Origin of the sequence: Opitutus sp., assembly GCA_024998815.1 — a bacterium.
Classification (GTDB): Bacteria; Verrucomicrobiota; Verrucomicrobiia; order Opitutales; family Opitutaceae; genus Rariglobus.
This window is the reverse complement of the sequence record JACEUQ010000003.1, coordinates 461371-792120: the sequence shown is the minus strand read 5'-3', so window position 1 is coordinate 792120 and position 330750 is coordinate 461371. Positions and strand designations below refer to the sequence as shown.

The following is a 330750-nucleotide window of genomic DNA, read 5'->3' as shown; positions in this document are numbered from 1 at the left end:
CTACGAACGCGGCTCGCTGATCGTCACCACCAACAAGGCCTACAAACACTGGGCAGGGATCTTTAACAACGACGCTGGCATCACCGCGGCGATCCTGGACCGCCTACTGCACCGGGCCCAGACCGTCGTCATCGAGGGCAAATCCTACCGCATGAAAGACCGCCTAGCCGACGAACCTGCAAGCTGACCGGGCCTGATGATCGGCCCCTGGCGGGGCCGGTCATCGGCTTTTACGACAGGTGATTTTGTAACCGCCAGAAATAGACGGTGTTCGCGCCGCCGCTCACAGTTTAAAGGCGTGGTCGAGGGGATCGACTCGTTCTCGTTCCTCTTAATCTTTCTCTTTCGTCAGGGTCTTGCGCTAATCGTTGTTAACGACATAAACATATAGTCTATATGTTTTTATGAAATTTATTTGTCGGCCTAATACGGATTCAGAGGGAGAAAGATTAAGATAAAGAGGAAAGAGAAAGACACGGAGTCCCTACTGGATTCGTCGGGGATGGTCTCACCTACGTTCCGCATCCAGTCTCTCGCCTCGTAGGGGCGTCAGGATGTCTGAGACTGGAAGTCTGCGCTACTTTTCCCGAGCCCACGATTCCGGCCACGCCGCGAATTCCTCATCCGGATCGCATTTATCCGCGAACCGCAGGCCCACGGCACGGTCTCTCCGGTGTTAGGATTTTGTCGTCGCATGCCCCGCCAAAATCCCGCGCCGCTCCATCCCTTTTTAGACCCGCTCCGTTACCCCGCCCCTCGTCTCGAAGCCCCATGAAAACATCCCACGCCCGCCGTCACCTCCCGCCCTCCGACTCCGTGAAGGTGCCCAACCCGCCCCACTCCCGGCTCAAGCCGTCCGAGCGTCCCCAATCCAACGGCCACGGGAAATCGGCCGCGGCCAACAACCCTCCGCCCAAAGGCATCCTGAAGTGCCCCACCGGCATACGCGGGCTCGATGAGCTCACTTTCGGCGGCCTGCCCCGGGGCCGCTCGACCTTGGTCTGTGGGGGTGCCGGCAGCGGCAAGACCATCCTCGCTGTCGAATTCATCGTGCACGGGGCCCACGACTTTAAGGAACCGGGCGTCTATTTGTCCTTTGATGAAACCGCCAAGGAGTTGGCCGAAAACATCGCCTCAATCGGCATTGATCTGGCCGACCTCATCCAGCGTAAACAGGTCATCGTCGATCACGTGGTTATAGATCGCAGTGAGCTCACGGCGACGGGCGACTACAACCTGGACGGCCTTTTTGTCCGCCTCGGACAGGCGATTAAGGCCATCGGGGCCAAACGGGTCGTGCTCGATAGTGTGGAGTCCATTTTCGCCGCCCTGCCCAACGAAGTACGCGTGCGCGCCGAATTGTGTCGGCTCTTCGCTTGGCTCAATGAAGCCGGCGTCACCAGCATCATCACCGGAGAGCAGGGTGACAACCAGCTCACGCGTCACGGGCTGGAGGAATACATCAGCGACTGCGTCGTGTTTCTCGATCACCGCGCCAGTAATCAGGTGTCCACCCGCCGCCTGCGCATCATCAAGTATCGCGGATCCCACCACGGGACCAGTGAGTACCCCGCCTTGATTGATAGCAAGGGACTCAGTGTGCTGGCGATCAGTTCACTCAGCCTTAACTACGCGGCCTCCAACAAGCGAGTGCTCACGGGGATCGAGCGGCTGGATACGATGCTCGGAGGCAAGGGGTTCTATCGGGGCAGCGGCATCTTGGTGTCGGGCACGTCGGGGACCGGGAAAACCAGTCTCGCCGCCAGCTTTGCCGCCCAAATCTGTAAGCTGGGCGAGCGTTGTCTGTTTTTACCCATGGAGGAGTCGCCTGATCAGCTCATCCGCAACATGAGCTCGATCGGGATCGATCTGGCGACCCCGCTCAAGTCGGGACTGCTGCATTTACACTCGATTCAACCGGCGATTTTCGGCCTGGAAGGGCACCTCCTACATCTGCACAATTTAATCACGCAACTGCGCCCCTCGGTGGTGATCATGGACCCGATCACCAATCTCACCTCCCTAGGTGATCGATTGCAGATCAAGGCGATGTTCACGCGGTTGATTGATTTCTTAAAAAGCCAGGGAATCACCACGCTATTCACCAGCCTGACTGGGAGCGAGGTCCCGCTGGAGAACTCAGTGGTGGGCATCAGCTCGATGATCGATACGTGGATCATGCTGAGGATGATCGAAACACCCACCGAGCGAAACCGGCTGATCTATGTGTTAAAGAGCCGAGGCATGGCGCACAGCAACCAGATGCGTGAGTTTAACCTGACCGAAACGGGCATCGAGGTGCTGGATGTGTACACCGGCAGCGGCGAAGACTACACCGGTGCAGGGCGGCTCACCCGCCAGGCGCTGGATCGGGCCTCCGCGTTGTCCGCACGGCAGGCCGCTGAACAACGTGAGCGCGAGCTGGACCTGGAGCACCGTAGCCTAAAGGCACAAATCTCCATGCTGCAGGCCCGCACTGCCGGCATTGAGAGCGAGAAGGCCCATGCGCGTGAACAGGTGCGCCTGCTAGCGGAAACCCAGCATGCCGACAAAGGGCGCATGTCCATCGCCCGCCAAGCCGACTGAATCGCAGGGATAAAACCGTTCATTTTAACGCAAAGCCGCAAAGAACGCGCCCAAGGACGCAAAGTCATGCCGAGGTTTTCTTAGCGATCTTTGCGTCACCCTTAGCGCCTTTGCGTTAAATCCCCCCACCACTTCCCAAACCGATCAGCGTTATGTCCACCAAGCCCCATCCCGCCGCCCCCGAAAGCTGGGTTTTACGGCTTTACATTGCCGGGCACACGCAGAAATCCAGCCTGGCCTTGGCCAACCTCAAACGCATCTGCCAAGAGCATCTGGCGGGGCGTTACGAAATCGAGGTGATTGACCTGCATATTCACCCGAACTTGGCGGTCGGCCACCAGATCATAGCGATTCCGACCCTGGTTCGCATGCTCCCGCACCCGCTCAAAAAAATCATCGGTGATCTCACGAGCGAACTCCGGGTGCTGGTCGGCCTAGATCTGAGTCCCCGCGCAGAGTCCCCCTCCACATCCCCCTTAACGATGAAACCCAATCCCGACCAAGCCCCGCCTACCGAGCCGGAGATCGAAACCGAGACGGAAACGGATGAAACGCCCTACGTCCTACGACTGTATATCGCCGGCATGACGGCACGCTCCACCTTGGCCGTTCAAAACCTGCGCAAGATCTGCGAAGAACACCTGCCTGGACGCTACACGCTCGAAGTAGTCGACATCTACCAACAGCCCCTGCTGGCCGAAGGCGATCAGATCATGGCCGTGCCCACCTTGATCCGTAAGTTACCGGAACCGATACGCCGCTTCGTCGGCGACATGAGCGACATCCAAAGCCTGCTTGTTGGACTCGATTTGCGTGCCGCCCCTCCACCCCCCGCTTCAGCCCACAAGCACTGAAAAGTGCCGAAGGAAAAATCATGAGCCATTCCCAAAGTCACGAGAGAGGCACCCGTGCCCAACTCAGCGTGGCATGGGCTTCCCGCACCTGGTCCCACCTTATAACAATTCTTTTTTAAGGTGAGCTGAATTGGCCGGGACGGCCAACCCTACATTTCGATCCGCGTGTAGCGTTGGCCGTCCCTGGCCAATTTGATCGTGAATCAGTTTAAGTCCGCCCCCCCCTTTTTTTTCACCCATGAACGAGCCTGCTCATGCCTCAGCGACACCGCCTGCGGACTACGCTGAACTGCTCCAGCGGCTGATCGAGGCCGAGGACACGTTATACGCGATCCGCACGGGCGATGTGGATGCGCTGATGATGGGTGGACAGGTCTACAGCCTGGAGGGGGCCGAGACGCCCTACCGTTTACTCATTGAGGCCATGGGCGAAGGGGCCGGCACCCTCACCCTCGACGGCACGCTGCTCTACGCCAACCGCCGCCTCGGCGAACTTCTGGCAGCCCCCCTGCCGGAGCTCATCGGCAACCCGTTGCTCCCCTTGATAACAGAAACCGAGCGGCCGGTTTTCCAGACTTGGTTAAACGAAGGGCAACACCGGTTGATCACGGGCAGACTCAATCTGTTGAACCGAGATGGCAAAACTGTGCCCGTGCAAGTTTCGGTTAACCGATTAGTTACTCTAGGGGATTTCAGACTGGGAATCGTGGTGGTGGACCTCACCGCAATCAAACAGGCGGAGGAATCACTACGCCGCAGCAATCGAGCGCTAAGGATGGTCAGCGCCTGCGATCACGTCCTGGTTCACGCGACTACGGAGACGGATTTATTAGCCGAAATCTGTCAGGCGATTGCCGGTGAAGGAGGCTACCCGCTCGCGTGGGTCGGCGCAGCGGAACACGATGAGGCCAAAACGATTAAACCGATAATCGGAGCGGGGACAGGGAGCGCTTACCTCCAAAACCTTCGATTGTCATGGGCGGACGATTCCCCGGTGCAAGGGCCAGCCAGTAAGGCAATCCAAAGCGGCCAATCTGTAGTGGTAAATGAACTGCAGACCGATGCCCACTACGATCCTTGGCGCAAAAGGGCGCTGACCGCGGGATTCGCGGCAAGCATCGGGCTCCCCCTACTGACTGAGGCGGGCACCTGGGGTGTTTTGTGCATTTATTCGCAAAACAGTGGAGCGTTTAACGCCGAGGAAATCCAGTTACTCGAAGGGCTGGCCAACGATCTCGCCTATGGCATCACGGCCCTTCGCACCCGCGCGGAGCATGAAAAGGCGGAGGCACAGATCCGTAAACTCAACGAGGAGTTGGAGCAGCGGGTGCGCGAGCGCACCACCGAGCTCGAAGCCGCCAACACGGAACTGGAGGCGTTTGTTTACACGGTGGCGCATGACCTGCGCGCCCCCCTGCGTTCAATCGACGGATTTAGCCGGATTTTGATGGAAGACTGCGGGGAACGACTGAATCCGGAAGAAAAAGGCCACCTTGAGCGCGTGCGTACGGCCACCCAACACATGGGTCTTTTGATCGAAAGCATGTTGCAGCTATCGCGGCTGAATCGCAGTGAGTTACGGCGCGCAAACGTGGATGTCAGCGCTCTGGCCCTAGGTGTGCTCGCCGACTTGCAGCGCCAGGATCCGGAGCGACGCGTGACTGCCGTGGTGGCACCGGGTTTGGTGGCGCAAGCCGACCCCGCCTTGCTCCATTCGGTACTGGAAAACCTGCTAGGCAACGCGTGGAAATTCACCTCCAAAACCACCGAGGCGCGGCTCGAATTGGGCTGCACGGAGCAGGACGGAGTACCGACGTTTTTTGTGCACGATAACGGGGCGGGCTTCAATATGGCCTACAAGGGCAAGTTGTTCGGTGTTTTCCAACGCCTGCACCGCAACGACGAATTCCCTGGCACCGGTGTAGGGCTAGCCAGCGTCCAGCGCATCATCCACCGGCACCATGGACGCGTATGGGCCGAAAGCGAACCCGGCAAAGGAACCCGCTTTTTTTTCACCCTCGAACCTACTATTCCGTAACAGCTAAGGTTTCGGATCTAACGGCCCTGTAAAACCAACGGAATACTTCGATCCTTTTAGCCGCGAAAGATCGCAGAGAACGCATATAAATACAGGGTTTGTTCTTTGCGCTCCTTGCGTTCTTTCGCGGCTAAACTGCCTTGGTTTTATCCGGCACTTTAAATGTTACTCACTACTGCTTGAAAACATCATGAATGAGCCCGTTGAAATTTTACTCGTGGAGGACAACCCCAACGATGTGGAGCTGACGCTACGTGCCTTCACCCGCCAGAAACTCGCTACCCAAATCCAGGTGGCCAGGGATGGGCAGGAGGCCTTGGACTATATTTTCGGCCGCGGGGCGCACCTCGGCCGTAACCTGCACCAGCAGCCCAAGCTGATTCTGCTCGACCTCAAACTGCCAAAAGTCGACGGGCTGGACGTGCTCCGAGAGATTAAAAGTGACTCGCGCACCCAGATGATCCCCGTGGTGATCCTCACCTCCTCGAGTGTGGAGCACGACATCGCTGAAGGTTATGGCCGCGGGGCAAACAGTTACGTCATTAAACCGGTGAATTACGACCAGTTTATGGTGATGGTGAATGCGCTAGGTGCTTACTGGCTAAAATTTAACCAAAACAGAATCGCCGTACCGGTGGAGGAACTGCATCTGGCCAAGTGAAGGGAAACGCGGGGCGTGGAAAACAAGGAGACTGCAACCGGAATGGTATCACAGAGACGATCCTGAGCTATGAAACAGAGGATCACAGAGCCTAACACCGGCAGCTGAATAGGGTTCTTTTACCGTTCCAGCGGCTAGGCAAAACGAAACCAAGACGCCGGATTTTCAACCGCGAAGACGATCCAAAGGAACGCAAAGTGAATGAATTCAATTGATTGCGTTAGTCTTCGCGCAACTTCGCGAGCCTTCGCGGTTAAATTGATCGGGGCCCGCATTTTTGTGTCATTTGGTGTTTTTTGTGGCCAATGGATTGGGGTGCCCACCGAAATCATCGAGGAACCAAATAAAGTTATAGAGGCATGTGGACGATGTGGAGTACCCGGAGTTTGCACCGGCGTTCATCCGCTTTGACCTCGGCGGAAAAAACGCCACACCTGCGGACTTGAAAACGCCCTCCGCCGCATGAATTGGGAACAACTCGACTGGCCCGCCCTAGATCGCCTCCGCGCCGGGTTTCTCAGTGGCAGTGCCGCCGCCGGCCCCTATTGGACCGCCCTCTCCGATCTGGCCAGCTACGACCTGACCTACGCCGAGCGCATCGGCTGGAAATGGGACGCACTGCTGCGCGAACTCACCCTGCGCCAGTGGCGCCCGCCGACCGGCACCACCCTCATCGACTGGGGCTGCGGCAGCGGAATCGCGGGAAGGCGGGTCGCCGCCGCCTTGGGCACCGATCATTTTACCGCGCTTCAGGTGTGGGATCATTCGCCCCTCGCGCGCACCTTCGCCGCCAACCAAGCCCGCGCGCGCTTCCCCGCCCTCGCCGTAACGGAAATCGCCAGCGAACCGACCCCCGCCAGCCTTCCGGCGTCCTACACGCTGGTACTCAGCCATGTTTTTAACGAACTGAGCGCCGAGCAACGCACCGCGCTGCTCGCCCTCGTGGCGGGTGCTGCCGCCGTGTTATGGATCGAGCCGGGCACGCACGCCGACAGCCGCACCCTGGCCACCGTGCGCGACCAAGTGCGCACGACCCACCAGATCGTCGCTCCCTGCACGCACCGGGAAAACTGCCCGCTTTTTCTAGCCGCCAACGAGCGCGACTGGTGCCACTTCTTCGCCTCGGCGCCTGCCGGCATTCAAAACGACTCGAACTGGGTGCGTTTTTCCCACCGCGCCGGTCTCGACCTGCGCAGCCAAGCCTACAGTTACCTCGTGCTCGCGGCCGCGCCCAGCTCGCAGGGCTCCAACCAGAGTCCACTGATCAGAGATCAGAGTTCAGCACGCAGAGATCAGGTTTCAGATTCCCCAGCTCCTAGCTCCCAGCTCCCAGCTCCTAGCTCTGAGCTCATAGCTCCTAGCTCCCAGCTCCCAGCTGGTTCTAGCGCCGCTCGCGTCTTGGGGCGGGTTGAGATTTTCAAGCCCTACGCCCGCTTTCTTGCCTGCGAAGCCACCGGCCTGCACTGGCTGGAACTGACCAAACGCACCGATCCGGCGTTGATCAAACGCCTAGATAAATCCCCTCCAGTACCGCTCTACGCACTCACCCACGACGGAAACCGCGTCAGTTCAATGACTCCGCTGGTGGAAGAAGCAGCGGGGTCACCCGCCGTTGAGGATTAAGGTCCGCGCCACAGTTGCCCTCCCCTGCGATGCTTGCCAATCCTGCCGCCGATGATTGGCGTGAGCGGCATGTCGCTCTTTAGCACCCGTCGCTCACTTAAACCCGCCGCAATGGATACAGCCCGCGCGGTTTCCCGGGAACTACTCCTAGAAATCCTCGCGGACGCCCACCGCGCGCCCACCCATGGGCTGACCCAGCCCTGGCGCTTTCAGGTCTTTATCGGCCCGAGCCGCGACCGCCTCGCCGAGGCCCTACCCGCCCTCTACGACCAAATCACCCCTGAATCCGCCCGTCAGACCGACAAACGCGCCAAACTGGGCACCACCCCACGACTCGCGCCCGTGGTCATAGCCGTGCTCGTCCGCACCGAGCCGCAGGGGAAAATCCCCGAGATCGAGGAAATCGCCGCCACCGCCTGCGCCGTGCAAAACCTCATGCTCTCGGCCCACGCGCACGGAATCGGTTCGTTCTGGAGCACCCCGCCGGTGGTCATGAGCGTGGAATTTGCCAGCTGGCTAGGCCTCGACGCCACCCACCGTGCCCTCGGACTGGTTTACCTCGGCTATGCCCAGGCAGGCATGGCACCGGCCGAAACACCCCGCCACCCCCTGGAAAACCACGTGGCGTTCCACGAAGCATGAGACAGTAGGTAAAACCCTACTTTAATAGAAATCACTAACTAATAACAGTCATACTCTTATGAGATTAATTAAGTAGGATTACATGGAAAATCCCAAAAAATTGCAAAACGAGTATTGACGAAGACCAACCGCTTTGGCTTGGTGGCGTTGTTCCCGCTTAGCGGGGACATTTTGGGGTAACCTAGAAAGCAAATGGCCGGTCGCTTAGGGGTAGGCGACCGGCCAACTATTTTTATAGCTGGCGAACGTCCCGCAGCATTCAGAGCGCCCCGATTCACCTCACCAACAAGCGCGTCATCAATGCGTTAATCCACCGAGCCTCGACGCGGCCATCTCAGATCAATCCCTTGGAAGCCAATTGCAGACAGGAAGTCTGCGCTACTTTTCCCGCCCCAGCCCCGGGAGGGACGACCTCCGTGTCGTCCCGCGCTCGCTGGATGCAGTCACGCTCCGCTCAGAGGCTCACTGCGGGCGCCATGGTTCCATCAGCCTCCACACCAGACCGGTTCGAAGGTTTTCCGCCATCAGCAGCGTGATTCCTTGATCGATCCCGATCACGTCGGTGCCGATCCAGCCGGTCTGCGGATTAAACGCGTCGGCAAAACCGTAGGGGCCGTAGATTTTGTCGCCCCAGCGGGTGTGCAGCTCGCGCAGGACCGCCAAACAATCACTAGGCACAAAGGGCAAAGAACCTGCCGCCGCGCAGGGCACCACGGTGCCGTCGATTCGCGTATCCACCTCTCCGGCACGCACCGCCGGCCCACCCCAATCGATGTAACCAGCCGCGCCGTCCGAGGATGTGAGCCCCCAGACATTTTCCTCGTAGCCGGGAAACCGCGCGCGGAGATCGAGGCAAAACTGCTTTTGCGCCCGCGTGGCCGCACAGGCGTTGGCAAAAAAGTTAAGCCCGCTGACCGGGTCGGTGTAGCTGCGCCAATCCATCCACGCCTGGGGGAACTGGTGCACGAAGAGCGGCGGGTGTTGCAGGAAGCGCTCGCCGGCGTAGTCCACCCAGGGCGTGCGCCGCCAAGCGGTCCAAGTCGAGACGGGCGCACGGCGGGTCGCACCATGCACGGCAAACCAAGTCATCCCGTAATGCTCCGAATACTGATCCCAGCTGTAGGGCATGAGTCCGTGCTCAGGCGTCCAACCATGGCGGATACGTCCAGCCTCATCGACCAGCCAGGGCCAATCAACGCGGGCCTCGATCGCTTGAGCCAGGTCGGCCACCGCGCCGCCGAAGTACCGCCCGGCCGACAGGGCGCCGAATACCGCAAGTGCCGTATCAATACTAGAAGCCTCGCAATTCCATGCCCTTGCACAGGTCCGCATATCGACAAAATGAAAAAAGAAGCCCCGCTCGTGGGGCACGTCGCGCCACAGGGTGCGCAGCACGCGTTCGGCACAGGCGCGGCACTCGGCGTGCGACTCCCAGCCGCGTTCCGCGCCGATCACCAGCGCGGTGAGGCCGAAGCCGACGGCGGCAATGCTGGCCATTTCCCCCGGTTTGGAGCCGTCGGCCCGGGCCCGGTCGGGAATCAAGCCGGTGTGCGGATGCGCCGTATCGAAAAAGTACCGAAAAGCCCGCCGTTCCACATCCTCTAGGAAAAGGTCATCGGTCATGAGCGGAGTAAGCCCCTTGAAGCCCCCTCAGGCAAGCCCGCGCCCGAGCGTTATCGTTGCTCACCCGAGGCGTCACCGTGTGGGGTAAAACCCTACCACCTTGGCAACCCCAAAAAGTGAAAAACTTATCCGCATTCCCATTGTGAATAACTTGGTAGAAACTTGAGCTTGAATCCACCCGACCCTTACCCGTTATTCGCGCCCCACTAATTCATCCGGATCGCTCCGGTGGCTCTTTGATACGTCTTCGTCCGATCCGCTTGCCGCACCGCTCCCATAAAAGCACCCATCACACTAGCTAACAGGCACTTAATTTAAACCTGCCGCTTAACCCACATTAACGATGGCGCGCCCCCCTTTTGCTCCCCAACCTTGCGACCAGTTTTGATCCCGACGACGTGCCCTCCAGCCACCACTCGGCGCTTCGTGTGAATAATTCATAGTTCAGTCCATTTCCGTCCTCCTTTTCATGCCTCCCGTAACCACCTCCACGTCCCTTTGGGAAATCGTCAAAAGCGATTTCAAAGGACTCTTTCCGGAGGATGTTTACCAACTCTGGTTCGAGCCGATTATCTGCCTCGAAGCTACGGAGGACGCGCTGACCCTCGGGGTGCCCAATGATTTCGCCGCGATCTGGATCAACGACAACTACCTCGACCTGATCGTCCAGCGCCTGCGCTTGGCAGCCGGCCGGGCGGTTACCGTCAAACTTAAGAAATCCACGGCTGCCACCGATTCCTCCAGCGCCGCCAGCGAAACCGCCCCTTCGCCCCGCACCAAGCCCGCCGCCGCCAAACGCACCGCCCGTTACGACGAACGCGGCAGCGGCGCCTACATCGGCTCGCTCAACCCGCGCAACACCTTCGAGACCTTTGTGGTCGGCTCCAATTGCCAAATGGCCCACGCCGCCGCCATGGCCGTAGCCCAGTCCCCCGCGCAGGCCTACAACCCGCTTTTCCTCTACGGCGACACCGGCCTGGGTAAAACCCACCTGATGCACGCCATCGGCCACGCGATTTTGCGCGCCAAGCCCGATGCCAAGGTCGCCTACCTGTCCACCGAAAAGTTCACCAACGACTTCATTCAGGCGTTGCAGGAGAACTCGTTAACCAAGTTCCGCCAGCGCTACCGCAGCGTCGATGTGTTGCTCATCGACGACGTCCAGTTCCTCGCCGGCAAGGAGCGTATCCAGGAGGAGTTTTTCCACACGTTTAACGACCTCTTTGAGTCGGGAAAACAGATCATCTTGTCCAGCGACCGCCGCGCCGCCGACATCCAGAAACTCGAGGCCCGCTTGGTTTCGCGCTTCGAGTGGGGACTTCCCGCCGACATCCAGGCGCCTGACTTCGAGACCCGCCTGGCGATCCTGCGCACCAAGGCGGCGACCCTCAAATTCGACATCCCGGCCAACGTCGCCAACTTCGTTGCCCTCCACATCTCCAAAAACATCCGCCGCCTCGAAGGCGCGCTGATCAAGGTCGCCAGCTACGCCAGTCTCACGGGCAAGGTCATCGACCTGCCGGCCACCGAGATGCTGCTGCAGGATGTGCTCATGGAGCAGGCCCAGAACCAGCTGACCATCGAGATCATCCAGAAACGCGTGGCCGATCACTACCAGATCCGCCACAGCGACATGACCAGCAAGCGCCGCCCCAACAACATCGCCATCCCCCGCCAGATCGCGATGTACCTGAGCCGCACCCTGACCAAACACTCGCTGCAGGAAATCGGCGACGCCTTCGGTGGCCGCGACCACGGAACCGTCATCCACGCCTGCAAATCCGTGGACAACATGATGGAGCAGGACTCCACCGCGCGCGGCGCCATCGAGTTCCTGCGCAACCAGCTCAGCCGCTGAGTGCCGGCCCCCCCCAGCCGGGGGCGGCGCCGGACCTGTTGCGGCGGGAACGCTGAGCTCCAGCTCGGCCTTTGCGGGTTTAGCGCTCGATCTTTCCGAGCCGAGCTGGAGCTCAGCGCTCCGCACGGGGGCGCCAAAAACTCAGATGCGCGGCTCCCCACGCGAAAGATTAGAACACGGATTGAAAAATCCGTGGTCATTCATCTAATCCGCGTTTAAATCGTTAAACGACATGAGCCTCACCCCCGAACAAACCGCCACCGTTGCCAGCTGGGTCACCGCCGGAGACAACCTCTCCGAGATCCAAAAAAAGCTCCGTGAGCACTTCAGTATCGCACTCACCTACATGGACGTGCGCTTTTTGGTGGACGACCTCGACCTCCACCTCAAAGACGCGCCGCAAAAGGCCGACGCCAACGACGTGAGCAAGGCGCAGCCCGCCGCCGCGCCCAAGCCGAGCCCCGAAGCCGGCCTGCCCGCCGAGGACGACCTGGCCGAGGGCGCCGTGCCCCCGCACGGTGGCGGCGTGACGGTGGATGTGGACAAGATCACCCTGCTGCCCAATGCGCTGGCCAGTGGCAAAGTCACCTTCAGCGACGGCGTAACGGGTAAGTGGCTCATCGACCACCAAGGTCGCCCCGGTTTCACCGAGATCAGCCAACCCGGCTACCGCCCCACCCCGGCCGACGCGCAGGATTTCATGCGCCAATTGGAAGCCGAACTCCAGCGCCGCGGGCTCTGAGCAAGAGTAGCGCAAACTTCCAGTCTGCTTCTCCGAGCAAACCGAGCAGACTGGAAGTCTGCGCTACTTTTCCCGAGGGGCGCTCTTAGGCGACGAGCCCCGTGCCTTCGTCGAGGCCGAGGTGCAAGTTCATGCACTGGATAGCAGCGCCCGAGGCGCCTTTGCCTAGGTTGTCCAGGCGCGCCATGACCACCGCTTGGTCGGCGTGGCCAAACACCGCCAAGTCGCAGCGGTTGGTGCCGTTGTTGGCCTGCACGTCAAAAAAGCCGCTATCGAGCACGCCTTCGTCACCAAACGGCAGCACGCGGATAAAGCGCTCGCCGGCATAGCTTTCAACAAGTGCGTGGTGCAGCGCCTGCGGGCTCGGGGAGACCGGCAACTGGCGCAGCGGCAACGGCACGGTGATCGTCAGGCCTTGATAAAAGCTGCTCACGATGGGCGTGAAAATCGGCGCGTTGGCCAGGCCGGCATGCACCTTCATCTCGGGCAAGTGCTTGTGCATCAGGCCGAGCGCGTAGGGGCGCGGACTCTTGAGCGCCTGCGGCAGGGGCGTCGCCTCGTAGTCGGCGATCATCTTTTTGCCGCCGCCGCTGTAGCCGGTGATGGAAAAACAGGAGAGCGGGAAATCCGCCGGGATGAGCCCGCGTTGCACGAGCGGGCGGATCGCCAGGGCGAAGGCGGTGGCGTGGCAGCCGGGATTGGCGATGCGCTTGCTGGTGCGAATCGCCTCGCGGTATTCGGCACCCAGCTCGGGAACGCCGTATACCCAAGACGGATCAACGCGGTGCGCGGTCGAGGCGTCGATGATGCAGGTGCGAGGGTTAACCACCAGCGAGGCCGATTCCTTGGACGCGGAATCAGGCAGGCAAAGGAAGGCGACGTCGGCGGCATTCAGGCAGGCGGCGCGGGCGGTGGGATCCTTGCGGTACGCCGGATCGATCTCGATCATCTCCAGCTCGGGACGCAGCGCGAGGCGCTCGTGGATTTGCAGGCCGGTGGTGCCCTCTTGGCCGTCGACAAAGATTTTGGTTTTCATGGGGGACATTAAACTCGGATTGAGAATGGCAGGGGGAATTAAAAGCTAGCACCGGACATGGGCGGGACGCCCATGCCACGCTAAGTATCAGAATAGGGGCGAGACGCCCAAAGCACTAAAGTTTATCCGGAAGTGGCATGGGCGTCCCGCCCATGAGGTCGTTGAATAACACATTATACCGCGCCCGCTCCATCTGGTTTCACGGTGCTCAGGCGGGCAATGACCGCTGGTAGCAGCGCGTGTTCGGCGGCGTGGATTTTTTGCGCGAAACTCTCCGCTGTATCGGCGGCTTCGATGCGCACGACCGCCTGGTCGATGATCGGGCCGCCATCGATCTCGGCGGTGACATAATGCACGGTGCAGCCGGCGACTTTGACGCCGCGCCGCCAGGCTTGGCCGATGCCGTCGAGACCGGGGAAACTGGGCAGCAGGCTCGGGTGCAGGTTGATGATTTTACCGGCAAAGGCGGCGAGGAAGGCCGGTTTGATCACGCGCATAAAGCCGGCCAGCACGACCAAGTCGGGCTGGCAGGCCTGGATCGCGGCGATGTAGCGCTGCTCGCCCTCGCCATCGAGTTTGGTTTTGAACGGCGCCGGATCGAGAAACGCGGCCGGCACGCCAAAGCGCTCCCCGAGGCCGAGGATGCCCGCGGCGGGCTGGTCGGAGAAGATCTGCACGACCCCGGCCCGGCCGAGCCGACCCTCGCGTTGGGCAACAAGGATGGCTTCGGCGTTGGAGCCGCGACCGGAACCGAGGATAACAAGACGCATGGGGCGGCTCAGAAGAACTTTTTCGCTTTTTCGAAGAAGGACTTCGAGGTGGGCTCTTCGGCATCGCCGCTGACGCGGGCGAAGTCCTCGAGGAGCTTGCGCTGCTCGGGCGAGAGCGACTGCGGCACCTCGACCTGGACGCGCAGGAGCTGGTCGCCAGCGGAGCCACCGCGCAAATTGGGCATGCCCTTGCCCTTGAGGCGGAAGGTGGTGCCGCTTTGCGTGCCGGCCGGGATCTTGAGCGAGGCTTTGCCGAAGAGCGTGGGCACCTCGATGCTGCCACCGAGGGCGGCGAGGGTGAACTTGATCGGAATCTCACAGAACAGGTCGTTGCCGTGGCGCTCGAACAGTTCGTGGTCGCGCACGTTGATCACGATGTAAAGGTCGCCCGCCTGGCCGCCGGCCAGGCCCGCCTCGCCGTTGCCGCTGGAACGCAGGCGCGAGCCGGTTTCGACGCCGGCCGGCACACGAACGGTGAGCTTGGTGGTCTTGGCGGTGCGTCCCTCGCCCCGGCAAGCCGAGCAGGGTTTCTCGACGCGTTGACCGCTGCCGCCGCAGGTCGGGCAGGTCTGCGTGAAGGTGATAATACCGCCGCTGCGACGCACCTGGCCGTGGCCTTTGCACGTCGGGCACAGCACCTTTTTGGAACCGGGCTCGGCGCCATTGCCGCTGCACCGTTCGCAGGTGACGGCCTTGCGGAAAGAGATTTCTTTTTCGAGCCCCTTGGCTGCCTCTTCGAGCGTGATTTCGAGGTCGTAGCGCAGGTCGGAGCCGTCGCGGTCGCCACCGCGTCCACCGCCGCCGCCAAACATCTCGTCGAATACCCCGCCACCACCGCCGCCTCCTCCGCCGCCGCCAAAGACGTCGCGGAAGATATCAAACGGGTCATGGAAGCCACCACCGCCGCCGGGGCCGCGCGGGCCGGCGCCGCCACCCTGCTGGAAGGCGGCGTGGCCGTAGCGATCATAGGCCGCGCGTTTCTGCGGGTCCTTGAGCACCTCGTAGGCCTCGGAGACCTTTTTGAACATCTCCTCGGCCTCTTTGTTGCCGGGATTTTTGTCCGGGTGAAACTGCACCGCCTTTTTGCGGTAGGCCTTCTTCAGTTCTTCGTCATTGGCGCCTTTTTCGACGCTGAGCAGTTCGTAGTAATCTTGTTGGGCCATGGGAATAATCAGGCGGTGGTCGCTTCGATCACGGCGGGGCCGGTGGAGACGATGACGGAGGCAGGACGCAGGAGGCGGCCGTTGAGGGTGAAGCCCACGCGCACCACGGTGATGACGGAACCCTCGGCAACCTCGGCGCTGGGCTGCTGCGAAATGGCCTCGTGGAGGTTCGGGTCAAAGGACAGGCCAAGTGGGTTAACTTCCTTCAGACCGTGGTTGGCGAGGGAGCTTTTCAACTGTTCGGCGACCATGCTAATGCCGCCAACGAGCGTTTTGAGGTCGGCGTTGGGAGCTTTGGCTGCGGCCAAGCCGAGGCCGAGGTTGTCGATGACGGGCAGCAAGTCTTCGAGGACGCGGGAGGCGGCGAACTGGCGCAGCTCTTCCTTTTCGCGAACGGTGCGGCGGCGGTGGTTTTCGAGGTCGGCCACCGAGCGCACGTAGCGGTCATAGTTGTCGGCCGCCTCTTTTTTGGCGGTGGCGAGCAGTTCGGCTGAGTCGGGGGCGGCGGGTGCCGGGGCGGCCTCGGGAGCGGGGCTGGCCGGAGCCGGTGAGGGAGCGGAATTCACGGCAGGTTGAGTGGCAGTCGGGGAGTTGGCTTCGGAGTCGGTCGCGTTCATAAAACGCACACCTAATCAAGCGTTCGGCCGTTCTTCAAGTTTCCTAGCGAGCCGGGAGGCATTTTCCCTGCGCTTAGAAGCGAGGAAGATCCTAGCGCGCCGATTCGGGCGCGGCTTGAACCGGAATTCAGCACGGACGGCACGGAGGTCGTCCCTCCGCAATCATTCTCTTACTCCTACTCGTTCTCGCGTCCGCAGCCTTTCGCATCGGCGTCGCCCAAAGTCACAGCCCACCTCCGTGCGGGCTGGTTCTGAAAAGTAGCGCAGACTTCCAGTCTGCTTCAGCGACTTTCCGGAGCTCAAGCAGAGCAGACTGGAAGTCTGCGCTCTGGAGTTTGGCCCCTGACTAGTCGAACGCAGATCAGCCGAATCCTTGAGCTCACGCTCAAGGCCACACGCTTCGCGAACACACCCCTTGTGCCCTTGAGCGTGAGCTCAAGGTCTGGAGTTTGGCCGTTTAGTAGAGTAGAGAGAGCCGCGCGTCGGTAACCCGTCAGCGCGACCCTCCCCCTCGTCAAACCGTGCAAGCGGTTTTCCCGCACACGGCTTACCGAGTCCCCATTCTTTCGGTTTGGTTTCAGCGGAGTTCATTGCTTCCAAGCCGCCGTAAGCGGCCAGTGCCATAGTTTGTATTGACCATGCAAACGGTCGTCGGTGAAGAACTCGAAGAGTCCGTGGGTGCGGCTATACTTTCGCCACAGCCACCGGCGTAGCCGGTTACGAACAAAGACCTGCTGTTTACTAAACACGTGCGTGCTGTTGCCGTAATGAAACGCCGTCGCCCAACCGCGAGTGATTTGGTTGACCTTGCGGACCACCGCCACCGCCGGTTGGTTGCGCGTTCGCACATCTAGCTCCATCCGCACTTTGTCGCGTAACTTGGCCTGACTTTTCGCACTGGGTTCCACGTGCGGATATCTTCGTTTGCTCTTCATGCCTTGCCGCCATGCGACGGAAAAACCGAGGAACTCAAAGCCTTCCTTTCGTGTATCCACCAGTCGGGTTTTCTCTTCGTTGAGCTTTAACTTACGTGCCTCCAGCCACCGTTTCAGTCGCGTTTGCAGCCCCGCCCCTTGACCCGGTTTGCACAGGATCAGGAGGTCGTCGGCGTAACGCACCATCGTCGGCTTTTGTTCGCACTTCTCATTCACCGCATGATCGAGGTCGTTGAGGTAGAGGTTCGCCAGCAGAGGCGATATAACTCCGCCTTGTGGCGTGCCACACCGGTTCGCGCTCACCTTGCGGCACCCCGTGTCCCGGTCCTCTTCCACGATGGGTGCGCGCAGCCACGTTTTTATTAAACGCAACACGCTCCCATCGCTCACCCGTTTGGCCACCAATTGCAGGAGTTCGCGGTGCGGGATCATATCGAAGTAGCTCGATAAATCCGCGTCCACCACCTCCACCTTTCCGCTCAGCAGGGCCTCTTTAACTTTGTCCATCGCCTGATGGGTCCGACGTTTCGGCCGGTAGGCGTAGGAATGGTCATGGAAGTCCGCCTCTAGGATTGGCTGCAACACGATCACCGCCGCGCTTTGCACCACCCGGTCTTTCACCGTAGGGATGCCCAGCGCACGACGTTTGGTCCTGGCCTGATCCTTCCATATATAGACGCGCAGGACCGGACCACCGCCGATTCATTGAACAGCTAAACACCTGAATACTAACAAAGGAGCGGAATAAGCGGGACAAGCCCCAGGAAATCATTTTGGCTGGGTGAATGATGCCGGCCGAAACGAACCCGTCGAACCCCCAAGGGGAGGTGATTTCGCTGCGCCACTTGCAGGTGCAGGTGCTAGACAGCCCCGAGTTAAACGCCCGAGCGCAGGGGCTGCTTGAGGAGCATCACTATCTGGGCGCGGTGAAACCGGTGGGCGAGCGGCTGCTGTACGCGGTGAGCGATGCGCAGGGCACCTGGGTGGCGGTGCTGGTGTTTGCGGCGGCGGCGCTGCACCTGCGCGGCCGGGAGGCGTGGATTGGCTGGAGTGGAGAACAGCGCCGACGCCGATTGGCGCTGGTGGTCAACAACGTGCGGTTCCTGCTGCTGCCCAAGCCGGCGGTGCCCAACTTGGGCTCGGCGGTTTTGAGCCGGGTGCTCGGCCGGCTCAGTGCCGACTGGCAGTCGCGTTACGAGCACCCCGTGCTCGTCGTGGAAACCTTCGTCGACCCCGAGCGTTTTACGGGAAGTGTATACAAGGCATCCGGGTGGACCGAGTTGGGCCTGACCAAGGGCAACACGCGTAAGTCGCGCGATTACTACGAGCACCACGCCAAGCCCAAGCGCTTGTTTGTGCGCGAGCTGGAGCCCCGGGCCCGGAGAGCTCTTCAGGCAGGGCAGATCAAACCCTCGCTGGCTGCGGTGGAGGCGAAAGTTCCGGTGCGAAGTACCCTGAAGGCCCCCGATTTAATCAGCCTGGCGGAGGCCTTCCGGCAAGTGCCTGAATACCGCGCCTACATCGGGGCCTATCCCTTGCACGCGCTGCTGGCGATCACGGCGGCGGCCTATCTGGCCGGAGCACCCCGCGGCCAACGTGACCTGGCCGCTTTCGCCCGCCGGCTCTCCCCGGTCCAACGCCAAGCCCTCGGGGTGATCCGCCGCCGCGGCAAATACGGCGCTCCCAGCCAGCCCACCTTCAGCCGTCTGTTCGCCCGTGTGCAGGCCGCGCGCATCGAGGAGGTTTTACTCGCCCACCAACGCCAGGTGCGAGGCGAGCCTCCCGCCACCGAGATCGTGGTCATCGACGGCAAAGTCCCCAAGCACAGCGGCGGACAAAACGTCGTGACCGCGGTTACCTCGCCGAGCTTGTTTTATCTCGGCAGCGAGGTCGTCGCCGAAAAAAGTAACGAGATTCCCGCCGCCCGCGCCCTGTGTGAGAGACTCGATTTGGTCGATAAACTCGTGAGCCTTGATGCCCTGCATACCCAGGCGGACACCGCGCGGGCGATCGTACTGGAGCATGGCGGCGACTACCTGTTCACCGTCAAAGGCAATCAGCCCGGCTTGCAGAAAATCGTAGCAGCGCAAGTGCCCGATCCGGGCGCCCCTTTTTTGACCCGTTAAAAGATCCCGCTGCCGAGCAACGTACCACCCAGGAAAAGAAGCACCCCGTGACGCGCACCCTGGTGGCGCGCGAGTTGAGCGCGGAAAGCGCCTGCTTCCCCCTGGTGGCGCAAGCCGCGAGAATCTGCCGAAAACGCCACGGCAAGCCCACCGAGACCGTGGCGCTGATCACCAGTCGCCCCGCCGCCGAGTTGACTCCCGCCCAATGGCTGGAGGTCAACATTGCGCACTGGGGAATCGAGACCGGTTTGCATGCCCGCCTCGACGCCTCGCGCCAGGATGATCGCTGCCGATTACGCCGCCCGAACGCGGTGCGCATCCACGGCATGTTCAACCGCTGGGCCAACAGCCTGTTCATGCACTGGCGCGGTCAACGAACTAAAAAACGCCACCTTTATACCTCCGACTTTATCGCCCACATGTCCGAAAATCATGACCGTCGCGCGCTCCGCGCACTTACCTCGGTAAACTTCCCGCTATGAATCGGCGCTGCGCCACGCGGGTGCGCCCTGGATTTTGGCTCGACATTCCTAGGGAGTTTGTTCTGGGTTTAAAATTTACGTCCAGCTGACAACCCTATTTTCTAAATCACACTCCTACATGACCAAACGCACGATCCCTTCACGCCGATTCATCAAGCCGTCGTTTAACTCTCTCATTGAAAAGAAACGCGACGGTCAGGAATTCACCCAAGAGGAAATTCGCTACATCATTGATTCCACGCTGGATGAGGACATTCCCAAGCACCAGCTGGCGGCGCTTTTGGTGACCATTTTCTTCCAGCAGATGTCCGCGCAGGAAACCGCAATCCTGACCGAAGAGCTGATGCTCTCCGGCGAAGTCATCGACCTGTCTCACATCGCCAAGCCCAAGATCGACAAATACTCAACCGGTGGCGTGGGTGATAAAACCTCTCTCGTGCTGGTTCCCTTGGCTATGGCGAGCGGTGTCGTGGTGCCGATGATGAGCGGCGTAGAACACGACTACATCATCAGCCCGCTGCAAAAGCTGTGCTCCATCCCCGGTTTCAAGAGCCACTTATCGATCGATGCGTTCACCAACCAGCTCGCCAAAATCGGCGGTGCCATCGTCGAGCAGGACCCGAAACTCGCCCCGGCCGACGCCAAGTTCTATGAACTGCGCAAGGAAACCGGCACCATCCCCAGCCTGCCGCTGATCACCGGCTCCGTGCTTTCGCGCAAACTCGCCGAAGGCTCCGAGGGTCTCGTGATCGACGTAAAGTGGGGCAACGGCTCGTTCATCAAGGACCTCGAGCAAGCCAAGCAACTCGCCCGCTCGATGACACGCGTCGGCCGCTCGCTCAAGCGCCGCTGCGTCGCGCTGGTCACCGACATGAACCAACCGCTCGGCGACACGGTCGGCACCGCCCTCGAGGTCAAAGAAGCCATCCAGTTGCTCAAGGGCGAAGGTCCGGAGGACATGAAGGAGCTCGTCCTCAAGCTCGGCATGGAGATTGTGCGTCTGGCTGGCGTCGCCGGCTCGACTCTCTCGGCCAAACAAACCGTGCTGCGCCACCTCAGCGACGGCTCGGCCCTTGAGAAATTCAAGGAGCTGGTCAAAGCCCAGGGCGGTGACACCGCTTTCATCGACCACCCGGAGAAATTCCCGGCGGCCAAACACATTCGCAAGCTCCCGGCCCCGAAGCGCGGCTATGTTCACACCATCAATGCGGCGATGATCGCCCGTGGCGTTCACCTCCTCGGCGCTGGCGTCGAGAAGGCCGGCGACAAGGTGGATTACTCGGTGGGTGTTTCCGAAATCAAGAAGGTCGGCACCCAGGTCAAGCAGGGCGAGCCGCTGATGATGATCCACTACAACGACGAATCGAAGCTCGAGACCGCGCTCAACTACTTCAAGGAGGCCTATCGCCTCGCGCCCAAGCGCCCCACCCCGCCCCCGTTGGTGGTCGAGCGCGTCGCTTAAGCGCAAACGATCAGCACGCAACGCGAGTCGACGTTGCTAACCAAGGCCGTCCAGGGAAACCCGGACGGCCTTTTTGCGTGTATCGATGAAGACAGGACGTATGGCAGACGAGGAAACCCGCGCACCAGGCGCTGCGGCCAATGTGCGGACGGGCTCAGCTCACCAGCTTCACCAACGCCGAAAAATCCTCGTCAGCCCAGCCCGCCTGCTCGGCGAGTGCCAGTTGTTCGTGCACCGTGGCGAGCAAGGGCAGCGCCTCGCAACCGCTCATGCCCGATGCCAGGCGCATGTCCTTGAGCATGTGTTTAACCGAAAACTGCGGCGCAAAATCGCCCGTACGCAGCTTTGGCTCCTTTAATTTAACCAGCCCCGAGTAGCTGACGTTTTTGCCCAATGCCGCGAAAAACATCTCGTCGCCAATTCCAGCCCGGCGGGCCAGCGCGAGGGCTTCGGATAGCGCCTGCATCTGCGCGGCAATGTTGAGGTTCATGGCCAGCTTCAGAGTGGCCGCCTGCCGATGGTCGCCAATGTGGAAACGCGCCTGCGAAACCAGCGCCAGCAGGGGTTCAACCTCCGCGATAAGCGCCGCGTCGCCGCCCAGGTAAAACACGCTCTGGCGCTGCTCGGCGGCCGGTTTGCTACCCGTGAAAGGCGCTTCCAGGTAACCAGCTCCGGTCGCCATCACAAGGCGGCGAAACTCGTCGCTGCTGTGCGGATCAATGGTGCTCGATTGCACGACCACCTTGCCGGGCCCGAGCGCGGGCAGGATGCGTTCGATGACCCCGCGCACGGCGGGCGGGTCGGCGACTACAATGTGAACGACATCGACGGCCGCAGCCACGGCCTCAGCCGAACTTAGCCAGCGCGGGAAATCCGGCTGCGGTGTGCGGTTCCACGCTCCGCCAAGCAGACCCGCCGACTCGTAATGTCGTGCCCAAACCCCGCCGATGATGCCCAAGCCGATGATGCCGATTTTCATAGGAGCTCAGTTTTAATGGAGGCCCGTCGCGTTGGCGCAACCCAAGCGTTACCAACCCAGCCCAATCAGCATCGTTTCATGATAGCACTTGACGAATTAAAGCGCGGGCCTCTACGTTCCACCTTTACCACTCATAACAGACCTCGTCACACGACCGTCACTCACCCTTTAATCCACACCGACCATGGCAAATCCGAAACGCAAGCAATCCAAACGCCGCAGCGCTAACCGCCGCGCAGCCAACGCCTTCAAAGCTCCTGAAATCGCCCGCGATCCTACCGATGGCACCGCTTTCCGCCCCCACCACGTGAATCCCGTCAACGGGACCTACCGCGGCCGCCAAGTCGTCAACGTCGAGGTCTAATCCTCACGTTCACCCCGCTGTAACGCCTTTACCATCCCTCGCGATGGCCTCTTCTACCGGCCAAACTGCACGCATCGCGGTCGACGCAATGGGTGCCGATTTGGGCCCAGCCGAAGTGGTGGCGGCGGTCCAGCTGGCACTGTCCGAGTTTTCTGATCTGAGCCCCATCACCCTTGTCGGTGATGAGGCAGTGCTCAAACCACTGATCACCAGCCAAGGCCTCAACGGGCACCCCTCGTTGAGGCTTTTTCATGCCTCCGAGGTGATCACGATGGACGACAAGCCCATTCCTGCGCTCAAGCGCAAGAAGGACGCCTCAATGTTCAGGGCCATCGAGCTGGTAAAGTCCGGCGAGGCCGCAGCCGTGGTCAGTTGCGGTAACACCGGTGCGCTCATGGCCGGCGGCACCATTAAGCTGCGCACGCTCGACGGCATCGAACGCCCTGCCCTGGCGGCGATTATCCCGCGTAAAAACGGCTACTTTATCCTCATCGACGCCGGCGCCAACCCCGAGGCCGAGCCCGAGCACCTCGTTCACAACGCCCTGCTCGGCACCCACTACGCGCGCATCGTCCTCGGCGTGGCCAAACCGCGCGTCGGCTTGCTCACCATCGGCACCGAGGAAGGCAAGGGCAACGCCCTCATCAGCGCCACCCACGATCACCTCAAAAAGCTGGGCGACCTCATCAACTACGTCGGCCCCACCGAGGGGTTTCAGGTTTTCACCGACCATTGCGACGTCGCCGTGTGCGACGGCTTTGTCGGCAACCTGCTGCTCAAGAGCTGGGAATCGCTGGCTCACTTTTTCTCCGCCACGCTCAAAACCGAGCTCAAGGCGAACCCGCTGCGCATGGGCGGGGCGATCCTCTCGCAGGGCGCATTCAAGGCGCTCAAGGCACGCATGAACCCGGAAGTTTACGGCGGCGCCCCGTTGCTGGGTCTGCGCGGCAACGTGCTCAAGGCGCATGGCTCCAGTAGCCGCATCGCGATCAAAAACGCGATCCGTGCGGCCAACCAAATTATCAAAGCCGACATGCTGCACCTCATTACCGCCGACGCCGCTCGCGCCAACGCGCTGATCAGCCCGCCCCTAGCGCCAGCAGACGCGGCTCAAGCAGCCCCGAGCGCTTAACGCGCTGGAGACCGGCCGAATTTCCGTGCTTTTGAGCTGATTTATCATGGGTTCCCCTGCCATCGCTATCCTCGGCACCGGCTCGTACGCCCCGCCCCGGATTCTTACCAACGAAGAGCTATCCCAAAGCGTTGATACGTCCGATGAGTGGATTTTCAGTCGCACCGGAATCCGCGAGCGCCACATCGCCGCCAAGGACGAAACCACCTCCCACATGGCGTCGGAGGCGGCACGAATCGCGATTGCCGACGCCGGTTTAACCGCCGCCGATATCGACCTGATCATCGTGGCCACGGTGACGCCCGACATGCCCATGCCGTCAACGGCATGCTTCGTCCAGCACCACCTCGGGGTGTTGAGCCACGCCGCCTGCTTTGACCTGAATGCAGCCTGCTCAGGCTTTATCTATGCGCTGGACACCGCGTGGGCGATGCTCGGCTCGGGCCGCTACCGCCACGCCCTGGTCATTGGGGCAGAGCGTATGTCCACGGTGGTCGACTGGAAGGATCGCACCACGTGTGTACTTTTTGGCGACGGCGCCGGTGCGGTCGTGCTGGGGCCTGCACGAGGCACCGCGCAGATCATCGGCACCAAACTTTATGCCGAAGGCGCCCACGCGCATCTGCTGTGTATCCCCGAGAAGGAGTGCGCCCCCGGCGAGACCGCCGCCGATGCCCCTCGGCCGCCGAGCACCATTACCATGAAGGGTCGCGAGATCTTCAAAAATGCCGTGCGCGAAATGGAGCAGGCGGCCCGCGAAATCCTCGCCCACCATCACATCGAAGCCTCGGCGATCGATTGCGTGATCCCCCACCAGGCCAATCTGCGCATCATCGCGGCGATCGGCCAGCACCTCAAACTTCCGCCCGAGCGCTTCTTCGTTAATCTCGAGCGCTACGGCAACACCTCGGCCGCCTCCATCCCCCTGGCCCTTGACGAGGCGCGCAGCACCGGGCGCATCAAACCGGGTGACACCACCCTGCTGGTCGCCTTTGGGGCAGGCTTGACCTATGGTTCCGCACTGGTTCGCTGGTAATTCTTTACGACATGTTCACCTCATTCGCTCGCGCCCTTTCCTCACTCGCCGTTTTAGGCCTAGCGTTGGCGCTGATTCCGCTTGCGGACCTGCGGGCCGACTTGGTCTGGACGCCCCAAACCGGTTGGAAAGCCGAGGGCGGTGTGCTCGCCGGCGCACTCCCCGAGCCGGATCGCAACGCTCTGGATGCCATGAACAAGGCTCGCGCCGACGAGGAGCACGGACGCCGTTCCGCAGCGATGAAACGCTATGAAAGCGTCGCCAAGAAGTACCCCAACTCGGTGTATGCGGCTGAAGCCTTGTTTCGCTCAGCGCACATCCGCTACGTTCGCCGCCAGTACGTCAAAGCCTTCGACTCCTTCCAGGACGTCGTCTCCAAGTACCCCAACTCCCCTCGCTTCAACTCGATCATCGGCGAGCAATACCTCATCGCCAACGACCTTTTAGAGGGCAAACGCCCGCGTTATTTCGGCTGGATCCCCGGCTTTAAGAACCGCTCCAAGGGCATCGAGTTCTTCGAGAAAATCGTCGAGACCGCGCCCCACAGTGAATACGCCCCGTTGTCCCTGATGAACGTGGCTCGCGGCCACCAGAAACTAGGCGAGCCCGACGAGGCCATTGATGCGCTCGATCGCATGATCAACGACTACCAACAGAGCCTGCTCGCCCCCGACGCTTACCTGAAACTCGCGCAAACCCACGCCTCCCTAGTGCAGGGCCCGGCTTACGATCAGGCCTCCACCCAGCAGGCGATCACCTATTACCAAGACTTCCTGATCCTGTTCCCCGCCGACACCAATGTCCCCGCCGTGGACAAGGGCTTGACCGAGGTGCGCAAGACGTTCTCCGAAAGCAAAATCGTGATCGGCGATTTCTATTTCTACAAACGCGACAACTTCAAGGCCGCACGCGTGCTCTACAACGAGGCGATCACCGCCTACCCGGATTCCTCCGTCGCCGAAGTGGCTCGCCAGCGCCTCGCCGCAGTCGAGAAAAAGGAAATCAAAGCCAAAGCCGCAGCCCTCCCGCCTGCCCCCGCGATTCCCCGCCCCAAGCCCAAACGTAGCTTCTGGCTGTTCTAATTCCCACCTGGGTTGCTGTTGCGACCCCCTCCTTCTCTATGCGCGCATCCCTGTTCTTCGGTTTTATCGGCCTGCTCTTCTTCACCGGCTGCGCCAACTATCAACTCGGCACCGGCGGCAAGTTAACCTTCCGCACGCTCTACGTCGCCCCCGTGGTCAACGAGAGCAACTTGCCCCAAGCCGTTGCCATCATCAGCACCCAATTGCGCGAGTCCTTCCTGCAGGACCCCCGCATCATCCTCGTCAACACCCCCGAGGAGGCCGAAGCCACCCTCACGGTGCGCCTGCTCAAATACGGCCGCACGGGTAAAACCGGACGCCGTGACGACACCGGTTTAGCGCGCAATTTTGATGTCACCGTCGAGGCGGAGGCCTCCTTGCGCGACAACCGCGACAACCACTTCATTTTCGAAAACCGCAAGGCCTCGGCTTCGCGTGAAGTTTTTGGCGATAGCGGCCAGCTTCAGGCCGAGTACAACAACGTGCCGTTGCTCGCCGAAATCCTGGCGAAAAACATCCGCAGCGCCACGCTCGACACCTGGTAAAAGTCGGCCGCCGGGCCTGCGTTTACCAATTCGTTTTCAAGGTGGGTTGAATTGGCCGGGAAGGCCAACCCTACAGTTTCGGAATCCGTCTAGCGTTGGCCGTCCTTGGCCAATTCGCCTCATCTTGATTGGGAATTAATATTCCCGCGCCGAGCAGGTTACGGCGAACACCGGTGAGTGACAGGCCCGATTGGCGAGTTTCGGCTTTCCATTGCCCACACTCGGCCCTGATTGTTGGGTTCAATGCACGCCTCGATTCTCGCCCCGTCTATTCTAGCTGGTGACCACGCGAACCTCGCGGCCAGCGCCCAGATCGTGGAATCCCTCGGTGTTTCATGGATCCACCTCGACATCATGGACGGCCACTTTGTGCCTAACCTGACTTTCGGTCCGCAAACGGTCGCCGCGCTGCGCAAAGGCTCCAAGCTGTTCTTCGACACCCACCTGATGCTGGCCGAGCCACAGCGTTACATCGAAGCGTTCGCCAAGGCCGGGGCCAACCTCATCAGCATCCATATCGAGCCCACCTACGATCACGCCGCCACCCTCAAGCGGATCCGCGAACTGGGTTGCCAAAACGGTATCGTGCTCAATCCCGCGACCCCCGCCGAGGCCATAGAACCCTTGCTCGACCAAGTCGATTTGGTGCTGGTGATGACCGTGCAACCCGGCTTTGGCGGCCAGCCGTTCCGCCGCGACATGTTGCCCAAGATCGCCCAAATCGACACTTGGCGCCGCGAACGCGGGCTTAACTTCCGCCTTGAGGTGGACGGAGGCATCGACCTGAAAAACGGCCCGGAATGCCGCGCGGTGGGCGTGGACACCTTTGTTGCCGGCTCCTCGTTCTTTGGGGCAACAGATAAAGCCGCCTTCGCCCAAACCGCCGCAGCCTGGTAATTAATGCTAAGGATCTCGTTAAAAACACTTTCCACTTAATAAATCGAGTACGATTGCCTCAGGGCAAAACACCTGCAACTTCACCGCCATTCATGAAAGAACCGTCCACCCATCCACGTCTCAGCCCACTGGCCGCCCTCATTTTCAGCTCTCGCTGGCTGCAACTTCCGCTTTACCTTGGCTTGATCGTCGCGCAGGGCGTTTACGTTGTACTTTTTATAAAAGAGCTGTGGCACCTGATCTCGGAAGCCACCCGTCTCACCGAGCAACAGATGATGTTGATCGTGCTCGGCCTGATCGACGTCGTCATGATCTCCAACCTCTTGATGATGGTGATCGTCGGTGGCTATGAGACCTTTGTGTCCCGCTTGCGCCTGCACAATCACCCCGACCAGCCCGAGTGGCTTAGCCATGTGAATGCCTCCGTTTTGAAGGTTAAACTGGCCATGGCCATCATCGGCATCAGTTCGGTGCATTTGCTAAAAACCTTCATCGCCGCCGGCAGCCTGGGCCTGCCGCCGTCACTTCAGCAAATTCCGGCTACCGGCACGCCGATCACCTCCGAAGGCGTGATGTGGCAGACGATCATCCACGGTGTTTTCATTCTGTCCGCACTCGGCATCGCGTACACCGACCGGGTCATGCTCGGGTCGCCTGCGCCGAAAGCCGACAAACATTAAGCCCGAACGCCGAAGTTTTAACCACGGAATTCACAGATGAGCACAGATAACAGAGTGTTACTGAATTTGAAGACAGGATGAAAAAAGGGGATCAAGCTGAGTCCGTTTACCTCCTAAGGGATTGTATCTGTGTAATCTGTGTAATCTGTGGTTGGTTTGAACTTCGGAATTCAGGTTAAGTCGCCCCGAAGAGACGACCTCGGTGTCGTCCGTGCCGAATCACCGTTCAAGACCTGCGCCTGATTGGTGTTTTATACCAACGACAGAATTATTTTAGACTTTTCCCCGACATGGGCGAGACGCCCAAGCCACGCTCGGAACTGCTCGACGTGGCACGGGCGTCTCGCCCGTGGGATTTGAGTCTAAAAGCATTCAGCTGCTGGCATTAGCTTCTTCCTGATCCCTAAGCGCGAAAAAGCCCCGGAGTGAGTTCACTCCGGGGCTTTTTGGTAGCCGTTGATTCGGGCCCATCAGCGCAACCGCCAGCCCATACTGCCCGCGTCGGCGGGGTTTACGCCACAGGCGTCGGGATCACGGTCTGAATGTGCAACTCTTTGAGCTGCTTAGCCGTCACCGGAGTCGGGCTTTGCGCCATCAGGTCCTGGCCCTTTTGGGTTTTGGGGAAGGCGATGACGTCACGGATGCTGGTCGTGCCGCAGAGCAGCGCCACCATGCGGTCCAAACCAAAGGCAATGCCGCCATGCGGAGGCGCGCCGAAGGTGAAGGCTTTGAGCATGTAACCGAAGCGGCTTTCCACCACGTCGGCGGGAATCTTGAGCACGTCTTCAAACACCTTCTTTTGCAGCGCGGGTTGGTGAATGCGGATCGAACCACCGCCCAGCTCCATGCCGTTCAAGACCAAGTCGTAATGCTGACCGCGCACCCGCTTCGGGTCCGTGTCGAGATACGCCGCATCCTCGGGCACCGGCGCGGTGAAGGGATGGTGCGTCGCCGCATAACCGCCGCGCTCTTCGTCGTAGGACATCAACGGGAAGTCGATTACCCACAGGAACTTCCAATCGTCGGCGCGAATGGTGAGTTTACCGCGTTTGACCAGCAGTTGCGCGGCTTCGAGGCGGATGCGACCGAGGATGGCGCAGGCCTTTTCCCAAGGCGCAGCGGCGAAGAACACCATGTCGCCTTCCTCAATACCGAGTTGCGCGGTGAGCGCGGCTTTTTCGGCGTCGGAGAAGAACTTGACGATGGGCGATTTCCATTCGCCCTTTTCCGCCTTGATGAAGGCAAGGCCCTTGGCACCGAGTGACTTGGCAACATCCTCGAGCGCCTTGAGTTCGCCCTGGGTGAGATCGGCCAGCCCCTTGGCGGTAAACGCCTTGATGACGCCGCCGCCGGCCACCGTGGCTTGGAACACCTTGAAGGCCGAATCCTTGAAAATCGGCGACAGATCGCTCAGTTCCATGGCGAAACGCAGATCGGGCTTGTCCACGCCAAAGCGGTTCATCGCATCGACATAGGGCATGCGCAGGAACGGCGCGGGGATGGTCACGTCGAGGACGTCCTTCCACACCTTGGTGATCATGCCTTCGAACAGACGGTAAACGTCTTCGCGCGTGATGAACGAGGCTTCGACGTCCACCTGGGTGAACTCCATCTGACGGTCGGAGCGCAGGTCTTCGTCGCGGAAACAGCGGGCGATCTGGAAGTAACGCTCCACGCCGGCGACCATGAGGATCTGCTTAAACTGCTGGGGCGACTGGGATAACGCGTAAAACTCGCCGGGATGGATGCGCGAAGGCACCAGGTATTCGCGGGCACCCTCGGGCGTGGATTTGAAGAGCGCGGGGGTTTCCACCTCGATGAACTCCTGGGAGTCGAAGTAATCGCGGATCGACTTGGCGGCGCGGTGGCGCACCTGCAGGTTTTTGCGCATCTTGGGACGGCGCAAGTCGAGGTAACGGTAGGTGAGACGCAGGTCCTCGTTGACCTTGTCGCCGCCAACATCGTCGAGAGGGAACGGCGGGGTGTCGGAGATGTTGTGAATCGTCAACGTGGAGGCATCCACCTCGATGCCGCCGGTGGGAAGGGTTTTGTTAACCGTTCCCTCGGGGCGGGCGACGACCGTGCCGTCCACGCCGATGACGGATTCGGGCTTGAGGTGGGAGGCCTCGGCGGCGAGCGCGGGGTTCACCTGCGGATCGAACTTCACCTGGGTGATGCCTTTACGATCGCGCAAGTCGATGAACAGGATGCCGCCGTGGTCGCGGATGGAATCCACCCAACCTAGGAGCGAAACGTTCGCGTTAAGATCGGACGGGGTGAGCTGGCCGCAATGATGGGTGCGCTTCATGGTAATTAAAAGTCGTTCACCAAGCGCAGGTCAGCCTCGGACCGCAAATCTAAAGTCCGCTTAAAAGCGCCAAATCCCCTAGTCGACTAGGGGTGTTTACCTGCCCCGAAAGGGAGGGAACGCCCGATTGGTGGCACCTTCGATTTCGACTAAGCTGAGGCCAGATTAAACCACCTCAACCCATGCTCTCCAATACTCCTATTTCCTCCAGCCCCTTTATCCTCTCCATCGATGTTCAACCCGCGCCCGGACAGGCCGTGTTGGTCATCACGCGGAGCCCCCTGATGGCACGGGCGGTGAGTGATTTTCTCCGGCAACTTGGCGGCGACCTCAAGCCGGTCTGGTTGACCTCGGTCGACAAGGCCTGCCAACGCCTGGAATGGGACCACCCCAAAATGGTCATCCTGGATACCGCCGATACCAGCGACACGAACGAGGCGGCCGACGCCCTCCACCATGTTTCGCCCAAAATGGAATTACTTTTCCTCGGCGGCAGCCCGGCTAGCCCGTAATACGAATTAGCGTTGAAGTTGTGGTTTACGGCCACCTTGAGCTCACGCTCAAGGCCACACGCTTCGCGAAATCCCGCCTCACGAACTCACTCTTCGCGCACTCGCTCCCCGTGGCCTTGAGCGTGAGCTCAAGGTGTACCCGCATGCACTCGCTCCCCCACGAACCCGTTTTTTAAGCTCATCTTGGATGCGAATGGATGAAAAACGTGTGCCGAAGGATACCGGCACAGCCCGCATCACTCGCGCCAGGTGAACGCGTGGCATAAAGCCACGCCCGCCGCGTCGGCCTCGTCGGCGGCCAACACCGCGCCATGACCGAGCATCGCCATGACCGTGCGCGCCAACTGCTCCTTGCTCGCCCGGCCCGCGCCCGTCACCGCCTGCTTCACCCGTAACGGGGCGTATTCAAACACATCCATGCCGCCCAGTGCCGCCGCCGAAATCGCCGCGCCTCGCGCCGCTCCCAAAATCTGCGCCGTCTGAAAATTTTGCACGTAAATGGTCTGCTCCAGCGCCACGTGCCGCACCTTGAAATCCACCAAAAACGCCGCCACCGCCTTGTGGATTTCGCCCAGCGCATAAGACATCGGCCGGCTGGACGGGATTTTGAGCGTGCGACAGCGCAGCAATACCGGCTGCCGCGAAGGAGCGAACTCGATCAGCGCCAACCCGGTGCCGCGCAACGACGGGTCAATGCCCAGAACCACGCCCACAAACGGCGCGCGTTGCAGCGAGAACGTCGCGGCCACCCCGGCGCCTGTGCCCAAACCGGCGATACGCGTCGGCGCGGCCTTGGCCGCAGGCATGGGCCCGCCCGCCAGTTTTGCCGCCCACATGTCCCTTACATTCAATCGCGCCATGGCTTTTGGAAAAAGAATTAAAACAACAACCGTAGTCCCGCCACCGCACTCAGGCCAAGCGCGAGGTTTTCAAACACACGCTGATTGATCTTGGGCAACAGCAGCCGCCCGAGCCACGCGCCCAGCAACACGGCCGGCGCCAGCAGCAAATTGAAGCTGAAACTGTCCAGCGTGATGAGCCCCAGATTCACCATGAACGGGACTTTAAAGAGATTTAGCAGAAGAAAAAACACCGCGCTAGTGCCCACGAATTCCAGTTTCGGCAGGCGCATCGCCAGCAGGTAAATCGCCATGAGCGGTCCGGCGGCGTTGGCCACCAGCGTGGTGAACCCCGCCAGCACTCCCAGACTCGGCGCGAACCACGCGCCCAACTCGGGCAATTCACCCGGCTTGGCCCGCGCACGCCGCCAAAGTTGCAACGTCACCATCCCCACGATGATCACGCCGATCGACACCCGCGCCTCGCGGTCGCCCATGCGCCCCAGCGCAAAATACCCCGCCACCACGCCTGCCACCGTCCAGGGTAACAGCCGCCAAATATGCGCCCACTGCGCGTGCGCCCGGTAAGCCAGCACGGCGATCAGGTCGCCGCAGATGAGCAAGGGTAGGACCACGCCGCTGGCCTGCTTAGCGGGGATAAAGCTGGTGAAAATCACCGCCACCACCATGCCCAGCCCGCCGATCCCGGTTTTTGAAAGCCCGACGAGGAGCGCACCGGCCAACGCCAGCGCCCATTGCCACGGATCGAGGTTCACGCGCCCTCCTTGGTAAACACGCCGCCGGCCACCCGAAACACTTCCCATTCGCCCAACTCCGCGTCGGGCAAACTCGTGCCGGTGGCGAGCACCTGCCGCGACTCGCCCAAGGTCGCCCAAAACCGCCGCCGCCGCGCCGGGTCCAGTTCGCCAAGCACATCGTCGGCCAGCAGCAACGGCTCCACCCCGGCGCGCACGCGGAAATAACTCACCTGCGCCAACCGCAGCGCCAGCACCAGGCTGCGCTGCTGCCCCTCCGAGCCGAAGTCGCGCGCAAGCCGGTCATCCAACAAAAAGTGAAAATCATCGCGGTGCGGCCCGGCCACGGTGGTGCGGAACTGCAGGTCGCGTCCCCTGCCCCGCTCAAAAACCCCCAGCCATGCGGTTGCGTTTTCGGCGGTGATATCGGGGGCATGGCGCAACCCAGCGCGTTCGGCGCCGTCGGCGATTTGCGCATAGGCGGTGGTCACATGCCCGGCCAATTCGGCGATGCCAGCGGTGCGCTTGGCCTGAACCTCGGCGGCGGCCAACGCCAACGGCTTTTCAAAGGCGCTCAGTTCGCCCCCGCCCGCACCGCGTTTGAGCAACGCATTCCGTTCGGCCAGCGCCTTGTGGTAGGCCTGCAAGGCGCGCAGGTAGGCCGGATCCATGGCCGCCAGCGTAAAATCGAGCCACCGCCGCCGCAGCCCCGGCGCGCCACGCACCCACTGCTGATCTTGCGACGAAAACACCACGGTGGGAAACCGCCCCAGGTAGTCGCCCAGGCGCGTCACCTTTTCGCCGTCGCACCAGACCTCTTTGCCGCCGGCACGCAGTTTGATGACCAGTTTCGAAACGCCGAAACGCTCATGTTCAAACTCGCAAGCCAGCGCCGCCTCCGGCTGGCCGTGGGCGATGAGCAGGCGCGTGTCGGTGGTGCGAAACGAGCGCAACGCACTCACAAATCCGGCCGCCTCCAGCAGGTTGGTTTTGCCCTGGCCGTTGGTGCCCACGAAAAACTGCTGCCGCCCGGCAAACGTGAGTTCGGCGAAAGGGACATTGCGGAAGTGCTGCAGGGTAATCCGGCGAAGGCGCATGAAAACCGCATTAGGCCGGCAAGTCGCCGCCACCGGAATCAAATTCCACGCAAAAGCGGCTGCGCGGGGCGGAAGTAGTGCGGTGCTTCAGCCCGCATGACCGAGCCTCCAAACCATTGGCCACAAAAAACACCAAATGACATAAAAACCGCCCCACTCGCGTGAGTTAAAAAACGGGAGATTGAGCCGCAAAAATGCGCAGGAGTCGCAAAAAGAGGATTACGCAATCGATCGCGATCTCTGCGGGTTGTTCAGTGTCCATGAGTGCCCATCAGTGGTTAACGGTTTGAGGCGCTTGCCCCAAAAACGGAGATGAGCACCCTGCCTGCGTTCAGGTGCACCGCAAGCAGCACTTCATGCAGAAGCGCCAAAACTTTTCCCCATCCGCATCCGTTTAAATTTTAACACGTTAGGACTCGACTGGGGTGTTTCCCGTTGAGGCATCGGGAAACACCCTCATGTCCTTAATCGAGAAATGCGCTAAAGTGACCGAGTCGCATGGACTGCACTCTGCATAAGAGGAGGCTCCCTGAGGTAAAAAACCAAAGCCACGATTTAGTAAAAACTCCTACAGACACCTCTTCACCATGAATTTAGGAGCCAACCCAAACCTGCCATGCGGAGCAAAACGACTGGCGAACGACGCGGTTTGTGTCTTGGCCATAACCGAGACATTGAATGGATCCGGCGAGACCCTCGGAATGCTTCAACACGCCATTCGTAATCCGCGCACCACGATTCCTGAGGTCGCTCACATTATGAGTAGTCACCGGGAGCTCTCGACGCAGATTGTTACGTTCGCCAACACGGTTTTCCCCATCAGGACCAGCAACATCTGCAAAACCATTGAGGAGGCCTTACGGTTGGTGGGACTGCGGGAAATCACCCGACTTATCGCCGCAGCCACTACGGAGGACGTGATCGAGTCTAATCTTGGCGCCTAACTGCCGCATTCCCAACTCCATGAAGGTCGACCTCAATTGCCTTAAAGCGGCCTCCGCAAGACTGCCTTCATCCGCCAAACTTATCGACGCGCTTTACCGGGCTATAAATAAACCCGATGTAGATATGGAGTTGGTCGTGCGCTTGGCCTCAATGGATGTCGCTATAACGAGTCGCCTCTTACGCATGGCCAACAGCGCCTGCTACTCGCGAAACGAGGCGGTCACCAGCCTCGACCAGGCGCTCGCTTGGCTGGGCGCGTTTCAGGCCTATCGGGTCGCCTGCATCACCGTATCCGCTCAACTCTGCGAGCAAAGTCTCCCCATTTACCGAATCTCCGCGGATCGCCTCCAGGCCAACACCATTGCGATGGCGGTTGGCATGGAGATCATCACCTCCGCCGCTGGACTGGATCACAAGGCGGGCTACACCATCGGCTTATTACACAATTTAGGACGTATTGTGATCCAGCGTGTTGCACTGCAAATGGAGATTCCGGCCGGTGCCGCCGATTTGCCGGATATCCAGGCGGTCGTTAACTGGGAGCGGCAAACCTTTGGACTCAGCCACACCGAAATCGGCGGCTCCGTGCTCGCCCTGTGGGGGATGAATCCATTGCTGGTGGAGGTAATAAACCATCAACACGATCTAGCACCATTAGCTGACCCTGCGATTAATCGGTGGTGCGCTCTTTTGCGCATCACAGGGACCTTGGTGGCCAGCACTGAATTTGGGCTTGGCGTTACCAGTGACGCATGGCCCACCTCCGAAGCGGATTTCACGCAGGCCGGTATTTCTAAAGTAGATATACTTCAATTGAGCGAGGATATCACTGAGGCAACCAAGAGTATCTGCGAGCAAAGCGGTGTGGTTATAGCTACCGAAGGATCGAAATCACTTTAGCGCGCTTTAACTCAGTTCGCCGATAGTTTCGGTGGGTAAACAAGCTCACGCTCAAGGCCACACGCTTCGCGAGTAAACTCCACGTGGCCTTGAGCGTGAGCTCAGGGTGTTTATCTCAAGGTAGTCGCGCCCCGAGGAATCGCTCTCGTTAAGCTCATCTCGAACACGAATTGGTTTGGCCGGGGCAACCCCACCGTCGCCCGCCTACGCCGCACCCGTTTCACCCCAACACTCCAAGGGTGTAAGTTGAGCAACGCCCCGACTGTTGTGCTACGCGGTTTCCACGGTTGACCGCCCTGTTCGCCCACCTAGGTTAACTCCAGTATTCCCTCCGTGTTTGCCCAATCCGCCCATTCCATGATGATCCGCCGGCTCTGTACGCTCGCCACCCTTGCCGCCCTCACCCCGCTTGCCGTATTGGCACAACCACTTGCACCGCAAATGGCTCCAGTACACACCGACAACCTCTCCCAACGCTTCGCCAACGGCGTTGTCGCGGTCGCCGAGGACAAGGTGATCACCGTCGACGACCTGCGCCGCGAAATCGGCCCGCGCGTGCCCGCCCTGCAGCGCTCCGCTCGCAACGAGAAGGAGTTCAACGAAAAGCTCGAATCCCTTCAGGACGAAATCATCCAGGAGATGATCGACCGCATCCTCATCGTGAAGGACTTCAAGAAGGACGATAAGCGCAAGGTCCCGGCCAGTTACATTAACAACGCCATCGCCGAGGAGCAGATCCGCCGTTTCGAGAGCGACCGGACCAAGTTCCTCGCCTACCTGCGCAACACCGGCATGACCTACCGCGACTACCGCAGGAAGGTCGAAGACGACATGATCTACGACTACATGCGCAGCCAGCAGCGCAAGAGCAGCAACATTGTCAGCCCCGCCCGCGTCGAGTCCTTCTACAACGAAAACAAGGACCGCTTTCAGCAAGAGGACCAGGTTCACATGCGCCTGCTCTCACTGACCCGCCAGACGGGCGAAACCGACGAAACCCTGCTCGCCCGCGCGCAAAAAATCGTCGACCGCTTCAAGGCCGGCGAGAAGTTCGAGGACCTGGCCCGCGAGCTCAGCCAAGACGCCAAACGCACCAAGGGCGGCGACTGGGGTTGGCAGCCCCGCGCCGACCTCAAGGCCGAGTTCAGCAAGCCCCTCTTTGAGTTAACCAAAGGGCAGGCCACCGACCCGATTCTCGCCCCCGAGGCCGTTTACCTGCTGTACGTGGAAGACCGCAAATTTGCCGGCTTGCAGCCCCTGGCTGAAGTGCGCGAGCAGATCGAGCGCATCCTTGGTAATCAAATTGCGCGTGAATCCGAAGCCCGCTGGCTGGAGCGCCTGCGCCGCAACGCGTACGTTAAAATCTACTGAGCGGGAGACCGCCAAAAAAGCGCCGGCACGCCGAACACCTCGGCGTGCCGGCGCTTTTTTTGCGGTTGCGACAGACTTGTGCCGGAGCGGGCGGGCAGCAGGCGAACCGGTGTTCGCCTTAATAGCCGGCGTGCAAGCGCGAGAACAGGGGGCGGGCGCTCGCTTCGGCAGGGTGTGGACTACCCCGCCAGATCGGCGAGCAGCGACTCAACCACCGCTTCCTCGTGCACCGAGTTGCCGTTTTGCTTCATCACCTCGGCCAACTCCGGACACCACGGGCTGGTTAACCCTTCGCGCGTCGCCAGCTTTTTCCCCTTGGGCGCGGACAGGTAATCCGCCGGGCTCATCCGCCAGGGCAGCGCACCGGGCTCGGCCAGCACGCGGCGGGCAATCGTCAGCCCGCCCAAATCGAAATCGCCATGGTAACGTAGCCGGGCACCGGCGGCGGCGAGTTGGCGCAGCAGGACCTTTGCCGGGGTGGCAAACTGCCCGTTCACGCACACCAACGGCGCACACCGCACTCCCAGCCGGCGCACCGCCAGCGCCACGATGGTCGGGTTTTCGCACACAAAAACCGTCCGCCCTGCCAACCCCGGATCACCCGCCAGCGGCCAGACTAGGAGGTGACGCAACGAGAGGTGGAGCGGTTCGCCATCCCGACGCGCCGTCGCCAGCAGGCGGGTCAAGGGGGTGTCGGCTTGCGCGGGCAAATTAAACACCAACACCGGCGTGCTGAGCTCGTCACAAAGCACGCCCACCGAGGCCCAGGCGGTGCGGCGACCTTCGGCATCGTCGTCCAACTCCACGCCTCCCAGACGAGCGGCGAGGCGCAGGGCCAGCGTGGCGCGGGGCGTGCCGGGATCGAGGGCGTGCGCATCACCAAAAAGTCGCGCAGCCAGTGTCGCCAGCGGCTCGGCGTGCACGGGCAGCGCGGTGGCGAGGCGGGCAAGCTCGTCAACTAACGAGGCGGCACACGCTGGTTGATCGTCGCAGAGGCGTTTGAGCAGTCCGCTGGCGGCGAGTTCACCCAGCCAGTTTTGCAAGGGCGGCCAGGCGGCGAAACGAGCGGTGGCGGTGCCCAACACCGCGGTCCACACCGCTTGGTGGCGCTCGGCCAGGGCGCGGCGATCGTCCACCGGGCCGCGCAGGGCGTGCACCGCCGTGGTAAGATCGGCGCAAATGCCAGCGTCGTGGAGCACCTCGACGAGTTCGCCGAGGTCGATCCCGAGCGAAGCGCCCGGGCGGCTCACGCGGCCGAGCAGGGCGTCGAAGGCGGTGCGTTCGCTCGCCGTGGCATCAACGAGGGTGAGGCGGCCCTCCAGCGGACGGCCCAATTCGAGCCGGCGCTGGAGCGCATCCACCAACCGACCCAACTCGGGTTGGCCGAGGGTGCTGCGCAACCGGGGTAGATCAACCGGCGTAGGCGCGGGCTTGGGCAAATTCGTGGGCGCGGGCTTGGGCGAATTCGTAGGCGTGGGCGACGGGGCAGACATGACGGTTAACCGAGAGGAAGTTCCGGCGGAGCTTCCTCGTTGTCGGCGGGCGCGCCGGTTGGCCCGTGGGCGGTGCCGTCGTCGTCAGCGTTGGAGGTGGCCGCCGCCACCTGCGCGCCGTCACTCGATGCAAGACTGATTGGTGGCGCGGCGGGCGAAAGCGGAAGGTCGCGTTGTTTCTTTTCGCGTCCGTTCCACAGCCAGCGGGTGGCGGCAACCGCGTCGAGGCCGGGCAGCGTGGTGAGGTGGTAAATGGCCAGCGCGGGCACGGTGGCATAGCAGCCCCACTCGAGTTCGCTGGTCATGACGATATCGAGGTCGAATTGGGTGAGTACGCCGAGGCACTGGGCGCGCATCGTCGGGTCGATGCCGGCGAAGGCCTCGTCGAGCATGACCAGGCGGGGCGCGGTGGGCGCGGCTCCACGGTAATGCGCGGCAGCGGCGGCAAAGCGCGGCAGGGTGAGCGCGAGGGCCTTTTCGCCGCCGGAGCCCGTGCCATAGGTGGTTTTATCGAGGCGGCGCCAGTGGCCTTCTTGCTGGCGCTCGATCACGAAGCGGTGCCAGCGTCGGTAATCGAGGGCGCGGGCCAGATGGTCGCGCCAGGAGCCGGATTCATCGGCCGTCTGCTCGGCGGCGATTCGCCCTTGCAGGAAGCCGGCCAGCGCAGTGCGTTCGGACGGCGTCCACAGTTCGCCTTTACGTAGGAGAATCGGCCGGACTTCGTGGAAACGGCTCTCGGTGTCGGATTCCCATTGAAAGCGAAAACGCACGCCGGTGCTGGTGGGTCGGGAGGCGAGTTCGGCATTGGCGTCGGTGCGCCAGGCGTCGGCCGCGCGGATGAGTTTTTGCAACTCCACGGCTGCCTCCGCCAACAGGTGGTTTTCAATGATCTCCCGCTCGCGGGCTTGGAGGAGGCGATCGCGCTCGGCCAGCTCGGCGGAGAAGGCGGCGTGCAGCTCGGTCATGGTGTGGGGTTTTCCCTGAAACAAACAGCGCACCAGAATAATGTCTTCGACTTGGTGGGTTTCGGGCTGGTGGCCGTGCGTGACGAGCTGGTCGCGCAGTTCTTGGATATGGCTGTGGATGCGGTCTTGCCGCTGTTGCCAAGCGGTGTCGTCGGCGGGCGTGTCGGCGAGGCGGGTTTCGATCTGGCGGGCAATGTCGACCGCCTCGGCCACACTCCACTCGCCTGCTTCAATGGCGCGGAAAGCGGGGTCGGCCTCGGCGAACAGACGCTGAGCGGCGAGTCCTTGGAGGTGGGCGATGGCGGTGCGGCGAAAGACCTCTTGGTCGGCGCGTTTTTGCTCGGCGGTGGACTTGTTTTCCTCGGCCCGAGACTGCTCGGCGGTCTGGGTGCGCTGCTGGCTTTCGTTGGCGTGGATCTCGTTCTTGAGGCGCACCACTTCGGCGCGGGCAGCGCGGTGCTTTTCCAAAATCTCGGCGACGCTGGCACCATGGGTCTCCTGCAAGGTAAGGAAGCGCTGGCGGGCGGCTTCGGCGAGGGCGGCGGTCTGCTCGCGGCGGGAGCGGCGGGTGTGGGCCTCGGCTCCGGCGGTGGCGGTCTGTTCACGCAACGCGGCCAGCTGTGCTTCAAGGGTCGCGGCGTGGCGCAGCGTGGGCCAGAGGCCGGCGAGGGCTTTGTCGTAGGCCTGGGTCAAGCCGACGAGCTCGTCGAGGCGGCCAAGCCAGGCGGCGAGATGCAGGTCGGCCGCATCGCGGTGGAGGGCCGCTTGGGTATTTTCCCACTCGATGCGCCGGGCGGAGGCGAGCTGGGCGGCGCGCTCAGCAGCATAAAGTGAATTTGCCACGGACTGAGCGGCGGTTTCCAGTTCGTAGCCGGCCCGCAGCAGCGGTTCCTCGGAGGGCGCGGCGGTAAACTCGGCGGCGGCCGCTGCCTGGTCGGCGACCAGTGCTTCGATGGCCTCGCGGGCTTGGTCCAGGTGGGCAGTTAACTCAAGCTGACGGCCGCGCAGCGTATCTATTTGACGGCGACGCGCGGCGGCACGGGTGCTCGCGCCCAGGTAATCGGCCTCGGGCTTGGTCCAGCGTCCGGAGAGCGGGCCGAGTTGCCAACGGCCATCGGGGGCGACCCAGTGCGGACCTTGGCCGGGGGCACCGCCGAGGTTGGCAAGCAAACCGGCCAGAGTCGCCGGGGTGAGCTGACCGGCGGCGGCGTCCTCGGTGTCGATGGCGGGCACGAGCAGTTGCCCGAGGTGGCGGGCCGGGCCGGTGGCGTCGCTGGCGGCATGGACGAGGTAGGTGTCTTCGTCGGCGGCGAGCAGGCGGCCGTCGGGCAGCACCCAGGCATCGAGCAGCCCGGAGGCTTGGAGCGCGGCTTCAAGCCCGGCGCGCTCGGTGAGCGGCAAAGCGGGATGGAAATCGCAAACCCGCCAGAGCGGTGCGCCGGGACGTCCGGTGCGTTCGGCGCGGCGCGTGGACGGCGGCGGGGGCGGCGGAGTGTCGCCGTTTTCTAGGCGGTCGATTTCAGCGGCGATCTGGGCAAGCTCGGCGGTGAGTTCGGCGGCGGTACGGGCAACGGTGACCTGACGGGCGGCGAGGAGCGCGGTGGTCGCGGTGCTGGCGGCATCCGCCGCACGCAGGAGCGGGCCGGGCCCCTCGCGGGTTTCAACCCAGTCAGCAAAGGTGTCGGCCAGGGTCTCGCCGTGCGGGGGTTGGAGGTGGCGAAGTGCGGCGCGCCAGCTGGAGTAGGACGCGAATAGGGCGGCGGCACGGGCATCAAGGGTTTCGCGGGCGGAGTGCTCGGCCTCGCGGGCGGCAGTGGCGTGTTCCTGGGCGCGGCGCAGCTCGGCGTCGGCGAGGTGGAGCTGGGCCAGCGACTGAGCGGCGGATTTTTCCTGGACGCGAAGAATACCGAGGGCGCGTTCGCGTTGGGCGAGGACGCGGTGGAGTTGCTTCTCGGCGGTGGCGGCGGTGGAAGGCAGGGATGCGGCATCGGTCTCGGCGGCGCGGCCGAGGTGGAGGCGGTTGGGCTCGGCGAGGTCGGCGGCAGCAGCGGCGCTGGCGGTGGCGTGCAGGCTGGCGGCAAGGTTTTCGTTAAAACCGGCGGCGGCTTCCTCGGCCTGGAGTTGACGCGAGCGGGCTAGTTGCTCGGCGCTGGCGGCACGAACTTCGTCGCCACTGGCAACCCCGAGCGCGTCGGCCTCCTTAGCGGCGGCTTCGCTGGCCAGGCGAATTTCGTCGGCGGTGCGCATCTCGGGGCTTTCGGCTAAGGTGCGCTCGGCGGTCTCGGCGCCGGCCTGTTGGGTGTCGAGTTCGGCACGCAGACGGCTGAGGCTGGCGAGCTCGGCACTGGCGGCTTCGAGCCGAGCGGCGGCGTCCTTGGCGGCGCGTTGGGCGCTTTCGTAGCCAGACTGAGTGGTCCGCACCTGGGCGGCCCGGCGGCGCACCGCAATGCGGACGTAGGTGGCGTAGTCCTGAAGGAAAACGCCGACGGCGGCGCGGGCCTCGGTGAAGGCGCGCAGGGTGTCCTTGTCGGCCTGGAGGCTGCGGAAGGATTCGGCGACCTCCTCGATGATGGTGCCGGAAAGTGTGGGCAGGGCGTCGCTGAGGGCGTTGGGCAGCTCGTTTTCGTCGAGTTTGCGCGTGAGCTGGGGGCGGCGCAGGCGCAGCAGCAGTTCGATGAGCGCGCCATAGCGGGGGCCGAGGCCGAAGAGGGTGTCGTTGACGGCCGCGCGGTAGTCCTTGGCTTCTTTGAAAACGCGGCCGTGGTCGCCGATTGCCTCGGTGAGGCGGTCGCGGCCGAGCGGGGTGCGTTGCGCCGTCTGCAAAAACAGGTCGCGACCGATGCGCTGGGTGGTGATGAAAAACCAGCGGCTGTGCAGGCCGGTGTGGCCGGCGACGGCGCGCAGGCCGCAGCCCAGGGTCAGGGTGTGTGCGGTGCCGTCGGCGTCGCGGCGGCCGAACTCGATCCAGGTGTAGCCGGTGCGCTCGGGGTATTTGCCCATGAGCAGGTTCCACTCGATGCGTTTGGCGGCGTCGCCGTCGGGCTCGACGCGGGCGGGCGAGACCTCGCCGTCGAGTAGGAAGGGGAGCTGCAGGGCGAGGATGCGGGACTTGCCACTGCCGTTGTTGCCACGCAACAGCAGGCGGCCCTCCGCGTAATGAAACTCCTCGTAGTCGTAGCGGTAGAGGTTGAGCACGCCGCTGCGCAGCGGTTGCCAACGATCGGTTCGCGCCGGTGCGGGCAGCGGGGAGGAGTCAGCGATGGCGGGGACGGCGGAAGGGGCGGCGGCGGGCATGGTTAAAAGTTAAGTTCGGCGGTGTCGTCGGTTGCCGGGGCGTTTTCGGCGGAGGCGCGCAGGGCGAAACGGCCCAGCGCGGGCAGCGGGCGCAGGCTGTCCCCTACCCGTTCGATCAGGGCGAGGCCGGCGAGGCGATTGAGTACGAGCTCGCACAGAGGGCCCTCGGCCCCGCGTTGGGCGACCTCTTTGCGCCAGTGGTGCCGGTGCTGGCGGATGAGGCGGGCGGTTTTCTGGCGAAGCGTTTCGGTGGTGAGCGCAGTGGTATCCCCGGCGCGGAGACGATCGGCGAGCCAAGTGGCCAAGAGCAACGTGAGGTGGCCCTCGGTGCCTTCCTCGGGAAGGCCGGCATCGGAGCAATCGCCATCGAGATCGACCAGGGCCAGGCCCTCGGCGCGAACCTCGGCGTGCAGGCCGGTGGCCTCGGTGAGCGGACCGAGCAAAAAGGGGCGCTGGCGGTCGAGGTAGGCGCGGGCCTCTTCGTCGAGGCCCGCGTAATACAGCACCGGATCGTCGAGCAGCCGGGCGGCGAGGCCGGTGCGCAGGGCGCGGTTGCGCGCGTCGGGGGTGTCGGGGCGGGGCTGGTCGAGAAGGGCGACAAGACGTTCGTCGAAGCCTTCGTCGGCGACCAACGAGGGACTGCGGCGGACGGCCAGCAGGAGCGCGAGGACGGGACGGTTGATGTTGTAGAGGGCGTCGGAACTGCGGTCGCGCAGCAGTTGTTCCTCGTCACCCTGGATACGGCGCAGAACCCCGAGCGCGACCAGCAGCCGCAGAGTGTGCACGAAATCGCGGCGGCCGGCGGGCTCGTCGAGCGACCAGAGCACGCCGTGAGCGGCGAAGGCCGGGTCGGCGGCGAGCGCGAGGGCGATGTTTTCGGCGAGTCGGCCGAGGGTGGTCTGGCGGTCGCCGCGTTCGAGCACGGACACGGCCAGGCAGAAGAGGAGGTAACGAATGCGGTTAAACGGCTCCTCGCTGCGCGGGTCGAGAGCCGGGCGGGTGGCGTCGGTGGTGGTGGCTGGCAACTTACGCAACCGGGCGGCTTCGGCGGTGACGACCAGCGACCAATCGACGTGGTGGGCAAACCAATCGGCGAGCCATTTGCGATGGCGGCGCACCAAGGTGAACGCCTCGGCGGTGGGGCCGTCGGGGATGAGCAACGGGCGTTGCAACAGGGCGCGCAGTGCGGTGCGGCGCTCCTCAGCTTCGAGCGGTTCGGACTCCTCTCGCAACCGAGCCAGCCGGGCACGGCGGGCGGTGCGTCGCGAGGGGCCTGGCAACGCCGCTGGAGCCGTGGCCGGGACAGCGGACGGTGGGCTAAACCCAGCCGGTGGCGCGGGCGGCGGGACGGCGGAAGAAGGAGGCGGGGTCACGTGGGCAAGGCGAAGGTTCGGCGATCGAAGTGCGGCAGGGCGGAGGCTGTAGACAGAGCGAGGATACAGGGCGGCAGTTAATGAACCGGCTCGATAGTGATCCAGTGATCGGTGCCGGTGAACTCACCGTCGGCAGTGGCGAGGGTAGCAGTCTCGCCAGCAGGCACTGGCTCGAGACGAATGCGCAGGGTGCCGTCGGCGGACTCGATATCGATCGGGCCGGTGCGATCTGGGCGTTGGCTGAGGGCGTGGCCAAGCAGGTCGAGAAACAGGCGAAAAGAGGCGTCGCCGAACGGGCCGAGGTCGGCGAGACGACGGCGGCCGGCGGCGGTGAGCACGCGGCGGGCGCGCTCGATTTGCTCGGCTTGCTCGCGGGCGAGGGCGAGCAGGTGGGCTTTTTCAGCGGTGCGATCGATGGTAATGGAGGCGACGCCGCGCGGGGCGTTGCGACCACTCTGGCGCAGCCGGGGCGACAACCAGACGGGCGCGCCTTGCAGCCAGCTGGTACGCGGGGTTTCTGCGCGGGCGGAGCGTTCGGCTAGGGTTTCGGAGTTGATCCTCAGGTGGCGGGCCGGAGTGAGGGCGAAGGCGGTGCGCCAGAGCCGGTGGCAGGCGCCGTCGTCGGGGGCCTCGGCGAACCAGCGGGCGAGGGAAAGGAAATCGGCCGCGCGGTCGGCGCGGGAGGCGCGGCGGTCGTTGATCTGGGAGACGGCGGTGAGCAGGGCGGGGATGGCGGAGCGGGCGCGGGCGCGCAGCAGCTCGGCCTGGGAGGGTGTTTCGCCAGCGATGAACCAGCGCCGCAGTCCGGCCCAGCGGTCGCGCCAACGCGTCTCGGCCTCGGCAAAGGCCTCGGGCGCTGGGGCAAGGGCGTCGGCCAGTTCGCGGCGCGCGCAGGCGACGAAGGCGAGGTCGAGCCCGCAGCCTTCCAAGCGCAGGATGGCCTCGGCGATGCGGCTGGTGGCGACGACCAGTTCGCCGATGAATTTTTCAAGGTAGTCGATCAGCCGCTCCTTGTAGGCGAGGAAGGCCTCGACGGAGATGCCGTGAAGTTCAACCGTGCTCTGCAGTCCGCGCATAAAGGTTTGGGCGCGGGAGGTGAGCTGCTCAAAACGAGCGACGAGACTGGAGAGCAGTTGAAGGAGCTTGGCGTCGTCGGGCGGGCTATCGGCGAGGCGCGGCAGAAGCGCGTCGAGCAACTCGGCAATGTCGTGCAGGGCGGTGGTCTGGAGTTCGCCGGGGCGGAGCAGGTAGTCGCCGAAGACCGTCAGGGCTTGCTCGGCGGCCTCGCCGGCGGCGCTCAGTTGGTAGAGCCGACGGCGCTGGTAAAACTCCTCGATGGTGGCGGCCTCGGCACTATCCGGTGAGTCGTCGAGATTGCCCCAAGCGCGCAGTTGCGGGAGGACCTGGTCGATCTCGGTCGGGGTGGCAGAGGGAAGGAGAGCGTAAATCTCGGAGGGGCGCAGTGAGATAACGAAACGGGCGCGTTCGGCGACGAAGACGCCCAGGACCGCGCGGTAGAGGCCGGTTTTCTCGACGTTGAGGTGCGCGAAAACCGAATACGTTAAGGGGGGCGAATCGGGCGCGGACATCGACAGGAATCGCAGGCTAGGCGTGCGGCGAGATGCCGCAGCAGGTAAAGGGGTTAAGGCAGCAAAAAGAGGTCACGCGGCCCGCAGCCAAACCGGAGTCCGACTGGGCGGCCACCGTAAAATGACGGCGAAGGGAAGTGCGAACGTTGCGGCGTCGAATTATGCCCCCCGCCGCAAAAGACATCAAACGTTAGCTTGAGGCTAACTTTGAGTGCCCAAGGACAAAAAACGGCTCTCCGGAGGAGAAAAGTGGTGGAGGTGCCGGATTTGAACCGACACGGGCCACTTTGGCCAAGTCGCCGTAAAACGTGCACATAATTAATGGTTAACGGGCTAGGTTGTTCCAGTAAGTGCAGTCACCGGCTTACAAAAGAGACTGAACCCAACGGTTTTAGCAACCTTGTGGAAACCTAATCGGCGTTTTCAGTCTTTGGCAGTGAGCTCTTACTTCGGCGATTGCTTGAGCGCTTTGCGGTGCCGGGTCTCCAGCTTCTTGATGCTTTCGGCCGGGGGTAACGCCTCCGGCATCGTGCCACCCAGTTCTTTGATCGTCTGGCGAACCTTTGCTCCCACTTCGCGGTGGGCTTGGTTGGCTTTGTCTTTCCCGGTGATCTTTTCCCGGCGGAGTTTCTCCTCGGCTTGGGTGGCTCGGAAGAGGTTGGCCGCCAGCTCGGTGCTGCCCATGTGGTCGAGGATTTGCTCGCCCTTTTTTAGCCCTTTCCGGCGGTGGGTGTCTTGCGCGTCGAGTCCACCATAGAGACCCATGTAACCATGGTTTTGGAAGATGGCATAGTCCAGGGGTGCGATTACGCCGGCATCTTTGGCGGCGTCGGCAAGCTGGCCGTTGTGGGTGCGTAGCTCGGCACGGATGGCGAGGCGGCGCTGCGTTTCCACTTGCTCGTCGGAAAGCTCCTGCCGCCGGGTCTGGATGGCGAAGTAGGTTTGGCCTTGGGCAACTATTTCCTTGGACGGGTCGGCGTTCTGGATGGCGAGGTAACACGCATACCGCGACATCATCACGGTTTTCAGGCGGCGTTGAGCACCACTGCCAATCTCGACCATTTCGGTGACCTCAACGAAATGGTCATCCACCCGCTGGCCGCTGTTGAAGCAGGCGGTGCGGGCAGCCTCTATGACGGACAGGAAATTACGATAGTCGGCATAGCCGAGAACTTTGGCGAAGTCGCGGCTCGACCAGAATTCGTTGCCCGCCGGGTTGGTCCGGCGAATGGATTCAAACGGGGTGATTTCGTGGCTCATGGTGCATTTCCTCCTGAAAGGGATATGGCGTGGTTAGTGGCAGTAAAACGACTCCTGGTTTGACAGGCGGCCGGGGTGGCGGCTCGTTGGCCTACGCAGATAAGCGCAGGACTTGTAGAGGTCGCCGGCAACGGTGGCAGCCCGCACGGGTGGCATCTCGAACCTGGGATCTGCATCATTTTCCAATCCAGTCCGAAAGGCCCGCCAAGTGCGGGCTTTTGGTTTTCACGACTGCGAGGTCGTCGGGCCAGAATTTGAGGCCGAAACCGAGCACCGCCCCTTTGTGTCGGCGGAAGGTGGGGTGAAGCAGGCGGGCATAGCGGTCTTCCACGTCGCCGAAGCGGTTGGGAGTCACCGCAGCGTAGAGTCCGGAGGCGACCGCGTCGGCGAGTTGTAATCCGGCAAGTTGGAAGCATTAAACTGACCTTAGTTTTCGGAAACAAGTCGCCGACTCTTGGTCGGAAAATTGCGCAAAACGACAGACATGTCGTTGGGATTGTAAAACGAGCGCTTCGGGCAGCCGAATTGAGCGTTAAGAGCCGTTTTTCGGCCCATAATCGAGGTGGATTTCCCGGTTCGGGCCGAGATTTTGAGCGCCAGCAAGAAAACCACCCTCCGTGGTGAGCTTCAGCAAGACGCCGCGAGCGAGAGTGGTGCATTCGGGCACTGATTCCGAGCGGTAGCAATTGGGCCATCGGTGTGGTTAGGACGAATCAAGGCCTTTATTGGCACTCTACCCGCCCCTTTTTCGACAGTCCGGTCCGGCATCACTGTGTGATCTCCAGCAAGGCGCGAGAGGGTTGCGTCCTGAAGGCCTATCCAACTCCTCTTTCGCATGTTTGGCCAGACTGAGTACTCATTCGTGACGTATTCAACGAACGGCCCCATAACCGGGTTTCAGGTACCTGAGTTGGACCAGACTCGCCGGCCCCTTCTCCGACACGCCCGTTGGCCTCACGGTCTTCGCCGTCTCGACCATGCGCTAAGGCTTACAACCCGCCGGCCCCAGCCGAAGACAGAGCGCTACCGCCGACAGCCTGCGCAAACTTACGCCAAGCCCGCGGAGACTGCCCTGTCCGCTGGCGAAACAGCACACTGAACCGTTGCGAATTCGGGAAACCGCACCGCTCGGCAATCTCGGTTAACCGAGTGTCACTGTCGCGCAAAAGGCGCTTGGCCAGCTCGATCCGCGCTAACTGAATTTCCGTGAGTAAAGTCCGGCCTAGACTTTGTTGGAAACGAGCGCCGAGGGAGGTGCGCGACAATCCGACTGCCCGCGCCACGTCTTTAACGTAAGGGTTTTCGTGAGCATGGGCACGAATGTAGTCCACCGCACGCGCCACCGCAGCGTCCTCCACAAAACGCACCGCCGTGGATTGTCGCGCCGCCACGTCTACAACGGGCAAACGCACCCCAGCGTGGCTTGTTTTCTTTGCAGCGATCAAATCAGCCAACAAGCGCGCCGCCTCGTAACCGATATTCCAAGCCGGCAACCGAACGCTCGAAAGGGGAATACTCTCAAAATCCACCCAGAAGTGGTCGTTACCGGCACCCAAAACAGCGACGTCATCAGGCACTCGTCGCCCCAGTGAACGCGCAGCCCGCATCAACGAAAGCGCATAGCTATCCAGCACCGTAAACACCCCGGCCGGTTGTGGTAACGCCCGTAACCAATCCGGCATGCCTCGCTCCCCGCCGCCGCCGATGCTCAGCGAAGCGCCCGGAGCAGCACGCTTCAATGTGTCGCGAAACCCCTTCAAGCGTGCGGCCGAATACGGTTTGCCTGGATGCCCCCAGAATCCGAACGCTCGGCAACCGCATTCGATCAAATGCAGGGCGGCGATACGCCCCGCGCCTTCGTCATCCTGCGTTACCACCGGGATTTGCGGGTGAATCACGGCGTTGGAGATGTTAACCACCGGCAGGCCCAGCCGTGCAAATCGTGCGGCTTCCGACGGCGTGTGCAGGGGGGCCACCACGCCACAGATTCCATCCCGCCTAGCGAGCGCGCGCAGATCACCCCGCAATTCATGGGGTAACCAGGCGTCAACAAAACTCAGGCGACCGGTCTCGAATCCGTAGTGCCGTGCCCCCAGGGCCGCCTCACGGAAATATTGCAGCGCCGGATCAACAAGCACTTGCACCGGATAAGGAGCGACCAATTGGGGCATGGCTGAAATGACAAAAAAAATGTCGTTTCAGGCAACGATAAATCTTCGCCGATACGTTACGCTGATGGAGTCAAAACCCACACCTCAATGAACCACCTCTACACCCTCCAGCAACTCGTCGACCGCCACCACAACCACCTATCGCGCGTTAATCCGCCCGACCTCGAAACCGACAACGGCGTGCTCCAGCGCCGCCAACACCCGGTCATCACCCGCGAACACATTCCGCTGTCGTGGCGCTACGATTTGAACGAAAGCACCAACCCGCTGCTGGTCGAACAACTCGGGGTTAACGCCACCTTTAACGCCGGTGCGATCGAGTACGAGGGAAAGATCGTCCTCGTCGTGCGCATCGAAGGCGCTGATCGCAAAAGTTTCTTCGCCTTGGCTGAAAGCGACACCGGTATTGACGGCTTCCGCTTCCGCGCCCGTCCGCTGCAGATCCCGGACGGCGATCCCGCCGAAACCAATCTCTACGACATGCGCCTGACCCGCCACGCGGATGGGTGGATCTACGGCCTTTTTTGCACCGAACGCCAGGACCCGGATACCAAGAGCGACAGTATCTCCGCAGCCACCGCCAACTGTGGTATTGTGCGCACCCGTGACCTCGAGACCTGGGAACGCCTGCCAGACCTGAAAAGCCCCTCCAAACAGCAGCGCAATGTTGTCCTGCACCCCGAGTTCGTAAACGGGAAATACTTCCTCTACACCCGCCCGATGGAGTTTTTCATGCACGCCGGCGCGGAAGGGCGTCTTTGCTGGGCGCTGGCCGACTCGATGTCGCCCTGCGTGATCGGCGAGCAGCCGACTCTCGATAAACAAACCTACCACACCATCAAAGAGGGGAAAGTCGGTGCTGGCGCAGCCCCGATCAAAACCAGCGAAGGCTGGTTGCACATCGCCCACGCGGTGCGCGGTTGTGCAGCGGGCATGCGTTATGTGCTCTACGCCTTCCTCACCGATCTTGAGGACCCCACCCGTATCATCGCGGCTCCGGGCGGGTATTTTCTCGCACCGTTTGGAGCTGAGCGCGTAGGCGACGTCTCAAATGTCCTGTTCTCCAACGGCCTGATCGCCCGCAACGACGGCTCGGTCCTGCTCTACTATGCTTCGAGCGACACCCGCCTGCACGTCGGCACGACCTCGATCAAGCAGCTCCTCGCCTACGTGCACGGCACGCCTGCGGACGGCCTGCGGACCCACGAAAGCGTTCGCCAACGCCTCGAATTGATCGACCGCAACCAAACCCTGCGCGGACTCAACCCGGTCCTCGACGCCGCCCTGGGCGCCTAAAAACGATACCCCAAGTGATCCCGTTGCCTAATCGCCAACGGGAGCACTCTTCGGCTTAGAACAGGAGCGGTTTGAGCATTGCTGAATCCAAAGTAGCGCGGTGCTTCAGCCCGCATCGGCGATACAGCGAAGAATGCGATTCCATCCTGCGGGCTAAAGCACCGCGCTACCTTGGAGATCGTTGGCAGCGGCCGATTGAAAACCTTCAACCCGAGCGTCGGCTAAAAAGGATGAACTGGGTTAAATCCACCCCTTCAAAAGCTCCAACGTTGGCTAGTAGGTAGTAACATTCAAAGTGTCGCATCTGCCGGTACTGCAAAATCAACGAACTACTTCGATCCTTTTGCCGCAAAAGAACGCAGGGAATGCATAAAAATACATGGCTTGTTCTTTGCGCTCCTTGCGTACTCTCGCGGCCAAACTGCCCTGGGTGTGGCATTTCCGGTTGTAGTGTTGGCCGTCCCCGGCCAATTCCGCCGTCTCAAACCTTGGCCGAGACGGCCAACGCTACACGGCAAAACTGCCATGCTGCATCCGACAACTCGAAGGTTACTGCCTACTAATAGGTGGTAACATTTAAAGTGTCGCATCCAGATACCCCTTAAAATCAACGCCAAACATCGATCTTTAAGCCGCGAAAGAACGCATAAAAACACAGGTCTTGTTCTTTGCGCTCCTTGCGTACTCTCGCGGCCAAACTGCCCTGGGTGTGGCATTTCCGGTTGTAGTGTTGGCCGTCCCCGGCCAAGTCCGCCGTCTCAAACCTTGGCCGAGACGGCCAACGCTACATGGCAAAACTGCCATGCTGCATCCGACAACTCGAAGGTTACTGCCTACTAGGATGAGTCTTGGCGTTAACTTTGCGTCGTCAGATTCCCCGTGTCGTCTCCCCGTCTACCCACATGCCCTCGACTAGCACGATATGCGGTCGAGGGGCCATTCCGCGCTCACCGCTTAACAACAAGCTGCGCAGCATATCGACCGCTACCGCTCCAATTTCCGGCGCGAACTGATTGATACCTGAATATTTCGAGCCTACGACAACGTTCAGATTCGCATAACCGACCGCCTCGCCTGTTGCCGTTCGCAACTGGGGCACGAGCTCACCCGGTTGAACCGGCAGCGACACGACTGCGTCCAGCCCACGATCCGAGACCCACTGGCTAAACGCCCCTTCGTCATAGTCCTGATAAAGCCAGGTTTCGACCTGCACCTCGTTCGGTGCGCTCAGCCGGAACTGCTCCAGCCCGAGCAAGTAGCCGTAACCGTGATTCACCTCATCCTCCTTCACCAAGGCGAGGCCGATCCGGCGGTAGCCGCGCGCCACGAGTGCAGTGAGCAACGTGGTGCAGCTATGCATTTGATGATTACACACCCGATGGAGATTCGGCCCGTATTTGGACTCGCCGACCAGCATAACGCTAAAATCTTTCCACGGGAAATCGATGTCCGGCTCCGTGCGCCAGCGCGGCCCCACCAACAAACCGCGCACGCCGCGCGCCTTTAAAATTTCCGCCAGCCGACGGCCGCTCAGCCCGCGCTGCCCAGCATCGAACTGCTCCACGTGGTAGCCGTAATCGACCGCGCGCGCCTGTGCCCCGTGCAAGAAGTCGATCAAACCCGGGATCCGTGCAAACAACGCCGGCTCGGCGAACGTGTTGATGAACGCGATTGTCTCCACGCCCTTCGCCCGCTGCTGGGCCCGCACCATCGACATTAACTCGGAGGCCACCGGATCGGGTCGATACCCCAGCTCCTCCGCCCGGGCGAGTATCCGTGCGCGCAATTTTTCCGACACGCCCGGCTTACCCCGCAACGCCACGGACACCGACATCGCGGAAACACCGAGATCGGAAGCAATTTGGGTAATACTGACGCGTTGCACGCCGACACGCTGCACAGCCCGTGTAGGGACGACAAGCGCACAAAATCCTTAACATAAAGTTCCCGCCGCGTTTGTGCGCCGAAGCCGGGATCGGCTTTTTGCTGATCACGGTCAGCACCGCTCTAAAATCACTCCGCACGCCCCTCGTACTTATTTTTCCTATGAAAAACTACATGCCACATCTCACCACCGCCGGCCTCGCCCTCATGCTCGGCCTCGCTTCCGCCTCGGCCCAGTCCATCAGCATCACCAACCCGAGCTTCGAGGCCAACAGCGGTTACTCCGGAGGCACCACCAGTAGCGTCATAGGATGGCAGGCCAATTCCTTTCCCATCGGTTTGGGAACCTACGGTTCGGTGGACGACGTTTCCGCAGCGTTTACCTCGGGCTTGTCGGGCACCAATGCTTTCTACATAGGTGGAAACATCGCTCAGCTCACAGCGGCGACCTTTGAAACCGGGCGCACCTACACCCTCTCTTTCGATATCGGTAAACCGACGGGAGCCGGCCCCACCACAGACGGCTTTCAGTTCGGGTTTATCAATAATGCTAACACCGCCTTTATCGCCGGAGGGGAAAGTTTCGTGGCTGTCAATGACCTGACTGCGGGTGCGTTCCAGACCTACAGCGTGGCCTACACCGCTGTGTCCGGCGACAATGGTAATACCATCCGCATCGGTGCCACGGACTTTTTTGCGTCATCGGCTACCTACCGCATCGACAACGTGCAGCTCTCCGCATCCGCCATCCCTGAGCCCTCCACCTTCGCCGCCTTCGTCGGCATTGCGGCCATCGGCCTCGCCACCCTGCGCCGCCGCCGCGCCTAAACCACGGGCCTTCGGCCCGCCTCCCTACCCCCGCCCGCCTTCCACCCCCGCCCTTGTCGCCACCGCCCCGGTGCGCTGCTAATTTCCCCCTATACTCCACGTTTCCTTAACTCCACAAAATGAATACCTCCCTCCTCCGTATCTGCGTATTGATCCCGGCGCTTTCGCCCCTCGTCTCGTTTGCCGCCACTCCCCTAGTTAGTGAAACCTTCGAGGAGCCCAACGGGAGAACCTACACCTTCCCGCCCAAAGACGATTGGAGGGATCACCTCCGCGGCCGTCTCTCCGGCTGGTCCGGCGACGGAGCCGTGGCCATTACCTACGGGGAAGCGTTGGGCAAGGACGGCACCGGCGGCATCATGGTCGCGGTGGCCCGCGCCGGCACCAATTTTGCTTTCGCCAAACTCCAGCACGCCGTCCCCGGTTTAATCAAGGGCAGCGTGACTGCCGAGCAGGTGAAGGATCTCGTCCTCGTCTTCGACATCCGCGGCGATCAGCCGCTCAAAATTCTCACCACCTTGCAAACCACGCATAAGGATGCCTGGCCGTCCCGCATTGATCTGAGCACCATCACACTCACGCCTAAGTGGACCACCGTGCGTCTCCCGCTGTCCAAAGCCAAGCCCGAGGAAATCACCCGCTTCGTCGAGAACATCAACCAATCGGAGACAGCCGATATAGATATCGCATTCTACCTCGCCGAATTCTCCGCCTGGCAGGAAACGGACGCCTTCCAACTCGACAACGTCGGCTTTGAAAACGCCTCGAACTAAGCCTCGCTTCAACGAGTTACCCCGTTCGCCGCTTTCCCCATGTCCAGTTTCTTCGCCGTCGCCTTTCGGGTGACGCCTTGGCTCGGCCTTGCTCTAGCGCTGTCAGTAACTGCATCAGCTGAAACCACCCGGCTCTATGCAGAGAATTTTGATGCGGTGCCGGCGCAGGAGGCGCTCTACCCGCCGCCAACGGGCACCACATTTACCTCTCTGCTTGATGGACGTTTCAACGCCTGGTCCAAGGGCGGTGTGATTCAAATCGCCGTGCGCCCGGGTGCCGGCGAGAAGGGTGGCGTAGCCTTGCTGATTACGCCGGTCGAGGGTTCCGACCAAGTCGAATTCTACAGCGTCACCGCCGGGCCGATCGTGTTCCTCGAACACACGGGGGCATCCCTCCGCGCAGGCGATCTCTGGGCGTTGCGCCTCGCGTTCGCGATTCGCGTCCCCACCGGTCAATCCGTGCAATGCCTGCTGGGCTGGGCCATGCCCTCCGGTTTCGAGGAGCTCGAAGCCCGCGCCTATTTGGAGCTGCCTGAGACCACCGGCTCCGGCCGCTTCGAAAAATACGCCGTCCGGGGCGACCAGCTTCCGGCGAAAGCGATCGATGAGTTCATCGCGGTCGCCCGCACGCTCCAAGGCCGTCGTCTGCGCCTCAAGATCGAGTGGCGCATCGCCGCACCCTCCGCCTGGACTCCCGGCGATAGCATCTCCCTCGACGATCTCACCCTCGGCGCGGAGCGTTGAGTCACCGTTTTTCCCTGGCCCGACCGACCTCCCCAACGCATGTCCACCCGCCCCATCATCCCCGAGCACGAGCGCATCCCGCTGCTGCAAAAACTCACGTTCTCCCTTGGCGTGAACGCCGAGTATGTGGCCGTTCAACTCATGACCAGCGTGCTCTGGATGCCGTTCTTCAATATCGGCCTGGGCATGGAGCCGCTCGCGCTCGGCGCGGTGCTCATGATCCTGCGCCTGTGGGAGGCGTTTATCGATCCCGTCATTGGCAATTTCTCCGACAACGCCCGCACCCGCTGGGGCCGGCGTCGTCCCTTCATCGTGGTCGGCGCGCTGCTCACCGCCGCCTTGTTCCCGCTTTTCTGGTTCATGCCCGCCGGGCTCGGCGACACGGGCAAACTCGTTTACCTCACGGGCGTCGGGCTCGTGTTCTTCACCTGCTTCGCCACCTGGGCCATGCCCTACTACGGCTTCCAGATGGAGCTCACGCCAAACTACGATGAGCGCACCAGCCTCAGCGCGTGGTCGGCCGTCGTGAGCAAACTCTCCTACCTCGGCGGCAGTTGGGTGCTCGCCCTCGTCACCGGCCCGCTCTTCGCCGATCCCGCCACCGGCAAGGGCGACATCGTCCACGGCATGCGCACGCTCTGCTGGTTCATCGCCGGCCTCATCGTCGTCTTCGGCATCCTGCCCGTCGCCTTCACCAAAGAGCGCACCTACGCCGCCACCGCCGCCCGCCAGCCGCGTGAGCCGTTCTGGCAAAGCGTGAAAGACTCCGCCGCCTGCCGTCCGCTCTGGGTGCTCATCGGCGTCTCGTTTTTCCTCGTGCTCGGCTACAGCTCGGTCGCCTCGCTCGCGAACTACATCTACATTTACTACATCTTCGACGGCGACATCAACGCGGGCTCCGTCCTCCTCGGCTGGAAGGCCACCGTCAACGTCGCCACCGGCCTCGCCTCCATCCCGCTGCTCACCTGGCTGGCCGGTCGCTACGACAAACGCACTATGGTCATGGCCATGCTCATCCTCTGCGTGTCCAGCTACGCGCTCAACTTCGTGTGCCTGCGGCCCGACATGCCTTACCTCATGCTCGTGCCCGCCGTCTTCGAGTCCTGCGGCATCTCCGCCGTGTGGCTCTTCCTTCCGTCCATGAAGGCCGATGTCGGCGACTACGACGCGCTCACCACCGGTCGCCGCCGCGAGGGCGCGATCAACTCGTTCTACTCGTGGTTCATCAAAGCCTCGCTCACCGCCTCCGTCGGCATCGGCGGGGCGGTGCTCTCGTTCTCCGGCTTCTCCGCCAAGATCACCCACCAGGCCCCCGAGGTGCTTCACCGCATGCTGATCCTCTTCATTTCCCTGCCCATCGCCTTTTGGGCCATCGCTTTCGTTATCTGCCTTTTCTACCCCCTCACCCGCGCCCGCATGGCCGCCATCCGCGCCGAACTCGAAGCCCGGAAACTCTCCACATGAACCCCCGCCGCGCCGCCTCCTTCCTTGCCTCGCTCGCCCTCGTCACCGCCGCCCCGGCGCAGACGCTCTTCTCCACCCGCTTCGACGCGCTGGCCGCAAAACCCTTCGCCACCGCCGCCGCCTCGCCTGGCGCAAGCGCCCGCGCCTCGCTGGAACCGCTCGGCACCATCGATACCTATCGAGGACCGCGTACCGGTGCGCTTGTCCTCCGCGCCAAGCTACAAACTGACGCCGCTCCCGGCGCTCGCGTCCGCGTCACCATTCCGGCGTTCCCTGTGACCACCACCCAGACATCCCTCGCGAATCTGTCGCTCGGCTTCGACCTACGCGTTTCCGTCCTCCGCCCCGTACGCGTCTTCATCGAAAGCGTGCAAGCCAACGGTGTCTCCACCGGTACGCTCACCACCGTGGTGGTGCCACCTGTCATCGAAAGCTTCTATCGTTTCACCCCTGATCTGGCCGACTTCAAAGCCATCGCCGGTACCTTCGATCCACGTGCCCCCGCCATTCGTGTGAGCTTCGAGATGGCCGACGACGCCTGCCCATTCCCGCTCCCGCGCGGCGAATTCAGCCTCGTCGTGGATAATCTCTCCTACGCCGCGCCCGCCCTCTACGTTTCACCCCAAGGCGACAACACCCGCGACGGCCGCACTCCCGCCACCGCGCTCGCCACGATCCAGCGTGCCGTGGGTCTTGCCCTACCCGGAGACAGCATCCTCCTGCTCGGCGGCACCTACGTCTCCGCCGACGCCGAACCGCTCGTGAGAATCGCCAAGGCCGGCGAGCCCGACCGTTGGATCACCCTGCGCGCCGCCCCCGGCCAGCACCCGATCCTGCGCGGCAACGGCTGGGACATCGTGAGTCTCAACCACAACGCCGCCTACATCGAGCTGCGCGGCCTCGATGTCCACGGCTACTCGGCCGACATCCCGCGCGCCGCCGCCATGGCCGACGGCCTCCTCCGCAAAAAAGACGGCCAGACCTACAGCGGCGATCCCCGAATGAACACCAACGGCCTCGCCCTCGATTCGCGCAAGGGCACCGAGGAAGGCGGCAAGGCCCACCATGTCCGTTTCATCAACAATATCGTCCGCGAGGTTCCTGGCGGCGGCATCTCCGCCATTGCCGGCGACCACATCACCGTCGAGGGCAACACCACTCGCGACAACTGCCACGGCATGCGCTACGCCGGCAGCGGCATCAGTCTCTTCCGCGCCTGGGATTTCGACACCGACACCCACTACAAGATGTTTGTCATCGGCAACCGCTCCTCCGGTAACCGCTGCTACATCCCCTGGTCCGAACTCAGCCGCATCTCCGACGGGAACGGCATCATCATCGACGACTTCATCAACTACCAGGACGGTGCCAGCGACATCCCTTACGAGGGTCGCACCCTCGTCCAAAACAATCTCGTCTTCAACAACGGCGGCTCCGGCATCCATACCTACGCCGCCAACCACGTGGACATCGTCCACAACACCGCCTACCACAACGCCCAGTCGCCCGAGCTCGTCTGGCGCCAGATCTGGGCCGGCAGCAGATGCAAGGACGTGCGCCTGGCCAACAACATTCACTGGGCGCAAAAAGGCCGCCCGCTCCACACCGGCATGGGCCGGTCAAAAGCCGTGAGTTACACTCGCAACCTCATGTTCGGCGACGGCGACAACGGCCTCGCCGACGGCGGCGGCCTCGGCACCTCTCCAGACAACGACGGCCAAGCTGTCGTCACCGGCCACCTCTCCGGTGACCCGCTGCTCGTCGCCCCGTCGGTCGATGCCACCGCCGCAGATTTCCACCTCCTCCCCGGCAGCCCCGCCATCGACGTCGCCGCGCCCGACCATCCCGGCGTCCCACTCACCGATCTCGACGGCCGCTGGCGCGACGCCGCGCCCGACCTCGGCGCTTACGAGTTCACCAAATAAAGCACGCCGAGCCCATGTCCACGCCCGCCCGTTTCCTCGGCATTGATGTCGGCACCGGCAGCGCCCGCGCCGGTGTTTTCACCGCCGACGGCCGCCTGCTCGCCAGCGCATCGCGTCCTATCCAAATGTGGAAACCCGCGCCCGATTTCGTCGAACAATCCTCCGACGACATCTGGGCCGCCTGCGGCGAGGCCGCCCGCCAGGCCGTCGCCGATTCCGGCGTGCCGCCCGCCGCGATCCTCGGCGTCGGTTTTGACGCGACGTGTTCCCTCGTATTGCTCGACGCCCAGGATCGCCCCGTCTCCTTCAGCCCGACCGGCCGCACCGAGCAAAACGTCATCGTCTGGATGGACCACCGCGCCATCCCCCAGTCCGCCCGCATCAACGCCACCAAGCACCCGGTGCTCCGTCACGTCGGAGGTGTGATCTCCCCCGAGATGCAGACGCCCAAGCTGCTCTGGTTGAAAGAAAATCTCCCCGCCGCCTGGAAAAAAACCGCCCGCTTCCTCGACCTGCCCGACTACCTCACCTATCGCGCCACCGGTGACGACACCCGCTCGCTCTGCACCACCGTGTGCAAGTGGACCTACCTCGGCCACCGCGGCCCCGACGGCGCAGGTTGGGACACCACTTACTTCAAAAAAATCGGCCTCGGCGACCTCGCCACCGAAGGCTTCCGCCGCATCGGCACCCGCGTACGCCCCATGGGCGAGCCCCTCGGTCGCGGCCTCACCGCTACAGCCGCGCAGCACCTGGGCCTGGTCGCCGGCACCGCCGTGGGCGTTGCCATCATCGACGCCCACGCCGGCGGCCTCGGCCTGCTCGGCGCTTCATTCGGCTCGCGCCGACCCACTCCTGCCGCGCTCGAACACCGCCTCGCGCTCATCGGCGGCACGTCGTCGTGTCACATGGCTGTATCCGCCCGTCCCCGATTCATCGGCGGCATTTGGGGTCCCTATCACTCCGCGATGATCCCCGGCCTCTGGCTCACCGAGGGCGGCCAGACCGCCACCGGCGCGCTTATTGACCACGTCATCCAGACTCACGCCGCCTACGCCGAACTCCAGGCCGAGGCCGCGCGCGCCCAGACCACCGTTTACGCCGCTCTCAACACCCGGCTCGAAGCGCTCGCCGCCGCCGAACGCGTTTCCCATCCGGCCGCGCTCACCGCCGATCTCCACGTGTACCCGAATTTTCATGGCAACCGATCGCCGCTGGCCGACCCGACCCTGCGCGGCGCCATCGTCGGCCTGCCGCTTTCCGCCACGCTCGACGATCTCGCCCGGCTCTACCTCGCGACCATCCAAGCCGTGGCCCACGGCACGCGGGAGATCATCGCCGCAATGAACCGCCGGGGCTACGCCATCGACACGATCTTCGCCTGCGGCGGCGGCACCAAGAACCCCGTCTTTCTGCGTGAACACGCCGACATCACCGGCTGCAAGCTCGTGCTCGCCCGCGAGCCCGAGGCCGTGCTACTCGGCTCCGCCGTGCTCGGCGCGGTCGCCGCCGGTGCGCAGCCCGACGTGTTCGCCGCCATGCGCGTCATGAACCACGTCGAGCGCGTGATCACGCCGGGCCCGGCCCGAGTGCGCCGCTACCACGACGCCAAGCACCGCGTCTTCCTTCGCCTGCACCGCGATTTCATGGCCTACCGCAGCCTCATGGCCGGTTAATCTTTATGCCAGCCAGTCGCTTCCCTCAACGCCACATCCACCTGGATTACCACACCTCCCCGCTCATCACCGACGCCGGAGCGGAGTTTGATGCGGGCGAGTTCGTGCGCACTCTTCAGGACGCCCATGTCGACAGCGTGAACGTCTTCGCAAAATGCCACCACGGCATGAGCTATTATCCGACCAAGGTCGGGGTGATGCACCCGGCGCTCAAAGGTCGCGATCTTCTGGGTGAGCAGATCGAAGCCCTGCACCGCGCCGGTATCCGTGCGCCGATCTACACCACCGTGGCTTGGGAGGAGGATGTCGCGCAAAAGCACCTCGACTGGCGCCAGCTCCGCCGCGACGGCCGTGCCGCCCGCGTCGGCTTTCCCGAACCCAGCGCGCCCCCCGGCCAAGCGCCGTGGCACTTCAACAACTGGCTTCACCCCGATTATCAGGATTACATCGAGACGCATCTCCGCGAGCTCTTCGCCGCTTACGATGTGGACGGCCTCTGGATCGACATCGTTTTTTTCGCCCCCCAATCCTGCTGGAGTGAAGCCAGCATCCGCTTCCGCGAGAAACACGGGCTCCTCGCCGACGACCAGGCCACCCAGGCCCGCTTCGAATCGCTCGCCCAGGCTTCGTTTGCCCGGCGCTTCAGCCGCCTGGTGCGCGGCCTGAAAAAAGACGCCACCATTTTCTATAATTCCTCCAATCCCATCTACGCCGACCACCGTTGCGGCGTGCGCACCCGCCACGACCAGCAGACCCACTGGGAACTTGAATCGCTACCCTCGGGTTTCTGGGGTTACCAACACTTCCCGCGGCTCGCCCGCGCCTTCGGCCACTGGGGAAAACCCTGGCTGGGCATGACCGGCCGCTTCCAGAAAATGTGGGGCGACTTCGGCGGACTCAAGCCACCCGCCGCCCTCGAATTCGAATGCTTCCGCTCCCAGGCGCTCGGCGGAGCCAACTCCATCGGCGATCAACTCCCCCCGCGCGGCCGCCTCGATGCCGGGGCCTACGATCTCATCGGCGGAGTCTATGCCCAGTGCAAAGCCGCCGAACCCTTTTACGCCGATTCGCGGGCGCTCGCTCAGGTCGGAATTGTCGCGCCGGGTCGCCCGGATCTCGACCCCGCCCACACCGACATCGTGCTCGAAGGTGCGGTGCAAATGTGCGAGGAGAGCCACTACGAGACCGTCGTCCTCGACGACGCCTCCTCCTTTGCCGGCCTCGATCTGGTGATGCTGCCCGACACCGTGAGCATCACGCCCGCTCTCGCCCGCAAGCTAGCCGCCCACCGCGCCCGCGGCGGTAAAATCCTCTTCTCGCACCGCAGCGCCTTCGCGGCCAACGGCGTATGCGAGCTCCCCGGCGTCGAGCTGCTCAACACCGGCCCGGTCGCCGACGCACCGACCTACTGGCGAGCCCGCGCCGACTTTTCCCCGCTGCTCGCCCGCAGCGACCGCGTCCACTACCTGCCCGGCGACAACGTGAGCCCGGTTACTCCGGCCGCCCGACGCCGCATCAAGGTGCTTGTCGAGCGCGTCCCGCCCTATTTTCACCGCAGCGAACTCGCGTTTTCCTCTCATTTTCAAGTGCCACCGCAGGCACGACCCGCCGACCATGCCGCCGTTCTGGCGGGCGACGACTGGGTGTATTTCGCCGATCCGATCTTCCGCGATTACCGCCAGTCGGGCAACACCGCCGCGCGCGATGGCTGGCGCGCCGCCATGCAACGCCTGATCGGTCCCGCGCCGTTTGGCGACGGCTTGCCCACCACCGTGCTCTGCGTGCCGCGCCGCCGCGGCCGCGATCTGCTTCTCACGCTCTTGCACTACATACCCACCCGCAAGGCCATCGAGATTGATATGATCGAGGAGCGCACCGGCTTTGGCGGTCTGCGGCTGCGCCTGCCGGTCAAAACAAAACGCCTGCGTGTTTTTGGCGACGACGAAGACCTCCTGTCAGACAAGCCGGGCACCTTCATTCTGCCCAACGCCGAAGGCCGGCTACTCCTCGAATCTCCCGGTTATTTCGCCTGAATTTCCCCGCTCCCTCAGTCACTCCCACGATCCCACATTCCCTTATTGTAATTTATGATTTCACCCGCACTCACTCTTTCCGCCAGCCAGCCCCGCGTCGCCTACGCCTGCGGCGATTTCGACGCCATCTACGTGCTCGACCCGGTCACACACGCGGTGGGCCTGCGGCTCATGCCGCATTCCCATCTCGCGAACGAGGCTACTCCGCGTGCGCATCACTCCGGCCCCGAAACCGTGCACACGCCCCTCGCCTGGCAGCCTCAACCGGCCTCCCGCGGAGAACACTCGCTGGTGCAGCTCAAGCTCGCGGAGGATCCTCAGGGCAACGCCTTCACCGGCGGTCGCAGCATGCGCCAAAATCCCACCGTGGACGGCCTGCGCCTGACCAGCCAAACCGCGCAACACGCACCCGACGGCAGCTTGCGGGTCCGCACCGAACTCAGCGGCGCGCGAAACTTCTCTTGCATCCACCACCTCCTGCACCAGCCGGGCGACGAATCGGTTACGGTGTGGACCGAGTTTTCAAACCAAGGCGACAACGCCCTCACGCTCGAAATGCTTTCGAGTTTTTGTCTCGGCCATCTGACCCCGTTCCACGTCGCCGATGCTTCCGAACGCCTCTGGGTGCATCGCTTCCGCTCCTGCTGGGCCGACGAGGGCCGTCATGAGCGCGTCCGCATCGAAGACCTCCATCTCGAACGGTCCTGGGGCGGTTTCGGCGTCACCAGCGAGCGTTACGGCCAGGTCGGCTCCCTGCCCGTGCGCGGCTGGTTTCCCTTCGTGGCCGTGGAAGACGCCGGGGCCGGGGTCTTCTGGGCCGCCCAGCTTCACGCCCCGGGCTCATGGCAGATGGAGATCTTTCGTCGCGGCGACGATCGTCTCTCCATCTCGGGCGGACTGGCGGACCGAGAATTCGGCCATTGGAAGAAAACCATCCAGCCGGGGGAAACCTTCACCACTCTTCCGGCCTGGTTGACCGTATCGACCGCCGATTTCGACACCTGCTGCCAGCGCCTCACTTCCATGCAGGCCAAGCCGCTGAAATCGGTTCCCGTCATCGAGCGCGATCTCCCCGTGATCTTCAACGAGTGGTGCTCATCGTGGGGTAAACCCACCCCAGAGTTCATCTTGCGCACCGCCAACGTGCTGCGCGAACTGCCGGTGGATATATTCGTCATCGACGACGGTTGGGCGGAAAAACCTCCGGGAGGATTCCAGATCAACGGCGATTGGAACATTGCCATGGATCGCTTTCCCCAAGGACTGGCCCCCGTCGTCCGATCGTTGAAAAAGCTCGGGCTGCGACCGGGCATCTGGTTTGAGTTCGAGGTATGCACCGAGGGCAGCGCCGCCTGGCTGCTCACCGATCACCAGCTTCGACGCGACGGCCGCGTGCTCCAGGTCGGCCCACGCCGCTTCTGGGATTTCACCGACCCGTGGACCCACGACTACCTGGCTGAAAAAGTCATCGCCCGCCTGCGCGAAGACGGCTTCGAGTATCTAAAAGTCGATTACAACGACACCATCGGTATAGGGTGCGATCACCCCGACGGCCTCGGCGAGGGGCTCCGCGCGCATCTCGACGGCGTGCAGCGCTTTTTTAGCCGCCTGCGTTCCGAGTTGCCCGATCTCGTGATCGAGATCTGCGCCTCCGGCGGCCACCGTCTGGAGCCCTCGTTCCTCGCGCTCGGCGCCATGGCGTCCTTCAGCGACGCCCACGAGCCGGTGGATCTGCCGATCATCTCCGCCGACCTCCATCGCCTCATCCTGCCTAGGCAAAACCAGACTTGGGCCGTCCTTCATCCCTCGGATTCCATGCGCCGGCTGCATTACAAGCTCGCGGCGTGTTTCCTGGGCCGCGCCTGCCTCTCCGGCGAGGTGGCCGACTTAAACGAAGAACAAATCCGCCACGTGCGCAGCGTGCTCGAACTCTACAAACGCATATCCCCCATCATTCGTGACGGCCGGTCGCGGCTCCTTCGCGAGATTGGCCCTAGCCGCCGCCACCCGCGAGGCTGGCAGGCCGTGGTGCGCACGGCGGGCGACGAAGCCCTCGTGGTGTTTCACGCCTTCGAAGCCAGCGCCGGCACCACCGCGCAACTCCCTTGGCCCGAGGGCTCCGGCTGGAGCATTGCTGCAAGCTCCGGCGTCGATGTATCCGCCGAACCGACACCCGCAGGCCTCTCGCTCACCGTGTCCGCCGACTTCTCCGCGCTGATTCTGCATCTCAAACGCGGCTAATATGCTCCGCCCATGCCTGAACCCCGTCTTCCCCTTTTCTTCAACGCCCACCACTCACCTCACCCTCAGCACCGCTGCAGCATGTCGTCACCCACTCCTTACCGTATTGACTCGAATGGATTTTTCACACGCGAAGGCACCCGGATCTTTCCGGTCGGTGTGAACTAATGGCCCGCGTCGTCAGGCCTGCGGATGTGGGAGCGCTGGGATGCAGACGAAGTGGCGCGCGATCTCGATACCCTCGCCTCGCTGGGGTTGAACGCGATCCGCTTTTTCCTGCGCTGGCAGGACTTCGAGCCGGAGTCGGGCCGCTACGACGAGGTCCAGTTCGATCGCCTCGATTGGTTGCTTGCGCAGTGTGCAAAACGTCGTCTGCACGTGAATCCGTCGCTGTTTGTGGGGTGGATGAGCGGAGGCATTTTCTGGCCCCGTTGGAAAGGCGAGCGCAACCTCTTTAGCGATCCGGAGATGATCGAGCGCTCGGAGGCTTTCGCGCGCAAGGCGGCGAAGGTGTTCGCGCGTTATCGCGACTGTATCTTCACGGTGGACCTGGGCAACGAGTTGAATTGCCTGCCCGAGTCCAATGCCGCCGGTCGTGGCGCCGTCGGAGCCTGGTGCGACCGCATCTGCGCGGCGGTGCGCGCGGAAATGACTGGAGTGCTCATGGTGAGCGGATGCGAACTCAACCAAGTGGTGAGCGACACGCCGTGGTCGTTCGACAATCAGCCAGGCACTGATCTTTTTAGCATTCACAATTATCCGGTATCAAACTGGTCGTGCCTGCCGATCGGCGGTATGGCGGACCCATTGTCTCGCCGGATGTCGCCGTTTTTCTGTGCCTACGCCCGCGCGCACGGGCCGGTGTTCTTTCAGGAGTTCGGCAGCTTTCTCACGCTCGCGGTCGAGGAGCAGCGCGCCTACTTGGCGGAGGTGTTGCCCGCAGTGGCCGCGACCGGTGTCAACGGCATGCTCTGGTGGTGCCTGAACGACATCGATTCTCAGGAGCACCCCTACGAGTTGTGTGAGCAGGAGCGCAGTCTGGGGCTCGTGGATCGCGAGGGCCGACTCAAGGCTGGTCTTGAGCACGCGTTGCGCCTGATGACCGGCTGGGCGGCCGACCCGGCGTCCCTGCCAGTGCCGGCCAAGGCGGGAATCGCGCTCTACATCCCCGATGACACGGCACCGCACGCACCCGAGCACCTGCGGCACGCCAACGCACCGAGCCTCTTGGGTCGTCGCATGGGAATGGCGTGGCATCTCTCGTTGGAGGCGGGTTTGGCGCCTTGCATCGTCAAACGCGCGGATATGCCGGCACCGGGAGAAATGCCGGTCTTATTCGTGGGCGACTCGTTAAGGACTGCCGAACTGGCGTCGATCATGGCCTGGGTGGCCGAGGGGGGCCAATTCATCTGGCATGGGGTGCTGGCCCTCAGCTGGGGCCATGATTTTGCCCGCATCGTCGGGGCCCGTATCGCGGATTACGCGCTGAACACCCGTGTCTCGGTGAAGTGGGCTGACGAAAGCTGGATCATGCCCCCGTCGCCTCGCCAAGCACGCTATGTGGTGAAGCCGATGACGGCCGAGGTGTTGGCACGCGATTCCGACGGTCACGCAGTCGTCCTCCGTCAGTCGCACGGCGAAGGCACCTTCGCCTACTGCCTGCACTCAGTGGAAGACGCTGCGGCCGAGGCGCGCGGTGTTTCCCTCGCCTCAGGCGACCGCTGGGCGGCGTGGTTCAAGGCCTGGGTGACGCAGCCGTCCACCGCATCCTCTACGTGAACCGCTGGAATCAAATCTCCTCATCGATCACTACCCCATTCATGGCCGCCTTAAATTCTATTTCCACCAAGACTTCAGCACTCCCGGACGGCACTCCGCAAGAGGATCGCGTGCCCATGAAGGCGAAGCTCGCCTACGGTGCGGCCGGCGCGGTGGATAACTGGTCGTCGCAATTGCCCAGCCAGCTGGCCACGCCGATTTTTGTCACGGGCATGGGGCTTTCGCCCGCGATGGTGAGCCTGGCGATGTTCATCTTTAGGCTCTACGACGCGATCATCGATCCGATCATGGGCTGGGTGTCGGACAACACGCGTTCGCGTTTCGGCCGGCGCAAGCCCTTCATCGTGGTAGGCGCGATTTTGACCGGGCTTACCTTCCCGCTGTTGTGGCACGCCGGCCGCGATTGGAGCCACCCCGCATTGCTCGCGTGGCTGCTCGGGACCGGGCTCTTGTTCTACACCTGCTTCACGGTCTGGGCGATGCCCTACCAGAGCATGCTGCTGGAGATCACGCCGGATCAGAATGAACGCACCAACGTAAGCGGGTATCGGACCTTTTTCCAAACCTGCGCGGGCCTGACCATCGGCTGGGCGTGGTATCTGGCTCAGCTGCCGTTTTTCGCACCCGTGGTGTCGGGCGTGCCCGATGCCGTGGGCGGTGTTCGCTCGTTATCCATCGTGGTGGGCGTGCTGATTATCGTCGTGGGGCTGCTTCCGGCGATTTATGTAAAGGAGCGATTCTACAAGGCGGCGTCGAAGCAGGGCCGCGTGTCGCTGAAGGACAACTTCAAGTGGACGTTCACCAACCGCCCCTTCGTGTTGATCGGTGTTTTTACGCTCCTTTTTTGTGTCGGCAGCATGTTGTCCAGTGGCTTGGGGTTTTACCTGAAGCTCTATTACGTGGCCGAGGGCAACCAGGCGCTGGCCGCGAAGCTGCAAGGGGTGGAATCGACGCTTTCGACGATCCTCGGGCTGCTGTCTATACCGGTCTTTAATTACCTCTGCCGCCGTTATGGAAAAAAGAATACATTGATCGGCGCCATGGCGCTCGTGACTTTTGGCATGGCGACGAAGTGGTGGATGTTTACGCCCGATTACCCTTGGCTTTCTATTGTCAACGGCGTGCTGGCCTCGCCTGCATTCACGGGTATCTGGATGATCATCCCGTCGATCAATGGCGACGTGGTTGATTTCGACGAGACGCGCACGGGCGAACGCCGCGAAGGGGCGTTCGCCTCGATATTCTCTTGGATCGTAAAGGCCAGCTTCTCGGCGGGCATCGGGCTCGCCGGCCCGTTGGTGGTGTGGTGTGGCTTCGAGGTTGCCCAGGCGGCGGCGCAGACGGCCGAGGCCTTTACGCAGATGCGCCTCGTCTATGCCTTGCTTCCTCCCGGGCTGTTTGTGGCGGGCCTGATCGTCCTCGGGCGTTATCCGCTTACACCCCTGCGCATGACGCAGATCCGCGCCGAGTTGGAGGAGCGCCGCGGCCGGCTCTGACCCACTTGGGCCGCGCTCTCCTCAACGTTTTTTACCACCGTGATGTCCACTTCCACGCAATCCTCGGGTGTTTTCTTCAACGCCCACCACGCTCCCGTTGGCGCCTTCGCCACCTTCACGCTCGGTGAGCGCGGGCCGCGCGGCGGTCTCGGGCTTGAGCTGGGCGGGCCCGCCAACGAAAGCCTTTTCATCGGTGCCGAATCGGCCGATGGCTCCGGCTACGAGGCCCTGCCTTTCTTCGCCAACAGCGCCGACGCCGCCCTCCGCTACGATGTCTCCGCCGGCACCCAGGCCGCGCCGGGCCTCGTGCGCCCTTTCGCCGACACCGCCCTCGCGCGCGACTTCGCCCTCGCCACCGACACGTGGCGCGCAGGCGATTTGACGTTCACCGTTTATTCCGCGCCGAAACCCGTGCCCGATCCCGCGCGTGCCTCCGCCGCTGCGCTCAAGACCGCACTGGTGCCCGCCGTCTTCGCCGAGCTCACGCTCGACAACCGCCACGGCACCGGCGCCCGCACCGTTTTCTTCGGCTACGAAGGCTCCAATCCCTTCGCCTCGATGCGCCGGCTCGATGCCGATGCACGCGGAAAATTCACCGGCATCGGCCAGGGCGTGAACACCGCCATTGTGAGCGACTCGCCCGGCGTGCGCTCCGGCCAAGGGTTCACGCTCGACCAGATCCTGCGCCCCGACCGCGAGGAGAATCTCACCTTTGGCCTCGGCGGCACCGCCGCACTCCTCGCCACCGTGCCCGCCGGCAAACGCCGCACCTTCCGCTTCGCGATCTGTTTTCACCGCGAGGGCATCGTCACCTCCGGGGTGCCCGCGCGTTATTACTACACGCGGTTTTTCCCTTCGCTCGAAAGCGTCGCGACCTACGCGCTCGCCTCCTTCGACACGCAACGCGCTCTCGCGCTTGCGGCCGACCGCCGCCTCTCCGCTGCCAAGCTGAGCGACGACCAGCGCTTCCAACTCGCCCATGCCGTGCGCAGCTATTTCGGCTCGACCGAGTTTCTGCTCACCGCCGCCGACGAACCGCTCTGGGCCGTCAACGAGGGCGAGTATCGCATGTTGAATACCTTCGATCTCACGGTGGACCACCTCTTCTACGAGCTGCGTCAAAACCCGTGGGTCGTGCGCAACCAGCTCGATTGGTTCTCCCGCCGCTACGCCTACACCGACACCGTGCGCCTCCCCGGCGACACCCGCGACTATCCCGGCGGCCTCAGCTTCACCCACGACATGGGCGTGGCCAACTGCTTCTCCCGACCCCGCCACTCATCCTACGAAAAGTTCGGCCTCCACGGCTGCTTTTCCCACATGACCCACGAGCAACTCGTCAACTGGGTCTGCTGCGCCGTCAGCTACACGCGCCACACGAGCGACCGCGCCTGGCTAAAGAAAAACCTGCCGACCTTCCGCGCCTGTCTGCGCAGTCTCGTCAACCGCGACCACCCCGATCCGCGCCAGCGCGACGGCGTCATGAGCGCCGACTCCTCCCGCTGCCTCGGCGGCGCCGAGATCACCACTTACGATTCGCTCGACACCTCCCTCGGCCAGGCGCGCAACAACCTCTACCTCGCGGTCAAAACCTGGGCCGCTTACCTCGGCCTGCGCGAGGTCTTCGCCTCCACCAAGCTCGCCGCACCCGCCGCGCTCGCGACGCGCCAGGCCGGGCTCGCCGCTGCGACCATCGCCCGCCACCTCAACGCCGAGGGCTACATCCCCGCGATCCTCGGCGAGGGCAACACCTCGCGCATCATCCCCGCCATCGAGGGTCTCGTTTTCCCGCAGCAATGGGGCCTGGACGACGCGCTCGCGCCGGACGGCCCGTATGCGGGTCTTCTCGCTGCCCTCCGCACCCACCTCGACACCGTGTTTGTCCCCGGCGTGTGTCTCTTTGCCGACGGCGGCTGGAAACTCAGCTCGACCAACGACAACTCCTGGCTGAGCAAAATCTACCTCTGCCAATTCGTCGCCCCCGCCGTCTTTGCCCGCCCCGCCGATCCGCGCGCCGACGCCGCGCACCGCGCCTGGCTGCTCGATCCGCGCAACACGTATTTCGCCTGGAGCGACCAGATGGTTTCAGGCGAGGCCAAGGGCTCCAAATACTACCCCCGCGGCGTCACCGCCTGGCTGTGGCTGGATTCTGTATTTGATTAAGCGTTACCCCATAAACCTCCGCTCGCATTACCCCATGCCCCTCCAACTCCCTGTTCTGAGTTTTATCCTGATGTTATTCGGTGTGGTGGGTCTGCACGCTGCGACCTACTACGTCGCGCCTGGGCTTAATAAGGACAACGACACGAACAACATCAACACCGGCACCATCAATGCACCGTTCGCGTTGCCGCAGACCGCGCTCAACAAGGCTGTCCCTGGCGACACCGTGCTCCTACGCGGCGGCAACTACATTTACTCGGATGGCTCTGTGCCGATGGTGTTTTCCACCGTCCATCGCGGCTCCGATACAGCTTGGTTGACGGTCAAAAATTATCCCGGTGAAACGCCGGTGATCCAGGTTACCAAGGCCGGCGCGGTCTGGAATGCGATCGAGCTCCACAACGCCGCCTATGTGGAGATTTCCGGTCTCACCCTCCTCGGCTGGAACGACGACCCCACGATGCTCCTCGCCGACGCCGCCACCAACGGCGAATCGACTAACTCCCCGGTTCCGACCTACAACGGCAACGGCATCAGCTGCGATGGCCGTGATCAAACCGACAGTAACGGCATCATCGTCCTCACGCGCACCAGCGCCAATCGCCCGCACCATATCCGCATCATCGGCAACACCGTGAGCAAATTCCCCGGCGGCGGCATCAGTTTCATCCAGAGCGACTACATCCAGATCGAAAACAACACCGTCGAGGACAACTCCTGGTACACCCGCTTCGCGACCAGCGGTATCAGCATCTGGCAGGCTTGGAATTATCCCGATGCGGCAACCGCCGACACGACCAACTACCGCATTAATGTCATCGGAAACCGCTGCTTCGGCAACAAGACCCTGGTGGATTGGACCGCTTACGGCCGTCCCTCGGACGGCAACGGCATCATCATCGACGACAGTCAAAACACCCAGAACGGCTCCACCCGTGGCGTCTACAACGGCCGCATCCTCGTCGCCAGCAATCTCGTCGTGAACAACGGCGGCTCCGGCATCCACAGCTACCGTGGCGACAACGTCGATATCGTCCACAACACCGCCTACTACAACGGCCAAGTGATGCTCGATTACGGCGAGATCTTCGCCAGCGAGAGCGTCAACGTCAGAATCTATAACAACATCTGCTACGCCCGTCCCGATCGGCCGATCAACAATCAGAGCAACTCCAACACCAATGTGGATTACCGCTCCAATATCTACTTCGGCGGCTACGCGAACGCCGCTTTTTACACGGCCAACAACACCACCGCCGATCCGCTTTTCCTTAACGCTGATATCGACTTATCCACGGCGGATTTTGGCGTCAGCTCGACCAGTCCGGCCATCGACGTCGCTCTGACGAATTACAACGGCCCCCTCACGTGGGTCGCCACGCTAAACAGCGACATCACCGGCGGCCCCCGCACGCGCAACTTTGTTCCCGACATCGGCGCCTACGAACGCAGCGGCCGACCCATACCGGCCACCGGACTTGTCGTGACCGGCCTGTCGGAAGCGATCCTCGCCGGCGACACCACCGCCGCCGCTGTGAACGACACCTCCTTCCCCTCTACCGAGGTAAACCTCCCCACCGGCAACGCCCCGGTCCACACGTTCACCCTCCTCAATCGCGACAGCTCCAGCATCACCCTTTCCTCACTCAGCCTCGCTGGTTCATCAGCCTTCACCTTGGTCAACGCACCCGTGCTCCCGCTCGTCCTCGCGCCTTCGGCCAGCGTCACGTTGAAAGTCCGGTTCTTGCCCACCGCCGCCGGCATCCAGTCCGGCACGATCTCGCTGGTTCACTCCAGTCCAAACACCACCAGCCCCTTCACCTTTGCCCTCTCCGGCACCGCCACCCAGATACCGGCCGCCGGTTTTTCCGCGTCCAGCCTTTCCGCCACCTTGCCCGTCACCACCTCGTCCACCCACAACGGCTTCATTCTCACCAACCGCGGCAGCGCCTCGCTCACTTGGAACGCCGCTCTCCCGAAAGTTTATACCGTCGCCGACTCCCTTTCCCCCACCGGGCCCTCTTATGCCTGGGTGGACATTTCTTCCACGGGCCAAGCGATCAACTTTGGCACAAATATCTTCGATAACGCCTTTTCCTCGGCGCTCTCACTCGGCTTTGCCTTTCCCTATTTCGGCACCGGCTACACCCAGCTCTGCATAGACATCAACGGCCACGTCTCCTTCGACCTCAGCAAGGCCGGCAACACCAATCGCCGTTATCGGGTTCCCTCCACCCTGGCCAGCATGCTGGCGACCAACAACGGTCTAATCCCCAAATCCATCGCCGTCTTCTTTGACGATCTACTGCTCATCTCCGGGACCAGCTCGGTGCGTTACCAGCAGACCGACAGCAACACCTTTGTCGTCTCGTGGATCAATGTCACCTTCAATGCCGACTCCGGCAAGGCCGCCAATCTCCAGCGTAAGCTTAATTTCCAAGTCATCCTGAAACGCGACGGCACCATCACCGCCCAATACCAGGGCGTCACCAATACCGACGGCAACTACCTCATCGGCATCGTCAACAGCCTCCCCACGACCGGGGTCAACGACTCCAAGCAATACGTCCAATACGCCTACACCGCCAACGCCGTAAACTCCGGCCTTGCCGTGCGCTTCACCCCACCCCCCCGTGCTTTCGACGGCACCACTAACTTCGCCCCCGGTGGCTCGACCAATTCTTGGGCCAATTTCACCGGCTCCACCTCCGGCACCCTCGCCCCCGGCGCGAGCCAGACCATTCCACTGGCATTCAACTCCACCGGCCTCGTCAGCGGCCTAAACTACGCGACCAGCCTGACCCTGACCACCAACGACACGGCCAACAGCACCCTTTACATCCCCGTCTCTCTCTCCGTCGGCGGCACCTCCAATCTCAGTCCGAGCGTCAGCCTCACCCAACCTTCCCGCAACCTCACTGTCCAAGGCGCCGGTTCGCACATCACGCTCACCGCCTCCGCCTCCGACCCCGACGGCTCCATCACCCAGGTTGAGTTCTACTCCGGCACAACCCTGCTCGCCACCGACACCACCTCGCCCTACACTTACACGTGGAATTCATCCACCGCCGGCACCCACACGATCACCGCCAAAATCACCGACAACCGCAGCGTCACGGTCACGTCCCAAGGCTACATCGTCACCGTGGTCAACCTCCCGCCCGTCATCAGCATCGCCGCACCTGCGGCCGACGCCGTGCTTCCCTCCGGCGTGCCCCTCACCGTCACCGCCGCTGCGGCCGATGGCGACGCCGGCACCCTCACCAAGGTCGAGTTCTACCTGAACGACGTGCTCACCGGCACCGACTTTACCGCGCCGTTTACCTTGCCATGGACTCCCTCCACTTACGGCCCCGTCACGATTAAAGCCAAGGCCTTCGACAACAGCGGCGCGAGCACCACCAGCGCGACCGTCAACGTTACCGTCGTGTCGCCCGAAAACCCTTCGGTCGGCCTGATTGCCTACTGGCGCCTCGACGAAACCACCGGCCTCAACGCCCCCGACCAATCCGGCAACGCCCGCCCGCTCACCCTTGCCAACTCGACCAACCTCACCTGGTCGTCGTCCGGCCGTTTCCGCAACGCGCTCGCCGTCGATGGCAACACGGCGGCAAAAGCCTCCTTCGATCACCCGATATTCAACGCCTTCAGCATCAGCGCCTGGGTCTTGGGCGATGTCAGTTCCATTGCCTCGCCGCGCATCATCGCCCTACCCGGCAACAACGGGACCGGCAGCAATGGCTACGAGGTGTTTTTCCGACGCAACACCACCAATAGCGTAGTCGACGCCCAGTTCACCGGAGGCCTCGGTTTCTCCGACGGCACCGGCCGCTTTTGGTGGACCATCGGACTGCAGACCGGCGTCTGGTATCACATAGTCGTCACCTTCGACGGCTCGTCCACCTCCGCACCGGTGTATTACATCAACAACACCCTCTACACGACCTTCGGCACCGGCACCGCCATCGGCGTTCCGGGTGTCATCGCCAGCACCTCGACCATCAAGGGCCTCATCGGCAACCGCGTCGATACTACCCGCCCCTACGCCGGCCGCATCGACCAGGTGCGCCTCTACAACCGCGTGCTCACCGCCAGTGAAGTAAACACCCTCTACCTCGACGACGGCGGCCCGGGCGCACCCGCCAACCTCTCCGCCGCGCCCGCCACCGCCGGCCTCCTGATCACCTGGAACCCCGTCACTTCCACCAACGGCATCGTCACGTATCAACTCGCCCGCAGTCTCTCCGCCAGCGGCCCCTTCGCCAGCGGCCCCTTCGCCACCCTCGCCACCAACCTCGGCGCCACCAGCTTCACCGACACGACGACCGCCCCCGGCACGACGTATTTTTACACGCTCACCGCGACCGCCTCCGGCGACACCGGCCCCGTTTCCACGACCACCTCGGCGACCACCTGGACTGCGCTCCAAGCCTGGCGCAACGCCAACTTGGGCTCCGCCACCGCCACCGGCAACGCCGCCGACCTCGCCGACCCCGACGGCGACGGCATCCCCAACCTGCTCGAATACGCCCTCGGACTCTCGCCCTCCACGACCAACCCCACCGGCCTGCCCACCTCGACCCTCGACCCCACCGGCAAGCTCACGCTCACCTTCCTGCGCGCCCGCAGCGACGTGACCTACACCGTTCAAGGCTCCTCCGACCTCGCCACCTGGACCGACCTCGCCACCAACCCTGGCACCGTCAGCCAGACCGTTGCCGTGGCCGTCACCGACAAACCGCCCGTCGGGGCCACCAAGCGTTTCCTGCGCCTGCGCGTCACATCCCCATGAAAACACCCTGTTCAATCGTCTCCCTCAAGGCCTTCGCCTCCCTGCTCTCCGCCTGTCTCTTCTCGCTCATGAGCGCGTCAGCGTCCGAGGCCCGCAGCGCCAAAGACATTTCCTACCTTTCGCCTAAAGAAGCCAAAGACCCTGACCGGCAGGAACGCTGCGTGCTCGACATTCACGTTCCCGCAGGTGCCGCGCAAAACCTCCCCGTCGTGGTCTGGTTCCACGGCGGCAGTTTAACTGAAGGCAACAAGACCTGGATACCGGGCGAACTGTTGCAACAGGGCCTGCTCGTGGTGTCGGCCAACTACCGCCTCCTCCCTCGCGCCACTCCAGCAAACACAATCAAAGACGCTGCCGCTGCGGTGGCGTGGGTGTTCGCTCACATCCAAGAATATGGCGGCGACCCGCAGCGTATCTTCCTCTCCGGCCACTCCGCCGGCGGCTACCTCTCGACCCTCATCACGCTGGATCGCTCCTGGCTCGCCGCCCACCGGATCGACGCCAATCGCATCGCCGGCCTCATCCCCTTCAGCGCTCAAATGGGGCCTCACTCCTCCATCCGCTCCACCCCGGGTATAGCCGACCTTGAATCGTTCGCCCCGCGCGCCCACGCCCGCGCTGACGCACCACCCCTCCTTCTGCTCACGGGCGACCGCGACAAAGATCTTGCCGGTCGATATTCAGAAAACGCTGACATGCTCGCCCGACTGCAAGCCGACGGCCACAAGAGCTGCCGGTTAGTGGAGTTACCGGGCACCGACCACAGCACCATGCAGTCCGCCGGCATCCCGCTGCTCGTCGCCGAGATCACCCGCCTTTCCGCCGCCCGCCCGCCTCGGCCCTGACTGCACCCGCCGGTGCCCAAACCATCCGCCCCGGCTTTCACCCAACCTCTCTCTGCCGCCTCGGCGAGGTGACCTTCACCGACACAGTCCCGGTTTCGCCCCGGCGTTTCCTGCGCCTGCGCGTCACCTCGCCATGAGTGAGGCCAAACAGGAAATGCCCGTCGGGCACGGCCAGCGCGCCTGTTAACTTTAACATAGTCGGCCCTGAAAAAGGCACCTTACGGCATCACCGCCAAAAACTGATCCCGGGATGCCGGGACGAACAAGGAACCTAGGAGGTGGAGTAAACGGCACAAAAAGAAGCCGAGGAGCTTCTGGAAGTTCATGGCGGCGGCACTGAGCAGGGCATTGATGGCATTGCCCTGCGTGCCTTTGAGGCGATTGCGCTCCAATCTGTGTTCGGCCTTGAGGTGTCCAATGGTTGGTTCGATGGCGGCGCGGCGTTTCATCCATTTCCAAACTCGTTTGGGGATCGTTCCCCGGCGGCGTTTATCGACGATGATCGTCTCGGGGCCCTGATGATTATTGCCCCGGTAGCCCATGTCCACATGGCCTTCTTTTACTGCATGCGTGGTGACCAAACGGCGCACTTGAGCCAGTTGCGCATCAAGGGTGTGTCCGTCATAGGGATTGCCCAATAAACTCAACGCTCCGAGTAACCACCCGCCCTTGCTGGTTGCGGCCAGGCTGACCTTGTTGCCGAACTCGTACTTTTTACCGGCCTTACCTTTGGCGATGCACGCCACCTCAGGCTCATGCACACTGTACACTTTTTGCCCATCGCCGCGCTCTTGTGCATGGATGCGTTTGGCTGTCTCCAGTAACTTGCCGAGCAGACCTTGTGGCTGTGATTGTTGGCGTTCGATCTCACGGATCACTCGGCCCAAATTGGTCCGGAGTTTGCGGGTGCACGCCTGCGCCCGTTTCATCTGGCGGGCATGGGCGTAGCGGCTTTGTGCCATGAGTAAACGCCGACCTACCCGCTCGTAACTTTGTTTGATACTGAGCCCCTGCTTGCGGGCCGTTTTCACCAAGCGCTCTCGCGCCCTGTCGTAGAGGCGGGAGTCCGTCGGAAACCGCACCGCTTTTGTCTGTACCGTGGTGTCCACATTCACCCGCTCAATCTGCGCGGGCGTTATCACCTTCATCTTTAGTCCCGTGTCGATCGTTGCCATGAGCATCGCCTCCGCCCCGGCTTCCCCGAGCCGCTTGCGCCACCGTGACATGCTCGAGGGGTGGATCGGCATCTCATGCTCAAAAAACTGCATCCCGCTAAAATGCTGCCAGTAGGGATTCTCCACCCACTGGGCCAGCACGACATCGTCACTCAGATCATACCGGTACTTCAAATAGTGCAGCGCCACCATCAGCCTCGTGCTCACCCCGGGCGCCCCGGTGCTCGGGTCGTACGTCTGCCCCAATTGCTCGTCGAACACGGCCCAGTTCATCTGCCGTCCCATCTTCACTAGCGCATGGCCCGCATCCACCAAACCCTCCAACTCGGTTCGGAACAGTTCCCGCTGCGCTTGGTGGACGGTGGCTTTTGGCTTCATCGATTTTCCCAGTTTTTGTTGGTGTGGTTAAACTTAACCAAGAAAATAGGGAGTCAGTAAAAACGTCAAGTGGTTATTGGTTAGTATTTTATGAATTATTCAGGGCCGACTAACATAAGGTCTTTGGCTGTTTCGCCCGGGCACTCCTGTGCCCGCAACTTAGCGTCACCACCCCTGCGCCCCCCTCCCTCCTGTGAGGTAAAAAGCCCCTGCAAACCCGTCCCGACGCGATCCCTCCCGATGAAAACCCGCCAGCTCCTCGCCTCCTTCGCCCTGCTTCTCGCGCTCGGCGGCACCTCCGCGTTTGCCCAGTCCATCAGCATCACCAACCCCAGCTTCGAGACCCCTATCGCCGGCGGCGGCTATATCGGCGGCAACCTACTCAGCACAACGAACCCAGGCACCAGCCGCATCCCGGGCTGGACGAACCAAACCGCCGCTTATGGTTCTGTCGATAATGTCACAAGTTCGTTTACGAGCGGACTCACGGGAACCAACGCGATTTGGGTGAACGGAGCCATCTCCCAGCGCACCGGTGCCACTTTCACCACTGGCGTGACTTATACCCTCAGCATCGACGTAGGTAATCCTTCGACTGTGGCTAATATGGCCACTAACAAAAACCTTAAGTTCGGTTTTCGGAATGCGGCTAACACCGAGTTTATTACCGCCGGCCAGCGGTCGATCAACGGTGCTGAAATCAATTCGGTTGCCGACGGAACCTTCCGCTCTTTCTCGATAGCCTACACGGCCGTTGCTGCGGACGCCGGCGCTACCATCCGTATCGGTCTGGATGATTTCAACGCTGAATCTACCAGCTACCGCATCGACAACGTGCGGCTCACGACCAACGAAATCCCCGCCGCCCCCTCCGCCCCGACCGGCCTCACCGCCACCGCCGGCAACGCCCATGCCGTCCTCACCTGGAACACCCTCGCCACCGCCACCAGTTACTCCGTTCTCCGCTCTACCACCAGCGGCTCCGGCTACGTCAGTGTCGCCACCGGACTCACCTCCCCGTCCTACACCGACACCGGCCTGACCAACAGCACCACCTACTTCTACGTCGTCACCGCCACCAACCTCACCGGCACCAGCGCCAACTCTGCCGAGATGAGCTGCTTACCGAGTTCCAGCGAAACTTTGCCCGCAGTCTATAACCCGACTGACGGGGTCTATGAGCTCAAACTCGACCCCACTAGTAACACCGGCCGGCTGCTCAGTCTAAAGATCCCGGATGGTGTGAATGAGGTGCGGGGTATTTTGATCTATGGTAACGGGGCCGGTGGGGATGATACGTATATGGCTAGGCATCCCGAGTTGGTCGCATTTGCGCAGAGCATGGGATTCGTGGTGCTCGCGACTGGGAAGTGGGGGAATTTCTCAATTACAACACCAGCAACTAACTCGTCGAGTGAGCTCAGCCTCTTCGAGGCGTCGCTCAGGCAATACGCCGCTGTTACTAGACGTCCAGAGATTGTGCGCGCGCCGTGGATGCCGATGGGGTTCTCCAATGGCGGCCAGATGGCATACGGATTGAACGCGCTGCGACCGTCCAAGGTTATCGGCTTCATCGCCAACAAAGGCGGCAACTACAATAATTCTCGGCCCAGTGCTGAAGCGCTACGAACGCCAGGTCTCCTTATTGCCGGGGCAATCGATAGCGATTCGCGCCGAGCGAATATCAAAGGCCTGTTTACCGGCAACCGGAGCATTGATCGTGACACCCGGAACATTGACTGCGGTGCCCTTTGGGCATGGGTCGAGGAAGAATATACAGGGCATGTCGAAGGCAATAGCCGGCAAATTATCCTCCCGTTTCTGGCCGAATGCTACCGCCTGCGTTACCCTCGCGACCAATCTCCGGTGAATGGCCCGGTCACATTGAAAGCCCTCAACGAGTGGGAGGGGTGGCTGGTCGATCAAACGACCTGGGCGACAGAATTCCCCGCTATTTATCGCTATGACCTTGCGCCTGCCAATCCGCGAACCTTGGGGTGGGTCCCAAGCCAAAGGATAGCGTTCCTCTATCGCGCCTTCGCCGCCTACAATCGGCTTTCCTACGCGCTCGACGCGACCGGAGGAAGCTCGACCGCAGAATGGACCGATGTTCCCACAGCAACTGCCACCTCACCGGCGACTTTGACCCACAGCGTCACGCTCCCGGCCGGAACCTGGAATCGCGTGGAGTTTTATGAGGGGGACAAAAAGATTGGGGAGGCATTTCCGGCGGGTGGAAACTCTCCTCAGATCAGCATGGCGACCTCGTTCGGTGGCATGCGTGCGTTTCACACGGTGGTTACCCGCACCAGCGGCACCGCCGTGGCGACGCCGATTCGTCGGGTGTTCGTGAAGGGTCCAGCGGCACCATCCGCCTATGATACGTGGTCCCAAGCTTCGCTTCCAGCCGGGCGCCAGGGGCGCAATCAAGCGGGCTTTGATGATGGCGTGCCGAATTTGGTGCGTTTTGCGTTCGGGTTGGGTTCGAGTCAACGGGGCACGCAGGTGGTTCAGAGCGGCGGTGCGACGGAGCAAATCGCAGGCGTCACTTACACTAAGTTTTCCTACACGATCAGTAATGAGGCCCGCGATGCTCAGATCCAAGTTACTCCCTTAATTTCCGATGATCTGACCACCTTCAAAACCGTCGGGGAGACTCAGGGGGCGATCCTGCGCCGTTCGGGTAACCTTATCGAGATTCTGACACCGAGCACGCGGCCAAAAACGTTCGTGCGACTTGGTGTGGAGGACCCTCTCCCTTGAATCAGCGCAGGCCGACGCCAGAATCTCGGGTGTGAGTAGTAGGCAGTAACATTTAAAGCGTCGGATTAAACCGAGGCAGTTTTGCCGCGAAAGATCGCAAGGATCGCAAAGATCCATCCCTGTATTTCTATGCGTTCTCTGAGTTCTTTCGCAGCTAAAAGGCTCGATGGATGGCTTTGATTTTAATGGGGCTCAGCACTCAATCCGGCAAAATCCAGTTTCATGTCAATCGCCGCCCCAAAATCGGGTTTTGGCCGTGCCCGAAAAAAACAGGTTGACGCCGATGCCGACTGTTTTTCAGGATCGGTTCAGTCACGCCAAGCACGGTCGTGGTGCCTCGGTAACTTGCAGTCAAAAAAACAAGTATGATGCGGGTAATCGTGATCGGCTCCGGCATCGCAGGACTTTCGCTCGCCCTTGCCCTGCGACGCGTCGGGATCGAAGCGACGATCTACGAGCGAGCGCCCCAACTAACCGAAATTGGCGCAGGCATCAGCCTCTGGGCCAATGCCTTTCGCGCACTGGATTGCCTTGGGGTTGGCGCCGCCGTCCGGGCCGCATGCCTGCCAGTCAACTTATCCGAGTTCCGCACCCGTAACGGGCACAAGATCGCGGGTTCATTCCAAACCGCATCGTTCGAGCGGCAGCTCGCAACAACTCCGTTTCTTGCGATGATCCACCGCGCCGACTTGGTGGCCTTGTTATCTAAATACTTACCCGCAGACACGGCCCACTATGGGTTCGAGTGCGTCGGCGCCGAAACGCAGGGATCGCGGGCCGTGGTCCGCTTCAAGAACGGACACTGCGACGAAGCGGATCTCGTCATCGGTGCCGACGGGATTCGGTCGGCGATCCGCACCACGCTGTTCGGGGCTACCCAGCCTCGCTACGCCGGCTACACCTGTTGGCGAGGCGTGTGCGACCGCCCTTCCACAGTGGGTCCAGGATATTTGGCCGAGTGGTGGGGCCGTGGGAGGAGGTTCGGCATCACGACCCTGCCAGGGGATCAGGTTTATTGGTGGGCGACGAAGAATGAGCCAGCGTTCGAACGCGGCGCCAACGAGCGAGCCGCCGTAACCACGGCGTTTCAGGGTTGGGCGGGCCCGGTCACCGAGATTATTGCTGCCACGCCTGCGGCGGCCGTCCTCCGCAACGACATCCTCGACCGCCCGCCGACGCGCTTTTGGTCCAAAGATCGCATAGGACTCATTGGGGATGCGGCCCACCCCACGACCCCTAATTTGGGACAGGGCGGGTGCCTGGCCATCGAGGACGCCGTAGCACTTGCGAGGCACCTGAGCAACGGGGCGGACCCGGAAGCGGGTTTAACATCATTCGCCGCCGAGCGGTTTCCACGGACGACCGCAGTCACCAAAGAATCCTTGCGCTTCGGTTCCATCGGCCAGTGGGAGGGTCGATTTGCAACGTGGGGACGCGATAAAGCGTTTGAGCTGCTCCTACCGCTCATTGGCCCAAAGAGTATGTCGAAGTACGCCCAGTTCGACGTGGGTCACCACCCGCTCGTGCCCTAAAATTTTCGGCAGCAAAAACCAGAGCCCTAGCGAGCCCAAGTCGATTTACCGGCATTTCCCTCGTCAGGCCGAATCATTCCCCACACGCAGCCGTCCACCGTTAACCTTCCTCCTGTTTGACGCGGCCAGGCCGCTGACTCTAAACCAACAAAACACGGTAAAAAAATCGTCCGATCTCACACCAGGGAATGACGTTACAATCACCCCCATTCCCACCAATCTTAACGTTATGACAAAAGACTTGCTGCCTACCGGCCGCTGGCGTTTCATGCCGCCTGAGGGTAACCGCGTCTTTGCCCTAAAATCATCCCCCTGCACGCCATGAATATCGTCCGTCGTCTTGTCGTTCTCACGCTCGGTTACTAACCCACCCTCCGCCGCCTCTCACCTTATGCATCCCGCCGAATCACGCCGTCTTGATTTCCCCAAAAACTTTGTCTGGGGCGTGGCCACCGCCGCCCCGCAAATTGAAGGCGCCGCCTTCGCCGACGGCAAAGGGGAATCCGTCTGGGACCACTTTTCCCGCCAGCCAGGCCGGGTGCACAAGGGCGACACCCTCGACATAGCCTGCGACCATTACCATCGCTTCGACGACGACTTTGCCCTCATGGCGAAACTCGGGGTAAAGCACTACCGGCTTTCAATCGCGTGGCCTCGCATCATCCCGGATGGCGAAGGTGCGGTGAACCAAGCCGGTATCGATTTTTACCACCGCCTGTTCGATTCCCTCGAAAAACACGGGATCACGCCCTGGGTGACGATGTTTCACTGGGACACGCCCCAAGCCCTCGAAGTCCACGGCGGCTGGCGCAATCGCCGCACCCCGGAAGCCTTCGGGCGGTATGCCGACACCATCGTAAAAGCCTTTGGTAAACGGGTGAAAAACTGGATAACGATTAACGAAATCCGCTGCTTCACGCATTTATCCTACGCGGGGAATCTCAACAAGGCGCCCGGCCTGCGGGAATCGCCCCAGGTGGTCAATCAGACCGTTCACCACGCCCTGCTCGCGCACGGCCATGGCGTGCGCGCCGTCCGCGAATTCGGCGGCCGGGGCGCTCGTGTCGGCATCACCGACAACCTCGAAGTGTTTATACCGGTCGAAGAGACGGAGCCCCACCTCGCCGCCACCCGAGCCGCCTTCACTTATGAAAATGACCGTATCCTCGGCGCTATTTATCACGGCCGCTACACCCCCGCTTTTTTGCGTGCCTGCGGCAAAGATCGCCCCGAGGTCAAACGCGGCGACTTCGATCTGATCGGCCAGCCCACCGACTTCCTTGGCCTCAATATCTATACCGGCACCTTTGTTCGCGCCACCAAAGGCAAGGGCTTCGAGCGCCTGGCCTTTCCGCCCGGTTATCCCCAGACCACGCTTGCCGGCTGGCTTAAGACGGTCCCCCAGTCGATTTATTGGGGCACCAAAATGGCTGCGGACGTCTACGGTGCCAAAAACATCTACATCACCGAAAACGGCTACGGCACCATTGAGGAGCCCAACTCCTCCGGAGAGATCCACGACCTGCATCGCCGGGACTATCTGCGCCAATACTTGGTCGAACTGCGTCGTGCCATCACCGATCGCGTTCCGGTGAAGGGCTATTTCTGCTGGTCGTTCATGGACAATTATGAATGGGAAGACGGTTACAGCATCCGCTTCGGACTGGTCCACACCGACTATCAAACCCAAAAACGCACCCCCAAGCTGAGCGCCCACTGGTATTCCACCGTGATGCGTGAAAACCGCATCGTCTAATACCGATCGCTACATAGTTTTGGACTGATAAAGGTAGGCGCCCATTTATGGGCGAAAAGCGGATCTATGATCGCGCATAAAACATCCCCGATCCTTGGCTCGGCCAAGGTGAAAGATTTTTGAGACCTATATCAAACGACTCCTACACTCGAAATCGTCTCATAGCATCTATCCTTTTTGTTCTAAAAAGAGTATTACTTGCCAGGGTTCGCGCCTTTGAACTGGGTGCGCACACTATACAGGCCCGTGCTGGCGGTGATGAAGAGAGTCTGCCGGTCGGCCCCGCCGAAGCAGATGTTGGCCGTCCAGTTCTCCGGCACCTCAATCTGCGAGATGCGAACACCGGACTTGTCGAAAACGGTTACGCCCTTACCGGTGAGGTAAATATTACCCTGGGTGTCGAGCGTCATACCATCGGAACCCATTTCGCAAAAAAGCTTCTTGTTCGTTAGCGTGCCATCGGCTTGTACCTCATAAACCCAAGTCCGCTTGGCACCTATGTCGGCCACGAAGAGCCGTTTCCCGTCCGGCGTGCCGACGATGCCGTTGGGCTGCTTCAAGTCGTCGGTGAGCTTCACCAGATGCTGGCGGTCTGCCGAGAGGCGATACACCTGCTGCGAGGGCTGCGGCATGATTTTGTGCCCCCACCAAGGACGCGGGTAATAGGGGTCGGTAAAATAGAGCGCGCCGGAAGGATGCGCATAAACGTCGTTGGGGCCGTTGAGCCGTTTGTCGCCAAACGTCTGGGCCAGTACGCTGGCCTTGCCATCGGCGGTGACCGCCCAAAGCTCGTTCTTTTCGTCGGCGCAGACGAACAGCATTCCCTTGCTGTCGAAGCACATGCCGTTCGCGCGGCCTGCGGGGTCCATGAAAGTGGAAAGCTTGCCGTCGGTGCTCCACCGGTGGATGCGGTTGTTGGGCTGGTCGACAAAAAAGACATTTCCCTGCGGATCGCAGGTGGCACCTTCGGTGAACTTGAAGCCACCAGCCAGTTTCTCGAGTTGCGCGCCGGGAGCGAGAACGGGGTGTTCTTCGGCACCGAAGCAACACGCAGCAATGAAAACCCATAGAGTCACGAGGGATGAGAGTAGTTTTATCATGCGGTGAAGTTTTACGACCGACAGGGAAATAGGTGGCGCGTCAAAAGCGTGACAAGCAAAAGCTCAGAACACGCATTGCCAACACGTTCCAAGGGCTAGGTAGCGGCTGAGGTGGTGGTCATTTTTTCACGACTGGAGCAGGCCTCTCGGCGAAATATACCTCGGCCAAAAACCGAGTTGCTACTCAAAGCTACATCCCACTTATTTTCTTAACGATATGAAAAAGAGCGCAACCTCGGTAGAAAAAATTTCTCCAGCCAAATCCGGCAGAGTCCGGATGTCTGATGTGGCCAAGTTGGCTGGTGTATCCGTCATGACGGTAAGCGGTGTTTTTCGTGACCCCGGTGACACGTATCCGGTGGCACCGGAAACGCGCGCACGCGTCCTCGAAGCCGCACAGCGTCTTGGCTATCGGCCCAATGGCATGGCGCGCGCCATGCGAAGCCAGCGCATGGGGAATATCGGCTACGTCATGGTGAAGGAAACCCGTTACCTGATCGTGATCCCCGAAATGCTCGCCGGCGTGTTCAACGGTCTCAACAACCACGACCAACACTTCACCTTTATTGGCGTCCCACCGGATCAGGGTAACCAAGCACCCACACTCCCGCGTGCCGTACGCGAACACTCCGTCGACGCCCTCATCGTGGACGCAACCGTAGGCGTGGGCCCCGCAGTCCGGAAGCGCCTGGAAGAATCCCGCGTCCCGATCGCCAACCTTAACGATAAACAAGTCTCAAATAGCGTCTGGGTGGACGATGCCGCCGCTGCGCGTATCGGCACGCAATATATCCTGAGCAAAGGCTACCGCCGCGTGGCCTTCCTGTCTTTTTCTCTCGGGCTGCACAACGGGCACTACAGCTACGAAGTCCGGCGCGGCGCCTATTTTGCGGTGATGAGCGAGGCGGGCCTTCCCGCTAGAGAGGTCATCATCGCGGATCGCCCGATCGGCTACCAGCAACTGGAGGCGGTACTTCTCTCGAAAGACCGGCCCGAGGCCTTTGTCTGTTATAGTGACCACGACGCCATGCTTGCCCAGCGCGTGACCACCCGACTCGGCTTAAAAGTTCCCGGCGATCTCGCGCTTCTCGGCTTTAACGGTCGCCTCGGCAACTCGGAGTTATCCCCTGTCGCACTCACCACACTTGCCATCCCGTGGTATGAGATGGGCCTCGCCGCTGCCGAGATGGCCTTCAAACTCGGTCAAACCGGGCCCATGGCCACCTTAGAATCGCAACGCTTTGAGGCCACCTTAGTGTTGGGCGCTAGCGTTTAAGCACACTTCGCGTCGGCAGGCGACCAGCTCCGCTCAAATCCACCAGCGGACTTTCGCCTTTTTTTTCTTGCCACAACCCTTAACGTTAAGACATGAATCTTGCCTCGTCCAAATACCCTCTATGACCCCCCTTCTTTTACGCTTTCTGACTCTCCTTTTGTTAACGTTTTCCATGCCACTGCGGGCGTTTGAGCCCGTTGCTTTGGGCGGTGAATCCATGCTCGCAGCGGATTGGGCGGGCACCGCCGTAGTGCGCGATTCAGGTCCCCGCGACTGGGGCCAGGCGGCATTCAGTATAGAATCGGTGAAAGACGCCCAAACGGAGCGATTCTCCCAGGTTGTCCGCGCCACCACATCGAAGCGCTATCCCGACTACTGGCTTGCCGAAATTGCCCTTCCTACGGAGCGCGCCATCGCCAAAGGCGATACACTTTGGATGCGCCTCTGGTTCCGCACCATCTCGGCCGAAAACGAGCAGCGCGAAGCCGAACTCTGCGTCTATTTTCAGCAGAAGGACTCTCCCTGGGGCAAGTCGGTCGTCCACCGCGTCTCCGTGGGCCCAGAATGGACCCAGCTCGAACTGCCCTTCACGACCCAGCACAACCAGCCTGCGGGCGAGGCGACGCTCAATCTCGGCCTCGGTTTTCGGCCCCAAGTCATCGAAATCGCCGGTGTCGAATTGTGGCGTTTCCCCAAAACCGTGCCCCTAGCGCAGCTGCCGCGCACGCGTTACACGTATGAGGGCAGAGCCGCCGATGCCGCTTGGAGAGCGCAAGCGATCGAGCGCATTAAGAAAATACGCACAACGCCACTCGTCGTCGAGGTCCGCGGAGCTGATGGAAAACCGGTTCCCAACGCTACGGTTGTCGTAAACCAGACTCGCAACGCTTTCCAGTTCGGCACCTCCGTCGATTCGGCGATGATCATGAACAAGACGCCCGACGCGCAGCGTTACCGGCGAGCGCTGTTGGAGAATTTTAACACCGCCGTGATCGAAAACGGCTTCAAATGGCAGCGCTGGGCCCCCAATCAGCCGAAAGGCCGTTGGCCGCGCGCCGAAACGATCGCCGCCTTCGACTGGCTTTCGGCCCAGAATTTACGCCTTCGTGGGCACACCTTGGTGTGGCCCGGCTGGAAATACACCCCCGAGGAATTCCGTCCGCCCGCGCTCACCGATGCCGCCACCCTCAGCAAAGCAATCGATCAGCACATCGTCGATCTGATGAACGTCACCAAGGGCAAATTGGACTCCTGGGATGTGGTGAATGAGCCGCTGCACGAGCGCGACTACTTCACCCTGCTCCCCGAGACCGAGGCCATGGCCGGTTGGTATAAATTGGCGAAAAAAACCGACCCGAAGCCCCGGCTGTTTCTCAATGATTACGATATGCTCACCGGCGGCACCAGCCGGGAAACCGTGCAAAGTATCCTGGAAAAAGTTGCCGCCCTGCGCGCCGCCGGTGCGCCTGTCGAAGGCTTAGGGGTTCAAGGGCACTTCGGTCAGGCGATTCTGGGGCCAGAACGCATCTTGGCCGACCTTGATTTGCTGGCCAGCGCCGGCCTGCCGGTCCTGATCACCGAGTTCGACATCAACACGCCCGATGAAGAGGTGCTTGGTGATTTCACCCGCGACTTTCTTCTGGCCTGCTACAGTCATCCCGCCGTCGCCGGCGTCATCACCTGGGGCTTTTGGGAAAAGAACCATTGGCTCCCACAAGCAGCCATGTTCCGGCCGGATTGGAGCGAACGCCCCAACGCCGCCGCTTGGCGCTCGCTCGTAAATGAGGCCTGGAACAGCCGTTCCACCGGCAAAACCGACGCCAGCGGCTCGTTCACTTCAACCGTCCACCACGGCGATTATGAAGTGTCCGTGCGGGCCGATAAGCGTGCAACGACCACCCCGAGCAAGGTAACCGTGTCCGCCTCAGCCGCAAAGGTGATCATTACCCTCCCATGAGTTTCGCCCACCCAGCACGCTTGACGACACCGAGGACCGACTGCGGCCTTTCGCTAGGCGAGTTACTCACCGTCACCACCCCCAACGGCATCCGTGCCGCTGGGGTCGACGGTGGGGCCCGCGCCTTCAAAGCCGGCAGCCTGACCTCGGGCAACAGCACTTCCTAACGCTGACATTAGGTCCCCATTTTTTTCGCCACGAAATCTTAACGTTACAATTTCCCTGCTATGAAAAACAAAAACTACACTAAAAATCCGGTGCGTACGGGGCTTCTGGCCTTACTCGCGCTGTTTGCCTCCGCTCCGCTAGCCTCCGCTCAGACCGTGATCTACCGCGAGACCTTCCAGAACACTAGCGGCAGCAACGCGAACCTAAACACGACGGGTTGGTTTCTCTATCAGACGAACTCGACGACGCCTGCCACGACTCAGCAATACACCGGCAACATGCTAATCAGTCCCAATGCGGGGGCGGGAAATTTCAGCGCCCTCCCCAACATCAACAACATCTCCAACAACACCCCCAGCACCAGCAGCCAACAGACCACGCAGACTGCCGATACCTCAAACAACGGGTTCCTATTCTCCAACCCAACCCAAAACGTGGGAAATGTCGGCACTATCTTCGCCACCAACGAGTATTTTAGCACCGGCAACAACCCCACTACTGGAGCTGGCATCGCTAGCGGTGTTCTGACAACCGACAACATCTCGAAAATATCGGCTGTGTTTGCGTTTGGTCGGACAGCCGTCGTCGTGCCGACGCTCCGCATCGGGACTACGTGGTTTGCCTACACCGTGGGCACTACCCCAGCAGTCGATGGCAGCTTTACGGCACTCGCAACAAACAGCCCCACGGTCTGGGACCGCAGCGTTTTTACCAGCGCAGATTGGGCTCCACTGTCCGGCATGTCCGCCTTCATCGAGGGTAGCACCACTTCGACGATATCGGTCGGTGCCTCCGCTGTGCTTCCGGCGTCGAGTGCGATCAACGCCATCGGCTTTTACACGACCTACACAAGCGCCAGCACCGGTGGCCTCCGTTTGGACAACGTAACCGTTGAGACAACGGCCATCTCCGCCATCCCCGAGCCCTCGACCTACGCCGCTCTCGCCGGCCTTGGTGTGCTCATTCTCGCTGTTCTTCGCCGCCGTCCCGCCGCCTAAGCCTACGCTTAGCTAGCCTGGACTCTTTGACCGACGACCACCCAGGTCGTCGGTCGCTTAACCCCGAGACCGCTCTCAGGCGGTTTCGGGCTCAATTTATCCTCAACCCTCGCCATGCCCCTCGCCACCCCAACTCATTCTGCCGTGCTCGCCTTCATTCGTGACGGCTGGGCGGACACCGTTCGCACCATCACTGCCGACGACAGCCGGCGCATCGGGCTGCCCTATCCCTACACGGTGCCCTGCAAGTCGGGCATGTTTCAGACCCTCTTTTACTGGGATACGTTTTATACCAACACCGGCCTGATCGCGACGGGCGAAATCGTCCTCGCCCGCCAAAACACCGAAAACATCCTCTCGCTGATCGAGCGCTTCGGTTTTTATCCCAATGGTAACCAAGTCTGGTTCCTGGGCCGCTCGCAACCCCCTCACGCAGCACTGATGGTGCGCGACGTCTACAAAGCCACCGGCGACCAAGCCTGGTTGCGCGCCCAACTCCCCACGCTTGAGCGCGAACACGACTTTTGGATGACCGGTCGCCTCGCCCCCAACGGGCTCAATTACTACGGCACACACGACGACCCCGCCCGCTCCATCGACGAATTTCGCAACCAAACCGATCGCTTGGGACGACCCGTGCCTGCGAACGATGAGGCGTTGCTCGAACTCATCCGTCACGACCAGGCCGAGTGCGAGTCCGGCTGGGACTACTGTGCGCGCTTTGACCGCCGCTGCGCCGATTTCTGCCCGGTTGATCTCAACGCGCTGCTCTTCGCCCACGAAAGTTTCCTGTCCTCCTCCTACGAGGAACTCGGCGACAGCCTCACCGCCGCTCGCTGGAAAAGCGCCGCCGAAAAACGCGCCGCACTCATGCGCCGCCACCTGTGGTCCCCCGAACTCGGTGCCTTTACCGACGTGAATTTTAAGACCGGTGAACTGTCGCCCATCTTATCGGCGGCGGTGTTTTATCCACTCTGGCTCGGGGTGGCCAACTCAGAGGAAGCGGCGGCCACGGTGGCGTTGCTACCCCGCCTGGAAACGCCCCACGGCTTGCTGTGCGCCGAACCCGGCCCGCGTACGTTCGCCTATCAATGGGACGCCCCCAACGGTTGGCCGCCCCTGCACTACGCGGCCGTCCACGCCCTTTTGCAGACCGGCTACATCGACGACGCCCGCCGCCTCGCCGGCAAATACCTCGTCACGCTCGCCGAAAACTTCGAGCGCACCGGTGAACTCTGGGAGAAATACAACGTTGCCGACGGCACCACCGAGGCGCTTAACGAATACGAGATGCCCGCCATGCTAGGCTGGACTGCGGGCGTGTTCGCCGCCTTCTCCGCCGAGCCCGCGCTCCAGTCAGACAGTTAACCCCTCTGCTCGCGCAGAACCCCAAAAAACCACCCCATGTCCGTCACCCCTACCCCCGCCGCCGAGGCCCGCCCGCTCATCGCGGGCGAAGCCCCCAGAGCCGCCGCCAGCACCACAACCCGCCCCGAAGACCGAGTCCCGCTCAAGGCCAAAATCGCCAGCGGGGCAGCCGGCGCGGTGGATGTCTGGGCCAACAACATCCCCAACCAACTGGCCACGCCCATCTTCGTGACCACGCTCGGCCTCTCCCCGGCGATCGCCAGCCTGGCGATGGTCATCTTCCGCCTCTACGACGCGATGATTGACACGCTCATGGGCTGGATCTCCGACAACACCCGCAGCCGCTGGGGCCGGCGCAAGCCCTACATCTTTGTCGGAGCGATCCTCACCGGCCTGGCCTTTCCGGTGATGTGGCAAGTCGGGCGTGATTGGAGCGAAACCGCTCTCATCTACTGGCTCATCGGCACCGGCCTGCTCTTCTACACCTGCTTTGCCGTCTGGGCCATGCCCTACCAGAGCATGATGTTGGAGCTCACCCCCGACTACAACGAGCGCACCAGCGTCAGCTCCTACCGCACTTTTTTCCAAAAAATCGCCGGGCTGCTCGTCGGCTGGGCCTGGTGGCTGGCGCAGCAACCCCTCATCGCCCGTGCTGCCGACGGCGGCCCCGACACGATCCTCGGCGCGCAACGCGTCACCCTCATCGCCGGCGCGCTGGTCATCGTACTCGGTATGTTGCCGGTCTTCACGACCACGGAACGGTCCTACAAGAGTGCCGTGAATCAACCCAAGGTATCGCTAAAGGACAACTTCCGATGGACGTTCGCCAACCGGCCCTTCCTGATCACGGCGCTGTTCACCCTGTTCTTCGTCTGCGCCAGTTCGTTGAGCAACGCCTTCGGTTTCTACCTGCGCCTCTACTACGTCTCCGCTGGCAACATGGAGCTCGCCTCCAAGCTCCAAGGCGTGGAGTCGACCATCATCGTCGTGCTAGGCATACTTGCGATCCCGGCCTTCAACTGGCTCTCGCAACGCATCGGCAAGACCTGGACCCTCATGACCTGTATGGGCCTCATGCTCGTCGGCCTGGTGCTGCGCTGGTGGCTCTTTAACCCGGCCTATCCGTGGCTCTCTGTCGTCTGCGGCGTGCTGCTCGCGCCGGCCTTCACCGGCATCTGGCAGCTCATCCCATCGATCAACGGCGACGTGGTGGACTACGATGAACTGCGCACCGGTGAACGCCGCGAAGGTGCGTTCGCCTCCATCTTCTCCTGGATCGTCAAAGCCAGCTTCTCCATCGGCATGGGCTTTGGTGGCCCGCTGGTGGTGTGGAGCGGCTTCGTCGTCTCACACGGCTCGACCCAGATCGACGGCATCTTCACCCACATGCGTCTGCTCGATGCGTTCCTGCCCGCCACGCTGGTGACCCTGGCGATGGCCGTGCTTTTACGCTACCCGCTCTCGCCGGGCCGTATGCAGGAAGTCCGCGCCGAACTCGAAGCGCGCCGAGGCTGCCTCTGATCGGGTTCTGGCCGCGCCAGCCCTGCCGCAATTACACAATTTCGACTTACCCGGAACGGGAGCTGATGTGGTCGTGAAGCTACGTACAGCGTACCCGCTACAGCAACCCGCTCCCGTTCCGGAAAATTTCTCACCCAAATCTGGATGCCCGCTGACCACACCAACAGACACCACCACGGACGCCACGGGCTGAATCTACATCGTTAAATATACCCCTATGTCTAACCCGACCGTCCCTCCACAACTCGGCGCCAGAGGCCCTCGCTGGTTCGCGCCCGATAGCTTTTGGAATCAGCCTTTGGCGGACACCGCCACATCAGACCCGCAATCGCCGCGCTGGATTGAGCTCCTCACCGCTGCCCACACCGCAGACCCGACGCGCGGAGAAGCCGGCCTGCATCTCAACCTGAACGCGTGGACGTTGCCCATTTACTATGCCGACGCCAGCACTCCGCGTCGCACGTTGCGCCCGAAGCTCCCCGAGTGTCGCTACTCGCAGGGTCACCTGTTGGTCTCGCGCCCCTACCTGCACGATGCCCACCCGCTCGGGCTGCACGCCTCGGTTGCCGACGGCGTGCCAATACCAGCGGCCGCTTGCACCGATGCCGAAGCCGACGCCCATCTCGTCATCGTGGCACCGCAAGAGAACCGCATCTACGACCTCTGGCAGTGCCGCCCCGAAGCAGACGGCTCTTGGTCAACCAACGCCGCCATCAGCTACCCGCTGGACGGACCGGGCGTTTTCACCGCCGAAACCATCGCGGGAATTCACAACGACGAAAGTGTTCACTTCTACGGCCCCTGCCGCGCCCCCGGAGTGCCCGCCTGCGCCGGCCTCATCCGCCGCGACGAACTGCTCGCTGGCGAGATCGCCCACAAACTCGCCTTTGCCTGCGAAGTAGCCGCTTTGCAGGAATTTATTGCGCCCGCCATTTGGACCGACGGCTGGCTGCCGGGTGGCCTGCCCGAAGGCTGCATTCTCCAGCTCGATCCCGCGCTAAACCTAGATCAATTTAATCTGACTCCCGCCGCTCGCACCATTGCACGCGCACTCCAGCGTTACGGCGCTGTCCTGGTGGACAACGCCGGCGGGGTGACGCTCTACGGTGAATGGCTCGGGCCCGCCGAGACGAGTGGCTGGAACGGCCTGCTCGGCGAAAACGACCTTTTTCCGATTCCATTCCAGCACTACCGCATCCTCCTGACCGGACCCGTCACCCACGCCGGTTCTCATCCGGTTTACCACCACGAGATGTCAGCCAAATATTACGCACACCTACGCCGGCACGGAATCGCGAATAGCCGAGCTTAACATAAGGACCGCGCCGCAGTGGCGAGAACCACCTCGCACCAGCAAGATTAACACTAGCCCGCCGCCCGCTCTCCCTATCCGGAAGCCGCAGGTAATATTTTTTTTACACCATGCTTTATCCTGTAATCAACGCCCACCGCAGTTTCATCGATCTGGCCGGGGTGTGGGACTTCAAAGTCGATACCGCTTCCACCGGCGAAGCCTCCGGCTGGTTTCGCGCTCCTTTGGCTCACGCCATTCCGATGCCGGTGCCCGCAAGTTACAACGACATCGGCCAAGATGCCTCGTTGCGCGACCACGTCGGCGACGTCTGGTATCAACGCAGCCTCTGCGTCCCTACACACACCTCGGCCGGGCGCTTGGAGCTGCGCTTCGACGCCGTCGCGCACCATGCCGTGGTCTGGCTGGATGATCACAAACTCGGCGAACATCAGGGCGGTTTTCTACCGTTCGTCTTTGACGTGACCGCCCTGATTCGTCCCGGCCACCTGCACCGCCTCACCGTGAAGGTGGGGAACGTCCTGAGCTGGCAAACCTTCCCGCCCGGCGAGATCCGCACCCCGCGCGATATTGAGAACTACCCGCCCGATTACCGCTGCCAGGAGACCCATTTCGATTTCTTCAACTACGCCGGTATCTTCCGTCCCGTGCGACTGGTGATGACCCCGGCAAGTCGCATTGAAAAGATCCGCGTCAACACGGGCTTCGATCCAAATTCCGGTTGGTTGGACTACTCCACTGTCACCAAAGGGAACGCCAAGATTCTTGTCACCCTCCGCGACACCGAGGGCAACTCGGTAGCTAGCCAAACCACCCCCACCGGCCGCTTAACCGTGCCATCCCCGCGTCTTTGGTCGCCGACCGATCCTTACCTCTACCACCTCGAATGCCGCCTCGTTGACGACCAAAATAAGACGATCGACACCTACACCGAGCGAGTGGGCATCCGCACCGTAGCTGTAGCTGGGAAAAAACTCCTGCTTAACGGCACGCCGATTTACCTAAAAGGCTTCGGCCGCCACGAGGATGCTGACGTGCGCGGACGCGGTCTGGACATGGCGTTGCTCGTTAAAGACCACAACCTCATGGAGTGGATCGGGGCGAATTCTTATCGCACCAGTCATTACCCTTACAGCGAGGAAGCCATGCGTATGGCCGACGAACGCGGCATCCTGATCATCGACGAAGTTCCGGCGGTGGGCTTCAACACCTGGCGGCATGACCCCGTGGTTTACCTCCCGGAACGTGCCAACGACGCTACCCTCGCCGCACACTTGGACACCCTCACGGATCTAATCGAACGCGATCATAACCACCCCAGTGTCATTATTTGGTCTGTGGCCAACGAAGCCGCCACCTGGGAACCCGGCGCGGTGCCCTACTACGAGAAAGTCTGTGGTCATGTGCGCCAGCTGGACCCCTCCCGCCCGGTCATGATCGTCGAGGCCGGCCGCGCCATCACCGAACCCGACCGCATGCCCGCTTCCCGCGTTGCCCACCTCGTCGATATCGTGGGCATCAATCGCTACTATGGTTGGTACAACGATGCCGGCCGCCTCGATCTCGTACGCCACCAACTGGAGCGCGAACTGAAGCTCTGGTGGAGTGAGCACGGCAAACCCATTCTGCTGGCCGAATACGGTGCCGACACCATCGAGGGCTTCCACTCGGACCCGCCGCAGATGTTCACCGAGGAATATCAGGCCGAGTCGCTGGCACGTTTTCACAAAGCGATGGACTCCGTCGACTTCGTCATCGGCGAACACGTGTGGAACTTTGCGGACTTCGCGACCAAGCAGGCGGCAGGCCGGGCTTTTGGTAACCGCAAAGGCGTGTTCTCTCGCAGTCGGCAGCCCAAGCAGGCCGCCCGCCTGCTGCGCGATCGATGGCGCGTTTAATGCCGCCTCAGACAGCCCCGCTTTCTTTACCCCCCGATACCCCCCCCTCCGCTTATGTCACTGCGACCACGCTTCGTGTCATGGAATGCCGCTGTGCGCCTCGGCCTTTGCCTGTTTTCGCTCATCCCTGCAGCTCACGCCGCCGTTTATTACGTCTCCGGCACGGGCATGGACACGAACGCCGGCACCGGTACCGACAACAATAGCGCCTTCCTCACCTTGGCCAAAGGCGCCTCCGTCCTCGCCCCCGGCGACACGCTCTACGTGATGAACGGCACCTACACCAACGCGCCCGGCAACGGATTGATGAGGGTGACAGTGCGCGGCAGCGACGCGGCGTGGACCACCATCACCGCCTACCCCGGCCATCGTCCGCTGCTCAAATCCACCGATTGGTCGGCCATCGATCTCAACCGCGCCGCCTACGTTATCATCGACGGGCTCACCCTGGAAGGCACCGTTTATGACACCGGCATGACGGTCGAAGCCGCCACTACGGCCGCCGAGTCAGCACCCATCCCCCAGTTCAACGGCAACGGCATCGTGGCCGACGGCCGCGACGCGGCAACCTTCGCATCCACCGTCGACGTCACGCTGATGCCGCGAAACTTAATCATTCGTAACAACACCGTGCGCGGGTTCGCCGGGGGAGGCATATCCTGCATCCAGGCCGACTACGTCACGATTGAAAACAACATCGTGCAGGACTGCGCCTGGTATTCGGTTTTTGCCAATAGCGGCATCTCGATCTGGCAGGCGCGCAACGCCGACACCAGCACCGCCGATTATAGGATCAAGATCCTCGGCAACCGGGTCTTTGGAAACAAGAGCCAGATGATCTGGTCCGCGACGCAAAGCGTCTCCGACGGCAACGGCATCATCATCGACGACGGCCGCAACACCCAGAACGACTCGACCCTCGGTGCCTACACCGGAAAAACTCTGGTGGCCAACAACCTCGTCGTAAACAACGGCGGCTCCGGCATTCACACCTATCGTTCCGACAACGTCGATATCGTCCACAATACCGCCTACTTCAACGGCCAGGTGCTCGACTGGGGCGAGATATTCGCCTCCGAAAGCGGCACTATCAGAATCTATAACAACATCTGCTACGCCCGTCCCGACCGGGTGATCAACAAACTCAGCCAATCCAGCACCAATTTAGACTACCGCTCCAATATCTACTTCGGCGGCTACGCCAACGCGGCTTATTACACGGCCAACAACACCACTGCGGATCCGCTTTTCCTCAACGCAGCCCTTGACCTCGCCACGGCGGATTTCGGCGTCAGCTCGACCAGTCCAGCCCTCGACGTGGCCCTGACGACCTACAACAGCGTCACCCTCTCGTGGGTCGCCACCCTCACCAACGATATCACCGGCGGCATTCGCACGCGCAACAGTGTTACCGACATCGGCGCCTACGAACGCATCGGCCGGGCCATCCCGACCACCGGGCTTGTCGTGACCGGCCTGGGGGAAGCCATCCTCGCCGGCGACCCCACCGCCGCCGCCGTGAACGACACCTCCTTCCCAGCAACCGAGATCAACCAGCCCGCGGCCAACGTCCCCCTTCATACCTTCACCCTCCTCAACCGCGACAACTCCAGCATCACCCTTTCCTCACTCAGCCTCGGTGGTTCCTCGGCCTTCACCTTGGTCAACGCACCCGTGCTCCCGCTCGTTCTCGCACCTTCGGCCAGCGTCACGTTCCAAGTGCGGTTTTTGCCCACCGCCGCCGGCACCCAGTCCGGCACGGTCTCGCTGGTTCACTCCAGTCCCGGCACCACCAGCCCCTTCACCTTTGCCCTCTCCGGCACCGCCACCCAGATACCGACCGTCGGTCTTTCCGCGACCAGCCTTTCCGCCACCTTGCCCGTGACCACCTCGGCCACCCACAACGGCTTCGTTCTTACCAACCGCGGTAGCGCCTCGCTCACCTGGAACGCCGCTCTCCCGAAACTTTATACCTTCGCCGACTCCCTTTCCCCCACCGGCCCCGCCTACAGCTGGGTGGATATTTCCGCCACCGGCAACGCGGTCTCTTTTGGCACTAATATTTTCGATAACGCCTTTTCCTCGGCGCTCTCACTCGGCTTTACCTTTCCCTATTTCGGCACCGGCTACACCCAGCTCTGCATCGACATCAACGGCCACGTCTCCTTCGACCTCAGCAAGGCAGGCAACACCAATTCCCGTTATCGGGTTCCCTCCACCCTGGCCAGCATGCTGGCGACAAACAACGGTCTTATCCCCAAATCCATCGCCGTCTTCTTTGACGATCTACTGCTCATCTCCGGGACCAGCTCGGTGCGTTACCAGCAGACCGACGCCAACACCTTTGTCGTCTCGTGGATTAATGTCACCTTCAAGGCCGACTCCGGCAAGGCCGCCAATCTCCAGCGTAAGCTTAATTTCCAAGTCATCCTGAAACGCGACGGCACCATCACCACCCAATACCAGGGCGTCACCAATACCGACGGCAACTACCTCATCGGCATCGTCAACAACCTCCCCACGACCGGTGTCAACGACTCCAAGCAATACGTCCAATACGCCTACACCGCCAATGCCGTAAACTCCGGCCTCGCCGTGCGCTTCACCCCGCCCCCCCGCGCTTTCGACGGCACCACCAATTTTGCTCCCGGTGGCTCGACCTATTCCTGGGCCAATTTCACCGGTTCCACCTCGGGCACCCTCGCTCCCGGCAGCAGCCAGACGATCCCCTTGGCCTTCAACTCCACCGGCCTCGTCAGCGGCCTGAGCTACGCGACCAACCTGACTCTTACGACCAACGACACGGCCAACAGCACCCTTTACATCCCTGTCTCCCTCACCGTCGGCGGCACCGCCAACCTCAGCCCCTCCGTCTCCCTAACCCAGCCCTACCGCAACCTCACCGTCCAAGGTGCCGGATCGCCCATCACGCTCGCCGCCTCCGCAACCGACCCCGAAGGCTCCATCACCCAGGTCGAGTTCTACGACGGTGCCACCCTGCTCGCAACCGACACCTCATCGCCTTACACTTACACTTGGACTTCATCCATCGTCGGCACCCACACGATCACCGCTAAAATCACCGACAACCGCGGCGTCACAGTGACGTCCCAAGGCTACGTCATCACCGTCGTCAACCTCCCGCCCGTCGTCGCGGTGACCACGCCGACCGCGACTTCAACCGCCACCTTAGGAGTCCCGTTCACGCTCACCGCTAACGCCGCCGATGCCGACGCGGGCTCAATCACCAAGGTCGAGTTCTACGTCAACAGTATCCTCGCTGGCACCGCCACCACAGCGCCCTACACCGCAGCTTGGACGCCGCAGATCATCAGCCCCGCCACCGTTTACGCCAAGGCCTACGACAACAACGGCGCGTCCACGATCAGTTCATCCGTCACTTTCTCCGTGGTCCGTCCCGACCTGCCGAACTCCGGCCTGCTCGCCTACTGGCGCTTCAACGAAAGCACCGGCCTCACCACCGCCGCCGATCTATCCGGCAACTCGCGCAGCGCTACTCTTGCCGATGCGAACACCACCTTTACGGCCTCCGGCAAGTTCGCCAATGCGCTCGCCTTTAATGGCGCTAATAACGCCAAAGCCTCCTTCGGACACGGTGCCATCACGACCGCATTTTCCCTCAGTGCGTGGGTAAAGGCAGACGCGACCCCGACCGGCACCCTATACCCTCGCATCATAAGCCTCCAAGGCGGCCCATCCCTCTTCCTTGTGCGCAACTTTAGCACGGATGCAAATTTCACCGGTGGTCTCGGCTTCAACGACGGCACCGGCGGCGACTGGCGCTCCTCCGGTTCAGTAATCGCCGGCGCTTGGCAGCATGTCGTCATCACCTTCGACCTCTCGCGCAACGACACTGCACCCGTGTTCTATCTCAACGGCTCGCTTACTGGCACCTACCCCGTTTCGAATATGAGCCGGACCGGCACGCTTCCCGTCGTCAACGCGACCACCACGACCGCCCTCTCCCTGCTCGGCAATCGCCTCGATCTGCAGCGTCCACTTACCGGAGTGCTGGATCAAGTGCGCCTCTACGACCGCGTGCTTACCCCCGCCGAGGTGACCGCTCTTTACCTCGACGACGGCGGCCCGCTCGCCCCGGCCAGCCTCACCGCTACGCCGTCCGCCAGCGGCGTCGCCCTAGCCTGGGCTACCATCACCTCGACCAATGCCACTGTCACTTACCAGGTCGCCCGCAGTCTCTTCTCCAACGGCCCGTTCACCCCGCTCGCCTCGAGCCTCACCGCCACTTTTTTTAACGATACGACCACTATCCCCGGCACTACGTATTACTACACCGTGAGCGCCACCGCCGCCGGCGATAACGGACCAACCGTCACCTCAGCCACCGTCACCACGTGGACCGCACTGCAATCCTGGCGCAACGCCACCTTTGGCACCATCGCCGCCACCGGCAACGCCGCCGACCTCGCCGACCCGGATGGTGACGGCATCTCCAACCTCCTCGAATATGCCCTCGGGCTTTCACCCACTACGGCCACGCCCTCCGGCCTGCCCACCTCGACCGTCGACTCCAACGGCAAGCTCACCCTCACCTTCCTACGTGCCTGCAGCGAAGTGACCTACACCGTGCAAGGCTCCTCCGACCTCGCCACCTGGAGCGACATAGCAATCAACCCTGGCACCGTCAGCACGAGCGTCACGGTCACCGACAAACCGCCCATCGGTGCAACCAAGCGTTTCCTCCGCCTGAAAGTCACCGCACCCTGAGCCCACTCGGTTTCACACCTTCCGCCAACTTTCCGAATAACCCCAATCACAACCCAACTTCAAATCCACGCCGTCATGAATGGAGTCTGCCTTGGCGCTAGGCATTTCCGGTTGTAGTGTTGGCCGTCCCCGGCCAATTCCGCCGTTTCAAACCTTGGCCGAGACGGCCAACGCTACACGGCTAACGCACCTTCACCATTCAAGCCTCGTCGGATCTCACCACCTGGACTGACGTTGAAACGAATCCTAACGCATCAGGTCTTAACGTTACGATTAAAGACTTGAACCCGTCGAGCTCTCGCCGTTTCATGCGCCTGAAGGTAACTACTTCTTCGCCCTAAAATCATCCCCTGCACGCCATGACTAACATCCGTCGTCTTCAATTACTCACGCTCGGTTACTCCCTCGGTCTGCTCGCTCTTCCGGCCCAGACTTTACTCCGGGAGGACTTCAACCGTCCAAGCGGGAAAACCTACACCTATCCCGGTCCGCCTAACTCGGGTTATCGCGCCCTCGCCAATGGCAAGCTCGACGCATGGTCGAGCGGTGGGGAGTTAACATTAGCTGAATTGGAAGGCGTGGGTGCCGCTAGCAGCAGCGGCATCCGCGTTACGGTGACGCAGCCCACCGATGAGTTTCACGTGGTCACGTTAAACGACATTTCCCTCGGCGTGACAGGTGTCGCAATCAAAGCGGAAGACATCCGCTCCTTACTCCTCAAATTCTCCGCGCGTTTCCCAAAGGTCAAATCGCTGGCTGTGGCGCTTCTTCCTGAAGGCAATTTCCCCGATTCCGCCAAGTGGGATAATCGGTTGATCCTGCCGCTTGCTTTCGGTGGCGGCGACGTCTTCAAGACCTTCACCTTCAAAGGAACCGAGTTCGATAACGACAGCGTAAATAAATTCATCGAGCTCGTGCGCTCCCGCGAAGAAAAGGTGGTTAAAGTGAAACTCCAATGGGTTTTGAACAACGCCTCGATTTGGCAAATCGGGGATGGTTTCGCACTGGATGAAATAGAAATCCGCCGAGCGCCCTGAGCCCTTTTTATTCCGGGTATTTAGACGATCAGATCTATTCTGCCACCGTGACCACCGCCGCCGCCCGCACAGCGCCCCAGGTGGTCAACGGCCATGCATCTTAGCCGGTAGCCGAGTCAGCACCGGCGACTGCGGCCAAACCGGCACCTTCACCGACACCGCCTCGGTTTCGCCACGGAGTTTCCTGCGCCTACGCCTCACATCCCCATGAAAAACCCCACTTCAATGCTCTCTCTCAAGGCCTTCGCCGCCCTGTTCTCCGCCTGTCTCTTCGTGGGCATCAGCGCCTCAGCGTCAGAAGCCCGTAGCGCCAAAGACATTTCTTATCTTTCGCCTGAAGAAGCCAAAGACCCATACCGCCAGGAACGCTGCGTGCTCGACATTCACGTTCCCGCTGGTGCCGCGCAAAACCTCCCTGTCGTGGTCTGGTTCCACGGCGGCGGATTAACCGAAGGCAACAAGACCTGGTTCCCCGGCGAACTCTTGCAACAGGGCCTGCTCGTGGTGACGCCCAACTACCGGCTCATCCCCCGCGGCACGCCAGTAAACGCCCTTGAAGACGCTGCCGCCGCCGTGGCCTGGGTCTTCGCGCACATCCAGGAGTATGGCGGCGACCCGAGCCGCATTTTTCTGTCCGGCCACTCCGCCGGCGGCTACCTCTCAACCCTCCTCACCCTAGATCGCTCTTGGCTCGCCGCCCACCAGATCGACGCCAATCGCATCGTCGGCCTCGTGCCCTTCAGCGCACAAATGGTGACGCACTCCTCTTTCCGCTCCGCCTCCGGCAGCGCCGAACTCGAATCCTTCGCCCCGCTCGCCCACGCCCGCGCCGACGCACCACCCCTCCTTCTACTCATGGGCGACCGCGACAAAGATCTTCCCGGTCGGTATTCACAAAACACCGAGATGCTCACCCGACTGAAAGCCGCCGGCCACAAGGACTGCCAGTTTGTTGAGTTCCGCGGAACCGACCATGTCACCATGCAGCCCACCGGAATCCCGCTGCTCGTCACCGAGATCGCCCGCCTCTCCGCGGCCCGCCCGCCCGCGACAAAACCATGAGCCTGAGCCGTGATGACTTCGCCCCGGCTTTTACTGAGCCTGCGCGTCACACCACCAGGAGTGCTGCCATACAAGAAACGCCATCGGTACGGCCAGCATGCCCCACAACTTTAACATAAGGTCTTTGGCTGTGTCGTCCGGGCACTCCCCGTGGTTCTAGTTTCTCGTCACCCCAACCCCCCGCCGCTTCCTCCGCCTCCAAGTCACCGCACCGTAAACCCAGTCGGTAGATTTAAACAAAATCAATCCGAACGGCTAAAGCTTCACTGAAACGTGCCGAATAACAACTTATGGAATCGTTAGAATTAGCCGCAAGCCCGCATAACCCGCGGGCCCCTAAAAGAGCCGGCTTTGCCCTACTCATAACGATCGTACTGATGTCGATGCTCGTGTTGATCATGGTCAGCATGGCCGCGCTCACGCGGGTCGAAACCCAGATCGCGGCCAATTACCAAAAAGCCGATCAAGCCCGTTCAAATGCGCTCTTGGCCCTCAATATCGCCCTAGGCAAACTCCAGGCCTCGGCCGGCCCCGATCAGCGGGTCACCGCAAACGCCGACATCCTCGCGACCACCCACGCCACCAAGAAATACTGGACTGGAGTTTGGAATCCCTCCAGCGCCACCCCCACCTGGCTGCTCTCCGGTTCGGCCCCGAATGCCGCCGCTGCCGATCTTCCCACTTGGGCGTCCACCAAAAACTACGACGACACCACCAACTACGTGCGCCTGGTCGGAGCGGCCAGCACCGATACCTCCGTAACCGGCAACGGTATCATCGTCCCCCTGCAAACCATCACCGCCCCGGTGGCCGGTCTCTCCGGCACCCCCACGGTCGCCCGCTACGGCTGGTGGGTCGGCGACGAGGGCGTCAAAGCCCGCATCGACCTGACCGACCCCAATGCCCAGCGCATAGCCACCACCACCGGCTCGCCCAGCCTCAGCTCCGTCAGCCCCACCTCCACACAACAACGCCAAAGCATCATGGTTCCCGGCCGCACCGGCGGCGAACTCCTCGCCACCGATGCCTCCCTGTCCAATACCACCACGATGCCCGCCTCGGCCACTTGGCCGTGGTCGGTTCGGAGCGGCGTCTACGCGACGCCCTACTACCTCGGCGACGCCACTGGGGCCTATGAGGCGACCAACACGGCCAATGACACCTCGGTAAACTTCAATCCAGCGAGCAAATGGCGTTCTTGGGTTCAGCCTTCACAAGCGGTAGTTTCCGCAAGGCCCGTTTTCACGATATTACCGTGAGCAGCCGTGGCGTGCTCGCCGACGTCTCCGCTGGCGGCCTGAAAAAGGATCTCACCGCCGGCCTGCTCGGCAGCACGCCCCCAACGAGCATAATCAATTCGACTCCCCTTTTCGCTATCCCAGCCAGCGGAGCACCGACGACGACTCCGGCGGCCTTGCCCTCCTGGGGTGCCTTACGTTCTTACGTCCAACTCCAGAACTCGCTCTCAGGCGCCACACCCTCCATCGCGCCTCGCGCGACCACCGATACGCAAATGGGTATTTATCCCGTGCTTGCGCGCACGCAGCTCTGGATCCATGCGACTGCCGAAGCCGATGCTAGCAAAAGCCTCCGCCTGCTCTATTTCCCGGCCGTCGTACTTTGGAATCCCTACGACGTCACCCTCCAAGCGACCACATACACCGGCCAGTTCTATAACTCCTCCTCCTTCTATGCCAAAATATTGGCTGAAATGGGACCCGCCGCCGGCGCGGCAACGAGCTATAAATGGGGCACGGATCGACTTCGCAGTAGCTTTTTGACCAAAGGATTTATCATTAATTGCCCGCCGATCGCACCCGGAGAGGCGATTGTTTTCACCCCAGGGTCGAATGTGGATTATGCCGCCGCCACCACCTCAGCCCAGCTCACCCTCTCGCCTGGCTGGCGCACCAATTTCTGGTGGGAAACCGTCAGCACCACACCCACCGGCACGGGAGTCATGCCCTCGGCCTTTACCTCAACCCCGGCCCCCGCAGCCAGCGACGTCATTAAACGCTTGGTGCTCACGGTGGCTAATATGGGCGAAACCGGCTTCTTTCTCTACAACAGCGGCGCGGTCTCCACGGGCTATACCGTAGCCGGTAGCCTCCTGCAAAAAGTCGATGGCATGAACTGGTGGAGCGACTACATCGGCAAGGTCAGCGACGCTTCTTCTCCCACACCCACGGGCTCTCTGGCGTGGAAAACGCTGGGGGCCACCGAACCTGTTTTCCTAAAAAACAACGGAGACCCCTTAAAAGAAATCACCACACTTGCGCCCATGCCCTCCGGGGTATTCGTCCCCACCAGTACGGCCCCGGCGGTCGGTTGGTTCAACACCCTCAAGATGAGCTTCCAGCCCAGTGTCACGGCACTCGGCGTCAGTTTCACCATAAACGATAGTCTTTCGATGCTCCCTTGGCTGGCCCACTACAACCCAGCCGCCCCTGCCTTGACGCGCACGGCTTTGGATAAAGTAAATGCAGGCTCAGCCGGCTACAACAACACCCCCAACTACAATAAAGCCGTGATTAGCGGCTCCGGCACCACCTTCGCCAACTTCCAAAGCAGCGGTAACAACGCCTACATCGGCTACTCGTTGGACAATCCCGGTCCGACCAAAGCCGTCCTATTCAACCTGCCGCGCCTAGAAACCGGCGTCCTCTCACTCGGAGCACTCCAACACGCCAACGTCCATCCCAGTAGTGGCATTCTCAACAATACGGCCTCACCCACCGGCTACGCCGCCAGCGCGATGCCGGCCTACGCCATCGGCAACTCCTATGTCGATCCACGCGTGCTCAGCTCCGACCTCGACGGCTTTCCCGACTGGGGTGATTCAAGCTTCGGCGGCGTCTACAACAACACCTTTCAACGATTCCACTTCGATCTCAGCTTCGTGCTGAACACGGCCCTGTGGGATAAATACTACTTCTCTTCCGTGCCCACCAGCGGCCCCCCGAGTTTCCCCTTAGCCAATCCCCGCCACTCGCTCTACGATCCGAAAAACCTCGCGGCTTCAGGCTTGGCCAGCTCCCTGCAAAACTTCGATTCGGCCGCCAACAACCTGCTCGTCGAAGGGGCCTTTAATATCAACTCGACCTCGCGCGAAGCCTGGCGAGCCGTGCTCGCCTCCACCCGCAAAGCCCCGGTCGTCAAGCAAGGCGGCTCAACGGCCACCGTGGCCAACAGCCAACACACGCCGTTTGCCCGCGCCGTCTATCCGGTCGAAGACCACGTAGATTCCGCCACTGCCGCCAGCATCGCCGAATCGAGTTCCAAGGTCTACGCCGGCTTCCGCAGTCTCACTGATGCGCAGCTCGACGATCTCGCCATCGCCATCGTCGCACAAATCAAGGCCCGTGCCGCCGACAGCAGCTTCGGCCCCTTCCGTGGCTTGGCCGACTTCGTCAACCGCCGCCCTTCATCCAGCACCCAAGCCCACCAATTCACGGGCCCGCTCCAAGCCGCCATAGACGCCACCCCCTCCATTAATGGCGGTACCACAACGACCACCGGTCTCAACACGCCGAGCACCATCACCAGTGTAAGCCTAAGGCCATCGGTCACCACGCAAGTCCCCGGTTTCGACAGCGCCCGATTCATATCGCAAGGCGCCATCTCTCGCTCGGCCGCCACGCCCGGGTTCCTCACCCAAGCCGATCTCCTGCAAGTGCTCGGTCCCGTGCTTTCCGCCCGCTCTGATACCTTCCGCATCCGCACCTACGGCGAGGTCGTAGATCCGCTCAACACCTCAACGACCACCGTGCTCAGCCGCGCATGGTGCGAGGCCATCGTTCAACGTGTTCCCGACTATGTGGACACCACCAACACGCCCGAAACGCCCCCCGCCTCCGCCACGCTCACCAACCAAAACTTCGGCCGCCGCTTCAAAATCGTCAGCTTCCGCTGGCTCAGTCCCTCCGACCTATGATCTTCTCACGTTCTTTCCTCGTCGTTTTCATCGCCTCCTGGCTCGGTGCCGCCAACTTGCTCTCTGGGCAAACCACGGCGCCAGGAGCCAAAGACAAACAGGCCCAGGTCATCACGTTTTGCATGATCGGCGGCAAAGAAGTCGGCAGCTCAGGCGACCAGGCCGACAAGGGCACCAGCTTCAAATTTCGCGCCGACCAAGTGACGAAAGACCTCACCCTTACCCCCGGGCAGACCAGGGGCCCCTTCACGCGAAAAGCTGAAGGTCGTATTTTGATTTATCGCGAACGGCGCTCCCCGGATCCGACCCAACCACCGCAGATTATCCCCGTAGCTGAAACCACGGTCGATCCCTCCTGGCGCAATATCATAGTCCTCGTCGCACTCAATGAGTCCAGTGGCGAAGTGTCCCTCAAAGCCATTAACCAAAGCCTCGACTCGATTCCGGTAGGATCGATTAGTTTTATCAATCTTATGCCCTGTGAATTGGCCGTTAAACTCGGGAGTTCCAGCGGTACGATACCCCTGAAAGGCCGCCTGACACTGCCTACTGGGTTGACCGGTGATGCTGCGGCCATGGTTGAGCTGTTGGTCGCCGCCGAAATCGAAAACGAAGGCCGCGTGATCAACTCCACCTCACAAGGCCTCTCGCCCAAAGATAGGCGGGTTGCCCTGCTTTACCCCGGCTTCCTACGCCCCGTGCAAGTCATGCTGCTAGACCCCGCCCCACCCGACCCGGTTGACTAGGACCCAGCCCAAGTTTTAAAACGTTTAATACTAACCAGCTGGTACTTATGTTTTCGTAGTCATTCCGCTATTACCTGATTACGACCAAGATTATTTCTGTATGATTAACCCTGTCCCAAATGGATATCGCAGCTTCACGGATCTTTCCGGCGTCTGGGATTTCCAACGCGATACCGATTTCACCGTTGAAAGCCTGGGCTGGTTTCGCGAGCCGCTTTTATCACCCATACGAATGCCGGTGACGGCTAATTTTAATGATATAGGGCGTGACGTAGCGCTTCGCTATCCTGTCGGCGACGTATGCTAAGGCCGTCCGAAAGAGTGTTCACCCATGAACACTCCCACTTTATAAAAGCAAAGTCCGGTTTATTGGGTTGATACAATTGTTTTTAATTCGGCCTGACGACTGGGCTGCACCTCTCACCATGCAAAAACGCGACCAGACTGCCACGCCGCTCCAGCGCCTGTGGACGCTAATTCGTTTTGATGACGGCCTACTCCGCGCCGCCGTCGTTTTCCAGATCCTGCAATCGCTCAGCTACCTGCCGTTCTATGCGGGCGTGGGCATCTTGGTGGACCATATTTTACAGAACACAGCGTTGACCTTGGAGGAACGCATCAGATGGATCGGGATCTACGCATTAGCCAACCTCGCGCTTTGGCCGTTGCACGCATGGTTTACCGTGAAGGCGTTCGCTTTCAGCCAACGCTTGGTGCGAGCCTCCACCGCTCGCCTGCGTCGCTTGCTGGTCGATCAGCTACAACGCATGTCGCTCGGATTTTTCACCCGAAGGGGAGCCGGTGCGCTGGCCAATCAAGTCACCGTAGATTTGGGCCGAGTAGAGGCGTTTTTGGTTAACTTGTCCGGGTACTTGATTGTTTCCATCACCCTGGGACTCGGCGCGCTAGTCTATCTGGCTTGGCTGAGTCCGCTGCTGGCTGCGATCACGCTGTTGGCCGTGCCAGCACAGGTACTCGTAATGCGTAGCGTGCGTCTGCGACTGGAGCGACTTAACCAGAGAGTACAGCAGACCGGCGAGGATTTCTCCGCCCGCGTAGTCGAGTTCATCGGCGGCATGAGGGTGACCAAGAGCTTGGGCAACGAGGAGATCGCCGCAGCCGAGCTAGCCGAGGTGATCGAGCGCGTGCGCGGCAGCGGCATCGAGGCAAGCGTTACCATGCGCTGGGTGATGATGGGGATGCAAATGATCGGTGAATACCTAGGCGTGGTCGTGTGGTGCGTCGGCGGCCTGCTTTATTTAAACAACTCGCTTCCGCTGGGCTCGCTGGTCGCCTTCGCTGGCATGTTGGGTTTTGTACGCGGAGGGTTTCAGTCATTCTTCGGTGCCTACGACGCGTGGCTGCAGGCCAAGCCCGGGCTAGAGGCGATGTTGGCCATCCTTGATTCGCATGAATTGGAAGGCTACCGACCCGACGGCCGGAGCGCGCAACCACCCGCCCTGCGCGGTGAGCTGACCCTGCGTAACGTCTCGTTCCGCTACCCCGGCGCTGACATAGGTACACCCACGATGGTCGACATCAACCTCCACATTCCCGCCGGCCAGCGGATCGGCTTGGTTGGAGAGACCGGCGCGGGCAAGAGCACGCTGCTCGATTTATTGATGGGCTTTTATCAGCCCGATAAAGGCGACATCCGTTACGACGACCAGCCGATCGCCGACATCGGCCTGCGTACGCTGCGCCGCTCGGTCGCGATTATGGGCCAGGATGCGTTTATATGGAACACCAGCGTTCGCGAAAACATCCGCTTTGGCCGACCGACCGCCACCGATGCCGAGATCGAAACGGCCGCCACGAAGGCGCAAGCCGACGACTTTATCCGTAAACTGGAGCGCGGCTACGACACACTTTGTGGCGAACGCGGTGGCCGGTTGTCAGGTGGTCAACGCCAGCGCATCGCCTTGGCCCGGGTATTTCTGCGCGATCCGCGTATTGTCATTCTCGACGAGCCGACCAGCGCCCTCGACCTGGAGACCGAAGCGCGCCTCCAGGACGACCTCGACGTACTGTGCCAAGGCCGCACTACTTTCATCGTCGCCCACCGACTCTCAACACTGCGCGGGGTGGACCGCGTCTTGGTGTTCCAACGCGGCAAAATTATCGAAGATGGTTCAGTGTCGGCCTTGCTAGCTAGACCCAATGGCCATTTCGCGCGTCTGATGGAATTGCAAACCCGCGGTTTGCCAAAGCTCTCGTAAGCACCAGCAAACCCAACTTTCCGCAATCCGCCAAAACTCCGGAGATGAACGGCATTACTTGTCTGCCCCGAAGACTTGGTGATCTCCAGCAAGTTGCTGAGGGATGGATGCCCGCTAATCGCCCTTCTTTACTGTGAAGTAGCCAGGGGCGTTGGTGCTTTTAGTGGCCCGCTTGATTGAGATGGCGGAGTGCGACCAGTCGCAAATTGGCCGCAGGACCGGGAGCCGACACCGGGTTGAAGCGCCTGGCTTCACCTTTAGCGTGTTTGGTGGGAGTGCGTAGCAGGCGGCCATAATATCAATTAAGTCATTATAAATGAACAAAATGAGGCTAATAAAACCTATTAAAATAATTTTATTCCTGGAGAAATGAATGCTGGAATACTGTATTAATGCAGTTATTTTTGCCAACAAATGGGGGAGACAAAACAAAAATCTAATTCCGCGAGTTCCGACTGGGTGGACGTTCCGTTTCCCTTTCAGCATCATGGTATTAGCGGCTACGCCGGTCTGCTAAAAACCTACCGCGAGCAGTTTCAAATCTCTCAAGCGCAGCTGGTTCGACTGACAGGTTTTTCGCCGCGCTCGGTTGCCAAGTGGGCTGCTGGAGAAACGCCCTCGGCAAAACAGGAAAGGGCCTTGGTGGAGCTGGATCGCCTGCTGGTTGGTCTGGCCCGAGTGATGGAACCAGCTCAAGTCGCTCGTTGGCTTGTGCGGCCTAATCCAGCCTTCGATGGTTCGACGCCCATGCACGTCATGGAGCGCGGCGAGCAGGATCTCCTCTGGCGCATGCTCTACGACATCGAGTCTGGTCAGCCGGGTTAAATGAGCCTCCGAATCCAAAACCTCGAATTTATCCGCGAGGCACTAAAAACGCCGCACCCACGGTGTAAATTTCTGCTTAATGAGGAGGGCGTGGTGTTTTTCCCTGAATCCCAGCAGCACCGGTCGATCAAGGTGCCTGGTCTGAGCTACGAGGATGATTACCGCGGTAACGCCGTCGCTGGACTCCTTATCGGGGACCAGGTAGAAATTCGTTTTCACTCCGCATTTTCCGACCAGCGCATCAGCCTGCTGTGGGCCCAAGTAGCGGCGACGGTGACTGCTGCAGGAATCAATCTCGGTCCACCGTCATTGAAATACCAAGGTCGCCAATTACAGTAAATTGTCCCTCTTTCAGGGGATTTTTTTCCAAATCCATACAACTCGGCCGAGCGACTGATCCTGCCTAATTTCAAAAGAACTATCTTTATTGGCTAAATAGTTTGCGACTAGTCTGGACCCTGTATTGGCGGCATTAACAAACAGATTGCCGTTAGTTGTTCTTATAAAATAGGTTCCACTGCTAATTTTATTTTTTAGGGTATCAATCAAGACGATGTCGCCGGTCGAAAGCAAAGGCGACATGCTCTCATCAGCGATGACCTCAACATTGTAGTAGGTCGGATCCAGTCTCTCATAGATCTTGCCCCAAAGTTTGATAACGTCCGAGTCTGAAGCGTGAGCAGGTCCGTTGGGGTAATTGCTGCTCCGAGTTCCGCCCGTGAATGGGACGGATCTCATTTTATCAGCCTCGGCCATGTTGGCCTTAAGCATATTAAGTAAATACGCACGGTGTTTAGGCAGCGTCTGCCATTCACCGTCTCCCGCGATCAACCAATCTAGTGATAAGACTCGGTGATTAATTAGGGTTTTAAACTCGTCAATACTTGGGACTGCGCCTGCACAAATTTCATCTAATCGCTTTGGATCGAATCGTGACTTCTCGAGAAATAACTCCCGCCCACCTTGATCCGCGATAGTTGAATTAAACCGTTGAGTGAATTCTACGGGGGCAAGTTTACCCGAGTTAACACTACGCCTATTGCCCGAGGACGCTGCTTTAGTGAGAATGGCCACAGCGCTTTCCAGTCCACCTAATTGATGAACAAGATCATGCACGGTTTTAATGACTGAAGAACCAGCTGAATGTTCAGTATCACCTTGCTCTGGACTACCGATCCCCAAGGCGAGCCAAGACTCCGAAACCCCAGCTGCGTGGGCGATACGGGAAAGAACATTCCGCCTCGGGTTGTTTTTGCCTGATAAGTACTTACTTACGGCAGGCTTAGAAACGCCAATTGCACGAGCTAATTTAGCCGCGTTACCCAGAATTTTTGCACAGTAAGTGATTCTTTCAGCAAGACTTGTACCTACAAGGGGTTGTGTCATTTGAAAGTTAACCTAAGTTAACAAATCCCCGAGCGCAAGTAATTTTCCGCTTGCTAAGGTTTCCCAACTCAACCTTAACCGATTTAGGTTACCAATTTAACCCTTAATTAAATATCAGTTACCTAATTCAACGAAACTACTTAATTAGCCTTAGCTCAACATTCAAAAATTATAGATGAAAAACTCATTCAGCGCCGATCGCTACTTAACAAGACTTGCCGCCTTAGCGGTGATCGTAAAACCCGAAATCCTGGAACTCATTCGGAATCTATCCACCCAGCACCATCCGGCTTTTTCCCCAAGCTCCAGCAGCATGCCCCGCACCTATCAAAGCCCAAAAATGGGCGAGCTTCGCTTCTGCTCGGGGTCTTTATTGGAACGGGGCGTTGCACATCAACTCGATGCAGATAGTGCCGTTGCGGGATTCTTCACTCAGGTACCACTTCAAGATCCCTTAAAAGGCTCTAGCAAAGTACACGTCGTCGATTTTGTCGTATTGCTATCCATTCCCGAAAAACCGCCCGCCAACTGGTGCCCTCTTAAATTCATCGATGTAAAAAATGCGACTTGGCTACGGCGCCACGCAGGAAATCCGGGTTGCGACTACATTACGAAATCTGAAACCACTGGGTGGGGGTTTCCTCCCGGCGAAACCGCCGCCCTCAATGCCTACGGGGCACCTTACCAAGTAATAACCGAGCAGGACATTTCGGCCGCATTGGCCAACAATAGCTCATTCCTAGCTGATTACTACCGGTCCGACTGCCAACCGGCACCACTCGCGCTCACCGCTAAGGCACGCGAATATGTCACATTAAATCCAGGCTGTACGATTGAAACTCTACTCAAAGAGATTTCGGGGCTATCGATTGATCACTGCTACCGAATGGTCGCATCAAGCGACCTATGGGTCGATTTAAGCCGCTACGAAGTTATGTCGCACAATACGTGCAGGATCTTTGCTAGTGCCGCTGTCGCTAAGGCATTCGACATCGTAGAACGCACCCGGATGGACCAAGATCGCTCGATTCGCCGCGCTAAATTCCAAAAAGGCGAATTGATCGTCCTTTCCGGACGCGACCACGAAGTTTCATATGTGGATGGGGATACCGTAATGCTCATAGACGGGCACGGTAATGTTTTGCCGATGGACCTTCCTGCACTCAAGCGACTCGAAATCGACGGCAAGCTAAGGTCGTACGGAGTACCCAAAGAAGGGGCTGCCGAAATAGAGACGAAGCTGCGGACCGCAAATCCGTCCAAGTGGGCGAAAGCGGTTGCTGATTATTCCCGGATCGAACAATACGTAACACAGGGCTTGCGCCGCGCCCCAAAGGGTGTCGCTAAACTCAACTCTACAGAAAGAGCGATGTTAAGGCGCGTTCGCCTCAGCATCAGCAAATATGGCCGCCGAGGTGCACTTATCGGCTGCTTGCGGGCATCCACGCCCAAAGCACAACATCGATCACGACTGCCCCAGTCCACACTAGATGCCATGAATGAAGGCATTCAGATTCATTACCTTAAGCCAGGGGAGACCTGCGTTGCTCACGCATATTCGCGATATGTGGGTGACTGCAAGAGCGCTAATATAAAAACGGTCACCTTGCGAACCTTCGGACGTGCAATAAAAAGACTGTCCGTCAGCCTAGTGGAGAAAGCGAAGCGGGGTAATTACTCAGCTGCAAAGCATAATGCCCCCGTTTCGACTTCATATGACTTCGGATCAGCAGAGCATTATATGCAACGTGCGCACATCGATTTCTCGGTGGCCGACCTTAGCCTCCTGTGTAAAGAGCAGGGCGTGAATTTGGGAACTGCATGGGTTATAGTCATGCTCGACGCGTACTCGAGAACCGTGCTTGCAACGTACATTAGTTACGAGCCCCCCAGTGCAGCCTCAACATTGTGCCTCTTCCGTGAATGCGTCAGGCGTCATGGTCGCTTGCCGTCACAAATTCTGTCGGACAACGGTTCCGAATTTGTGAACCTATCCGTTGAATTCTTCCTCTCATTTTACCAAATAGAGTTCATTCGACGTCCAGTCGGACGCCCTCGCTGGGGCGCAGAAATGGAACGCTTTTTTGGTTCAATGAACAAGCGGGTAACCGACACGCTGCCAGGCGCCACCGCAGCGATGCGCACTCAACTGCGCATCAGTCCCTCGCATAGCCCAGATCGCTTAGCAGCCTACACTATCAATGAATTACAGGGGGAGATCGAAAAATATTGTTTTAAAGTTTACGATGAGCTCCCCCACGCCGGCCTCAATGGTATGAGCCCCAAACAGGTTCGCGAAGAAAGCCTCAGTAGGCATGGCACTCGCAATCACATCCAAATCGATCAAGACCGAACTTTTCGCATGATCACACTGCCACTTGTTTCTGGCGACGGAACCGCCAAGATACAGGCACACAACGGCGTTCAGGTCAGCACCGTGTTATATTGGAACAATATATTCGATTCAGCGGACCTCAACGGGACACGAGTACCGGTGCGATGGGATCCGTTAGATATCACAAGGGTATATGCTTTTGCCCGTGGCGAATGGCATGAGTGCCTTGCACCAAAACTCAAGCGACTCCGCGCAAAACCGCCGGAGCAACTAGCGGTCGCAAGTCTCGAGTTGCGCCGCGCTCGCCTGAGCTACGGCCGCAATTAGGTTCTTCCCGTTTTGTTGTGGGTTCGGGCATAAAAGCAGCTAAAAAGTAAAGATGAGCATAAGCGCACATGAACATTACCGGCGGTTGCTGTTGCTGCCGGAACCGTGGGAAGTAACCAAAGTGGAGGAAGACATTCTCGGACTAAACGTGACGGTCTGGTTACGATGGCCAGACGGGGCCAAGGTGCCGTGCCCAGTGTGCGGTCAGTTGATGCCTATTTACGACCGAATGAAGGAGCGGAGTTGGCGTCACCGTGATGTGATGCAATATCGACTCGAACTGCGGTGCGCGGTGCCCCGCTGCGATTGCGAGGAGCATGGTGTTAAAACGATGCACGTGCCGTGGGCCGAACCAGGCTCGCGGTTCACCTCGCTTTTTGAAAGCTTTGCCGTGGCCGTGATCGCCTCTAGCCGATCGCTAAGCCAAGCCGCCGAGTTGCTGGGACTTCATTGGGATAGTGTACAACGTATAATCGATCAGGCTGTTGAGCGAGGCTTGGCGCGGCGAAACCTCGACGGCATCACCCGAGTTGGCTTAGACGAAAAGAGTTTTTTGCGCGGTCAAAGCTACGTTTCATTGATGACCGATCTCACCGGTCGGCGGGTACTGGACGTGGTTCCAGGCCGGGATACAGGGAGTGGGTTAAAGCTTTGGGCATCATTATCAAAGGAGCAAATTGACGGGATTGAAGCCGTCGCGATGGACATGGGTGCATCCTTCATCGCCGCCACCCACCAGGCCGCGCCCAACGCTGACATCGTTCACGACCGCTTTCATGTTTCAAAGCCTATGAACGAGGCGGTCGATCATACCCGCCGGGATGAGGCCGCTGAACTCGCTGCCAAAGGCGATGACATCTTAAAACGCACTCGCTTTCTTTGGCTGCATGGCATCGTTCCTGATGACCGCAAAGAGCACTTCGAGGCGCTGCTGGAGTCCAATCTTCGTACGGCCAAGGCATGGGCTTATAAAGAGCAGCTGGTCGAGTTTTGGGGACAACCCAACGCCGATGCGGGTAATACTTTCTTCCAGCTGTGGTATCGCTCGGTTATGAGTAGCCGCCTGCCCAGAGTCAAAAAAGTAGCAAAGTCACTAAAAGCCCATCTGGCCGGATTACTGACTTACTTTAAGCACCGTATTTCGAATGCACTCACCGAGGGTTTTAATTCAAAAATCCAAGCAATTAAAGCCGATGCTCGTGGCTTCCGTAAGTTCGAAAACTATCGCACCCGTATTCTTTTCTTTTGTGGTAAACTCGACCTCGAGCCTAATTTCCCCCCAGCCCTAACCCACAGTATTCCGTGAAGAACCCGCAATTACAGCAAGATCCTTGAGCAGCTAAATGCAGGGCTGTTCGCCAACCGGAAAACCCCTGACGAAATCGCTGCAATACAGAGGCTTAAAGCCTCAGCTAAACAGATGAAAAATAACCGAGGTGAGTGTTTTGATGAGACAGCTAACTTGATTAATACGGAAACTGAAATGAACCCATCGCCGATGTCTCCCAGTGCCTGTGCAACGAAGGGTGAGTTCTTTGCTTCTGAGCAAATCTAGAATTAGCCAATATGCAAACGACCACACAGCTTGCAGACGTTCAGCCATTGCACCGATGGGTGATACAGCACTCCCATCTGACGGCGGTGTGCGATTGGTTAATTGATCGCATTACGGGTTTTAACGAGCCCGTAATTTTGCTCGTGGTAGGGGCCACCGGTACCGGAAAAAGCACCCTACTCAAAATCCTAAGAAAGCGGCTGGCGGAAATGTTTTCCGAGGCAATGCGTAGTGATGCCAGTCGACTCGCGTCATTAGCTGCGGAAATGGTTTTCGTGCCGGGTCGAGGCCCTGAATGGAAGGCCCTATTTGAAGACCTCCTCACAGACGCAAACGACATATTAATTAATCGGAAAATTATGGAAGGAAATCAGAGGGCTGGTGGCACGTTACCCGCACTGCATAATGCATGTATTAAAATGCTTAAGTATCGCCGCCCGGCTGCAATATTGCTAGATGAAGGCGGTGCATTGGTCGAGGCAGGCACGAGGGGCGCACTTGCCAAGAACCTGAGTTTCCTTAAGTCGATTTCAAACCGAAGCTCTTGCCATCTAGTGGTTTTAGGCGATTACTCATTGGTTAAACTAGGCGCAATGAATGGACAGCTCAATCGGCGGTGTATTACGGTCCATTTGGCTCCTTACGCCGAAAACGAAGCTGAGGATTTCGGGAAAATCATATCTGGATTTCAACACAGATTAAATGGAACGGGGTTTGAGTGTGACCTTAGTGGCAGCCGAGACCTGCTCCTGGAGCGGTCGTGTGGTTGCGTCGGCTTGCTTGCTCGGTGGTTATCCGAGGCGCTCATTCATTCCCGACGAACCAAATCCCCGCTAAACGCGGCCGCACTCCAAAAGACGCTAGCACCGGATGAAGCGGTCAAGATCTGGCAAGCCGAGATTAACCGGGGGTTGAGCGCCCTAAGAGAATTTGAGGGGCCAAGAGCTTAACCATATGAGCAGTGACGTTAATATAAACTCCGATACTATGCAGCTTCTTGCGCTACAAGATATCGAATCGGCTATCCCTGATATTGCACCACGCAGTCGACTCGTGAGCTTGCAGCCCCATGGACACGGAACCAGTGAGGTTGAGTCTCTTTTCTCCTACCTCCTTCGGCTCGCGGAAGCGCATTCTGTGCGCCAGGTGGACCTGCTTCAGTTCGTAATTGCGCCCTTACTTTGGTCTGATGGTCGAAAGACCCCCGCAAGTGAAATTATGGGCGCTATTCAGTCGGGTCTTTCAGCGCAATGCATCAAGATTTTAGAACAACTAACAGGCATTCATTGCCTTGCTGAAATAACGCTAATGCCCCTGATTGAAAAGAGGTGTGTACGTGCTGATCGCAAGCAATCCCGCGAATGGTGCCCCCTATGCCTTTCCGAAGATAAGGATCCGTATGAAAGACTGCTGTGGCAACTTCACGGCGTTACTCATTGCGCACGGCATAAATGCGAACTTTTAAGTGCATGCCCACAATGTCGACTCAAGCAGAGGGAAGATCGACTCGGCTCAAATATAATTTCTTGCCATTATTGCCATGCAACGTTGTCGCCAAATGTAACGAGCTTTCCGCTGGATGAAAAGCATCCAGCAATTTGGCGAACTTCCCAAATCGGCCTTTTTCTGGAGTGGTCAAACAAGCAGTATTTAAAGATGAACGATTGCGCAGGGCAATTTCGTTCAAACTTGCTCACAATTTCCACTCGTTATGGCGGCCTTAAACCGATGGGTGATGAACTTGGCCTTTCTAACAATACGGTTTTTGGCTGGAAGTCAGGGAAGCGCATGGCCGACCTCCAAGCGCTGGCCGTGTTGGCATGGGGAAACGGTGTGGGAATTTCAGATTTATTTGCTCGCCGGCTAGATGCGTCCGAAATCAATCCACAGAAGGTCAATTCAAGCGTTCGACCTCGAAAGTACAAACACGTACCCCCTAACCCCAAAAAGTTAAATCTAACTGGGCATGACCTAGTGATCGACTTGCGCCGAGAAATATCACGCAATCCGTACGGCAAAATTCTACTGATAGATTGCTCAAAACGATTCGGCATCGACAAGAAGCATATTGCTTTTCGTGACGCAGATTTCGTGAAGCTGCTTTCAGCGCATAACCTAAAGATCAGTCGTTTAAAAAGGAGGGCTATGACATGGGAAGCGGCCATTGAGATGCGCCGTGCTATTTTGAAGACCTTAACGGCCGGGCAAACTTTAACCCGCCGCAATATTTCAGGGCATTTCAAAAACGTAAATTGGTTACTATGGCCAATTGCACGACAGGTTTCCAAGCGCATCATCGCCTTAGTTAAAAGCGGGAAAAACGTAGTGGATCCGGCGACACGAATACCGAAAGACGTGAAAGCGTTTTGGTCATGGCGTGACCATTGACCAGCAACTGATCTCAACTGTTAGATCCCAAAATAGGGGGCCTTGCTCAAGGCCCCCTATTTTTTTTTAGAAGTGTCACGCTGGTCTAAAAACTGGCGAAAAGCTAAGACTTAGGCCTGAGCTTCAGCAAGGTTCCCCTCTGAGCGAGAACGTTCGGGCGTTGAATTATGGCCCCAGCAAAAGGCATTAAAATGTTAGCTTGAGGCTAGTTTTGAGTGACCAAGGACAAGGTTTTTGCTCTCCGGAGGAGAAAAGTGGTGGAGGTGCCGGGATTTGAACCCGGGTCTCCTTGATCTTTGCACGCCGCGTCTACCCTTATGTGCTGGTATTTGTCTCGCCGACGTTACGCGACCAACCGCGCTTAGACGTCAACCAACCCCCGGGTAGAAGTACGACGCACTGCCCGCGGATGGCTCGGTGCGTTATGTCTGCTGATGTCGTCCACGTTAGCTAGCAGATGTCACTAGGCGGACGTCACTGCACTTAGGCAGCGAGGGGCATTTCTTCAGTGTTGCCGTTTGTTTGTTTTGAACGGGATTTAGGAGGGTCGTTCATCCTCCAAGGGCAGCGGCGCACGCGAACCAAGGATCGAATCCGTAACACCCCCAAAGTGTGTGTATCGACCTCCGCCCGTTGCGGGGCGGCGGCTGGATTAGATCGGCGTGAGGCCAATCAAAGAACAATCCCACCATTCGCCCATTCGCCCCGATTGCAAGTGGCGACTTCAGCCTCCGCTCGCCCGCTTCCGCGCGACCAGCCCTCAGCACACCACAGGCAACCCGCAATTCATTACAACAGCCCCGCCAGCGCCCGGTCCTTGGTCAGAGCGAAGGCCTTGCGCACCGCAGCGAACGCTTCCACCAGCTCCCGGGGCGAACCGGCTTTGTCGAAGCGCATCTCCAGCGTGGCGCCGTCACACACCACCGCCGCGCCCACTCCAGCAACCGTGAGCGTGCACTGGCTACAATCCGAGGGATAATCCACCCGCAATCGTCCCGCCTCTTCAGCATCGTCACCGCCGACGGTGTTACCCGCCTCGTCTTCCGCAGCGGCCAGCGCTTCCACGGCGTCGATCACCGCCTCGACACGCACACCTTTTTTTAACGCAAAGGCGATCGCGGTAAACTGTCCGGCGAACAACGCGTCGAACTCCGCCACCCGCAGCAGGTCGCCGTTTTTTATCGAGTGCAGCGTGCGCGTGATCGTGATGCTGGCCGGGTCAACGGGGTCCAACGCGTAGGCGATTTCCAGGGTGAAATCCTTGGCGCTGAGTACCGCCAGCGGGCTGGTCACATCGAGCGCGATGTCCTTGCGCTTGTAGGCCAGGGCCGAGCGGGCGCTTTGAAAAAACGCCTCCGCAACCTCGGCCAGCTCGGGCGCGCACAGCTTGGCCAAAAACGAAGCAGTCGCCTGGTTAACCGCATCGGGTTCCGTGTGGCGCTTGCGATCAAACCCGCGCAGCGCCTTAAACGCGCCGTCGCTGCGCCCCACCAGACTCACCTGGGAGATAAACGTGCGTGGGTCTTCCGCCGATTTGGCCATAGGCGGTGAACTGAGCGCAGAAGCACGCCGACCGGAAGTCTAAACGGAATCGACGCGATCCCCCCAGTGGTGCAACGTCGCGCCCATGTCCTCATCGCCCGCCACTCCACTTGCCGTTGTCTGCGCCCTAATCGAGCGCGACGGCCATGTGCTCATGGCTCAGCGTCCTGCTCATAAACACCTGGGCGGAAAGTGGGAATTTCCCGGTGGCAAGATCGAGCCGGGTGAATCCCCCGAGGCCGCCCTGCACCGCGAACTGGACGAGGAACTGGGCTGCAGCGTGGAAATCATTTGCCCGCTCCTGCCGCACACCCATGCCTACGCTTCCGTCACGGTGCACCTCATGCCCTTCGTGACACGACTCCTGCCCACCAGTGGCGAAATCCGCGCCCGTGAACACGCCGCACTACGCTGGGTCCCCGCCTGCGAGCTCGCGGGCCTCGATCTGCCGGAGGCCGACCGACCGATCATTGCCGAGTACCTGTCGCGTAGTTGATTTAGCCCGACGCCCTTTTTAAAGGCTAACGAGGGTCCACTGAAGTTGCCCCGCGTCCACCGTCAGCCACGCGAAACTGCAACCCTGGCCTCGGGGCAAGGAGATGCACCCGGGACTGAGCCAACGCACCCCGCGCCGATCGACCTCGTCGCGCGGCACGTGCAGGTGGCCGTGTAACACCACGTGTGCTCCAGCCGGAGCACTCCGCGGGGGGATATGCACGAGGTGGTGGCTCACCCCCGCACAATCCCGGTTAAGAAAGAGCGGCCACGCGGGCCAATCATCACAATTACCCCGCACCACCCGCACCGGCACACCGAGTTGTTCAAACTCCACGAGCGTCTCCGGTCCGCCTACGTCGCCGAGGTGCCAGATCTCGTCGGCACCGCGCAGCCGCTCCGGCAAGCCAGGCGGATAAGCCCCGTGGGTGTCGGAGATGATCGCGATACGCATGGCCGCCACGTTGCGAGGTGGCGTTGCCCCTGTCAGCCCAGTTTTCGGGAGATTTAACGCGGGGGAGCCCAGCGAATTGGGCGCGGCGTGAATTTCTCCTGAAACAGTGCCTTGACAAGGCCAGCGGGATTCCCCACTTCAGTCCCCTCTTAACACTCTAATCGTATGCAACCCACCTTTCGCCCGCACCGCCTCAAACGCGCCCGCAAAATCGGCTTCCGCGCCCGTAAAGCCACTGTTGGTGGCCGCAAGGTCCTAGCCGCTCGTCGCGCCAAAGGCCGCAAGCGCTTGACCGTCGTCTAAGCCGCCAGCGGTCGCGTTGCGCCGCTGTATTTTTTAAGCCGACATGCGTTTCCGCGCCGAACAACACCTTCGGCGCCAGTTGGATTTCCAGCATGTCCGCACCCACGGGCGCCGCTCTGATTGCGGCGCCTTTATGCTGTGGTACTCACGACAGTCGGCCCTAGCCCAACTCTCGCCTGTGCCACCAAAGAGTGGCGAATCCAGCGAACACGTCGTAGCTGAAACGGCAGCGCCGCCTGCACCGGTTAAAGCGCCTGCCTCGGTCACCTGCAAACCCACGCCCGCGCGTCTTGGAGTCGTCGCCTCGCGTTCTGCGGTGGGCAACTCGCCGCAACGGGCCCGCGCCAAACGCCGCCTGCGCGAAGTGTTTCGCGCCCACCAAGAACTCGTGCCCCCAGGTTACGATTTACTGCTGGTCGCCCGCAGCTCGCTCAATCGGCTTGAGTATTGCGAGGTGGAACGGAGATTCGTCGAAGCCTGTCGCAAAATTTTCCCGTCCGCCTCCGCCTGATGCCCGCACACCTGCCCAAAACCCTCGCCTTTCTTCTGCGCCTGCCGGCTCAGGGTCTGCTCGGGCTCGTGTGGACCTATCAGCACACGCTTTCGCCGGTGATTCCTGCTGTGCTGGGACCGGCCTGCGGCTGCCGGTTTTATCCGACCTGCTCTCACTACGCGGCCGAGGCGGTTCGCACCCACGGTGCAGTGCGCGGAGTCTGGTTGTCGGCCCGCCGCCTACTGCGCTGCACCCCGTTACACCCTGGCGGCATCGACTTCGTACCGGCTCCGCGCCGCGCAACACGGCCGACCTGCGCCCGCGGCTAATTTCCATTTTCATCAATAAAACACCTTTTCAATTCCATGGATAAAAAGAACACGACCATCGGCGTCCTCTTGCTCCTCGTAGCCTTTGGCAGCCTCTTCCTCACCAGCCAGCAGCCGCCCCAGCCGGGCGCGGCCCCCGCAGGCGCAGTCCAAAATGGGACCGCTACATCACCCGCCCCCGCGGGTCAGCCGAGCGTCACCACCACCGACGCCACGCTCAACGCCCCGGCGATTCCCGCCATCGCCAACGCCCAGTTCGCCGCGCTGGTTGATACCAACGCCGCCGCGACCATCACCACGCTGTCCAACGACGTGGTCGAGCTGCGCCTGACCGACTTCGGCGGCGCGATCAGCAACGTCGCCTTCAAAAAATACGGCGCCCACCTTAACCAAACCGAGCCGTTTGTGTTCAACGCCGTTCACGCCGCGCCGATCCTCGCCTTCCAATATCCCGGCCTCGACCAAAACACCCGCTTCACCCTGGTCAGCGCATCCGCGAACGAAGTGGTTTACAGCGCACTGTTCGAGAAGCGCATCGAGGTTACCCGCCGATACATCTTGCGCGCCGCCGGCGACAAGAGCGGCGACCCCTACCGTATCCGCCACGAGACCACCTTCCGCAATCTCACCGACCAGAGCGCCCCGCTGCCCAACCAGCTCAACCTTGGCACCGCCGCGCTGATCAACTCGAGCGACACCGGCATGTTCCTCAACGTCGCAGCCTACGACGGCGACCAAGCCAACGTGACAGAACGCTCGGCCCTCGAAGGCGGCGGTTTCTCCAGCTGGGTTGGTCTCGGTGACGGCGCCGCCAAGGCCAGTCTCGAGCGCACCGAAGTGGTCCAGTGGGCCTCGGTTAAAAACCAGTTTTTCGCCAGCTTGTTCACCCCTGACAAGCCCGGCACGGGAGTGGTGGTTCGCCGCGTCGAACTCCCCCCCATGCCCGGTTCGACGCACACCAACATCGGCTTGACCGGCGACATCCGCCTGGACCTGCCCGTGCTGCCGGCCAACGGCATCGAGAAGATCGGCGGCGAACTCTACGTTGGCCCCAAGGAGTACATCCGCTTGGCGTCGTTCTCGAAAAACGAGGACAAGATCATGCAGTACGACTACTACTTCTTTAACCGCATGTTCCTATCCGGCTACATCGCACCCGCGATGAACAAGCTGCTCAACTGGATGCATTCGTTTGTGGGCAACTGGGGCGTGGCCGTGGTCCTGATGACCCTGCTACTCAAAACCATCTCGCTGCCCTTCACCCTGGCCGCATCGAAGTCGGCCAAGAAGATGCAGAAGCTCCAACCGCTCATGCAGGCGGTGCGAGAGAAGTACAAGGACCAGCCCCAGAAGCTCAACCAGGCCACCATGGAGCTCTTCAAGGAGCACAAGGTTAACCCGATGGGCGGCTGTATCCCAGTTTTGATTACCATCCCGCTGTTCGTCGCGTTTTTCGCCATGTTGCAGGGCACCGCCGAGTTGCGCTTCCAGCCCTTCCTCTGGGCGCAAGATTTGTCCGCCCCCGACACGATCACGCATATCTTCGGCTTCCCGGTGAACATCATGCCGCTGCTCATGGGCGTGACCATGTTCTATCAGATGAAGCTCACGCCATCGCCCTCGATGGACAACATGCAGGCCAAGATCCTCAAGTTCATGCCGTTTTTCTTCACGGCAATCTGCTACAACTTCTCCTGCGCCTTGGCGCTTTATTCGACGATCAACGGCCTGTTCACCATCGTGCAGCAGTTGGTGGTCAACAAATACACGGCCGAAGCCCCCACGCCTACCCCGCTTGGCGTCCCCAGCGGCACCGGCAAGGGCGGCAAGCGCATCAAAAACGTCACCCCGAAAAAGTAATCCTGCCGAGCCAGGAATCGATCGGCTGAAGCGCTGCTCGATTAAAAGGCTGAAGGGTTGAACGGCTGAGTCCCGCGGAGGGATTCAGCTTCAACCCTTCAGCCTTTTTTGCGCGCGGTTTATGCACTTAAATAGGTGCATCCCCCACTAGGTGTTACCTAAAGCAGACCGGGCCATACTGCGGCCCTAATCCGCCCCCCTATAGGCATTCCAGCGGACGGTCAGAATATTTTAATCCGGCCGTGGTATACGCCGCACTTTGGCGGCGCCCGCCGTCAACCACCGCTACGCATCCTCGATATATACGCACTGGAGTCCGCCTCGTAACGCTCAAGCGATTTAATGAGTTCCTTCCGAAACTCGATTTGAGCCGGAATACTCGTGTCCCAATAAAGACTGGTGCGGTAATAATCGTAGTAATCCCCGCTTTCGAGGTCCTTAAGGCCCTGCGCCGAGATCGACTGCACAACGCGGAAAAAATCTTTAACTATACCAGTCGCGACAATCTTGTTGGTCGCCGCAGCCTGGTAATTGGATTCCAGCTTATCGATTAACTGACCAAATGGAGGCGTCAGGCGCGCGGTTTTGAAGTCAAACTTGACTATGGCCAGTAGGGCTTTCGAAGCCTCGCGAAACTTGGCGATGCGCTCACCTTGTGCATTCCATTTTCCGAGATCTATCGCCTCCCACTTGGCCACGCTATCGATACGGTAGCCGAACCAACGCTTTTCCGGTACGGCAACGCTGCCTCTGCCGCCACCTCCTGCATCCACTGGACGAATCTCGGCATACGTAGCAACGCCGACCACCTCGTTGGTGCGCAGGTTGAAGATGGGGCTACCGCTATTGCCGGGCTCAAAGTTGGCATTCACTTCCACCCGCGTCGGGCCAATTCCCATGATACTGCCGACCGTCTGCGTGGCCACCCCACCGCCAAGCCGATTACCCACAACCACAACCCGATCGCCGATTTGGCTGCTCGCAAACACGTCCTGGGCCAGCACCATTTCGCCTTGGGTACCGCTCGCGGTGCGGATGATCGCGATGTCACTGCCAACTGCACCAAAAATGCCTGCCGTGGCCTGCTCCTGACCGTTTAGGTTCTTAATGGTGATTTTTTTGCTCCCAGACAGCACATGTAGATTCGTAACAATGAAATCGACGCCGCGAATTTTTGTCATGAACCCCGTCGCCGCCCCTCCCTCCCCCTCGACCAGCACGATGCTCGACATCTGTTGATACGACAAACTTTGGCCCGTACCTGCGGGCGTCGGCGAAGCTACGGCTGCAACCCCCGGAGATGCCGGTGTCGGCGGAACGGAGTTTGCTGACTCCCCTGAATGGGTTCCATCAGCGGGGGGAGTGAGCTCAGCCAACTTGATCAACGCTGGAATCGAGATGAACCCCATCTGCTCCGCACTCAACGGTTCAGGCGGTGGCGATTTTTCCACGGTGAAATCGGACGCGGTAAAAGAGGGGTTCAACTGCTGCCGGTTGTAAAAATTCTCCTCAACGATCACCTGGCGATTCGACATACTCGGACTGGCGTACTGCATGATCGAGCGCACGATCAAAAATGACGACTGCTCCACCCAAAGCAGGATTGGACTACCGGCAGCCGTTTTAGCGAAAATCCGATAAACCGAGCGACCGTTCAACAATTCGCTCCCTATAAGCTCAGGTTCGATCAGCCCGAGCGGTTTCAGTCCGCCTGCACCTGCAGGACGCACCTGGAAATGCCGCAGCACCAAATCCATATCGACGCGGCCGCCCATTCGCGTCGAAACCATAAGCATAAAAGGTTCATTTCCAAGGGGCTGAGTAGCAAATCGCGGCCCCTCATAATAACCACGACTCGCCGTACCGTTATCTTGGCGAGCATACACGGACCAACCCTGAGATTGGCCAAGAGTACTCGCAGACGATTCGGACATTGCAGAACCGCCCTCAAAGGCTGACTGGATGGACAACCAATAAGCATTCGGGCGACGCACTTTGATCTGCATGCGCCTAAATTGCGTGCTCACCGCTTTATAGCTCGGTGTCCCAGCCGGCTGCCCCGAAACAGCCTCAAATCGTACCGTCCGACCATCCACCTGTGCAGAAAACGTTGGTGCGTCGGCATATATCCGCTCGGCCGCTTCGAGCACCTCCTTAACGGATTGTCCATAAAGTGCTCCGGCAGCTAGGATCGGCACGCACAGCCAGATTACACACCGCCACCCACCAACGACAACACGGAGTAGAGTACCCATAAAATAGTTACCTGCGAACCCATGTTTTGATCGGGTATACTACAACACAAATTTTGCTGAAACCCGTTATCCTCGGCCACCCCAACCAGCCTGCAGCGCGTTTGCTTTGCCTTTGCGCGACGGCGGGCTTGGCTGGCCGGCCATGTTGACCAAGGCCCAGCTCTCCCGCCTGCGCGCGTTGCGCGACAAAAAAAACCGCGAAGCCGAGGGCCGCTACGTGGTCGAGAACCCCAAGGTCGTCGCCGAACTGCTCGCCGCCGGCGTCATTTTTAGCGAACTCTACGCCACCCCCGCCTGGACCGGTCCGCTCGCCTCCGGGGCCAGCGCCATGACGCGCACCCTCGTGACCACCGACGAAATGGCGCGCATCAGCCATTTCCCCACCCCCTCGCAGGTGTTTGCGGTGGGCCCGATCGTGCGCCCCGTTTTACCCGCCAACGGCCTGGCACGCGGCCTGACTCTCGCGCTCGATTGCATCCAGGACCCGGGCAACGTCGGCACGTTGTTACGGATCGCCGACTGGTTCGCTTTTGACCGCGTCGTGCTTTCGCCGGACTGCGCCGATCTTTTTTCGCAAAAAGTGATCAACGCCAGCATGGGCTCCTTCGCACGGGTTAAAACCTTCACCGCTGAACTGCCTGCGGTGCTCGCCCAAGCCGGTGCGCCCGTGTTGGGCTGCGATCTGGGCGGGGACGACGTCCACGGTCTGCCCGGCTTGCGCGATGCGGTGGTGGTGATTGGCAGCGAAGGCCGCGGGCTTTCGCCAGCGGTCCGGTTATGTGTCACCCAATTGGTGACGATCCCGCGTTTCGGCGGGGCGGAATCGCTCAACGCCGGCGTAGCGGCGGCGATTGTATGTGATAATCTGCGACGCGCCAACGGTCGCTAAGCCCCGGGTTGTGGAGCAACCTGCAGGGCATCCCATCGTTTGCCACACCACCCAATCCGCTAATTGGGTGCACCTCGTTGAGGTACTCCCGTTAAGCGCATCACGCATCTTGCCCTATATCACCTATACCCGCTTCGGAATTTTGGTTAAACAGCTGTTGTGGGTGAACCCGCTGCCGAGCGTGCGGCCGCACGCTCGGCGATACGGCGTTCGGCCTCGAGAATGATCGCGACGCAACCGAGGAATTTGTGGTCATCCAGACAGAGGCGGCGGTTGCGGCCATCTACTTGATAGATGGCGTAGGCGATGCCTTTGGACTCCCACTTGTGGCGATCCATTTCGATGATGCTATCAAGGTGGACCTGCTCGCCGCTGGGTCCGGTGATCATGTCGCCATCGGCGCGTACACTGCGACGGTGCTGAAGGATCACCCAGCCGACAAAAACGAGCCCGATTGCCCCCATCACTGCACCGATGTAGCGCTGACCTGCGATGTCACCGGGCGTGCGTTTTTTGGGCACCAGGGGCTTGAGGTCCTTGGTGGCCGCATAGGCCTCCCAGGCGCGTATCACCGCAGGGTCTTTTCGATCTATTTCCTTATCGGCGGCCACGATTTCGCTGGTGATGACCTGGAGCTGCTCAAACCGGGATGCCTCGGCGGGCCAGGCAACAAAGCCGTCGTAGCAGAACCAGAGCGCGGAGCCATTGAGCATCATGGCCATAAAAATCATACGCTGGCGCCATTCCTTGGAGATTCGTGCATGGATGTTCATGGCAGCTGTATAATGCGGCCTCCTCGGCAAAAGCAATTAGCGCCTGTCGGGTTGCTTAAAATGTAACACCCCCCGCACTCACGCACATGGAAATGCGGAGCGCGGCCCTAAGTTTCGCGCTGAGCGTGAGCCTGCGCGTAGCCCTGAGCGTGAGCCTGCGCGTAGCCCTGAGCGTGAGCTCAGGGAAATGCCGTCAGCTTCAACTTGAACGCACTCGCCCTCTCTCACGCACTCGCCCTCGCCTTCGCCCGCGCCGAGAGCGTCAACGGCAGCAAAATCAGCAGCCCCACCAGGAAAAACCCGGCGTTCACCCCGATGGCAGCGCGATAACCAAACCCCGTTACCAGCCAGCCAAACACCAACGGCCCGATCACCCCCGCCAGTTTACCAAAAAAGCCCCAGTAACCAAAAAATTCCCCGCTGCGCCCCTCCGGAGTCAACGTCGCCACCACCGCACGCGCCGACGACTGCAATGCCCCCATGCCCACCCCCGCCAGCGCGCTGATTACATAAAACTCCGCCTTCGTATGACTCAAGGCGGCCCCCACGCACACCCCGATCCAGAGCAGAAGGGACAACACCAGTGGCAACTTCGCACCGCTGCGGTCCTGCATAAAACCAAAGCCAAACGCCCCCGCCACCCCCGCCAGTTGCAAGACCACAAACAGGCCGATCACCTCCGCTTCGCCCATGCCGATCACCTCGGTCGCGTAAAGCGCGGCAAAGGCCACCACCGCGAGCAGTCCCGACAAAAACAGCGTCAGCGCGACGAAAAACACCGCCAAGGTGCGGTGCTGTGGCAATTCCCGCTTGAGCTGCACCAGCTGCCGCCAACCCAGGCTCAGCGCATTTTCACCCGGCAACAGCACCCGTGGCTGGGCGCGCTCTCGCAGCAGCAGCAGCGTAGGCAAACTGGCCAAAAAGAAAAACGCCCCCGTCATCACAAAGGTCCACGGCACCCTCCCCTCCCCGCTGCGGATGATCAGCAGCGCCAGCACCAAGCTCAACAACCCGCCAAGGTAGCCAAAACTCCAGCCATAGCCGGATATGCGACCCACGTTGGCCGGAGTGCTGATCTCGGGCAGGAACGCCGCGCACAGGTTTTCGCTCAACGAAAAGGCAAGGTTGGCCAGCCCCACCAGAAGCAGCGCCAACACCACCTCGCCCGGCCCCACAAAATACAAGGCCGCCGTGGCCAGCGCACACAGCACCGCCGTGGCGATGAGGAAGGTTTTTTTGCGCGCCGTGACATCGGCGTACGCCCCCACAAACGGCGCCAGCACGAGAACCACAAGTTGCGAGGCGGCCAGCGCCGTGCCCCACCAACCGGCGGCGCGCGGGTCGTTTGCGGCGACCACTTTTTGAAAATAAACCGCGTAAACCACCGTGATGATCAGGGTGGTGAAAGCCGAGTTAGCGAAATCGAAGCAACACCAGCCCAGGATCTCACGTCGCTTAACCGGATACTGCGTGACGGGTTGACTCATGTGCACGGCAGTGAACCCGGCCGCATGCCGCCGCGCAAGAAGCGACAAGCCGACGAAACCCCATCCCGTATTGTAACCTGGTTTCAACAAACCCGACTTGCACCATGGGGCCTTCAGCCCTTCATTAGCCGCCCTTAATAGCCTTTCCTGTGAACTCCTCCGAATCCTCACCTCCCTCGTTTTTTCGCCGCATGGCCACCGCCGTGACCCAGTGGATTGACTCTGATTACTGCCCCGGTGGCGCCGAAAAGATGCGCAATGAGCCCGACCGCGTCGATTGGGTCCGGGTCATGCCCTTCGCAGTCCTCCACTTGGGCTGCTTCGGCGTGCTGTGGACCGGCGTGAGTGCCTTTGCCGCTTGGGCAGCGGTATTCCTGTATTTTGTGCGCATGTTCGCCGTCACCGGCATCCACCACCGCTATTTTTCCCACAAAACCTACAGCACCAGCCGCTTCGGCCAGTTCTTCCTCGCGCTCTGGGCCGGTACCACGGTGCAACGCGGTTCGCTGTGGTGGGCCTACCATCATCGCCATCACCACCTGCACTCCGATGATCCGGAGGACGCACACTCCCCTCACGTACACGGTTTCCTCTGGTCGCACATCGGCTGGATCACCTCGCGCCGCAACTTCCCCACCGACTACTCTAAGATCAAGGACCTAGCCAAGTTTCCCGAGCTCGTCTGGCTAAACCGCTTCGATCTGGTCGTGCCGATCCTTTACGCCTTATCCATGTTCGGCCTCGGTGCGCTGCTGGAGCGCTTCGCCCCCGGCCTTGGCACCAACGGCTGGCAGATGGTGGTTTGGGGCTTCTTCGTAAGCACGACCGCACTTTTTCACGGCACCGCGTGCATCAACTCCATGGCCCACCTCATGGGCAATCGCCGCTACAAGACCGACGACGACTCGCGTAACAGCTTCATCCTGGCGATCATCTGTTTGGGCGAAGGCTGGCACAACAACCACCACCGCTACCAAAGTTCCACCCGCAATGGGTTCTACTGGTGGGAAATCGACCCGACTTACTACGGCCTCAAGATGCTCTCTTGGACGGGCCTGATCTGGGGCCTGAAGGACGTCCCCAAGTCGGTGCTTGAGGAAGGCATGCGCGCCGAGCACGAGCGCTCGGTGGCCGCCGCGCAAGCCAGCACGCTGGCCCGCCCCGAGCACGCCTCGTCGCTGCGACACGTGTTGCCCGCCGCCGCCGCCATTGCGGTGGCCACGGTCAATGCCGCCAACACCGGCCTGCCCGCCAAACCGGAAAGCGCCGCCCACCACAAGGACGTCTCCGAACTGGCCCACGAGCTCAACCGCACCGCCCAGGCCGCCACCCCGCCCGAAGCCGGCAAGTAAGAGCAGCCAAAACCACTCCGGCGCGCCCAAACAATCGTTCTCGTTCTCTTAATCCTACTCGTTCTCCCTGCCGAACTCCGGAGGACCGAACAACGTCCAACATTCAACGCTCAACGCCGCTCCGCCCGTTGAACGTTGGATGTTCAATGTTGGATGTTGAACGTTCTCCGCGCCCCCCCCGTCCAACCGGGTGTGAGACCTTAACGGGTTGCGCACCCGGTTTCTTTTTTGTCTGCTCGCGCCTTTCTCTATGTCACGCCTCGCCATCATCGGAACCGGCATCGCCGGCATGGGTTCCGCCCACTTCCTGCACCGCCACCACGACCTCACTCTTTTTGAGGCCAACGACTACGTCGGCGGGCACACCAACACCGTCGATGCGACCGAGCCCGGGACCGCGCGCCCCGTTCCCATCGACACCGGTTTCATGGTGTACAACGAGGTCACCTACCCTCTGCTCACACGCCTGTTTAACCAGCTCAACGTCCCGGTAAAAAAGACCACCATGTCGTTCGCGGTGCGCGACGACCTCACCGGGATCGAATGGTGCGGATCCTCCCTCAACCACCTGTTCGCCCAGCGCAAGAACCTGCTCAACCTGCGGTTTTTGAAAATGCTAATGGCGGTCAACCGCTTCAACAAAGAGGCCATCGCCGCTCTCGACGAGCCCGAAACCGCCACCATCACGCTGGGCGAATACGTGCGGCGGCGCGGCTACGGCCAGGATTTTTTCGACCTCTACCTCGTGCCGATGAGTGGCGCAGTCTGGAGCACACCGCCCGAGCTCATGTTGTCGTTTCCCGCCGCCAGCCTGCTGCGGTTTTTCCACAACCACGGCTTTTTGGGCCTCAACACCCAGCACCAATGGATGACCGTGGCCGGCGGCTCCCGCGAATACCGCGACCGCCTGATTGCGCCCTTCCTCGGCTCGATCCAGCTCGGCCGCCCCGTGGTGCGCATCATCCGCAACGGCCAAAACCGGCCCATCACCGTGATGACCCAAGACGGCGCCACCCAGAGTTTTGACCAGGTGATCGTCGCCACCCACGCCGACCACGCGCTGCGCATGTTGGTCAACCCCACCCCCGACGAGGTGCGCCTTCTCAGCGAGTTCAAATACCAGGACAACGTCGCCACCCTCCACACCGACTCCTCGGTTATGCCGCGCACCCCGCTGGCCCGCGCCGCCTGGAACTACCAGCTCGCCCGCGACTCCGCTGGCCGCCTCAGCCCGGCGACCCACTACTGGATGAACGCGCTGCAGGGTGTCTCCGAGCGCGAAAACTATTTCGTGAGCATCAACCGCCCCGACTCAATCGATCCGGCCAAGGTGATCAAACGCATGGATTACGCCCATCCGCTGTTCAGCTTGGAAGCGCTGCAGGCGCAAGCCGAGCTGCCCGCCCTCAACGCGGCGGCGACGGGCCGCACCGAGACGTATTTCGCCGGCAGCTACTTCGGCTATGGCTTTCATGAGGACGCCTTCCGCAGCGCCGTGCAGTTGAGCCAACACCTGCTCGGCCGCGACCCCTGGGCGGGCGAAGCGCCTAGTTCGGCAGCGCCGACAGCTTAATGCTGCTGGTGATCGCGTCGGGCGCGCGGTTTTTGTTATTCCGCTCGGTGTAAATGATCCCGTAAATGCGCGCGATGTAGTTCTGCGTGGTCACGATTTCGTCGTCCATGCGGCCGTTGTGGTCGCCCTTGGTCCAGAAGCCGTTGCTGCGCCGCTCCAAGATGCGGTGCACGATATGGTCGCCGGTTCGCGAGTGCCTAAACACCACGATATCACCGACTTCGAGTTCGCCAAAGGGGGCCGGCTCGGTGAGCAGCAGGCAATTGCCATCAAAGAGCGGGCGCATGCTCCCGGTGGGTTTTACCGAATAAACCAACGTGCCGGGCACGGCCCGCTTGAGCTGAGCGGCGGCTAAAGCGGCCTGCCGCGATGAAATGGTCGAACCGGGCGAAACGCGTGAGGTGACACGGGACTCCTTGACGCTGGGGGCGCTGGCCACCGTCTGCGCGCGCCCGGTCAGGGCGAGGCAGGCGCAGACGCAAAAAATGAGATGCCGGAGACGCACAGGGGGTATATCGACACACTACGAGGATTTTTAAGCCCCACCCCAGACAAAAACCCTAGGGTTCATCCCAGGTCGCGCCACAGGGGGAATCCCCTAGTCGCTTTACCGAGCCCGCAGAATGCATGCCCCGGCAGCGAGGCTGCTGACTCGACGGCTTGTAGGGGTCGCGCTGGTGCTTCACGCGGCACTTAACTTCGCGCCCCGTGCAGCTGGGCAAAGTTTGAGTTTGCCAGTGTCGCCCGCCGCCCGACACGCTGCCCGTTCACGTTCGCTCCTCCCTCTTTTTTTAACCCAACAACCATACGCCATGTCTGAAGAACTTGTAGGTAATGTCCTCGTCGGCCAGTCCGGCGGCCCCACCGCCGTCATCAACGCCAGCTTGGCCGGCGTCATCGCTGAGGCCCTCAACCACGCCGAAATCGAGGAGATTTACGGCACCCTCAACGGCGTTCTCGGCATCCTCCAAGAGGACTTCATCGACCTCGCCGCCGAGTCCCAGCAGACCATCCGCGGCCTCAAGTTCACCCCCGGCGCCGCCCTCGGCACCTGCCGTTACAAGCTCAAGAAGCAGGCCGATTACGAGCGCGTGCTCGAGGTCTTCAAAGCCCACAACATCCGCTTCTTCTTCTACGCCGGCGGCAACGACTCCCAGGACACCGCCGACAAGATCTCCAAGCTCGCCCAGGAACAGGGCTACAACCTGCGCGTTATCGGTATCCCTAAGACCATCGACAACGACCTGCCCACGATCGACCACTGCCCCGGCTACGGCTCGGTCATCAAGTACATCGCCACCACCGTGCGCGAGATCGCTTGCGACAACGAGGCCATGGGCCAGCACGACCTCGTGCAAATCGTCGAAGTCATGGGCCGCAACGCCGGCTGGATCGCCGCCGGTGCCGCCCTCGCCAAGCGCAAGGACTGCCCGCACGACGCCCCCCACATTATCCTCCTCCCCGAAGTCGCCTTCGCCGCCGAGAAATTCATCGCCGACGTCCAGCGCGTGCTCAAGCGCGAGAAGTCCTGCTTGGTCGTCGTCGGCGAAGGCCTGATCGACGCTGACGGCAACTACGTGTCCGCCGCCGAGGCTACCGATTCCTTCGGCCACGCCCAATTGGGTGGTGCCGCCGACTACCTGCAAGGCCTCGTCGAGCAGAACCTGCCCGGCATCAAAGCCCGCACCGTCAAGCTCGGCATGGCCCAGCGCGCCGCCGTGCACGCCGCCTCCAAGACCGATACCGACGAGGCTTACCTCGCCGGCCAAGCCGCCGTCAAAGCCGCCATCGCCGGCGAGACCGACGTCATGATCACCCTGCTGCGCGGCGACCACGACCATTACACCGTTGAGACCGGCCTGGCCCCCCTCTCCGACATCGCAAACGGCGTGAAGAAACTCCCCCGCGAATGGATCAGCGAAGACGGCATCAGCATGAACCAACAGTTCCTGCGTTACGCCTTGCCGCTGATTCAAGGCGAGACCGTCGTCCCCTACGACAACGGCCTGCCCGCCTTCGTCAAACTCGACAAAAACCGCATCGAAAAACGCCTCGGCGGCTACGCGCTCTAAGCTAACAAGCCGAAAAATGGGTAAACGGGTAAACTCGGAAACACCCTAGCAAACGCCGGTTCTCTCACGGGAACCGGCGTTTTGCTGACCACCCGTCCTCGCTCCGCTTTCTCGTCTTTGGCTCTCAACTAGTAAGCTGTAACATTTGAAGTATCGGATTCAGAACCGGAATTTTAACGCTAAGTTCGCCAAGACCGCAAAGGACCGATCCTAGGCCCGACTCCTTAGCGTTCTTTGCGATCTTAGCGTTAAAACTCCGCATCAGTCAGACACCCGTCCACGTTCAGCTACTCCCAATCCCCATGCGTTGGCTCATCCTCACGTCCTCAACCGGCACCGGCCACAACATGCGCGCGGACTCCCTGCGCCAATGGGCCACCCAGGTGTACGGCGACAAGGTCGAGGTGCGCATCCACCCGGTGCTGGAAACCACCCACGGGCTGTACCGTTTCGGCGTCGAGCTTTACAACGTGATCCAGCGCCACGCCCCGCGCCTGCACCACCTGTATTTCAACTACCTGGAGATCGCCGGCATGCACCGCCGCGGCACAAAAATCCTGGGCCGCGACACCTTTAGCCAACTCATCCGCGACTGGCGCCCCGACCGCATCATCAGCGTCCACGCCCACACCAACCACGGTTTTTTCGACCTCGCCCGCCTCGCCCTGCCAGAAGCCCCGCCACGCTGCCTGACCTATTGCGGCGAACTGTTCGGCGGCTACGGCTTCAGCCGCCACTGGGCCAACCCCCGTGCCGACGGTTTCATTGGCGCCACACCCGAGGTTTGCGCCGCCTCCCGCGCCGTCGGCACGCCCGAACACCGCGTCCTGTTCGGCGGCTTCCTTCTGCGCTCGCCCTTCTACGCGACCGAGGCCGAACTCGAAGCCGCCGCCAACGCCAAGGCCGCCAAGTTAGGCCTCGATCGCGGTGTCTTCACGGTGGTCCTGAGCAGCGGGCTGGCTGGCGCTAACAACCACCTTCCCATACTGCGCGCCCTCGCGGCCAGCGGGCAAAAACTCCAGGTCGTCGCCCTGTGTTCGCGCAACCAAACGATACGCCGCGAAATCGAGTCGTTTGCCGCCGCCAACCCGGCACTCACTGTCCGTGCGCTCGACCACACCGAGAAAATCCCCGCGCTCCTGCGCCTCGCCTCGGTGCTTGTGGCGCGCCCCGGCACCGGCGCGACCAGCGAAGCGATTCTGCTCGGCACGCCGCTCATCCATAACGGTATCGGCGGAGTCATGCCGCAGGAGTTAATCACGGTGCAATACTGCCGCGAACACGGCTGCGCCCGCTTCGGCGGCAGCCCCCGCGCGATCGCCCGAGAAATTCTCGATCTGCACGCCCACCCCGAAACCCTCGCGCAACTCCGCGCCCGGCTTCGCGCCGCCCGCCCCCCCGGCCACCCCGAGCAGATCGTGCGCTGGATCCACGACCGCAAGCCCGAGATCTAATTTATTGACGAATCTTCGAGCCACTTTTTTCTGGCGCTAATGTTTAGCGCAAAAATACTTTCCTTCATTAGCGTTTCTTTCCTTGTTGCTCCTTTAAGCGCTGTTGCCGGGGGCGTCTTTTCAAGCCTCGAGCAGTATAACTACCAAGTCGAAGACTCAACGCTCGTCGTGCGCAGCTTTGATGCATTTGACGAACTCGACGACCTGCCGGACGTCACCAGCCTCACCGTTGCCGTCAATGGAGACCCAGCCGAGCCCATCTCGAAAAACCCCGAATACGACAACATCTTCAAACGTCGCCAAAGCTGGACCACACTTGCCGAGATGCTTGTCGAACGGCCGATCGGCGCGACCTATACGCACACCCTTGGAGGCACTCCCTCCGGTGTTGTCACCATCACCGCGCCCAACACTCCCTACGAACAAGCCGCCCCAATCAACCCCCTGTTCACCATTACCGGCGCGACTGGCTCTTGGTCGCTTAACGAAATCGGCCAAGGCGTGTTCTCCTTTGACCCGTCCAGCGTAAATGAATCCTTCACTGTGACGATGAACAGCTACGGACTTCGCGCCGAAGGCGTTCAAGGCGGCCACTTCGCCTACGGTCTTTTTGTCGCCCATCTCAACAACGGCTTCAACCCCATCGACGAACTCCATTCGGGCCTGCGTGCATCAGGCGATCCCATCACCGAGTTCAGTCTCACCTTCTACAAGAACCGTGGACTTGAGGGCGACGACGGCGACGCGTCCACCTACGGATTTAGCACCGGCACCTCCTTCGAACTCGAAGGGGAATTCGTCAACATCTTCGGCTTAGACAATGCCGGCACCGGAGCGTTGGAGGCGCACGACAAAGCCTTTATTTATCAAACAGTGACATCGCTGGTCTTGACCGCCCAACCTGTCCCCGAACCCGCCGCCGCCGCGCAAATCTTCGGTGCACTGGGTCTGGGCTTCGCCCTTATGCGCCGCCCCTCCCGTCCGAAACATCCTTTCGGGCGCTCCTGAAAAAGGTGGCGCCGCCGCCTGCGGTCTGTCTTTTCACCGCATGGCCTCCGGGCGCATGCCCCCTTCACCGCTCCTCCTCGCAACCCTTCATCTTCACGCCGCCCTCCCTGCTCTGGGAATGCTCGCGGCGCACGATGAAACGTTGCGTCATGCCGCCGGTGGCTCGCGTGAATTTGCAGTCACCCTTTCCGTGCGCGGCATTCCGGAGTCCCTGCGTATCGTTTTCCTGGCCAACGGCACCATAACTACCTCGACGGAAGCGGCTCGACCAGGCGACCTCCGCCTCTGGTTTCCGTCGGCCGGACAATTCCTCCGCACCGTCGCTCACCGCCCCGCGCTCACCTTGCCCCTCGCCGGATGGAGCCAACTCCCGCAAGTCCGCCGTTTCTCCGCTGCCGGCGCACGACTCGAAGCACTCCTCACCACTTGCACCGAAACTCACCTTGCCCTCCACGCCTGGGGCAGCCTTCTCGTCGGTATCCGCGCCTCTATTACCTGGCTCCGGCTCCACCCTGCCGACCACGCCCACCTTTCCTGCGGCACGGTCATCTTCACCTGTCCCGCCTTGCCCGCCACGCTCTGGATCGACCTCGCCACGCTCACCGTCGGCACCGGTGAACCCGCCACGCCCGTCACCGCCCGTATCACCTTCGCCAACATCGCCACCGTCCTCGCCGAATTGGACCACCGCCTCGACGCCCCCGCCGCGCTCGGCCTCGGCACCCTCCGCATCGAAGGACATCTCCCTCTAGCCGAAAACCTAGGAATCCTCATGCTCAAAGTCGGCAAGCTGCTCAAAAAACAGTAGCGGGTAGCGAGTAGTGAGTAGATCCGAACCATTAGCGCCTATTAGCGCCTATTAGCGGTTAAAAAACTCCGAGTCCCCCATCCGTTTTTCGTGTTTTTTAGTGTGTTTCGTGTGCAACCAATCCGTAGTCAGTAGCTCCCAGCGTCCTTTGAACTTCACCCAATCCCACGCCCTTTTCCGCCGCGCCGCCGCCGTGATTCCCGGCGGTATTTACGGCCACACTACACCGGCAGCCACGGTGCCGGGTGCGGTGCCGTATTTTGCCGCCGAGGGCTTTGGCTGCCGCTACCGCGATGTCGACGGCAACACGTTTATCGACTTCATGGGCGGCTACGGCCCGATCGTGCTCGGCTACCACCACCCCGAAGTTGAGGCCGCAGCCGATGCCGCCCGCCGACTTGGCGCCGCCTTTAACCACCCGACTTCACTGCTCGTCGAGTTGGCCGAAGCCCTGACCGCCCGCATCGATTTCGCAGACTGGGCCGTGTTTGGAAAAAACGGCGCCGACCTCACCACCTGGTCGATCATGGTCGCACGCGAAGTCACCGGCCGCCCCAAAATCCTCAAAATTGCCGGCGCCTACCACGGCACCCAAGCCTGGTGCACCCCCGGCCACGGCGGCCTCCTTCCCGAGGACCGCACGCACATCCACGAATTTGCCTTCAACGACGTCGCCGCGCTCGAAGCACTCTTCGCCCGCCACCGAGGCGCAGTCGCCGGCCTGATGCTCACGCCCTTCCACCACCCGGCCTACGCGGACTCCCAGTTGCCCACGCCGGAATTCGTGGCCGCCGCCAACCGCCTCTGCCGCGAGAACGGTGCGCTGCTCATCTTGGACGACGTGCGCTGCGGCTTCCGCCTGTCCAGCGACGGCTCGCATACGGTTTACGGCTACACGCCCGACCTGGCCGTTTACTGCAAAGCCCTCGCCAACGGCCACCCGCTTTCGGCCTGCGTCGGGCGTGCAGTTCACCAAGCCGCCGCCAGCCGCGTGTTTTTAACCGGCAGCTACTGGAACGACCCCGCGCCCATGGCGGCGGCGTTGTCCACTCTGGCGATCATCGAGCGCGACAAAATCCCCGAAAAACTCGCCGCCACCGGTCGACGTTTTGTGGACGGCTTTTTGGCGCTTGGGGCCAAACACGGAATCCCGCTGGCGGCGAGCGGTCCGCCGGCGATGCCCTACGTGCGGGTGGCCGACGACCCGTCGTTTCTGCGCACGCAAAACCTGTGTGCAGCGGCGGTGGCGGAAGGGGTGTTTATTCACCCGCACCACAACTGGTTTATCAGTGCAGCGATGACCGATGCCGACATCGACGATGCCCTGCAACGCCTTGACCGCGCCCTCGCCACGCTCGCCGCCGGCCTTAATTCCCGCGCCTGACCTCGTTTGATGCCCTCACCCGAACCCAGTCGATCGACAGCGGAGATTGAGAGCGCGTCGGCTCACGATTCGGCCGCGAACGATCCCAGCGGAACGACGCGGCAAGTGCCGCCCGCCGCGCCCCGCGCCCGTTCCTGGCTCTGGCCCATCCTCGGCCTCGGCTTGCTCACTCGCCTCATTGCCTTCGCCTGGAACGACCGGCTTTTTGGCGATGTTAACCTGTACGCCCTAGTCGCCCGCCAGTGGAGCGAAACCGGCCGCCTCGATTACCCCGGCAAGTTCGATTTTTTCGATCCTACGCCGTACCTCACGTTAAGTTCCCCCGTCAGCCAGCACCCGCCCGCGTGGTCATGGCTGGCCGGCCTGCTCGCCTCGCTACCGGTCGGGCTCGATGAATTTACCGCCCTCAAAATCCTCGGGCTTCTGTGCGGTTTGGCGGTCATCGCGCTCGGCATGGCGCTGGCCCGTTCGCTCCTCCAAAACCCACAGGCACCCGTCATCGGCACCGCGTCGGCCCAGCCCCAGGCCTCCTCCGTCAACGCGCGCATCACCGTGGTCGGTCTGGTGCTCGCGTTACACCCGATGCTGGTGGATTTTTCCGCCAACGGCAGCCCCTACATTGCAGTCGCAGCCGGGGCCCTCGCCGTGGCGCTGGCGATCCTCGCCAACGACCGCCCCGATTGGCAGCGCGCCCTGCTCGCCGGCTTCGGCGCAACGCTCGCCTGGCAAGTCCACGGCGCCGGCATGTTGTTGGTGCCCGCCGGCCTCTTTGGCCTCGCCCTCAACCCCCACCCCGGCACGCGCTCTCGCCTGCGCCTGCTCACCGGTTACCTCGTAACAACAGCCCTGCTCCTTGCGCCCCTCTTGGCCTGGAACTACACCCACTTCGGAACCCTGCTCCATTCCACTTCGACCTTTTATCTGCCCGGTAAACTCGGTCTCGTGACGATCCAGGACGATCCGTCCGGCATCCATTACGCCGTGGGCGCACTCGGCTGGCAGCACGTGGGCCCCTACCTGAGCCTCGCCCTCGCCAGCAGCGGACACTTTCTGCTGCATCTTGGACTGGAAACAGGCGTCTTCGGCCTCGGCCTGGCCGCCTTTTTTGGCTTCACCCTGTGGCGTACACCGGCCGCACAACGCCGCTCGCTCCTGAGTCTGCTCGCCGTGGTTTTGGCCATCGCCGCGCCCTGCCTGGGCTGGCCCGAGTTCAAGTACCGCTTCCTTGTTCTCATCCTGCCCTTTGTGCTGATTCTCGCCACCCTCGGCGGCGCGCAACTCCTCACTCGTCTCCGCCACCGGACCGCCACCCGAACCCTGTTGGCCGTTACCGCACTCGCCTGCCTCGCCTTCTGGGCCGTGCAAATCGCACTGACCGGCTCCCCTGCCAAATACTACGCCTACGACCGCGAACACCTGCGCGACTACCAGCAGATGCGCGCCGCCGCCGCCTACCTCAAAACCCAACCGCCCGGCGTGCTGATCGCCTTCAGTGACCCGCTCGACGGCGGCACCGAAGCGACGTGGTGGCACCATCACCCCACGGTCAGCGTACGCGGGGTTGCCCCTGATTCCCTGCACCGGCTCATCCGCGATTTTAAGCCGTCCTACCTGTTACTCTCCCCCAGTCGGCGCGGTGACGTCCCGCCGTCGGCCCAGTTGCGCTACGAGAACGCGGGCTTCCTCGTTTACACGCTGCCCTCGGAAATGGGCAAATAAATCGCCTGTCCCTTTCAAAATTAGCCGCACGGAACCGGTTTGAGTGGGTAACTGCATGGCCGTGATCGAGGGAGGGCCCACCTCCGTGTGGGCTGGCTCGAACACCCCTAAAAGTAGCGCAGACTTCCAGTCTGCTTTGAGCCCTTGCCCCGGGCTGACGCGGAGCAGACTGGAAGTCTGCGCTACTTCCCGATCACGGACGACACGGAGGTCGTCCCTCAGGGGGCATGGCCTGCACCCAGGCATCCCTCCGCAGTAATTTAGCCACCTTGATTCAATAGAGTAAAACGCGCCCGTTCGCCCTTCGCGCTCCGCTCAAGACTGGGGGCGCTCGATCGCGGAGACTTTTCCCTCAGTGAACGTCACCCGCAGGACTGCTTGGGATCGATCGGTGTAAACCGGCCGATAAACCGGCTCCATATAGGTGGTGGTCGCGCCGGTGGTCGGGTCGCGGCGCACTCGGGGCTGAAACCCGCCGGCGGTTTCCCCCCGGTACTCCTGCCAATAGCGGTTATAAACCCACGTGGTGGTTTCGCCGCTGGCCGTGGTGGTCAGCTTTTTTTCGTCGGGTTTTCCGCGTGCCAGGTAAACCAGGTCCTCGCTGTCGCCGAGGCGGATCTCGCCCGCCTTTAACCGCGCTTGCGTGGCGCCATCGAGCGTGGCGACCAAGGCGGCTTTTTGCTTCACGCGGTACTCAAAGTTCTGGCACCCAGTTGCAGCCAGCAGGCCCGCGCAAAGCAGCAAGATGACAATAGGGGTTTTCATAAAAAGGATGGACCCATGAACAACGCGGAGAGTTTCCCAAATCGAGACGGGGTTATCGTCTTTAGTGCGGTGAGGCGCAGCGCTTTGATGATTTCTGCTGGGGCCGTGTTGCCTCAAGCCGGAAACACCCCCGGCCTGAGCGCCAAGAGGAATTCGTCGATCGGCATACAGAGCACCCCTTCACGCTGAATGCGTTCGCGCCCGCGATAGAGCAGATACCGACTCGCCTCCGGGTAATCTTCACCAAAGGCCCGCAGTCCGCGGAGATCCTCAGGGCGGACTTTGAACTTGCCGGATAAAACCAAGGCAGTTTAGCCGCAAAAGAACGCAGAGAACGCAAAGAACAAACCCTGTATGTCTATGCGCTCTTTGCGTTCTTTCGCGGCTAAAACGATGGAGTTCCTTTGATATTGCAGTATAGGCAGATGCGAATCGAAGTGCGCTACCTACTAGGATGAAAAGGTGTCGGCCGGCTTCTTGAAAAAACGAGGGATTGGGTCCATTTCGAGTCTCAAAATGGAGGCAGCGCCTCCGTTATGGTAATGCTTTTGGGGTGATTTCGAGCCGTGCAGTCTGCGTATGTCGGCATGGCGCGGTGATTTTAGCCCGATCCGAGAACAAGTCCTTGAACCAGAGATTTGGTTCCTCGACGTTTCGGGTGGATCGTCTGAGTCGGACAAGGCAACGAACCGGCTAACCACTGATGGACACTGATCGCCACTGATAAAACGCAAACCGCTCCAATCGAAAATCAGGTGCCGGTCTTTGCCCCACGGTGGTTAACCTGCTTCATCGGTTAAATAGCGTTACGAATTCGATACGCGTAATCGAAGGCCGTAACTGTGACACTTGAGCAATCTTCAACGGGGTGGATTTATCAGTGCACATCAGTGCTCATCAGTGGTTAACGGTTTGAGTCCGAGATCGATCGGGCCTCCGCGGGCGACCTTGGTGGTGCTCGCTACCCACCGAAATCATTAACGGCCCCGACTTTTACCCTAAGCGACTTTAAGTCAATTAAATGGGTTATCCAGTGATGGCTGGTTCAGCCCTGCCGCCGCCCTGCTGCCGGCCAATCGTCCTTTTTCTCCCTCAAGTTTCCGCTCGCCCGTGACGATACCCCTGAGTGGCACGTAATATCCACTATCCGTTCAGCTTGGCCATGTTGCTTGGTTTTTTAACCGCGCACGCTCAGACACCTCCCGACGCCGGCACCTTGCGCCAGCAAATCGAGCAGCAGTTGCCCACGCCTCTGCCGGTCGAAAAGAAGCCGCTCTCCACCGTCCCTCAGGACTACAAAGCCGCCCCCGGCTTTAGCGTGAACGTCACCCAATTTCGGTTTGCCGGAAACACCCTGCTATCGCCCGCGCAACTCGACGCGGCTGTCGCCTCCTTCCTGCAGCGCCCGCTCGACTTCGCCGGCTTGCAGCAGGCCACCACTGCGGTCAGCGAAGCCTACCGCGCCGCAGGCTGGCTGGTGCGCGTCTATCTGCCCCGGCAGGAAATCACCGACGGGATCGTCACTTTGCAAATTGTCGAGGGCCGCTTCGGCCAGCTGCGCATCGAAGGCAACCCGCCTCGGCGCCTGACCCCCGCTCGCGCCGAAGCTACCCTCTTGGCCGCCCAGCCGGCCGGACAGCCGATCAACGCCGCCGCGCTCGATCGCGCCTTGCTGGTGCTCGACGACCTGCCGGGCATCGCTGCCTCCGGCAACCTCACCCCGGGTAGTGGCCAGGCCGAAACGGACCTGCTGCTGAAAATGGCCGACGAGCCTCTGCTCACCGGCGAAGTGGGTGTGGACAATACCGGCGCTCGCGCAACCGGCAGCGAACGCGTTACCGCCACCGTTTTCCTCAACAGCCCCCTGCAACTCGGTGACCAGCTCGGCGCCAATCTCATGCATAGCGAGGGCAGCGATTACGCTCGTTTGGCCTATTCCGCCCCCGTCGGTTACGACGGCCTGCGACTTGGCATCAACGCCTCGCGTCTGGAGTACGACGTGGTCACCGCCGAATTCGCCGCCGCTAAGATCAACGGCAATTCCACCAGTGCCGGCCTCGATGCGCAGTATCCGCTGCTGCGCAGTCGCGCCCAAAACCTGTATCTGTCCGCTGCCTACGACGACAAGACCTTCGACAACGAGGCCAACGCGGCCACCACCACTGCGTACGGGGTGCGCAACTTGAGTGCCGGCCTGATGGGCAACCGGTTCGACAAATGGGGCGGCGGCGGCGCCAACCAGGCCAGCCTGACCCTCACCGCGGGTAATGCCGACCTGGACGGCTCGCCGAACCAAGCCGCCGATGCGGCGACCACGCAGACCCACGGCCGCTATAGCAAGCTGCGCTACTCCCTGTCGCGCCAGCAGGCACTGACCACTAATTTCTCACTTTACGTCCTGCTCACCGGGCAGTTTGCCAGCAAGAACCTCGATTCCTCCGAAAAGTTCTTCCTTGGCGGGGCCAACGGCGTGCGGGCCTACCCGTCCAACGAAGGTGGCGGCAGTGAGGGCACGATGCTCAACGTCGAATTGCGCTGGCGCGCCAGGGCCAACCTCGTGGTGACCGGCTTTTACGACTGGGGCAGCGCCACCCTCAACACCGACAACCGCTTTGCCGGCGCCCCCGCGCTCAACCGCTACGAACTCGACGGCCTGGGCGTCTCGCTCGCCTGGATCGGTCCGGCCGGCCTCACCCTGAAGGGCACCTACGCCCACCGCTTGGGCGAAAACCCCAACCGCGACACCACCACCGGCAAGGACCAGGACGGCTCACTGGAAAAAGGCCGCTTCTGGCTCACCGCCACCCTGCCGTTCTGATTCCGCGCCCACGCCTCCTGATGACTTCTTTCTACCGGTTCTTCCTCTTCTGTAACGAACTCACCACCACCTGGGTGGCACTCGCCTGCTTCGCCTTCATCGGCGCCGTCCTGCCTGCGCCCACGTGGGCACAGGTGGCGGCCAATCAGTTGCCCACCGGCGGCAGTGTCGTGGCCGGCTCGGCATCCCTGACACAAGACGCCGCCGTGCTGAATATCAACCAGTCCACCGCCCGCGCCGCCATCGACTGGGCCACCTTCAACGTCGGCAGTGCCGCCCAAGTTAACTTCAACCAGCCGTCCAGCAGCAGCGTTACCCTCAACCGCGTACTCGACAGCAACCCCAGCCAGATTTTTGGCCGCATCACCGCACCGGGGCAGGTTTTTCTCACCAATCCCAATGGCGTGGTCTTTGCCCCCGGCGCGAGTGTCGATGTGGGCGGACTCGTCGCCACCACCCACCGCATCGGCGTCGATGACTTCATGGCCGGGGGTACCACCTTTGAGCGCAACGGAGCGACGGGCAGCGTGAGCAACGCTGGCGAACTGAGGGCTGCGCTGGGCGGCTACATCGCGCTGCTGGCGCCGGACGTGCGCAACGACGGTGTTATCATTGCCCAGTCCGGTACCGTGGCGCTGGCTTCGGGTGAAGCCATTAGCCTTAACTTCGCCGGAAACGGGACGCTGGCCGGCCTGACCGCCACCCCGAGCCAGATCGCCGCGCTGGTGGAAAACAACAACGCCGTGCTCGCCCCCGGTGGCCTGATCATCCTCTCGGCGCAGGCTGTCAGCAGCCTGCAGGGTGGCGTCATCCGCCACAGCGGCACCCTCTCGGCCAGCAGCCTCACTGAAAAGGGCGGGCGCATCTGGCTCGAAGGCGATGACATCAGCCTGACCAGCAGCAGCCAGATCACGGCGACGGGAGCCACCGGCGGTGGCGAGGTCTTGGTGGGCGGCGACTGGATGGGCGGTGGCACGCTCAAACACGCCAAAGTCGTCACCATGGAGGCCGGTGCCAGCATTGATGCCAGCGCGATTACCAACGGCGATGGCGGCAAGGTGGTGTTGTGGTCCGATGACTATACCGGCTTCCACGGCACCATCGCGGCAACGAGTGGCATAAGCAGCGGCGACGGCGGCCAGGTCGAAACCTCCAGCTACAATATCCTGCAAGCCTTTGGCACTGTGGACACCTCGGCCAGCGCCGGGCAGGCAGGCAACTGGTTGCTCGACCCGCGCAACGTCACCATCGCTGCCAGTGGAGCGAGTGGCACCGCGTATTCCAGTACTTTCACCCCGACCGCCACCTCGACGATTCTGGCCAGCAGCATCGTCACCAGCCTCAACGCCGGCACCAGCGTCACCATCACCACCGGCAGCACGGGGACCGATGCCGGCGATATCACCGTTGCCAGCGCCATTGCCACCGGCACCGCCGCCGGTACGCGCACCCTCACTCTCACCGCCGCTGGGGCCATCGCCGTCAATGCCAACATCTCGAACTCCACCGGTACGCTCAATCTTGTGCTCAACGCCGGCGGCACCATCGACGGTACCGGAGCGATCAGCGGCACCGGCACCACCACCTTTAACCCGGGCACCAGCGGCGGCGAGTACAGCGGCAACATCAGCAAGACCAACGTCATCAAGGAGGGTAGCGGCAGGCTGATGTTAAGCGGTAACAACACCTATACCGGCACGACGACGATCAACGACGGCAGAATACGCCTGGGGAGTACCACCGCGCTGGGGACCACCGCGAGCGGAACAACGATCGCAACGGGCGCGGCGCTCGACCTCAACGGCGTTACCTTGAGTACCGCTGAGGCTTTGACCCTCAATGGCAACTGGCTGGACAATGGTACTGAGGTCGGTGCACTGCACAATGATTCGTCAACCACCGCCACCTACAGCGGTCCAATTACGTTAGGTAGTGACTCCAGTATCGCCAGTTTGACTGGAAACATCACGCTTTCCGGTACCATCGCTACCGCTGGTTTCGACCTTTCGGTACGGGGTAGTGAAAATGGCACCGTATCCGGCATCATCAGTGGCAGCGGTTCGCTAATAAAACTTGGCGCAGGCACCTGGACTTTGGGCGCAGCAAACACGTATACCGGCGCCACCACGATCAGTAACGGTACGCTGGCACTGAACAGTACCGGCACGATTGAAAGCAGTTCGGGTGTCGACGTCGGAAGCGGTGACACTTTTAGTATCGCCGGCAACAAGACCATCGACTCGCTCACCGGCAGCGGCACCACCGATCTGGGCAGCAACACCCTGACGATCGGTGATGCCTCCAATAGATCTGCCACCTACAGCGGCATCATCAGTGGCACGGGGGGCGATATCACCAAGGCCGGTACGGGCACGCTGACGCTCTCTGGGGCCAACACCTTCACCGGCGGCACGGCCCTCAATGCCGGCACGCTGAACCTCGGCTCCTCGGGTGCGATCGGCAGCAGTGGCACGATCAGTTTTGGCGGTGGCATCTTGCAGTACAGCAGTGCAAACACCACCGACTACTCCAGCCGTTTCAGCACGGCCTCCAGCCAGCTCTACAACGTGGATACCAACGGTCAGAGCGTCACCTGGGCCAGCGCACTCACGAGCAGCGGCGGCACACTCACCAAGGCGGGCACGGGCACCCTGACACTGGGTGGTGTGAACACCTATACCGGTGCCACCACGATCAGCGCGGGAACGCTGGCGCTGAACAGCACGGGTACGATTGCGAGCAGTTCAGGGATTACCAACAACAGTGCCTTCAGTATCGGCGGTAACAAAACCATCGATTCGATGACTGGTAGCGGCACCACCGCGCTCGGCAGCAACACCCTGACCATCGGTGATGCCACCAATACCTCAGCCACCTACAGCGGCATCATCAGTGGCACGGGCGGACTGACCAAGGCTGGTACAGGCACGCTGACACTGTCGGGGGTCAATACCTTTACCGGCCTGACCACCATCAGTGAAGGCATACTGGCCGCGACTCATAGCAGTGCGCTCGGCACCAGTGCCGGCGGCGTCACCATTGCCGCCGGCGCAGCCCTCCAACTCTCCGGCGGCATCACCCTGGCGGACGCCATCTCCATCGTCGGCGGCACCAGTATTCGCAACTTGTCGGGCAACAATACCCTCACCGGTCTCATCACCCTGACGAATGACACAATAATCCAGAGCGACGCTGGTATGCTGACCCTCAACCCGACCTCGGGTAGCGCCATCACAGGAGTCGTCTTCTTGCGCTTCAACGGGGCCGGCGATATCACCGTCAGTGACCCGCTTACCATCGGCAAACTCTTCATGCTCGGTACGGGCACCCTGACCCTATCTGGGGCCAACACCTACACCGGCGGGACGGAGCTCAGTGCCGGCACGCTCAACCTCGGCTCCTCGGGCGCGCTCGGCAGCAGTGGCACGATCACTTTTGGCGGTGGCACATTGCAGTACAGCAGTGCAAACATCACCGACTATTCCAGCCGTTTCAGCACTGACGCCAGCCAGCAATACAAAGTGGACACCAACGGTCAGAGCGTCACCTGGGCCAGCGCACTCACGAGCAGCGGCGGCACTCTCACCAAGGCGGGCACGGGCACCCTGACACTGGGTGGTGTGAACACCTATACCGGTGCCACCACGATCAGCGCAGGAACGCTGGGCCTGAACAGCACGGGCACGATTGCGAGCAGCTCCGGCGTCGCCAACAGCGGCAACTTCACCATCGCCGGCAACAAGATCATCGATTCGATGACCGGTAGCGGCACCACCGAGCTCGGCAGCAACACCCTGACGATCGGTGATGCCACCAATACCTCAGCCACCTATAGCGGCATCATCAGCGGCACGGGCGGCCTCACCAAGGCAGGTACAGGCACGCTGACACTGTCGGGGGGCAATACCTTTACCGGAGCCACCACCATCAGCGCGGGCACGCTGGCCCTGAACAGCACGGGCACGATTGCCACCAGCTCTGGCGTCGCTAACAGCGGCAACTTCACCATCGCCGGCAACAAGATCATCGACTCGATGACCGGCAGCGGCACCACCGCGCTCAGCAGCTTCACTCTCACCATCGGTGATGCCGACAATCGGGACGCCACCTACAGCGGCATCATCAGCGGCGGGGGCGGGTTGACCAAGGCCGGTACAGGCACGCTGACACTGTCGGGAGCGAACACCTTTACCGGCGCGACCACCATCAGTACGGGCACGCTCAAACTAGGTAGTACAGCAGCGCTAGGAACCATCGACGGTAGCACCACGGTCGCCTCCGGCGCGGCGCTCGACCTGAATGGCTTTACCTTGAGCACGGCAGAGGCCTTGACCCTCAATGGCACCGGAGTTTCCAGTGGCGGTGCCCTGACCAACAGCTCGGCCACCGCCGCCACCTATAGCGGCCTCATCACCCTGGGCAGCACCAGCAGTATCGTGGCCAGCAGCGGAAACATCGTGCTGTCCAATACCGGCACGATCACCGGTTCGGGTTTCGGGCTCACGCTGGACGGCACCGCGACAGGCAGTAGTTTGGCGAGCATTATTGGTACCGGCGCCGGCACCTTGACCAAAGCGGGTTCGGGCACCTGGACGCTCTCGGGGGCCAACACCTTTACCGGCCTAACCACTATCAGCGTGGGCACGCTCAAACTGGGCAGTACCGCCGCGCTGGGGACAACCGCGGGCGGAACCTCCGTTACCTCGGGTGCGGCGCTCGACCTGAATGGCTTTACCTTGAGCACGGCTGAGGCCTTGACCCTCAATGGCACCGGAGTTTCCAGTGGCGGCGCGCTGACCAACAGCTCGGCCACCTCCGCCACCTACAGCGGCCTCATCACGCTCGGCAGCACCAGCAGTATCGTGGCCAGCAGCGGAAATATCGTCTTATCCAACACCGGCACGATCACCGGGTCGGGTTTCGGGCTCACGCTGGACGGCACCGCGACAGGCAGTAGTTTGGCGAGCATCATTGGTACCGGCGCCGGCACCTTGACCAAAGCGGGTTCGGGCACCTGGACGCTCTCGGGTATCAACACCTTTACCGGCGCCACCACCATCAGCGTGGGAACGCTGGCCCTGAACAGCACCGGCACGATTGCCACGAGTTCCGGCGTGGCCAATAGCGGCAACTTCACCATCGCCGGCAGCAAGACCATCGATTCGATGACCGGCAGCGGCACCACCGATCTGGGGGCCAGCAACACACTGACCATTGGGGATGCCAGTAATACCTCTGCGACCTACAGCGGCATCATCAGCGGCACGGGCGGCCTCACCAAAGCAGGCACGGGCACGCTGACCTTGGGCGGCGTCAATACCTTTACCGGCTCAACCACCATCAGTGCGGGAACGCTGGCCCTGGACAGCACCGGCACGATTGCTGACAGTTCTGGCGTTACCAACAACGGTTCATTCACAATCGGTGCAAACAAGGTTATCCAAGTTCTGAACGGCAGCGGCAGCATCAACCTGAATTCGCACACCTTGACCCTTGGGTCTAGCGGCACTAATTCAATCTTCAGCGGTGTTATAAGTGGTACAGGCGGAATAGCTAAGGTCGGCTTTACCGGTCTGACCCTAAGTGGTGCGAACACCTATAGCGGTGCCACCACCATCAGCCAAGGTGATTTGTATTTGAACACTAACAACAGCCTGAGCGATTCCACAGCTGTATCGGTAAGTAGTGGCTCCTTCTTTGTACTTTTAAATAACTTCAGCGATACGGTAGGCAGCATTGAAGGTGCAGGCACTATTAACCTAGGGACGGGCACGCTGACGGTGGGCAGCAACAACACCAGCACGACATTTAGCGGAATAATCCAAGAAACGGGCAGTCTTGTAAAAAGCGGCACGGGCACCCTGACACTGGGCGGGGTTAACCTCTTTACCGGCGCCACCACCATCAGCGCGGGCACGCTGGCCTTGGACAGCACCGGCACGATTGCCACCAGTTCCGGCGTGGCCAATAGCGGCAACTTCAGCATCGCCGGCAACAAGACCATCGACTCGATGACCGGCAGCGGCACCACCGCACTGGGGAGCAACACGCTGACCATCGGTGATAGCAGCAATACGACGGCCACTTACAACGGCATCATCAGCGGCACCGGCGGCATCACGAAAGTAGGCGCGGGTAGCTTGATCCTGACTGGCAATAACACCTTCAGCGGCACGACGACCATCACTGCCGGTTCGTTATCGGTGGGAAATGCTGGTACTTCGGGAACGCTGGGGAGTGGTCTGGTAACCAATAACGCCAGTCTGATCTACTCTCGTTCGGATAGTGTCAGCTTAAGTGCCCTGAGCGGGAATGTGTCGGGCACGGGTAACCTGACGGCAACCATTCAAGGTGCTTTGCTTGTGGATCGCACGATCACTCTATCCGGTGCCAGCAGCTCCATCTTGCTGACTGCGGGATACAACACAGCAGCCGGAACAGCTACCGGTGGGGATGTGACGATCACCAGTCCTGTCACGACCACCAGCGGCGGGAAAATCACGGTATTTTCCGGCAATGCCGACACCGCGAACTTGAGCGCCCAGATGAGTGGCGCGACCGGCGCTACGAAATTTAAAACCTATAACGCCAGCAATGCGTCCCTGTCAGGGGCGGTTGCCGGCACGCGAAATTTTTATTACCGCGTAAATCCTAGCTTAAGTATCAGCGGCTTAACCGCTAGCAAAACCTATGATGGGACGACCAGCGCGACCAGCTCGCTGTCGGGTGGTACGCTCAGCGGCGCTCTAGATGGAGACAGTTATACGTTGGCGGATTTGTCCCTCAGTTCCGCCACCTACAGCACTAAAGATGTCGGCAGCCGAACGCTCGATGCCGCTTACTCGTTCACGGCGGGAACCAATGGCGGCTTTTTTGTCAGTGGCTATGGCGTGAATGCCTTTTCGGGCGCGGGGGCCGGAACCATAGCGGCCAAAGCGCTTAGCCTCACCGCCAGCAACGCGACCAAGACTTATGGCGACACACAAAGCTTTGCAGGCACCGAATTCACCTCCAGCGGCTTAGTCACGGGTGAGACCATCGGCAGCGTCACACTGACCAACAGCGGAGGGGGTGCGACGGCCAACGTTAATAGCTACGCCATCACCCCGAGCGCAGCCACCGGCGGCACGTTCACGGATAGCAACTACGCCATTTCGTACGTCAACGGCAGCCAGACGGTTAACCCCCGTGTGATCAACCTCACGGGAAGCCGCCAGTACGACGGCACCACCACGCTCGCCAACGGCATCTTTACTCTGGGCAACCTCGCCAACAGCGAAACTCTGGCCCTGACCGGCAGCGGCAGCATGGCCGACAAGCATATTGGCACCGGCAAGACCGTGACCCTGGGCACTCTGGCGCTGGGCAATGGCACCGGCGCGGCCAGCAACTACACCTTCACGGGCGGCACGCATGTCACGGACATCACCGTTGCGCCGATCACGCTGACCACCAGCGCCGTCACCAAGACCTACGATGGCACCACCAGCGCGGTCGGAGCGCTTGCGGTGAGCAGCGGCACGCTGTTTGGCAGTGATGCGATTTCTGGTGGCAGCTTTGCCTTTAACACGGCCACTGCAGGCGTTGGCAACAAGACCGTTACCGTCAGCGGCGCCACCCTCAACGACAACAATGGCGGGAGTAACTATACGATTAGCTACGCCGCCAACACCACCAGCACGATTAACAAGGCGACGCTGACCGCCCGTGCGGATAACGATGCGCGGTTCTTTAGCCAGACGGACACCGCCGGCTACAAAGACGTGAGCTATGCTGGCTTTGTGGCCGGCGAAGGGTCCGGCGTACTCGGCGGCACGCTGGCCATTGCGCGCAGCGGCCTGACCGGCGATGGCAGCGCCGACGCGGCGGGCAGTTATGCGCTGACACCCTCGGGCCTGACCTCTGCCAACTATGACATCAGCTTCCAGACCGGCACCTACACCATCGTCCCAGCCGTGTCAGTTGTTGGTGACGGTCGGCGACGTTGCGATGACCTACGGAGCCGCCAATCCGAGCTATAGCATTACCAGCGCGGCCTATATGGCCGGTGGCAACGCCATCACCACTTTGACGCCGACAGGCAGTGGCGACACGTTTGTCGCCGACGGGGTCACCTTCACGATTTCGCCCAATGGCGCGACGACCAGTGGCGCGGGCAAGACGGTTGCGGGCAGCTATCAACTCGGCGGCAGTGTCACGGCGGGCAGCACCGGCAATTTCAGCAACACCCTGGTGGTCACGGGTGCACTTAACATCGACAAAAAGGCACTGACCGCCTCCGCCACCGGCGTCACCAAGACCTACGATGGCACCACCTCCATGGCAGGGGTTTCCATCGGTCTGACGGGCAATGAAACGGGCGACGCCGTCACCATCAGCGGCGCGGGCAGCTTCAGTCAGGCCAACGCCGGCAGCAGCCTCGGCTATACGCTGAGCAACCTGGCTTTGGCCGGTGCGGATGTAGGCAACTACCTGCTTACGGGCGGCAGCAGCTTCAGCGGCAGCGATGGCGTGATCAACAAGGCCAGCGCCACGGTCACCGCCAACAGCAGCACGGTCACCTACAACGCGCAGGCGCAGAGTGTCACCGGCTTTAGCGTCAGCGGACTGGTCAACAGTGAAACCCTTTCCGTGCTGAGCGGGGTCAGCACCAGCGGCGGCAGCGGCACCAACGCCGCCACCTATGCTCACACCGCCAGCGGTACGGATACAAACTACAACCTGAGCTTCACTGCCGGCAGCTTGGTGATCAATCGCGCCGCCCTTACGCTGACCACCAGCAACGTCACCAAGACCTACGACGGCAGCACCAGTGCGGCGGGCACGGCAACGGTGAGCAGCGGCACGCTGTTTGGCACGGATGCGATTTCGGGCGGCAGCTTTGCCTTCACCACGGCCAACGCAGGCGCTGGCAACAAGACCGTCACCGTGAGCGGTGTTACCCTGAGCGACGGCAACAGTGGCAACAACTACACGGTTACCCACGCCGCCAACACCACCAGTACGATCAACCAGGCGGCCCTCAGCGTCACCGCCAGCAACGCCACCAAGACCTATGGCGATACGCAAAATTTTGCCGGCACGGAATTCACCTCCAGCGGCCTGGTGAATAGCGAAACCATCGGCAGCGTTACCTTGAGCAGTAGCGGCGCAGCGGCTACGGCCAACGTCGCCAGCTATGCGATTGCCGCGAGTGCGGCCACCGGCGGCACCTTCACGAACAGTAATTACGCTATCACCTATAATAATGGCAGTCTGACGGTTGACCCCCGTGTGATCAGCCTCACGGGCAGCCGCCAGTACGAGGGCACGACAGCACTTGCCAGCACCGTCTTTACGCTGGGCAACCTCGCCAACAGCGAGACCCTGAGCCTGAGTGGCAGCGGCAGCATGGCCAACAAGCATGTCGGCACCGGCAAAGCGGTCACCCTGGGCACGCTCGCGCTCTTGGACGGCACCGGAGGTAGCGCGGGGCTCGCCAGCAACTACACCTTCACCGGCGGCACGCACACGGTCGACATCAGCGCCGCCCCCATCACGTTGACCACCAGCGCGGTCACCAAGACCTACGACGGCGCCACCAGTGCGGCCGGTAGCGCGACGGTGGGCAGCGGTACGCTGTTCAGCGGGGATACGATTTCGGGCGGCAGTTTTGCCTTCGCCGATGCCAACGCGGGCACGGGCAACAAGACGGTGAGCGTGAGCGGCATCAGCCTCGACGACGGCAACAGTGGCAACAACTACACGATTACCCAAGCCGCCAACACCACCAGCACCATCAGCAGGCGTGCGATCGATCTGACCGGGACTCGCCAGTACGACGGCACCACCAGTCTGGCCAACGGCGTTTTTAGCCTAGGCAACCTCGTGGGGACGGAAACCTTGGTTCTGAGCGGCACCGGCAGTGTGGCCAACAAACATGTCGGCACGGGCAAGGCGGTGAGCGTGGGGAGTCTTGCGCTGGGCAATGGGGCGAATGGCGGGCTGGCCAACAACTACACGTTTACCGGTGGCACGCTCACCAGCGACATCACGGCTGCGCCGATCACGCTGACCACCAGCAACGTCACCAAGACCTACGACGGCACCACCACGGCGTTTGGCACGGCGACGGTGAGCAGCGGCACGCTGTTCACCGGGGACACGCTCTCGGGAGGCAGCTTTGCCTTTAACACGGCCACTGCGGGCGCTGGCAACAAGACCGTGACCGTGAGCGGCGTTACCCTCAGCGACGGCAACAGTGGCGGCAATTACACGGTGAGTTTCGCCGCCAACACCACCAGCACGATCAACCAGGCGGCGCTCTCCATCACCGCCAACAAGGACGCCAAATTCGTCACCCAGGCTGATGGAGCCACCTATAAGGGCGTCAGCTACAACGGCTTTGTCAGTGGCGAAGATAGCTCAGCCCTTGGCGGCACGCTGGCGATTAGCCGCAGCAACAGTGGCGTAAACACCGCCGGCACCTACAGCGGCGTCCTCGTCGCCTCCGGTTTCAGCTCTAGCAACTACAGCCTCAGCTACACCGCCGGCGACTACACGATCGTTGCGGCCGACCAACTGCTGGTCACCGTCGGCAATGTCAGCAACACCTACGGCACCGCTACCACTTATGGCGTCACCAGTGCCCAATACCTTGCCAGTGACAATACGACCATCGTCGACCTCACCAGCAACCTCAGCGCGATCGGTAACGCCATCACGCTCACCGACGGCAGCGGAGGCACGGCAACCTTTACGCTGGCACCCCAAGGTGCAGCCACCTCGGGTGCTGGGTTTGTCAAAGTAGGCAGCTATCAATTGGCAACCAGCGGCACGGTGACCGAAAACAGTGGCAACTTTAGCAACGCCATCACGGTGGTCGGTGCACATCAGGTGAGTGCAAAAGACCTCACCGCCTCCGCTAGCGGTGTCACCAAAACCTACGATGGCACGAACTCAATGACGGGGCTAACCATCGGCCTGACTGGCAAGGAAACCAACGACGTTGTCACTGTCAGTGGTTCTGGCAGCTTCAGCCAGGCCAATGCGGCCAGTGGTCTAGGCTACACCCTGAGCAATTTGACTTTGGCGGGTGCGGATGCAGGCAACTACCTGCTCACGAGCGGCAGCAGCTTCAGCGGCAGCGATGGCGTTATCAACAAGGCCAACGCCACGGTGTCGGCCAACAGCGATACCCAGACCTACAACGGTCTGGCGCAGAGCGTTACGGGCTTTACCGCCAGCGGCCTGGTCAATGGTGAGACGATTGCGGTGCTCAGCGGGGTCAGCACCACGGGTGGCAGCGGCACCAACGCCGGCAGCTACACCCACACCGCCAGCGGCACGGATGCGAACTACAACCTGAGCTTCAATGCCGGCAGCTTGGTGATCAACAAGGCCAACGCCACGGTGTCGGCCAACAGCGATACCAAGGCTTTTAATGGTCTGGTGCAAAGCGTCACGGGGTTCACCGCCAGTGGACTGGTCAACGGTGAGACGCTTGCGGTGCTCAGCGGTGTCAGCACCACGGGTGGCAGCGGAATCAACTCCGGCAGCTACACCCACACCGCCAGCGGTACGGATGCGAACTACAACCTGAGCTTCAATGCCGGCAGCCTGACGATTGATCCAGCGCCACCGGTCGTGGTTCCTCCGGTCGTTGCATCACCGCTGGCTCCGGGTGGGACCAACCCGCCAGCCCCGTCGGTGAGCGGGAGCAGTGGAACGCAAACCGGTGGCTTCAGCGGTCCCATCCAGAATACCAGTCCGGAGACGGTTATCACCCTGAGTAGTGGCGGTGCCGGCGAAGTCAGTGAGGTTACCGGTCCCGGCCAGGTTGGCGCGGGAGGCATCTCGATTTCGCTCAATACGGATTCGCAGGGCAACGCGGGTGGCGGCGTGCAGGGCGATATCGTGACGGTGTCGGTGCCAAAGGCGATGGCGACGGCTGGGAGCGGCTTCAGTTTCGCGTTACCGGCCCAGGTCCGTGAAGCCTTGGGGACGGGTGCGATTACGGTATCGCTGGCGGACGGAAGTCCGGTGCCGGACTGGATGCAATTCAACCCGGAAACCCGTCGCTTCGAGGCGGGCGCGGTGCCGGATGGGGGACTGCCCCTGCAGGTGCTGATCCGTTCGGGCAATCGGCAGTTGCTGATCGTGATTTCCGAGCGGGCGGAATAAGCGCAAGGGGCCGCCTGGAGAACGGATGCAGCCAAGGCCGTTTAGCCTCAATGCCGGCAAGGCGTGCTTTAACTCGGCCAATCGGCATCGGACCGAGAACGAGTAAGATTAAGAGAACGAGAACGATACGAAATTCAGAGGTGCCACTAGCATGCTGATTGGTGGAAGGGGATTGGATCGTTCTCGTTCTCTTACTCGTTCTCGTTCGTCAGGGGATCGGGTGATGGCCGGACCGACGCACTCTTCCCTGCCAACCGCAACCCCGCTTCAGCAGGCAAGTTACTTATCATGAGCACCACCCGAGCCATGCCTTACCGGCATTGAGGTTAACCCCAATGCCTGTAAGGCATTCATAAAAGTACCATAACCGACACAGCAGCAATCCCAAGGGCGAGACGCCCATGCCACGTCAATCCCATGGGCGGGACGCCCATGCTACGTCCGGACGGGGCCGAGTGCCTTGGGCGTCCCGCCCTTTCATCGGCTCGTAACGTGGCATGGGCGTCTCGCCCATGGTCTTGATTTAGAGGCGATTAAATCTATCTTGGCCATTCCTTACTGGCATTGAGGTTAACCCTTATAGTCCGGCCGCAGCGCCGCGAGATCGGGGTCGGTGGCCGCCTCGGACTTCCAGGCGGGTTCGCGGGCGAACACCAATTTGAGTCGGCGCATGGCTTCGGGCAGGTCGCCCAGCAGACAATAGTAGCAGGCCAAGTTGTAACCGACCAACGGGCTGGGCTGCGCGATGGCACGCTCGCCGCGCAGGAGCACATCGCGGGCGGCGCTGATGTGCTGTTGCTCGCGCAAGGCATAGGCCCAGGCGATCCACGGGCGCTCCTGCTTGGGGTCGAGCTCCGTGGCTTGGTGGGCGAGCAGAGGCACTTCGTCCCAGTACTCCTCGAGCATGGCGATTTCGAGGCGGGCGGGCAGGCTGTCGGCGTGTTGCAACTCGGCCGGGCTGAGAAAGGCCAACTCCTCGCGGGCCGCCGTGCCCAGCCCCAGGGCGATAAAGCCGAGAGCGTAGTCGATGTGTTTGCGGGCGGAAATCACGCGGCCGCCAGCAAAACCCCGCTGCCAGCCGGCCGCCACCTCAAAAAGCAGCCCTCAGCCGCCACGCTGCACTATTCGTTTAACCGATCCCAACGTTGCCGCTCCGGCCGCTGGAGCGCTCCGTCCGCCCGTTCAGCTTAATGTCCTAGGAGTACGTCAAGCTCCTGGTCATCAAGCGCCTCACGCACCACCAGAAGCGCCAGCGTTTTGGCCACATACACCCGGGTTTCGAGCGGGAGCGATTCGGCGATTTCGCCATAAGTTTGGGCGTCGGCCGCCTTGAGGCTGCGGCGCACGTAGCCCTCACCGGCGTTGTAAGCGGCCAAGGCGAGCGACCAAGAATCGAATTTGCCGTAAAGGTGGCGCAAATGAACCGCCGCAGCGCGGGCGTTTTTGCGGGGATCATCGCGTTCGTCCTGGGGCTGCAACCGAAGCCCGAGCTCCCGTGCGGTGTAGGGCATGAGTTGAAACAGCCCCCGCGCACCGCTCGCGTTCAAAGCCCGCGGATCAAAGTTCGATTCGGCCTCGGCCAGCCAAACGAGTTCCTCGGGCAATCCCTCTGCGGCGAAGATTTTCTTGAGATCACTCAAATAAGTTTGGGCGCGGCGCGGCCGCGGACTGTCGATCAACAGCGCCACCCACGCCTTATAAAGCGGAATATCGACATCGGAGGGCCGAATGCCCGGGTCGGGGGCGCGCGGAGGCGGTGGTCGGGTAAACACGATCTCAACCATGCGCGCGGAGTGCGGAGGCGCCGTTTCGGCGGCCGGACCAACGGCAAAATCAACCCGCGCATCCCCATCATAAACAGATTTTTCCGGCATTAAACGCACGCGGTGGGGCGCCGCCCGGAAAGAGGGAAATATCAACGGCCCGACGCCCCGTTCGCCACCCGCGTCGGAGCCCGCTTCCAGCAGGGTCGGGCTGAGCTCAAAAACACCGCCCTCGCGCCCCGAAGCCGCGCCCAACCGCGCCCCTCCCAAGGGCGTTGGCGTAAAGGTGGATGCAAGCGCACAGGCGGCCGCTAGGCCAAGCAGGGGCAAGAGGTATACCCGAGAGCGCATCCTTTCGTAGACCGCTAAATCGGCCGGTGGTAACGGCACCGGGATTCCACCGCCGATTCATTGAACAGCTAAACACCTGAATACTAACAAAGGAGCGGAATAAGCGGGACAAGCCCTAGGAAATCATTTTGGCTGGGTGAATGATGCCGGCCGAAACGAACCCGTCGAACCCCCAAGGGGAGGTGATTTCGCTGCGCCACTTGCAGGTGCAGGTGCTAGACAGCCCCGAGTTAAACGCCCGAGCGCAGGGGCTGCTTGAGGAGCATCACTATCTGGGCGCGGTGAAACCGGTGGGCGAGCGGCTGCTGTACGCGGTGAGCGATGCGCAGGGCACCTGGGTGGCGGTGCTGGTGTTTGCGGCGGCGGCGCTGCACCTGCGCGGCCGGGAGGCGTGGATTGGCTGGAGTGGCGAACAGCGCCGACGCCGATTGGCGCTGGTGGTCAACAACGTGCGGTTCCTGCTGCTGCCCAAGCCGGCGGTGCCCAACTTGGGCTCGGCGGTTTTGAGCCGGGTGCTCGGCCGGCTCAGTGCCGACTGGCAGTCGCGTTACGAGCACCCCGTGCTCGTCGTGGAAACCTTCGTCGACCCCGAGCGTTTTACGGGAAGTGTATACAAGGCATCCGGGTGGACCGAGTTGGGCCTGACCAAGGGCAACACGCGTAAGTCGCGCGATTACTACGAGCACCACGCCAAGCCCAAGCGCTTGTTTGTGCGCGAGCTGGAGCCCCGGGCCCGGAGAGCTCTTCAGGCAGGGCAGATCAAACCCTCGCTGGCTGCGGTGGAGGCGAAAGTTCCGGTGCGAAGTACCCTGAAGGCCCCCGATTTAATCAGCCTGGCGGAGGCCTTCCGGCAAGTGCCTGAATACCGCGCCTACATCGGGGCCTATCCCTTGCACGCGCTGCTGGCGATCACGGCGGCGGCCTATCTGGCCGGAGCACCCCGCGGCCAACGTGACCTGGCCGCTTTCGCCCGCCGGCTCTCCCCGGTCCAACGCCAAGCCCTCGGGGTGATCCGCCGCCGCGGCAAATACGGCGCTCCCAGCCAGCCCACCTTTAGTCGGCTGTTCGCCCGCGTTCAGGCCTCGCGCATCGAGGAGGTTTTACTCGCCCACCAACGTCAGGTGCGAGGCGAGCCCCCCGACAGCGAGATCGTGGTCATCGACGGCAAAGTCCCCAAGCACAGCGGCGGACAAAACGTCGTGACCGCGGTTACCTCGCCGAGCTTGTTTTATCTCGGCAGCGAGGTCGTCGCCGAAAAAAGTAACGAGATTCCCGCCGCCCGCGCCCTGTGTGAGAGACTCGATTTGGTCGATAAACTCGTGAGCCTTGATGCCCTGCATACCCAGGCGGACACCGCGCGGGCGATCGTACTGGAGCATGGCGGCGACTACCTGTTCACCGTCAAAGGCAATCAGCCCGGCTTGCAGAAAATCGTAGCAGCGCAAGTGCCCGATCCGGGCGCCCCTTTTTTGACCCGTTAAAAGATCCCGCTGCCGAGCAACGTACCACCCAGGAAAAGAAGCACCCCGTGACGCGCACCCTGGTGGCGCGCGAGTTGAGCGCGGAAAGCGCCTGCTTCCCCCTGGTGGCGCAAGCCGCGAGAATCTGCCGAAAACGCCACGGCAAGCCCACCGAGACCGTGGCGCTGATCACCAGTCGCCCCGCCGCCGAGTTGACTCCCGCCCAATGGCTGGAGGTCAACATTGCGCACTGGGGAATCAAGACCGGTTTGCATGCCCGCCTCGACGCCTCGCGCCAGGATGATCGCTGCCGATTACGCCGCCCGAACGCGGTGCGCATCCACGGCATGTTCAACCGCTGGGCCAACAGCCTGTTCATGCACTGGCGCGGTCAACGAACTAAAAAACGCCACCTTTATACCTCCGACTTTATCGCCCACATGTCCGAAAATCATGACCGTCGCGCGCTCCGCGCACTTACCTCGGTAAACTTCCCGCTATGAATCGGCGCTGCCGGGATTCCCTCGGGGCGCTTTACCGTTTGACCCTCCAAGCGGGGCGCTTAATCCCAAACCTTCTGCACGATGAATCGGGTCCATATTAAAACCTACGGCTGTCAAATGAACGAGCGCGACAGCGAGGCCGTCGCCGCGATGCTGCGCTCCCGGGGCTACCGCATCGTCACCTCGGAAGACGACTGCGACATCCTCCTTCTGAACACCTGCTCGGTGCGCGACGCCGCCGAACAAAAGGCCATCGGCAAGGCCGGTTTCGTCGCCCACCGGAAGAAAAAAGACCCCGATTTCGTACTCGGGATCCTCGGCTGCATGGCGCAGAACCGCGGGGCATCCCTGCTCGACCAGTTGCCCGACGTGGACCTGATCGTCGGCACCCAAAAATTCCATCAAGTCCCCGACTACCTCGATAACTTGCGTGCCGCCCGCGACGCCGGCGTGCCCATTGGTGAAACCATCGTCGACATCGCCGAGGAAGCCGGCTCGCAGAACACCATTAAAGACCACCTTGCGCCCGAGGCAGGCGCACTCGGCGCAGACGGCGAACAGCTTGCCCCCCAGGTCAACGCCTTCGTTTCGATCCAGCAGGGCTGCAACATGGATTGCGCCTTCTGCATCGTCCCCAAAACCCGCGGCGACGAGCGCTCGCGCCCCATGGACGACATCGTGGCCGAGTGCCGCAGCCTCGCCGCACGCGGGGTCAAGGAAGTGACCCTGCTCGGCCAAATCGTCACCAGCTACGGGCGCCGCGACTACACCCACACCGACGGCATTTCGCCGTTCGTGCAGTTGTTGGAACGCGTCAACGCGATCGACGGCATCGAGCGCATCCGCTTCACCTCGCCGCACCCGCGCGGCTTCAAGGACGACCTCGTCCAGGCCTACGGCCGCCTTTCCAAACTGTGCGAATACGTGCACCTGCCGATGCAAAGCGGCAGCGACCGCATCCTGAAGGCGATGAACCGCCCGTATTCGCGCGAACGTTACCGCGAGATCGTCGAGTCGTTGCGGGCGGTGCGCCCCGACATGTATTTCTCCACCGACATCATCGTGGGTTTCCCCGGTGAGACCGACGAGGAATTCGAGCAAACCCGCGAGCTCTTCGAGGCATGCAACTACGACATGGCTTACATTTTCAAGTATTCCATCCGTAGCGGCACGCCGGCGGCCGACATGGGCGACCAAATCCCCGACTCGGTTAAGGAGCATCGCAACGCCGTGCTATTGGACATCCTCAAAAAGAACTCCGAGCGCCGCAACGCCGCGCTGTTGGGCACGATCGAGGAAGTGCTGGTCGAAGGCCCGGACAAGACCGGCCAGCGTTTCACCGGCCGCACGCGCGGCAACCGCGTGTGCATTTTTGACGCCCACGCGCGCCTGATCGGCCAACGGGTGCCACTCAAAATCGAACGCTCCAGCGTGAGCACGCTGTACGGCGAACTGCAACTGGCCGGGGTTTGATACCGCCTCCGTCTAATCGTCCTCTTTCCTCTTTATCTTAATCTTTATCGGCCCCCTTTATCTCAATCTTTCTCAACGCCTTCTGGTTCCACACCCAAACCCTGACGAAAGAGAACGATTAAGAGAACGAGAATGAATAAATCCCCCAGCCCGTCCCCCAAATCTTTCTCTTTCCTCTTTATCTTAATCTTTCTCGTTCCTCTTTCGCTTCCCCCGTTATCCTAATCGTTCTCCCTCATGGCTGCCTTATTTGATCACGAAAAACTCAAGGCCTATCAAATGGCACTTAGGTTTGTCGCATGGGCATCCCCGTTGATCGAAAACTTGCCGTCCAAATTGTCGGCGCGTGACCAGTTGGATCGCGCCTCGACCAGCATTGCTCTGAACTTAGCCGAAGGTAACGGAAAGCGGTCCTATCCAGATCGCTGTCGTTATTTTGATATAGCCCGGGGCTCCACGGTTGAATGCGCCGCATGCTTGGATGTCTTGGTGGCCAAGGAAAAACTGAGCATCGGGGAGGCGGAAACCGGCAAAGCTATCTTGCTGGAGGTTGTCGCTATGACGGCGGGATTAATTGCCCGATTCTCCACCGCGCCACGGCCCAATCACGTTGAGGAAGAACAGACGCGCTACGGCGGGGAGTACCTGATTGATTCGGAAGACAACGAGTAAGATTAAGAGAACGAGAACGATTTAAAACCACAACCCATGTCCCTCACCCTTTCCACCCTTCTTGTCGGCCTGATATTGCTCGGGCTCGGGTTCCTGTTGCTCGTGAGCAACTCCGCCATCACGGCGATGTTCAAAGCCCTGCCGCGCTCGCAGGCCGCCGCCATCGTCTTCTTTGGCGCGGGCGCGGCGTGGTTCACCTACAACGTGGCCGGCATGTCCGCAGCCGATGTGATCGGCTTCTCCTCCTCTACCCCGTTCGTGTTCCTGTTCGCCGCGCTCGCCGTGCTCTCGTTTATCTACCTGCCGGAATTCCTCGCCGTGCGCGGCCTGAGCGTCGTCATCTTGGTCGGCTCGTGGCCACTGCTGATGTCCGCCTACGGCCGCTACGAGCTGCCGCAGCGCCTCTGCATGGTTTCGGCGCTCTACGTCGCCATCAGCGCGGCCATCTACCTGGGCGCCTCGCCGTTTCGCCTGCGGGATTTTTTCGAGTGGCTGTTCCGCACCCCGGCGCGGGCGCGCGCACTCGGGGCCGCACTTTCGGCCTACGGACTTCTCCTGGCTGGCATCGCGTTCACCTACTAATCGGCAGCGGTTAACCCCTTAACGTTTCCCACCATGACGCCTGTTCTCCTCGTTCTCGCCGGTCCGGCCGGCTCTGGCAAAACCACCTTGTGCGAACGCATGGTCGCCGAGGTCCCGGGGTTTGAGCGTATTGTCACCACCACCACGCGCGCCCCGCGTCCCGGCGAGGTTAACGGCGTGCATTACCACTTTTTCACCCCGGAAGAATTCGACGCCAAGGTCGCTGCAGGCGAGTTTCTGGAATGGGCCTGGGTGCACAAGACCGGCAACCGCTACGGCACCTTGGCCTCCGCTGTGCTCGATCCCCTTCAGGCCGGGCGCAGCCTGATCATCAACGTCGACGTGCAGGGCGTGGAGAGCTTCTGCAAGGCGGCCCAAGCCTCCCCCTTGCTCGCGAAACGCATGGGCACGGTTTTCATCAATGTCCCCATTCCCGAGCTGCGCGTGCGCCTGACCGGACGCGGCGAAAGCGAGGCGGAGATCGCCCATCGCATGGAAACGGCCGCGAACGAACTGAAGGAAATCGGTAAATTTGATTTCGTGGTCGAGAGCCGCAACCGGGAAGACGATTTTGCGGCACTGCTGGCGATTTGGCGCCAAGTGCAGACACGGGCCGAAGATGCCGTCTAAGCGACCGCCGAAATCGTTCTCGTTCTCTTACTCCTACGCGTTCTTGGCCTGAAATTACCGCCGTACTCCCGCGAGTAGGAGCAGGAGTACGATTAGCCAATCCTCTCCACGCTCCCGCAGCCGCGTCCGCTTACGGCTGATGCAGCGAGTGCAGTTGGCTGCTGTTGATTTTGTTACCTGGGCCGAGCAGGACCACGCGCGGCTGGTGGCCGGCGATTTGATCCTCGGGCAGCCGGCAGTAGGCGATGATGATCGCCAGATCGCCCGGCGCCACCAAGCGCGCGGCGGCTCCGTTGACCTGAATTTCACCGGCCGCGCCGTAAATCACGTAGGTGGTGAAACGCGCGCCATTGTTAATATCGAGCACGTCAACCTGCTCGTATTCGAGGAGACCGGCGGCGCGGCAAAGTTCGCGGTCAATCGTCACCGAGCCCTCGTAATCGGGATCGGCGGCGGTAATGGTTGCGCGGTGAAGCTTGGTCTTGAGAAAGGTGCGATACACGGGCGAAAAAGAAAACGTGTAGGGGGAAAACCGCCCGGGGCAAGATCAGGTTCGCGGCACGGAATCGGGTAGCCTCAGTCGGATCCACGCAGGCGAAGCTTTAGAATGAATCCACCCCGCGTGTGGCCTTGAGCGTGAGCCAAAGGGGCTCCCGCCCCCAACAGTTAACCCGCTGGATTCTAGCGCCTCGCTGCGCAGCGCCTAAAAACGGGCTACGCCCAGCGGCCAAGGCGGCCCGAATTTTGCTCTCGTCGGAGCCAAGCGGATGACTTACGCATATCCGCTTCATTTTTCCATGAAGCACTTCCTCAAAGAGACGGACTTCAAGCCCCACGAGGTGGCTGAAGTTTTTGCGTTGGCCCGAGAGCTCAAAGCCAAACGTGGCCGGCACACCCCGCCGGTGCTCGAGCACCAGACCTGGGCTCTGATTTTCTCCAAGTCCTCCACACGCACCCGCGTCTCCTTCGAGGTCGGCGTGCACGAGCTCGGCGGCAATCCGCTCTTCCTTAACAAAAACGACATCCAGCTTGGGCGCGGTGAGTCGGTTGAGGACACCGCCAAGGTGCTGTCGCGCTTCGTCCACGGGCTGATCGTGCGCACCTACGAGCACAGCGAGGTCGAGCGCCTGGCCGCCAGCGGCACGATTCCGGTGATCAACGCGCTCACCGATTTCCTGCACCCCTGCCAGATTTACACCGACGCATTCACCATGGCCGAGCGCTGGGCACCCAAGGGCGGCGATCTGCTCGCCTCGCTCAAGGGCCGCAAGATTGCGTTTTTGGGCGACACGGCCTGCAACATGGCTAACTCGTGGATCCTTGGCGCGGCGCTTTTCGGCATGAAGATCTCGCTCGCCGGCCCCAAGGGCTTCGAGCCCGGCCCGGAAATCAACGCGCTGCTCAAGCAGGAGGGCTTTGCCCAGAACTACCAGTTCACCACCGACCCGTTTGAAGCGGTGAAGGATGCCGACGTGGTTTACACGGACGTTTGGGTGAGCATGGGCAAAGAGGAGGAAAGCAAACAGCGCATCGCCCTGATGTCACCCTACGCGGTCACCGGCGCGCTGTTCGCTGCCGCAAAGCCCGACGCCTACTTCATGCACTGCCTACCGGCGCACTCCGGTGAAGAGGTATTCCAAGAGGTTTTGGATAACCCGCGCTCGATCATTTTCGACCAGGCCGAAAACCGCCTGCACACCCAGAAGGCCATCATGGCCGTGCTCGCCCAACAACCGCGCGCCTGAGCCGTTTTGTAACCGCGAATGGACGCTAATGGCCGCGAATAATCTGATCCAGGCGGATGAGGTTTATCGCATTATCGGTGCCGCATTCTCGGTTTTAAAGGAGCTCGGGCATGGGCTGCATGAAAAGCCTTATGAAAATGCGCTGGTGGTGGAGTTCGGACTCTGCGGTATCTCCTACGACCAGCAAAAGCGCTTTTCGGTCCTCTATAAAAACGTGCAAGTCGCCGAATTTATCCCCGATTTGATCGCATTCGAGTCGGTGATCGTGGACGCCAAGGCGATTGATGGCATCACCGATCACGAACGGGGGCAAATGATCAGCTATCTACGAATCACCAAGCTGAAGGTCGGGCTTATTATTAATTTCAAGCGTGCCAAGCTTGAGTGGGAACGCATCGTCCTGTCCGATCATTCGCGTTAATTCGTGTCCATTCGCGGTTAAAAACTCTTTCACTCAACTCTCTCTTTTTTACCTATGAAAATCGTTCTCGCCTACTCCGGAGGTCTCGACACCTCCGTCATCGTCAAGTGGCTCAAGGAAACCTACGACGCGGAGATCATCACCTTCGCCGCTGACGTCGGCCAAGAGGAAGAGCTCAAGGGCCTCGACAAGAAGGCCAAGGCCACCGGCGCCTCCAAGCACTACACCCTCGATCTGGTCGAGGAATTCGCCAAAAACTACATCTACCCGATGATCCGCGCCAACGCGGTTTACGAGGGCCAGTATTACCTGGGCACCTCCATCGCCCGCCCCTTGATCGCCAAGGCCCAGGTGGACATCGCCCGCAAGGAAAAGGCCGACACCGTCGCCCACGGCGCCACCGGCAAGGGCAACGACCAGTGCCGCTTCGAGCTCACCTACATGGCGCTCGCCCCCGATCTCGATATCATCGCCCCGTGGAAAATGGAGAGCTACCGCGCTGAATTCCCCGGCCGCGCCGAGATGATCGCCTACTGCGCCAAGCACAAGATCCCCGTCGAGGCCTCGCTCAAGAAGCCCTATTCGATGGACCGTAACCTCCTCCACATTTCCTACGAGGCCGGCATCCTGGAAGATCCCTGGTTCGACCCGACCACGAAGGAGAACAAGGAGATGTTCAAACTCTCCGTTTCCCCTGAAGACGCGCCCGACAAGGCCGAGTACGTCGAGATCGAGTTCGAGAAGGGCGACGCGGTCGCCGTCAACGGCAAGAAACTCACCCCCGGCAAGGTCCTCAAGACCCTCAACAAGCTCGGCGGTAAACACGGCATCGGTCGCGTTGACCTCGTGGAAAACCGCTTCGTTGGCATGAAGAGCCGCGGCGTCTATGAGACCCCGGGTGGCACCATCCTCATGCAGGCCCACAAGCAGATCGAGAGCTTGACCCTCGACCGCGAGGTCGAGCATCTGCGCGACAGCCTCATCCCGAAGTACGCCGAGCTCGTTTATAACGGCTTCTGGTTCGCCCCCGAGCGCGAGGCCCTGCAGGCCCTCGTCGACGAGAGCCAGAAGTTCGTTTCCGGCACCGTGCGGTTGAAGCTCTACAAGGGCAACATCATCACCACGGGCCGCAAGTCGAAGTATTCGCTCTACGACGACAAGATCGCGTCGATGGAAGGCGTGAAGAGCTGGTACAACCAGAGCGACGCGACCGGTTTCATCCGCCTCAACGGCCTGCGTCTGCGCGCCCGCAGCCTCGCCCAAGGCGGCCCGAAGGTCTGAGCGGTCGGGCCAGATTAGTTTTATCCGCTACAAGGCGCGCCCATTCAGGGCGCGCCTTTTTTGTGCGGGCAGGCCGGCACCTGCGAGAAGTATTGGGCCGGATTATGGCAATTCGGTTACGGCGTTACCTTATTATTACAATAGGTTTATGGCGCTAAATTTGAGCGCTGGTAACGGTTGGGTTCTTTCGCATGAAAATCCAACTCAACTCCCTCCTCGAGGGCGCTTCGTGCGCACTACTGCCTGTCTCGGCTTTCGCTGATATCTCTTTTCTCTCGGGCGTGGCCCTGCCCAACGGCGGTGAAATCATCTCTTTTGCCGGGGACTCGTTGCTCTCCACCAACTCAATCGCGTTCAAGGCAGCTACGACGAACCCTGTTGCAGCGGAAGTCCCGGCCAACCACTCCATTCAGGCCTATACGCTGGGTTCGAATGCCGTTTTGTCGGCCACCAGCACGATCGACCTCAATACTGTTTACGGCACCGCTGGCGCTACGCTTTCCATTTCCAGCGTGCTCAACGACGCCCGCGGCTTCGGTGTTGCCACGGTGATCCCCACTGCGACGGGATCAACCAACTTCGGCCGCATCGCGATCTTCGACAAGACCAGCGGCAGCATCCTCAAGACGCTTGATGTCGGCTACCATCCCGACTCCGTGACCATCACGCCCGATGGCAGCAAGCTGCTGATCGCCAACGAAGGTGAATTCGTCAGCACCACCGCCGATGGCACCTTCGCCCGTCCAGGCTCGGTGAGTGTCGTCAACCTCTCCGGGGTGAACTCGTCCAACTACGCCAGCACACTGGGAGCGCTCACCAACGCCGCGGTCAGCACCCACGACTTCAGTGCCGGTAACCTGGGCGCGGGCGTCACCCTGGACGGCCTGCGCAACAACCGCCTCGACACGCTCACCGTGAAGACGGCCAACGCGGCCGACGTGGAGCCCGAATACATCACCGCCAGCAACACCACGGCCTACGTGACCCTGCAAGAGGCCAACGCCATCGCCACCCTCGACTTGGCCACCGGCAAATACACCAAGATCAGTCTGCTCGGCACCATCACCCAGACCATCGATGCCTCGGACCGCGACGGCGCCGGCTCGGGATCAACTCAGGGCAAAGCCATTGCCATCAACGACACGGTCGCCGGCATGCCGATGCCCGACACCATCACCAAGTTCGAGCGCAATGGCACCACCTACCTGGTGACCGCCAACGAAGGTGACGCTCGCGGCGACGACGGCGATATCACCCGTGGCGCGACGCTTCTCACTAACACGACTGCGACGCCCGAGGTCGTAGCGCTTGCCAACAACACCGGCATTGGCCGCCTCAACTTGCTCAAGGATCAGGGCGACACCAATGCCGACGGTATCATCGACACGCCCACCATGCTGGGTACACGCAGCTTTTCCATCTGGAATGCCGAGACCGGCGCGCTCGCCTTCGATTCCGCCTCCATGATCGAGCAGTATGTCGCCGCTAACAACCCGGACTCGTTCAATATGAGCAAAGGTGATCCGGGGCTTTTCGACACTCGTTCCGATGACAAAGGGCCCGAGCCCGAGGCCCTCGCCTTCGGTAGCTTCGATGGCAAGGACTTTGTATTCGTGGGTAACGAGCGTGAAAACGGCATTTTTCAATTCGACATCACCGATATCAGCGACCCTAGCAAGGTCACCATTGTAGGCTATTTTAACCCGATCACGGGCTTAACCGATGGGGCCAGTGGTGGCGTCTATATCTCTCCTGAATCGATGCTTTTCCTAGCTGCTGGAGCGGCGGGGAATACGACAGGAAAAAACCTGCTGATCGTCGGGTTTGAAGGCCACGGTGATCCTGGTTCGGCGGGCTCGATCGGTGTCTTTGAAGTGACTTCGACCTCCGCCATCCCCGAGCCGTCCACTTATGCGGCCTTTGCCGGCTTGGGCGTGTTGGGGCTGGCCCTTTCCCGCCGCCGCCGCGCCGGTCACTAATTCCACAGCGCGGTCAAGTTGAGGCAACTTGGCCGCAATCAGTCGCTTAGATCATTTAGTTTAATCGGTATCCGTTTAAAGTAGCGCAGACTTCCGGTCTGATCCGAACGAGGATGCAGACTGGAAGTCTGCGCTACGTCGGGCCACTTGTGGCGATGGTTGCACTAACGTCCTTCCGTCCGGTTTGGCCGTCCAGGCCGTGAATCACGGTGTCTGGGCGGCAAGCAGCGCATGCTGGCCGTCCACCGGCAGTAGGCGGCGGCCGCCGGTGGCGATACGCATTTTTTCCAGCCATGCCTCGAACTCGGGCGCGGGGCGCAGGCCTAGCACTTGGCGCAAGTAGTGGCTGTCGTGGAAGCTGGTGCTTTGGTAACCGAGCATGATGTCGTCGGCCCCGGGCACGCCCATGATGAAGTTGCACCCCGCCACACCCAGCAGCGTGAGCAGCGTGTCCATGTCGTCCTGGTCGGCTTCGGCATGGTTGGTGTAACACACGTCGACGCCCATCGGCAGGCCGAGGAGTTTGCCGCAGCAATGGTCTTCCAGGCCGGCGCGGATGATCTGCTTACCGTCGTAGAGGTACTCCGGGCCGATGAAGCCCACCACCGTGTTCACCAGCAGCGGCTTGAAGGCGCGGGCCACGGCGTAGGCGCGGGTTTCGCAGGTCTGCTGGTCGAGGCCGTGGTGCGCGTTGGCGGACAGGCAGGAGCCTTGGCCGGTCTCAAAATACATGCAGTTGTCGCCCACCGTGCCGCGCTGGAGCGAGAGCGCGGCGGCCCGGGCCTCGGCCAAAAGCCCGAGGTGGAAGCCGAAGCTTTTGTTGCCCGCCTCGGTGCCGGTGATGGATTGGAAAACCAGGTCCACGGGAGCGCCGCGGCTCATCGCCTGAAGTGCGGTCGTCACGTGGGCGAGGATACAGGACTGCGTCGGGATTTCGTAGCGGTGCACGAGTTCGTCAATCAGCCGCAGGAGCGTTTCCATCGCCGCCACGCTGTCGGTTGCGGGGTTGATCCCGATAACGGCGTCGCCGCAGCCGTAGAGCAGCCCGTCCAAAATTGAGGCGGCGATCCCCTTCGGGTCGTCGGTGGGGTGGTTGGGTTGGAGTCGCACCGCGAGGCGTCCGGGCAGGCCGATGGTGCTGCGGAAGGCGGTGACGACGCGGCATTTTTTGGCAACGAGGACGAGGTCCTGGTTGCCCATGAGCTTGGCCACGGCGGCGACCATCTCGGGTGTGAGTCCGGGGGCGAGTGCCGAGAGTGCGGGCGCATCAGTCTCGTAACGAAGGAGCCAGTCGCGGAACTGGCCCACTGTGAGCCCGGCGACCGGGGCGAAGGCGGCTCGGTCATGGGTGTCGATGATGAGGCGGGTCACCTCGTCGGTTTCGTAGGGGATGAGCAGGTCTTCGAGGAACCGGGCAAGCGGAACGTCGGCGCGACAAAGCTGGGCGGCGATGCGCTCCTCGGCGGAGGCGGCGGCCACCCCGGCGAGCACGTCGCCCGAGCGCAGCGGCGTGGCTTTGGCCATAAGTACCCCGAGTGAGGAAAACGTATGCCGCGTACGGCCGATTGTGGTGGCGAAACTCATGGAAAAAACCTTTCGATCCGGTTGCCCACGAAACACACGAAAACACCCGAAACCGGGAAGGATGGGTTTATGTTTCGCGTCATTTCGTGGGCTAAAAACTCCGTGGCGGTTTAGTAATGGTAGCGGGCTTGGGCGAAGAGGATGCGGTCTTCGCGGACCATATAGACGAGGCGATGCTCTTGGGTGATGCGGCGGGACCACACGCCCGAACCGAGGTGGCGGAGGGGTTCGGGTTTGCCAATGCCGCTGTGCGGATCGCGGCGAATGGCTTCGATGAGTTCGAGAATTCTTAAGGCGGTTTTTCGGTCGGTTTGAACCCACCAGGTAAGATCGGCGAGGAAGTCGCGGTCGAAAACAAGGCTGCGCGTCGGCTCGGTCATGCTTTTACGCGGGCGGCAAGTTGAGCGGGTGTGAGGGTGATGCCTTGGCCTTTTTCGAGGCGCTTGAGCGCGGAGAGAAGGCGACGGGCATTGGCGGGTGAACGAAGAAGATGCGCGGTTTCGACGACCCCTTGCCACTCGTCGAGCGGCACGAGGACGACGGACTCGTGTCCGCGGCGCTCAAGCACCACGGGCTCGCGGGTGGAGACGGTTTCGTCCCAAACGCTGGCCAGTTTGTCGCGGGCTTCGGTGTAAGAAAGTGTTGTCATGGAGACAGGCTAATACGAACAGGTTTCCTGTCCAGAAATGGTTTTCGGCTGGTGCAGGATTTCGCCAATCCAGTTAACCACGAAACACTCGAAAGCTGGAGAGATCGGCCCCATTCGTGCAGTTCGTGGTTCATCGCTCAGTCGAATTTGTTGAGGTAGGCTTCGGCCAGCTCGCAGGTGTCGTCGGTGAATTGCGGGCCCATCGCCTGGGCCTGGGCGGTGTCGGCGTGCGAGCCGATCCAGGCAACGAGCAACAGGCGGCGCAGCATGATGAAGGTGGGAATCGCGGCGAGTTCGCGGGCGGACAGGCGCCGGTGCTGGGTGTAACCGGTGAGCCAAGCGTCGATATAGTCGGGCGGGGTGCACTCGCGCCCGGCGGCGGAGGTGTTTGTCCCGATCGTGCGCGCGGTCGTTAAATCGCTGGATGCTGACTGAGCGTGGCGGGCACCTGCGTGTCCTTGAGCGCGACGCCGCTCAGTCCGAGCCGGGCGGATTCGATGAGCAGGTGGGCGATTTTGCGCGCGGCTTCGGCAGGCGGCAGGCCTTCGGGGCGGATGTTGGAAACGCAGTTGCGGTCCGCGTCGGTGCAGGCGGCGCACGGCCGGTGCGTAAGGTAAGCGCCCAAACTATCGGGCATGCCCAGTCCGGGACGCTCGCCCAGCAAGATCAGCGAATGCCGTGCGCCCAGCAGTTCGCCGATCTCGTCCTGGAGTTTCACGCGGCCGAACGGCGCGAGCAGGATCGGGTAAAGCGTCCAGCCAGCCGCCGTCAGCAACCCGGCGAGAAGAGTAACCGTTTCGACGGCGTGGCGTTCAGCTGCCTGTGCGGCCAGCCCGTCTGAAATGACGATCACCAGGTCGCGTGGCCCCCAGTCGGAGGCGAGGGACGTGAGCTGCGCGCGCGCCGTAACATCCAGACGACGGCCCAGATCGGGACGCACGAGATAAGTTTTTTTATCCCCAACGCCGGTGGCGATGCGCTGGGCGGCGAAACCGGCGTCCGCCAGCCGTGCGCAAACCCCGTCGATATCAAAGGGCGCCATCACCGCGTCACGTGCCCGGGCGTGCGAAAGGCGAAAGCCCAGAACTGTGGTCATGCGCTGGCTTCCGCCCGTGCGCCCGAGCGCAATGCGCGCCGGGGTGAAGCGTCGCAGCCCGACCCACGGCTCGCGTCCGGCATCCAAAACGGGGACGGCTACGGCCTCGGCGGTGGTTTCCATGGTCAGTTTAGAGGCAGGAATCGTGCCCGCTGCGTTCAGGTGCCCCTAATCGATGGTGAAACTAAAGGGGCCGTAAGCGCGACTGCGCTCAGCCCTTCCACGCACGCAGGCGGCTGGCTTGGATCAGGCACACGCAATTACTGCCGTCGGCGGTGTGCATCCAATAAAGGTCCAGCTCGGGGAACTCGCGGTCCATCGCGTCCTGCAGGCCGCCGACCTCAATGAGCACCACACCATGGGGTTGCAGGCGGTCGCGGGACTGGCGCAGGAGCTTGCGAATGATGTCCAAGCCGTCGCGGCCGCCATCGAGCGCCATGCGCGGTTCGTGGTGAAACTCCTCCGGCAACCCGTCGCAATGGGCGGTGGGTTCATACGGCGGGTTGCTCAAAATCACGTCGTATTTCACCTTCGGCACGGCGTCAAAAACGTCGCTTTGATGAAGCGTCACCCGCTTGACCAGCTCGTGGGTTTTTACGTTTACCTTGGCGACTTCAAGCGCGCCGGGCGACAGGTCGACGGCATCGACTTTGGCCTTGGGGAAGTGATGGGCCAGCAGGATGGCCAGGCAGCTGGAGCCGGTGCACACATCGACTACGCGCTGCACCTTGTCGGGCGCGGGAAGCCAGGCATCGAGTTGCTGCGGAATGATTTCCAGGAAATAGCTGCGCGGGATCAGCACGCGCTCATCGACGTAAAACCGATACTCGCCCAAAAACGCTTCACGGGTGATGTAGGCTGCGGGAACACGTTGGTCCAGGCGGCGTTCAAGCATGGCCTCGACGGCGCCGACCTCGGCCGGGGTGAGCTTGTGTTTGAGCACGGCGGGCTTGCTGTCCAGGGGCATACCGAGGGTGCGCAACAACAGGTAGAGCGCCTCGTCATGCGCGTTGGTGGCGACCTGGCCGAGGGTGGCACCGGTTTCCTTGTAGCGTGCGATGGCGTGTTTGAGCCAATCACTCAGGGTGACCGGAGTAGGCGCTTTTTTACCGGCCTTGGGAGCGGCGGCGCGTTTTATCGAAGGAATTTTGGTGGTGGCGACAGGCACGATGGGTGTGGTCCTTGAGATAATTTACCGGCACGCAATCAGCCGGCGCATAGGTTGAACAGCAAAACGAACGGCACCGCCACAATCGCCCGCAGAATGCCGAAAAACGACTGCACGGCCGGCACCTGGAAGGCGATCAGGAGGATCAATCCGCCCCACCGACCCATGGCGAGGTAGGTGTGTTCCGACATAATCGAAATTAACTCCGGGTTTGTTGGTCAACCGTGGCATATATTACTTAAGTCAATGCCCGGTAAAGCAAAGCGAATGGAATATACGCCAGGCCATAAATCTGGCCTATAACCATACGGCTTGGAGAGAGATTAATCGCTAGCAGCAGTATGAGTGTTCCCCATGAGGCAAAGCGCATGTAAGTTTCCTCTTTCATTCCAAACCAATACATCAAAAATTTCGACCCATCCAGCGGTGGAATGGGGAGAAGGTTAAAAACCAGTAGGCCAATGTTCACTGAAACCACTATGGCCAAAAGAGGCTGAAATGCGGGGGCGAAACGGTGGCTCAACGCAGCCATGAATGTTGCCACCAGCGCGATTGCTAAATTCATGCCTGGTCCCGCAAGAGTAACCAAAGCGCTATCGTAAGTTCGCCTCTTAAAGTAAGAAGGGTTTATACAAACCGGCTTAGCCCAACCGATCACGCCAAAGCCACCAAAAAAACCGATCGCCCCCAGAAACGGGATGATAATTGTCCCTAAAAGATCAATGTGCGGCACTGGGTTAAGCGTCACGCGTCCCTGTGAACGCGGCGTTGGATCACCCAAACGGTCTGCCATAAAGGCGTGGCCCCATTCATGTAGCGCAAGACTTGAAACGATGATGATGAGATGGATGAGCGCCTCGCGCACCTCCGGAAAGCCGATACTGGTGTCCATTGCGCTCACTTTGCCGAGTTCACGGGGAGCTGCGCAACCAGCTTTTGCTTCTGCGCCTGCAGAACGGGCTCCTTGACCGTTTCGAGCACGGCGAGCACCTCGGCGAATTTTTGCTGGTTGAGCAGCACGTTGGCCTGGTGCAGGCGGATGGTTTCCTTTTCTACGGGGTTGGCGACTTTCGACTCCAGCGCCCGCCAAAATACCAGCGCCGCCGACCACTCGGAGCGCTCCAAATCGTAGAACGACTCCCCGTAGCGGTAGGCGTAGGCGACGTTGCCCGGGGCGAGCGCGGTGGCCTGCTCAAAGGCGTCCTGCATGCCCTGGTCGAGGGTCGCGCGCGTCCACGCCCCGCTTTTCAAAAATTCCTCGCGACCCTCGGTCAGCAGCACGCCGATCTGGTAGTGGTAGAGCGGCTCATTCGGCGCCAGCTGGACTGCGGCGAGGTAGTAGTTGAGCGCATCAAGCGGCCGGCCATCCTCGGCCAAGTAGTTACCCAGCTGGTTTTTAACCAGAGGAAGGTTGGGATCGATGGCGTTGGCCTTGAGCAGCATCGCCGCCGCCAGCTTGCGCTGATCAACCACCGGCTGACTGAGGAGCATCGCGTAACTCACGTAGCCGGCGGCCACCCCGGGGTATTTTTTAAGGTAGTCATCGTAGTTGAACATGAGCTCCTGAAACTGAGCGCGCAGGTCCTCGACCTCGGCGTGGGTGGTTTTTTTTGCCACCTCGGCGAGCAGGTCGCGCTGACGCTCGACGAGGGATTTGAGCGCTGCCGTAGCCGCCGCCGGCACGGGCGACTCCTCGCTGTGAGGCTCCACGGGCGTCGACGGTGCCGCCACCGCAGGCGCGCCCACTGCGGCCATCGAAGCCAACCAGGCGGAGGAAACGCTCAACACGACGAGGGCAAAAAGGCGCAGTGACTTCATAGGGACGAAAGTGGGCAAGTTGAGCATGCGGTGCCGCCGCGTAAATACCCAACCTGCGCAGAAGGAGGGCTGGGAGGTGGGGCGAGTGTGGCCTTGAGCGTGAGCGCAAGGATTCTGCGGGAGGCCGGAAACACCTTGAGCGCACGCTCAAGGCCACGGGGCTCAAGATAAGGCAATAACCCTCCGCGCGGATCTGGGTCCGGTTCGTGGCCTTGAGCGTGAGCGCAAGGATTCTGCGGGAGGCCGGAAACACCTTGAGCGCACGCTCAAGGCCACGGGGCTCAAGATAGGGCAATAGCCCACCTCGCGGATCTGGGTCCGGTTCGTGGCCTTGAGCGTGAGCGCAAGGATTCTGCGGGAGGCCGGAAACACCTTGAGCGCACGCTCAAGGCCACGGGGTTCAAGATAAGGCAATAACCCTCCTCGCGGATCTGGGTCCGGTTCGTGGCCTTGAGCGTGAGCGCAAGGATTCTGCGGGAGGCCGGAAACACCTTGAGCGCACGCTCAAGGCCACGGGGCTCAAGATAGGGCAATAGCCCTCCTCGCGGATCTGGGTCCGGTTCGTGACCTTGAGCGTGAGCGCAAGGACGCCCCCAAGAACACGCCCCCATACGGTGCCCGCCCCCCCCCCCCCCCTGCGTCGCCGCTCTTGCGGCCCCCGCCCTCCCCTCGCACCTTGGACGCACAAACCCCATCCACCCGCCATGCCTACCCATGCTCCCGTGATCGCCTTCGACGCCGACGACACCCTTTGGCACAACGAAACCATTTTCGAGGACGTGCACGCGCGCTACCGCCACATGCTCGCCCAATACCACGACGCCGCCACGGTGGAGCGCACGCTCTTCGCCACCGAGATGCGCAACCTCGATCTCTACGGCTACGGCGTGAAGGGCTTTACCCTATCGGCGCTCGAAACCGCCATCGAGCTCAGCGACGGCAACATCTCCACCAACGAAATCAGCCAGCTCATCGCCCTGGGCCGCGACATGCTCGCCCACCCCGTGGTGCTGCTGCCCGGCGTGGCCGACACCCTCGCCGCGCTCGCCTCCACCCACCGCCTGCTGGTCATCACCAAGGGCGACCTACGCGATCAGGAGCGTAAAATCGCCAAATCCGGCCTCGCCGAGTTTTTTGGCCACACCGAAATTGTGTCCGACAAAAACGCGGACGCCTACGCCTCGATCCTGCGCCGCCACGCGATCTCGGCGTCCGGCTTTGTGATGGTGGGCAACTCGCTCAAGTCCGACATCCTGCCCGTGCTCTCCCTTGGCGGCACCGGCGTGCACATCCCTTATCACCTGACCTGGGAGCATGAACGCGCCGAACCGCCGCCGGTTAACGACGGGCGTTTTTTCACGGTAAAAACCATTCGCGAGCTGCCCTCCCTGCTGGCCCAGTTGGGCATGGGCGGCTAAGCGCCCTTTCGCCTGCACCGACCAATCCTTGGCCGGGACGGCCAACCCTACATTTCCGATCCCGTGTAGCATTGGCCGTCCCTGGCCAATTTCCCTCATCTGGTTCGCCACCGCTGCCCCCCCCCTGCCTATGTGCGGCCGCTACGTCCTCACCCAAGCCCACGCCAAATCCCTGCTCGCCCAGCTCGGCGTGCGCCTGGAGGCACACACCGGCCGCGTGCCGCCGCCCTCGCGCTACAACATCCCCCCCGGCGGCCCCGTCCTCGCCGTGCGCGCCCGCACGGAAAAGTCTAACCCATTGGGTTATACTTTGGCCCGGCCCGCACCCGAACCCGCCCCTGAACCGGCCCGCGAAATCGCCTGGCTTCACTGGGGGCTCTTGCCGGCCTGGGCGGGCGCCGACACCCGCCCCGTCACCAACGCCCGCGCCGAATCCCTCGCGGAAAAACCCTCCTTCCGGCGCGCCTTCCAGTCGCGCCGCTGCATTATCCCCGCCAGCGGATTCTACGAGTGGCAGTCAACCGGCCGCACGCGCCGCCCGTGGCTGTTTCGACTGCACAACGACCAATCGTTCGCTTTCGCCGGTCTGTGGGAAACTTACCGCGCTCCCGACGGTCAACTCGTTGAGTCCTGCGCCCTCATCACCACCGCCGCCAACACCCTCATGCAACCCATCCACCACCGCATGCCCGCGATGCTCGTCGATGCGGCGGCGTGGTCGGCCTGGCTCGATCCACAGATCACCTCGGCCGACATCCTTGCCCCGCTTCTGCGCCCGCTCCCACCCGATGCGCTGAGCGCCACCGCCGTGAGCGCACGCGTTAACCAAACCCGCAACGACGACCCGGCCTGCCTCGATCCCGCGCCCGCCACCGCCACGGACGGCGACAGCGACGGCGCCTTTAACGGCAGCGCAAGGGCCTCCGGCACGACCAACACCCCCGCCCCCACCGACGCCGGCGGTGATTTGCAACTCACGCTCGGCCTCTGAGCGGCCTAGCGCGCGTCACCCCGCCATGCCCGCGCCCTTCCCGCTTTCCGACCACTGCGACGGGCAGCAGTTTTTTAACCCCAGCGGCCACGACAATCGCAGCTGGCACGATATCCTCAGCTGGAAACTCAGCGGGTTGCCCAAACGCTGGCCGGCCGTTGCCGCCCACCCGCCGCGCCCCACCGCCCCCTTGATCGGCCAACGCCTCGCGGCCACCTGGATCGGCCACTCGACCTTCCTGCTGCAAACCAGCGCCGGCAACCTCTTGACCGACCCCGTTTACAGCCAGCGCGTGGGCCCGGGCGGTCTGGTCGGCCCGCGGCGCGTGCAAGCCCCCGGCGTCGACTTCACCGACCTGCCCGCCATCGACGTGGTGTTGCTCAGCCACGACCACTACGACCACTGCGACCGCGCCACCTTGCGTCGACTCTGGCAAACCTACGCCCCGCTTGCCGTCACCCCGCTGGGCAACGCGCCGCTGTTGCGCGAAGCCGGCTTTTTGCCCGAACGCATCGTCGAGCTCGATTGGTGGCAGTCGCACGCCGCCCTGCCCGGCCTCGAACTCACGCTCACCCCGGCGCGCCACTGGAGCAACCGGGTGCGCGGACGGCGCAACGCCCGGCTCTGGGGCGGTTTTCACCTCAAAACCGCGGAGGCGACCGCGTTTTTCGCCGGCGACACGGCCTACGACGATCTGTTTTTTAGCGCGATTCGCAGCCGCCTCGGCCCGCCCGACCTGGCGTTGCTTCCCATCGGTGCCTACGCGCCCCGCTGGTTTATGTCGGCGCAGCACTGCGACCCGACCGAGGCGGTTAAAATCCACTGCGAGCTCGGCTCCCGGCTGAGCCTGGGCATGCACTGGGGCACCTTTCAGCTCACCGACGAAAGCGTCGACGAACCACCGCGCGAACTCGCCCGGGCGCTCGACGCCGCCGAGTTGCCCGCCGCCGCCTTTCGCGTCTGCGCGCCCGGACAATGCGTGGGCATCACGTGAACGTTTTCACATTTGGCCGCGTGGCTATATTCACCGTAAACCGGCGGAGCGATTAACACCGTCCTGCGGATACAAAATAGCGTTCATGTTCACCCTTACAGCAGCCTTGAACTCACGTTCAGGGCCTGGAGTTTGGCCCCTGACTAGTCGAACGCAGATCAGCCGAATCCTTGAGCTCACGCTCCAGGCCACATGATTCGCGAACACACTCCTTGTGGCCTTGAGCGTGAGCTCAAGGTCTGGAGTTTGGCCGTTTAGTAGAGTAGAGAGAGCCGCGCGTCGGTAACCCGTCAGCGCGACCCTCCCCCTCGTCAAACCGTGCAAGCGGTTTTCCCGCACACGGCTTACCGAGTCCCCATTCTTTCGGTTTGGTTTCAGCGGAGTTCATTGCTTCCAAGCCGCCGTAAGCGGCCAGTGCCATAGTTTGTATTGACCATGCAAACGGTCGTCGGTGAAGAACTCGAAGAGTCCGTGGGTGCGGCTATACTTTCGCCACAGCCACCGCCGCAACCGGTTGCGCACAAAAGCCTGCTGGTTACTAAACACGTGCGTGCTGTTGCCGTAATGAAACGCCGTCGCCCAACCGCGAGTGATTTGGTTGACCTTGCGGACCACCGCCACCGCCGGTTGGTTGCGCGTTCGCACATCTAGCTCCATCCGCACTTTGTCGCGTAACTTGGCCAGACTTTTCGCACTGGGTTCCACGTGCGGATATCTTCGTTTGCTCTTCATGCCTTGCCGCCATGCGACGGAAAAACCGAGGAACTCAAAGCCTTCCTTTCGTGTATCCACCAGTCGGGTTTTCTCTTCGTTGAGCTTTAACTTACGTGCCTCCAGCCACCGTTTCAGTCGCGTTTGCAGCCCCGCCCCTTGACCCGGTTTGCACAGGATCAGGAGGTCGTCGGCGTAACGCACCATCGTCGGCTTTTGTTCGCACTTCTCATTCACCGCATGATCGAGGTCGTTGAGGTAGAGGTTCGCCAGTAGTGGCGAGATGACTCCGCCTTGCGGCGTGCCACACCGGTTCGGGAGCACCTTGCGGCACCCCGTATCCCGGTCCTCTTCCACGATGGGTGCGCGCAGCCACGTTTTTATTAAACGCAACACGCTCCCATCGCTCACCCGTTTGGCCACCAATTGCAGGAGTTCGCGGTGCGGGATCATATCGAAGTAGCTCGATAAATCCGCGTCCACCACCTCCACCTTTCCGCTCAGCATGGCTTCCTTGACCTTATCCATCGCCTGATGGGTCCGACGTTTCGGCCGGTAGGCGTAGGAATGGTCATGGAAGTCCGCCTCTAGGATTGGCTGCAACACGATCACCGCCGCGCTTTGCACCACCCGGTCTTTCACCGTAGGGATGCCCAGCGCACGACGTTTGGTCCTGGCCTGATCCTTCCATATATAGACGCGCAGGACCGGACTGGGTCGGTAGGTTTTCGTTCGCATTTCCTCCGCCAGCGCAAGCAGCCATGCCGCCCGATAGGCTTCGTTCTTTGCGAGCGTTTCCACCTCGAACCCGTCCACTCCCGGCACGCCGTCATTGGCGATCACCTGATCGAGCGCATCCGACAGAATGTCCTGCCGATACAGCTCTCCATACAAACTATAGAACCGCCAATGCGGCTCCGCTTTTGCTTTCCGATATAGCACACGTTGCAGCTTCCGAACCTTCGGTGACGTTTTTATCCAGAGTTCATCACCCCAGCCATCGTCGGGTCCTTTGCCGCTCTGTGATGCGTGGGAACAAGTGCCCTCCCTTCGCTCCCCGGCGGTTTTAATGTCCGCTAGATCATCACTACTATGGAGGTCTCCGACTCCTGCCACGGCCCGTCCGGCCTTACGAGGTTTTGCCGCGCTTGTGCCGGTGGTTGAGGCATCGCAAGACGCCCCACCGCCGCAGGTCTCACCACTTAACCTAACGACCTTTCCCACCCCGCCGCCCCCGCTGACTCCGCCGACGTGTTGATCGGAAATCAACGATTTAGGTCCTACGTCTTTGCGAGACTGCCTTTTCCGATCCTTGCAGTCTTCACCGTTCAGGTAGCGGCTGGACTCGTCGGTTGTTTCGGTAACGGAGCTCATTGGATGGGGTTCACCTTCGTTGCGGCTGACTGGTTCGGGCACACGGTCGTGCTTTCCGGCGAGGCCTCGCGGCCTGCATCCGTGACCGGGCCCTTCGACCGCGAATCGTTAAATTCGGTCGAACAGACTTTCACTGTTATGGTTGTTAGTTTCATGGTCGCACACCCGAACTCCGAAGTTCAAACCAACCACAGATTACACAGATTACACAGATACAATCCCTTAGGAAGTAAACGGACTCAGCTTGATCCCCTTTTTTTCATCCTGTCTTCAAATTCAGTAACACTCTGTTATCTGTGCTCATCTGTGAATTCCGTGGTTAAAACTTCGGCGTTCGGGTTTAACTCGTGCCAAGAACCATACAGGTGCTGCGCATCATGTATGGCGATCTGAGCTGATCACTCCGGAGAGTTTCGCAGACTTCGCAACAGCCACCCTCACGTCAACGAACTCATCGAAACCCATGCCGTTGCTACCTGCGGTACGCTTCTACCTTAGCTGGGGGGGGCGGATCTCAACTCGTTTTGGGGCCAAACTCCAGATGCAGGCTAGAAGCCTGCGCCTGGAGTTTGGCCCCAAAAGCAGGTGGATGCGAAGCGGCCGGAGGCCCGGTTACGCAGCGCGGAAGAGTGCTTCAGCCAAGAAGGGTGGCGCTTTTGATGAGTTCGTGGAGGGAGGGTCGGTCGACGTGAAGTCGGAGAAACTCTCTGGGGCGATCTGGTCGGCCCAGCATTCGCTGCGCAGGGTGCGCAAGAGGTCCCCCGTGGAACTGGTCGCAGGCGAGGCGCCCGAAGAGTGCGTGCGCCATTTGGGCGGGCGAAGATGCGGCGGCGGATCAGGGGTTTGCCCCGCAGGATCGCCGAAGAGCAGGGCGGCGATTAACAACAGCGCATAGGCGGCGACGGTGGCGGCGGGTTGGTTGCGGTTGGAGGCGGCGGTGCGCAGTTGTGCCTGGCCGGTGCCGATCAGGGTTTTCTCATCCCGGAAGTTTCCCTCGATGACCCAACGCCAGAGGTAATACTGGAGTTGGTCACCCACGGGCATATCCGGGTCGGTGCAAACCAAGAAGGCAGGCTGGCGATAGAGCAGCTTCGAGCCTGCGCGCAATCGGTAGCCCACCGGGGCGATCACCATGACTTGCAACGGGAGCGTCGCCCCGGCTTTACGCCACAGCACCGGCCCGAGGGTCTTGATTTTAAAGGTGTGCTTTTTTCCGGCCGCATAAGCCTCGACGCTTTGCCAGGCCACGGTGTCGTCGGTGCGCAGCTCTTCCGGGGTCTGGACCGGCGCGCCATAGACCGGCGGGCGACCGGTGGCCGCGGGTGGTCCAGGCAGGGCGTTGAGCACGGCGTCCCGGCGGATCCGGCCGATATAAACGGTCTTGGCGGGCAGGCCCTTGAGTACGACCGCATTGGTGTAACTGCCATCGCCGGCGACCACCAGTTTGCGCGTGTCTGGCAGCGCCTGGCGAAGCTGCTGGATGCGGGCGAGCGCGACGACATTAAGCCGCTGCTGTTTTTTCTTCTCCGTGTACTGCTGAACCTCGTCGGTAGTGGCTTTTTTACCCGGCTTTGGCGGCGTCGGCGCGTGGGTGAAATCCACCGGAATCATCCGGGCGTGTCCGTCGGAACCAGGCCAGGCCGCAGAGAGTTGCACATAGCGCTGGCCGCGCACCAGGTTGGTTTGGAACGCGGGGCCGAGCGGATCGCGTTTCCAGCCGACGCCGTCGATCTTGACCCCGGTTTTGCGTACCAGGGTGTCATCGATGGCGGCCACCAACGGGGTAAGCGCCGGCAGGTTTACCTCAAGCTCATGGAGGACCGTGCGGAAAAGCCCCGCCGGCTTCACCCGGTCACGCGAATACAACCGGTAGTCGGCCGTCCAGTCCTGCTGGGCACGCCCGCACAGACAAATCAGGTTGGTAAGAGTCCCCCGGCACGGTGAAACCAGTGCCGCCATGAGATGCCCCTGCAGTCTCCGGGCGCACTCGGGGGCGGCGCAAGCCGCAGCACAAGCCCGTTTCATAAGTCGTCCCAGCCGATCGGATAAACCCAACTGGACTTTTTTTTAACGCCTACGTCCACCAGCTCGGGCGTGACCGGCATAACGGGCGCGACCAGACTGCGTGAGAGGACCAAATGATGCGCGTCGGTGACGGTCCACTCGACGGCCTCCGACTTGGCGAACCCCATCGTCTGGGCGATGGAAGCGGGTAATGTCACATACCACTGCTCACTGTTTTTGCGGATGATGCGCTGAACTTTGGTGGTGGTGCTCATGGTCCGACACCATCGTTCATGGCCACGCTTTTTCCCATGGGCCCGACGCCCCATTTATCTCTACGGCCTTCTCCGGGCCAACTAGTCAGAGGCCAAACTCCAGATGCAGGCTAGAAGCCTGCGCTACATCGAGCCGATTTCGGCTATAACATTAATTGAAATGCTTTAGCGCTTTTTGCTGCCGCCCTCGCTGCGGCTCCCGCTGGGTTTGCCCGTTCCGCCATTGAGCAAGGTGCCGCCAATGACGCCGACCGCGAACATCGCGAAATAAACGATGGCCGCCGATGAACGCACCGGCTTGGGGAACGCTAGCGAGAAGTGGAAATCGACGGAGTGGGTGTTTTCGATGCTCACGAAAACCACTAGAAACAGAATGATCAAAAAACCGATGGTGCGAAGGATAGTTTGGAAACTCATAGGAAAGGGCGACGCGACGGAAAATCGTCTCAGTCGGCTTCCTGAATCGCAGCCTGATGCAGCCGGAGCAAAACCAAAACGTCTGCGGTTAACATCTCCACGATTTCCCCCTTTCGCCGGAGAGACGACCTCAGTTTTTTCCGCATTCGACCGCCCACGTAACGCAGACTTCCCTGCCCGCTCCGCTTCAGCTCAGCAAAACCCAGAGCAGACTGGAAGTCTGCGCTACTTTTTCCGGACCAGCCCACACGGAGGTGGGCCCTTCCTCGATCGTGTGCCTGCCCCCACCCCGGAGGTACGACCTCCGCGGCGTCCGTGTCCGGAAAACCGCCGAGCAGCAGCCTGCACGGCTGCTGCTTACGCCCCCGCAGACAACGATGCCCGCGCCGCGTCGATTGGCACCGTATGGCGCTTGCGATCAAGGAAATAGCTAACCTCGTTATAGCCCGCAGCCGTCAATAAATCCAACGCCGCCACGTAACCGTCGGCCACGCGGGTCGGGATGTGCGCGTCGGCCCCGAGCACCACCGGAATGCCGCGCTCGCACATCAGGGCGAGTTGCGGAGGGGAGGGGTTCATTTCGGGCAGCGTTTTGAGCACGCCGCTGGTGTTGAGCTCCATCGCCACGCCCGTGGCGGCAATGCGGTCGAGGGCCCGCTCCAGGTGCGGCCGCACTTTTGCGAAATCCCAGAGCGACGGGGCCTCGTTTTTGATCAAATCGGGGTGCGCCAGGGTGTCGAACAACCCGCTCTCGGCCGACAAGGCCAGGTGCTCGAAATAAAGCTCCTGATAGGCCGCCAGGTCGCCGCGATAATACCGGGCGCGGTAATCGCGCATCTGGTAATGCACCGAGCCGAGCACGTGGTGCAACGGGACGCGCGCGTGAAGTTTTTCCAGCCAGGCCTCGCCGCCCGGGAAAAAATCGCTCTCCAGGCCCAATCGCACGTCCACGCGCCCGGCGAACGCCTCGCGCGCTCGCGCCACCAGGTCGACATAGGCGTAGAATTGCTCAGGCGCCATGCGCACATCGGCGCCGAAATTGTCCGGCAGCGGGCAATGGCAGGTGAAAATGATGCCCTTGAGGCCCCGAAGGAGGGCCATCGCCGCGTACTCCTCGGGCTCGCCAAACGCGTGTTTGCACAGGGGCGTGTGGCAATGGGATTCATAGAGGAGCGGTTCCGTCATGGCGTCAGACTTGAACAGGGAGGCCGACCCGCACAGCAAAAAGTAACGGGCACGCGGAATGGGGCCGTCCGCATTATTTGGGCTAAAAACGCTGCGCTCACGCACAAGGCCCCACAGAGCGCCACGGCCGTTTCCTCCGGCCCCGTCCGCGGTTCTTTCGTGTTTTTGATGCTACTCGTTGTTATCCACAGCCGCTGCATTTAGACTCAGGAGTTAAAAAAAATTAAAGCTAAGCCCCTTTGGTGCCGTTATTCTATAAACAGCTGCCCGTTCGCCACCTTCACCTCATGATTCCCCCCGATCCAGCAGATTCCCCGCCCGCCGAAAACCCTGGCTCTCCGACCACCGCGACCACCGAAGCCACCAAGACCGGCGAGGTACACCCGCCTCTTTTTGCCACGGTCAACGATCACGGGAAGCTGCGCGTGCTGCGCGTGCCGATTTCCCACGCCAATGAGCGCTTCTTTGTTTTGGCCGCGCCCTACCCGCTTCCCAACGGCACCAACAAACGCATCATCAGCCGCACCGACCCCATCATCCCGAACAGCCCGCTCAACGCCGTGCGCTATTACCTGGCGTTTTTGCTCAGCCAAAAGGCCGACAACGAGCTGATGGTCCAGCTCTGGAGCACCCGTATTGCCGCCGCCGAAAAATTGCTGGCCGAAGTCGAAGCCGGGCACGACGTCTTAATCGAAAAAGCACAACCTTAATCAGCACAACCCTATGACCCAAAACCCTTTCGACCAGCAGCTGCTGATGCTCACCCTGCTCAACCATGTGGAGGACGCCATTTATTTTAAAGACCGCGAAAGCCGCTTCCGCTTGGTCAATGATGCGCTGGTGCGGGCGGTGGGAGGCAAGTCGATTGCCGAGGTGCTCGGCCGCACGGATGCCGACTTTTTCGGGCAAGCCCACGCCAAGGCCGCGTTGACTACGGAAGAAAAAATCATGCACACCGGTCAGCCCGAGCTCAACATTGAGGAAAAAGAAGACTTCCCCGATGGGCGCGTCACGTGGCACTCCACCAGCAAATACCCGTTGCTCAACGAGGAGGGGCAGGTGATCGGCACCTACGGCATTTCGCGCGACATCACGGAGCGTAAAAAAGCCGAGGCAAAAATGGCCCAGCTCAACACCGAGTTGCTCAACACCGAACGGCGTTTGGCGGTAATCGATTTCGCCGAACTCATCTTGTTTCACACCAACCACATGGCCGATGTCTCCGGCCAGGCTATCGACCGCGTGTCGGCCGTGATGGAAAACGGGCATTTTAGCCAAATCAAACAGCAGGCCGAGCGGCTCATCAGTCTGCTGCCGCCGGATTCCCCCGCGATGGACCCCTGCATCTCTCTATTGGGCGAAGTGGAACTGGAGGCGGAGCAACAGGAAAAAACGCGCAAAGACCTGCTGGCGCTAAAAAAGCAGCTCCACGGCATCATCGAGTTGGTCAAAGCCCGCAAACACGTGCCCACGCCGGCGTATTGAGGCGCCGAGCGACCGGTTTGGCTGCGGACGGGCCAGTCCAAACACCCCAAACGGACGGCGCGCCAAAGGCCGGTTCAGGCCGGTGTGTCGGCAGTGCGGGTGCCCTTGGCCAGCAGTTCACCCTCGCAGGCCGGCGAACCCCGAGCCAAATCGCGGCACACCTGCGGGCGCAGGGCGTAAATCGTGCAAAAAAATTCCCGCTGGCCCGTTTCGCTGGCGCGGATGTCCAGCGCGGCACACCGCCCCGCGTGCATGCGCATGTAGGCGCGATTTCCGATGAAGTGGGCGAGGCGCTCCGCCTCGGGCCCAAGCCGCGACCAATCCGCCCCGTCGATGCGCACGTAGGTCTCCAAGTGAGAGTGACAGCACACCCCGCACAACAAACAGTCGGTAATGAGTGGGTTTTGCACAGCGCGCCCACGCAGGTGCCACTGGCGCCCGTGAGCCCAGCGACATTGCCCCGGCCTCGCCCCGAAGCCAGCCGGAAACCCCGCCCTACCATGCGTGCCGGACTTCGGGCGGTAACACCCATTCACGCTCAAGATGAGCTTAACAAAATCGGTTCTTGGGGGGGGGCGAGCGAATGCCTTTGGGCAAACACCTTGAGCTCACGCTCAAGGCCACGGGAAGCGTGTACCCGCGGGAGGCTCAAGAAGGAGTGTGTTGTGGCACAATTTTGCGCGCCATTGGTCAAGAGATGCGCAGCGCCGGCCGCCACTACCCCCTAGAATATCGCCTTATGAACAATCCGCTGGATACGTTCCACACGTGGCTTGAAGACGCCAAACGTCACGGCGTTCACGAGCCCAATGCCATGGCGCTGGGGACCGTGGACACCGAGGGGCGTCCCTCGGTGCGTATGGTTTTGCTCAAGCACGCCGACGAAAAGGGCTTTGTTTTCTACACCAATATCGAGAGCCCGAAAGCGGCCGACCTGCGTCACCTGCCCTACGCCTCGCTGTGCTTTTATTGGAACCCGCCCGGCCGCCAGGTGCGCGTGAACGGACGGGTGGAACCGGTAACCGACGTGGAGGCCGATGCGTATTTCAACTCACGTCCGTACTTGAGCCGGATCGGTGCGTGGGCCTCGAAACAATCGCAGCCGCTCGACGGCTATGCTGAATTGGAACGCGCAGTGGCGACCACCATGGTTAAACACCCCCGAGGCCGCATGCCGCGCCCGCCACACTGGCACGGCTACCGGGTTGTGCCCGACAGCATTGAACTGTGGCAGGAACGCCCCTTCCGCCTCCACGAGCGCATGGAGTACACGCTCTCCGACAAGGGTTGGAAGGAACAAGCCCTGTACCCGTAAAGCGCCGGATTAGGCCCATCGGGGCCCAAGGACAGGAATCCTGCCCGCAACCGGGCGCGGGCAGGCGCGCCAATTGCGACGGTCTTCGTGCTGGATTGTAGGCCGGAGGAGGGCTAGACCCATTGTCAGCCCCGCTCCTTATGTCTTCGCCCGAAACGCCTCAACCGCCCGCTCCTGGCTCGAATTTTTTGCATGATTTTTCGGGTCCCGCTTGGGCAAGTCGCGGCCCCGAGGCGATCAAACAGCTGCAGCTGTTTTTCGACCATGCGCCCATCGGCCTGAGCTGGCGCGAACTCGATGAACACGGCCTGCTCGGCCGCAACGTGGTCAATCGCCGCTTTTGCGAACTCGTCGGGCTCTCCCCGCAAGAGGCCAGCAGCATCGATAACATCCGCCAGATCACCCACCCCGACGACTGGGTCCGTCAGCAGGAGTTGACCGCCGAGATCCACGCGGGGCGGCGCAACGGCTTTGTTTTGGAAAAGCGTTATCTGCGCCGGGACGGCACGGAGGTGCGCTGCGAACTCACGGTGATGGTCGTGCGCGATGCCGAGGGGCGCGTCACCCACCACTTTGGCATGATCGAGGATGTGTCGGCGCGTTACATCGCCGAGCAGGAGGTCCGTCGTAGTGAGGCGCGCTGGCGCACCTACCTCAAAATCGCCAGTGAGATCCTCTACGCCATTACCCCCGAGGGCGTGTATAAATTTGTATCCGACGCTTGGACGCCAAAATTGGGCCATGAAATCGACGACATCCTCGGCCGTCCCTACACGCAGTTCGTGCATCCGGAGGACGTAGCGGTGCTACGCGAATTTATCAGCGAAACCCTGGAGCTGGGGGTCAACCCCCGTGGCATCGAATACCGGGTGTTACACAAGGACGGCAGCTGGGTGTGGCACGCCACCACCGGCTCCGCCTACACCGACCGCGATGGGCGCCGGGCGTTTTTTGGCGTCGGCCGCGACATCACCATACGCCGCCAAGCGCAGGATGAACTCAAACTCGCCCTGGCCCGCCGCGAGGAGCTCGAGCAGATCGTCAACCGCTCGCCGTCGATCGTGGTGCTCTGGCTGGCCGAGGAAAACTGGCCGGTTGCCTACGTGTCCCAGAGCATCCGCCAGTTCGGTTATTCGCCCGAGGATTTCACCGGACGCAGGCTGAGTTTCCGCGGCATCACGCACCCCGACGACCGCGAGCGGGTCGGGGCCGAGGTGGAGGCGCACGCCAACGCCGGCCACCACGAGTACAGCCAGGAATACCGCATCGTGTGCGACGACGGCTCAGTGCGCTGGGTGGACGACCACACGGTGGTGCGTTTCGATCCGGCCGGTAACGTGACCCACCACGAGGGGCTGATCACCGACATCACGTTGCGCAAAGACGCCGAGGACCGGGAGCGCGCCTTGCGCGAACGCGATCTGCGCCTGGCCGGCGAAGTGCAGCACCAGTTGCGCCCGCACGTGTTCCCCGACATCGGCGAGGTCGAAATCGAGGCGCTTTCGCAAGCTTCCCTGCACATCGGCGGCGACTATTACGACGTGCTGCCGGTGGATGGGCGGCGCTGGGGTTTTGTGATCGCGGACGTGGCGGGCAAAGGCCCGGCTGCCGCGCTCATGATGGCCTCCTGCCGTGCCACGCTGCGCCTGTGCGCGGCAGGGGAACGCAGCGCCGCAACGGTGGTTAAACGGGTCAACCGTGCCGTGCATAACGACATGCCGCGCGGCATGTTCATCTCGCTGTTTTACGGCATCCTCGACCTCGACACCAACCGCCTCACCTACGTGCGCGCCGGACACGAGCCGGCCCTGCTCATCCGCGCGGGATCAACGGCGCCCGAACTGCTGGCAGCCGGCGGCCTGGCGCTCGGTTTTGATGAAGGCCCGGTGTTTGATTCCATGCTGGAGGAAACCGAGATCGACCTATTGCCCGGCGACCTGCTCTCGCTCTACACCGACGGCATCACCGAGGCGGCCAACGCATCGGGCGAAGAGTTTGGCCGCGACCGGCTGGTATCCGCTTTGAGCGGACAAGATCAAACCCCGCTGCCTCGGGTGGTGGAGAAGCTCAACCGGTACCTGCGCCAGTTCTCGGCCTTGGCCTCCCGCCACGACGATCGCACCCTGCTGCTGGTACGCGCCCGATAAAGTAGCGCAGACTTCCAGTCTGCCTTCCCGCTCGGAGCAGACTGGAAGTCTGCGCTACTTTTCGGCAGCCCCCCCCCCCGCCCAGGCGTTACCTAAGCCAAAGATTGCGCAGTGGCGCGGCCGACTTTCTGCTACGGTTCACCTACGTTATGGCAGAACCACGGATTATTTCAGAAGCCGAGCAGCGGCAAATCACGCACTTGAGCGCGCAGGCCTGCATCATGCTGCTGCAACATGGCGCGGAGAGCACCCTGGCCGAATCGGTGTGCCGCCGCCTCGGTCTGGCACTGGGCATAGCCGAGGTGGAGGTGGCGATGATGGCCAACGCCATCACGATCACGACGATTTACCAGGGGCGCGATTGCACCACGGTGCGGCGGAATACCGATCGTGGACTAAACATGCATGTGGTGACGGAAGTCCACCGCGCGGTGCTGTTGGTCGAGGAGGCGAAACTCGATTTGGCCGGTGCAACCGCTCGGCTGGCCGAAATCCAGCCGCAGCGCTACAACCGCTGGCTGGTTTCACTGATGGTGGGTCTGTCCTGCGCGGCCTTCGCACGGCTCGGGCAGTTGGCGCATGGCGACCCGTTGGACCTGGGCACGCTTTGGCTCACGTTTGTGGCGAGCGGCGTGGCGATGCAGGTGCGGCAAATGCTAGCGCACCTGCATGTTAACCCCTTTGTTAACTTTGCTGCGGCGGCCTTTGTGGCCACCTCCATCACGGCGCAAGGCGTGCTCCACGGGTGGGTCGGAAACCCCAAGCTGGCGATGGCGGCGTGCGTCCTGCTCTTCGTGCCCGGCTACCCGTTGATCAACGCCGTCTCCGACATGGTGAAAGGCTACATCAACACGGGAATCTCGCGGGCCACCTTTGCGCTGCTGCTGCTGCTGGCGAGTTGCGGCGGCATCGTGCTGGCAATGACCGTTTGGAACACCTGGACCTGGCTATGAATCCTTCAGCTCAAGACATGCTTCAAGCGGTGGCCGACGCAGCAGGATTACTCCTGCAAGATGCGGTGCTGGCGGCGATCCCCGCTGTGGGCTTCGCGATGATTTTCAACGTGCCAAAGGGGGCGCTTAAATACTGCGCCCTGGCCGGCGCGCTTGGCCATGCATTGCGGCTTGGGCTTCACAAGTTCGGCGGCGTGCCGCTGGAGTGGGCCACGTTGCTGGCGGCCTGCGTGGTGAGCATGGTGGGCATCCACTGGGCTCAGACCTGGCGCGCCCACCCCAAGGTGTTTACGGTTGCCGCAGTCATTCCAATGATCCCCGGAATCTATGCCTTCACGGCGTTGCTGGCGATCATCGAGATCGACCGCACCGGCTACACTCCGGCGCTCTTGGCCACCGTGCTGCAAAACGGCCTGCGCGCGTTTTTCATCGTCTCGGCGCTGGCCGTGGGCCTGGCCCTGCCCGGACTCCTGATTTACCGTCGCCGCCCCGTGGTGTGAGCCGGGGCGGCTTCAATCTAAGTCCCGCCCGCCCGCCACACCCGACACCGCGCACTTGAATTACAACTTTAAGGTCGCGTACAACGAGGTGCGCAGCGAGTCGGTAAACAGTTCGTCGGCGTAGTACTGACCAAAGCGCCAGCCGAGGGTCAGGTTTTTATGAATCGGCAAAGCCGCCCACTCCAAGGCTGCATCGAGCTCGGAACCGTAATGGGCGCTGGTGCTGTCGGCATAATAATCATAGGCGATGGCCGTGTAGTTGAGGCCTTTCACTCCGTGTGAGCGGCGAGCGGGAAAGCGTCTATTTCTGGCGGTTAGGAATGCACTTCTTCTTCGGTGGATCTTCTTCCCCTTAAAAAGAGTAATACTCTTCTTCCGTGGGTGGGTTTTCTTCCCTGTCCGGCTGGGGATATGAGGGGTGCGAATGGGTGGAGATTGAACCGGCGGGACGCTTGGCGGATGCACAGCGATGCATCCAACCGGTTCACGCAAGTGTTTGCACTGTGTCGATTTCTTTCTGCCCGACGCGCATAACCGCGAGCGTCAGCGCTACTGCGGGAAGCCGGGATGCCGACGGGCGAGCCGGGCGGCCAGTCAGGCCAAATGGTTGGCGAAGCCGGAGAACCTCGACCACTGGAAAGGCCCAGAAAATGTCCAACGGGTGCAGGAGTGGCGGAAGGCCAATCCGGGGTACTCAAGGCGGAGGGGGCCGCGACGGCGGGTGGCGTTACAAGACATCCCAACTACGCAATCCGTTGTGCACCAGCCTAAAGCCGAGCCGGTCGCCGAGGTGGCGTTACCGAATCCCTGCGTGCCGTTACAAGACAGATGGGAGTCGCAAAACCCTGTGCTCGTGGGGCTTATCGCGCAGTTCGCCGGAGTGACGTTACAAGAGGACCTCGAACCCATGCTGCGACACCTGCAATCCCGGGGGCGGGTGATCCTGGGCATCGACGTCCAGCCGCCCGATTATGCAAAAACAACCGATCGATCGCGAACAACTCCGGCGCACGCCGGCCCAGTTTAGCTGGCTGGACCACCGGCTGGTGCGGGGCAATTACCTGGGGCGGGCCAGTGCCCCCGCCTGGGGCCTCTATCTGGTCCTGGTCACCGTGGGCGACGCCGACGGGCTGAGTTACTACGCCACGCGCACCCTGGCCCGGCTGCTCACGCTCAGCGAGGACGGCCTGGTCGAGGCGCGCCGGCAGTTAATCGAGGCCGGGGTGATCGCCTACGCCGCGCCACTTTACCAGGTGCTCTCCTTGGACCGGGGCAGGCCAACGCACACGCTGGCGGCAACGCCGCCGCCGAGCCGGGAGGTGGGCGCGTGATCGATTACGAACTGTATTGCCGGATAAAACAGGCGGAGGCGGCCGGTCACAGTGCGCCGCAAATCGCCCGCTCGCTCCAGTTGCACGTGCAGACGGTGAGGCGCTGGCAGGCGCAGGAAAAGTACGTGCGCAGCCAGGCCGCGCAGGTGCCTAGGCCAAGCAAGCTCGACGTGCACAAGCCGGCGATCGCGCGCTGGCTGGAGGCCCATCCGTTCACCGCCATGCAGCTCTGGCAAAAGGTGCGCGAGCGGGGGTACACGGGCGGGTATTCAATTTTGAAAGACTACGTGCGGCGGGTGCGGCCGAGGAACCTGGAGGCGTTTCTTACCCTCAAGTTTGCCCCCGGCCAGACCGCGCAGGTGGACTGGGGCAGTTTTGGCGCGGTGGAGGTGGACGGCACCCGGCGGGCTTTAAGTTTTTTCGTCATGGTTTTGGGGTACAGCCGGTTCCTGCATGTGGAATTTACCCTCGGGCAGGGCCAGGAGTGGTGGCTGGGCTGTCACCGGCGCGCCTTTGAAAAACTCGGCGGGGTGCCGCGCGAGGTGATGGTGGACAACTGCAAGACGGCCGTCCTCTCGCATGTGCCCGGGACCGACCCGGTGTACAACGCCCAGTACCTGGACTTTGCCCGGCACTACGGGTTTACGATAAAAGCGTGCGGGCCGGGGCATCCGCAGTCCAAGGGCATGGTGGAAAACGCGGTGGGTTACGTGAAAAAAAGCTTCCTTGGCGGGCGGCAGATGAACGGGTTTACCGAGCTGGGGCCGGCCGCCAGCTTGTGGCTGGAAACGGTGGCCAACGTGCGCGTTCACGCTGAAACCCAGGGCCGGCCGGTGGACCGGCTGCCCGAGGAGCGCGCTGCGCTCCTGCCGCTTAACCCGGTGGCCAGTCCGGCGGTGCGCACCTTAAGCGTGCGGGCGTCGCGGCGGTGCCGGGTGAGTATCGAAACGAACCGCTACTCGGTGCCCACGAAGTTTGCCGGGGCGCTACTCACCGCGCAGATCGAGGGGGCGCAGGTGAGGTTTTATGCGGACCGCACCCTGGTGGCCGAGCATGCCCGCAGTTTTGCCCGCCGCGCCGATGTGGAAAACCCCGAGCATGTGCGCGAACTCGAGGAGCGCAAACGGCAGGGGGCGCGGCAGCGCCTGCGGCTACGGTTTTTGGAACTGAGCCCGGCGGCACCCGCCTACCAACGGGGGCTGGAGGAGCGCCGGCTCAACGCGGGACACCACCTGGCGACTATCGTGGGTTTGGTGGCCCTGTATGGAACGGAGGCAGTCGGCCGGGCGATCGAAAGCGCCCATGAACTCGGCGCCTACTCCAGCGATTACATCCTCAACTTGCTCGAACAACGCGCGCGGGCCTTGCCGCAAGCCGGGCCGATCCACCTCACCCGCGCCGACGCGTTGGCCGCACTGGAACTCGAACTGCGTCCCCCGGATTTAAGCCCCTATACCCAATGAAAACAGAACCCGAAAAAACCGATTTATTAAAAGATCAACTCAAGTACCTGAAACTCGGTTACCTGCTGCGCCACCACGGCGAACTCACGGCCGAGGCGGCCAAGGCGCGCTGTTCGCACGCCGAATTTTTACGCCGACTGGTGCAGGCCGAGACCCAGGACCGCCAGATCCGGGCGCTGGAGCGGCGCATCCAGGCAGCGCGCTTCCCGGTCAAGAAAACCGTCGACCAGTTCCAGTGGGACTGGCCCAAGGAGTTGAACGAAGCGCAGGTGCGGCACCTCTTCGAACTGGGCTTTGTCAAGGAGCGCACCAACGCGGTGTTTTGCGGTGGTGTGGGGCTTGGGAAGACACATCTCGCGAGCGCGTTGGGCTACGCGGCGTGCCAGGCGGGCTACACGGTGCTGTTTACGACGGCGGTGGACGCGATCAACGCCCTGGTCACCGCCCAGTCCCTGCACCGGTTGCAAGCCGAGTTGAAGCGTTACATGACCCCTGCGGTGCTCGTGCTCGATGAGGTCGGCTACCTGCCGCTCGACAAGTCGGGGGCCGACCTGCTCTTCCAGATCGTCAGCCAACGCTACGAACGCGGCTCGCTGATCGTCACCACCAACAAGGCCTACAAACACTGGGCAGGGATCTTTAACAACGACGCTGGCATCACCGCGGCGATCCTGGACCGCCTACTGCACCGGGCCCAGACCGTCGTCATCGAGGGCAAATCCTACCGCATGAAAGACCGCCTGGCCGACGAACCTGCAAGCTGACCGGGCCTGATGATCGGCCCCTGGCGGGGCCGGTCATCGGCTTTTACGACAGGTGATTTTGTAACCGCCAGAAATAGACGGTGTTCGCGCCGCCGCTCACACACTCCGGGAACCGGCCCGGTAAAAGTCAGGTAACGCGCGTCCAAGCCGGAGCCGGGGGTGGCGGCGAATTTCTCGGTCCAGCCGTTGAAAGGATGGGCCAGCGGCGTGCGGAAGGTGTTGCCCGACCCGCCCTCGAGCACCGTCCAGCCGAAGTACGCTTTGTGCGCCTTGTAGCCGACGCCCAGCTCCACGCACCAGTAGTCGAGGGCGACGTTCGCCGGATTGTCGGCGTAGTCGGTTTGATGGGCGTAGTCGGCGGTGTAAACGACGCTCCAGGTATCATCGAACTTGTAAGGGCCGGTCAGGCGCAGGCCGGTGGTGGCCGTGTCGTTGGCGGCCTGACCGGCGTTGTCGTCGTAGTCGAGCAGCACGGCGTAGGCTGACGCGTTAAACACGCCCATTTTGGCGTAATCGAAGCTGCCGACATGGGAATTCATGCCGAGATCGCCATCGGTGGCGTCCGCGCCGACGACGCGGTGAACCTTGTTGAGGTAGGCGTAATTGGCGGTGTAGCCGTCGCCAAATTTAACCGAGGTGCGTGCCAGGTCGATCGACTGGTTGTTCTGCCGCCAAGGCGAGTAACTGACGAAACGCCCGTTGTTGAGGAAAAAGGACTCGCGCCCCGCGAGCAGCATGACGCCGGTGTCGGGAAGCTGCCACTTCAGGAAGGCCTGATTTAATTCGGTGCCGAGCGGATCGTTAATAACGGCGCGGGGCTGGTCGCTTTGTCCGGGCACGGTGGTCATGCGGTAGTGCTCGTCCTCGCCGACCGCGTAAACGCCCTCGCCCTCGACGAACGCCGTCAGGCCGTGGCAGGGCAAGGTCTCGTAGCCGAGGGTCAAGCGCAGGGTCGAGGCCACGGCGTTGCCGTCGATGCGGCCGGCGGCAGCGGTGGTCGCGCCAGGAACGGAATCCTGCGCATAGTTTTCGTAGCGGTAGCGAGCGGCACCCGAGAGTTTACCCTGAGTTAAATAATCAAACGCCCCCTGGGGCGCGGGCGCGGCGGCAGGGATCTTGGGCACCTCAGCGGCGGGCCCCACACCGTAGCCCGATTGCGCCAAAGCGAGGGGGAGCGCCGCGGTTAATGCCAATCCCGCGCAGGCAAGGGATCGCGCGGCACCGCGAATTGAAAAATCGAAACGGCAAAGCGTCGGGGGAAGGGTAGGCATGAGTGGCGTTATAAATGCAACCACACGAAGTTCCAGCCCGATGCACGCCCAAGCGCAAACTAGCGCCCCACCTTAATACTGGAATTAAATTTCTTCATATCCGGTTCAGCGTCCTCTGTGCTCTTTTTTGGGCGATTGGGCGGCGCACGGATTTCCCGCCGACGGTTAACCTGAGGCTAATAGTCAGCCTCCGCACCTGCGCCCTGCCCACGCAAAAACCAAGCAGCGAAAAGCCCCCCTTTCAGCTAATCATCAGTTGGTTAACAGATATCCAGCTCCGCCCCAGAACCCGTCCGGCCCCGGCCCGCCACTTTCTTTGATTTTATTTTGAGCGTTTAAGCCTGCGCTGCGTCTATGTTTTTGTAGCCAGTTTTGTGGTTTTAGTTTTCAGGTCACAACAGCCGTCTCCCCCGAGGCGGCTTTTGTATATCCAGAGGCCAACCCCCGCCACGCCAAGCAAGGCCACCAAGGGAAGGCGACTGGCTTTTTTGTCGCCTGTGAGTGCGCGAGCGTTTGTGGTGAGGACATGATTTCCTTGCATGAGGGCCGTGGCTCGCGGACCAAAAAACCACCGGCACAGGCGCTGGTTCTCGGCCTGACGGTGGCCGGCTGCACACCGCGAATCTGGCGCCGCTTGGTGGTGCGTGAAGCCATGTGGCTGGCGCGCCTGCACGACTCGATCCAGGTGGCCTTTGATTGGTTCGATTACCAGACCCACACATTCACCCTGGGCGATGTGCGCCTGGGCAACCCGGCCAAGGCCGTCGGCATCAGCATCGAGGACGATCGCGATATCACGCTGCTCGACGCGGAGTTGGCCAAACGAGGAGGGATGAGCTACGAGTACCATTTTGGCGAAGGATGGCGGGTGGACATCCGCGTGGAAGCGGTCCTGCCCCTGGTAAAAGGTGAAGTTTACCCCCGCTGCCTGGCGGGCGAACGGGCGGGCCCGCCCGAGGACTGCGGGGGCTTGGAGGCGTATCAAGATATGCTCGCCTGCATTCAAGAACCCACCACCGAGTTGGGCCGTGAATGGCTGGAGTGGCTAGGCCCGCTGCATGATGTAGAGCGCTGCGACTTGGCCCTAATCAACAAGGGCCTGAAGAAGTTCAGTAAGTAAGCCAGTAAACCAAGAATTGACACTCAGCCCGGCACTTGCTGGGTTGGTGGCCGTTCTTTTTAAATGTGCGTGGTCAGTCGGGAGGAATCGACGGTTAGCGTTCGGTGCCTCCATCTGACCATGAATACGATCAAAGATAAGTTCTCGCTCAACGTCATCGGCGGGTTTGCGCCTTCTGGATTCTTCAAAAAGTCCAAAGTGAATGCCAACCAGCCAGCCACGATTGCTGTGCGGAAACAATATGAAGCCGCAACGTCGGCCCAGGCCGCACGCCTTAACGGGTTGCTCAGCCGCGGGACGACTTCGCCCCTGTAATTCTAACGGGATTGCAGTTAAAACCAGTAACTACGCCGCCCGGGAGCTCACGCTTCCGGGCGGTTTTTCTTTTTGCACTGACCGACTGCGCTTAGGCGTCCAAAACCACATCGCCCTTGGGCGCGGCGACGCAGGCCAAGCAGGAACCGGGCTCGGGCTTGCTGCCGGGCTCCTGAGCATAAGTCACATCGCCACTACGAATCGCCGTCACACAGGTGCCGCACTGGCCGGCGCAACAGCCCGAGGCGATCGCAACTCCTTGCGATTCGGCAAACGCCAGCAGATTACCCGCTTCCGGATTCCACGCGACGCTTTTGCTAGACTTGGCAAAGGTCACCATCACCGGTTTGGCGCCGGCATCGGCCGCCACTGCCGCCACAGGAGCCGCTTTCTTGACGCTGGCCGGGCCGAAGGCCTCATAGTGAACCTTGTCGTCGGGCACGCCCCACTCGGCCAGACCCTTGACCACCGACTCCATCATCGGGCCAGGCCCGCACATGTAGTAATCGAAATTATTCGATGGCAGGACCTTTTTAAACAGATCCACGCCGACGCGGCCGTGATGCTGGTAATCCGCACCCAGTTTGTCGTCCTCGGTGGGATTGGAATAACAGACGTGGAGGCTGATATTACTGTACTTGGCCGCCATGGCCGCCACGTGCTCCTTCATGATGTGCTCTCCACCATGGCGCACCCCGTAAAACCACCAGATTTCACGCCGCGAGCCGTTTTGGATAATCTCGTTCATCATGCTCAAGCACGGCGTGATGCCGACGCCGCCGGAGATTAAAACCACCGGGGACTGCTTGTTGGTATCGAGGAAGAAATGGCCGCCGGGTGCCTTCACATCAAGAATCGCCCCTTCATGAATCGAATCATGGAAGAAGTTGGACGCCAGACCGGCTGCATGCTCGGGCTTGGAGGGCGGGCAGCGCTTGATAGTCACCCGATAATAATCAGGCAGAATCGCATCGCTTAAACTATAGCAGCGAATGGTTTTCTTTTTCTGATTCGGGATATCGAGTTCAAAGGTCAGGTACTGACCGGGCTTAAAGGGCGGCAGCGGTTTTTTGTCGTGCGGAGCCAAATAAAACGAGGTGGCGTCACTGGTCTCCGGCACTTTTTTGATCACACTGAACTTGCGAACGCCGCTCCAAACACTGCCGCCGGTTTCGGCCTTTTTGAGAGCCTTTTGCGCAATGAGCAGTTCCGTGGAGAGCTTCTGCAAGGAAATCGCCTGCGCCTGTTTTTGAGCGCTGAGCGCCCGCAACTGGGCCACCAGCAGGGATCCCAATGTGGCCACGACCAGCGCGACCAGAATGAGCCCGAGTGAAAGGATGATATATTGGGACATGGTTAACAAATACGACTCAGACGACGGTTAGATTAAAACTTGCGGCGCACCTCGAAGCGGACGCCGGTGACGTCGGGATTATTGTCCCGAAACACGTTGATCAGATCGGTGCGAAAGATCCACGCGTTGCTCAGGTTACGCTGGTAGCGGGCGCCGAGGCCGTATTCAGGGGCTTTGTCGGCCGCGGTACCCGGCTGATCAAACGCATCGAGGGCGGCAAATTCAAACACCACTTGCTGCGTGAGATCGAAGAGATACTCGATACCCAGGGCGCCGCCGTAAGTGTTATGGCCGGTATCATCCATCGTTGGAAAACCGGTGATACCGTCGGTTTCGAAGTTAATACCCGTGTTTAACAATACGCCGCCAGCTCCGGCCGCGCGGGCCAGCGACTGCGGGCGATCAAAACCAGCCCAAGCATTAAAGTAGGGCACCAGCGTCAGGGGCTTGGACGAGATCAAGCTGTTCTCAATGAGGAACAAATAACCGTCCGCCGTCTGCGTTTGCCCGGCGCCAGGCTCCTGGCCGAAATTGGCGATCACCCGCACGCTGTTGGAAATGCGGTCCCAGTACCGGCGCGTGAAGGCAGCCGAGGCGTTATGATAACTGAGGTCGTCCTTGCTGTCGTGACCGTCGACATAGCCATAGCCCACCTCCCAGTAACCCGACATGGCCTCGATGAAGGTGTTGAAACCAAAAACACCCGAGTTGTCATTATTAGCCATCGCCGCGGTAGTGACCCGGTCAAAACCGGCGAAAAAGGTCACGTCCATATTACTAATCTGCAGCGCGGGGCTGTTGCGCGCCGGAATAGTAAAGGCAAAGCCGGTGATCGCGTCCTGCATCCAGACGCCGTTCTGAAACAACAGCGGAATGAGGCCGGCGGTGAAGGGAATGTCGTAGCCGTTGTCTTTATTGGTGGCGCCGGAGATAATACGGGCCATGTCGCCCTCGATAAACAGCGCATCGGGCTCAAGGTCGAAAATCGCCTTGTTGTCACTTTGCCCGTCCACTTGGGACACGCGCGTCACGTCGCCGCGATGATCCAGCGGGGTGAAGGTCGCATGGATGCGCTCGGTCGCCGTGATCTTCAAATCGAGGTCCAGCGTCAGTTTGCTGGCCACGATTTCCTTATCCTTGCCGCCGGTGTTGTTATAGCCGACCACCGTACGCAAATCGCCGTAGAGCAGCAGTTGCGGGAAAACCAGGTTCTTTTCGCCAAACAGGTTTATGCCCGGCTCAAATTGACCAGGACCATACATCTCACGGCCCAATTCCAACAACGGGCGGGCCGTCGGGTTGGCGTGTTTGGCGCCATAGATGTCGAGCTGTCGCTGGAAATCGTAGGGCAGGTTGTAGACCGGGTCGGGCCCGAATTTGTAAGCGGCAGCGTCGTAAGGAACGGGTTGCGCACGTGCATCCATGGCAACGTGGCCGTCGCTGGCCCCTGCGGAACCGAGCGAAGCCAAAACCAACCCAGCACCCAGGGCATGTTTAAGGATCATTTGAGAAGAGGTCATGGGATCAACGAGCGGGATTTACCGTGAATTCAGCGGCCGAGGGGTGAAGGTCGATCATCCACTCGTTCATCGATTGATTCATCTCAGGGGTCGCCTCGATGAAGTTCATGAAGTATATCGGTTCGGCGCGACTGCGCATACGAATGGCGATCCGGTAACGCCCGGGCGTTTTTATGGCCGATGCCGGAATCGTGTAACTGGCGGTGCGCTTAGACAACGGCGGCAGGCTGCGGCTCTCCATGCGCACAAAGGGCGGATGGTTCAAGACGCTCGTCGGCACGCCGGCAGGACGGATAAAGGGAAGTTGGTCGATATCCATGTTGATCGGCAGGTACATCTCCCGATCCGTGCCCTTGATGTTCGTGGTCAGGAACTTGGTCTGCAGGTTAAAGAGCTGGCTATCAACCGGCAAACGGCCCGCACGGACATCAGGGGAATGCAGGTCGGCCATGTCACCTTGGCTGTCGACATAACCGGACTCCCAAACGCGGGCACCTTTTTCGTCAAACAGGGCGACGTTAAGCCAGAGCTCAGGCTGAGCGCCGAGGGAGCCTGAGGGCAAGTTGTGACCCGAGTTGGTGTTATGGAGAACGTAGTTCACTTTCAGCGCTTTTCCGGCAACCGGATCGGACTGGAAGAACGGGCCATCGAGCTTGGCGCCGTTGTTCATGACCTGTTCGCGCAACTTCTTTTTCTGCTCCAGCATCACCAGGTTTTCATCGACGATGAGACGGGCGTCCGAGCGGTCTTCGACCGAGGCCCACTCTTCAGGGAAGGTGAAATCGGCGGGCTTTTTGGCCACTTTTTTCTCGAATTCCGGGGTGCCCCAGCCGGCGCGGTAATCAAATTTCAGCCAGCTCTGCAGGGCGAAACGCTTGGCCTCCGGATGGTGAGGGAAGATACCGGGGTGAACGATCGGATAACCCGGGCCGAAAAAGGCGTGGTTGGAGTGCTTACGACCGGGGTTGATCGCTTTGCCGTTAACGATGGCTGCTGGGCCAGTCTCGAAGCCCTCGGCTTTGCCGGGCACCTTGCCCATGTGACACTCTTGGCAGCTGATTCCTTGGGCTGCGGCGGGTGAGGCGCGGTATTGATCCCAGACGACTTCCAGTTTGATGCCGGGGTGCACGGCCACCTGATGGCACGAAATACAGAATTCGGATTTGCTCAGGGCATCAAATTTCACGGCGGAGTTATGAATCACCTGCCCGGGACCCGGATCTTGGGGTGAGAGCTTAACATGGTGTTTATCCTTGTTCAAAATGATCTCCGTCAAACCGGAAGCATTCGAATTGCCGTAAACGGGCTTGGTGATGTCGCCCATTTCGATCCGGCGCTCACCGTTTACACGGGAGTACTCTTCCTTAACGCGATGGCAGGTGACGCAAGTGATGCCCTCGCGGGACACCTCGGAACGCTCCCACAGGGGCTGTTCGCGCGTTTCGCCCATCGTGGTCCCGACCGCAACGTGGCAGCGCATGCAGAACATGCCGATGGTGCCCTGCGCCAAGTCGTTGATCTTCTGCTCAAACTTGTGGAAGACGGGCGAAATCGACGCGTAGGCGTGGTTGGACGAACGCCATTCGTCGTAGATTTGCTTGTGGCAGGGCGCGCATTCGGAAGCGCTCGGGAAATTATTCTTGGCGTAGATCGCCAGATGCGGGTCAACCGGATCCTTCGCTTTGGGTTTGGCCGGCGCCAAGGGTGCAGAAGCCGCCTTCGCCTTGACCACGGGAACATCATCGCCCCCCAGTAAATCGTCATCCGCGGCAGCCGCTACTTTGGCGGCTGGCTTAGCTACGATGAGAGAAATCAATTCGTCGTCGGCCGACTGCACTTTGGCGACAACGGGTTGGGCGGAGGGTTCGGCGTGTAACAGAACGCCCGCCGCAAGCAGGGCGAAGCATCCAGATGTCAGGTTTTTGTAGGCAAATGGGAAACGCATAGAAATAGGATTAAGCGGTGTTGCTTATACTCGCCCATGCCGACCATCACTGCGCAAGCCGATAATCAGCCCTGCGACCAACTTTACATCCTTGGTTATGCCAAGGTTCGGTTTGGGTTAGCGCCGTGAATAAAACTGGGGTAACTGGCTCGCCGAGAACTTATGCAGGGCGGTGTTCGGGTTTTGCGCGGGAAACTTTTATCGGAGATATTCATACGATTGACACGAAGCCATTCTGCTTTTCCACATCTCTCGACTAATTCATCGGGTTAACACCCCTACTTAAGCCATTCTTCGCAAAAAACCATGACCGCCCTGAAAACCAAAAAAAACCTAGTGGTCGCCTGTCTGGCCGCCCTATTTGTTGCGCCCAGCCTAAGCTTCGCCGCCCTAGATAGTTCCAAGCTGGTGGGGCCCGGTAAGTGCACGGATTGCCACAAGAGCGAGGCCAGCGCCTGGCAGGAGATGAAGCACTATAAAACCTTCGACGATCTGCACCGTCGCCCCGCCGCCAAGGAAATCGCCGCCAAGCTGGAGATTGTTAACATCAAAACGGAGAGCACGTGCATGCAGTGCCACTATACGGTGAACGACACCGGGCGCGCGGTTGCTGGCGTTTCCTGCGAATCGTGCCACGGTGCAGCAGCGGATTGGATCACCCTCCACAATGAAAAGGGCCGCCGCGCCGACGCAGTCGCCCAAGGCTTTATCTCCCCCAGCAACATTTACCAACTGGCGGTCAATTGCTACTCGTGCCACACCGTTCCCAATGAAAAACTGGTGAACGTGGGCGGCCACCAGGCCGGCAGCGCGATTGAGCTGGTCTCATGGGTGCAAGGCGAAGTCCGCCACCACTTTAAGGCCGGAACCACCAATGCCGATGCGACCCCCGAGCGGAAGCGCATGCTTTACTTGGTCGGCCGCGTGGTTGACCTCGAGTACAGCCTGCGTGGTGTCGCCAATGCCACCGAGAAGGCCACTTATGCCGTGACCATGGCCCGTCGCGCCAAGGCCGCCCGTGCGGAAATCCAGAAAATCATCGATGTGCTCCCCCGGGATGAAATCAAGGCCGTTGCCGCCGCCGTCGATGGCGTTGGCCTGAAGCTTAACAACAAAGAACCCATCATGGCTGCCGTTCAAACCATCAGCGATCTGGGCCGCAAAATCAGCGACACCTACAAGGGCGAGGAACTGGCCGCGCTCGACGCCCTGATCCCCACCGTTGTACAGGGAACACCCTACGGTGCAGCACAATAAACGGCTGCGAGCGCTAATCAAAGGCTGTTAACCACTGGAACTATGTCTGAAGCCCCCGCCACCATTTCCCGCCCTCAACGCTGGGACGTTCCCTTCGAAAGTGCCATGGGCGCGGTGGCGGTGGCGCGGATTTTATCCATTCCGCCGTTTAGCCAAATCGACGCCAGCCGGTTTCCCGCCAGCACCTCACTGCCCGACATTCTTTTAAACGACACCGGTCTGCGTTCGTTTAAAAAAAATCAGGTCATCGTCCGTGAAGGTGACTACGGCAATTCAGCCTTTTTCATTATAACGGGCAGCGTACGGGTCGCCTTGGGCAAGGATGCCATTCCTGCGGAGGTACTTGGCCGCCGGCAACCCGAGAAGAAGGACTTTCTCTCTACCCTGCGCCAGTTGTGGGGCAATGCGCGTTATCCCGAAGTGCGTAGCCTGCGTCGCTATAAAGAAGCCAAAGCGGGTGCCGAGCATGAAAAGGGGGATGATACCACGGCCATTTTTCTGCACGACATCCCCAGTGTCCTCAAAGGCGGAACCGCTGTATTAACCGCAGGAATGTTCTTCGGCGAAATTGCCGCTTTGAGCCGAACCCCGCGTACTGCTACCATTTTTGCCGAGGAAGATTGCGAACTGCTCGAAATCCGCTGGCAAGGCCTGCGTGAACTGCGTTTACGCGCCCCGGAGATCAAACAGTTCATTGACACAAACTATCGCAAGTATTCACTGGAGAACCACCTCCGCGAAACCAAGTATTTCAAAGACCTCAGCCCTGCGGAGCTTAAAGAGGTCGCCAATCAAACCCGTTTCGAGACCTACGGCAGCTTTGACTGGCATTCGAATTACAAAAAAAATCGGGACGTCGCGCCCGAGGAGCGCATTAAAGAGGAGCCGCTGATCGCCGAGGAAGGTCAATACGCCAACGGCCTAGTTCTTATTCGCGCCGGGTTTGCGCGCATGAGCCAAAAGTATAATCAGGGCGAACGCACCGCGAGTTACCTCTCCCGCGGCCAAATGTTCGGCTTCGACGAGATCGCGCACAACTGGAACACCAAGGATTCGGCGCCGCTTCAATATACACTGCGCGCGCTCGGCTACGTCGACGTGCTGGTTGTTCCGACTTCGGTGGTCGAACAATATATTCTGCCGAAAATCCCCCAAGCGTCATTCCCCCCGCCGATTGTTGCCCAAAACAAACAAATCAACGACCGCCGCGACGGCGAGTTGTCGACGGACGTCGTGGAGTTCTTGGTGGACAATCGCTTCATCAACGGACGCGCCACCATGGTGATGGATTTGGACCGCTGCACGCGCTGCGACGACTGCATCCGCGCCTGTGCATCGGCGCACGATAACAACCCGCGATTTGTCCGGCACGGACACCAGATCGGGCGCTATATGATAGCCAATGCCTGCATGCACTGCCTCGATCCGGTGTGCATGATCGGCTGCCCAACCGGCGCGATTCATCGTAACGCGCTCGGCGGCCAGGTGGTCATCAACGATACCACGTGTATCGGTTGCTCCACCTGCGCCAACAGCTGCCCCTATAATAACATCCAAATGGTCGAGATTCGCAATGAACTCGGCGAACACATTCTCGATCAGGAAAATCGACCGGTCACCAAAGCCGCCAAGTGCGATCTGTGCGTCGAACAAATGACGGGCCCCGCGTGCGTCAACGCCTGCCCGCATGACGCCCTGACCCGTGTTGATATGCAGGACACTCAAACCTTTGCCAAATGGCTTCAACGCTAACGTTTTTCTCCCAGCGGCGCCTCATCAACCTTGGCCTGCTCCTTTCGGCGGTTGCCGCCTTTTGGGCGCTGCAGGAAAGTTATGCCAACGGCATTCGCTCCACGGGATTATTATCGGGGACGGCGCTGTTCGGCACCTGCCTGGTGCTGGCGCTGTTTAACGCGCGAAAAAAGCTCCCCTTCATTCCGCTGCTGAAGGCATCGACGTGGACGCAGTTCCATATCTACGCCGGCTGGTTTGCCGTCGTGGTGTTCTTTTTTCATACCGGTCTGCGCATGCCGAACGGCTTGTTTGAGATCGCCCTCTATAGTGTTTTTTTGGCGGTCGCTTTGAGCGGTGTGCTGGGCCTGATCCTTTCGCGCATCTATCCCTCGCGCCTGCGTTTATATGGGGAAAACCTGATGTACGAACGCATCCCCAGCTTGCGCCAGCAACTGCAAGCCGATGTGGAGAAAATCATCTGGAAAAGCGTAAATGAAACCAAGTCGTTTACCTTGGCACGCATGTATGAATCCAAGTTAAAGGCCTATTTCTCTGCTAAAAAGAATACTTTTCATCACTTGATCGGTTCTGAGAAGCCGGTGAACGACCTCACCGAAGAACTCAATCAACTCCAGCGCTACATGGTGGCCGCGGAACGCGTTTTTCTGGCCGAAGTCATCGAGTGCGTGAAAGCCAAGGACAATCTGGACATGCAAGCGACCTGCCAAGGCGTGCTCAAGTACTGGTTGTTTATACACATTCCGCTCACCTTTAGTCTATTGCTCATGGGGCTGCTGCATGGGCTTATGGCTTTGGCGTTTAATTGATACTCCTGCTCAAACCGACATGAAACGCCTTCAGCGATTCGATTTTAAGTTCAGCCGCTACCAGCGCCCCAACCAGGATTGGGAGTGCGGCAGTGCAGATGCCTGTGCCGCGTGCCCGTTGGGACCCGACAGCAAGGGTCAGTGCCGCGCCACGACCGAATGCAAACCCCGCAAAGAAGGCGACCGGTGGAATTGCACCCGCTCCGATTCACGCGGTGGTAAATGCGCCGACGGCCCGCTACCCGATGGAACGTGCTGCAAAGCCATTCCTCCGTGCACCCCGCGCCGCAGTGTCCGCTCCCAGCGTAAACTCGCTGTTGTGCTGGTTGTTGCGCTTACTCTGGGCACGATTTTAATCGCCCTGGGCTTACCCAGCCGGAATCAAACCTTCAATCCGGGCCCGGTGATCGCGCAGCACGCCGCCGACGGCATTTCCTGCGATCGGTGCCACTCGACCGCCCAACTCACGTCAAGTGCGTGGCTGGCCTCCGCTTTTACTTCTTCCAGTTCTCACGCCAACAGCGAGCGCTGCATGGCCTGCCATAATCTGGGCGCCCAACCCATGCAACCGCATGGACTTAAGGCGGAAGAACTCGCACTGATTACGCAAAAAATCACCGGCGCCGGCTCAGTCAACACGGCCGTCGGGGCGATTGCGGATCATCAAGGCAATGTTTCCTGCGCGACCTGCCATCGGGAGCACCACGGGCGCGATTTTGACCTAAAAAAGGTCTCCGATTCGTCCTGCCAAGTTTGCCATAGCGTTCAGTTTGAAGGCTTCCCCAACGGACACCCCGACTTCAAAAGTTATCCCTACGATCGCCGTACGCGGATCATGTTCGATCACAACGCGCATATATCAAACTACTTCCCGGCAGCCAAAGACCAGAAAACGGTCCCGCAAGGCTGTAACAGTTGCCACGTCACCGACAGTGCCAATCGCTTGATGCTGGCGCGTAATTTTGAGCAGTCCTGCGCACAATGTCATAGCGACACGATTGTTCGGCCAGGTGCTGCGGGTATCGCTGTATTAAGTGTCCCCGGCCTGGATCCGGCCTTCCTTAAAGCCCGCGCAGCGACCCTCGGCCAATGGCCCGCCGATGCGGACGGCCCTCTGACGCCCTTCATGCGTTATTTGTTGATGTCCGACGCCAAAGCGCAGGGCGCCCTGGCGACATTAAAAGACGTCGACTTGATGTCGCTCCCGCGCTCACGTCCCGAGCTGGACGCTGCCGCCGAAACCCTCGCCTGGGCCACCAAGGAGCTCATTGCCGACCTGGTTATTTCCGGCCATGACGCCATCAAAAAACGGCTCGGGGTGAGCGCAGCCGGACTGGCGGGTTCAATTTCGCCCGAAATCCTCCAAGCCTTCACGCGGGCTGAGTGGATTCCTGATTTATTAATCGAAGTTGCCGCTCACCGTGCAGGGCAGGCACTGCCCGCCAAGGCCGCCCCCAAGCCGGTTGCCGTGGTGGTGGTGGCTGCGCCCGCCCCTGTAAAGCCGGTCCCCAAAGCCACCGATGATATTCTTGGAGGTGATGATATATTGGCCGCCGCACCCGCCGTTGCAGCCAAACCAGCCGTAAAGCCAGCAGCCAAGGCTGCGGCTCTGGATGACGACATCATTGATGACGCGCCCAGCGCACCGGTTGTAATTAAACCCGTGGCGCCGGTGGCCCCTAAACCGATCGCGGGTGAAAAGTGGACTTCAGGCGGAGGCTGGTATGCCTCCAATTCCGACTATTCTGTTCGGTATCGTATTACCGGCCATGCAGATCCTTTCGTGAAAGCCTGGCTGGAATATGCCGCCGCCCAAGCAACCACCCCGGACGCGCGACTTCAGTTTAAAACGTTGGCCGAGACCAATAGTTGCACGAAGTGCCATAGTATTGATCAGAAACCGGGCGCCGGCCTGGTGGTCAATTGGCACAGTGCGACCACCAATCCCCAAACGCATAAGTTCACCAAGTTCGATCATGGAACCCACTTCAGTCTTTTGAGCGAAAAAGGCTGCCAGTCCTGCCACCAGATCGAGCCTGCAGCTCAATATAAAGCGGCCTTTAAGGATAATTTAAATCCCGCTGTATTCACGAGTAACTTCCAAAAAGTGAACCTGATGAATTGCGCGAGTTGCCATAACCCGCAAGGTGCGGGCAATAGTTGTACACTCTGCCACAATTATCACATCGGAACGTTCACGCCGACGGTTAAGTCCGCCTTCAACAATGATAAATCGGTGAGCGGTTCAGCGCCGAAGCCGTAGTCACCGATAGACAGTAACGAACGTGCCGGATTAAACCCATGCAGTTTAGCCGCGAAAGAACGCAAGGAGCGCAAAGAACAAGCTCTGCATTTCCATGTGTTCTCTGCTTTCTTTCGCGGCTAAAAGGCTCGAAGCATTCTGGTAAATTTTAAGGGCGATCAGATGAGCCGACTTAAATATTGCTGCCTGCTAGGTAGGCTTACGGCCGCAACACTCCAAACCCCTCATTTATGAACTTCCATTTGCGCGCTCGTTCTTTTCTCGGCGGATTTCTCGTCCTCGCCCCGCTTTTGACCAGTTGCACCAGTCCCGCAGGTAAATCGACCACCAACCCCGCCCACCCGGGGCCCGCAGTTGGACAAGCGGCTGGAAATGTAGTCGGCGTTGTTGGCGGCAATGTCGTCGGTGCGGCTGTCGGGGCTGTTGAAGGAACGGTGAGCGGGGCGCAAAAACCCTTCACCAACGAACCACGCACCATTCGTACCTGGCGCACGGAAACCACCAGCGATGGGCGCACCATTCAAGTCCCCCACGACACGTCGGTCGACGCGTACGGCCGTCCCATTACCATCAACAAGTAAACCCTAGGTTTACCCGTTCGGGTACCGCCCTTTTCAAGGCATTGAATCGGGTGTTTACCCGCAAAAAAAGCGCCGTCTTAACCCGAGTTCCGCAGTTCGAAAGATGGTTTTGTTGTATTTGAGGCACTTGCGTAATTTAAGGGGCGATTTTCGGCACTACATTGCTGATTTCGCGGGTGCCTTTGGGCAGACGCAGGCCGAGGTGGGTGAGAAGCTGGGCGGTGGCCGGTTCTGGCTTGGTGACTACACGCAAGCGTAGTTCGGTCGTGATTTCGGCCCGGCGCACGGGCACGACAACATCGACGCTTTTGATTCCGCCCATTTCCTTGACCAATTGCCGTGCACAGGTGCCCAGCCCCTTCGAGTGCATCCACTGCTCAAGCGTGCGCCACAGCGCCAACGCTAGGAAGCAAACCAGGATATGCGCCTGGACGCGGTCCTCTTTATGGTGAAACACCGGTCGCAGTCCCAGGTCGCTTTTGGCTGTGCGGAACGCCGCCTCGGCCTGCGTGAGCTGGATATACCACTTCCACAACAAGACCGGATCGGTCTCCTCGCAGTTGGTGCGCAACAGATACGCGCCTTTTTGGCGGTGCGCCTTTTGTCCGGCGTCGAGCCGGCTGCTGATGCACAGGGCGCCGGCACGGCCTTCCCCATCGCGTAATACCTCCGCCATTACAATCGCGGCGGCGGCGGGATATTTACCCAGGTGCCGGCCGATCCGCCGGCCCACGGCTTCCTGATCGGCCTGCGGCGTGCGGCTGAGCCAGGCGTCGATCTTGATCAACTCTGCCGTCAGTCGCTCGCTCTGACGTTGGAGCATCGCGCGCTCCTTCTCGGCCCGCGCGCCGCTGCGACATAACACGTAACGCTCGCCCGGCTCGCCGTCGGGCTGTTCGACCAGGCGCACCTCCAGCCCGTCTTGCACGGTTTTCCAGTCGGATTGTTCGAGCAAAGTCTGCTCGTGGGCGCGCAGCCAGCTTTTCGGCGTGCCGACCAGGTAGCGCGCCTTGCGTTCGCGCAGGAAAGTAATGTTCGCCTCGGAGACCATGCCCCGGTCCATCACCCAGATCCGTTCGGCCTGGCCGTATTTGGTTTCCATTGCACGCACGATGTCCTCGACCGTGCTCACATCGGCGCGGTTGCCCGCAAACACCTCGAAGCTCAGCGGCAGGCCCTCGGGGGTGCAGACCAGGCCGATGCAAACCTGTTTATTGCCGCTGCGTTGATCTCGCGAGTAACCGCGTTGGGCCTGCGGATTGCGCTCCGCCTCGCCCTCGAAGTAGGTGCTCGTCACATCGTAGAGCAAAAACTCGAAGCGCACGCCAAACCACTCCCGGTAACGCGTCATCAGGTGGGCGCACAGAGCGTCCTTGTGCTCGCCGAGCTGATCGAGCGCGCGGTAGAGCCGGTCATCGTTGACCAGCCGGTTGTCCACACCGAGCAGATCATCGAGCGCGGTGGTGTCATACCAGTGCTCGGCCACTCCGAGTTCAGAGCGTTGCGCGCAAAACCGCGCGACGGTAAGCAGAGCGGCGGTATGCGCCCAGCCCACCGACTCGCGGCCCTCGGGCAAAAGCTCGCCGAGCAGCTCATTGAGCTTGAGACGGTGCCAAAGCGAGAGGGCGAGGTAACACTCGCCGAAGTCGCGGCTGCGTTCTACTCTCAGAGCGCGCAGATCAGCCGGCTCCCAACGCGGTGCGGTGTCACCTTCGGTCTGGCCCGGCAAACCGAGCCCGGGCAGAGGTGCGGTGTCCGGCTTGGGGATCGGAGTTTCCCCGCGCAACAATGCGGGTAAATCATCCCAGCCCCCGCGCAAGCCCGCCAGTTGCGCGTCGTCGAGTTTGCCCAGCGAGGCGACGACCTGCTGACGCGGCCCACGCGCGGTGCGCACCGTCCGGCACAAGTGCCAATAACTGTAACCGACCCCGCGCGCCGACTTGGTCTTACGTCGTAGGAACATGCCCGGCAGTATCGCAGAAATCCGAGCGCTCCTCAACGGGGTGTTCGGCACTACATGCCTCCAAAACCTCGTCTTCCCTCGTAGGCGCCCGCCGCCAAAAATCTGCTCTCCTCTGAAACTTTTTTTGCCGACTACGCCAACTGCGGAACTCGGGTTAAAGGACGGCGCTTTTTCGTGTCTAATAATTCTCTCGTAAAGCTTAACGCTTGCGGTGCTTGAGTTCGAGCTGGATGCCGGCGAAGCGAACCAGTTCGTGCAGGATTTCTTGCTCAGAGGGATCCAGGTGCGCGGAGGCCGTGAGCGCGTTTTGGGCCCGTTTCAGCGCTTCCTCGACCGCCTTCTCATCGATCTTTTCTTCGGTGATCGCGTGCTCGGCCAAAATCGAGACCTTGTCAGACTCGATCTGGGCAAAACCTTTGCCCACCGCCAGCACCTGCTCCTTGCCGTCCTTCATCAGACGCAACTCGCCGCCAACCACTTGGGTCAACAACGGGATGTGCCCGGGCAAGATACCGATTTCACCGGTCAGGGTCGGGACAACCACCGTGTCGACGGTGTCGCTATAAACCCGGGCTTCCGGGGTGACGATTTCGAGTGTAAGTGCCATTTTTTGAACCACTAATGAACACTAATGGACACTAATCCAACTTCGGTACAGTGACCGAGATTGGAGTGTCTGCATTAGTGATAATTAGTGAAGATTAGTGGTTAACGATTGGATCCGCCTTACTTCTTGGACGCGGCGAGCACCTCGTCGATGCCACCCTTCATGTAGAAATCGCCCTCAGGAATGTGGTCGAGTTCGCCGCTGAGGATCATCTTGAAGCCGCGAACGGTCTCCTTGACGGGAACGTACTTACCCGGCGCACCGGTGAACACCTCGGCCACCGCGAACGGTTGCGAGAGGAAGCGCTGAATCTTACGGGCGCGGTAAACGGTCTGCTTGTCCTCAGGCGAGAGCTCGTCGAGACCGAGAATCGCGATGATGTCTTGCAAGTCCTTGTAGCGCTGAAGGACGCGCTGGAGTTCGCGGGTGATCTTATAGTGCTCTTCACCAACGATCGAGGGCTCGAGGGCCTTCGATACGGAAGCGAGGGGATCGACCGCGGGGTAAATGCCGAGCTCGGCGATGGAGCGCTCCAACACGATGGTGGAGTCCAAGTGGGCGAAGGTGTTCGCCGGGGCCGGGTCGGTCAAGTCGTCGGCGGGCACGTAAACGGCCTGCACGGAGGTGATGGAACCCTTCTTCGTCGAGGTGATGCGCTCCTGGAGGAGGCCCATTTCGGAGGCCAGCGTCGGCTGGTAACCCACCGCGGAAGGCGAGCGACCGAGCAGCGCGGACACTTCGGAACCGGCTTGGGAGAAACGGAAGATGTTGTCGATGAAGAGCAACACGTCCTGGTTTTTCTCGTCACGGAAATACTCGGTCATGGCGAGGGCCGAGAGGGCCACGCGCATACGGGCACCGGGCGGCTCATTCATCTGGCCGTACACTAGGGCGACCTTCGACTCGGACAGGTTGTCCTGCTTGATGACGCCTGCCTCGGACATTTCGTGGTAAAGGTCGTTACCTTCACGTGAACGCTCGCCGACGCCGGCGAACACCGAGTAACCGCCGTGGGCCTTGGCGATGTTGTTGATGAGCTCAAGGATAACCACCGTCTTGCCGACGCCTGCACCACCGAACGCACCGGCTTTACCGCCCTTGATGAACGGGCAGATCAGGTCGATGACCTTGATGCCGGTTTCGAGGATCTCAGCCTTGGTGTCCTGATCGGCCAGCAAGGGAGCGGCGCGGTGAATGGGGTAACGCTTGGTGTGAACCACTGGGCCTTTGCCATCAACGGGGTCGCCGGTGACGTTGAAAATGCGGCCGAGAATGCCGTCGCCAACGGGAACGGTGATGGGCGCGCCGGTATCAACCACGGCCATGCCGCGGACCAAGCCCTCGGAGGAGGACATGGCGATGGTGCGGGCGACGCCGTCACCCATGTGCTGCTGGATTTCGAGAGTCAGTTTCTCCTGTTTGCCGGAGACGGTGAAGTCGACGGTCAGGGCCTGATAGATCGGGGGGATCGCGTTTTCCGCGAACTGGACGTCAACGACGGGGCCGATGACTTGGACGATTTTGCCGGTGTTGCTCATGAACGGAGTGGTTAGTTAAATTTTTAAAAGAAAAGAGGGAATTAAGCGGCGAACTGGGCGGCGGCGATTTCCAGGATTTCCTGGGTGATCGCTGCCTGACGGGCCTTGTTGTACTCGAGGCTGAGTTCGCCCACGAGTTTGTTGGCGTTATCCTTGGCGGTCTTCATCGCCACCATACGGGCCGAGTGCTCGGAGGCGCGGGCCGAGAGCACCAGCTGGTAAATGTGCTTGTTGATGTAGAAGGGGATCAGCGCTTCCATGACTTCCGTGGCGCTAGGCTCGAAGATCATGTCGCGGGTGTCGCGCTGAACCTCGATACCGGCTTCGGACTGGGCCTGGGAAATGAAGGTCGACAAGCTGGTCAACGGTAGCACCGGACGCAGCGTGGCTTCCTGCACCAAGGTGTTGCGGAAACGCGGGTAGATGACCTCGACGGTGTCGATTTCACCGGCCAGGTATTTCTGCACCATCATCTCGACGGCCACCTTCACCTCGGAAAACGGGGTGCGGTCTTGGACGACGAAATCAGCAACGAGCTCGCGGTGGGTGCGGGCAAGGAACTGGGAGCCCTTGCGACCAATGGAGAAAAACTTCACCGGGGTTTTGATCTCGGTGACGAGCTTGAACAGGTTGGCGTTGAGCGGACCGCACAGGCCCTTGTCACTGGTAACCAAAAGGATGCCACGGGTTTTAACCTCGCGTTCGTCGAGGAACGGATGCTTGAGCTCGGTGACACGGGAGGAAAGCGCGGCCAGCATCTCGGACATCACCTGGATGTAGGGGCGGCCGGCCAGAGCGGCCTGCTGCGCCTTCTTCATCTTGGACGCAGCGACGAGCTCCATCGCCTTGGTGATCTGGCGGGTGTTTTTGACGGATTTGATCCGTCGGCGAATATCGCGTGTAGAAGCCATGTTGGAGGAGGGAGGTCAGCGATCAGAAGTCAGAAGTCAGAAGTCGGATGTCGGAGGGCAGAGATCGGAGCTCCGGATGATTCCGGAGCTGACCTGACTTCTGTCATCTGACCTCTGACGTCTTTCTGTTGATCGGCAGGTTTGATCAGGCGCTGTAGGTGGACTTCCACTCTTCGAGAGCGGTGACGATCTTGGCTTCGAGGTCCTTGTCCAAGGCGGCCTTGGTGCGGATCTCGGTGAGCAGCGCGTCCTTGCGGTTCTTGAAGAACTCGCGGATGGAAACCGAGGCGGCGTTCACCTTTTTGATGTCCAAAGCGTCATAGAACCCGCGCTGAAGCGCGAAGATCGTGATCGCTTGGAGTTCGATGGAAACCGGGCTCAGGGCGGGCTGCTTGAACAATTCCACGATGCGGCCACCGCGGTCCAGCTGGGCCTTGGTCTTGGCGTCGAGGTCAGAACCGAACTGGGCGAAGGCGGCCAATTCGCGGAACTGGGCGAGCTCACCCTTGAGCTTACCACCGACCTGCTTGGTGACCTTGATCTGCGCGGCAGAACCGACGCGCGACACGGACAGACCGACCGACACGGCGGGACGGATACCTTGGTTGAACAAGTCGGTCTCAAGGAACACCTGGCCATCCGTGATCGAGATCACGTTGGTCGGGATGTAGGCGGACACGTCGCCGGCCTGGGTCTCGATGATGGGCAACGCGGTGAGCGAGCCCTTGCCGTCGAGGCGAGCCGAACGCTCGAGCAGGCGGGAGTGCAAATAGAACACATCGCCCGGATACGCCTCACGACCGGAGGGGCGCTTCAGGATGAGCGAGATCTGGCGGTAAGCGACGGCGTGCTTGGACAAGTCATCATAAACGATGAGGGCATCCATGCCGTTTTCCATGAACCATTCGCCTATGGCGGCACCAGAGAAGGGCGCAAGGTATTGGTTGGCGGCGTTGTCGGCGGCGGGAGCGGCGACGATCGCGGTGAACTCCAGGGCACCAGCGGCCTCGAGGGCAGAGATGGTGCGAACGATGTTGGAGTTCTTCTGGCCGATCGCGACGTAAACGGAATAAACGGGGCGGAACTTGGGGTCGCCGGAAGCAAGGCCGACCTTGTTGATGTTCGCCTGATTGATGATCGTGTCGATCGCGATGGTGGTCTTGCCGGTGCCACGGTCGCCGATGATCAGCTCGCGCTGACCGCGGCCGATCGGGATCATGGAATCGATGGCTTGGATACCGGTGAAGAGCGGTTGGGAAACCGACTTACGGGACATAACGCCGGGGGCGATCTTTTCCACGGGATAGGTCTCGGTGGTGCCGAGCGGGCCCTTGCCGTCCACGGGGTTGCCGAGGGCGTCAACGCAACGACCGAGCAGGCCTTTGCCGACGGGAACGGAGAGGAGTTTTCCGGTGGTGGACACTTCGTCGCCCTCCTTGAGCTGGGAAACGTCGCCGAGAACGACGGCGCCGACCTCGTCGGTGCCCAGGTTCAGGGCGATGCCGATGACCCCGTTGGGGAACTGGATCATCTCGTTGTAGGCGACGTCCGAGAGGCCGTCGATTTTGGCGACGCCATCGGCGACGGTACGGATGATACCGGTGTTCTTGCGGACGGCTTTGTTGGAAAGCTTCGCGATCTGCTGTTCGATTTGTTCGATGACCGTGGACATGCGGGCGGGTGGATTAGGTTTTAAAAAGGGAGCGGGTGGAAATCAGGCGCTGGCAGAAAGAGCAGCGAGTTGGCCGGCGACCGAGGACTCGAAAAGGTCGTCGCCGATGCGAACGCGGATACCGGCGAACAGGCCCGGATTGGCCTTGGTTTGGGTGGTAACCGGGCGCTGGTAACGGGCGGAAAGCGAGGTGGCGATCGAAGCGAGTGCGGCCGCGCTGACGGGGCCGGAATGCTCGACGACGGCGATGCCCTTGGCGACTTCGGTGGCGATCACGCGCTGGTAGGCGGTGAGAATCGTCACCGCGTTAACCGGGTGGTGCTTCTCCACGTAACCGAGGATGCCAGCGACTTGCTCGCTGGAGATACGCCCGTCGACGAGGCTCAGCTTAAAAAGCTGGCGAACGAGCTGCTGGATCTGGGCTTTGCCGGTGACCATGACGGGGGCTTAGACGGAGGTGAGCTCGCGAGCGGCAGCCTCGTTGTAGGCGGCGCGGTCAGCTTCGGTGAGTTTCTTGGCGAGGACCTGCTCAGTGGTGGCGACCACGAGGCGGGCGATCTCGGTGCGGGCGTCGGCGAGCATCTTCTTGTGCTCGAGGTCGATGGCCTGCAAAGCCTTGGCCAGCTGGGAGGCGGTGCGCTCGGTGGAGGCGGCGGCTTCGCGCTCGGACAGCTCTTTGGCGGTCTTGCGGGCCTCATCGATGACCTTGTTGGCGTTGAGCTGGGCCGCCTTGAGCTGGGCGGCGATTTCGGCCTGGGCCTCGACGAGGCGGGCGGCGGTGGCCTGGGCGTTGGCCAGACCGGCTTCGATCTTGGCGTTGCGCTGGTCCATGGTGGCCAGAACCGGCTTGATCGCGAACTTGTAGAGAACGAAGGCGAGGATGCTGAAGCTGAACAGCTGCATGCCGACGTTCTTGGCGTCGATACCGAATTTGGTGACGAGGTCGTGGACAAGACCGCCACCTTCGGCGCCAGCCTGGTGGGCAGCGGCGGTCGCGTGTTCAACGGCGGGCGTGATTACAGCCAGGAGAGAAGAGAACATGGTAGGAGGCGGGAACTTGAAAAAAGGGAGGGTGGCTCCGGGGCCGAAAAGGCCGCCGGAGCCGGGAACACTCAACGGACTTACTTGGCGAGGAACAGCGCGAGGAGACCGAGACCTTCAGCCAGCGCCATACCGAGGATGGACTGAACGAGGATCTTGCCCGAAGCGCCGGGGTTGCGACCGACGGCCTCAGCGGCCTTGGTGCCGATGGCGCCTACGGCGATAGCAGCGGCGATGAGGCCGCCCGTGGATGCGATGTTGCCAGTGATTTCAGCGATGAACATGTGTGGATTACTTAGTTGGTTTGGGTTGCGTCCGGTCGTGTACGTTTGGTGTGGCGCGTAGGCCCGTAATCACTCCCGAACAAAGTCGGGAAAATTAGTGGGCGGCCTCTTTGGCGTCGCCGTGGTCGTCACCGTGATCGTCGGCATGGTCATCACCGTGGTTGCAGATCAGGCCGATGTAGACGGCGGTCAACAGGGTGAAAACCAGACCTTGAACGAAGCCGACGAGGAGCTCCAGGAAATAGAAAGGCGGCAGGAAGTGCATGGCGTGAAGGAGGTTTTCACCACCGAACACGTTGCCGAACAAACGCATCGAGAGCGTCACGGGGCGGATGAAGATCGAGACGACCTCGATCACGCCGACCACGATGAACACCAACGACAGGCCCCAGTACATGGCGGGCGCGAGTTCCTTTTTGTCGGCCTTGTTGCCGAACAGGTCTTTGATGAGCAGGCCGGGACCGGCGTAGCGCATCACAATCACAAACCAAGCACCGAAGGAAACCAGCGCGAGGGCGATGGTGCCGTTCAGTTCCGAGGTGTGCGGGCGGATCAGCGCGGTTTCGACGTGGAAACTGCCGTCAACCACGTGGCCCCAGCCCACCGTACCAACGAAGGGCAGGAGGCCCGACCAGTTGTGCAAAACGATGAAAATGAACAAGGTTACCAGTACGGGGAAGGCCATCGGCATGGCTTTTTTACCCACGATCGGCTCGTACAGGCCGCGCAACCCATTGAGGGCCTCCTCCAAGATGGCCTGACCGCGCGACGGCACCAACTTGGGCGTTCCCACCATCCAGCGAATCGCAAAAATGATGACCAGGGTGATCACCCAGCTGGTGAGAATGCTATTGGTCACGGGCACGCCGATGAAGTCCTTGAGGGACGAGGCGGCTTCATGTCCGCCAGCGGCGAACGCGGTCGCGCCGCTTGCGATGAGCAGCGTCGAGAGGGCGAGGGATTTGACAGCGGACATGGGTGCGAGAATGGGCGGTCGTTGAGGGAAAAGTCCAAACCAAGGAGACCCGCTATGCGTGCGTCAATCCCTGAAGATTACTTCTTCTTATCAGAAGGAATGTAATTAGTTCTACGCAGGCCATACGCTGCGCAGCTAATCACCCGTCTGATTCGCCCTGTCTGGGACACCCCGCCTGAGTTTCATCCCTAATTCGGGATCAACTGGGCTCAGAACGGATTGAGCACCCAGGACGGAAAGAGGCCCAGGGCAACGATTAAGCCCGCCGCCACCAGCAACGTGAGTGCGGTGACCACAGGCACACGAACGGGCGTGGCCGGGACGTTCTCGCTCGGCGCCACGACCAGGGCCTGCTTGAGAACTGCGAGGTAATAATAGAGCGCAACCGCACTCAGGGCGATGGCCAGCAGGGTCAGGGCGCCCAACGGGCTGGCCAAACCGCCTGCCTGCAACGCCGCGACGAAGACCGAGAATTTACCAAAGAAACCGGCCAGCGGCGGAATGCCCGCCAGCGAGAGCACAAACACCGTCAAACACCCGGCCAACAGCGGTGAGCGGCGGTAAAGTCCGGCCAGGTCGGTGATTTTTTGGCAACCACCTTGACGCTCCAACACCGCGATCACACCGAACGCGCCCGCCGTCGCCACACCGTAAGTGAGCAAATAGTAGTAAAGTCCGCCAAAACCGACCACGTCGGCCACCACCACCCCGAGCAGCATCACACCGGTGTGGGCGATCGCGGAGTAGGCCAGGAGACGGCGCAGATTGGTTTGAGCGAGCGCCGCCAGATTACCCAGCAGCAGCGAGGCGCCCGATAACAGCGCGACAATCGTTATCCAGCCGCCCGCCTGGCCGAAGCCGTGCGCCGGATCGCCCGCCAGCCCGCCGAGCCCGGGCCAGAGCAGGCGCAGGAACAGGGTAAAACCGGCCAGCTTCGAGGCCGAAGCGATCAGCGCAGCCGAGGGCGTGGGGGCGCCTTCGTAGGCGTCGGGCGCCCACAGGTGGAACGGCGCGGCGGCGGCTTTGAAGCCAAACGCCACCAGCACCATGACCAACGCGACCATTAACAAGGGCGACAGCTCGGTGTGGGCCAGCGCTGCGGCGATGCGCGACAACTCCAGTTCACCCGTCACCCCAAAGATCAGGCTGAAGCCGAACAAAAGGAACGCCGTGGCCATGCCGCCAAACAGGAAATACTTGAGTGCGGCCTCGGCGGAATCGCGCCGGTCTTTGTCAAAACCTACCAGTATGTAGAGCGAGAGGCTGGCGAGTTCCAACCCGGCGAACGCGACCAGCAGGTGATTGGCCGCCGCCATCAGTGTGAACCCGGTGGTGGCGAACAGGATAATCGCCACGTATTCGGCCGGGTGGCGGGGCGGCTTGGCTCCCGCCGCGATCCCGAGGGTGAGCAGCGCCAGCACGAGCACGCCGCAGCGCGCCCCCACGGCGAGATCATCCAACACAAACTGGTTTCCATAAACCCCGCCGACCGCTCCGACTGCGACCGATGCTAGCAGTGCGCCGATCAGGGTGAGCGCGCCGAGTACCAACGACGCCGTGAGGCGCGCTCCGGGCGCGCGGCGGCGGCCGAAGATCAGATCGTAGGCGAGCACCAGCACGGCGCCGTCGGCCAAAATGATCTCGGGTTGAAACGCGTGGGCGAGCTCGGCGTAACTGGGGTTAATCATTGGGCACCTCCGGTCCAAATCGCGCGCATCGCCTGCGATTGCAGGCTGGGCACGATCCAGTTGAGCAACAGATCAGGTTTCAGGCCGATCAACACGATGGCAGCCAACAGCAGCAGCGCGCCGGTTTTTTCAGGCCAGGTGATCGGCGCATAGGCGTGAGCGGCGTCGGCAGGTCCCCCGTGTTCGGCGTGCGCGCCACCGTTAGCCGTGGCGACGGAGGCCGAGGCTTGCCCAAAAAACGCGACTTGGATCGCGCGCAGCGTGAAGGCGGCGGCGATCAGCACTCCAAAAGCGGCGCACACCGCCCAGACCGTGGAAAACTGAGAGGTGCCGATCAGCAGCGTGAGTTCGGCGGGAAAACCGCTAAAACCCGGCATGCCCATCGAGGCCAGTCCGGCGATAACAAACACCACCGCCGAGAACGGCATCAGCCGGTGCAGGGGGAGTTTTTGCAACTCGGCGAGCTGCCGCGTGTGGGTGCGCTCGTAGACCATCCGGCCGACCACCGCGAACAGCAGCCCGGCGATCGCCCCGTGGGAAAACATCTGCAACACCGCTCCCGACACCGCCACCGGGTTGGCGGCGGCCAAACCCAGGATCACAAAACCCATGTGGCTGACGCTGGAGTAACCGATCACGAATTTGAAATCGTCCTGCACCAAGGCGACCAGCCCCGCGTAGATAATTCCAATGACGGCGAGAGCGGCGATGGCCGGTTGCCAAAAGGCGAGGCCGGCGGGTATCAGCGGCATGGCGACGCGCAGGCAGCCATAGGCACCGAGTTTCATCACCACTCCAGCGAGTAGCATCGAGGCACCGGTGGGCGCGGCGACGTGGCCGGTCGGCGCCCAGGTGTGGAAGGGAAACATGCCGGCCAGCACGGCGAAGCCAGTGAAGATCAGCGCAAACACGGTGAGCTGGTCGGCCCGCGCCAGAGTGGGGGCGGCACGCGTCAGTTCACTCAGCCCGAAACCGGTGGCGTGGCCCGTGGCATAAACCCAGAGCAACCCGGCCAGCACCAGCGCGCTGCCGGCAAAGGAATAGAGCGCCAGTTTCATCGCGCCATACTGGCGGTTGGTGGAACCCCAGTTCGCGATGAGGAAGTACTTGGGCACGATCGCGATTTCGTAGAAAACGAAAAACACGAACGCGTCAGCGCTCAGGAACACACCGTACACCCCGCCGATCAGGGCGAGGTAGAAGGCGAAAAACTCCCCTACCCGCTCCTCGATGTTCCAGGAGAACAGCACGCCGGCGGTGGCGGCCAAACCGGTGAGCACCACCAGCGTCAGGCTGATGCCATCGGCGGCGAGGTGGTAATTAACACCGAGCTGGGGAATCCACGGCACGTTGACCAGGGTCACCAACTCGGGCGTGGGCTTGAAACCGAAGGCGGCGACCAGCGCAACGCCCCACGCTGCGAGCGCGGTGAGCAACGCCACCACGCGGGCGGCGGCGGCGGAGCGTTGACCGACAGCCAGGGCGAGCAGCGCGCCGGCAAACGACAGGTAAATGGAGTAAGGCAGCAGGTTCATGGCAGGCGGGCGGCCCACGAAGTGACCAGCGGGTTAAAAATGCTGACGAGGAATTGCGGCCAGACGCCGAGAACGAGCATCAGCACGACGGTCGGTGTGAGCGTGATGATTTCCAGAGCGCTGAGATCACGGAAGGTGGCGACGCCGGGGCCTTCCGGGCCGTGGAAGACGCGTTGCCAGAAGGTCAGCAGGAAATAGGCGGTGGCGAACAGGCCGAGGCAGCCTATCACTGCCGCCCATGGGGCGAGTCCGAACACACCGCGGAACACCAGAAACTCGCCGACGAAACCGTTGAGTCCGGGAAGCCCCAGCGAGGAGAACAGCGCTACCCCGCAGAGGCCGGCGAAGATCGGCGCCGATGAGCGCACGCCGCCGAAGTCGTGAATCCCGCGCCGGCCGCCAGAGCGGTTTTCCAAAATCCCCACGCAGAAGAACAGCGCCGAGGCGGACAGGCCGTGGTTAACCATCTGCAACAGCGCGCCGCTGAGCGCGGCCTGAGCCGCCTCGGTGTGCGGGGTGTAGAGGCCGGCACCGGCGACGGCGAAGAGCGCCAGCAGGCAGTAACTCACGTGGTTAATCGACGAGTAGGCGACCATGCGTTTGAGGTCGGTCTGCGCCATTGCGGCAAAGGCTCCCAGCACCACACCGGCCAGCGCGAGGGCGGTGAGCACGGGCGCGGCGGCCTGCAACTGCTCGGGGAAGATCGGCCAGAGGATGCGCAAGAAACCGTAAACGCCCATCTTCGACATGATGCCGGTGAGGAACATCGAGGCGCCGGTCGGGGCCTCGGAGTAGGCCGAGGGCAGCCAGGTGTGGAAGGGGAACAGCGGTACTTTGACGGCGAGCCCGAGCAGCACGCCGACGAAAATCGCAATGCTCACCGGCTGCCCGAGCTGGGCGGTGAGCACGCCGCTTTTGGCGAGGGCCGCCAGCGCGACGAAGTCAAAGGAGCCGGTTTTCGCAAACAGCGCGGCAAACCCCAGCAGCATGAACGCGCTGCCGCTGATCGTATAGACCACGAATTGGTAAGCCGCCCGCGAGGCACCCGGGCCGCCCCAGAGTTTTATCAAAAAGAACGCCGGGACCAGGCTCAGTTCCCAGAAGAGGAACCACGGGAAGAAATCGAGGGCTAGAAACACGCCGAGGGCCGCGCCTTGGAGGAGCAGGAACAACCGGCCGAACAGGCGCGGGTCGCGGTCGATTTTCCACGAGGCCAGCAGCGCGGTCGGGGCAATCACCCCGGTGAGAGCCACCAATGAAAGGCTCATGCCGTCGAGCCCGAGGTGGTAGCTGACGTTGAGCCAGGCGATCCACGCGTGTTGCTCGACCAGCTGGTAGCCGGAAGCGGACGGTTGAAAGACGGCCCACGCCACTGCGGCGAGCCCGAGCGTCGTAAGGCTGAACCCGAGCGCGAGCAGGCGGGTAAAACGGGGACTGAGCCGTGGGTTGCACGCCAGCAGGAGCGCGCCGAACCACGGCGTGAAAATGATCGTCGTGAGCAGGCAGTTCATCGGGCACCTCCTAGCGATAGTGACAACACGAGGACCAGAACGATGAACGCCACCGCGATGACACGCAGGTAGCCGTGGGCCTCGCCGGTTTGCGCTTTTGCGTAAACCCGCCCCGTGCCGCGGATGCCGTCGCTCGCGGCGTCGAAGCCGCCGTTGAGGTTGTCCTCGTCAAACTGGCGGTTAACCGAACCCGAAAACAGCCCGAGCTGAGCGACGAAGTTAACCAGTCCGCCGATCACGTAGCGGTCGAGTTTTTGGGCAAAGGCGGCGAGCAGGTCGTTGAGGCGGCCGACCGTGGCGGCGTAGAGTTCGTCGAAGCCGAGGCGGTTGGCCAGGGCAGCCATGACCGACGGGGCGGCGGTGCTGAGCGGGTCGTGGGCTTCGGCGGTTTGGCGCAGTTTGGTGCCGTAGAGCCACCAGCCAAGACCAAGGCCGGAGCCGACTAGACCGATGGAGAGGGCCATCAAGCCGCCGCCTTCGAGCAGGTGGCCGAAGTCGGCGTGCACCGCTTCGCCGGCGAGGGTGGCTTGCAGCCAGGGATACGCGGGCGTGCCGAGGAAACCCAGCAGCACCGCGCACACCGCGAGTAGGATGAGTGGCACGGTCATGACCGCGGAGTTTTCGTGGGCGTGGTCGGCGGCGTGCGACCGGGGTTTGCCAAAGAACGTTTCGGCGACGAGGCGGGTCATGTAGAACGCGGTCAGCACCACGGCGGCGAGCGCGGCGTAGAGCGGCATGTGGGAAACGTGCCAGCCGTGGGCGGCGTGGAGGATGCCTTCCTTGCTCCAGAAACCGGAGAACAGGAACGGCACGCCCGAGAGCGCCATCATGCCGACGGCGAAGGTGGCGAAGGTGATTTTCAGCCGCGTCCGCAGTCCGCCCAGTTGGCGAATATCCTGTTCGTGGTGGGCGGCGTGAATGACCGAGCCGGCCCCGAGGAACAGCAGCGCCTTAAAAAAGGCGTGGGTGAGCAGGTGGAAAATCGCCGCCGTCCACGAGCCAACGCCCAGCGCCAGCATCATGTAACCGAGCTGGGAAACGGTGGAGAAAGCGAGGACGCGCTTGATGTCGTTTTGGGCGCAGGCGATCAGCGCACCCATCAGCGCGGTGATCGCGCCGATAAAGGCGACGACGGTGAGCGCGTGCACCGGCACGGCGGCAAGCACGGCGTCGGCGGACATCAGCGGATAAACCCGGGCGACCAGAAACACGCCGGCGGCCACCATCGTGGCGGCGTGGATAAGGGAGGAAACGGGCGTCGGGCCTTCCATCGCGTCGGGCAGCCAGACGTGGAGGGGAAACTGGCCGGACTTGCCGATCGCACCACAGAAGATGAGCAACCCAATGGCCGTCGACAGGGCGAGACCGCAGCAGGCGAGGGTTTTACCGGAGAGCGCGGCGAGGGTGGCGGTTTCCAGCGCGCCGTGGCCGTTATCGAAAAATAGGAGCGAGCCGCCGGCTTCCGAGAGCCAGAGCAGGCCGAGCAGCAGGCCGAGATCGCCGATGCGGGTGGTGAGGAAGGCTTTTTTGGCAGCTGCGGCGGCGGAGGGTTTGTGAAACCAGAATCCGATCAGCAAATACGAGGCGAGGCCGACCAACTCCCAGCAGATGAACAGCAGCAGCAGGCTATTGGCGATCAGCAGCCCGAGCATCGCAGCCGCGAAAAAGCTCAGGAAACAGAAGAAACGGGAGAAGTTTTTATCCTCCTTCATGTAGCCGAGGCTGAAGGTGAAAATCAGCGTGCCGACGAAGGTAACCATCACGCACATGAGAGCGGTGAGCGGATCCAGCAGGAAACCGAGGCGGAGCGTGCTGGCGCCGAGGTCGAACCAGGCGAAGTTAAACACCGCGTGGGTGGCGGGGTTTTGCAAAGCGCCGGCGAGCGCCAGGCACGACAGCACGCAGGAGCCTGCCATGGCGAAGATCGCGGCGAGCGCGATGCCCCGGTGACGGGAAAACGCGCCGATGGCGGCGACGAAAAGCGGCAAGGCGGGGATCAGCCAGAGGTGTTGGGCGGTAAGGGTCATGGCTCAGCCTTTCAGGCAGGTGGCGTCTTGGAGGCGGACGGACTTCTGGTGGCGATACACCGCGATGATCAGAGCGAGCCCCACGGCCGCCTCAGCTGCGGCGACGGCGATGGAAAACAGCACGAAGATCACCCCGCTGGCCGGCGCGGGCGACGGGCCAAAGCGCCAGAAGGCGATGAAGTTGATGTTGGCCGCGTTGAGCATCAGCTCGATGCCGAGCAGCACGAGGATGGTGTTGCTACGGGCGAGCGCGCCGGTGAGGCCGATGCAAAACAAGGCGCTCGAAATGAGCAGGCAAAGGTGAAGTGAGCTCATGCGGCGTCCTCGGTTTTTGAGGGTTTATCGGTGGCGGCGAGCACCGTGGCCCCGAGCAGCGCGACGGTCAGGATCAGCCCGACGATGAGCAGCGCGGCCCCATGATGGTTCATCAGCTCCAAGCCGGTGTCTTTAACCGAAAGCGTGGGCGCGGCGGGTGTGGCGGCGGGGAGCTTGGTCGACAGAATCGCCGAACCGAGCACAGCGGCGAGGCAGGCCCCCACCGTGATGGCCGAAAACGCCCGCCACCGGGAGTCCGCCTCGACCGGCCGGGAAATCTCCGCGCCCTGGCGGGTGAGCAGCACCGCAAACAGCACCACCATCGAGATGGCGCCGACGTAGACGAGGATTTGGGCAAAGGCCACAAACTCGGCGCCGGCCCAGAGGTAAAAGGCGGCGACGCCGGCCCAACTGGCGACGAGCAGCAGGGCGCTGTGGATCAAGTTGCGCAGCAGCAGGGCGACGGCGGCGGAACCGAGCATCAGCCCGGCGATGAGGAAAAGGGCGACGGTCATGACGCGTAACGGTAGGTGCGCGGCGCGTAGCCGGCGGAAAGTGTGCGGCCAAGGAGCAGAAAGGGGGTCACCAGGAGGGCGAGGGAGATTGCCCAACGGACCAAGTTAAGCGGCCCAGACCAATGCGCGGTGAGCGACCAGAACGCGGCGTTGCCGACGTTGAGCAGGGCGAGCGGCACCAGAAATTGCCACGACAGGCGGGTGAGCTGGTCGATGCGCAACCGGAGCAGCGTGCCGCGAATCCAGATGAAAAACACCAGCATGCCGACGAGTTTCCCGATGAACCAAAGGTACGACGGGATGAACTCCAGGAACGGAGCCGGGGCCTGCCAGCCGCCGAGAAAGAGGGTCACGCCCAGCCCGCTCAGGGCGGTCAGGCTGAAATACTCGGCCATGAAGAACAGCGCGTATTTGAAACCCGAATATTCGGTGAGGTGGCCGGCGACCAGTTCGCTCTCGGCCTCAGGCAAGTCGAAGGGCGAGCGGTTGGTTTCCGCCAGGGTCGAGATGAGAAAAATGATAAAACCGGCAAAACCCCACGGGGTGAAAACAAACCAGTGCGGCAACAAACCGAAGGACCACACGCCCTGGCTTTGCACGATGGCCACGGTGGAGAGCGTACCGGTGACCAGCACGATAGGCACCACCGAGAGAATCAGCGGCAACTCGTAGCTGATCAGCTGGGCGAGGGCGCGCATCGCGGCGAGCAGGGAGTACTTGTTGCGGCTCGACCAGCCGGCCATGAACAGCGCGAGTTCAGAGGCGCAACCGGCGGCAAAGAAATACAGTAACGCCGCATCGAGTTCGACGGGGATCAGGTGGCGGCCAACGGGCAGCACCGCGAAGGTCATCAGCGAAAATGCCACCACCACCACAGGGGCGAGGAAGTGAAGGAGTTTATCGGCGGCGGCCGGCACGATGTCCTCCTTGGTGAGCGCCTTGATCGCGTCGGCAAACGGCTGGCTCAGGCCGAAGAGTTTGTGGCGCAGGTGAAAAGGCAGGATGGAAAACTTGGGCACGCCGGCGCGGTTGGGCCCGAGACGGTTTTGCAGGCGGCCGAGCAGCTTGCGTTCGGCGACAGTGGTGAAGGCAAAAAACAGGCTAAACCCCAAAACCACGGCGAGGATCGTGATCAGGTGGTGCCCAAGCCATTGCGCCGGGGCGGGCAGCAGTTGAACGATGGCATCGCGGAGCTCGATGGGGGCGCGTTCCAGAAACGGTTCGGAGGCGAGGACGGCGCTCATGGGGTGGCGGGAGGAGGAGTTTGCGGCGCCGGAACTGCGGGAGCTGCCGGGGCTGCGGGTTTAGCCGCGGCGGCAGCGGCTTTGGCGGCGGCCGCAGCTTTGGCTTTTTCCTCGGCGGCGAGTCGTTCGGCGGCCAGGCGGGCATCGACTTCGGCGGCCTCCACCGGATGGATCTTGTGATAGTAGGCGTTGGACTTGGCCAACTGCTCGCGGGTCAGCAGCAGCTCGGTGAACCGGTTGGTCGCGGTGATCTCAAACACCTTGTCCATTTTGATCGAGTCGAACGGGCAGACCTCCACGCAGATCTGGCAGCCCATGCACACCGAGGTATCGATGTTAAAGGTGGTCGGGTAGAACTGGGCCTTGCCGGTGGCATCGGGCTTCTTGTCCTTGCTGCGCACGATCACGATGCACTGGGGCGGGCATTCCTTTTCGCAGGTCAGGCAAGACACGCAGCGCAACGTCCCCATGGGATCGTCGGCGCTTTCGCTCACGAGGAAGGGGAAATTCCGATACGCCTCGCGCACGGGAATGTGCTGCTCGGGGTATTCGACGGTGACGAGGCGCGCGGGATCGTGAAAACTCCCGAGGAAGTTTTTGGCGGTGACCGCGAGGCCGTTGAGGATGCCGGTGCCGAGCATGGTGATGGGGCAGATACTAGAGATCAGCGGTCAGGTGACAGATGTCAGATGGCAGGATTCAGAACGCAGAGGGCGGGATTCCATGGCTCGGGGGCCCTTAGGCGAAGGGTGTTTGGGCTGATGCCAGACCGCTGATCGCTGATTTCTTTTAGAGTTCGTCTTCATACTAGCGGTCCACTTCGCCAAGGACGATGTCGATGCTGCCGAGGATCACCACGGAGTCGGCGAGGGTGTGCCCGAGGCACATGTCTTCGAGCAGCGTGAGGTTGATAAGGGAGGGCGGGCGCACGCGGTAACGGTAGGGATTGGGGCTGCCGTCGCTGATCAGGTGGAAGCCGATCTCTCCCTTGGGCCCCTCGATGCGGCCGTAGGCTTCGCCGGCTTTGGGGCGGTGTCCGCGCTGCTTGGCCTTGGAATCCATGATCGGGCCGGCGGGCAAATCGCGGAAGGCCTGGGCGAGGATTTTGACCGACTCACGCATTTCCAAAATGCGGATCATGTAGCGGTCGTAAGTGTCGCCGTGGTCACCGAGCGGCACGCGGAAATCGAAGCGTGAATAGAAACCGTAGGCGTCGACCTTGCGGATGTCGTAATCGACGCCGCAGGCGCGTAGGACGGGGCCGGTGATACCGGCGTTGATCGCCTGCGCGGGGGTGACGCGGCCGATGCCCTGGGTGCGGGCGAGCATGATCTCGTTACCGGTGAGCATGCGCTCGTACTCGTCGAGGAAGCGCGGGAAGTTCTCCACCAGTTTGCGGGCGGCTTCGAGCCACTCCGGCGTCGGATCCACACGGCAACCGCCGAAGCGCTGGTAGTTGCACATCATGCGCGAGCCGGTGAGCGACTCGAACAGGTCGATGATCTTTTCGCGCTCGCGGAAGGCGTAGAGCAACGGGGTGAACGAGGTACCGAGGTCGTTAAAAAGAAAGCCGACCAAACACGCGTGGTTCACCAGGCGGGTCATCTCGGCCAGGATGATGCGCAGGTACTGGGCGCGGTCGGGCACGGGCTGGCCGAGGAGTTTCTCGGCCGCGAAGGCGTAGGCCCAGTTGGTCGAGAGCGAGCACAGGTAGTCGAGCCGGTCGGTGTAGGGCATCGACGCCAGATAACTGGTGTTCTCGGCGATTTTCTCGTGGTTGCGGTGCAGGTATCCAAACACCGGTTTCAGCTTAACGATCAACTCACCGTCGAGGGTGGCTACCATGCGGAAAACGCCGTGGGTGGACGGGTGCTGCGGCCCCATCGAGACCTCCAACAAATCGCCGTGAAACGGGTCGTTTACCGATCGTATGATCGGGCCGGCGACAGGGGCGAAGGGCGAGGCGGCGGGGATGGAGCCGCAGGAATTGCCGGAAGGGTTCATGAGGCGGAAGGCGTGGGGTTGACCACGGGCATGGCGGCGGAGGGCGCGGCGGCGGCCGCAGCGGCGACGGCGGCTTGGTGGGCCTGAGCGCGGGCGAGCACGTCGCCGTGCGCGGTGGGCTCCCACTCGTAGTCGTCGGGTTCGACGTAGTCTTTGCGCATCGGGTGGTCGACAAACTCGTCCCAAAGCAGCAAGCGGCGCAGGTCGGGGTGTCCGGTAAAAACGATGCCAAAAAGATCGAAAATCTCCCGCTCCTGGAAGTCGCACGAGCGCCACACCGGCGTGAGCGACGGCAGGGTGACCGCGTCGGTGCGGTTTGCCGTGCGCAGGCGCACGATGACCGGGCCGTGTTTTTTGGCCATCGAGTAGAGGAAATACACCGCCTCGAAGTAACCCGGCTCAACGCGCACGGTTTTGGTTTCCACCACCTTGGCAGGGCCGCCGGCGGGATCGGCCACGGTGGTCTTGACGGTGTCGGTGATCTCTTTTTCCGGCCAGTCAATGCCGGTGACGTTGGAGCAATAATCCAGCCGCAACACCGGGTCGTCGCGCAGGAATTCGGCGATCTCGCGTGCGTGGGTGGCGTCGAGCAACAGCGCGTGTTCGGCGGCGGCGCCCGGGTTGGTGACGACGGCGACCGCGGCCGCTGGGAAACGGGCGAGAAGGCGGTCGCGGATCTGTTCGACGGTTTCCATATCAGGCGGTCGGCGGGGCGGGAGGCGACCAGAGGGCGGTGTTCTTGGAGGGGACGAGGTCGTGCGCGCCGTATTCAGGAATCGGGTGCTCGTTGTTAACGTCGGCGCGGACGTGGCGGGCGGCGTTGGGGCCGGTGAGCTTCTCGCCCTTGATCTTCTCCTGGAGCTTGATCAGGCCGTTGAGCAACGCTTCGGGGCGCGGCGGGCAGCCGGGGATGTAGATGTCCACCGGTAGAAAACGGTCGATGCCCTTGAGCACGCTGTAACCCTGCTTGAACGGGCCGCCGGAAATGGCGCAGGCACCCATGGCGATGCAGTATTTCGGCTCGGGCATTTGGTTCCAGAGGCGCACGACCAGCGGGGCCATCTTTTTGGTGACGGTGCCGGAGACGATCATCAGGTCGGCCTGGCGCGGCGAGGGGCGGAAAATCTCGGCGCCGAAGCGTGCAATGTCGAAGCGGGCGGTGGCGGCGGCGATCATCTCGATGGCGCAACAAGCCAGCCCGAACTGGATAGGCCAGATGGAATTGCTGCGGCCCCAGTTGTAGAGCTCCTCGAGGCTAGTTAACAAAATGCCGTGACGGCGAAGCTCCTCGCGCTCGGCATCGGTCATGGTGCCAGCGGCGGGGAAAGGCGTGTGCTTGATGTCGGAGGCGTTCATTTCCATTCGAGGTGACCGCGGTGCCAGAACCAGACGAGGCCCTCGGCGAGGAGAAGAATAAAGACCAGCATGGCCACCAACGCTCCGGTGGACAGGCCGGTGAACGCCACCGCGCAGGGCAACAGGAACAGGACTTCGACGTCGAAAACCAGAAACAGAATGGCGTAGAGGTAGTAGTGGGCCTTGAACTGGATCCACGTCTCGCCGCTAGCGGCCAGGCCGCACTCGTAGGTGGAGTTTTTCAGCGGGCCGGGCTTGGCCGGCTGGAAGAAGCGCACCCAGAGCCACGCCACGCCGAGCAACACGAGAGGGAAGGCAATCGCGACCCCCAGAAACAGGGCGAGGAAGGCGTAAGGGTGGGCGTTCATTTTAGGCGCTGGCTTCGGTCACTAAGCTACTCCCCAAGGCCCGACTCACAACGGGCAAGGCGTTGTGTTTCTTGGCGGAAGCCGTGCACTAATTGCCGCAACAGGCGAACCCGCACGCTTGTTAACCTGCTTATTTCCGGCACATTATGGCAGATTTAGCACCCTACCAGAAGCCACCATCCCGGCTGCCTATTACACCAATACGCTTTCAAGGTGATCGGAATTGGCCGGGACGACCAACCCTACATTTCCGAGCTCTGTACCAGGGTTGGCCGTCCCTGGCCAATTTGCCTCATCTTGAACGCGAATTAGTATTATACCCTACACGTTTCGATTTTGGGCTTTAACGCAAAGGCGCAAGGACGCGAAGAAGTGCAAGGGAGTCATTTATTTGTAGTACTTTGCGAACTTTCCGCCTCTGCGGCTTTGCGTTAAAAATAGCCCCGTTCGTTTAAGCTATTGGTATAGTCACCGCTTCAAGCGGGCCTTCACCGGTCCGCTTTTGTTGCGCCCCCCAACCCGCGAAAACACGGTAAACGGCGGAAGGGCTTGTGAGCGCACCCGTTCATGAAAAGAGTAACCCCACTCTCATGGCCTATAAAAAATCGATTCTCGCGTCCGCCTCGGAAGACCGCCTGGAAAAGCTGATCGCCGAACGCATCAAGCCCGACTCGGATAAAAAACACATTGATGCGCGGATCTGGGATCTTTTTGGCGAGGAGTGGTGCGTCATGTTTACCGACTTGTCCGGGTTTTCGCGTAACGTCGCCCAATTCGGGGTGATCCACTTCCTGCAAACGATTGCCGAATCCCACCGCCTGCTGATTCCGATTATCGAGGACCACGACGGTATTCTGCTCAAAACCGAGGGCGACAGCTTTCTGGTGATTTTCCGCAACCCGCCTAAAGCACTCACGGCCTCCATTCAGATGAATAAAGCGCTGGCCACTTATAACCAAAACCGCACGCCCGAGGAGCACGTTTTACTGGGTGTGGGCCTGGGCTTCGGCCGGGTTTTGCGCATCGGCGACAGCGATGTCTTTGGGGCCGAAGTAAACGCCGCCTCCAAACTCGGCGAAGACACGGCCAAAGCCTATGAAATCCTGGTCACCGAGGCGGCCTACCAAGCGCTGTCGACCAACGCCAACCTCGGGGTGAGCTTTGAGTTGTTGGCTGAAGCTCCGACTGGTTTCGGCAAAGCCTACAAGGTGCAGTTTAGCCGGACATAAACCCAGGGAGCCCTAATGCGCACGGGGGTACTCCGCCCGAATCAGCTCGGTGGCAAAGATCCCATGCTGAAATACCGCCTTGGCGTATAAACTAACAAAACACGGCCAGTCACCTCCGTGAATCCCGCCGAGCCACAAAGTCCGCAAAGCATTACCAAGAAATGATTTCCTTGCGATTCTTTGGATCCCTACGCCTTTGCGTTAAAGCCAATGCCTGTAAGGCATTCCTAAAAGTACCATAACCGACACAGCAGCAATCCCATGGGCGAGACGCCCATGCCACGTCAATCCCATGGGCGGGACGCCCATGCTACGTCCGGACGGGGCCGAGTGCCTTGGGCGTCCCGCCCTTTCATCGGCTCGTAACGTGGCATGGGCGTCTCGCCCATGGTCTTGATTTAGAGGTGATTAAATCTATCTTGGCCATGCCTTACAGGCATTGGCGTTAAAGCCTAAAATCGGAACGTGTAGCGGATATCCGTACCGATGGCCGTTACGGCCGATTAGAAGGCGGCGCGCACCCCGAAGGTCACCGCCCGGCCGGGGAGCGGGGCGATGTCTTTGATGTTGGCAAAGCTCGTCGCGTTACGCGCCGACTCGTCGGTCAGGTTGCTGCCTCGAATAAAGAAATCGTAGGTCGCGAAGCGGGTTTCCAGGCGGTAGCCGAGCGACACGCCGAGCAGCGCATAACCGTCGGTCGGGGTCTCGCCGGGGGCGCGTTGGCTTTGGCTGGCGGCCAGTTGCAGGTCGGTGCCGGCGCTCCACGGGCCACGCGTCCAGTCGAGGGCGATCAGGCCTTTAACCGGGGCAATCCGCGGCAGGTCGGGGCCGTCGGTTTCCTGGGCGCGGGTGTGATCGGCGTTGAGGCGCAGGTCGAGGGTGTGGCGGGTTTCGGCGATCAGGTGAAACGCGGTCTCCAGCTCCACGCCGTAGAAGCGGGCGTCGCGTTGGATGAAGCGGAATTCCGACAGGTCGTCGGTGGTGTCGCCGGGGGTGTTGAGATAATCGACCGTGGTGCCGGTATCGTTTTGGTAGATGTAGTTGTTAAACTGGGTAACGAAGCCGGTGAGCGCGCCGGTCATAAAGCCCTTGGTTTTGCGCAGGCTGAGTTCGGCCCCGAGCGCGCGTTCGTCCGCAAGGCTGGCGTCGCCGACTTCGTAGGCGTCGGTGGCGAGGTGGGGGCCGTCGGCGTAGAGCTCCTGGGCGTTGGGTGCGCGGGTGGTGTGAGTGAGGTTAAATGCGAGGGCGTAGGCCGGGGTGAGCGTGCGAATCACCCCGCCGGAAAGGCAAAGGGTGTCGCGGTCGTCGGTGCGGGCCGCGTAGGTGCGGGTCGGATGCCCCCCGGTATTGTTAAGAAAAAGGGCGCTATCAAATTGCTCAGCCTCAATCGCACGCGTCTCGTAGCGGGCGCCGGTCTGCCAGGTGAAGGCGCCGGTCTTGGCTTCCTCGAAGATGAAGAGGGCGTAGTTCTGGGTCTGGTTGGTCGGCATGTAGGCTTCATCGCCGACGGCGCTGAAGTCGCTGGCGCCCACCTCGGTGCCGAAGGCGCCGGTAAAGCCGGCCAGCGGGGCGTGGAGCAGTTCGACGCGGCCGTTGTAGCCGGTGTTGGTAAACGTGGTGCCGGGAGTGCCGCCGTCCATTTCGACGTGCTGGTAGTCGGCGGTGCCCAACTTGGTGCGCGCGCCGGTAAAGATGCCAAATTCACGTTTAAGGTCGGCGGCGAAGTCCCAGCGGCGCTGGGTGAGCTCGACGGACACGGTGCGTTCGTTGGGCACGCCATAGGTGGTGTCGAAGCCGTTGTAGTTGAGCCCGGCGTTGAAGTCAGGGCTCACGTAGGAGAGGCCGCCGGAGCCGCCCTGGCTTTGCAGCGAGGTATTGGGGATGTGGTTCTCGGTGGTGGCGTCGCCGGGCGCGGCGCGGCCGGGTACGCGTACATCGTCGGCCTCGCGGCGGAAGCCGTCGAGGTGCAGGACGAAGCCGGATTTGTTAACCCGGTCGGGGGCGAGGGCGATGTCAACGGTGCCGCCGTTGGCAATGCCGGAGGCGTTGGTGTCGTAGCGGCTTTCCAAGGTGCCGGTGACTGGGTTGGCAGGCAGCTCGGTTTCCATGCGGTGGTCGATCACGTTGACCACGCCACCGACGGCGGCCGACCCGTAGAGCAGGGCGGCGGGCCCGCGCACCACTTCGATGCGTTTGACGAGGAAGGGCTCAACGCTCACGGCGTGGTCGGGGCTGGTGGAGGAGGCGTCGAGGGTATCGAGGCCGTTTTGGAGGATGCGCACGCGGTTCGAGTCGAGGCCGCGGATGACCGGGCGGCTGGCGCCGGGGCCGAAGTAACTGGCGCTGATGCCGGGCAGGCCGGCGAGGGTTTCGCCGAGGGTGGGCTGTTGGCGCAGGGCGAGCGCCTGGCCGTCGAGCACGGTGGTGGCGGAGGTGAGCTCGGCCTGGCTGCGGGCGTAGGGCGAGGCGGTGGTGACGAAGGGCGCGAGGGTGACCGGTTCCGCTTCGGACGTGGCGAGCTGAGCTGCGGTCGGGGCCGCGCTGGGTGTTGCGGGAAGCGGGGCCGGGGGCGGCGTTTGGGCGTAGGCCAGCACAGGGCCGGCGGCAGCGAGAAGGAGGCAAAGGCGGACAGTTAAAGTCATGGTGTTATCAGGTGTGTTCGATGAACAAGGGCGTTGGCACGCACGCCGCAGCTTGCGCGCAAACGGGCGCGGCAAGGATAGGGTGCGATGGAACGCGGTGCAGGCAGGGCGATAAACAGGGGGCTTCGCACAGGAAGCCGCCCGAAGGACGAGGCAGGGGATTTAACCGAGGCCGGGCGGACCCCGAGCCGGCTGCAGTCGGTGCGGAGCGGGCGGAGGCAACTGCCGATCACTCGGCTGAGACTGGCTGACGCTCCACACCCGTTGCGGGCAGGTGAGGCGCGGCAGCGGCAGCGGCGCAGTCACACCGTGTTGAAAAAGGGATACGGCGCAGTCGGAGTCGTCGTGGGCCCCAGCGTGGGACGCGGCGTGTGACGCGCCATGGGGTTGATCGCCGCAGTGGCCGTCGGCGGCAGGAGCGTCAAAGGCGGCGTGAAGCCGCGCGTGGGTCTCCGGCGAGGCCGCGAGCAGCCCAAGCGTTAAAACCAGCCCGGCCAGCAGCCACGCAATCGCGCCTTGGACGCGGGTGACGGGGGCGGTTTTTGCGGGAGCGGAAGGCACGGCAGTTCGTAGTTATAACAGAGTCGTCAAGGGGGCACGTCCAGCACGAGCTGAGCCCCGTACATTTTGGCTGACGCCCCCGAAAAGCCTCGTTTTCCCGCGCTTATCAAAGCCGACGAGGGCGGCAGATGCGCCAACTCGGACGTTACTGCCGACTATCCCGCTCGGCGGCGGGCGATGAAGGACTGGTGGCCGTTCTCGGCGCGGTCTTGAAACACCGAAGCCAGCTCGAAGGGCCAAACCTCCTCGGCCACCTGCCAGTCGGCGTGAGCCACCGCAATTTTCTGCGCGTAGTCGAAATACTCCACATGGTCCGTGCGGAAACAGAAGCGGGCACCCTCCCCTGCCCGACTCGCCAACAAGGTTAAAAACTCGGTCTGCAACACCCGGTTTTTACAGTGCCGGCGCTTGGGCCAGGGATCGGAAAACAGCAGGAAAATCTCCGCGAGGCGGGTGTCGGCGGGCAGCGCCTCTAGGAAAAGCGTCACCTCGGCGTGGACCCAGGCGATATTGGTGAGGGCGGCGCGGGTGGATTTACGCGCGGAGCGCTCGAGGCGGTCGCCGATGATGTCGATGCCGATGCAGAACTTTTGCGGGTGGGCCTCGGCGTAGGCGGTCAAGTAGTGGCCGTGGCCGCTGCCGATTTCCAGGGTGAGCGGCAGTTGGGTCTGCAAGAGCGGAGCGAGGAGGGCGCGCAACTCGGTGAGACGGGAGGCGGTGATGGCTTGGGCGATTTCCAGCGGCATGAAGTGCTGAGGTGTTACGCAGGGCGGCGGCGGTGCTCAATCCCGAAGATGGGGAACCGACCGGAGCGGCCAGGCCGAATCCAGCCCAAGGTTGGCCGACAGTGGTAAAATCCGGGTACTCTGGTGTTGGAGAGGCGCGCCGCGTGCCTCTAGGGGTCCTTGAACTTTTCGAACACTCAAAAACAACAAAACCACGGCCAGCCCCCCCCCCGCCCCCCTTTCTCACCCGCCGATCCAGTCTCCAGGGCCAACCCTTTAGTGTCACCTAATAGGTGACACCTGGAGTTTGGCCTCTGACTAGTGCTTAATTGCGTAGATTAATGATAGTATTTCTGAGTTGGCTTCCCTTGACCTCGCGCTTGCGCCACTTGAACGGCTTGGCATTGGGCAGGTAGGCGGCGACGAAAGCGTCAATGGCCTGACTAAGTTCGGCGACGCTTCTGAAGTTCGCGCCCCGTAGCGCCTTCCTTGTTAGTATGCCGAACCAGATTTCAACTTGATTGAGCCAACTCGCCGAGGTTGGGGTAAAGTGGAAGTGGACATTGGGGTGCCGAGCGAGCCAAGCGTCGCACTTTTTGTGGGTGCAATAATTATCCAAAATCACGTGGAGTTCTCTCTCGGGCGGGTGATCCGCCACCACTTGGTCCATGAACAGCAGGAACTCCTCCCGGCGCTTAAGGGTGGTTTTCTGCGTCTTGATCAAGCCCGTGGCCACATCAAGGGCAGCGAACAAGTTGAGTGTACCGTGGCGCTTGTAGGTGCTTTTGAGTCCCTGGACGATTTTACCATTGTCGGTCTCCACGTAACCGGTGGCGCGCTCTAGGGCTTGGATGCCAGGCTTTTCATCCACACTTATCACCAATGCCTTTTCCGGTGGGCTCAGGTAGAGCCCGACGATATCGGCTGCCTTGGCTGCGAACTGCTTGTCAGTGCTCACGCACCACGAGCGCTGGCGCTGCAGGCAAATGCCCTCCTTGCGCAGCACTCGCCAGACCGCGTGCACCGAGCCGCCGAGCACACGGGCCACCGCTGGACCATCCCAGCGCGCCTGCCCCGGAGGGGGTGGCCCTTCCAATAAAGCCAGCACCCGATCTCGAAAGTCCTCACCGTAGGTGCGCTTCGCGCCCGGCCGTGCCGCATCATCCAGCCCCTTCATGCCAAGCAGCACAAAGCGATCCCTCCACTTTATTACGGTGTTCGGCCTGGTGTTGCAGCGGCGCGCCACCTCTTGCACCTGCTCGCCACTCACGCACCCAAGGATCATCCGGGCGCGCTCAACTCGCTGCCTCGACTCAATCCGGCTGGTTGCCCGTTTTTCTAGGGATTGCTGATCCCCCTCGCTACAAGTGATTCGCACGGCTTTTCGTCCCATCTACAAAGCGGATACAATATCACTTATTATTGCAAGTAAGCACTAGTTGGCCCGGAGAAGGCCGTAGAGATAAATGGGGCGTCGGGCCCATGGGAAAAAGCGTGGCCATGAACGATGGTGTCGGACCATGAGCACCACCACCAAAGTTCAGCGCATCATCCGCAAAAACAGTGAGCAGTGGTATGTGACATTACCCGCTTCCATCGCCCAGACGATGGGGTTCGCCAAGTCGGAGGCCGTCGAGTGGACCGTCACCGACGCGCATCATTTGGTCCTCTCACGCAGTCTGGTCGCGCCCGTTATGCCGGTCACGCCCGAGCTGGTGGACGTAGGCGTTAAAAAAAAGTCCAGTTGGGTTTATCCGATCGGCTGGGACGACTTATGAAACGGGCTTGTGCTGCGGCTTGCGCCGCCCCCGAGTGCGCCCGGAGACTGCAGGGGCATCTCATGGCGGCACTGGTTTCACCGTGCCGGGGGACTCTTACCAACCTGATTTGTCTGTGCGGGCGTGCCCAGCAGGACTGGACGGCCGACTACCGGTTGTATTCGCGTGACCGGGTGAAGCCGGCGGGGCTTTTCCGCACGGTCCTCCATGAGCTTGAGGTAAACCTGCCGGCGCTTACCCCGTTGGTGGCCGCCATCGATGACACCCTGGTACGCAAAACCGGGGTCAAGATCGACGGCGTCGGCTGGAAACGCGATCCGCTCGGCCCCGCGTTCCAAACCAACCTGGTGCGCGGCCAGCGCTATGTGCAACTCTCTGCGGCCTGGCCTGGTTCCGACGGACACGCCCGGATGATTCCGGTGGATTTCACCCACGCGCCGACGCCGCCAAAGCCGGGTAAAAAAGCCACTACCGACGAGGTTCAGCAGTACACGGAGAAGAAAAAACAGCAGCGGCTTAATGTCGTCGCGCTCGCCCGCATCCAGCAGCTTCGCCAGGCGCTGCCAGACACGCGCAAACTGGTGGTCGCCGGCGATGGCAGTTACACCAATGCGGTCGTACTCAAGGGCCTGCCCGCCAAGACCGTTTATATCGGCCGGATCCGCCGGGACGCCGTGCTCAACGCCCTGCCTGGACCACCCGCGGCCACCGGTCGCCCGCCGGTCTATGGCGCGCCGGTCCAGACCCCGGAAGAGCTGCGCACCGACGACACCGTGGCCTGGCAAAGCGTCGAGGCTTATGCGGCCGGAAAAAAGCACACCTTTAAAATCAAGACCCTCGGGCCGGTGCTGTGGCGTAAAGCCGGGGCGACGCTCCCGTTGCAAGTCATGGTGATCGCCCCGGTGGGCTACCGATTGCGCGCAGGCTCGAAGCTGCTCTATCGCCAGCCTGCCTTCTTGGTTTGCACCGACCCGGATATGCCCGTGGGTGACCAACTCCAGTATTACCTCTGGCGTTGGGTCATCGAGGGAAACTTCCGGGATGAGAAAACCCTGATCGGCACCGGCCAGGCACAACTGCGCACCGCCGCCTCCAACCGCAACCAACCCGCCGCCACCGTCGCCGCCTATGCGCTGTTGTTAATCGCCGCCCTGCTCTTCGGCGATCCTGCGGGGCAAACCCCTGATCCGCCGCCGCATCTTCGCCCGCCCAAATGGCGCACGCACTCTTCGGGCGCCTCGCCTGCGACCAGTTCCACGGGGGACCTCTTGCGCACCCTGCGCAGCGAATGCTGGGCCGACCAGATCGCCCCAGAGAGTTTCTCCGACTTCACGTCGACCGACCCTCCCTCCACGAACTCATCAAAAGCGCCACCCTTCTTGGCTGAAGCACTCTTCCGCGCTGCGTAACCGGGCCTCCGGCCGCTTCGCATCCACCTGCTTTTGGGGCCAAACTCCAGGTGTCACCTAATAGGTGACACTAAAGGATTGGCAAAGGATTGGCGGGCTGAGGCGGTTACCGTGGCGGTTGTGCGGGACCGCACCTGAAAGGGCAGGGGTCAAACGGGGACTGGCTGGAATGGCACTTAGTTAAGGGGTGTTATCGTCCGTCCTGGTTAGATCGCCCCTTCAGGGCTTGTGCACTTTACCTCATGATTCCTAGGGCGTTGCCCTAGGCTGTGGTAGTGAGCCCCGTTGGGGTGGTCGGGCCTAACTAATTGCCATTCACGTCTGACCCGAATGGTACTTAGTTAGGCCTGAATGGCACTTAGTTGGGGCCCGACCGCCCCAAAGGGGCACTCGATCCAAGCCTAGGGCAACGCCCTAGGAATCATGGATTAAGGTACACCTGCCCTGAAGGGGCGCCTTAACCGAAAACGACGATGGCCCCGCCTAACTCAGTGCCATTCACGTCCGCCCCAAGCCCCCGATGCAGACTGGAAGTCTGCGCTACTTCCCACCTCAGCTTTTGCGCTACTTGCCACCCGACCTCAGCGGCACGCAGACAAAAAACGTCGTGCCCTGCCCGAGCTGGCTCTCCACCCACACCCGGCCGCCGTGCAGTTGCACAATGTGCTTCACGATCGACAGCCCCAAACCCGTCCCGCCCGTCTCCCTCGAACGCCCCTTGTCCACCCGGTAAAACCGCTCGAATAGGTGCGGCAAATATTCCGCCGGAATGCCCGGCCCGTTGTCGCGCAGGCTCACCACCACTTCGTCCGCCGTGTGTAGGCGGGTCGCCAGCTGGATGCGCGACCCCTTCGGCGTGTACTTGAGCGCGTTGTCCACGAGGTTTTCCACCACTTGCGTGAACTTCAGCGGATCAAGGCCGAACGGCACAAGCCCCGGGTCATTGACCCACTCCAGCGTGTGGCCGGCGGCGGCAGGACGGCCTCGGTAGTCGTCGATGATCGCGGTGAGCAACGCCGGCAGGTCGGTGATCTCACGCTTAAGCCCCGGGTTGATCGACTCCAAGCGCGACAACACCAGCAGATCCTCCAGCAGTGAGTTGAGCCGCTCGGTGTGCCGCTGGATCGTTTTCAAAAAACGCTCACGGTCGTCGGCCGGGATATCGGCGTGGCCATCGACGAGGGTTTCCACGTAGCCCTTGATCACACACAGCGGGGTGCGCAACTCGTGCGACACGTTGGCGACGAAATCTTTGCGAACGACCTCCAGCTGCTTCTGCTTGGTGATGTCGTGTAGCACAAAAATCGTCCACAGCCCGCGCTCCCCATTTTGGCTGGGGATGGTGGTGCCGGTGACCTCCAACCACGTTGTGCGCCCTGCCTCGACAAATTCGACCTCCTGCTGGGGCCGCGACCTGCCCCGGCGAATGGCCTCGACGTGGGTCAAAAACGCCGCGCTGTGGAGAACCAGTTCGAGGCGGTGGCCGATGATTTGGTGGGCCGGACGCGGCGATATGGCCTGGATGGCCTTGTTGGCGAGCAGCACGTAGTTGTTGGCATCCACGATGAGCACGCCCTCCTGCAAGCTACCCAAGGTGGCCTCAAGCTGGGCGAGCTGCCCGGTGCGCTGCTGCTGCAACTGAGCGCACTCGGCGATGAGCTCGTTGCCCGCCACGCGCAGCCGCTCCCACGCCGAACCGGCCGCCCCGGGAAGGTCTTCGCTCAACAGCGGCTGCTTGCGAAAAATCGCCTGCTCCAAGGCCCGCACCGCCTGCCGATGCGACCAGATTTTCAGCCAGGCGAAAATCAATGCGGAGGCCAGAACAAGGATGATGAAGAAGGACATGGGAGAAGAAAACTCAGGGCAGACAGGCGTGCCGGGCTCACTACGGCAAGGCTAAGGACTGGAAGGCGGAGGATGGCCCTAAAAACAATACCTGTAAGGCATGCTTTACCTCGAGCAATCGGCATCGGAACGAGAACGAGTAGGATTAAGAGAACGAGAACGATACGGAGCTCGGAGGTGCCGCTGGCATGCCGATCGGTGGGTCGGTGATTGCTACCCTTTCTCATTCACACGCATAAAAACCTGGCTGCAGTTCACGATCACCGTACCAGCAACCAAACATCAAACCCCGGATTTTTAACCGCTAATGAACGCTAAGATACGCTAATGCAGAAGCCCTATATCCCAGGTTTTTATTAGCGGCCATTAGCGTTCATTAGCGGTAAACCGGTTCGTTTGTATTTCTTTGAGTGCGAAAGTGTCACCTCCCGACCTGCGCCAGCGCCGCGTACAGCGCCTGCAGGCGCGGCGCCGGCAGGCCCTTCGCCTGGGCGCGGCGCAGCGGCTCGCCCCAAATCGGCTCCAGCTCCAGCGGCTTGCCTGCCAAAAAGTCGAGCAGCGTGGACGGCTTGTAATCACCCATAGGCCGAGTGCGCTCGACTTGATCTTTCAAAAACGCGTCGGTTATCACCACCCCGTGCGCCGCCGCGATCGCCTGCACCTCGCGCATCAGCGCCCACACCTCCGCCGTGAGCTCGGCGGAAGCCAGAATATCCGCCGTGCTGATACCGCCGCGAGCCACCGCCAGGCCGTTGAACGGCACGTTCCACACCAGCTTGTGCCAGCGCGCGCCGGCTAGGCACTCGTTCACGCTCAGCTTCACCCCGGCCCGCCCAAACAAGTCGGCCAACGCTCGGGTGCGCTCCTGCGATGCTCCGGTGAACTCCCCCGCCACAATCTGGCCGGGCAACTTGCACTCAACGACGCCGGGTTCGACGCGGTTAACCCCCACAAAACACAACCCACCCACCGTGCGCTCCGGCCCCACTACGGCGGCCGCGGCCTCGTCAACGCCGAGGCCGTTTTGCAGATTCAAGACCACCGTGCCGGCGTGCAGTAGCGGCGGCAGCAACCGCGTTAACTGGTCGTTGGCCGTCGCTTTGAGCGTGATCACCACCAGATCGACCGGGCCGATCTCCTCCGGCGTCGCCGCCACCGACACGTCGGGCAAGGTAAAGTGCCCGTCCGGGGCGCGCACCACGATGCCGCGCGCGCGCAGCACCGCCAGGTCGCTGCGCGCCAGAAAACGCACCGCATTGCCCGCCCGCGCCAGCCGCCCGCCGTAGTACAACCCGAGCGCTCCCGAGCCGACCACCGCGATCGTTTTAAACAACGTAGACATGCCCCCGATTACGCGCCACGCAGCGCCCCGGCGGAAGCCTATTTTGGCGCCTTCGCAGGCGCAGGCGTTGGGGGCGGGCGAGCGCAGTCGCCGGCGCGGATTAGCAGGCCGTAACATTCAAAGTGTCGGATCAAACCACAGCAGTTTAGCCGCAAAAGAACGCAAGGAACGCAAAGAACAAACACTGTATTTCTATGCGTTCTCTGCGTTCTTTTGCGGCTAAAAGGATCGAAGTGTTTTCTGTTTTTTCAGGGCCGGCAGAGCCGACTCTTTAAATGTTACTGCCTACTTGGGGGACTTCTCAGTCGCATCGGGCTTCGCCGGCGCCTTGGGCACCGCGACCTCAAAGCCCTGATCATCGCGCGCGCCGGCGACCAGCGCGTTCGTCACGCCCTTGAGCTGCTGACGTTGCACCACCCCCAGAACCTGCAGGCGACGCAGCTCGGGCAACGGCTCGGGAAACCCGTTTATCAGCCGGCTCGTCGCAATGAGTTCCTCCAAATAAATCACCACAATCGGCCCGAACGCCGCGCCGCCCGGGCGCAAAAACACCAGCTCACCGGGGTTGAGTTTTAAGCGGTCCAACGGCGCCGGCGTAACACCCGTTGCAGCCGTCGCCCCGCTCCCCTCGCCCACCCCAGTCGCCTTGGCGTTCGCCGGCTCCGGAGCGGCGGGTTCGCCGATTGCCAACAGCTCGGCAGGGCCGTCCAGGCAGGCGATTTTCAACCCCTCGTTGTCCACCGCCTGCAACAACCACAGGCCCGCCGCAAGGCGCGCCGAGCCCCGCGCCGCGTCGATGCGCCAGCTCGCGCCCTTGGGCACCCGCACCAGCGCCGTGCCCGCCGTCAAACCCCCGCCCCCGCCCGCCAGCGGTGCCACCACCGCCCGCCGCCCCACCCGCCACCAACCCGCCTCGCCCACGCGCAGTTCAAACAACGACTGGTCGCCCGTGATCAACACCTCGCCCGCCGCCAGCTGCCGCCCCGTTTTGGGAAACTCCAGCCGTGCCCCGCCTTTTGCGTTCAAAGTCCGCAACATGACCCGCCCAGCCACGTGGCCCAGCGTGGGCGCCTGTTCCGCTGCCGCTTGCGCGCCCGCCGACACAGCCGCGTTCGCGTTCACCGCCCCAGAGGCTTGCACTTTCACCTCCGTAGCCACGGCTGCTGCAGCAGCCTCCTGCGCCTGCGCGCCCCCGTGCGACGCGCACGACCCAGCCAGCAGGCAGCCGAAAACCCAGCGTAACGTCGCGCTCATTTGGTGGTCATTCGGTAAACCCCGTCCCAATCCGCGCCGGGCGGGTGCTCCGCCATTTTCACGCACCGCGCCGCCATGATCAGCGAGGGGTTCGATTCCACGCCCATGTCGCGGCCCGGCTTCAGCGGCTCGTTCGCCGTCGCCGCATCAAAGCACCGCTTTGCCTCGGCCCACTCCTGCTTCAGGTACAGCGCCCGCCCCTTGGCAAACAACTCCAGGCACGTGAACGCCTCCTCCGACAAATAAACCGGAGACAGCGCGACGATTTCAAAAATCACCACCGGCTCGGTGCGGCCTTTCACCACGATGCGGTCCAGTTCGCGGAACACACACTCGCAGCCCGCCGCGCGCGCGCCTTCGACAGTCGCGCCTGTGGCCACCGTGTAGGCGCCAAACGTTTTGGCTCCGCTTTCGCAGCGTGCGGCCAAGTTAACCGTGTCACCCATCATCGTAAAATTAAACCGGTGACGTGATCCCATGTTGCCCACCACCACCTGGCCCGAGTTGAGACCGATGCGGGTGCGCATCGAATGCACCAGCGCGGGCCAGCGGTCGCCCTGCGCCGTCCACTCCTTGCGCAGTTCGCCCTGCCTCATCTGCATCTTGATGGCCGATTCACACGCCAGCCGCGCGTGCGTGGCGACCGGCACCAGCCCGCCGAACATGGCCACAATCGCGTCGCCGATGTACTTATCGAGCGCACCGCCACTGTCCTGCAAAATGTCGGTCATCGCCCCGAGGTACTCGTTGAGCAAATCGACCAAATCCACCGGCGAGAGCACCTCGGAGAACGCCGAAAAGCCCTGAATATCGCTGAAAAACGCGGTGATTTCGTCCTGGTGACCGCCGAGCTTGGGCTCGACGCGCGTCTCGACCATGCGGCGCACGAGTTCGGGCGAGACGTAGGAGCCGAACATCTTGCGGATGCGGTCGCGCTGGGCCTGTTCGTCGCGGATTTTTAAAAACGTGACGATCGACTGCTGCACGAGGAACGCGATGAGCGGAGCGGCCACCGGAATCATGAGGTTGCCCGCCGCCAGCATGCCCCAGGAGACCAAACCCAAGGCCAGCACGAGCCCGCCCACGGTGAAAAAGTACACCGTACGGAAATGGTCCAGCAGCCACGCCGCCAGCAGGCCAATGAGTAATATCCCCGCCAATACCGGCCAAAGCGCGGTGCGGATGAGATAATCGCCGCGCAGGATGTTCTCCATGGCGTTGATGTGCACGAGCACCTTGGCGCTGTTGGACTTAAGCGGGCTTGTTCCGATATCGGTCAAGCCGTTGGCGGTCTGCCCCACCACGAGGATCTTGCCTGCCACTGGCAGTGATTTCTCCGACTTCCCGAGCGTCATCCAATCCACCAACGCCTCAAAGGCGTATTGATACGAAACCCCTTTAATTCCGCCGGTTTTCAGTACCGGATCAGCAACCTCATAGCGGTAGTTAAGATGGTAGTACCCCTCCCGATCAATCGGTATGACATGATCACCGTTCGGGGCATGCAGCACGATGGACTCGCCCGGTTTCACGGTTATCGCCGTGGGTTCCACCTTCCAATACGACATCAGCGTGCCGAGCACGAAACTCGGAAAAACCCGAGTTCCAATCCGCGTAACAAAAGGAATTTTACGAATGATGCTGTCGTCCTCAGGATCGGCATCGAGCAGCGCAAAGCGGCTAACGCTCAGCAGTGGATTGATAGGAATGAGCAACCCTTTCATATCTGGCAAGGCGTTGACCACCTCAGGGGGAAGCCCAAGCGGCTCGGTCAGCCCGAGCCGCTTGGCCGGCTTGCCCTGGGCCAAAATCCCCTTGGCGGCTTGGGTCGCGTTTGCACCCATCGTAATGGGATAACCCGCACCGACCAAGGACGCCGCAAACGCTTGGTCAACGAGCGGATCTCTATCTTCATCCAAAAACACAAAATCCCAGCTCATGGTCGCGGGGCGCACTTCGGGGAATTTCCCCAGCCATTCCATAACCTGGCCATGAATCTGGCGATCAAACGGCCATTTACCCTGAATATCCAACGACTGCTGGTCGATTTCCAACAGCACGACCTGGCCGGTGGGTTCCACGAAGCTGTACTTTGCCCGCAACTGCAACCGGGAGTCCTCCGTCAGCCACTCCAGTCGGCGCAGCGGGAGCACGCCGGTGCACAACATCACGGCCGTGCCGATCAGCAGGCTCGCCCCGATTCGCAGGCGCCAAACCGGTGGAATTCTGAGCAAGAAGGCAGGGGTAAGCGTAGAAATTTTCACCTGAGGTAAAATTCCTTGTATCAACCGAGGCACTAGACGAAACAATAGTGTAAGTTTTATGCGACTTTCTACCCCGTTTGTTGTCTTAGGCCTCGTTTTTTGCCTAGTTGTCGATCTCGCCGCGCAAAGCGTGCGTGTGGTCTTTGTAAGCGGCCAGGCTTCGGTCCAGCGCCCTGAGGAACCCGCCCTGCGTCCCGCCGTCAAGGGCGAGACGGTCATCATCGGCACGCGCATCGTCACCGGTGCCGACGGCCGCTTGGTCCTCACGCCGATGCCCGGCATCAAGTCCATCGTCACCCCCAACACCACGCTGCTGCTCGAAAGCGCGACCGAGAACCGCACCTCCGACACCAACGTCACCCAAAAAGTGGTGCTCGACCTCAAAGAGGGCTCGGTCGTTTCCGACCTGCAAAAGCCCGAAGGCGTCACCTACGATTACAGCATCCGCACGGCGCGCGGCTTGGCCGGTGCGCGCGGCACCACCTATACCGTCGGCATCAACTCGGCCGGCATCCAGACCATCGTCGTCGCCCACGGCGCCATTTCGATTAACTTCAGCGACGGCAGCAAGATGACCCTCGCGCCCGGCCAACTCTCCGTGACCAAGGCCAACGGTCAGAGCCAGAAGGTGGAGAACATCAGCCAACTTTCCCCCGAAGACCAAAAGGTCGCGCAAAAGGGTGCTGAAACCACGATTGCGGCCATCGCCACCGCGATTGACGCCGGCATCAGCGTAGCCCCCGAAGCGCTCAACAACGCGCTCGCCGCCGCCAAGGATTTGGGCGTCACGATTTCGCCCGAGACGCAGAAGTCGGTCGACGGTGCCCGCGACACCAGCGACGCGCCCCCGCCTGAACCCGCCCCCGGCGACGCCCCGCCTCCTGGAGACGCCCCTCCGCCCCTGCTCCCGCCCCCGGGCTCGACCCTTCCTCCGCCCCCCCCCCCTAACATCAAGGAAGTCACCGCCAAAACCGCCCTCGACCTTTTCCTCGAGCGCCTGCCTGACTCCCTGCGGCCCGCCTTCCGTGCCCTGCACCCTGAAATCCAAAACCTGTTGGTCGCCCTCAACGAGGTCGACATTGCAGTGTTCGTCCTCCGCCCCGATCCCCAAACCGGCGTGGCGTTCACCTTCGCCGACCTGCGCACCCACCTGGCGGCCTTTAACGACCTCAAAAAGTCCAACCCCGGCGCCTTCCTCATGGTCAAGGAAATGGCGGGCCCGGGACTGGTGAACATGTCCAGCAGCCCCGATCCGCTGCAGTGGAGCCCCGGCGCCTTCGCCCGCACCCTCGCCAGCTGGAACGCCCTGACCGCCACCGAGCGCGCCTTCATCATCGATCTGGGCGCCGGCGACGCCATCATGGACACCAGCACCGGCTACATTCAGGCCCTGCTGGCGCGGTTCTCACCCTCGGAAATCGCCCTGATTAGCGCAACCGGAGCGGGCCGCCATCTTGCCGATCTGGCCAGTGGTCTCTCCGCACAGACGTTCCTGAGCAACATCGCTGGACTGTCGGCAACCCAGCATGCCGTCATGAAGGACTTCGATGCATCGCCACAAAACTTCGGGAGCCTTCAACTGCTCGCCGTTCAAGCCCTCGACCAAGCCTCCGAAGCCGACCGCCTGCTTATGAAACAACTCGGCGTTGGCCAACGCATGGTCAACGAATTCGGCAGCCCGCCCCGCAGCAATTCAGCCCTCATCACTGGCGCAGTTGCTTTCTACAACTCACTCAATCCGGCCGAACAAGCCGCCGCCCGCGCCCTCAGGCTTGGCCATATTTTCTACGAACACCTCGCCGGTGAAACGTATGCCGACACCAGCTTGACCGCCCTTCAGCGCGTCCAGCAGTTGACCGGATTTTACCTGTCCAACCCGACTCTCCGGCAATCGCTGGAGGACAGCCGCATCCTTTCCTTCGAGTCGCTCCCGGAGAACTTCCTCGTCGCTGAAACCGGCTCCACTCCTCACGGTTCGCTCGTCGCCACCCTCGCCGACTACGACGGCCTGCCCGCCCCCACCCGCGCCTATTTGGACATCACGCACGACAGCAAAATTAATTTCTATGAACTGGCCAACCCCCTGATCAGCGGAGGCTCCTCCTCGCTCCGTCCGCTAGCAGATATTAATATGCTGCTAAACGGACTCACTGACGCCCAGTTTTCCATCCTAATCGAATTGGATTTAAGCGCTGCAATCCTCGGTGGCTATGACCCCAACGGCCCGGGCAACGGCCCCAACCCCTTCTTCGAGCTGCTCAACACCACTGACCGCGTCGCCGACCTTAAGGCCAATATTGACGCTTTTTCTGTCCTTCCTGCATTCCACAAACAGGTGCTACGCGAGCTGGGCATCATCGGCACCGGCGGGGTCTCCATCATCGGGGCTGACACCGTCGGTCTCGACCGCCTACTCACCGCTTATGGGGCCCTGCCCGCTGCCCTGCGCGCCACCACCGAGCGCATCGATGAAACTCGCCTCCCGGGAGCGGGCGCCTCCTTTAATTACAACGTAACCCCAGGCGTCCCGAACAGTTTCTTTTTCACCAATGGTAATATCGCTGCCGTCGAGATGTTTAACGTCCTCTTCTCCTCGGGGGGAGATCTCCACGTTGGCGCCACCCGTTTTCTCAAAATCAACAACTCGGGCCTTAGCGCCAACGCCGCCTTCACGGTGGGCACCAACCACGACCTCTACCTGCGCGCCGCCGACCTGATAGACCTCACCGGCAACAGCTCCACCGGTATGATGTTCTCCAACAACATCCGCAGCATCACCATGGCGGCGGCGACCATCAACCTGACCAATGTTTCCTTCCCTATCGGCTCGGTCGCATCACTCAATTCGCGCGACACCGGCGGGGTTAACTTCGGCTCAAGCATTCCCGGTCGCGTTAATTTCGTGAGCAACGTGACCTACGGCACCCAAACCCTCACCTCGACGGCAGATCTGTTCGGCGCCACCAGCCAGAACAAAGCCAACGGCAACATCGCCATCGGCACCCTAACCGCGCCGGCCGTACTGCCCACCCACGTCGCACAAGGAACAACGCGAACAGCCCCCTGAGTCCCTAACGCATCATTCCGGCCCTTCCGCCCGCTCCTAGCCCTTCTCACGCTGCCACCTTCGCCTCCTTGTAATGAAATACCCGCTCCTGCTCGCGCTGCTCGCCTCTCCCGCCGCCCTCTTCGCGGCCGACACCAGCCAAACCATCATCGACCGCGCCCAGCAGGCCACTCCTCCCTCGGCCACCCCTCCCGTTGCCCCCGGGGTCGCCGTCAGCCCCGGTGACGCCGACGCCGGCAACCAGCGCATCGCCGAAAAACGCACCAGCCCGGTCAAAGTCGCCGTCGCCTACGACGGCCAGTTTTATTACACCGACAACGTCACGCTCGTCTCGCCCGGCTCAGTTAAAGAAAACGCCGTCATCCTCGCCCAAACCCTGTCGGTGCGCGGCGAATTCAAGTCCGTGGCCCTCGGCGAAGGCATGCTCACGCCCTCGGTCGGCCTCGTTTACCAACGGTTTTACCACGGCATCGGCGAAGGCATGGACTCCAGCAACCTCGACTTCGACTCCTTCTCCCTGCCCTTCGGCCTGCGCTACCGCTTCGGCGCCAACTGGGAGGCCAACCTGGGCGTCACCACCAATGCCGTTTACGGCAACGATCCGGCCACCAACTACCACCAAATCCTGCGCTCCCACACCCCCGCTCTCGGCCTGCGCAAAATGATCGGCATCTCCGACACCCAAATTCTCAGCTTGGGCACGAGCGTGAGTTACGCCGTCACCACCGCGGATGACGCCGACGGGCTTTTCCGCGACGACCGCAACGACAAAACCGACTACGCCGCCGACGCCGCTTATTATCTCTTGCTGGGCAAATGGACGGTCGGCCCGACCGTGCGCGTCAGTTACACCGATTACCTCCACTACCAGGAAGCGATCTTTTCCGACGCCAACCGCCGCGACATCACTGCGTCCCTCGGCCTGAGCCTGAGTTACACGCTCCGCCCCTGGGCCTCGGCCCGCCTGTATTCCAGCTACGACCTCCGCAAGCCCCAGGGCACGGATGATGGCGGCTACGCCTACACCAGCAAAACCCTCGGCCTCGGCCTAAGCCTGAGCGCCGAGTTCTGAGTTTAGTTAAGGTTCGAGTGGGTCTTACCGCATCCTTGAGCTCACGCTCAAGGCCACACCCCGCTTGGACACACTCCCCGTGGCCTTGAGCGTGAGCTCAAGGTTTTTGCCCAAAGGGATCCAGGGCCCACGAACCGACGAGTAGGCAGTAACATTTAAAGTGCCGGATCCAACCAAGGCAGTTTAGCCGCAAAAGAACGCAAAGGGCGCAAAGAACAAACCCTGTATTTCTATGCGTTCTTTCGTGGCTAAAAAGATCGATGTTTGGCGTTAATTTTAAAGTATCGGATCTAGGATCAGCCCTAACCCCAAAGCCGAAATTTTTCAGCCCGAGGTCGATCCGTTTGTCACGCGAAGGGGTTTAAGTCGGAAGAAGTATCAAGCAAAGGCGGCATCGGACCAGTCCTTCGCCCCCTTTTAATCCTTCGCGAGACAACCTGTTTTCATCCGACAACTCCAGTATGACTACCGACTAGTAGGCAGTAACATGCAAAGTGTCGGATCAAACCAAGGCAGTTTGGCCGCGAAAGAACGCAAGGAGCGCAAAGAACAAACCCTGTATTTCTATGCGTTCTCTGCGTTCTTTCGCGGCTAAATGAATCGAAGTTTTTTTGGTTTTTCAGGGTCGGTAGAATGCGACAACTCGAAGGTTACTGCCTACTAGTTAGGCTTTATCCGCGGTCGCCCGGACGAGGTACGCGCGCCAGCCGCCCAAAACGGTGATATCAACAGCGTTTATCAGTGCGCAGGGTTCGCAGAGAAAGCCTTTCACCCAAGTACCGTCGCCCAGTTGCACCGTGCCGGTGACCATGGGTGCGGGCACGGCGGCCACGAAGCGGCCGAACGCCTCCGGCGAAAGCGCGTAGGTTTCCACCTCGATGGGCGCCCCGATTTCGCCACCGCCCAGGCGCATCAGCCCCGGTTTCGCCGGCGTGGTGTTGGCGAGCGCGAACAACCGATATTGCGCCGAAGTGGTGGTGGCCGCGAGAAACTGCGCCCCGAGTGCGGTGAGTTGCCCGTGCAACGCCTGCCCCTTCAAATGCGCCCCGCACACCGCCAAGGTAACCGTCTCAACCGCCGCCGATCCTTTAGTGTCACCTATTAGGTGACACTCCGCTGGCGCCGCTTCGCCGAGAAAGCGCGCCCCGAGGGCGAGCAGGCGGGCGTCGTGCCAGGCCGGCGCGATGAAGGTGATGCCAAAGCCCGGCCCGAACGAGTAACGCGCGGCGGGCACCGTCAGCCCGCACAAGTCGAGCAGGTTCATGAAGTTGTTATATCGCCCAAGATTCGAGTTGAGTCGCACCGGGTCGGCCAACACTTCGGCCACGGTGTAAATCGTGCCGGCGGTGGGAGCGACGAGGACGTCCACGCTGGCGAGGATGACATCGGCGGCGCGGCGAAGTTCGGCGAGGCGATAGGAGGCGCGAAAGGCGTCGGCGGCCGAGGCAGTTTTTCCGCTCTGGATGATGGAGGTGACCGTCGGGTCGAGCCCGGCAGGAGTGGCCGAGTCCGCGCGGAGCGGCGCACCGTTGGCGGGCAGGTGGTTTTCAATAAACGCGCCGACAGCCGCGAAGCGCTCCGCCGTCCACGGCCCCTCGTAGAGCAGGCGCGCGGCATCGAGGAACGGGGCGAAGTCCACCTCCACAATCTCGATCCCGAGCCCGCGCAGACGGTCGAGCGCAGCGGCAAACAGCCCCGGCGACTCGACGTTGCCAAACCACTCCAACTGGTCGGCCCTCGGCACCCCCAGCCGACGCACGGCCGCCAAAGTGTCACCTAATGGGTGACACTTTTCGGGTTGGCGGGAGAAGGGGTCTGCGGGGTCAAAGCCTTCGGCGGCGGTGAGTACGCGGGCGGCGGTGGCGAGGTCGCGGGTGAAAATGGAGACGCAGTCGAGCGAGCGGCAGGCGGGGACCACGCCGCGCGGCGAGAGGCGGCCGCGCGTGGGTTTTAGCCCGATGATGCCGTTAAAGGCCGCCGGCACCCTGCCCGATCCCGCCGTGTCGGTGCCGATCGCGAAATCCACCAGCCCCGCCGCCACCGCCACCGCCGAACCGCTCGACGAGCCACCCGAAATGTAATCGGGGTTAAACACGTTGCGCGGCGCTCCGTAGGGCGATCGCACGCCGACCAGCCCCGTGGCGAATTGATCAAGGTTGGTCTTGCCCACCGGCACCGCGCCGGCGGCCAGCAGTTTTTCCACCACGCCGGCCGACTTGGCAGGCGTGTAGGCAAATCCTGGACACGCTGCGGTCGTGGGCACGCCGGCCAGGTCAATGTTGTCCTTGATCGCAAATGTCAGCCCGGCGAGCGCACCTTTGGGGTTGGCCGCCTCGGCTTGGACGCGCAGCTCGGCGAGTGACAGGCGGGAAATCCACACGGCGGGATCACGCTCAGCGTAATCATTGAGGCGGGTCGTGATCGATTCAGCCGAGAGGGAAGATGAGCTTACGGACATGACTGGTTTTTAAAGGGTCAACGGGGTCGAAATTCAACGGATTACGGCGGCCTTGGTCGCACCGTCCACCGGGGGCATTTTATCCTGCCAGCGGTAGAGGCTGGCCCGGTTGACCCCGAGGAGGCGCGCCGCTTGCGAGAGGTTTCCGCCTGAAACGGCGAGGGCGCGGGCCACCAGAATCGCCTCGGCCTCAGCGAGGTTGAACGGGAGATCCGACAAAAATTTGCTGTGCGCTCCGCTGTCGGTCTGGGGCGCATCGGCGGGCGCGGTTCCGGCGTGGGGCGCGAAGGCGATGTGCTCAACGCCAAGCTCGTCGCCGCCCGCATAAATGATGGAGCGCTCCAGCGTGTTTTTGAGTTCGCGGATGTTGCCGGGGTAGTTGTGCGCCAGCAGGCGCTGCAGGGCGTCGGGGCGCAACCGGGGCGCGGGGCGATTGAGTTCGGCCGAGAGCGTGCGCACGAAGTGCTGGGCAAGCAGGGGCACGTCTTCGAGGCGGTTGCGCAGCGCGGGCACGGCGATGTGATAATGCAGGAGCCGATAATACAGGTCTTGGCGGAAGCTGCCGCTGGCGATTTTGGCCGGTAAGTCGGCGTGGGTGGCGGCAATGACTCGAGCGCTCATCGTGCGCGATTTTTCGGAGCCGACCCGCCGATAGGCGCCGTCCTCCATGACGCGCAGCAACCGCGCCTGAAGCCGGGGCGCGAGGTCACCAATCTCGTCGAAAAAAAGCGTGCCGCCCTCGGCGAGTTCGCAGTAACCGCGGTGCTCAGGAATGCCCGGCGCGCGTTCCTGGCCAAAGAGCAGCACTTCGGCCTTTTCATCGAGCAGGGTGGCGCATTCAACCCGCACAAACGGCGCGGTCGCCCGGGCGCTGCCGTAATGAATGGCGCGGGCGAGCAGCTCTTTGCCGGTGCCGCTTTCGCCGGTGAGCAGCACGGTGGTCCGAGCGACGGCTTGCACCGCCCGCACCTCGCGCAGCATGCGGCCAAAACACTCGCTGCGCCCCACCAGGCCGGCCAGCCCCCACTGGCGCGACTCGGCTTCCGAGAGGTGGGAAAGCTGCGCGTCGGCCCGCGCCAGGGCGAGTTCGGCGGCTTCACGCCGTGCGGCTTCCTCGCGCAATTCTCGGTTGGCGGTCTCGAGGTCGGCGGTGCGGGCCGCGACGCGCTGTTCAAGGATTGCGTTGGTGCGCTGTAAGTCGGCGGCCGCGCGGGCCAGCCAGGCCGGATCGTTGGCACAAAAGCGGGGGCCGGGCTCGAAAACAAAACGCCAAACCCGGCCGGCAATGGGCATGTCTTGCACCTGCCGCCAGGCGGGGGCTTCGACCGCGTCGCCGGCGGTAAACGGCGGTATCGACTCATCGGCTACGTCGCTAATTTCCAGGTGAATGCCGCGCGCGAGCAAGGGGGCGAAAATCCGCTCCACCAGCCCTTGCACGCGAAAGGCCGCCGAGACCCAGCCCGCGGTCGCCGTTTCCTCGTTGCCCACACTCATCACCACGAGAAACCCAAGGCGGCGCTGGCCGAGTTGCGCGAGCCGGAGCGGCGATGTGGCTACGGGCAGACCGGTGAGCGCGGCATGTTCAAGCGCACTGCGGCGACACGGATTAGCGCGCAAATCGAGGCCGAGCACCTGACCGTTGGCCTGCATGGGCTCGACGTAGGTGATCGGCCAATATTCGGAGCGCTCTTCGCTGCTGCGCAGTCGCCCGGAGGGATCGATTTCACGCAGCGCAAAGTCCGCCACGCCCTCCTCGCGTGCGGTCTGTTCCAACAGGGCGCGCTGGGTGCCGACCACGCGCGGCACCCACGCCAGCGCGAGCAGTTCGGGCAGCCGCTCCAACGCATCGCGCACAAAACTCCCGAATTCGGCGCGGGTGAGCGTGGGTTTTAAGGCAAACAACGCCCGCACCGCGTGCAAAATCTCCAGCGCACGCAGCATCGATGCGCGCAACTCGTCCATGTGCTCAATCGCTTCGTAACGTGCTCCCGTCTCGGCTTCGCAAGCAAAGGCCTCCCTACCCTGGGCCGTCGGAGTTGGCCGGGTTCGCGGGTTCGTGGAAAGTGATGTCGAGGTCTTGGGCACGTGGCGGAATGGACATTGGCCAGCAGAAAGGCTGCCAAACCAGTCGCCGGGGCGAAACGAGGCGGGGAATACCCATTCGTTTTTGAAGTGAGGCTTTCGGCATCCTTGAGCTCACGCTCAAGGCCACACTCCTCGCGAACACACTCCCCGTGGCCTTGAGCGTGAGCTCAAGGTCTGGAGTTTGGCCCCAAAACGAGTTGAGATCCGTCCCCCCAGCTAAGGTAGAAGCGTACCGCAGGTAGCAACGGCATGGGTTTCGATGCGTTCGTTGACGTGCGGGTGGCTGTTGCGAAGTCTGCGAAACTCTCCGGAGTGATCAGCTCAGATCGCCATACATGATGCGCAGCACCTGTATGGTTCTTGGCACGAGTTAAGTAGAGTAGAGAGAGCCGCGCGTCGGTAACCCGTCAGCGCGACCCTCCCCCTCGTCAAACCGTGCAAGCGGTTTTCCCGCACACGGCTTACCGAGTCCCCATTCTTTCGGTTTGGTTTCAGCGGAGTTCATTGCTTCCAAGCCGCCGCAAGCGGCCAGTGCCATAGTTTGTATTGACCATGCAAACGGTCGTCGGTGAAGAACTCGAAGAGTCCGTGGGTGCGGCTATACTTTCGCCACAGCCACCGCCGCAACCGGTTGCGCACAAAAGCCTGCTGGTTACTAAACACGTGCGTGCTGTTGCCGTAATGAAACGCCGTCGCCCAACCGCGAGTGATTTGGTTGACCTTGCGGACCACCGCCACCGCCGGTTGGTTGCGCGTTCGCACATCTAGCTCCATCCGCACTTTGTCGCGTAACTTGGCCAGACTTTTCGCACTGGGTTCCACGTGCGGATACCTTCGTTTGCTCTTCATGCCTTGCCGCCATGCGACGGAAAAACCGAGGAACTCAAAGCCTTCCTTTCGTGTATCCACCAGTCGGGTTTTCTCTTCGTTGAGCTTTAACTTACGTGCCTCCAGCCACCGTTTCAGTCGCGTTTGCAGCCCCGCCCCTTGACCCGGTTTGCACAGGATCAGGAGGTCGTCGGCGTAACGCACCATCGTCGGCTTTTGTTCGCACTTCTCATTCACCGCATGATCGAGGTCGTTGAGGTAGAGGTTCGCCAGCAGAGGCGATATAACTCCGCCTTGTGGCGTGCCACACCGGTTCGCGCTCACCTTGCGGCACCCCGTGTCCCGGTCCTCTTCCACGATGGGTGCGCGCAGCCACGTTTTTATTAAACGCAACACGCTCCCATCGCTCACCCGTTTGGCCACCAATTGCAGGAGTTCGCGGTGCGGGATCATATCGAAGTAGCTCGATAAATCCGCGTCCACCACCTCCACCTTTCCGCTCAGCAGGGCCTCTTTAACTTTGTCCATCGCCTGATGGGTCCGGCGTTTCGGCCGGTAGGCGTAGGAGTGGTCATGGAAGTCCGCCTCCCAGATGGGTTGCAACACGATCGCCGCCGCACTTTGCACCACACGGTCTTTTACCGTGGGGATGCCCAGCGCACGACGTTTGGTCCTGGCCTGATCCTTCCATATATAGACGCGCAGGACCGGACTGGGTCGGTAGGTTTTCGTTCGCATTTCCTCCGCCAGCGCAAGCAGCCATGCCGCCCGATAGGCTTCGTTCTTTACGAGCGTTTCCACCTCGAACCCGTCCACTCCCGGCACGCCGTCATTGGCGATCACCTGATCGAGCGCATCCGACAGAATGTCCTGCCGATACAGCTCTCCATACAAACTATAGAACCGCCAATGCGGCTCCGCTTTTGCTTTCCGATATAGCACACGTTGCAGCTTCCGAACCTTCGGTGACGTTTTTATCCAGAGTTCATCACCCCAGCCATCGTCGGGTCCTTTGCCGCTCTGTGATGCGTGGGAACAAGTGCCCTCCCTTCGCTCCCCGGCGGTTTTAATGTCCGCTAGATCATCACTACTATGGAGGTCTCCGACTCCTGCCACGGCCCGTCCGGCCTTACGAGGTTTTGCCGCGCTTGTGCCGGTGGTTGAGGCATCGCAAGACGCCCCACCGCCGCAGGTCTCACCACTTAACCTAACGACCTTTCCCACCCCGCCGCCCCCGCTGACTCCGCCGACGTGTTGATCGGAAATCAACGATTTAGGTCCTACGTCTTTGCGAGACTGCCTTTTCCGATCCTTGCAGGCTTCACCGTTCAGGTAGCGGCTGGACTCGTCGGTTGTTTCGGTAACGGAGCTCATTGGATGGGGTTCACCTTCGTTGCGGCTGACTGGTTCGGGCACACGGTCGTGCTTTCCGGCGAGGCCTCGCGGCCTGCATCCGTGACCGGGCCCTTCGACCGCGAATCGTTAAATTCGGTCGAACAGACTTTCACTGTTATGGTTGTTAGTTTCATGGTCGCACACCCGAACGCCGAAGTTTTAACCACGGAATTCACAGATGAGCACAGATAACAGAGTGTTACTGAATTTGAAGACAGGATGAAAAAAAGGGGATCAAGCTGAGTCCGTTTACCTCCCAAGGGGATTGTATCTGTGCAATCTGTGTAATCTGTGGTTGGTTTGAACTTCGGAATTCAGGTTAAACGGCCAAACTCCAGACCTTGAGCTCACGCTCAAGGGCACAAGGAGTGTGTTCGCGAATCATGTGGCCTGGAGCGTGAGCTCAAGGATTCGGCTGATCTGCGTTCGACTAGTCAGGGGCCAAACTCCAGGGAGCAGACTGGAAGTCTGCGCTACTTCCGCCACGGCGGGCGCACCGATTACAAAAATCGGCATATCCGACTTTAGCCAATAGCAACTAGCGGGTTCCGATATTACACGGGGTAATTGAACTGTAAGCGTACGGTAAAATGGCCGCCGGGGGGTTGCACTTGGGGTCCAGTCTGTCAGTTTCCTTATCAACCCTATAAACCCCATGAATTCCACCTCGCGCTTAGCGTGCTGGCTGGTGATGGAGGCTCTCATACTCGCCAATGCAATGGGCGAGACCACCCCAACCGCAAAAAACACCCCCGCGGGCAACGACCTCGCCCCGCTCCCTGGTATCTTCGATAGCGAACTTCCGCGCATGACGCTGCCCGCCGACCTGCGCGTTACCCTCCGCCCCCGTTTTGGCGACCTCAAGTCCCGCGACCACCTGCGCCTAGTCTGGGGCCTTCGTTACGGCCTCTCGACTCAATGGGAGCTGTCCTCCGACATCGACTCCTACATCGCCCACGGCCTCAAAGACCGCTCGGTCCTGAGCACCAACGGCATCTCCCAAGTCAGCTTCGGCGCCAAATACCGGTTCAACGATTTTCTTGAACCGTTCTGGGACACCGCCGCCGGCATCAAATACAGTGTGCCCATCGGCCACGCCCCCGAGGAGCTCACCGACGGGCTTCGCCACATCACGCCCTTCATGACGATGGAGCACGTGTTTAAGCGCCATCCCTCGGTCACCGGCTTCGTCAGCTTTGGCTTGGACCTCAACTCCCGCGCCCTGCCCCGCACCAACACCGACCAGCACTACGGGGCCGACACGTGGTTCGTCACCCCCGGCCTCACCTGGAAACGCGGGCCCGTCAAATACACCCTAGAGGCCACCTTCCGCAGTTCCGCCGGCCTGGATTCAAGTGACACCTATAACTTCAGCATACGCCCCGGCATGGCATGGACGCTGCCGCCGAATCTGACCTTCCATAGCCGTAACCGCTGGGTTCTCGGCCTAGGTTTGAGCGCCAGCCTGAGCGACCACGGCAGCAGTTTCGGGGTAAATACCCGCATCCAGACCGACTTCGACTTCCGCCGCATTTTCTACACCCCCAAGTCCATCACCGCCCGGCGTTGATGTTACACGCCCAAGCCCCCCTTGGCGCCTTATACTAACTAGCGTTTTAGTTGGGTCACGGCATCCTTGAGCTCACGCTCAAGGCCACCCGCTTCGCAACCACACTCCTGTGGCCTTGAGCGTGAGCTCAAGGTGTTTACCCAAAGGTATCCGCACCCCCAAGCCCATCACCGCCCGGCGTTGATGTTACACGCCCAAGCCCCCCCCCTTGGCGCCCTATACTAATTAGCGTTTTAGTTGGGTCACGGCATCCTTGACTCACGCTCAAGGCCACCCGCTTCGCAAACCCACTCCTGTGGCCTTGAGCGTGAGCTCAAGGTGCTTTGCCCAAAGGTTTCCGCCCCCCCCCGCAGGAACCAGTTGCGACAGGCTCAGCTTGAACGCGAATGGGATAATGCCGCGTCTTTCTTCGCGATCTCTGCGGCACTTTGCGACCTTGCGTTAAAATCCGTCCGCCCCCTCCCCGCCCACGCCACGGCGGCTTAGGCCGACTTGGCTAGCACCGTAATCTCGCCGATCCGGTCGATGACCCGCGACAGTTCGTCGAGCTGGTCTCGGGTTGCGGCCATCTTGGTACGAAACTCGGCAAACATGCTCACTAGCGCCGAGCTTTTGGGAATACGCGCGGTTTCGGTGTTACCCAACACCTGGGTCATCTCGATGATGAGTGCGGTCCGCGTGATCGACTCCCGGTCTTCGCATAAATGCGGCATCATGCCGCGCAGCGACTCCATCGCCCGGAGCGCGCCCTCGCTGCTGGCGGCAAAACACTCCTCCAGCACTTGTATCTCCGCTGGGTCGCCCGAGCCTGGTTTAGCCGCCTGCTCGGCCTGACAGAAAAGGATCATCTCCATTTGCAGATGCGCTACGGAAATCTGGGCGTTCACCACCTCGGTCAAGCGCACGACCTCATCGATGTGCCGGTGAAGTGCGTCAGTGCCCTTGGCCATCTGGCCGGAGCAGTCGCCGAGGAAACCGGCCACGATCCCCAAGCCTTTGCCCATTTCGCCAAAGTGGTCGGCGGTGATGTTGACGTTGACCGAGTGCAGCCGGAAACCCTCGGCGATGGAAAGAACGGTGGCCGCCTTTTGTTGCAGCCCTTGATTAAGCTCAACGAAGCCCTGCAGGTGCCGAAACAGAGCGGCGATGCGGTTAAACGCCGGCACCCCGGTGGAGGCAAAGGGCTTGCGAGCGCTCATCTCCTGACTCAACGCCAGCTGGGAAAAGGAATCGTAGTCGTTGAAACCAAGCCCCGCGAGGGCGCCGAGGGCCACTTTGAGGCTGGCGGCCACGGCCTCTTTTTCGGTTCCGCCGGCGGCCAGGGTTTCCTTCTCGCAAGCCAGCATGGCCTTATAAAGCCCCTCAACCTGGCCGAGCAGGGCCGTGGTGGGCTTGAAGCGGACCGACAGGTAGCGGTGATGACTTGCGGCGACGGCGACGACGAACACCCAGTAAAACCGGCCGTCTTTGGCCATGTTTTTAACGTAGCCCGCGAACGGGCGCCCCTGATGAAGATTGGCCCAAAGCAGGGCAAACGCGGCCCGCGGCATGTCGGGGTGCCGAATGATGTTGTGCGGCTGGCCGTAGAGCTCCGCCTTGCTGAAGCCGCTCACCCGCGCAAAAACATCGTTACCGCAAAGGATGACGCCCTTCGCGTCGGTGGTGGAGAAGAAGATTTCGTTGGCGTTAAACTCTCTGGCCTCAGAGAGGGGCGGGATGGGGCGGACATTCATGGGGTGCGGGGAAAGGGACGACGCCCGCCGGCAAACCCGATGGCCGGCGAGGAGCTCGTCCGCAGCAAATCGGCACAGTTGGGGGTTTCCTGAAGCCCCTCCTGCAGATTACCGCCCGTTAAAGCTAAACCGCCAAGCTGGCACGGCCTATGAGGGGTCGAAAGTAGCGCAGACTTCCAGTCTGCCCGCATCGAAAGTACGGTGCTTTAGGCCGCAGGTTAGTGATTGGCGCGAGGGTCGTGCACCCCGTTTTTGTCGAGCCTCGGACGCGGGCTGAAGCACCGCGCTACATCGGGCACGCGCCGGGTTCCCCCCCCCCCGCGTCACGGCTTGCTCGGCTCACCAGACTTGTGCCCATCCGCAGCGGGCAGCGTGGAATGCACCACGATCTTGCGCAGCTTTTCCATCTCGCCCTGCGTCTCATGGACAATCTCCTCGACGCGCTCGGGATCCAGGCCGACGACTTTGAGCAATTGGGGAGTGATGATCCAGCGGCCGCGTTCGACTTCGAGTCCGAGGCCCAGGCGGTCGCCGATCGCGTTGGCGATGGCCAAGAGGGCCGTCGTCGGGTCGGTGTAAGGGCGTTTGCCCAGGCGGCGCAGAGCGGCGACCGCGGGCGGGGCGAAATTCCATAACTTCAAAACGCGCAGTGCGGCCTCCGCTGCGCTCAGGCCAAAAACCTGGCGCTCCCATTTGGCGACGCTTGCCGGATCATCGAGGACTTGGTCGGGAATCGGCAGCGCGTTCTTCTCCGCGAAGCGCTCCAGCACCAGCCAGCCGATGCCGCGCAACAGGGCGATGGTGTAGCATTCGCCCTCCGGTAATCCCACGCGTGCGGCGAGCAGGCGTGCCGCCACCGCCGAGCTCACGCAGCAGTTTCAAAGCGCGTCGGAGTCGATTTTGTAGTGCGGCAAGCCCGGGGCGCAAAGCTGGCTGGCCACCATCACGCCGACGATTTGCGAGGTCTCTTGGGTGCCGATGTAGGCGATGGCTTCGGTGATCGCCACCACCGGTTCGTCGCGCTGGTATAGCGGCGAGTTGGCCACCCGCACGATGCGCGCCGTCAGGATCGGATCGAGCTGCACGGTGTCGACGACGTCCTCGAGGGTGGTGCTGGGCTTGGTCAGCAGGGTGCTTAACCTTGAAAATATCGCCGGGGCCATCGGTAGCTCCGAGGCGACTGAGAGCCATTCGTCAGCGGGGTGGCTGGATAAGAACACGGGTTAAAAAAGGGTGGAGGGTGGGCGTGGACTGAAGCGCGGTGAGCGCACGGGCCGGAGGTGTTGGCGCAGATTGGGGTGTAGAGCCTGCTTATGGTCAAGGCCTTGCCTTTTGGCCTGGCGCGGCGGGTGGATTTTTTTAACGGCTCAGCCGGTTCGGGTTGGGCCTTCGGTGTGGCGAAATAAAGAATTTATAAACCGGTGTAACCCGGCCTGAATGCCGGCGTCTAGTGGACTGTTACCCATTAACAACCAATCCCAACCCACATGAAAAACCCCAGTAAGATCCTTCTCGTTGTTTGCCTTCTCGCCTTTGGTTCAACCGCCCCGGTGCTTCGCGCTGAGGACAATGCCGCGTCCGAGGGCAAAAAGGAGCGTCCCAAGGGTAATCCTGGCGAGAAGATGAAGAAGGAGCTCGGGCTCACCGACGCCCAGGCTGAGCAGATGAAGGCGATTCACGAAGAGGCGCGCGAACAGCTGAAGGCGATCAAGGAAAATGAATCCCTGTCCATGGAGGAAAAAAAGGCGGCTGCTAAGAAGATTTTTGAGGCCAACAAGGCCAAGGCGGACGCGCTCCTCAGCCCTGAGCAGAAGGCCAAATTTGAAAAAATGCGCGAACACATGAAAGAGCGGCGCGGCGACAAGGACGGCCCCGGCGGCCCTGAGGGTCCCGGCGGAAAAGGTGGAAAAGGCGAAAAGGGCGAAAAGCACGGCAATCGGGGTGTGCAATAAACCGCCGCTCGCTCGCACCGGTTTAGGCCGGCCTCACAGCGGTTCCCCTAAGCCGACGCCCGCACCACTGGAAAACCGCCGGAGCCTTTGTGGCCCCGGCGGTTTTTTCGTTTTCGACAACCGCCACCGCGCGCCCACGCTGCGCCGTATGGCTTTGACTTCTACTCGGGTGATCGTGATCGGCGGCGGTGCCGCGGGCTTTTTCGCGGCGATTGCCTGCGCTGAGGCCAACCCGGCCGTGCGCGTCGTGCTTTACGAGGCAACCGCCCACCCGCTGGCCAAGGTGCGCATCTCCGGCGGCGGTCGCTGCAACGTCACCCACGCCTGCCCCGAACCGCGGGACCTAGTGAAACGTTACCCGCGCGGCGGCCGCGAGCTGCTCGGGCCGTTCAACCGCTTCGGCCCGCGCGAAACCATCGCTTGGTTCTCCAAGCGCGGCGTCGAACTCAAAACCGAATCCGACGGGCGCATGTTTCCCGTGACCGACGACTCCGGCACCATTGTGGACTGCTTGCGCCGCACCGCCGATCAGGCCGGCGTGAAGGTTTTTACCACCATGGGCGTGCGCCGCATCGAGCGCGTCGAACCGGCCGAGGGCGAGGCTTCGGGTGCTCCCTTGGGCAAGGTTTTCCGCGTTGAGTTTACCGACAACTCAGTGGGCGAGTTCGACCGCGTGCTCATCGCCACCGGCGGCACCAAGGGCTCCGCCGGCCAGCTCATCGCCGCCGAGCTCGGCCACACCATCGAAACACCGGTGCCGTCCCTCTTCACCTTCCATATCGACGATGCGCGTATCCGTGGTTTGGAGGGGCTGAGCGTTCCCGCCGCGGCCACGTCCGTGCAGGGAACGCAGCTCAAGGATTCCGGCGGGCTGCTCATCACGCACTGGGGCATGAGCGGGCCGGCCATCCTCAAGCTCTCGGCGTGGGGTGCGCGGCAACTCGCCGAGCGCGGCTATCAATTTACCCTGGTGGTTTCCTGGGCCGAGGGGCGCACGGTCGCGCAGACCATGGAGACGCTGGTGGCCGCCCGTTTGGCCAACCTTAAAAAACAAATCGCCACTTGGAACCCGTTCGCGCTGCCCGCGCGCCTGTGGGAGCGCTTGATCATCGCCGCCGGCCTCAAGCCCGAGACGGTCTGGACCTCGGTGTCGAACGCCTCGCTGCTGACCCTCGCCGGCCAGGTGGCGGCGGCCGCCTTCACCGTCGAAGGCAAGAGCCTCAACAAGGATGAGTTCGTGACGTGCGGCGGCGTGCAGTTGCGCGAAGTGGATTTCAAGACGATGGAGAGCCGCGTGTGCCCAGGCCTGCATTTCGCTGGCGAGGTGCTCAACATCGACGGCATCACGGGCGGGTTTAACTTCCAGGCGGCGTGGACAACCGGCTGGCTGGCGGGGCAGGCGATGGCGGCAGACGCGTAAAAAAACCGGAAGGCTCCGCTCATGCTGCCCACGTATTGGCAATTGTTGCTGCTGGTTCTGCCCGTTTTCATCCTGATCGCGCTCGGGGCGGTCATGCGCCGCCTGCGTTGGCTCTCGCCCGAGGCCGACGCCAGCCTGCTCAAGCTGGTCATGGGGTTTCTCTACCCGTGCCTGATTTTTGAGAACGTGTTGAGCAACGCCGCGCTGCGCCAGCCGGGCAACCTGTTGTTCGCGCCGCTGATGGGTTTTGTCACCATCGCGATGGGTATTTACATTGGTTATTACGTGGGCCGCCTGCTTGGGCTCACCGTCGGCGAAGGCCTGCGCACCTTCGCGTTTTCCACCGGCATCTACAACTTCGGCTACGTGGCGATTCCGCTCATGGTGGCGCTGTTTAAGGAGAGCAGCCTAGGCGTGTTGCTGGTGCACAACGTCGGCTGCGAGGCCGCCATTTGGTCGGTGGGCATTCTCATGCTCGCGGGGCTTTCGCTGCGCGAGGGTTGGCGCAAGCTCATCAACGCTCCGGTGCTCGCGCTTCTCGCTGCGGTGCTGGGCAACCTGCTCGACCTCGGCCGGTTCATGCCCGCCGTCGCCACCAATGTCATACACGTGAGCGCGGCGTGCGCGGTGCCCATTGGCCTGCTGCTGATCGGGGCCACCCTGATGGAATACCTGGGGCGCCCGCGTGAACTGTTCGACCTGCGTGTTACCCTGGGTTCGAGTGTGCTGCGGCTCGGAGTTTTGCCTTTGCTGTTTCTGGTCATGGCGAAGTTCCTGCCGCTGCCCGATGATTTGAAGCGCGTGATGATCGTGCAGGCGGCGATGCCGGCCGGGGTCATGCCGCTGGTGATTGCGCAGCATTACGGCGGCCGACCGCTCACCGCCGTGCAGATCGTGATCGGCACGACTGCGCTGGGGATTTTCCTCATTCCGCTCTGGCTGCGCCTCGGGCTGATGTGGATCGGGGTGTAGTGGGGCCCACGGCGGGCGAACAACCGGCATTTATACTCATTAGCGTTTTACGGAATCCTTGAGCTCACGCTCAAGGCCACACGCTTCGCGAAGACACTCCTTGTGGCCTTGAGCGTGAGCTCAGGGTGTTACTTGCCGAAATTAGCCGCCAGGGAATTTGGGGTGACTCGCCGCCTTGACGCCCCTGCGTCGCGACGACTTGCTCGGCCGCTCTATGGAATGGCTACTTGATCCGCAAATCTGGGTTTCCCTGCTCACGCTCACCGCGCTCGAAATCGTGCTGGGCATCGACAACATCATCTTCATTTCAATCCTGGCCGGAAAATTGCCGCCCGAGCAGCAGGCCAAGGCCCGTCAGTGGGGCCTGTCGCTGGCACTCATCACCCGTATTCTGCTCCTGTGCAGCATCACGTGGCTGATGAAGCTCACGGCCGATTTGTTCACTCTGCCGATTTTGAACGAGGGCATTTCGGGCAAAGACCTCATCCTGCTCGTCGGTGGTTTGTTCCTGATCGGCAAGAGCGTGGTCGAGGTTCACGAGAAGCTTGAGGGCGCCGATGGCCACGCCAACCCTGTTGGGCGCGGAGCCCAGTTTTCCCGCGTGATCGTGCAAATCCTACTGCTCGACATCGTATTCTCGCTCGACTCGGTGATCACCGCGGTAGGCATGGCGGATAATCTCGGGGTCATGATCACCGCCGTGGTTATTGCCCTAGGCGTGATGCTGGCCTTCGCCGGGGCGATCAGCGATTTCGTCAATCGCCACCCGACGCTCAAGATGCTGGCGCTGTCGTTCTTGATTTTGATCGGTGTGACCCTGGTGGGCGAAGCACTCGGTCAGCACATTCCCAAGGGCTACATTTACTTCTCCATGGCCTTCGCCTTCGGTGTTGAAATGCTCAACCTGCGCCTGCGCACCAAGAGCGAGCCGGTCCAGTTGCACTCACCGCTGAAGTGATCTGGGACGAGGCAACTCCTCGAAAAACAAAAAAGCCCAAGGCCGTTCGCCTTGGGCTTTTTCGTGGAGGATTCCGTCTCGGGCTACTTCACGTTCAAGTTGAGATTTGCGGAATCCTTGAGCTCACGCTCAAGGCCACACCCGTCCTGGACACACTCCCCGTGGTCCTGAGCGTGAGCTCAGGGGGTTTGCCACACGCTTCCTGAACACGCTCCTCGTGGCCTTGAGCGTGAGCTCAAGGATTTTCAAAACACCCTGCGCTCACGCGCAAGGCCACAAGGAAACGGGTCCGGACGTGGCCTTGAGCGTGAGCTCAAGGATTTTCAAAACACCCTGCGCTCACGCGCAAGGCCACAAGGAAACGAGTCCGGACGTGGCCTTGAGCGTGAGCTCAAGGTGTTTGCCTAAAGGGTTCGGCTCTCCACGACCCTATTTGTTAAGCTCATCTTGAGCGGAGGCTTCGCCTCAAACCAGCTTTTCGCCGGTGCGCTGCTCGGCGGCCCAGCGGTAGATTTCGACGTAGCGACCGGCGTTGGTTTTCCAGCTGAAGTCTTGCGCCATGCCGTTGCGGCGCAGCTGGGCGAACTCCTGGGGCTTGTCGTAATAGGTCGCGCAGGCCCAGCCCACGGTGTTGTAGAGCGCGGGGGCGGTGGCGTCGCTAAAGAGGAAGCCGGTGCCCTTGTTCGTGCCTTCGACGTACTGCTCGACGGTGTCGATCAAGCCGCCCGTGGCGCGGGCCAGCGGTACGGTGCCATAGCGCATCGCATACATCTGGGTTAAGCCGCAGGGTTCGGCGCGGCTGGGCATGACGAAGCAGTCGGCGCCCGCTTGAATCAGGTGCGAGAGCTCGTTGTCGTAGCCGATGTAAACGCCCACTTTTCCCGGATACTGCTTGGCGGCCCAGCGGAAGGTGTGTTCCAGCCCGGGATCACCGGCGCCGAGGATGGCAAATTGCACGTGCATGCGGTCGGCGATGTGCGGCAGCGCCTCGGCCAGCAGGTCCAGGCCCTTTTGGTTGGCGAAGCGCGCGACCACGCCGAACACCGCGATGTGCGGGTCGATCGCCAGCCCGAGCTTGGCCTGCAACGCGGCTTTGCACGCCGCTTTGCCCGCGAGGTTTTCGGCGCTGTAGTGCGCGGGGATGAACTTGTCGGTCGCCGGGTTCCAGGCGCCCGTGTCGATGCCGTTGAGGATGCCGACCAGGTCGCCAGCACGGTAACGCAACACGGCATCCAGGCCCCAGCCGCCGGCGGGCGTCTTGATCTCTTCGGCGTAGGTCGGGCTCACCGTGGTGAGTTTGGTCGAGTGGTACAGGCCGGCCTTTAACATGTTAACCGCTCCGGTGGACTCGACGCTGTCGGCGCGGAACTCGGAGGCGGGCAGGCGGGCGAAGTCGAGCACTCGGCGGTCGGCGTAGCCCTGGTGTTCCAAATTGTGGATGGTGAAAACCGAGGCCACGCGTCCCAGCGGCGTATCCTTGAGCGTGGTGTTGAGGTAGACGGGCAACAGGCCGGTGGTCCAATCGTGGCCGTGGACCACGTCGGGGATCCAGTCGAGTTGTTGGCACAGCGCGAGTGCGCCGCGACACAGGAAGGCGTAGCGCAGGTCGTTGTCGGCATGCGAACCCCACGGGCCGGAATAGACCTCGTGGCGGGCAAAAAAGCCGTCGTGCTCGAGCAGGTAGACCGGGACCTTGCCGCCGGGCAGGGTCGTTTCCCAGGTGCGCGCCCAATGCGCCTCGGTGCCCACATCCACCCCGAGCGGATCGGGACGCGCGGTGCGTGGGCCGTGGATCTTTACCGAGCCGTAGGCCGGGCAGACGATGCGCACATCGTGGCCCAGCGCGGCGAGCTCCTTGGGTAAGGCGCCGGTCATGTCGGCGAGACCGCCGACTTTGACGAACGGTTCAACTTCGGGTGTGACAAATAGGATTCGAAGGGGGCGCACGACGGAAAAACAAAAGGATCAAAAGGGAGCCTGCCGAGTGAATTATGCAGGGGAAACCCTCCGGACATAAAAAAACCCGGCCTGCAAACGGCCGGGTTTTTTAACACGAAGTAGGTGTTCACCCCATTGGGGGAAACTGGCGGTGTGTTAGACCGCCTTGGGCAGGGCGCCGCCCAGTTCGATGGAGTGGGGGTGATGGCGCTTTTCCTTGAGCTCGCTGTGGCGCTTGCGCAGCAGGCCATCGAGTTTGTCGATGAGCAGATCGACCGACTTGTAGGCGTCGTCGGAGTCGACCGAAGCGTTCATGTCCGGGCCGCTGATCTCGATGTGGCCCTTGGCCACGAAGTGGGCTTTGGAGCCCTTGGTTTTGTCGAGGTCGACATCGATGCGCACGCGGTCGATGCGGGGTTCATGACGCAGCAGCCGACCCACTTTTTCGTGGATGATCGAGCGCATGGCGTCGGTAAGATTAAGGTGAATTCCGCGAAGGATGAGTTTCGCGCCAATAACTTCAGGGGTGATATGTGGCATAACGGGGTTAAGTTAACAAAACCACGGATTCTTGTGGTCTATAAAAACATCGGCCGTTTCCGCCTCGGGTTAAGTTAAATCTTTGCCCGCCCATGAAAAAAATGAGTGGTCGCCGAGGGGCTCGACGACTAGGGGCACCCTGAGCTCACGCTCAGGGCCACGTTCCGGAGCTGCCTGCGCGTGGCCTTGCGCGTGAGCGCAGGGGTTGGGGCGGACCCTGAGCTCACGCTCAGGGCCACGATCCGGAGTCGCCTGCGCGTGTGGCCCTGCGCGTGAGCGCAGGGTTTTCCCCAAAAACCTTACGCCCCGGCCAGCGCGTTGGCGTTGTTGAGGTGCTCGACCCCGGTGTATTTCTTCGACTGCTCGTCGGCGTGGTAGCTGGAACGCACCATCGGGCCGCTCTCCACTACGCCGATGCCGATCGAAAGGCCGAATTCCTTCCAGCGCAAAAACTCGTCGGGGTGGACCCAGCGGGCGATTTTCCAGTGCTGCGGGGTCGGCTGGAGGTACTGGCCGATGGTGAGGATGTCGGTTTTGTCGGCCGCGATGTCGCGCAGGGTTTGTTCGATCTCCTCCTCGCGCTCGCCGAGGCCGAGCATGATGCCGGTTTTGGTGGTGAAGCCACGGGCTTTGGCGTGCTGGAGCACCGAGCGGGAGCGATCGTAGCGGGCCTGCACGCGCACCGGCTTTTGCAGGCGCTCGACCGTTTCCAAGTTGTGATTAAAAATGTCCGGCTTGGCGTCGAGCACGGTGTCGAGGTGCTCCATCTGGCCCTTCCAGTCGGGGGTGAGCACCTCAATGGCGGTGTTCGGGTTAAGGTGTTTGATCGCGCGGATGGTCGCGGCCCAGACAGCGGCGCCGCCGTCTTTTAACTCATCGCGGGCCACCGAAGTGATGACGCAGTGGCGCAGGTTCATCTTGGCGACGGCCTCGGCCACGCGGGCGGGCTCGCCGAGGTCGAGCTCGGTGGGGCGGCCGGTCTGGATGGCGCAGAAGTTACACGAGCGCGTGCAGATGTTACCCAGGATCATCACCGTGGCGGTGCCGCGCGACCAGCATTCGCCGAGATTGGGGCACTGCGCGCTCTGGCAAACGGTGTGCAGGGAGGTGTCCTCAACGAGCTTGCGCACGGCGGCGTAGCCGGGACCGGTCGGGAGTTTGGCACGAAGCCAAGAGGGTTTGCGCGAGGTGTCTTCCATCGGATGAAAGGCGGCACTCAAAACAGTTTTAACCGCCAATGCACGCTTATGGTCGCGAATTTTTCCAGCCGGGGCTGCGGTAAACACCCTGAGCTCACGCTCAAGGCCACGAAGAGTGTGTTCGCGAAGAGTGTGTTCGCGAGGCGTGAGGCTGTGAGGAGTGTGGCCTTGAGCGTGAGCTCAAGGATGCCGTAAACCTCACTTGAACGCTATTAACTATCAGCGGTTTGGGGCAGGCGGGCTGAACCCGGGCCAGAGCGCCGCAAACTCCTTCGCCAGCCGCGCTTTGACTTCTGCCATGTCGACTTCGCGGCCAAGTTCGGCGTGCAGCGAGGTGACGGTGCCCTCGGTCGCGCTGATACCGCACGGGACGATCCCCTGAAAGTGCGCGAGGTTGGGTTGCACGTTGAGTGCGAACCCGTGGTAGGCGACCCAGCGGCGCACCGCCACGCCGATGGCGGCGATTTTGCGCGTGCCCACCCAGATGCCGGTTTTACCCTCGCGGCGCGTGGCCACCAAGCCGAGTCCGCCCACGGTGTTAATCATCACCTGTTCGAGTAGCCGCAGGTACTCGTGGAGATCCTTGCGTGCCGACAAATCGACAATCGGGTAACCCACCAGCTGGCCGGGCCCGTGGTAGGTGATGTCGCCGCCACGGTTGGTTTTGACCACCTCAATGCCCTCGCGGGCAAGGTGTTCGGCGGCCCACACCAGATGGTCAGCCGCACCACTGCGCAGGCCCACGGTGTAAACGGGCTCGTGTTCGGTAAAAACCAAGGTGTCGCCGATCTCGCCGGCGATGCGGCGGGCCACCAGTTCGTCCTGGGCGCGCCAGGCCGCCTCGTAGCGGGTGCGGCCCCAGTCGAGCACCACCGGCGAGCTGGCGGTGGCAGGCGCAGAGGCGGCGGCGGCCAGGGGCGCGGCGGCGGACGAAGGGGTTGCGAGCGTGGGGCCGGTCATGCCGCCGAACGTTGGACGGGGGGCGGGGGATTGGAAAACATTTAAAACCACCGGAGGGTGGGTACCGCAAGGAACCCCGAGCTCCAAAGCGTCGCGAGCTCCTCTAGTGAAGCACTTTGGTGCTTAAAACTGAGATGCACCACCGGCGTTCGTACCACCCGAACCCCGTTGACTGGAGACGCTAATGCGTCCCTATTTAGTCCCAATGACGACCCTGACTGTTACCCAAGCACGTAAAAACCTGTCGGGCTGGCTGCGCCGCGCCCGGGCGGGCGAAGAAATCGGCATCATTGACGGCAATCAAATCATCGCCCTTCGCCCCGTCACGGTTACCGCCATCGACTTCGAGGAAATTCCGGTGAATGGCACCACCCAAAAGAAGATGGATGCGATCGCCACAGCCTGGAAACAGGCGAAGAAATAATGCCCATCGTCGTCTCCCATCGGATCCGCCAAAAAGAGTTTGGCGCTAAAATCCCCCGGGCGGACACGAATGCCCTGCTACGAACCGCCCGCGTTGCCTTGGCAACACCCATCGCTGCGAAGGGACTGCCTGCGAAAACCCGACTGCTGAAAGGATATGCCACCACCCCGAATGGACCGCGCCGGGTGGTGTACCTGTTGGGCGTGGAGGACGGGACCCTGTTCCTGTTATTCTACCGCGATAAAAACGACCCCGTCGGCCAAAACATCAGCCCCCAAAATCCGGCGTTCAGCAAGCAACTCGAAAAGCACCTGGCGTTTCTGCTCTCTGATCTTACCACGAACGAATTTGATGTGATCGAATGAGCTTCGGTTTAACGCAAAAAATAATCTGTAAGATTCTAAGCCTAGGATCGAAATCAGTTTAGCCGCGAAAGAACGCAGAGAACGCAAAGAATAAACCCTGTATTTCTATGCGTTCTATGCGTTCTTTCGCGGCAAAACCGTCTTGGTGTAATCCGATGCTTTAAAGGTTACTGCCTGCGGGAGCGGTTGCTGACGCCGCGCGGACCACCCCGAAGTTTCCATTTGCTCAGCGCTAGGGCGCGGCCCACGGTTTCCCTTTTTTCCATGAGCGAGACTTCCCTGACCGATATTTCCAACGACCAGCACGCGGTTCGCCGCCAAAAACTGGCCGAGATGCGCGCCACTGGCTTCGACCCGTTTCGCGCCAACGTCGCCCCCACCCACTTTTCCGAGGAGGCCAAAGCGCTCTACGTCGAGGAACAGGATAACACCGTCACCGTAACCGTCGCCGGTCGCCTCATTACCTTCCGCGTTCAAGGTGGCAGCTCGTTCGTCAAAATCCAGGACCAGCAGGGCCCCATTCAGCTCTACTTCCGCCGCGACGTGCTCGGCGAAGAGCGCTACGGGGTGTTCAAAAAGTCCCTCGATCTGGGCGACATCATCGGGGTTACCGGCACGCTTTTTAAAACCAAGACCGGCGAGATCACCGTGCGCGTGGACTCGTTCACCCTCGTTTCCAAGGCCCTGCGCCCGCTGCCCGAAAAGTGGAGCGGCCTCACCGATTCCGAGCAGATTTACCGCCAGCGTTACCTCGACCTGATCGTTAACACCGAGTCGCGCCACCGCCTGATCACGCGCTCGAAAATCGTTTCGCACATCCGCCGCTTCCTCGAAGACCGCCAGTTCCTGGAGGTGGAAACTCCCGTGCTGCAGGCTGTTGCCGGTGGTGCCGCCGCCCGCCCGTTCCAGACCCACCACAACGCCCTCGGCGCCGACTTCGTGTTGCGCATCTCGCTCGAACTTTATCTCAAGCGCATGCTCGTCGGCGGTTACGACCGCGTGTTTGAGATCGGCCGCAACTTCCGCAACGAGGGCGTCTCGCGCCGCCACAACCCCGAGTTCACCATGCTCGAGGTTTACCAGGCTTATAGCGATTACCGGGGCATGATGACCCTGGTGCAGGACCTGTTGCGCTCGCTCTGCCAAAACGTTCTCGGCGTCTCCCAGATCAAACACGCCGCCAGCGGCGAGCTAATCGACTTCGGCGGCACCTGGCGCGAGGTGAAGTACAAGGACCTCATCGTCGAAAAAACCGGCGACGCCGACTGGTTCTCCCGCAGCAAAGAAGAAAAAATCGCCGGCGTGCAAAAGCTCGGCCTCTACGCCGACCCCAAGTGGCTCGACTACGAGTTGACCAACGAGATTTTCGGCAAACTCATCGAGCCGACGCTGATCCAGCCCACCTTCGTTACCCACTTGCCCAAGGAGCTGTGCCCGCTGGCCAAGATCACCCTCGACGACCCGACCACGATCGACGTGTTCGAACTGATCATCGGCGGCATGGAAGTCGCCCCCGCCTACTCGGAGCAGAACGACCCCGACGTGCAGCGCGCCATGTTCCAGGCGCAGGCCGGCGAAGAGCAGCAGAAGATCGACCACGATTTCCTGCTCGCCCTCGAACACGGCATGCCCCCCGCCGGCGGCATGGGAATCGGCATCGACCGGTTGTGCATCCTGCTCACCGGCGCCGAGAGCATCCGCGACGTGATCCTCTTCCCGCAACTGCGCCCGGGAAGCTGAGCAGCCGAGCAGTTACACAGAGGGCACACGAGGATACACAGAGGCCACGGAGACCTGAACAACGTTCAACACTCAACATTGAACATCCAACATTCAACAGCCCGCCCCAACCCCTCCGCCCTCCGAGTTGAACGTTGGATGTTCAATGTTGGATGTTGAACGTTCTCCGCCTCCCCCTCTCGTGCCCTCTGTGTAACTTTCCGCCCTCCGCCCTCCGACCTCTGAACTCTGACCGCTGATCTCTGCCGTCCGCCCCCCGATGCCCTGGTACCTCTATCTCGCCCTCAAGCAGCTCTTCCCAAGCGGTAAGCGGCTGTCGTTTTTCACGGCGATTTCGATTCTCGGCGTGGCCCTGGGCGTAGCCACCCTCGTCGTGACCAACAGCGTCATGGGCGGTTTCGGCTACGAAATCCGCCGCATGATCATCGACACCCAGGGCGATGTGCAGATTCGCGCCCGCGCCCTGATCGAGCAGCCCGAGTCGCTCATCAAAACCGTCGCCAAGGTCCCCGGCGTGCTCGGCGTCACCCCGTTTGCCGAGGGCGTGGGCATGCTCGAATACGGGCGCAAACCCGCCTTTCCGGTTCTCCAGGGCATCGACGTCAATCGGGTCAACACCGTCATCCCGCTCAACCGCTTTATCCGCGTCGGCTCGCTCGACGAACTCGACGACGACACCGTCATCCTCAGCTCCCAGCTCGCCTATTCCCTGGGCGTGCAGATCGGAAGCAAAGTCACGATCTCCTCCCCGCTGCTCATCGAGCGGCTCAAAAACGACGAGGTGTTCCTCCCCCGCGAACTCGTCGTGGTGGGCGTTTTCGAGATCGGCCACCAGCAGCTCGATAGCAACACCGTGCTGGTCACGCTGCGCCGCATGCAGGACCTCTACGGCCTCGGCGGCTCGGCCCACGGCCTCAACGTCAGAATCGCCCAAAACCTCGACGCCGACGTCATGGCCAAGCGCATCAACGCCGTGCTGCCCCAGCAGCCCGAGACCATTGCCCGCTCCTGGATCGAGGCCAACAGCGAGTTCCTCTTCGTCCTGCAGATGGAGAAAAACTTAGTCTCGATCCTCCTGCTGTTCATCATCCTGGTCGCCTCGTTCTCGATCATGAGCTCGCTGTTAACCACCGTGGTGCGCAAGACCCGTGAGATCGGCCTGCTCGGCGCGCTAGGCGGCCGCCCCCGCGAAATCGCCGCCTGCTTCTGCGTGCAGGGATTTCTCATCGGCCTGATCGGCACCGCCGGCGGCTTGGCGCTCGGTTTTGGGTTTCTGCAAGTGCGCAACGAACTCCTGCTGCTCTTCACCAAACTCACCGGCAGCCAGGAGACGCTGGAGCGGTTTTACCAATTCAGCAAAGTCCCCGCCCACATGGAATCCTCCGACCTCGTCGTGATCATCGTCGGCACGATCGTGATTTCGACCATCGCGGGCATTTTCCCCGCCTGGCGCGCCTCGCGCCTCAAACCCGTGGAGGCCCTGCGCAATGAATGATTCAAGCAGCGCAGACTACCGGATCGGAATTTTAACGCAAAGTTCGCTAAGGCCGCAAAGGGCCGAACCTAGGCCCGACTCCTTAGCGTCCTTTGCGATCTTAGCGTTAAAACTCCGCATGGAGCTACAGGGTTTGTTCTTTGCGCTCCTTGCGTTCTTTTGCGGCCAAAGTGCCTTGGTTTCATGCGGCAAGTTTCATGTTACTGCCTACTAGCTCATGAGTAACCCCCTCCTCGAAGCCTCCGGCCTCACCAAAACCTACCTCAGCGGCGAGCGTCGCCTCGACGTCCTGCGCGGCGTGAGCCTGTCCGTCTGCGACGGCGAGAGCGTGTCCATCCGCGGTGAATCCGGCTCGGGCAAGTCCACCCTGCTCCACCTGCTCGCCGGTCTCGACGCGCCCGACACCGGCGCCGTGACCTGGGCCGGCTCGACCGACACCGGCGCGGTCCGCCGGGCGCGGTTTTTGGGCATGGTGTTTCAGTCGTTTTACCTGATCCCCGAGCTCGATGCGCTGGGGAACGTCCTCATGGCAGCCCGTGTCGCCGGCAAAGTCGGAGCCGCCGAAAAAGCCCACGCCCGCGAGTTGTTGGCCCGCGTCGGCCTGGCCGAACGCGCCCACCACCTGCCCTCGCAACTCTCTGGAGGTGAACGTCAACGCGTGGCCGTGGCCCGCGCCTTGATGAACGCCCCGCGCCTGATTCTGGCCGACGAACCGACCGGCAACCTCGACGAAAAAACCGGCGACGCGATCATCGACCTACTCCTCGGCCTGTGCGCCGAACGGCGAATCGCGCTCGTTTTGGTCACCCACAACGCCGCCCACGCCGCCCGCACCGCGCGGGCCCTGTTCATGCACGAAGGGGCGCTGCGATGAACGGACCGAATCGAGTTTTTAACCAACGAAAGCCATCAAACCTTTTAGCCGCGAAAGAACGCAGAGAACGCATAGACATACAGGGCTTGTTCTTTGCGCTCCTTGCGTTCTTTTGCGGCCAAACTGCCTTGGTTTTATCCGCTACGGTTTTATCAGTGCCCATCAGTGATCATCAGTGGTTAACGGCTTGAATCCGAAATCAACGAAACGCATCCAACCTTTTAGCAGCGAAAGACTGCGGAGAGCTTATAGAAATACAGGGATTGTTCTTTGCGATCTTTGCGATCTTTCGCGGCTAAACTGCCTTGGTCTTATCTTAAAAAATCGATTTCACTGACTCCCCTTTCTCCCTAATCCCATGAGCTTTTTCTCCTCCTCCAAACCCAAGGTTAAGTGCGGCGTCATCGGCGTCGGCTCGCTCGGCCAGCACCACGCGCGCATCTACTCCACGCTCCCCAACGTCGAGTTCATGGGCATCTACGAGTCCAGCGACGAACGCGCCAAGGAGATCTGCGCCAAGTACAACTGTCACCGCTTCGCCTCCATCGCCGAACTCGGTGCCGCCTGTGACGCCGTCTCCGTGGTCGTTCCCACCGACAAACACGCCGAGGTCGCCATCCCCCTGCTGGAGCAAAAGTGCCACCTACTCATCGAAAAACCCATCACCGCCACCCTGGAAGAGGCCGAGCGCGTGCTCGCCGCCGCCAAGGCCAACGACTGCATCGTTCAAGTCGGCCACATCGAACACTTTAACCCGGTCATGAGTTTCATGGAGAAACACATCGACCGCCCCGGTTACATCACCGCCGAGCGCCTCGCCCCCTATACCCCGCGCGGCACCGAGGTCGGCGTGGTCCTTGATTTGATGATCCACGACATCGGCATCGTGCTCGCCCTGGCCAAATCCCCCATCCGCAAAATCGACAGCGTGGGCATCAGCGTTTTGTCGAAGACCGAGGATATTGCCAACGCCCGCATCGAGTTCGAGAGCGGCTGTGTGGCCAACCTGAGCGCCAGCCGCATGAGCCTGAAGAAGAACCGCGAAATCCGCATTTTCCAGGACAACGCCTACCTCTCGCTCGATTTCATGAACCAGAAGGGCCACCTGGTGAAAAAGAACGACCTGATCGCCTACGGGGTGAAGCTCAAGGTGGGTCTGGCCAAAGCCGGCGACGCCAGCTCGATCCCGGTGCAGGACATCCCGATCGAAAAGGACGAGCCGCTGAAGCTGGAGCTGCTGCATTTCACCGAAAGCGTGGCGGCGAGCACCCAGCCCAAGGTCGGCGCGGCCCTGGCCAAGACCGCCCTCGAAGTGGCGCTCCAAATCACCGCGCAAATCAAAGCCGCGCAGAAATGAGCTAGGAGCTAGGAGCTGGGAGCTGGGAGCTATGAGCTAGGAGCTTAGAGCGGAGCTACGCTAACCTCGGCTTCCGCTGCATTCGCTCCAAGCTCTTAGCTCTTAGCTCCAAGCTCTTAGCTCCCAGCTCACCTCCGCTTCAGCTCGCGCAAATGCTCCGCGATCGCCACCTGTATTCCGATCCGCTCGGGCAGTAACAGGTACCGGTCCGATCCCAGCCCTCGGCTCAACTCCTCCAATAATTCCTTCGGTGGGTTCCGCATCGTCAGCAGCCGCTCGATCAACGCCGGCGCATCCTGCAACTCTTCATCCTTTAATGAGCTGCGTAACAAGGCGACCAGCGCCGGTTGATTGAGCGGATCAACCGCCACCGCCTGCCGCAGAATCCGCCGCGCCTCACGCCCGTGGCCGACGCGCTCCACCTGCAAAGCCAACGCCGCCAGCACTTGCGCCGGCAAAACGCGGGTTTCCCACAACCGCCGCACCAACGGCTCGGCCTCCGCCTCCTGGTTCTGCCCATACAACGCCACCGCCCGCAGCCCGCCGAGCACCAACCGCTGTCGCTCCGGCCATTTCAACACCGCCGCCCCCAGATCGATGCACTGCTCGATCACCGCCTGATACGCGCGCGTCTCGAGCTGCGCCCGCAGCACCAGCAACACCGCGTCGACTTCGTCGCGCTTCAATTCCCGGCACCGCTCCGCTACCCGCTGGGTGATGTCGAGCCGACCCTTTTGCGCCGCCGCCTCCGCGAGCATGAGCAGCGCCTGGGTGTTGTCCTTAAACCGCTCATAAAACGCCGCCTCCGCCTCCAATCGCCGCGCCGTGTCGCCTTCCTCGCCGCAGGCTTTGATAAAGTCCACATACGCCGCCGGTTGGTCGGGCAACGCGAGCTGCCGCAACCAGCTTGCCCGCCGCACCTCGCCCCAGCGTTTTTCCTCGCCCAGATAATAAACGAACGTGCGGTAGATCTCGGAATCCGTCGGCACCTGAATCGTCAGTTCGCGCAACTGCGCCAACGCCTCCGCACGTTGACCCTTTTCCCAAGCAATCCGCGCCGTCACAAAGCGACCTTCGGGCGTGCCCAGCAGGCGTGACTTGGCCAACACCGCAGCGGCCTCGGCGTAGTGCCCCCGGTTAAAGTAAGCGTAGGCGAGCGCTGTGGAACCCATAAGCCAGGCAGGCAGTTGCGGATCGAGGCGCTTCTGCAGTTCCTGGGTTACGGTGATGACCGTCGAATCGGCCTGCAGTCCAAAAAAGTAGCCGAGCACTTCGCGCAGATAATCGACCTGGTCGCCATGAATCGGCAGTCCGTCGAGCAGCGTGGTGCGGGTAATATCCGGGCGGCCGGCCATCAGATAAATCCGCGCCACCATCAACCGTGCCTGCAGGTGGTTGGGCACGGCCAACAGACCGGGCCGCAACAAATCAAAGGCGGCTCGCCACTCCTGGCTTTCCGCCTGAGCCAGCCCCTGTTTGATCAAAAACTCACCCTTGGCGTGCCGGTAAGCGTCCAATTTCCACGGCAAAAGGATGATATGGGAATATTGAACCTCCGAAAACCCGCGCCGGTATTTGATAAAAACAAACAAGCCGGAGGCCACGGTGGTCCAGGCGACGCAGAAGAGAAGCACCAGCCAAAGCGTAAGCCGCCCCCAAAACAGGCGGATGGCGGTGGCGTACTGGGTTTTCTCCAGTTGATACGGAGCGAATCGGCCGAGGTTAAAGGGCGTGACGATTTCGCAAGCATCCGGCGAAACCTTGGACGTATTGGGGCCGATGGGGAGCGGGGGTGTTTCCATGAGGCGGCGGCGTTAACAAAAAAGCCCGCCCAGAACGGGCGGGCCATCTAAATCAGGTGATGGAGGGTCGGATCAGGCAACCGTCCGGCGCCGGCGGTAAACCGCAAGCCCGAGCACACTAAGGCCAAAAAAGGCCGTATAGGTGGCCGGCTCGGGGACGGCGGAGACGGTGCCATTAAACGTCGATGCCGATGACAAAGTGGTGAAAAAACCAGTAGCAGGAATGCTTACAAAGTTCTTCGTCGAGCCATCAGCGGGGACCACCCAACTAGAATCGGTCCATATCTTATATGTATCTCCGCCAATAGCAGAGATGGTTGATGAGGCAAAAACGATAACACCAAATTTCCAACGGTGTCCAAGTTTTGAAGTATTTTCTGTGCAGGGGGGCGTCACACAGCGCTCGGAAGCGCCCCTTTGGGGCCGTCGCGAACCAGCACGGACTGGGGGTCGAGCCATGCCAATTACGTGTGTTGCGGCGGGTGTTAATTGGCCTTAAAATACTTCAATATAAGGCTTTACGAGGCACATGTAAAAATTTTTTTGGGCCTCATGGCTACACTTCATCCCCTCGCTTTAAACGAAGTATTTTTCGGGCCGCTTACCGGACTCGCGTCCGCTTCTAGGTACGCGCGTCAATGCCCGGAATTGACTGACGATGCATTCCTTCGGCTTGGTATTACCAGAGCTCTATCGGATCCTCGAAGCGGTCGCGGTTTTCTTCAACAAGTCGGTTCCTTGTTCGAGTCTTGTCCCGCTACGGGGCACTTCTTTGAAGTACTGAAAAGCGAACGCAGGTTGGCTTTATTAATGGATGTTTCGGTGCAGGCCACCGCCCTGCTCGAAAACTTTACCGAACTGCCCGCTGCCGTTGATAATTATGCCCTCTATGCCGGCGACGGTCATTGGCATGGGGCGGCTTCGCACGATCAGAAAATTGATGAACGCCGTTGGCCGGTAGGACATTTATATGCCCTTAATATTCGAACTCATGCCATGCAACATCTTGCACTCACTGAGGGCAAAAAAGAACACGATATGAGCGTGATCAAGCGACTCGGCTCTAATGCTTTGCGTATGGGGGAGCCGACCGGCAAGAAAGTTCTTTGGATCTGGGATCGCGCAGGCCTTGATTTTCCTCTCTGGCATAACTGGAAGCAAACTGCCGGCGTCTATTTTCTTTCACGCACCAAAGAAAATCTCCTGTTTGAGCCCTTCGCTTCGAAGTTGTTTGATCGTGCTGATCCCATTAATCATGGCGTCATAGCGGATGAAATAGTCATCGCCGCCCATCAGGTGCGTGTGCGCTTAATACGATACCGCGATCCAGTCAGTGGTGAGGTGTATGAGTTCATCACCAGCGTTTTTGACTTACCGCCAGGGCTTCTCGCCTGGCTTTATAAAAAACGCTGGGAGATTGAAAAGGTTTTCGATCAATTTAAAAACAAGCTGGAGGAATCCAAGGCGTGGGCGTCGAGCTCAACCGCCAAGCAAATACAGGCCCATTTTCTTTGCCTAACCCATAACCTACTGGTCCTGTTTGAGCAAAAATTAGAACGAGATTATCAAATCAAAAATGAGGCGGGCCTCCGTCGGCAACAAAAACGATTAGACGACCAAATCGCGACCGCCAAAAAAAATGACCGGCTTCTTTGCTCCTTACTCACAACCGTATTGCGACCGCTTCAGCGCAGTGTGAAACTTCTCCGCTGGTTGCGCTCACATTGGTTCTCTTCTTGCCCTATTTCAGCTCTGCTGCCGCAACTTAAACTGCTCTATGCCAACCCATAGATCTAAAACTTGGACACCGTTGCAAATTTCGAACCAGCATTCACTTCGATTGGTAGGCTGTAATCAGAAAGAGGAAGCGAAAGACTCGTATTGCCGAGTGCAGTAATAACAGTATTCGAGGTTAGTGCGCTGAACCCGCCGTAAGTGGCCGATGAGTTCAGTGAACTGCCGGACTGGATCGATATACTTGAGAACCCGGAGTTATTATTGTCGACCAGCAATACGCCGACCTCGCCAGCAGCGAGTCCCGTCGCGTTAAATAATGTAATCCCAGTGAATGTGACATTGGCGCATGCAAATGTTGCAGAAAGCAACGAGGTGACTGCGATAAGGACGCAATTGCGGTAATTCATATATAGTAGTGGGTTTAAAGGTTGTATGGCAAACTAGGCTTCCATTCGTTTGATGCGCTGGCACCGCCAGCTTTTCGTATGGTGAAAGCTGCTCCGGGTTGAAGCTGAACTGAGTCTGCCGAGGCAAAAGTCCCATTGTTGTTATACCAACCGGCGGGCCCCTGTGATCCATCATGATAGAAGTATATTGATGCCGCAGATGAATTATATCCTGTGCTTGAGCTTGAGTATACTAGGACTAGATCTTTCGGGCTAAATACATTGGATGATGCACGAACAGCCTGGCTTGAGATTAGGTTGGAATTCGATAGCGTTATTGCGCAGGGGTATGGATTGTATATCACATTATCCTGTGCCCCAGCGGAACGGGCAATGACCGTGTTAGATACGCAAACAGATGGAACATCGCCGACGATTGAAGCCGAAATCGGCTGGCTTATCATATTCCGAATAGTAACAGGGCATTCGTGGGGGATCACTACGTTATCGGCATTGGCAAACGTGCCGTTGTTATTATACCATCCGGCAGGGCCTTGGGTGCCGTCATGATAAAAATAAACAGCTGAAGCAGATGGGTTTATGCCGGTTGACTGGGGGTCATTGAGAAACACAAGGCCCTTAGGGTTAAAAACATCAGAGGATAGGGGAATGCCGCCGCCTCCCGGAAACAAACTCGAAAGCGTCCAAAAGGGACGAACTTCAAACTTATCCCCAGCGAGAACGCCAAAAGACTGAAGGTTTTCTGCGACTGAAATCGAATTTCCTGTGTAGCTTACAACTTGGAACCACTCTCCTTGCGCAGTTCCTGAAGTGAACCGTATAAAATTTTGCGAAGATCCAAGTGATGGGATCGGACTGGACGTCGATATTGATGTCGTCGGCGAGTTATTCACAATGCCGGCGCAAAGAACTGGACGAAGCTGAGTTATGCCGAATCGTTGATCCGATTTTGCATTAACACTAACGGTGATCGCCCCGACCGGCACGGTCGTGACGGTGGTGGTTTGAGCGGAGGCGAGGGAGGCAAAACCGAGGGTGGCGCAGAGGGCGGTTACTCGAGCGTAGCTGAACTTAGGGGCAGAGTTCATACAGGATAAAATTTGCAACTGTTGTTAGGGCCGTGAAGGGAAGTCTTCGTCAATCCCAATGATTTCGAGGGCTAGCGCAAACTGAAACGGTTTTTTGAAATTGCAGGGTAAAAGCGGTCGAAGAGGGTAATACCGGACCATGAGAACTAATCGGGATTTCTCCGGCGTCCAGTCGAGAAGGGTAAAATCTGGGTAAAACTCCTCAGTCTCCTTCTGGGGGGAATCCTTCCTGTTGATCGCCGATAACCGCAAAAAGCGCGAAATCACGCAAAAATCGAGCCGCCTGACCTCCGACATCATCAATTTCGCGATTTTTTGCGTATTTTGTGGTTAAAAATGCTGATTCCGGTGTTCCCGTTAAAAACGACGAGTGATGCGTGTGGGCTGAAGCTCCGAAACACGTGTGTTGAGCTTCGCCACAGGTGCGTTGGCCATCGCGACACGTGTGTTGGCCGTTGCAACGGGTGTGTTGGCGTTCTGCACAGGTGTGTTGGGCTTCGGCGTAGGTGTGTTGGGCTTTGGCGCACGTGTGATGAGCTTTGCAACACGTCGGCTGGCGTTCGCGACTCATGTGTTGGGCTTCGCAGCAGGTGTGTTGAGCTTCGTCACAGGTGGGTTCCAAAAAGCTTTAATACACCAAGCCGGTTAACCGCAAAAAGCGCGAAATCACGCAAAAAACGAGCCGGCCTAATCGATGCCCAGTTTATCGGCTAAACTGCCTTGGCGTCTCAGGGTAGTTACACCGAGGGTTTGACCGGAGAGGAGGCAGCACTGGCACTTCCGTAGATGATGCTCATGGCTCGATTTACGCCTGCCTCGCGCTGCTCGCGGGTATGCGTGTTGCACGCAGTCCTTGCGGAAGCGGCCACGACGGTTCCCTTACTCGGCGCAACTGCTGGGGTCCGTTTAGTGGGCTTGGTGCTCATTGCTAGTGCTTACTTGCAATAATAAGTGATATTGTATCCGCTTTGTAGATGGGACGAAAAGCCGTGCGAATCACTTGTAGCGAGGGGGATCAGCAATCCCTAGAAAAACGGGCAACCAGCCGGATTGAGTCGAGGCAGCGAGTTGAGCGCGCCCGGATGATCCTTGGGTGCGTGAGTGGCGAGCAGGTGCAAGAGGTGGCGCGCCGCTGCAACACCAGGCCGAACACCGTAATAAAGTGGAGGGATCGCTTTGTGCTGCTTGGCATGAAGGGGCTGGATGATGCGGCACGGCCGGGCGCGAAGCGCACCTACGGTGAGGACTTTCGAGATCGGGTGCTGGCTTTATTGGAAGGGCCACCCCCTCCGGGGCAGGCGCGCTGGGATGGTCCAGCGGTGGCCCGTGTGCTCGGCGGCTCGGTGCACGCGGTCTGGCGAGTGCTGCGCAAGGAGGGCATTTGCCTGCAGCGCCAGCGCTCGTGGTGCGTGAGCACTGACAAGCAGTTCGCAGCCAAGGCAGCCGATATCGTCGGGCTCTACCTGAGCCCACCGGAAAAGGCATTGGTGATAAGTGTGGATGAAAAGCCTGGCATCCAAGCCCTAGAGCGCGCCACCGGTTACGTGGAGACCGACAATGGTAAAATCGTCCAGGGACTCAAAAGCACCTACAAGCGCCACGGTACACTCAACTTGTTCGCTGCCCTTGATGTGGCCACGGGCTTGATCAAGACGCAGAAAACCACCCTTAAGCGCCGGGAGGAGTTCCTGCTGTTCATGGACCAAGTGGTGGCGGATCACCCGCCCGAGAGAGAACTCCACGTGATTTTGGATAATTATTGCACCCACAAAAAGTGCGACGCTTGGCTCGCTCGGCACCCCAATGTCCACTTCCACTTTACCCCAACCTCGGCGAGTTGGCTCAATCAAGTTGAAATCTGGTTCGGCATACTAACAAGGAAGGCGCTACGGGGCGCGAACTTCAGAAGCGTCGCCGAACTTAGTCAGGCCATTGACGCTTTCGTCGCCGCCTACCTGCCCAATGCCAAGCCGTTCAAGTGGCGCAAGCGCGAGGTCAAGGGAAGCCAACTCAGAAATACTATCATTAATCTACGCAATTAAGCACTAGGGGCGTCTGGGAGTTTTGCCACAATCGAATGAAGGTCAAGGAGGGGCAGTTCTTTGCGCTCCTTGCGATCTTTCGCGGCCAAACTGCCTTGGTTTGAGGTGTTTCCGGCTGTAGTTTTGGCCGTCCTCGGCCAGGGAGAGAGGATGGGAGGCAACTTGGCCGGGGACGGCCAACGCTACAGGGATCGGAGGTGGCCGAATCCCCCCTCACTTACATGGCAAATAGGATCGAAACAGGGTTGCCCTGGTGGGGACAAGTCACTGTGTTTGCCGCGTTATTTTGAAGGCGACCACCTCGGGTTCGTCCTTCGTAGCACAACCCGCCAAACACCTCCTTCATGTCCTCTTCTGAAAACACCTTTGAGACGCTCGATCAGCGCGTCAGCTACGGCATCGCCCTCAACGTGGGCAGCAACATCGCCCGTCAGGGTGGAGTCGAAATCGACTTATCCGCGTTCATCATCGGCCTCCAAGACGGCCTCAATGGCGCCCAACCGCGCGTGTCCGAGGACGACCTGCGCGCCGCCTTTTCCGAGGTGCAGACCAAGATCGAGGCCGAGGCCGCTGCCGGTGCCGCCGAGGGCGCGCAGATCGGCAAAATGTTCCTCAACGAAAACCGCGCCCGCGCCGGTGTCGTCGTGACCGAGTCCGGCCTGCAATACGAGGTGCTGAAGGCCGGCACCGGTGCCAAACCCACGGCCGACCAGACCGTCGAGGTGCATTACCACGGCACGTTGGTGGACGGCACCGTGTTCGATAGCTCGGTGACGCGCGGCGAGACGATTTCGTTTCCCGTGGGTGGCGTCATCCCCGGTTGGGTTGAGGCGCTGCAGTTGATGGCGGTCGGCTCCAAGTGGAAACTGGTTATCCCGGCCGAGCTCGGCTACGGCAACCGCACGCAGGGGCCGATTCCCGCAGGTTCGGTGCTGATTTTCGAAGTCGAGTTGATCTCGATCAAGTAAGCAAATTGGCCGTCCCGGCCAATTGAGCTCTGAGGTAGCGCTTTAGCCCGCAGGTTTGGAACGGATTCCCACCTACAATCGCCGAGGCGGGCTGAAGCACCGTATAGCACTACCAAAGAGGTGTCCACACCTCTAGGCAGTGGGGCACACCCAGTCAGCAAGGACCGGCTTTCCCCATTGCCAGCGCGGGGCGGCAGCGTTGGAATCTGCGCGTGGAAAACGCACCCCTCAGCCTCGGCTCCCGCGAAGCAGTGCTGGCGTTGCTCGACGACCCCTGCCCCGCCGTCCGCAAAGCCCTGCTCGCCCATTTCACTGCCCAAGGAGAACCCGCGCGCGTCTTCCTCGAAGGCCTCGCCAACGGCGGCAGCCGCCTGCTCGCCGGCCACGCCCGCAGCTACCTCGACGAACTCAAATTCACCGACCCAGTCAGCGAATTTCGCGACTTCATTCGCTCGCTCAACTACGAGCTGGAAACCGGCTCGCTGCTGCTGGCGCGCACCGTGATGCCCGACCTCGACGTGGGCCTGAGTTGCCAGCGTCTCGACGACCTCGCCGCCCGCTGCCGCGAGCTCATCGCCGAGCCGATTTCGGTGCGCGAGAAATGCCGCATTCTCAACCGCGTGCTGTTTCACGAAAACGGGTTTCGCGGCAACGTGGAGCACTACACCGACCCACTCAACAGCTTCCTGCCCCTGGTGCTTGAGCGCCACAAGGGCATCCCGATTTCCTTGTGCTTGGTCTACCTGCTCGTCGCCCAACGCCTCGGCCTCGACCTAGAACCGGTCGGCCTCCCCGGCCACTTTTTGGTCGGCTGCTACCACGAGGATGCACCGCTGTTTATCGATCCCTTCGAGCAGGGCGCCTTTCGCTCCACGGCGGATGTCTTTGCGCTGATCAAAACCGGTGCGGGCGCGCCCAAAATGTCCGATCTCGCACCCACCCCGGTGCGCGAGGTGCTCTGCCGGTGTTGCCGCAATCTGGTTAACCACTACACCGCTGCCGGCGACTCCGAGCGGGCCCTGCTCTTCGCCGGTTTCGTGGAAGAATTTGAGGCGGCCTACGAGCGCAACTCCCAGCCGTGAGAATCTTTCTCTTTCCTCTTTCTCTTTCCGCTTTCTCCCTGAAAGGCTGCGGGGAATAACGATAACGATTAAGATAAAGAGGAAAGAATGTCCGACCCAATCTACACGCTCGCCGACCTCGATTCCTGGCGCCCGACCGGCACCACGCTCGCCGTGCTCGGCCATCCCATCAAGCACTCGCTGAGCCCGCAGATGCACAACGCCGCGCTCGCGAGCATGGCCCAAAGCGACCCGCGCTTTGCCTCGTGGCGTTATGTACGCTTCGACATCGCGCCCGACGACCTGCCCCTCGCCCTGGAAAAACTCCACGCCTGCGGGTTTCTCGGCCTGAACCTCACCCTCCCGCACAAGATCCTGGCGTTCGACCGCATCGCCTCACTCGACCCGGCGGTTCGCCCCATCGGCGCGGTTAACACCCTGCGCCGCACCGCCCAAGGCTGGCACGGTTACAACACCGACGGCTACGGGCTGGCCTCCGCCATCCGTGAAAACCTGGGCGTCGAGCTGGCCGGCACACCCGTCATCCTGCTCGGTGCGGGCGGCGCGGCACGCGGGGCGGCCGTCGAATGCCTCCAGCGTGGCTGCGCCGGCCTGTGGATTGCCAACCGCACCCACGCCACCCTCGACGCGCTCCTCGCCCAACTGGCCCCGCTGGCCAACGGCATCCCGCTCCACGGCTTCGACCCGGCCGCGCCGGGTGCGCTCGGCAGCGCGACTGGCACAGGTAGTCTCGTCACCGCGCCCCAGCCCCCCGTCGGCGCGCTCGTCATCAACGCCACCAGCGCCGGGCTCAAGCCGAGCGACCCGTTGCCCATTGACCTCGCCGCCTTGGTCGCCCGCGCACGTCCGGCTGGCGTTTACGACATGATCTACAATCCGTCCGAAACCGCGCTGCTCGCCCAGGCCCGCGCCCTCGGCCTGCCCGCCGCCAACGGCCTTTCCATGCTGGTTCACCAAGGCGCACGCGCCCTGCAAATCTGGAGCGAGGCCGCCGCACCCGTACCCGCCATGCACGCGGCCGTCACTGCGGCCCTCGCCGCCCGCTGAGCCCTGGGCTCACGCCTAACCCCCATTCGCGTTCAAGATGAGTTTAATTAATCTGGTTTTTGGGGAGCGGATACCTGTGGGGAAACACCCTGAGCTCACGCTCAAGGCCACAAGGAGTGTCTTCGCGAAGCATGTGCTTACGATGAGTGCCTTCGCGAAGCGTGTGCTTACGATGAGTGTGCTCGCGAAGCGTGTGGCCTTGAGCGTGAGCTCAAGGATTCCGTAAAACCTCAACTTGAACGCTAATGAGTATAAGCAACGACGCGCTCAATCCACCGCGCCCCCCCGCCACCACCGCTTTTTCGCCTCTCCCGCTTTTTTAGCACCTGTTTTTTCGATCCCGATCCCACCTTCCGTATGACCTTCGATTACGCCGCATTTGCTGACGCATTCCCCCTATTTTTCCCGATCGCCGCGGGTGTGTTTGGCGCGATTGTCGGCAGCTTTCTCAACGTCGTGATTTACCGGGTTCCCTTGGATAAATCCATCGTCACGCCCGGTTCGCACTGCGCCTGCGGCACGCCCATTCAGTGGCGCGATAACATTCCGGTGGCCAGCTGGTTTCTGCTGCGAGGCAAAGCACGCTGCTGCGGCCGCGCATATTCGTTTCGTTACGCCTTTGTCGAGCTGCTCACCGCCGCGCTTTTTGCCACCAGCTGGCTGATGTTTCCGCCGGCCAAGGCGCTGTGCGGCATGCTCTTTGTTGCCTGCCTGATCTGCGCGCTGTTCATCGACCTCGATCACATGATCATCCCCGACACCTTCACGATCGGACTCGGTGTAGTCGGCGTGGTGCTGTCGGTATTCGTGCCCGCGCTACATGGGCAAAACGACGGCATTTTTGTCGTTAACGCGCTGCACTCCGGCCTGATCTCGCTTCAAGGCCTGCTCATCGGCTCCGGGCTGGTACTCTGGATCGCACTGGTCGCGGAGGCATTGCTACGCAAGGAGGCGATGGGCTTCGGCGACGTGAAATTCGTGGGAGCGATCGGTGCGTTCACCGGCTGGCAAGGTGCCGTGTTCGCAATTTTTGGTGGCGCGGTGATCGGCACGATCTGGATCGGCCTGGCGATGCTCTGGAAGAAATGTTTCGGCGACAAAGTGACGGTCGCCCCACGCGCCGAGACTGCGGAAGGCGAGGCCGCCGAGCTCGGCATGGGCGTGCAAATTCCCTTCGGCCCTATGCTGGCCATCGCCGGACTGCTCCACTTCTTCTACTTCACGACCTGGATGAACGAGTACTTTGCCGAACTCGCCGCGATCGTGCAGTGAGTGGGTTGAGCTTGGAGCTTGGAGCTTGGAGCTTGGAGCTTGGAGCTTGGAGCTCACAGCTAACAGCTCACAGCTCATAGCTCCAAGCTCACAGCTCCTAGCTCCAAGCTCACAGCTCCAAGCTCACAGCTCCTAGCTCCAAGCTCACAGCTCCAAGCTCACAGCTCCTAGCTCCAAGCTCACAGCTCCTAGCTCACAGCTCCTAGCTCCAAGCTCACAGCTCCTAGCTCACAGCTCCTAGCTCATCCCCGGCGACCGGCGCAATTTTTGGTAATTTTTACGCAGGCGGCTGTTTTTCGTCGTCCCCCGCCCCAGGCCTATGGCTAATTGTCGCCATGGCTACGCCCGCGTTTACTTACCAAGATCCGTTCCCGCTCGGCCCCGACGACACCGAATATCGCCTCCTCTCCAAAGAAGGCGTCTCGACCACGACCTTCGAGGGTCGCGAGATCCTCAAGATCGAACCCGAGGTGTTGGCGTACGTCGCCCAACAGGCCATGCGCGACACCTCGTTTTTACTCCGGCCCAAGCACCTCGCCCAGGTCGCCGCCATTTTGGACGACCCCGAGGCCTCGGCCAACGACCGCTACGTCGCCACCACGTTGCTCAAAAACGCCGAGATCGCCGCCGAGGGCATTTTGCCGTTCTGCCAAGACACCGGCACCGCCACCGTCGTCGCCAAAAAAGGCCAGCAGGTCTGGACTGGCGCCAACGACGCCGAGTTCATCTCCAAGGGCATCTACGAGTGCTACACCCAGGAAAACCTGCGCTATTCGCAAACCGCGCCGCTCGACATGTTCACCGAGGTTAACACCGGCACCAACCTGCCGGCGCAGATCGACCTCTACGCCACCGAAGGCGCCGACTACAAATTCCTCTTTGTCGCCAAGGGCGGCGGCTCGGCCAACAAGACCTTCCTGTTCCAGGAAACCAAGGCGCTGCTCAACCCCAAGGGCCTCGAAAAGTTCGTCACCGACAAACTCTCCTACCTCGGCACGTCGGCCTGCCCGCCCTACCACCTTGCGCTTGTCATCGGCGGCACCAGCGCCGAGGCCTGCCTCAAAACCGTAAAACTCGCCTCGGCCAAATACCTCGACCACCTGCCCACCTCGGGCAACACCGAGGGCCGCGCGTTCCGCTGCCTTGAGACCGAAAAACTCGTCCTCAAAATCGCCCAGCAAAGTGGCATCGGCGCGCAGTTCGGCGGCAAGTATTTCGCCCTCGACGTGCGCGTGATCCGCCTGCCCCGCCACGGTGCGAGTTGCCCGGTGGGCTTGGGCGTTTCCTGCTCAGCCGACCGCAACATCAAGGCCAAGATCAACAAGGACGGCATCTGGCTGGAAAAGATGGAAACCAACCCCGGCCGCTTCATCCCCGCGGCCCAGCGCACCCTCAAGGACGACAAGGTGGTGCGCATCGACCTGAACCAGCCGATGTCCGCCATCCTCGCCGAATTGGGCAAACACCCGGTGACGACGCGCGTGTTGCTCACCGGCCCGCTGGTGGTGGCGCGCGACATCGCCCACGCCAAGCTCAAGGAGCGCGTCGACGCCGGCCAGGGGCTGCCCGATTATTTCAAAAACCACCCGGTTTATTACGCCGGTCCGGCCAAAACGCCGAAAGGTTACGCCAGCGGCAGTTTCGGCCCGACCACGGCCGGCCGGATGGACAGCTATGTTGACCTATTCCAGTCGCTCGGTGGCTCGATGGTGATGCTGGCCAAAGGCAACCGCAGCCCGGCGGTGACCGCTGCCTGCAAAGCGCACGGCGGATTCTATCTCGGCAGCATCGGCGGCCCGGCGGCGATCTTGGCCAAGGAGAACATCAAAAAAGTCGAGGTGTTGGAGTACCCCGAGCTAGGCATGGAAGCGGTGTGGAAGATCGAAGTGGTGGATTTCCCGGCGTTCATTTTGGTGGACGCCAAGGGCAACGACTTCTTCGCCAGTGGCTGCGGCGCGTGCCTACCGGGCGGCGTCACCGCAGCGGCCGATAAAGCCAAAGCGTAATGTCAACGAAGTGAGGCGGGGGCGAACCTCTGGGACGGCAACGCGTAGCCTCTGGGCCCCCCGCCTCCCGTGGCCTTGAGCGTGAGCTCAAGGATACTCGCGTCGCGGCGTGCGCCCAGCCACCACCCACCCCCGCCCCACCGACTCGCACCTCAACCGTCGCCCGGTCGCAGCATATGCGCCGGATCCAGCGCGGCATCGAGCGATGGCGCCGACATCAATCCTTTCGCCAGCACCACCTCACGCAACGTCTTGCCGGTGACCAGCGCCTCCTTAGCCACCGACGCCGCCGCATCGTAACCGATGTACGGGTTGAGCGCGGTCACGAGCATCAGCGAACGCGCCACCAACTCCCGGCAGCGCGCCTCGTCCACTTCGAGTCCCGCCACACACGCTCCGGCAAACTGGCGGGCCGCCGACGACAGCACCTGAATCGCCTCGTGCAAGGCATAGGCGACGAGGGGAATCGTGGCGTTGAGTTCGAGTTGCCCATCGCGTCCGCAGACCACCACCATCTGACACAGTCCCTGCGTATAGATGCAGCTCTGCACCAACATCTCGCACATCACCGGATTTACCTTACCCGGCATGATCGAGGAGCCCGGCTGCGTGGCCGGCAGGCGCAGTTCCCCCAATCCGCTACGCGGCCCCGACCCGAGCAGTCGGATGTCGTTGGCAATCTTGGTCAGGCTGCCGGCGATCGTCGCTAGGTGTCCGGCGACCTCCACGGCGTCGTCGCGTGCCGACTGCGCCTCGAAGTGATCGCGCGCCTCAACGAAAGCGATTCCGGTCTCCTCCTTCAAGATGCGCACCACCTTGCCGGCAAACTCAGGGTGCCCGTTGATACCCGTGCCCACGGCCGTGCCCCCCACAGCCAACTCGCGCAACGCGGCGATCGCTTTGTCGGTGCGCTCGACCGATTTTTCGATTTGCCGGACATAACCCGAAAACTCCTGGCCGAGCCTGACCGGAGTGGCGTCCATGAGGTGCGTACGCCCGATCTTGATAACCGAGGCGAAGGCCCCCGCCCGGTTCGCCAGCGATGCATGCAGGTGCAGCAACGCCGGCCTCAACGCCTGCGCCAACCCCAGCGCCACGCTTAAGTGCAGGGCGGTAGGAATGATGTCGTTGGACGACTGGCCGAGGTTGACGTCGTCGTTGGGGTGGACGGGTTTTCGCGACCCAACGGGCATCCCGGCGAGCTGGCTCACCCGGTTGGCGATCACCTCGTTGACGTTCATGTTCGTCGAGGTCCCCGAACCGGTCTGGAAAACGTCGACGGGGAAGTGGGCGTTAAGTTTGCCATCGGCCACCTCACGCGCGGCTTGCTGGATCATCCCGCTCTTGGCGGCGGAAAGGCGCCCGAGCTCCTCGTTGGCGCGCGCGCAGGCGCTCTTCACCCGACCCAGTCCACAGATAAACCCAGCGGGCATGGGGCGGCCGCTGATCGGAAAATTGAGCACCGCGCGCTGCGTTGAGGCACCATAAAGGGCATCCTCGGGTAGGCTCATCGCCCCCATCGAATCGGTTTCAGTTCTCATCGGAGAAGATAACCTGAACCGACCCTTAACGCAAAAGCCGCCCGCACTTCTAGAGCAAAGAAACAACGGCGCCGGCGGGAGCCGGAGAACGTTCAACACTCAACATTGAACATTCAACCGCCCACACCACCCCCCTCTGCACTCCGAGTTGAACGTTGGATGTTCAATGTTGGATGTTGAACGTTCTCCGCCCTCCTCCCTCCGCAATCATTCTCGTTCTCCGACTCCTACTCATTCTCGATTCCGAAAACACCCTGAGCTCACGCTCAGGGCCACGCACCGTGCGGCTTAAAACTTGAGCGTAAGCCGGTCACCACCCATGCCGATGCGGCTCAGGCCATCGTAAGCCGGTTCATCGCCCAACGGCCTCGCCAGAACCTCGCGGGCATAACCTGAATTTAACCGGTGCGCTTCGGTGGAATTATCCGCCAGCACCAGACTCGCGAGAATACGCCCCCGGCGCACCTCGCGTGGCGAGGTCGGTGTCGCGCGGCTCGCGCCCACCTCAGCCCTTATCTGCGCAAACTTAGCGGAGAGTCCCTCGTTTTCGAAACCGGTGTCGAAGCCCTGCCCGGACTCCGCCGTGGCGGCGACCTCAAACGCGACAGGCGACAACTCGACTCCACTCACAGGCGAAGCGGTTAACTCGCGCACCACGCCCGGCGCCGCCGCCAAGGTTAAGCCAACTTCGGCAGCGGGGTCAGCCGGTGCAACTGTGGCGACCACCGCTACCGCCGACACCGCTGCCGACTCCTGCGTAAGCGCAACCTCGGATTTAGGAGAAACCCCAGAGGCAAGGCCGGCCCCAACGTCAGCCAGCGGTTCAGACACAGGCGCCGCGACCGACTGCTGAGCCACCACAGCCGGCACCTCGGGTGCGCGTTGCGGCAGCAAGATGGTGGCGGTTGCAACCCTGACCTCGGCCCGTGCCGCCGGCGCGACGACGGCGGCGTGCGGATGGTCTTCGCGCACCACGACAAAACTTAGCACCAGCACAGCGGCGGCCCCCAGTGGCAGTTGCACCGTCCACCGCGACAGTGCGCGCGTGGCCAGCGGAAGACGAAGCGCCACCCACCACGGGCGTTTTTCTACGATCGCCGCTAATTGTTTAGCGCGCAGATCCTGCTCGAAGCGGGCCCAGAACTCGGGCTCGGGCCTTTCGGCGCGTTTGAGCCGCAACAATTCCCCGAGGCTTACTTTGCCGGATTCGCTGGGTTCAGGTGTAGTCATATTTATTGGACGTAGGCGTGGAGCTCCGCCTGTAAAAACTGTTTCGCGTAATGCAGCCGCGACCGCACGGTTCCCACCGAGCAGTGCATGATGGCGCCGATTTCCTCATGACTGAGGCCGTCGATTTCGAATAAAGTGACCACGGTTCTGTGGGGGATAGACAATTTCATCATCGCTTCGTTCAATTTCTCCTGAAGCTCGCCCACAAACACCTCACGCGGCACATCCTTTTTATCAGTCAACTGGCTGAGCACCTCTGCCACGGCCGGGTCCTCTTGGATTTTGTCGAAGCTGAAAAACGAGCGGAGTTTATTGCGCCGGATGTGGCTGAGCGCCCCGTTCAAGGCGATGCGATACAGCCAGGTGTAGAAGGCCGACTGCCCCTGAAAGCGGTGGATGGACTGAAACGCCTTGATGAAGGCATCCTGGGCGAGATCGGCTGCATCCTCGCGGTTGGAGGTCATGTGATAAACCATCGCATACACGCGTTCGCGGTATTTGAGGATGAGTTGATCAAAGGCCGCCACATCGCCGGCCTGCACCTGCTGCACCACCGTCCAATCCCACGCAGCCTCGATCTGCCGCTCCGGCGACGCCACCAGCGTCTTGGTGAGCAGTTTGGCGGCGGGATTCATAGGCGAATGGCGGCTAACTTAACGCGAAGTTAACCCCTAGATTTTGGCCGGCACCTGCAAACTTAGCACTTGGGAACGCAGCGTGTCGCAGAGTTGCAACAACAAGGGCACCGGGGCCAACGCGGCATGCGGGGCGAGCGCCGCCTCCGCCTTGGCCAACTCCGCCTCAACCTCGGCGGCAACCGCGGCAAACACGCCCAGTTCACCCATTTGGCGGAGGCGCGCCGGCAGGTCGGCCTCACGCCGGCGCAAAATTTCGTCGACCAAGACGGCGCGCTCATCGGCCGCCAAGCGGTCCAACAACACGAGCAGCGGCAGGGTGACTTTTCCGCTCTGCAAATCGGTGCCGAGGGTTTTGCCGATGCTCTTTTCCTGACCAAAGAAATCCGCCAGGTCGTCGTAAATTTGGTAAGCGCTACCGAGGTGACGGCCGAAATGGCTGGCCGCCTCGACAAAAGGCGTAGGAAAACCACCCAACTTGCCACCGAGAAAGCACGAAATGCGGAACAGCTCGGCGGTCTTCAAATCGATCACCCTGAAGTAATCCTCCCGCGTGATGTTGGTGGTGCCACGCCGCAGGGTTTGCACGATCTCGCCAGCGCAGACTTTGCGCGTCGAGTCCGACACCGCGTGGCACACCTCGGTGGTGGGAAACTGCGAGGCCAGATGCAATGCATGGGCAAAAAGCGCATCGCCCAACAACACCGCCGCCTCCGGTCCGTATTGGCGCGCGGCAGTCCGCCGACTGCGGCGCATATCGGCTCCATCCATGATGTCGTCGTGGACCAGCGTGGCCAAATGCACGAGCTCAACCACCGCGGCAACCCGCACCAGCTCGGGCGACGGCTGATCGGAGCCGTTCCAGCCGCTCAAAAACACCAAGGCAGGGCGGATCCGCTTGCCCGAGGTATCGATGCAGTAATCGGCCATCTCGCGGATCTCCGGCTCAAACGCCGCGACCTCGCCGCGCAAATAAACATCCAAGGTGCGCATCTGCGGCTTGAGGCGGGCAAAGACCGTGGCGAAATCCTGCGTGGTGGATTGGGCGGGAGAATTAAGATTCGAGGCGGACATTTTCACCGCCCACGCTACGACTCGACGCCCGCTTGGCTAATCAATAACTCATTCGATTCAATGAACGACGACCCCATCCTGCTTGCCCTGCTGATCGCCGCCGGCGGTTATACCCTGAATCTGTGGCGACAGGATTACCGTGCGCAGCAAGCCGGCCAACCCAACCCGCGCCCCCTACCTGGGGCCACCGCGGCGCCTTTACGGGCGAACATCATCGCCGCCGCCGGCGCGCTTTTGATCCTCGCTGCCGAAACTTGGGGCGAGATCCACCTCGGCCTGAGTGAACAGCAGTCCAAGATCACTGTGTTATTCGGAGCCTACACGCTGATCGCCGCCTTTTTGGAGGAGCTAATGTTTCGCGGCTTTTTAGTGATCGAGGGAAAAGGCCACGTCCGCCTATGGGCGGGAATCGGGGGGGCGTCGGTGGTCTTTGCAGGGATACACCCGTTTTTATGGAGCTGGGAAGCCGACACCTTCGCATGGACCTTTACGGCAAAAGGGTGGTTCAGCACCGCCGTGGTTTTTATCAGCTCGCTCTGGTTTTATAGTGTGCGCTTCGCCGGCTTTAATCCGCAGCGCTCGCTGATCCCGTGTATCGTAGCCCACGCGACCAAGAATATCGGCGTTATTATAATCAAAGCCGCCGGCGGCTTCGTTGTTGGCTGGTGGTAAAAAAAAGGGCCCTCCTGCGAAGGAGGGCCCAAAAACAGAATAGATTATAACAAATGGCTACTTGGCCTTGGGTTTCTTAGTTTGCTCCTTAAGCGCGCCCTGAATTTCAGCGTCTTGCCTAGCCTTGCGCATGGCATCAGCCTCGGCGTACAACCGCTTTTCCTCATCACTGGCCTGATAGCGAACACCCTGAATATCCCGATCCGTTATATTAAGTTCGTTGAGCTGAGTCTTGGTTGCAATACTAGTATAGGTGGTCTTGCTAGGCTCCAGAATGGTGGCGGTAATAAATATTATAAGATTCGTATCAATCTTCCGAGCGGCCGTAGATTTAAATAACCACCCCAACACCGGAATATCACCCAAGAAGGGCACCTTGCTCGCTGCGTTATTATCATTCGAATCCATCAAACCGCCAATGGCTGCCGTCTGCCCATCCCGCAAAATCATATTCAACGACCCCTTCCGCGTATCCACATCGAAAAACTTCTGACCGCCAAAATCGCCTGCGACGGCATTGGCCTTGCTTTTTTCGGTCTCCAACTTAAGTGAAACCAATTTACTACTAGTGATTTGCGGCGTCACATCCAACTTCACACCTTCAAAAATCTTCTCACCTGCCGCAAAAGTTACCGTGGGTGTGCCACCGCCGGTAGGAGCCGTTTGCGTTGCAGTTACAGTCTGACGGTTCGTACCGACCGTAATCTCGGACTTGCTCCCATTTATCGCAACAATGGTGGGACTTGAAATTAGCCGAGCCCCCGTGAGTGTATCCACAGCTGATAAAAAAGCGGTATAATCAGACCCACTCAAAACCGCATTAAACGTTCCTGTCCCGACTGCTGAGGTGCTAATTCCCCCGATCCCCTGACCAAGAGTATTCAACCCGCCATCAGCCTTAGAAGAACCTTGCCCAATGTTTTTCTTTCCGGCCAATTTCACTCCGAGGTCCTTACTCTGGTCTTTTTGTAGCTCAATAAACTTGGTCTCAATGACCACTTGGCGCGGCTCCGAATCCAAGCGCTTTACGGTATCAATGATGCGCTTAACCACCGCCGATTTATCCGTAATAATCAACTCGTTAGCTAATGAGTTCAAGACAATGGTCCCACCGGCAACCCCAGGAGCCGTAGCCGTGGCTGCTTGGGCGGGCGACAGATTGGATTTAACCAAGGGCTCAATGCTGCCCGCGGCTACATTATCCAAAATCACACTTTGGGTAACAAACGGCTCCTGCGCCAGCATGTCCAAGCTGACAATTTTAATGATATTACCATCCTCCGCAAAACTATAGCCAACGGGAGATAGTACGACTTGGAAAATCTGGCGCCAAGTAACCTCATGCAACTTCAGCGAGGTGCGACCCTGCAGCGTGTCGGGCACCACCAGGTTCAACTCGTAGAGATCCGCAATGTTGCGCAGGATAACACGGATTTCCTCGTCGGGAAAATCTACGTCCGACGTATCCTTACTTCGCGTGGCCGTCACCGGTGCGACAACGGCGGCTGGTACAGCAGCGACTGCTGGTGCGACGGCAGCGGCCAGTACAACAACGGGGGCTGTTGCGGTAACGACGACTGGCACCGCATCAGGGACTGGCACCGCAACGATTGCTGGTGCAGCAACAGGGGCAGCCGCATCAACGGCGGCTGGCACTGCCTCTTGGGCCACGACCGGAATGATAACCGACAAGGTAGCCAATAATGTTAAATGTGTTCTCATGGCTTTTTGACTGGGGATTTAATTGGCCGGGTTATTTCTTCGTTCTTAAGGCGGAGCGTAAAACTAGTGCGGTCGATGCCACTGACTTCCAACTCATAAGCGTTCCCGTCGGAATTGACCGCTAAACGATCACCGACCTTGAGCCTTTTTTTACCGACCAGCAAAAATGTCCGGTCGCCTAATTGCATCATGCCGGAGGCCACCACCCCTTCGGCCATCCGCTTAAGCAATTCACGATCACTCACTAACACCGGTGCCACAGACTGAGATGAAGCCTTCTCCGGCTCAGCGTTGGGCGCTGAAGGCTGAATCGGGTCAAACGGATTCATCGCAGCAAGCGTCTCTTCTGAGGCGTCAAAGGCTTTGCTAGTGAGTAAATCACGGGCGAGTATCAAGGACTCGGTACGTTTTTGCGGCGGCAAGAGGTCTGAGACCGGATCGGCCAATAGTCCAATCGGCACCAAAATCACCATAAAGAGGATTGCAGGCGGCTTCATTGGATTCCGAGCAAATCTAAATCAAGATTGAGTGTAACGCTTGAGCCCGAACTAAGAACCGAAGCGGAATTGATCCGACAAAAATAGGCACCTTGCTCCAAACAACGCAGATACGTGATGATTTGATGAAAACTACCCTGCACGCTGACACTATAACTCAGCGGAATATAGGAACCACCAGCCCCTTGTTTAGCAGCTGCTGCAGCAGCAGGCCGACCGGTCGGGTTAAGATTGAGGTATTTAATCCCAACATCGGACTCCAGTTTATAAAAATACTGCAAGTTAAGCGGCAGGCTTTCCGCGCGAAATGCGCGTTTAGCAATCGCTACCTTAGCTTGGGCAAGAAAATTAACCTGCTGCTGCAACTGACTGGAGTTGGCTATATTCGCCCTGTATAGGCTGCTTTCAGTCTGAAACCTCTCCAATTCAGCCTGCTGTTCAATGAGCGCATCCGCTCGATAGAAGCATATCGCTGTCAAAGGAATGCAAATGAGCACCGCAGTGGAAAGGACGGGGTATCGCCTTAAAGCACCCAACACAACTTGTGTATCAAATTTCATTTGCCGCCCCCTCCCTTTTTAGCGGTGCCGCCTTTAAACTTAAGACCGAATTCGAACTTCATCCGCCCTGCCCCGGCATCTCGGGCAACACTTGTCAGGGTAATCACATCAAATAATCCAGACATAACCTTATCCTTCCGAAGAACATCAAGGTAAGTATAAACGAGGCCACTGGCCTCTTCGGCAGCCCCAGTTATATCCCCGCGGAGCACCACACCCGTCGACTTATAATCAATAGAGTTAAGCCGAATATTGGGGGGGATAATTGCCCCGAGGTGCAAAACAAAATCCGAAACCACCAGTTTCCCGGAGTCCACAAATTGCTGTAAGCCTGTAATAGCCTTTTCATGCTCCTTGAATTTCCCAAATAGCTCAACGGCTTGACGACTGGCAACCTTGGTGTTCGCTACTTCGGTTTCAGCCGCAGCGGTCTCCGCGAGTAGCGAGCGCAGGGCAACCTCCCGGTAGCCCACATATACAGCCAAGCTAAGCGCCATCAAAACGGCGGCGCCGTTTATGAAAAAGATGGTGCGGACCGGCTTAATGTCAGGCAGACGTTCCGCGACCCTAAAGTCCGGATGCCAGGAAGGTGTAGCCGCCTCCGATGATTTGTTACTTGGTTTTTTCAGAAGCTGAAGAATGACCGGCGTTATTACGAACCATCAAACCCAAAAGCCCCATACGGCGAATATCTTGTGACGCTGGAACCAAGTGATCTGCCAGCGTAATGGACCGTGCGGTCAACCACGCCGGAATATCTGGCTTAAAAACGGTAACACCTAGATCCGCTGCTATTGCAACTTCCAGCCACGCCAATTTAGGCGGCAGCACCGTGCACGCCACCTGACTGATCGATTGGCCCGTCTGCACCTCGTAAAATCCTATTGAGGACTGCAATTCCTTGATCACCTTTTTGATCAAAACAGAACCCATCCCCGTAAAATCAAATGCATTCGACAGGAAGAGCTTACGTGCGGCAGCCTCATCCTTCAGCCCGAGTTCCTTTTGAACTAAGGGTATCATCGAATCCAGCCCTTGGGCGATGGGCCGTGCAGCCTCCAGTCCACCAGCGGAAACAATGTAGGAGTTCGTCGACTGAGATTCCACCTCTAGCATCAGGACCGGGGTTTTAATACCGGCAAAATTCAAGTAATCAATCATGGCCCCCACGCTGGCCACGCTGCCTAATTCCATCGCCTCTGGGTATACTCCTGCTTCGATAAGACCATCCTGCAAAACCCCACGCTCTGAGTTGGGTAAACCGCAGATGACCATGTCTTTCTCCACCGACTTAACCATGTCGTAATCCGTGCCGCGTGAGGGGCTCAAGGCGGCAAGTGCGTACTGTTCCGGCTCAATTCGTAATTGCTGAACCGTGAGCTCGTTTAAGTAGGTTGGCTCCTTGAGTCGCTTTGGCTCTACGGTAACCCGCCGCACCACCCTACGTGGCGTTGTAATACCGCAGACGGCATGCATATAGCCACTGGGTGCCTTGGCCGGATTTATCGTGCTAATCGCCTCGGCGAGTGCCACAGGATCGCCTGCGGTACATTCGATCAGGTCCTCAACCAAAAACGGGGAAACTGAACTGGAAGTGCGAGCCAAGAGGACCGAGTTCACCCCCGAGTCGACAAAGAAGCCTTTAGATTTCGCTGAGAAAAACATGCGATCAGGGGTGGAGCGCGAAAGGGTGAGTCTGAAAAGGTAAAATGCAGGCGGGCAAAATTGATTAACTCAAACACCGAAGCGCTAGGTTAATCTTTGGGGACGCGGACTCTCGGAGTCCGACTCATTGAGTTCAAGGCTTTTTATCGGCCGTCCAAATCCACCCAGTGAACCCGCGCAGAGCATCACCGGCATAAGCTCCACCAAGAAAAAACCCGCTGCCGGGTTACGGAGCGGGTTAATGACGGGATCAAAAAGCAGCAGAAGCTTACTTCTGCCAAGTGCGCTTCTTGTGGCGATTGGACTTCAAGCGCTTTTTGCGCTTGTGCTTGTTCATCTGCAGACGGCGTTTCTTTTTGAGGTTACCCATGTGGTGTCAGGTTTGGATTGAAAGTAAGGTGTAGAAACCGATCGAGAAACAGCCTGCGCCGCCGCATGTAAAGCTCAATCTGCCCCCATCGCTTTTACCGGCACCACCAACCGCAGCGCGGTGAGCACCAATGCGCAGCGTATCTGCCCCACCCCCAGCCCGGTTAAACGCGCCACCGCCTGCCGGTAAATCTCCAACTGGCCCGCATAGCGCCCCACCGTTTTCTCAACTCCTCCCGCATCCAGCCGGTCGGTCTTAAAATCGTAAATCGTCGCCTCAACCGCCCGCCCCGCCGAATCACGTTTGACCACCACACGGTCGAAAATCCCCGTGATCCACGCTCCGTCGAGTACCACTTCAAACGCGCGCTCACGCCAAACTTCGGCGCCAGGATAACAGGTAAAGACCTCCGCCACTGCCGCAGACTCCAAGCAGCCCCTCGCTTCGGCCACAACCGCCTCCCCCCACCCGGTCGCCTGCCAGGCCGCCAACACTTCGGGCGAAACCCCGCCCCACTCCACCGCCGCCAGCGCCGCATGCACCTCTGTGCCGAAACTCGCCGCCACCGCAGTCAACTCGCCAAACAGCACCGCACCGCTCACCACACCGGCCTTGGTGCCCGAGGGCGTGCGCGCCGCATGGCGAACCACCGGCTCCGCCGTCACCAGCACGTCAATACCACTTTTAACCGGTTTTTCGGCCACGCCCTCCGAGGCAATCGCGCTGGCCTCAAACCAGTCGGCGGCCCCTTCGGCATACGCTCCCGCCCCGCGCCACTTGCCCACGCCGATGTCGCCGCCCACGCCGGCGGTGCCGAGCGTTTCCGCCAGCAACCGGGGGAAATTATCCGACTTCGATTTTCCACTCACCGGCTTGGTGATGAGATAAAGCGCCCGTTTAGCGCGCGTCATCGCCACATAAAACAGACACAGTTTTTCGTAGGCCGCCTCAGCCTCGGCTTCGGCCACGTGCGCGGCGAGCACCGGGTCGTGTTCATGAAACAATTTCGCCGGCAGATCCATCACCCACTCCACCGAGCGATCAGCGGCTCGCTGAATGGCCAAGCCTTCGCGCCGCCGTGTCGACAGGGAGTTGCCCTCCAAATCGGGCAACAGCACCACGTCAAAGCCGAGTCCCTTGGACTTGTGGATCGTCATCACCTGCACCACCGCAGCGGTCTCGGCATCACGCACCACATGCCGGCCCGCGAACTGCACAAACTCCGCCACGTCGCGGCTCCCGGTTTCATCAAACAATTGCGCCGCCGCCGCCAATTGCCGTGCTCGCTCCCGGCTAAAGCCATCGTCGGCCGCCAGCACCGCCTCGAGCCGGCGCAACCAGGCGTCCACCGTCCGGGCAAACCCCTCGGCGTGCACCTGACGCAGCAGCCCTTCCGTCAACGCTTCGGCACTTCCCCAGCCCGCAGCCTCGAGCGCCGCCGCCAGGGGCGACATGCGAACCTGTTCACGCGCCAAGCGGTCGCCGGGATGCGCCGCCGCTTGCAGCAGCGCCAGCACCACCGTCGTGAGCGGGTTATCCGTGCCTACGTGCAAATCCGAAGCCGCCACTGCGGCCATTCCGCCTTCACGCCGCAGGTAATCGGCCAGCCACGTCGCGGACTCGTTCGACTGCACCAACACCGCCACCGAGAGCCCGAGCTCCAGCGGTTTGATTTCGTCGAGTAACTGCAAAACTAGCGCCGCCCGCGCCTCGTCGTTCTCGCCGTGCAACCAGGCGACCTGTCCGGCCAACTGCGGCCGCGCACTTTCGTGGTCGCGCCATTCGCTGGTCCAGCGCTGCGCCGTGGGGCCGGGCACGCGGGCGACCAGCGCCTCGGCGTCACCAAAAACCCGATTCACGGCCGACACGATAACCGGCCCCGAGCGCCACGATTGGTCGAGCCGCCCCTCGGCGAGGGTGCCTGGCGCTGCCTCGTTGTAGTGATTAAAAATCTCGCGAAACAGCCGCGGATCGCCCCCGCGCCAAGCGTAGATCGCCTGTTTCACGTCGCCCACGTAGAACAAGCTGCGGCGTGCCTCCGGGTCTTGCACGACCTCGTCGATCAGGTTGCGCAACACGCTCCATTGGCCACGGCTGGTGTCTTGAAATTCGTCGAGCAGCCAGTGGTCAAACTTCGCATCCAAGCGCCAGTCCACCGCCAGCCGCGCCTCCGCCAAATCATAGTCGGCTTCGCCGTCATCACGCGCCTCGACTCCACTCACCAGGCGCGGCGCACCCAGTTCAGGCATCAACAGCCGCTGCACATCGGCAAACGTCAATTTACCCGCCCTCCGCACCAGCTGGTGGTAAACGGTTTCGTAGCCGCGCAACACGGTGTGAATGCCCTGCGTCATCTCCAGCCGACGCTTCAACTCTCCGGCGAAAACCGTGCGCGTCAGCGCCACCAGCGCCGCGCACGGCTCGGCCAGCACGGCTTGTTTTTTCCGCTCAATGATCAGCTCGGCCGCGCCCTCGATTAACTCATCCCAGGCCTCGACCGCTTTTTCCAAAACATACAGCAGCGAGTCCGGCAGCATCGCGCCCGGTGACCAGGCTTCAAAGGCGGCGACAAAATCATCCCAGCGGGCGCGTTGCTTTTCATTGGCGCAAGCGCCCTCGGCCCAACGGCGCAACTCCTGGGCCGCACCTTTCGCGTCACCACCGCCCTCCAGCCACAACGAACCTTCCGGCCAGATGCGCGCCGCCTGCCCCCAGGCCGCGCCTTCCGGTGCGTCCAAATACAGATTCTGGTGCTGGTCGATGAAGTGATCCAACCGCGCCGCCAAGCGTTTCTCCTCCGCCCCAAACGTGGCCCGCTTAAACGCTTCGACGAACTCCCGCTGCGCGTCATCGAGTTCGCCGTTCGGCCGGGAAAACAGCTCGCGCAACACCCGCTGCCGCTCCCGCCGCGCCCCGTGCTCCTGCAAAATCTCAAACTCACCGCCAAGGCCCAGCTCCAGCGGAAACGCCCGCACCACCCGGCCGAAAAAACCATCCAGCGTGCCCAGCGCGAGCCGATGCATCGCCGCCGTCATCCCGCGCAACAACTTTAAAAAGTCCGCCGGCCCGAGCTGGGGTTCGCCGATCTCCGCCGCGATGCGCTTGGCCTCCGCAGCGTCACTGGCCGCGCGCGCCAGCTTGTTCAAAATCTCGTCGAAAAACTCGCCCGCCGCTTTGCGGGTAAACGTTAGCGCCACGATGCGCTCGGGCGGCGCGCCCCCGGCCAATAGCTGCACAAAGCGGTTGGTCAGCGCGTAGGTTTTACCCGAACCCGCCGAAGCGAGGATCATCTGGTGCGTAAGTGATTTCATAAGCCGCCCTCCGCTTCCGGAGTGGCATGGGCGTCCCGCCCATGATCCTCAACCCCACGGGCGGGACGCCCGTGCCACTCCGAACCCGCGCCCTCCGCACTCCATTCAACACTCGCCTCGGCGCCGTTAAAAAACAGCCCCGCAAAATCATCCCACTCTGCCTGCACGTCCTCAGACGGCGGCCAGAACGTCCGCGCTTGCACCGCCTCCACAACGCCCTCCGCGCAGCGCCGCGCCGCCGCTTGCAGCTCGCCGTCGTAGCCGCCCCACACCGCGATCCCCGTTTCTCCCGAAGCTTTCGGCAGGTTAAAATAACCGCAGCTCACCGCGTGACCAAACTCCTCCGCCACCGCCTCCAGGTAGAGCGGAAGTTGCAGGTCGATCCAGACCGACTCCTTGCCGTCCGCAGTCACAAAACGCGCGTACTCCGGCAGCGCCGCCACGTCCTCGCTGCGCTTGAGCGAGCGGATGTGCGCGTCGGCCGGGTTCACCGGCTGATCCGAGGTTTTGTAGTCGAGCACGCGCACCGCTCCGGTGAGCTCGTTGCGGTCGATGCGGTCGATTTTTCCGCGCACCGGCAGGCCGCCCAGGTTGATTTCAAATTTCATCTCGGTGCGCTCGATCACCCAGCCTTCGGCGCGCTGCTGTGCCTGAATTTCAGCGACCTTGGCCAGCCGTTGACGAGCCGACTCCAACTGCACCACGAGGGGTAAAATCGGCTTGGCTCCGTAACGCTCGCGGGCGCTGCGCTCCAATTCGCCCAGCAAAAACCCGCGTAACACGCCGGCGTCCGTGCAGTCGCGCACCGGCGACTCAGGCTGGCCCATCGCCTCCAGCGCACCGTGGCAAAGGTTGCCAAAATCCATCGCGTCGAGCTCCGCCTTGTGCGGATCGACCGCCGCCATTTTCAGCCCGTGTTTTAAATAAAAGCGGAACGGGCATTTAAGGTGATCGCGAAACGCCGTGACCGAAAGTTTTTCGATTTTGGCGTCGGTGCGCGGCGCGAGTTTCCAGGCGCGCCGCCACGCCGGGGCAGGCCGTGCCGCCGCCACCGGGCTGAACAAAAACCGCACGCGCTCGGGCAGATCGGCATCGGCGCATTGCAGCAGCAATCGCGAGGGCCGCAACGGGTCGCCCGCCGCCGAGGTTTTGCCCACCAACAGATCGAGCCGCCCGCGTCCGTCAGCGCGGGCCGCCGCCAGCGCGTGCAACAAATAGGCGTCACGGGCGAAGCGCGCCGCGTTGGTTTTAAGCCCAAGGCGGGCGCGCAGCGACTCCGGCAAAAAGGGATCGCCCACCACCGCGTCGGGCACGCAGCCGTCGTTAAAACCGGCCACGATCAGGTGCGGCACGTCGTCCCAAAGCAGCTCCAGCCAACCCTGCAACTCGACGGCGCCGGCGGGCTTTTCGTCGAAACGCTGACTGTCGCCGAACGCGCGCAGTGCCAGGTCCCAGACCTCGGATGAGGCCAGCCCTGGGAAGCGTTTCACCGCTGCTTCCAGCTCGGCCAGCACCTCGCCCCAGCCCTGTGCCGCCTCGACCGCGAGTGCGTCCTCGGGCACCTCGATGTTGAAACGGCGGTTTTTAAAAATCTCGGTGAGCACGCGGCGCACATTGGCGGGGAATTCACCGGCGCGCAGCGTGGTGCGCAGGCGCGAAACCGCAGTGAGAGCGGACAGCAGCGCGGTTCGTTGCGCGAGGCGAAGCGGGTCGACGGGGGCGTTTTCCGCCAAGGTGCGGGCGGCGGACAGCGTCGCCGGCAAGTGCTCGGTGTGCAGGTCGTCGAGCGATGACAAGAGTTGCGAGGGCGAGCCGCCCAACCAGGTCAACACATCGGGGCAACGCAGCAGCGCCGCCACCGCAGCGAAGGACGGCTCCTCGCCGACCAACTCGCCCAACGCGGTGAGCAGCGTGTGCAACGCCGAGGAGCGCAGCGGCCGCCCCTCGGGGTTGAAGGCGGGCACGCCGGCTCGGGCGAGGCCGTTTTCCAACGACGGCAACACCTCGGCATCGGCCACACCCACGCCAAGGCGACCGCCGGGAGTTTCGCCGTAACCACTCGCGCAGTCGACGATCAGCTCAGCCTGCGCGGACGGGTCCGCGCAAAGCCGCACGCGTTGCTCAAAATCCGGCCAGGCCAGCGGCTGTGTTGCCCAAAAAGTGGGGTTCGGGTGGCCCCACGTGTCGAAACTGTCCGCCGAGTCGCCCGCCGCGAGCACCACCACCGGCAAGCCGGCTTCGGCGTAGGCGCCGAGCACGCGCACGGCCAGTGGCAACGGGTCGGGTGAACCGGCGAGCACGATGCGGCGAATGCCCACCGGCGAAATCGGCTCGGCGGCGAAGGCGATTTTCGCCGCTTGCGGATCGCACAGCCCGCGCGCCGCTAGGACGGCATCACAGGAGGCCTCCAGTTCACCCAGTTGCACCCAGCGGTCGGCCTCGGGAAAAGCCTCGCCGGCGCGCGTCACCACATCGCCCATACGCAGGCCGCTCTCGGCCAGGGTGGCCTGCAGGCGGACAAACTCGCGCGCCAGCCGCGAGGCCCAGGCAAAGGAGCGGGCCGGTGGATCGACGGGAAACACCGCGCGCAAGGCGGTAAGATCGGCGGAGCGCAGCACCTCGGTCCAGGCCAATAAAAATTCGGCGCGCGAGGCGACGGTGGTGCCGGCCGGCGCGGCGCTGGCGACCAGTTGCTCCGGCATGAGGACGCGCGGCGGAAAAACGGCTTGGTTGCGCGCGGCGGCGTGGGTGGCGAGCGCTTCGCGCAAGCGGCGACCGGCCTGGCGAGTGGGAACGACCACGAGTTGGTCGGATAGATCAAGTGCGGCGGCACCGGACCAGTCGGCGGCTAAAAAGGCGACGACGGCCGACACCAGCGGTTGGTTCCAAGGCAGAACGTGAAGGCGAGGTGAAGGCATCCGGAAAGAAGCGGCAGTTACACGCGGTTTCACAGGCACAGACAACCCCAGATGTGGAGAGCACTTGAAGTGTTAATTAATGCACTTGGCGCGGCGGGCTGCTTCGCAGGCTTTACACGCGCGACAGGTGAACTCACCTTCCGCCGCATAACCCAGCCATGAAAGGCTGAAGCGAAATCACGCCACCATGAGCCGCCCCCAAGACCCGCTGATTTCCGTCATCGTGCCCTGCTATAACGAGGAGGAGGCGCTGCCGATTTTGTTCCAGCGCCTGGAGGCGGCGATGCGCAGCTGGCCCGGCCGCCACGAGGTGATTTGCATCGACGACGGCTCAAACGACCGCACGTGGGCGCTTATCCAGTCCCAGGCTGCGGCCCTGCCGCACTGGCGCGGCCACGCGTTCTCGCGGAATTTCGGCCACCAGGCGGCGGTGTCCGCCGGTTTGGCCAAGGCCCGAGGTGACGCAGCCGTGGTGATCGACGCCGACCTGCAAGATCCGCCCGAGGAGCTGGTGCGCTTTATCAACGAGTGGCAGGCGGGCTACGACGTGGTTTACGGGGTGCGCGAGAGCCGCGACGACCCCGCCCTGAAACAGGCGCTCGCGTGGCTGTTTTATCGGATTATGGAGAAACTCGCCTCCATTCACATCCCACCCGACTCGGGAGATTTCGCGCTGTTTGACCGCAAGGTCGTGGACATCATCACGCGCCTGCCCGAACGCAGCCGTTACTTGCGCGGCCTGCGCTCGTGGGTCGGGTTCCGCCAAAAAGCGCTGGTGTTTAAGCGCCACGCCCGCGCCGCCGGTCAAGCGCACTACACGCTGCGCGCCTCTTTGCAGCTGGCCCTCGACGGCGTGTTTTCATTTTCCACCGTGCCGCTGCGCCTGGCCACCTACCTGGGCTTTGGCCTGTGCGGAATCGCGCTCGGCTTGGCAGGGACGAGCCTGCTACTCCGGCACTGGCCCGGCGCCCTAGCGCCGCTTGGACTGGGTCCAGAAGCGCTGCCCTCCTCACTGGCGCTTGCGGTGGCGCTTTTCAGCGGCGTGCAGCTGGTCTGCATGGGCATTCTCGGCGAATACTTGGGCCGCATTTACGACGAAGTAAAAGCCCGCCCGACCTGGATTATCGCCCGCTCCGCCGAAGACCCGCATTAACCGCCCCCCCGCAGGAAGCCTCGCCCCGCTTGCCACCACCCAACCACCGTGGGGCGAGGTGAAAAAACCGTCAAACTCCCGTACCCAACAGGCAACAGCCGCCCCGCCCCATTCACCGTTAACCCTGCAGCTTCTTTGACGCCCAATGAGTTAGGCTACCACTAGGGCCCAATGGCCCCAGCCCGCTGGGGCCGATTTTGCTATCGCAGCCGCCGCGCAGTTACGACCATTGTGACCGCATCGGTTATGCCCCCCCTGCTGAACACACCCTCATTTTTCGGACTCAGGCGCCCCCACGCGACCCCGGGAGCGAGTCGTTTTAACGCGCATCGGTGCAGTGCGCGGCGCGGGTTCACCTTGGTGGAAGCCATCGTGGCGACGATGGTTTTTATGGTGGTTATCCTTGGCGTCTATTCCGCCATCACCAAGGCCTACCAAATCAGCCAGCTCACCCGCTATAACGACCAAGCGCGCGCCGTGTTGCTCAGTTATATCGACCAGTTTCAACGCCTGGAAACTGCGGACAACAACTTGGTCAGGCCCTTTTTCACTCCCGCCCTGCCCACCGGATCGGGAATGGATAACTTGAACCGGCTGAACGACTCTGCCGCCAACGCCGCTGCGGTCGTCACCGCCACGAGTGGAGCCTATATAGAAGTGACCCTTGGCGATGGCGGCGGCGTTTCGCCCATCACCGCCCGCGTCACCCGCTCGATTTATCCAGTGGATGTCGCCACCGGAGCCCTTCTGGCGACCACCACAGCGACCACCACCTACTACAAACAGCCCGGCTACTCGTTGGTGGGTATTTTCACCATTTCCTACACGCTGCCCTCGGGTAAAACCTACACCCAGCGCCTGTCTACCTCTCGATCTATTCCCTGATTCCATCCCGTGAACGCTTCCACCCTACGCGCCAAAACCAAGGGGTTCACCCTGGCCGAAATCATGATCGCCTCGACCATCGGCTTGGTCGTGCTCGCGGCGATCGCGCAGACTTTTGTGGTGACCTTCCGCATCATCCACAAAAACCAGGTCATCACCAAAGCACTCACCAACACCCGCTTGGTGCAAGAACACCTCACCCACGAGCTGTCCACGGCGATCAGCAAAACCTCTCTGCCCAACCCGACTCGGCCCGTCATGTCGGGCACCGCGGCTTCCTTCAGCTACGCCGATCCCCACACCGGCACCACCGTCAGCTACGACTATTTCCCGCAAATCACCTACCGTGTTCCAATCGGCTCGGTCGCCACACCGGCAGGGGACACCTCCAGCAGTAGCACCAGTATCGTTATTACCCAGCAGGGCGACATGCTGGTCGAAGCGGGCGATTACCTCATCGTCAACGACCCCAACTCAGGCAGCCTGCTCAAAATCACCGCAGTTAGCGGCTTGGTCGGTGCAGCAGGCAACCTCACCTTGAGCCTAGACCAGAGTATCGCCACTGCCCAAGCCGCCCAAGGGACCACCCTGAAAGACCTAACCACGAGCACCACGCTAACCATACAGCGGCAGCGCCGCTACGATGTCGTGCTCGGCAGTGACGGGCTTTATGAGTTGCGCTGGTACGGTAGCACTTCGAGCACCACCTACGCCGTACTTTCAAAAAACGTAAACCCCGACACCTACCAGTTGTTTGCCAAGGTGGATTCCACGACGCCCACGGCCTCCGTCACGGATTTGCCGGAGACGGCGGTCAAATGGCGGCTCTCCTACCTAGCTTCGGCCGAGGAACGTGCGCCGGTGATCGCGGGAGGCAGTGCGAGTTATTATCAAACCAATTATTCCGAGGGCCTGATTATGCCCAAGTCGGGTAACCCGATGGGCACATCCTCCTACACCGCCACCCCATTAACCGCCTATTCAGGCCTTTATACGACGACCCTGGGCACTACGACGGCGGGCACCACCACAGCCGGCACCACCACGGCCGGCACTACGACGGCGGGCACCACCACCGCTGGCACCACCACCGCCGGTACCACCACCAAGGGCACCACCACGGCTGGCACCACCACCGCCGGCACCACTACGGCCGGCACCACCACGGCCGGCACCACCACCAAGGCCACCACCACCAAAGGTACCACCACGGCTGGCACCACCACGGCTGGCACCACCACCAAGGGTTCCACCACCACCGCAGGTACCACCACCAAGGGTACTACTACGGCGGGCACCACCACCAAGGCCACCACCACCAAAGCCACCACCACCAAAGGTACCACCACGGCCGGCACCACCACCAAGGGTTCCACCACCACTGCGGGCACCACCACCAAAGCGACCACCACCGCCGGCACCACCACCAAGGCCACCACCACCAAAGCCACCACCACCAAAGGTACCACCACGGCCGGCACCACCACCAAGGGTTCCACCACCACTGCGGGCACCACCACCAAAGCGACCACCACCGCCGGCACCACCACCAAGGGCACCACCACCGCTGCCACCACCACCAAAGGTACCACCACGGCCGGCACCACCACCAAGGGTTCCACCACCACCGCAGGTACCACCACCGCCGCCACCACTACGGCTGGCACCACCACCAAGGCCACCACCACCGCTGCCACCACCACCAAAGGCACCACCACTGCGGGGACCACCACTGCTGGCACCACCACTGCTGGCACCACCACCAAGGGCACAACGACAGCGGGGACCACCACCAAGGGCACCACCACCATGGGTACCACCACCATTAGTTTTGACGGTTGATCCATGCCCCTCCCAGCACCTCACCCGGAAGACTCAATCGGTTGATAAAAACCGAGTTTGCCTAACCCCTAGTCACGCCCCCTGCCCACCGTGAAGCCATTCCACTCCCCATCGCCCCCAAAATCACGGGCTCACCTTAACCCCAGGACTCACGCCCAAAGGGGCGTCATCCTGCCCACGGTGATTTTTGTTATCCTGCTCTCGCTCGCCGCCGGGGCCATCCTGGAGCTAGCCATGAGCTCGTACCGACTCAGCAAACGTAACGAAATCCGCGCCCGTGCCAGGGTGATCGCCGAGAGCGAGTTGGAGGTGTTTTATTACAAGTTCCGCGAGAGCCTGATCATGGGAACCGCGACGAGTGCAACCGCTATCCCCGCCCAATTCGCGGCGCTGGGCAGCGACTATGTGTGGGACAACAGCGCCACGCCCGTGACTGCCGGAACGCCCTACCTGCAGATCTACAGGGATGGCGATGTACTCGACACCACCAACTTAGAAAAAGACGACTGGGTCGTGCGGCGCTCCATTATTACGTCAGGAAGCTTAGTAGGCACCATTCCTGATACCCACAAGACGGGCACCTTCAGCTTCCTCACCGTACGAATTCTGGTCGAACCCGGCCCCAGCAACCCCTTCTACGGCAAAGTCAGCGTGAAAGTCGGCCGACGCATGGGCTATGCGACCGCCTCGCTATTCCAGTATAATGTGTTCTTCCAAGGCGACATGGAGTTCGCGCCCGGCGGCAACACCCTGATCGAGGGCGATATCGCCGCCAACGGCAGCATTTACATGGGAGCCAGTGGTGGCGGCACGCTCACGGTCAGTGGTTACACCAGTTACCTATCCGGGGGTGTTTTTAACTCCACCATCGCCGTCGCCGCCTCCGCCGACGGAACAACCCCGGCCATCCCTGCCGAAACAACCTATCGCAAACCCGGCACACTCGCCCCGAACGGAACGCCGGTCACGGCCGATACCACCACGCTCAGCGCCCCCATTTTTACCACTTCGGAGTCCGCCCAGGTGTCCGCCATGACGGAGGAGGAAAACCTACTCGGCGGCCAGGACGCCGCCGCCATTGCCACCCGGAACCCCGAACTTTTCGGCGCACTCGATGGGGTTACCGGTGAACCGACCGAGGAGGCGCTCAACAACGTTTACCGCTCTCTCATCGCCCCGCCACCCTCGGCGCTGGCCGCCGCACTCAGTTCATCCACCGATACTCATTCGTCCGAGTACCCCGTCGCCACCAACCTTTCAACCACCGCCGACGACGACAGTATCGCCGCGCTGCGCGCCTATAACCGCGCCGGGTTGATCATCACCGTCAACAGCACGGGGGCCGTGGCAAGCATCACGGACGGTACCGGCACCAGTTACTTGGCCGATATCAGCCCAGCGGTGACCGCCTCGACCCTCTTTGATCAACGCGAGGGCAAAAGCGTCGCCATCACCAATATCGACGTCGGTGCGCTCAAAACCGCACTGGAAACCTCCCTGCCCGGGTTCAACGGCTTGCTCTACGTGCTGCTGGCCAATTCCAGCGAAACCTCCCCCGCAGCCGTGCGCTTGTCCAACGCCGCCATCACTCCGGGGGTCAACACCACGACCCAAGCCACCTCCGGTTTCACCGTCGCCACCAATGGCGGCCTGTACGTGAAAGGTGACTACAACACCACCACCTCGGACGGCACTAGCGCGATCACCAACACCTACACCGGCAAGATCAACCCCACCCTACTCATGGCCGATTCGATCACCGTGCTATCGAGCGCCTGGGACGACGCCAACTCCACCGAACTCGGTACCGCCGCCACCTCGACCTCGAACATCAGCGCCCGCGTCGCCACCTCGGGCCAAACCACCATCAACTCGGCCATTTTGACCGGCAACACCTCGGCCGACAGCATCCTAGAAGGGGACGCGGCTGCGACCGCCAGCGGCGGCGGCCAAAACTTGATCCGCTACATGGAAAACTGGAACGGCAAAAGCGTGACCCTGCGCGGCTCGCTCGGGCGCCTGTTCGACTCGCGCCATTTCACCTCCACCTTTCAGCAACCCGGCAACGCCTATCGCGTACCCGGCCTTCGTACCTTCGCCTTCAATGCCGGCCTGAAAACCGACCACGTCCCCGGCCAGCCGCTGATTACCTATTACAGCCGAGGCGACTTCTTTAATTGGTAAGGGTTGCTACGCCCGTCCTCGACCCGACTTCACCTCCCGTGGATTCCCCCAAACCACACTCGCGCCCTGCCCCCACAATTCCGGAGCAGTCGCTTCTCCAATTCGACCGCGATGAGCGGCTCGGGGTCGCGCTACGAGCACGCCGGATGGTGCGTTTGGGCGTGGCCGTACCGGCGGATTTCCTCGCCCAGATTGATCGCCCCGACGCGCAGGTCACCGCCGTCATTCCGGCCCGCAACGAGGAAGCCACCATCGCCGCCGTGGTTAAAGAATGCCGGCACTACGCGGGCCAAGTGATCGTCGTCGAAGGCGGCTCGACTGATCGCACCGCAGAGGTCGCCGCCGCCGCCGGTGCCCAGGTGGTGCGTGATCACGGATTGGGCAAAGGCGCCGCGCTTCGCCTCGCCGTCTCCCATGTCACCACCCCGATCTGCGTGTTTGTCGATGCCGACGGCTCGCATGACCCCATCGACATCCCGCTGCTGGTCGCACCGATCAAAGCCGGTACGGCAGACCACGTCACCGGCTCGCGCCTGCTGGGCGGCTCCGACGAGTTGCACGGCGGCGGCGACGAATTCCTGCGCCTGGCCGGTTCGGCCTTCATCACCTACCTGATTAACCTGCGCTACGGCGCGCGCCTGTCCGACTCGCAGAACGGCTTTCGCGCCCTGCGCACCGAGCTGTTTAAACAACTGAAACTGGGCTCGCGCCACACCACCATCGAAATGGAACTGATCATGGCCACCTTGGCCGCCGGCCGCACCTTGGCCGAGGTGCCCACCCACGAACGCCCGCGCGCGGCCGGTTATTCAAAAATCTCACTCGCCCAACCCGGCACCTGGCTCGCCTACGGCTGGAGCTTGGTGACCGGCCTGTGCCGTAGGCGCACCCGCTTGACGCTGCCTGCACTGCCCGCCGCATGAAAGCGCCCTACGATGCAGTCATCGGCGTATGGGACGGCCACGACGCCGGCGCCGCCTTGGTGATCGACGGGCGGGTCGTACTCGCGCTCAACGAGGAGCGCCTGAGCGGTCGCAAGCTCGATGTCGGCCTGCCGGTGCGCGCGCTGGCCGCCATGCGGGAGGCCGCCGCCGGTCGGCGCATCGCCTGGGCGCCCACCACCTCGGACTTCGCGAAAACGCTCACCCGCACGTTCCCCTCGATGAAGGAGAACTATTACCGGTTGCGCCGCCGCCTCACTCCGCCCGGCCCGCTGCACCCGCTCACCCTGCGCGCCAAATACACCCTCACCCAGTTGCCCACGCACCCCGTGCTGCGCGGCTGGGCCCGCCGCTGGTTTGCACGCACCCTCGACGTGCCGCTCGCCGACGTTTTTCTGGTCGATCACCACGCCGCTCATGCAGCCTCCGCCGCCTTTTGGCCCACCTGGGGCACGGACGCCACCATCGTCACCCTCGACGGAATCGGCGACGGCGAATCCGGCTCGGTCTGGGCCTGGTCCGAAGCGAGCGCCTCGCTGGATAAAATCATCTCCATCCCCGGTGCCGCCTCGCTCGGGTTGTTTTTCGAGCATGTGACCAACGAGCTGCAAATGCGCCCGCTGGAAGACGAGGGCAAGGTCATGGCGCTGGCCACCTACGCCGCCGAACAGCCGGTGAGCGCCAATGTTTTTTTACCCTGGTTTTCACTCACAACCGATGCGCGCGGACTGCCGGTGTTACGCTGTGCGATCGCGCCCGCGCGTATGGCGCGGGCGGTGCGCGACGTCGTCTGGTGCACGCCTCGTGAACAGGTCTGCCGCATGGCCCAGCAAACCCTCGAACACCTCGTGCCGCTATTTTTTGGCCTGCTCGCCGCAGCGACGGGCCGGGGCGCGTTCGGGTACGCCGGCGGGGTGGCGTCCAACATCAAAGTTAACCGCCTCATTCGCGCCGTGCCCGGGGTGGAGCGACTTGAGGTGTGCCCAGCGATGGGCGACGGTGGCCTGGCCCTCGGCGCGGCGCTCTCGATTTGGCGAACGGTGACGGGCCGCCGCCCGAACGCATTTACCGATTTCCGCCTCGGCACCAACCACGGCGACCTCGGAATCGACGCCGAAAAAATCGCCCGCGAAACCGGTGCCGAGTTGCAACGCCCCGCCGACATCGCCCGCGCCGCCGCCGAACGCGTCGCCGCCGGCGAGATCGTCATGTGGGCGCAAGGTCGCATGGAGCTGGGCGCCCGCGCGCTGGGGGCGCGCAGCATCATCGCGCGGGCCGACAGCGTGGCGGCCCGCGACGACCTCAACCTGCGCCTCAAACGCCGCGTCTGGTTTCAGCCGTTTTGCCCCACGATTTTGGCCGACGAAGCCACCGCGCTGCTGGCCGACTACCGGGGTGCGCGCGATCTGAACCGCCACATGACCACCGGCTTCGCCACCACGCCACAAGGCCGCGCCGCGCTGGCGGGCGCGATCGGCCCCGACGGCTCCTGCCGCCCGCAGATGGTGGAGTCCGATCCTGCCAACCCCTGGTGGCGCCTGCTCGTCGGCATGCGTGAACTCACCGGAGTCGGCGCGGTGATCAACACCAGTCTCAACATGCACGGTAAACCCATGGCGGACGACGCCGCCGGTGTGGTCGATGCGTGGCTTGAAAGCGGCGTGCAACACCTTGCGCTCGGCTCGGCTTTACTCTCCAAAAAGACGCCTCCGCCTCATGCCCACACCTGATCCAGAACTCAGCGACGCGCCGAACTCCACCGTCCAAGGGGAGCCGCCCGCGCCCCCGACGACACCTGCTGCCACAAAAGCCCTGGCCCGCCGTGGTGACTGGCTCTGGTACGGATTTTGTCTGCTGGCGCTGGCGGCAGCGGTGTTTTGGGCGCAACGCGTCGTCACCGAGATGACCAACGACGAACAACGCGCCATCGTGCCGGTTTCAACCGTCTGGGGCATGCACGCCTGCCTGACACTCGGCTTGACCGCGCTCGGTGCGCTGCTCGGGCCGTTGGGACGACTGCTCGGCCGTCGCCATCTGGCGACAGGGCTGGGGCTGGCGGTACTCGGCTACCTCGCCTGCGGACTGGCACCCAAGACGACACGCATTTTTTACGACGAGCATATTTATATGCAAATCGGCCAGACAATCGCCCACACCGGACGGGCCGAGTATGCCCGCCACGCGACCGCAGAATATGGCGATTTCAAGGTCTTCGCCGCCGCACCCAATAAGCAGCCCAACGGCCACCCCTACTTACTGTCCTGGGCCTATAAACTGGGCGGCGTCTCCGACCAGACTTCGCACGTCACCATCCGCGCGGTCGTGGGCCTGACGGCGGCAGCGGTGTATTTCGCTTTGGTACTGGCGCCCTTTGCCCTGCCTGCGTTCACGCCACTCGCCGCCGCCCTGGGGTTTGTCTTCACCCCGCTCGTTCTGTGGTGGGGCAACAGCGTTTCGGTGGAGCCAACCACCGTCGGGAGCGCCACCGCCTGTTTTCTGGCGGTCTGCCTGCACGCCCGCCTGCGCAATCTCGATACCGGCGAAAGTTCGCCGCTCACCGGCCTGCTGGTGGCGGCGACCGCTGCGTTCGCGGCGTATTTCCGCCCCGAGTCGCTGCTCATTTACCCCGTGGCGGCCAGCCTGCTGTGGGCTGCCGACCGGCGCTTTCTTGAGGACCGCGTCACCTGGGCCGCGCTGGCGCTCTCGCTGGCGCTGATCACGCCGAACTTGCTCCACCTCTGGTCGGTGCGCACCGAGGATTGGGGCGCGACCGACGGCCGCCGCTTCGACGTCGCCTTCATCAGCAAAAATTTGGAGAGCAACGCGGGGTATTTTTTACAACAAAAATGGTATCCACTGGCAGGATCTGTGTTGGCGCTGGTTGGGGCGGGCTGGCTGGCGGTTCGCAACCGCTGGCTGGGGTTGAGCCTGGGGCTCTGGTTCGCGATGTCGTGGGGGATTTTCGTGCTGTTTTACGCCGGCGGTTATTATTACGGCGCCAGTTCCCGCTACGCCCTGGTTTCGGCCATTCCCGTGGCGCTGCTGGCGGGCATCGGCGCCGCAGCGTTGATCGCGTTGCTTCGGCCTTACCGGCTGGCGTTGTCCGCTGTCGGCGTGCTGGTCGGTTTGAACTGGGTAACGGCCATGAGCTACGTGCCCACGCTCGGACGTGAATCCAACGAGGCCCGCGCCGACATCGATTTTTGCGCGGAAGTGGCGCCCACGTTGCCCACCGGCTCGCTGGTGGTTTCCATCGACCCGTGCATCTGGAACGTGCTCGGGCGAAACGCCGCGCACATCGACACGATCCAACCGGCACTGCGCAACGAGATGCTCGCCTTGGTCAACCAGTACCCGGGCGGGATTTACCTGCACTGGGATTACTGGATGAACTGCGAGCCGCAATTCGCCGCCGTTTTGCGCAAGCTCATCGACGACACCCAGGCGTCCCTGTTCGTGCGCAAGAACGCCGAAGCAGTTCAGTTCGCGCTTTTCCGCCTGGATACGCCCCACGCCCGGAAGATCTTCGGCGGCGGTGCGGTGATCCACCATAAGTCGATCACCGTCGACGAAGTCCTCGCGGGGCCTGGCGCGGTTTCCGAGTCCCCCACGAGGACGGCCCCAGCACCGGTCACCACCCCCGCCGCCGAACCCACGCCATGAGCGGAGTGTATTCCTGGAGTCGTTTTGCGGGGCGCACCCTGGCCGCGGCCGTCGGCCACGAAGGGGCGCCCACCAAGCTGATCTTTGTCGTCACCAAGCGCTGCCACTCGCGCTGCGTGTACTGCGACATCTGGAAGGTCAAAGACACCCCCGGCGGTCTCGACAACGAACTCTCGCTCGCCGAGGTCCGCTCGCTCGCAAAGGCCAACCCGTTTTTGCAATGGATCGACTTCACGGGCGGCGAGCCCACCGATCGCCCCGATTTCGTTGAGGTAATCCAAGCCTTCGCCGAAGCCTGCCCCGACCTGCTGCTGGTGCATTTCCCCACCAACGGCATCGCCACCAAACGCATTCACGAAACAGTGGCCCAACTCCGCCAAACGGTGCGTGCGCGCCTGATTGTGACCGTTTCGATCGACGGCCCACCCGCGCTCAACGACCGCCTGCGCGGCATCCGCAACGATTTTGCCCACGCCATCGACACCTTTGCGGCCGTGCGCCGCGAGATCGGGGCGGAAAACACCTACGTCGGCATGACCCTGCATGGACATAAAGCCTCCTGCGGGCGCACCAGCTCGGAGCTCGTCGAGGACACCTTCGCCGCCATCAACACCGCGCTGGTCGAGCGCGGCGAGGCGCCGATTGATTGGGGCACGTTCCACCTCAACATCCCGCATTTTTCACAGCACTACTACGGCAACCAAGCCAACCGGGCCGATGAAACCTTTGGCGGGGCTGAACATCGCGCCGAGGTGGCCGCCGCGATCGAAGCGACCGCTACTCGGGCGCAAACCGGCGCCTCGCTGGCCATGCGCGGCTTTGAGCGAATCTACCGCGCCGAGGCCCGGCGTTACCTTGCCAGCGGGCACACCAAAATCACCTGTTCAGCGCTCCTCTCCACCGCCTACCTTTCGGAAAAGGGCGAAGTTTATCCGTGCACGATCTGGGACCGCCCACTTGGCAATGTCCGCAGCACCGACTACGCGCTCATGCCCCTGATCACGGCAGCGCGGCGCGACGGCACCCGGCGCGCGGTGGCCGAGGGCAAATGCCCGAAGTGCTGGACGCCCTGCGAGGCTTACCCCGCGATCATGGCTTCACCCATTCGCTCCACCCTCGCCCTCATCACCGGCAGCTAACGCCTGCGCCGCCTCCCGCTTTATTTAACATGTCTGTTTTTTCCCGCCTTAACCTCTCACCGCGCGTTCAGGAAAACGCCTTGCGCGGCACGGTGATCGCCGCCGTTTCGCTGGCCTCCTTCCTGTCGTTTTCGGTACAGCCGCTCGTGGGCAAACTCCTGCTGCCCACCCAAGGCGGCGCCGCCTCCACCTGGCTGGGCACCATGCTGTATTTTCAAATCGCCCTGCTGCTCGGCTACGGCTGGGCGATTTGGCTGCTCCAGCGGCGGGCGCTCGTGCAGGTCGGGGCGACGGCCGCGCTGGGCTTGGTTGCGATGCTCGCCAGCCGCCTGGGCTGGGCGCAAACCAGCGAGTGGACCGGAGTGGGCGGGATCGTTGGAACGCTCTCGGTGGCCTCGTTACCCGCCATGGTTTTGCTGTTTAGCACCAGCCCGCTGCTGCACGGCTGGCTTGGCCGCCAGAACAAGGCGGTGCCTTATCACCTGTATGCGATTTCCAACGCCGGCAGCCTGCTCGCGGTGGTGCTGTACCCGTTCACCGTTGAGCGCTCCATCCCCGTCTCCGATCAGGTGTTTTACTGGCAGGGCATTTTGGGCGTTTTCGTCGGCCTGATCGGGGTGGCCGGCTTTCTGTTTTTACGCACGGCGGGGGCCGATCAGCGCCCCGAACCGGCCACCGAAAAACTCAGTGTAGGCCAGATTGGATTCTGGCTGGGGCTGAGCGCCTTGGCCTGCGTCGGCATGCTCGGGGCCACCCACCACATCGCCGCCGAGATCGGCTCCAGCCCGCTGTCGTGGGTCGGCCCGTTTGGCCTGTTTTTGCTCAGCTTCCTGGTGACGTTTTCGGGGATGTGGCAACCGCGCTACACCCAGCTTTGCCTTGGCTGGCTGGCGTTAAGCCTGACCGGATTTATGCTCACCAAAGGCGTCAGCCCAAGCACGGTGGACGGCTGGGTTGCATTCTGGGTGTTGTCACTGAGTGCCTCGGGCAGTTTTTTTGCCAACGGCCTGCTGCACCAAACCCGCCCCCAACAACGCTTCGCCGCGTTCTACCTGGTGCTCGCCGTCGGCGGTGTGGCGGGCGGCTTATTCGCCAGCTTTGCCGCTCCCGTTTTTTTCCTGCGCCCATCGGAGTTGTTGGCGGTTTCCTGCGTGCTGCTCATCGTCGGCCTACTGCGTATGTCCACCCAACGCGACCCGATCACCGTCGGGGTGATCAGCGCCATCGCGTTGTCCCCGGTGCTCGGGCTGGTGCTGACCCAAACACGCGACGAAGCGGCCGGCATGGAAAACGTGCGCCGATTCCGCAATGTTTATGGCTACTCGATGCTCAAGACCGACCAGAACGGGCTGATTTTATCGAGCGAAACCACCACCCACGGCACGCAGATTACCACCAATGCCAACACCCGCCGCCAGCCCACGCTTTACTACACGGAGAGCTCGGGCATCGGCCGGGTAATCACCGAAACCCAAAAGCAAAAATCATCCACCACGACCGCCGTGGTTGGGCTTGGCGCGGGAACCTTGGCCGCCTACGCCCGGCCTACCGACGCAGTGGATTTTTGGGACATTGACCCGAAGGCCGTCCACCTGGCGCGGGACCATTTCACGTTTATCAACGACTCGCCCGGCCGTATTCGCCTTTTGGAAACTGATGGGCGCAAAGGGTTGGAAACGACCACGACCGACTACGATCTGATCGTGATCGATGCGTTCACCGGTGACGCCGTGCCGCCCCACCTGCTCACTCGCGAGGCGTTGGGCATTTACTCCAAGCGGCTCGAAAAACGCCACGGCCTGCTCGCGATCCACGTTTCCAGCCGCTACCAAACCCTGTTCCCCGTCATCGCCGCCACCGCGAACACCCTTGGCTTGCACGCGCTGCGGGTGGTCACGGACATCGCCCACACCACCGAGACGACGGACTGGGACTGCACCAGCTCCCAATACATTCTGGTCGGGCGCGCCGAACAGATTCATGAGGCGTTGGCTTGGCTGCCAGCTGAAGAGGACGACGGCCGGGTACGGCGCACGGTTAACATCCACGACCCGTTACCACCCGGGCAGGCCGTGATCTGGACCGACGAACGCAACGCGGCACTCGACGCCCTCAACCTGAAAAACTACCTGCACGGCAAATGATCGCCGCGCTTTTTTTATTCACCGCCGTTTGGTTCGGCCTGATCCTCGATGAGGTGTTCGGCTTGAGCCGGGGCGACCGGTGGGTACGCCTGGCCGCCGGCATCGTGCTCGGCACGTTTTGCGCGGCCTGGCTGCTGTTTTTGCTGGCTTGGGGCTGCGGCTTCACTGGCGGGGTCATCCTTGTCGGCACCGGGATCATGCTCGGGTTTAACCTCTGGGCCTGGCACTACCGCGGGCTAAATGGCGCCTGGTTCGCCGCGCTGCCTAAGCCAAATCGTACATTCTGGCTGGCGAGCGCCGTTCCCACGGCGGTGATCACCGTCTATTTTGGCGTCTGCGTGTGGGCCAACGCCGAGGGCGACATCCTGTTTCGCGGCAACACCCGCGACCTCGCGTATCACATGGGCACCGTCTCGGCCTTCGTCGAGCAGAGCGCGTTCCCCCCTTACAACCCGCAATCCGCCGGCGCCCGCCTGAGTTACCACTTCATGGCGAACTTCTTTGCCGCCATCCTCAACAAAGGCGGCTTCGACCTGCTGTACGCGTTAAAAATCCCGATGGTGCTGCTGGCGTTTTCGCTCTGCACGCTGACCTGCCACCTGTTTTTTACGGTGGCAAAAACCCGCGCTGCCACCCTGTTCGCCGCACTGCTGTTTTTCTTCGGCCACGTCGGAGTGGTTAACGTGCTCTTCGGCCTGCTCGGCTACCCCTCGGGCAACATCCCGCTCTCGCTCGGCTCCTGGGCCAGCATCGAGGACCACGTCACCTACCCCTACTACAATTTCCTCAACGTCATCATCGACTACTTCCAGCCGCAGCTGCCCTTCCTGGCAGGCTTCCCGTTGGCGATGCTGATCTTGGTCGCGCTGTACCGGAAACACACCGAGCGCTCCGCCCTCGACCGCACGACCTGTTGCCTGGTCGGCGCCGTTGCGTTCATGCCGCTGTTTCACATGCACACGTTCCTCACCCTCGCCCCGCTCGTGGGCTTGTACGTGCTAAGTGAACGCACGCCGCGCCCGCTCACACGGGCAGCACACCGCGGTTGGTTCGCGCGGATGATGGATCGGCTGGCGATCGAAGCACCCGCACCGGCCGGCAGCGCACCGCCGCCCGCACCCACCGCGCCCCGCGCCTCCTCCGGCTTCCCGTGGTCGAAGCTCGCGCTTCTGGGGCTCGCGGCGATTCCGATCGGGATACAATTGGCGTTTATCTTATCGCAGCAAAAAACCGCCGGGTTTTCCGGCTTCGACGTCGCCAAGCATCTGGACGCGTTGCCCGAAATTCCCGAATGGCTGCATCTCAAGCGCGTCTGGTTTTGGCTTCGTGTCGCCGGGCCGTCACTGGTGCTCGGGCTGGCCGGTCTCGGCTGGTGGCTGCTGCGCAGACGCGGCGACAACGACGAGGACCGGCGCGGCAAAACCGCCCTGCTCGCCCTGCTGTTCATCGCGGGCTTTTATTTTGGCGTCATCAATGTCTTCCGCTTCACCCCCAACTGGGGCGACAGCAATAAATTCGTGCTCTATCTCAACGTGCTGCTCTGCCTGTGCGCGGGGCGTTGGCTGGCGCAATTATGGGGAAAATCGAGGGTGCTTAAAATCACCGCGGTGGCGCTGGTGGGCCTCGGTTCGGTCGTGCCTTCGGGCATCGAATGGGCGCTGCGTTACCGCCGTGAGCCGGAGCGACTGTTCAGCGCCAGCGACCGCATGGTCGCCGACTGGATTAAAATCAACACGCCCAAAGACGCGGTTTTCCTCACGGCCAACTCCTTTGTTCACCTGGTTCCGGCCCTCGCCGGCCGCCGCGTGGTCAACGGCTCTTACACCCGTGAAACCGGCTTTGCCGACCAGCAAACCGAAGACACCGTGGCTCGCGCTTATCGTGAAGCCGACCCGTTTTTAATCACCTCGGCGCACGTTACCCATGTCATGATCGGCCCCGAGGAAAACGGGATCTACCGGATCAACCGCGCCGCCTTCTCCCGACACCACCGGCTCATTTTCGACCAGCCGAGTCGCGGCGCCGCCTACACCCTTTACGAAACGCGCGCGTCCAGCGCGGAGTTAGTCCGCGCCAAACTCGATCCTGCCGACGGCCAGACTTACGTGGGCATCAGCGAACTCGAACCCCGCAGCGTGGAGCAGTCCTACGGCACCTTAAAATACGACCGAGCCTTCAATCTCGATCCCCTGTCGCTCAAAGGCCACCGCTATGCCAACGGCTTGGGAACCCACGCCAACTCCGACCTGCAGTTTAATCTCGGCGGCAACTACGACCGCTTCGAGGCGGATGTCGGCGTGGACGATTCCCAGATCGGCGGGGCGGGCAGCGTGCAATTCGAGGTCTGGGTGGACGATCGCAAGGTTTTCCAGTCGCCCACCCTGCGCGTAGGCGACACCCCGGCTAAAATCAGCGTGGATACCACTGGCGGATCGATCCTGCGATTGGTGGTAACCGATGCGGGCGATGGCGACCACAGCGACCATGCCGACTGGGCCGAGGCTCGGTTACGGCGGCGCGCGGCACCGGATGGGTGAAACGCCAGCCGAACGGCCACTTCACGTGCGGTCAGGGCGGGGGCGGCGCCCGCCTTGTGGCGTGGACAAAACCGCGTTGCCCTGCCCCACGACGTTATGGGGGTTTGGATTTAGGCGGGGACATTTTCGCCTCCGCCCAGGCGCCATGATCAGCGGCAATGCCGTCGCCGGCGTCATCCATCACGAGTTTAATGTGCTCCGCCCCGGACAGATCTAATTCCAGATTTATCGTCGGCGAACCCCAGCGCATAACGGGCGAGCGGTATTTCACTGTATTATCCGCATAAACCGTGAAAACCACGCTTCCAGGACTATTTGAAGCGGAATCCTCAACTCCGATCGCTGCGGTGAACACGGTATAACGCGGATCGACCGGATAACCGAGTTCCGAAACCGCATGAACACCCAAGCCACTCCGGTAACGCCTTCCATTGATTACAATGGGCGAGGTATCAAAGGAGGCGTCCCTGCGTACATTGGCAAACGAGTGCTTTTCCGTAATAGGCATTTTATCACTTAAATAATAAGCCCCGTCATCGTCCGGCTTGATCGGCTGGATCCGGAGCAAAACCGCAGACGAGTATTTTCCCGCCATGATCACCTCCCACTTCAAACTCCTGCTCCCGAGCGCGGGGATTTCTGATGCCGGATTGATACTGCCGATATCCACCAGCACATAATCGCCCTCCTGCGCCTTATTCCCAAAGGCCGCATCCATTATTGAACCGTAACCGGTTTGGCCGGGGTGACGGTGAACCGGGTCGGAAAACCGATAACCAAACCGCAGGTCCAATTCATTCTGGATGGAGGCACGAGTCCACAGGCGAACCGTCGGATTTTTATCCAGCCACGCGACCAGCCTAGGCATATAATCCCGATCGCTGTTATAGGTAAGGTGATTGGTTATCGCCACCTGCACCAAAACGATACTCATGGCACCGAGCACACCGGCGGCCACGATTTTATAGTGGCGCGCTACCCCAGCGCGAAAAATTCGAGAACAGGCAAGCGCCACCAGCACAGCCACTGGAACACTGATAATCGTAAAATAACGCGGTTCTTTATGATAGGGGAGGTACTGCTGCCAACTCATGCTGCCAAATTGAATCCAGAGTATAATCCCTAGAATATAACAGCCAATGGCCCGACCGGGCCCCCGACTGAATAAAACGATCGGCAGCGACACCAAAGGCATCCACATGTAGGGGCCAAAATAGGGATAATGATTCACCTGCAAAGGCGTTTCATTAAAAGTTCCAAACCAAGAATAAAGCGTGTGCAGAGCGTAGTCTTCGGGCGAGGTGAGCACGGTGCGCAGCCCAAGAAATAAATCCACGAGGTAGCGATAACTTGTAGACGTGTCTAAATTCACCCCGCCGCCGGCAAGATTCTGGAAAAACCCAATGGAAGTATGAACGCGGGCCAGCCAATCGCCCGTCAGATACTTTAGAGCCTGTCCCAAATTTCCGGATTTTTAAAAAGTGCGCAGAGGTCCATTGGGATTGCGGGCGAACGAGGTGGCACGAATCACCCCAGCGACGTTAAACGGCGGCCCGAATCGATTTTTCCCGCCCCCAAGCGCGGTAGTAAGGTACGGCAAAGCCGGGGCGAGCCCCAGGGTTATTCACATTTTTGCCGGAAAATTGAATTAAGCGGCCAGCGGAAGTGTTATTTCCTCGGCAAGGATTCGTGACACCAGCCAGAGGTTGTGACCGAGTACACTCCAACCCACCGAACGGTAGCGGTTGGCAAACCCTTTACAGCGCAAGCGTCCGCCGAGGCGTTGTTTGAGGATCGCAATGCGCGCTTCGGTCGCCGAACGGCGCCGCTGCAATTGGGCGAAGCGTTTTTCGCTCAAACGCTCCTTGAGCGCGTGCGGATCACGCGGGCATACCGCATCGTAAACGTCTTGTTGCTTGAGCATTGCGGAAGTTTTTTTGGTGGCGAAGCCGCGGTCGGTGCCGACCGCGCTAATCGGCGCACTCAGGTCAAAGCGGTTCTGCCGCGCCAGGCTTTCCTCGAGTTGGCACCATTCTGCCGGAGCCGCGCCCTGGTAGAGTTGCCAGTCGGTGATTAAACCGGAGAGCGCCTCGCTCAACAGCAACGAGTTGCCAAACTCGACTTGGCTCCCTGCTTTGCCGCGAACCAGTACGTTCACATCAAGTTCATGCACGCTGAGGATCTTTTGGTCGTTGGGCACCGGGCGTCCGCCGATGATGCGCTCGTGGGCCTGCTTGATGACGGCGGGCAGTTGGCCGAGCATAGCGTCGATGCGGGTGGTTATCCGCTTGGTTTGGCGTTGGCTGTAATGGGTTTGGCTATACTTCTGCGCCAACAGGTCGCGGTGGCGGCGGGCATGTTCTCCGATCGTGCGTAACAGCGTCTTCATCTTGCGCAGGATCTGTTTACGCGCGCGCTTGGCGTCGTTGCGGCGGCCTGCGTGGGTCATTGACATGCACAACTTGTTCATCTGCTTGGCAAAGCACTCCGGCTCTTCAGGCATACGGTGGAGCAGTCCAGCGCGGCGGATTAAAATCATGGCCTTGAGCAAAGTCTTGGACACATCACGCAACAGCACCCAGTCCACCGGGAAGTGGATGTTGGTCTCCAAGCACGTGCCGTCGATGAGGCAAACATCCATGTCCAGCGGCGCGCTCAACCCGAGTTCAGTGGCGCGATCCTTCTCGCCGCACATCTCCACCAACACTTGCCCCATCCAGCGCACCTGTTCGGCGGTGAAAAACTTCGAGGCCCGCTCCAGCACACTTTTGGACGCCCCCTTGATTCCCTCAAGCGTGCGAACACCGCAAAAATCCGCCAGTAAATCACTTGAGGCAATGCTACGGGAAAGCTCGCGAAAGGATATGTTGCCCAAATGCACCCGCAACACTTCAAAGCGTAACGCTTTGAGCGCAAACTCCATACGCTGGCGTAGTTGTGCGACACTGGCTTGGCCTGCCCCCGCCTTGGCAAAGTCCATCGCCATCGTCTCCAAGTGGCTGCCACGCAACAACGCGTCGAGTCCTTCCAATTGCTGGCGAAACTCGGCGTAATCTTTATTGGCACCGACTGGCGTTAGCGCCGGACGCAACCAGCGTTGCAGGGCAATGGCCGAGGTGGCGGATACGGGTTTTGACTTCATGGCCGATTATAGCGGCTTTTTTTTGACCAAAACCAGGGAATTACCCCTCTTTAGGCATCATTAAACTTATGCTAATAGTTCACTGCTAGGTTTTTATGCTTTCGGGACAGGCTCTACTTTAAAAGAGCCGCATCCAAAAATAGAATCAGCGGGAAGCCAGCCGCAACCCCCGTATACTCCCACGGAAAGCGGCGTGTTTTAATGAAATCAACCGCGGCGACGAAGAATATGCCCCAAGCCATGACATAGCCCCATTCCTTGCTTAAAACGGAAAAGCCCCAAATGACACCCGCCAGCAAGCCCCAGTAGTATTTATTGCGCCCCACGGCCCGGCGCAGGCCAAGCAACGCCAGCAGCAAAGCGCCACTGTAAAACGACATTTCAATATCGCCCCGGATTGTCGTCGAAACCTGCCAGTCGATCGGGCTCAAAATCAAAATGAGGCAACCCAGGATCGCGATACCTATCCCCATACGCAGCTGACGCAGAATAAAATAAGTCAGGGGGACTGCGGTGAGCCCCAAAATAAAGCCAGGAGCAAACGCCGCCGAAAATGAAACCCCGAAAACCTTAAACAGCACCGCCACGGGAAACCAAATCAGAAACCGAAGCCCCCAGAGCGAATGAAGAATCTCGTGGGTTTGGCCGTTGGTGTAGCTTCGAATATAAAAAAGGTAGGCCCAATCGTCATGGCCATAAACACCTGAAAAAAGCAGGAGCCGAACAGCAGCAGCCAACAGCACCAGTAAGGCCGGCACCCAAAGTTCGTTTTTATTAATAGAGCCCTTCATTTTACTCGGTTGCCGATTTTACCGGCTCATTATTACGGGAGGACGCCCCGGCCAGATCCGGCTTTTTATAGTAAACCACGTACTCTTCAAACGGCGTCAGCGAGCCGGCGATGTAAACCAGCTTTTTTATATCGTGCTCCAAACAAAAGTCCTCCGGCAGATTACGATCCGAAATCATCACCATAGGCCGGCCCTTGGCGGCGACCACCGCGCGGGCATAGAATTCCTCATGCGTGATGCAATCATCGCGACTGCGCACCCAGCGGGTAAAGCTACCCTCACGCCTGTCCTGCGGATAATATAACGTGCGGTGGAGGTAACCCGCTAGCGGCGCGCCCGCCCAGTCCGGGCAAACGGCGATAAACGCATCCGCGTAACCATTGCTACGCAACCATTCAGCCGCATTTTTACCACCAGAAAAGGGGCGGAGATAGTCCTCCCGCACCGCCCACAAACCCGTGAATGCCTGCGCTGCCAACATAAGGGTCAGCAACAGGGACGTCACGCGCTGCCGCCATTTTGAAAGACGTGAACCAGGGGATTCCGGTGCTGAAAACAACATCCAAGTCGCGAAAAAAAAGGCAAAAAACAGTAATCCCGTATGCCGGAAAGACCCGAGGAATTTAGTATACAGAAAGAGAGCCAAGCCGAGTGTCCCGAACACATAGGCGAGCAAGGCGCGCGGTGCGCGAAGGAAACCCAGAACCGATAAAAGCCAAAGCAATGAGGCGGCGAGGAGTGCGTGTGTTTCACTGTAGGACGGGAACGGCTTATCCCAGGGCGGAATCCAAAAAAAACCTGGATCACGCGGCAGCGGGAATGAGGAGGCCACGAACGCGGCACAAATGCGCGAGAAATGGGACAGCGACCAATCGGTATTCCATAACGCCGCCGAGGCGTAATAGGTATCCGGCAGGGGGCGGGCTATAACTGCCGCCACCAAAAGCCCCACAGTCGTGGCGACAAACAAAAAAGCAGGCCTATTTAAATTCATTTCTCGCTCTACACCAATATACTTAGCCAACCAAGGCGGAGCGATTCTCACCAAGATCGGCAGGCCAAAAAAGGCAACTGTAAGCGCGCCGGCGATGATTAAAGTATGGGCGCTGGCAAACCCCGAAAGGACCAAACACAAGGCCCCGAGCCAAGGTCGAGGCTTGCTGGGCAGAAGGAATACACACGCCAAACACAGTGCAAGGATGCCGGGAAGGTAGTTCCGGCAGACCGTGCCATATTCATACAGCTGATAGTAATTACCCAGCAGGAGCAGTTTATGCAACCGGTTGAATGGGGCCCAACGGCATACAATATAAAACGTCAGCCCCGCCAGCAGCCAGGTCGCCAGTTGCATGAGCTCGGGCGCCGGGGAGATGCGGTTGAGCCCCCACAACATTAAATTCCAAAGCGGCGGGGCCCCTTCGTAATGGGCCTGCGCGATCACGGCTGCTGGACTGGCCATGTCGCGCCCGATCAGCCACGCCTGCATTTCGTCGCGCCACAACTCGTGCCGACTGGCGCTGAAACCCGCCAATAGTAAAAATAAGACGGTGAGCAGAACAGCGAAGCCCGACGCGTTGACCTCGCGCGGTGCCGACGACTGGGGACGCTGGTCGATCGCCATGGCCGATAGCCTCAGTCCAGGGTCGCGACTAAACAAGCCCGCATCCACGCAACCAGCTCAGTCCAGGCCCGCCCTCGGTGACTTAACTCGTTTTTAACCGCATCCCCCAACTGGGCAAAACTCTCGCTGTAACCGTCCGGTAAAAACAGCGGATCATAGCCAAAGCCTGTTCCGCCCTGGGGTACTTCGCCCAAAACGCCCTCGCATCGCCCTTCAAACACCGCCTCGGTGCCGTCAGGGCCGATCACCAGCAGCACACAGACAAACTGCGCCCCGCGTTTCTCCCGCGGCACGGCCGCCATCACGTCGACCAGTTTACTCAAATTAGCCGCCCCATCACCGGCGGGACCGGCATAATACGCCGATTCCACCCCCGGCGCTCCGCCGAGCGCATCAACGCACAGGCCGCTGTCGTCGGCCAAAACCCAGGAGCCGGGCGGCAGGACCGCGGGCAGGGCGCGGGCTTTTTTGCGGGCGTTGCCGACAAACGTGCCGGTGTCTTCGACCACCGGCGGCATGCCGCCGACGGCCTTGGCTGAGACTATGGTTACTGGCAGGCCGCTGGCTCGAGCAAGAGCGTTCATCTCGGCAACCTTGTGCGCGTTACCCGAGGCGAGATAGAGATTCATGGGAGAGCGGGCTAATACTAATTAGCGTTCAAGTTAAGTGTTACGGCATCCTTGAGCTCACGCTCAAGGCCACACGCTTTGCGAGCCCACTCCTCGTGGCCTTGAGCGTGAGCTCAGGGTGTTTAGCCAAAGATCAGCCCCAAAAAAAAGCCCCCGCAGCACAGGGCTGGCGGAGGCGGGCGTAAAGCCAAAGGCGCGAGGCGCCTGGGGTCTTACTTGGCGAAAACGATCTTTGCGGTGTGGGACTTGGCGCGGGCGGCGGCGTTCTTGTGAACAACGCCGGACTTGGTGGCCTTGTCCATCGCGGAGACGTACTCGGCGGCGGCGACCTTGGCGACAGCCTGGTCGGTACCGGCGGCAGCCTTCTCCAACTTCTTGTGGAGGGTCTTCAGGCGGGTTTTAACGGCCTTGTTGCGGATGGTGAGGCGCTCGGATTTACGGGCGGCTTTGATAGCGGATTTCGTGTTGGCCATGGCGGATTAGAAATAGGTAAGCCGAACAGAAACCCAAACCTACGGGGGCGAGTCAAGGGCGATTTCGTTGAACCCAACGGTGAAATGCCCGAAGTGCCCCCCAAATAGGGCCATCCCCTCCCATAAAGTAGGGTCTAACTAGGGCCACAATACGCACTGCCCAGCCCTACCGCCCGCATACCTCCCCGTGATAATCTACCCACATGCCCAGCCCCCGTCGCTCCCACTGGAACGGTCATCCCATCCGCGCCTTTACCCTGGTGGAGGTTTTGGCCGCCTCCTTCGTAATGATTCTGGCCATCGGCAGCTCCGTCATCGCGCTGCAATCCGGCCTGCGCAGCATCGACAACGGCCGCCGATTGACCCTCGCCGCCCAGGTCATGCAAAGCCAGACCGAGAGCATCCGCTTGATGAGCTGGACCAATGTCCAGGCCCTCGCCTCCACCGCCACCACCGTGAACATCGACAGCGTGTTCGCCGCCGACACTAGCTACGCCAAGGACTTCACCATGACCATGCAAAGCGTGCCGGTTTCCGGGCGCGAAGACACCATGCGCGAAATCACGTTGGTGGTTAACTGGACCGGAGCCTTTGGCAGCCGCCACACCCGCACCTTCGTCACCCGCTACTGCAAAGATGGCCTTTATGATTACTACTACACCCTCGCCGGCTCATAACCGCCGCGCACGCGGCATGTCCCTGGTCGAACTGATGGTCGCCACCTCGCTCGGGGCGCTCATCATGGCCGGAATCCTCACCGTCGTCCTGTTCATCGGGCGCACCAGCGCCAACATGGCCAGCTATGTCGACCTCGAGTCACAGGCGCGTGAAAGCTTGGAGCGCTTCGCCCAAGATGCCCGCCAGGCCAGCAGCATCACCTATAGCAGCTCCACGGTGATCAACCTGACGGTCAACTCCACCAGCATCACCTACGGTTACGACGCCTCCACCGCCCAATTTTTCCGCACCCTCAGTGGCACTCGCACCAACCTGCTCGACGGCATTTCGTCGTTTTCATTCATCGGCTATAAACTCGATGGCACCCAAGTGAGCCTGGCCAACCTCGTGTTGGCCGGCACCAACACCAAACAGATCCAGCTCTCCTTGAAGGCCCAGCGCGTCAACCGCACCGCCGCCGCCGTGTCCAACACCGTGCTCTCCGCCCGGTACATCCTCCGCAACAAGGTCACCACCACATGAACACCTCCCGCACCTCACCCGCCTCGCGACGTGGCGCCGTTCTCATCGTTGCCCTGCTGCTGGCAACGGGCCTGGCCATCGCCATCGGCTCCTACCTATCGATCACCGGCACCAACCTAAAAATCTCCGGCCGCGCCTTCCACAATAACACCGCCATGAACCTAGCCGAGACCGGCCTGGAGGAGGCCCTCTGGTCGATCAACCGCAACCTTGAGGGCAACGCCGCCGCTTGGACCGGTTGGACACTCGCTGGATCCGAAGCCACCCGTACATTCGGTCCCGTTGACCTCGGCCAAAACACCTTCGGCTCCACCCGCGTCCACGTTTCCAACACCACCACCAGCGGCAGCGCCCCGGTGATTGCCGTCCGGGCCTCGGTTACCCCCACCAATCAGGCCCCCATCGAAAAATGGATCTCCGTGGTCCTGCGCAAACGCTCCAAGTTCGCCAACGGCCTCGTCGCCAAAGAATCCATCACCTTTCGAGGCACCAACGCCTCGGTCGACAGCTGGAACTCGGTGTCTGGAGGCACCATCGTCCCCTACAGCGCGGGCGTGCGCCTGGACGGCGGCACCGTCGGCAGTATCTCCGTCGCCGTCGATGCCGTGCTGGTGAAAAACGCCGACATCTGGGGCTACGTTGCCACCGGCTTCGACGATATCACCAACACGGTGGGCGCCGGCGGATCGATCCTTGGCGCCGACTCCGCCGCCAAGGACAAATCCGACTGGACCGTTGCCACTGTCGACCCTGACCGTGTTTCCACCGACTTCACCTCGTCCATGGATCCCGTCACGGCACCGGCCACCACCTACGCACTTGGCTCGGTCAGCAGCGGCCTCACGCTACCCCGCAGCGGTGACACGCCTTCCGCCGACGGCAAATACTACTACTCGACCAGCAGCGTCAGCCTCAACGGAAGCGCCAAGAGTCCCGACAACATCACGATCACCTCTGGCAAAAACGTCGTGCTTGTCGCCACCGGCAACATCGACCTCAAAGGCAACGGCGAGGTCCGAATCAATGACGGCGGCCGCCTTGAGCTCTACGCCGCCGGTGACGTATCCCTCGCCGGCAACGGCGTGGCCAACGGCACCTCTTCAGCAACAACAGCCACGACGAAACAACCGATCAACTTCCAGATCTGGGGCACCAACACCACCGCCCAAACCATAAGCCTAAATCCGGCAATAGAAAGTGCGGCCGGCGGGCGTTGCCCGTCGGATAGATGAGGGTGGAGAGTGCTGCGGCAGGCTGAACGGAAGCGCGATCAGCTTGGGGCGGTGGCCAAAGGCGGTTCAGGGCCGAGTACAGGGAAGTTTTCCTGTAAAATCCTCGCTACGATTTGCCCCCAGCGCTGGGCGACACTCCATTGCTCCGCATTATGAAGGATACCATGTAACCATCTGGCCAGCTTTGTGATGAGTTCACTCAGGCGAGGTGCCTCGGCATGGCTCAAGCGCACGTCCAGGCGGCGTTGACCGGAGTGTTCGCTCTGCCGGGTCGCTCCGCAGAGCAGACGGGGACGTGTACTCACCGCCTCGTGGTGCTGACCGGGTTGAAGCAGGCGGTGATAGAGCGTCCACCAGTTGTAAACCAGTGCGGCCAAACGCGCGGCGTGCTGACAGGAGTTTAGCTCCTGGGAGGTAAACCCCGACCAGCTCCACTGGTTCTTGAGCTCGTCGAAGGGGTTTTCCGCGCCCCCACGTTCCCGATACAGGGTGGCAAGGGTAAGGATCTCGTAGGGCAGGCTCGTAACGAGGATCTGATGTTCGTAGATGATCGGCTCGCAGGCGGCCGCGTCGGGGATGTTCAGCAGCAAAGCGTGGTCGGCTTGCTCGCGCACGAGGCGGCGGCGGGCCCGGGGGTGGCGTTGGTCGTTGAGGCGACGGCGCAAGACCACCACACGTCGGGCCCGGTTCCAGCCTTGCAGGCGCAGGCAGCTTTCGCAGCCCTGCCAGCCTTGTCCGGCGTCGGTCCAAGCGGTGGTGGTGGTGCGTTCAAGCGCGGCCACCAGCTCGCGGGCCTTGGCGGTGCGGCGCAGTTTGAACAAATAGTTGAGTTTACGCGCTTCAGCTTCACTGAGCAGCGCCTCCTGGCCATAGGCGCAGTCACCGCGCAAAAGATGGGGCCGGCGCTCGGCTGGCAGTCGGTCGATGAGCGCCCACAGCCCCGCAAAACCATGTCCGGCGGCGGATTGATCGCCGGGGTGCACCTCCACGTCCAGACACAGGCGCAAGGTGGCGATCCAGTAGGTGTGGTAGGCGTGGCTGGGGCGTCCGGGCTTTTGCGGGTTATAGCCGATGCTGGCACCTTCCTGACGTCCATAGATGGGCTTGATGGTGACATCGATGTCGAGGATCCACTGGTTATCCAAAAACCCATGACAGGTTTGGTCGAGGTGACGCCGCAACCAGTCCTGCCCCTGCTCGGCACCGATGCGAGCCAGCGCCCGGCGCACACAATCCTCGCTGACAATCGACTTAAGTCCGAGCAGGCTCGGGGCAATGTCGTCGCCGCGCAGGGCCGCGAGGTGCGCGTAGCGATAGTGCCCGGAGAGC

At 61.3% G+C, this 330750-nt stretch carries 259 protein-coding genes, 1 other RNA gene and 1 pseudogene (1 of these 261 only partly in view); 146 read left to right on the top strand and 115 right to left on the bottom strand.

Features of this window, described 5'->3' with window-relative positions:
- From H2170_18355 to H2170_18320, 8 genes and pseudogenes are all read left to right on the top strand, one after another.
- Positions 1-187, top strand: a 187-nt coding sequence (locus tag H2170_18355) for an ATP-binding protein (protein ID MCS6302037.1), incomplete at its 5' end; no start/stop codon positions are given.
- Positions 188-771: 584 nt separating this feature from the next.
- Positions 772-2586 carry a circadian clock protein KaiC gene (gene kaiC, locus H2170_18350; protein MCS6302036.1) on the top strand — a complete coding sequence of 605 codons (1815 nt, stop codon included), beginning with the start codon at positions 772-774 and terminating at the stop codon, positions 2584-2586.
- A gap of 152 nt (positions 2587-2738) precedes the next feature.
- Positions 2739-3035: pseudogene (locus H2170_18345) on the top strand (circadian clock protein KaiB).
- Positions 3036-3068: 33 nt separating this feature from the next.
- Entirely contained in the window at positions 3069-3440 is a 372-nt protein-coding gene (locus H2170_18340; GenBank protein ID MCS6302035.1) for a hypothetical protein, read from the top strand.
- Positions 3441-3678: 238 nt separating this feature from the next.
- Entirely contained in the window at positions 3679-5478 is a 1800-nt protein-coding gene (locus H2170_18335) for a GAF domain-containing protein (protein MCS6302034.1), read from the top strand.
- A 190-nt stretch (positions 5479-5668) separates the two neighbouring features.
- Positions 5669-6139, top strand: coding sequence for a response regulator (locus tag H2170_18330; protein MCS6302033.1), 471 nt, complete (start codon positions 5669-5671; stop codon positions 6137-6139).
- 462 nt (positions 6140-6601) lie between these two features.
- Positions 6602-7762: a hypothetical protein gene (locus H2170_18325; protein ID MCS6302032.1), complete on the top strand. Its 1161-nt coding sequence runs from the start codon at positions 6602-6604 to the stop codon at positions 7760-7762.
- A gap of 69 nt (positions 7763-7831) precedes the next feature.
- Complete coding sequence (locus H2170_18320) at positions 7832-8404, top strand: nitroreductase (GenBank protein ID MCS6302031.1); 573 nt, start codon at positions 7832-7834, stop codon at positions 8402-8404.
- Between the two features lie 462 nt (positions 8405-8866).
- On the opposite strand, the gene H2170_18315 is transcribed toward H2170_18320, so the two are convergent.
- A complete protein-coding gene (locus tag H2170_18315) occupies positions 8867-10027 on the bottom strand; it encodes a hypothetical protein (GenBank protein MCS6302030.1) in 1161 nt (386 codons plus the stop codon).
- Positions 10028-10496: 469 nt separating this feature from the next.
- On the opposite strand from H2170_18315, the gene dnaA reads away from it, so the two are divergent.
- Both dnaA and H2170_18305 read left to right on the top strand, forming a co-directional pair.
- A complete protein-coding gene (dnaA, locus tag H2170_18310) occupies positions 10497-11885 on the top strand; it encodes a chromosomal replication initiator protein DnaA (GenBank protein ID MCS6302029.1) in 1389 nt (462 codons plus the stop codon).
- Between the two features lie 232 nt (positions 11886-12117).
- Positions 12118-12627 (top strand): hypothetical protein, encoded by a 510-nt coding sequence (locus H2170_18305; GenBank protein ID MCS6302028.1) that lies wholly within the window; start codon positions 12118-12120, stop codon positions 12625-12627.
- A gap of 85 nt (positions 12628-12712) precedes the next feature.
- Here H2170_18305 and argC read toward each other — a convergent pair whose 3' ends face one another.
- The 5 genes from argC to ltrA (H2170_18280) all read right to left on the bottom strand — a co-directional run bounded on the left by argC (position 12713) and on the right by ltrA (H2170_18280) (position 17850).
- Positions 12713-13663: an N-acetyl-gamma-glutamyl-phosphate reductase gene (gene argC / locus H2170_18300; protein MCS6302027.1), complete on the bottom strand. Its 951-nt coding sequence runs from the start codon at positions 13661-13663 to the stop codon at positions 12713-12715.
- A gap of 173 nt (positions 13664-13836) precedes the next feature.
- Entirely contained in the window at positions 13837-14433 is a 597-nt protein-coding gene (purN, locus tag H2170_18295; protein ID MCS6302026.1) for a phosphoribosylglycinamide formyltransferase, read from the bottom strand.
- Positions 14434-14441: 8 nt separating this feature from the next.
- Positions 14442-15596 carry a molecular chaperone DnaJ gene (dnaJ, locus tag H2170_18290; protein MCS6302025.1) on the bottom strand — a complete coding sequence of 385 codons (1155 nt, stop codon included), beginning with the start codon at positions 15594-15596 and terminating at the stop codon, positions 14442-14444.
- An 8-nt stretch (positions 15597-15604) separates the two neighbouring features.
- Positions 15605-16213: a nucleotide exchange factor GrpE gene (locus tag H2170_18285; protein ID MCS6302024.1), complete on the bottom strand. Its 609-nt coding sequence runs from the start codon at positions 16211-16213 to the stop codon at positions 15605-15607.
- A gap of 587 nt (positions 16214-16800) precedes the next feature.
- Positions 16801-17850 (bottom strand): group II intron reverse transcriptase/maturase, encoded by a 1050-nt coding sequence (ltrA, locus tag H2170_18280; GenBank protein ID MCS6302023.1) that lies wholly within the window; start codon positions 17848-17850, stop codon positions 16801-16803.
- Positions 17851-17933: 83 nt separating this feature from the next.
- On the opposite strand from ltrA (H2170_18280), the gene H2170_18275 reads away from it, so the two are divergent.
- From H2170_18275 to H2170_18265, 3 genes are all read left to right on the top strand, one after another.
- Entirely contained in the window at positions 17934-19274 is a 1341-nt protein-coding gene (locus tag H2170_18275; GenBank protein ID MCS6302022.1) for an ISAs1 family transposase, read from the top strand.
- 47 nt (positions 19275-19321) lie between these two features.
- Positions 19322-19756, top strand: a complete 435-nt coding sequence (locus tag H2170_18270; protein MCS6302021.1) for a hypothetical protein — start codon at positions 19322-19324, stop codon at positions 19754-19756.
- A 118-nt stretch (positions 19757-19874) separates the two neighbouring features.
- Positions 19875-21218 carry a thymidine phosphorylase gene (locus tag H2170_18265; protein MCS6302020.1) on the top strand — a complete coding sequence of 448 codons (1344 nt, stop codon included), beginning with the start codon at positions 19875-19877 and terminating at the stop codon, positions 21216-21218.
- A gap of 154 nt (positions 21219-21372) precedes the next feature.
- Here H2170_18265 and H2170_18260 read toward each other — a convergent pair whose 3' ends face one another.
- Positions 21373-22197, bottom strand: coding sequence for an NAD(P)-dependent oxidoreductase (locus H2170_18260; GenBank protein MCS6302019.1), 825 nt, complete (start codon positions 22195-22197; stop codon positions 21373-21375).
- Between the two features lie 184 nt (positions 22198-22381).
- Between H2170_18260 and rpmF the strand changes: the two genes are divergently transcribed.
- The 7 genes from rpmF (at position 22382) to H2170_18225 (ending at position 27933) form a co-directional block, all read left to right on the top strand.
- The gene (gene rpmF / locus H2170_18255; GenBank protein MCS6302018.1) at positions 22382-22561 is read left to right on the top strand and encodes a 50S ribosomal protein L32; all 180 of its coding nucleotides are present in this window, start codon (positions 22382-22384) and stop codon (positions 22559-22561) included.
- A gap of 43 nt (positions 22562-22604) precedes the next feature.
- On the top strand, positions 22605-23693 hold the full coding sequence (gene plsX, locus H2170_18250) for a phosphate acyltransferase PlsX (protein ID MCS6302017.1): 1089 nt from the start codon (positions 22605-22607) through the stop codon (positions 23691-23693).
- A gap of 46 nt (positions 23694-23739) precedes the next feature.
- Positions 23740-24729 carry a ketoacyl-ACP synthase III gene (locus H2170_18245; GenBank protein MCS6302016.1) on the top strand — a complete coding sequence of 330 codons (990 nt, stop codon included), beginning with the start codon at positions 23740-23742 and terminating at the stop codon, positions 24727-24729.
- A gap of 11 nt (positions 24730-24740) precedes the next feature.
- Positions 24741-25811, top strand: coding sequence for a tetratricopeptide repeat protein (locus tag H2170_18240; protein ID MCS6302015.1), 1071 nt, complete (start codon positions 24741-24743; stop codon positions 25809-25811).
- A 38-nt stretch (positions 25812-25849) separates the two neighbouring features.
- The gene (locus tag H2170_18235; protein MCS6302014.1) at positions 25850-26356 is read left to right on the top strand and encodes a hypothetical protein; all 507 of its coding nucleotides are present in this window, start codon (positions 25850-25852) and stop codon (positions 26354-26356) included.
- A gap of 243 nt (positions 26357-26599) precedes the next feature.
- Positions 26600-27253: a ribulose-phosphate 3-epimerase gene (rpe, locus tag H2170_18230; GenBank protein ID MCS6302013.1), complete on the top strand. Its 654-nt coding sequence runs from the start codon at positions 26600-26602 to the stop codon at positions 27251-27253.
- 92 nt (positions 27254-27345) lie between these two features.
- Positions 27346-27933, top strand: coding sequence for a TIGR00645 family protein (locus H2170_18225; GenBank protein ID MCS6302012.1), 588 nt, complete (start codon positions 27346-27348; stop codon positions 27931-27933).
- A gap of 511 nt (positions 27934-28444) precedes the next feature.
- Here the strand turns inward: H2170_18225 and aspS are convergent.
- Entirely contained in the window at positions 28445-30241 is a 1797-nt protein-coding gene (gene aspS / locus H2170_18220; GenBank protein MCS6302011.1) for an aspartate--tRNA ligase, read from the bottom strand.
- Between the two features lie 182 nt (positions 30242-30423).
- On the opposite strand from aspS, the gene H2170_18215 reads away from it, so the two are divergent.
- Positions 30424-30753, top strand: a complete 330-nt coding sequence (locus tag H2170_18215; protein ID MCS6302010.1) for a hypothetical protein — start codon at positions 30424-30426, stop codon at positions 30751-30753.
- A gap of 236 nt (positions 30754-30989) precedes the next feature.
- Here the strand turns inward: H2170_18215 and H2170_18210 are convergent, their stop codons facing one another.
- The 3 genes from H2170_18210 to H2170_18200 are packed head-to-tail and all read right to left on the bottom strand — an operon-like array spanning position 30990 to position 33444.
- The gene (locus H2170_18210) at positions 30990-31613 is read right to left on the bottom strand and encodes a crossover junction endodeoxyribonuclease RuvC (protein MCS6302009.1); all 624 of its coding nucleotides are present in this window, start codon (positions 31611-31613) and stop codon (positions 30990-30992) included.
- Between the two features lie 17 nt (positions 31614-31630).
- Complete coding sequence (locus H2170_18205) at positions 31631-32368, bottom strand: sulfite exporter TauE/SafE family protein (GenBank protein MCS6302008.1); 738 nt, start codon at positions 32366-32368, stop codon at positions 31631-31633.
- Positions 32365-33444, bottom strand: coding sequence for a DNA replication/repair protein RecF (locus H2170_18200; protein ID MCS6302007.1), 1080 nt, complete (start codon positions 33442-33444; stop codon positions 32365-32367). Before H2170_18200 ends, H2170_18205 begins: the two co-directional genes overlap by 4 nt.
- Positions 33445-34145: 701 nt before the next feature.
- Between H2170_18200 and H2170_18195 the strand changes: the two genes are divergently transcribed.
- The 3 genes from H2170_18195 (at position 34146) to H2170_18185 (ending at position 36660) form a co-directional block, all read left to right on the top strand.
- Positions 34146-34388, top strand: coding sequence for an HDOD domain-containing protein (locus H2170_18195; GenBank protein MCS6302006.1), 243 nt, complete (start codon positions 34146-34148; stop codon positions 34386-34388).
- A 19-nt stretch (positions 34389-34407) separates the two neighbouring features.
- Positions 34408-35289 carry an HDOD domain-containing protein gene (locus H2170_18190; protein MCS6302005.1) on the top strand — a complete coding sequence of 294 codons (882 nt, stop codon included), beginning with the start codon at positions 34408-34410 and terminating at the stop codon, positions 35287-35289.
- A gap of 357 nt (positions 35290-35646) precedes the next feature.
- Positions 35647-36660 carry a peptidyl-prolyl cis-trans isomerase gene (locus H2170_18185; protein ID MCS6302004.1) on the top strand — a complete coding sequence of 338 codons (1014 nt, stop codon included), beginning with the start codon at positions 35647-35649 and terminating at the stop codon, positions 36658-36660.
- A gap of 179 nt (positions 36661-36839) precedes the next feature.
- On the opposite strand, the gene H2170_18180 is transcribed toward H2170_18185, so the two are convergent.
- The 7 genes from H2170_18180 to H2170_18150 all read right to left on the bottom strand — a co-directional run bounded on the left by H2170_18180 (position 36840) and on the right by H2170_18150 (position 48805).
- On the bottom strand, positions 36840-38153 hold the full coding sequence (locus tag H2170_18180; protein ID MCS6302003.1) for a TIGR02679 family protein: 1314 nt from the start codon (positions 38151-38153) through the stop codon (positions 36840-36842).
- 5 nt (positions 38154-38158) lie between these two features.
- A complete protein-coding gene (locus H2170_18175) occupies positions 38159-42412 on the bottom strand; it encodes a TIGR02680 family protein (GenBank protein MCS6302002.1) in 4254 nt (1417 codons plus the stop codon).
- Between the two features lie 2 nt (positions 42413-42414).
- Positions 42415-43653, bottom strand: a complete 1239-nt coding sequence (locus H2170_18170) for a TIGR02678 family protein (protein ID MCS6302001.1) — start codon at positions 43651-43653, stop codon at positions 42415-42417.
- A gap of 209 nt (positions 43654-43862) precedes the next feature.
- Positions 43863-45374 carry a TIGR02677 family protein gene (locus H2170_18165; GenBank protein MCS6302000.1) on the bottom strand — a complete coding sequence of 504 codons (1512 nt, stop codon included), beginning with the start codon at positions 45372-45374 and terminating at the stop codon, positions 43863-43865.
- Between the two features lie 444 nt (positions 45375-45818).
- Positions 45819-46634, bottom strand: coding sequence for a DNA damage-inducible protein D (gene dinD / locus H2170_18160; protein ID MCS6301999.1), 816 nt, complete (start codon positions 46632-46634; stop codon positions 45819-45821).
- A 175-nt stretch (positions 46635-46809) separates the two neighbouring features.
- Entirely contained in the window at positions 46810-46989 is a 180-nt protein-coding gene (locus H2170_18155; protein ID MCS6301998.1) for a hypothetical protein, read from the bottom strand.
- Between the two features lie 634 nt (positions 46990-47623).
- Positions 47624-48805, bottom strand: coding sequence for a substrate-binding domain-containing protein (locus H2170_18150; GenBank protein ID MCS6301997.1), 1182 nt, complete (start codon positions 48803-48805; stop codon positions 47624-47626).
- An 87-nt stretch (positions 48806-48892) separates the two neighbouring features.
- On the opposite strand from H2170_18150, the gene H2170_18145 reads away from it, so the two are divergent.
- On the top strand, positions 48893-50101 hold the full coding sequence (locus H2170_18145) for a glycosidase (GenBank protein MCS6301996.1): 1209 nt from the start codon (positions 48893-48895) through the stop codon (positions 50099-50101).
- An 868-nt stretch (positions 50102-50969) separates the two neighbouring features.
- Here H2170_18145 and H2170_18140 read toward each other — a convergent pair.
- Positions 50970-51986 carry a LacI family DNA-binding transcriptional regulator gene (locus tag H2170_18140; GenBank protein MCS6301995.1) on the bottom strand — a complete coding sequence of 339 codons (1017 nt, stop codon included), beginning with the start codon at positions 51984-51986 and terminating at the stop codon, positions 50970-50972.
- 161 nt (positions 51987-52147) lie between these two features.
- On the opposite strand from H2170_18140, the gene H2170_18135 reads away from it, so the two are divergent.
- From H2170_18135 to H2170_18075, 13 genes are all read left to right on the top strand, one after another.
- Entirely contained in the window at positions 52148-52813 is a 666-nt protein-coding gene (locus tag H2170_18135; GenBank protein MCS6301994.1) for a PEP-CTERM sorting domain-containing protein, read from the top strand.
- A gap of 119 nt (positions 52814-52932) precedes the next feature.
- Positions 52933-53586 (top strand): hypothetical protein, encoded by a 654-nt coding sequence (locus tag H2170_18130; protein ID MCS6301993.1) that lies wholly within the window; start codon positions 52933-52935, stop codon positions 53584-53586.
- A 39-nt stretch (positions 53587-53625) separates the two neighbouring features.
- Positions 53626-54330 carry a hypothetical protein gene (locus H2170_18125; protein ID MCS6301992.1) on the top strand — a complete coding sequence of 235 codons (705 nt, stop codon included), beginning with the start codon at positions 53626-53628 and terminating at the stop codon, positions 54328-54330.
- A 39-nt stretch (positions 54331-54369) separates the two neighbouring features.
- On the top strand, positions 54370-55794 hold the full coding sequence (locus tag H2170_18120) for an MFS transporter (protein MCS6301991.1): 1425 nt from the start codon (positions 54370-54372) through the stop codon (positions 55792-55794).
- On the top strand, positions 55791-57719 hold the full coding sequence (locus tag H2170_18115) for a right-handed parallel beta-helix repeat-containing protein (protein MCS6301990.1): 1929 nt from the start codon (positions 55791-55793) through the stop codon (positions 57717-57719). The genes H2170_18120 and H2170_18115 overlap by 4 nt, the downstream gene beginning before the upstream one ends.
- Positions 57720-57733: 14 nt before the next feature.
- Positions 57734-59395 (top strand): FGGY-family carbohydrate kinase, encoded by a 1662-nt coding sequence (locus H2170_18110; protein MCS6301989.1) that lies wholly within the window; start codon positions 57734-57736, stop codon positions 59393-59395.
- 5 nt (positions 59396-59400) lie between these two features.
- Positions 59401-61428 (top strand): alpha-L-fucosidase, encoded by a 2028-nt coding sequence (locus H2170_18105; protein ID MCS6301988.1) that lies wholly within the window; start codon positions 59401-59403, stop codon positions 61426-61428.
- Between the two features lie 54 nt (positions 61429-61482).
- Positions 61483-63669, top strand: a complete 2187-nt coding sequence (locus tag H2170_18100; protein ID MCS6301987.1) for an alpha-galactosidase — start codon at positions 61483-61485, stop codon at positions 63667-63669.
- A gap of 192 nt (positions 63670-63861) precedes the next feature.
- Positions 63862-65448, top strand: coding sequence for a cellulase family glycosylhydrolase (locus tag H2170_18095; GenBank protein MCS6301986.1), 1587 nt, complete (start codon positions 63862-63864; stop codon positions 65446-65448).
- A gap of 41 nt (positions 65449-65489) precedes the next feature.
- Entirely contained in the window at positions 65490-66944 is a 1455-nt protein-coding gene (locus tag H2170_18090; protein MCS6301985.1) for an MFS transporter, read from the top strand.
- Between the two features lie 42 nt (positions 66945-66986).
- On the top strand, positions 66987-69107 hold the full coding sequence (locus tag H2170_18085; GenBank protein ID MCS6301984.1) for a beta-xylosidase: 2121 nt from the start codon (positions 66987-66989) through the stop codon (positions 69105-69107).
- Positions 69108-69141: 34 nt separating this feature from the next.
- Entirely contained in the window at positions 69142-73899 is a 4758-nt protein-coding gene (locus H2170_18080; GenBank protein ID MCS6301983.1) for a hypothetical protein, read from the top strand.
- The gene (locus tag H2170_18075) at positions 73896-74744 is read left to right on the top strand and encodes an alpha/beta hydrolase (protein MCS6301982.1); all 849 of its coding nucleotides are present in this window, start codon (positions 73896-73898) and stop codon (positions 74742-74744) included. The genes H2170_18080 and H2170_18075 overlap by 4 nt, the downstream gene beginning before the upstream one ends.
- Before the next feature lie 218 nt (positions 74745-74962).
- Here H2170_18075 and H2170_18070 read toward each other — a convergent pair whose 3' ends face one another.
- Complete coding sequence (locus H2170_18070) at positions 74963-76297, bottom strand: IS5 family transposase (GenBank protein ID MCS6301981.1); 1335 nt, start codon at positions 76295-76297, stop codon at positions 74963-74965.
- 240 nt (positions 76298-76537) lie between these two features.
- Here H2170_18070 and H2170_18065 point away from each other — a divergent pair, with 240 nt between their 5' ends.
- The 3 genes from H2170_18065 (at position 76538) to H2170_18055 (ending at position 82348) form a co-directional block, all read left to right on the top strand.
- Entirely contained in the window at positions 76538-79060 is a 2523-nt protein-coding gene (locus H2170_18065; protein MCS6301980.1) for a hypothetical protein, read from the top strand.
- Positions 79061-79425: 365 nt separating this feature from the next.
- Complete coding sequence (locus H2170_18060) at positions 79426-80592, top strand: FAD-dependent monooxygenase (GenBank protein MCS6301979.1); 1167 nt, start codon at positions 79426-79428, stop codon at positions 80590-80592.
- A gap of 391 nt (positions 80593-80983) precedes the next feature.
- Entirely contained in the window at positions 80984-82348 is a 1365-nt protein-coding gene (locus H2170_18055; protein MCS6301978.1) for a beta-glucosidase, read from the top strand.
- Between the two features lie 194 nt (positions 82349-82542).
- Here the strand turns inward: H2170_18055 and H2170_18050 are convergent, their stop codons facing one another.
- Complete coding sequence (locus H2170_18050) at positions 82543-83448, bottom strand: SMP-30/gluconolactonase/LRE family protein (protein ID MCS6301977.1); 906 nt, start codon at positions 83446-83448, stop codon at positions 82543-82545.
- Between the two features lie 217 nt (positions 83449-83665).
- Between H2170_18050 and H2170_18045 the strand changes: the two genes are divergently transcribed.
- From H2170_18045 to H2170_17960, 18 genes are all read left to right on the top strand, one after another.
- On the top strand, positions 83666-84724 hold the full coding sequence (locus H2170_18045; protein ID MCS6301976.1) for a LacI family DNA-binding transcriptional regulator: 1059 nt from the start codon (positions 83666-83668) through the stop codon (positions 84722-84724).
- A 172-nt stretch (positions 84725-84896) separates the two neighbouring features.
- Positions 84897-86681 (top strand): endo-1,4-beta-xylanase, encoded by a 1785-nt coding sequence (locus H2170_18040; GenBank protein MCS6301975.1) that lies wholly within the window; start codon positions 84897-84899, stop codon positions 86679-86681.
- Positions 86678-86848 carry a hypothetical protein gene (locus H2170_18035; GenBank protein MCS6301974.1) on the top strand — a complete coding sequence of 57 codons (171 nt, stop codon included), beginning with the start codon at positions 86678-86680 and terminating at the stop codon, positions 86846-86848. Before H2170_18040 ends, H2170_18035 begins: the two co-directional genes overlap by 4 nt.
- A gap of 60 nt (positions 86849-86908) precedes the next feature.
- Positions 86909-87847, top strand: coding sequence for a PEP-CTERM sorting domain-containing protein (locus H2170_18030; protein ID MCS6301973.1), 939 nt, complete (start codon positions 86909-86911; stop codon positions 87845-87847).
- 114 nt (positions 87848-87961) lie between these two features.
- Positions 87962-89215: a hypothetical protein gene (locus tag H2170_18025; GenBank protein MCS6301972.1), complete on the top strand. Its 1254-nt coding sequence runs from the start codon at positions 87962-87964 to the stop codon at positions 89213-89215.
- Positions 89216-89251: 36 nt separating this feature from the next.
- Positions 89252-90736 (top strand): MFS transporter, encoded by a 1485-nt coding sequence (locus H2170_18020; GenBank protein MCS6301971.1) that lies wholly within the window; start codon positions 89252-89254, stop codon positions 90734-90736.
- Positions 90737-90953: 217 nt separating this feature from the next.
- Complete coding sequence (locus tag H2170_18015) at positions 90954-92048, top strand: hypothetical protein (GenBank protein MCS6301970.1); 1095 nt, start codon at positions 90954-90956, stop codon at positions 92046-92048.
- A gap of 110 nt (positions 92049-92158) precedes the next feature.
- Positions 92159-93946, top strand: a complete 1788-nt coding sequence (gene uidA / locus H2170_18010; GenBank protein ID MCS6301969.1) for a beta-glucuronidase — start codon at positions 92159-92161, stop codon at positions 93944-93946.
- A gap of 54 nt (positions 93947-94000) precedes the next feature.
- On the top strand, positions 94001-98695 hold the full coding sequence (locus H2170_18005; GenBank protein ID MCS6301968.1) for a right-handed parallel beta-helix repeat-containing protein: 4695 nt from the start codon (positions 94001-94003) through the stop codon (positions 98693-98695).
- Positions 98696-99054: 359 nt separating this feature from the next.
- Entirely contained in the window at positions 99055-99732 is a 678-nt protein-coding gene (locus H2170_18000; GenBank protein ID MCS6301967.1) for a hypothetical protein, read from the top strand.
- Between the two features lie 207 nt (positions 99733-99939).
- A complete protein-coding gene (locus tag H2170_17995) occupies positions 99940-100794 on the top strand; it encodes an alpha/beta hydrolase (GenBank protein ID MCS6301966.1) in 855 nt (284 codons plus the stop codon).
- A gap of 377 nt (positions 100795-101171) precedes the next feature.
- Complete coding sequence (locus H2170_17990; GenBank protein ID MCS6301965.1) at positions 101172-102053, top strand: hypothetical protein; 882 nt, start codon at positions 101172-101174, stop codon at positions 102051-102053.
- Positions 102050-104728 (top strand): hypothetical protein, encoded by a 2679-nt coding sequence (locus H2170_17985; protein MCS6301964.1) that lies wholly within the window; start codon positions 102050-102052, stop codon positions 104726-104728. The genes H2170_17990 and H2170_17985 overlap by 4 nt, the downstream gene beginning before the upstream one ends.
- On the top strand, positions 104725-105474 hold the full coding sequence (locus H2170_17980; GenBank protein MCS6301963.1) for a hypothetical protein: 750 nt from the start codon (positions 104725-104727) through the stop codon (positions 105472-105474). The genes H2170_17985 and H2170_17980 overlap by 4 nt, the downstream gene beginning before the upstream one ends.
- 100 nt (positions 105475-105574) lie before the next feature.
- Positions 105575-105781 carry a hypothetical protein gene (locus H2170_17975; protein MCS6301962.1) on the top strand — a complete coding sequence of 69 codons (207 nt, stop codon included), beginning with the start codon at positions 105575-105577 and terminating at the stop codon, positions 105779-105781.
- Between the two features lie 118 nt (positions 105782-105899).
- The gene (locus H2170_17970; protein ID MCS6301961.1) at positions 105900-107693 is read left to right on the top strand and encodes an ABC transporter ATP-binding protein; all 1794 of its coding nucleotides are present in this window, start codon (positions 105900-105902) and stop codon (positions 107691-107693) included.
- A 414-nt stretch (positions 107694-108107) separates the two neighbouring features.
- The gene (locus tag H2170_17965; protein MCS6301960.1) at positions 108108-108518 is read left to right on the top strand and encodes an XRE family transcriptional regulator; all 411 of its coding nucleotides are present in this window, start codon (positions 108108-108110) and stop codon (positions 108516-108518) included.
- On the top strand, positions 108519-108857 hold the full coding sequence (locus H2170_17960; protein MCS6301959.1) for a hypothetical protein: 339 nt from the start codon (positions 108519-108521) through the stop codon (positions 108855-108857).
- Positions 108858-108869: 12 nt separating this feature from the next.
- Here the strand turns inward: H2170_17960 and H2170_17955 are convergent, their stop codons facing one another.
- Complete coding sequence (locus H2170_17955; GenBank protein MCS6301958.1) at positions 108870-109904, bottom strand: helix-turn-helix domain-containing protein; 1035 nt, start codon at positions 109902-109904, stop codon at positions 108870-108872.
- 175 nt (positions 109905-110079) lie between these two features.
- On the opposite strand from H2170_17955, the gene H2170_17950 reads away from it, so the two are divergent.
- From H2170_17950 to H2170_17935, 4 genes are all read left to right on the top strand, one after another.
- Positions 110080-112566 (top strand): DDE-type integrase/transposase/recombinase, encoded by a 2487-nt coding sequence (locus H2170_17950; GenBank protein ID MCS6301957.1) that lies wholly within the window; start codon positions 110080-110082, stop codon positions 112564-112566.
- Positions 112567-112618: 52 nt separating this feature from the next.
- The gene (locus H2170_17945) at positions 112619-113872 is read left to right on the top strand and encodes an ISL3 family transposase (GenBank protein ID MCS6301956.1); all 1254 of its coding nucleotides are present in this window, start codon (positions 112619-112621) and stop codon (positions 113870-113872) included.
- 260 nt (positions 113873-114132) lie between these two features.
- Positions 114133-115071, top strand: a complete 939-nt coding sequence (locus H2170_17940) for an ATP-binding protein (GenBank protein MCS6301955.1) — start codon at positions 114133-114135, stop codon at positions 115069-115071.
- Positions 115072-115075: 4 nt separating this feature from the next.
- Positions 115076-116509, top strand: coding sequence for a TniQ family protein (locus tag H2170_17935; GenBank protein MCS6301954.1), 1434 nt, complete (start codon positions 115076-115078; stop codon positions 116507-116509).
- A gap of 255 nt (positions 116510-116764) precedes the next feature.
- Here the strand turns inward: H2170_17935 and ssrA are convergent.
- Together ssrA and H2170_17925 are read right to left on the bottom strand one after the other, a co-directional pair.
- Positions 116765-117116, bottom strand: a transfer-messenger RNA (tmRNA) gene (gene ssrA / locus H2170_17930).
- A gap of 182 nt (positions 117117-117298) precedes the next feature.
- Entirely contained in the window at positions 117299-118051 is a 753-nt protein-coding gene (locus H2170_17925; GenBank protein ID MCS6301953.1) for a hypothetical protein, read from the bottom strand.
- Positions 118052-118136: 85 nt separating this feature from the next.
- On the opposite strand from H2170_17925, the gene H2170_17920 reads away from it, so the two are divergent.
- The gene (locus tag H2170_17920; GenBank protein MCS6301952.1) at positions 118137-118547 is read left to right on the top strand and encodes a (deoxy)nucleoside triphosphate pyrophosphohydrolase; all 411 of its coding nucleotides are present in this window, start codon (positions 118137-118139) and stop codon (positions 118545-118547) included.
- A gap of 18 nt (positions 118548-118565) precedes the next feature.
- Here H2170_17920 and H2170_17915 read toward each other — a convergent pair whose 3' ends face one another.
- Entirely contained in the window at positions 118566-119000 is a 435-nt protein-coding gene (locus tag H2170_17915) for a metallophosphoesterase family protein (GenBank protein ID MCS6301951.1), read from the bottom strand.
- A gap of 165 nt (positions 119001-119165) precedes the next feature.
- Here H2170_17915 and rpmH point away from each other — a divergent pair, with 165 nt between their 5' ends.
- The 4 genes from rpmH to H2170_17895 are packed head-to-tail and all read left to right on the top strand — an operon-like array spanning position 119166 to position 121985.
- On the top strand, positions 119166-119303 hold the full coding sequence (gene rpmH / locus H2170_17910) for a 50S ribosomal protein L34 (protein MCS6301950.1): 138 nt from the start codon (positions 119166-119168) through the stop codon (positions 119301-119303).
- Between the two features lie 43 nt (positions 119304-119346).
- Positions 119347-119814, top strand: a complete 468-nt coding sequence (gene rnpA, locus H2170_17905; protein MCS6301949.1) for a ribonuclease P protein component — start codon at positions 119347-119349, stop codon at positions 119812-119814.
- Positions 119814-120125: a membrane protein insertion efficiency factor YidD gene (gene yidD / locus H2170_17900; protein ID MCS6301948.1), complete on the top strand. Its 312-nt coding sequence runs from the start codon at positions 119814-119816 to the stop codon at positions 120123-120125. The genes rnpA and yidD overlap by 1 nt, the downstream gene beginning before the upstream one ends.
- Before the next feature lie 36 nt (positions 120126-120161).
- Positions 120162-121985, top strand: coding sequence for a YidC/Oxa1 family insertase periplasmic-domain containing protein (locus H2170_17895; GenBank protein ID MCS6301947.1), 1824 nt, complete (start codon positions 120162-120164; stop codon positions 121983-121985).
- A 275-nt stretch (positions 121986-122260) separates the two neighbouring features.
- Here the strand turns inward: H2170_17895 and H2170_17890 are convergent, their stop codons facing one another.
- On the bottom strand, positions 122261-123991 hold the full coding sequence (locus H2170_17890; GenBank protein MCS6301946.1) for a trypsin-like peptidase domain-containing protein: 1731 nt from the start codon (positions 123989-123991) through the stop codon (positions 122261-122263).
- Between the two features lie 391 nt (positions 123992-124382).
- Between H2170_17890 and H2170_17885 the strand changes: the two genes are divergently transcribed.
- Positions 124383-125129 (top strand): RNA methyltransferase, encoded by a 747-nt coding sequence (locus H2170_17885; protein ID MCS6301945.1) that lies wholly within the window; start codon positions 124383-124385, stop codon positions 125127-125129.
- A 146-nt stretch (positions 125130-125275) separates the two neighbouring features.
- Here the strand turns inward: H2170_17885 and H2170_17880 are convergent, their stop codons facing one another.
- Positions 125276-125902, bottom strand: a complete 627-nt coding sequence (locus tag H2170_17880; GenBank protein MCS6301944.1) for a hypothetical protein — start codon at positions 125900-125902, stop codon at positions 125276-125278.
- 224 nt (positions 125903-126126) lie between these two features.
- Positions 126127-127389: an MFS transporter gene (locus H2170_17875; protein ID MCS6301943.1), complete on the bottom strand. Its 1263-nt coding sequence runs from the start codon at positions 127387-127389 to the stop codon at positions 126127-126129.
- 191 nt (positions 127390-127580) lie between these two features.
- Between H2170_17875 and H2170_17870 the strand changes: the two genes are divergently transcribed.
- Positions 127581-128741: a fatty acid desaturase gene (locus H2170_17870; GenBank protein MCS6301942.1), complete on the top strand. Its 1161-nt coding sequence runs from the start codon at positions 127581-127583 to the stop codon at positions 128739-128741.
- A gap of 250 nt (positions 128742-128991) precedes the next feature.
- Positions 128992-130314, top strand: coding sequence for an FAD-dependent oxidoreductase (locus tag H2170_17865; protein MCS6301941.1), 1323 nt, complete (start codon positions 128992-128994; stop codon positions 130312-130314).
- Here H2170_17865 and H2170_17860 read toward each other — a convergent pair.
- On the bottom strand, positions 130289-130819 hold the full coding sequence (locus H2170_17860) for a signal peptidase I (protein MCS6301940.1): 531 nt from the start codon (positions 130817-130819) through the stop codon (positions 130289-130291). The genes H2170_17865 and H2170_17860 overlap by 26 nt on opposite strands.
- Positions 130820-131126: 307 nt before the next feature.
- On the opposite strand from H2170_17860, the gene H2170_17855 reads away from it, so the two are divergent.
- The 6 genes from H2170_17855 (at position 131127) to H2170_17830 (ending at position 138759) form a co-directional block, all read left to right on the top strand.
- Entirely contained in the window at positions 131127-132386 is a 1260-nt protein-coding gene (locus H2170_17855) for a 6-phosphofructokinase (protein ID MCS6301939.1), read from the top strand.
- A 302-nt stretch (positions 132387-132688) separates the two neighbouring features.
- Positions 132689-133840: a UDP-N-acetylglucosamine--LPS N-acetylglucosamine transferase gene (locus tag H2170_17850; GenBank protein ID MCS6301938.1), complete on the top strand. Its 1152-nt coding sequence runs from the start codon at positions 132689-132691 to the stop codon at positions 133838-133840.
- 39 nt (positions 133841-133879) lie between these two features.
- Positions 133880-134848, top strand: a complete 969-nt coding sequence (locus H2170_17845; GenBank protein ID MCS6301937.1) for a hypothetical protein — start codon at positions 133880-133882, stop codon at positions 134846-134848.
- 55 nt (positions 134849-134903) lie between these two features.
- Entirely contained in the window at positions 134904-135656 is a 753-nt protein-coding gene (locus tag H2170_17840; protein ID MCS6301936.1) for a hypothetical protein, read from the top strand.
- Positions 135657-135804: 148 nt separating this feature from the next.
- Complete coding sequence (locus tag H2170_17835) at positions 135805-137040, top strand: aminotransferase class III-fold pyridoxal phosphate-dependent enzyme (protein ID MCS6301935.1); 1236 nt, start codon at positions 135805-135807, stop codon at positions 137038-137040.
- A 9-nt stretch (positions 137041-137049) separates the two neighbouring features.
- Positions 137050-138759: a hypothetical protein gene (locus H2170_17830; GenBank protein MCS6301934.1), complete on the top strand. Its 1710-nt coding sequence runs from the start codon at positions 137050-137052 to the stop codon at positions 138757-138759.
- A gap of 315 nt (positions 138760-139074) precedes the next feature.
- On the opposite strand, the gene H2170_17825 is transcribed toward H2170_17830, so the two are convergent.
- Both H2170_17825 and H2170_17820 read right to left on the bottom strand, forming a co-directional pair.
- Positions 139075-139524, bottom strand: coding sequence for a hypothetical protein (locus H2170_17825; protein ID MCS6301933.1), 450 nt, complete (start codon positions 139522-139524; stop codon positions 139075-139077).
- Between the two features lie 113 nt (positions 139525-139637).
- Positions 139638-139829 (bottom strand): hypothetical protein, encoded by a 192-nt coding sequence (locus H2170_17820; GenBank protein ID MCS6301932.1) that lies wholly within the window; start codon positions 139827-139829, stop codon positions 139638-139640.
- 857 nt (positions 139830-140686) lie between these two features.
- On the opposite strand from H2170_17820, the gene H2170_17815 reads away from it, so the two are divergent.
- From H2170_17815 to H2170_17805, 3 genes are read left to right on the top strand one after another with little or no spacing between them, the layout of a single operon-like run.
- Positions 140687-142342: a ShlB/FhaC/HecB family hemolysin secretion/activation protein gene (locus tag H2170_17815; GenBank protein ID MCS6301931.1), complete on the top strand. Its 1656-nt coding sequence runs from the start codon at positions 140687-140689 to the stop codon at positions 142340-142342.
- Positions 142343-142362: 20 nt separating this feature from the next.
- Entirely contained in the window at positions 142363-150363 is an 8001-nt protein-coding gene (locus H2170_17810; GenBank protein MCS6301930.1) for an autotransporter-associated beta strand repeat-containing protein, read from the top strand.
- Complete coding sequence (locus H2170_17805; protein MCS6301929.1) at positions 150332-154504, top strand: hypothetical protein; 4173 nt, start codon at positions 150332-150334, stop codon at positions 154502-154504. The genes H2170_17810 and H2170_17805 overlap by 32 nt, the downstream gene beginning before the upstream one ends.
- A gap of 570 nt (positions 154505-155074) precedes the next feature.
- On the opposite strand, the gene H2170_17800 is transcribed toward H2170_17805, so the two are convergent.
- Both H2170_17800 and H2170_17795 read right to left on the bottom strand, forming a co-directional pair.
- The gene (locus tag H2170_17800; GenBank protein ID MCS6301928.1) at positions 155075-155554 is read right to left on the bottom strand and encodes a hypothetical protein; all 480 of its coding nucleotides are present in this window, start codon (positions 155552-155554) and stop codon (positions 155075-155077) included.
- A 137-nt stretch (positions 155555-155691) separates the two neighbouring features.
- Positions 155692-156597, bottom strand: coding sequence for a lytic transglycosylase domain-containing protein (locus H2170_17795; protein ID MCS6301927.1), 906 nt, complete (start codon positions 156595-156597; stop codon positions 155692-155694).
- 161 nt (positions 156598-156758) lie between these two features.
- Between H2170_17795 and H2170_17790 the strand changes: the two genes are divergently transcribed.
- From H2170_17790 to H2170_17765, 6 genes are all read left to right on the top strand, one after another.
- Positions 156759-158099 (top strand): ISAs1 family transposase, encoded by a 1341-nt coding sequence (locus H2170_17790; GenBank protein MCS6301926.1) that lies wholly within the window; start codon positions 156759-156761, stop codon positions 158097-158099.
- Between the two features lie 47 nt (positions 158100-158146).
- Complete coding sequence (locus tag H2170_17785; protein MCS6301925.1) at positions 158147-158581, top strand: hypothetical protein; 435 nt, start codon at positions 158147-158149, stop codon at positions 158579-158581.
- Between the two features lie 81 nt (positions 158582-158662).
- Positions 158663-160054: a tRNA (N6-isopentenyl adenosine(37)-C2)-methylthiotransferase MiaB gene (miaB, locus tag H2170_17780; protein ID MCS6301924.1), complete on the top strand. Its 1392-nt coding sequence runs from the start codon at positions 158663-158665 to the stop codon at positions 160052-160054.
- A gap of 237 nt (positions 160055-160291) precedes the next feature.
- Entirely contained in the window at positions 160292-160726 is a 435-nt protein-coding gene (locus H2170_17775) for a four helix bundle protein (GenBank protein ID MCS6301923.1), read from the top strand.
- Positions 160727-160762: 36 nt separating this feature from the next.
- Entirely contained in the window at positions 160763-161308 is a 546-nt protein-coding gene (locus tag H2170_17770; protein MCS6301922.1) for a hypothetical protein, read from the top strand.
- A gap of 33 nt (positions 161309-161341) precedes the next feature.
- Positions 161342-161938, top strand: coding sequence for a guanylate kinase (locus H2170_17765; GenBank protein MCS6301921.1), 597 nt, complete (start codon positions 161342-161344; stop codon positions 161936-161938).
- 130 nt (positions 161939-162068) lie between these two features.
- Here H2170_17765 and H2170_17760 read toward each other — a convergent pair whose 3' ends face one another.
- Positions 162069-162440: an aspartate 1-decarboxylase gene (locus H2170_17760; protein ID MCS6301920.1), complete on the bottom strand. Its 372-nt coding sequence runs from the start codon at positions 162438-162440 to the stop codon at positions 162069-162071.
- A 295-nt stretch (positions 162441-162735) separates the two neighbouring features.
- Here H2170_17760 and argF point away from each other — a divergent pair, with 295 nt between their 5' ends.
- The 4 genes from argF (at position 162736) to H2170_17740 (ending at position 167364) form a co-directional block, all read left to right on the top strand.
- On the top strand, positions 162736-163683 hold the full coding sequence (gene argF, locus H2170_17755) for an ornithine carbamoyltransferase (protein ID MCS6301919.1): 948 nt from the start codon (positions 162736-162738) through the stop codon (positions 163681-163683).
- 28 nt (positions 163684-163711) lie between these two features.
- Entirely contained in the window at positions 163712-164104 is a 393-nt protein-coding gene (locus H2170_17750) for a GxxExxY protein (GenBank protein MCS6301918.1), read from the top strand.
- A gap of 54 nt (positions 164105-164158) precedes the next feature.
- The gene (locus H2170_17745; protein MCS6301917.1) at positions 164159-165385 is read left to right on the top strand and encodes an argininosuccinate synthase; all 1227 of its coding nucleotides are present in this window, start codon (positions 164159-164161) and stop codon (positions 165383-165385) included.
- A 191-nt stretch (positions 165386-165576) separates the two neighbouring features.
- Positions 165577-167364: a PEP-CTERM sorting domain-containing protein gene (locus H2170_17740; protein ID MCS6301916.1), complete on the top strand. Its 1788-nt coding sequence runs from the start codon at positions 165577-165579 to the stop codon at positions 167362-167364.
- A gap of 204 nt (positions 167365-167568) precedes the next feature.
- Here H2170_17740 and H2170_17735 read toward each other — a convergent pair whose 3' ends face one another.
- The 8 genes from H2170_17735 to H2170_17700 all read right to left on the bottom strand — a co-directional run bounded on the left by H2170_17735 (position 167569) and on the right by H2170_17700 (position 173679).
- Entirely contained in the window at positions 167569-168948 is a 1380-nt protein-coding gene (locus H2170_17735; protein ID MCS6301915.1) for an ethanolamine ammonia-lyase subunit EutB, read from the bottom strand.
- Between the two features lie 110 nt (positions 168949-169058).
- The gene (locus tag H2170_17730; protein ID MCS6301914.1) at positions 169059-169328 is read right to left on the bottom strand and encodes a Txe/YoeB family addiction module toxin; all 270 of its coding nucleotides are present in this window, start codon (positions 169326-169328) and stop codon (positions 169059-169061) included.
- Entirely contained in the window at positions 169325-169597 is a 273-nt protein-coding gene (locus H2170_17725) for a type II toxin-antitoxin system prevent-host-death family antitoxin (protein ID MCS6301913.1), read from the bottom strand. The genes H2170_17730 and H2170_17725 overlap by 4 nt, the downstream gene beginning before the upstream one ends.
- 412 nt (positions 169598-170009) lie before the next feature.
- Positions 170010-170816, bottom strand: a complete 807-nt coding sequence (eutC, locus tag H2170_17720; protein MCS6301912.1) for an ethanolamine ammonia-lyase subunit EutC — start codon at positions 170814-170816, stop codon at positions 170010-170012.
- A gap of 88 nt (positions 170817-170904) precedes the next feature.
- On the bottom strand, positions 170905-171831 hold the full coding sequence (gene prmB, locus H2170_17715) for a 50S ribosomal protein L3 N(5)-glutamine methyltransferase (protein MCS6301911.1): 927 nt from the start codon (positions 171829-171831) through the stop codon (positions 170905-170907).
- 68 nt (positions 171832-171899) lie between these two features.
- Complete coding sequence (locus H2170_17710; GenBank protein MCS6301910.1) at positions 171900-172052, bottom strand: hypothetical protein; 153 nt, start codon at positions 172050-172052, stop codon at positions 171900-171902.
- A gap of 47 nt (positions 172053-172099) precedes the next feature.
- Positions 172100-172753 carry a site-2 protease family protein gene (locus H2170_17705; GenBank protein MCS6301909.1) on the bottom strand — a complete coding sequence of 218 codons (654 nt, stop codon included), beginning with the start codon at positions 172751-172753 and terminating at the stop codon, positions 172100-172102.
- A gap of 5 nt (positions 172754-172758) precedes the next feature.
- On the bottom strand, positions 172759-173679 hold the full coding sequence (locus tag H2170_17700; GenBank protein MCS6301908.1) for a hypothetical protein: 921 nt from the start codon (positions 173677-173679) through the stop codon (positions 172759-172761).
- 704 nt (positions 173680-174383) lie between these two features.
- Between H2170_17700 and H2170_17695 the strand changes: the two genes are divergently transcribed.
- The 3 genes from H2170_17695 (at position 174384) to H2170_17685 (ending at position 177082) form a co-directional block, all read left to right on the top strand.
- Positions 174384-175097 carry an HAD family hydrolase gene (locus H2170_17695; protein ID MCS6301907.1) on the top strand — a complete coding sequence of 238 codons (714 nt, stop codon included), beginning with the start codon at positions 174384-174386 and terminating at the stop codon, positions 175095-175097.
- Between the two features lie 130 nt (positions 175098-175227).
- Entirely contained in the window at positions 175228-176088 is an 861-nt protein-coding gene (locus tag H2170_17690; GenBank protein ID MCS6301906.1) for an SOS response-associated peptidase, read from the top strand.
- Between the two features lie 25 nt (positions 176089-176113).
- The gene (locus H2170_17685) at positions 176114-177082 is read left to right on the top strand and encodes an MBL fold metallo-hydrolase (GenBank protein ID MCS6301905.1); all 969 of its coding nucleotides are present in this window, start codon (positions 176114-176116) and stop codon (positions 177080-177082) included.
- 384 nt (positions 177083-177466) lie between these two features.
- Here the strand turns inward: H2170_17685 and ltrA (H2170_17680) are convergent, their stop codons facing one another.
- The 5 genes from ltrA (H2170_17680) to H2170_17660 all read right to left on the bottom strand — a co-directional run bounded on the left by ltrA (H2170_17680) (position 177467) and on the right by H2170_17660 (position 183048).
- Positions 177467-179167 (bottom strand): group II intron reverse transcriptase/maturase, encoded by a 1701-nt coding sequence (gene ltrA / locus H2170_17680; GenBank protein ID MCS6301904.1) that lies wholly within the window; start codon positions 179165-179167, stop codon positions 177467-177469.
- 612 nt (positions 179168-179779) lie between these two features.
- A complete protein-coding gene (locus H2170_17675; protein ID MCS6301903.1) occupies positions 179780-181126 on the bottom strand; it encodes a transposase in 1347 nt (448 codons plus the stop codon).
- Positions 181127-181188: 62 nt separating this feature from the next.
- A complete protein-coding gene (locus H2170_17670) occupies positions 181189-181446 on the bottom strand; it encodes a hypothetical protein (GenBank protein ID MCS6301902.1) in 258 nt (85 codons plus the stop codon).
- Positions 181447-181611: 165 nt separating this feature from the next.
- Positions 181612-181863 (bottom strand): hypothetical protein, encoded by a 252-nt coding sequence (locus tag H2170_17665; protein ID MCS6301901.1) that lies wholly within the window; start codon positions 181861-181863, stop codon positions 181612-181614.
- A gap of 357 nt (positions 181864-182220) precedes the next feature.
- Complete coding sequence (locus tag H2170_17660) at positions 182221-183048, bottom strand: histidinol-phosphatase (protein ID MCS6301900.1); 828 nt, start codon at positions 183046-183048, stop codon at positions 182221-182223.
- 287 nt (positions 183049-183335) lie between these two features.
- On the opposite strand from H2170_17660, the gene H2170_17655 reads away from it, so the two are divergent.
- On the top strand, positions 183336-183758 hold the full coding sequence (locus H2170_17655; protein ID MCS6301899.1) for a hypothetical protein: 423 nt from the start codon (positions 183336-183338) through the stop codon (positions 183756-183758).
- A gap of 13 nt (positions 183759-183771) precedes the next feature.
- On the top strand, positions 183772-184533 hold the full coding sequence (locus tag H2170_17650; GenBank protein ID MCS6301898.1) for a PAS domain-containing protein: 762 nt from the start codon (positions 183772-183774) through the stop codon (positions 184531-184533).
- A gap of 74 nt (positions 184534-184607) precedes the next feature.
- Here the strand turns inward: H2170_17650 and H2170_17645 are convergent, their stop codons facing one another.
- On the bottom strand, positions 184608-184958 hold the full coding sequence (locus H2170_17645) for a YkgJ family cysteine cluster protein (protein ID MCS6301897.1): 351 nt from the start codon (positions 184956-184958) through the stop codon (positions 184608-184610).
- Positions 184959-185272: 314 nt separating this feature from the next.
- Here H2170_17645 and pdxH point away from each other — a divergent pair, with 314 nt between their 5' ends.
- The 4 genes from pdxH (at position 185273) to H2170_17625 (ending at position 189448) form a co-directional block, all read left to right on the top strand.
- The gene (pdxH, locus tag H2170_17640; GenBank protein MCS6301896.1) at positions 185273-185848 is read left to right on the top strand and encodes a pyridoxamine 5'-phosphate oxidase; all 576 of its coding nucleotides are present in this window, start codon (positions 185273-185275) and stop codon (positions 185846-185848) included.
- Positions 185849-185988: 140 nt separating this feature from the next.
- Positions 185989-187995, top strand: a complete 2007-nt coding sequence (locus H2170_17635; GenBank protein MCS6301895.1) for a PAS domain S-box protein — start codon at positions 185989-185991, stop codon at positions 187993-187995.
- 149 nt (positions 187996-188144) lie between these two features.
- On the top strand, positions 188145-188948 hold the full coding sequence (locus H2170_17630) for a threonine/serine exporter family protein (GenBank protein ID MCS6301894.1): 804 nt from the start codon (positions 188145-188147) through the stop codon (positions 188946-188948).
- Between the two features lie 17 nt (positions 188949-188965).
- On the top strand, positions 188966-189448 hold the full coding sequence (locus H2170_17625) for a threonine/serine exporter family protein (protein MCS6301893.1): 483 nt from the start codon (positions 188966-188968) through the stop codon (positions 189446-189448).
- A 60-nt stretch (positions 189449-189508) separates the two neighbouring features.
- On the opposite strand, the gene H2170_17620 is transcribed toward H2170_17625, so the two are convergent.
- Positions 189509-189721, bottom strand: coding sequence for a hypothetical protein (locus tag H2170_17620; GenBank protein MCS6301892.1), 213 nt, complete (start codon positions 189719-189721; stop codon positions 189509-189511).
- A 698-nt stretch (positions 189722-190419) separates the two neighbouring features.
- Here H2170_17620 and H2170_17615 point away from each other — a divergent pair.
- From H2170_17615 to H2170_17605, 3 genes are read left to right on the top strand one after another with little or no spacing between them, the layout of a single operon-like run.
- Positions 190420-190779, top strand: coding sequence for a hypothetical protein (locus H2170_17615; GenBank protein MCS6301891.1), 360 nt, complete (start codon positions 190420-190422; stop codon positions 190777-190779).
- Positions 190776-192242 carry an IS21 family transposase gene (locus H2170_17610; GenBank protein ID MCS6301890.1) on the top strand — a complete coding sequence of 489 codons (1467 nt, stop codon included), beginning with the start codon at positions 190776-190778 and terminating at the stop codon, positions 192240-192242. Before H2170_17615 ends, H2170_17610 begins: the two co-directional genes overlap by 4 nt.
- On the top strand, positions 192239-193006 hold the full coding sequence (locus H2170_17605; GenBank protein MCS6301889.1) for an ATP-binding protein: 768 nt from the start codon (positions 192239-192241) through the stop codon (positions 193004-193006). The genes H2170_17610 and H2170_17605 overlap by 4 nt, the downstream gene beginning before the upstream one ends.
- Here the strand turns inward: H2170_17605 and H2170_17600 are convergent.
- A complete protein-coding gene (locus H2170_17600; protein ID MCS6301888.1) occupies positions 192964-194277 on the bottom strand; it encodes a hypothetical protein in 1314 nt (437 codons plus the stop codon). The two genes, H2170_17605 and H2170_17600, sit on opposite strands and share 43 nt — an antisense overlap.
- Before the next feature lie 526 nt (positions 194278-194803).
- Here H2170_17600 and H2170_17595 point away from each other — a divergent pair.
- Positions 194804-195397 (top strand): plasmid pRiA4b ORF-3 family protein, encoded by a 594-nt coding sequence (locus tag H2170_17595; GenBank protein ID MCS6301887.1) that lies wholly within the window; start codon positions 194804-194806, stop codon positions 195395-195397.
- Between the two features lie 120 nt (positions 195398-195517).
- Complete coding sequence (locus H2170_17590) at positions 195518-195712, top strand: hypothetical protein (protein ID MCS6301886.1); 195 nt, start codon at positions 195518-195520, stop codon at positions 195710-195712.
- Between the two features lie 91 nt (positions 195713-195803).
- Here the strand turns inward: H2170_17590 and H2170_17585 are convergent, their stop codons facing one another.
- Genes H2170_17585 through H2170_17575 form a run of 3 tightly spaced genes read right to left on the bottom strand, consistent with a single transcriptional unit; the run spans position 195804 to position 200531 of the window.
- Complete coding sequence (locus tag H2170_17585) at positions 195804-197066, bottom strand: 2Fe-2S iron-sulfur cluster binding domain-containing protein (GenBank protein ID MCS6301885.1); 1263 nt, start codon at positions 197064-197066, stop codon at positions 195804-195806.
- A 32-nt stretch (positions 197067-197098) separates the two neighbouring features.
- On the bottom strand, positions 197099-198535 hold the full coding sequence (locus tag H2170_17580) for a hypothetical protein (protein ID MCS6301884.1): 1437 nt from the start codon (positions 198533-198535) through the stop codon (positions 197099-197101).
- A 55-nt stretch (positions 198536-198590) separates the two neighbouring features.
- A complete protein-coding gene (locus H2170_17575) occupies positions 198591-200531 on the bottom strand; it encodes a cytochrome C (protein ID MCS6301883.1) in 1941 nt (646 codons plus the stop codon).
- A gap of 306 nt (positions 200532-200837) precedes the next feature.
- Between H2170_17575 and H2170_17570 the strand changes: the two genes are divergently transcribed.
- The 5 genes from H2170_17570 (at position 200838) to H2170_17550 (ending at position 207193) form a co-directional block, all read left to right on the top strand.
- A complete protein-coding gene (locus H2170_17570; GenBank protein MCS6301882.1) occupies positions 200838-201788 on the top strand; it encodes a cytochrome c3 family protein in 951 nt (316 codons plus the stop codon).
- Between the two features lie 42 nt (positions 201789-201830).
- Positions 201831-203540: a cyclic nucleotide-binding domain-containing protein gene (locus tag H2170_17565; protein ID MCS6301881.1), complete on the top strand. Its 1710-nt coding sequence runs from the start codon at positions 201831-201833 to the stop codon at positions 203538-203540.
- On the top strand, positions 203525-204349 hold the full coding sequence (locus H2170_17560; GenBank protein ID MCS6301880.1) for a hypothetical protein: 825 nt from the start codon (positions 203525-203527) through the stop codon (positions 204347-204349). Before H2170_17565 ends, H2170_17560 begins: the two co-directional genes overlap by 16 nt.
- A 19-nt stretch (positions 204350-204368) precedes the next feature.
- A complete protein-coding gene (locus H2170_17555; GenBank protein ID MCS6301879.1) occupies positions 204369-206612 on the top strand; it encodes a hypothetical protein in 2244 nt (747 codons plus the stop codon).
- A gap of 230 nt (positions 206613-206842) precedes the next feature.
- Positions 206843-207193 carry a flagellar motor protein MotB gene (locus H2170_17550; GenBank protein ID MCS6301878.1) on the top strand — a complete coding sequence of 117 codons (351 nt, stop codon included), beginning with the start codon at positions 206843-206845 and terminating at the stop codon, positions 207191-207193.
- Positions 207194-207329: 136 nt separating this feature from the next.
- On the opposite strand, the gene H2170_17545 is transcribed toward H2170_17550, so the two are convergent.
- From H2170_17545 to ndhC, 21 genes are all read right to left on the bottom strand, one after another.
- Entirely contained in the window at positions 207330-209156 is a 1827-nt protein-coding gene (locus tag H2170_17545) for an IS1634 family transposase (GenBank protein MCS6301877.1), read from the bottom strand.
- A 199-nt stretch (positions 209157-209355) separates the two neighbouring features.
- Positions 209356-209763, bottom strand: coding sequence for an ATP synthase F1 subunit epsilon (gene atpC, locus H2170_17540; GenBank protein MCS6301876.1), 408 nt, complete (start codon positions 209761-209763; stop codon positions 209356-209358).
- Positions 209764-209882: 119 nt separating this feature from the next.
- A complete protein-coding gene (gene atpD, locus H2170_17535; GenBank protein ID MCS6301875.1) occupies positions 209883-211301 on the bottom strand; it encodes a F0F1 ATP synthase subunit beta in 1419 nt (472 codons plus the stop codon).
- 41 nt (positions 211302-211342) lie between these two features.
- Positions 211343-212212 carry an ATP synthase F1 subunit gamma gene (gene atpG, locus H2170_17530; protein ID MCS6301874.1) on the bottom strand — a complete coding sequence of 290 codons (870 nt, stop codon included), beginning with the start codon at positions 212210-212212 and terminating at the stop codon, positions 211343-211345.
- A 145-nt stretch (positions 212213-212357) separates the two neighbouring features.
- Positions 212358-213884 (bottom strand): F0F1 ATP synthase subunit alpha, encoded by a 1527-nt coding sequence (locus H2170_17525; protein ID MCS6301873.1) that lies wholly within the window; start codon positions 213882-213884, stop codon positions 212358-212360.
- 42 nt (positions 213885-213926) lie between these two features.
- Positions 213927-214322 carry a F0F1 ATP synthase subunit delta gene (locus H2170_17520; GenBank protein ID MCS6301872.1) on the bottom strand — a complete coding sequence of 132 codons (396 nt, stop codon included), beginning with the start codon at positions 214320-214322 and terminating at the stop codon, positions 213927-213929.
- A 9-nt stretch (positions 214323-214331) separates the two neighbouring features.
- Positions 214332-214925 (bottom strand): F0F1 ATP synthase subunit B, encoded by a 594-nt coding sequence (gene atpF / locus H2170_17515; protein ID MCS6301871.1) that lies wholly within the window; start codon positions 214923-214925, stop codon positions 214332-214334.
- An 80-nt stretch (positions 214926-215005) separates the two neighbouring features.
- Complete coding sequence (locus H2170_17510; GenBank protein MCS6301870.1) at positions 215006-215209, bottom strand: ATPase; 204 nt, start codon at positions 215207-215209, stop codon at positions 215006-215008.
- 94 nt (positions 215210-215303) lie between these two features.
- Positions 215304-216185, bottom strand: a complete 882-nt coding sequence (locus H2170_17505; GenBank protein MCS6301869.1) for a F0F1 ATP synthase subunit A — start codon at positions 216183-216185, stop codon at positions 215304-215306.
- 209 nt (positions 216186-216394) lie between these two features.
- Positions 216395-217873 (bottom strand): NADH-quinone oxidoreductase subunit N, encoded by a 1479-nt coding sequence (locus H2170_17500; protein ID MCS6301868.1) that lies wholly within the window; start codon positions 217871-217873, stop codon positions 216395-216397.
- A complete protein-coding gene (locus H2170_17495) occupies positions 217870-219408 on the bottom strand; it encodes an NADH-quinone oxidoreductase subunit M (protein MCS6301867.1) in 1539 nt (512 codons plus the stop codon). Before H2170_17495 ends, H2170_17500 begins: the two co-directional genes overlap by 4 nt.
- Positions 219405-220919 (bottom strand): NADH-quinone oxidoreductase subunit M, encoded by a 1515-nt coding sequence (locus tag H2170_17490; GenBank protein ID MCS6301866.1) that lies wholly within the window; start codon positions 220917-220919, stop codon positions 219405-219407. The genes H2170_17495 and H2170_17490 overlap by 4 nt, the downstream gene beginning before the upstream one ends.
- Entirely contained in the window at positions 220916-222946 is a 2031-nt protein-coding gene (gene nuoL, locus H2170_17485) for an NADH-quinone oxidoreductase subunit L (protein MCS6301865.1), read from the bottom strand. Before nuoL ends, H2170_17490 begins: the two co-directional genes overlap by 4 nt.
- A 3-nt stretch (positions 222947-222949) precedes the next feature.
- Entirely contained in the window at positions 222950-223261 is a 312-nt protein-coding gene (nuoK, locus tag H2170_17480) for an NADH-quinone oxidoreductase subunit NuoK (GenBank protein ID MCS6301864.1), read from the bottom strand.
- Entirely contained in the window at positions 223258-223743 is a 486-nt protein-coding gene (locus H2170_17475; protein MCS6301863.1) for an NADH-quinone oxidoreductase subunit J, read from the bottom strand. The genes nuoK and H2170_17475 overlap by 4 nt, the downstream gene beginning before the upstream one ends.
- A 29-nt stretch (positions 223744-223772) precedes the next feature.
- The gene (locus H2170_17470) at positions 223773-225020 is read right to left on the bottom strand and encodes an NADH-quinone oxidoreductase subunit H (GenBank protein ID MCS6301862.1); all 1248 of its coding nucleotides are present in this window, start codon (positions 225018-225020) and stop codon (positions 223773-223775) included.
- Entirely contained in the window at positions 225017-225661 is a 645-nt protein-coding gene (locus H2170_17465; protein MCS6301861.1) for a 4Fe-4S binding protein, read from the bottom strand. Before H2170_17465 ends, H2170_17470 begins: the two co-directional genes overlap by 4 nt.
- Before the next feature lie 166 nt (positions 225662-225827).
- A complete protein-coding gene (locus tag H2170_17460) occupies positions 225828-227024 on the bottom strand; it encodes an NADH-quinone oxidoreductase subunit D (GenBank protein ID MCS6301860.1) in 1197 nt (398 codons plus the stop codon).
- On the bottom strand, positions 227021-227719 hold the full coding sequence (locus H2170_17455) for an NADH-quinone oxidoreductase subunit C (protein ID MCS6301859.1): 699 nt from the start codon (positions 227717-227719) through the stop codon (positions 227021-227023). Before H2170_17455 ends, H2170_17460 begins: the two co-directional genes overlap by 4 nt.
- Before the next feature lies 1 nt (position 227720).
- Positions 227721-228332 carry an NADH-quinone oxidoreductase subunit B gene (locus H2170_17450; GenBank protein ID MCS6301858.1) on the bottom strand — a complete coding sequence of 204 codons (612 nt, stop codon included), beginning with the start codon at positions 228330-228332 and terminating at the stop codon, positions 227721-227723.
- A 44-nt stretch (positions 228333-228376) separates the two neighbouring features.
- Positions 228377-228748: an NADH-quinone oxidoreductase subunit A gene (gene ndhC / locus H2170_17445; protein MCS6301857.1), complete on the bottom strand. Its 372-nt coding sequence runs from the start codon at positions 228746-228748 to the stop codon at positions 228377-228379.
- Between the two features lie 590 nt (positions 228749-229338).
- Here ndhC and H2170_17440 point away from each other — a divergent pair.
- Positions 229339-229977: an adenylate/guanylate cyclase domain-containing protein gene (locus tag H2170_17440; GenBank protein MCS6301856.1), complete on the top strand. Its 639-nt coding sequence runs from the start codon at positions 229339-229341 to the stop codon at positions 229975-229977.
- Positions 229978-230480: 503 nt separating this feature from the next.
- Here H2170_17440 and H2170_17435 read toward each other — a convergent pair.
- From H2170_17435 to H2170_17420, 4 genes are all read right to left on the bottom strand, one after another.
- The gene (locus H2170_17435; GenBank protein ID MCS6301855.1) at positions 230481-232619 is read right to left on the bottom strand and encodes a TonB-dependent receptor; all 2139 of its coding nucleotides are present in this window, start codon (positions 232617-232619) and stop codon (positions 230481-230483) included.
- A 162-nt stretch (positions 232620-232781) separates the two neighbouring features.
- On the bottom strand, positions 232782-233180 hold the full coding sequence (locus tag H2170_17430; protein ID MCS6301854.1) for a hypothetical protein: 399 nt from the start codon (positions 233178-233180) through the stop codon (positions 232782-232784).
- Between the two features lie 155 nt (positions 233181-233335).
- The gene (locus H2170_17425) at positions 233336-233926 is read right to left on the bottom strand and encodes an SAM-dependent methyltransferase (protein MCS6301853.1); all 591 of its coding nucleotides are present in this window, start codon (positions 233924-233926) and stop codon (positions 233336-233338) included.
- Between the two features lie 304 nt (positions 233927-234230).
- Complete coding sequence (locus H2170_17420) at positions 234231-235298, bottom strand: IS630 family transposase (GenBank protein ID MCS6301852.1); 1068 nt, start codon at positions 235296-235298, stop codon at positions 234231-234233.
- A 127-nt stretch (positions 235299-235425) separates the two neighbouring features.
- On the opposite strand from H2170_17420, the gene H2170_17415 reads away from it, so the two are divergent.
- Positions 235426-235683, top strand: a complete 258-nt coding sequence (locus H2170_17415; protein ID MCS6301851.1) for a hypothetical protein — start codon at positions 235426-235428, stop codon at positions 235681-235683.
- A gap of 62 nt (positions 235684-235745) precedes the next feature.
- Positions 235746-237092 carry a transposase gene (locus H2170_17410; protein MCS6301850.1) on the top strand — a complete coding sequence of 449 codons (1347 nt, stop codon included), beginning with the start codon at positions 235746-235748 and terminating at the stop codon, positions 237090-237092.
- Positions 237093-237656: 564 nt separating this feature from the next.
- On the opposite strand, the gene H2170_17405 is transcribed toward H2170_17410, so the two are convergent.
- From H2170_17405 to H2170_17390, 4 genes are all read right to left on the bottom strand, one after another.
- Complete coding sequence (locus H2170_17405; GenBank protein MCS6301849.1) at positions 237657-238937, bottom strand: PAS domain S-box protein; 1281 nt, start codon at positions 238935-238937, stop codon at positions 237657-237659.
- 421 nt (positions 238938-239358) lie between these two features.
- Positions 239359-240270 (bottom strand): 2-dehydropantoate 2-reductase, encoded by a 912-nt coding sequence (locus tag H2170_17400; protein MCS6301848.1) that lies wholly within the window; start codon positions 240268-240270, stop codon positions 239359-239361.
- A 294-nt stretch (positions 240271-240564) separates the two neighbouring features.
- The gene (locus H2170_17395; protein ID MCS6301847.1) at positions 240565-241305 is read right to left on the bottom strand and encodes a hypothetical protein; all 741 of its coding nucleotides are present in this window, start codon (positions 241303-241305) and stop codon (positions 240565-240567) included.
- Positions 241306-241529: 224 nt separating this feature from the next.
- Positions 241530-243797, bottom strand: a complete 2268-nt coding sequence (locus H2170_17390; protein MCS6301846.1) for an adenylate/guanylate cyclase domain-containing protein — start codon at positions 243795-243797, stop codon at positions 241530-241532.
- A 58-nt stretch (positions 243798-243855) separates the two neighbouring features.
- On the opposite strand from H2170_17390, the gene H2170_17385 reads away from it, so the two are divergent.
- Positions 243856-246864: a FecR domain-containing protein gene (locus H2170_17385; GenBank protein ID MCS6301845.1), complete on the top strand. Its 3009-nt coding sequence runs from the start codon at positions 243856-243858 to the stop codon at positions 246862-246864.
- Between the two features lie 73 nt (positions 246865-246937).
- The gene (locus tag H2170_17380) at positions 246938-247936 is read left to right on the top strand and encodes a hypothetical protein (protein MCS6301844.1); all 999 of its coding nucleotides are present in this window, start codon (positions 246938-246940) and stop codon (positions 247934-247936) included.
- Positions 247937-248600: 664 nt separating this feature from the next.
- Here the strand turns inward: H2170_17380 and atzF are convergent.
- The 3 genes from atzF to ltrA (H2170_17365) form a co-directional block, all read right to left on the bottom strand.
- Entirely contained in the window at positions 248601-250394 is a 1794-nt protein-coding gene (gene atzF, locus H2170_17375; protein ID MCS6301843.1) for an allophanate hydrolase, read from the bottom strand.
- Positions 250395-250427: 33 nt separating this feature from the next.
- Positions 250428-252356: a sigma 54-interacting transcriptional regulator gene (locus H2170_17370; protein ID MCS6301842.1), complete on the bottom strand. Its 1929-nt coding sequence runs from the start codon at positions 252354-252356 to the stop codon at positions 250428-250430.
- A 624-nt stretch (positions 252357-252980) separates the two neighbouring features.
- Positions 252981-254681 (bottom strand): group II intron reverse transcriptase/maturase, encoded by a 1701-nt coding sequence (gene ltrA, locus H2170_17365; protein ID MCS6301841.1) that lies wholly within the window; start codon positions 254679-254681, stop codon positions 252981-252983.
- Positions 254682-255357: 676 nt separating this feature from the next.
- On the opposite strand from ltrA (H2170_17365), the gene H2170_17360 reads away from it, so the two are divergent.
- Positions 255358-256272 (top strand): hypothetical protein, encoded by a 915-nt coding sequence (locus tag H2170_17360; GenBank protein ID MCS6301840.1) that lies wholly within the window; start codon positions 255358-255360, stop codon positions 256270-256272.
- A gap of 482 nt (positions 256273-256754) precedes the next feature.
- Here the strand turns inward: H2170_17360 and H2170_17355 are convergent, their stop codons facing one another.
- The 3 genes from H2170_17355 to H2170_17345 all read right to left on the bottom strand — a co-directional run bounded on the left by H2170_17355 (position 256755) and on the right by H2170_17345 (position 259225).
- Positions 256755-258005, bottom strand: coding sequence for a PAS domain-containing protein (locus H2170_17355; protein ID MCS6301839.1), 1251 nt, complete (start codon positions 258003-258005; stop codon positions 256755-256757).
- 323 nt (positions 258006-258328) lie between these two features.
- Positions 258329-258874 carry an HDOD domain-containing protein gene (locus tag H2170_17350; protein ID MCS6301838.1) on the bottom strand — a complete coding sequence of 182 codons (546 nt, stop codon included), beginning with the start codon at positions 258872-258874 and terminating at the stop codon, positions 258329-258331.
- 9 nt (positions 258875-258883) lie between these two features.
- A complete protein-coding gene (locus H2170_17345) occupies positions 258884-259225 on the bottom strand; it encodes an HDOD domain-containing protein (protein ID MCS6301837.1) in 342 nt (113 codons plus the stop codon).
- Positions 259226-259492: 267 nt separating this feature from the next.
- Here H2170_17345 and H2170_17340 point away from each other — a divergent pair, with 267 nt between their 5' ends.
- From H2170_17340 to H2170_17325, 4 genes are all read left to right on the top strand, one after another.
- Entirely contained in the window at positions 259493-259957 is a 465-nt protein-coding gene (locus tag H2170_17340; protein MCS6301836.1) for a Spy/CpxP family protein refolding chaperone, read from the top strand.
- Between the two features lie 148 nt (positions 259958-260105).
- Positions 260106-261377, top strand: a complete 1272-nt coding sequence (locus tag H2170_17335) for an NAD(P)/FAD-dependent oxidoreductase (protein ID MCS6301835.1) — start codon at positions 260106-260108, stop codon at positions 261375-261377.
- 24 nt (positions 261378-261401) lie between these two features.
- A complete protein-coding gene (locus H2170_17330; protein MCS6301834.1) occupies positions 261402-262349 on the top strand; it encodes an AEC family transporter in 948 nt (315 codons plus the stop codon).
- Between the two features lie 214 nt (positions 262350-262563).
- A complete protein-coding gene (locus H2170_17325) occupies positions 262564-263307 on the top strand; it encodes a TerC family protein (GenBank protein ID MCS6301833.1) in 744 nt (247 codons plus the stop codon).
- A gap of 465 nt (positions 263308-263772) precedes the next feature.
- Here the strand turns inward: H2170_17325 and glgA are convergent, their stop codons facing one another.
- The 4 genes from glgA to lipB form a co-directional block, all read right to left on the bottom strand.
- Complete coding sequence (glgA, locus tag H2170_17320; protein MCS6301832.1) at positions 263773-265254, bottom strand: glycogen synthase GlgA; 1482 nt, start codon at positions 265252-265254, stop codon at positions 263773-263775.
- A 147-nt stretch (positions 265255-265401) separates the two neighbouring features.
- Entirely contained in the window at positions 265402-265785 is a 384-nt protein-coding gene (gene raiA, locus H2170_17315) for a ribosome-associated translation inhibitor RaiA (protein ID MCS6301831.1), read from the bottom strand.
- A gap of 299 nt (positions 265786-266084) precedes the next feature.
- Positions 266085-266984, bottom strand: coding sequence for a lipoyl synthase (lipA, locus tag H2170_17310; GenBank protein MCS6301830.1), 900 nt, complete (start codon positions 266982-266984; stop codon positions 266085-266087).
- Positions 266985-267203: 219 nt separating this feature from the next.
- On the bottom strand, positions 267204-267944 hold the full coding sequence (gene lipB / locus H2170_17305) for a lipoyl(octanoyl) transferase LipB (GenBank protein ID MCS6301829.1): 741 nt from the start codon (positions 267942-267944) through the stop codon (positions 267204-267206).
- 205 nt (positions 267945-268149) lie between these two features.
- On the opposite strand from lipB, the gene H2170_17300 reads away from it, so the two are divergent.
- The 6 genes from H2170_17300 (at position 268150) to H2170_17275 (ending at position 274199) form a co-directional block, all read left to right on the top strand.
- Positions 268150-268368, top strand: coding sequence for a hypothetical protein (locus tag H2170_17300; GenBank protein ID MCS6301828.1), 219 nt, complete (start codon positions 268150-268152; stop codon positions 268366-268368).
- Positions 268369-268466: 98 nt separating this feature from the next.
- Entirely contained in the window at positions 268467-268733 is a 267-nt protein-coding gene (locus H2170_17295) for a hypothetical protein (GenBank protein ID MCS6301827.1), read from the top strand.
- 264 nt (positions 268734-268997) lie between these two features.
- Positions 268998-270473, top strand: a complete 1476-nt coding sequence (lysS, locus tag H2170_17290) for a lysine--tRNA ligase (protein ID MCS6301826.1) — start codon at positions 268998-269000, stop codon at positions 270471-270473.
- Between the two features lie 259 nt (positions 270474-270732).
- Positions 270733-271968: an ABC transporter permease gene (locus tag H2170_17285; GenBank protein ID MCS6301825.1), complete on the top strand. Its 1236-nt coding sequence runs from the start codon at positions 270733-270735 to the stop codon at positions 271966-271968.
- Positions 271969-272185: 217 nt separating this feature from the next.
- Complete coding sequence (locus tag H2170_17280; GenBank protein ID MCS6301824.1) at positions 272186-272842, top strand: ABC transporter ATP-binding protein; 657 nt, start codon at positions 272186-272188, stop codon at positions 272840-272842.
- 358 nt (positions 272843-273200) lie between these two features.
- On the top strand, positions 273201-274199 hold the full coding sequence (locus tag H2170_17275; protein ID MCS6301823.1) for a Gfo/Idh/MocA family oxidoreductase: 999 nt from the start codon (positions 273201-273203) through the stop codon (positions 274197-274199).
- Positions 274200-274327: 128 nt separating this feature from the next.
- Here the strand turns inward: H2170_17275 and H2170_17270 are convergent, their stop codons facing one another.
- The gene (locus H2170_17270) at positions 274328-276001 is read right to left on the bottom strand and encodes a tetratricopeptide repeat protein (GenBank protein ID MCS6301822.1); all 1674 of its coding nucleotides are present in this window, start codon (positions 275999-276001) and stop codon (positions 274328-274330) included.
- Between the two features lie 72 nt (positions 276002-276073).
- Entirely contained in the window at positions 276074-276199 is a 126-nt protein-coding gene (locus H2170_17265) for a PEP-CTERM sorting domain-containing protein (protein ID MCS6301821.1), read from the bottom strand.
- A gap of 354 nt (positions 276200-276553) precedes the next feature.
- Between H2170_17265 and H2170_17260 the strand changes: the two genes are divergently transcribed.
- A complete protein-coding gene (locus H2170_17260; GenBank protein MCS6301820.1) occupies positions 276554-277792 on the top strand; it encodes a transposase in 1239 nt (412 codons plus the stop codon).
- A 2-nt stretch (positions 277793-277794) separates the two neighbouring features.
- Here H2170_17260 and H2170_17255 read toward each other — a convergent pair whose 3' ends face one another.
- Entirely contained in the window at positions 277795-278145 is a 351-nt protein-coding gene (locus H2170_17255) for a hypothetical protein (GenBank protein ID MCS6301819.1), read from the bottom strand.
- Positions 278146-278159: 14 nt separating this feature from the next.
- The gene (locus tag H2170_17250) at positions 278160-279233 is read right to left on the bottom strand and encodes a TIGR02597 family protein (protein MCS6301818.1); all 1074 of its coding nucleotides are present in this window, start codon (positions 279231-279233) and stop codon (positions 278160-278162) included.
- 974 nt (positions 279234-280207) lie between these two features.
- Here H2170_17250 and H2170_17245 point away from each other — a divergent pair.
- The 6 genes from H2170_17245 (at position 280208) to H2170_17220 (ending at position 287650) form a co-directional block, all read left to right on the top strand.
- Positions 280208-281275, top strand: a complete 1068-nt coding sequence (locus H2170_17245) for an IS630 family transposase (GenBank protein MCS6301817.1) — start codon at positions 280208-280210, stop codon at positions 281273-281275.
- Positions 281276-281619: 344 nt separating this feature from the next.
- A complete protein-coding gene (locus H2170_17240) occupies positions 281620-282243 on the top strand; it encodes an FKBP-type peptidyl-prolyl cis-trans isomerase (protein MCS6301816.1) in 624 nt (207 codons plus the stop codon).
- 503 nt (positions 282244-282746) lie between these two features.
- The gene (locus tag H2170_17235; GenBank protein ID MCS6301815.1) at positions 282747-283325 is read left to right on the top strand and encodes a hypothetical protein; all 579 of its coding nucleotides are present in this window, start codon (positions 282747-282749) and stop codon (positions 283323-283325) included.
- An 87-nt stretch (positions 283326-283412) separates the two neighbouring features.
- Entirely contained in the window at positions 283413-284372 is a 960-nt protein-coding gene (locus H2170_17230; GenBank protein ID MCS6301814.1) for a shikimate dehydrogenase, read from the top strand.
- A 357-nt stretch (positions 284373-284729) separates the two neighbouring features.
- A complete protein-coding gene (locus H2170_17225) occupies positions 284730-285644 on the top strand; it encodes a prepilin peptidase (GenBank protein MCS6301813.1) in 915 nt (304 codons plus the stop codon).
- A gap of 335 nt (positions 285645-285979) precedes the next feature.
- On the top strand, positions 285980-287650 hold the full coding sequence (locus H2170_17220; GenBank protein ID MCS6301812.1) for a fumarate hydratase: 1671 nt from the start codon (positions 285980-285982) through the stop codon (positions 287648-287650).
- Positions 287651-287802: 152 nt separating this feature from the next.
- Here H2170_17220 and H2170_17215 read toward each other — a convergent pair whose 3' ends face one another.
- From H2170_17215 to H2170_17200, 4 genes are all read right to left on the bottom strand, one after another.
- On the bottom strand, positions 287803-289191 hold the full coding sequence (locus H2170_17215; GenBank protein ID MCS6301811.1) for a class II fumarate hydratase: 1389 nt from the start codon (positions 289189-289191) through the stop codon (positions 287803-287805).
- A 288-nt stretch (positions 289192-289479) separates the two neighbouring features.
- Complete coding sequence (locus H2170_17210; GenBank protein MCS6301810.1) at positions 289480-290421, bottom strand: hypothetical protein; 942 nt, start codon at positions 290419-290421, stop codon at positions 289480-289482.
- Positions 290422-290423: 2 nt separating this feature from the next.
- Positions 290424-291056, bottom strand: a complete 633-nt coding sequence (locus H2170_17205; protein ID MCS6301809.1) for a sigma-70 family RNA polymerase sigma factor — start codon at positions 291054-291056, stop codon at positions 290424-290426.
- 36 nt (positions 291057-291092) lie between these two features.
- Complete coding sequence (locus H2170_17200) at positions 291093-292130, bottom strand: polyprenyl synthetase family protein (GenBank protein MCS6301808.1); 1038 nt, start codon at positions 292128-292130, stop codon at positions 291093-291095.
- Positions 292131-292190: 60 nt separating this feature from the next.
- On the opposite strand from H2170_17200, the gene H2170_17195 reads away from it, so the two are divergent.
- Entirely contained in the window at positions 292191-292802 is a 612-nt protein-coding gene (locus H2170_17195; protein ID MCS6301807.1) for a CPBP family intramembrane metalloprotease, read from the top strand.
- A gap of 57 nt (positions 292803-292859) precedes the next feature.
- Here H2170_17195 and H2170_17190 read toward each other — a convergent pair whose 3' ends face one another.
- From H2170_17190 to H2170_17155, 8 genes are all read right to left on the bottom strand, one after another.
- The gene (locus H2170_17190; protein MCS6301806.1) at positions 292860-294524 is read right to left on the bottom strand and encodes a hypothetical protein; all 1665 of its coding nucleotides are present in this window, start codon (positions 294522-294524) and stop codon (positions 292860-292862) included.
- The gene (locus H2170_17185; GenBank protein ID MCS6301805.1) at positions 294521-295021 is read right to left on the bottom strand and encodes a hypothetical protein; all 501 of its coding nucleotides are present in this window, start codon (positions 295019-295021) and stop codon (positions 294521-294523) included. The genes H2170_17190 and H2170_17185 overlap by 4 nt, the downstream gene beginning before the upstream one ends.
- Positions 295018-295581, bottom strand: coding sequence for a hypothetical protein (locus H2170_17180; GenBank protein ID MCS6301804.1), 564 nt, complete (start codon positions 295579-295581; stop codon positions 295018-295020). The genes H2170_17185 and H2170_17180 overlap by 4 nt, the downstream gene beginning before the upstream one ends.
- Positions 295578-296078 (bottom strand): hypothetical protein, encoded by a 501-nt coding sequence (locus H2170_17175; GenBank protein ID MCS6301803.1) that lies wholly within the window; start codon positions 296076-296078, stop codon positions 295578-295580. Before H2170_17175 ends, H2170_17180 begins: the two co-directional genes overlap by 4 nt.
- 115 nt (positions 296079-296193) lie before the next feature.
- On the bottom strand, positions 296194-297246 hold the full coding sequence (locus tag H2170_17170; protein ID MCS6301802.1) for a hypothetical protein: 1053 nt from the start codon (positions 297244-297246) through the stop codon (positions 296194-296196).
- 268 nt (positions 297247-297514) lie between these two features.
- Positions 297515-297616: an AURKAIP1/COX24 domain-containing protein gene (locus H2170_17165; protein ID MCS6301801.1), complete on the bottom strand. Its 102-nt coding sequence runs from the start codon at positions 297614-297616 to the stop codon at positions 297515-297517.
- A 74-nt stretch (positions 297617-297690) separates the two neighbouring features.
- Positions 297691-300927 (bottom strand): UvrD-helicase domain-containing protein, encoded by a 3237-nt coding sequence (locus tag H2170_17160; protein ID MCS6301800.1) that lies wholly within the window; start codon positions 300925-300927, stop codon positions 297691-297693.
- Complete coding sequence (locus H2170_17155; GenBank protein ID MCS6301799.1) at positions 300924-303845, bottom strand: PD-(D/E)XK nuclease family protein; 2922 nt, start codon at positions 303843-303845, stop codon at positions 300924-300926. Before H2170_17155 ends, H2170_17160 begins: the two co-directional genes overlap by 4 nt.
- Positions 303846-304032: 187 nt before the next feature.
- Here H2170_17155 and H2170_17150 point away from each other — a divergent pair, with 187 nt between their 5' ends.
- From H2170_17150 to H2170_17105, 10 genes are all read left to right on the top strand, one after another.
- Positions 304033-304998, top strand: a complete 966-nt coding sequence (locus tag H2170_17150) for a glycosyltransferase family 2 protein (protein MCS6301798.1) — start codon at positions 304033-304035, stop codon at positions 304996-304998.
- 360 nt (positions 304999-305358) lie between these two features.
- Positions 305359-305883, top strand: a complete 525-nt coding sequence (locus tag H2170_17145) for a hypothetical protein (protein ID MCS6301797.1) — start codon at positions 305359-305361, stop codon at positions 305881-305883.
- A 9-nt stretch (positions 305884-305892) separates the two neighbouring features.
- A complete protein-coding gene (locus H2170_17140) occupies positions 305893-307725 on the top strand; it encodes a prepilin-type N-terminal cleavage/methylation domain-containing protein (GenBank protein MCS6301796.1) in 1833 nt (610 codons plus the stop codon).
- Positions 307726-307815: 90 nt separating this feature from the next.
- Positions 307816-309909, top strand: a complete 2094-nt coding sequence (locus tag H2170_17135; protein MCS6301795.1) for a hypothetical protein — start codon at positions 307816-307818, stop codon at positions 309907-309909.
- Positions 309910-309947: 38 nt separating this feature from the next.
- Positions 309948-310832, top strand: a complete 885-nt coding sequence (locus H2170_17130; protein MCS6301794.1) for a glycosyltransferase family 2 protein — start codon at positions 309948-309950, stop codon at positions 310830-310832.
- Positions 310829-312580, top strand: a complete 1752-nt coding sequence (locus H2170_17125; GenBank protein ID MCS6301793.1) for a hypothetical protein — start codon at positions 310829-310831, stop codon at positions 312578-312580. Before H2170_17130 ends, H2170_17125 begins: the two co-directional genes overlap by 4 nt.
- Positions 312567-314513 (top strand): glycosyltransferase family 39 protein, encoded by a 1947-nt coding sequence (locus tag H2170_17120; protein ID MCS6301792.1) that lies wholly within the window; start codon positions 312567-312569, stop codon positions 314511-314513. The genes H2170_17125 and H2170_17120 overlap by 14 nt, the downstream gene beginning before the upstream one ends.
- Positions 314510-315652: a radical SAM protein gene (locus H2170_17115; GenBank protein ID MCS6301791.1), complete on the top strand. Its 1143-nt coding sequence runs from the start codon at positions 314510-314512 to the stop codon at positions 315650-315652. The genes H2170_17120 and H2170_17115 overlap by 4 nt, the downstream gene beginning before the upstream one ends.
- A 29-nt stretch (positions 315653-315681) precedes the next feature.
- Positions 315682-317796 carry a fused MFS/spermidine synthase gene (locus H2170_17110; protein MCS6301790.1) on the top strand — a complete coding sequence of 705 codons (2115 nt, stop codon included), beginning with the start codon at positions 315682-315684 and terminating at the stop codon, positions 317794-317796.
- A complete protein-coding gene (locus H2170_17105) occupies positions 317793-320333 on the top strand; it encodes an NPCBM/NEW2 domain-containing protein (GenBank protein MCS6301789.1) in 2541 nt (846 codons plus the stop codon). The genes H2170_17110 and H2170_17105 overlap by 4 nt, the downstream gene beginning before the upstream one ends.
- 94 nt (positions 320334-320427) lie before the next feature.
- On the opposite strand, the gene H2170_17100 is transcribed toward H2170_17105, so the two are convergent.
- From H2170_17100 to rpsT, 6 genes are all read right to left on the bottom strand, one after another.
- Positions 320428-321795: an NPCBM/NEW2 domain-containing protein gene (locus H2170_17100; GenBank protein MCS6301788.1), complete on the bottom strand. Its 1368-nt coding sequence runs from the start codon at positions 321793-321795 to the stop codon at positions 320428-320430.
- 186 nt (positions 321796-321981) lie between these two features.
- On the bottom strand, positions 321982-323475 hold the full coding sequence (locus H2170_17095; protein ID MCS6301787.1) for a hypothetical protein: 1494 nt from the start codon (positions 323473-323475) through the stop codon (positions 321982-321984).
- A gap of 113 nt (positions 323476-323588) precedes the next feature.
- Positions 323589-324266, bottom strand: a complete 678-nt coding sequence (locus tag H2170_17090; GenBank protein MCS6301786.1) for a glycosyltransferase family 39 protein — start codon at positions 324264-324266, stop codon at positions 323589-323591.
- 1 nt (position 324267) lies between these two features.
- The gene (locus H2170_17085) at positions 324268-325887 is read right to left on the bottom strand and encodes a hypothetical protein (GenBank protein MCS6301785.1); all 1620 of its coding nucleotides are present in this window, start codon (positions 325885-325887) and stop codon (positions 324268-324270) included.
- Positions 325888-325898: 11 nt separating this feature from the next.
- Positions 325899-326516 (bottom strand): RdgB/HAM1 family non-canonical purine NTP pyrophosphatase, encoded by a 618-nt coding sequence (gene rdgB, locus H2170_17080; GenBank protein ID MCS6301784.1) that lies wholly within the window; start codon positions 326514-326516, stop codon positions 325899-325901.
- Positions 326517-326728: 212 nt separating this feature from the next.
- Positions 326729-326989: a 30S ribosomal protein S20 gene (gene rpsT, locus H2170_17075; protein ID MCS6301783.1), complete on the bottom strand. Its 261-nt coding sequence runs from the start codon at positions 326987-326989 to the stop codon at positions 326729-326731.
- 203 nt (positions 326990-327192) lie between these two features.
- On the opposite strand from rpsT, the gene H2170_17070 reads away from it, so the two are divergent.
- The 3 genes from H2170_17070 to H2170_17060 are packed head-to-tail and all read left to right on the top strand — an operon-like array spanning position 327193 to position 329421.
- Positions 327193-327666 carry a type II secretion system protein gene (locus H2170_17070; protein MCS6301782.1) on the top strand — a complete coding sequence of 158 codons (474 nt, stop codon included), beginning with the start codon at positions 327193-327195 and terminating at the stop codon, positions 327664-327666.
- 16 nt (positions 327667-327682) lie between these two features.
- Complete coding sequence (locus tag H2170_17065) at positions 327683-328189, top strand: hypothetical protein (protein MCS6301781.1); 507 nt, start codon at positions 327683-327685, stop codon at positions 328187-328189.
- Positions 328186-329421 (top strand): hypothetical protein, encoded by a 1236-nt coding sequence (locus tag H2170_17060; protein MCS6301780.1) that lies wholly within the window; start codon positions 328186-328188, stop codon positions 329419-329421. The genes H2170_17065 and H2170_17060 overlap by 4 nt, the downstream gene beginning before the upstream one ends.
- A gap of 38 nt (positions 329422-329459) precedes the next feature.
- Here H2170_17060 and H2170_17055 read toward each other — a convergent pair whose 3' ends face one another.
- On the bottom strand, positions 329460-330750 hold the 3' portion of the coding sequence (locus H2170_17055) for a transposase (GenBank protein MCS6301779.1). It continues 299 nt past the right edge of the window; the window shows 1291 of its 1590 coding nt (coding positions 300-1590); its start codon lies beyond the right edge, outside the window; its stop codon occupies positions 329460-329462.

Coding starts and splice junctions, on each gene's coding strand:
- rpmH (MCS6301950.1), top strand. CDS start 119,166: ATGCAACCCACCTTTCGCCCGCACCGCCTCAAACGCGCCCGCAAAATC.
- H2170_17560 (MCS6301880.1), top strand. CDS start 203,525: ATGGCTTCAACGCTAACGTTTTTCTCCCAGCGGCGCCTCATCAACCTT.
- H2170_18175 (MCS6302002.1), bottom strand. CDS start 42,412: ATGCCCGCCGCCGCCCCTTCCGCCGTCCCCGCCATCGCTGACTCCTCC.
- H2170_17410 (MCS6301850.1), top strand. CDS start 235,746: ATGGCGGCACTGGTTTCACCGTGCCGGGGGACTCTTACCAACCTGATT.
- rnpA (MCS6301949.1), top strand. CDS start 119,347: ATGCGTTTCCGCGCCGAACAACACCTTCGGCGCCAGTTGGATTTCCAG.
- H2170_17590 (MCS6301886.1), top strand. CDS start 195,518: ATGAATACGATCAAAGATAAGTTCTCGCTCAACGTCATCGGCGGGTTT.
- H2170_17120 (MCS6301792.1), top strand. CDS start 312,567: ATGCCCACACCTGATCCAGAACTCAGCGACGCGCCGAACTCCACCGTC.
- H2170_17635 (MCS6301895.1), top strand. CDS start 185,989: ATGTCTTCGCCCGAAACGCCTCAACCGCCCGCTCCTGGCTCGAATTTT.
- H2170_18215 (MCS6302010.1), top strand. CDS start 30,424: ATGCTCTCCAATACTCCTATTTCCTCCAGCCCCTTTATCCTCTCCATC.
- H2170_17060 (MCS6301780.1), top strand. CDS start 328,186: ATGAACACCTCCCGCACCTCACCCGCCTCGCGACGTGGCGCCGTTCTC.
- H2170_17500 (MCS6301868.1), bottom strand. CDS start 217,873: ATGATTAACCCCAGTTACGCCGAGCTCGCCCACGCGTTTCAACCCGAG.
- H2170_17155 (MCS6301799.1), bottom strand. CDS start 303,845: ATGCCTTCACCTCGCCTTCACGTTCTGCCTTGGAACCAACCGCTGGTG.
- H2170_18285 (MCS6302024.1), bottom strand. CDS start 16,213: ATGAACGCGACCGACTCCGAAGCCAACTCCCCGACTGCCACTCAACCT.
- H2170_18065 (MCS6301980.1), top strand. CDS start 76,538: ATGAAAACCCGCCAGCTCCTCGCCTCCTTCGCCCTGCTTCTCGCGCTC.
- H2170_17850 (MCS6301938.1), top strand. CDS start 132,689: ATGCGTTGGCTCATCCTCACGTCCTCAACCGGCACCGGCCACAACATG.
- H2170_17380 (MCS6301844.1), top strand. CDS start 246,938: ATGAAATACCCGCTCCTGCTCGCGCTGCTCGCCTCTCCCGCCGCCCTC.
- nuoK (MCS6301864.1), bottom strand. CDS start 223,261: ATGAGCTCACTTCACCTTTGCCTGCTCATTTCGAGCGCCTTGTTTTGC.
- H2170_18030 (MCS6301973.1), top strand. CDS start 86,909: ATGAAAAACAAAAACTACACTAAAAATCCGGTGCGTACGGGGCTTCTG.
- H2170_17225 (MCS6301813.1), top strand. CDS start 284,730: ATGACCTTCGATTACGCCGCATTTGCTGACGCATTCCCCCTATTTTTC.
- H2170_17115 (MCS6301791.1), top strand. CDS start 314,510: ATGAGCGGAGTGTATTCCTGGAGTCGTTTTGCGGGGCGCACCCTGGCC.
- H2170_17700 (MCS6301908.1), bottom strand. CDS start 173,679: ATGAAGTCACTGCGCCTTTTTGCCCTCGTCGTGTTGAGCGTTTCCTCC.
- H2170_17280 (MCS6301824.1), top strand. CDS start 272,186: ATGAGTAACCCCCTCCTCGAAGCCTCCGGCCTCACCAAAACCTACCTC.
- H2170_17830 (MCS6301934.1), top strand. CDS start 137,050: ATGCCCTCACCCGAACCCAGTCGATCGACAGCGGAGATTGAGAGCGCG.
- rpsT (MCS6301783.1), bottom strand. CDS start 326,989: ATGGCCAACACGAAATCCGCTATCAAAGCCGCCCGTAAATCCGAGCGC.
- H2170_17385 (MCS6301845.1), top strand. CDS start 243,856: ATGCGACTTTCTACCCCGTTTGTTGTCTTAGGCCTCGTTTTTTGCCTA.
- H2170_18320 (MCS6302031.1), top strand. CDS start 7,832: ATGTCGCTCTTTAGCACCCGTCGCTCACTTAAACCCGCCGCAATGGAT.
- H2170_17570 (MCS6301882.1), top strand. CDS start 200,838: ATGACCGCCCTGAAAACCAAAAAAAACCTAGTGGTCGCCTGTCTGGCC.
- aspS (MCS6302011.1), bottom strand. CDS start 30,241: ATGAAGCGCACCCATCATTGCGGCCAGCTCACCCCGTCCGATCTTAAC.
- H2170_17300 (MCS6301828.1), top strand. CDS start 268,150: ATGACGACCCTGACTGTTACCCAAGCACGTAAAAACCTGTCGGGCTGG.
- H2170_18135 (MCS6301994.1), top strand. CDS start 52,148: ATGAAAAACTACATGCCACATCTCACCACCGCCGGCCTCGCCCTCATG.
- uidA (MCS6301969.1), top strand. CDS start 92,159: ATGCTTTATCCTGTAATCAACGCCCACCGCAGTTTCATCGATCTGGCC.
- H2170_17765 (MCS6301921.1), top strand. CDS start 161,342: ATGACGCCTGTTCTCCTCGTTCTCGCCGGTCCGGCCGGCTCTGGCAAA.
- H2170_17710 (MCS6301910.1), bottom strand. CDS start 172,052: ATGTCGGAACACACCTACCTCGCCATGGGTCGGTGGGGCGGATTGATC.
- H2170_17735 (MCS6301915.1), bottom strand. CDS start 168,948: ATGAGTTTCGCCACCACAATCGGCCGTACGCGGCATACGTTTTCCTCA.
- H2170_17810 (MCS6301930.1), top strand. CDS start 142,363: ATGACTTCTTTCTACCGGTTCTTCCTCTTCTGTAACGAACTCACCACC.
- H2170_17250 (MCS6301818.1), bottom strand. CDS start 279,233: ATGAACTCTGCCCCTAAGTTCAGCTACGCTCGAGTAACCGCCCTCTGC.
- H2170_17105 (MCS6301789.1), top strand. CDS start 317,793: ATGATCGCCGCGCTTTTTTTATTCACCGCCGTTTGGTTCGGCCTGATC.
- H2170_17920 (MCS6301952.1), top strand. CDS start 118,137: ATGTCCTCATCGCCCGCCACTCCACTTGCCGTTGTCTGCGCCCTAATC.
- H2170_17880 (MCS6301944.1), bottom strand. CDS start 125,902: ATGAACATCCATGCACGAATCTCCAAGGAATGGCGCCAGCGTATGATT.
- H2170_18265 (MCS6302020.1), top strand. CDS start 19,875: ATGACCAAACGCACGATCCCTTCACGCCGATTCATCAAGCCGTCGTTT.
- H2170_17685 (MCS6301905.1), top strand. CDS start 176,114: ATGCCCGCGCCCTTCCCGCTTTCCGACCACTGCGACGGGCAGCAGTTT.
- yidD (MCS6301948.1), top strand. CDS start 119,814: ATGCCCGCACACCTGCCCAAAACCCTCGCCTTTCTTCTGCGCCTGCCG.
- argF (MCS6301919.1), top strand. CDS start 162,736: ATGAAGCACTTCCTCAAAGAGACGGACTTCAAGCCCCACGAGGTGGCT.
- H2170_17955 (MCS6301958.1), bottom strand. CDS start 109,904: ATGACACAACCCCTTGTAGGTACAAGTCTTGCTGAAAGAATCACTTAC.
- H2170_17175 (MCS6301803.1), bottom strand. CDS start 296,078: ATGGCGCTTAGCTTGGCTGTATATGTGGGCTACCGGGAGGTTGCCCTG.
- H2170_17520 (MCS6301872.1), bottom strand. CDS start 214,322: ATGGTCACCGGCAAAGCCCAGATCCAGCAGCTCGTTCGCCAGCTTTTT.
- H2170_18035 (MCS6301974.1), top strand. CDS start 86,678: ATGAGTTTCGCCCACCCAGCACGCTTGACGACACCGAGGACCGACTGC.
- H2170_18305 (MCS6302028.1), top strand. CDS start 12,118: ATGAGCCTCACCCCCGAACAAACCGCCACCGTTGCCAGCTGGGTCACC.
- atpC (MCS6301876.1), bottom strand. CDS start 209,763: ATGGCACTTACACTCGAAATCGTCACCCCGGAAGCCCGGGTTTATAGC.
- H2170_17325 (MCS6301833.1), top strand. CDS start 262,564: ATGGAATGGCTACTTGATCCGCAAATCTGGGTTTCCCTGCTCACGCTC.
- nuoL (MCS6301865.1), bottom strand. CDS start 222,946: ATGACCCTTACCGCCCAACACCTCTGGCTGATCCCCGCCTTGCCGCTT.
- H2170_17600 (MCS6301888.1), bottom strand. CDS start 194,277: ATGCCTACCCTTCCCCCGACGCTTTGCCGTTTCGATTTTTCAATTCGC.
- H2170_17890 (MCS6301946.1), bottom strand. CDS start 123,991: ATGCAGATCAAAGTGCGTCGCCCGAATGCTTATTGGTTGTCCATCCAG.
- H2170_17855 (MCS6301939.1), top strand. CDS start 131,127: ATGTCTGAAGAACTTGTAGGTAATGTCCTCGTCGGCCAGTCCGGCGGC.
- H2170_18080 (MCS6301983.1), top strand. CDS start 69,142: ATGCCCCTCCAACTCCCTGTTCTGAGTTTTATCCTGATGTTATTCGGT.
- H2170_18125 (MCS6301992.1), top strand. CDS start 53,626: ATGTCCAGTTTCTTCGCCGTCGCCTTTCGGGTGACGCCTTGGCTCGGC.
- H2170_18100 (MCS6301987.1), top strand. CDS start 61,483: ATGATTTCACCCGCACTCACTCTTTCCGCCAGCCAGCCCCGCGTCGCC.
- atpG (MCS6301874.1), bottom strand. CDS start 212,212: ATGGCTTCTACACGCGATATTCGCCGACGGATCAAATCCGTCAAAAAC.
- H2170_17865 (MCS6301941.1), top strand. CDS start 128,992: ATGTCACGCCTCGCCATCATCGGAACCGGCATCGCCGGCATGGGTTCC.
- H2170_17270 (MCS6301822.1), bottom strand. CDS start 276,001: ATGGAAACACCCCCGCTCCCCATCGGCCCCAATACGTCCAAGGTTTCG.
- H2170_17975 (MCS6301962.1), top strand. CDS start 105,575: ATGATTAACCCTGTCCCAAATGGATATCGCAGCTTCACGGATCTTTCC.
- H2170_17195 (MCS6301807.1), top strand. CDS start 292,191: ATGAACGACGACCCCATCCTGCTTGCCCTGCTGATCGCCGCCGGCGGT.
- H2170_17630 (MCS6301894.1), top strand. CDS start 188,145: ATGGCAGAACCACGGATTATTTCAGAAGCCGAGCAGCGGCAAATCACG.
- lipA (MCS6301830.1), bottom strand. CDS start 266,984: ATGGAAGACACCTCGCGCAAACCCTCTTGGCTTCGTGCCAAACTCCCG.
- H2170_18210 (MCS6302009.1), bottom strand. CDS start 31,613: ATGGCGCGATTGAATGTAAGGGACATGTGGGCGGCAAAACTGGCGGGC.
- H2170_18150 (MCS6301997.1), bottom strand. CDS start 48,805: ATGCCCCAATTGGTCGCTCCTTATCCGGTGCAAGTGCTTGTTGATCCG.
- H2170_18120 (MCS6301991.1), top strand. CDS start 54,370: ATGTCCACCCGCCCCATCATCCCCGAGCACGAGCGCATCCCGCTGCTG.
- H2170_17110 (MCS6301790.1), top strand. CDS start 315,682: ATGTCTGTTTTTTCCCGCCTTAACCTCTCACCGCGCGTTCAGGAAAAC.
- H2170_18325 (MCS6302032.1), top strand. CDS start 6,602: ATGAATTGGGAACAACTCGACTGGCCCGCCCTAGATCGCCTCCGCGCC.
- dnaJ (MCS6302025.1), bottom strand. CDS start 15,596: ATGGCCCAACAAGATTACTACGAACTGCTCAGCGTCGAAAAAGGCGCC.
- H2170_17415 (MCS6301851.1), top strand. CDS start 235,426: ATGAGCACCACCACCAAAGTTCAGCGCATCATCCGCAAAAACAGTGAG.
- H2170_17575 (MCS6301883.1), bottom strand. CDS start 200,531: ATGCGTTTCCCATTTGCCTACAAAAACCTGACATCTGGATGCTTCGCC.
- H2170_18115 (MCS6301990.1), top strand. CDS start 55,791: ATGAACCCCCGCCGCGCCGCCTCCTTCCTTGCCTCGCTCGCCCTCGTC.
- ltrA (MCS6301904.1), bottom strand. CDS start 179,167: ATGAGCTCCGTTACCGAAACAACCGACGAGTCCAGCCGCTACCTGAAC.
- H2170_18335 (MCS6302034.1), top strand. CDS start 3,679: ATGAACGAGCCTGCTCATGCCTCAGCGACACCGCCTGCGGACTACGCT.
- H2170_18315 (MCS6302030.1), bottom strand. CDS start 10,027: ATGACCGATGACCTTTTCCTAGAGGATGTGGAACGGCGGGCTTTTCGG.
- H2170_17165 (MCS6301801.1), bottom strand. CDS start 297,616: ATGGGTAACCTCAAAAAGAAACGCCGTCTGCAGATGAACAAGCACAAG.
- H2170_17420 (MCS6301852.1), bottom strand. CDS start 235,298: ATGGGACGAAAAGCCGTGCGAATCACTTGTAGCGAGGGGGATCAGCAA.
- H2170_17980 (MCS6301963.1), top strand. CDS start 104,725: ATGATCTTCTCACGTTCTTTCCTCGTCGTTTTCATCGCCTCCTGGCTC.
- H2170_18275 (MCS6302022.1), top strand. CDS start 17,934: ATGATGCCGGCCGAAACGAACCCGTCGAACCCCCAAGGGGAGGTGATT.
- H2170_18005 (MCS6301968.1), top strand. CDS start 94,001: ATGTCACTGCGACCACGCTTCGTGTCATGGAATGCCGCTGTGCGCCTC.
- H2170_17360 (MCS6301840.1), top strand. CDS start 255,358: ATGAATTCCACCTCGCGCTTAGCGTGCTGGCTGGTGATGGAGGCTCTC.
- H2170_17090 (MCS6301786.1), bottom strand. CDS start 324,266: ATGAAGGGCTCTATTAATAAAAACGAACTTTGGGTGCCGGCCTTACTG.
- H2170_17495 (MCS6301867.1), bottom strand. CDS start 219,408: ATGAACCTGCTGCCTTACTCCATTTACCTGTCGTTTGCCGGCGCGCTG.
- H2170_17455 (MCS6301859.1), bottom strand. CDS start 227,719: ATGGAAACCGTCGAACAGATCCGCGACCGCCTTCTCGCCCGTTTCCCA.
- kaiC (MCS6302036.1), top strand. CDS start 772: ATGAAAACATCCCACGCCCGCCGTCACCTCCCGCCCTCCGACTCCGTG.
- H2170_18185 (MCS6302004.1), top strand. CDS start 35,647: ATGATGATCCGCCGGCTCTGTACGCTCGCCACCCTTGCCGCCCTCACC.
- H2170_18200 (MCS6302007.1), bottom strand. CDS start 33,444: ATGCGCCTTCGCCGGATTACCCTGCAGCACTTCCGCAATGTCCCTTTC.
- H2170_17670 (MCS6301902.1), bottom strand. CDS start 181,446: ATGAGCACCACCACCAAAGTTCAGCGCATCATCCGCAAAAACAGTGAG.
- H2170_17470 (MCS6301862.1), bottom strand. CDS start 225,020: ATGAGCGCCGTCCTCGCCTCCGAACCGTTTCTGGAACGCGCCCCCATC.
- H2170_17220 (MCS6301812.1), top strand. CDS start 285,980: ATGGCTACGCCCGCGTTTACTTACCAAGATCCGTTCCCGCTCGGCCCC.
- plsX (MCS6302017.1), top strand. CDS start 22,605: ATGGCCTCTTCTACCGGCCAAACTGCACGCATCGCGGTCGACGCAATG.
- H2170_17440 (MCS6301856.1), top strand. CDS start 229,339: ATGGCCTATAAAAAATCGATTCTCGCGTCCGCCTCGGAAGACCGCCTG.
- H2170_17925 (MCS6301953.1), bottom strand. CDS start 118,051: ATGGCCAAATCGGCGGAAGACCCACGCACGTTTATCTCCCAGGTGAGT.
- H2170_17885 (MCS6301945.1), top strand. CDS start 124,383: ATGTTGACCAAGGCCCAGCTCTCCCGCCTGCGCGCGTTGCGCGACAAA.
- H2170_17730 (MCS6301914.1), bottom strand. CDS start 169,328: ATGACCGAGCCGACGCGCAGCCTTGTTTTCGACCGCGACTTCCTCGCC.
- H2170_17125 (MCS6301793.1), top strand. CDS start 310,829: ATGAAAGCGCCCTACGATGCAGTCATCGGCGTATGGGACGGCCACGAC.
- H2170_17605 (MCS6301889.1), top strand. CDS start 192,239: ATGAAAACAGAACCCGAAAAAACCGATTTATTAAAAGATCAACTCAAG.
- H2170_17745 (MCS6301917.1), top strand. CDS start 164,159: ATGAAAATCGTTCTCGCCTACTCCGGAGGTCTCGACACCTCCGTCATC.
- lysS (MCS6301826.1), top strand. CDS start 268,998: ATGAGCGAGACTTCCCTGACCGATATTTCCAACGACCAGCACGCGGTT.
- H2170_17205 (MCS6301809.1), bottom strand. CDS start 291,056: ATGAATCCCGCCGCCAAACTGCTCACCAAGACGCTGGTGGCGTCGCCG.
- H2170_17070 (MCS6301782.1), top strand. CDS start 327,193: ATGCCCAGCCCCCGTCGCTCCCACTGGAACGGTCATCCCATCCGCGCC.
- H2170_17960 (MCS6301959.1), top strand. CDS start 108,519: ATGAGCCTCCGAATCCAAAACCTCGAATTTATCCGCGAGGCACTAAAA.
- H2170_17915 (MCS6301951.1), bottom strand. CDS start 119,000: ATGCGTATCGCGATCATCTCCGACACCCACGGGGCTTATCCGCCTGGC.
- H2170_17825 (MCS6301933.1), bottom strand. CDS start 139,524: ATGAAAACCCCTATTGTCATCTTGCTGCTTTGCGCGGGCCTGCTGGCT.
- H2170_17240 (MCS6301816.1), top strand. CDS start 281,620: ATGTCCTCTTCTGAAAACACCTTTGAGACGCTCGATCAGCGCGTCAGC.
- purN (MCS6302026.1), bottom strand. CDS start 14,433: ATGCGTCTTGTTATCCTCGGTTCCGGTCGCGGCTCCAACGCCGAAGCC.
- raiA (MCS6301831.1), bottom strand. CDS start 265,785: ATGCCACATATCACCCCTGAAGTTATTGGCGCGAAACTCATCCTTCGC.
- H2170_18180 (MCS6302003.1), bottom strand. CDS start 38,153: ATGTCTGCCCCGTCGCCCACGCCTACGAATTCGCCCAAGCCCGCGCCC.
- H2170_17490 (MCS6301866.1), bottom strand. CDS start 220,919: ATGAACTGCCTGCTCACGACGATCATTTTCACGCCGTGGTTCGGCGCG.
- H2170_18235 (MCS6302014.1), top strand. CDS start 25,850: ATGCGCGCATCCCTGTTCTTCGGTTTTATCGGCCTGCTCTTCTTCACC.
- H2170_17660 (MCS6301900.1), bottom strand. CDS start 183,048: ATGACGGAACCGCTCCTCTATGAATCCCATTGCCACACGCCCCTGTGC.
- H2170_18060 (MCS6301979.1), top strand. CDS start 79,426: ATGATGCGGGTAATCGTGATCGGCTCCGGCATCGCAGGACTTTCGCTC.
- H2170_17465 (MCS6301861.1), bottom strand. CDS start 225,661: ATGCTCGGCACCGGCATCCTCAACGGCCTCGCGGTCACCGCCAAAAAC.
- H2170_17475 (MCS6301863.1), bottom strand. CDS start 223,743: ATGCTCGGTTCCGCCGCCGTCGCCCTGCTGCTGCGCAACTTGATCCAC.
- H2170_18330 (MCS6302033.1), top strand. CDS start 5,669: ATGAATGAGCCCGTTGAAATTTTACTCGTGGAGGACAACCCCAACGAT.
- H2170_18070 (MCS6301981.1), bottom strand. CDS start 76,297: ATGAAGCCAAAAGCCACCGTCCACCAAGCGCAGCGGGAACTGTTCCGA.
- H2170_17995 (MCS6301966.1), top strand. CDS start 99,940: ATGAAAAACCCCACTTCAATGCTCTCTCTCAAGGCCTTCGCCGCCCTG.
- H2170_17970 (MCS6301961.1), top strand. CDS start 105,900: ATGCAAAAACGCGACCAGACTGCCACGCCGCTCCAGCGCCTGTGGACG.
- H2170_17695 (MCS6301907.1), top strand. CDS start 174,384: ATGCCTACCCATGCTCCCGTGATCGCCTTCGACGCCGACGACACCCTT.
- H2170_17665 (MCS6301901.1), bottom strand. CDS start 181,863: ATGAGTTTCCAAACTATCCTTCGCACCATCGGTTTTTTGATCATTCTG.
- H2170_17585 (MCS6301885.1), bottom strand. CDS start 197,066: ATGTCCCAATATATCATCCTTTCACTCGGGCTCATTCTGGTCGCGCTG.
- dinD (MCS6301999.1), bottom strand. CDS start 46,634: ATGAGCCACGAAATCACCCCGTTTGAATCCATTCGCCGGACCAACCCG.
- ndhC (MCS6301857.1), bottom strand. CDS start 228,748: ATGAACGCCCACCCTTACGCCTTCCTCGCCCTGTTTCTGGGGGTCGCG.
- H2170_17895 (MCS6301947.1), top strand. CDS start 120,162: ATGGATAAAAAGAACACGACCATCGGCGTCCTCTTGCTCCTCGTAGCC.
- H2170_18190 (MCS6302005.1), top strand. CDS start 34,408: ATGAAGGTCGACCTCAATTGCCTTAAAGCGGCCTCCGCAAGACTGCCT.
- H2170_17770 (MCS6301922.1), top strand. CDS start 160,763: ATGTCCCTCACCCTTTCCACCCTTCTTGTCGGCCTGATATTGCTCGGG.
- H2170_18245 (MCS6302016.1), top strand. CDS start 23,740: ATGGGTTCCCCTGCCATCGCTATCCTCGGCACCGGCTCGTACGCCCCG.
- H2170_17725 (MCS6301913.1), bottom strand. CDS start 169,597: ATGACAACACTTTCTTACACCGAAGCCCGCGACAAACTGGCCAGCGTT.
- H2170_18000 (MCS6301967.1), top strand. CDS start 99,055: ATGACTAACATCCGTCGTCTTCAATTACTCACGCTCGGTTACTCCCTC.
- ltrA (MCS6301841.1), bottom strand. CDS start 254,681: ATGAGCTCCGTTACCGAAACAACCGACGAGTCCAGCCGCTACCTGAAC.
- H2170_17625 (MCS6301893.1), top strand. CDS start 188,966: ATGCTTCAAGCGGTGGCCGACGCAGCAGGATTACTCCTGCAAGATGCG.
- H2170_17180 (MCS6301804.1), bottom strand. CDS start 295,581: ATGAAATTTGATACACAAGTTGTGTTGGGTGCTTTAAGGCGATACCCC.
- H2170_17815 (MCS6301931.1), top strand. CDS start 140,687: ATGTTGCTTGGTTTTTTAACCGCGCACGCTCAGACACCTCCCGACGCC.
- H2170_17190 (MCS6301806.1), bottom strand. CDS start 294,524: ATGAGAACACATTTAACATTATTGGCTACCTTGTCGGTTATCATTCCG.
- H2170_18095 (MCS6301986.1), top strand. CDS start 63,862: ATGTGGGAGCGCTGGGATGCAGACGAAGTGGCGCGCGATCTCGATACC.
- H2170_18110 (MCS6301989.1), top strand. CDS start 57,734: ATGTCCACGCCCGCCCGTTTCCTCGGCATTGATGTCGGCACCGGCAGC.
- H2170_17260 (MCS6301820.1), top strand. CDS start 276,554: ATGGCTACACTTCATCCCCTCGCTTTAAACGAAGTATTTTTCGGGCCG.
- H2170_17285 (MCS6301825.1), top strand. CDS start 270,733: ATGCCCTGGTACCTCTATCTCGCCCTCAAGCAGCTCTTCCCAAGCGGT.
- H2170_17965 (MCS6301960.1), top strand. CDS start 108,108: ATGGGGGAGACAAAACAAAAATCTAATTCCGCGAGTTCCGACTGGGTG.
- miaB (MCS6301924.1), top strand. CDS start 158,663: ATGAATCGGGTCCATATTAAAACCTACGGCTGTCAAATGAACGAGCGC.
- H2170_17690 (MCS6301906.1), top strand. CDS start 175,228: ATGTGCGGCCGCTACGTCCTCACCCAAGCCCACGCCAAATCCCTGCTC.
- H2170_17255 (MCS6301819.1), bottom strand. CDS start 278,145: ATGAATTACCGCAATTGCGTCCTTATCGCAGTCACCTCGTTGCTTTCT.
- H2170_17525 (MCS6301873.1), bottom strand. CDS start 213,884: ATGTCCACGGTCATCGAACAAATCGAACAGCAGATCGCGAAGCTTTCC.
- H2170_18260 (MCS6302019.1), bottom strand. CDS start 22,197: ATGAAAATCGGCATCATCGGCTTGGGCATCATCGGCGGGGTTTGGGCA.
- H2170_17740 (MCS6301916.1), top strand. CDS start 165,577: ATGAAAATCCAACTCAACTCCCTCCTCGAGGGCGCTTCGTGCGCACTA.
- rdgB (MCS6301784.1), bottom strand. CDS start 326,516: ATGAATCTCTATCTCGCCTCGGGTAACGCGCACAAGGTTGCCGAGATG.
- H2170_17655 (MCS6301899.1), top strand. CDS start 183,336: ATGATTCCCCCCGATCCAGCAGATTCCCCGCCCGCCGAAAACCCTGGC.
- H2170_17340 (MCS6301836.1), top strand. CDS start 259,493: ATGAAAAACCCCAGTAAGATCCTTCTCGTTGTTTGCCTTCTCGCCTTT.
- H2170_17185 (MCS6301805.1), bottom strand. CDS start 295,021: ATGAAGCCGCCTGCAATCCTCTTTATGGTGATTTTGGTGCCGATTGGA.
- H2170_17150 (MCS6301798.1), top strand. CDS start 304,033: ATGAGCCGCCCCCAAGACCCGCTGATTTCCGTCATCGTGCCCTGCTAT.
- H2170_17095 (MCS6301787.1), bottom strand. CDS start 323,475: ATGAAGTCAAAACCCGTATCCGCCACCTCGGCCATTGCCCTGCAACGC.
- H2170_17230 (MCS6301814.1), top strand. CDS start 283,413: ATGTCCGACCCAATCTACACGCTCGCCGACCTCGATTCCTGGCGCCCG.
- H2170_18145 (MCS6301996.1), top strand. CDS start 48,893: ATGAACCACCTCTACACCCTCCAGCAACTCGTCGACCGCCACCACAAC.
- lipB (MCS6301829.1), bottom strand. CDS start 267,944: ATGACCGGCCCCACGCTCGCAACCCCTTCGTCCGCCGCCGCGCCCCTG.
- H2170_17870 (MCS6301942.1), top strand. CDS start 127,581: ATGGCCACCGCCGTGACCCAGTGGATTGACTCTGATTACTGCCCCGGT.
- atpD (MCS6301875.1), bottom strand. CDS start 211,301: ATGAGCAACACCGGCAAAATCGTCCAAGTCATCGGCCCCGTCGTTGAC.
- H2170_17335 (MCS6301835.1), top strand. CDS start 260,106: ATGGCTTTGACTTCTACTCGGGTGATCGTGATCGGCGGCGGTGCCGCG.
- H2170_17160 (MCS6301800.1), bottom strand. CDS start 300,927: ATGAAATCACTTACGCACCAGATGATCCTCGCTTCGGCGGGTTCGGGT.
- H2170_17545 (MCS6301877.1), bottom strand. CDS start 209,156: ATGTTCCTACGACGTAAGACCAAGTCGGCGCGCGGGGTCGGTTACAGT.
- H2170_17170 (MCS6301802.1), bottom strand. CDS start 297,246: ATGTTTTTCTCAGCGAAATCTAAAGGCTTCTTTGTCGACTCGGGGGTG.
- H2170_18045 (MCS6301976.1), top strand. CDS start 83,666: ATGAAAAAGAGCGCAACCTCGGTAGAAAAAATTTCTCCAGCCAAATCC.
- H2170_17790 (MCS6301926.1), top strand. CDS start 156,759: ATGATGCCGGCCGAAACGAACCCGTCGAACCCCCAAGGGGAGGTGATT.
- H2170_18130 (MCS6301993.1), top strand. CDS start 52,933: ATGAATACCTCCCTCCTCCGTATCTGCGTATTGATCCCGGCGCTTTCG.
- H2170_18075 (MCS6301982.1), top strand. CDS start 73,896: ATGAAAACACCCTGTTCAATCGTCTCCCTCAAGGCCTTCGCCTCCCTG.
- H2170_17435 (MCS6301855.1), bottom strand. CDS start 232,619: ATGACTTTAACTGTCCGCCTTTGCCTCCTTCTCGCTGCCGCCGGCCCT.
- rpmF (MCS6302018.1), top strand. CDS start 22,382: ATGGCAAATCCGAAACGCAAGCAATCCAAACGCCGCAGCGCTAACCGC.
- H2170_17675 (MCS6301903.1), bottom strand. CDS start 181,126: ATGGCGGCACTGGTTTCACCGTGCCGGGGGACTCTTACCAACCTGATT.
- H2170_17235 (MCS6301815.1), top strand. CDS start 282,747: ATGCCCGACCTCGACGTGGGCCTGAGTTGCCAGCGTCTCGACGACCTC.
- H2170_17200 (MCS6301808.1), bottom strand. CDS start 292,130: ATGTCCGCCTCGAATCTTAATTCTCCCGCCCAATCCACCACGCAGGAT.
- H2170_17845 (MCS6301937.1), top strand. CDS start 133,880: ATGTTTAGCGCAAAAATACTTTCCTTCATTAGCGTTTCTTTCCTTGTT.
- H2170_18055 (MCS6301978.1), top strand. CDS start 80,984: ATGCATCCCGCCGAATCACGCCGTCTTGATTTCCCCAAAAACTTTGTC.
- H2170_17940 (MCS6301955.1), top strand. CDS start 114,133: ATGCAAACGACCACACAGCTTGCAGACGTTCAGCCATTGCACCGATGG.
- H2170_18050 (MCS6301977.1), bottom strand. CDS start 83,448: ATGATAAAACTACTCTCATCCCTCGTGACTCTATGGGTTTTCATTGCT.
- H2170_17555 (MCS6301879.1), top strand. CDS start 204,369: ATGAAACGCCTTCAGCGATTCGATTTTAAGTTCAGCCGCTACCAGCGC.
- H2170_18040 (MCS6301975.1), top strand. CDS start 84,897: ATGCCACTGCGGGCGTTTGAGCCCGTTGCTTTGGGCGGTGAATCCATG.
- H2170_17505 (MCS6301869.1), bottom strand. CDS start 216,185: ATGTCCGCTGTCAAATCCCTCGCCCTCTCGACGCTGCTCATCGCAAGC.
- H2170_17210 (MCS6301810.1), bottom strand. CDS start 290,421: ATGACTACACCTGAACCCAGCGAATCCGGCAAAGTAAGCCTCGGGGAA.
- H2170_17275 (MCS6301823.1), top strand. CDS start 273,201: ATGAGCTTTTTCTCCTCCTCCAAACCCAAGGTTAAGTGCGGCGTCATC.
- H2170_17805 (MCS6301929.1), top strand. CDS start 150,332: ATGACCTACGGAGCCGCCAATCCGAGCTATAGCATTACCAGCGCGGCC.
- H2170_18165 (MCS6302000.1), bottom strand. CDS start 45,374: ATGTCCGCGCCCGATTCGCCCCCCTTAACGTATTCGGTTTTCGCGCAC.
- H2170_17355 (MCS6301839.1), bottom strand. CDS start 258,005: ATGAATGTCCGCCCCATCCCGCCCCTCTCTGAGGCCAGAGAGTTTAAC.
- rpe (MCS6302013.1), top strand. CDS start 26,600: ATGCACGCCTCGATTCTCGCCCCGTCTATTCTAGCTGGTGACCACGCG.
- dnaA (MCS6302029.1), top strand. CDS start 10,497: ATGCCTCCCGTAACCACCTCCACGTCCCTTTGGGAAATCGTCAAAAGC.
- H2170_18020 (MCS6301971.1), top strand. CDS start 89,252: ATGTCCGTCACCCCTACCCCCGCCGCCGAGGCCCGCCCGCTCATCGCG.
- H2170_17425 (MCS6301853.1), bottom strand. CDS start 233,926: ATGCCGCTGGAAATCGCCCAAGCCATCACCGCCTCCCGTCTCACCGAG.
- H2170_17945 (MCS6301956.1), top strand. CDS start 112,619: ATGAGCATAAGCGCACATGAACATTACCGGCGGTTGCTGTTGCTGCCG.
- H2170_17875 (MCS6301943.1), bottom strand. CDS start 127,389: ATGAGTCAACCCGTCACGCAGTATCCGGTTAAGCGACGTGAGATCCTG.
- H2170_17950 (MCS6301957.1), top strand. CDS start 110,080: ATGAAAAACTCATTCAGCGCCGATCGCTACTTAACAAGACTTGCCGCC.
- H2170_17840 (MCS6301936.1), top strand. CDS start 134,904: ATGCCCCCTTCACCGCTCCTCCTCGCAACCCTTCATCTTCACGCCGCC.
- H2170_18240 (MCS6302015.1), top strand. CDS start 24,741: ATGTTCACCTCATTCGCTCGCGCCCTTTCCTCACTCGCCGTTTTAGGC.
- H2170_17065 (MCS6301781.1), top strand. CDS start 327,683: ATGTCCCTGGTCGAACTGATGGTCGCCACCTCGCTCGGGGCGCTCATC.
- pdxH (MCS6301896.1), top strand. CDS start 185,273: ATGAACAATCCGCTGGATACGTTCCACACGTGGCTTGAAGACGCCAAA.
- H2170_17245 (MCS6301817.1), top strand. CDS start 280,208: ATGGGACGAAAAGCCGTGCGAATCACTTGTAGCGAGGGGGATCAGCAA.
- atpF (MCS6301871.1), bottom strand. CDS start 214,925: ATGTTCTCTTCTCTCCTGGCTGTAATCACGCCCGCCGTTGAACACGCG.
- H2170_17650 (MCS6301898.1), top strand. CDS start 183,772: ATGACCCAAAACCCTTTCGACCAGCAGCTGCTGATGCTCACCCTGCTC.
- H2170_18015 (MCS6301970.1), top strand. CDS start 90,954: ATGTCTAACCCGACCGTCCCTCCACAACTCGGCGCCAGAGGCCCTCGC.
- H2170_17510 (MCS6301870.1), bottom strand. CDS start 215,209: ATGTTCATCGCTGAAATCACTGGCAACATCGCATCCACGGGCGGCCTC.
- H2170_17935 (MCS6301954.1), top strand. CDS start 115,076: ATGAGCAGTGACGTTAATATAAACTCCGATACTATGCAGCTTCTTGCG.
- argC (MCS6302027.1), bottom strand. CDS start 13,663: ATGAAAACCAAAATCTTTGTCGACGGCCAAGAGGGCACCACCGGCCTG.
- H2170_18105 (MCS6301988.1), top strand. CDS start 59,401: ATGCCAGCCAGTCGCTTCCCTCAACGCCACATCCACCTGGATTACCAC.
- H2170_18340 (MCS6302035.1), top strand. CDS start 3,069: ATGAAACCCAATCCCGACCAAGCCCCGCCTACCGAGCCGGAGATCGAA.
- atzF (MCS6301843.1), bottom strand. CDS start 250,394: ATGTCCGTAAGCTCATCTTCCCTCTCGGCTGAATCGATCACGACCCGC.
- eutC (MCS6301912.1), bottom strand. CDS start 170,816: ATGGAAACCACCGCCGAGGCCGTAGCCGTCCCCGTTTTGGATGCCGGA.
- H2170_17595 (MCS6301887.1), top strand. CDS start 194,804: ATGATTTCCTTGCATGAGGGCCGTGGCTCGCGGACCAAAAAACCACCG.
- H2170_17370 (MCS6301842.1), bottom strand. CDS start 252,356: ATGGACGAGTTGCGCGCATCGATGCTGCGTGCGCTGGAGATTTTGCAC.
- H2170_17705 (MCS6301909.1), bottom strand. CDS start 172,753: ATGGACACCAGTATCGGCTTTCCGGAGGTGCGCGAGGCGCTCATCCAT.
- H2170_17565 (MCS6301881.1), top strand. CDS start 201,831: ATGTCTGAAGCCCCCGCCACCATTTCCCGCCCTCAACGCTGGGACGTT.
- H2170_17775 (MCS6301923.1), top strand. CDS start 160,292: ATGGCTGCCTTATTTGATCACGAAAAACTCAAGGCCTATCAAATGGCA.
- H2170_18090 (MCS6301985.1), top strand. CDS start 65,490: ATGGCCGCCTTAAATTCTATTTCCACCAAGACTTCAGCACTCCCGGAC.
- H2170_17405 (MCS6301849.1), bottom strand. CDS start 238,937: ATGTCCTTCTTCATCATCCTTGTTCTGGCCTCCGCATTGATTTTCGCC.
- H2170_17550 (MCS6301878.1), top strand. CDS start 206,843: ATGAACTTCCATTTGCGCGCTCGTTCTTTTCTCGGCGGATTTCTCGTC.
- H2170_17215 (MCS6301811.1), bottom strand. CDS start 289,191: ATGAGAACTGAAACCGATTCGATGGGGGCGATGAGCCTACCCGAGGAT.
- H2170_17450 (MCS6301858.1), bottom strand. CDS start 228,332: ATGACCGATGCCGAGCGCGAGGAGCTTCGCCGTCACGGCATTTTGTTA.
- H2170_18025 (MCS6301972.1), top strand. CDS start 87,962: ATGCCCCTCGCCACCCCAACTCATTCTGCCGTGCTCGCCTTCATTCGT.
- H2170_17990 (MCS6301965.1), top strand. CDS start 101,172: ATGTCGATGCTCGTGTTGATCATGGTCAGCATGGCCGCGCTCACGCGG.
- H2170_17750 (MCS6301918.1), top strand. CDS start 163,712: ATGGCCGCGAATAATCTGATCCAGGCGGATGAGGTTTATCGCATTATC.
- H2170_17460 (MCS6301860.1), bottom strand. CDS start 227,024: ATGAACCCTTCCGGCAATTCCTGCGGCTCCATCCCCGCCGCCTCGCCC.
- H2170_18225 (MCS6302012.1), top strand. CDS start 27,346: ATGAAAGAACCGTCCACCCATCCACGTCTCAGCCCACTGGCCGCCCTC.
- H2170_18085 (MCS6301984.1), top strand. CDS start 66,987: ATGTCCACTTCCACGCAATCCTCGGGTGTTTTCTTCAACGCCCACCAC.
- H2170_17615 (MCS6301891.1), top strand. CDS start 190,420: ATGCAAAAACAACCGATCGATCGCGAACAACTCCGGCGCACGCCGGCC.
- H2170_17085 (MCS6301785.1), bottom strand. CDS start 325,887: ATGGCGATCGACCAGCGTCCCCAGTCGTCGGCACCGCGCGAGGTCAAC.
- H2170_18195 (MCS6302006.1), top strand. CDS start 34,146: ATGCTTCAACACGCCATTCGTAATCCGCGCACCACGATTCCTGAGGTC.